Origin of the sequence: Brucella sp. TWI432 (genome assembly GCF_039674445.1) — a bacterium.
In the GTDB taxonomy this organism is placed as follows: domain Bacteria; phylum Pseudomonadota; class Alphaproteobacteria; order Rhizobiales; family Rhizobiaceae; genus Brucella; species Brucella chromiisoli.
The window spans coordinates 1-458,377 of the sequence record NZ_JBDJNL010000001.1; the positions used below are offsets into that span (position 1 = coordinate 1).

Sequence of the window (458,377 nt, forward strand, 5' to 3'; positions counted from 1 at the left end):
CACGGTCAGTGTACCGTCGATGGTCAGATTGCCGTTGACATGGAAAAGCTCGCTCATTGACGGTCCGCCATTCAACGTCACGTCGACATTGCTGCCTGCATTGAGCGTCAAATCTTTTGAGAAAGTCAGGACCTGTCCGCTCTGAGCAAAAAGAGTCCCCTCAACCGTTGTATTGCCGCCAATGCTGCCATGGCCACCCAGTGCCGCACCGGATGCGACATCGACCGTGCCGGTTCCGTCACCGAGCTTGCCGCCATCAAGACGCAGAGTGCCATCCTTCACAAGCGTATTGCCCTGGAAGGCGCTGCTGTCACCCGTTAAGGCCAGCGTACCAGCCCCCTTTTTGGCCAGTTGACCTGGCCCCGTAAAGGCAGACGTAATGGTAAAGGTGTTGGTGGGATCGACAATGTCAAAGCCACCGCCATTATGGCCCCAATCAATGGTGTCATCGGTACTGCTGGATTGCGTCCCGGTCACCCGCAGCGTGCCGCTGTTAAAATGAAGTGCACCTGAACCGAGGTTCTCGGCCTGCTCAATCGAGATGACCCCAGCATTGAAAAATGTATCGCCGTAACTGTTATTGCCCGAAAGTGTGAGCGTACCAGCTCCGTTCTGTGTGACACTGCCCGTGCCGGTGATGGCGCCGGAAAGCGGGGTCGCCCCCGTATTGTCGACCACGAGATTGCCACCATCAAGCGCAATATCGCCCATGATTGAACCATCCGTGGTACCGTCACCCAGCTGCAGAATGCCGCCGGAAACCGTCGTGCCGCCCGTATAGCTATTGGAAGCCGTTGTGATCAGCGTACCATTACCCGCTTTGGTGAAAGCGCCTTTGGCAAGACCGGCATTCCCAATAAAATGTGTAAGCGTAACGGTCTTGGTATCACCAACCGAAACCGTGCCACCGGCAGAGGTCAGTGTCACTGCACGTGCAGAAGTCATATCGGCGGTAACCAGCAGCGTGCCACCATCGAAACGCAATGCACCAGACGCATCGCCAAGATTGCTGTCTGACGAAACCGACAATATACCCGCATTGAGGTTGGTGCCGCCTGTATAGGTATTGTGCGCAGTCAGAACGGTCGTCCCGATACCTGCTTGCAAAACGCCGCCTGTGCCGGAAATAACACCGTCAAAGGAGATGGTGTCCCTCCGGTTGAAGCCCAGCATACCGTTGTGCGTTGCATCTGTACCCGTATTCACATCACCGACGATACTGCCCGATGTGCCGCCGTCGCCAAGTTCCAAGATGCCCGCCGTAATGGTGGTGCCGCCTGTATAAGTATTATTTCCAGTCAGCATCGTCGTGCCGACGCCGCTCTGTTCAACAGAGCCGAAACCGTAAATCAAACCGGGCATTGTCATGCTATTGTTACGGTTAAAGACCAACACACCGTAATGGGTTGCATCTTCCCCGGTATTCACATCTGATACCAGACTACCCGTTGCGCCGCCGTTGCCCAGCTGCAACCTGGTGCCCTGAGCCAGGGTTGTAACCCCTGAATAAGTGTTGTCACCCGAGAAGATTTGTGTGCCTTTTGCAAGTGTCACACCGGCTGTTCCAACGATCGCACCGCGGAAATCATCCCCAACCGTTGCATTGGTAATGGTAAGCGGCTTATCGGCAATGGAAACTTCACCACCGTCCTTGGTGCTGGTAAGGCGCTTGAGACTCAGCTGACTGGCGGTCAGACCAGTCAAGTCGAGTGTTCCATCAACAGAAACACTCTCCAAATTCGAAATATCTATTGCGCCTGTTAATTTCAGCGTGCCCTCATCAATAAACCATGGGGCAGTGTCGTTGGTTATCTGACGGTTAATCGTCCACACCGAGGCGCCCTGCTTGCGATAGCCGGAAAAGCCACTGAAATTAAAAAGGTGATCATCAAGCTGGAAATCAAGTGTGTAATCCGCATCGCCGGCAAAAACCATGACATTGCCAGTGCCCGTGGACCAGACATTGCCCACGATGGTCGATGTGCCGGTCGCGTTTGACTCCCATTGCAGCGTATTGTCATTCCCTGTTATGACGGCTGCATAGCCACGTAGTTTCGAGCCATCTTCCTGCAAACCACCGCCAATATAATTTTTAGTAATAACAGTATTATGATTGCCTGTAATACGCAGCCCAACACCAGCTAACCCTGTCAGATCAGCTGGTACACCTGAATGGTTCAGATCGTATAATTTAGCAGGCCCGCCTGAGACAACGGCACCATTATTCAGAAAATTATTGCTTCCAGATAAGGTGATGCCATCACCAGCTTGACCTGTATCATTGATAGGACCGCCAGTTATAGTAAATTTATTTATGTTGGAACCAGGTATAAAGTTAATTTGGCCACCCTCACCGGCAATCTCCATGCCTGCGCCAGCATTCCCCCGATTTCCTGCCAAATAAACTCGTAAATCATTCGGACCGCCTAAGACCTCAATATCGCCTTCAAGTGTCAATGTTTTCCCGTAAAAGATAAGGCCCGTGCCACCGCCGCCGCCCACACCATTCCCATACCCCCCCGCGTTGCCACCTCTAATTAACAATAACTGATTATCGAGCATGGAAAAAGACAATGTATCACCGTAAAAGAAAAAACCGGCCCCGCCGCCGCCGCCCGCACTATGACTCTGATCTCCATTGCTGTCAGGCCCACCCACAGCACCTAACCCACCGCCAAAAGTCAAAGAACCAGCACCATTTTGAGAGATCGCAACGCTTCCACCGGGCTTGTTATAATAAACCCCGTTGCCGCCCCCCCCCGCCACCGGGGCCGTTATGCTGTCCGCGCGCTAAATGTCCACCACCCGTTCCCGGCCAACCATCGGCGTCGTAACCCGCCTTAAAAGGCCTCGTCAACTCCGGACTATCCGTTGTGAGGCTATGAATTCCCCCTTCTCCGCCAGCCGCATCACCATCAGCAGCACCATTCCCTCCGACACGATTATCGCCAGCAGATCCCGGTTTATTGTCGCCCGCGCCGCCTCCCCATGAAACTCCGCCACTATTAAATGTCGCACCGTTTCCACCCACCAAACCCGTCTTGGGGTCTGAAAAGCCCTGGCCACTCACACCAGGAAGGGTGTCACTGTGACTGTCAATTGTTCCAAGTTGCAAAATTAATACGACGAGAGGAAAATACTTCAGCATAATAACTATATACCTTAATTATTTATCGGAGACCTAAATGTCTGCTACTTTTAGTTTCATTCCATCAGCAACTTATACTGTGCAATTAGGAAGAATTATTCAACATATTATTACAATTACTTTAGACAGCGAAACCTTTCCAGAACATCCAACTTTAACAATTAGTGATATAAAGTACTTCGAAATATACAGTAACGGCTCAGACGACAATCAATTAATCTATATGCTGGACATTATGATCGATCCAGAAAATAACAAGAAAGGCACGGCCACTTTTTATTCCACGGTAGACTTGTATGCCCCTGTTCGCGCAAATGCTGAATACATAGTACACTATGGAATCGATTCAAAAAAGATTTCCTATGAAATAACGGAATCCGTAACTACAACAACTACAAATCCAACACAATATCTTTTTACAGTTACACGAAACGGCCCCTTCACAGATCCAGATAATAATCCAAATAATACAGCAACGTATAAATTAACAGTGACGAACCCAGACAACTCACCTGTTCCATTTTATGACATCTTTTGGAGCGACAAAATAAAAACTGGCGTTTTAGGAGGTTCTAATGTATATACTGACGGAACACCAGATCCCACAGACCCTACTAAGAAAACATATAAACTATTAAGCCCATTAAATCTACCCCTATCTATGAACCCTTTAGGGAAGCCAACATTTCACACAACAACAGATAGAAACGGCGAAACCAATTTATACGTTACCGCTAAAGATCTAGCTATTTATGGAGTGCCGAAATATACAGCATCCTCTCTGGAGGCTAATATACTTGGAACTATTATCATATATGATCCAAACTATCCCCGTGCATTTATCTCAGAGCCTGACTTATTAAATCCTTCATATATTGGACAATACATTAATCTTGATGCAATGCCCGATCCGCTGAACGTGATGTTATATACTTATAATTACGCTTCAAACACTGATGTTATTAGTCTCATATCAAACGGCATGCTTACGGACAGTTGCGCTTATCAAGAACTGGACGGAACCAGTAAACTTCTAAAGTTACCCAAAACAACTCTCTATACAACGCAATCATCCACGCCAGGCCCCTTCAATAAACTCTTTTTTGTAATCGCGGCAAATGATGGAACGGTACGCACATCTATGTACGATACATTCAGGGCAATCGGAAGCAATATGGGCCCCAATCAACCAGATACCAGTATTCCGAGATACTCCCCTGCTGCCGACCTTCCCACTATTTTAGGGATGTATATTATCAAAGATGAAATCAGTGGAGGCGTGCCGGTATATTACCGCTTCACCAACCAGAACTGGGTTCCAAAAGCAGGCGATATCCTTACCGCCACATATTATCTCAACGGATACCGAGCTGGAACCGAAACCAAAAGAATGAACAAAATTGTAAGACCAGGATACACTATTACACAAGATGACATCAAACAAGGCTACTATATAGATGAACTGACGGCCGCAGAACTAAGCGGATATTCAAAATCGGCTAGTGGAAAATATCAGAAATTATACGTTGAATATACAATTAATTTCATGTCTTCAACACCGACACTTGTATATTTTGCAATAAATGATTTCTTTTACTTAAGCACAGTTGCTCCTGGCGACTTTGGTTAAACCAATATCTAAATTCTGATAATTAAATTTCTATAGGTTTAACGTAGGGCATTTCCCATTTTAACGAACCAGTGGAAATGCTCTATCTGCCTTTTTTACGCATTATTCCATACAAAACCTTTGTGCATTTTTACCGAAAATACTTCACATCAAAATGTAATTTCACACAAGCCTTCACCAAAATCGGGCAAGAGCAATAACTCAAAACCCCGCTGTAAGTGAATAGGTATCAAGCAAATTATTTAAAGTTTTCAGTAGAATCAGCTTGTATGAATTTGGTTAAAAATTCATGTATAAACGCCGTTTTTCACAAAGACCATAAATGAGATCGCCTTTCTTATATTCAATATAATAATCTTGTAGTATATCCATGATTAACAATATCCAAATCATGCGTTGTGTTTTAAGAGAGAGGTCAATCGCATTCAAAATTCAATATTACACAGTTCGAATGCGTGCCTATAGCAGCTGGAATTAACTTCTTCCCACTGTTGCTTTAAACCAGAGATCAAGCGTCATTCACTCCACGGTTAGCCGGATTATTGGCACGTATTTCAAGCCGCCAGAGAGGGTTGATATTGATCGGACCAGACCGGTACTCTGATCGTTTGTTTTAACCCGCATCTTCGTCCGAAAACCGTTTCACATTTTTCGGGATGCACTCTGAAGGTTGATCCTTGCAGCTAAGCTCGGCAGCAGGCTCTGCGATCCTGGTTACGTCACGGCCTGAAGATTTTGCATCGTAAAGAGCCTTATCGGCGCTATTCCATATGACATCAAATTCTGCACGTGTATTTACATGCCCGCTGCAAATACCAATACTTATTGTAAACGGTACTGCCCGCCCACGATGTCTAAATGGGTCTTCGGCAAGTTTTTTGCGCAACTCCTTGCATTGCTGCTCACTGGAAATCGATGACTGCCCGGGAGCTAAAATCATGAATTCTTCACCGCCGACCCTCGCCAGCAAATTATCGTTCGAAAATGTATCTTTTATAAGCTCTGCACAATGCTTTAAAGCAGCGTCACCGACGGCATGGCCATAAGTGTCGTTTATCCGCTTGAAGTAATCGATATCGATCATGATAACGGAAACCAGACCGGAATAAGTTTTTCCTGCGCCCGGATTGGCGACCGTCTCAATGCTCCATCTATTAAGAAGCCCAGTCAGGGGGTCACGCAGCGCTATCTCACGCAGATTGTTCATGCTGCGCTCATAAGCGATCAACAGGGAAAAAGCGCCACTCGCGCCAATATGGATTGCGGCAGCAATGAGATTGAGTTGCAAAAAAATATCGGCAGGCAACAATGATTCCATGGATGGTTCAAAGAACCAGCCCTGGAGTGCGCGCAAGAAGGAAGAAATTATGAGAACAGCATAGCTGGCGATCAACCCCCATTTCGATTTCAAAACTTCCCGTTCGGTGGCGATTGACCATATAATTGCGAGGATCTGTATCGATATGAGCAGATTTATGATGCCAAAAACTGTGCTGTTGCCCAGCAGCGGCCAGGATATGAAGGTGAAAATTGCAGCCAAAGGCAGCAGTGTCATCTTCACCAATGAAGTCGAATGATGAAAAAACTCGCGGATGGCAATCCACCGAAAACAAAGACCAACAAACAGCAGTAAATTAGGAAAAAAAACATCAGCGGTACTTCCGCCAATTTCCTTTGAGAAGATGAAAAATGCAACAGCGAAAATAATATTCGACGTCACCATGTATAGCCAGTAATAACGGTCCCTCCTTTCAAGTCCCGCAAATGCGAAGGCAATCGCAAAAACCACAAGCCAAAGTGCATTGATTGTGAAGAGTGTCTGCTGATTTAATTCCATTATTGCAGACATTGTCATGTTCCTGAAGTTCATACATTTAAAGCGGTTGTGACGGCGCAATTCCAGATTATTCAGGCTCGAGCTTTCCGAGTCTACGATACAGCTCTGCCCAATTGCCAATGTTTGCCAAAGCTCTTCCAGAACATCGCCAAGGGTCCAGTTTCTCGTGAGCGGTTGCGATCAGCCGTTCCAGCCCGCTCGACAGCGCGTCGCGCAAGCACACGGCACGGGCCTATAACTGCAACAATATTCCCGACAAACTGTATCATTGGCCTCTGTGGATAGGATGCAAAGGTTTGACCGCGCCGAAAACCGACAATCCACGTTTTAAGAGTGGTTAAAAACATGCGCGTTACCGTGGTAATCTGAGCTCGGGGAACAGGAAGAAACGTATTTTCGAGATTCACTGCTCCTCGAACATTCCAGGTTGCAAAAGATTTCCCTTCAGGCAAATCCGTAACGCTGGAGAGCAAAGATCTAGGTGGAACATTCATGTGCATTAAGTTGAAATCCAATTTTCTAAGCGCATCAAATATTAGCAGATTTTTAAATATAGTGCAGTCTTTTTGATCAATTGCTTCTTGGCTTATCTAATTGTTTCGAAAAGATAAAATTATATTTTGATAACAGATTTTCCTAATATTCTATATAAAAGCGGAATTTCATGTGGCGCAACGAAAGAGTTAAACCGTTATGGCACGGCAACAAATGGAACAGGTACAGGCAAATAACGGCGCTCTTTTGTCACTTGCGCGCTATTGAGTTCTGAATGCACAGCAAAAAATTGCGACAGAACCTTCACAACCCGCGCTATATCCACCGATGGCTGTTTTGTTTGAAGGCAAATTGCGCTAGTTAATCCTTATGGCGCAAAAGAAAGCACATGAAGTCGATCAGTTTATTGGCAAACCGAGCAGCTCGTTTCCGGTTGTGCTGCTCTATGGCCCCGATAAGGGGCTGGTAAGCGAACGTGCGCATCGTTACGCAAAAGCCACCAAATTACCGCTGGACGATCCATTTGCAGTCATTCGCATGGATGCCGATGAGATCGATGCTGATCCGGCAAAGCTTGCCGATGAAGCACGAACCATTTCCATGTTCGGTGGTGAGCGGCTGATCTGGATCAAAAATGCCGCCGGACAAAAGAAGCTGGCGGAAGCCGTGAAACTTCTGGTGAGCGAGCCGCCGCGTGAAACCTATATCCTCGTCGAAGCGGGCGATCTCAAAAAAGGTGCCGGCCTTCGAAGCGCTGTAGAAAACGGTTCTGCCGGCATGGCATTGCCGTGTTATTCAGACGATGCGCGCGGCATAGACGGCGTGATTGATGACGTGCTGGCCGAATGGAAAATGCAGATCACCATGGACGGACGGCAGCTGTTGCGCGCAAGCCTCGGCGGCGATCGTCTGGCCACACGTGGTGAGTTGGAAAAGCTCTGCCTCTATGCGCGCGGCAAGGAACGCATCGATATAGATGATGTGCGGGAAGCTGTCGGCGATGTGGCGGGACTTTCAACCGATGAAGTGGTGGACGCCGTTCTGACAGGCGATCTGCCGCGTTTTGAAGCCACATTTGACCGTGTCGTGAAATCGGGCACAGCACCCTTTCTGGTGCTCAACACGGCAGCGCGTCAGTTTCAACAGATACAGACGCTGCGCCATATCGCGGACACCGAACGCAAAAACGCGTCCGTTGTTGTCGCCTCGGCGCGACCACCGATCTTCTTCAACCGCAAGAAACTGATTGAAAATGCCGTTAGCCGATGGAATGCCGAAAGTCTTTCGCGTGTGATGGAACGTGTGCAGCGAGCCGTTCTCGAAAGCCGTCAGAATGCGGCGCTGTCGGTACCAATCATCCGTCAATGCCTGCTTGCAATTTCCGTTGAAGCCGTGAAACTTTCACGGCGGTAAAGCATTTCCAGCAAAAGTGCAGAGCGGTTTTGCGCAAGGACAATGCTTAAAAAACAAAGCATTTCCAGCAAAAGTGCGAAGCGGTTTTGCGTAAGGATAATGCTTAAAAAACAAAGCATTTCCAGCAAAGGTGCATGAACTTTTGCGTAAAACAAAAAGATAAAACGGCAGATGCGCTCTATCCGAGCTTAAGCTGTGGGCTTTGCTGGTATTTTCTCCACAACGCGATAAGCCAACCACCAAAATACCCGGCCGAAGCACCTGATACAACACCTGTAATCAGCGTGAGATTGGCATGATCTTCTGGATAAAGAACATTCAACACCGCAAGCACATATTGAGCGCAAAAGAAGATCAGGTTGCGGATGAGCGGCAGCGTGGCGCCAGCCCGCTCGATGGTTTTGTTTTGGCGATCAACGGCAATAATTTTCGGACCTGTGAGCAATCCAAATGGAGCCAACAGCACCAGAGCGATAAACCACGCGGTCAAAAATGAACCAAACAGCTCAGAGCTGTCGTCGAAATGCAAAAAGCCCACACCAATAAATATGATCGGCACAAAAAGCATTCTCCAGACGGAAACAATCTGTGTTTCACGCCCCTTGATGCCTTGTATGATCAGATAAACCAGCAATCCCCATACATAGATCGGCGTATGGATGACAATCTGAACAAGCATATCCATAAGCATTGCCCTCCCCTTGGGCGACCGGTAACTTCGAAGCCTAGCAGTCCAAACAGAAAAGCGATCAGCGGTTTAAATGACCACCAATCGCTTTAGATAATGGATGCTGTGAAAAATCGAAACCCCAATTTCTCAGCAAGTGATTCACACCGAGCGCATTTCCTTCTCCGACTTTTGGGGACGCGCTCTAGCTTTGCAGGCGGCGGCAAATCTCATCGAGCTGTTCCAGCGAGCTGTAGCGAATTTTCACATCGCCACCGCGTTCGCGATGATTGATTTCGACCTTCATCCCAGTGACATCAGAAAGCAGCTTTTCGAGCGCTTTGGTATCGGCATCTTTCTCCACAGGGGCACTCTTGCCCGGCTTTGGCTCGCCACCATTGCGCGCCTGCGATAAGGCTTCCACCTGACGCACAGACAGACCTTCCTTGACCACACGTTCCGCAAGAGCAGTCGGATCGTCCATGGTGATCAGGCTGCGCGCATGCCCCGCCGACAAAGCACCGTCTGAGATAAAATCCTGTACCCGCTGCGGCAGTTTCAACAGGCGCAGCGTATTGGCGACATGACTGCGGCTCTTGCCGATAACCTGCGCAAGATCGGCCTGCGTATAGTCATGATTATCGATAAGCTGTTGATATCCCATTGCTTCTTCAACTGCATTGAGGTCTGCACGCTGTACGTTTTCAACGATTGCGATCTCAAGCGCCACGCGATCATCAACATCGCGGATAATAACAGGGATCGTATCGACCCCTGCACGCTGTGATGCACGCCAGCGGCGTTCACCGGCAATCAGCTCAAACCGGTCTGGTTCACCGGGTGCCGGACGAACCACAATCGGCTGAACGACACCATGTTCCTTGATGGACTGCGCCAGATCTTCCAGTTCGACTTCCGAGAACATGCGCCGCGGATTGCGTGGATTGCGTGTTACGAATTCAATCGGAACATTGCGCTCGCTGGAGATTGGCACCTTGCGCTCTTCCGCCGGGCGGTCGATTTCACCAATCAGAGCGGCCAGGCCGCGGCCAAGCCGCTTTTTTGAAGGATCATCGTTCATCGTCAGCAGTCCCCGGAATCGTTACGTAGTCGAATCTATAAAGCATCGCCAGCGCGACACTCACTTAACTTATGCAGCTTTAAGCTGCCGCTCGCGCTGTATAACCTCAGATGCAAGCTGCAAATAAGCCTGGCTGCCCGCGCATTTCAGATCATAAAGAATCGCTGGCTTGCCATGCGATGGTGCTTCCGACACGCGGACATTGCGTGGGATAACAGTGCGATAGACCTTCTCTCCCATAAATGCGCGCACATCGTCAACAACCTGCGATGCAAGATTGTTACGGCTATCAAACATTGTCAGGACAATTCCCTGAATTGTCAGTTCGGAATTGATTGTCGAACGCACCTGATCAACCGTCTGCAACAACTGGCTCAACCCTTCCAGCGCAAAGAACTCACACTGCAACGGCACCATAACAGAATCCGCAGCAGCCATTGCGTTCAACGTCAACAGATTCAGGGACGGAGGACAGTCGACGAGAATATAGGAAAACTTGTCAGCAACTGCGGAATCGAAACGCAATGCATCACGCAAGCGGCGGGTTCGATCCGGTGCCTGCGCAATCTCCATTTCGATACCCAGAAGATCCAGCGTCGATGGCACAATGTAAAGATTGGGCACATCGCTCTGCATCGCTGCATCATTGGCAGATGCAGCCTGGGTCAATACATCATAAGACGACAAGGGGCGGTTAAGGCGATCAATACCGAGCCCCGTACTGGCATTGCCCTGTGGATCGAGATCAACGATCAGCACAGTTTCGCCAATAGCTGCCAGTGCTGTGGCGAGATTGATGGCAGTCGTTGTCTTGCCAACGCCACCCTTCTGATTTGCAATGGTTATGATCCGGGATCTTTTGCTCATTACCGTCGCCCTGCTGCTTTCTGTCTTATCGATGATGAATTAACCGGAGATACGACGCAGATTGCTGATCTCGAGTATCACTGAGGCTTTATCGATAGCACTTTCGTGTTGTATCAGATCAAAGCTCCAGTCGACACGGCTTTCATCAATTTCCCGCTGGTAATCCCGACCTTTTTGAAAAAGAGCTTTAGCCCCTCTGGTAAGCCAAGGTTCCGCGAGCACGAAAAGATCGTTCAGCGAAGCGAGTGCGCGGGCCGTTACAACATCCGGCACCTCGATTTTGTCCCACATCGCTTCGATACGGGCGGAGGAAACGCGTGCGGGAACAGTTAGTTGGCCAGCAGCCGTGCGAAGAAATGCAGCCTTTTTGCCGGCACTTTCGACCAGATCAATCGAAGCACCCGGAACTTCCTTGAGAAAGCAGGCGGTTACAATGCCGGGGAAACCCCCGCCCGATCCCAGATCAAGCCATCGCTTTGCATCGGGAGCGAGCGGAAATATCTGCGCACTGTCAAGAATATGACGGCTCCAGAGATCCGCCAATGTGGATGGAGAGGCCAGATTGATAGCTGAAGACCATTTGCGAAACAGCGCTTCAAAGGCAATCAATCGCTCCGTTGTTTCACGTGAAACACCAGGAACCATCGTTTTCAAGCTAGAATAACGGCTATCCACAGTCATGCTGCGCCCTTCTCGGCGTCCAACTCATCTGCCGCCCGCGCCCGCGCGCCATGCTTCTTGATATGCGTAATCAGCAAAGCAAGAGCCGCCGGTGTAATGCCTTCCACACGCTGCGCCTCGGCAATCGTTTCCGGCATACGCTGTTTAAGCTTGGCTTTCAGCTCATTCGACAGGCCGGAAATCGAATCAAAATCCAGCGATGCCGGAATGAAAAGCCGTTCCTCACGCTCCATCACCGCTATATCACTTTGCTGCCGATCCATATAAACTGCATATTGCGCTTCAATCTCCAAAGCTTCGCGGGTCACAGGTGCAATGCCATCGAGTTCTGGCCAGATAGCCTTCAGCTTCTCCAGATCAATATCAGGATAGGACAAAAGATCATAGGCTGAGCGACGCACACCGTCCTGATTGAGATGCAACGCATAGCGGCTCGCCTGATTGGGCGTGATCATCAGTTGCTTTGTCATGTCGCGCGCAGCGGACAATGCCTCTTCACGCGCCACAAACCTCTCGCGCCGTTCCTGACTGAGAATGCCAAGCCGATCAGCCAGCGGCGTCAGACGCTGATCGGCATTGTCCGCACGCAATGACAGGCGAAACTCGGCGCGCGATGTGAACATGCGATAAGGCTCACTCACTCCGCGCGATGTCAGATCATCCACCATCACGCCGATATAGGCTTCGGTCCGCTGGATGATAACAGGGTCACTGCCCCCTGCCCGTCTTGCGGCATTCAGGCCTGCCAGCAATCCCTGCGCACCGGCTTCTTCATAGCCGGTCGTGCCATTGATCTGACCGGCCAGAAACAGACCAGTCACCCGGCGGGTTTCAAGACTGCGCTTCAACTCGCGCGGATCGATGAAATCATATTCAATAGCATAGCCGGGCTGGAGCATAATCGTCTTCTCAAGACCGGGAATAGTCTTCAGATAAGCAAGCTGCACTTCTTCCGGCAATGATGTGGAAATGCCATTCGGGTAGACCGTGTGATCATCCAGTCCTTCCGGCTCAAGAAAAATCTGGTGCCCATCACGATCACCAAACTTGACGATCTTGTCTTCAACCGATGGACAGTAACGCGGACCAATCCCCTCAATCGAACCGGAATACATCGCGGAACGATGCAGGTTAGCGCGAATGATAGCATGGGTCTCAGGTGTTGTGCGCGTGATGCCGCAATCGATCTGTGGCGTGGTGATCCTGTCCGTCATCAGTGAGAATGGAACCGGATCCTCATCTGCAGACTGCATATCAAGGCTTTGCCAGTCAATGGTGCGACCATCAAGGCGCGGCGGCGTGCCGGTCTTAAGACGCCCAACGGCAAAACCCAGGCCGCGTAATGTATCTGACAGGCCAAGCGCTGGCTTCTCACCCATGCGGCCAGCCGGTATCTTCTTCTCGCCGATATGGATCAAACCGTTGAGGAAAGTTCCTGTGGTCAGGACGACCGCAGCACAGGCAAGCCTGCGCCCATCCCCCAGAACAACGCCGGTAATCACGCCGTCAGTCACGCAAATATCCGATGCACCACCTTCAACGACAGTCAGATTATCCTGCGCCGAAATCAGCTCTTGCATGGCAAGGCGATAAAGCTTGCGGTCCGCCTGGGTACGAGGACCGCGAACAGCCGGACCTTTGCGACGATTAAGCAGACGAAACTGGATGCCTGCCTTGTCGGCAACACGTCCCATCAATCCATCCAGCGCATCGATCTCACGCACAAGATGACCTTTGCCCAGTCCGCCGATAGCGGGATTGCATGACATAACGCCAATCGTATCAAAGCGATGCGTGACAAGTGCTGTACGAGCGCCCGCGCGTGCAGAAGCTGCGGCCGCTTCGCAGCCCGCATGTCCACCACCAATGACAATGACGTCAAAAGCTGTCGCTTCGGCAGAACCTGAAATGTTCATCCTGATGCACCCAAATCAATTCGAGAAAGCAGTCTCTTTGACATGTTTCAACGTTGAACGGAAGGGGGAAGTCGGGCAAAGCGTCATCAACTCTTTGCTAAAATTGATACGAAATGCGACTCACGCTTCCGTTCTGGAGTCAAGAAGGATAGGCAGATTCCACAGATGTTTCACGTGAAACAATCACATCAACGCAGTCACCCCGCGATGGTGTTTCACGTGAATCACTCATTTTCCGATGCAGAATTGCGAGAAAATCACATCCAATATTTCTTCAACATCAACATCCCCGGTGATGCGTCCGAGATGTTGCGATGCGCGGCGCATATTCTCTGCACGCAATTCCAAAGGAAGGTGATCGCGCTCAATCGCGATGTCTATTTCCGAAATTGTCGATTGCAGCAGATTGATGTGCCGCTGCCGGGTTGGCACGGCATCATTGATCAACCCGATGCGCTTTTCAGCAAAGCCCTGTAAGGCTGCCAGCAAAGCATCAAGCCCCTCAGAGGTCCGCGTGGAAATGCGATAGTCCCAATTGCGCTCGGTCAAACCTTCAAGATCGGTTTTGGTACCAACTGTCCAGATGTCAGCAGCGCCCTCGTCAAGCGTAACGGAAATCGGCTCCTGCATATCTTCCAGCAACAGAACCAGATCCGCCTCAGCCGCACGTTCGCGCGCACGTTCAATCCCGATGCGTTCAACCTGACTTGTCGTCTCCCGCAAGCCAGCCGTGTCGGTCACATAAACCGGTATTCCACCGAGATTGAGTTTAACCTCAAGAAGATCACGTGTCGTACCCGCCTCTTCAGAAATAATCGCGATCTCGCGCCCGGCAAGAAAATTAAGCAGACTGGACTTTCCGGCATTGGGTGCACCCGCGATAACGATGTGCAAACCATCGCGCAGCATCGCGGCCCGTTTGCCGCTCTCTATATGGCGCGCAATTTCACCGCGCAAAGATCTGAGCGCGTCCCAAACCTGTCCGGAAACCGAACCGGGAACATCTCCCTCATCGGCAAAATCCAACTCCGCCTCAATCAATGCCCGTGCGCGGATCAGTCTTTGACGCCATTCTGTATAGAGCTGACGCTGCGCGCCCGATGCGACCTGAAGAGCCAGACGACGCTGGCCTTCAGTTTCAGCAGCAATCAAATCAGCCAGACCTTCTGCAATCGTCAGGTCCATCTTGCCATTGGTGAAAGCGCGTCGCGTAAATTCGCCCGCTTCCGCAATCCGACAATGAGGAAAATGGGCAAATTCTTCCAACAGTTTTTCAACAACAGCAATGCCACCGTGAAGGTGGAACTCCGCGCAATCTTCACCGGTAAAGCTGTTTGGTCCGGCAAAGAACAGCGCCAATCCTCTATCGATCGCTTCACCATTGCGCGTGCGAAAGGTTTTGTAGGCGGCATATCGCGGTTCGATAGTCTGACCCAAAACCGTTTCGATAACGAATCGAACTTGCGGGCCAGATATGCGAACCACTGCCACGCCCGACGGCAGGCGTCCGCTCGACAAGGCAAAAATAGTGTCGTGAAGATGTTGCGGCTCGCTCATTTGATTTCCCGTTCTATATAGATTGTTACGTGATATTCATTCGCGTGAGGAAAGAAAAGGCTTATGACTGATATCAGCAGCAACCGGCTCGGCAAGGAGCCAAGCGCTTATCTTCGTCAGCACGCCGATAATCCGGTGCACTGGCAGCCCTGGAGCAGGCAAGCGCTGGATGCTGCCCGCGCCCTCAACCGCCCTATCCTGCTTTCCATTGGATATGCCGCTTGTCACTGGTGCCATGTGATGGCGCACGAGTCTTTTGAAGACCCGGAAGTGGCAAAAGTCATGAACGCGCTTTTCGTCAATGTGAAGGTCGATCGCGAAGAACGTCCGGATATTGATCAGATTTATATGGCTGCGCTTGGCGCCATGGGCCAACAGGGCGGATGGCCGCTCACAATGTTTCTGCGCCCGGATGGGAAACCGTTCTGGGGTGGCACCTATTTTCCACCAAAAGCAAGGCACAATCTGCCCGGCTTCGTTGATGTCCTCAAAGCAGTTGATAATCTCTGGCGGGAAGATCAAGAAAGAATTAACCATAATGCCGATGCGGTCTTCAGCCATCTCGAAAGCCGCCTTGCCGCGCAAACAGTGGCCAGCGCCAATGAAATTGCGCATTTTGATCGGGTCACTGATCGCATATATGCGATGTTCGATCCCGTTCGCGGCGGCCTTGAGAATGCACCCAAATTCCCCAGCGCACCCTTTATGGATGCTTTGTGGTTGTCCTGGCTCTACAACCGCCAGAACCATCATCGCGATACATTCCTGTTGTCGCTGAAAACAATGCTGCAAGGTGGCATCTATGATCATTTGGGTGGCGGCCTTTGTCGCTACAGCGTCGATGCAAACTGGCTCGTACCGCATTTCGAAAAGATGCTCTATGACAATGCACAACTCATTCGGCATGCAACCTATGGCTATGCTGAAACGCAAAATGATTTGTTCCGTATCCGAATCGAAGAGATCGTTGACTGGCTGATCCGGGAAATGCGGTTGCCAGACGGAAGTTTTGCATCAAGCCTCGATGCCGACAGCGAAGGCGAGGAAGGAAAGTTCTATATTTTTACTGACACTGAGATTGATCATGTTCTCGGAGAACAGGCGTCAGCCTTCAAAGCCTTCTATGGCGTCAAACCGGAAGGCAATTTTGAGGGAAAAAATATTCTCAACCGCCTTCATGCTGTTGATGAAACAGCGGTGCATCCTGCTGATATAGAGGCATCAAGGAAAAAGCTGCTCGATTATCGCTCCAAACGTGTGCGTCCCGGACGTGACGAAAAAGCGCTGACAGACTGGAATGCACTGGCAATTCGCGCGCTGGCAGAAGCAGGACGCTGCTTCCAGAGACAGGACTGGATTGATCATGCGCTGACCGCTTACCGTTCAACAGGGTCATCCTTTCACGATGGCCGCATGGCGCATTGCCGGATGGATGACACGCTGCTCTACCCTGCCCTTGCAACCGATTATGCAGCAATGATCAACGCTGCAATTTCGCTGTTTGAAGCAACATCAGACCCAACATTCATTCAGGACGCGCTGGCGCTCAAAGAGGCGCTTGATAAAAACAATCGCGATGCGTCAGGCAATTACAGGCTCTCCGCAATCAACGCCGAAGATGTCATCCTTCATAGTTATGGCGATTATGACGAGGCAATCCCCAGCGCCACCGGTCAGATTATCGAAGCATGCACCCGCTTGTTTCTCATAACCGGCGATCTGCATCTCTATCATCAGAATGAGCGACTGGTCGAACAGGCCATGGGCCGCGCGCTTGTGCAACAATATGGACAGATCGGCATATTGAATGCGAGCCGATTTGCAGCCGAACCACTATCGCTTGTTATTGCCGATGACAGTGCTGAGGGAGACTTAACCGCAGTGGCTCGGGAAATTCCTGATCCACGGCGTGTCGACAAGATTATCCGTTTTGAAGCGGGTAAAGCTGTCGCGCTTCCAACAGGTGGCGTTGCACAGGCCGATAAACCTTCAGCCTGGCTCTGTAAGGGGCAGGTCTGCCTCGCACCCGTAGAGACAGCGGCAGCGCTTAGAATCCTTCTCAGCGAGCATCCATGACGACTTTTCACAGCCAAACAAAACGCCGCGCTGATTGCTCAACGCGGCGTTTTTCATAACAACGAAGTCGAGAAATTACGTGTTCATCGAATCGAAGAACTCGCTGTTGCTCTTCGTCTGCTTGAGCTTGTCGATAAGGAATTCAATCGCATCGGTCGTTCCCATTGGAGCAAGGATACGACGCAGCACGAAAATCTTCTGAAGATCGGCGCGTGGAACAAGCAGATCTTCCTTACGGGTGCCGGACTTGAGAATGTCCATGGCCGGGAAGATACGCTTGTCGGCAACCTTGCGGTCGAGAACGATTTCAGAGTTGCCCGTGCCCTTAAATTCTTCAAAGATCACTTCGTCCATGCGCGAACCCGTGTCGATCAGCGCCGTTGCAATGATGGTGAGCGAGCCACCTTCTTCAATGTTACGGGCTGCACCAAAGAAGCGCTTTGGACGTTGCAGAGCATTCGCATCCACGCCACCGGTCAGAACCTTGCCCGATGACGGCACAACCGTGTTGTAGGCGCGGCCAAGGCGAGTGATGGAATCAAGAAGGATCACAACATCGCGGCCGTGTTCAACAAGCCGCTTGGCCTTCTCGATGACCATTTCAGCAACCTGCACGTGACGCGTTGCCGGCTCATCGAAGGTCGAAGAAACAACTTCACCCTTCACCGAACGCTGCATGTCCGTCACTTCTTCCGGGCGTTCATCAATCAGAAGCACGATCAGATAGCATTCAGGATGATTTGCGGTGATCGAATGCGCGATATTCTGCAACAGAACCGTTTTACCGGTGCGTGGCGGCGCAACAATCAGACCGCGCTGGCCCTTGCCGAGCGGTGCAACAAGATCAATCACACGCGACGAAAGATCTTTCGATGTTGGAACTTCCAGTTCCATCTTGAAGCGCTCATTTGGATAGAGCGGCGTCAGATTGTCGAAGTGCACCTTATGGCGGATCTTTTCAGGATCTTCAAAATTGATGGTGTTGACCTTGAGAAGCGCAAAATACCGTTCGCCTTCCTTGGGACCGCGGATCGGACCTTCAACCGTATCACCGGTCTTCAACGAGAAGCGGCGAAGCTGGGAAGGCGAAATATAAATATCATCCGGACCCGGCAGATAATTGGCGTCAGCCGAGCGCAGGAAGCCAAATCCGTCCTGCAACACTTCGACCACGCCTTCGCCGATAATTTCGACGTCCTGAGCAGCGAGGCTTTTGAGGATCGCGAACATCAGTTCCTGCTTGCGCATGGCGCTTGCATTTTCGACCTCAAGCGTATCGGCAAATGCCAGCAGCTCAACCGGAGTTTTGTTTTTAAGTTCTTGTAGTTTCATTTCCTGCATGGGTGAGGAACTCTTTTGAAATATAAGGAGAAAAATGCAGTTGTTCGGAAAGGTGGGTCACTTGGAACGCGACCGGCATCGAAGGCCTGCTGTCATGGTGGGAAGAGGACTCACTCATACCGCTTTGCGGCATGAAGAGCAAGTCTCAGTTAAGGACTGCTGGAAATTTGTGCAATAGGAAAAAGGTAGAAGCCCGGAAAAAAATCCGGGCTATCTTGCAAAAATATAAAAATCAGAATGGTTTCACGATCACCAGAATGACGATCAAGATCATCAAAATGGTTGGAACTTCGTTGATGACACGCCAATGTTTTGCAGATTTGGTGTTCTTATCCTGAGCAAAAAGCCGTGTCGCCTTCGACAGATAGCCGTGTACGCCCGACAATAGCACCACGAGAAGAATTTTTGCGTGCAGCCAGCCGCCCTGAAAATCAAATATCTCCCAGGCCATCCACAGACCGGCAATCCACGTTACAATCATAGCGGGATTTATAATAAACCGCAGCAACCTCCGCTCCATAACCTTGAAGGTTTCAGAGGTTTCAGAGCCAGGCGTTGCCGCACAATGATAAACGAAAAGTCGCGGCAGATAGAGCATGCCCGCCATCCAGGCGATCACCGCAATAACGTGGATAGACTTGACCCAAAGATAAGCATCAGCTGGATTCACGTGAAACAATCCCCATAAACCGAGTAGCACAATCACCAAAGCGGCAATGATGCGGATCAGAGCGGCTTTGCCGCTGTTTGTGTTGTCAGAGGCCACAATCAGTACCCTCCACGAACCCGATCAATCATACGCTGAACATTTTCAATCGGTGCCTGTGGCGTAATTCCATGGCCGAGATTGAAAATCAGCGGACCGTTGCCAAGATTTTTGAGGATCGCATCAACGCCTTCATCAAGCGCCGCTCCACCAGCAACAACCCGCAGCGGATCAAGATTACCCTGAATAGCGCCTTCCTTTTGCAATTCCTGCGCAAAAGAAACCGGCACCGACCAGTCAAGCCCCAGTACATCGACACCGGTTTTTTCGCGATAGCCTGCATAAAGCATTCCCGCACCTTTCGGGAAACCGATAATGCGCGCGTCAGGATATACGGCCCTCACCTTTTGCACGATACGCGCAACAGGACGAATGCAGAAACGCTCAAAGCAATCTTCATCCAGAACGCCGGACCAGGAATCAAAAATCTGAACCGCATCCGCGCCGGCATCAAGCTGTTCGATCAGATATTCGGCCGAAACATCCGCCAGATCATTCAAAAGCTTTTCGAAAGCTTCCGGGAAGCGATAGGCAAACAAACGCGCGGGAGCCTGATCCGGGGTACCATGACCGGCGATCATGTAGGTCGCAACGGTCCAGGGAGCGCCACAGAAGCCCAACAGCGTTGTTTCGTCGGGTAACTGCTCGCGAAGCAGCCGAACCGTCTCATAGACCGGCTCCAGGCGTTTTGCGACACCTTCGGTTTCAAGCCAGAAGATTTCATCCGCATCAATCGGTGTCATCAAAGGCCCTCTTCCTTCTTCAAAGCGAAGGTCACGCCCAAGGGCATGAGGGACAACCAGAATATCGGAAAACAGAATGGCTGCATCAAAGCCAAAACGGCGGATAGGCTGAAGTGTAACTTCGACAGCCAGATCGGGCGAATAGCAAAGGTCGAGAAAGCTTCCGGCCTGTTTGCGGACTTCGCGATATTCAGGAAGGTATCGCCCTGCCTGGCGCATCATCCAGATCGGAGGTGGAAAGACTGTCTCACCGTCTATGACTTTCAAGACTTTGCGCTTCATTGCATTCCACCTTGTCTGATTTTCGTTATCTTGTGTGAAAGTTTTCCCGTCCGGCTTTCATAAAGAAAGGATGATTCAGGAATCTTTTGATTCTTAGAGTCTGTTGGAATCGGGGATTAAGCTTTGTCCGCTTTTTCCCCACAGTTCCGCTCTGGCCATCAAAGCCTGTGCGAACATTCACCGATCATTCTGCCAAATGCAATGAAAACTAAATTCTTTCATTGAATATAAGGAGTTACCAATTGCCGCAGTTTTGCACTATTTGTGGACAAGCTGGGTATATCGATGAGTTTTCCAAATGTTACGAGTCTTGTCCACAGTGACTTTCAAAAGCGGCCCACATGTTGGCTGGCTGTGGATGACTTGCCAAGTTTCCCACCGCCTGCCATGGCTTGTGGATGAAACCTGCGTTTTACGCACACTCGTCAACAGGGGCGGGAGAAAACTGTGACCAGACCGCTTTCTTACTTTCATCTTCATCTGATTTCTGATGCGACAGGAGAGACTCTCCTTGCTGCAGGGCGTGCAGCTTCAGCGCAATATGCCAATGCGCGCGCCATTGAGCACATCTATCCGCTTATTCGCACCGAGAAACAGTTGCGCAAAGTTCTGGAAGATATCGATGCTGAGCCGGGCATCGTCCTCTATACAATTGTTGATCAGAAGCTTGCGGCCATGATTGATGAAACCTGTGTGGAAATGGGTGTACCAAGTGTTTCGGTGCTCGAACCCGTGCTCAACACGTTTCAATCTTATCTTGGCGCACCGGCGCATCGCCGAGCCAGCGCGCAACATGTGCTCAATGCCGATTATTTTCGCCGGATCGACGCGCTCAATTTCACCATGGAGCATGATGACGGGCAATTGCCGCTCGATATAGAAGAAGCAGATGTCATTCTGGTGGGGATTTCACGAACCTCGAAAACGCCCACAAGCATCTATCTTGCCAATCGCGGTATCAAGGCAACCAATGTGCCGATTGTGCCGGGCATCCCGCTTCCCGATGTGCTTTTTACTGCAAAACGTCCGCTGATTGTCGGGCTTGTCGCAACGGCGGAACGGATTTCGCAAATCAGGCAGAACCGCCCGCTTGGCAATGCGCCTTCGCTCAATACCGGACTTTATACAGACCGCGTTTCAATTTCCGAAGAACTGGCTTATGCCCGCAATCTCTGCAACCGCAACGGCTGGCCGCTCATTGATGTGTCGCGCCGGTCAATTGAAGAAACAGCCGCAGCGATCCAGTCTTTGCTGCGTGATGGCAAGAAGGAAGATCAGGTATGACCGCAAAACTTATTCTCGCCTCCAAAAGCCCCTTTCGTTCAGCACTTCTGAAAAATGCTGGCATCGAATTTTCAAGCGAAAGCGCTGATATCGACGAGCGCGCCGTTGAAGCGCCGCTTTATAAGACCGGCGCAACACCGGAAGAAGTGGCGCAGGTTCTGGCGGAAGCCAAAGCCTTATCGGTCAGTGAAAACAATCCCGATGCTGTGGTGATTGGCTGTGATCAGACGCTTTCGCTGGAAGATCAGATTTTCCACAAGCCTGTGGATATGGACGCGGCGCGCCGCCAGCTTTTGCAGTTTTCGGGAAAAACCCATCAGTTGAACAGCGGCGTGGTTCTGGTGAAAAACGGCAAGCCCTTCTGGCGGCACGTCTCGGTGGCGCGCATGACCATGCGCGATCTTGATCCCGGGTTTATTGGCCGTTATCTGGGTCGCGTTGGCGATATTGCCCTTTCCAGCGTCGGCGCCTATCAGGTCGAAGGTCCGGGCATTCAGCTTTTTGAAAAAATCGACGGCGATTATTTCACCATTGTCGGATTGCCGCTGCTGCCGCTTCTGGCTGAATTAAGGAAAGAAAATCTGATCGATGGCTAAAAAGGCATTTGTCACCGGATTTCCGATTAAACATTCGCGCTCGCCGCTCATTCATCGCTTCTGGCTCAAAGAGCACGGTCTTGACGGCTCTTATGAAGCCATTGAAGTGGCGCCGGAAAATTTTGCCGAATTTGCTGCTTCATTGGCGCAAAATGGCTATGCCGGTGGAAATGTCACGATTCCGCATAAAGAAGCAGCTTATGAGAGCGTGGAAAGCCATGATGAAGCAGCGCAGGCTATAGGTGCGGTGAACACGCTCTGGTTTGAAAAGGGCAGGCTTTGCGGTGGCAATACCGATGCCTATGGCTTTGCCGCCAATCTTGATGCGCTTGCACCGGGTTGGGACAATGCCGATACGGCTCTGGTTCTGGGTGCAGGTGGTGCGGGTCGCGCGATTGTGCACGCCTTGCAGACACGTGGTTTCTCCCACATTGCCATCGCCAACCGGACCTTAAGCCGCGCGCAGGACCTGGCCAGCCATTTTGGCGATGGGGTTTTTGCCCATGGATGGGATGCCGCGCAGCATTTTGTCAAAGAAGCGGGATTGATCGTCAACACGACCGCGCTCGGCATGAGCGGGCATGGAGAAGAAACACACGTTTTTCCCCTTGATCTGAGCGAAGCGCAAAAATCAGCGGTTGCCACGGATATTGTCTATGTTCCTTTGAAAACGCCCTTTCTGGCAAAGGCTGAAAGCGCGGGGCTCAAAACGGTCGATGGACTTGGCATGTTGCTGCATCAGGCGGTTCCCGGTTTTGAACGCTGGTTTGGCAAAAAACCGCAAGTGACAGATGCGCTGCGCGCGCATATTCTGGATGATATGAAAAAGGCTGGCGCTTTATGATCATCCTCGGACTGACCGGCTCGATCGGCATGGGAAAATCCACCGCCGCAAGCATGTTTGCAGATGCGGGCGTGCCGGTCTATAGCGCCGACGATGCGGTGCATCAGCTTTATGCAGGCCGCGCCGCCCCCCTGATCGAAGCCGCCTTCCCCGGAACAGTTGTCAATGGCACGGTTGACCGGACCAGGCTTTCGAGCGCTGTCCTCGGCAAACCGGAATCACTCAAAAAGCTTGAATCCATCATTCATCCGCTTGTGCATGAAGAGGAAGCCGCCTTTCTTGCGCGCGCGCGTGCGGATGGGGCTGATATTGCATTGCTTGATATTCCGCTGCTGTTTGAAACGGAGGGCCAGAACCGCGTGCACAAGGTGGCGGTTGTCTCAGCCCCTGCCCACATTCAGCGAAAGCGGGTTCTTTCGCGCGAAGGCATGATGGAAGAGAAGCTGGAGGCCATTCTTGCCCGGCAGACACCGGACGCTGAAAAGCGGTCGCGCGCCGATTTCATTCTCGATTCTTCAGGCGGCTTTGAGGACATGAGACAGCAGATTAACGCCATCCTTGCGCAATTGCGGGGAAAGCCGGCACTTTCATCGTGAGCGCAGTTTCGCCTGTGCTATAACGAACAATCATTTAAGAGGTTTTTCAATGCGTGAGATCGTTTTCGATACGGAAACCACTGGCCTTGAACGGCTTGAGGATCGGGTGATCGAAATCGGTGGCGTGGAAATGATCAACCGCTTTCCCACGGGCCGAACCTTTCATAAATTCATCAACCCACAGGGGCGCAAGGTTCATCCGGATGCGCTCGCGGTTCATGGGATCACCGATGAGCAATTGCTCGACAAGCCGACTTTTGCCGATATTCTCCATGAATTCATGGAATTTTTCGATGGCGCAAAGCTTGTCGCGCATAATGCCATGTTCGATCTTGGTTTCATCAATGCCGAATTGAGCCGCCTGGGTAAGCCGGAAATAGACGTTGATCGCATTGTCGATACGCTTGCGCTTGCGCGCCGTCGAAATCCGATGGGGCCAAATTCGCTGGATGCACTTTGCAAGCGTTATGGCATCGACAATTCACACCGCACATTGCACGGCGCATTGCTCGATTCTGAAATTCTGGCTGAAGTTTACATCGAACTGATTGGCGGAAAGCAGACAGCTCTCGGTCTGAGCTCCTCTGACAATTCCGGCAATGATGATCGCGCTGATCATGCCAGCCGAATTGCGCTGCGTCAGCGCCCTGTGCCGCTTGCACCCCGCATCAGTGAAAAAGAGCGTGCCGCGCATGATGCCCTTGTTGCCAAAATGGGTGATAAGGCGATCTGGAAGAAGTATTCTTCATAAAAAAACCCCGCAAAAAGCGGGGTTTTCTTTTGATATCAACGTAAGATCAGCTCTTTACAGCGTTCTTGGCTTCTTCTTCAGCCATACGGCTCTGGAACATCTGTGCAAAATCGATTGGATCGATCATCAGTGGTGGGTAGCCACCATTGCGCGTTGCATCAGCAACGATCTGACGGGCAAATGGGAACAGCAGACGTGGGCATTCGATAAACAGCAGCGGAAGCATATGTTCCTGCGCAATGCCCTGAATGCGGAATACGCCGCCATAAGTCAGCTCGGTGTTGAACAGAACGTCCTTGCCGTCCACAGCCTTGGCTTCGAGTGTCAGAACAACGTCGAAATCCGTTTCGGAAAGCGGGTTGGCGTTTACATTGACATTGATGTTGATCGAAGGCGCTTTGTCGCGTGGGCGCAGCGACAGAGGCGCGCCGGGGCTTTCAAAGGAAAGATCCTTGATATACTGGGCCAGAATGTTGAGGGACGGCTGGGTGGCTGCGCCATTGCCGTTCTTTGCTTCGTCCGCTACGGGCTTATCGCTCGGCGTTTTTGCCATTATCGGAATGCCTTCTTTTATTGTGATTAATCTGATTGCCTGTAAAGCAGCGATGCTTGGCTAGCATGTGTGGGTAGATGAGGCAAGAAACCGTTTTTAGGTTAGTAATTGCGCAATCAACGATCCTTGTGGTCAGGATTCCACGGTGAATTTTCGTCCGGCTTTGCTGTATAATCTTCCGGGTCGAGGTCGATCACGTTATTCTCTTTGCGCTCATAAGGACGATAGGCTTCCGAATAGCGGGTGGACGCTGTGGCAACGACGAGACGATTGCGCACAAATCGGTTCCAGACAAGATCGCGAATGAAGGGCACGAAAAGCAGCAGGCCAATGGCGCTTGTGACAAAGCCGGGCACGATCAGCATGATGGCAGCAACCACGATCATGGCGCCATGCATCATTTCGCGATCCGGCACACGCCCCGCAGCACTTTCCGCGCGGATGCGCTGCAACAGCCCGAAACCCTGCACGCGCAGCAGGAAAAAACCGAGCATCGTGCTTAGAACGACAAGACCCAGCGTTGCCAGAACACCGATTTTACTGCCGACAATCACAAAGCCGGCAATTTCGATGAACGGCATTGCCAGCATGAGCAGAGGGGCAAAGGAAAAGGACACGGCAGTTATGATCCTATGTTTATTGATGTTTTCATCAAAGATCTTCAGTCTATCATGAATTTGCAGATAGAGCGCATTCCGAAAAGTGAAAAGCGGTTTTCGCAATAAGATACGCCTAAAAACAAATAGGTATGCGTGATCGGGATTTGAATGATCAATCAAGGCGATCTATATGTATATTGAAAGAAATTGATGGCGGGAGCGGGATTCGTGATCGTTATCCGTTAAATGGTGGCAGGCGGTATGGAATTTTTTGATTTTGGTACGATATTTTTCTTCATCGCAGCGGTGGTGATATTTCTCCAGCTGCGCAATGTTCTCGGTCGTCGTACTGGAAATGAAAAGCCGCCGGTTGATCCCTATACATCTGCCCGTAATTCCGACACACAGACCAGTGGCGGCGAAACGGATAATGTTGTTTCCCTGCCGCAGCGTTCCGGCGAAAAAGATTATAGCGCAATCGATAAAATTGCGCCGGTCGGCACACCGGTCAATGATGGGCTGCGTTCCATCAAGGCCGCCGATCCATCTTTTGATCCGGTGAGTTTTGTGGATGGCGTGAAGATCGCTTACGAAATGATCGTCATGTCTTTTGCCGATGGCGATCGCAATGTTCTGCAAAATCTTTTGTCCAGGGAAGTCTATGAAGGATTTGTTTCGGCGATTGATGAGCGCGAAGCACGCGGTGAAACCATACGTTCCACCTTTGTTGGCATCGATAAGGCGGAAATCGCCAATGCCGAAATGAAGGGATCGGAGGCGCATGTGACGCTGAACATTGTCAGCCAGATGATTTCGTCCACACTCGACAAGAACGGCAATGTGGTTGAAGGCGATCAGGAAAATGTGGTTGAAATCCGCGATCTGTGGACCTTTGCCCGCGACACCCGTTTGCGCGATCCAAACTGGAAGCTTGTGGCGACCGAAGCAGAAGATTAAGAGAGTGACGACCAAGGGCCGCTAATTGAGTGGCCCTTTTAAATAGCGCGTTTTACGGATCCGGCTGTGAACCAATTGTCGAAACTATTCCACCCGCTGGGCTTTTCCGATTGCCCGGGCTGGGATCAGGACGATCAGGCACACGCCTTTTCGGCCTTTCGCCGTTCGGCCGATTATGCGCAACACAACCGCTATAACAGCGGCAGTCTCGGTATTTCTTTTAAGGCGCTTGAACCGGCTTTTGCTGCTGCACGATTGCTTGATAACCCAAACACAGCGCAGGCGCGTGGTTTTTTCGAAGCGCATTTTGTCCCGTGCCGCATTGATGCCCAAGGCTTTGTCACCGCTTTTTACGAGCCGGAGATCGAAGCATCACGCACACCAGACGCGCATTTTACGGTGCCATTTTTAAAAAAGCCCGATGATCTTGTGAAAGTCACGGACGAAAACCGTCCTTTGGGACTTGATGCCTCATATGCATTTGCGCGCCAAACGCCCGATGGTCTTTTAGAATATGATGACCGCCGCACAATCGAGCAAGGCAGCCTCAGAGGTCGTGGGCTGGAGCTTGCTTATGTTGCCGATCGGGTCGATGCGTTCTTTGCGCATGTTCAGGGTGCGGCACGGCTCAAGCTGACCGATGGCAGTTATATGCGGATTACCTTCGCTGCCAAAACCGGCCATCCATTTACGGGGATCGGGCGTATTCTGGTAGCGGAAGGCGAAATTCCGGCTGATCAGATTTCTATGCAGACAATCCGCCAATGGCTCAAAGATCATCCCGAAAAGGCGGATGACCTCATTTGGCAGAACCGTTCCTATATCTTTTTCCGCGAAGCAGCCGTTGATGATCCGCAGCTTGGGCAGATTGCGGCCGCCAAGGTTCCGTTGACCGCCGGACGCTCCATCGCCGTGGACAGGTTTTTGCATACTTTCGGAACGCCATTTTATGTTGATGCGCCGACTGTGACCAAATTTGACAACGCGCCCTTCTCCCGGCTGATGATTGCGCAGGATACCGGCACGGCAATTGTTGGCCCGGCCCGCGGCGATCTCTTTGCAGGGTCCGGGGATGAAGCCGGTGAAATTGCAGGCGGCATAAAAGACAAAGCTGATTTTTATGCGCTCGTCCCGCGCGCAGTTTGCGGAATTAATCGATGACCTCCAACAACGAAAAACCCGCAAAAGATTATCTCAAGCCCGAGGATCGCATTCTCTGGGAAACGGTTGCAAAGACAGCCAAGCCACTGGCTGGCAAAAAGCTTCAGGCTGAAGAGCTTTCGGTTTTTAGCGAACTGATGGCGCAGGAGGCTGAGAAGAAGCCTGTGAAAAAAGCGCCCTCGCCTGTTGCTGAGACGCAGCCACCAAAAAAGAAGGTCAATTCACTCAAGGAAATGCCGATCCATGCCTTTGATCGGCCCACCCATCGCAAAATTTCCAAAGGGCGTGTGGATATTGAAGCGCGTATCGATCTGCACGGGCTGACACAGAACGATGCTTATGAGCTGCTTTACGGCTTTCTGCTCAGCGCCCACGCGCGTGGGCTCAAGCATGTGATGGTGATTACCGGAAAAGGCCGATCATTTGGCAGCGAGGGCGTGCTCAAACAGGCCGTGCCGCACTGGTTCTCAACGCCCTTGTTCCGGCTTCTGGTCAGCGCCTATGAAGATGCAGCGCATCATCATGGTGGGCATGGTGCGCTTTATGTGCGGCTGCGCAAGCAAACGCAGAATGGGGGGCTGCTGCGATGACGCCGTTCGGCAAGCGATTGCGGGAATTGCGGGAAGAGCGCAATGTTACCCAGAAGGAAATGGCAGCAGCGCTGCGTGTGTCCCCGGCCTATTTGTCAGCATTGGAACATGGGCGGCGTGGCCAGCCAACCTGGGATATGCTGCAACGCATCATCACCTATTTCAATATTATCTGGGATGAAGCGGAAGAGCTTCAGGATCTTGCAACGATTTCGCATCCGCGGGTGGTGATTGACACATCCGGCCTGTCGCCACAGGCAACCGAGCTTGCCAATCTTCTGGCGCGCAATATCCGTGTCATTGATCGGGAAACGATCAAACATCTTAGCGAAGAAATTGAGGCGGCGCGTAAGCGCCGCCGTGGCTTAAAATAGCGCTTTCAGCTCATCCTGCTTGGTATTGACCAGCCAGCCATAATAATTTTCCTGCGGCATCAGGGGCGGCTGACCCGAGGCCTTGCGCTTTGCATTTTCATTGGCGAGCGCGCGGGCGCGCGCATCGGCCCCACCCGTATTGTAAAGCGTGGCGGTAATGCCGGGGTTTTTTGAAATGTCGAAATCGGCAATCTGACGATAGGCGGTGATCGACTGTTTGAGCGTCGCTGCGATATAGGGCAGCGTCAGATCCGGGTCCATGATGGTTTTATAGACCGCGTTGCCATTATCGGCATCAAGCTTTGGCAGGCCGGAAACGCGGTTCACCATGTCCGACATCTGCAAGGCCGTCAGCGGGTTCATCTGGCCTAAGCCGAAAGTCTGGCCAGCATAGAAGGGCTGAAAGAACACGGCACTGAAGCGGTTGTTCGGATAGCTTTTGCCGCCCACGGATTTGCCGCGGAACTGCTTGTTCCAGACTGTTTCGCGGCAGCCCCACAGCGAATAGCTGTCCTTGAATCTGAGGCACTCGGAAAATTCCGGGCGCTTGACGAACTGGCCGATGTTTTCGCCATTATAGCCAAAGCTCACGCCCTGGTTCACATAGGACATCGCCTTGACGTAATAGGTCTGCAAGCGGTCATAGACATCGACATTATAGGTGTGTTCGCCAACAATCGCGCCGACAATATGGATCGGATCAATGCCGTAAGCCGAAGCCGTCGACTTGATCTTTGAGCGCAGCGAAGCATCCTTTTTCAGAAGATTATAAATCTTGCGATATTTGGCTTCATAGGTGGTGCTTAATTCCTTGGTGCGCTTGGCGGAAGCGCCGGGAATGGGCGGCTGTTCGGCGTTGCGGTTGCCGGGTGGCACGCTTACGGCTGCAAGGGCGCTCTGGCAGGAGAAAGCGATGGCGAGGCAGATGCCTGCAATACGGTTCAGTCGACGGGTCATTGCGGGAAAACGGCCTCAACAGGGTAAATGATATGTAAATTTGGCGGCAAATTAAAAAAACCCCTCGATGAAGTCGAGGGGTTTCTTGTCTTTGAGGCGAAAGCCACCGCAGCGTGGCTTTCCGGTCACTTTTTAGTTTTACAGAATGAAGCGCGAAAGATCGGTATTCTTGGCAAGATCGCCAACGGTTTCGCGGACATAATCCCCATCCACCTTGAATTCCGAACCGGCCTTGTCGGGGGCGTTATAGGAAATATCGTCCAGAACGCGTTCCATCACCGTCTGCAAGCGGCGCGCACCGATATTTTCGACCGTTGAGTTGAGATCAACCGCAATATCGGCCAGAGCATCAATCGCATCGTCGGTAATATCGAGCTTCACTTCTTCCGTTGCCATCAGCGCAATATATTGCTTGATCAGGCTGACTTCGGTTTCCGTCAGAATCCGGCGGAAATCTTCGCGCGTCAGTGCACTCAGTTCCACGCGGATCGGCAGACGTCCCTGCAATTCCGGCAAAAGGTCAGACGGTTTTGAGACATGGAACGCGCCCGATGCGATGAACAGGATATGGTCGGTTTTCACCGGACCATATTTTGTTGCAACAGTGGTGCCTTCAACAAGCGGCAGCAGATCGCGCTGCACGCCTTCGCGTGACACACCCGCTCCCATGCCGCCTTCGCGCGCTGCGATTTTATCGATTTCGTCCAGGAAAACGATACCGTCATTTTCGGTTGAACGCAGGGCTTCCTGAATAAGCTGATCCTGATCAAGCAGCTTGTCGGACTCGTCATTGATCAGGATGGCATAGGAATCCTTGACTGTGGTCTTGCGCGTCTTGGTGCGCCCACCCATCGCCTTGCCGAAAATATCGCCAATATTGATCATGCCGATATTGGCACCGGGCATACCCGGAATTTCGAAATTCTGGCCTGACCCCGTATCGGCCACTTCGATTTCGATTTCCTTGTCGTCCAGCTCGCCATCACGCAGCTTCTTGCGGAAGCTTTCGCGGGTGGCGGGGCTTGCCGTTTTGCCGACAAGACCGTCAAGCACGCGCTCTTCAGCATTGATATGGGCCTTGGCCTTCACATCTTCGCGTTTCTTTTCACGCACGAGACCAATCGCTGCTTCAACCAGATCACGGATGATCTGTTCGACATCGCGGCCCACATAGCCGACTTCGGTAAATTTGGTGGCCTCGACCTTGATGAAAGGCGCACCGGCAAGCTTGGCGAGACGACGCGAAATTTCCGTCTTGCCAACACCGGTCGGTCCAATCATCAGAATGTTTTTTGGCATGACCTCTTCGCGCATCTGGCCTTCCAGCTGCTGCCGGCGCCAGCGATTGCGCAAAGCAATGGCCACGGCGCGCTTGGCATCGTTCTGGCCGATGATGAAGCGGTCAAGCTCGGAGACGATCTCGCGGGGGGAGAAATTGGTCATGATTAAATTCCACTTTGCCACTGCTTAATGAACTCGAACGGATGCAGCGGCATGATCACGTTGAGCGGAAGGTTGCAGCCGATGACGATCAAAGCACCCAAGCCCAACGCTGTTTGTCAGAGGTTGAGGCTTGCACGGGTGCGGTCATTCGGCGTCGAGGCTTTCAACCAGAATGCTGTGATTGGTGTAGATGCAGATATCGGCGGCAATTTCCATTGCCTTACGGGCGATTTCTTCGGCATTCCTGTCGGTGTCGATCAGCGCGCGCGCTGCCGCCAGCGCATAATTGCCGCCCGATCCAATGGCCATGACGCCATGTTCGGGTTCAAGCACATCGCCGGTCCCGGTCAATGCCAGCGTCACCTTGCTGTCGGCAACCAGCATCATGGCTTCGAGCTTGCGCAGATAGCGGTCGGTACGCCAGTCTTTGGCAAGCTCGACAGAAGCGCGCATCAGCTGGTCAGGATATTGTTCGAGCTTGGCTTCAAGGCGCTCAAGCAGTGTGAAGGCATCTGCGGTTGCGCCTGCAAAACCGGCAATGACATTGCCTTTACCGATGCGGCGCACTTTGCGCGCATTGCCCTTCATCACGGTGTTGCCGAGCGAGACCTGCCCGTCACCGGCGATGACCACCTTGTTACCCTTGCGAACGGTAACAATGGTCGTGCCGTAAATTGTCGTAGGATTGTGTTCGATCATGGATCACTCCTTTGGCGGCTTACAGGTTTCCATCTGGCAAACGCATAAGCCCCTGATATGGGGAAGCCTCTTTCCTTTGGCTCAAGCGCGAACGGAATCGGGTTTCGTTGTGAATATTTAAGAACCATCTGGCAAAATGCAAATGGCTAACAGCGCATTCCAAAAAGTGGGAACCGGTTTTTGGGTAAAATGCGCTGCTGGGGGAAACCGCATTCCAAAAAGTGGGAACCGGTTTTTGGGTAAAATGCGCTGCTGGGAAAACCGCATTCCAAAAAGTGGGAACCGGTTTTTGGATAAAATGCGCTGCTGGGAAAACCGCATTCCAAAAAGCGGGAGCCGGTTTTTGGATAAAATGTGCGTGAATAAAATTCAGAATGTTGCGAGCAGTTCTAAAAGCATTGGCAAAAGCGGCCAGCTGTTCTAGAACGCCAAAAGATTTCAACAGAGGAAATGCTATGACGGCTGAAAGCGCCCGCAAAGCAAGTATCGAACGTTCAACAAAAGAAACGAGCATTGCCGTTTCTGTCGATCTGGACGGCAACGGCAAGTTCGACATTACAACCGGTGTCGGCTTCTTCGATCATATGCTGGAGCAGCTTTCGCGACATTCGCTCATCGACATGCGCGTCATGGCCAAAGGCGATCTGCATATCGATGATCACCACACGGTGGAAGATACGGGCATTGCGCTTGGTCAGGCTGTGGCAAAGGCGCTGGGTGAGCGTCGCGGCATTGTGCGTTATGCATCGATGGATCTTGCTATGGACGATACGTTGACGGGTGCTGCGGTCGATGTTTCGGGCCGTGCCTTTCTGGTCTGGAACGTGACTTTCACAACAGCCAAGATCGGCACTTTCGACACCGAGCTGGTGCGCGAGTTCTTTCAGGCTTTTGCGATGAATGCAGGCATTACGCTGCATATCAACAATCACTATGGTGCCAACAATCACCATATTGCAGAATCGATCTTCAAGGCTGTGGCAAGGGTTCTGCGCACGGCACTGGAAACCGATCCGCGTCAGAAGGATGCAATTCCTTCGACCAAGGGGTCGCTGAAGGGATAAGCCAATGGCGCAATTCGTCGTTCTGGAGAAAGAAGGCGCTGACGGCGCTGAAAACTCTGTCTTTGTGCGCGACGGATTCTATACTTTGGCGCTGATCCTGCCTGTTGTCTGGCTGTTGTTGCAGCGACTGTGGTTTGAGGCTTTTGCGGTTTTGGGTCTAACGATCCTGCTTGGATTTGCCGGTGCCATGCTTGGCATCTCCAATGCGGTTCCCCTGATCACCTTGGTGTTTTCGCTCTTTGTGGCGCTGGAAGGCGCCACCTGGAAGATTGCAAAACTCAAGCGGCAGGGGTTTGGCGAGAAAGCAGTCATCGATGCGGCTGATCTGGAAGAAGCGGAAATGCGCTATTTCTACGGTCTCGAAGATGCGGCGCAGCCAACCACGGCTCTCAACGAAACGCCCCAACCTAAATGGGCGCAAGAGGCCCCTCGACCCACCTATTCCTCATTTGGCTCGACGATCGGATTTGTCGGTCATCGCGGAGAAAACTGAAAATGCGTGTTGCAATTATCGATTATGGTTCCGGCAATCTTCGCTCGGCCACCAAGGCCTTTGAGCGTGCTGCCCATGAAAGCGGTGTGAAAGCGGACATCGAACTCACAGCGGATGCGGATCGTGTGGCGAGTGCCGATCGCATCGTGCTGCCGGGTGTCGGTGCCTATGCCGACTGCCGCCGTGGCCTTCATGCGGTTCCTGGCATGGTGGAAGCACTGGACGATGTGGTTCTGAAAAAGGCGCATCCGTTTCTTGGCATCTGTGTGGGCATGCAATTGATGTCCGACCGCGGCCTTGAAAAGGAAGTGAGCGAAGGTCTCGGCTGGATTGCCGGCGATGTGCGTGAAATGACGCCATCCGACCCAACGCTCAAAATTCCGCAGATCGGCTGGAACAGGATTCACGTGAAACATTCGCACCCGGTCTTTGATGGTATCCACACCGGCGAAGACGGTTTGCATGCCTATTTCGTGCATTCCTATATGTTCGACGCGAAGAACAAAGCCGACGTGCTGGCCGTCACCGATTACGGTGGTGATGTGACCGCAACGGTGGGCCGCGACAACATGATCGGCACGCAGTTCCATCCTGAGAAGAGCCAGTTGCTCGGTCTCTCGCTCATTGCCAATTTCCTGAAATGGAAGCCTTGAAGATATGATCCTTTTCCCCGCTATCGATTTGAAAGACGGTCAATGCGTGCGCCTCAAGCTTGGCGACATGGATCAGGCGACCGTTTACAATGAAGACCCTGGCGCACAGGCCAAAGCTTTTGAGGATCAGGGCTTTGAATGGCTGCATGTGGTCGATCTCAACGGTGCCTTTGCTGGCGAAAGCGTCAACGGCAAGGCTGTTGAAGCCATTCTCAAAGCCACCAAAAATCCGGTTCAGCTTGGTGGCGGCATCCGCACACTCAAGCATATCGAAAGCTGGCTTTCCAAGGGGCTGCGCCGCGTCATTCTCGGCACAGTCGCCGTGCGCGATCCGGCGCTGGTGATCGAAGCCTGCAAGGAATTTCCGGGTCAGGTTGCCGTCGGCATTGACGCCAAGGGCGGCTATGTCGCGGTTGAAGGCTGGGCGGAAGCCTCTGAGCTTGGGGTGGTGGAACTGGCGAAAAAATTTGAAGGTGCAGGTGTTGCAGCCATCATCTATACCGACATCGACCGTGACGGCGTTCTGGCTGGCATCAACTGGGATTCAACGCTTGGTCTTGCAGACAGCGTTTCCATTCCGGTGATTGCTTCGGGCGGTCTTGCCTCCATGGAGGACATCAAACGCCTCGCCGCACCCGATGCCCGTAAGCTTGAAGGCGCAATTTCTGGTCGCGCGCTTTATGATGGCCGTATCAATCCGGCAGAAGCACTATCCCTGTTGAGGGCCGCAGCATGACACTCAAAGCACGCGTGATACCCTGCCTCGATGTAAAAGACGGCCGTGTCGTTAAGGGCGTAAACTTTGTCGATCTGATTGATGCCGGTGATCCGGTGGAAGCAGCGCGCGCCTATGATGCGGCGGGCGCGGACGAATTGTGCTTCCTCGACATCACGGCGTCTTCGGACAATCGCGAGACAATTTTCGATGTCATCGCCCGTACAGCCGAACAGTGCTTTATGCCGCTCACCGTTGGCGGCGGCGTGCGTCAGGTGGCTGATATTCGCAAGCTGCTGCTTGCCGGAGCCGACAAGGTTTCGATCAACACGGCTGCGGTCAAGAACCCGGAATTTGTTGCGGAAGCCGCTGATAAGTTTGGCAATCAATGCATCGTTGTGGCCATTGATGCCAAAAAGGTTTCGGGTGAAGGCGAGAGCGACCGCTGGGAAATCTTTACCCATGGCGGCCGCCAGACGACCGGCATTGATGCGGTGGAATTTGCGCAGAAGGTGGTGAGCCTGGGTGCCGGTGAAATCCTGCTGACTTCGATGGACCGTGATGGCACCAAGGCCGGCTATGACGTGGCACTGACGCGGGCTGTTGCAGACAGCGTGCGCGTTCCGGTGATCGCTTCGGGCGGCGTTGGCAATCTGGATCACTTGGTGGCAGGCATCCGTGATGGTCATGCAACCGCGGTTCTTGCAGCATCCATCTTCCATTTCGGCACCTATACGATTGGCGAAGCCAAGCGCTATATGGCCGAGGCTGGCATTCCGATGCGGCTCGATCCGGTCCGTTGATTATACAGCATGTCGCGGAAACGTGGGAACCGGTTTTCCGATAACGCCATGCGCAAAAGCCTAAAGGAAATCCGATGAGCGAGTTCACCCTTTCCGACCTTGAACGCATCGTCGCAGAGCGTGCAAATTCAACGGATGGATCATCCTATACGGCAAGCCTTGTGGCCAAGGGCCAGACGCGCGCTGCCAAAAAGCTTGGCGAAGAGGCCGTTGAAACGGTGATTGCAGCCGTTGAGGGAAACCGCGCGGAAGTGGTCACGGAAAGCGCCGACCTGCTTTATCATCTGCTGGTGGTTCTGAAGATTGCAGACGTCCCGCTCAATGAGGTTCTTGCAGAGTTGCAGCGCCGCACGGCACAGACGGGCCTTGAGGAAAAGGCCGGTCGTTCGAAGGCGTAAATGCAGATCAAACACGAAGTGCTTGAATTGGCGTTGAGGGAGAGCAGCGACAATATGTGGGAAAAAATAGACCAGCTAACGCCGTCGCGTTACTCGCCTTACCGTTTTTTTTCGGCGCAAGAGTGGGCAGGCTTTCGCGCTGATACCCCCCTCACCCTTACCTATGAAGAAGTCAAACGGCTGCGCTCGCTGGGCGATCCGATTGATCTGGATGAAGTGCGGCGCATTTATCTGTCGCTGTCGCGCCTGCTCTATGCGCATGTGGAAGCAAGCCAGCTTCTGTTCCGCCAGCGCCAGCAGTTTCTCAATATGGAGGACAGTTTCAAGACGCCCTTCATCATTGGCATTGCAGGCTCTGTGGCTGTGGGGAAATCCACGACTGCGCGTATTCTCAAAGAACTGCTTGCGCGCTGGCCTTCAAGCCCGAAGGTCGATCTGGTGACGACGGATGGCTTCCTCTATCCCAACGCGATTCTGCGCGATCAGAACATGATGGAGCGCAAGGGTTTTCCCGAAAGCTATGATGTGGGTGCGCTTTTGCGTTTCCTGTCGGCGATCAAGGCAGGCATGAGCCGTGTGCGTGCACCGCTTTATTCGCATTTAAGTTATGACGTGCTGCCGGGCGAATATCAGATTGTCGACAAGCCCGACATTCTGATCTTTGAAGGCATCAATGTTTTGCAGGTCCGCGATCTGCCGGAAGACGGCAAAATGGTGCCCTTTGTCTCCGATTTTTTCGATTTCTCGATTTATATCGATGCGGAGTCGGAGCTGATCCACAAATGGTATATCGACCGTTTCATGCGTCTGCGTGAGACGGCTTTCGTCAATCCGCAGTCGTTCTTCCATCGCTATTCGCAGCTTTCCCAAGATGCGGCCCGTTCTATCGGCGAAGGCCTCTGGAACAATATCAACATGAAGAACCTGCGCGAAAACATTCTTCCCACCCGCCCTCGCGCCGATCTTATCCTGCGCAAAGGCAGCGATCATCTGATCGAAGAAGTGGCGCTTCGAAAGATTTAAATCTCAGGAAACCAGAATGGCGCAAGTGCTGGAAATGTATCAGGTGGACGCGTTCACTAAACATGTCTTCGCCGGAAACCCTGCGGCGGTTCTGATCCTGAAAGACTGGCTGAGCGATGCGACCATGCAGGCAATCGCTGCCGAAAACAATCTTGCGGAAACAGCTTTTGCATGCCCTGAAGAGGATGGCTGGAAGCTCAGATGGTTTACACCGACGCTTGAGGTCGATTTCTGCGGCCATGCGACTCTGGCAACGGCGCATGTTCTGGCTTGGCACCACAAGATTGATGGTGAACTGCATTTTCACACCCGCATAGGCGAGATCAGTGTTTCGCGCGCGGGCGACGATTATGTGCTTGATGTTCCATCCATTGCTCCCGACCAGCTTTCCGAGCTTCCTCCGTTCATAGCATCACTGTTTGAGAATGAGAGCGGAGCCACGTTCTTCAGAAATTTCGAGAATATCTATGTGCAGCTTGAGGATGAGGCTGCGGTCAGGGCTTTCGTCCCCGATCATATTCAGATTGAGAAACTGGGATCAGTCGGCCTGGTGATCACCGCGCGAGGATTGTCGCACGACTTTGTTTCGCGTTATTTTGCGGCGGGATCGGGTATCCCGGAAGATCCGGTTACAGGATCTATCCATGCGACGCTCGTTCCCTATTGGGCTCAAAAGATCGGGAAAAACAAACTGTCCGCTTATCAGGCTTCGGCCCGTGGCGGACATTTGGGATGTGAGCTGAAAGGTGACCGTGTCTTGCTCACCGGCAACGCCGTGACATTCATGAAATCCGAGATTTATATCCCGTAAAGAATAAGGGCGCCGAATAGTTCGGCGCCCTGATCGCTTTTGGGTCATTTTTGCAATCAAGCAAGCGGTGGAATGCGCAGCACCTGGCCTGGATAGATTTTATCCGGATGCGTCAGCATTGGCTTGTTGGCTTCAAAGATGATGTCGTTCTTTGCGCCCTTGCCTTTGCCATATTGGGCTTCGGCGATTTTCCAGAGATTGTCGCCCTTCTTAACCGTGTAGAAGACAGGTTCGGCACCGGTCGTCCCGGCATCGTCGACTTTCAGCTCTGAAGCTTCGACCTTGGAAACGCCCAGTGAGTTGCCGACGGCGATGATCGCTTTTTCAAAAGCTGACTGATCCTTCACATTGCCGCTCAGGACGGCTTTGTCGCCCTGCACGCTTACCTGCACACCATCGGTGCCGAGATTATGCGAATCGAGTTCCTTCTTCAGATCCTCGGCTTTGGGCTCATTTTCACCGAAACCAAGCTTGGTTCCGACCGATTTCACGAAATCGAAAATTCCCATGGGCAAATCTCCTTGTTGTTAAGACCGTATCTTTCAATCAAACCCGTCATCGCAACCCGTGCGGCTTCCGGTTCGTCAATAGCCAGTAAGGTACAGCGCCCAACAAATTGGTCAAGTCCGGATTGTTCCCGGATTGTTCAATGAGTTCGGGCACTTAATTAGCATTTTAACAAGCTCTACCGGCCCAGATTGGTCTTCGCCAGCTCGACGATTTCATCGCCACGACCGCTGATGATGGCCTTGAGCATATAAAGGCTGAAGCCTTTCGCCTGCTCGGCCTTGATTTTGGGGGGCATGACAAGCTCCTGCTTGGCTGTCACCACATCAACCAGAACCGGACCATCATGGGCAAAAGCTTGCTTTAAGGCCTCCGGCAGATCAGCGGAATCCTCCACCCGGAACCCCTTGATACCAATGGCTTCGGCCATGGCTGCAAAATTCGGATTGTCGAGATCCGTTCCCGACGTCAGATAGCCGCCAGCTTTCATTTCCATGGCCACGAAGCCAAGCGAGCCATTGTTATAGACAATGATCTTGGCGGGCAGATTGAGCTGTTTCAGCGACAGGAAATCGCCCATCATCATGGTGAAACCGCCATCGCCGGACAGCGAAACGACTTGTCGTTCCGGTGCTGCACCCTTGGCGCCCAGCGCCTGAAGCATGGCATTGGCCATTGAGCCATGATTGAAAGAACCAAGCAGACGACGCTTGCCATTCATGGTGAGATAGCGCGCCGCCCAGACGGTTGGCGTGCCGACATCGGCTGTGAAGATCGCATCCGCATCCGCAATCTCATTGACGAGGCGGGTCAGATATTGCGGATGGATCGGCTGTCCCGGTTTTGACGGCACGGCCAGATCATCCAGTGCCTCGCGCGCCTTGGTATAATGCGTCCTGGTGGCATCGAGGAATTTCGTGCTGCGAGCGGATTTAAGCTTCGGCAGAAGGGTTGCGATTGTTTCCGCCACATCGCCTGTCACACCCAATGTCAGCGGCGCCCGCCGACCAAGCTGTGATGGATCATTGTCGATCTGAACGATCTTGGCCTTGTCGGGATAGAAATTGCGATACGGAAAACTGGTACCAAGCATCAGCAGCGTGTCGCAGTTGAGCATGGCGTGATAGCCGGATGAAAAGCCGATCAATCCGGTCATGCCGACATCAAACGGATTGTCCCATTCGACATGTTCCTTGCCGCGCAGCGCATGGACAACGGGGGCTTCGAGCTGTTCGGCCAATGAGACCACCGCATCATGGGCGCCAGCACAGCCGCTGCCTGCCAGAATGGTGATTTTCTCAGACCCGTTGAGAATGTCTGCGAGTTTTGCGACATCCTGATCAGACGGAACCATCCGGGGAAGCGAGATCGGCGTCCAGTTTTGCTTGATCCCTTCGGGGGCTTGCTTGAGCGCAACATCGCCCGGAATGACGATTACGGCGACGCCGCGCTTGCCAATGGCGGCACGCATCGCGCGGTTCAACACTTCCGGCATTTGTGCGGGATTGGAAACCAGCTCGACAAAATGGCTGCATTCACGAAACAGTTCCTGCGGATGGGTTTCCTGGAAATAATCCAGGCCAATTTCCGACGAAGGAATATGCGCTGCAATCGCCAGCACGGGTTCGCGGTTGCGGTGGCAATCAAACAACCCGTTGATGAGGTGCAGATTGCCGGGACCGCAGCTACCGGCACAAACGGCCAGTTCGCCGGTGACAGCCGCTTCCGCGCCGGCGGCAAAGGCTGCGGTTTCCTCGTGCCGGACATGCATCCAGTCGATTTTACCGAGCCGTCGCAGGCTGTCATTTAATCCGTTGAGGCTGTCACCGGTGACACCCCAGATACGTTTAACGCCCGCTTCGGCCAAGGTTTGAGCCAGAAGATCCGCAACAGTCATGCCCATGATCATTTCACCTTTTTCGCAATCTCACGCACTATCTAGTGCGCTTTGGCGAACAGGAAAGAATCAACTTCTTTTGATGTGCAGCAGCAGAATTGTTATGTCGTGCAGTCGCGAATAAAACGCGCAAGATAGGCGTCAAATTCCGCTGGCTGCTCGCGGAATGGCGCATGCCCTGCATTGTCAATCACGTGGGCTTTTCCGTCCCAGAGATTGCCGAATTTCACTTTTGAGACAAAAGCGAGTTCGACAAAAGGTTCGTCGCGACCATTGACGACTGCAATGGGAAGCTTTGCGCTGGCGACGATGTCGCGCTGGTTGCCGCCAGATCCAGCGGCAAATTTTTCAAGCATGATGCGGCGTGCGCGGCCATCGGTGCGGGCAACAATATCAAGAAGTGATGCATCGAATGGCTCGCCGCAGGTGCTGCGTGCATAAGATTCCACGTCACGCTCGGAAAACACCTCCTGCCCGGCAAGCGCCATATCAGGCCCGCTCTTGAACCCCTGCCCCACTTCCTCACGCGCCACAGGCGGTGTTCCGGTAATCATCAGGCCGCGCATGTCGGGATAACGGGCAATCATCTCGATACCGATATGGCCGCCAAGCGACCAGCCGAAAACAACGGCATCGGCAATGCTGAGCTGTTGCATGACCTCCGTCATTGCATCTGCATAGCCATCCATCGAATAGCTGCGATCAGGATCAATCGCATCTGCGGATTTGCCATGGCCCGGAAGATCAGGCGCAATGACACGCCATTTTTTGCCAATTTCACCTTCAAGCTGTGGTGCAAAAATCGCGCCCGAACTTGAATTGCCATGGATCATCAGGAGGGGCGCGCCCTCGCCTTCACTTTCACGCACAGCAATGCGGCCATGGCTGGTTTCAAGCTCGTGATAATTGATTGTCATGTTGTCTGTTCCCACAGTCTGGAAATTTTAGTCAAAGGAAACCTTGCCGCGGCCTTTTTTGATATCCGAGCGCCCGGATTTGGCTTTGAGGCGGCGTTCAACCGAGCCTTTGGTTGGTTTTGTTTTTCTGCGCGGCGGCGGTGGCGGAACGGCTGCTTCTTTGATGAGCGCAATCATCCGCTCGCGCGCATCTTCCCGGTTGCGTTCCTGCGTGCGAAAACGATTGGCCTCAATCAGAACGTCCCCCTCCTTGGTGCCTTTCTGACCGGCAAGCTTGAAAAGTCGCGAAAGCACATCTTCGGGCAGGCCGGAGCGTGCCGCATGAAAGCGCAGCTGTACGGCGGTGGAAACCTTGTTGACGTTTTGACCGCCCGGACCGGATGAGCGAATAAAGCTCTCCTCCAGATCGTCCTCGTGGATCGTCAGGCGGTTGGTGATGCGAATGATGTTGCGGCTTTCTTCCATGCTAAAAGTGATACACCGCTTTTTATCCGTTAGACAAAAGAAAAACCCGGCCTTTCGGCCGGGCTTTCCCTCCTCCTCAGGATGAATATGCTTATTCAGCCGCAATCTGGGTTGCAGGCGCTGCATCCCGCACGTCGTGATCGACATGGCTTTCGAATTTCTCGAAATTGGCTACGAACATATCGACAAGCTTTTGGGCCTGTGCATCGTAAGCGGTTTTGTCGGCCCAGGTCGAACGTGGATTGAGAATGGATGTATCCACGCCCGGCACTTCAACCGGAACGGCAAAGCCGAAATTTGGATCGGTACGGAACTCCGCATTGTTAAGCGAACCGTCAAGCGCTGCCGCAAGAAGTGCGCGGGTTGCCTTGATTGGCATACGCTTGCCGGTGCCATAAGCGCCACCGGTCCAGCCGGTATTGACCAGCCAGCAATCGACCTTGTGTTCGGCGATCAGCTTGCGCAGCAGATTGCCGTATTCCGATGGATGGCGCGGCATGAACGGCGCACCAAAGCAGGTCGAGAATGTTGCTTCCGGCTCGGTCACCCCCTTCTCAGTACCGGCAACCTTGGCGGTATAGCCTGACAGGAAGTGATACATGGCCTGTGCTGGCGTCAGCTTGGCAATCGGAGGCATCACGCCGAAAGCATCAGCGGTGAGCATGATGATGTTCTTCGGCTGACCGCCCTTGCCGCTCGCAGAGGCATTCGGGATGAAGGGAAGCGGATAGGCGCAACGGGTGTTTTCGGTGAGTGAGCCGTCATTGAAATCCGGCTGGCGATTTTCATCCAGCACAACATTTTCCAGAACCGTGCCGAATCGCTGCGTGGTCGCATAAATTTCCGGCTCGGCTTCTGCCGAAAGACGAATCGTTTTTGCATAGCAGCCGCCTTCGAAATTGAAGACGCCATGCTCGCCCCAGCCATGTTCGTCATCGCCGATCAGCGTGCGGCTTGGATCGGCCGAAAGCGTGGTCTTGCCGGTGCCCGACAGGCCGAAGAACACAGCCGTGTCGCCGTTCGGGCCTTCATTGGCCGAGCAATGCATCGGCATGACGCCCTTGGCGGGCAGAAGATAGTTGAGAACGGTGAAGACGGATTTCTTCATTTCACCGGCATAAGACGTGCCGCCGATCAGAACGATCTTGCGGGTAAGATCGACCGCAATCACCGTTTCGGTACGTACACCATAGCGGGCAGGATCAGCCTTGAAGGAAGGCAGATCAATGATGGTCAGTTCAGGCACGTAAGATGCAAGCTCTGCTTCTTCCGGGCGGATCAGCAGATTGCGGATGAACAGCGAGTGCCATGCATATTCGGTGACAACACGGGCATTGATCTTGTTGTCTTTGTCAGCGCCGCCAATCAAATCCTGTACGAAAAGCTCCTTGCCCTTCGCATGTTCGATGAAATCGGCATGAAGAAGCTCAAAAGCTTCCGGCGACATCGGCTTGTTGTTGTCCCACCAGACCTGATCATCGGTGTTGGCATCGCGAACCACGAATTTGTCTTTTGGCGAGCGGCCTGTGTGCTGGCCGGTGCGTGCAACAAGCGCACCCTGCGCAGAAAGCTCTGCTTCGCCACGGCGAATGGTTTCTTCATAAAGCCGTGCGGGTCCAAAATTATAAAAGACTGCGGACAGTTCCTTCAATCCTGAAGTCGCAATGGAAGCGGCAGTGTTGTGAATGCCGGTCTCTTTCATGGTCTCTCCGCCATCTGGTTCGAAAGTTGGTTGGCCCCTTTGTCATCGGGATGGCAGTCAGAAGCAGATTAATTAAATTAAATCAAATATTTAATCGATTTAAAAAAATTGAAAATTTTTTAAATCGTTTAATTTTCCGGTTACGATGACGATCTCCAGTCTGAAAATGTTCGCCTCAGCATGAACCAAGCCACACGATTCGAAAGATCGCATTTCTGTGAAGTTAAGCGGCTGCCACATTTTGTACCTAATTTGTACTGCAAAAGCGGCGTGACTATAATAAGATCAACGCTGACAGGCGTTTGTAATTTCTACCGCCACCGTGATCGGGGCGGTTTAAAAAAGGAGAAGGTCCGCATGAAGGAAGCTTCGGCAACGCAGACAATCGCGCTGGTCGACGATGACCGCAACATTCTGACCTCCGTTTCCATTGCTCTGGAGTCGGAAGGCTATCGCGTGGAGACCTATACCGATGGAGCGTCCGCTCTCGATGGTTTGATGACGCGTCCGCCCAACCTTGCAATCTTTGATATCAAGATGCCGCGTATGGATGGCATGGAACTGCTGCGTCGCCTGCGCCAGAAGTCTGACCTCCCCGTCATCTTCCTGACGTCTAAGGACGATGAGATCGATGAATTGTTCGGCCTGAAGATGGGCGCGGATGATTTTATTACCAAGCCGTTCTCGCAGCGTCTTCTGGTCGAGCGTGTAAAGGCTGTTTTGCGCCGTGTTGCGGCGCGTGACGGCACTGCAAAGCCATCCGGTCAGCAGGCCAAGTCGCTGGAACGTGGCCAGCTGGTCATGGATCAGGAACGCCACACCTGCACCTGGAAGGGCGAGCCGGTCACGCTCACTGTCACCGAGTTTCTCATCCTGCATTCGCTTGCCCAGCGTCCAGGTGTTGTGAAAAGCCGTGACGCGCTGATGGATGCGGCCTATGATGAGCAGGTCTATGTTGATGACCGCACCATCGACAGCCACATCAAGCGTCTGCGCAAGAAGTTTAAGGCGACAGACGATGATTTCGAAATGATCGAAACGCTTTATGGCGTTGGTTATCGTTTCCGCGAAGCATAATATAGTTTACGAGGTTGCCGGGCCTGTCTCAAAGACCCGGCAACTTTTGACAAAGCTACTATTGAGAAAGTTAGATTGAAGCGACATGGTCGCCGAAACCCGCAAAGACAGTGCGATTAGCATGAGAGAGCGCAGGGCGCGGCGGCAACGCTCGCTTTTTCTGCGCAGGCTTTTTGCGCCTTTGAGCCGGTTTCTCGGTCAGTTTCTGTTTTCGAGCCTGACGCGCCGCATCCTGTTTCTCAATCTTGCAGCGCTGGCCGTTCTGGTCTCTGGCATTCTTTATATGAACCAGTTCCGTGAGGGGCTGATCGACGCCAAGATTGAAAGCCTGCTCACGCAAGGCAAGATTATTGCCGCCGCCATTTCGTCATCAGCAACTGTTGATACCAATTCACTGATGATTGACCCGGAAAAACTGCTGGAATTGCAGGCGGGGCAAAGCATCACGCCCTCACCCGATTCGCCTGATAACTGGGAATTCCCGATTAATCCGGAAAAAGTGTCGCCGCTGCTGCGTCAGTTGATTTCACCCACCAGCACCCGCGCGCGCATCTATGATCATTACGCCAATCTGCTGCTGGATTCCCGTTCGCTCTATGCGCCGGCTTTTGCATCGGGCGGCCCGGTTTTCCGTTATGATCTTCCGGCGATTGAGGAAGATACGCCCAGTGTATGGGAACGCTTTACCGGCTGGTTTTCACGCCTTTTCTATGGGGGCGGTCTGCCGCTCTATCAGGAGCAGCCGGGTGGCAACGGCCTCGCCTATCAGGAAATCGTGCGCGCATTGAGCGGCTCACCGCAAACCGCACAGCGGCGCAACCAGCAAGGCGAGCTGGTTGTTTCGGTGGCCGTTCCCATCCAGCAATCACGTGCCATCCTTGGTGTTCTGCTGCTTTCCACAGAGGGCGACGATATTGATAAGATCGTGCAGGGCGAACGCATGGCCGTGTTCCGTGTGTTCGGCGTTGTCGCAGCTGTCATGGTGATTCTGTCGCTGTTTCTGGCCTCAACCATTGCAAGCCCGTTGAGAAAGCTCGCCGCGGCGGCTGACCGCGTGCGCCTTGGCGTGAAAAGCCGTGAGGAAATTCCCGATTTCTCCGAACGTCAGGATGAAGTCGGTCATTTGTCCACCTCCATTCGCGCGATGACCGATGCGCTTTATACGCGCATTGAAGCGATTGAGAGTTTTGCAGCCGACGTCAGCCATGAGCTGAAAAACCCCCTCACCTCGCTTCGTAGTGCGGTTGAAACGCTGCCACTGGCCAAGAATGATGATTCGCGCAAACGCCTGCTCGACGTCATTCAGCATGACGTGCGCCGCCTTGACCGCCTGATCACCGATATTTCGGACGCATCGCGTCTGGATGCGGAGCTGGCGCGCGAACATTCCGACCGTGTTGATATGCAATCACTGCTCAACAACATCGTGACCGCTGCGCGTGAAGTCCGCCGCAACAAGGTTGGCACAGAGATCGTGCTCAATACCGGCAAATTACCCGCTGGCAAGAAAGGCTTTTTCGTGGCCGGGCATGATTTGCGTCTGGGGCAGGTGGTCAGCAATCTTATTGAAAATGCACGGTCTTTCGTGCCGGAAGATACCGGACGTATTGTCGTCACCCTGAGGAGGGAAGGCAATCGCTTGCAAGTCTTGGTCGAAGATAACGGTCCCGGCATTCCGATTGAAAACATTGAACGTATTTTTGAGCGTTTCTATACTGATCGCCCGGCTTCAGAAGCGTTCGGCCAGAATTCCGGCCTGGGGCTGTCGATCAGTCGCCAGATTATTGAAGCCCATGGCGGTACGCTGAGCGCAGAAAACATCATGGATTTGGATGATCGATCTGAAATGAAGGGTGCGCGCTTCATCATCGATCTGCCAGCGATTTCGTGATGCCGACATGACGCCCGAACAGGAAAAAAGCGGCCTTCATGCAACAACGGTTCAGTTGCGTGGCCGCGGTGTCATGCTGATGGGAAAGTCTGGTGCAGGCAAGACGGAACTGGCCCTCACGCTTATCGAACGCGCCACGCTGCGTGGTGAGCAGGCCGCGCTTGTTGCCGATGACCGAACCTTGCTGCATGTTGAAGACGGCAGACTGATCGCCAGCGTTCCCGAAGCGCTTGCCGGTGGTGTCGAGATTCGCGGTGCGGGGCTTTTCACGGTTTCTTATGTGAAACACACACCTCTTGATCTGGTGGTGATGCTTGTCGGCCCGGACGAGGCAGAACGCTATCCGGGCGATAAAAAATGGCATTTTGAGGGGATCGGGCTCAAGCGCCTGTTGCTGCCTGCCCTGTCGTCGAATGGTGATTCTAACGCGCTTTCGCGCGCAATAGAGGCCACTTTGTTCTCCAAACCATGGCCGTGAGAATATTCGGCACTGATTTTTAACGCTCTTGCTAAAAAATCTGCCTAACGCTGCGGCATTTTGCTTTTTTCAAGGCATCGCTGAGATTTTTCACTTGCTATCAGGATTTGCCCTGCCAAGATGCACAACTCACCGGCGATGTCCGGTAGGGTTTTTGTGTCATTTGCACCCGGCAGCGGGGTGAAGCGGCGGGCACACGACAGGAGCTTTGAAAGTATGATCGGACTCGTGCTTGTTACGCACGGAAGGCTGGCCGAAGAGTTTCTCCATGCTGTTGAGCATGTGGTCGGCCCGCAAGACAATTTCGAGACCGTATGTATCGGTGCCGAAGATGACATGGAACAGCGTCGCCGTGACATTGTTGATGCGGTGGAACGTGCCGATACGGGCAGTGGTGTTATCGTTCTCACCGATATGTTTGGCGGTACACCGTCCAATCTGGCAATTTCAGTGATGGAAGAAGGCAAGATCGAAGTGATCGCAGGTGTGAATCTGCCGATGCTGATCAAGCTTTCCAGTGTGCGCATTGGTGGCGATATTAAAGCGGCCTTGCGCGAAGCGCAGGATGCGGGGCGCAAATATATCAATGTTGCAAGCCAGGTGCTGACAGGAAAATAATTCATGCATCCCACTGTGGCCGTGACTGGCGAATATGATGCGGAAAGCGCTGTGTTCCGGTCTTTTGAGATCGTCAACAAGCGCGGACTTCATGCGCGCGCATCTGCAAAATTTGTGCAGCTTGTCGATAGTTTTAATGCACATGTACGCGTCAGCAAGGACGGCATGACTGTGGGGGGAACCTCCATCATGGGCCTGATGATGCTTGCAGCCTCGCCCGGTTGCTGCATCGATGTCAGCGCATCGGGCGAACAGGCTGAGGCCGTGCTTGATGCGCTTGGCGGCCTGATTGCCGATAAGTTCGGCGAAGAGGCCTGAAAGACCAATCTCCGCGATAAGTTGATATGCACACATAAAGAACTCTTTATGTGGCATTGTGCTGCGCATGCTGATCTGCTAATCAGGTCGCCAGCCGAGGCCCGTTCCCTTTTCCGGATCCGGGCTTCTCAAGCATGTTTGGGAACAGGGGCAACCGGTTTTCCGAGAACGACATGCGCAAAAGCAAGAAGATAGAGCGAGCGTATCGGCTACGATTATGCGCGACACGCTCTAAGCAAATTTGATTGGAGCAGATGATGACCGCAAGTCAGGATTTTGTCGTCAAGGATCTCAGCCTCGCCGATTGGGGCCGCAAGGAACTTGATATTGCTGAAACCGAAATGCCGGGCCTGATGGCTGCGCGTGAAGAATTCGGTCCGACACAGCCGCTCAAGGGCGCGCGTATTTCCGGCTCGCTGCACATGACGATCCAGACCGCCGTGCTGATCGAAACGCTGAAGGCGTTGGGCGCGGATGTCCGCTGGGCTTCGTGCAACATTTTCTCGACACAGGACCATGCAGCCGCAGCAATTGCGGCCACCGGCACGCCGGTTTTCGCCATCAAGGGCGAAACGCTTGAAGAATACTGGACCTATACCGACAAGATCTTCCAATGGCCGGATGGCGAACCATCCAACATGATCCTCGATGATGGTGGCGATGCCACCATGTATATCCTGATCGGTGCGCGCGCTGAGGCTGGTGAAGACGTTCTTTCCAAGCCGGAAAGCGAAGAAGAAGAAGTTCTCTTCGCGCAGATCAAGAAGCGTATGGCTGAAACACCGGGCTTCTTCACGCGTCAGCGTGATGCGATCAAGGGTGTGACCGAAGAAACCACCACCGGCGTCAACCGTCTTTATCAGTTGCAGAAAAAGGGCCTCCTGCCCTTCCCGGCAATCAACGTCAATGACAGCGTGACCAAGTCGAAATTCGATAACAAATATGGCTGTAAGGAATCGCTGGTTGACGGCATTCGTCGCGGCACAGACGTCATGATGGCTGGCAAGGTTGCTGTTGTCTGCGGTTATGGCGATGTTGGCAAAGGCTCGGCAGCATCGCTCGCCGGTGCCGGTGCACGCGTGAAGGTCACGGAAGTTGATCCGATCTGCGCACTACAGGCTGCAATGGACGGCTTTGAAGTCGTAACGCTTGATGATGCGGCTTCGACTGCCGATATCGTGATTTCGACGACCGGCAACAAGGACGTCATCACGCTTGATCATATGCGCAAGCTCAAAGATATGGCGATTGTTGGCAATATCGGTCACTTTGACAATGAGATTCAGGTTGCAGGCCTGCGCAATCTCAAATGGACCAATGTGAAGCCACAGGTTGATCTGGTTGAATTCCCGGACGGCAAGCGCATCATTCTTCTGTCGGAAGGTCGTCTGCTGAACCTTGGCAATGCAACCGGTCATCCGAGCTTTGTTATGTCAGCCTCTTTCACCAATCAGGTGCTGGGTCAGATCGAACTCTTCACGCGCACCGATGCGTATAAGAACGAAGTCTATGTTCTGCCGAAACATCTTGATGAGAAGGTCGCGCGTCTGCATCTCGACAAGCTTGGTGCCAAGCTGACGGTTCTTTCCGAGGAACAGGCTGCTTATATTGGCGTCACTCCACAGGGCCCATTCAAGTCAGAACACTACAGGTATTAAGTATCTGTTAACCATACTGCTACATCTTGTAGGCCGGGCATCATAAAGTTGCCCGGCCTTTATTTTTACACCGAACACGCTTCACGTGGATTCACGGGGAGGGTATTGTGAAGACGAATCAATGTGTTTTGACGGGTGTTTGCGTTGGGCGTGTTTTGTCTGCAAAGACGAAAGACGGTCGACTTATTTATCCTCAAAACGGCTCTGGCTTTCAGCATTGTGGCGATGTGAGAGAGCCGGAATAAAGAATTTTGAAATACGGGGGCCCTCTTTTTGAGGGTGCTTCCGGGCGGCGGAGACAAGGGAAACATGCCAGAAGTCGGCTCAACGGGGAGCTTGCGGAGCAAATCCGCATTCAGCGCAGGCAGAGATCTGAAAGGCTCGCCTTCGCTTGGATTTCGCCCTCTCAAACGGGTCATCCTCAAGGCAACGGTTTCCTTTGCCGCACTGGTTGCGGCAGCGCCGGCTTTTGCGCAGGATGCGGAGCATTCCGCCCGTATCGCGCTGCCCTTTGGCGGCAGCGTCGGCGCTTTCGAAGTCATCCAGTTTTCCATCTTTCTGGGCGCAATGGGTGCAGCCCTTTTGTCGGCTGGCTGGCTCATTCGCGATCGGGCAAAAATTGCCCAAGAAAACAATGATTTGCGCTCGCGTCTCTCGGATATGGGGTTGATTGCGCAGCGCAATGACGCCCTGCTCAACCTCAAAGATCAGCGTATTGTTGTCTGGGACGCCCAGGGCACGCGGGCCGATGTTGTCGGCCAACTGCCCTTTGATTGCGGCGCACCGCAGGATCGTTCAACCTTTCTGGCTTTTGGACGCTGGTTGCGCCCGCAGGCCGTCACCGAGCTTGAACGTGCGGTTTCAGCCTTGCGCGAGCAGGCCCATGCCTTCGATCTGACGGTCGAAACTGTTAATGGCACGCTGCTTGATGTTTATGGACGCACGTCGGGCAGCTTTGCTGTGGTGCGTTTTCTGAGCCTTGAGGGGGTACAGGCCGAACGTGCCGCCCTTCAGTCGCAAAATCGCGAATTCTCCGAGAAGCTTGCACTTCTGCGTCATCTGCTTGATCGCATTGAACAGCCGGTCTGGGTGCGTGGCTCGGACGGGCATATCGAATGGGTCAATGGAGCCTATGCGCGCGCGGTCGATGCAGCAGATGGCACGCAGGCAAGTTCGGAAGGGCGCGAATTGTTTGGCGTTCAGGCGCGCCAGCGTCTGGAGCGTGATCGTTTTGCCGAGCCGGATCTTTATGAAAAACTGCCTGCCGTGGTGCGGGGCGACCGCCGCATCTACGATGTGACGGATGTGAGCACGGATGCAGGCTCCGCCGGTCTTGGCTTTGATCTGAGTGAAATCGAGCAGGTTCGCGAAGAATTGAGCCGCACGCTGAAAAGCCACGCTGAGACGCTCGATCAGCTTTCAACGGCAGTTGCCATTTTTGATCCTGATATGAAGCTGCAATTCTTCAATCAGGCTTTCGTTTCGCTGTGGTCGCTTGATACGGCCTGGCTCGAAACCCACCCAAGCAACACGCTGTTTCTTGATCGGCTCCGTTCCGAAGGCAAGCTTCCCGAGCAGCCGGAATGGCGCAAATGGAAGGATTCTCTGCTCGCAGCCTATCGCGCTGTCGAGCCGGAGGAACATATGTGGCACCTGCCGGATACGCGCATTCTGCGCGTGGTTGCCAATCCGCACCCGCAGGGCGGCGTGACATGGTTCTTTGAGAACATGACCGAGAAATTCGAGCTTGAAGGCCGTTACAACACGCTGATCAAGGTGCAGGGCGAAACGCTCGATCATCTGGCGGAAGCGGTGGCGGTGTTCGGTTCCGATGGCCGTCTGCGCCTTTCCAATCCGTCTTTTGCCGACCTCTGGGCGCTGCCAGCGGCCATTGCCGTTGAAGGCACACATATCTCGACCATTTCCAAGCTCTGCGGCCAGCGCGGCGGCGATGGCATCTGGGACGATTTTGTTTCTTCTGTCACCGGCTTTCTGGACGAGCGCAATGGGCGCATGGGGCAGGTGGAGCTGGATGATGGCATTATCCTGTCCTATGCTGTGGTGCCGCTGCCGAAAGGCCAGACCATGCTGACCTTTATCGATGTCAGCGATACCGTGCGCGTTGAGCGCGCGCTTAAGGAAAAGAACGAAGCGCTCTCACTTGCCCATCAGATCAAGAATGATTTCGTGCAGCATGTATCCTATGAGCTTCGCTCACCGCTGACCAATATTATCGGCTTTACCGAACTGCTGCAAACGCCTGCCTTCGGCTCGCTCAATGAGCGCCAGCTTGAATATCTGGATCACATCAGCACATCATCCGCAGTGCTTCTGACCATCGTCAACGACATTCTTGATCTTGCAACGGTGGATGCCGGTATCATGCAGCTCGATATTGATGATGTCGCCGTTATGACCGAGATTTCAGCTGCCGCGAAGCGGGTCAGCGAGCGCCTGCAGGAGCATGACATCGGGCTGAGCATTGATATTGCCGATGATGTCGAAACGTTCCGTGCTGATGCCAACCGCGTGCGTCAGGTGCTGTTTAATCTCCTGTCCAACGCCTCCAATTATGCGCCGGAAGGTTCGACCGTTTCACTTGAGGTCAGACGTGATGGCACGGAGATCCTGTTTGCCGTGCATGATGATGGCCCCGGCATGCCAAATGATGTGCTGGATACGGTTTTCAAGCGTTTCCAGGCTTATCAGAATGGTGGTCGCAGACGCGGCGTAGGGCTTGGCCTTTCGATTGTGAAAAGCTTTGTCGAACTGCATGGCGGTCGCGTGGAAATCGAAACCGGCGCAGATATTGGCACGACTGTGATTTGCCGCTTCCCATCAGAAGCACGCAGCTTCCGTGTTGCTGCCGAATAGGGTAAATGGGGCTTTATGAGCACCCCCGTCTTTAACTTTGAATGTTTCCTGCCCGATGAGGCCGCCACCAGGCGCTTTGGCGAAGATTTCGCTTTGGCGCTGGTCAAGGGCGATCTTGTGACTTTATCGGGCGATCTGGGCGCGGGTAAATCTTCGCTCGCACGCGCGATCATTCGCGCGATTGCTGATGATGAGGGGCTTGAAGTTCCAAGCCCGACATTTACCCTTGTTCAAAGCTATGAGGGGCTGCGCTTGCCTGTCGCCCACGCCGATCTTTACCGGATTTCGCATGGCGAAGAGCTGGATGAGCTGGGGCTGGTCGAGTTTCTCGACGATGGTGTGGTGCTGTCCGAATGGCCGGAGCAGGCGGAAGGTTTTTTGCCGGAGCCAAGCTTTGCCGTGACACTCACCCATGAAGGGGTAGGGCGGCGCCTTGCAATCAGCGGACCGGAAGCTGCGATTGCGCGTCTAGAGCGCACGCTGAAAATCCGCGACTTTCTTGAAAAGAATGACCGGGTGGGGGCCATACGCCGCTATTTGCAGGGCGATGCTTCACCACGCAAATATGAGATCATCACAAGCAAGCACGGTGTGGAAATTCTGATGAACGCGCCCGCGATGCCCTATGATCCGCCATTGCGTGATGGAAAATCCTATCGACAGCTTGCGCATATTGCAGAGAATATTCAGGCCTTTGTTGCGATTGACGGTCTTCTTGCCAGTCATGGCCTGCGCGTGCCGCAAATGCGCGCCGTTGATATTGATGCGGGACTGCTGATCCTCGAAAATCTTGGGCTTGAAGGCATTCGCGCTTCATCGGGTGAGCCCGTGGCTGAACGCTATGAAGCGGCGGGACGGTTTCTCGCACATCTTCATGGGGTCAAGTGGCCTGATCATGCGCCGGTTGCAGGCTATCCAGATCACATCATTGCACCTTTTGATCGCGACGCGATGCTCATGGAAGTGAGCCTTGTCGGGCAATGGTATGCACCACGCATGGTGGGCCGCAAGCTGACTGATGCAGAAGCGCAGGCTTATGAAGCGGCATGGCACAAGGTTCTCGACGCGATTGCCGATTGCGAGAAAAGTCTGCTGCTGCGCGATTATCATTCGCCAAACCTGTTCTGGTTTGAGACTGCGCAAGGCGCAAACAAAATTGGCACAATCGATTTTCAGGATGCGATGATCGGCCCTGCTGCCTATGATGTGGCTTCACTGGCGCTTGATGCCCGTGTGACGGTTACACCGGAGCTCGAAAAGGCAGTGGTGGAAGCCTATTTGGATGAACGCCGCAAGCTTGGCCATGTGCTCGACGAAACGGCTTTCCGCAAGGCCTATGCCGTTATGGGCGCACAGCGCAATTCGAAGCTTCTGGGTCTCTTCTTGCGGCTCGATGAGCGCGATGGTAAACCACATTATCTCGCGCATCTGCCCCGCATTCACGACTATCTTAGCCGTGTCTTAAAGCATCCGGTCATGGCGCCGGTCGCCAAATGGTTTGATGATCTCGCATTGCTGGAGAAACAATGACACGTCCTGACACAGCAATTATGCTTGCAGCCGGTCTTGGCAAGCGCATGCGCCCGATCACCGAAACCATGCCCAAGCCCTTGGTTAAGGTTTCGGGCAAGCCGCTGATCGACTGGGGTCTAGATGCGCTGGCAATAGCAGGCGTTGAGAATACAATCGTCAATGTTCATTATTTAGCCGAGCAACTGATTGCCTATCTTGGCAACCGCACAAAGCCGAAAATCGCGATCTCCGACGAGCGCGATTTGCTGCTTGATTCTGCTGGCGGCATCATCAATGTGCTGCCACAGCTTGGGGGTAAGCCGTTCTTCGTGCTCAATGCCGATACGTTCTGGGTGGGTGATGAAGCACAGCCGAATATTTCGGCGCTGGCGCATGTCTGGGACGATGCGCGCATGGACATTCTTCTCATGACCGCGCGGCTTGATCAGGCAACCGGCTTTGAAGGCAAGGGCGATTTCGTTGCCGATGATGAGGGCCGCTTGCGCCGTCTGCGGGATGTCGCGGGTGATCCCGTCATCTATGCCGGTGCTGCAATCCTGCATCCGCGTATTTTTGCAAATGCTGAGCCGGGTGTTTCATCGCTCAATCGCTATTTTGATGACGCCATTGCAGCCGGGCGCTTATATGGTATGCCCATGACTGGGCACTGGCTCACGGTGGGAACACCGGAAGCCATCGACGAGGCGGAGGCAGCACTTTCCGCTTTACGTATTTCTTGACGCGCATCTTTGTCCGAAAACAGTCTCACATTTTTCGGGATGCGCTCTGAATGGAGAACTGATTTGAGAGCACCAAAACTGTTTTCCATTCCATCCGGCACCGCATTTCTGCCAGCCTTTGCCAAAGCGCTTCTGGAAGGCCGTCTGGTGGAAGGTTTTCCGGGTGATGCCGCTGATCCGCTGACGCTTGCCAACGCGACCATCTATGTGCCGACGCGGCGTGCAGCGCGTGCGCTCCGTTCCATTCTGGTCGATATGAATCCGGCTAAATCAGCGATCCTGCCCACCATCCGCCCGTTGGGTGACGTCGACGAGGATGCGGCTTTTTTCAACGCAGCCACAAGCGGCGCCTTCGATCTCAATCCACCAATCGGCAAGGCCGAGCGGCTGTTGCTGCTGGCACGGCTCATTCGTCCATGGCGTGAATCGCTGCCTGAACATGTGCGGGCGCTTTTTGGTGTTGAGGATGTGTCGGTTCCAGCCACCACTTCCGACGCGATCTGGCTGGCGCGTGATCTCGCAGGTCTGATGGATCAGGTTGAAACCGACAACGCCACATGGAGTGAGCTTGCAAGCATTGCACCCGATGATCTGGCCGACTGGTGGCAGGTCACGCTTGGCTTTCTCGATATTGTCACGAAACTCTGGCCGGAAATTCTGGACGAGCGCAAGCTGTCCAATCCGGCAGCGCACCGCAACGCGCTGATCTGGGGCGAGGTGCGGCGTTTGCAGGATCATCCGCCTCAAGGTCCTGTGATCGCGGCCGGTTCCACGGGTTCCATTCCTGCGACCGCCGAGCTTGTTTCAACGATTGCCAGACTGCCACAAGGAGCTGTGGTTCTGCCGGGGCTGGACCGTGATCTTGATGAAGGCGCGTGGAAGTTGCTGGGCGCATCGGATGATAATCCCTCCACCTTTGGCCACCCGCAATATGGTCTGCATAAGCTGTTGCAAGCCATCGGAATTTCACGCGACGATGTCGAGCATATCGAAGATATGCCGAAAGAGAAGCGCGTGCTGGAGCGTGTGGTCAGCGAAGCATTGCGCCCGGCGGAGACCACCGATGCATGGAGCCTGCTTAACCGCGATGCGGATATGCGCCCGCAAGCATTGCTGCACTCAGCACAGAAGATCGATCTGATTGAAACCGCCAATGAGCGTGAGGAAGCGCTGGCCGTGGCTCTGGCGTTGCGTGATGCGATCAGCGATGAAAACAAGACGGCGGCGCTCGTCACCGCGGATCGAAATCTTGCGCGCCGCGTGGTGGGCGAACTCGCGCGCTTTGGCATTGATGCCGATGATTCCGGCGGTCGGCATTTGCGGGATATTGAAACCGCAACGCTGATGCGTCTCATGGTCGAAACCGTGTTCAATCCCGGTGATCCGGTGGCACTCTTGGCACTGGTCAAGCACCCGATGTTACGGCTTGGTGGCAAGCGTATTGAGCGGCGACTGGCTGCGGAAACGCTCGAACTGGTGGCATTTCGCGGCGGCACGGGCAGGGCATCGATCATCGATCTGCCTTCATTTTTCGACCGCCGCATGGAAGAGAGTGCCAGCCAGTCATGGCGACCGGCATGGCACGCAACCGTCACGCCCGACATGATTGAAGCGGCGCGCGCGCTTTGCGTGAGCCTGTCAGAGGCTGTTGCGCCACTGGCACCATTTGCCACCATTAACCGGCGAACAGATATCGGCGAGATCAGCCATGTAACTGTGGAAGCGCTTGAAAATCTGGCGCGTGACGAAAGTGGCAGTGTCACACGCTATTATTCCGGCGAGCATGGCGAGAAGCTGGCTTCGTTTTTGCGTCAGCTGGTATCGAGCGAAGCGGGACTTGATTTTGAGGCCATTGAATGGCCGGCAATTCTTGAAGCCCTGATGTCGGGCGAAACGGTCAAGCCGCATCCGGGCGGCCATCCGCGTGTCTTCATCTGGGGTGCGCTGGAAGCGCGTTTGCAGACCATGGATACGCTGGTGATCGGTGGTTTGAACGAAGGCACATGGCCTGCCAAGACGCGCAATGATCCATTCATGTCGCGCCCGATGAAGGCGATGATTGCGCTTGATCCGCCGGAGCGTCGTACCGGCCTTGCCGCACACGATTTTCAGATGGCGCTCGGCATGGATCATGTGGTGCTGTCACGCTCGCAGCGCTCAGACAGTGCACCGACCATTCCGTCGCGCTGGTTGCAGCGGCTTGAAACGGTGCTGGGTGCTGACGTGACAAAGGATATGCGCTCGCGTGGTCAGCGCTTCATCCATTGGGCGCGTGAAATCGATCAGGCACCCGATGTGCCTTTCGTCAAACGCCCGGAACCAAAGCCGCCTGTGAGCGCGCGGCCCAAGCATTTTTCGGTGACCGAAATTGAAACCCTGCGCCGTGATCCCTATGCGATCTTCGCCAAGAAAATTCTGAAGCTGCGTCCGTTGGAACCATTGATCCGTGATCCGGCAGCCGCAGAACGTGGAACGCTGTTTCACGATATTCTCGGACATTTTACAGAAGAAGGCATCGATCCGCTGGCAGCTGATGCGAGCGAACAGCTTGAAGAATTTGGCCGGCATTTCTTTGCAGATATGGATCTGCCCATTGAGATCGAAGCGGTCTGGTGGCCACGCTTTACCGCACTTATTCCGCAGTTTCTCGAATGGGAACGCGAACGCGCCTATAATGTTCAGACCCGCTTTGCCGAAATTGCATCGGATAAACGCGAGGTCGAAAGCCTTGGCATCACCTTGTCGGGCCGTGCTGATCGTATTGATCTGATGCGCGATGGCACGGCGGAAGTGATCGACTACAAGACCGGTTCCACGCCATCGCCAAGACAGGCGCATGTCCTCTTGTCGCCACAGCTGGCGCTTGAAGCAGCCCTTCTTGCGCGCGGGGCTTTCCGCGAATTGGGGTCGGTTCGTGCGTCCGATCTGACCTATGTGCGCTTGCGCGCTGGCGGAGAGGTGAAGCCGGAATCGATTTTGAAGATCGGTCGGCCGCCATCGGAAAAGACCGCACCCGCTCTTGGCGAAGAGGCTTGGCAACGGCTGGCGCAATTGCTCACAGAATATCAGAATCCGGCTAAGGGTTATCTTTCCCGCGCGTTGCCGTTCAAAGAAACGGAGCTTTCGGGCGATTACGATCATCTGGCGCGGGTGCTGGAGTGGTCGGCCGGTGGCGACGCAGGCGGCGAGGGCGGCGAATGAAAAAGCAACGTGTCATTCCACAGGAAACCATCGACGCGCAGGCCAGTGCCGCCAATCCTTTGGCATCCGTCTGGGTGTCGGCCAATGCGGGGTCCGGCAAGACCCACGTTCTGACCGAGCGCGTTATCCGGCTGTTGCTCGAAGGCACCGACCCGTCGAAAATCCTTTGCCTGACCTATACCAAGGCGGCAGCGGCCGTCATGCAGAACCGCGTCTTTGCGCGATTGTCCGAATGGGCGATGTTGCCGGATGCCGACCTTGCCGACAGGCTTATCAAGCTCGAAGGCAGGCGTCCGGGAGCGGCGCGGCTTGCCGTTGCACGCAGGCTTTTTGCGCGCGCACTTGAAACGCCGGGTGGGTTGAAAATCCAGACCATCCACGCATTTTGCGAAGCCATCCTGCATCAGTTTCCGCTTGAGGCGAATATTGCTGGTCACTTCGAAATGATGGACGATCTCATGCAGGTGGCGCTTGTCGGCGAAGCCCGCCGCACCCTGCTTGAGACTGCACATGGCGGCGGCGATGCCGAGCTTGCGAGCGCCTTTGCCGATGTGATGCAGGCGGCGGGCGAGATGGGCTTGCAGGCGCTGCTTGATGAGGCCGTGGGGCGACGCAATGGCTTGCAGCAGTACATTGCAGCGCTTGGCAATGTGGACGAGCGCAGCGAGGCCTTGCACCGGCATTTCGGTTTCAGGCCCGACACGCGCGAGTCCGATCTGCTGGATGATATGTGGCCGGTACCGGAATTTTCCGACGATACGCTTGATCTCATTTTGTCGATCCAGAAGGGTGCGGCGCGTGCGCATGATTTTGCGTTGCAGCTCAAGCAATATGAGAAGGTCAAAAGCAGTTCGGATAAGCAAGCGGTATTGCGCGCAGCATTTCTGAAAGCGACGGGCGAGGCAAAATCCGGCTCCTATGTCGGCTCAAGTGCCGTCAAAAAGCTACTGCCGGATTTCGAGGAAGATTTTAACTCAGCTGCTTCTCGTGTCGAACTTGGTCTTGATAAGATCAAGGAGCTGCGGCTTATAAGGCTTAATCTGAGCGCACTCACGCTGATTGATAATCTGCTGCAACGCTATCATGATTTAAAGCGCAGGCGCGGTCTGCTCGACTTTGAAGACCTGATTACCCGCACCGTGGCGCTGCTGGCGCGTAATGGTGCAGGGCAGTGGGTGCAGTATAAGCTAGATCGCGGCATTGATCATATTCTCGTCGATGAAGCACAGGATACCAGCCCTGACCAATGGCAGGTCATCCGCATGTTGTCGGAAGAGTTTTTCTCCGGCCTCGGACAACGCGATGTGCAGCGCACGCTGTTTGCGGTGGGCGATGAAAAGCAGTCGATCTATTCGTTTCAGGGTGCAGTGCCAGAGGATTTTGCAGCGCAGGGCAGGGCGGTCAGCCTTCGTGCCGCTGATGCAGAGCTTAAATTCGAACGCGTCAGCCTCAACTTCTCGTTCCGTTCAGCGCCTGATGTGTTGCAGGCCGTGGATGAGGTGTTTGCACGCCCAGAAGCCAATCGCGGCTTGTCAGGTGCCACTGTTCACTCGGCCATTCGCGATCAAGAGCCGGGCGAGGTGGAAATCTGGGATATGCTGACGCCGGAAGAGGTGGAGGAGCCGGACGACTGGCGTGTGCCGGTCGATCATTTGCAGGCACCTGCCATAAAACTTGCCGAGCAGATTGCAGCAACCATTCGCACCTGGCTGGATCGCGGTGAAATCATTCCGGGCCAGAACCGCAAACTGGCGCCCAAAGACATTATGGTGCTGGTGCGCAAGCGCGATCAGTTCATGCCAGCACTGTCGCGTGCGCTCAAAGAGCGCCATGTGCCGGTGGCTGGTGCCGATCGCCTCAAGCTTACAAGCCACATCGCCATTCAGGATTTGATGGCGCTGGGGCGTTTCGTGTTGCAGCCGTCAGATGATTTGTCATTGGCTTCTCTTCTCAAAAGCCCTCTGTTTGGCTGGGATGATGACAGGCTGTTTGCGCTCGCCAATCCGCGCAAGAGTGGCGAAACGCTGTTCGAGCGCCTTTATCATGCGTCCCTTGAAGACCCGGCTTTGATCGGCGTGCATAAGACATTGAGCCGCTGGCGCAATATGGCCGATACCATGCCGATCTTCGAGTTCTATGCGCGAATCTTAAGTGCAGATGGCGCAAGGCGTAAGCTTTTGGCGCGACTTGGACCAGAAGCGGGCGATATTATCGATGAATTCCAGAATTATGCGCTTTCCGCCGAACGCGCTGGTCTGCCGGGCATGCAGGCCTTTCTCGAAACGCTCAATGCAGCCTCGCCGCAAATCAAGCGCGAGCTTGATCAGGGGCGCAATGAAGTGCGCATCATGACGGTTCATGCCGCCAAGGGGCTTGAGGGCGCTGTGGTGTTTCTGGTTGATCCGGGCAATGCCGTCTGGAGCGGAACGCGCGCACCTAAGCTGATCCCGTCTGATCTCAGCAATGACGGTCCACAGGTGAAAGGCTATCTCTGGCAGCCCAATGCGGGTTATCAGACCGGCTTTCTGGCGTCACAGATTGAAGGCTTGAAGGCCCGTGCGGAAGAAGAATACCGCCGTCTTCTTTATGTGGGCATGACGCGCGCGGAAGATAAGCTGATTGTCTGCGGCTATCGTGGCTCACGCGAGAGCGGCGAGACATGGCACAGGCTGGTCGAAGATGCGCTGACAACCAAGGCAGAAACCTTTGTGCATCCGGTATCAGGTGTTGCAGCCCGGCGCTATCGCAACACGCCGCGCGGTCTCACTGAGATTGCAGAGCCGGAAGTGGCGCAAATCGCAGAGCTGCCGCCGCTGCCGCTCGACTATCTCAAGCCCATAAAGCCGGAACCGGGTCTGCCGCGTCCGCTTGCGCCATCGGGCGCATCGGCGCTGATTGAAGCAGATGAGGAGCCACCGCTCGACACGCTGTCGCCGGTTCTGGGGCAGAGCGGCGAGACGCCCGCTTTTGCTCTTCGCCGCGGGACGGCAATCCATATGCTTTTGCAATATCTGCCGGAAGTCGGGGCTGATGAACGCGAGACGCTTGCACAGGGCTATCTGGCACGCATCGCGAGCGATTGGCCGGAAATTGAACGTCAAAAGGCCTGGGCAAGTGTGGCAACCATTCTGGCCGATCCAAAATTCGGGCCGGTCTTCGCGAGCGGATCGCGCGGTGAAGTGGCGGTCATGGGGACCATCAATCTCGGTGGCAAAGACCATGCCGTCTCGGGCCAGATTGATCGTATCAGCGTGGATGAAAACCGCGTGCTGATTGTCGATTATAAAACCAATCGCCCGCCGCCAAGGAGCATTGAGGCGGTGCCTTTCGCCTATCGCGCGCAGCTCGCACTTTATAGGGAACTGCTTGGCCCCCTTTATCCGGGAAGGGTTGTCGAGGCGGCGTTGCTCTTCACCGAAGGGCCATATCTGCTGCCTTTGCCGAAAGAGGCAATGGAAGAGGCGCTTAAGGCGCTGGGCGACTCTCAAGGAAAGGTGAGCAACCAGAACTTGACGAATGCGGACTGACGCGCCACATGATATGATCAAAGGAGCAGTTTCTCGATGAGTCTTATGCTCTCAAACAGATATGAGGATAGCCCTATGGCAACCGTAAAAGTCGATAACAGCAATTTTCAGTCGGACGTTCTTCAGTCAAGCGAGCCTGTCGTCGTTGATTTCTGGGCTGAATGGTGTGGTCCTTGCAAGATGATCGCGCCGGCTCTGGACGAAATCGCCGCTGAAATGGCCGGTCAGGTCAAGATCGCCAAGGTCAATATCGACGAAAACCCGGAACTCGCAGCACAGTTCGGCGTGCGTTCGATCCCGACGCTTTTGATGTTCAAGGATGGCGAACTTGCCGCCAACATGGTTGGCGCTGCTCCAAAGAGCCGCCTTGCCGACTGGATCAAGGCTTCTGCTGCTTAATCAGCAAGTCTTTGAGATATAAAAAACCCGGCCTTGATGCCGGGTTTTTTGTTAAACGGGCGGTGTTCCATTGTCGCGTAGGACTTCGCCCGCAAGATAAAGTGAACCACCGATCAGGATGCGCGGCGGGGCTTCATCATGAGGCCATGTATCACGTAAAATCTTTAGTGCGTTTTCGACTGAATGCACAGGTTCAGCCGAAAGCCCGGCTTTCTGTGCGCTGACAGCAAGTTCGGTGTTTGGAATTGTCTTGTCGTTTGATTTTATTGATACAGTAAAGACATGGCGCGCAAGCCCTGCAAAGGCTTCAAAATATCCTACCGGATCTTTGTCTTTGATCATCCCTGTAATCAGAAACAAAGGGCGTGTTGAGCGCTCCTCAAGCTCGCCAAGGGCCTCGGCGATTACAAGGCCTGCTCCGGGATTATGGCCGCCATCAAGCCAGATTTCAGACGCTGCTGGCGCCAGATCAACGAGTTTTCCGTGTGTGAGACGCTGCATACGTGCAGGCCAGTCCACAACCATCATGGCTTTTTCAATGGCCTTTTCGGTAATGGTGAAGCCTGCCATCTGCACGGCTTCTATGGCAGCGGCAGCATTGGCAAGCTGGTGACGCCCCGGCAGACGCGGCAGCGGCAGATCGATCAGCCCGCGCTCGTTCTGAAACACCATGCGGCCATGTTCCTCATAGGCAAGGAAATCCTGACCATAGATTGAAAGCGGGCAATCGAGCCTTTCTGCGGTCGAGATCAGCACCTCGCGTGCTGCTGCAAAGGGCTGAAAGCCGATAACGACAGGACAGTCTTGTTTGATAATCCCGGCTTTTTCGGCAGCTATGAGTTCAATACTATCGCCTAAGAATGCCTGATGATCAATCGAAACGGGCATGATCAGAGACACGGCTGGATCGACAATGACATTGGTCGCATCAAGCTTGCCGCCAAGACCCACTTCCATAATGACAGCATCCGCTGGATGTTCAGAAAACAGAACAAAAGCAACAGCAGTCATGATCTTGAAAACAGTGATTGGGCTGTCCCCATTCGCACGCTCTACCCGCTCGACTGCTTCGGCCAAAACGTCATCAGAGACAAACTTTGAGCCATTGGGCGAAGCAAGACGATAGCGCTCGTGCCAATTGACGAGATGCGGCGAGGTATGGACGTGAACACCGAAGCCGCCCGCTTCCAGAAGTGCGCGGCTGAAGGCGGTCGCAGATCCCTTACCGTTCGTTCCTGCAACATGGATCACAGGTGGCAATTTAAGGTGCGGATTGCCGAGTTTCTCCAACAGATCGCGAATACGATCCAGTGTGAAATCGAAACCCATTGGATGCAATTGCATCAGCCGTTCGATGACGGCATCAGCTTTTCCTGTCACGATTACGCTGCCTTGTTATCAGCCTGTTGCTTTTGCGGGGCCGGGGTCGTTCCAGGTTTGTCTGCATTGGCTGGCTGCTTGGTCATGATTTTGAGCAGGCTTGCAATGGTCGATTTCAGTTCAAGACGCGAAACCACCATGTCAACCATGCCGTGCTCCATCAGATATTCAGCACTCTGGAAGCCTTCCGGCAGCTTTTCGCGAATGGTCTGTTCGATCACGCGTGGACCGGCAAAGCCGATCAATGCACCCGGTTCTGCAATGTGGATATCACCCAGCATTGCATAGGAGGCAGTCACGCCACCTGTGGTCGGGTTGGTAAGAACGACGATATAAGGCAGGCCCGCTTCTTTGAGCATTTCCACAGCAACAGTGGTGCGCGGAAGCTGCATAAGCGAGAGAATGCCTTCCTGCATACGCGCGCCGCCCGAAGCAGCAAAAAGAACCAGCGGACGTTTGAGTTCAATGGCCTTTTCAAAGCCCTGAATGATCGCTTCACCGGCACCCATGCCGAGCGAGCCGCCCATGAAGCCGAAATCCTGAACGGTTGCGACAATCGGCAGACCTTCAATCGTGCCAAGACCATTGATGATCGCGTCTTCCATGCCGGTGCGCGAACGATAGTCCTTGAGACGGTCGATATATTTCTTTTCGTCGCGGAATTTCAGCGGGTCGGTCGGAACCTTCGGGCTTTCCAGCGTCGTATATTCGCCATTGTCGAAGAAGAAACGCAGCCGGTCCTTGGCCTTGATGCGCATGTGATGGCCCGAGCCGGGAATCACGAACTGATTGCTCTCAAGGTCCTTATGGAACACCATTTCGCCGGTCGATGGATCCTTGATCCAAAGATTTTCCGGCATCTCGCGACGTCCGAGCATCGAATTGATCTTTGGACGAACGTAGTTGGTGATCCAGTTCATGACGTTTGATTCCGTTTCTTCTTCTTCAAAACTAACTAAATGTCTAAATGGACGATTTATTGGGCAGCTTCAAGGCGTGTTGCTCGAACACTTGCAGCCAATGCACTGACAAGTTTGGTAACCGCTGTTACCGGATCACCCTTAACCTTGCCATTTTCATCGAGTTCGTCCGCGACTGCTTTGACGATCGCAGTGCCAACAACAACGCCGTCCGCAGCTTCGGCAATGGCGGCAGCCTGCTCCGGCGTCTTCACGCCAAAGCCAACGCAGATCGGCAGATCGGTGCTCTTCTTGATGTGGCGCACAGCATCGGCAACCCGTGTTGTGTCGGCAATGGCCGAGCCGGTAATACCGTTCATTGAGACGTAATAGACAAAGCCCGACGAATTATGCAGCACTTTTGGCAGGCGCTTGTCGTCGGTGGTGGGCGTGGTCAGCCGGATGAAATTAAGACCTGCATTCGTGGCCGGAATGCACAGTTCCTTGTCCATTTCGGATGGCAGATCGACAACGATAAAACCGTCAACGCCGGACGTCTTGGCATCAGCAAGGAAGCGCTCAACGCCATAAATATAGATCGGGTTGTAATAGCCCATCAAAACGATTGGCGTCGTGTTGTCTTCTTTGCGGAAATCCGCTGCCAGTTGCAGCGTTTTCTTCAGTGTCTGGCCCGCTTCAAGCGAACGAAGACCGGCTGCCTGAATGGCCGGACCATCGGCCATCGGATCAGAAAAAGGCATCCCAAGCTCGATCACATCGGAACCGGCTTTGGGAAGCGCCTTCATGACGGCAAGCGATGTCGCATAATCCGGGTCGCCGCCCATGAAATAAGTGACCAGTGCCGGACGTCCTTCGGACTTGAGCGCTGCAAATTTGGTGTCAATGCGTGTGGTCATACCGTGCCCCGTGGCAAAATGCGCGTAAGATAATCGGCGGTGGATTGGCCGGACATAGCCGTCTCCATCCAGGCACGCCGTTCAAAGTCGATGATTCCCAGTTCCCAGACACAGGCCATCAGCAAAGGCTGCGCTGGTTCAAATTCGATCTCGTCGCCGAGGTCCGATTGCCAGAGAATCTGCGTTGCGATGCCGCCTTCCAGCCACCAGTGCAGCAACAGCCACAGGCTTTCTTCGCCCTGATGCAGAATGGCAAAGCCAGCACCCAGATGCGGCGTATGCTCAAGCCTGTCTGCTGCGGCTGCAATCTGCCTGCGGGCGATGCCAACAGCTGCCTCTGCAAGCGGATTGGACGGATCGGCTTCAATGATGTTGAGCTTGATCGTCGCCGAACCACACGCCGTCAACCCGTCGAACCATGCGGCGCGCGGTCTGTAGATGTTGGTGTCGGCGACAGTATCGCTCATACGATCCTCACATTTCCATGCCGAGCAACTGCCCGACCGTGTGAACATCCTTGTCACCGCGACCGGAAAGATTGATGATCATCACCTGATCTTTGCCCATGGTGGGTGCCATCTTCACAGCTTGCGCAATCGCATGGGCTGATTCAAGTGCCGGAATAATGCCTTCAACGCGGGTGCAAAGCTGGAAAGCTTCCAGCGCTTCATCATCAAGGATCGGCACATAGTCAACGCGGCCACTATCCTTGAGCCATGAATGCTCAGGACCAACGCCCGGATAATCAAGACCGGCGGAAACCGAATGGCCTTCGAGAATCTGGCCGTCTTCATTTTGCAGAAGATAGGTGCGGTTGCCATGCAGAACGCCGGGGCTGCCTGCATTCATTGATGCGCAATGCTCAACGCCGTCGAGACCGCGACCGCCGGCTTCAACACCGACAATCTTGACCGACGTGTCGTCAAGGAACGGATGGAACAGACCGATTGCGTTCGATCCGCCGCCGACAGCTGCGATAATCACATCTGGCAGACGGCCTTCCTGCTCAAGAATCTGCTTGCGCGCTTCGGTACCGATCACCGACTGGAAATCGCGCACGAGTTCCGGATAAGGATGCGGACCGGCAGCAGTGCCGATCAGATAATAGGTGTCTTCGACATTGGTGACCCAATCACGAAGCGCTTCGTTCATGGCATCTTTGAGTGTGCCATTGCCAGCCGTGACCGGCTTGACTTCGGCACCCAACAGCTTCATGCGGAAAACATTCGGCTTCTGACGTTCAACGTCGGTGGCGCCCATATAGACCACGCAAGGCAGGCCGAAACGGGCGGCAACAGTTGCCGATGCAACGCCGTGCTGACCAGCGCCGGTTTCAGCGATGATGCGGGTTTTGCCCATGCGCTTGGCAAGCAGAATCTGGCCAAGGCAATTGTTGATCTTGTGGCTGCCGGTGTGGTTCAGGTCTTCGCGCTTGAAGTAAATTTTTGCGCCGCCCAAATGCTTGGTTAAGCCTTCAGCATAATAAAGTTTTGACGGACGACCGGCATAATAGGTCGAGAGATTGGAAAGCTCGGCCTGAAATTCAGGATCGTTCTTTGCCGTCTCATAGGCTTCCTGCAATTCGAGGATCAGCGGCATCAGCGTTTCGGCGACAAAGCGTCCGCCAAAAATGCCGAACATGCCTTCTTCATCCGGGCCTGTTTTATAGGAATTGGGTTCAACCGGCTTGTTCACTGCTGCCACTCCGTCATGTGCAGGCTAAAGTCTTGTATCAGACGCAGCCTGAAAGAATTCCATAATGAGACGCACGTCCTTTTCACCGGGCGCACGCTCTACACCGGACGATACATCAATACCCGGCGCATGCGTTTTTTGCAGCGCCTCGGCAATGTTGCCCGCATTCAGTCCACCGGAAAGCATGTAATCGACGTCCGCGTCAAGCGCATCGAGCAATGCCCAGTCAAACGATACACCATTGCCGCCCGGAAGCTCTGATCCTTTTGGCGGCTTGGCGTCAAAAAGAAAGCGATCCGCAATGCCTTTATAAGGCGCAATCACGTCAAAATCTGACGCCTCACGCACAGCAAAAGCCTTGATCACCGGCAGGCCATAGCGCTTTTTTACATCCGCCACACGTTCCGGCGTCTCGTGGCCGTGCAGTTGCAGCATGTCAGGCTTTGAGGCACGAACGATTTCATCCAGCGTTTCGTCGTCCGCATCAACGCTCACAGCAACCACTTTGGCGCGGCCTTTTGCTGCTTCACGCAGGAGACCGGCATCGGCGGGTGTGAGATGCCGCGGGCTTTTGGGAAAGAAGATAAAGCCAATATGCGTCGCTCCGCCGTTGAGCGCAGCATCAACTGCTTCAGGCGTTTTGAGGCCGCATATTTTTATATCAAAAACCATGGCGTTTCCGTCGCACATATTGCGGCGCGACTCAAGCTGTTCCGGCTTCACTGCGAGGACCCGCGTCATCATAGCCCTCAGCAATCAGGGTATCATACGCTTCCATGACCGCAAGGGGAACTGCCTGCGCAATCTGAAATCCCAGAGCCGGATATTCCAGAATGCGTCTGAGATCGCCTGTCATTTCGCGCACCAGCTTTTCAAAATCATGGCCCGCTGTCGGCTGATCTTCAAAAGAGGTCGGCGGTGCGGTCACAAAAGACTTGGCTTCCGGCCACTGTCGGTCAACCGTTGCACGCACCCGGCGTTGTGTTTGTGGCTTGGTGACAAAAATCGCGCTGATGGCACCGGCCACCATTCTGTCGCGTGCGAAGCGAATATTCTCGCCAATATTTGTGGCATTCGGTTCGATGATGATCGCGCTTTGCGGCACACCTTCAGCAAGCGCGATTTCTGCAAAAGCCTCGGCTTCCGATGCCTTGTAAAGCCCTTTGGTCCAGTTGCCGCTATGGCCTGTGAACATGAGCCATGTGCCAAGGCCCTGCTTGAAGAGTTCTGCTGCATGTTTTGCAACGCGGCTATCATAGCTGCCCAATCCGATGATAACATCGGCCGGCTGAAGTTCATCGCAGAGGCAATGGTAATCCCATAGCATACGTGCTGCATTTTGAATGTTTGATGTCATGTAAAATCGATAGCCTGTAATGCGCTGCCATTGCGCTTGAGCCATGCTTTGCAGCGCTCGGTATCGGGGCAAAGCTCCTGGCAGAGTTTCCAGAATTTTGGCCCGTGGTTCATCTCGATGAGATGCGCCACTTCATGGGCGACGAGATAATTGATCACAGGCGAAGGCGCCATGCCGATGCGCCATGAAAAGGAAAGCACGCCGTCAGAGGTACACGATCCCCATCGGCTTTTGGTATCCTTGAAACGCACCGCTTTGGCTTTTCGGCCTACGGTTGCCGTGTGGCGGGCCACCAGTTGCTCGATGTCACGTTTGACTTCGCGCTTGAGGTAATCGCTGACACGCCGCGCAAGATGTGCGGGATCGCCATGAACAAGCAGAATATTGCCTTCCAGCAAATCCACAGTGCCACGTCCGGGCTGATGGGTGATGAGGTGCGGCACACCGCGAATGGGTATTTTCACACCTGCACGAACACCAGCCTGATCTGGAATTTTTGCAATGCGGCTTTCGATCCAGCCTTCATGACGGATTAAAAAACTCTGCACCTCGCGATCGGGCAAACCCGGTGGAATGGTGACGCGCAGCCCTTTGCCGCCGGTTTCAATGCGCAGGGTCAAACGTTTGGCGCGCGGGTTTTCCAGCACGCGCAAAGGCAATTCACGTCCCGCGACCGCATGAATGCGTTCGCTTCTGACAGTCGCCGACTTTTTGGCCGGGGAGGAACGAAATAAGGAAAAGCCCATCGCTTAGAGATAAGTGATTCGCGAAAAAAGCCAGAATTTTTTCTACAACTCGACAAAAACGGCACGGAGAAACCGCGCCGTTTGAGATAATGACTGTTTAGATATCCGTGACATCATTGCTGTTGTTCTTCGCTGGCGTGCGTTTGCCATTGGCGCGACGCTCATTCATGAAGCGGTCAAACTCTTCCTTGTCGCGGGCACGGCGAAGTTCCTGCGCATAGGCTTCGAAATCGGCGCGGGCTTCTTCAAGCTTGCGACGTTCTTCCGCCAGGCGCTCAAGTTCTTCACGACGCCAGTCATCGAAAGCAGCGTTGCCGGTTGAACCGCCAAAGCCGAAGCTTTCACTTTTGCCGCAGTTTCTGAAAGAGCCAAACATCGAGTCGGTCTTTTCGTTCACTTGACGTTTGAAATCACCAAGGCGATCGCCCCAGATGATATAGGCGAGCATGGCAAGGCCAAGCGGCCAGAAGAAGATAAAACCCAGCACCATCAGCGCAATCGTCGCTGATGTCCATGCGGGGCGGATCAATGCAGAATTGGTCATGGTCTACTCCGTGAATTCCGGGCCGTTTGCTGATCTCGCGGCTTGAAATGGACGTGGTGAACCAATTGCGGCTTTTCAAGAATATCCCCGGCTCAATCGCGCTTAGTGGGTGCTAACCAATGTGATTATCTCGGAATTTTTTTGCGCAAATGTTCGAGTGTTGCCACACCAAGCCCTGCCAGCAATGCCCAGAAGGCGGATCCGACACCGAAAAAAGCGATGCCGGAAGCCGTCACAGCAAATGTTATGACCGCAGCAAGCCGCTCTTCTTCATGTTTGAGGGCGAGCGCCATGGCATTGATGAAGGGGCCAGTCAGCGCAAGGCCCGCCACAAGGGCAATCAGTGTTGCAGGCAGCACGGCGAAGATTGCAACCAGTGACGCGCCGAACAGGGCAAACAACACATAAAGAGCGGCATAGACAGGACCCGTCATCCAGCGTTTTTTGGGGTCGGGATGCGCATCGGGGCCGGTGCAGAGCGCTGCGGAGATTGCTGCGAGATTGCTTGTTGCAGCACCAAATGGAGCAGAAATCAGCGAGAAAAGCCCGGTCACTTGCAAGGCCGGGCCTGTTGGCGGCTCGTAGCCGGAAGCGCGCAAAACGGCAAAGCCCGGCAGGTTCTGCGAGGCCATTGTCACGATATAAAGCGGCAGCGCCAGCCCGATGATCGCGCCCATGTGAAATTCCGGCCAGATCATCGTGAGCGTCGAAATTTCCGGCGCAGGCAATTGCGGTGCGCGCCCTGATATCAAGGCATAGGCCATACCGAGCACAAGCACGGCAATAACGGCAAGCGACGGGTTAAACAGGCGCACGACAAAGAACAGAACCACCATCGGCAAAACGAACGAAGGGTCGAGCGGTACGGCTTTGGCTGCCGCAATGACAAAGCTGAGAAGCACGCCTGCCAGCATACCCGATGCGATGGAAGACGGAATGCGGGAGACAAGCGTGGAAAGCTGGCGGATCAGCCCGGTTGCAATCAATGCGATGGCTGTAACGATAAACGCGCCCACGGCCTCCGGCATGGTGAAGCCAACACTTGCACCGATCAAAGCCAGTCCCGGCGTGGACCATGCCGCGATAATCGGCATTTTGTAACGCACACTGAGCCATGCGGACGAGCCGGCAATGGCAAGGCAGGCCGCCGTCACCCAGCTTGCGGTTTCGGCCTGGGTTGCACCAAGCACCTTTGCTGCCGCAATAATAAGCGCCAGCGTGCCGCCAAAGCCGACAATCGCCGCCACGGTCGAAGAAGCAAAAACCGAAAAGCGCATCCCTATGCCCCTGTCGATAAGCGTTCGGCAAGGCCGGAAACCGTGCGGATCAGCAGCTCAAGGTCCTGCGGGCGCGACAGACGATGATCACCATCGCGCACGAGCGTCAGCGTCACATCATCCACCGGCAGATGTTCAACGAGTTTCAGCGCATGTTGATAGGGCACGGCCTCATCCTGCATCCCTTGCAGAATATGCACCGGACAACCTGTTTCGATAATGCCCTTGAGTACGAGATTGTTGCGTCCGTCTTCCATCAGCGCACGGGTATAGATGTAGGGATTTGGCGAATATTCCGAAGGCTCTTCAAAATAGCCTTGTTCGATCAGGTCTTTCTTCTGTGCGTCGGTCAGCGATGGTTCGACAAGTTCGGCGGTAAAGTCGGGCGCAGGCGCAATCAGAATGATTCCTGCCGGAGACTTGCCAGCCTTTTTAAGCTCTTGCGCCATGCGCAATGCGATCCAGCCGCCCATGGAGGATCCGACGAGGATCTGCGGCCCCTTCGCATATTTGTCCAACACGCTGAGGCTTTCATTCAGCCAGCGTGAGATTGTACCCTGATTGAAGTCGCCGCCCGAAGAGCCATGGCCTGAATAATCAAACCGCAAAGCGGAGCGCCCGGTCTTTTCTGCCCATTCATCAAGAGCAACGGCCTTGGTTCCAAGCATGTCGGAACGGTAGCCGCCAAGCCAGACGACACCCGGTGCATGATGTCCGACACGGTTGCGAACGGCAATGTCTGCACCATCGATATCAATAAAGTCCGGCTGTGCTTCGCTCATTTTGTGCCTCCTGATTAGAGCAATCGCGATCCCATGATTTTCATTTGCCATTTATGAGAGCCTTAGAAAACCTCATTGCCTTGAAATATTGAGCAATGTGACCGATATGTCGCTCAACGCTCCCGAAATACTTCTTTATTTGTCGGGGGTGATTTTCCCTGTCAAAGATGCTATTGACTTTACCGCTCGCTTGACCACATTTCCGCGTTAAACAGGGGTTTGATGGGAAAAGGCCGTCGCGGGCCATGAAGTTAAGCCGCCTATGACGTTAATAATCAGGAGATAACGACCATTCGCCGACCGTTCAGAGCGACGCCGGTCCAGAAAGACGGACCGCGCTCCAACCGTGATATCCGGGTTCCCCGGGTCCAGCTTATCGATGCCGAAGGCCTTAACCACGGCAGCATCCCGACGCAAGACGCTATTGCGATGGCAGAAGAAGCGGGTCTCGATCTTGTCGAGATCGTGCCCAATGCCGAGCCGCCGGTATGTAAGATCGTGGATCTCGGTAAGCTGAAGTATCAGAATCAGAAAAAAGCCTCCGAAGCACGCAAGAAGCAGAAAACGGTCGAAATCAAAGAAATTAAGATGCGACCGAACATCGACACGCATGATTATGAAGTGAAGATGAAGGCTGCGCTGCGTTTCTTTGAAGAGGGCGATAAGGTCAAGGTAACTCTTCGTTTCCGTGGCCGTGAAATGGCCCACCAGGAGCTTGGTATGAAGCTTCTGTTGCGCGTGAAGGAAGATACTGTTGACATCGCCAAGGTGGAGTCCGAGCCAAAGCTCGAAGGCCGCCAGATGATGATGGTTCTGGCTCCGCGCTAAATTTAAAACTCTGCCTTTGAAAAGCCGCCTTTGGGCGGCTTTTCGTTGCTCCAACATTTCAGCAGTTAGAGATTAACATGAAAACTTTGGGCGAACTGGGCAAGTATCAGCAAAGACGCCGTCTTGCGATTGCCATTGTTATAGGGCTTCTTGTCGTGGCCCTTCTGTTTGTGAGTTCCCAATCCGATGGGTATTTGCATGAATATATCGAAGCTTTCGGCATAAGCCTCATCGTTGCGGCCATTCTCGGTCGTATGTGGTGCACGCTTTATATCGGTGGGCGCAAAAGCGCGGAAATCGTGCAGACCGGTCCTTATTCGCTCACCCGCAACCCGCTTTATGTGTTCAGCAGCATCGGCGCGATCGGCATCGGCGCTCAGACAGGCAGCTTCATTATTGCTCTGGCCTTTGGCGTGCTGTGTTATCTGGCTTTTTCGATTGTCATCCGCACGGAAGAGAAGTTTCTCAAAGCCAATTTCGGAAAGCCTTACGCGGATTATTGCGCACGTGTACCGCGATTCTTTCCGCGCTTTTCCGCATTCCGCGACGAGGATGCGCTGCTGGTAAAACCGGACCGGCTTTATCGGACATTTACCGATGGACTGGTGTTCTTTGTGGCTTATCCGTTCTTTGAGCTTATCGAATATCTGCAAAACATCCACGCATTGCCGATTTTGCTGCGTCTTTATTGAAAATCAGGCGCGATTGCGTGCAATTCGGGCTGATTCAGGCATTGCGTTTTCTGGCCTTTAAGCCTATAAGGCCGCGTTCGAACCGCCCGGCAGGGCATGCCGTGGCGGTTTCGTATGCTTTTCGGACTTGGTCGGTCCGGGAGTCAAACAAGGTTCCGGTCTTTTGCAGGACGGACGCCACTCAATACAAGAGACGTCGAGTGCCGAATGGCACGAGGGGGATCGCAAATATTAAGAGGCGTGAAGTGCTGAAAGCACGACCGGGACTAAACAAAGGAGTAGCAAAATGCCCAAGATGAAGACCAAATCGGCTGCTAAGAAGCGGTTCAAAATCACTGGCACTGGCAAGGTTGTAGCTGCGGCTGCAGGCAAGCGCCATGGCATGATCAAGCGCTCGAACAAGTTCATTCGCGATGCACGCGGCACCATGGTGCTCTCGGAAGCAGATGCGAAGATCGTAAAACAGTTCCTGCCTAACGGCCTCTAAGCCGTCTATCCTCTAAGGAGATCATAACATGGCACGTGTAAAACGCGGCGTAACTTCCCACGCCAAGCACAAAAAAGTTCTCGAGCAGGCTTCCGGTTTCCGCGGCCGTCGTAAAAATACGATCCGCACCGCTAAGGCTGCTGTTGATCGTTCGAAGCAATATGCTTACCGCGATCGCAAGAATCGCAAGCGCACGTTCCGCGCTCTGTGGATTCAGCGTATCAACGCTGCTGTCCGCGAACAGGGCCTGACCTATGGCCGTTTCATCGATGGTCTTGCAAAGGCGGGTATCGAAATCGACCGTAAGGTTCTTTCCGACATCGCAATCCATGAACCTGATGCGTTCGGTGCGCTGGTTGCTTCTGCAAAGAAGGCTCTTGAGTACCTCAAGAACACCGAGACACCAAACGCTTTTGAAGGCGCTGTTCGCTAAGCCAGCCGCCTTCCCGAAGCGATATTGTTAATTTTGGGAACCCGCGCTGGCTCGGCTGGCGCGGGTTTTTCTTTCGTATCTGATGCCAGCGGCGCGACAGTGAAGCTAAAGCAAGAGGCGTGGAGTGCTGCAAGCACGACAGGGACGTAAATAAACAAGAGGCGTGGAGTGCCGCAGGCACGACAGGGACGTAAATAAACAAGAGGCGTGGAGTGCCGCAGGCACGACAGGGACGTAAATAAACAAGAGGCGTGGAGTGCCGCAAGCACGACAGGGACGTAAATAGATGAGCGATCTTGAACAACTCGAACAAACGATCATGGGTGAAATCGCTGCGGCCAGCGACGAGCCTTCGATTGAAGCGGTGCGCGTGGCTAGCCTTGGCAAAAAAGGCACGATTTCTGAAAAGCTGAAGACGCTGGGTTCGATGACGCCGGAAGAGCGTCAGGCGCAGGGACCTGCCATCAACGGTCTGAAGAACCGCGTCACAGAAGCACTTAACGAGCGCAAAACAGAGCTGCGCAAACAAGCGATTGCTGCGCGCCTTGAGCGTGAAAAACTCGATGTGACACTTCCTGTTCGCGAAAGTGCAGTCTCGCGTGGCCGCATCCATCCAATCTCTCAGGTTGTCGATGAAATCACGGCGATTTTCGCGGATATGGGGTTTTCGATTGCCGAAGGTCCGGATATCGAGACCGACTATTATAATTTCACGGCGCTGAACTTTCCCGAAGGTCATCCGGCGCGCGAAATGCACGACACGTTCTTCTTCAATCCAGACGAGAAGGGTGAGCGCAAATTGTTGCGCACGCATACTTCGCCCGTGCAGGTGCACACGATGGAGAAGTTTGCGGCGATTCGCGATAAGGAAGGCCGCGACGAGCCGATCCGCATCGTCATTCCGGGCAAAACCTATCGCATGGATTCGGACGCCACCCATTCGCCGATGTTCCATCAGGTCGAAGGTCTGGTCGTCGATAAATCGGCCAATGTCGCCAATATGAAATGGGTGCTGGAAGAGTTCTGCAAGGCTTTCTTCGAAGTGCCTAATGTCACGATGCGCATGCGTCCGAGCTTCTTCCCCTTCACCGAGCCATCGGTGGAAGTGGATATTCAGTGCGACCGTTCCGGCCCGCATGTGAAGTTTGGCGAAGGCAATGACTGGCTCGAAATTCTGGGCTGCGGCATGGTGCATCCGAATGTGCTGCGCGCTTCGGGCTATGATCCTGACGTCTATCAGGGCTTTGCATGGGGCATGGGGATCGACCGTATCGCTATGCTGAAATACGGCATGCCTGATCTGCGCGCCTTCTTCGATGCTGATGTGCGCTGGCTCAACCATTACGGTTTCCGTCCACTCGATTTGCCGACGCTGTTCGGCGGTCTGAGCGCATAAAGACAGGAAGGAACAGACACATGAAATTCACACTTTCCTGGCTCAAGGATCACCTTGACACGCAAGCAACGCTCGACCAGATCGTCGAAAAACTGACCGATATTGGTCTGGAAGTGGATGGGGTCGATGACCGCGCCGCGTTCAAAGCTTTCAAAATCGCCAAGGTGGTGAGCGCGGTTCAGCACCCGGATGCTGACAAGCTGCGCGTTCTCTCGGTTGATACGGGCGAGGGCCAGCCAGTTCAGGTCGTTTGCGGCGCACCCAATGCGCGTGCTGGTCTGGTCGGTGTTCTGGGTCGTCCGGGCGATTATGTGCCGGGCCTTGATGTTACGCTGTCGGTTGGCAAAATCCGGGGCGTTGAAAGCTTCGGCATGATGTGTTCCGAGCGCGAGCTGGAATTGTCTGACGAGCATAATGGCATTATCGATCTGCCCGAAGATGCGCCGGTTGGCACAAGCTTCGCAAGCTATCTCGGCATTGACGATCCGATTATCGAAATCGGCCTGACGCCGAACCGTGCGGATTGCACCGGCATTCGCGGCATTGCACGCGATTTGGCAGCCGCTGGTCTTGGCACGCTCAAGAACACCCTGCCGGAAGCTGTCAAAGGCGAAGGCGAAACGCCGGTTAAGATCATTCTTGATCAGGATGCGGAAAATCCGTTCTGCACAGGTTTTGCACTGCGCATGGTCAAGGGCGTGAAGAATGGCCCAAGCCCGAAATGGATGCAGCAGCGCCTGAAAGACATTGGCCTGCGCCCGATCAATGCGCTGGTGGACATCACCAATTATGTCACATTCGATCAGGGCCGTCCGTTGCACGTCTTTGATGCGGCCAAGGTCAAGGGCGACCTGACAGTACGTCTCGCAAAGGATGGCGAAACCATTCTCGGTCTCGACCAGCGAGACTATAAGTTCAAGCCGGGCATGTATGTGATCGCCGATGATAACGGTCCTGAATCGATTGCCGGTATCATGGGCGGTGAGCATTCCGGCTGCGATGAAAATACTGTCGATGTGCTCATTGAATCCGCCCTTTGGGATCCGCGCATGATTGCGCGCACGGGTCGTGAGCTGGGCATCGTCACCGATGCACGTTATCGTTTTGAGCGCGGTGTTGATCCGGAAATGATGGTTCCGGGCGCAGAACTGGCAACGAAGCTCGTGCTTGAACTGTGCGGCGGACAGCCAACGGTTCTCGACGTGGTTGGTTATAAGGCTCCAAGCGCACGGGTGATTGATTTCCCGGTTTCGGAAGTCAAGCGCCTGACCGGTATCGACGTTTCCTATGACGCATCTTTTGACATTTTGAAGCGCCTTGGATTTGGCGTTGAAGGCGATGGCAAACTCATCAAGGCAACCGTACCAACATGGCGCGGTGACGTGGAAGGCAAGGCCGATCTCGTTGAAGAAGTCATGCGTATTCATGGCATCAACCAGATTGCACCGCAGCCGCTGCCGGGCCTTGGCACGGTTAATGGCCGTATTCTGACGACGCTGCAAATCCGCACGCGTCTGGCACGCCGCACGCTTGCTTCGCGCGGCATGATGGAAGCTGTGACCTATTCCTTCATTTCCGAAGCACAGGCCAAAGCCTTTGGCGGAGGCAAGCCGGAATTGAAGCTGGCCAACCCGATTGCAGCCGATATGTCGGATATGCGTCCTTCGCTTTTGCCGGGCCTGCTTGCAGCCGCACAGCGCAACGCGGATCGTGGCTTTGGCGATACGGCCTTGTTTGAAGTCTCGGGCATCTATGAAGGCGACAAGCCGGAACAGCAGCGCCGTGTGGCAGGCGGTATCCGTCGCGGTACGGCTGGTGTTGAAGGCTCGGGCCGTTTCTGGTCAGGCAATGCAGCACCTGTTGGTGTGTTTGATGCGAAAGCCGATGCACTCGCAGCCCTTGAAGCAGCCGGTGCACCGGTTGACCGCATCCAGATCGAAGCCGGTGGGCCAGCATGGTTCCATCCGGGTCGTTCGGGCACGTTGAAGCTCGGCCCCAAGGTGGTTTTGGGCTATTTTGGTGAGTTCCATCCCGATACGCTGGAAGCGCTTGACGTTTCGGGCGCACTGTGCGGCTTTGAAATCTATATCGATGCGATCCCTGAGCCGAAAGCCAAGGCAACCCGCACCAAGCCAGCCTTGAACCTCTCGCAGTTCCAGAGCCTCAAGCGTGACTACGCTTTCGTGGTGGATGCAAGCGTTGAAGCAGGCAGCGTGATGAAGGCCGTTTCTTCGGCTGACAAGAAGCTGATCGTTGGCGTTCAGGTCTTTGACATCTTCACCGGCGCTTCGCTGGGTGAAGGTAAGAAGTCGATTGCGGTTGAAGTGGTGTTGCAGCCACAGGACCGCACGCTGACCGACGAAGATCTGGAAACCCTGTCAAAGCAGGTGATCGCAAGTGTCACCAAACAGACCGGCGGCGTTCTTCGCGGATAAGCATAAAATAAAAAGCCCGGCTTCAAGCCGGGCTTTTGCTTTAAACCGGTTCATGCTTTTGGGCGGCGTGCCGTATAGGCATGGCGAGCATTGCCATATCGATGATCTTTTGAACGGCGGCGCGCGAATTGCCATCGCGTGCTTCAAAGGAAATGCTTTGCTGGATCATGTGATAAAATTCGCTCATTTGCGTCAGGTCAGTGCTTGCAGGCAGATCTTTATCGGCAACAGCGCGTTCAAGGCGATGGGACAGCCGCTCATGATTGCTATGGCGCACAGCTTTCAGAAATTCCTTTACCGGCACGTTTTCCGGCTTGCACTGGATGGAACTGACACTGATCATGCAGCCGCCAGCCGGACATTCAAAGGCGCTGTCAGCGCTCAATTCCAGCCATTGCCGCATACCATCCTGAATGGTTGACGCGTTTTCAAGCGCCTCAAAAGGGGCGGCACCAATGGTACGGCGATAATAGTCCACAGCCTCGCGAAACGCCTGCTCCTTGTTGCCAAAGGCCGCGTAAAAGCTCGGCGGCGTGATGCCTATCGCGGCTGTGAAGTCGTTGATCTGGGCGCATTCATAGCCTTTGCTCCAGAAAACCTTCATGACTTTTTCCAATGCAGCATCGCGGTCGAAGCTGCGTGGACGCCCTCGCGGAACCATTTTTCTCCCTTTCTATAGTTGGTTATATATAATTCCCTTGACGCGCCGTAGCAAGGCGTTATGCATTATGTAGTACCGACTATATAAATAGGATTCGTCCCATGAACGAAGTGTGTGATTCTGCCCTTGCGGCGGAAGGGGTTTCTACGTCCTCAAATCAGGCGCGCGCCATCCCTCTGGTGGTCTATTGCTTGACGCTGGGCATTTTTGCGCTGACAACGTCCGAACTGATGATTTCGGGCATGATGCCCGCCCTTCAGCAAGCCTTCGGACGTTCCATCTCCGATATTGGCAACTTGATTTCAGTCTATGCTCTGGGCATGACGATTGGCGGTCCACTGGTGACGGTGCTGTTTTTAGCGCTGAAAATCGAGAACAAGCGTGGTCTGCTGTTCCTTTTGATTTTTTACGCTGTGGCGCAAAGTATTGCTGCTTTAACAAGTAATTTTCATGTGATGCTGGTGGCACGTGTTCTCACCGGCATGGCGGCGGCGACCAGTTTTGGTCTGATGCTGGCAATCACCGCGAAGCTGGTGGTGCCTGAACTGCGCGGTCGTGCATCCTCGCTGGTCTTTGCGGGGCTGATGCTTTGCACGGTTTTGGGCGTGCCGCTCGCAACCGCCATGACCAACAGCTTCGGCTGGCGGGCCAGTTTCTGGGCGATTGTGGTGCTGGTTTTGTTCTGTGCGCTGGTGATTGCGCTCAAAATTGAAGCGAGGCCAGACAATGCCGAGGTCAACTTACGCTCCGAACTCAACGAAATGCGCAAGCCGAAACTCTGGGGCGCTTATGCAACCAGCGCGCTGGTGATTGGCGCATCATTTTCGGTCTATAGCTACCTGTCGCCGATCACGGCACAGCTTGCAGGCTTTGAGGAAGCGCAATTGCCACTCCTGCTCGCAGTCTACGGCGCGGCCAATATTATCGGCAATTATGTCATCGGGCGCTTTGTGGACCGCCATACGATTGCAACTATTTTCATTGGCATTCTGATCATGCTGGCTGCGATGGTGATCTTTGCACTGTTTGCCGAGCTGAAATTTGCCACGGTGCTGGCAATTGTCATGATTGGTCTGACGGGTATTGCGCTTAATCCGGCTTTCATTGCGCGTGTGATGCGAATCGCGCATCCGGGTGCACTGGTCAATGCCATGCATGCATCGGTCATCAATATCGGACTGGCGCTTGGCCCATGGGCGGGTGGCTTTGCACTATCGTCAGGTTATAGCCTGTATGCGCCGCTTTGGGTAGGCGTAATCATGACGCTTCTTGGCCTGTTAACCCTTGCACCCCGTGCGCTGCGGAAGATGTAAGCGTATTTTTTATATGGAAAATAAAGGACTCTGCTATTTGCAGGGTCTTTTTATTATGTCATTTTTTAAGTCAGGAGATTTCATTGAAACATTTGCGTCATTCCTGTCTAGAACCAAACGCGCAAGAGGAACTTTTCATAAAGATCATTTTGAATGATCCGCTTTTGAGAGATGCCTTGCATCGAGCTCGTGACTTGAAATTACCCGATTGTTGGATCGTGTCGGGAGCACTTTATAATACGGTATGGAATGCATTGACGGAGCGGTCGTCGGGATATGGCATCAAAGATATCGATATAGCCTATTTTGATGCCGGTGATTGTTCATGGGGAGCTGAGAGTGAGTTTATCGATAGAGGTGCCATACGATTCGAAGATTTTCCTCTGCCCGTAGAAATACGGAACCAGGCTCGGGTTCATTTGTGGTTTGAGCAACATTTTGGCCAGCCTTATGAACCGCTTTATTCCGCTACGCAATCAATCGAACGATATCCCGCAATTGCACAATGTGTGGGCGCAAGGCTTGAAACAGACGGAACGGTATGTGTTCACGCGCCTTTCGGTCTCAAAGACATTTTTTCATTCCTCTTACGCCCCAATCGTGTCATCGATAACCGCAATACATCCAATGTTAAAGCTCAACGCGCGCTTGAGTACTGGCCGGAACTGGTTGTCGAACCATGGGATACGAGCGATGAACTTCAAAGAGAGGAATAGCATGTTTCGTTGGGGTATTCTTTCCACGGCCAAGATTGGCGTCACACAGGTTATTCCGGCACTTTGTGTGTCTGACAATGGTGTTGTTCATGCAATCGCCAGCCGCGATCTGGCGCGTGCCCGCGCTGTGGCGGACCGTTTTGGGGCACCGCTGGCCTTCGGTTCCTATGAAGAGTTGTTGGCAAGCGATGAAGTGGATGGCGTTTATATCCCGTTGCCTACCTCGCAGCACATCGAATGGACACTCAAAGCTGCGCAGGCTGGGAAACACGTGCTTTGCGAAAAGCCGATTGCGCTGAAAGCTGACGACATTGATCAGCTGATTGCAGCCCGCAACAAGCACAAAGTGACAATCGCCGAAGCCTTCATGGTTTATTACCATCCACAATGGATCAAGCTGCGTCATCTTCTCGCTGACGGCGCGATTGGCACGCTGCGCCATGTCCAGGGAGCTTTTAGCTATTTCAACAATGATCCGACCAATATGCGCAATCAGCCGGAACTGGGCGGCGGTGTGCTGCCGGATATTGGCGTTTATCCAACCGTTGTGACGCGCATGGTGACAGAGAAAGAGCCGCTCTCGGTTCAGGCGACGGTCGAGTTCGATCCGAAGTTTGGTACGGATCGTTATGCCAATGTGTCGGCACGCTTTGATGGTTTTGATCTAAGCTTTTATGTTGCCACCCAGCTTGCCGGTCGTCAGACCATGGTTTTTCACGGTGACAAAGGCTTTATCGAAGTGCATGCGCCCTTCAACACCGGCAAATATGGTCATGGCCGCATCACACTTCATAATGCCGGGCATACGGAGGCGACAGAATGGTCATTTTCCGATATAAATCACTATCAGCTTCAGGCCGAAAACTTTGTGCGTGCCACGAAAGGGGAAAGCGTGATGCTGTTTTCTCTGGAAAACTCGAAGGCTAATCAGAAATTTATCGATGCAATATATCGCGCTGGTAAAAGCGACGGCTTTGTGAACGTCTGATTTGTGTGACTGGAACAATTGTCAGGAAGAAATCTTTCTTTGTCAGGCCGCTTGTGACTTGCAGTGAAAAAGACCCTTTCTTATATACGCCTCACACAGGCTTTGATAAAAGGCGGGCGGCTTGAAAAACACTTCCCGACATCACACCTTGAAGCAGGCATTGTGAAATTGATAGGAACCGCTCATGGAACGCTCGGTAGAGGTTTTGGCGGTTTGCTGAATGGAGAGAAATATGGCTAAAGTTATTGGTATCGATCTGGGAACGACCAACTCCTGCGTCGCCGTCATGGACGGAAAAAGCGCGAAGGTCATTGAAAATGCCGAAGGTGCGCGCACCACGCCTTCGATTATCGCTTTCAGCGATAGTGACGAACGCCTCGCTGGTCAGCCTGCGAAGCGTCAGGCGGTCACGAACCCTGAAGGTACTCTGTTTGCCGTAAAGCGCCTGATTGGCCGCCGCTTTGATGACCCAATGGTCACCAAGGACAAGGATCTTGTGCCTTACAAGATCGTCAAGGGCGACAATGGCGATGCCTGGGTTGAAGTTCACGGCAAGAAATATTCCCCATCGCAGGTTTCCGCGATGATCCTTCAGAAGATGAAGGAAACCGCTGAATCTTACCTCGGTGAAACTGTTAAGCAGGCCGTTATCACGGTTCCGGCTTACTTCAACGATGCGCAGCGTCAGGCAACCAAGGATGCCGGCAAGATCGCTGGTCTTGAAGTTCTGCGTATCATCAACGAACCAACCGCTGCAGCACTCGCCTATGGTCTCGACAAGAGCGAAGGCAAGACGATTGCTGTTTACGATCTTGGTGGTGGTACGTTCGACGTGTCGGTTCTCGAAATCGGCGACGGCGTATTTGAAGTGAAGTCCACCAATGGTGATACCTTCCTCGGTGGTGAAGACTTTGACATGCGTCTGGTCGAATACCTCGTTGCTGAGTTCAAGAAGGAAAGCGGCATCGATCTGAAGAACGACAAGCTTGCTCTGCAGCGCCTGAAGGAAGCTGCTGAAAAGGCAAAGATCGAACTTTCGTCGGCACAGCAGACCGAAATCAACCTGCCGTTCATCACCGCTGACCAGACTGGTCCGAAGCACCTTGCCATCAAGCTTTCGCGTTCGAAGTTCGAAAGCCTGGTTGATGATCTTGTGCAGCGCACGGTCGAGCCATGCAAGGCAGCGCTCAAGGATGCAGGCCTCAAGGCTGGCGACATTGATGAAGTGGTTCTGGTTGGCGGTATGACCCGTATGCCGAAGATCCAGGAAGTCGTGAAGCAGTTCTTCGGTAAGGAACCGCACAAGGGCGTGAACCCGGACGAAGTTGTTGCCATGGGTGCAGCCATTCAGGGCGGCGTTCTGCAGGGCGACGTCAAGGACGTTCTGCTGCTCGACGTAACTCCGCTTTCGCTCGGCATTGAAACGCTCGGTGGCGTGTTCACACGCTTGATCGAACGCAACACCACGATCCCGACCAAGAAGTCGCAGACTTTCTCGACCGCTGAAGACAATCAGTCGGCTGTGACGATCCGCGTCTTCCAGGGCGAACGTGAAATGGCTGCCGACAACAAGATTCTTGGCCAGTTCGACCTCGTTGGCATTCCTCCGGCACCACGCGGCGTTCCGCAGATCGAAGTCACCTTCGACATCGACGCCAACGGTATTGTGAACGTGTCTGCCAAGGACAAGGGCACCGGCAAGGAACACCAGATCCGCATTCAGGCATCGGGTGGTCTTTCGGACGCCGACATCGAAAAGATGGTCAAGGACGCGGAAGCAAACGCGGAAGCTGACAAGCAGCGTCGCGATGCTGTTGAAGCCAAGAACCAGGGTGAAAGCCTCGTTCATTCGTCTGAAAAGTCACTGAAGGAATATGGTGACAAGGTTTCGGCAGAAGACAAGCAGGCAATCGAAAGCGCAATTGCAGCGCTGAAGACCGCGCTTGAAGGCGACAATGCTGAAGACATCAAGGCGAAGACCCAGACTCTTGCCGAAGCTTCGATGAAGCTTGGTCAGGCCATGTACGAAGCAGCACAGGCTGCGGAAGAAGGTGGTGCTGCCGGTGCTGAGCAGGCTTCTTCAAACGACGATGTCGTTGACGCCGATTATGAAGAAATCGACGACGACAAGAAAAAGTCGTAAGCCTTGTCCGTAAACGCTCAAGCCCGGGTCATTCCCGGGCTTTTGCGGCCTTTCGGGACGGTTGCACCGGACGGACAAAATTGACAACAGTCCAGCAGATCCGCTTTGAGCGATCTGCGCCAAATGGGACCGTGGAGCCGCATTTCTTGCGCTCGCTCCTGCCGTCGGGATAACGAACGATGAAGATCGATTATTACGAAGCTCTGGGTGTGGAGCGAACAGCAGACGATAAGGTGCTCAAAAGCGCTTTTCGCAAGCTGGCTATGGAATATCATCCGGATCGCAATCCGAATAATCCGGATGCTGAACGCAAGTTCAAGGAAATCGGCGAAGCCTATGAAACGCTCAAAGATCCGCAGAAGCGTGCAGCCTATGACCGTTACGGTCATGCAGCCTTTGAAAATGGCGGTATGGGCAATGGTTTTGGCGGTGGCGGCTTTGGTGGCGCTGGTGGTTTCTCCGATATTTTCGAAGATATTTTTGGCGAGATGATGGGTGGCGGTCGCCGCCGCTCCAATGGCGGCCGCGAACGTGGTGCCGATCTTCGCTACAATATGGAAGTCAGCCTGGAAGAAGCCTATTCCGGCAAGGCCGCACAGATTCGTGTGCCGACTTCCATTACCTGTGATGAATGTTCCGGCTCTGGCGCCAAGGCTGGCTCACAGCCGACCACCTGTAGCATGTGCTCCGGCTCTGGCCGTGTGCGCGCATCGCAGGGCTTCTTCTCGGTCGAACGCACCTGCCCAACCTGTAATGGTCGTGGCCAGATCAGCAAGGACCCATGCGGCAAGTGTCACGGTCAGGGCCGTGTGACGCAGGAGCGCTCACTTTCGGTCAATATTCCGGCAGGCATTGAAGACGGAACGCGCATTCGTCTGGCTGGCGAAGGTGAAGCGGGAACGCGCGGCGGACCGTCGGGCGATCTTTATATTTTCCTGTCAGTCAAACCGCATGAATTCTTCCAGCGCGATGGTGCCGATCTTTACTGCAAAGTGCCAATCTCAATGACCACGGCTGCTCTTGGCGGTGACTTTGAGGTTTCCACGCTGGATGGCACACAAACACGCGTGAAAGTGCCGGAAGGCACACAGAACGCCAAGCAATTCCGCCTCAAGGGCAAGGGCATGCCGGTTTTGCGCCAGCAGGCCGTGGGTGATCTTTATATCCAGATCGACATTGAGACGCCGCAGAATCTGTCCAAGCGGCAGCGCGAGCTGCTTGAGGAGTTTGAACAGCTCTCATCCAAAGAGAATAGCCCCAAATCGTCAGGCTTCTTCTCGCGGATGAAGGAGTTTTTCGAAGGTATAGGTGAGTAAAAAAAAGGGAGCCGAATGGCTCCCTTTTTTTACGCCTCGCCCTGATCCTGTCCTGCTTAAATAATTTAAGAGGGTAGTCTGGCCGCAAATAGGATGATCTCTGCGGTCTTTTAACCGTATAAATGCACTATAACGGCTAAAAGTATTGCCGTTTGGCATTTTGGCCGCACAAATGACACTCTGCTCGTTGAAAATGCCGCATCGCGCTTTCCAAAAATAAGTTTTGATTTTCGGGCCGATACGGTAACTTGTCTGATAACGACAGTGGGAGCAATTGGAATGGCAGTGCAGCTCGGCAGGAAACTGGCCGCTAAGTTCGATGAGGAAATCCGTTTTTTCAAAGGCTGGATAGACGGACCGAAAGCGGTCGGCGCGATATTGCCGACAAGCTCGATTACGGCGCGACGCATGGCGAGCGTCATTGATACCAAATCAGGCCTGCCTGTTCTTGAACTCGGACCGGGCACCGGTGTTATCACCAAAGCCATTCTTGCGCATGGCGTGAAGCCGGCCGATCTTTACTGCGTTGAATATTCGTCGGATTTTGTCGAGCATCTCAGCAAGACTTACCCTGATGTAAACATCATTCATGGCGATGTGTTTGATCTTGACCTGGCGCTTGGCGAGATGAAAGATCAGAAATTCGACAGCATTGTTTCCGCTGTTCCCATGCTGAATTTTCCTATGGAAAGCCGCATTCGGCTGATGGAAAGCCTGTTGTCGCGTCTGCCGCGCGGCCGTCCGCTCATACAGATTACCTATGGCCCGCGTCCGCCGGTGCCAGCGGGCAAGGGCAATTACATCGTGCAGCATTACGACTTTGTCGTGCGCAATGTGCCGCCTGCGCAGCTCTGGGTCTATCGCAGCCCGCTCGTCTGAATTCCCACGGAGCAAGCAATTCTATGACAGCAAAAATTCTGGTTTTTGCCGGTTCTATTCGCAAGGGAGCCTTTTCGGGCCATATGGCAGATGCGGCTGAAAAAGAACTCGAAAAACAGGGTGCGAAGGTCACACATCTTTCGCTGGCCGATTATCCAATGCCGATGATGAATGAGGATCTGGAAGCCGAAGAAGGCGTTCCCGAAAATGCCATGAAACTTGGCCGCCTCTTGGCCGAGCATGACGGGCTGATGATCTGTTCGCCGGAATATAATGCATCGATCCCGCCGCTTCTTAAAAACACAATCGACTGGATCAGCCGCATTTCAAAGGATGGCGACAAGCCGCTCAAGCCTTATGCGGGGTTGACGGTCGGGCTTTGCTCAACCTCCAACGGTGCTTTTGCGGGAATGCGCGGGCTCTATCATTTGCGCGCCGTGTTGATGGCTGTTGGAACGCAGGTTGTCACCGAACAATGTTCGGTCAGTGGTGCTGCCGATGCCTTCCATGATGATGGGACGCTCAAAAACGAACGTCAGGCACAGATGCTGAGCGCTGTTTGCAAAAGTCTGATCAAGCATTCGGTTCATCCGGGCCGCTGATAATCCGTACTATCCGCATATTTCAGGGCGCGGTATCTTTCGTACCGCGCCCTGTTGTGCGAATAAATCAGAAATCACAGCGGAGAATAGCATGACGACGAAAGATTTGCGGGATCGCCTGATCGTGGGCCTCGATGTACCGACCATTGCTGAAGCGGAGACAGTGGTCGAAGAACTCGGCGATGCAGTCACTTTCTATAAGATCGGCTATCAGCTTGTGTTTGCTGGCGGGCTTGATTTCGCAAAAAGCCTGATTGCGGCAAAGAAAAAAGTCTTTCTCGACATGAAGCTCTTGGACATCGACAACACCATCGCCAAGGGCGTGGAAAATGTTGCGAAGATGGGCGTTTCGATGCTCACGCTGCATGCTTATCCAAAAGCCATGCGCTCGGCTGTGCAAGCGGCGAAAGGCTCTGATCTCTGCCTGCTTGGCGTGACGGTCCTGACCTCGATGGATGAGGCGGATCTCAAAGAAGCGGGCTATTCCGATACACCGGAAGCGCTGGTTTTGAAGCGTGCCGAGCAAGCGCGTGATGCGGGCATGGGCGGGATTGTGGCTTCGGCCGCCGAAGCTTTTGCGATCCGCCAGGCGATCGGCTCTGAGATGGCTGTTGTCACACCGGGCATTCGCCCGGCAGGCAGCGACAAGGGCGACCAGAAGCGCGTCATGACGCCTGCCGATGCGCTGAAAGCCGGTGCAAGCCATCTCGTCGTTGGGCGCCCGATCGTGAGCGCCAGTGATCGCCGGGCTTCAGCCCTTGCCATTTTGGAAGAAATGAAGTCGGCTCTATAAGTTGCTGGAGGAGAAAACAATGACCAAAGCCTATTGGATTGCCCGTGTGGATGCCCGTGATACGGAGCGCTACAAGGATTATGTTTCCACTGCCAAGCCAGCTTTTGAGCGCTATGGCGCGAAGTTTATCGCGCGGGGCGGTAAGGCTGAAGCCGTCGAAGGACCGGGCCGGGCCCGCAATGTCATCATCGAATTTGAAACGATGCAGCACGCACTCGATTGTTATAATTCGCCCGAATATCAGGCGGCAAAAGCCATCCGCCAGACTGTGGCGGATGGCGAAATCGTCATTGTTGAAGGGGTTTGACCTTCAAAGCCTGACCGGTGGGTCGTGACGACCACTGACTGACAGATCAAGCAAAACGACTTTGCCCGCATGCGGATCCGCATTGCGGGCATTTTCATTCATGCCCTCATATGCGCTGGTGACAATCAGCACAGAGGCGTCCGCACCGATAAAGGCCGGGCAGGTCGGCTGCGTAACCGGCAATTTTATTGAGCGGATCAGACGCCCTTGCGGCGAATAGGCATTGAGCGCACTCCCACCCCAGCAGGCATTCCACAGCGTGCCTTCCGCGTCCACCACCGAGCCATCAACCCCACCATCTTCTACGCGATGATGAAACACGCTCTTTTCAGAAGTGGGCAGACCGGTTTCGGGATCGGTATCAACCCGCCAGATAATATTGCGGTCGGTATCTGCAAAATAGGCGATCCTGCCATCGGGTGAAAAGCAGATCGAATTGGTGATTGTGATGCCGGAGAAAAGCTTTTTTACCTGCCCTTCGCGATACCACCAGATTGCACCCGCATCTTTCTCGGCTTTCTTGCCCATGGTTCCGATCCAGAAGGAACCGGATGGGTGCACACGCGCATCATTGGAGCGCGTTATGTCATTCTCAGCTTCCAGCGGGTGATGCAGCGTCAGGCGTCCATTTGCGCGCTCGCGTACGAACAGGCCATGTTCGCTGACAATCAGCTGGCGTTGACGATCAATGACCGCAAGAGCACTGGCTTTCATACCAAGATCATGCGTGCGCACTTCACCGCTGTCGTCTCTCTCAATAAGCCGCTGCCCCAGAATATCGAACCACCAGCATTGCGCGGTCAGTGGATCATAACCCGGACCTTCGCCCAACTCTGCAATATGGTCGGCAAATATGGTTGTCTTGACTGCGCTCACCTGCTCCTCCCGATTTTGGTGACCGTCAGCATAATCAAGCGCAGGGCTGCGATCCAGCTACAAATATTTGTGTAAGCAGAAAGGACTATATTGCTTGTTGAATCCGTTTTAAGTTCCGGCAACTAAGAATCGCGAGGAAATCATGTCGCTAAAAGTTGCGGTCCAGATGGACCATATCAGCACGGTCAATATTGCAGGTGACACCACCTTTGCTCTGTCGCTTGAAGCGCAGAAGCGCGGCCACGAACTCTACCACTATACACCTGACCGGCTTTCCATGCGTGACGGCGTTGTTTCGGCGCGACTTGAGACGCTGGAAGTGCGCGACATCAAGGGCGATCATTTCACGCTTGGCGAGCCTGTGCGCCGTGACATGACTGATATGGACGTGGTGCTGCTGCGTCAGGACCCGCCATTCGACATGAATTACATCACCAATACGCATCTGTTGGAGCGTATCCATCCAAAGACGCTGGTGGTGAATGACCCGGCATGGGTGCGCAACAGCCCGGAAAAGATTTTCGTCACCGAGTTTCCGGATCTGATGCCGGAAACACTGATCACCAAAGACCCGCAAGAGGTTATGGATTTTCGCCGCGAGTTTGGCGACATTATTTTGAAGCCGCTTTATGGCAATGGCGGTGCAGGCGTGTTCCATCTGGCCGATGGCGACCGCAACCTCACTTCGCTTCTCGAAATGTTCGGCCAGCTCTTCAAAGAGCCGTTCATTGCGCAGCGTTATCTCAAGGATGTGCGCTCAGGCGACAAGCGCATCATTTTGATTGACGGCGAGCCGGTTGGTGCAATCAACCGTGTGCCTTCGGAAAGCGACGCACGTTCCAACATGCATGTTGGTGGCCGTGCAGAGCAAAGCAAGCTGACTGCGCGCGAGCAGGAAATCTGCGCGCGCATTGGCCCGTCGCTCAAGGAACGTGGATTTATTCTCGTCGGCATCGACGTGATCGGGGATTACATGACCGAGATCAATGTGACCTCGCCAACAGGCATTCGCGAAATTGAGCGCTTTGACGGCACCAATATTGCAGCGCTCTTCTGGGACGCTGTTGAAGCCAAGCGTAAATAAGATCACATCTTAAAGATGATAATGATAGGGCCGGTCTGACACAATCAGACTGGCCCTTTCTCTTGATTGCATTCACTGAAAATGCTTAAATCTTTTGGTTGTATTTAAGCACTTGCTCACTTTATAGCTGTGCTGCGTGTTATGCGGGGGCATATGGTAGCGCGCGTTGGAACGGTTGCCTTTCAAGGCATAGAGGCGGTGCCTGTCGATGTGCAGGTGATGGTGGCGCCGGGAAAAATGGGCATGTCGATTGTCGGCCTGCCCGATAAGGCCGTGGCGGAAAGCCGGGAGCGGGTGCAGGCAGCACTCCATGCCTCAGGCCTCTCCATGCCGACCAAACGGGTGACGGTTAATCTGGCGCCTGCCGATCTGCCGAAAGAGGGGTCGCATTACGATCTTCCCATAGCAGTGGGGCTGATGGCGGCCATCGGTGCGATTCCTGCCGATGCCATTCAATCTTACATGATGCTGGGCGAGCTGTCGCTTGACGGTACGATTACCGCTGTTGCGGGTGTTCTTCCCGCAGCAATCAGCGCCAATCGTGAGGATAAGGGGCTGATCTGTCCCCATGCCTGCGGATCGGAGGCGGCATGGGCCGGCGCTGATATTGATATCCTTGCACCGCGCAGCCTGATCGCGCTGGCAAATCATTTCAAAGGCTCGCAGGTGCTGACACGGCCTGAGCCGTCCATGCGCGTTTCAACCGATGTGCCGCCCGATCTGGCTGACATCAAAGGGCAGGAGACGGCCAAACGTGCGCTGGAGATTGCCGCCGCAGGCAATCACAATCTGCTGCTGGTCGGCCCACCCGGATCAGGCAAATCCATGCTGGCGCAACGCTTGCCTTCCATTTTGCCACGACTTAGCCCCCGCGAGCTTTTGGATGTTTCGATGATTGCCTCTATTGCGGGCGAGCTTTCCGGCGGAAAACTCTCCGATCGAAGACCGTTCCGCGACCCGCATCATTCGGCGTCTATGGCGGCCATGGTCGGCGGTGGCTTGCGTGCGCGCCCGGGCGAGGTCTCACTTGCGCATAATGGCGTATTGTTTCTCGACGAATTTCCCGAGTTTACACCGCAGGTGCTCGATTCCTTGCGCCAGCCGCTTGAGACCGGTGAATGCATGATTGCGCGCGTCAATCACCGCACCAGCTATCCGGCGCGTTTTCAACTGATTGCCGCAATGAACCCCTGCCGTTGCGGCATGGCAGGGGAACCGGGGCATACTTGCGCACGCGGGCCGCGGTGCCAGAGCGATTATCAGGCGCGCATTTCTGGTCCATTGCTGGATCGCATTGATCTGCGCGTTGATATGCCTGCCGTTTCAGCACTTGATCTCATTCAGCCATCGCAATCAGAGCGAAGCGAGAGTGTTGCCAAGCGTGTGGCGCGTGCGCGCGCCATCCAAAGCGCACGCTATTCGGCCCTTGGGCTCGATTCATCAATGACCAATGCCCATGCTTCGGCAAATCTGATTGAGGACGTGGCGAAGCCTGATGCTGCCGGTATCAAACTGTTGCGCGATGCCAGTGAACAGATGCGTTTTTCCGCCCGCGCGTATCATCGCATTTTGAAAGTGGCGCGTACTCTCGCTGATCTCGACGGTGTCGATCAGATCAGCCGGATACACCTTGCCGGTGCGATTTCCTATCGGATGGGAGCGGAAAGGCTGATCGCTTCTGCCTGAATTTATTTAACCGATCCAACGAGCAGATTGTCCGGGCTTTCGATGCTGACCCAGCGGCCTGTATTGTTGGCGGCCTGACGCTTGAGATAGGTGTAGTCGGTTTCATCCCAGCGCAAAACTTCGTCGGTCAGATTGTCGAGAACAAAGTCGCCACGATCCGTGCGAACGGTCAGAACGGCATGGCCTTCGCCGTCCGGCTTGCGCACGACGGTGATCAGCAGGTCGGTCATCGGAATGCCAGCCTTGGCCAGCTCACGCTGCTTGAGCAGAGCGTAATCTTCACAATCGCCAACCGTGGTCGGGTAAGCCCAATATTCCTCAACGCCGTAGATTTCCATGTCGGTCATCGGCTTGATGCGTTCATTGATCGAAAGATTGACCGCCTGAATGTGCTGCCAATTGTTGTTGTTGAGCGAAAGCGCGCGTGTATCGCGGCTCACGATGCTGCATTCAGCGGCTTCGCGCTTGCAGAATTCGTAATGGCCGATTGGCTGTGATGTGAGCTTGCCCGTCTGCATGAAGGGGCCGGAGGCTGCCTGCGCACCAAAGCTGAGCGTGAGAGCGGCAATACCGATGCTGGCAGCAGCGATAAGTTTCAAGCTGGAGCGAACTACACAAAACATACTCAACGCCCTTTTCACAGCCCGCAACGGGCATTTATTAACGAAAAGTTAAAATATGAAACATGGCCTGAGTCAATTAAGACTGTGGCGCCTTCGCCCAACTTCTTAATTAATGGTTAACACGGGTGGTGTGGATTATATACATCTTTTGCGTGTGTAAATGCATACAAAAAAACCGCTATGGCGGCCATAGCGGTTTCAATATAATTTATTAAATCAAGTAGTTAGAGCGGTGTGAAACACACATTGGTGTGGCCTGCGCTCACGAAACCAAGGCGCTGAGCCGCGCCCTTGGAGAGATCAAGCACGCGTCCTTTGATAAAAGGGCCGCGGTCATTGATGCGCACGACAAGCGATTTGCCATTGCGCTGGTTGGTCACTTTAACCTTGGTGCCCAGTGGCAATGTTTTGTGCGCTGCAGTCAAACCGGCTGGGTTCATGCGTTCGCCCGATGCCGTGCGGGAGGTCAGCGCATACCAGGAAGCACCGCCACAGCGCGCAGCCTGAGCTTCCATTGCGGTGATCGAGAACAGACCGGTTGTCGCAACGGCGAGCATAGCCATACGGATTTTGAAGTTCATTGTGATTCCAATAGTCGTTTCGAAAGGCCTTCACAGTCATGACTGATAAAGACCGGTGCCAACTGGAATCTAAATGTGGCGATGGCGTGATGTTATTGAGAGTATAATGAGGGGATAGAATCGATTATCTCAGCGGAATATCATCCTATACTGGACGTTGTTTATTTAGATTATCAAGAAGAAATCAGGAATATTTGGGATTGAATCGCGTTATCTCTGTAAATCTGCTTACGATTCGTTAGGATTTGGAGGATGACTGCCTTGATTCATGTTTTTAAGCGCGATCCTCAAGAAAATCTGCTTGCGACAGGGCGATGGCTTAGCCGAGCCAATACAATTTTTATTTGTATGGCTAGTTTTCCATCGGAATCCATAAGATGACAAAATCCGGCCTTTTTCGCGAAAACTGCAACCTGTGGATGCTTTTTTGATGATCAAGTTTGGAGTCCTTGCTGTAACTTTTGTTGAAACCCTGCGTGATGACGCAGATTTGTCCACGCCTCCTATGCATGCAAAAGCCAAAATCCTGCTATAAGCGCTCATCTTCAGAATGGAATATCATGCAGGATAATACGCAACAGGACGATGCCGATAAAGAATTGCCGCCGGTCTCGGCGGGCAAGCGTATTGTTTATCTCTGCCTCGGTTTGCTGATGCTGGCTCTTGGTATCGTCGGTGCCATTCTGCCGGTGATGCCAACAACGATCTTCATCATTCTTGCTGCATGGTTTTTTGCGCGCTCCTCGCCGAAGTTCGAGGCGCGTCTGCTGGCCGATCCGCGTTTTGGTCCGATGATCATCAAATGGCGTGAGCGTGGCGCGATCCCCCCCAAAGCAAAACTATATGCATGCCTTGGCATGGCATTCGGCTATGGCATGTTCTGGTGGGGTGCGCAGCCGGGGCCATGGCTCGCGATAGGCGTTGCAATCTTCATGCTGGGCTCCGCCGCTTATGTTCTTTCTCGCCCCAATGCGTGAGTCATATATTATTATGTTTGCATATATAGGCATGAAACCGCACCCATGCTTGAATGATACAAAGCTGTTACACAGCTGTCATATGACTGTTATATAGAGCGCGTAGATGGCTGTTGACGCTTTTTCGTCATGTGTCTTTTACAACAGGGGCTGGTGCTCATGAACAAGATGATTTCCTCGACCGCAGCGCTCGCAATTGCTGCCGTATTGTCGGTTTCCGCAGCAAACGCGCGCGAACAGATTCAGGTTTCCGGTTCCTCGACCGTTTTGCCTTATGCCAAGATCGTTGCCGAAACCTTTGGTGAAACCTATCCGAACTTCAAGACGCCGGTTGTTGAATCGGGCGGCTCTGGCGCAGGCATCAAAGAATTCTGCAAGGGCGTTGGTGAAAACACCATCGATATTGCAAACGCATCGCGTCCGATGAAGGAAACGGAACTCAAGTCCTGCATCGACGCTGGCGTCAAGGACGTTCAGGAAGTCCGTTTCGGTTATGACGGTATCGTCTTTGCAACAGATGTAAACGGCCCGGACTGGAAGCTTACCCCGGTTGACCTTTATAAGGCACTTGCTGCCAAGGTTATTGTTGACGGCAAGCTCGTAGACAATCCAAACACCAAGTGGAATCAGGTCAATGCAGACCTGCCGGATTGGGACATTGCGGCTTATATCCCTGGCGAAAAGCATGGCACCCGCGAAGTTTTTGAAGAAAAGCTTCTTGCTGACGGCTGCAAAGAATCGGGCGCTCTTGAAGAAATCAAGAAGACCGGTCTTGATGACAAGGCCGCCGCTTCCGCCTGTATCGCTGTCCGCAAGGACGGCAGGGCTGTTGATATTGATGGCGATTACAGCGAAACGCTGGCACGTATCGGTTCCAACAAGCAGGGCGTTGGCGTTTTCGGCCTCTATTTCTTCGAAAACAATGCTGACAAGCTCAAGGTTGCCACTGTCAATGGCGTAACGCCATCGGCTGACACCGTTGCCTCGGGTGAATATCCGGTTTCGCGTCCGCTGTTCTTCTATGTGAAGAAGGCGCATCTGGGCGTCATTCCAGGCCTCAAGGAATATGTAGACTTCTTCCTGTCTGAACAGATGGTCGGCCCGGACGGCCCGCTTGCTGAATACGGTCTGGTTCCTGCGCCAGATGCAGAACGTGAAGCACAGCGCACTGCCTTCACCGAAGGCAAGGTTCTGGCAGTTAAGTAAGCTTTGAGCTGTGGAACGTGGGGATCATTGGCCCCCACGTTCTTTCTCTTTGGCGCTGGTTGGGTATGACAAGCGTATTCGCGTGGAAATAAGCTGGCTGTTTTATTGTATCGGTAAGCTGTTTCTGCATTTTTTGGGGCAACCGGGGAAATTGAATGTCCTTCTTTCTGGTTCTCGTCAGTGTCGTTGCAATCGGACTGATCGGATTCTTCATAGGTCGTCAGCGCGCCGTTGCAATTGACAAGGCGCAGCCTGCCAGGTCCGCAGGTGCAAATGCAGAGAAAATGCATTCCCGCCCGCTTTATCATGGCTGGTGGGTTTTCCTCGTTTCCGCGTTACCGGCAGTGCTGTTTCTGGCGGTTTGGGCGATCGGCACATCCGTTTATCTTGATCACACCGCGACAGCACAAATGCCTGCCGCCGTTGAAGATGGTTCATATTCCGAGCGCAGTCTGCAGCTCAGCATGATCCGCAGTCTCTCCGATGGCATGCAGAAGCTGACGCCTGCTGAAATCGACAGTTTCCCGCAGACTTACAAGGAAGCGCGCGACGTGCTCGGCTCGAAGGGCGTGGCGCTTGCAACCGAAGGTCAGGACTATATGGTCCCGGTTGCTCTGTTCCTTGATAAGGCAAACAAGGTTTCCCATACGCTTGGCAGCGCAATTGCTCTGGTTATCGCGGTTGCTGGCCTGATTTTCGGTCTTTCCGGCATCAAGCGCCGCACACGGGCCCGCAACAATGTCGAGCGCATCGTCTTGTGGGGGCTGATTGCTGCGTCCGGCATCGCAATTCTCACAACCATCGGCATCGTTTTCTCTGTGCTGTTTCAGACTGTGAGCTTCTTCCAGTCGGTTGCTCCGATGGACTTCTTCTTTGGCACCGTGTGGGACCCACGCTTTGCAGCCGCAGGTTCGGGTGGTGAAGTCGGGCAGTTCGGTCTGATCCCGCTTCTGGCCGGTACACTCTATATTGCTTTTGTTGCCATGCTGTTTGCTGTGCCGGTTGGCCTGTTCTCGGCGATCTATATGGCTGAATATGCCTCGCCGCGTGTGCGTACTGTGGTCAAGCCGGTGCTAGAACTTCTGGCCGGTATCCCGACCATTGTTTATGGCTTCTTCGCTCTGATTACGGTTGGCCCGTTCCTGCGTGATCTCTCGGCGGCCATTGCGGGCGGTCAGGGCTTCATCATGGCGCAGAGTGTGCTGACCGCTGGTCTGGTCATGGGCGTGATGCTGATCCCGTTCGTGTCGTCGCTTTCCGATGATATTATCACCGCGGTGCCGCGCTCGCTGCGTGATGGCTCGCTTGGCCTTGGCGCCACGCGCTCCGAGACAATCAAGCGTGTCGTTCTGCCAGCAGCGCTTCCCGGTATTGTCGGCGCCCTTTTGATGACAGCCTCGCGTGCGATTGGTGAAACCATGATCGTGGTGCTTGCAGCCGGTGTTGCCGCCCGCCTGAGTGCCAATCCTTTTGAAGCCATGACGACGATCACTGTCAAAATCGTCAGTCAGCTCACGGGCGATCTTGAATTCGATTCGCCGCAAACGCTGGTTGCCTTTGCGCTGGGTATTACCCTCTTTGTCCTGACGCTGATCATGAACATCTTTGCGCTCTACATCGTTCGCAAGTACCGGGAGCAGTACGAATAATGACCGATTCAACTCTCAATGCCGGCACTGCGGTAACAAAGCCCCAGCGCCGCGATATCGGGATCAAGCGTCGCTACGCTGCCGAACGCCGCTTCCGCCTCTATGGCATCCTCGCCATTGCGATTGGCGTGTTCTTCCTCTTCGCGCTTTTGTTCTCGGTTTTCTCGAAGGGCTATACAGCCTTTGGACAGACGACGATTTACCTGCCCGTTAAGCTTGATGCGCAGGTTATCGATCCGGGTAACAAACTGGCAACCGATCCGAATGTGCTGATCACGGCCAATTATCCGCTTCTGGTGCGCAATGCATTGGCGGAAAAACTCGGTGTAGCATCCACAAATCGCGCAGAAATGCGCGAAGTCGGACGCTTCTTCTCCGATGGTGTCCGCGTTCAGCTTCGCCAGATGGTGATGGACAATCCATCGCTGATTGGCACAACGCAGATCGTTCCCGTACTCGCTGCCGCTGATATTGATTCTGCCTATAAGGGCCAGATTGATCTCTCGGTGCCTGAGGCAAACCGCAAGGTTTCCGACCGTCAGTTTGCATGGATCAAGAAGCTGAGCGATGAAGGGATCATGAGCGAGGCTTTCAACTGGGGCCTGTTCACCAATGGTGCGTCCAGCCGTCCGGAAACTTCGGGTCTGGGTGTTGCGCTGGTCGGTTCCTTCTACATGATGATGATCGTGCTGGTGCTCGCACTGCCCATCGGTGTGGCTGCTTCGATTTATCTCGAAGAATATGCCAAGAAGAACCGCCTGACCGACCTTATTGAAGTCAACATCAACAATCTGGCGGCTGTGCCATCGATTGTCTTCGGTCTGCTCGGTCTTGCAGTCTTCATCAACTTCTTCAATCTGCCGCGTTCGGCGTCGATTGTGGGTGGTCTGGTGCTCACATTGATGACGCTTCCAACCATCATCATTGCAACGCGCTCTGCCCTTCGTGCCGTGCCGCCATCGATCCGCTCTGCTGCGCTTGGTCTTGGTGCATCCAAGACACAGATGGTGTTCCATCATGTGTTGCCGCTTGCCGCGCCCGGCATTTTGACCGGTACAATTATCGGCCTTGCGCAGGCACTGGGTGAAACAGCTCCGCTGCTGCTGATCGGTATGGTGGCTTTCGTTGCCAACATGCCAGCAACCCCGATGGATCCTGCAACGGCGCTGCCTGTGCAGATTTTCATGTGGGCCAATGAAGCCGAGCGTGCCTTTGTAGAACGGACATCAGGCGCTATTATCGTCCTGCTCCTGTTCCTCGCCGTCATGAACATTGCAGCAATTATTCTGCGCCGCCGCTTCGAGCGCCGCTGGTAAACGGGAGAGAAATGATGAATCTCATGACTGAACGATCTCTCGAAAAAGCCGTAGGAGAAAAAATGAACACCAACGCCCCTTCGATTAAAATGCGTGGCGACAAGGTCTGTGTGTTCTATGGCGAAAAACAGGCACTGTTCGAAGTCGATTTGGACGTGCCCGAAAAGATGGTCACTGCGCTGATCGGCCCATCGGGCTGTGGCAAGTCGACCTTCCTGCGTTCGCTCAACCGCATGAACGATACGATCGAAGGCTGCCGCATTGCTGGCAAGATCACGCTGGACAACGAAGACATTTACGATCCTAAGATCGACGTTGTTGAATTGCGCGCCCGCGTCGGCATGGTGTTCCAGAAGCCCAATCCGTTTCCGAAATCGATCTTTGAAAACGTTGCCTATGGTCCGCGTATCCATGGCCTTGCCCGCAACAAGACCGATCTCGAAGAAATCGTGGTCACAAGCCTCAAGAAGGCCAGCCTTTTTGAAGAGGTCAAAGATCGTCTGCATGATGCAGGCACAGGTCTTTCCGGTGGTCAGCAGCAGCGTCTGTGCATTGCACGTGCCATTGCTGTGAGCCCTGAAGTGATCCTGATGGACGAGCCGTGCTCGGCCCTTGATCCGATTGCAACCGCCAAGGTTGAAGAGCTGATCGACGAATTGCGCCAGAACTACACCATCGTCATCGTGACCCACTCCATGCAGCAGGCAGCACGCGTTTCGCAGCGCACTGCCATGTTCCATCTGGGCAATCTGGTGGAAGTGGGCGACACGGATGTGATGTTCACCGCACCGACCGAAAAACGCACCCAGGACTATATCACCGGTCGTTTTGGCTAAGGAATATTTCAGCAAAAGCGAGAGCCGGTTCGGTTCCGCTTCCCTGCCACCTTTACTTTGAGGTCTATTATGGCGTCCCAGCACACCGTTAGCGCATATGACGAAGAACTTCAGTTCCTGACCCACAAGATTGCGGAAATGGGCGGTCATGCCGAACGCATGGTCGAGCAGTCCGTTGCAGCGATTGTCAATGCCGACAACGCGCTGGCACAGCGCGTCATTTCCGATGATCTTATTCTCGATGCCAGCGAACGCGAGATCGACGACAAGGCTGTGATGATCATTGCCAAGCGCCAGCCAATGGCGGTGGATCTGCGCGAAATCATCGGCTCAATCCGCATCTCTGCCGATCTGGAGCGCGTGGGCGATCTGGGCAAGAATATTGCCAAGCGTGTTGCCGCCGTTTCGGAATCGCGCCAGCCGGGCAAGCTTTATCGCGGCCTCGAAACCCTGGCTGAACTGGCGCTCACGCAGCTCAAAGACGTGCTTGATGCCTATGCAACGCGTTCGGTCCAGCAGATCAATATCGTGCGTGATCGCGATGACGAAATTGACGCGATGTACACCTCGCTGTTCCGCGAATTGCTGACTTATATGATGGAAGATCCGCGCAACATTTCTGCCTGCACGCATCTTCTGTTCTGCGCCAAAAATATCGAGCGCATTGGCGATCATGCGACCAATATTGCGGAGACGGTCTATTATATCGTGACTGGCCTGCAAATGCCTGCGGAACGCCCGAAAGAAGATCTGAGCCACGGCATTGTCGTGGATGAGGCGCGTAAACCCTGAAAACGTGGCTTGCCGTAGCAGTGCGACGAGCCATTTCAAATATGTATGAAGGCGCGGCGGCACGCGGTCGAACGGGGGAATTGCATTTGTCGCTACGCTTAACCCGATAGGAAACTCTGCATGTCACAGGCACCCAAGATTGCTGTGGTCGAAGACGAAGAAGCGCTGAGCGTGCTGTTGCGCTATAATCTCGAAGCCGAAGGCTACCACGTCGATACAATATTGCGTGGCGATGAAGCCGAGATTGCACTGCGTGAAAACGTACCGGATCTGCTTATTCTTGATTGGATGCTGCCGGGCGTATCCGGCATTGAACTGTGCCGCCGTCTGCGCCAGTGGCCAGAGACGGAGCGCCTGCCGGTCATCATGTTGACGGCGCGCGGCGAAGAAAGCGAACGCGTTCGGGGCTTGAGTGTGGGTGCCGATGATTATGTGGTGAAGCCTTTTTCGACACCGGAACTGCTCGCCCGCGTTAAAGCCATGCTGCGCCGCGCCAATCCAAGCGTGCTTTCGCATGTGCTGAAAGTCGGAGAGCTTGTGCTCGACCGTCAGCAGCATCGCGTCTATCGAAAGGAAAAAGAAATCCGCCTGGGGCCGACAGAGTTTCGTCTGCTCGAATATTTCATGATGTCGCCGGGCCGCGTCTTCTCGCGCAGTCAGCTGCTGGATGGTGTCTGGGGACCGGATATTTATGTCGATGACCGCACGGTGGATGTGCATGTCGGACGTCTGCGCAAGGCCATTAATCTCGGTCGCGCGCTTGATCCGATCCGCACGGTGCGCGGCGCGGGCTATTCCTTTGGATAGCCGTTCAGGCATCCTCAAATGTGTATATTGGCATCTCGCTGCTTGAAAAAAGCGGCGAGATTTTTGTTTGGTGAGAGGCTTTCTGCCTCACCCATAACAACAGCCGATTCGGAAATTATGGCCTTTGGCAGCGCCGGAATGGCCCTTCTCACGCGATATTACAGTTTTGTCGATAAAGTTGAAGGCGCTTATTTGGCGTGGTGAAAACAGCGTTTTCGACGTGCTTTTTTGGCCCAAAATTCCGATTGCTAAAAACTTGAAAGAAAATGGGAATTGGGGCGCTGATGTGACTTGTCTGTAACCAGATTGAATCGCGTTAAATCAATACCTTATAAGAATTGACGGGTCTCATTAAGGATTTATTAATATATTTGAAGGGTTTGCAGCAAAATTCAAGCTTATGATTCAAGTTGATTTCATCATCATCCTGTTGGTGACGTGGATTTTGAAATTTGACCCTTTGCCTTTTTTTGGCCTAAAAATTCAAAAACCTTGTAGTCGATGCGTAACTGCAAAACAGTCGATTTTTGATTTTCGTTCTATTTGGCTTTGCATCATAGCCGGTTTTGCAAGCGCCTATGCGGCGCGTATGACAGGCTGGATCAGGTAAGGGGTCTAATTATGAGATTTGTCCGTTGACGCGCGCTGGTAAATGGAAATGGCCTGTTGTTATCGGGTTGCTCGTAGCACCGTTTTTGGTGACGGGCTGCACGACGACAGGCGGAACAACCAAGGCCAAGACGGAAAAGACAGCGGCAACCAGCCACGTCAAGACCGTCAATGGCGTTAAGACTTTCACCTACACTGCCAGAGACCGCGAGTGCCTTGAGCGCGCGATGTTCTTTGAATCAAACCGCTCAAGCCCGGATGGTTTGATGGCTGTCGGTACAGTTGTGATGAACCGCCTTGCATCGGGCAGCTATCCCGACACAATCTGTGGCGTTGTGGGGCAGAAAAACCAGTTTGCGCCCGGTGTTTTGAGCCGCAAGATGAATTCCAAGGCAATGCCGGATGTTGAGGCCGCAGCCGATGCCGTTCTCAAGGGCAAGCGTCATCCAAAGCTGAAAAACGCGATGTTCTTCCACACGGCGGGCCTCAAGTTCCCCTATCGCAACATGCATTATGTGCTGGTTGCAGGCGGAAACTCTTTCTATGAAAAGCGTGGCCGCGATGGTGCGTTGGAGAATCCTGTTCCGCAGATACCTTACAATTTGGCCTATGTATCAACACCACAGTCGCCTTCCATGCCCGATGGCCCGTTCTATAACGTGACATCGCAGCAGGATGTTCCTGTTCCGCAGGCGCAGCCAACTGTTCAGGTTGCTCTGGCCGAAGCAGCTAACAGCGTTGAAGCGCGGCAGAATGATGGTTCGGGCCCACAGGCTCGTGGCAACCGGCTCGCGACCCTTCCTGTGAAGCCAGCTGAAAAGCCGGCTGTGATGCAGGTGGCAAGCTATCAGCCGACATTTGATGAAACGGCGCCAAACGTTCAAAATGTGTCACTTGGATATGCGGCTGACAAAAAGCACGTCGATGCAATCGGCGCGATGCTTCTGTCGCAGGAACGCCCGGAAGCACCGCTCTAACAAGAGCTTGAGATGTAAAAAGCGCCCTTAGCGGGCGCTTTTTTATTTGACGGGCACTGCAACGGGAACTGGCTGATAAATCACCATCGGTCCATCGTAGAAATCAGCTCTGTTTTGCCATGCACGACTGTCTGCGCGGCGGTCGAGATCAAGCCGCATCATACAATTTGCAAAAGCATCGGTCCTTTGTTTGAAACCATAATTGCGGCAGGTCTGTTCATCTGCCGCACGGCGCTGTTCCGGTGTCATGGTCTGACAGCCTGCGAGCAGTCCCGCCAGACCGAGGATAAGAAGCACAGTTTTCTTCATGAAGTTGCTCTCGTAAAATCAAAAAATTATCGACCGCTATAAGAATATAGCGCAGTTGCAGGAAAAAGAGTGGTGAAATTAAGGGCTCTGATACACTGCCGCTGATTCTTTCAAACACGAGGTTTGCAGCCCTATGGCAATTGACAATAACGCTCCCGTCATCGATCCGGTAAAACTCGAACGTCTGGCCGAAGTTGCCGTGCGTGTGGGCCTGCAATTGCGCGAAGGACAGGACCTTGTCATCACGGCGCCCGTTGTTGCTCTGCCGCTGGTACGCCTGATTGCAAAACATGCCTATAAAGCAGGCGCGGGTCTTGTCACGCCGTTTTTCTCAGATGATGCAATCGCGCTGGCACGGTATGAAAATGCAAGCGATGAAAGCTTTGATCGTGCAGCCGACTGGCTCTATGAAGGCATGGCAAAAGCCTATGCCAATGGGGCGGCCCGTCTTGCCATTGCAGCCGATAATCCGATGCTGCTGTCGGCGCAGGATGCATCAAAGGTTTCGCGCGCCAATCGCGCCAATTCCAAAGCCTATCAGCCAGCACTCGAAAAGATTGCCGGTTTTGACATCAACTGGAACATCATTTCCTATCCGAACCCGGAATGGGCCAAGCTGATGTTTCCGAATGAAACGGAAAATGTTGCGACCCGCAAGCTGGCGGATGCGATCTTTGCAGCCTCCCGCGTTGATGTCGATGACCCGGTCGGGGCATGGGCCGCACACAATGCAGCGCTGCGCACCCGCACGCGTTTTCTGAATGCAAAGGCCTATAGTGCGCTGCGTTTTCAGGGTCCGGGTACCGACCTGACGGTCGGTCTCGCCGACGGCCACGAATGGCATGGTGGCGCATCGACGGCAAAGAATGGCGTTACCTGCAATCCGAATATCCCGACCGAAGAAGTCTTTACCACGCCCCATGCGTTGCGCGTTGAAGGCCATGTATCGAGCACCAAGCCATTGTCGCATCAGGGAACATTGATCGACAATATTTCGGTGCGCTTTGAAGGCGGCCGCATTGTCGAGGCCAAGGCAAGCCGTGGCGAAGAAGTGCTCAACAAGGTGCTGGATACCGATGAAGGCGCACGTCGCCTGGGCGAAGTGGCGCTTGTTCCGCATTCCTCACCGATCTCGCAGAGCGGGCTGTTGTTCTATAACACGCTGTTTGATGAAAATGCTGCGAGCCATATCGCGCTCGGCCAGTGCTATTCGAAATGTTTTGTTGATGGCGCAAAGCTGACGCCAGAACAGATCAAAGCGCAGGGCGGCAATTCGAGCCTCATTCACATCGACTGGATGATCGGATCTGACAAGATTGACGTTGATGGCGTCAATGCAGATGGCAGCCGCGAGCCTGTGATGCGTGGCGGCGAATGGGCTAATTAACTGTTGCAAATGAAAAGCCCGGCTTAGAGCCGGGCTTTTTATAGGTCTTTAGAGCACTAAAATCAGTTTTTTTCCTGAACATGGGCTTCCAGGAACCACAGCGCCTTGTCGAGACTGCGCGATGCAGCAGTGAAAATGTCTGCGGTCGTGTCATCACCTGCTTCATCAGCATCTTTAATCGACTGGCGCACAAGATTGGCGACATCGCCATAACGCTCGATCAGTGCGTTCAGGTGGTCGTGCACAGCGTAAATATCGGTCGGATAGGCTTTAAGCTTGGAGTCTTTTGCGACAACCTGCGTCGTGCCATAGGCGGTGCCGCCAAGCTGCACGGCGCGTTCTGCAATTGTGTCCACATGACCGTCAAGATCGGCACGGAACGTGTCGAGCAATTCATGCACGGCGATAAACTGAGGCCCCTTGAGGTTCCAGTGCGCCTGCTTGGTGATGAGGGCAAGATCGATGGTCGCAGCCAGATTTTCATTCAGCAGCGCAATCATCGTGGTCTTTGTATTGGAGGGAAGATCGTTGCGGGTTGCATGCATCGACTTCTTGGACATTTTATCCTCATATCCTTTGCACGATCCGGCTTTTTCCAACGGTTGAGAAACCGCTGTTGAAAAACAGATTTGTTTTCTGAAACCGGTCCCGCCAGATCTCAATGAAAGGCCGGTTCAGGGATACGAAATTGAAAATTGCCCCGCATCCTCAATTTTAACGCCGTGCATGGCGTTTTGTTCCGAAAATATGTAGTAATTTTCGCAAGATTCATGTGTTTTGCTTGTCGCAAGCCGATTTCTGATTTACCCGATGGCTCATGAAGATACTTGCCCTTGATACCGCCTCTTCCTGGTGTGCTGCCGCAGTCTATGATTCGCGCACGGATAGGGTTCTTGCCAAAATAAGCGAGAATATCGGAAAAGGTCATGCCGAAGTTTTGATGGACTATATCGGGCGCGTGATGGAGCAATCCGGTATTGCCATGACTGAACTTGATCGCGTGGCGGTCAATGTCGGTCCCGGATCATTTACCGGCGTGCGCATTGGTGTGTCTGCGGCACGCGGTTTTGCACTGGCTCTTGGCCGTCCGGCTATGGGCATCAGCGCCTTTGATGCGCTTGCCGCTGAAGTAGCGCTCAGCCAGCCGGGACAGCCGGTTCTGGTGCTGCTTGAAGCGCATCGCGGTGAAATTTACGCGCAGGCCTTTGGTGGTGATGCGGTGGCCACAACCGGGCCAGTGGTGCTCGCGCGTGACGAAGCGCTGACGCTTATTCAGCAACAGCCGTCTGAAACGGTTCTGGCTGGCTCGGCTGCTGCTGCGCTCAATGAAATTCTGGCTGGCACATTCAGTGTCGTGCGCCTTGAGCCAACGGGTCAAATCGGCACGTATGCAAAGCTTGCAGCCATCGGCGCGCCGGGTGAAGCACCAAAGCCGCTCTATATGCGCGGACCGGATGTGAAGCCACAAACCGGATTTGCCTTGCCGCGCAGGGCGGACGGGGATGCGCGGTGATGGGACTTTCGTTTCTGCGCTTCGGTAGCAAACCCGTTTCGGTGGAAAAGCTTGATGTTCATGACAGCGGCGAAATTCAAAGAGTTCATGCGCTTTCCTTCCATCACGCATGGAGTTCGGACGATTTCCGTTCGCTGATCGCGCAGGATAGCGTTTTTGGCTTTGTGGCGCGGCCCGAAGGCAAGCCGGGCAAGGCGTGTGGCTTTGTGCTGGCGCGGCTCGTTGCCGGTGAGGCGGAAATTCTCACCATTGCGGTTTCCAATGCGGTGCGCAAGCAGGGCATCGGCCATGCGTTGATGGATGCCGTGCTGCGCTATCTCTATCAGGAGCGCGCCGAGACGCTGTTTCTGGAAGTCGATGAAAACAATGTCGCAGCACTGGCTCTTTATCGCCGCATGGGGTTCAACAAGGTCGGTGATCGCCCTGCCTATTATGAAACGGCCAATGGCCGTTCTTCGGCTTTCATTCTGCGCCGCGATCTGGTGAGGCCGCAATGATCGGTGCCATCCGCATTATTCTGGTTGTTGCAGCCATGGTGGCGCTCAGCCTGTCGCTCATTCCGGTGCAATATGTGTTTTTGAAACTCAAAAACACATGGAAGCGACGGCTTCCGAATTTCTTCCATCGTATCATTGCGCGCCTGCTCGGTTTCCGCATTACAATCGTCGGCGAGATGCCGGAAGGCCGGCCGTTGCTTCTGGTTGCCAATCACGCATCGTGGAGCGATATTGTCGTGCTTTCGGCTGCGGGGCAGGTGTCTTTCATTGCCAAATCACAAGTCAGAAGCTGGCCGGTATTTGGCTTCTTTGCCGTGTTGCAGCGCACGGTGTTTGTCGAGCGTGAACGGCGCGGCAAGACCGGCGAACAAACCTCTGACATTGCAAAACGTCTGGCTGATGGTGACGCCATGGTGCTGTTTCCCGAAGGAACGACATCGGATGGCAATCGTGTGCTGCCGTTCAAGACCGCACTTTTTGGCGCAGCCCATACCGCAATCCGGGAAGCGGGCGTGCCGGAAGTCATCGTGCAGCCGGTCGCTATTGCCTATACCGGCGTGCATGGCATGGCGATGGGCCGATACCATCGCCCGATTGCTTCATGGCCGGGCGATGTTCAGCTGATGCCGCATCTCAAAGGCATTCTGCGCGAAGGTGCCATTGATGTTGAAATACGTTTTGGCGAGCCGATTGTGGTCACCGCCGAAACGGACCGCAAGGCGCTGGCGCGCACCATGGAGAACCGGGTGAGGGCGTTGTTGCAGACCTCGCTGCTCGGGCGCGAAATCGCGGAAGATTAAAGCATTTCCAGCAAAAGTGCGGAGCGATTTTGCGTGGGATAATGCGATAAAAACAAAGAGATTTAGCATTCCCTATGATTCATTCTAAATAGGAAATGCTCTGAGAGTGTTAGTTTGTCGCCTTCCAAAGCAGCGATAAAGACGCTAGATAGCCGCGCATGAGCGAAAATATGACCGATATCAAGACAAACCCGAATGGCAGCAACACGCGTAAGGTTTTTGTAAAAACCTATGGCTGCCAGATGAATGTCTACGACAGCCAGCGCATGGCCGACAGCCTTGCCGCTGAGGGCTATGTTGCGACTGACACGCCCGATGATGCCGATCTGGTTTTGCTCAACACCTGCCATATTCGTGAAAAGGCATCGGAAAAGCTTTATTCTGCGCTGGGTCGGCTGCGCAAGATGAAGGATGCACGCGGACCAAATGGCAAGGAACTGACAATCGGCGTTGCCGGTTGTGTGGCGCAGGCCGAGGGGCAGGAAATTCTGCGCCGTGCGCCCAATGTCGATCTGGTGATCGGACCGCAGACCTATCACCGCCTGCCGGATGCGCTTGCGCGTGTGCGTGGCGGCGAAAAAGTCGTCGAAACCGAATATGCGATCGAAGACAAATTCGAGCACCTGCCAGCACCCAAGCGCGAAGAAACCCGCAAGCGCGGCGTTTCAGCCTTTCTTACGGTGCAGGAAGGTTGTGACAAGTTTTGCACGTTCTGTGTGGTGCCTTATACGCGCGGTTCGGAAGTCTCGCGCAGTGTGGCGCAGATTGTGGCCGAGGCCGAACGCCTTGCTGACAGCGGCGTGCGCGAACTGACCCTTCTGGGTCAGAATGTGAATGCGTGGCATGGCAAAGGCGATGATGGCCGCGAATGGGGGCTTGGCGAGTTGCTGTTCCGCCTTGCACGCATTCCCGGTGTGGCACGTCTGCGGTATACGACCAGCCACCCGCGCGATATGGATGATACACTGATCGCAGCGCATCGTGATTTGCGCCAGCTGATGCCTTATTTGCATCTGCCTGTTCAGGCGGGTTCGGATCGTATTCTCAAGGCGATGAACCGTCGCCACAAGGCCGATGAATATATCCGTCTGGTTGAGCGTATCCGTGAAGTGCGCCCCGATATGGCGCTTTCGGGTGATTTTATCGTTGGCTTCCCCGGCGAAACCGATCAGGATTTTGAAGATACGATGCGGCTGGTGCGTGAAGTGCATTATGCGCAGGCCTATTCATTCAAATATTCGCCGCGTCCGGGCACGCCGGGTGCCGATCTTCCCGATCATGTTGACGAAGCGGTCAAGGATGAGCGCCTTCAACGGCTTCAGGCATTGCTCAACGAACAGCAATATGCGTTTCAGGATTCGCTGGTCGGTCGCGAAATGGAGGTGCTTCTGGAAAAGCCGGGCCGCTTCGAGCGCCAGATGGTTGGCCGTTCGCCTTGGCTTCTGCCAGCAATCATCGATGACAATGACGATCAGGTTGGTGAAATCATCCGCGTAAAAATTACGGGGACTGGTACCAATAGTCTTATTGCGCAAAAGCGCGTCTAAGCGCATGATGTTGTTCAGGCAGTAGTCGCGGTGCGTAGCCTTTGACCGAACGTCCTGCCAAGACTGCGATTGCAATGCGTGAACCTTTGGGAGATGCGTTTGAGCGCTACGGAAAAACTTAAGCCTGCCAAGCCAACCATCCATACGCAAACAAACACAATTTCAAGCCCGGCTGCCAGTTCTGCGCCAAGTTCTGCAACTGGCGCCGCATCCGGGGCCTCCGATATGGCCCATATCGTCCTTACATTCGACAATAACCGTCTTGCCAGTGCGCTTTACGGCCAGTTCGATGAGAATCTGGCACGGATTGAGCAGAAGCTCGGCGTTGATGTGCGTTCAAAGGGCAACCAGCTCTCCATTCGCGGAGAACCCACCGCAACCGAACAGGCACGGCGTGCGCTGGATAATCTCTACGAAACCTTGCAGAAGGGCCATGAACTTGGGCCATCCGATGTGGATGGCGCGTTGCGCATGGCCATTGCTGCCGATGATCAGCTGATACTGCCCACCCTTGAGAACAAGGGTAAGCTTTCTTCAGCTCAGATTTCGACGCGCAAGAAAACAATCTTTGCACGCACGCCGGTTCAGGACGCTTATATGCGTGCGCTTGAACGCTCGGAACTGGTTTTTGGCGTTGGTCCCGCGGGTACAGGTAAAACCTATCTCGCAGTTGCTCATGCAGCCATGCTGCTGGAGCGCGGCCTTGTCGAGCGCATCATTCTGTCTCGTCCGGCTGTTGAAGCAGGCGAACGTCTCGGCTTTCTGCCGGGCGACATGAAGGAAAAGGTCGATCCTTACCTTCGTCCGCTTTATGATGCACTTTACGACATGATGCCTGCGGAAAAGGTCGAACGCGCCATTACCGCTGGCGTGATCGAAATTGCACCGCTTGCCTTCATGCGTGGTCGCACATTGGCGCATTCCGCTGTCATTCTTGACGAAGCACAGAATACGACCTCCATGCAGATGAAGATGTTCCTGACCCGTCTTGGCGAAGGTTCGCGCATGATGGTCAATGGCGATCCAAGCCAGATCGATCTTCCGCCCGGTCAGAAATCCGGTCTTGTCGAGGCGCTGCGCGTTCTTGAGGGTGTGGATTCGGTGGTCAAGGTGCGCTTTACCGAAAAGGATGTTGTGCGCCATCCACTGGTGGCCGCCATTGTTGGCGCTTACGACGATGATGCGAAAAAGCATGCCCGGTCAGAATAATTCAAAATTATTCTTGTATTCGCGTAGAATAATGACGATTTAAAAATATTACGTCCGCTTTTTAGCGGACGCTTCTTTTAACAACTGGAAGGATAGAGCGGCTGTTTCATCGCAAGCCGCGGCAGAAGTGTCAGACAACGCGATCCAAATCGATATCATGATCGAAGCCGGCAACTGGCCGGAAGAAACAGTCCTTGAAGGACTTGTGCAGCGCTCCGTGGAGGCGGCCTGGGATAATCTTGGGCTTCAACCCGCCAAGAGCGAACTCAGTCTGGTTTTTACCGACGATGCTTCCATCCGCAAGATCAATGCCGAGTGGCGCAACAAGGACAAGGCCACCAATGTGCTGTCCTTCCCGGCTTACCCTGTAAAGGCTGGCGAGCAGCCAGGCCCGATGCTTGGCGATATCATCATCGCGCGCGAAACGGTTGAACGCGAGGCTGTTGAGGAGGGAAAGCCGCTCGATAACCATCTCACGCATCTGGTCGTGCATGGGTTTTTGCATCTTTTGGGATATGATCATGAGACCGATGATGAGGCCGAGGAGATGGAAAGCCGCGAGCGCGAAATCCTTCATGCTCTTGCCATCCCGGACCCTTATGCTGTATCCGATGTGAACATTGAAACAGATTGATCATGGCTGACCAAAACAACTCATCCACCGCTGGCGATAGCCGAGGCGACACACAGGACACTGAGGGGCAAAGTACGCAGCGCTCGCAATCGAGCGAAAAGCGATCCCTTCTGGCAAATATTTTTCCATTTATGCGTTCGCGGCACTCATCTTCCCTGCGTGAAGATCTCGCTGATGCGCTTTCAAGCACTGAAAGCGAACAGGATTCCGCTTTCTCGCCTGAAGAAAAGGCGATGCTCAACAACATCCTGCGCCTGCGGGAAATCCGTGTCGAAGACGTGATGATCCCGCGTGCTGATGTTGTGGCGATAGAAATTTCCACACCGCTCTGGCAAGCGCTGGAACTGTTTGAAACCTCCGGTCATTCGCGTATGCCGGTCTATGCTGAAACGCTGGATGATCCGCGCGGCATGATCCATATCCGCGATGTTCTCAATTATATCACCAGACAGGCGCGTCAGAACACGCAAAGCGATGCCGGTGAAGCAGGCCCCGCCAAGTTCGATATAGGCCGCATTGATCTTAGCAAAACGATTGGCGAGCTTGATCTCATGCGCAAGGTGCTGTTTGTGCCACCTTCAATGATGGCGAGCGGTTTGATGGCGCGCATGCAGGCAGCGCACATCCAGATGGCACTGGTCATCGACGAATATGGCGGCACTGACGGCCTGGCTTCGCTGGAAGACATCGTTGAAATGGTTGTCGGCGACATCGAAGATGAACATGACGACGAAGAAATCATGATCGCCGAAGAAGCCGATGGCGTGTTTGTCGTTGATGCACGCGCGGACCTTGATGAACTCACACAGAAGATCGGCCCGTCCTTTGAAGCGGGTGAACACGGGGAGGATGTCGATACGGTCGGTGGCCTTATTTTCTCCGTCCTTGGCCGTATTCCGTTGCGCGGTGAAGTCGTACAGGCGATCCCCGGCTACGAGTTCCATGTGCTTGAGGTCGATCCGCGGCGCGTCAAACGCGTGCGTATTGTACCGCTTTCTGAAGCGGACAATCACAGACATCCATCCACGGTGGGCGCCGATGATGCATCCGGCAACACCTCGGAAACATCCAAAGAGGCCTGATGATCGAGAGATTTGCGGGAAGGATCTCTTCATTGAGCGGATGGCGCCGTGCGCTGGTTGCTTTTCTCAGTGGCGCTGTCGCAACGCTGACGCAGCCGCCCTTTGATATTGCCATTGCCGGTTTCGTTGCCTTTCCGCTTCTGGTCTGGCTGATTGACGGTGCTATCCCCGATAAGAACAAAGGCCTGATAAGGCGGTTTTTTCCCGCAGGCTTCATCGGCTGGTGTTTTGGCTTTGGCTATTTCGTGTCGGGCCTGTGGTGGATCGGCACGGCCCTTCTTGTCGATGCAGAGCAATTTGCCTGGGCGGTTCCTTTAGCCGTTCTTGGCCTGCCTGCATTTCTTGCGATTTTCTATGGGTTGGCTGCGATGATCGCGCGCCTGTTCTGGTCGCAGGGCATTGGACGCATCTTCGCGATTGCTTTCGCCTTTGGCTTTGTCGAATGGCTGCGAACCTTTGTTTTCACCGGCTTCCCGTGGAATGCGCTGGGCTATGCGCTCATGCCCACACCGATGATGATGCAATCGGTCGAGATTGTGGGTCTGGTTGGAATGAGTGCGCTTGCGGCCCTTGTTTTTTCCGCACCGGCATTGTTGAGCGGCGGGCGTCTGGCCAAAAGCGGCATTGCTCTGGCCGCAATCTTGCTTGCTGCCCATATTGGCTTTGGCGCATGGACGTTATCGCGTGCACCAGCGCCTGATACGGAGCGTACTACGCTTTCAATCCGCGTGGTTCAGCCCTCCATTTCACAGAGCCTGAAATGGGATGATAACGAACGCCGCGCGATTTTTGACAAGTTCATTGCCATGACAAAACAGCTGCCGGCTGAGGGCAAGCCAAGGCCCGATGTCGTTATCTGGCCTGAAACCGCAGTTCCCTATATCCTTTCGCTGACGCCCGATGCGCTTCAACGCATTTCTGAAGTGATTGACGATGATCAGGTGCTGTTGACAGGGGCAGTGAGGGAGGAACGCGTTCCGCGTCGCGAGCCACGCTATTATAATTCCATCCTGACCATCAACAGCCAGGGTACAATCATTGATTATACCGACAAGGTGCATCTGGTGCCTTTTGGCGAATATCTGCCTTTTGAGCGGACGCTGCGCAGTTGGGGCTTGCAGGAAGTGGTGGAATTGCCCGGTGGCTTCACCGCTGCCAAGACGCGCCACGCAATCAATGTCATGGAAGGGCAGACCTTCCTGCCGCTGATCTGCTATGAGGCGATTTTCCCTGATGAACTGTCTTATACGGGCCGCAAGGTGACGGCGATTGTCAATGTTACCAATGACGCATGGTATGGAGACACGCCGGGGCCTTATCAGCATTTCCGGCAGGCACAGGTGCGATCTGTCGAACAGGGGCTGCCGCTTGTTCGTGCGGCCAATAACGGCATTTCGGCTGTGGTGGATTCTTACGGTCGAATCATAGATGAGTTACCGCTTGATGCGGTGGGCGTCATTGATGCCTATCTGCCGGAGGAACGTGTGCCATTTTGGGGCAATGCCCCCGGTGGCAAACAGACTCTTGCAGTTCTGTTAACCCTACTCGCCATATGCGTGTGGTTCAGGCTGCCTTTCAGCAGGCGTTTTCATTGACACGGCAATTTTGTTAAGCTGTTATATTAGCGCGGTGACGGTTAATTGCGCGAACTCGTCTGACTACCTCCCATATTGATTTTTATCCCTGTTCACATGAACAGGCCATGAATGAAAGCTCGCTGTTGCGAGGAGTGACACTGTATGATTGAGAATAAGAAGAAACCCAACCCCATCGATGTGCATGTGGGCAGCCGCATCCGCCTTCGTCGCAATATGCTGGGTCTCAGTCAGGAAAAATTGGGCGAAAGCCTTGGCATTACATTCCAGCAGATCCAGAAATACGAAAAAGGCACCAATCGCGTTGGCGCGAGCCGTCTTCAGGCAATTTCCTCTGTTCTCACGGTCCCTGTTTCCTTCTTTTTTGAAGATGCACCGGGTTCCAATGCCAGCACGCAGCCAGGCTTTGCCGAAGACAATGAAGCGACCTATGTTGTCGATTTCCTCAGCTCAAATGAGGGCGTGCAGCTGACGCGCGCATTTACAAAAATTGCCGATCCGAAAGTGCGCCGCAAGATTATCGATCTGGTGAAGTCACTGGCGGCCGAGAGCGAATAACCCGTCGCCACGCCAAAAAAAGCGTTTGCCGGGCAAATTTTTTCCGGCAACGCGGTGTCGCAACAAGAATATGCATTGACGGTTTAATCCCAACTTCGCTAACACAAACATGTGCCCGGACCCTGTTTATTGTTCCGGGCGCTACTGTGTTTCCATAACGGATCGTCGTCCGTTGGATTTTCAAGAGGGGTTACCCGTGTCGCGCAGTTCTTATCTCTTCACCAGCGAATCGGTGTCCGAAGGTCATCCGGACAAGGTTTGCGATCGTATTTCCGATGAAATCGTAGACATGATCTACAAGGAGGCGCGCCGTTCGGGCGTTGACCCCTGGTCCGTCCGCGTCGCATGTGAAACGCTGGCCACCACCAATCGCGTGGTTATTGCCGGCGAGGTGCGCGTGCCTGAAACGTTCCTGAAGAAGAATAAGGACGGCACAATTGCGCATGACAAGAATGGTCACCCGCTGATCAATCCTTCACGTTTCCGTTCAGCGGCGCGTAAAGCGATCCGCGAAATTGGCTATGAGCAGGACGGCTTTAACTGGCGCACCGTGAAGATTGATGTGCTTTTGCACCCGCAATCTGCCGATATTGCGCAGGGCGTGGACAACGCAGCCGACCGTCAGGGCGAAGAAGGTGCGGGCGATCAGGGCATCATGTTTGGCTATGCCTGCCGCGAGACCCCTGATCTCATGCCGGCGCCGATTTATTATTCGCACAAGATTCTCGAAAAGCTCGCAGAAGCCCGCCACAAGGGCGAAGGCGATCCGGGCAAGCTCGGCCCTGATGCCAAAAGCCAGGTAACCGTGCGTTATGAGAACGGCGAGGCTGCGGAAGTAACCCAGATCGTTCTTTCCACACAGCATCTGGATGCAAGCTGGGATTCCAGCAAGGTTCGCTCCGTTGTCGAACCCTATATTCGCGAGGCGCTTGGCGATCTTCCGATTGCCGCAAACTGCAACTGGTACATCAACCCGACCGGCAAATTCGTCATCGGCGGACCGGATGGCGATGCAGGCCTGACAGGCCGCAAGATCATCGTGGACACCTATGGCGGCGCAGCTCCGCATGGCGGCGGTGCCTTCTCGGGCAAGGACACGACCAAGGTTGATCGTTCCGCAGCTTATGCCGCGCGCTATCTTGCCAAGAATGTCGTTGCTGCCAATCTTGCAGACCGTTGCACGATCCAGCTTTCCTACGCTATCGGCGTCGCACAGCCGCTTTCCGTCTATGTCGATCTGCATGGCACGGGCAAGGTGGAAGAAGCAGCCGTTGAGGACGCCCTGCGCAAGGTTATGGACCTGTCGCCAAGCGGCATCCGCAAACATCTTGATCTTAACAAGCCGATCTATGCCAAGACGTCGTCCTACGGTCACTTTGGCCGCAAGCCGGGTCGTGATGGTTCTTTCTCATGGGAAAAAACCGATCTCACAAAGGCATTGAAGAGCGCTCTTTCAGCGTGACTGTTTTTAAATGAGCGATGAAAATCATCCCGTACGTGCGGCCGGAAATTTTTTCGGCCGCCGTCATGGCAAGCCGCTTCGTCCGCATCAGAACAGTCTGTTTGAGGATCTGCTGCCGCGCCTGAAACTTGACCCCGACACACCTGCACCGCAGGATTTGCGGACGTTGTTTGATGCGCCGGTTGAAAATGTGCGTATGGAAATCGGCTTTGGTGGTGGCGAACATCTCCATCATGAGAGCGGCCGTTATCCGCAGTCTGGCTTTATCGGTGTCGAGCCTTTCGTCAACGGTATGGCAAAAATGCTCACAGCGCTTCATGACGCGCCACGCCCGAATCTTCGCCTCTATGATGAAGATGCGACCGATGTGCTCGATTGGCTGCCGGATGCGTCGCTTTCTGGAATTGACCTGTTTTATCCCGATCCATGGCACAAGCGTCGCCATTGGAAGCGGCGCTTTGTCAGTGATGCCAATCTCGATCGTTTCGCACGTCTGCTGAAGCCTGGTGCAAAATTCCGCTTTGCGTCCGATATCGAACATTATGTCAATTGGACGCTTCAGCATTGCCGCAGACATCCGGCTTTTGAGTGGCAGGCACAAGGCCCGGACGACTGGAACAATGCCTATGATGGCTGGCCGGGAACCCGTTATGAAGCCAAGGCATTTCGGGAAGGTCGCCGTGCGGCCTACCTCACTTTCATCCGCCTGTAATCTATCTCAGATGCGGGTCTTGAAAAAATCAGCATCGGCTGGTATATAAGTCTCAAATTCTTGGTCGTTTGAACAAGAGTGGGCCCTCCCGGACCCGCTCTTTTTTGTTACCTGCGGCCCAGTGAAGAAGGTTTATCGAGTGAGCGAACACGAACAGGCAGCTGAGGCCGTAACCGCAGATGAGCGTATCATTCGCGAAACGGGCATCGATGCAAAAATAGCATCCATTGTGGAGCCGGTGATCAATACGCTGGGTTTCCGCCTTGTGCGTGTGCGCCTTTCCGGCCTCAATGGCCAGACATTGCAGATCATGGCCGAGCGGTCTGACGGCACCATGACGGTTGAGGATTGTGAATTGTTGAGCCGCACCGTGGCTCCGGTTCTCGATGTCGAAGATCCGATCAGCGGCAAGTATCATCTTGAAATCTCGTCGCCGGGTATTGATCGTCCGATGGTGCGCAAGTCCGATTTTACCGATTGGGCCGGGCACATCGCAAAGGTCGAAACGTCGATTGTTCATGAGGGCCGCAAAAAATTTCGCGGTCGTATCGTGATCGGCGATGGCGATTCGGTCGTGATCGAAAGCGATCAGATTTCCTATGGCAATGAGCCCGTCGTTCGCATTCCCTTCGATCTGATTGCGGATGCGCGTCTGGTTCTGACCGATGATCTGATCCGTGATGCGTTGCGCAAGGACAAAGCTTTGCGTGAAGGCCGCATTCCCGGTGATGATCTGGGCGATGGTCTGCGCGGCGATACGGAAGAAGCAGGTTCAGCGGAATCTGAAACGGAAAAGAAATAAGTTTCAAAGTGAGTTTCAGGCGTCCGGTACTCGAAGAAGGCCGGATGCGTCACCAAGGAGAGACCTATGGCAGTCAGTGCAAACAGGCTGGAACTTCTGCAGATCGCCGATGCGGTCGCACGTGAGAAGTCAATTGACCGCGAGATCGTTCTTGCGGCCATGGCCGATGCGATCCAGAAGGCAGCGCGCTCGCGTTATGGTCAGGAAAGCAACATTCGCGCCGACATCAATGCAAAGTCCGGTGAGATTAAGCTCCAGCGCCTGCTCGAAGTGGTCGAGACTGTCGAAGACTATTCCACGCAGATTTCGCTGTTCACGGCCCGCGACCGCAACCCGGATGCGCAGGTCGGTGATTTCATCGCTGATCAATTGCCTCCAATGGACTTCGGTCGTATTGCTGCGCAGTCTGCCAAGCAGGTCATCGTGCAGAAGGTCCGCGAAGCCGAGCGTGACCGCCAGTATGATGAATTCAAGGATCGTGTCGGCGAAATCGTCAACGGCACCGTCAAGCGCGTTGAATATGGCAATGTGATTGTCGATCTTGGCCGTGGGGAAGCAATTGTTCGTCGTGACGAGCTGATCCCGCGTGAAGCATTCCGCTATGGCGACCGTATCCGCGCTTATGTCTATGACGTTCGTCGCGAACAGCGCGGTCCGCAGATTTTCCTCTCGCGCACTCATCCATCTTTCATGGCGAAGCTGTTCAACATGGAAGTGCCGGAAATTTATGACGGCATCATTGAGATCAAGTCGGTTGCCCGTGATCCGGGTTCGCGCGCCAAGATCGCCGTTGTTTCGCGTGATGCGTCGATTGATCCGGTCGGTGCCTGCGTTGGTATGCGTGGTTCCCGCGTTCAGGCCGTTGTTGCCGAATTGCAGGGTGAAAAGATCGACATCATTCCATGGTCGCCAGATGCGGCTTCCTTCATCGTCAATGCGCTTCAGCCTGCTGAAGTTGCCAAGGTTGTTCTCGATGAAGATGCGGAACGTATTGAAGTTGTGGTTCCGAATGACCAATTATCATTGGCAATTGGTCGTCGCGGTCAGAATGTGCGCCTTGCGTCGCAGTTGACGGGCTGGGACATCGACATCCTGACCGAAGACGAAGAATCCGAACGTCGCCAGAAGGAATTTGCTGAGCGTTCGAACCTCTTCATGGAAGCCCTCAACGTTGATGAGATGGTTGGTCAGGTTCTGGCTTCGGAAGGCTTTGCCTCTGTTGAGGAAATTGCTTACGTTGAGCCGGGTGAAATCGCCTCCATCGATGGTTTCGATGACGATACGGCTGGTGAAATTCAGGATCGCGCCCGCGAATATCTTGAGCGTATCGAATCCGAACAGGATGAGCGCCGCAAAGAACTGGGCGTTGAAGACGAACTTCGCGAGCTTCCGGGCCTCACCACAGCCATGTTGGTTGCGGTTGGCGAAGATGGCGTGAAGAGCATCGAAGACTTCGCCGGTTATGCGGTTGACGATCTGGTCGGCTGGCGTGAGCGCAAGGAAAACGAGACCGTTATACACAGCGGTATCCTGTCGTCGTTCGATGTGTCGCGCGTTGATGCGGAACAGATGATCCTGACGGCACGTTTGAAGGCTGGCTGGATCACCGAAGACGAGCTGGTCGCGACGGAAGTCGAGGAAGAGCTTGAAGCAGGCGAAGAAGAAGCCGCTTCGTAAAATATTTAGAGCGTTTCCTTGTTCACTCAAAACAGGAAACGCTCTAAATTGAGTTTGATATTGTGATGTGGCTTTACCTCTGCTAGGCCGCTGCCAGTTACGTAAGTTGAATAAAAGGCAGTTCATGGCAAAGTCGGCAGCGCGTGTGGAGCAGGATATGAATGACAGAACCTGTATCGTCACACGCGAAAGCGGTTCTGCGGATGATCTGATCCGTTTTGTGGCCGGTCCTGATGGTTCGGTTGTGCCGGACTTGAAGCGTAACCTGCCGGGCAGGGGCTGCTGGGTCAAGGCGGAACGGCGTCTGGTGGACGAAGCTGTCAAGCGCAAGCTGTTTGCGCGGGCGCTGAAGGAAGGTGTAACGCCGCAGGCGGATCTTGGCGCACTGGTTGACCAGTTGCTGACGAAATCTGCACTGGGCAGTCTGGCGCTGGCCCGCAAGTCGGGTGCTGTGGTATCGGGATCGACAAAAGTGGATCAGGCGATCCGCTCCGGCGCTGCGGCTCTGGTGCTGCACGCGCAGGAAGCCGCCACAGATGGTGTGCGCAAGCTAGATCAGGCGCGACGTGTCGTCGTGCATATGGATGGCCCCGAAATCCCGGCCTTCTCTCTTTTCAAGGGGGAAGAAATGGATTTGGCATTTGGGGGTGGAAATGTGATACATGCAGCCGTGCTCGATACAAAGGCAGCCGCCGGGGTCGTGCAACGATTGCTTTTATTGCATCGCTATCGAGGTGAAAGCCCAGTGAATTGAAACGGCGAATTGAAACGGCAGTCCGACACTGCTGTGGTATAAATTAGTAGAGCGGTTCTCTTGAATTCCGAGAATATAGGATCCGCTCTGGAGCATGAACCGGATTGTCGGCTTGATTGGCCTAACCGGATTATGCGCTGAGGTGGATGACCGGAGCATTATTCAAAATGATCTGATCGCGTGGGATAATGCTCGGGTAAAGCAGCAGAAGCTGCGAAGGAAACGGAAACGTAATGAGCGATAAAACAAACGACGACAAGACGCTGAGCGTCAACTCCAAGAAGACGCTGACCATTAAGCGCCCAGGCGTTGAGCAGAGCACCGTGCGCCAGAATTTCAGCCACGGCCGCACAAAGGCTGTCGTCGTTGAAACGAAGAAGCGCAAGTTCTCACGGCCTGATGAGAAGCCTGAAGCGGAAGCGCCGGCACTCAAGCCTGCAGCGCCTGCGCCTGCGGCTCCAGCACCCGTTGCAGCACCCGCCCCAACACCTGCGGCTCCTGTTGCGCCGGCTCCGGTAGCGGCAACGCCAGCACCGGCGCCTGCGCCAGTAGCTCCGGTTGCAGCAAAACCGGCCGCTCCCGCGCCGCAGCCGCCAAAGCCTGCGGCACCTGCCGCCGCTGCACCGCGCCCGCAGACAGCACAGCATCAGCGTCCGGGCCAGCAGCAGTCTCGCTCTGGTCAGCCACAGCGCTCCGGCCAGCAGCAGCGCCCGCGTCCGTCTGATCGCTCAGGCATGGTGCTCAACACGCTGTCGCGTTCAGAAATGGATGCACGCCGCCGTGCGCTTGAAGGTGCTTTGGTTCGTGATGCGGAAGATCGCGTGCGCGCTGCCGAAGAAGCCAAGCGCCGCGCCGAAGAGGATGCACGTCGTGCCAAGGAACGTGAAGAATCCGCTCGCCGTCAGGCTGAAGAAGAAGCACGTCTGAAGGCGGAAGCGGAAGCCAAGGCACGCGCCGCAGCGGAAGCAGCCAAGCGCGCCCCACAGACAGAAACGCGTTCTCCGGAACGTCGTGATGATCAGCGCGCCACGCCGCAGGGTGGACGTCCGCAGCATTCCGGTCGCCCACAGCAGGGTGGTCGTCCCGGTCAGGGACAAGGTCAGCGCCCGGCATCGCCGGCGATTGCAGACGTTATTCCAACGGCAAACAAGCCGCTTCCACAGAGCCAGCAGCGCAAGCCGGGTGGCAATGTGGATGACGATGATCGTCGCGGTCCGGCAGGCGCCCGTCGTGGCACCCCTGCCAAGCCGGAAGTGCGTGCACCAAAGGTGGTGAAGGGTGAAGACGACCGCCGCCGCGGCAAGCTGACGATCTCCAGCAATCTGGAAGATGAAGGCCGTTCGCGTTCGCTTTCGGCAATGCGTCGCCGTCAGGAAAAGTTCAAGCGCTCGCAGATGCAGGAAACCCGCGAAAAGATTTCGCGTGAAGTGGTTATTCCTGAAACGATTACGCTTCAGGAACTCGCACAGCGTATGACCGAGCGTTCGGTTGACATTATCAAGTACCTGATGAAGCAGGGCCAGATGATGAAGCCGGGCGATGTGGTCGATGCCGATATGGCGCAGTTGATCGCTGAAGAATTCGGCCACACCGTGAAGCGCGTTGCTGAGTCGGACGTTGAAGAAGGTATCTTCAACGTGGAAGACGATCAGGGTGCAATGGTTTCGCGTCCACCGGTTGTCACCATCATGGGTCACGTCGATCACGGCAAGACCTCTTTGCTGGATGCGATTCGTCAGGCCAATGTGGTCTCCGGCGAAGCAGGCGGCATTACCCAGCATATCGGTGCCTATCAGGTCGAACAGAACGGTCAGAAAATCACCTTCATCGATACACCGGGCCACGCAGCGTTTACGGCAATGCGTGCACGTGGTGCACAGGCAACCGACATCGCCATTCTGGTGGTCGCAGCCGATGACAGCGTGATGCCGCAGACGATTGAATCGATCAACCATGCCAAGGCGGCTGGTGTGCCGATCATCGTTGCCATCAACAAGATCGACAAGCCGGAAGCCGATGCGCAGAAGGTTCGCACAGCCTTGCTTCAGCACGATGTGTTCGTGGAAACCATGGGCGGTGAAGTGCTCGATGTTGAAGTGTCGGCCAAGAAGAAGCTGAACCTCGACAAGCTGCTTGAAGCTGTTCTGTTGCAGGCCGAAATTCTTGACCTGAAGGCTGATCCGGCCCGTACGGCTGAAGGTGTTGTCATCGAAGCGCAGCTTGATCGCGGTCGTGGTTCTGTTGCAACCGTTCTGGTTCAGAAGGGTACGCTTCGTCCGGGTGATATTATCGCTGCCGGTAATGAATGGGGCCGCGTGCGCGCTCTGGTCAACGACCGTGGTGATCATGTCAAGGAAGCTGGTCCTGCAATGCCGGTGGAAGTTCTCGGTCTTCAGGGCACGCCACAGGCTGGTGACCGCTTCGCGGTTGTTGCCAATGAAGCCAAGGCCCGTGAAATTGCCGAATATCGTCAGCGTCTGGCACGCGATAAGGCCGTGGCACGTCAGTCTGGTCAGCGCGGTTCGCTTGAGCAGATGATGAGCCAGTTGCAGGTGACGGGCACCAAGGAATTCCCGCTTGTCATCAAGGGCGACGTGCAGGGCTCGGTCGAAGCGATTATCTCCGCTCTCGAAAAGCTCGGCACCGACGAAGTGCGTGCGCGCATCGTTCATTCGGGTGCAGGTGGTATCACGGAAAGCGACGTGTCGCTGGCCGAGGCCTCCAATGCCGCGATCATCGGCTTCAACGTGCGTGCCAACAAGCAGGCGCGTGATGCAGCCGACCAGCAGGGCACCGAAATTCGCTACTACAACATCATCTACGATCTGATCGAAGATGTGAAAGCAGCGATGTCGGGTCTTCTGTCGCCAGAACGCCGTGAAACCTTCATTGGTAATGCTGAGATTCTCGAAGTCTTCAACATCACCAAGGTCGGTAAGGTTGCCGGTTGCCGTGTGGTGGATGGTAAGGTTGAACGTGGTGCAGGCGTCCGCCTCATTCGTGACAACGTGGTTATCCACGAAGGCAAGCTCAAGACACTCAAGCGCTTCAAGGATGAAGTGTCCGAAGTGCCGATGGGTCAGGAATGCGGTATGGCGTTCGAAAATTACGACGACATCCGTGCAGGCGATACGATCGAAGCGTTCCGCGTCGAACATATTACCCGTACCCTTTAATGCTGTTATGCCGGGCCGCCCCTTTTATGGGCGGTCCGGTTTTTCATAAATCCGTTGCCCGGTTCCGAGGGTCTGACTCCCGTCTGAATTGTGGTAAATTGCGCTTTATAGCGCTTGCCAATTTGTCGTCATGTTATCGGCCGGCCCCGTGGGGCTGGATTGCGATTCATGGTGTTTATCGAGGATATAGCTATGGCCCGTTCTCCAGACCCCAAAGGCTCGGGTGGCCTTTCCCAGCGGCAGCTCCGCGTGGGCGAGCAGGTGCGTCATGCATTGGCGCAGGTTCTTCAGCGCGGAGAAATCCGTGATGATCTGATTGAGCGCACGGTTATTTCGGTGTCGGAAGTCCGTATGTCGCCGGATCTGAAAATTGCGACCTGTTTCATCACGCCGCTCGGCAGCACCGATGTTCAGGCTGTCATCAAGGCATTGGCCGCAAATGCGAAATTCATTCGTGGACGTGTGGCTCCAAGCCTAAATCAGATGAAATATATGCCGGAATTCCGCTTCCGGGCCGATACCAGCTTCGACAATTTTTCCAAGATTGATGCGCTTCTGCGTTCGCCGGAAGTGGCGCGTGATCTGGCACGTGACAATGATGATGACGGTGAAGCAGATGACGCTTCGCGCAATGGAGACGCATAAAGCATGGCAAGACGGGGCAAGAAAAAAGGCCGTCCGGTTTCTGGCTGGGTTATTTTTGACAAGCCAAAGGGCATGGGATCGACAGAGGCGGTCTCGAAGATCAAGTGGCTGTTCAACGCTGAAAAAGCCGGTCATGCAGGCACGCTTGATCCGCTGGCATCCGGCATGCTGCCGATTGCGCTGGGCGAAGCAACCAAGACCGTGCCTTACGTCATGGATGGAACCAAGGTTTATCGTTTCACGGTGAGCTGGGGTGAAGAGCGCTCGACCGACGATCTGGAAGGCGTTGCCACTAAAAATTCAGACAATCGCCCGTCACGTGCAGATGTCGAGGCTTTGTTGCCCAATTATACCGGCGTCATTTCACAGATTCCGCCACAGTTCTCAGCCATCAAGATTGCAGGCGAGCGCGCCTATGATCTGGCGCGTGAAGGCGAAACGGTTGAAATTCCGGCCCGTGAAGTCGAAATTGACCGTCTTGAGATTGTCGAATTCCCGGACGAGAACCGTACCGAATTTGAAGTCGAATGCTCCAAGGGCACCTATGTGCGATCACTTGCACGCGATATGGGGCGCGATCTTGGCTGCTTTGGCCATATTTCGGACCTGCGCCGCATTGAAGTCGCGCCTTTCACCGATGAGGATATGGTAACGCTGGCCGAGCTTGAAGAAGCATGGCCGCCATTGCCGCCCAAGAAGGAAGAGGGCGAGGCAGAGGCAGAGGTTATCGAGCAGCCAGCGCCGCGCCGCGATTTTTCGGCACTTGATGCGCTGATCATTGATACAGGCGCAGCCCTTGATTGCCTGCCGCAGGTGGCTCTGTCTGATGATCAGGCACAGCGCGTGCGCCTTGGGAACCCGGTCATCATCCGGGGCCGTGATGCGCCACTGGAAGCGGATGAGGCTTGCGTAACATCACATGGCAAGTTGCTTGCCATTGGCTATATTGAGCATGGTCAGTTCAAGCCCAAGCGTGTGTTCACCGCAGCATAACCGAACCAGTGGTTTCTATAGAGTTTCAGCGCGCCGTGACCCCGATGGTTTCACGGCGCGCTTTGTTTTCAGGCGGCTTGAAACTGATCAAAGGCGCGAATGGCGTCGGCGGCATACATAAGGGCCGGGCCACCGCCCATATAGACGCACATCGCCATAACCTCGGCCACTTCCTGCCGGGTTGCGCCAAGATTGTGAAGCGCCTTTGCGTGAAAGCCGATGCAACCATCGCAACGCTGCGTCACACCGATTGCAAGCGCAATCAGTTCTTTCGTTTTCTGATCCAGTTCACCGGATGCGCCCGCACTTTTTGCAAGCGCATGGAACGCCTGCATGGTTTCGGGCACCATTTTGCGCAGCTCGCCGCTATATTGCGATATGTCCTTGGTGATGTCCTGATAGTTCTTGGTCACGGTTTTGCCCTTTTGTCTTGCGTTTCAATTCATATTTTTATAATATCACAAAAATATAAATCGTAAAGAGGCAACAGTGTCCATCAATCAAGAAATGCCGGCTCGGGCAGATATCGTGTCCAATTTTCTAAAAGGACTGGCCAATCCGCATCGGCTTCTCATTCTGTGCGAGCTGGTGAATGGCGAAAAAAGCGTGACCGATCTCATCAACGCAACAGGCATTGCACAGACGTCAATGTCCCAGCATCTTAACAAGCTGAAGGAGGAAGGCATTCTCAGCTATCGCCGGGAACACAGATTGCTCTTCTACAAGATTGAACATCCGGCTGTGATGGAAGTCATGGCTGTGCTTTATGCCCATTTTTGCCCAAAAGACCCATTATGATGAATTGGCCAATAGGTTTCGCCGTTGCAGACGTTAGATGACTGACCTCTTTCAATTCGAGCGGATTTGCTTTATAGGCACAGCGAGCAATGGGATATGCCTGCTGCTTTCATGGCCCGCGCTGGACGACATCCCGGCCTGGGCGTCTGTTTTTCCTCTCATCAAGAAAGGGTGTACGATGTCGATTACTGCTGAGCGCAAACAAGCACTTATCAAGGAATACGCCACCAAGGAAGGCGATACCGGTTCTCCTGAAGTACAGGTTGCCGTTCTTTCCGAGCGTATTGCCAACCTCACCGAACACTTCAAGGGCCACAAGAATGACAATCATTCGCGTCGCGGCCTTCTGAAGCTGGTTTCGCAGCGTCGCCGTCTTCTTGACTATGTCAAGGGCATCGACCAGTCGCGTTATCAGGCGCTGATTACCCGTCTGGGCCTGCGCCGCTAACGGTAAATCGGGCGACGTCTCAAAACGTCGCCCGTTTGTTTTACGAGCGCATCTTGCAAGATGCGCGCAGACTTACCGACTGTATTCCAAGGACGAGCGGATAGCCGCTATCCTGAAAGAGAATGCGTTTAAAGGGCAAAAGCCCATCTGGCATGAGACGGTGCACCGGGTGCATTCCGTCATGCCAACCGAGCCATAAGGCTCATGACCTGGACCAGTCATGGGGCAGGATTGCAGGTGGTTCGTGCAAGAGAATATTCCGGGTTGAATATTCTGGTCATAACGAACTTCCCGTTGTCTTGCCCGTGGCGTGTCCGCCAACCCGGATGATGTCCCAGCGCTTTTGCGCGGCGTCTCCATATAAGGACGAGATATGTTCAATACACATAAAGTAGAAATCGAATGGGGCGGTCGTCCGCTTACACTCGAAACCGGTAAGATCGCCCGTCAGGCTGACGGTGCCGTTCTTGCAACCTACGGCGAAACCGTTGTTCTGGCGACTGTCGTTTCTGCCAAGGAACCAAAGCCGGGTCAGGATTTCTTCCCGCTGACCGTAAACTATCAGGAAAAGACCTACGCAGCTGGCAAGATTCCTGGTGGATATTTCAAGCGTGAAGGCCGTCCAAGCGAAAACGAAACGCTTGTTTCGCGTCTGATTGACCGTCCGATCCGCCCACTGTTCGTTGATGGCTACAAGAACGATACACAGGTTGTTCTCACCGTCATTCAGCATGACCTTGAAAACAATCCGGACATTCTGTCGATGGTTGCAGCATCGGCTGCACTGACCCTTTCCGGCGTTCCTTTCATGGGCCCGATCGGTGGCGCGCGCGTCGGTTACATCAACGGCGAATATGTGCTGAACCCGAATATCGACGAAATGCCGGAATCGAAGCTTGATCTGGTTGTTGCCGGTACTGCTGATGCCGTTCTGATGGTGGAATCGGAAGCACAGGAACTCTCCGAAGATGTCATGCTCGGCGCTGTTGTTTTCGGACAGCAGGGCTTCCGTCCCGTCATCGATGCGATCATCAAGCTTGCTGAAGTTGCAGCCAAAGAACCACGTGACTTCCAGCCGGAAGACCTGTCGGACCTTGAAGCCAAGATGCTCGCAGTTGTTGAAAACGATCTGCGCGATGCTTACAAGATCACCGAAAAGCAGGCGCGTTATCTGGCTGTTGACGCTGCCAAGGCCAAGGCGAAAGATCACTTCTTCCCCGAAGGCGTTGAAGAACCGGAATTCTCGACTGAACAATTTGCTACTGTTTTCAAGCATCTTCAGGCGAAGATCGTTCGCTGGAACATTCTGGATACCGGCAGCCGTATTGATGGTCGTGATCTTTCGACCGTTCGTTCGATCGTTTCGGAAGTTGGCCTTCTGCCACGCACCCACGGCTCGGCGCTGTTCACCCGCGGTGAAACACAGGCCATCGTTGTTGCCACGCTTGGCACCGGCGAAGATGAGCAGATGATTGACGCACTGACGGGGACCTACAAGGAATCCTTCATGCTGCATTACAACTTCCCGCCATATTCGGTCGGTGAAACAGGCCGTATGGGTTCGCCAGGCCGTCGTGAAATCGGTCATGGCAAGCTCGCATGGCGCGCAGTCCACCCAATGCTGCCAGCTACTGAACAGTTCCCATACACGATCCGCGCTGTTTCCGAGATTACCGAATCCAACGGTTCGTCATCGATGGCTACCGTTTGCGGCACCTCGCTGGCGCTGATGGATGCAGGCGTTCCAATCATCCGTCCGGTCGCTGGTATTGCGATGGGCTTGATCAAGGAAGGCGAACGCTTCGCTGTTCTCTCCGATATTCTCGGTGATGAAGATCACCTCGGCGACATGGATTTCAAGGTTGCCGGTACGGAAAACGGCATCACTGCTCTTCAGATGGACATCAAGATCGACGGTATCACCGAAGAGATCATGAAGGTTGCTCTGGAACAGGCAAAGGGCGGTCGCGTTCACATTCTGGGTGAAATGAGCAAGGCTCTTTCCACCTCGCGTGAAGAACTCGGTGAGTTTGCTCCGCGCATCGAAGTGATGAACATTCCAACCGACAAGATCCGTGATGTTATCGGCTCGGGCGGCAAGGTCATTCGCGAAATCGTCGAAAAGACAGGCGCGAAGATCAACATCGAAGACGATGGTACGGTCAAGATTGCTTCGTCCAACGGCAAGGAAATCGAAGCCGCCAAGAAGTGGATTCATTCGATTGTTGCAGAACCGGAAGTCGGCGAAATCTACGAAGGTACGGTGGTTAAGGCCGCTGACTTCGGCGCTTTCGTGAACTTCTTCGGTCCACGCGATGGTCTGGTTCACATTTCGCAGCTGGCTGCTGACCGCGTTGCCAAGACCACGGATGTGGTCAAGGAAGGCCAGAAAGTCTGGGTCAAGCTCATGGGCTTTGACGAGCGTGGCAAGGTTCGCCTGTCGATGAAGGTTGTCGATCAGGAAACCGGCAAGGAAATCGTTGCTGAAAAGAAGGCAGAAGCCGACGCTGAATAAGCGCTGCAGTCTGCAATCAATTGAGAAAGAGCGCGTCCCAGGGCATTTGGGGCGCGCTTTTTTGTTGCGCGCAGAACAATTGAACGGCATGGGTGAAGCATGATGACACCAGCACAAAAAACACTGTTTCTGCCGTTCGAGCAGGATATTCTGGATATGCCTGAAGAGGGCCAGTCCTTCCTCGCCTGTGGAATTTCTGCGGACCGGTCGCTTGAGGACGAATGGAAGCAGGCGCTGACCTGCCTGCAACCATGGCGCCCGGATTTTCTGGCGCTGAAAAAGGAAGGCTTTCAGGTTGAGCCGAGGTTGCCCGACAGTGCGCGTTTTTCCGGCGGGCTACTTCTGCTCGGAAAACATCGCGGGCGCAATGAGGCGTGGTTTGCGGAGCTTTTGACGCGTGTTGAGCCGGGTGGCTGGATCGTTGTCTGTGGCGACAAGAAACTGGGCGTTGACAGTTTCCGCAAATGGGTCGGCAATATTGCGCAAATCAGCGACCGCCTGTCCAAGAACCATGCCGTGGCATTCTGGTTGCAGCGTCCGGCTGATCTCGATGATGACTTCATCCATGCGTTGAAACCGCTGGCAGCTGATATTGACGAAGTGTTCCGCACCGAACCCGGCATGTTCTCACATGGCGCCATCGACAAGGGTTCCGCGCTGCTCGTTCCCCATATGGAAAAGATCGTGTTCGGCCATGTTGCGGATTTGGGTGCTGGCTGGGGCTATCTTGCAGCACAAAGCTTGAAACATGTGGATCGCCTCAAGAGCATCGATCTCTTCGAGGCTGATTACGAGGCACTGGAAGCCGCTCGCGGCAATCTGCAGCGTCTCAGTCCGTCTGTGCCGATTGCGTTCAACTGGTTTGACGTGACGAGTGAAAAGCTGACGGGCATTTATGACACCGTCATCATGAACCCGCCCTTTCACGAAGGACGGGCGACCGACATGTCGCTTGGTCAGACGTTTATTGCTGCGGCTGCCTCACGGCTCAAGGTTGGCGGACGCTTGCTGATGGTTGCAAACCGCCAGTTGCCCTATGAGGCGACACTCAAGAGCGCGTTCAAGAATGTGAGTGTGCTTGAAGAGGCAAATGGCTTCAAAATCTTTGATGCAAAAAAGTAATTAAAAAAGCCACCCTCGCAGGTGGCTTTTTTGTTGGTGAAAACAAAGCTTATTCGCCGCGTTCGGCATCTGAGCTTTTGAGTTCTTCCAGGGTGGGCATCGAAACGATGTTATAGCCCGAATCCACATAATGGATTTCGCCGGTCACACCGCTCGAAAGATCCGACAGCAGATAAACAGCCGATTTGCCGACGTCGTCGATATCGACGGTGCGACGCAGTGGCGAATTGCGGCGCTGATAGCTGAAGATTGCGCGTGCATCGCCAATGCCGGCACCAGCCAGCGTGCGCACAGGACCGGCTGAGATCGCGTTCACACGAATGCCCTGCGGGCCGTAATCGGCAGCCAGATAACGAACCATCGCTTCAAGAGCTGCTTTTGCGACGCCCATGACGTTGTAGTTCGGGATCGTGCGGGTCGAACCGCCATAGGTCAGCGTCAGGATCGAGCCGCCGTCCTTCATGAGCTTTTCTGCACGCTGTGCCATTTCGGTGAAGGAGTAGGCGGAAATCACCATGGTGCGACTGAAATTATCACGTGTGGTGACGTCTGCGTAACGTCCCTTCAGCTCCGTTTTATCCGAGAAGCCGATGGCATGAACGATGAAATCGAGCTTACCCCATTTCTTCTCGATTTCAGCAAAAACAGCGTCAACTGAAGCGATATCTTCAACATCACAAGGCAGAACCATATCCGAACCGACTTGTTCGGCCAGCGGCTTTACGCGTTTACCGAGCGCATCACCCTGATAGGTGAATGCCAGTTCGGCGCCCTGTGCTGCAAGCTGCCTAGAAATTCCCCATGCGAGTGAATGATTATTCGCGACCCCCATAATGAGGCCGCGTTTACCTTGCATCAAGCCTTCCATATTTTCCCTCTCTCTCAGCTCTCGTAACGCTGGAAAACCAGCGTCGCATTGGTGCCGCCAAACCCGAAGGAGTTGGAAAGCACGGTGTTGAGCTGAGCATTATCAATACGCTTGCGGACGATAGGCATGTCCGCGAAGGCAGGATCCAGTTCTTCGATGTGAGCGCTTTCGCAGATGAAGTTGTTCTTCATCATCAAAAGCGAGTAAATTGCTTCCTGCACGCCCGTTGCACCCAGCGAATGGCCGGTCAGCGACTTTGTGGCGGCAATGGGCGGGCAGGCATCGCCCGATCCGAAAATCTGGCGAATGGCGTCGATTTCCGGTGCATCGCCTGCAGGTGTCGAAGTGGCGTGCGGATTGATGTAGTCAATCTTGCCCTTGACGGTTGAAAGCGCCATTTTCATGCAGCGGATCGCGCCTTCGCCCGAAGGCGCAACCATGTCGTAGCCGTCAGATGTCGCACCATAGCCGACGATTTCGCCGTAAATTTTGGCGCCACGCGCAAGGGCTGTTTCAAGGTCTTCCAGCACGAGAACGCCAGCACCACCTGCAATCACAAAACCATCGCGGTTCTTGTCATAGGCGCGCGAAGCAGTTGACGGCGTGTCATTATATTTTGACGACATGGCACCCATGGCATCAAACAGCACCGAAAGGGTCCAGTCGAGGTCTTCACAGCCACCCGCGAAAACGCGGTCCTGCTTGCCATACTGAATCATTTCATAGGCATTGCCGATGCAATGATTCGATGTCGCACAAGCTGACGAGATCGAATAATTCACGCCCTTGATCTTAAAGAAGGTCGCGAGCGTTGCCGATGCGGTCGAGCTCATGGCTTTCGGCACGGCAAAAGGGCCAACGCGTTTGGGGCCTTTTTCACGTGTGATGTCGGCACTGTCGACAATCGTGCGTGTCGAAGGACCGCCGGAACCCATGATGATGCCTGTGCGGTCGTTGGAGACTTCCTCTTGCGAAAGTCCGGCATCGGCAATCGCCTGATCCATGGCGATGTGGTTCCAGGCCGTACCACGGCCATGGAAACGCATGGCGCGGCGGTCTACAAGCGCCTCGACATCGATCTTCGGGGTGCCGTGTACCTGACAACGGAATCCGAGTTCGGCATATTCTTCAGCACGGGAAATGCCGGATTTGGCCTCACGCAGAGAGGTTGTAACCTCTTCGGTGTTATTTCCAATTGAGGATACGATCCCCATACCCGTTACGACCACACGCCGCATCGCGTTCTCCTTTGCACCTGTTTCGTGTGATCAGCCGGCGAGGCTGACCTCTTAACGATTAGATAGGTGCGATCTTCGCATGTTTTGAGCGCGGCCGTATGAAAACTCGATGTTTTCTACGGTCGCGCCCGTGAATGATGATAAATTTAAGCGCTTTCGCTGTCTTTCGAAAGGCCAACACGCAGGTCGCTTGCCTTATAGATGGTTTCGCCGTCTGCTTTCAGCCAGCCATCGGCTGTGCCCAGAACAAGACGACCGCGCATCACACGCTTGAAGTCAATGCCATATTGCAGAAGCTTGGTGGTCGGGCGAACCATGCCCTTGAACTTCACTTCGCCGGTGGACAGCGCCATACCACGACCGGGTTCACCCAGCCAGCCAAGGAAGAAGCCCGTCAGCTGCCACATGCCGTCGAGGCCAAGACAGCCCGGCATGATTGGGTTGCCCTGAAAATGGCATGGGAAGTACCAGTCGTCGGGGCTGACGTCGTATTCGGCACGGATATAGCCCTTGTCGAACTCGCCGCCTGTTTCGGAAATTTCGGTGATGCGGTGCACCATCAGCATTGGCGGCAGGGGGAGCTGTGCATTGCCGGGACCGAACAACTCGCCGCGCGCGCAGCTCAAGAGCTCTTCATACCCGTAGCTCGATTTCTGTTCTGCCATTACGCCTCCCTTGAGGATTATTCTGCTGTGACCATTTCTGCGTCAGAAACGGTCGGGTTGTCGTCTTTCGGGAACACCTCTAACACAGAGTGTTTCCATCAGTAAAATAGTGCCGTTGGCTTTCCAAAAAAAGGCGGGATTGCCATGCCTATTGATACTTAATCCGCAACGGCATATATCAATGTCAGTATGCAATGGGCAACAGCCCGTTTAATGTTTGACGAAATTGCTACAAGCTTGTGACGGATCCAAGGGTGAAAATGCAGAATTATCATGCCAGCCACTCGATGGTTTCAATGGAAGAGCGGCTTCGCGGCGCGGGTTTGCGCCCGACGCGCCAGCGTGTTTCGCTTGCCAATCTGATCTATGCGCAGGGCGACCGCCATCTTTCCGCTGAAGACCTTCATGAAGAAGCAGTCCTCGCAAATGTGCCGGTCTCGCTTGCGACTGTCTACAACACGCTGCACCAGTTCACCGAAGCCGGCATGCTGCGCATTATTGCGGTCGAAGGGTCGAAAACTTATTTCGATACCAATATTTCCGACCACCAGCATTTCTTCCTCGAAGGCGAGAATGTGGTTTTCGATATACCGCACGGTGAGCGTGGACAGCCAACCGTTTCCAACATGCCCGAAGCGCCGCAGGGTATGGAAATCGTCAATGTGGACATTATCGTCCGCCTTCGCCGCAAGACGCGTTAGGCATTTGGTATAATTTTCTAAAAAGGCAGCCTTTTCGGGCTGCTTTTTTGTTGCGCGCTGAAGTCTAAAATGATTCATCCGACCCATCCCTTTCTCAGGCGCATTTGAAAGCGGTCCTCCCAACCGGGCATGAATGCGTCGATAACGATTTGACAGGAGACGTCTATGCGTAAGTTGATCATTGCGGCCACCGCATTCGCCCTTTTCTCAACGGCAAGCGCTTTTGCCGAAAAGATCCGCATAGGCGTGACGCCCGGTCCGCATGCGCAGATCATGGAAAAGGTCAAGGAAGTTGCAGCGACCAAGGGCATGGACATCGATATTCAGGAATTTTCTGACTATGTGATTCCCAACATGGCGCTGGCCGATAAGGCCCTTGAGGCCAATTCCTTCCAGCATCAGCCCTATCTCGACAATCAGGTTGCAGATCGCGGCTTTCCCATTGAGACCGTGGCACAAACGGTCAATTTCCCGATGGGCCTCTATTCGAAAAAGCTGAAAAATATCTCGGAACTGGCGGATGGTGCCACCATTGCCATCCCGAATGATCCGACCAATGGCGGTCGCGCGCTGCTGGTGCTTGCCGATAATGGTCTGATCAAGCTTGATTCTTCGAAAGGCCTGAAGGTTACATCAATCGATGTGATGGAAAACCCGAAGAACCTGAAGTTCGTGGAACTGGATGCAGCGCAACTGCCGCGCTCACTCGAAGATGTGGATGCTGCGGTCATCAACACCAATTACGCCTTGGAAGCAGGCCTCAACCCGGCAGGCGATGCCCTGATCCGCGAAGGTGAAAAGGCGCCTTATGTCAATGTGCTGGTCGTGCGCAGCGAAGACAAGGATGCTGAATGGGTCAAGACGCTCATCAGCAGCTATCACAGCCCGGAAGTGAAGCAGTTTATTGCAGAAACCTTCAAGGGCTCGGTTATTCCAGCCTGGTAAGAACCCATAAAGAATAGGAATGAAAAGCGGGACGAGCAATCGCCCCGCTTCTTTATTATGCCTTGATTTCCATCAGGATATTGGCAAATGGAAGTCCGTTGTCATCCTGCGCACGGCGGCTGATTTCCCGAAAACCAAGCTTTTGATAAAACGCACAAGCGCTTCTATTGTCGGCATAAACCTCAAGTGAGAGTTTGCCTTTCTTTGCCAGAGCATGGTTGATTAAACGGCGCCCGATGCCATGGCCCTGATCGTGCGGATCGACAAACAGTCCGCCGATAAAGCTGTCCAGCAGGCCGATAAAGCCCACAGGCCTGCGCTCAAGGACCGCAACAAAAGTTTCGGACTTTTCCAGATACACGTCTTCGATCAGCTTTTGTTGCTTGCGCAGCAAATCCTGACCCAGAAATGCATGGGCTTCCATCGAAGCGCGATACCAGATGGACGACAAACTTGGTTTGTCCGTCGCTTCATAAGCGCGGATGTCGATAATCCTGTTTTTCATGATGTTTCCAGAGTTTTGATATGCACAAAAATCCCACCCCGCTGGGTGAGGTCCAAATCCGTTAAAACGGCAACAATGAACGTCTGCGCATAAAACTCCTTCTTATCTTTGCTTCGTGAGAATTAACCTCACAAACTGTGTAGCGTCAAGATAGGGGCGATACAGGATCAGTCAAACACCTCATCCGGGTAAACTCCCCAGAGGTCGGATTGTTTGATCCAGCCACGCGTACCCTGCACGTCCATCCGGCACCATTGCCCGTTGCATTCGCGCACGGTGCCGATCACATTGGGCTCAATTTCTGCTGCGACGCTGGCCGTTTCCACTGGATCACGGCGCATGATGATCATGGAGCCTGCATCGTTTTTGAGCCAGGGTGCTGTCACAGCCGTGCGCTTGCCGGAAAGAAGTGACTGATAGACCCAGCCTTCCGTGCCATCGGCATCGCGGATGCGGCGCCAGTTGTCATATTCCTGAATGATTTCGACAGGTAGGCCGGATTTCATGAACAGCCACGAAACCGCATAATCACGTCCCGGCCCGATGCGCAGATTGACGCGCGCCGGTTTGAGACTGACAAAGCGCGGCACAGGCAGCCCGCTTGCACCAAGTGTGGTGCCGGCGGGGGATGCGGCATTGGCGGCGTGCGTGGTTGGTGCGCCAAGAGATGCGATGACCAAAAGCAATGCGATGCTGCAAAGCACTGCGATGAAAAAGCGTTGCGAAAGTACTCGGTACAATTCTGACCTCTCGCCGTCCTGTCATGTCGATGCAGTTTCAGGACAGGGGGAGGAGCGTCTGAAACCGCTGAATTAATAAATTTCGCGGTTTTCCCGCGTTTGATGCCGTTTTAACGATTCTGTTTTTCTTTGTCTTTGCTGCGCCGCCTTGCTAGAGATGAGCAGCCGAAGCAAAATCACATATTGCACCTTCTTGGTTAAGGAGGTCTCAACGTGTTAAACGGCAAGGCAGGTTTCCTGTGAAATTTGTGCGCCTGCACAGGTGGTATTGCTCAAATAATGGGCTCACAAAAATGGGGTGGAGATGTCGAACAAGAAAAAGCCGCTGGTTGTTCTGACCCGGAAACTGCCTGACCCGGTGGAAACCCGAATGCGGGAATTGTTCGAGGCCCGTTTGAACATAGACGACCATCGCATGTCGCAGCCCGAAATCATCGCAGCGATGAAAGAGGCTGATGTTCTGGTGCCTTGCATCACTGATGTGATTGATGCGGCAGCGATTGAGCAGGCTGGGCCCAATCTCAAACTCATCGCCAATTTCGGCAATGGTGTTGATAATATCGACGTGGCTGCGGCTGCAAAGCGCGGCATTACCGTCACCAACACGCCCAATGTTCTCACCGAAGACACCGCTGATATGACGCTGGCGCTCCTTCTCATGGTGCCGCGCCGTCTGGTTGAAGGTGCCAACGTGCTCAACGAGCGCGATGGCCAGTGGCCGGGCTGGTCGCCGACATGGATGCTCGGCCGCCGCATCTGGGGCAAGCGCCTGGGTATTGTCGGCATGGGCCGCATCGGCACGGCGGTTGCGCGCCGCGCCAAGGCTTTCGGACTTTCGATCCACTATCACAACCGCAAGCGGGTGAGCGCGCAGATCGAAGAAGAGCTGGAAGCCACCTATTGGGACAGCCTTGATCAGATGTTGGCCCGTATGGACATCATCTCGGTCAATTGTCCCTCGACACCGGCAACGTTTCATCTGCTTTCCGCGCGCAGGATCGCGTTGATGCAGCCGACGGCTTATCTGGTGAATACAGCGCGTGGCCAGATTATCGATGAAAATGCGCTGGTCGATCTGATTGAGCAGGGCAAGCTTGCCGGTGCAGGCCTTGATGTTTTCGAACATGAACCTGCGGTCAATCCGCGCCTGCTCTCACTGGCGCAAAAGGGCAAGGTCGTCTTGCTGCCGCATATGGGGTCGGCCACGATTGAGGGCCGTGTTGATATGGGTGACAAGGTGATCATTAATATCAGGGCTTTTGTCGACGGTCATCGTCCGCCGGACCGTGTGCTTCCGAACAGAACCTGACTTTATTTGCTGGCGGTGAGACGATCAGCAGCCGCATTGCCAGCGATGAAGGTGAGCACCGATCGTGCATAAAGGCGCGGGTTTTCCGCCGGAACGCTATGGCCCGAATCGGGCAGGATGATCAGTTTCGCACCCGGAATATGATGCGCCATGAATTCCGTATGCTCGCGTGTGATGGCCGTATCGTGATCACCGATCACGATGGCGGTCCGCACATTGATTTTTGCGAGATCATCAATCGAATAATTCGGCTCATTGGCCCAAAGGGCATGAATTTCCTTGTCGATGCTTGCATAATGGCGCAGTTCGGGAATTGGCTTGCCTTGCGCGCGCGCCAGCGCAAAGCCGGTTGAGCCTTCCGGCGTGACATTGGCAGCCTGTGCGAACAGGCTTTTCAATCGTTGAGGATAGCGCATGGCAATATCGAGACCAATTATGCCGCCATCGCTCCAGCCAACCAGATCGACTTTGTCAATGTTGAGATAATCGAGCAGCGCCACATAATCATCGGCCATCAAGTCATAGGTGATCGGTTTATTGGTGCGTGTCGAGCGCCCTTGTCCGCGGCTGTCTGCCACAATCACCATATGATCGCGTGCCAGAATCGGCAGTTGCGCATCCCAGACATGCTGGTCGGAAAGACCGCCATGGATCAGCAAGATCGGCGGACCTTTGCCCACGACACGGTAATACATTTCAATGCCGTTGACGCTGGCAAAGCTTGCCGGGGACGCCGTTATGGTCATACGGGAAATTCTTTCAAACGAGACGGCTGAAGGCAAAAAAAGGGCGAGACCGAGAATGAGCCCTGCGATTCTTATTGTCGCTTTTGCCTTCATGGTCGCACACTTACGGCCTGCGGATCAGCGTTGGCAGATCATAAAGATAGGCGATCCGCTTGATGGCATCCTTAAGCGGCTCCAATGTGACGCTCATCGTGTGACCGCTGGCATGGATCAGCATGTCAGGCGCAGCACAAATGGCAACGTGGCCTTTCCAGAAGACGAGATCGCCGCGCTTGAGATTGGAATAATCCGCATCAGGCGCGATAACCTCGCCGAGCGTGTTTTGCTGCATGTCCGAATCGCGCAACACTTTGCGACCCGCCACCCACATTGAAAGCTGGACAAGGCCGGAACAATCAATACCAAAGCCGGATGTCCCGCCCCAGAGATAGGGCGTATGCATGAGCGTTTCGGCAACCGCAACGAAATCCTCGGCATGGTCGCTCAATGGCTTGAGATGCCGGGCAATCAGCGCTTCGCCGCTCGCAAGCAGCGCATATTCGGTGCCGCGTTTTTCAGAGGAGCCGACGATTCGCACGCGCGCGCCAAGCGACAATGTTCTGGTGTGCGGGAAGCGAAGATCATTGCCAGGATAGACGAATGTGCGCGGCGCGATCACCATATGCGTCGCCTCAGCTTCCGGCTTTTCGAGTGAAGCCGCTGATACGTAGCCGGTATAGCCGTCGCGTTCAGCCTGAACCCAGCACCAGCCAGCCTGTTCGTCAAAAACACGAACCCTATCGCCGAAGATAATTTGCGTTTGCGGTCCGCTGTCCGGGCGCGGGTCGGCGCGCAGATCGACCACCGAATCGCAAACCTGCATCACTGTGCCGGACGTAAAACGCCTCGCCTCCACCTGACCGCTCAACCGTTCATCGGCGAGATCGGGACGGTAGGCATTCAAACGATGGTCGAGCATGCTCACAATGGTAACTCCCTGGCATTGGCGATCACCAGATCGCCCAGTCTTTCGACATAAAGCGCGCCAGCGACTGTTCTTTTAACTAGCACATTTCGACGATCTTTTTCATCACGATGCCGGGAGACGAGATTGAGCGTGCCCATCGTGTCGAGCGCACGCGTTATCACCGGCTTGGTGACATTCAGCTTGGCTGCAAGGCCGCGCACCGTATGCGGCGGCGGCTCCAGATAAATGGTCAGAAGAACAGCAACCTGCCGCGTGGTCAGGTCAGGCATTTCATCCTGCACCTGTGCCAGCGAAAGCGTTCTCAGCAATGTCAGTGCCTGCAAAGGCTTCAGTTCAACGGGCATGTCATACCGAATGCTTGGTCATTGTTTCGGACCCGTATCATTCAACGCTGTTTTCTTTTTGCAGGCAAGTCATTTCATCTTTGTTGCGACCGGGCTGCGTATTTCTCTTTGAGAAGCGCATAAAGCGCCCGAATGGCCTGTGCTTCGCCGCCAACAGGCGAAGCAGGCTTTTCGACCGGCACCCAGCCGTAAATATCGAAATGCGCCCAAGCCTTTGCCTTCTCAACAAAGCGGCTCAGGAACAGAGCAGCCGTAACGGAACCGGCAAAACCATCGGTGGTGACATTGTTGAGATCCGCAACGCGCGATGAGAGTTTTTGCGTATAGGGCTGCCACAGCGGCATGCGCCAGAGCGGATCAGCCGTCTCGGTGGCTTTGTCTGCAATAGTCGCAGCCAGCGCATCATCATGTGTGTAGAAAGGCGGCAGATCGGGGCCGAGTGCGACGCGCGCAGCCCCTGTGAGCGTTGCCATGTCGATGATCAGGTCCGGCTCTTCTTCATCGGCCAGTGTCAGCGCATCGGCCAGAACCAGACGGCCTTCCGCATCGGTATTGCCGATTTCCACCGTTAACCCTTTGCGGCTTTGCAGCACATCGCTCGGGCGGAATGCATTGCCTGCAATCGAATTTTCGACCGCCGGGATGAGCACGCGCAGCCGCACGGGGAGCTTGGCATCCATGATCATGGACGCAAGGCCCAGCACATTGGCAGCGCCACCCATATCTTTCTTCATCAGCAACATGCCGCTTGCAGCCTTAATGTCGAGACCGCCGGTATCAAAGCATACGCCTTTCCCGACCAGCGTGATTTTCGGATCGCTGTCCTTGCCCCATGTGAGATCGATAAGGCGCGGCGCGATGCTGCCTGCGCGACCGACCGCATGGATCATCGGGAAGTTTTGTTTGAGCAGCGCATCACCTTCAATGGTGCTGACTTTCGCGCCATTTCTGGAAGCAAGATCGCGCGTTGCCTGTTCCAGCGCGTCCGGCCCCATATCATTGGTGGGCGTGTTGATGAGGTCACGTGCCAGCGTCACGGCATACGCAATCGATTGCGTTTCTGCGGCATCCACACCTTCCGGCACCGCCAGACGGATCATCTTGTCGCTGCCCTTGCGGTAGCGCGTGAAATTATAGCCACCCATCAAGAAGGCGAGGGCAGTCAGCTCGGCGTGATCCGGTTTTCCTTCAATGTGCCAGTCGCCTTCGGGCAGACCACGCGCCAGTTTTCCGGCGAGCAACTGCGACTGTCCGCCCTGTGCAATATCCCCGGTGCCAAACAGCGCCCCAGCAATCGTTCCATCGGTACCGGGAAGCACCAGAACCTGACCGGCCTGGCCGTTAAAATCATTGGCCTTCGCCCAGCTTAGGGCATCCTGCGTCAATCCCGCCTGATCAATGGCATTTTTGCTGATGAACCAGACTGGGCGGCTTTCGGCTGATTTTGCGGCTATGATCTCAACGGTCATGATAATCCTCGGCAATAAAAATTTATAATAACTCCAATAAACAAATAGCCCCCCTGCGTGAACCGGGTGGCTATTCAATTCTGCATGAAGCGATGAAATTCAGCGTTGATCGTAAGTTTGAACCTGCGCTGCACGATAGTCAAAAGCGGAAGCGGGCTTTCCTGCAAAAAGCGCCATACCACTGACGACAGCAATAATCGCCAGCGCACCGATGAGTGTGCATTCGATCATCGCTGCACCCGATCTGTTCTTGAAAAAGCGCGTCATCAAAGCCGGCATGTTACTTACCCTGAGCTGAAGTCTCGTTGGGGCTTCTTTTATTGCCTGCCAATTGTGATGAGTTTAAGAAACAAGGAAAATAAACCGTTAATATCGGTTGGAAACAGCTTCAATCTGGTTTGGGTTAACGGATGGCAAACGCAAGGCGATAGGCTTATATGCGTGTAACCACAGTCATTGCCTGAAAGATGATCAATGCCCGAATTGCCAGAGGTCGAAACGGTTCGCCGGGGTCTTGAACCTTTTATGGAAGGTTCAACAATTGCGCGGGTCGAGCAAAACCGGCCCGATTTGCGTTTTCCCTTTCCGGATCATTTTGTTGAACGTCTAGCGGGGCGCCATATAGATGCGCTGGGGCGGCGTGCGAAATATCTGACCCTGCATCTTGATGACGGGCTGTCGATCATCTGCCATCTCGGCATGTCCGGCTCGTTTCGGATTGAAGCGGATGATGCGCAAGCCATACCCGGTGACTTTCATCATGAGCGATCCAAAATCGCCAAACATGATCATGTCGTTTTCCATCTCCTGCGCCCGAATGGTGCAGCCGCACGCATCATTTATAATGATCCACGGCGGTTCGGCTTCATGCTTTTTGCAGAAAAAGGCACGTTGGATATGCATCCTCTGCTCAAAGGGCTGGGCGCTGAACCCACCGGCAATCGCCTGTCAGGTGAATTGCTTGGAACCCTCTTTGAAGGCCGCAAAACACCGCTGAAAGCGGCGCTTCTTGATCAGCGTCTGATTGCTGGACTGGGCAATATCTATGTCTGTGAGGTTTTGTGGCGCTCCCGGCTCTCACCCATGCGGTCTGCGGGTTCCATTGCCAATGATAAGCCGGTGCTTGAGCGTCTGGCGGGCGATATTCGCAGCGTGATTGCCGAGGCGATTGCCGCGGGCGGGTCGAGTCTTAAGGATTATATTCAGGCCAATGGCGCGCTCGGTTATTTTCAGCACTCATTCTCTGTCTATGGGCGTGAGGCGCAGCCATGCCGTGCACCGGGCTGTGGTGCTTTGGTGGAGCGTGCCGTACAGGCGGGCCGCTCGACCTTTTTCTGCGCCTCCTGCCAAAGTTGATATTTGGCTGGTCTTGCCAAATGCAAAGCCTCGGTCCACCTTGGCCGCAAAATATGAACCGATCAAGGAGGAGAGGTTTCCCCATGGCTTATGAAACGATCATTGTAGAAACGCGCGGTGGCGTTGGTCTTGTCCGTCTTAATCGGCCACAGGCGCTTAATGCATTAAACAGCACTGTGCTGAAGGAACTCACCGAAGCACTGGCTGCTTTTGACACCGATGGCAGAATCGGCGCGATCGTTCTGACCGGCTCCGAAAAGGCCTTTGCGGCCGGTGCCGACATTAAAGAAATGCAGCCGATCAACTTCGTTGATGCCTATTTGCAGGACATGTTTGCGGAGTGGCGCAAGGTGGATCGCGTGCGCAAGCCAATCATTGCCGCCGTTTCAGGCTATGCGCTGGGCGGGGGCTGTGAACTTGCCATGATGTGTGATTTCATCATCGCCGCCACCAATGCCAAATTCGGCCAGCCGGAAATTACTCTGGGGGTGATGCCGGGCATGGGTGGCTCGCAGCGTCTCACGCGCTTTGTTGGCAAATCGAAGGCGATGGATATGTGTCTGACGGGGCGCATGATGGAGGCCGAAGAGGCCGAACGCTGCGGCCTTGTCTCGCGTCTGGTTGCACCGGAGGAACTCATCGAAGTGGCGCTGAAGGCGGCGGAACGCATAGCTTCCTTCTCACAGCTCTCCGTGCAGATGGTGAAGGAATCGGTCAATCGTTCTTACGAGACCACCCTTGATGAAGGTTTGCGTTTTGAGCGGCGCCTGTTCCACTCGCTCTTTGCGACGGAAGATCAGAAAGAGGGCATGGCCGCTTTTATCGACAAGCGCACGCCATCTTTCAAGAATCGCTGATCGTGTGATTATAAAGACAGAGCTTCCCGTGCCGTTTAGCCAGATTGGCGTCTCAGGCGGCGGAAATTTCAGCCAGAAGGCCGCATATCCGGCCTTCTGGCTGGTTTGCAGATCAGAATCCTCGTTGACGCGAAGATAAAGCTGATCTATAAGCCCGGCACGGATCGGTGGCCCTAGGCATTATGGCTGCCCTAGTGGTTTTGTGCCCAACGGTTTGACCAAATGGGCTAGCTGACAGAAAAAGAGAGGCATTTATGGCCAATACTCCTTCGGCCAAGAAGGCAGTGCGCAAGATAGCCGCACGCACCGAAATCAACAAGTCGCGCCGTTCGCGCGTTCGCACTTTCATCCGCAAGGTTGAAGATGCGCTCCTGAGCGGCGACAAGGAAGCAGCATCGGTTGCTTTCAAGGCTGCTGAGCCAGAACTGATGCGCGCCGCTTCCAAGGGCGTCGTTCACAAGAATACAGCTGCTCGTAAGGTTTCGCGCCTTGCCGCACGTGTTAAGGCTCTGAACGCCTAATATTTCCTGAAATTAAAATCAGGTTTTAGAAACCCGGCTCATTGTTAGCCGGGTTTTTCTTTTTGGAATGATTTTAAGGAATGCGCTGATATGTTTGAGCCGGCACCGCTCTGTATTAATTATGCAATTAATTCGTAAAATTTCGCAGTGTTCCAGAAAGTGACTGGTGCAATTTCCTTTTCTTTTTCAAAAGCTTGTGAGGTATTATCCACACTTATCCACAGGCGTGCCGAAGGACTCGGAAGCGGGTTTGAGTCAAGCAAATTATTAAAAATTATTTTCCTAGGAGAACAGACAGTGGCCGTCTAAAAAATCAGCAATCAAAACACATTGAATCCAAAGGTGTTATTTCTTTGATGCCCGATTCTCCGGTCGCGTTTGCAGGCCATGCAAGCCTTAATTGAAGAAAAAACAGCAATTCTTAGACTTGCTCTTTGCCACAAGGCTTCGTTAAAGTCAGGGCTCAAGAGAGGTGGGCCACGGCTCAGAGTTAGCATTAAAATTTGTTCTATATTGGCGCGGAATGTTCCTCCGCGAATGCTTAGTTCTGTGTCTAAGGTCCTGTTCCTGTTATGTTTGTCTCTTATGGGGGTGCTTACCATTCATTAACCGGAATGCTGTTTTAGGCGCATCTTCGTCAATTGAATGGTTGTCGCAAGACCCGTTCCGGGCAATCAGCTTTGAGCAAGGATTTTGTGAGTCGACGCGTAACCGAAAAGGAGCGTCCGGGGGTTGGTCCATGGCATGTGTTCGAAGCGTGGACTGTTTGAGTTTGTGTTTGGCCCTTCCCGTGAGGGCTTGAGTTAAAATGTGTACCTGCGAGGCGACCGGATCAAAAGATCAGGCGGACCTACGCGGGAAATAACGACAAGCGCCGCAAAAATGGCGCGTAAGAATGTGAAGGCAGGCGAGATGATGGCAATGATGACTGGTAAGTCGACGGCAACGATGGGTGATGATGCGCATGCGAACCGTATCCATGGATCTTCTGCTAAAGGAAAAGACACAAGCCTCATGGTGAGTGCTGATACTGGCGTCAGCGATGACGTTTTTGATCGTCTGACGGCAAAGCTCAAGGCGCGCGTTGGCAGCGAGATTTACTCAAGCTGGTTTGGCCGCCTGAAACTGGACGATCTCTCCAAAAGCGTTGTCCGCCTGTCCGTTCCGACAGCTTTCCTTCGCTCATGGATCAACAATCATTATTCCGAATTGCTGACGGAACTCTGGCAGGAAGAAAACCCGCAGATTCTGAAAGTTGAAGTGGTCGTGCGCGGCGTGAGCCGTGTGGTTCGTGCGCAAGCACCTGCTGAAACCAGTGATGCCGCCGAAGCAAAGTCGCCGGCTGCAATACGCGAAAAGGTGGTTTTCCCGGTCGGTCAGCCCAGCGCTGACAAGCGCGGCTCCACAGTCGTCGCCGAATCGGCATCAGGCGCGGTTCTCGGCTCTCCCCTCGACCCGCGTTATACGTTTGATTCTTTTATCGATGGTGCTTCCAACCGCGTGGCTCTTGCCGCCGCCCGCACCATTGCAGAAGCAGGCTCAAGTGCCGTGCGCTTCAACCCGCTTTTCATTCATGCATCCGTTGGTCTTGGCAAGACGCATCTTTTGCAGGCCATTGCCGCCGCAGCTTTGCAGCGTCAGGAAAAGGCACGTGTTGTTTATCTGACGGCCGAATATTTCATGTGGCGCTTTGCCACCGCCATTCGCGACAACAATGCGCTCTCGTTCAAGGAACAGTTGCGCGATATCGATCTGCTGGTCATTGACGACATGCAATTCCTGCAGGGGAAATCGATCCAGCACGAGTTCTGTCATTTGCTCAACACGCTGCTCGACAGCGCCAAGCAGGTGGTTGTGGCAGCAGATCGCCCACCATCGGAATTGGAATCGCTTGATGTCCGCGTTCGTTCGCGCCTTCAGGGTGGTGTGGCTCTCGAAGTTGCAGCGCCGGATTACGAAATGCGCGTTGAAATGCTGCGTCGCCGCCTGACTGCCGCACAGGTGGAAGATCCAAGCCTCAACATTCAGGATGAAATCCTTACCCATGTTGCCCGCACCGTCACCGGATCGGGCCGTGAGCTGGAAGGCGCTTTCAACCAGCTTCTGTTCCGCCAGTCGTTCGAGCCTAATCTCTCCATCGACCGTGTTGATGAACTGCTGGGCCATCTGACCCGCGTTGGTGAGCCAAAGCGCATCCGCATTGAAGAAATTCAGCGCATTGTTGCACGTCACTACAATGTTTCCAAACAGGATCTGCTGTCGAACCGCCGTACGCGCACCATTGTCAAGCCGCGTCAGGTTGCGATGTATCTTGCCAAGATGCTGACCCCGCGCTCGCTGCCGGAAATCGGTCGCCGTTTTGGCGGACGTGACCATACAACCGTGCTTCATGCCGTGCGCAAGATTGAAGACCTGGTCGGTGCCGATGGCAAGCTTGCGCAGGAACTTGAGCTTCTCAAGCGTCTGATCAACGATCAGGCCGCCTGATCGATAGAAATGAGTTAAAAAGCCTGCGCTGTGTCGATTTGAGACGCGGCGTGGGCTTGCTTTTCGCCTCAAAAATCTGCCACTTTAGCAAACCTTCTGGCGCCACAGGTGCCTTATTGATAGGGGCGTCTGCCCGTTGCGCGGTTGCCCAGTCCTAGAGAGCGAGTGCGTTTCAATATGCGTGTAACCCTGGAACGGTCAAACCTTCTTAAATCCCTCAATCATGTGCATCGCGTTGTCGAACGTCGCAACACGATTCCTATCCTGTCGAACGTGCTTTTGCAGGCCGAAGGCGCAAGCCTTGCCCTCAAGGCAACGGACCTTGATCTCGAGGTCAATGAAGCGACCGCTGCCATGGTCGAACAGGCGGGAGCCACCACCGTTCCGGCGCATCTTCTTTATGATATCGTGCGCAAGCTGCCCGATGGTGCGGAAGTCATGCTGTCGACGAACCCAGATGGCGGTTCCATGTCTGTGGTTTCGGGCAAGTCGTCCTTCCGCCTGCAATGCCTGCCACAGTCGGATTTCCCGGAACTGACTTCGGGTTCTTTCACGCATACTTTCCGCATTGATGCGCAGGCCTTAAAGCGCCTGATTGATCGCACGCAGTTTGCGATTTCGACGGAAGAAACCCGTTATTATCTCAACGGCATTTATTTCCATGCCATTGAAAGCGATGGAGCGCTCAAGCTGCGCGCTGTTGCAACCGATGGTCACCGTCTTGCGCGCGCTGAACTGGAAGCCCCTTCGGGTACTGAGGGCATGCCAGGCATCATCATTCCGCGCAAAACGGTTGCGGAACTCCAGAAGCTCGTCGACGCGCCGGATACGGTCGTTTCGGTTGAACTTTCGGATGCAAAGATTCGCTTCACTGTTGGTTCTGTCGTTCTGACCTCCAAGCTGATCGACGGGACATTCCCGGATTACCAGCGGGTGATTCCATCGGGCAATGACAAGAAGCTCACCATCAGCCGTCAGGATTTTGCAGCCTCCGTTGATCGTGTTTCGACCATTTCAAGCGAGCGTGGCCGTGCGGTAAAGCTTTCGATTGCCGATGGTCAGTTGACGCTTACCGTCAACAATCCCGATTCGGGCAGTGCGACTGACGAACTGGCTGCCGATTACGATGCTGACCCGATTGAGATTGGTTTCAACTCGAAATATCTGCTCGACATTACAAGCCAGCTTTCAGGCACCGATGCAGTCTTCATGCTGGCCGATGCAGGCTCTCCGACGCTTGTGCGCGATACCGGCGATGAAGATGTGCTTTATGTTTTGATGCCGATGCGCGTCTAGGATCTGTAAACCGACCGTGAGCATGTCTGAATCCAATATAAGCCGCCCGGATCGAGTTTCGGTCCGGCGGCTTAAACTTGTCAGTTTCCGCAATTATGCGGAGCTTTCGCTGCCGCTTGGCCCCGGCCATGTGGTGCTGACCGGCGAAAACGGTTCGGGCAAAACCAATCTGATTGAGGCTTTGTCGTTTCTGTCTCCGGGGAGGGGGCTGCGCCGCGCATCCTATGATGATGTGGCGCGCGCGGGGAGCCATGACGGCTTTGCCATTCATGCAGCACTTGACTGCATGATCTATGGCGACGCTGAAATCGGCACGGGTACGACAGGCGGGGGCGAAGGTGGCCGCAAGGTCCGCATCAATGGCATAGCCGCATCGGGCGATGAGTTGCTTGATTATGCACGCGTGTTGTGGGTTGTGCCGTCTATGGATGGGCTGTTTACCGGTGGCGCCTCGGACCGGCGGCGGTTTCTCGACCGCATGGTGCTGGCCATTGACACGGGCCACGGCAAGCGGGTGCTCGATTATGAAAAGGCCATGCGCGCGCGCAATCGTCTGCTCAGTGATGGCAATGGTGACACGCAATGGCTTGATGCGATTGAAAGCCAGATGGCGGAACTGGGCATTGCCATTGCGGCAGCACGCGCAGAAGGCATGCGGCTGATCGCGGCGATGATTGAGCGTCTGCCGACAGATGGGCCTTTCCCCAAGGCAGATTGCTTTCTCGAAGGATCGCTGGAACAGCGAATCGCTCTGGAAGCAGCTCTTGATCTGGAAGAGGATTTTCGCCGCACGTTGCGCGATGGCCGTGCGCGCGATCGCGCCGCGGGGCGCACACTCGAAGGCCCGCATCGAACCGATCTCATCGTCCAGCATCGGCCCAAATCGATGCCCGCAGCCCTTTGTTCAACGGGTGAGCAGAAAGCACTGCTGATCGGCCTTATTCTGGCACATGCAAGACTAACGGGAGAATTGTCCGGCATGGCACCGATTCTTCTGCTTGATGAGATTGCTGCTCATCTTGATACCGGACGCCGTGCAGCACTGTTCGGCATCCTTGACGATCTTGGCGGACAGGCATTCATGACTGGCACTGACCGATCGCTTTTTGAGGCGCTGGAAGGCGATGCGCAGTTTTTCAATGTGGCGGCGGGCCAACTGACAAAAATCTGAAAATAGTCGCTGACAGCGCATTTGCGCGGGCTTATGTTGAGCCATTATGAATGCATCATCAAAGCCTTTTTCACCGGAAGAACTGGAGCGCTATGCGCGCCATATCGTGCTGCCAGAGGTTGGCGGGCCGGGCCAGCAGAAGCTGAAAGCCGCCCGTGTTCTGGTTTTGGGGGCCGGTGGCCTTGGTGCGCCTGTGCTGCAATATCTGGCGGCGGCAGGCATTGGCACACTCGGTCTTGTCGATGACGATACGGTTTCGCTGTCAAATCTGCAAAGGCAGGTGATCCACGATACGGACAGTGTCGGGCTGGCGAAGGTGGAGAGTGCAAAGGCATCCATCGCGCGTATCAATCCGCATGTGCATGTTCAAACGCACGCCTTGCGGCTTAATGCCGAAAATGCGCAGGCCCTGATCGGCGATTACGACGTGATTGTCGATGGTTCTGACAATTTTGCCACGCGGTATGCTTTGGCTGATGCCTGTGCCGTGGCCGAGCGCCCGCTGGTCACCGGTGCGATGGGCCGTTTTGATGGCACTGTCACTGTTCTTATGCCTTATAGGCAAGGTGCTGACGGCACACAAAACCCATCCTATCGCGATCTCTTCCCCGATATGCCACCGCCTGGGACTGTGCCCACATGCGCGCAGGCTGGTATTCTTGGTGTGTTGCCGGGCGTTATCGGCAGTTTGCAGGCGATGGAAGTCATCAAACTGGTAACAGGAATTGGCGAGCCGCTGATCGGTCGGCTTCTGCTTTACAACGCCTTGAATGTGCGTTTCGAAACCATCCGATACAAGGCGCGCAAACCGAAATGACACAGCTTCGCATGATTGCGATTGGCCCCGACTTCGACCGCTGGAACGCCCTTTTGACGCTCGTTCGCGACAGTTTCGCCTATATGGATGGCATCATCGATCCGCCATCATCCGTGCATCTGCTGACGGTTGAAAACCTTAAGATCAAGGCCCGCGATGAACAGGGCTTTGCAGCCTTTCTTGGTGACGAACTGGCTGGATGCGTGTTTATCAAAGAAAAGCATGACCATTTTTATCTCGGCAAACTTGCGGTGGCACCAGCGCTGGAAGGGCAGGGCATTGGTCGCAAGCTGATGGAACAGGCTGATAAGACAGCTGTTGCGCGGGGTAAGCCGGTGATCGAGCTTCAGGTGCGCATTGAGCTGATACGCAACCGCGTGGTTTTTGAAAAGCTGGGCTATCGTTTAACCGCTGAGACTGCGCATCCCGGCTATAACCGCACAACATCAATCACGATGCGCAAAGACATTGCGCATCGTAATTAGCCGGTTAATCTTTTAATATTGTGTGGCGCGATCGACCACGTTTTCCAGCGTTCCATCGCGTTCAAAGGCTTCGATCTGCCGGATGATCTGCGGAACGATTGCACTGGCTGATGAACTCGCAGCCGCATGTGGGGTGATTGTGACTTTCGGATGCGTCCACAGCGGGTTATCGGTTGGCAATGGCTCCTGATTGAACACATCAAGCGTGACTGCGGAAAGCAAGCCACGATCAAGCGCTGCCAGAATATCGGCTTCGTTCTGCAAGCCGCCACGACCAGCGTTGATGAGCACAGGCGCGCCCAGCGGCCCGTCGCTTTTCAATTGCGCAAACATGCTCATGGACAGGATGCCCTTGGTGTCGGGCGTCAAAGGCAGAAGGCAGACGAAAATATCGGCAGTCTTGAGAAAGCGCGCAAAGCCTTCCTTGCCGTTGAAGGTCTGAATGCCGTCGATTTCCTGCGGACGGCGGCTCCAGCCCGTTACATTGAAGCCGAGCGTTTTTAGTTTCTCGGCTGCATCGCGGCCCAAAACACCCAGCCCCATGATACCGACGGTGACTTCATGGGCTGCTGGCTGGCGCGGGTCTTCGTGCCAGACATGGTTTTTCTGCTGCTTGCGATAGCTTGCACCAAGCCGGTGATGGTCAAGCACCTGCCAGACGACATATTCTGTCATGCGCATGGTGAGATCATCTGAAATGACACGCACCAGCGGCACATCAGGAATATGGGGATCATGAAAGACATGATCGACGCCAGCACCCAGCGAGAAGATCACTTTGAGATTGGGCAGATTTGTCAGTGAACCGGGCTTCTGCTTCCAGACAAGCGCATATTCGATGCTTGGGTCGTTGTCTGTGCGTTCTGTCACCACACTGCGATCCGGCCCATGCGCCTTGAAACTGTCGATCCAGATCGCCGGATCCCAATTGGTGAGTGCGAGAAGAATGTTTTTATCATTCTTGCCTGTCATTGTTTTACTCCTCCCGAAGTGGTCGTCTCCATGTGGAAGGCTGCCGCCATCAACGCTTTTGTATAGTCGGTTTTGGGATTGGCAAAGACTTCCTGCGAGGTTCCATATTCGACTGCCTTGCCATTGCGCATCACCAGCACATCATTGGCCAGTGCCCGCACCACTTTCAGATCGTGACTGATGAAAAGATAAGCGAGATCATGCTTCTTTTGCAATGCGCGCAAAAGATCGACCACCTGCGCCTGCACGCTCATATCAAGCGCTGAGGTTGGCTCGTCGAGCATCACGAATTTCGGATTGAGCACCATGGCGCGTGCAATCGCGATGCGCTGGCGCTGACCGCCTGAAAATTCATGCGGATAGCGAAAGCGGGTTTCAGGATCAAGGTTCACTTCCTTAAGGGCTGCCACCACACGTTCGTCGCGCGCATCCGCCGAAAGCTTTGGCTCATGCACCAGAAGACCTTCGGCAATGATATCGGCAATGGTCATGCGTGGGCTTAACGAGCCGAACGGGTCCTGAAACACGATCTGCATTTCCCGGCGCAACGGGCGCATATCCTTGAAGCTGAACTGCGCAATGTCGCGCCCCTCGAAGCGGATTTCGCCTTTGGATGAAATCATGCGCGACAGGGCGAGACCCAGTGTTGTTTTGCCTGAACCCGATTCACCCACCACGCCAAGCGTCTGGCCGGCGCGCAGTGTCACGTCGATGCCATCGACGGCTTTCACATGATCGACGGTCTTGCGCAGAAACCCCTTTTTGATCGGGAACCAGACGCGGACATCCTTGCCTTCCATCACCGTTTTGGCAGAAAGATCAGCCAGTGGCGGTTCGCCCTTTGGTTCAGCCGCCAAGAGATGCTTGGTATAGTCGTGCTGCGGATTATCAAAAATTTCGCGCGTTGGACCCGTTTCGACAATCTTGCCCTTGCTCATCACGCAGACACGGTCGGCGATCTTGCGCACGATACCGAGATCATGGGTGATGAAGAGCATCGACATGCCCTGCGATTCTTTAAGGTCCGCAAGAAGCTGCAAAATCTGCGCCTGTACGGTCACATCAAGGGCAGTTGTCGGCTCATCGGCAATCAGCAGCTTCGGCTTGTTGGCGAGCGCCATGGCGATCATAACGCGCTGCCGTTGGCCACCTGAAAGCTGGTGCGGGAAGGAGGCAAGGCGTTTTTCAGGATCGCGAATGCCCACTTCATGCAAAAGCGCCAGCGTGCGCGCGCGCGCCGCCTGATCCCCCATGCCCTGATGCATTTTCAGGATTTCAGCAATCTGCCGCTCGACCGTGTGCAGCGGATTGAGCGAAGTCATCGGCTCCTGAAAGATCATGGTGACATCATTGCCGCGCACGCGCCGCAATTCGGGCTCCTGAGCCTTCATCAGATCCTTGCCGTCAAACAGAATTTCCCCTGATGGGTGACTGGCTGACGGATAAGGCAGAAGTTTCAGGATGGAGAGTGCTGAAACCGACTTACCGGAACCGGATTCACCGACAAGTGCGACTGTTTCCCCCTGTCTTATGTCGAAGGAAACGCGGTCGACGGAAATGCGTTCTTCACCATTCTGGCGGAAGGCGACCGAAAGATCACGCACAGAGAGCAACGGCTTGTTCATGGACCCACTCATTGAAACGCCTTTCGTGGATCGAATGCATCACGGGTGGCTTCACCGATGAAAATCAGCAGCGATAGCATGACCGAGATCACCACAAAGCCGGTAATCCCAAGCCATGGCGCCTGAAGATTGTTCTTGCCCTGTGCGAGCAATTCACCAAGCGAGGCCGAACCCGGCGGCAGACCAAAACCAAGGAAGTCGAGCGACGTCAGTGTTGTGATTGAGCCATTGAGGATGAAGGGCAGGAAGGTGAGTGTTGCGACCATGGCATTTGGCAAAAGATGCCGCCACATGATGGTGGCGTTTTTCACGCCAAGCGCGCGGGCTGCATTCACATATTCAAAGTTTCGCGCGCGCAGGAATTCGGCCCGGACAACGCCGACAAAGGCCACCCATGAAAACAGCAGCATGATGCCCAGCAAGACCCAGAAGCCGGGTGGCAAAATCGCGGCAATGATCAAAAGCAGATAAAGAACCGGGATGGATGACCAGATTTCGATCACCCGCTGGAAAATGAGGTCGACCCAGCCACCGAAATAACCCTGCACGGCACCGGCGCTCACGCCAATGATTGCCGAGAAGAAGGTGAGGATGAGACCAAACAGCACCGATATGCGAAAGCCGTAAAGCGCGCGCGCAAACACGTCACGCGCCTGATCGTCGGTGCCAAGCCAGTTGAAATTGCCGATAATGCAATTGGGATCATTGACGCCGAGCGGATAGCGCTGGCAGCGCTGTTCTTGCGTATAAAGCCAGAATGGTTTTGAGGGGGCAGCCTCTGGAATGTCGTTATTGACGGTGTTGTAGGAATAACGCACCGGTGGCCAGAGCGCCCAGCCATTGGCGTTGATCTCTTCCTGTATCACCGGATCGCGATAATCGGTGACGGCATAAAAGCCGCCGAATTTTTCTTCCGGGTAATCGACAAAAACCGGCGCCAGCAGCTCGCCCTTGTAGGAAACAAGGATCGGCTTGTCATTGGCAATGAACTCGGAACAAAGGGCTGCGACCAGCAGAAACAGGAAAATCCACAGCGACCAGTAACCGCGCTTATTGGCCTTGAAATTCTGCCAGCGGCGGCGGTTGAGCGGCGAAAGAAATGGACGTTTAACACGCTTTGCCTGAGGGGTAAGAGTGGTGTCGGTCATCACACATCCCTCCGGTCAAAGTCGATCCGCGGATCGATCCATGTATACATCAGATCGGACAGAAGACCGACGAGCAGGCCGATCAGCGAGAAAATAAACAAGGTGGCAAACACAACCGGATAATCGCGATTGATGATCGACTGGTAGCCAAGCAGCCCCAGCCCGTCGAGCGAGAAGATGGTTTCGATCAGCAATGAGCCGGTAAAGAAGGCAGAAATGAACGCTCCCGGAAAACCGGCAATCACGATCAGCATCGCATTGCGGAACACATGGCGATAAAGCACCTGATTTTCGGTCAGCCCCTTGGCGCGCGCCGTCGTCACATACTGCTTGCGGATTTCTTCCAGAAACGAGTTCTTGGTCAACAGTGTGGTTGTGGCAAAAGCCGAGAGCACCAGGGCTGTAACCGGCAGAACCATGTGCCAGAGATAATCGCCAATCTTGGCCCAAAATGACATTTGCGCAAAATCAGGCGAGGTGAGGCCACGCAGCGGAAACCAGTCTAAGAACGAGCCGCCGGCAAAAAGCACGATCAAGAGGATCGCAAACAGAAAGCTCGGAATGGCATAACCGACAATGATGATCGCGCTGGTCCAGGTGTCAAAGCGCGTCCCTTCCTTGATCGCCTTGCGAATGCCAAGCGGGATCGAGATCAGATAGGACAGGAAGGTGAGCCAAAGTCCAAGCGAAATTGAGACCGGCATCTTTTCCTTGATGAGGTCGATCACGCTGATATCGCGGAAATAGCTGCGCCCGAAATCAAAACGCATATAGTTCCACAGCATCTGGCCAAAGCGTTCCAGCGGCGGCTTGTCGAAGCCGAACTGCTTTTCCAGATCGGCAATGAATTGTGGATCCAATCCCTGCGCACCGCGATATTTGGAGCTGGACGAACCGCTGTCCATATTGCTTTGACCAAAATCGCCGCCACCACCGGAAAGGCGATCCAGCGCATCGCCACCCTGACCGGAAAGCTGCGCAATGACGCGCTCAACCGGCCCACCGGGTGCAAACTGAACCACGGCAAAAGATATGGCCATAATGCCGAGGATGGTCGGGATCATCAAAAGCAGGCGGCGTAAAATATAAGCGCCCATCAGCTCTCAATGCTCCGCATGTTCAGTTTGTTGTTACGGCTTGCCAACAGCTTCCACTTTCTTCTGATCAATCCACCACAGCGTCTCAACCGGAAAGCCATAATCGGGCTTTGGCTCCTTGAAACCAAAACGATCCCAATAGGCGACCAGGTGATTCGCGACAGTCCAATTTGGAATCCACTCGAGCCGGATACGCAAGTACCGATCCAGCACCCGGATTGTTGCAACCAGCTCTTCGCGCGTGGAAACATTGCCAACATCATCAATCAGGGCGTCGATCATTGCGTCTGATGTGCCCGGAAGATTATAGCTGCCCGGTGTTTTTGCAGCTTCTGACCCGAACATGGACGCAAGCGATTCTTTGGTGGGCGTTGCACCAAATTGCATGGCGATGCCGACAAGATCGAAATCGAAATCCTGCATGCGCGCCTGATATTGGCTGGAATCCACCAGTCTGAGGCTCGCATCAATGCCAATGGCCCGCATTTTCTGTACGAAGGGATTATAGATGCGGGAGAAACTCTCGGAATTGCTGAGAAGCTCAAGCGAGAGCTTTTCGCCATTCTTGCTATGGAACTGGCCATTCTTGCGCACAAAACCCGCCTCTTCGAGCAGGGCGATGGCGCGTGAAAACTGCTTGCGGTCGCGCCCAGAGCCATCGGAAACCGGCATGAGAGCAGCATCCCCAAAGGCCGCTTCGGGAATTTTGCCACGATAGCGCTCAAGCACTTTCATCTCATCTTGCGTGGGCAATCCGACCGCCTGAAAATCTGAGCCGTTGAAACAGGATTGCGAGCGTTCATAGGTCGAATAGAAGAGGTTTGCATTGGTCCATTCAAAGTCAAAGCACAGATTGATTGCCTCGCGCACCTGCGGATCGCGAAAACGCTCCCGCCGCTGATTGAGCGCCCATGCCTGCATGAGTGGACTTTTTTCTTTTGGGAACGTGCGCTTGATGATCTTGTTTTGTTGAATGGCAGGGAAATCATAGGCTGTTGCCCAGGTCTTTGAAACGCTTTCCTGCCGGAAATCGATATTGCCTTTTTTGAAGGCTTCAAATTCCGGTTGACGGTCGCGATAAAACTCAATGCGGATACGATCAAAGTTGGCTGAACCACGCGCAACCGGCAAATCTTTCGCCCAATAATCCTCGACCCGCTCATATTCGATAAGCTGTCCGGCCGTGATTGGACCGACGCGATAAGCGCCTGATCCAAGGATGGCTTCCATGCTGGCCGCCTCGAAATCCCGATCTTTGAACCAGTCTTTTGACAATATCGGCAATGTCACTGCATTGAGAACAGCGCTGGGCCCACGACCGGAAGCAAAGTGCATGCGCACGTCGTGTGGGCCGATTTCTTTGATCGTTTCGAGTGCTGAGAGCACCTGCCGGATCAGTGGATGGCCTTTCTTTTTGAGCATCTCATAAGTGAAAACGACGTCCTTGGCTTCGATGGGCGAACCGTCGTGAAAGCGCGCTTCTTTGCGCAGCCGGAAGAGACATTTCTGACGATCTTTAGAAAGCGTAACGCTTTGCGCAATCAGACCGTAAACCGAATCCGGTTCATCAAGCGCCGGAGCCATCAGACTGTCAAAGGTTAGCTCCATGCGCGGCGGCGCATCGCCTTTGAACGTCAGGGTGTTGAGGGTGTTAAATGTCTGCGTGTTCTGGTTCCAGACCCACGTATTGGGTGCCAGTGTGAAGGTGCCACCCTTTGGCGCATCGGGATTGACATAATCGAAATGCGTGAAATCGGGCGGGTATTTCAGATCGCCAAAGGCTGACAGACCATGCAGGGGGGTGCCTGTGGCAAGCTTTGCGAAAGCCGTTTGCGGCAGGCAGGCCGCAATTGCAGCACTGCCTGTCAGTCCGAGAAAATGACGGCGATTGAGATGTAAGCCCGGCATGGCCGATATGCCCCCTTAATTCGAGCTGTTTTTGAGCTTTGCCTCCTTGGCAGGGCCCACCCACCAGGAGAAAGGGTCAATTCCAAGATAGTCGGGTTGCGTTTCAGGCATGCCGAATTTGTTCCAGTAAGCGACATTGATATGGTCGGAATACCATTGCGGAATGACGTAATAATTCCACAAAAGCGCACGGTCGAGCGCATGGGTCGCAGCCACCAGTTCCGCACGATCCTTGGCATAGACAACGCGATCAATCAGCTTGTCGATTGCCGGGTTTTTGATACCGGCATAATTGCGGCTGCCTTTATAGTCGGCAGCTTTCGAGCCCCACATGTCACGCTGTTCGTTGCCAGGTGATCCGCTCTGCGGCATAACAGAAGTTATAACGTCATAATCAAAATCATTGACGCGGGCCTGATATTGCGCGCTGTCGACAATACGAACGGTGGCACTGATACCGATCTTGCGCAGGCTTGCGGCAAACGGATTGTAAATCCGCTCATCGGTCGGATCCTTGCCCAGAAACTCGATTGTGAACTGCGTGCCTTTTGCATCAACGAGCTTGTTGCCCTGCAATTTCCAGCCAGCCTCGCCAAAAAGCTCAAGCGCCTTGCGCAGATTGTCGCGTGTCGCCTGTGGTGTATCATAGACAGGCAGTTTGAATTCCTTGGTCAGTGCATCGGCTGGCAGCTGATCCTGAACGCTTTGGAGAATGGCTTGTTCTTCAGGGGTCGGGACACCACTCAGATGCAGCTCATTGCCGGCAAAATAGCTATTGATGCGCTGATATTGATTGAAGAACAGCAGGCGGTTCATCGATTCAAAATCAAATGCATAGGTCAGTGCTTCGCGAACTTTCACGTCCTGAAACTTGTCGAGGCGCGTGTTGAGGAAATAGCCCTGCATGCGTCCGACCGCATGATAGGGAAAGGATTTCCTGATCACATCACCCCGTTTGACAGCGGGGAAATCATACTGTTCAGCCCAGCGCCGGGCGCTGTTTTCAAGCCGGTAGTCATATTGTCCGCCTTTCTTGAAGGCTTCCCATGTCGCATCTTCGTTGAGATAATATTCGTAGCGAACTTCATTGAAATTATAGCGCCCGACATTGACCGGCAGGTCTTTGCCCCAATATTCGTCGGCGCGCTCCCAGATAATCGAGCGCCCCGGAACCACGGATTTGATCTTATAGGCACTGGAGCCGAGCGGGATTTCCAGTGTCGGCCGGGTTACATCGCGCTGCTTGCCCTGCGCATCCTTGCCCGTCCACCAGTGTTTGGGGAGAATGGCAAGCTGGCCCATAATCTGCGGCAGTTCGCGATTGCCTGTCTGCGAGAAGGTGAACTTGACCTCGTGGTCGCCGGTCTTTTCCGCCTTTTCAACATCGCCATAATATTTGTTATACATGGGCGACTGCTTTTTGAGCACTTCAAATGACCAGATCACATCATCGACGGTGATCGGCTCGCCATCATGCCATTTGGCATTGGGATTGAGCCGAAATTTGACCCATGAGAAGTCATCAGGGTACTGCAACGCTTCCGCGATCAATGGATATTGGATCGATCCTTCATCGAGCGAATCACTCATCAATGTGTCGTAGAGCATGCCGCCGCCAAAATCTGACAGGCCCGCCGCCGCAACACCCTGAATGACATAGGGGTTGAGCGTGTCGAATGTGCCCACCGCCACCATGTTGAGTGCACCGCCTTTGGGTGCATCCGGGTTCACATAGTCATAATGTTTGAAATCGGCTGGATATTTGGGCTCTCCAAGCAGACTGGAGGAATAGCGCCATTGCGGATCGGCATCATTGGCATAGGAGCTGGAAACCGTACCGCTCAACATCGTTCCTGTGAGCATCGTAATTGCAAACGCGCCCGCCCAAAAAGCTCTCATCCAGCATCTCCGTTCTTGTCTCGGATATATTGGGAGCAAGTTTTATGGCTTTTTGCGGAGGAAGAAAGGCACAAGTTGAAAAAACATGTCGCCAGAGCAGAAGTCTGATCTGAGCAGACCGCACGCTCATAAAAAAACCGGGTCGAAACCCGGTTTTTATCATTGTTTCATCAAAGATTAATTGGCTGGAGCCGGTGCAGGCTCTGCCGGGGCTGCTGGTGCAGGCGCTGCCGGTGTTTCGCCACCTTCGGCAGGTGCTGCTTCCGCAGGCTTTTCACCTTCACTCGCAGGGGCCGCGTCGACGGTTGGAAGCGGGGCCGGATTGTCCGAAAGCGAACGCAGATAAGCAATGAGATCAGCGCGTTCATTGTCCTTTTTGTCGCCAGCAAAGCCCATGGCTGTGCCTTTGATATAGCCCTTTGGTGAGGTCAGGAACTTGTTGAGATGTTCATAATCCCACTTGTTACCCGCAGCTCCAAATTCCTTCATCGCAGCCGAATAGCCGAAACCTTCCACAGATGCAGCCGGGCGGTTCAGTACGTCCCAAAGATGTGGTCCGACCTTGTTGGCACCGCCTTTTTCACCCGTGTGACACGCAGCGCAGCGCTTGAAAACGTTCTGTCCGCGCGCAGCATCTGCGGATTGCAACAGAACTGCAATCGACACTTCTTCCTTGGCAGGTGCTGCTGCACCACCGCCCGCCGAAGCCTCTGTTGCTTCGATTATAAAACCTGGCTTTTCAGGGGCTGGCGCATGAAACAGCGTATCGGACAAAATGCCCGTCGTCATGACAACAAAAACCGTTGCCAGAAAAGCCATTATAAACTTGTTAGTTCGGGTTGAATTCATCGCCGGTCAGCGCTCCCTCTACTCAACGCCCTCCAAAGCCGGCATGCAGAACCTATGTTGAAAGGCTGGCAAGTCTCTCCCCGGCATCGGGCGGAAACTAGGTCTTTTAAGGGGGGGATGCAACACCTATAAGTGGTTCTGCACCCGTGACTTTTTGACACTTTTGCTGCATTTATTGAGCAGATAAAGGTCGTCATAAGGCCGCTGCTTTCAATGAAACACCAAGAGTCGATCATGCTTGAGAAGATGAAAACCCTGACACTTATCCCGGCGCGGCTCGGTTCCACACGGCTGCCGAACAAGCCGCTCGCCGATATTTGTGGCAAGCCGATGATCGTGCATGTGGCCGAAAGGGCTGTGGCAGCCTCGCTGGGGCGCACGGTTGTGGCAACCGACAGTGATGAGATATTCGCCGCAGTGATCGCGCATGGTCATGAGGCGATCATGACGCGCAGCGATCATGAATCGGGTTCGGATCGAATCTATGAAGCGCTTCAGAAACTCGATCCGGCGAATGAGGTGGAAGCCATCATCAATGTGCAGGGCGATTTGCCAACCATCGATCCGGAAACCATTCGTCGCGCATTGCGTCCCTTGCAGGACGGTCCCGCAGACATTGCGACCCTTGGTGTTGAAATCAAGCTGGAAGAAGAAAAGGTCAATCCGAATGTCGTCAAGATCGTCGGTTCGCCTTTGAACAATGGTGAGCGTCTGCGCGCGCTCTATTTTACGCGCGCCACAGCCCCCTATGGCGATGGGCCACTTTATCATCACATTGGCCTTTATGCCTATCGCCGAGCAGCGCTTGAACGCTTTGTGAAGATCGGCCCATCGACCCTTGAAAAGCGCGAGAAGCTTGAGCAGCTTCGCGCGCTTGAAGACGGAATGCGCATTGATGCCGAGATCGTCACAACAGTTCCACTTGGCGTTGATACGCAGGCTGATCTTGACCGGGCGCGCGAAATCATCGCAAAGGGTTTATGATTTAAAATAAAAGGATTTGGAGCGCCGATCTGATTCAATCAGATTGAAACGCGCTCTAAAGCAAGCTTCGATTGTTGCGGAGCATTGGAGAAAGCACAAACACGATGAAGACCAACCGGATTTCCTTTCAGGGTGAAGCAGGCGCCAATTCCGATACGGCGTGCCGCAACATGTTTCCCGATATGGAGCCTTTGCCGTGCCCGACTTTTGAAGATGCCTTCAATGCGGTTGAAAGCGGTGCTGCGGATCTTGCGATGATCCCGATTGAAAATACGCTTGCAGGCCGCGTTGCGGATATTCACTATCTGCTGCCGCTCGCCGATATGCATATCGTGGGTGAATATTTTCTGCCGATTCACTTTCAGCTCATGGTGCTCCCGGGTGTGAAGCGCGAAGAGATCAAAACGGTTCACAGCCATATTCATGCGCTTGGCCAGTGCCGCAAAGTCATCCGGCAAAATGGCTGGAAGCCGGTGATCGCAGGCGATACGGCAGGCGCTGCGCGCCTTGTGGCTGATTTGCAGGATCGCTCCATGGCGGCCCTTGCGCCGCGTCTGGCCTCTGAACTCTACGGTCTTGATATTCTCGAAGAGAATGTGGAAGATTCGGAAGACAATGTGACCCGCTTTGTGGTTCTGTCCAAGAACAAGCAGTGGGAGCCGCGCCCTGAAAAGGACGAGCGCATTGTCACGACTTTTGTTTTCCGCGTGCGCAACGTGCCAGCAGCACTTTACAAAGCGTTGGGTGGTTTCGCCACCAATGGCATCAACATGACCAAGCTGGAAAGCTATCAGATCGGTGGCCGTTTCATCGCGACACAGTTTTATGCCGATGTTGAAGGTCACCCGGAAGATCGCAATCTCCAGCTGGCGCTCGAAGAGTTGCGCTTCTTCACAAAGGAAGTGCGTATTCTCGGTGTCTATAAGGGGGCCGATACGCGGGGCACGCAGTTGCTCGCAGCTGAGTAGCAAGCATTTCCAGCGAAAGTGGGAACCGGTTTCGCGTAGGAAAATGCGCAGAAAAAACAGTTAGATCGGTTTGACTGATCTAACTGTTTGCCCAGGCTCTGATCAGATGGGTTGCGATGGCGCCGCTTGCCGGGACACGCAGCCCATTTTCATGGGTGTCTGAAAGCATGGCACGGACTTCTGCCTTGTCGAACCAGCGACCGTCTTCGAGTTCCGAATGATCAATGGTGAAATCATCGGAAAGCACCTCGGCATGACAGCCGATCATCAGTGAATAAGGGAATGGCCACGGCTGGCTGGCATAATAGCCAACACGACCAATCGACAGGCCCATTTCCTCACAACTTTCACGCCGCACGGCAGCTTCAATTGTCTCGCCATGCTCGATGAAGCCAGCAAGGCAGGAATAGGAACCGGCGGTAAAATGCGCGCTGCGTGCGAGAATGCATTTTTCACCCCGAACAGGCAGCATGATTGCCACAGGATCGGTGCGCGGAAAATGTTCGGCTCCGCAATTCGGGCAAATGCGTTTTGCGCCTCCGGCGCGCATTTGGCTTTTTGTGCCGCAACGCCCACAAAAACGATGATTGCTGTGCCATGCAGTCAGTGCCGCCGCCTGCGCCAATGCGCCAACAAGATCGGTGGAAACCAGCCCTTCCATATAGATGCTGCGATAATCCTGTGCGCGAAACGGGTGCGCCAGTGCATCGGGATCAAGCGGCGCCATCAGTGCCACAATCGGCACGCCATCCTGTAAACCCAGCAGCACAGGCTCATCGAGATCGGGCGAAAATGCCTGCGCTTGCGTAAGCGAGAACAGCGCGCGCGGCGCATTTTCATCCGTGTAATCAAGCAGAAGCTTATGGTTGCCCAAAACCATCACGCGGGTTTCAGGCAATTCCAGTGCGTTAAACGCAGAATCGTCCTGACGTTTTTCTGAAAGTCGGTCTATGCGATTGCCGGCGAAGCCAACAAGACTGCTCGGCTCAATATCCGGCAGGTCTGAAAGACTGAAAACCATGATTGTCTCGAAAAGTTTAAGGGAGAATCAGAGAGCAGTGCGAATCGCTTCGATGAAGCGAAGAGCGTCTTTTTCCGCATAAGGTGCGCGGGTGCCGTGCCCCCACACAGGGCCGGGCCAACCGGCATCGCCTTCATTGCGAGCAATCACATGGATATGCAACTGACGCACCATATTTCCCAGAGCGCCCGTATTGATCTTGTGGCACTGTGTGGCGTTCTTCAACGCCTGTGAGACCATCGCGGCTTCAAATGTCAGCATGGTCTGATCAAGCGGTGTCATATCGTGAATTTCACTCAGCCCGGCGCGTCGTGGAACCAGAATAAGCCATGGCCAGCGCTTGTCATTCATCAGTCGCAGCTCGCAAAGGCCGAGCGGAGCGACTGAAAAAGTGTCGGCATCAAGCCGTTTATCGAGTTCAAACTGTTTCATAGAATAATTCTTATCAGTTTTTTTGTCTCTGCGCTTGCTTTTTGCGCGCCGATTGACGATATGCAGCGTGGGAGGTTGGTGGTGGACGAGCCACTCGCCAACCGGGTCAGGTCCGGAAGGAAGCAGCCCCAACGAGCACGGCACGGGTCATCGTGCCAGCCTCCCACCTTTCTTTCACGACGATCATGACTGTTGATGGTTGATATGCCAATGTCGAAGTCACTTTCGTCTCCGGTCCAAACTGTTTAAGGTTTCAGCCTGGACAAAAGCGAACAGGGAACGGAAGGGTCGCAATGGACACAAAATCCGAAACTGGCGCTTATCGCGTTCTCGCCCGCAAATATCGCCCCCAGAATTTCAATGATCTGATCGGTCAGGAGCCGATGGTTCGCACGCTGAAAAATGCGTTCGAAACGGGTCGCATTGCGCAAGCCTGGATGCTGACGGGTGTACGCGGTGTGGGCAAGACCACAACAGCGCGCATTCTGGCGCGTGCGCTTAATTACAAGACTGATTCTGTCGACCAGCCGACAATTGATCTCTCCATTATGGGCGAGCATTGTCAGGCGATTATGGAAGGCCGCCATGTCGATGTGATCGAAATGGATGCGGCTTCGCATACGGGTATCGACGATATTCGCGAAATCATCGAGCAGGTGCGCTATCGCCCTGTTTCGGCACGCTATAAAGTCTATATCATCGACGAAGTGCACATGCTGTCCAATCAGGCCTTTAACGGCCTGTTGAAGACGCTTGAAGAGCCGCCGCCGCATGTAAAATTCATCTTCGCCACCACCGAAATCCGCAAAGTACCGATCACGGTTCTGTCGCGCTGTCAGCGTTTTGACCTGCGCCGCATCGAATCGGGCACGCTGGCCGCACATCTGAGGCGCATTGCGCAGGCAGAAGCAATCGAAGTCGATGACACATCACTGGCGATGATTGCACGCGCTGGCGAAGGCTCGGCACGCGATTCGCTCTCGATCTTTGATCAGGCGATTGCGCATGGCGCCGGTCATGTTTCAGCGGAAGCCGTGCGCTCCATGCTGGGGCTTGCCGACCGCGCCCGTATCATTGATCTCTTCGAGATGATCATGCGTGGCGATGTTGCTGGCGCTCTCACTGAGTTTCGCGCGCAGTATGATGTCGGAGCCGACCCATCGGTGGTGCTGACTGATCTTGCCGATTTCAATCATCTGGTGACGCGCCTGCGCTTCACGCCGGATGTGGCGAATGATGCAACGCTTTCGGAAGATGAGCGGGTGCGTGGCCGTGATTTTGCGCAAAAGCTTTCAGTGCGCGTGCTGTCGCGCACATGGCAGATGTTGCTCAAGGGCATTGCTGAAGTGGATACGGCAACACGGCCTGTGCAGGCGGCAGAGATGCTGCTGATCCGTCTGGCCCACGCAGCTGATTTGCCAACGCTTGATGAAGCGCTGAAGGGACTTGAAAACGGCACTGTTTCAGCGCCGCGTCCGCAATTACCAGGCGGCGTAAGGCCAAATAGCGGTTCGCAACCAGAAGCGCGTGGCAGTGTTGATGCGGTGGCCGGCTCAACCATGATGCCTTCATCGGGTGGTCCTGCGACGGCCATGCGATTGGTCGAGACACAGCCGCAGTCGGTTCAGTCGGCATTGGCAGCATCGGCTCCGCAGCAGTTTGTCGATAACACGCCGCAGCCTTCGGTGCCGATCAACAGCCTCAATGACATTGTTGCACTGGCGGATAAGTTCCGCGACATGCAGTTCAAGATTCTGGTCAAGAATTGCGTGCGCTTGTCCTCAATTGCCCCCGGACGGCTTGAAATCGGTCTGACGGATGATGCGCCGAAATCGCTGGTCAGCGATATTTCGCAGCGCCTTATGAACTGGACCGGCATTCGCTGGGTGGTCACGGTTGCGCGTGATGTTTCGGGGCAGACCGTTGCAGAAGCGGAAACCGAGCGTCGCGATAATCTTGTGACCGACGCACGCGCTGATCCTGATGTCGCCGCCATTCTGGCCGCTTTTCCGGGTGCAAAGATCACAGACGTCCGCATTGCCGTTGCAGAACAGGGTGATGATGACGATATAGACTCGGATAGCGTTGAAGACGTGCCCGGCGCGCCTTCTGACGACGACTGAATTTCAAAGACAACGGAGTGAACCCATGCGTGACATGATGGGCATGATGAAACAGGCAAAAGAACTGCAGGCCAAGATGAAGACCATGCAGGACGAAATTGCCAATCTTGAAGCAACCGCTTCTTCGGGTGGCGGTCTGGTCACGGTCACGCTTTCGGGCAAAGGCACCTTGTCGTCGCTCAAGATCGATCCTTCGATGATGAAGGAAGAGGACACGGAAATCCTCGAAGACCTGATCATTGCAGCCCATAATGATGCCAAGGCAAAACTCGAAGCCGAAATGGCTGAAAAAACCCAGTCCCTGACTGCGGGTCTGCCAATTCCTCCGGGCTTTAAGCTGCCGTTCTAAGGACGGGGGAGCGGCTTCGCTCCCTTATATTTATTTCCCTTTTTCTTACGCCCAAAGCAGCATGTCCAAACGTATCGCCGGTCCTGAAATTGAACGTCTGATCCAGCTTCTGGCCCGCGTGCCGGGACTGGGGCCGCGCTCTGCGCGCCGTGCAGCGCTGCATCTGATCAAGAAAAAAGAGGCGCTGCTGATCCCGCTTGGCGGCGCCATGCAGGATGCCGCCGAAAAGGTGCGTATCTGCTCGTGTTGCGGCAATGTCGATACATCCGATCCATGCACGATCTGCACCGATAATCGTCGTGATCCATCGATGCTGATTGTTGTGGAGGACGTGTCCGATCTCTGGGCGCTGGAACGCGCAGGCACCATGAATGTGCGCTATCACGTGCTGGGCGGTCGTCTGTCGCCGCTCGATGGCATCGGCCCGGATGATCTTAACATCAAGGGGCTGGTTGAACGCGTCGCATCCGGTGAAATCAAGGAAGTGATTCTGGCCGTTAACGCGACAGTCGAAGGCCAGACCACGGCCCATTACATCACCGATCAGCTGACGAATTTAGAAGTCCGCGTCACACGGCTCGCGCATGGTGTGCCGGTGGGCGGTGAACTTGATTACCTTGATGAAGGAACGCTTGCGGCTGCATTGCGGGCGCGAACTGCACTCTGATTGCGTTTGGGAGAATTTCACAATGGCATGCAAATGGAAACGAAGCCTGAAGCTTGCTCTCGGCCTGTTTGCCAGCCTTGCCATATCGCCCGCATTCGCAGCGCCTTCCAAAGCGCAGGTTGAAAGCCAGTATCGTAACTGGATCGAAAAAGACCTCTGGCCGGAGGCAAAAGCCGCAGGCGTTTCGCGTGCTGTTTTCGAGCAGGCTTTTGCTGGCGTGACAATCAACTGGAAACTGCCTGATCTGGTTATTCCGGGGGAGAAGCCAACCACACCCAAAGAGCAGAAGCAGGCCGAATTCGGCGCTCCGGGCAAATATTTCAATGCCAAAACGATAGGCTCTGTCACGAGTGGCGGCAAGGCACGCTTTGGCCAGAATGCAGCCTTGCTCAAACGCATCGAACAGCAATATGGCGTGCCGGGGCGGATTGTTGTTGCAATCTGGGGACGTGAATCCGGCTTTGGCACGGTCAAAATTCCTTATAATGCGTTTGAAGTGCTGGGCACCAAGGCTTTTATGGCAACGCGCAAGGATATGTTCCGCAAGGAACTGATTGCAGCGCTTCAGATCACATCACGCGGCTACATAGCCAATGGCTCAATGAAAAGCTCATGGGCGGGTGCGCTCGGCCAGCCGCAATTCATGCCGACATCCTATCTCAAACATGCCGTTGATTTTGATGGCGACGGCAAGCGCGATATCTGGAATTCGGTTCCCGATACGCTTGGCTCCATTGCCAATTATCTCAAGATCCATGGCTGGCAGGCTGGACGCGACTGGGGGTATGAGGTCAATGTGCCGCAAAACATTTCCTGTTCGCTGGAAGGGCCTGATCAGGGCAAGACATTCGCCGAATGGGCAAAGCTTGGCATCACCCGCACCAATGGCAAGGCGTTTCCGGCCAATGAAATGCGCGGCGAGGGCTTTTTGCTGATGCCGGCTGGTCGTTATGGCCCGGCCTTTATTGTGACGCCGAATTTCTACGCCATTAAAGATTACAATATGAGCGATCTCTATGCGCTGTTCATCGGCCATGTCGGAGATCGGATTGCTTATGGCGCTGGTGATTTTGAAAACCCGTGGAGCACGATTGGCACCATGTACCGCTCCGACATTCAGGCCATGCAGAAGCGCATGCAGGCGCAGGGTTACGATATTGGCAAGGCTGATGGCCTGCCGGGCTTCAAGACCCGTCGCTCAATTGGTCTTTGGCAGTCCAGAAACGGGCAGGCTCCAACCTGCTTTACGCAGCCTGAAATCGTGAAGTCCATTCGCTGAAGTGAATTGCCGGGAGTTTTGGCTCCCGGCAATGACTGTTTAAGCGGCCCTTGTCAGCATGCCATGCGGGTCGAGTACAAATTTCTTCGCCACGCCCTGATCGAAGCTTTCATAGCCTTGCGGCGCTTCTTCCAATGAAATCACCTGCGCATTGACGATCTCGGCAATGTTCAGACGACCATGCAGAATGGCCTGCATGAGTTGACGGTTATATTTGACCACAGGCGTCTGGCCCGTATGGAAAGACTGTGCCTTTGCCCAGCCAAGACCAAAGCGCAGTGACAGGCTGCCATGCTTGGCAGCACTGTCAACAGCGCCGGGATCTTCGGTCACGTAAAGGCCGGGAATGCCGATAGACCCTGCCGGACGGGTAATTTCCATCATCTGGTTGAGAACAATAGCCGGTTGCTCGCCACCACTGTGGCCGCGCGCTTCAAAGCCCACGGCATCAATGGCGCTGTCCACTTCATTGCTGCCAGTCACCTCGGCAATCATGTCACCGAGACGATCGCTTGCTGAAAGATCAATTGGCTCGAAGCCAACTTTTCGTGCGTGTTCCAGCCGTTCCTTGTTAAAGTCGCCAACCATGACGACCGCGGCGCCAAGGATACGGGCAGAGGCGGCCGCAGCAAGCCCGACCGGACCGGCACCCGCCACATAGACGATTGAGCCAACGCCGACGCCTGCCTTCACCGCGCCGTGAAAGCCGGTGGGTAGAATATCGGAAAGCATGGTCAGGTCGCGAATTTTCTCGATGGCTTGTTCGCGATCCGGGAATTTCAGCAGATTGAAATCGGCATAAGGCACCATGACATAGCGTGCCTGTCCCCCGATCCAGCCGCCCATATCGACATAGCCATAAGCGCCGCCAGCACGTGATGGATTGACGGTAAGGCAAACGCCGGTGTCTTGCGATTTGCAGCAGCGGCAGCGGCCGCAGGCAACGTTAAATGGCACGGACACGATGTCGCCCACGTCGAGCATTTCCACATCGCTGCCTTTTTCAATCACTTCGCCGGTGATTTCGTGGCCAAGAACAAGGCCGGGCATGGCGGTGGTGCGGCCGCGGACCATATGCTGGTCTGAGCCGCAAATATTGGTGGTAATCACTTTGAGAATAACGGCATGATCCAGCTTGCGCCCGTCCGGGGCGCTCAAGACCGGATCATCAATATCACGAACTTCGACTTTACCGGGGCGCATGTATACAACGCCTCTATTCCTGCTCATGTCGACCTCCTCCAGATTGACGTGCGTATCGTTCCCGATCCGCATATTGGGCCGGGATATGCGGGGATATACCCGTGGAGAAAGCCTAGCGTGCTTGATCGTCGGAGAGGTGGTCTGTGCGCGACATGTTTGGTTCGCTCATCAGCATGTCGGCGAAAGATTTGAGCGCTTTGGTCTGATAGCGGTCATTGTGAGAAAGCATCAGAAACTGGCGTTGCGGGAGAGTGAAATTGACTTTGACGAGCGTGCCTGCCGCAAGATGCGGCGCTGCCACCAGTTCCGAAATTGCCGTAACATAATTGCCGGAAAGCACCGCCGAGCAGATGGCTTCATTGGATGGAAGCTCGAGCGCGATGCTAAGACGCGCAGGATTGTAGCCTGCGACCCGCATCGCATCTTCAAACACGCTGCGGGTGCCTGAGCCATGCTCTCGCAAAATCCATTGGCCGTGAAACAGAGTATCCCAGGTCAGTTTCTCGGCATCGCGCCATTGATGGGTTGGTCCTGTGACAACAATAAGCTGATCCGTAGCAACCTTGCGCAGCGAGAGGGTGGGGGCCTGAACAGCACCCTCCACAAGCCCGATATCTGCCAATCCTTCTTGCGTGGCCTGTGTGACGCTTTCGGTGTTTCCGAGCGTGAGGCGCAAATCGATCATCGGATGCGTCGCATGAAACTGTGCCAGATAGGGTGGCAGCCAGTAGCTCGCGATGGTTTGGCTTGCATGGATCGCCAGAATGCCGCGTTTTCCGCCGCCAAGCTCTGACAGCATACGCTCCGCCGATTGCGCGCGCGCCAGCGTTGCGCGTGCTTCATCCAGAAACATGCGGCCATCGCCCGTCAGCTCAATGCGCCGTCCAATGCGGTTGAAAAGCATTGCGCCATAGCGATCTTCGAGTATGCGGATCGCTGAACTCACCGCCGAGGGCGTGAGATGAAGCGCTTCAGACGCCCGTGTCAGATGCTCACGCTCGGCCACTTCGATAAAAATACGTAATTGTTCCAGTGTCATAGCTATGATCATTCGATTTTATCGAATGAATTATGCCATATTATGCGATGGAATGAACAGAAGAATAAGCGCATTCGATTGGAAAATATTTCTCAAGATGTGAATGCTGATTCCAATGAACACCGCAACTGCCACAAAATTTCAGAACATTCTCCCGGGGCTTGCACTCAGCCTTGCTGTTTCGGCTGTGGCAATCGGGCTTGAAAAGATTGAGGAGCATTATTCCGGCAAAGCCTGGCTGGAAGCGCTGGTGCTGGCTATTCTGCTGGGCACCGCCGTCAGAACACTCTTTCGACCCGGCAAGCAGTTTGCCAAAGGCATCAGCTTTTCCGCCAAACTGCTGCTGGAGATTGCGGTCGTTTTGCTTGGTGCTTCGATCAGCGTGAGCGCGGTCGTTGCCGCCGGTCCCGGACTGATTATGGGTATCGCGGCCGTTGTGGCACTTGCGATTACGCTCAACTATGGCATAGGGCGATTGCTGAAACTGCCGCATCGCATGGCGGTTCTTGTGGCCTGTGGCAACTCCATCTGCGGTAACTCGGCCATTGCCGCCACTGCCCCCGTCATTGGTGCAGACAGCGAAGATGTGGCCGCTTCCATCGCATTCACGGCAATTCTGGGCGTTGTTGTGGTGCTGTGCCTGCCGTTGCTCGTGCCGTTGCTGGGGTTGTCATTCACGCAATATGGCGTCCTGGCGGGACTGACGGTCTATGCGGTGCCGCAGGTGCTCGCTGCAACCGCGCCCGTTGCGGCAATCAGCGTACAGCTTGGAACCTTGGTCAAGCTTGTGCGCGTGCTGATGCTGGGGCCGGTTATACTGGTGTTGTCTGTTGTTGCAGGCAATCGGGATGCAGACGTGAAGCCCGGCTTTCTGCAACTAGTGCCGTGGTTTATCATCGGCTTTCTCGGTATGATGGCATTGCGGGCCTTTCATCTCATTCCGCAACCCGCTCTCCCAGCCATACAATATGCATCCACAGCACTGACGATCATTTCAATGGCGGCGCTGGGATTGGGTGTGGATGTGCGTTCGGTCGCCTCTGCCGGTGGCCGCGTGACCCTTGCCGTCATTCTTTCGCTGCTGGCTCTTGGGCTGATCAGCCTTGGCCTGATCCATTTGCTTGGTGTTATCTGAGGACAGCTTGTTAATCGCGCCGATCCGCTCCGAGATCAAAAAGAAAAAGCCCGCCAATGGCGGGCTTTCTCATTTCTCTAAGAGGTCGAAAACTTAGTTGTTTTCCGACTTCTTCATGGCTGCGGCAAGAATGTCGCCGAGCGAAGCGCCAGAGTCGGACGAACCGTACTGAGCAACGGCTTCTTTTTCTTCAGCGATTTCGAGCGCCTTGATCGAGACCTGCAGCTTGCGGGTCTTCTTGTCGAAGGCGATGACGCGGGCGTCAACCTTCTGACCAACCGAGAAGCGTTCCGTACGCTGTTCGTCACGGTCACGCGACAGATCCGAACGCTTGATGAAGCTGTCGAGATCGTGGTCAACGAGACGGACTTCAAGGCCACCATCGGTAACAGCTGTGACTTCACAGGTTACAACAGCGTTCTTGCGCAGTTCACCCGAAGCGGCTGCTTCACCGACCTTGTCGCCGGAAAGCTGCTTGATACCGAGCGAGATGCGTTCCTTTTCAACGTCAACGTCGAGAACAACGGCCTTAACAACTTCGCCCTTGTTGTATTCTTCGATGACCTGCTCGCCCGGACGGTTCCAGTCGAGATCGGAAAGGTGAACCATGCCGTCAACGTCGCCGTCGAGACCAATGAACAGGCCGAATTCGGTCTTGTTCTTGACTTCGCCTTCAACGATTGTGCCCGAAGGGTACTTGTCGGCAAAAGTCGTCCATGGGTTGTCGAGGGTCTGCTTGAGGCCGAGGGAGATGCGGCGCTTGACCGGATCAACTTCGAGCACAACGACTTCGACTTCCTGAGTGGTCGACAGGATTTTGCCTGGATGTACGTTCTTCTTGGTCCACGACATTTCTGAAACGTGGATCAGACCTTCGATGCCTGGCTCGATTTCGACAAATGCGCCGTAATCGGTGATGTTGGTTACAGTACCGGTGATCTTTTTGCCGATCGGGTACTTCGCACCGATGCCATCCCAAGGATCGTTCTCGAGCTGCTTCATGCCGAGCGAGATACGATGTGTATCCTGGTTGATACGGATGATCTGCACCTTGACCGACTGGCCGATGGTGAGGATTTCCGATGGATGGTTGACGCGGCGCCATGCCATGTCGGTCACGTGCAGGAGGCCGTCAATGCCGCCGAGATCAACGAACGCACCGTAATCGGTGATGTTCTTGACAACGCCTTCAACAACCTGGCCTTCTTCAAGGTTCTGAACGATTTCCGAACGCTGTTCCGCACGGCTTTCTTCAAGAACGGTCCGGCGCGAGACAACGATGTTGCCACGGCGCTTGTCCATCTTGAGGATTTCGAAAGGCTGTGGGACGTGCATAAGCGGGGTAACGTCGCGGATCGGACGAATGTCGACCTGCGAACGTGGAAGGAAGGCAACTGCGCCGTCCAGATCGACGGTGAAACCACCCTTGACCTGGTTGAAGATGACGCCGTCGACGCGTTCGCCATTGGCGAACTTCTGTTCGAGCTTGCCCCAGCTTTCTTCGCGGCGTGCTTTTTCGCGCGACAGAACAGCTTCGCCAAGTGCGTTTTCGATGCGCTCAACGTAGACTTCAACTTCGTCGCCCGGCTTCATCGAGCCGTCTTTGCCCTTCGCGCCGAATTCCTTCAGCGGAACGCGACCTTCGACCTTGAGGCCGGCATCGATGATTGCCATGTCTTTTTCGATGGCAACGATGCGACCCTTTACAACATAACCTTCTGCAAGGTCATTGTTGGCAAAGGATTCAGCCAGCAGCGACTCGAAGTCTGCAAGGGTTGGATTGAATTCAGACATAAATACTCCTGATGCATCCGGTATAAAACAACATCGGATGCGGCGCCGGGGGTTAGAGTTGCGTTCGGCCTGTCCTTCGGCTCCGTCCCTTTGGGACAACCGGCGCGTGGAACGCGAAGTCAGGTTATAATGTTGGGAGTGCCCTATATAGGAACAAACCCCGAATAATCGAGCATTTCCGGGCGGATCATAGCAGAAAACCTCACGGCTTTCCTGATTTTATGCCGGATGCTGCGCCAAAGCGTGATCAATCAGCTTTTTCGCTGCCAGAAATGCCGCTTCTATACTCATTTTACTCGTATCTAGCAAGTGTGCGTCTTCAGCAGGCCTGAGCGGGGAATCCGTGCGGTTCATGTCGCGCTCGTCACGCTTTTTGAGATCGGCCAGAATTTCATCAAAATCGGCCGTTCCACCCTTTGCAATAATCTCGTCAAAGCGGCGTTGTGCACGCACTTCCGGTGAGGCGGTCACAAAAAGCTTGATAGCGGCTTGCGGACAAACCACCGTTCCAATGTCGCGCCCATCAAGCACGCTGGATGGCAAGGCTCTGGCAAAGCCGCGCTGTGCTTCAACAAGAGCGCGTCGCACAGCGGGCATGACAGCCACTTTGGATGCGGCTTCGCCAATTGCATGGGCCGAAAGAACAGCCTTGTCCATCGCATGCAGATCAAGATGAAGTGCCACATCGGCAGCAATTGCTTCATCATCCAGCGACAGCCCCTGATCAAGAAGCGCTTTCGCAACGGCACGATAGGTCAGGCCGGTATCGAGATGCGGCATGCCGTAATGAATGGCAATGCGCCGGGCAAGGGTTCCCTTGCCCGAGGCTGCCGGTCCGTCGATGGCAACGACGAAACTTGTCATTGCTGCGCGCTGACTTCGATTTTTGCACCAAGACCCGGCATCATGGTCATGAATTCCGGGAACGAGGTGGCAATCATCGTGCTGTCGTCAACTGTAACTGGCTTTTCAGCGGCCAGTCCCATGACGAGGAAGCTCATCGCGATGCGGTGATCAAGATGTGTGGCAACCGTGCCGCCGCCAAGGCCCTTGCCGTCAGGACGACCGCGAACCGTGAGCGACATTTCACCTTCGGTGCAATCAACGCCATTGGCTTCAAGGCCACGCGCAACCGCTGCAAGGCGATCTGATTCTTTGACGCGCAGTTCATCAAGGCCGTCCATGACGGTTTCGCCTTCGGCAAAAGAAGCGGCAATCGCCAGAACCGGATATTCATCAATCATGGAAGGTGCGCGTTCCGGCGGAACGACAACGCCCTTGAGCTTCGATGACTTCACGCGCAGATCCGCAACGTCTTCACCGCCGGCAAGGCGCGGATTGATGATTTCAATATCAGCGCCCATTTCCTGCAAGGTGAGGATCAGGCCGGTGCGGGTCGGGTTCATCAGCACATTGCGGATGGTGACGTCCGAACCTTCAACCAGCAGGGCTGCAACCAGTGGAAAAGCGGTTGAGGATGGATCACCCGGCACGTCGATGGTCTGGCCAGTGAGTTTGCCCTGTCCGACGATGCGGATATGGCGCACGCCGTCCTTGTCGGTTTCAACCGTCAGGTCAGCACCAAAGCCCTGAAGCATTTTTTCGGTGTGATCACGCGTCATGACAGGCTCAATGACCGTTGTAACACCCGGCGTATTGAGACCTGCGAGCAGAACGGCGGACTTAACCTGAGCGGACGCCATCGGCACGCGATAGCTGATCGGGTTTGCAGTTTTGGGACCGGTGAGTGTCAGCGGCATGCGGTCGCCTTCGGCAGCCTTCACCTGAACGCCCATTTCACGCAGCGGATTGAGCACGCGTCCCATGGGGCGTGAGGTCAATGATGCGTCACCGATGAAGGTTGTGGTCATGTCGTAGGTGCCGACAAGGCCCATGGTGAGGCGTGCACCGGTTCCGGCATTGCCGAAATCAAGCGGGGCTTCAGGCTGCAAAAGACAGCCATTACCAACACCATTGATGATCCAGACGTCGCCGTCTTTGCGAATCTTGGCACCCATCGCCTGCATGGCGCGGCCTGTGTTGATAACGTCTTCACCTTCGAGCAGGCCGGTGATACGGGTTTCACCCGAAGCCAGACCGCCGAACATGAAGGAACGATGCGATATAGATTTGTCACCCGGAATGCGAATTTCGCCCTTGAGTGCCTCTGAGCGGCGGGCGATTGCAGGTTTCGGGGTAGCGGAATGGGACATGGATTTGTTACTGTCTCATTTGGGCGTTATGCACGCGGGATTGATCAAAGCGGCAGCTACCTAGCACAGGAACAGCGCGGGGTCATCCGCGAATGCGTGTTTTGAAACACAGATCGCGTGCAGAATGCGTCTTTCGCTTTGACAAAAGCTGCAAATTGCGTTTATGCACCAAAACAACACCGTAATGCGCGTCTTCCGCCTTCTCCCGACTGATGGACGGTTGAGGAGTTTGATGGCGAGCTTAAAGCATGTAAGCGTCGCAGGCGCGACGGAGAAATCAACTCACGAGGCTAAACGTGGCAAAAGCTGAACTTGGTACCAAGCGCATCGATCCGGAAACGGGCAAAAAGTTTTACGATCTCAATCGTGATCCGATTGTTTCGCCCTATACAGGCATTTCCTACCCACGGTCGTATTTTGAAGCGACCATAGCGGAAAGCCGTGCGGCCGAAGAGGAAGAAGAAGCCGAAGAGCTCGATACAGCGCTCGAAAAGCCGGAATTCGTTTCTCTTGAAGATGCGGATGACGAAGCCAAGGGTGGTGAAGATCTTCCTGACCTCGACGACGATGTCGATCTGGGCGATGACGATGAAGACACCTTCCTTGAAGAGGAAGAAGATGAAGACGACGACGTTTCCGGTATTCTGGGCGGCGGCGTTGGCGGCGACGACGAAGAAGTCTGATAACGCCTTCATGGACGATTTAAAGCAGGGCGGCTCAATGAGTCGCCTTGCTGTTTTCTGGGCTGCAATCTCACGCCTGTTGATGATCGACAAATTATTTTTGGCAGATATGAAAAGAGTTGCGTTTTATCTCTTGATCTTCTGTAACTTGCCCTTTAATAAGCCGCCTCAACGGGCAGCAAATTTCTGTCTGATGGGGCCATAGCTCAGCTGGGAGAGCGCTTGCATGGCATGCAAGAGGTCAGCGGTTCGATCCCGCTTGGCTCCACCAAATTTCCCCACACCACTCTATAAAAAACCGTTGAGCCCTAAAACCGGTCGCGAAATGCTAGGAATCGTTTTCGCGGGGAAAATTCGTCACCGGACTGATTTCTATTCCCGCTACGATCCGCGAACAACATGCGTAAAAATAAGAACATAGAGCGAGCGTATTGGGTATGATTAAGCGCGATACGCTCTAGCCGGACGGTTTTATTTTCGGAAAAATTAAGTTTCCCTCGACTTTTATCTCAATGTTGTTAGTGAAGCTCCACCAAAGTAATTGTTAGCGGTCGGTTGGGTGAAAAGGCTTCCTGATTTCGACGGTCTGCGATTTCTACTGTGTCTTGGAATTGCAGCGTTTCATTATTCTTTTCGCATCCCTGTGAAAAACGCCCCGCTGCAAGACATTATATTACCATTTGCTTATTTTACTGATGTCTTTTTTATTGTGTCAGGTCTGTTTCTAGCGAGAAAGCAGAATTACGTCTGGAACAGACGGCAATATCTTGGTTTTGTTGGCAAGCGCCTGGCGCGGATTTATCCGCTGCACGCCATAACCTTTGCCTGCTTTGCCCTTTTGTCAGTCTTGACGGCAGCCGATGTTCTTCACCCTTCCGCCGAGCCCAATATGAGCCTGTCAGACGGGCTCACACAATTGCTGCTCATTCATGATTGGGGGCTTGGAAAAACGCTCTCTTATAATTACGTCAGCTGGTCTCTGAGCGCACTTTTCCTGATGTATCTCTGCTTTCCCTTGTTTGATATTCTTTGCCGCAGGCTGGGGAGTTTTGTTCTCATTATTGTTATCCTTGTTGTAGCGGTTGGAGAGTATCTGGCGCAGAGGCTGGGCGCCCCCTCCTTGACACGCATTCAAATGGCCGATGTGGGTGTGCTGCGGGCGCTGCCTTCTTTCCTTTTCGGCATGTGGCTTGCGCGCCGTGCGCATCCGATAATGCCAGTGCTCGCGATTAAGCTGGCGCTTGCCGTTTGTGTGGCGATTTTTCTATTTTATCATCCGCCAGCTGTGGCGGGTGAACCCAACACGCTTGAAGGGCCGTTGCGGCTGGCTTTCCTTTATTGTGGAGTTTATGTGCTCTACATCGCCTCTACCCAGGATGTTTACACCCCCCTGCGACTGCCTGTTCTGGTGCGGCTTTCGCCCTACAGCTTTGGTATTTTCATTCTGCATCCATTGGTCGGATTGATTTTCTTCAACGCTCTTCCGCAACATTGGGGAGACACCACAATCGGTGCTGTGATGCTGATTGCGGGTGGTGTTACAGTCAGCGTTGTTGCGGCTTTTATAGCCTGGCATATTTTTGAAAATCCAATCAATCGCTGGCTCGTTAATCGGATAAACCGATGGCTAAACCGCGAAAGCGATACGGAAAACCTTCTGGGTTCAGGACAATCAGCGCATTAGAGCGCATCCCGAAAAGTGTGAAACGGTTTTCGGAAAAAGATGCGCGATAAAACAAAAAGTTTAAGAGCCGATCTCATTCAGTCAGATCGAAACGCGCTCTAGCATCTGGAAAAATATGGACGGATGGGTGGGTCTCTTTTAGACATTTGTTTTGGAGCTGATCGTCGGAGTGATTTCAGCTCGGCGTGATTCTGGGAGGAATGATGACTATTGCGGCCGTTTCCGTTGATAAACAGCCCCTGTGGCAACCTGATGCAAACCGTATTGCGACAAGCCCGCTCGAGCACTTTCGCGTGCAGGCCGAGGGGAGGGCGGGACGGAAACTTGCCACTTACACCGATTTGCACCGCTGGTCGGTTGAAGATCGTGCCGCTTTCTGGAGTCTAATCTGGGATTTTTGCAATGTCATTGGTGAGCGCGGGCAAACGGCGCTGGTCGACAATGGTCATATGCGTGAGGCGAAATTCTTTCCCGATGCCAAACTTAATTTTGCAGAAAATCTCCTGCGTCATAATGGTGCGGGAGAGGCGATCATCTTTCGTGGTGAAGACAAGGTCGAGCGCCGCCTGACATGGCATGACCTTCATGCGCTGGTCTCGAAACTCCAGCAGTTCATGCTTGCAGAAGGAGTAAAGCCCGGTGATCGCGTTGCAGGCATGATGCCGAACATGCCTGAGGCTGTCGCTCTAATGCTGGCAGCGTCGTCTATCGGGGCAATCTGGTCTTCGTGCTCGCCGGATTTTGGCGCGCAGGGTGTGCTGGATCGCTTTGGCCAGATCGAGCCGAAACTGTTTTTTGCCTGCGACGGTTACTGGTATAACGGCAAACGCATTGATGTGAGTGACAAGATCGCCGAAGTGACAGCCAGGCTGCCCAGCAGCAAACGCTCGGTCATCGTTCCCTATTTGGGCGAAGCGGAAGCGGTGGCCAGCAAGGCCCGGAACGGCATTGCCCTTGACACAGCCGTTGCCCCTTTTTCAGCAAAAGCGGTCGAATTCGCGCGCCTGCCGTTTGATCATCCGCTTTATATTCTGTTTTCTTCCGGCACGACCGGCATTCCGAAATGCATTGTGCATCGCGCTGGCGGCGTGCTGTTGCAGCACCTCAAAGAACACCGTCTTCACGCGGATATTCGCGAAGGCGACCGCTTCTTCTATTTCACCACCTGCGGATGGATGATGTGGAACTGGTTGGCGTCCGGCATCGCGTCCGGTGCAACGCTGCTGCTCTATGATGGCTCGCCATTTTATCCCGATGGCAATGTTCTGTTCGATTATGCGGCGTCCGAAGACATGACCTATTTCGGCACGTCGGCAAAATTCATCGACGCCGTTTTGAAAGCCGGGCTGCGACCCGGTGAAACCCATGATCTGTCCGCTCTGCGCACCATTTCCTCGACCGGTTCGCCGCTGTCACCGGAAGGTTTTGCTTTTGTCTATGAGGCAATCAAAAAGGATGTGCATCTGGCATCCATCTCAGGCGGAACGGACATTGTTTCCTGTTTCGTACTGGGCGTGCCGACAGAACCTGTCTGGCAGGGCGAAATTCAGGGCGCTGGCCTTGGCATGGCTGTTGATGTCTGGGACGATGATGGCAAGCCGGTGCGCGGCGAGAAGGGCGAACTGGTTTGCACCAAGGCCTTTCCTTGTATGCCGCTGCAATTCTGGAACGATCCGGAAGGCGCGAAATATCAGGCAGCCTATTTCGAGCGTTTCGACAATATCTGGTGCCATGGCGATTTTGCTGAATGGACCGAGCATGATGGCATTGTCATTCATGGCCGTTCGGATGCCACGCTTAATCCGGGTGGTGTGCGTATCGGGACAGCAGAGATTTACAATCAGGTCGAGCAGATGCCGGAAGTGACGGAAGCACTTTGCATCGGGCAGGATTGGGACAACGATGTGCGCGTGGTGCTCTTTGTGCGGCTTGCTGAAGGCGTTTCGCTTGATGACGCTCTCAAGGCGCGGATCAAAGCCAAAATCCGTACCGGCGCTACACCGCGCCATGTACCTGCAAAGGTCATCGCTGTCAGTGATATTCCGCGTACCAAATCCGGCAAGATTGTCGAACTTGCCGTGCGCGACATCGTGCATGGGCGCGAGGTGAAAAACCGGGAAGCACTGGCAAACCCGCAAGCACTGGAGCTTTATCGCGATATTGCCGAGCTTCAGGAGACTTGACGCGGAATGGCGCGCGAAAGAAAATTTCGTTATAGGGTAATAAATAGCCACAGAACGCCGCGCAAAGCCATTGCCTAATCGGTCTCCACACGACACTCTGAACGGAACATAGCTGTTTTTAAAAACAGCAGCCGGGCAGAACTTGTGGAGGACGAGTATGTTTGCTTCGGGCCAGAATTTGGGGGGCATGAATTTCGGTCTTGGCGAGGAGATCGAAGCCCTTCGTGATACGGTTCGCCGTTTTGCGGAAAGCCGCATTGCGCCGCTTGCCGCCGATATTGATCGCAAGAACGCATTTCCCATGCATCTGTGGCGCGAACTGGGTGATCTCGGCGTGCTGGGCATCACGGCACCAGAAGATTACGGTGGCGCAGGCATGGGCTATCTTGCGCATTGTGTGGCAATGGAAGAAATCAGCCGTGCATCGGCCTCGGTTGGCCTGAGCTATGGCGCGCATTCCAATCTCTGCGTCAATCAGATCAAGCGCAATGGTTCGCCCGAACAACACGCGAAATATCTACCCAAACTTATCTCCGGCGAGCATGTCGGTGCGCTTGCCATGTCCGAACCGGGAGCCGGTTCTGACGTTGTGTCGATGAGGCTGACAGCCGAAAGGCGCGGGGACAGTTATATTCTCAACGGCAACAAGATGTGGATCACCAACGGCCCCGATGCGCATGTGCTTGTTGTCTATGCCAAGACCGATCCGGCAGCGGGTCCGCGTGGTATCAGTGCCTTCATCATTGAGAAAACCTTCAAAGGCTTCTCAACCGCGCAAAAGCTCGACAAGCTCGGTATGCGCGGCTCCAACACCTGCGAACTGGTGTTTGAGGATTGTGAAGTGCCCGCCGAAAACCTGCTGGGGGAAGAAGGCAAGGGCGTCAATGTGCTGATGTCCGGCCTTGATTATGAGCGGGTCGTGCTGGCCGGTGGGCCGCTTGGCATCATGGCGGCCTGTCTCGATGTCGTTGTGCCTTATGTGCATGAGCGCAAGCAGTTCGACCAGCCGATTGGTGAGTTTCAGCTGATGCAGGGTAAGCTTGCCGATATGTATGTGAGCTTCAACGCTTCGCGCGCCTATGTTTATGCGGTGGCAGCGAGCTGTGATCGTGGCGAGACGACGCGCAAGGATGCGGCTGGCTGCATTCTTTATGCAGCGGAAAACGCCACACAAATGGCTTTGCAGGCCATACAGGCGCTGGGCGGTAACGGCTATATCAATGATTATCCGACCGGGCGTCTTTTACGTGACGCAAAGCTTTATGAAATCGGTGCAGGCACGTCGGAAATCCGCCGTATGCTGATCGGACGGGAACTCTTTCAGGAGACCCGCTGATGCCGGTTCTGAAATCTGAAATTTTGACACGCAGCCCCGTCTTTGAAGCCAATCGCAAGGCTATGCTGGCAGCGCTTGATGTGGTGGCAGAGGCATCACGCATGGCCATGGATGGCGGTGGCGAAAAAGCGCGGCAGCGTCATATCGCGCGCGGAAAACTCTTGCCGCGTGATCGTGTTGCGCAGCTCATCGATCCGGGATCACCCTTTTTGGAAGTGGGGCTGACGGCGGCGCATGACATGTATGACAATGCGGCCCCTTCCGCGGGCATGATCACCGGCATTGGCCGGGTATCTGGCCGTGAATGCATGATTGTCTGCAATGATGCAACGGTGAAGGGCGGCACCTATTATCCGATCACGGTGAAGAAGCATCTGCGCGCGCAAGAGATCGCAGGCGAAAACCGCTTGCCTTGCATTTATCTGGTCGATTCCGGTGGCGCGAACCTTCCCAATCAGGATGAGGTTTTTCCCGATCGCGATCATTTCGGGCGTATTTTTTATAATCAGGCGCAGATGTCGGCAGCGGGCATCCTGCAGATTGCAGTCGTCATGGGATCGTGCACGGCAGGCGGCGCTTATGTGCCTGCCATGAGCGATGAGACGGTGATCGTGCGCAATCAGGGCACGATTTTTCTGGCGGGTCCGCCGTTGGTCAAAGCTGCAACCGGCGAAGTGGTAAGCGCTGAAGATCTGGGCGGGGGTGACACGCATACCCGGCTCTCCGGCGTGGCCGATCATCTCGCCCATGACGATGCTCATGCGCTGCAAATCGCTCGTGCCATCGCCGCTAATCTCAACAGTGAAAAGCGTGCGTTCATACCAAGAGGCGAGGGTGCTGCCCCGCTTTATGACGCGGAAGAGATTCTCGGAATTGTCTCGGCTGACACCCGCATTCCCTATGATGTGCGCGAGCTGATTGCGCGGTTGGTCGATGGTTCCGAGTTTGATGAGTTCAAGGCACGATTTGGCCCGACGCTGGTTTGCGGTTTTGCCAGTCTTTATGGAATGCCGGTTGGCATTATCGCCAATAATGGCGTTTTGTTTTCGGAAGCTGCTTTAAAGGGTGCGCATTTCATAGAGTTGTGCTGCCAGCGCAATATTCCGCTGATCTTCCTGCAAAATATCACCGGCTTCATGGTTGGTCGCAAATATGAGGCCGAAGGCATCGCCAAGCATGGGGCCAAGCTGGTGACGGCGGTCGCCACCGCCAATGTGCCGAAGATAACCATGCTGATTGGTGCATCTTATGGGGCGGGAAACTATGGCATGGCCGGGCGGGCCTATTCTCCGCGCTTTTTGTGGACGTGGCCGAATAGCCGTATTGCGGTGATGGGCGGCGAACAGGCGGCAGGCGTTCTGGCCACCGTCAAGCGTGACGGGATCAAGCGCAGCGGCGGCACATGGTCGGCGCAAGAGGAAGCGGAGTTCAAGCGTCCCACCCTGGACATGTTCGAGCGTCAGAGCCACCCGCTTTATGCATCGGCACGGCTTTGGGATGACGGCATTGTCGATCCGCGCAAGAGCCGCGAAGTGCTCGGTCTATCGCTTTCTGCAACGTTGAATGCGCCGGTCGAGCCGACGCGCTTCGGCATCTTTAGAATGTAAAGAGGGCGGTCAGATGTTTCAAAAAATACTGATTGCCAATCGCGGAGAAATCGCCTGCCGCATTATCCGAACGGCGAACAAATTGGGCATTGCCACTGTCGCGATTTATTCGGATGCAGATGCCAATGCGCTTCATGTCGAAATGGCTGACGAGGCGGTGCGCGTCGGTCCGGCACAATCTGCGCAAAGCTATCTCAATATTGATGCGATCATCAAGGCGGCACTGGATACGGGCGCGGAAGCCATTCATCCGGGCTATGGTTTTCTCTCTGAAAATGCCGGCTTTGTGGATGCGGTCGAGGCAGCAGGGCTCACCTTCATTGGCCCTTCGGCCAAAGCCATCCGCGCGATGGGGCTGAAAGATGCCGCCAAGCGCTTGATGGAAAAAGCCCGAGTGCCCGTCGTGCCCGGCTATCATGGCGACAATCAGGACGCCGCCTTTCTCAAAGGCGAGACGGATCGCATAGGCTATCCTGTGCTGATTAAAGCGCGTGCGGGCGGCGGCGGCAAGGGTATGCGTCGTGTCGACAATCCCGCCGATTTTTTAACTGCATTGGACAGTGCGCGACGCGAGGCAGAAGCATCGTTTGGCGATCACGCCGTGCTGATTGAAAAATACATGACCAAGCCGCGCCATATCGAGGTGCAGGTCTTTGGTGATAATTTTGGTCATGTGGTGCACTTGTTTGAGCGCGATTGCTCGCTGCAACGCCGCCATCAAAAAGTGATTGAGGAAGCCCCCGCCCCCGGCATGACGCCTCAAATGCGCGCTGCCATGGGCGAGGCGGCAGTCAAGGCTGCCCAAGCCATCGGCTATTGCGGCGCAGGCACGGTGGAATTTATCGCCGATGTGTCGGAAGGGCTGCACCCTGACCGCTTCTTCTTCATGGAAATGAACACGCGGCTACAGGTTGAGCATCCGGTGACGGAAGCGATAACCGGCCTTGATCTGGTTGAGTGGCAATTGCGTGTGGCGTCCGGCGAAGCCTTGCCGAAGCAGCAGATTGAGCTTTCCATCAATGGCTGGTCTTTTGAGGCGCGGCTTTATGCCGAGGACCCGGCGCGTGATTTTCTGCCCGCGACCGGCAGGCTTGCGCTGTTTGCAGCGCCTCAAAATGCGCGCGTGGATTCCGGCGTGCGCTCTGGCGATACGATCACGCCGTTTTATGATCCGATGATTGCCAAGATCATCACCCATGGCGCAACGCGCGATGAGGCGTTGACCCGGCTCGAAGGCGCTTTGAACAAGACGCGTATTGCAGGACTTGTCACCAATCGGCAGTTTTTGTCCCAACTTTGCAAGCTTGAAGCCTTTCGTTCTGGCGATGTTGATACGGGGCTGATTGCGCGTGAGGCGTCCACACTTTTCAGAATAGAACAGCCTTCGGATATTGCTTTTGCGCTGGCAGCACTCGGTGCGCTTGATTTGCTGGATGCGCCGCTTAACAATGATCCATGGAGCAGTCTGCGCGGTTTCCGCCTATGGGATGATGCAGCGCGCTCCGTCCTGCTTGATCATCATGGTGAGCGCCAGACAATTCATTTTACGATCAAAAGCGGCAGGCTTTTTGGCTTTAGCTTTGGCGATCTGGAAATCCGCTCTCATGAAAATGGTCTGGTGCGCTTTTCAATTCATGGTCACCTTGAACAGGCATCCGTCATGCGCATCGGCGTTGACGTGAGCGTTCAGCTCCATGGACGCGACGCCTTGTTTCATCATGTTGAGTTTGTCGGTGCGGAGGAGGAGGTTTCGGGCGAAAGCCGCATTCTCTCGCCGATGCCAGGACTTGTGCGGCTGGTGTGCGTTGCGGAAGGCGAAAGTGTCGCCAAAGGCGACCGGCTTGTGACGATGGAGGCGATGAAGATGGAGCTTTCACTGACAGCACCGCGTGATGGAAAAATTGCTTCCGTGAGCGTTGCAGCAGGTGATCAGGTCGATGAAGGCGCGCTGTTAGTCCAACTGGAGGAAGAGCATGATCCCGAAAAGTGGGAACCGGTTTTCGGACAAGATCATGCTCAAACAAAAAGAGGAGAAGAACATGGCTGAACACGTGGAAATCGTCGAAATGGCAGCACGTGACGGCCTGCAAAATGAGAAGCGTTTTGTTCCGACAGCCGACAAGATTGCGCTGATTGATCGCCTGTCCGCTTGTGGCTATTCCCGTATCGAAGCAACCAGTTTTGTCAGCCCCAGATGGGTGCCTCAATTGGCCGATGCGCAAGAGGTGATGCGCGGTATCCACCGTGCCGGCAGCGTCCGCTATTCGGTTCTGGTGCCGAATATGAAGGGCTATGCGCTTGCGGTGAGCGCAAATGTTGATGAAATTGCCGTCTTCATCTCTGCCTCCGAGGGCTTTTCCAAAGCCAATATCAATTGCACGATTGCAGAGAGCATCGAGCGGCTGGCACCAGTGATTGGTGCAGCGATCAATGATGGTCTGGCCATTCGCGGTTATGTCAGCTGCGTTGTCGAATGTCCTTATGATGGGCCAACTGCGCCGCAGGCGGTTGCAGAAGTCACCGAGCAACTCTTTTCGCTTGGCTGCCACGAGGTGAGCCTTGGTGACACAATCGGGCGCGGCACGCCTGAAACAGTGAGCGCCATGCTCAATGCCGTGTTGAATATCGCGCCTGCGCACAGTCTTGCCGGTCACTATCACGACACCAATGGCCGTGCGCTTGATAATATCCGGGCCAGTCTGGAAAAGGGGCTTCGGGTGTTTGATGCATCGGTGGGCGGACTGGGGGGATGTCCGTTTGCACCGGGTGCCAAGGGCAATGTCGATACGCTGGCAGTCGCGGACATGCTGCATCGGCTTGGCTTTGAAACCGGCCTTGATATTGAAAAGCTGAGATCGGCAGCGTTGTTTGCGCAAGCGCTCACGCAGGATAAGGCTGCATGAGCGCGTTCGAAACCTTGCAAATTGCGCTTGATGAGCGCGGTGTCGCGACACTGACGCTCAATCGCCCCGAGCAGCACAATGCGCTTTCCGGTCTTATGATCGATGAGCTTTTCAACGCTACGCTGCAACTGGCAGATGATGACGCGGTGCGTCTCGTTATTCTGACCGGCAGCGGCAAAAGCTTTTGCGCAGGTGGCGATCTTGGCTGGATGCAGGAGCAGGTGAACGCGAACCGCTCTCAACGAATAGAAGCGGCGCGCAAACTGGCGCTGATGCTCAAAGCCTTGCGCGATCTCCCCAAGCCTCTGATCGGGCGGATCAATGGACAGGCTTTTGGCGGTGGTGTCGGGCTTATCAGCGTTTGCGATGCAGCGATCGGTGTCTGTGATGCGCGGTTCGGGTTGACGGAAACCAAGCTTGGCTTGATCCCGGCAACCATCAGCCCCTATGTGGTTGCGCGGATCGGACAGGTCCATGCACTGAGAACGTTTACCTCGGCACGATTGTTTGATGCAAAGGAAGCAAAGCACATTGGATTGCTGCATCACGTGGTCGAAGCAGAGCAACTTGATGCTGCAATAGAGCGGGAAATCAAACCCTATTTTTCGACTGCACCCAATGCGGTCGCAGCGTCCAAACGGCTGGTGCACGCGCTCAGTGCACCGATCGACGAAGCGGTGATCGAAATGACACTCACCCGTCTCGCCGACACATGGGAAACGCCAGAGGCTGCGGAAGGAATCGCGGCCTTTTTTGCAAAGCAAACACCACCATGGAAGAGAGGAGGATAAGCATTTTTTGGGAGGCAGTTTTCGTTGTAGTTGCGGGTACTTGGCCCCTTGCAATCGGAAGCTGGAAATGCATTCTTATTACATCATGAAAGCGTGCTGCCGTTCTGGAGCATGTTTCCGAAAGCGCAGATGCAATTTCGGATAATATTATGGCTCTGGCACCCCAAAAGGGTGATGGTGCGGCGCGTTTTTGGATTGACCCTTTAAGATCGTATGATTGAAATAAAAGGGAGGGCCCGGCAAAGCTGCAGCGCATATGCGCTACGATTTGACCGGCATGGGTTGTCTGGGGCCATCGGGAAAAACGGGGCCTCACCAAAGGAGAAAAAGAATGAACCTCAAGCTTCTTTCCAGCGTAGCCTTTGCCGCTACTCTCGGTTTTGCCAGCGCTGCTTATGCAGATATTACGATTGGCGTTGTCGCACCACTCACAGGTCCGGTTGCCGCCTATGGCGACCAGGTCAAGAAGGGTGCGGAAACCGCTGTTGAAGTCATCAACAAGAATGGTGGTATCAAAGGCGAAAAGATCGTTCTGAAATTTGCCGACGATGCCGGTGAGCCAAAACAGGGCGTTTCTGCGGCAAACCAGCTTGTTGGTGATGGCATCAAGTTCGTCGTCGGCCCGGTCACGACCGGCGTCGCGATCCCTGTTTCCGACGTTTTTGCGGAAAACGGCGTTCTTATGGTTACGCCAACTGCAACCGGTCCTGATCTGACGTCGCGCGGCTTGGAAAACGTGTTCCGCACCTGCGGTCGCGATGATCAGCAGGCCGATGTCATGGCCGCCTACTTCCTGAAAAACTTCAAGGACAAGAAGGTCGCCATCGTTCACGACAAGGGCGCATATGGTAAGGGTCTCGCAGATTCCTTCAAGGCTGCAATCAACAAGGATGGTATCACCGAAGTTCAATACGATTCCGTCACCCCCGGCGATAAAGATTTCAGTGCTCTGGTATCCAAGCTGAAAGCCGCTGGTACGGAGATCGTTTATTTCGGCGGTTATCATGGTGAAGGCGGCCTTCTGGCCCGTCAGATGCATGATGCAGGTTTGAATGCCCTGATTCTTGGCGGTGAAGGTCTGTCCAACACCGAGTTCTGGGCGATTGGTCAGAAGAATGCTGAAGGCACACTCTTCACCAATGCTGTTGATGCAACGAAGAATCCAGCTTCCAAGGAAGCCGTTGATGCGCTGACAGCCAAGAACATTCCGGTTGAAGCATTCACCATGAACGCTTTTGCCGCTGTTCAGGTGCTTGCAGACGGTATTGAACGCGCTGGTACGACGGAAGATACCGCAGCTGTTGCCGCAGCACTTCGCGATGGCAAGCCAATCGAAACGGTTATTGGTAAGCTGACCTATGGCGAAACGGGTGATCTTTCATCGCCAAGTTTTGACGTTTTCAAATGGGAAGACGGCAAGATCGTTGGTCTTGATTGATCAGCCATTTGCAATTGACGAAAACGCCGGGGATCAAACCCCGGCGTTTTTGTTTTGCGAATAACAGTTGAGGCTTTTTATGAGCTGGGAAAACCAAGCTCTGCTTCGATGGCTTCAAAAGTGTCATCCATGGCACGGGTCGGGCTGAACGGAAGTGCGAAGTGACCGTAGGCGATCGACATCTGTCCTTCGGCTTTGCGCTCGCCGCCTTTGGCAACCGCAGCAATGTAAAGGGCAGCGGCAAGCCCGGTTCTGTCCGATCCTGCTTTGCAATGAAGAAGCACTGGCTTTTCCGCTTGCTGCATCAAAGCAATGAGCGCGCGTGTTTGCTCTTTGCTGAGTTGTTTGCGCGATGACATCGCATAATCTGCGTGTTGAATTCCAAGCGCTGTAGACGCTGCAACTTCGTCATCATACCATTTCGAACCCGGCTCTGCGCCACGCAGATTGATAATCGTTTTGATGCCATAAAGCGTCTTCAGCTGTGCAATACGCGATGGATCAGGCTGATTGGAGCGATAGGCTTGCCCTGCGATGATGGTGTGGACATTGCCTTTATACTGAATTGTTACCAAATAGCCACCAAGAAAACTCCCGCCAATCAACACACTCAGAACAAGTATCCTGACAAAACCAAGCGAAAAAAGCGCATGTTTTTTGAGGGAGTGCATAATTGCTCCTTAGTAGAGGTTTCTAATGTGATATAAATTTACTTTTTTTACTTGAATTCCCTCTCTTATATAGTACGATTGCGACATAATGTTGAAAAGTGTAATTTTATATTTCGTTGCGTAGTGTTTTCCAAGGTTGACACGACTGAGCTTGCCGGAAGAGTGAGAGCGTCCTCCCGGACTGCAATTTCATCTCGAACGGCTGATAATGGTAAGCTTCGGTTAACCATAGTGGTTTAGTTTATTTGTATCAAAATGGGGCATTTAGCGGAGCAGGTTTGATGCAGCGCTATAGATTTGACGACAAAAAAGTTTTGATCGAAGCCATAGTCGAACTTCTTAACAGAGGTGTCGAGCCGGATGAACTTGATCTGGTACTCAGCCGGATTGGTCCGGTGGATCTCGATCTGATGCGGCAATGTTTGATTGAGGTCTGGAACTATAATCATCCGGAACCTGTACAAACACCGATGGCAGCTTGATCAAAGCGCATCCCGAAAAGGGAGAATGCGTTTTCGGACAGAACACGCGTGAGCGCGCGTTGGGTTTTCGCGTGTTGTGATCGCAAGGAGCTCTGGCAAAGGTTAACACGTGGCCTATGGGCGACCGATGGGCCTATATGCTGGGCATTGCGCTTTCAGGTTATTCTTTTCGGGCTTTTGATGGATTTCTGAAGACTGTCACAATCCTGAAATGCAACAATGCTAAATCTAAATTCGTATCGGGAATTCATTCGGTGATGCGACCACGGATGTAATGGCGCAAACCGAATGAAAGCGGAAGGTCGGGTTCATCCCGGCCTTTTTCGTTTTGCAGCCCGAAGGAAACACTTCACAGCTGCCGGATCTGGAACTAGTCTTGCGCAGCGTTTCGTGAGGAGGCAATCAATGATACGCCATATCGTTCTTATTCGGTTCAGATCGGATGTCGAACCCGCGCAGATAAAAGCCGCTCTTGATCAGGTGGTTGCTTTGCGGGGCAAAATCGACGGCATCGTTGCGATTACAGCGGGTAAAAATAACAGTCCCGAAGCGCTCGAAAAGGGATTTAAGCACGGCTTTGTTGTCGATTTTACCGATGCAGCGGCGCGCGATGCCTATCTTCCTCATCCTGATCACGTGGTCGTTGGCGGAAAGCTTGTCGAACTGGCCGAAAATGGTCTCGATGGTATTCTTGTGTTTGACTATCATTGTTAAAACAGAAGTCCTCCGACCCCCATTTTTCCCAGATCGTCTGAATCAAGCCTCACACCCGCCATCAAGCGATCCAGTATCCAGTCGAGGCTGTTTTCGCGCGCACTGCGTGCGGATCCGGGCGCGACAATAATATATTTCTCCCCAAGCTTTGCCAGAACCAGAAGATTGCCCGGATCAATCGGCATACCAATACGCAAAATCTCGCCACCCGAAGCGAGAATTGCGCGCGCGACAATGTCCGCTTCATCTGCGATGGAAGAGGCGCTGACTATGAGGATGAGATCGCACGCATGCCGGAGTTCACTGATTGCCCGCATGAGCGCATCTTGCGCATGAACCACGCGGTGTTCAGCCCCCACTGATCCGTGATTATGCTCAATGCGCATGGAAATGAGCTTGCGTGTTTTGTCGAGGACTGAATCGCGTATGGACGGCAATTGAGACTGGATAATCCCGACCGTCATGGCCTGGAACGGCCTCACATCCAGAATATTTTGCGAGGTTGCTGGCCAGCGCAGGTTTTCAATCAGCTTTGCTGGTATCGCAAAGGGAATGATTTTAACGCTCGCAACCATCTGGCCACGCTGAACGCGGCAGTCATTGCGCAATGTTGCAACGGAAATACGCGGATCAAGCAGGTTTATGGTGTCGATGGCAGTTGCTTGCGCGTGAAACAGACCGTCATGACGGGCAAACAGATTGATACGCCCTGTAACGGGCTTTCCCGCTTCTATATTCTCTGAAATGAGCAAATTTCCGACGGCAAGCGCTGCTTCATCTTCCCTGATGTCGTCGTCTTCGAGGCGTGCTGCAAAGACATGCGTGATGCCTTGTTTTTGCAAAATATCGAGATGGTCGCGGGTTAAAACGGTGCCTTTACGAAAGCTGTGTGCACCTGACGTGATTGCATAGGCAAGCATTGCCCCTTCAGTTTGTTCAATCGGCCAGTTCCCAAATATCATGTGTTTTCCGTCAAAGCATTTCCAGCAAAAGTGCGCAGCGGTTTTGCGTAGGATAATGCGTAGCGCAAAAGATCATTTCCAGCAAAAGTGCGCAGCGGTTTTGCGTGGGATAATGCGTGAGTAAAAGATCATTTCCAGCAAAAGTGCGCAGCGGTTTTGCGTAGGATAATGCGTGAGTAAAAGATCATTTCCAGCAAAAGTGCGCAGCGGTTTTGCGTAGGATAATGCGTAGCGCAAAAGATCATTTCCAGCAAAACTGCGCAGCGTGCAGGCCGTAAAGTGCGACCAGAGGATCCTTTGTGATCCCGCTATGATGCTTTGGCTCCTGTGTAAAACAAAAAGAATGCGCGCTCTGGCGATGATAATGGTCGGGGATACTTCCAGATCATGGGCCTGCAAGTTGAATTGGTATTATTAAAAGCGATTCGCGAATCGATCTGCGTTGAGTGAATGGCAAAATTTATGGAGTTATTTTAAAACTTGTGTTATTGGCAATATTGTCAGCTGTTAAATGTTGTTATGATTAAGTTGCATTATATAAAATAATCTACATTAGTATTGTTTAATCCTCATGAATTCTTTTGTGTGGTATCTTTGTTTAAGGTTCAGTTACGGTCAGTTTAACGCTGGGTATCGTCTTGAATTTTTTGATTTTAACTTGTAGAGAGCCGCCGACGGGAATTGGGTTTGTCCAGTTTGATTCCGGATGGGTCGATTATGACTCACAAAGCATATGCAGCCGCGACATTTCGATCCAGTACATTTTCAGTCTGGCGCGTGACAAACAGCTTTATTCGTTATAACGGTACCTTTGAAATTTTCAGAACTTACCGAAATCTAGGAAATGACGAATGCACCAGAGCTGAAGTTCTGTGTGCAGGATGGAAAGACAAATGAAACACGGCACCCCCCGGACGATCATTTCGTTCGCCGTCTTGGCCCTCACGGCGTTCCTCGCCGGCTGCGAGAACCAGGTTCTGCTCTCTCCGAAAGGAGAGATCGGTTTGGCGGAACGCGACCTCATCTATTTTGCGACTGGCCTTATGCTGCTGGTCGTGCTTCCGGTCATTGGCATGACGCTCTATTTCGCCTGGAAGTACCGCTCCACCAACGAAAAGGCAGAATATCTGCCGGACTGGCATCATTCCAACAAGATTGAAGCGGCTGTCTGGCTTATTCCTGTCGTTATTATCGTTTTGCTTGGCACTGTGACATGGATATCAACGCATAAGCTTGACCCTTACCGTCCGCTTGTCTCAGACGTGAAGCCGGTCAATGTTGAAGTTGTCGCGCTGGACTGGAAATGGCTGTTCATTTACCCGGATCTGGGTGTTGCATCGGTCAATGAAATGGCGATGCCGGTTGATGTTCCTGTGAACTTCAAGCTGACATCCAGCAGCATTATGAATTCCTTCTTTATTCCGCAGCTTGGCAGCCAGGTTTACACCATGCCGAGCATGCAGACGCAGCTGCACCTGATTGCAAATCATGAGGGCGTGTTTGACGGCATTTCCGCTAATTATAGCGGTCAGGGCTTTGCCCAGATGCGCTTTAAGGCGCACTCGCTTGATCAGGCCGGTTTTGACAAGTGGGTTGCCGATGCCAAGGCGTCCGGTCAGGAACTGACGCGTGAGCGTTATGCTTCGCTGGTTCAGCCAAGCGAGAAGGCTCCGGTTCAGTTCTTTGCCTATAATGACAAAGCGCTGTTTCATAATATTGTGAACCGCTGCTGGGATGGCAAATCGGTTTGTCTTGATGATCTGATGCATCAGGAACAGATGGTGCGTGAAGCCCGTGCAGATCTGCGCAAGTCTTCGCCCGTCGATTTCAGCCAGTGGGCAAATGACATTCTTTGTCTGACTCAGCCGCAGCGTATGACGCAGCTTGAAAACTGATTTGCCTATGTAGCTGGCCCCGGGCATTTCATCCGGGGCTTGAGCTGCTGATCGCACTCCAATCGAAGTAAGAATAGAAATGTTCGGAAAACTTACGCTCGAAGCGATTCCCTATCACGAGCCTATCATCATGGTCACACTGACCGCGATAGCTGGTGGGGCGCTCGCTATTCTCGCAGCCATTACCTACTATAAGAAGTGGGGCGTTCTGTGGAGCGACTGGCTGACCTCTGTCGATCACAAACGTATCGGCATTATGTACATTATTCTGGCTTTCGTGATGCTGTTCCGCGGCTTCTCGGACGCTGTTATGATGCGCGCGCAGCAGGCAATCGCCTCCGGCGCCAATGAAGGCTTCCTGCCGCCGCACCACTATGATCAGATCTTCACCGCGCATGGCGTGATCATGATCTTCTTCGTCGCGATGCCTTTCATTGTTGGCCTGATGAACTTTGCCGTACCGCTTCAGATCGGTGCGCGCGACGTGGCTTTCCCATACCTCAACTCGTTGAGCTTCTGGCTCACGGTTGCCGGTGCCATCCTGGTTAACATTTCGCTTGGTATCGGCGAATTCGCAAAGACCGGCTGGCTGGCTTATCCGCCGCTTTCAGGTCTTGAGTTCAGCCCGGATGTCGGGGTGGATTATTATATCTGGGCCTTGCAGATTTCCGGTATGGGGACGCTGCTTTCGGGCGTGAACCTCATCACCACCATCATCAAGATGCGTGCGCCGGGCATGGGTATGATGCAGGTTCCGGTTTTCACCTGGACCGCACTCTGCTCCAACGTTCTGATCGTGGCTGCGTTCCCGATCCTGACTGTGACGCTGGCACTGCTGTCGCTTGACCGTTATCTGGATTTCCACTTCTTCACCAATGATGCTGGTGGCAATCCGATGATGTATGTGAACCTGATTTGGATCTGGGGTCACCCGGAAGTCTATATTCTGGTTCTGCCGTGCTTCGGCGTTTTCTCCGAAATCATTGCCACTTTCTCCGGCAAGCGCCTGTTTGGCTATGCGTCGATGGTTTATGCGACCGTTGCCATTACCATTCTGTCGTTCCTCGTCTGGGTGCATCACTTCTTCACCATGGGTGGCGGTGCAAGCGTCAATGCCTTCTTCGGCGTTGCGACCATGATCATCTCGATCCCGACAGGTGCAAAAGTCTTCAACTGGCTTTTCACCATGTATAAGGGGCGCCTGCGCATCGAAACGCCGGTCATGTGGACGCTCGGTTTCATGTGTACCTTTGTTGTTGGTGGTATGACGGGCGTTCTGCTTGCTGTTCCGCCTGCAGATTTCGTGCTGCACAACTCCGTGTTCCTGATCGCCCACTTCCATAACGTGATTATCTCGGGCGTTCTGTTTGGCTGCTTTGCCGGTCTCATCTACTGGTGGCCAAAGGCGTTTGGCTTCAAGCTGCATGAAGGTCTCGGCAAGAAGGCGTTCTGGTGCTGGCTGGTTGGCTTCATCATGGCCTTTATGCCGCTCTACGTGCTCGGCCTGATGGGCATGACACGCCGTCTGAACCATACGGAAAACCCAGCCTGGCATATCTATCTGATCATTGCAGCAGTTGGCGTTGCGATTATTCTTTGCGGTATTGTCTTCCAGGTTCTCCAGATCATGATCTCCATTCGTGATCGTGAAAAGCTGCGCGTCGTCAATGGCGATTCATGGGGCAACGGACGCACGCTCGAATGGTCGATTTCGTCACCTCCACCATTCTACAACTTTGCTGAAGTTGCGCATGTGCGCGATCACGACAGCTGGTGGGATATGAAGCAGAACGGTTATGTGCGCCGCACTGAAAACTTCGCCCGCATTCATATGCCGAAAAACACAGGCACGGGCTTCATCATTGGTATGCTCTGTATTCCTCTGGGCTTTGCGCTGGTGTGGCACATCTGGTGGCTCGCAATTGCTGCAGCTGTTGGTGTTCTGGCTGTCGCCATTGCCCACTCTTTCAACAATGACAGGGACTATTATGTCTCGGCCGATGAAGTACAGCGCGTCGAAGACGCCTATACGCGGCAACTGAATGCTCAGGAGGTCTGATCCATGAGCGCTACCGTTCATACGGCTGCACCATTTACGGGCGGCAACGAGCATCCGGCTCACGAAGATCATCATGATGCAGGGTCGACCACACTGGTCGGCTTCTGGATCTACCTGATGAGTGACTGCGTTCTCTTCTCGGGCCTTTTTGCAACCTACGCCGTTCTGGCGCATCAGTTCGCGGGCGGCCCGACTGGCCGTGAACTGTTCGATCTGCAGTTTGTTCTGACAGAAACGATGATCCTGCTGGCGTCTTCGCTGACTTATGGTCTGGCGACGCTCTCCATGTTCAGGAACAATCGTGCAGGCGTGCTCTTCTGGCTGGGCGTGACTTTTCTGCTCGGCTTCGCGTTTCTTGCGATGGAAATCTATGAGTTCCATCACCTGATCGTTGAAGGTGCAGGTCCAAGCCGCAGCGCATTCCTTTCGGCCTTCTTTGCGCTGGTTGGAACCCACGGTCTGCATATTACCTCGGGCCTCATCTGGATTCTGGTGCTTTCCGCCCAGCTTCTGCGCGATGGCCTGACTGAAAAGAACCGGACGCGCGTGATGTGCTTGAGCCTCTTCTGGCACTTCCTGGACATCATCTGGATTGGCGTCTTTACCCTTGTCTATCTGCTGGGTGTATTGTGATGAGCTCTGGACACGAAACACACGATCAAGCCGCGCATGGCAGCCTGAAGTCGTACCTGATTGGTCTGACACTGGCGATCATCCTCACCATCGTTCCGTTTATGCTGGCAATGAATGGCTACTTCACGCCGGCAACGACCGCAGCGATTGTTATCGGAATGGCCGCCGTTCAGATCGTGGTGCATCTGGTTTACTTCCTGCACCTTGATCCGAAGTCGGAAAATGGCTGGAACATTCTGGCGCTCATTTTCACGGCCATCATTCTGGCGATTGTGCTGGCTGGCTCCATCTGGGTTATGCATCACCTCGATACCAATATGATGCCGATGTATATGACGCCGGGCGATGTGCGTAATCTGCCGTAAGTGAATTTCAGGAGGCTGGCTCGTGCTGGCCTTCTGTCTCCTCTTAACCAGGTCTGACGGCCCGGTTTTGCGGCTTTTTTCCTCCCTCTCCCCCTTAAAAAGCCGCATGGCGCCCCGGTCTTTGCCGGGGCGCTTTTGGTTTGTTTGAGGCAGTTCCCGAAAAAGGGAAGCTGGCTTTCGCAACAGCACGGATGCGAAGGTGAAGACAGAGCATTTCCAGCAAAAGTGCGCAGCGGTTTTGCGGGGGATAATGCGTGAGCAAAAGAGCATTTCCAGCAAAAGTGCGTAGCGGTTTTGCGTGGGATAATGGGTGAGGGAAAACAGACAGGACGTTTCTAACGGATGGCCTTAAAAGGAAATGGGCGCGATGTGCCCTTTAAAGCAAATAATGAATGTATAAAATTTTAGTAAACTTATTATTATGCTGTAATATTCATCGTTCTTTGCATTCAAATAGACGTTATAGTTTGCTAAATATTGGTCACTATTGCTTTTGTCCATAATTTGGGCTATATGATACACAATGGTTTTCTTTGTATTGCATTTCTACAGTTGCATATTTGGAGAATTATCGATGTTTCTATTTAAGAAACGACTTAATAAAAAGCTTGTTCGCGCATTCATTTTTTCGTCTGTACTCTTTGTTCCTGCCGTGGCTTTTGCTGTGCCTGCGACCGTGACTGCGACTGTAAATGTCCGCAGTGGGCCGGGCGTCAATTACGGGCGGCTTGCCGCATTACCGGTTGGCCTCCGGGTGGATGCGGGCCCATGTCGTGGGCGCTGGTGTCAGGTAAACAGCGGTGGTTATCGTGGCTGGGTTTCAGCGCGTTTCATAAGCTTTGGCGGCTATGTGAGGGGGCCAGTCTATCCGAACCGTGCCTATCTTAACCCTGTCGATCCTTATAACGCCTATCCATCGGGATATTATCCTTCCGGTTCAAGCACCACTGTTATCATTGGCGGTGGTGGCTGGGGACCGGGTTACGGCTGGGATCGCGGTTGGACCTCGGGATGGCCTCCCTATTGGGGATGGCGCGGAGGTCACGGCGCATATCCGGGCTGGCGCCATGGCTGGGGACCGAGATACGATCCTTATGCCGGCTCTCACCGGGGATGGAATCCTGCCTGGGGTGTTGGTCCTGCCAGAGGTCCGCACTGGTCAGGGCGAACTGCCCCTTACCGGATTGGGACAGGTGTTCGCCCTCAATTCGGCAATATGCGCCCATATCACTCCGGGCGCTGAACCGGCATAAATGATTTCATATCAGGTCATTTTCCTCCTCCCCTGACCATGACCTGAGACGCGGCCTGCCGGATTCCCTCCCTCCGGCGGGCCGCATTCATTTTATAATGTTAAAACGCGCCATTAACTCTCCATTGACTCAATCTATTCACAATAGGGGATAAATGACTTCGGGCTTTGCAAGGAGGTTTGTGATTCTCGTCTGAGCCCGAAATGTCATACCGCATCTGGGTTGAAGCTTGGTCTTCCCACCACTCTATGCTAATCCCTGAATCGTCCTGGGATTGTGGGGGAGGACGAAGCGCTACCGAGGCGGTCGTCAAGGAGCGCGCATCCCGAAAAGTGTAAAACAGTTTTCGGATAATATGCGCATGAAACGAATGTTTAGAGTGTTGATCTGATACAATCAGATTGAAATACGCTCTGGAACCCGGACAGTAACGTGTATGACTAGGCGTAACAGGACGATACAGGGAAGAAGTCTCATTGTACTCGCATTGGCGGTGCAATTTGCTTCAATGACCGTTTCGCCCGCTTTGGCATTCGAAATCTTTGGTATACGCCTCTGGGGTAAGGACAAGAGTGTCGACCCTGATATTATTGATCCCAAAAGCTATTCGGTTGAGGTCAACGCTGTTGGTAATCGCAAGAATGCCGATGGCAGCGATGCTGATCTTAAATCCGTTATAGAAGGGGCCTCCGGCCTTGTTTCCGACGAGCAGACGCCTGCATCGGGTTCTGCGGGCCTTCTGGCGAAAGCACGGGGCGATTATCGCCGTATTCTGGCAGCACTCTATGGTGAAGGTCGTTACGGCGGCACGATTTCCATCAAGGTTGATGGCCGTGAAGCCAATGATATTCCAGTCGATACCGATATTCCAAACAATGCGAAGATCGATATTTCGGTTGATCCGGGTCCGCAGTTTTTGTTCTCGCGCACGGCCATATCCAATATCGCACCGCCGCCTGCAGACAAAAGGGAACAGGTGGAATCGGTCGAAAAGGCCGGTTTTGCTCCTGGTCAGGTCGCCCGTTCAGGCACCATCCTGAAAGCCGAGCGGCTGGCGATCGAGGCATGGCGTCAGCAGGGCTATGCCAAAGCCAGGATCACCAAAGAAGACATTGTTGCCGATCATGATGGCAATAGGGTTGCTGCCGATATCGGGCTTGATCCGGGCAGAAAGGCTTATTACGGCCCCGTCAGCGTGGTTGGTACTGCGCGCATGGACCCGCAATTTGTCGCCTGGATGACCGGATTGAAGCCGGGTGAGCAATACAGCCCCAAAGACATCGAAGATGCAAAAAAGCGCCTTGGTCGCATGGAAGTCTTCCGCTCGATGAATTTTGAAGAAGCCGAAAAGATTGGGCCGGATGGCAGCCTGCCAATGACGCTCAATGTTCAGGAGCGCAAGCCACGCCGCTTTGGTTTTGGTGCCGAGTTTTCCACGCTCGACGGCTTTGGTGTCACCGGTTACTGGATGCACCGCAACCTGTTCGGGCGCGGCGAGCGCTTGCGTTTCGATGCCAAGGTCAGTGGTGTCGGCGGTTCACAGGACAATTCCTTCGATCCGTCCAATTACACCTATACGCTTGGAACGAGCTTCGCAAAGCCCGGCGTTTACACGCCTGACACGGATTTCGTTGCCGCCCTTGATGCCAAGCGCGAAGTGCTTGATGCCTATACGGAAACGTCGATCAATGCGAAGACCGGCTTCACGCAGATTTTCAGTGATGAGCTTTCCGGCGCGCTTTATGCCAAGGCAAGCCATGGGCGCTTCGATGACGATTATTTCGGAAAACGCGAATTTACGACAGGTGGTCTTGAAGGCAATCTTCTTTACGATGGCCGGAACAACAAGCCCGATCCAAGCTCGGGTGTTTATCTGGAAGGCAACATTCAGCCGTTCTATGAGTTCCAGCGTGGCAATTTTGCGACCCGCTTCACGGCGGAAGGACGCGCTTATTACGGCTTTGGTGCCACAGACCGCGTTATTCTCGCTGGCCGCGTGAAACTTGGCTCTGTCGTTGGCGCCGGTATTGCGGATATCCCACCCAATCAGTTGTTCCTTGCAGGTGGTGGCGGCTCAGTTCGTGGCTATTCCTATCGCAGTATCGGTGTTCAAACAGCGACGGGCGACACGATTGGCGGGCGCTCGCTGGTTGAGGCATCGGGTGAAGTGCGTACGCGTGTCACCGATTCAATTGGTGTCGTGGGCTTTGTCGATGCAGGCTATGTCGGCGAACAGTCCTATCCGGATTTTTCAGAACAAATGCGCATAGGCACGGGCCTTGGCCTGCGTTACCTGACAGGGCTTGGGCCGATCCGTCTCGATGTCGCTCTTCCGCTTAACCGCCGCTCGGGCGATCCGAGCTATGCATTTTATGTGGGCATAGGACAGGCGTTTTGACCAGATTTCTAACACTCTTGGCCTTCATTCTCTTCGCCATTCCAGCGCTCGCACAGCAGCCGCAGCAGGAAGAGGAGAAGTCTTATTTCATTTCTTTTGTGGAGAGCAAACTTTCCGCGCCCAACCGCCGTATCCAGTTTTCGGGTCTGAGCGGACTTTTGTCGTCTGAGGCAAGTGTCGGGCAGATCACGATTGCTGACCGCGAAGGCGTTTGGCTGCGCATTGAAAATGCAAAGCTCAACTGGAGCCGCACGGCGCTTTTTACCGGCCGTTTGAGCATTCAGTCGCTGGTGGCTGAACGCATTGATTTCATTCGCAAGCCGTTGCCGGACAACAGTCTTCCATCGCCGGAATCATCGACTTTCAGCCTGCCGGAACTGCCGCTGTCGATCAATATTGATAGTCTTGATGTCGCTCATCTGTATTTTGGTCAGGAGATTTTTGGGCTGCAATCGGAAGTGTCGCTGAATGGAAGTCTGTCGCTGGCGGATGGCTCGCTGAATTCCACGTTCGATATCAAGCGTTTGGATGGTCCGGGTGGCAATTTTGCCTTGCGCGCAGCCTATGCCAATGCCGATCAGAAACTTGATCTTGATCTGAAAGTGAGCGAGCCTGCCAATGGTATCGTTGCCAATCTGCTCAATATTGAGGGATATCCGCCTGTCGATCTGACGCTGACGGGCAATGGTACGCTTGATGATCTCAAGATTGATCTGGCCCTTGATACCAATGGCAGCCGCACGCTGACGGGTGGCTTTACACTGGTGCGCCGCGCTGATGGACGTGTCTTTGCCACACAGATCAATGGCCCGATTTCTGTTCTTGTCCCGCCTGCTTTCCGTGATTTCTTTGGTGCCGATACGGCATTGACCGCAAATGGGCTTCTGAAAGATGGCGGCGGGTTCCGTCTTGATGATCTTGCACTCAATACGGCTGCGATGAAGATCAAGGCTTCTGCTGAATCCGATACGAGCGGCTTTTTGAACAAGTTGCGTGTGGATGCAGATATTCGCGATGACAGCAAAGGTGAAGTTTTGCTGCCGGTCAAAGGTGCGCAAACCACGATCAACAATGCGACGCTGCAAATCGCCTACGGTGATCGTCCGACCAATGATTGGACGGGTAAGCTTGCGGTTTCCGGCTTTAAAAATGCCTCTGTTTCGGCTTCCAGCATCGCCCTTGATATGGGGGGTGTGGCTGAAAATCTGAATGATGCAACGAACCGCCATATCACATTTAACGTTGATGGCGGTGTAAGCGGCATCAACGCGCCCGATCGGAAAATCGCCGAAGCTTTGGGTGATAAAATTGATGTTCTGATCAATGGTGGCTGGCGTTCCGGTTCCCCGGTACAGCTTGAAAAGGCTGGTATTGAGGGCAATGGCCTGAGCCTTGAGCTAAACGGCAGCATCGATGATTTCATCTTCAACGGCGATATTCTTGCAAAAATTGCAAGCCTCGCTCCTTATGCGGAACTGGCCGGGCGCGATCTTGCGGGCAGCATTGATGTGAAGGCCTCCGGTAAGGTTAGCCCCATCAGTGGTGCTTTTGATCTTAATCTCGATGGCACGGCGCAAAATATGCGCACCGGTACGCAAGCTGTCGATAATATTCTTGATGGCGAAGTCCGCATGAGCGGTGGAATTGCCCGCAGTGCGGCAGGCTTTGCTGCACGCGATTTCCGCATTGGAAATGCGCTGAGCGAAATCACCGCCAACGGCTCTTTTGCATCTGATAAGGCAGATTTCGATTTCGGTGTCATGCTGTCCGATATGAAGCTTCTGTCTGACAAAGCCTCAGGCCGCATGACGATCAAAGGCAGCGCGCGCGGCGATGACAAGCTGATCGCACTGGCGCTGCGCGCCGACGCACCACAGGGAACACTTGCTGATCGCAAGCTCGCCGACGGCGTGCTCGATTTCAATGCGTTGCTGGATGGCAATGCCACAACAGGCGCATCGCTTTCAGGCAAGCTTTCAGGCAGCGCACTTCTCAATGGCCAGAAGATCGATCTTGGCACGCTCATCGATATCGTCAATGACGAGAAGCGCCTGACCAATCTCGTGTTCAATGCAGGCGGCACACATGTTTCCGGTGACGTGACGCAGAATGCCAAAGGTTTGCTTGCGGGCCAACTCATGGTTGATGCGCCTGATATTTCAACCGCAGCTGCACTTTTCCTTGCTGATGCGACGGGTTCCGCCAATGCCGACATCACGCTTGATGCCAATGGTGAACGCCAGAATGCAACTGTCAACGCCAAGGCCAATGGTCTGAAAATCAACGGAAATCATATCGCATCTGCAGATATTGCCGCAAGCGCGCAGGATCTGTTCGGCGTGCCGGTTGTCGATGGAACGGCCAGCGCACGCGATATTCTGGTTGGCACTTTTGGAATCGACAGTTTTGATGCCAAGGCCAATGCAACAGGGACAAAGACCGATTTTACCGCGAGCACCAAGCTCAAGATTGGCACTTTGGCCAATGCATCCGGTTCGCTTGAGCCAAAAGATGGCGGTTTTGAACTGGGGCTTGCTTCAGCTGACGTGAAACAGGGTTCGCTTTCAGCCGTGCTTGCTGCACCCGCAACCATTGCCATGAAAGGCAGCGATATTTCTTTCGGCGATATCATCGTCAATACCGGCGATGGACAGGTCAAGGTGAATGGTGCGATTGGAGAAAGCCTTGATCTTTCGGTTGCACTGAAAAATTTGCCGCTGGCGCTGGCCAATACTTTCAAACCCGAACTTGGTCTTGGCGGTATCGTTAACGGTACGGCGCGCGTTACCGGTACGCGCGAGAATCCGAATGCCACTTTTGATATTTCTGCGCGTGGTGTGAGCGCAGCGCAGCTTAAAGATCAGGGTATTGCGCCGCTTGATGCGGATGCAAAGGGCAGTTCTGACAGCAATCGTTTGAATGTCGATGCGCATGTAAGCGGCGGCGGCGGTATTGATGTCACCGCTAAGGGCGGCGTCCCGCTTGGCAAAGGCGAGCTTGCAGTTGATGTCAACCTGACCAATCTTCCTTTGGCAGCACTCAACGGCGCGGTAAAAGGACAGGACCTTGCAGGCAATGTCACCGGCACGGCACGGGTCACAGGACCGCTGACCAATCCGGCAGCCCAGTTTAATCTGCGTGGTACAGGCCTGGCTGCAAAGCCGTTGCGGGACAACGGACTTGCGCCGTTAAGCTTGCAGGCTGCGGGTAATTACGCGGCCATGGCGGTTGATATTTCTTCTTTGAACGTGGATGGTCCGCAGGGTCTCAACATCACAGCCAAAGGCAAGGTGCCGTTTTCGGGGCAGGGGCTTGGCGTAGATGTTTCGGGCAATGTTCCGCTGGCGCTCGCCAACCGTTTCCTTGCTGATCGCGGTTCGCAGGTGAGTGGTACACTTTCGCTGACAGCCAATGTTTCAGGTGGCTTTGACAGACCGCAACTGCGCGGTATGTTCTCGACATCGGGTGCGCAGTTTATCGATCCAGAAACCAATGTCCGATTGAACGCCATCAATGTGATGGGGGCGATGGAGGGTGAGACAATCACGCTCCGTCAGGTCAATGCGACCTTTGGCAGTGGAGGTAAGATTTCCGCAAGCGGTACGATTTCGACAAATGCGAGCGCAAATTTCCCGACCAATATCGACATCAAGCTTGATCGTGCGCGGTATGCTGACGGCAAGCTCGTCGTTGCCACTGTGAGTGGTGGCATTTCGATCACCGGGCCATTGATGCGTGATCCACTGATTGCTGGCCGTATCGATGTTGAACGTGCAGAAATAACTGTGCCAGAAAATCTGGGCGGTGGCGCGGCCTATGTCCCTGTACGCCATATCAACACACCGGCAAATGTTCTTAAAACGCTGGAGCGTGCCAAGGTTGAGACACGTCGTGGCAGCGTGCCGACACCAACGTCCCGTCCGACGGTTCCGCGTCTTGATGTGCTTGTCAACGCACCCAACCAGATATTTGTCCGGGGCCGGGGTTTGGATACGGAACTTGGCGGCCGCGTTCGTTTGACCGGTCCAGTGACAAACATCCAGCCTGTTGGCTCGTTTGATCTTATTCGTGGCCGCATCGGAATTCTCGGCCAGCGCATTACCTTTGATGAAGGTCATGTCACGCTGGTCGGTGATCTTAATCCTCAGCTCAATTTCGTTGCCCGCAGTGAAGGGGATGACATTACGGCAATTGTGACGGTGACGGGTACGGTTGATAATCTGAACATCGCATTCTCCTCCTCGCCGGAATTGCCGCAGGATGAAGTGCTGGCGCATCTGATATTCAAGCGTTCGATTGGTGAGTTGTCAGCCTTCCAGATCGCCCAGCTTGCGGCTGCGGCTGCCGAGCTTGCGGGTGGTTCGAATAATTCGCTCATGAGCAAGCTGCGTCAGGGCACGGGGCTTGATGACATTGATGTTGTGACCGATAGCAAGGGGCAGACTGCGGTCCGTGCAGGTCGTTATATTCGCGATAATATTTATCTGGGTGTCGAAGCGGGTTCTGCTGGCACGACCAAAGGAACGGTTAATCTGGACATCTCCCGCAATCTCAAGGTCAAGGGTGCGTTGGGATCGGAGGGTGACTCCAGCGCCGGTATTTTCTACGAAAAAGATTATTGATCGAAAATGCGATCAAAGGCCGGGCATATCCCCCGGCCTTTTTTCTACCCACTGTTGCGCCCCCGGTTTTTTCTTAACGTTTGCGCGAGGTGTTTAACGCTTCCTCAACCATAAAGACGCAAATTGTTCCCAGCGTAAGAAGGTATTTTGCCGTATTTTGAGTTGGGCGAATTGTATGTCGAAACTGACTGAAAGATTAAGCCGCCGTCATTTTCTGATGGGCACTGGTGCTGCGATGCTGGGCGGTGTTGCAGGCTGTTCGCAAAGCATGGATATGTCTGCATTCCAGATGAATGTCGATCCAATGTCGACGGGTGGCATCACGCCGATGCGTCCGCAGATCAGCATTGATAAGAATATTACCACGCCGGATGTGATGTATGCTTCGGTGCAGGAAGGGCCTTATGCGCTTCCGGCAATTCCCTATCAGAAAGTACCGAAAGAGTTCCGCCGGCAGATCGTACCCGATCCGACAGGCGAAGCGCCGGGAACGATCGTTGTCGTTACCAAAGATCACTTTCTTTACTATGTCTTGCCCGGTGGCGAAGCGCTGCGATATGGCGTTGGCATCGGCAAGGCAGGCTTTGAATGGCAGGGCCGCGCCAATGTTCAGTATAAGAAGCAATGGCCGCGCTGGACGCCGCCGCCTGAAATGATTCAGCGCCGACCGGACCTTGAGAAATACCGTAATGGTCAGGAGCCGGGTCCACAAAACCCGCTTGGGGCGCGTGCGCTTTATATCTTCCAGAATGGTCGTGATACGGGTTACCGCATCCATGGCTCGCCGGAATGGTGGTCTATTGGCCAGTCTATGTCGTCAGGCTGCATCCGCCTGATGAACCAGGACATTATTGATCTTTATAACCGTGTTCAGGGAAAAGCGCCGATCATCGTGAGCTGATCGCAATAGGTTTGAAGCAAAAAACAGAGCGCGTGCATATCAACAATGCACGCGCTCTCATGTTCGACCGGACGGACTGGAGGCGTTTCGCCCGGTTGATCGGTCTTCTGTTTACTCGTAATGAACAGGCTTAGACGCACTGTCGGCAAAGGCGACAAGGCGGGAAAGTTCAAGCTTCATGCTATCCACCGATGCATGGCGTTTTGCAGGCGCAGTGATATCCTGTGCCATCTGTGTCGATACCGCTGGCACCGCAAAGGCTGCTGTGGTGAGCGCAATGGCTGCAACAAAGCCGAGGCGTCGTTCGGTTCTGGCTTGCATGTTGGGTCTCCTCGTGCCGCTTTGCGCGGCCTAAATCAAAAAAATCCTACGCAGCGTTTTTCACATCAGTGAAAGGTCGCGCGCCGGGTTATGCTCAAAGCACTGTCGATGGCATGGATGGGTATTGGCAGCAAAGTCTGTCCGAAATCCGCCAATGTGTCGGCAAAATTGCGCGCGGCGTCTGCCACATCATTGCACCGTCGTTTGCAGGCAATGGCCTCAAGACAGGGATCGAGCAACAAGCCATCCTGATTCTGAATGCCGGAGATAAGACCGAGTGTCAGGCACTCTTCCCGGCAAACATGGTGCGAATCGAATGGAAAGGCGCGCAGTGGGCAGCTGGCGCAATGGCGCAACACGCGGATAAACTGCGAAAGTTCGCCCACAGCCCGTTTCGCTTCTGACGCGCCAAGCACTTCCGCATAAAGACCCCAGGTCATTTCCCATGGAATGATTGAGCCGGTTTCAAACCCCGCAGTCCAGCGGCGGTAGCCCTCAAGCACCAGCTTTTCCGGCAGGCGGTCATAATAGCCCACGCTGTTGGTGCCATTGAGTTCGGAGATACGCATATTCATTTGCGCCTCCGTTCAGAGGTATAAACAGCCAAACCGTCTCGCTGCTTATGATTTGCGAGGCGTTCTGTTTCCCCTCGCACATTGCAGTATCCGGTCGGCAAAAGATGAAGTTGCCACGGCAATCCATCTACATTTGCGAACCGGCATTCACTGACACCGATCATCGGGTCCTCCAATCGAACGGGTTCAAGGCCCAAACATCAAAGGCTGCACAAAATAACTCAACTGCATAAAAGCTGTAAATTGATCTGGAGTCAATTACTCATCTTTTATAAAAGTGAATTATTTCAATAGTGTAGAATTATTCTAGACTATTGAAGTCATGTTTGCAGCAATAGCCGAAGAACGCAATCGCTACAATTGGGTAGCGGTTGCGGCAAACGGGCGCATAAGTCGTCTATGCACCCGTCTTTTCTATTCAGAGCGTGTCGCGCTTAATCTTGCCCGATACGCACGCTCTATCTTCTTGTTTTGACGCATGTCGTTCTCTGATCGTAGCGGGAATGGAAATCAGTCCGGTAGACTGATTTCCCCGCAAAGGCGGTTCCCACTTTTTCGCGACATGCTTTAGTGGTTTGAATGGTCGTCAGACTTACCGCTTTGCGCAGTTACCGGAAACTCCACATCGACCTTCCCGGCTTTTGCGAATTCAAGCGTCGCGGAAACCTTGTCGCCTTCCTTGTAAGGATGCTCGGGCTGAATGAACATCAGGTGATAGCCGCCCGATTTCAGCGCAACGCTCTCGCCTGCGGGAATATCCAACCCGTTCTTGAGTGGGCGCATTTTCATGACCTGATTCTCCATGGTCATTTCATGGATTTCAACGCGCTTGACGCCGGTCGTTGTAACGCCAACCAGCGTGTCAGCCTCTTTGCCGTCATTTTTGATGGTGAGGAAACCGCCGGCAACTTTCGCACCGGGAACCATGGCACGGATAGAAGGTCCACTGATGCTCAGATCACCCACCTTGATTGCAGCCATGGCATGATCGCCATGATCTGCATGTGTGCTGCTGCTCGCATTGCCGTGCATATCATGTCCGGCATGTTCGTCGGCACTTGCTGCGGCCAACACGCGAAGCTGTGGCGCTGGATGCTTGAGATCATGCGGGTTCTGACCATCCTTTGCAATGTCTGTCCAGGCCACGGAATCATCCGTTCCGCAGAATTGCGTCACAGGGAAGGAAAGCGTTGTATCCTTGTCGAATTTGGCAAGCTGGCCGACAACCATGAATTCGTCATAGAAGTCGCTTGGCAGTTCGCCTTCGCTCCATGTCACCTGTTTAAGGCCTGAGGTCACATCCTTGCCATGGATCTTGTAACTTTGGGCATAGTCGCCTTTGGCTATTTCGATCTTCCAGCCAGCCTTCGGCTGTGGCTGTGCGGAAACAAATCCTTCGGGAAGCTCCACTTTGACAGCAGTGGTCGCTTTGCCATCACAACCATGCGGGATGCGGATAATCGCCTTGTAGCGGCTGCCAGCCATCGCTTCGCTCTGATCAAGCGAGGAATGGGCATTGACGATTCCCGCGGAAGCGCAAAGGGCAAAAAGCGAAATGGCGGATGTAAAAAGACGAGTGTTTTTCATTGTTTCAAACCTGAATAATCATATGTCGGGATGCAGCGCATTGAAACGCTTGCAAGCGAAGACGAATCTCAGGCGAAGGGTGGCGCTTGTGGTGGCGCGGACGGTGGATAGATGGTCTGCTTTAAAATGGGTTCTGATGGAAAAATAACTTCTGCCGCTGCAATGTTGGGTGCGGCCCCGGTCGATGCAGCAGGCAAGGGGCAAAGGAGTGCTGATGAAATGCGGCAGGCATCACAAATATTGCTGTTGTGCAGATGCTGGTCCTGATCATGACTTTCTTGATCGACTGCATGGTCGGTGATGCAAAGCACCGGATAGCTGCCATCGGGCAGAACATATTGCGCAAGCAGCAATGGTTCGGGCGCAGCGAATATCACCGGCTTGTGTCCAAAAGCGACGAGCAACAACGCCAATACGCTCAAAATGCGTATTGCCAATGTTGCCCGGAACTGGACTGCGCGCATGTTCAACCCAAAATTCTCCCTCAGGATCGACTTTATCTATTCCGAAGCGGCTGTCTTTGCCAAGCGTCAAATAGAAGCTTGTTGATTAGGATGCACTCAGGTGAGCGGTCAGTTTATGCGCTCTACGCGCCGCATTGTCCTTATTGATACCGTCCACCGCGTTGAATGACTTCAATCTTATAGCCATCCGGATCTTCAACAAAGAAGAAGCGCGCAACCGGCACATCACCGTTCTTGAAATCGACCAGCTTGCCGACCTTGAAGCCGAGTTCTGCGAAACGGACATGTTCCGCATCAAGATCGTCGACCACGAAAGCGACATGGCCATAGCCATCGCCGAGATTATAGGCTTCAGTGCGCCCCTTATTAACGGTCAGCTCAACTTCGAAATCGGCTTCGTCATTGCGCAGATAGACCAGTGTGAAGCTTTCGAAATCGATGCGTTCAGCGATCTTCAGGCCAAAAGCCTGATCGTAGAAGGAAACTGAGCGCGCTTCATCAAGAACGCGTATCATTGTGTGGATGGCTTTGGCCATTATGTCACCTGCCTGGCTTAAAACTCTTTGTTCACATCTATTGGCCTTTTGGCTGAAACTGGATTATCTCAAGATATGCAAAGCGAGCAAGCGGAGAGCTTGCCGCAGACGAGGTTGGAAGAATGTCAGGCGTAACGCGTGAACAGGTTCTGGAGCGGCTGAAGGCTGTGACAGGGCCAGATTTCGAAAGCGATGTGGTGTCGCTTGGTCTGGTGTCGGATATTTTTATTGCCGACGGCAAGGTTTTCTTTTCCATTACGGTTCCGGCGGATCGCGCAAATGCGCTTGAGCCGATGCGGCTGGCTGCGGAAAAGACAGTCAAGGAAATTCCGGGCGTGTCCGGTGCGCTGGTCACGCTGACGGCTGAAAAGAAGGGCGGGCGCACAAGTGACGATGCTCCGCCGCCAAAACCTCAGCCGCGTCCCGCGCAGGCTGCGGCAGCACCAAATCGCCAACCACCACAACCGCGTCCGGCTACAAAGCCCGGCATTCCCGGAGTTGGTGCCATCATTGCCGTCGCATCCGGCAAGGGTGGGGTGGGCAAATCCACCACGGCTGTCAATCTGGCGCTCGGCATGGCCGCAAATGGCTTGAAAGTCGGCATTCTCGATGCCGATATTTACGGCCCATCCATGCCGCGCCTGCTTGGCCTTTCCGGTCGCCCGGAAACAATCGAAGGCCGGACGCTCAAGCCGATGGAAAACTACGGCATCAAAGTGATGTCGATGGGCTTCATGGTGGATGAAGAAACCCCGATGATCTGGCGCGGCCCCATGGTCATGTCGGCGCTGACACAGATGCTGCGCGAAGTGGCATGGGGCAATCTTGACGTTCTGGTCGTCGATATGCCCCCGGGTACGGGTGATGCACAGCTCACCATGGCGCAACAGGTGCCGCTGGCGGGTGCCGTTGTTGTTTCAACGCCGCAGGATCTGGCGCTGATCGATGCGCGCAAGGGGCTTGCCATGTTCCGCAAGGTGGATGTGCCACTTTTGGGTATTGTCGAGAACATGAGCTATTTCATCGCGCCCGATACCGGCAAACGCTACGACATTTTCGGTCACGGCGGCGCACGCAAGGAAGCCGAACGTCTTAATGTGCCGTTCCTTGGTGAAGTGCCGCTGCACATGGATGTGCGCGCGCATTCGGATAACGGCACACCGATTACGGTGGTGGAACCTGACAGCGAGCACGCGAAAATTTATCGCGATATAGCAGCCAAGGTTTGGGCGAATATGAAATCCGGTGAGGGTGCTGGCAAGTCCGCTCCGGCAATTGTTTTTGAATAAAACGAAAGGGCCGCGCAACGCGGCCCTTTTATTATTTACGTAATCACCGAAGGCTCAGTTCGTCCGCTGCGCTTTTTCACCTCAGCGATCTGTTCTGCTGCATCGATCAGTGTCGCGAGCGTCTCCTGCGTGTCGAGATTATGCTTGGCTGCATCTGCTTCATAGCGCTCGATATAGATGCGGATTGTGGCGCCCGATGTGCCGGTGCCTGAAAGACGCAGCACCACGCGTGCGCCGCCTTCAAAATAAATGCGGATGCCCTGATGCTCGCTTACCGAATGATCGATCGGATCGTGATAGGCAAAATCATCGGCCTTTTCGATCTTAAGGCCATTGACGCTTGTGCCCGGCAGGCTTGCAAGCTTGCCACGCAAATCAGCAACCAGCTTCTTTGCAATGTCGGAATCCACCGCTTCATAATCGTGACGGGTGTAATAGTTGCGGCCAAAACGCGCCCAATGTTCCTCCACAATGGCTTTCACACTTTCCTTGCGCACGGCAAGAATGTTGAGCCAGAGCAGAACCGCCCAAAGCCCGTCTTTTTCGCGCACATGGTCTGAGCCGGTGCCGGAGCTTTCCTCACCACAGATCGTGACCTTGCCATGATCGAGCAGATTGCCGAAGAATTTCCAGCCCGTCGGGGTTTCATACATGCCAATGCCAAGCTTCTCCGCAACGCGATCAGCGGCAGCACTCGTTGGCATGGAGCGGGCAATGCCCTTGATGCCGTTTTTATAGCCGGGTGCCAGATGCGCATTGGCTGCAAGCATGGCAAGCGAATCGGATGGGGTCACAAAAATACCGCGCCCGATGATGAGATTGCGGTCGCCGTCGCCGTCTGATGCGGCACCGAAATCGGGTGCATTGTCTGACATCAGAAGATCGTAGAGCTCTTTGGCATAAACGAGATTAGGGTCCGGGTGATGGCCGCCAAAATCTGGCAGCGGCACGAAATTCATCACGCTGCCTTCCGGCGCACCGAGACGATGTTCAAAGATCTCCTTGGCGTAAGGGCCGGTAACGGCATGCATCGCGTCGAACTTCAGCGCAAAGCCGCCTTTGATCATCGTGCGGATCGCGTCAAAGTCGAACAGGCTTTCCATCAGTTCGGCGTAATCAGCGACGGGGTCAAAGACCACGATCTCTGTTTCGCCAACCTTAAAGGCTCCAATCGTGTTGAGATCGATATCGGCTGCATCGGTGATCTTGTATTGATCGATCACTTTTGAGCGCGCAAAGATCGCTTCAGTGATCTTTTCCGGTGCCGGGCCGCCATTGCCGATATTGTATTTGATGCCAAAATCTTCGGTCGGACCACCGGGATTGTGGCTTGCAGAAAGAATGAGGCCACCAAAAGCCTTGTATTTGCGGATCATGTTGGAAGCGGCAGGCGTCGAAAGAATGCCACCCTGCCCAACCATGATACGGCCAAAGCCATTGGCGGCTGCGATCTTGATAACTTTCTGGATCACTTCGCGATTATAAAAGCGTCCATCGCCGCCGACCACGAGGGTCTTGCCCGTAAACCCTTCCAGCACATCGAAAACCGACTGGATGAAGTTTTCGGCATAATTGGGCTGCTGGAAAACCGGCACTTTCTTGCGCAGGCCCGATGTGCCGGGCTGCTGATCCTGAAAGGGCGTGGTGGCAATTGTCTTGACGGTCATATTTTTCCCGTTCGATTAAAATAGTCTTGGTGGGTGCAAGTGATCAGTCTTTGCGGTCATAGCAAGACAAGATAGATCAAACTTATTGTTTGAAAATAACAAACTGTGTGTTTCTTCTCTAAACACACGCTCATTTTTCAATTCAGGTGCCTCATATGAAGCCTTGCCCAGCCGAAAGCCTGCCTGCGCAAATTCTCTCGAAGCTTTCCGAAACAGATGGCCGCCTGATTGTTGCAATTGCTGGACCTCCGGGAGCTGGCAAGTCGACGCTCTCCGGCTATCTGCGCGATGCGATCAATAAAGGTGAGGCGGGGCCGGCTGTCGTTGTGCCAATGGATGGCTTTCATCTGGACAATGCTATCCTGGATGAACGCGGGCTTCGCAAGCGGAAAGGCGCACCGCAGACTTTCGATTGTGCAGGCTTTGCAGCACTTTTGGCGCGACTGAAAAACGCGCAGGAAGACGTTGTTATCCCGGTTTTCGACCGCACGCTTGATCTTGCCCGCGCTGGCGGAGCAATCGTGCATGCCGATCACCGGATTCTGCTGGTTGAGGGCAATTATCTGCTGCTTGATCAACAACCATGGACGCGTCTTGCATCGTTCTTCGATATGTCGATCTTTCTGGATGTGCCTTTTGCCGCGCTGGAACGCCGCCTTATTCAGCGCTGGCTTGATTATGGGCATAGCCACGATGCAGCACGCGAACGCGCACTTTCCAACGATATTCCCAATGCAGAACTTGTGATCTCATCCTCACGCAATGCAAATTATGTTGTTACAACGGCATAAGACATGACGGAAAATTGCATGCGAAAGCCTTGCGGCAAATGCCTGCTGGCTGCATGATATTCAACATCAGTCATATTCTCACGGGATAAGCCTTTCATGATAAATTATGTGTTCGCCCCCGCACCACAGCCATTTGTGCCTGTGAAGGGAACAGAAGCACGCTTTCCCGTGCACCGCATCTATTGTGTTGGTCAGAACTATGCCGATCACGCCATTGAAATGGGCGGCGATCCTACACGCAATCCGCCTTTTTTCTTCCAGAAGAACCCGGATAATCTGGTTATCAATGGCGGTGATTTCCCCTATCCGCCAAAGACTGAAGACGTGCATCACGAGATTGAACTCGTTGTCGCGCTCAAGACGGGCGGCAAGGATATTGCTGTCGAAACGGCGCTCGACCATGTCTATGGCTATGCAGTCGGTATCGACATGACGCGGCGTGATTTACAGGCTGTCGCCAAGAAGGCGGGCCGTCCGTGGGAAGTGGCAAAGGCGTTTGAACATTCGGCCCCTTGCTCGGCTATCGTGCCCGTGTCGGAAGTCGGTCACCCGGATTCGGCCGCAATTACGCTGAAAATCAATGGCGAAACGCGCCAGTCCGGTGATCTTAACCAGATGATCTGGAAGGTGCCGGAAACCATTGCCTATCTGTCATCGCTTTTCGTGCTGCAACCGGGTGATCTGATTTATACCGGCACGCCCGCAGGTGTTGGCGCTGTAAAGCGCGGAGACGTACTGCAAGGAACCGTGAGCGGTATCGGTTCGCTTGCCGTAACAGTTGTCTGATCAAGGAGGAACGATGAGCACCTATCTCCCCATGGACGTGCATGACGCGCTTGAACGTTTCATCAATGAGACGCATCCGGGTATCAATCAGAGTGAGGCTATCATTCTCATTTTGAGGAACGCACTTGTGCAGCAGGGCTATCTTGCCGCGGCGTCAGAACATGGTACACCACCGGAAGAATTGAACGCCACGAACGACGATTGAATATGAACAAGAACCCACCCGAGGGAGCTGGCTCCAATGTCGCTCTCGGTCGCCGCCTTCTGCTTCTGACGATTCTCGCGATTTTGCTGACATGCGGACTCATATGGATGAGTATTTATCTGTTTGATCCACATGGTGGCCTCGGATTGGATGATCTTGGGATTTTGGCGCGTGATTTCAATGCGATAGATACAATGCTGCCGCGTATCCTTTGAGGTTTGAAATCGCTGTGTTACGCGTTGAAATATTCATTTTGGCGTTGTTGCAACTTTGAGGGCTTCCGTTCTGTGTCTTTTGCGTGATACATGACGGTTATCGATTGAAAGAATATTGTCTGAACCGGGCCGCAAAACGGACCCGCTCAAGCCAAGAGGGTCTTATGGCATTCGAGGACATCAAAGCGGAAATCGCCCTGCTGTTTGAGCAGATGGTCAACCAGCCGCAGGACGTTCATGAGATTCGGGAAACTGTTCGCGAGAAGCTCAACGCGTTGAAAGCGACTGGTATGCCTTTGCCGGAAGATCTTGTTGAACTCGAAAAACGCATTGAACAAGATTTCGATTCATAGGATCGGTCAATCATGCATTTTCAGGCTTTCTCCAAACCATTTTCGTCTACGGTCCTTAAAGGGGTTGTTCTCCTTGGTTGCGCTGCCGCTTTGAGCGCATGCAACACAACGAGCGATGGCAAGTCTGGAAAAACGGCGCTGGTCTCACCGGCAGAAAATTCGGCCAAAGTTGCTGCCGCGCCTGCTCAGGGTGCTGTCACTGTCGCCGATGCCAATGCGACACCCGGCACGCAGACTGTCGCATCGCTTGAAAATCCGGTGCTCCCATCTGTTGTGCCAATTCCCGGTATTCGCGGGCAGTCAGAGCCGATGATGGCCTTTGCTGGCGCGCAGGCAGCAGCCTCGCCTGCATCTCTTGCCACCAATATGGCATTTGAAACGCCGGACCATGCACCCGAAGGCCTCGACGATCTGATCACCAAATATTCGGTTGCCTATGATGTGCCGGAGCGTCTGGTGCGTCGTGTGGTGCATCGCGAAAGCCGTTTTAACCCCGGAGCGCGCAATGGCCCTTACTGGGGCTTGATGCAGATCAGCCATCCAACGGCGCGGGGCATGGGCTACAAGGGCAACCCCAAGGGGCTTCTTGATGCCGAAACGAACCTGAAATATGCCGTCCGTTATCTCTCCGGCGCTTATAAGGTTGCAGGCGGTGATGAAAGTCAGGCTGTGCGCTATTATGCACGTGGCTATTATTATGATGCCAAGCGCAAGGGATTGTTGCAGGAAACAGGTCTCGACGGCAGTTGGAAGCGTGGTGGTCCAACGCGCGAAGCAGCAATCGTCTCTGCTGAAACAGAAACGCTGCCAGACGGCGCTTCAGCGCCGCTTCCCGGCGTCGCACCAGTTCAGGCGTCTTATACCCCTTCTGTGCAATAACCGCATTCTGCAACTGTCATCTTGATGCTGCAATGCGATGGCAGTTTGCTGTCTTGAGCGCGCGCTCCGAAAACTGTTTCACACTTTTCGGGCAAATGTGCGTCTCACATGAAAAGACATGAGTGCGTGTGATGAATGTAAAGCTGCCTTATCCAATAAACTGGAAATATGACCGGGCCGAGTTGTGGGTCGATGGTATCATTCATGTGCTGGGCGTCGCGCTGGCGCTTGCCGGCGCCATTGCCATGTTGCTCTATTTTCTGCCCAACATGTCAGCAGCCACTTCCATTTCTTCGGGTGTCTATCTGGCAAGCCTTCTGGCAGCGCTTGGTATTTCGGCAGTCTATAATATCTGGCCGGCCTCGCCGACAAAATGGTTTTTGCGCCGCTTCGATCATTCGGCGATTTATCTGCTGATTGCCGGAACTTACACGCCTTTCGCGATCCATATGGGCGATCGTGCTTGGCCTTTGCTTCTCTTTGTCTGGGGCGTGGCTTTCATTGGCATCATGCTCAAACTCTTTATGCCCGGACGCTTTGATCGCCTGTCGATCCTGCTTTATCTCGCGCTCGGCTGGAGTGGTGTCATGGTCTATGACACCATGGTGCAGTCATTGCCACCAGCCGTCTTCTGGCTGATCGCAGCGGGTGGCATGGTTTATTCACTGGGTGTGATCTTTCACGTCTGGGAGCGTTTGCGCTTTCAAAATGCCATCTGGCACGCTTTTGTCGTGGTCGGCGCTGCACTGCATTATTGTGCGGTTTTTGTTGTTGGAACCTGAAACTGACGAAATGCACGGCATCAGATTGAGTTTATGGCGTGCCGAAAATGGTGTTTTGCGAGAACCGGAGCGGAGTGTACTTTAAGGTACATGCGCACCGGAAGCGCAGCAAGGCGCCATTTGCAGGCCGCCAGAAGCTCAATCTTAGTGAAAGTCGCGTGAGTTCGGCATCACCTTCACATTGCGCGGATGACGCGCTGTGGTTTCCGAAGGTGTCATGAGCCTTTGTGGTTCCCGTCCACTCATTTCAATCAGTGTGGCAGAGCGATCTTCCAGCTTTGATGCAACCAGATGCACCACACCTTCCGGGCTGCGCTGAACCTGCCCGTCAATCAGAATAAGCCGAGCGCCCATCACTTCGCGACGAAACGCCTTCATGATCTTCGGCCAGATGACGATATTGGCAATGCCCGTTTCATCCTCAATCGTCAGGAACACCACGCCCTTGGCACTGCCGGGGCGCTGGCGCACAGTGACAACACCGGCCACTTTCATGCGTCCCCCCTGTTTGCCTTCCTGTATGGCGCGGCAGGTGGACACGCCTTGAGCTGCAAGCCCTTCACGCAGATATTGCACGGGATGCCCTTTAAGCGAGAGCCGGGTCGTTTCATAATCGGCAATCACATGCTCGGAAGCGGCCATCTCGGGGAGTTTTGTGCGCGGTTCTTCTGCGAGTTCGCTTGTTTCAGCGGCACGAAATAGCGGCAGCGTTTCATCATTGGGCAGGCGGCGCACGGCCCAAAGCGCGGCACGACGATCAATGTTAAGTGAGCCAAAAGCATCGGCATCGGCCAGAAGCGTGAAACTGCGCCGGTCAAGCCGCAGGCGGCGATGCATATCCTCAATACTGCGATAAGGCTCGTGCTGACCTGCATGAAGAAGGTCGGCATTGCGTTCGGAAAACCCGTCGATCTGGCGAAAGCCGAGCCGCAGCGCTGGTTGTTTGCCGGGCCGGTTTTCCAGAATATTATCCCACTGGCTGAAATTCACATCGATTGGCAACACAATCACGCCATGCTCGCGCGCATCGCGCACGATCTGCGCGGGGGCGTAAAAGCCCATGGGTTGCGAATTGAGAAGTGCTGCTGCGAATACGTCTGGATGGTGGCATTTGATCCATGCGGAAATATAGACCAGATGCGCGAAGCTTGCCGCATGGCTTTCCGGAAAACCATATTCGCCAAAGCCCTTGATCTGGTTGAAACAATTTTCGGCAAATGTGCGATCGTAGCCACGGTTGACCATGCCATCGATCATTTTTTCCTGCATGGTGTGGATGGTCCCAACCTTGCGGAAAGTCGCCATGGCGCGGCGCAGAAGATTGGCTTCATCGGGCGTGAATTTAGCGGCCTCAATGGCAATCCGCATGGCCTGCTCCTGAAACAGCGGCACGCCTTTGGTCTTCTCCAGAATTTTTCTGAGTTCGTCTGGCTCACCATGTTCGGGGGAGGGCGAGGGGTAAGTGACGTTCTCCTGCCCGCTTCGCCGTCTCAAATAAGGATGCACCATGTCGCCTTGAATGGGGCCGGGGCGCACAATGGCGACCTGAATGACAAGGTCATAGAATATACGTGGTTTCAGGCGCGGCAGCATGTTCATCTGCGCGCGGCTTTCCACCTGAAACACGCCAAGCGAATCGCCCTTGCAGAGCATGTCATAGACGATTTTATCCTCGCGTTCCAAATTGGCGAGTGTCAGCTTTTCGCCGCCATAAAGATGCGGCTTATGGGTGTGAATGAGGTCGAAAGCTTTGCGGATGCAGGTGAGCATACCGAGCGACAGCACGTCCACCTTCATCAATCCCACTTCATCAATATCGTCTTTGTCCCATTCGATAAAATAGCGCTTGTCCATCGCTGCCGGGCCAATGGGCACCGTTTCGTCAAGCCGGTCGCGCGTCAGGACAAAACCGCCGACATGTTGCGAAAGGTGGCGTGGAAAGCCGATCAGTTCCAGTGCCAGTTCGACCGCACGCCGGATGATGGGATTGTCAGGATCAAGCCCCGCCTGGCGGATATGCTGCTTGTCGATGCCGCCACCTGATATGCCCCAGACTGTGTTGGCAAGTGCTGCCGTCACGTCTTCCGTCAGGCCCAGTGCCTTGCCGACATCGCGGATCGCACTGCGCGAGCGATAGCTGATGACGGTCGCGACAATCGCCGCACGATCGGTGGTGTAGCGATTGTAGATATACTGCATCACTTCTTCGCGCCGCTCGTGCTCGAAATCGACGTCGATATCCGGTGGCTCCTTGCGTTCGACCGAAAGGAAGCGTTCGAACAGGAGATCCACTTGCGTTGGATCAACGCCGGTCACACCAAGGCAAAAACAGACAGCCGAATTGGCTGCCGAACCGCGTCCCTGACATAGGATATTCTTTGATTTGGCAAACTGCACAATGTCATAGACGGTGAGAAAGTAAGCCGCATATTGCAGCTGTTCAATCAGCGCCAGCTCCTTGTTGATTAGCGTCTGAACTTTGGCTGGAATCGTATCTGCACCATAATGCCTGGCAGCACCCGCCCATGTGAGATCATGCAGATGCTGCTGCGGTGTCTTGCCGGGCGGTACTGGCTCATCAGGATAATCATATTTCAATTCATCAAGCCTGAATGTGATGGGAGCCACAAAATCGACTGTCGCTTTGATTGCTGTTGCGTAATTGCGGAACAGACGCAGCATTTCATGCGATGGTTTGAGGTGGCGCTCGGCATTTTTTTCAAGCAGCCGCCCGGCTGCAAAAACCGTTGTGTGATGCCGCGTTGCAGTCAGCACATCCTGCAACGCGCGGCGATCAGGGTGGTGATAAAGCACGTCATTGGTGGCAAGGAGCGGCACATTTGCTGCCGCTGCAAAAGCTGCGATGCGTTCGGCACGGCGCCCGTCATGGCCTTGATGGGGCATGGTCAGCGCCAGCCAGACAGAGCCGGGAGCCGCCTGTGCGATCTCCGTCAGACGCGCGGCAAAATCCGGCTCGTCTTCGTCGGGCGCAAAGACGGCAATCTGAAACTGCCGCGCCCGAAACAGCAGATCGCCCCATTCGAGATGACATTCGCCCTTGGTGGAAGCGCGATGTTTTCCTGTTGTCAGCAGGCGGCACAATTGCCCATAGGCCGCGCGATCACGCGGATAGACAACCATATCGGGTGTGCCATCAGTAAAGGAAAGGCGGCAGCCGATGAACAGGCGGAAGTCGCATGTGTCGCGAATCTCTTTCCACGCCGCGTGGGCGCGAACCACACCGGCCAGCGTGTTGCGGTCGGCAATGCCGATGCCGGACAGCCCAAGCGCGTGAGCCTCCATCACCAGTTCCTGCGGATGCGATGCACCACTCAAGAAAGAAAAGTTGCTGGCGACTGCCATTTCAAAATAGCGGGTCATCACGCAAACAACCCATGCAAAAACCAGCGGGGATGGTTGGAGCCATCATAAAGCCCCTCGCGAAAAATCCAGAAACGCTGGCCGTTATCATCCTCCACGCGGTAGTAGTCGCGCAGCTGCGGCACATCATGGCCGATTGCGAGCCACCATTCCGGCTCGATTCGTTCTGGTCCTTCGGCAAGCCGCACATGATGGCGCACGCGCCGCCACAGGAAAAACGAGGGTGGGCTGTCGGGCACTTCCGCAATACTCTCGATTGGCTGCGGCGGATGAAACAGTTTTATTGGTCGCGCTGGCGGATCATCGGGAAGTGCCGGACCAATGTCATAATCGGCCTCGCTTTTGCGGTTTTGCAGGGCAGAACGCAGGCCAAAAGCACGCTCGGGAATATGCGTATTGCGCGAAAAGGAAACCAGCACGCGCTCCTGCCCCAGCCGTGCCGAAAGCCGGTCGATCAACTGGCTGAAGCCAGCTTCGTCTTCTTCATGCTGATCAAGCCCTGTCTGGCGCTGGGCAATGGCTCCGCTGCGAAGTGCTGCGAGACGGATCATGTCGAAGCCAAAACCGGCATCAAGCGGATCGGTCAACGCATTGAGCCGCTCCCGTGCGAGCCTGAGAAATACCCGATCTTCACGCAAAGGCTGGCCGGTTTCGATACGGATATGGCGCACCTCGCCATCGACCCGAAAGAAGGAAGCTTCGATCAGAAGCGCCCCTTTGCCTTCGGTTTCAAGCAGCGCAAACAGCTCCTGCGCCAATTCCTGCAAGAGGCGTTCGACCAGTTCCATGGCGCTCACCGGTTCAGGCAGGCGGCGTTCGGCCATGTTGAGCGGTACGATGCGCAAGGGCGAAATTGGTGCGCGCTCCTGTCGAGCCAGCCGGTCAAGCTTGGTGGCAAGGTCGGCTCCAAAACGCGCGGTGAGTGCTGCGCGCGGCAGTGCCATGACATCGCCGATACGCTTTAGCCCGGCCCGTTTGAGACCTGTTTCCGCAGCCTCCGTGAGTTCAAGAGACGAGAGCGGCAGGCGCGGCAACAGCCGGTCGGCATCAGATCTGCTGAAAACACCGCCTTTTGTTCCGCGTGCAAGCAACCGTGCGGCAAAGCTGTTATCGGCAACGGCTGCCTGTATGTTCAGGCCCGTCCGTTCAATCCGCATGACAGCGTCCTCACGCATGGCGGCAAGCCCGCCAAAGAGATGCGCACAGCCGGTGATGTCGAGCATCAGACCATGCGGCGTATCAAAAGCTATAAGCGGTGTGTAACGCTCGCACCAATGGGCAAGACGCTTAAGCAGTGCGCAATCGTGCTCCGGTGCGGCTGTTGCCACTTCCAGCCCTTCCACCCGCGCCCGTGCATCGGTCAGCGCCATGCCAGGGAAAAGGCCGAGCTTGGCTGCTTTGGCGTCCACCGCCATCAGGCGCAAGGCATTGGCCATGCGCTCGCTCACAACAAGCGGCCGTTGCTGTTTGCCATCATGCAGAGCGGCGCGGCGCAGCCGGTCGGTCGGCAGGAACGGAAACCACAGGGCGAGGAAAACGCGTTCTGTCATCCCTTTCGCTTGCTCCAAATTCGAGGTTTTCATTGTTCCATTCCATGATCCACTGTCCGCAGGAGCCGTGCCGGTTGCGCTCAAGCACGGCGGAAAAGACAGGCATACCGGGTGCATTCGCGCCGCTGGAGCGAGATGGCGCAGGTGCCACCCGCCAGCGGCTGACAGCAGCACTTTGCACGCCTGTGCGGTGGCTTCTGAGCAGGATGACCGGCAGATGCGCGGTTTCTGTTGCCAGAAGCAGGCGACGTGAAGCAGTCAGATCGAGACATTTCGGTTGCCCCGTCACCGCGGCGACGACGCCGGAGATGAGGTTTGAAGCCTTGCCGCTTGCCTCTTCAAGCGCATCATTGGATGCTTTCAAAACATCCTGTGCGCTGGGGCAGCGCACGATCAGAAGCCGGGACGGATCGATGCCGAATGCATGAAGGCCCGGTGGATAAAGTCCACCATATTCGCTTGATGCCCTTTCTTCCTCAATCCAGATAATTGCCCGTTTTGAACGGGAGGCACGCAAAGCCAGCGCCAGCGCAAAGCCGGTTGCGGCCATATGTGCACCGGGATTTTCAGCAAAAACCTCATGCAGTGCATCGCCTCTCAGACCATGCGGAAAGGCGGCATCGGCCCCGGCAAGGCCGAGCGTAAAAGTGCCTGCACGCCCACTGCCTGCTCCTGTTTCTTGTGCAAAATTTCCTTGCGGATTGTTGCCTTCGATGGCCGTAACCATGCGCCGCAACGCCGCGATGTCGATGCCGCTCACGTCAAAAACCCCATCAATTGTTCATGTTATGTTCTAGTATTGAATCGTCAAAGCCAAGAGTCAAGCGCAAGAAACAGTTGCCCTCTGCGATTTAAAAATTGTATATGAATCATATATGTTTCGTATATCGCTTTGCATCCCGGAATACATGAAATGGTTTCGGGTCAGACGCACGCTAAAACAACAGCTTGGAGCGCTGATCTGATAAAATCAGATCAAAATGGCTCTAACAGAGGACGCCATGGGTATCGTAAAAATCGGGGATGAACTGCATGAAGAGTTGCGTAAGGCAAGCGATGTCATGTGCCGTTCGATCAATGCGCAGGCCGAATACTGGATGAAAATCGGTATGCTCGCGCAGGCAAATCCGGAAATGTCGTTTAATGAAATTGTACAGATGCAGTTGCGCGCCGCCCGGGTTGAGCTTCCTGTTCTGTCGGTGCAGCTGTCATGATCAAGACAGCTGCTGAACTGGAAAAAATGGCGGCTTCGGGTGCGCTGCTGGCTTCCGTTTTTACCCTTCTGGATCGCACGGCGCTTGCCGGTATGACCACGATGCAGGTCAATGATCTGGTTGAGGATTATATTACGCGCGCGCTCAAGGCGCGACCGGCCAGCAAGGGCCAATATGATTTTCCTTATGTGCTCAATGCCTCGAAAAATGAGGTTGTTTGCCACGGCATGCCTTCGGAGAGCGAAATCATCGAAAATGGCGCAATTATCAATTTCGACATTACGCTGGAGAAGGACGGCTATATCGCTGATTCCAGCAAAACCTATATGGTTGGTGACGTCGCTCCGTTCGCTTCGCGTCTGGTGCGCGTGAGCTATGAGGCACTGTGGAAGGGCATCGCCGCCGTGCGTCCCGGCGCCACGCTGGGCGATATCGGTTATGCGATTGAGCGGCATGCCAAGCGCCATAATTACAGCGTGGTGCGTGACTATTGTGGCCATGGCATTGGTCGCGAAATGCATGAGGAGCCGCAGGTTCTGCATTTCGGCAAGCCCGGAACAGGCCTGCGTCTGCGCGAAGGCATGGTGTTCACCATTGAACCAATGCTCAATCAGGGCACAGCCAAGGTAAAGACCGAAAAAGACGGCTGGACGGTCGTGACGCGGGATGGAAAATTATCGGCACAGTTCGAGCATACGGTGGCGGTCACGCCGAATGGCGTGCGGGTACTGACCTTACGTCCGGACGAAGACAAGATGCTGTTAAAGCATGTCTCGCAAAAGCCGGTGACGATTTTGGGATAAGACGTATGTAAAATGCATATTCTGAATAAAAAACGCCCTCCGGTTGAGAGGGCGTTTTTTGTCTTTAGGATTGGGCTTAGCGGCGGTCGCGTGCAGCGAGCGTACGCAGGCGAAGCGCATTGAGCTTGATGAAGCCTGCTGCGTCCTTCTGGTCATACGCGCCCTGATCGTCTTCAAATGTCACCAGCTTGTCGGAATAAAGCGACTTTTCGCTTTCACGACCGATCACGATGACATTGCCCTTATAGAGCTTGAGCGTGACTTCACCTTCGACATGTTTCTGGCTGAGATCGATAGCGGCCTGCAACATTTCGCGTTCCGGCGAGAACCAGAAGCCGTAATAAATGAGTTCTGCATAGCGTGGCATCAGCTCATCCTTGAGGTGCGCTGCACCACGGTCGAGCGTGATCGATTCGATGGCGCGGTGTGCAGCCAAAAGGATCGTGCCGCCAGGGGTTTCATAGACACCGCGGGACTTCATGCCGACGAAGCGGTTTTCAACGAGGTCAAGGCGACCAATGCCGTTGTCGCGGCCATAATCATTAAGCTTGGCAAGCAATGTTGCAGGCGACAGACGTTCGCCATTGATCGAAACGGCATCACCCTTTTCAAAGCCAATCTTGATGATGGTTGGCGTATCCGGGGCGGTTTCGGGCGAAATCGTCCGCATATGCACATATTCAGGTGCTTCAATCGCCGGGTCTTCCAGAACCTTACCTTCGGATGAGGAATGCAGCAGGTTTGCGTCAACGGAGAATGGCGCTTCGCCCATCTTGTCCTTGGCAACAGGAATCTGGTGCTGTTCGGCAAATTCGAGCAGATGCGTGCGGCTCTTGAACGACCAGTCGCGCCATGGGGCGATGATCTTGATGTCCGGGTTCAGCGCATAAGCGGAAAGCTCAAAACGAACCTGATCGTTGCCCTTGCCGGTTGCGCCGTGTGCAATGGCGTCTGCGCCGGTTTTCTTGGCAATGTCGATGAGGTGTTTGGAGATCAGCGGGCGGGCAATCGAGGTGCCGAGCAGATAGACGCCTTCATAGACGGCATTGGCGCGGAACATCGGGAAGACAAAATCGCGCACGAACTCTTCACGCACGTCCTCAACGAAGATTTCCTTGATGCCCAGCATTTCCGCCTTTTTGCGTGCTGGTTCAAGTTCTTCGCCCTGGCCGAGATCGGCGGTAAAGGTGACGACTTCTGCATTAAGCTCAGTCTGCAACCATTTCAGGATGATCGAGGTGTCGAGGCCGCCCGAATAGGCGAGAACGACTTTTTTAACGTCTTTCAGCTTGCTCATAGTTCACTTCCGTCTGATGCGATGAAGGCTTGTTGCAAGTCTTTTATCAGTTGCTAAGCCGCGTGCAACCCGGATGACATTTTCTTATAAAAAAGCATCAAAAATTCCGATGGCGTGATGGCCATATTCGCGTTAGCTTGCCGCGAATTCCCGGAGTCTCTGCTCATGTCTTTCCTGACAAATCTGACCTTCATTCCCGAATGGACCATCTTCGTCCAATTTGTGATCGCCACCGCAATTTTATCCATCACGCCCGGCCCGGACATGACGCTTTTTGTTGGTCGAGCTCTGTCAGAGGGAAAAGCTGCAGGCTTTGCCTGTCTGGCGGGTGCCAGCACAGGCATTATCATTCATACAAGCATGGTGGCTCTGGGCCTGTCGGCGCTGATTATAGCATCGCCCGCCGCCTTCACTGTGTTGAAAGCCGTTGGTGCGCTCTATCTGGTGTGGCTGGCTGTTCAGGCAATCCGCAAGGGGTCGGCATTTTCACCGGAAAAGAATGGCGGCAAGAAGCACACATTGTTTCAGAACTGGGCAACGGGACTGGGCATCAATCTGCTCAATCCGAAGATCATTCTCTTCAACATGACTTTTCTGCCGCAGTTTGTTTCCGCGCATGACCCACACGCCATGGGAAAACTGTTTTTTCTTGGCCTGTCGTTTATTCCGCTGGCGCTGCCTTTCACCATTCCGATGATTGTGGCAGCCGATAAATTCTCCGGTCTTCTCAAGAAGAATCCAACGGTCACGCGGATTGTAGACTGGCTTTTTGCGGGTGTTTTTTCGGCCTTTGCGCTCAAAATTCTGACAGCGCAGGCCAAGTAGGATTACTTCGCCGGGCGGGCTAAAAATCGTCCGGCATTACGACCGGCAATCAGCCAGTAGACAAAACCACCGACGACGCCTGAACAAGCGAAAGCGCCTGTCAGAAGCGCGATACTTGCGGCAATCTGCTGATCCGTGATTGCGAAAAGCGAACCTGTTCCCATTGCCAGCAACCCGATCACAAGGCCGCCGATACAATAAGGCAGCGATGATTTCCACCCGCGCGCTTCGGCTATCACAATCAGCACCAGTGCCGGGAAAAAGCTGAAGCCGCCTGCCATGAATGCCAGAACAGGTCCGCCGACGAGAACGGCTGCATAAAAGCCCATCATATCCCAGCTGTCACGAATTTCCGTAAAAATATCCTGAAAAAACGGGTCTGACATGGCATAGCCGAGTACATCGACCTGGCTATAAAGAATGGCCGCCAGAAAAAATCCTGCGGCCAGAACAGCGACACAATAGCCGAAAACAATGACAACAAACCGTGTGATGTAATCGAAAGTGTCGGTCAAACGGGTTTATCTCCGTAAATCATTCGCCGTGTCCGGCGATCATCATGGCTTCAAGCGCCAGCCGTTCGGTTTTGCGCATACGCTCTGATTCCGACTTCAGCTGACCACAGGCCGCCAGAATATCGCGACCGCGTGGTGTTCGGATCGGCGATGCGTAGCCCGCCGCATTCACATAATCGGCGAAGCGTTCGATATGTTCCCAATCCGAGCACTGGTAGTTGGTGCCGGGCCATGGGTTAAACGGGATCAGATTGATCTTGGCCGGAATGCCCTTGAGAAGCTTAACCAGCAGCTTGGCATCTTCCATGCTGTCATTGATGTCTTTGAGCATCACATATTCAAATGTAATGCGTTTTGCATTCGACAGGCCCGGATATTCGCGGCAAGCCTTGAGCAACTGCTCCAGCGGATATTTCTTGTTGATCGGCACCAGCAGGTCGCGCAACTCGTCGCGCACGGCATGGAGCGAAATTGCCAGCATCACGCCAATTTCTTCGCCAGTGCGATAGATTTCCGGCACAACGCCAGAGGTCGAAAGCGTGATACGACGCTTGGAAAGGGCAAGGCCATCGCCATCTGACGCGATCAGCAGAGCCTTTTTCACTTCTTCAAAATTATAAAGCGGCTCGCCCATGCCCATCATGACGATATTGGTAACCTTGCGGCCTTCCGCAGGCACGATGGCACCATCGGGTGTGTCGGTCTCCGGGAAATCCCCCAAACGATCACGCGCGGTCAGAAGCTGCGCCAGAATTTCTTCTGATGTCAGATTGCGCACCAGCTTCTGCGTGCCGGTATGGCAGAAGGAACAGGTTAGCGTGCACCCAACCTGTGAAGAAATGCAAAGCGTGCCGCGGCCTTCTTCCGGGATATAAACACATTCGATTTCGACAGGACGCCCGGCACCGCGTGGCGGAAAACGGAACAGCCACTTGCGCGTTCCGTCCTGCGAGATTTGCTCTTCAACCACTTCCGGGCGCGCAATGGTGAAATGCTGCGCCAGCAGCGCGCGCAGATCCTTGGAAATATTGCGCATATCGGCAAAGTCGGAAACGCCGCGCACGTAAAGCCAGTGCCAAAGCTGCGCAATGCGCATCTTCACCTGCTTTGGCAACACGCCAATCTTGATCAGTGCATCAGCCATTTCCTCACGCGACATGCCAATGAGCGAAGGCTTCTGTTCCATATTTGCGCGCACATGGCGGGCAAGCTGGTCGCGCGTATCATCAATGGTCAGGTCGAACGAAATGGACATATGTTTTCAACTGTTGAGGACGCCGCATAAAGCGCGCCGGTAAACACGATCTGTTGCATGGATATATGGGCTCGTTCATCTGAAATGCGAGCCTGTTGCGCGCGCTCATAGCACACAATATTCGATCCGTCATCCCGCAGTGTTTCGTGGGAGATATGCAGCGACGCGATATCGGATGATAAAAAGAAAAGCCGGAGCTTCGGCCCCGGCTTTTAAATCTGCTTGGACTGATTGGCTTATTTGCACTTCTGAATGGCTGCGAGTGCTGCCGAAATGCCTTTGAGCGAATAAGTATAACTGGTTTTGGTGCCGCGCTTGGACTGCGCCTGAACCTTCATGTCAGAACCGCCGCGCATGGCTGCGACCAGCTGTGGCTCTTCCGCGGCGTTTTCCATCCAGCCGGATTTGCCGTTGACGAACATGTTGAAGCTGCGATTGCCGACAGTAACCACAACCTTGGCGTTGGTATTGAGATCATAACCGGCCATGAACTGAGGTTCAAAGCTGATGTTCTGGCCCGGTTTCTGGCTCACGAGAAAGAAATTATCACCGTGATCGACATTGGCTGGGGCCTTTTGTGTCGGCACGGACAGGACATAGCAAACCTTGCCATTACCCGACTGGTAGCTATATGCGCCCCAGGCGTCGAACTGTTTAATCTGGGTCGGTGTCTGGGCCAGCGCTGCGCCAGCCATTGCAATCGTGAACACCGAAGCCGCGACGATCGATTTTCCAAGCATGGTTTTTTACCGGTTCTCTTTCGTTTGCTTCCAAGTCGAATATCGGGATGTCGTCGTTCAACACGCCGCCCCGCTTAGTGACCCTTAATGTGCCTTATTCTGGGTTACCAAACGGTGAAGTTTTGAAAGAAAACTTGAACGAGTGCACCAGGCTTTGAACCTTAGTCCCCACGATCCCGCTGCTCACTTCATCCAAAAGAAAGCGGCAAGAGTTTGTCGGCAGCAATCTATCCCATTGTATGGATGTGTAAATCCGTAACAAAGCTGTGAATGAGATCGGTCAGCTTCCGGTGATATCAGCTTCGTCGCGCATGGCTTCGCGCGCTGCGATACGGTGCGCAGGCGTTATATGCGTGCGCACGGCTGTGAGTGCTGCCATCAGCACCGCAACGTCATCGGTAAAGCCAATGCCAACAAGCATATCGGGAATAATATCGAAAGGCAGTACGAAATAGGCAAGAGCGGCCATCAACGTCATGCGCACACGCGTTGGCGTTTTTTCATCAAGCGCGCAATAATAAGCCGCCACGACTTCATCCATAAAAGGAACCATGCGACCGGCACGGCGTGCGGTTTTCCAGAAACCTTTTTTCACCCGTTCGCTGCGCCTTTGGTTCTGGCGATCATCACCGGGTTCAAGGATTTCATCGATCCTGGTGCTATCCATAGTCAATCAAACTCCTGTCATCCGCATCAGCCTGTGACTCCAACAAAATGGGGGTGCTGGGACGTCTTTTCAAGTTTTCGTGGTCTTCAGCCTGCAAGAACCGTCAGCTACACCAAACCTCCCAAATCACCAGAATATAGAGTCCTTCCCGTTGAGGGGCGTCCTACGATCTGGCTGAATGGAGATTTTTATGCACTTTACCGGCTATGGCGAAAATTTTGTACGTAGTGACCGGTCAACCCAGTTTTACCGTGGACATCAACTGGCTTTGGCGCAGGACATTGGCGATCAGATCACTGTCGATGTGAAAGACGGCGTTTGCTATGACATGACTGCCTATATGCGTTTTCTTCTGGGCGCCGGGATATCGCAGCATACATTGCGCGGCACATCCGGTCAGAACTGGATTCCGTTACTGAATTTCAAAGCGGGCGAATTGTGGAACGGTTATTCAGCGCTTCCCTATGGCCGGGCAATTGGATTTTACGACGTGAAAGCCGGCCACATTTTTCATTCCGCCATTTCTGTGGGGGATACCTTCATTCGAAGTATCAATGGCGGAGCGCTCGGTCAGGACTGGAGTGATCGTGTCGATCTGACGAAGGCTCTGCCTTATAATTTTAGAAACCGAGACGGAAGCTTCAATTATCAGAAAAAGATCATTATCGTTTATATTTCAAAGGTTTGATAGGATTAAGCGATTGCATTCATCATGCGTGCTAACTGGATGTCCAACTCTGTGATGCCGTTTTCGCTATGCGTTGAAAGCGTGACATCGACACGATTATAGACATTGAACCATTCGGGGTGGTGGTCAAGCTTTTCAGCATAAAGTGCTGCCCGGCTCATAAAGCCGAACGCTGCGTTAAAATCCTTGAATTGAAAACTTTTGCTGATCGCTTCACGGTCATCGACCTTCTGCCAGCCCTCAAGCTTGGCAAGTTCCTGTTTCAGTTCATCTTCATTGAGCCGGTTGCGTGTCATTGCCTTTTGCCTATGTTGTTGGCTATTCAGCTCTAACTTATCATAGCCGTGAGAGTTCCGTGATCCAATCAGCCCCAACCAGTATTTTGTTTGTCTGCGCAGGCAATATTTGTCGTTCGCCGCTTGCGGAAGGCGTGATGCGAGAGGTTCTGGCTGAGCGCCGCATTGATCATGTGTTGATCGATTCCGCAGGCACCAATGGCTACCATACCGGCGAAGAGCCGGATGATCGCTCGATCCGGGTTGCAGCCGGTCATGGACTCGATATTTCTGAGCAGCGCTGCCGTCAGCTCATTGCAAGCGACTTTACGCGGTTCGATCTCATTGTGGGTATGGATCGCTACAATATGCGCATGATCGCACAGCGAAAGCCTGTAAGCGCGAGCGCTCGTATCGGGTTGTTCACCGAAATTGCGCAAGGAAAAGCAGTTGAAATCCCCGACCCTTATTATGGCAATATCGGGGATTTCGAACAGGTTTACCGGATGGTTCTGGCCTCATCAAAGGCGCTGGCTGACCAGTTCTGGCGCGATGCGGGTACCAAAGGCCAGGCTTCCTCGACAACATAAGGTCCACCGCCGACAGAATCACGTGACGACATCAGCACGAAGCGCCCCACCTTGAACGGCATTGTCGAGAAGTTGCCGCGCGATGAGAGGTAATGCACGACATCCTCAATGCGCGGGTTTCTCAACCGTGCCAAAGTCACATGCGGTGTGAATTTGCGCGGATCAGCAGGAATGCGAAGCCGTTGGCAGATGCGTTCGATTTCGCCCTGAAGTGCGTTGAGTTCAGGCGAGGGAGATACGCCGGCATAGATGCTGTGCGGCTTCTTGGAGCCGAAAGCATCGACACCTGACAGGCTGAGCATGAATTCAGGGCGCCGCACGCGATCGAGTGCATTGGCAACCTCATCGGCCACATGGCCTTCCACATCTCCAATAAAACGCAGGGTTATGTGGTAGTTTTCGACATCAATCCAGCGTGCGCCGGGGAGGCCGCCTCGTAATAACGAGAGCGAAAGCGCGGCGTCGCGCGGGATTTCGAGGGCAGTAAAGAGACGCGGCATAAAGCATCCTCCTCGAACCATTCTGCACCAGAGCGTCGTGTGGCAAAAACCACGGAAGGACGCTCTGCGTTTAGAGTGCCTATGCATCAATCATCAGGAAAACGAATCTTCTTTACGAACCGATGCAACTTGCAGCGAATCATTCTTCGCCGTTTTGAGCAAGCTGTTTATGCTTCCGGTCTTTGTCAGCCGCCCGATGTCCCCGTCTTTTGTTTGGCTTTGAGGGTTTTCTCGATCACTGGCATGAAATGGCTGACCATTGTTTCAACGCCCTTTTCATTTGGGTGCATGCCATCTTCGAGCAGCAGATCCTTCTGGGTGGTGACACCATCAAGGAAGAACGGATAAAGTGGTACGCCATATTTCTGCGCGAGCTTTGGATAGATCGGGTTGAATTTGTCGGCATAATCCTTGCCCATATTGGGCGGAGCCATCATGCCCGCGAGAATGACCGAAATGCCGCGTGCCTTCAGACGCGAAAGCATTTCATCAAGATTTTTCTCTGTAATGTCCGGCGAAATACCGCGCAGCGCATCATTGGCACCCAGTTCCAGAATAACCAGATCGGTGCCATCGGGAATCGACCAGTCGATGCGCGCAAGCCCACCGGTTGTGGTGTCGCCCGAAACGCCTGCATTCTCGATACTGACTTCATAGCCCTTGTCGTCGAGTGCTTTTTCAAGCTGCTGCGGGAAGGCCGCATTGGACGGCAAAAGGTAGCCAGCCATCAAACTGTCGCCAAAACCGACAATCTTGACCTGTTCAAGCTGTTCGGTTGGCAATGCGTCTTCGAGGCCAGTTGGCTCTTCCTGAGCGCGTGCTCCTGTCGCAAGAAAAGATGCGGTCAGAGCAAAAATCGATAACCAAACCGTGATCGAGTGTTTGAAACGCATTGTTAGCGACCCATATCTAGCAAAGTGGGCAATCCGCCCGGATGATTCCTTCTCGCGCAAAACAAGTTCAATTTTGTGACGCGCTTTGACCCTGAATATGCATATAGGAAGAAAAAGGCGTGACGGAACAGGTAGCATCTTCAATTTCTGGCCCGATTATTGAACTTGAGAACGTTCATTTGACCCTCGGGCACGCTGCCTCGTCTGTGCATGTCCTCAAAGGCGTCTCGCTTTCCATTATGCAGGGCCGCTCTGTCGGCATTGTTGGGCCATCGGGTTCGGGCAAATCAACCCTGCTGATGGTGCTGGCGGGGCTCGAGCATGTCGATCAGGGCAGCGTGAAAATCGCAGGCGAGACGATTAGTCAGATGTCCGAAGATCAGGCCGCGGCTTTTCGCGGTGCCAATATCGGTATTGTCTTCCAGTCGTTCCATCTGATTCCCAATATGACGGCGCTTGAAAATGTCGCTGTTCCTCTTGAACTTGCCGGACGTAAAGATGCGTTTGAGGTTGCCGAACGCGAGCTTCGCGCTGTGGGGCTTGGCGAGCGCCTGACACATTATCCGTCGGAACTGTCGGGTGGTGAGCAGCAGCGCGTCGCCATTGCGCGTGCGCTTGCGCCAAGCCCGAAAATCCTCATTGCCGATGAACCGACCGGCAATCTCGACACGGCAACGGGTCGACAAATCACCGATCTTCTGTTTTCAAAGCAGCGTGAAAACGGCCTGACCATGGTGCTGGTAACACATGATCCATCGCTTGCTGCGCGCTGTGATCAGGAGATCCCGGTGCGTTCAGGCCGTATCGAAGAGCCTGCCCGAAAAGAGCCTGCGCTTGAAGAGGCGGTGGCAGGCGCATGAGTTTTTTAAAATCGTTTTCTCTCGCTCTGCTCTTCGCTTTGCGTGAAATGCGTGGTGGGTTATCCGGCTTCTATATCTTTCTCGCCTGTATCGCTTTGGGTGTTGCAGCCATTGGTGGCGTAAACTCAGTTGCGCGCTCGGTCAGTACCGGTATTGCAGCCGAAGGCCAGACTATACTTGGCGGCGATGTCAGTTTTGCGCTCAATCAGCGTGAGGCTAGCCCCGATGAACGTGCCTTTATCGAGCAGCAGGGACGCTTTGCCGAAAGCGCCACCATGCGCTCTATGGCGCGTTTGCCCGATGGGTCGGATCAGTCGCTCGTGGAAGTGAAGGCCGTGGACGCTGCTTATCCGCTCTATGGTGAGTTGAAAACACAGCCGCAGCTTTCGCTTAACGATATGACCAAAGAGCAGGACGGCGTTTACGGCGCGGCTGTCAGTCAGGATTTTCTCAATCGCATGGGCGTGTCGCTCGGCACGAAGGTGCTGCTCGGGTCTGAAACTTTTGAGCTGCGTGCGCTGATTGAAACCGAACCTGATCTTCTGTCATCGGGTTTTAATTTCGCGCCGCGTTTTCTCGTCTCGATAGACGGCTTACGTGCATCTGGCTTGATACAACCCGGAAGTCTTGTCGATCATATCTATAAGGTCGCATTGCCGGGTAGTGCATCTGATTCAGCAATCACGCAGTTGCGTGAACGCGCAACGAAGGACTTCCCCGATGCTGGCTGGAATATCCGCTCACGCAACAACGCAGCCCCCGCACTGACTGCCAATATTGAGCGCTTTTCGCAATTCCTCACGCTGGTCGGCCTGACGGCGCTGATTGTTGGCGGTGTTGGTGTTGCCAATGCCGTTCGCGCTTATCTCGACGGCAAGCGCGGGGTGATTGCGACGTTCAAATCATTGGGCGCGCCTGCACGCTTTGCGGTGCTGGTCTATCTTGTACAGATCATGGTGATCGGCCTGATTGGCATTGCCTTTGGACTGCTGCTGGCGGCCATTATGCCGTTTGCGGCTGCCGCAGCCCTTGCCAATTATCTGCCCGTTGCGGGTGGTGGCGGCTTTTTCCCTGATGCTCTGGCACTGGCGGCAGTGTTTGGCCTTATCACAACGCTGGCCTTTGCGATCATTCCGCTGGGGCGTGCACGCAACATCCCCGCCACTGCATTGTTTCGCGAGCAGGGTTTTGAGCAGCGCGGACTTCCGCCATTGCTTTATCTGGCTCTGGCTGTCCTGCTGATTGCGGCACTGGCCGGACTTGCGCTTTATGTGGCCTATGATCGGCGGATCGCAGGCGTTTTCATTGTTGCGGCGATTGCGGCTTTTGGTGTGCTGCGGCTTGTGGCAGACGGCATCCGCTGGCTGGCGCGCCGTGCGCCGCGTGTGCGTTCAACAGCTGTGCGTCTGGCAATTGGCAATATCTACCGCCCCGGCGCGCTGACGCCTTCGGTGGTTTTGTCGCTCGGTCTTGGCCTGACGCTGATGGTGGCTATTGCGCTTATTGATGGCAATCTGCGGCGTCAGATAACGGAGAATATTCCCGCACAAGCGCCGGACTTCTTCTTCGTCGATATTCAGAACAATGACATCGGTGATTTCACCAAACTTGTCAGCGGCATCGTGCCGGATGGCAAGCTCACTGCCGGGCCGATGCTGCGTGGTCGTATCGTTGCTTTCAACGGCACCAATGTGCGCGACATGACCATTCCGCCTGAGGCCGCATGGGTGTTGCGCGGAGACCGTGGCATTACTTTTGCGGACAAAGTTCCCGAAAATTCGACGCTGAGCGAAGGCGAGTGGTGGCCTGCTGACTATAAGGGCGAGCCTCTGGTCTCGTTTGCAGAGCGCGAGGGCAAAGAGCTGGGGCTCAAGATCGGCGATGTGGTCACCGTTAATGTGCTTGGCCGCAATATCAATGCCAAGATTGCAAGCTTCCGGCAGTTGCAATGGGAAACGCTGGCGATGAATTTCGTCATGGTTTTCTCGCCCAACACGTTTGCCGGTGCGCCTGCAACGTGGCTTGCAACGCTGACGATCCCAGAGAATCAGAAGAACTTGGCGCCGGATGTTTTGCGACAGGTCACAAAGACATGGCCGGCGGTAACAACCGTCAGCGTCACCGATGCGCTTGATGTGGCAAATGACCTGATTAGTCAGCTTGCAACGGCGATCCGAGCGGCAGCCTCTATTGCGCTTGCGGCATCGGTTTTGGTGCTGGGCGGCGCTTTGGCTGCTGGCAACCGTGCCCGTGTTCACGATGCGGTGGTGCTGAAAACGCTGGGTGCCACACGCGGCACGCTGATTACGGCTTATATCGTTGAATATATGCTGCTTGGTCTTGCAACCGCCGTGTTTGCGCTGGTCGCGGGCAGCGTTGCGGGTTGGTACGTCGTGGTTGAAGTTATGAAGCTTAAAGCGCAGTTCCTGCCGGATGTGGCTTTGATGACGATTGCCATCGCTCTTGTGCTGACAGTCGGATTCGGACTTGCCGGAACATGGCGTGTTCTGGGTCAGAAGCCTGCGAACGTGCTCCGAAACTTATGAAGCATTTGTAATGTTGTTGCATAAAATCGCGTAAGGTCTTGGATCTTATTGAAAATGCGGTCCATTTTAAAATGCTCTTATTATGATTTTTTACAGGGAGTACTTGTAGGATAGCTGCAAAATCCCCATAATAAGCGGAGGCATGCTGGGGTCCCGCCAGCGGCGCCTTGTGGCATCTTAAGCTTGAAGTATGCCCTGACACCGGACGGGACAAGGCAAGAGGAATTAAGTCATGGCTGACTATCGCAATATTCAGGCGCAGAGGCCCGTCGGCGGTGCACGCGTCGGTGCTGACATCGATCAGGGGCTGCGCAGCTATATGCTGGGCGTTTACAACATGATGGCTATCGGCTTGGTCGTTACCGGCCTTGCTGCTCTGGCTGTCTCATCGCTGGCAACAACAACAGACCCATCGGCTGCTGTTGCGCAGATGGCGAACGGCAAGATGCTCACTGCACTCGGTGCAGCCCTTTACACATCCCCGCTGCGCTGGGTTGTTATGCTTGCGCCGCTCGCAGCAGTCTTTTTCCTGAGCTTCCGCATTGAGCGTCTGTCGGTATCGACCGCCAATGCTGTGTTCTGGGGCTATGCGGCACTGGTTGGTCTGTCGCTGTCGTCGATCTTCCTGGTCTTTACCGGCCAGAGCATCGTTCGCACCTTCTTCGTGACGGCTGCCTCTTTCGGCGCGCTGTCGCTTTACGGCTACACCACCAAGCGTGATTTGTCCGCTATGGGGTCGTTCCTGATGATGGGTCTGTTTGGCCTGATCATCGCTTCGGTTGTTAACATCTTCCTCGGCTCCACCGCGCTGCAGTTTGCAATCTCGGTGATCGGCGTGCTGATCTTCGCAGGTCTGACCGCCTATGACACGCAGTCGATCAAGGAAATGTATTTTGAAGGTGATTCGGCCGATTCGCAGGGCCGTAAAGTTGTTATGGGCGCGCTGCGTCTGTACCTCGACTTCATCAACATGTTCATGTTCCTGCTTCAGTTCATGGGCAACCGCGACTGATCAGTCTGGAATAGAATGAATGCGAAAGGGCAGCGGAAACGTTGCCCTTTTTGCTTTTCAAAAAGACTTCTTCGGGGCATGTTGAGCGGGTAATTTCAAACAGAGTCCTGGCTTTCGCTATGCCCTTCATTCGAGACTTTCAGCCCACCGATATGGCAACCATTACCGCGATCTACACGGAAGCGGTGTTAAACGGCTCCGGCTCCTATGAGATTGAGCCGCCTACGCTTGATGAGATGAAGCGGCGCTTCGACACTTTCGTCGATCAGGGTTTTCCGATTCTTGTTGCGGAAGAGCATGGCCGGGTGCTGGGCTATGCCTATATCAGCTATTTCCGCACAAGGCCTGCCTATCGCTGGCTTGCAGAAGACTCGATCTATATCGCACCCGATGCGAAGGGAAAGGGCCTTGGTAAGCTGCTGCTTGGAGAATTGATAAAGCGCGCGACCGCGCTTGGCTTCCGGCAACTGCTGGCGGTGGTGGGCGATGGTGAGCACAATATCGGCTCGGTGAAGCTGCATGAAAGCCTCGGCTTCATCCATTGCGGGCGTATTCAGGGTTCCGGTTTCAAGCATGGCCGCTGGCTTGACACCGTGCTGATGCAGTTGCCGCTTAATGGCGGTTGCACGGTTGATCCCGGCGCCATGCCACTGACTTAAGTCATCGCTTATTTATCGACCAGCTTGAGGCTCTTGTCGAAAACGCGCAGCACACGCTCAAGCTCGTGCCCGCGCTTCATGATAAGGCCGGTTGCGGCAATGACAGAATAGGCGCCCTGCCTATTTGCGAGCTTTGGATTTTTCTCAATGCGAAAAAGCGGCACTTCGCTTGCCCGACGGAAAATCGAAAAAACAGCCCTGTCTGTGAGATGGTCAATCGCATAATCCCGCCAAACGCCTGTTGCGACCATGCGGCCATAAATATTCAGGATTTTGCCAAGCTCATGCCTGTCAAAGCTGACGGTGGTTGGAGCAGTTTTTATATGCCCCACAGGGGCAATGTTTCGGATGGACGAAGAGTTGGGAAGTGAATGGGACGCTGCCGCATTCTCATTTGCAGCGCTTTGTTTATCCATGGTTTTCCTTTCGACGCTGGATGGTTAGCCAAGGAAATGTGCAAGTCGCAATTATCTTGCCGCATAAGCCCATGGTGATGGTTTTGTTAAATCTTTGCAAGGTTGTGATTGGCGCTGGTGATCGCGCGCAAATTGATCTATAAAAAATCAATCCCAATTAGTTGTATATTAGCTGGTCACGAAAAAAGAACGTCTGTTCTGAATGGTGATGATTGGCCACATTTTGGCCTTGTTAACTTCGCATTCCGGCCTGATTGTGCGGCCTATATTAGCGTGTTGCCTGAGACGGTTCGGTTCGGGTTTGTCCGACCCCAAGCCCCCCGCCCAAAGGACTGCTCGAACCGAACCAGCTCACACGCGATCAGCCTCCCAGGCAAATGTGAAACTTCCAAAAAATTATCGAAAACAGGCCGTCAAAGACGTGATCCTGATAGCGTTTGGCGCATTAAAGGCTAAGTGGGCTTCTTTGCTTGAATATGGCCGCGCCATGGATTGGGCCAAGCGCATTGGCGCTGTTGCTTTCCTGCAAAATGATTGCGCAGCCGTTTACGTCCTTGCGCTTGAGCTCTGAGGCAGGCAGCTCGATTTTCATAGCTTCACCGTCCCACATGCCGATCGTGTCAGTGTCCATCACCGTATTGCGGTACGTGACTGACTGGCCGGCATTCTCGCCCCGGTCGATCGGGATCGTGACTGCATCGCGCAAATAGAACATCACCACATGCACCGGACTTTTCGGCTTTTCACCTTTGGCGATCTCGATGGACAGACGTCCGTCATCCAGCTTACGGATCGAAACGGGCACGTTAAGTTTGTTTGCAGCAATATGTTGTTTTACGGCCTCAGCATCGCGACCATTCACTTCAGACGTGCCATTGACGATGGCCTGCGGCGTATACAGCATCTTGGCATTAAACGAATTGCGATAGGCGTTCTGGCGGTCCGTGTTGTCCTGCGATGCAAGCGTATCGTGCCAGCCCATATAGTCCCAGTAATTGACGTGGAATGACAGCGCCAACACGTTCGGGTCATCGGCATATTTCGCCAGATTCTTATCGGCTTGCGGGCAGGATTTGCAGCCTTGGCTGGTATAAAGCTCAATCACCGATGTGCGCGTGCTGCTGGATTCAGCGTTCGCCACGCCATGCATGGACAAACTACCCGTAAACGCCAAACCCAGAGCAGCACAAACACAGCGCAGACCGGGAGCATATTCGCCGGAAAATCGTGTACATGTCCCATTGAAAGGGGAGTGGAAGGTCACTTTGGTTTCATCCTGCAATCAACGCATTTCCAGAAAAACGAAAACGGTTTTGAATGGTTCAATGCGTATATAATTAGCTCTGACATATATTATGTAGGAATTGGCATGATCAATAGGAAGTCACGTTGCAGTGAGTTTCATGTGGGTACTGTTTCTTTTATCCCACGCTTGGCGTGACCTGCGATAAAAGGATGGTGCGCCAGAAAATCCATAGGGACGGGACTGATCGAATATGCGGTTGAGCCTAAGAGAAAGAGCCATCGCTATTTGCGATGAAAAGATAGCCAAAAAGGGCGAGACGGTTGGCATCTCTTTTTACGCGTTCTTTGCCAATAAGAATTCTGACCCCGAATTGCTTATGGAAGCTGCTCAGTGGTGGATTAAAACCCACACGCTTGATCATTTTGAGAAAGCAGTAAAAATCAGGGATATGATCCGTTCGGGCTTATAAACCAAAAAGCCGCCGGATTTCTCCGGCGGCCTTTTAATTTTGATGCTGTACTGATTAAGCAGCCAGATCGCGCAGAACGGTCTGCAGAATGCCGCCGTTCTTCATGTAGTCGAGCTCATCCAGTGTATCGATACGGCAGATGAGTGGAACCTTCTTCACGCTGCCATCGGCATAAGTGATGGAAGCTTCGACCTTCTGGCGTGGGCGCACATCGGCAAGGCCTTCGATGGAGACGATTTCATCGCCCTTAAGACCGAGTGTCTGCCAGCTTGTGCCTTCCTCGAAGACGAAAGGCACAATGCCCATGCCAACGAGGTTGGAGCGGTGAATACGCTCAAACGACTGCGCAATCACAGCCTTGACGCCGAGCAGATTGGTGCCCTTTGCAGCCCAGTCACGCGACGAGCCATTGCCATATTCGACGCCGGCAAAGATGACGAGCGGAACGCCCTCTGCCTTATATTCCATAGCGGCGTCGTAGATCGACATTTCTTCCTTCGACGGATAGTGAATGGTGTAACCACCTTCACGACCGTTTTCGCCCAGCATGTGATTGCGAATACGGATATTTGCAAACGTGCCGCGCATCATCACTTCATGGTTGCCGCGACGTGTGCCGTACTGGTTGAAGTCGGCAATGCCGACGCCATGGTCAAGCAGATACTTGCCAGCAGGTGACTGCGCCTTGATGGAACCGGCAGGTGAAATATGGTCGGTTGTGATCTTGTCGCCGAAGAGACCAAGCACACGCGCGCCTTTGACATCAGAAATCGTGCCAGCCGACTTGCCCATGCCCACAAAGTAAGGCGGGTTCTGCACATAGGTCGAATTGTCGTCCCATGCATAGGTCTGACCAGCAGGAACCTGAACGGCCTGCCAGTTTTCGTCGCCCTTAAACACATCCGCATATTTCTCGGAGAAGATTTTGCGGGTGACATTCTTGGCGATGAAGTCCTGAATTTCCGCCGATGAAGGCCAGATATCGCGCAGGAATACCGGATTGCCATCTTGATCTTCGCCAAGCGGCTCTGTTGTCAGATCCTTGGTAACCGTACCGGCAAGCGCGTGAGCAACAACCAATGGCGGCGAAGCCAGGTAGTTTGCCTGAACGTCCGGCGAAACACGGCCTTCAAAGTTACGGTTACCGGAAAGAACGGCAGCCGCAATCAGACCCTTTTCATTGATGGTCTTGGAGATCGGCGCAGGCAATGGACCGGAATTGCCGATACAGGTCGTGCAGCCGAAGCCAACGAGGTTGAAGCCGAGTGCATCAAGATCCTTCTGGAGGCCAGCGGATTCAAGATAAGCGGCCACAACCTGAGAACCGGGTGCGAGCGAGGTCTTGACCCATGGCTTGGTCTTGAGACCCTTGGCAACCGCATTGCGCGCCAGAAGACCGGCAGCAATCAGCACGCTTGGGTTGGAGGTGTTGGTGCAGGACGTGATTGCGGCAATCGCCACATCGCCATGACCAAGATCATAGTCTTCACCTTCAACGGCATAACGTGTGGTCTGGCCGGTGGTCTTCTTGTACTCGGTTTCAAGCGAGGTTGCGAAGCCCGATGCAATGTTTTCCAGCGCAATGCGGCCTTCAGGACGCTTTGGACCAGCCATCGATGGAACAACGTCACTCATGTCGAGTTCGAGAATGTCGGTAAAGACTGGGTCTTCCGATCCAGCTTCACGCCACATGCCCTGAGCACGCGAATAAGCTTCCACGAGCGCGAGACGGTCTTCTGCACGACCGGTCGTGTTCATGTAGTTGAGCGTTTCCTTGTCGATCGGGAAGAAGCCGCAGGTTGCGCCATATTCCGGGCCCATATTGGCAATGGTCGCACGGTCGGCAAGCGTCATGTTTTCGAGGCCTTCGCCGAAGAATTCGACGAATTTGCCGACAACGCCCTTCTTGCGCAGCATCTGTGTGACGGTGAGCACGAGATCGGTTGCGGTCACGCCTTCCTTGACTTTGCCTGTCAGGCGGAAGCCGATGACTTCTGGCAAAAGCATGGAAACGGGCTGGCCGAGCATGGCAGCTTCCGCTTCAATACCGCCAACACCCCAGCCAAGAACGCCAAGGCCATTGACCATGGTGGTGTGGGAATCGGTGCCAACGCAGGTATCAGGATAGGCAACGGTTTCGCCGTCTTCTTCCTTGGTCCAGACGGCCTGTGCCAGATATTCAAGATTGACCTGATGGCAGATGCCGGTGCCCGGAGGAACAACCCGGAAGTTCTTGAATGCCTGCTGGCCCCATTTGAGGAAGCGGTAGCGTTCGCCATTGCGCGCATATTCGAGGTCCACATTGGCCTTGAAAGCATTTGGATTGCCGAACTCATCGACGATCACCGAGTGGTCGATGACGAGATCGACAGGAACCAGCGGATTGATCTTTTCAGGATCGCCGCCCAGCGCCTTCAGACCATCGCGCATGGCTGCAAGGTCAACAACGGCTGGAACGCCGGTGAAGTCCTGCATCAGCACACGGGCCGGGCGATAAGCGATTTCAGCGCCTGCCGAGCCGCGATCATTGAGCCACTTTGCAACAGCTTCGATGTCCGACTTCTTGACAGAGCGGTCGTCTTCGAAGCGGAGCAGGTTCTCAAGGAGAACCTTCATGGAGAAAGGAAGCTTGGATATGCCCGTCAAGCCGTTCTTTTCGGCTTCGGTCAGGCTGTAATAGACATAATCCTTACCGCCAACGGTAAGGGTTTTGCGGCATTTAAAGCTGTCGATGTGCGACACTTCATTCGTCCTTTATGCTACTGGCCGGAAAACCAGGACGAACGCCTAGGCTAGCGTTTCAAGGACGCGCCAAGGTGCGGGTGCAGTCATTTCCGCTGTCCGTCCCGAAACTTGTATAATAGGTTACAAGTGTTTGAGATCGGCCAAAATTCGTTTCCACACCGACCGCTGGCATGGTAGCCCTCATATAGAGAGTTTCCTAAAACGATTCCAGACTGAATTTCGTGAATTTGCCCCCTTGCGGCGAAATGTTGCGATAGCCCCTTTTAGACGTTGCCAGAAGGGGCTGAGGAGAGAGAATGCGGCTCAAAGCCGAAAATCTGGCAGGTGAGCGCGCGGGCGAGACGATCTTCGCAGGCCTTTCATTTGACTTGTCGTCGGGTGAAGCACTTATTGTCACCGGCCCGAACGGCTCTGGAAAGTCGACATTGCTGCGAATCATCTGTGGTCTTCTGGCGCCGGAAAACGGCACCATTGCGCTCTACGAAGACACTGTTTCGATGCCAGTGCGCGCTGCTTGCCATTATCTTGGCCATCTCAATGCAATGAAGCCCGCTTTGAGCGTGCGCGAGAATCTTTTATTCTGGCAAAAGTTCAATGGTGCTGCACGCTTCGATATTGAAGAGGCACTGGAGGCGGTTGATCTGCCGGGCGTTGACCATCTGCCTTTTGGCTATCTGTCAACCGGGCAGAAGCGCCGTGTTTCCATTGCCAAACTGCTGATCAGTCATCGCCCGGTCTGGATTGTCGATGAGCCGACCGCCGGTCTCGACAAGGCATCCGAGGCGCGCTTTGCAGAACTGATGCGCGATCACAGGCGTGAGGGCGGCATGGTCATTGCCGCAACGCATATTCCGCTTGGTCTGACGGGGATCAAATCGCTCGATATGGCCGCCTATGCGCCCGAGGTGGCGTGATGGGAGCACTGTTTATCAGAGATTTGCGTTTGGGTTTTCGTGCCGGTGGCGGCGCACTGATCGGGATTTTGTTCTTTCTGGCTGTCATTTCAGTGATGCCGTTTGGCGTCGGCCCTGATCTTAATCTGCTCTCGCGCATTGGTCCGGCCATGTTATGGATCGGCGCTTTGCTGGCAACACTTCTCGGCCTCGACCGGCTGTTTCAGGCGGACCGAGAAGATGGCTCGCTTGATCTGCTGCTGATTGGTGCAGACCGCCATATGCTGGCTTTTACAGTCTTTGTGAAATGTCTTGCCCATTGGGTGGCGAGCGTTTTGCCGCTGGTCATTGCGTCACCCATGTTGGGGCTGTTCATGAATATGGATATGACCGCAACCGCTGCAACTGCGCTGACACTTCTGGTCGGAACGCCAGCCATTGCTTTCATCGGCGCAGTCGGTGCGGCATTGGCGGTGGCGCTTCCGCGCGGTGGCTTGCTGGTTTCGGTGATCGTGCTGCCGCTGACCATTCCGGTGCTGATTTTCGGTGTCTCGGCTTCATATGGCGCGACCGATGCTGTGGCCCCATTCTTTGCGCCGTTTCTGATTCTGTGTGCGCTGACTTTGTTTTTTGCTGTTTTAGGGCCGTTGGCAGCTGCTGCATCTTTAAAAAGTTCGGCGGATTGAGCATGATCCCGAAAAGTGGGAACCGGTTTTCGGATAAGATCATGCTCGAAAATAATGTGATCCCGAAAAGTGGGAATCGGTTTTCGGATAAGATCAGGCTCGGCGGATTGACGCAGTTGATTACGGTCAATTGAACGGCATATCGCGTCAGGTATAAGTATAGGCCATGACGAATGACACGATGAAAACCCAAAGCTGGCTCGATCTGGCAAACCCGACCCGCTTTCTCGCTTTTGCGGGTAAGGTTCTGCCGTGGCTTGGAGGCTTTGCCGGGCTGTTTCTGGCAGCCGGGCTTTATATGGTTTTTCTGTCGCCGGATGATTATCAGCAGGGTTTGACTGTCCGCATCATGTATATCCATGTGCCTTTCGCCTGGCTTTCGATGATGTGCTATTCGATCATGGCAATCTCGGCCCTGGGGACGCTGGTCTGGCGCCATCCGCTGGCGGATGTCTCAATCCGCGCAGCGGCTCCCTTGGGCGCGGTGTTCACAGCGCTTGCACTTGCAACCGGCTCGCTCTGGGGCAAGCCGATGTGGGGCACATGGTGGGTGTGGGATGCGCGATTAACTTCCGTGTTCGTGCTGTTTCTGATGTATCTCGGCATTATTGCGCTGTCGCGCGCCATGGATGATCCGGCCAAAAGTGCAAAGTCCGTCGCCGTCCTCACACTGGTTGGTTTTATCAATATTCCGATTATCAAATTCTCGGTCGACTGGTGGAACACATTGCATCAACCCGCTTCGGTTTTCCGCATGGATGGTCCGACGATTGACGGCTCTATGCTGCGGCCGCTTTTTGTGATGGCGATCGGCTTCACGCTGCTGTTTCTCACATTGCACATGATGGCGATGCGCAATGAAATCTGGCGTCGTCGCGTGGCTATGATGAAAAAGCTTGCAGCCCGCAATGCAGATCGCAGCCGTATGAAAAAAGTGCGTGTGGAAGCACAGGAGGCAACGCAATGAGCCATTTCGCTTATGTGGCGATCTCCTATGGCATCGCCGCCGCAACCCTCGCCATCACGATTGGCTGGATACTGATCGATCATCGCATTCAGAAAAATGAGATCAAACGGCTTGAAGCGCAAGGCGTGCGCCGCCGCTCGGCAAAGAGTTCTGCGCAATGAGTGAAGCCGATACCGCTAAAAAGCCCCGCATATTGGTGGCGCTGCTGCCTTTGCTGATCTTCGTTGGCCTTGCCGCGATCTTTGCCGTGCAGCTTTTATCCGGCAAAGACAATACGACCATTCCTTCGGCCTTGATTGGCAGACAGGCACCGCCAACCAATCTTCCGCCCGTCGAAGGCCTCCTGCGCGATGGTGCGCCCGTGCCGGGGCTCAACAGCGAAGATTTCAAGGGTAAGCTGACGCTGGTGAATGTCTGGGGATCATGGTGCGTACCATGCCGTCAAGAGCATCCGCTTTTGATGGAAATCGCCAAGGACAAGCGCATTCGTGTGGTTGGCCTCAATTACAAGGACCAACCCGAAAACGCCCGCCGTTTTCTTGGCGATCTCGGCAATCCCTTTGCTGCCGTGGGCGCAGACCGCGCGGGACGCTCCGCCATTGAATGGGGGGTCTACGGCGTGCCGGAAACCTTCCTCGTCGATGCAGACGGTAAGATCGTTTACAAGCATGTCGGGCCGTTTACGCCGGAGTCGGTCAAGAACGATTTGATGCCTGTGATAACCGGCGCGATTGGCGACCTGTGAGCGGGCTTCCTCATCTGCTTTGGGTGTTAAGACCTCAGAATTGATTCACGATCAGGACGACGATCAAACAGACAATTGCGCCTGCAAAGAGCGACAGAAACATTGTTATCCAGAACAGAATGAGTAGCCAGATCGCTCGCAATGGCCTGCGTGTTTTTAGCAAATAAAGCAGTTGCGCGACCGGAAGGAGCAAAACGCCGACAAACAATAACCCTCGAGAGGGAAGTGCGTGGCCATTGATCTGTGCATCGGAATTAAGTGCATGAAGCGATGCTATGAGAAGTGCAATTGACGAGGCGAAAAAGGCCAGATCTCTAAACCTTTCGCTAGGACCAAGTATGCCGCCTAGATAAAACGATACAGCGCCCACTATAAAAGGGATAATAAATACTGCGCACAAAAGCGCCTTGTTGGCTTTAAAATTTTCCCGCACCACTAAATATGCCCCGTAGAATTAAGTGATTCTTCAGTGGATGATATAGCGTGAGAATTGTTTACAGGTTCAAGGAAAAAAGGCGGCTCGTTTTGAATTAGAGCGGGTTTCAATTTGATTGGGTCAGATCGGCGCGTCTCAAAGTATTTGTTTTAAAGCGCATCCCGAGAGCCATTTCATGCTTTTCGGGATGCGCTCTGATTGCAGACGGAACATCTATATTTTTAATTTCCGTTCTTCACTCGTCTCAATCCGGCAATTTCCGCACCGCGCCCTTGGCAGCACTCGTTGCCATGGAAGCGTAAGCTTTGAGCGCGGTTGAAACCTTGCGCTTGCGCTCTTCAAGCGGCTTCCAGCCGGATGCATCCTGCTCGGCGCGGCGTTCCGCCAGCGTTGCATCATCAACAGCCAGATGGATTTTGCGGTTTGGAATGTCGATTTCGATAATATCGCCTTCGCGCACCAGACCGATCGTGCCGCCTTCGGCTGCTTCCGGCGAAACGTGACCAATCGAAAGACCCGAAGAGCCGCCCGAAAAACGTCCGTCAGTGACCAGCGCGCAAGCCTTACCGAGACCCTTCGATTTCAGGTAGCTGGTTGGGTAGAGCATTTCCTGCATACCCGGACCGCCGCGCGGACCTTCATAGCGGATCAGCACAATGTCGCCAGCCTTGATCTTGCCGTTCAGGATACCGAGCACGGCAGAATCCTGGCTTTCGAAGATGCGGGCAGGGCCGGAGAATTTCAGAATGGAATCATCCACGCCTGCCGTCTTCACGATGCAGCCGTCTTCAGCCAGATTGCCGTAAAGCACGGCCAGACCGCCATCCTGACTAAACGCATGTTCTTTCGAACGGATAACGCCCGTTTCACGGTTCGTATCAACGCTGTCAAAGCGGCGTTCCTGGCTGAATGCAACCTGTGTCGGCACGCCGCCGGGGGCCGCCGAATAGAACTTGTGCACCATTTCACTGTTGGTGCGCGTCACGTCCCAATGATCGAGCGCCTTGCCCATGGTTTCACTATGGATGGTCGGCAGATCGGTATTGATCAGCCCTGCCTTGTCGAGCTGGCCGAGAATGCCCATAATGCCGCCTGCACGGTGCACATCTTCCATGTGAACTGTATTGTTGGCAGGCGCGACCTTACAAAGAACCGGCACGCGGCGCGACAGACGGTCAATATCGGCCATGGTGAAGTCGATTTCGGCTTCCTGTGCAGCCGCCAGAAGATGAAGGACCGTATTGGTCGATCCGCCCATGGCAATATCAAGCGTCATGGCGTTTTCAAAAGCCGGGACGCTTGCAATCGAACGCGGCAGGACGCTGTCGTCGTTCTGCTCATAATAACGGCGCGCGAGATCGACAACCAGATGACCGGCTTCCACAAACAGGCGCTTGCGGTCGGCATGGGTTGCGAGCGTCGAACCATTGCCCGGCAGCGACAGGCCAAGCGCTTCTGTGAGGCAGTTCATCGAATTGGCGGTGAACATGCCCGAGCATGAGCCACACGTTGGGCAGGCAGAGCGCTCAATCGCCTTGACCTGATCGTCGGTATAGTGGTCATCGGCGGCAGCAACCATGGCGTCCACGAGGTCGAGCTTCTTGACCTGATCGTCCCACACGACCTTGCCAGCTTCCATCGGACCGCCGGAAACGAAAACGACCGGAATATTGAGGCGCAGCGAGGCCATCAGCATGCCGGGCGTGATCTTGTCGCAGTTGGAAATGCACACCATCGCATCGGCACAATGGGCATTGACCATATATTCCACCGAGTCGGCGATCAGCTCGCGCGATGGCAGCGAATAGAGCATGCCGTCATGACCCATGGCGATGCCGTCATCGACCGCAATGGTATTGAATTCTTTCGCAACGCCACCAGCGCTTTCGATTTCACGGGCAACCAGCTGGCCCAAATCTTTCAGATGCACATGGCCCGGCACGAACTGGGTGAACGAGTTCACCACGGCAATGATTGGCTTGCCAAAATCCTCATCCTTCATGCCGGTGGCGCGCCATAGGCCGCGCGCGCCAGCCATATTGCGGCCGTGGGTGGTAGTACGCGAACGATAAGGAGGCATTTTCAAACCTTTTAGGAACTGTTCTAATTTGGTCGTCGGTATGCCAGAATCACCCGCTCTACGCAAAGCGCAAATTGCCCCAGCGCCTGCACTGGTGCGCTATTTTCAAGCACATCGCATTCAGCGGAAATGTTCAGGCGTGCAATCATAATTGCCGACACCGACCGCCCCAACTTAGCATATTGTTGATATAATGCAAAAGATTTTACGCTTTAAACGTAAGGAAATTTCTTAAACGCCGCTCGTTGCTTCCGCCAAGGCGCTGTCAATCAACGCATTGACGGTTTTCATGCACTGCTTTGAAAAACGTGCAGGTCAAAAAGAGCCGATGTTTTCGCTCTAAATGAGCCGGGCGTCGAGACAGGAGAGGCGAAACTAAAACCGCTGAAAAAAACGGCCAAAGCGACATGCGCAGAGTCGGTGCGCGTGATTGTGGTTGTCGCTTGGGCTTTCGTTTCTCTCAGCACGGTTGCAAAGTCGGGAAAACCGTGTCGCATCGTCAGCGCTGCATCACTTCGGAAGAAAATGCGTAGGCCAGCGTCCTCGTCAGCACGTAGGGCGGCACGGGTTTTCGAAACACCGGCACATCAGGATAGCGCGCAGCAAGATGCGTGGGCAATCCTCCACCTGTATGAACCACGACAAAAACGTTGCGGCTCTTTAGTCTGTCCAGAATAGGCTCCAAATCACCATCCGCAAGGTTGACGTCGAGAATGGCGGCGTCCACTTCCTGCTTATTGATGAGGTCTATGGCTTGTTTTACGGTGCCCACAGGGCCGATAACAGTGCCCTGGGCATCTTCCACAGTGGCGGCAACGTCGAGAGCGACGAAAATTTCGTCCTCCACGACCAGTACCCGCCTATGTTCAAGATTATCCATGATCTTTCCACTGTCGCTATCGATTTCTGTTTGCTCTAAACCCAGTGTGGGTTGTCGCAGAGTCAATGCTCAGGCACACAAAGAGGTTCCCTGAAGGATCAGGATAATGGATTAATGGTGAATCAAATCTTTATTTCAGGCAGGGCAGCCCGATTTAGCCCACTTTAGAAAGCAGTGAAGGTCAGGGTCGTGAGCGAACGCACAATATTGGGAATATCGAGCACATTTTCATTGATGAATTTGCCGATGTCGTCGCCTTCTTTTACGTAGATCTTGGCGAGCAGATCATATTCGCCGCTCGTCGAATAGAGTTCCGAAACAATCTCACGCTGATAGAGCGTGTCCGCAACCTCATAGGTCTTGCCGGGGGCGCATTGCAGTTGCAGGAAAACGGGCTTCATATCTGTTCCTTTCGCCATATGGCGGTCAGCGGCCATAGAGCTAAATTGGCCATTATCTTTGGCTGTTTCAAGCACGGGCGGATACGCGAAATCAAGAGCGTTTCCCGTATGCAAACGGTGTTTCTATCGCAGGTTTAATTTACAGAATTGTGTTTTTAATCAATGAAGGCGATAAGACACCGCTAAAGTGGAAATAAGATAATCATTACATGCTTTATGTACTCCCAGCCGTTTTAATGCTGTTTTCACTGGCCTTTGTGGTTGTCGGTGCAATGGATAAGCTGCGCCGCCATCTCTTATGGTGTGCATTATGCTTTTTCTGCATCGGCCTGGCCATGCTTTCCCAGCTTGTCGATATACCGGCAGATGATGGTGTCAACACGCTGTTGACCACCACAATATATGTGGTCGGCACTTTATCGGGCGGGCAGGGCATTCTTCTCAGGTCCGCGCGCCGTTTGCCGCTGTGGTTCGGGATTGTCAGTTTTGGTCTGATTGTCGGTGGCGTTGTTTATTTTCTCTACGTGCAGCCCAATGCGATCAATCGCATTTACGTTGTGAATTTTGGCCTCGCATGCATGATTTTGACCTTTGTCTGGTACTTGCGCGGATTGGCGCGGGGCTCTGTCGCTGACCAGCTCATTCTGGGAATGCTGTTTTTGGTTGCGGTGCAGTTTTTTCCCCGAACACTGCTGACCGCACATTCCATTGTCGGTGATGACACGGCAGCTGACTTTGCTTTTACGCCATTCTGGCAATGGACTGTTTTTTCAACCGCTGTTGCGGGTGTCATTGCCGGTCTGGTGCTGTTTGCGGCAGCGGGGGCTGATCGGTTCAGGGAACTGGTTTATGAACGGGATACTGATCCGCTGACCGGGCTTTTAAACCGCCGTGGGCTTGAAACAGGGATGAACGCGCTGGAGCGCGGTCGCTTTTCTGGCTGGGTTGTCGCCTGCGACATCGATTATTTCAAAACGATCAACGATATTTATGGACACGCGACGGGGGACACAGTGCTCACAGAGTTCGCAGCTATTTTAAGGTCCTATTGTACTGATCGTCATCTGACGGCGCGTATCGGCGGCGAGGAATTTGTCATCTGCCTTGAGGATATGCCGAGTGATGCGGCGTTTGAGCTGGTCGAGAGCATTCGGAGAAGCGTCAAGACACGCGTTTTCTCGCGCCTGTCAAAGGATACGAGCCTGACGTGCAGTTTTGGAGTGGTCAGACTGGGGCATAAAGACGATTTCTGGCGGGCGGTGGAGCGCGCTGATAAGGTTCTTTATGAAGCCAAAGAGGCCGGTCGAGATCGGACTTTGTTTGAAGATAGAATTTCCTGAGCGTTGTGGCGTTTGAAATTCTTGCTGTGAAAACCGGATAAACTTGCTGTGATGATCAAAAATCTGACGCAGATTATGTGTTAGAAGCGTTTTTTACACTCCCGCAAAGCGAGTTATGCGTAAGCCAATGCAATTTTTATCCGCTCTGATTTCGAATTCTCCTTTTCGCTTTTCGTCATTTTTCATCATGAGTGTTGCCGCCTCTTTGAGTACGCCGTCCATGGCAATGACGGCGCTGGAAAAAGCACAACTTGAAAGGCTTGACCCTGCAACGCGTCTTGAGCAGCGTTGCGATGTCGAGGCGATGGAACGCATCAGCAAGGATAAAAGAAAGCTTTCGGTCGATAAGGTGCTGGCCTATGCCTTTTCTGACCCTGTTGCCTCAAAAAATATGATCAAAGCGGATGGCGCTGCTTTTCGCAGCCGCGAGCATTGGTACAAGCTCTCATTCGTTTGCAAAACGGATGATGAGCACATCAATGTCGTTTCCTTTGATTATCACATTGGTGAGGAGGTTCCGCAGTCTCAGTGGGACAAGCATTACCTCGTGCCATGATGATGAGAGCACCTTTATAGGTTTGCCTGAACGTCTCTATTGCGCACCATCATCCGCGCGGCAGGCTGAAAGCAGCGTGATTTCTTTGGCCGAATCGTCCGCCTCCAGATGGGTGAGAATGGCCCGTCCATCTTTTTCAGCCCAGCGATAGCTGTCCTGCTCGTCCATTGCGACATATTTCCTGAGCGCATTATGCCATTGCAGAGCAACCATTTTGCCTTCAACGTCAATGACGGCAAAAGCAGGCTCTTCGCCCGCATGAATATAGGTGACAGGCACCACGACCCCGCGTTCACAGACATAATCCGTCCGAATGACCGAATCCCGGCTGATTGTCTGGGCCAGAGCGGGGCTTGATGCGAGTGCGCTCAGAGCAAGAACGATGCCTGTATTGCGAGATTTTCTCAGCATAATGACCTCTGTTTCGTAAAGCGTTATGAAAGGTCTGGCAGAAAAAACAAAGAATTTCAATTTTTTACGGGAACCTAATTTACACTTGGCCGTTCTTCATGTGCTGGTCGTTAGATCGGCCGGGGCCCGGAGTTAATTTGCCCCCGCAATCCTAATCCGGGTCCCACTTTTAAATCTGCCGCTTCATCCTGAAATTGATAATTCTTTCCCCGGAATTCGGTTATTTGAGAAATCGGGTGAAAATTTAATTCCGCATATTTCATTATCATAGCTTATAATTTTCGAAGTGCTTTCAAATAAGAGAAAGCTTATGGCATCCTGTGTGCAAAGACCTCTGATACTCTCAGGTCAATGAAACGCGGAGAGGTGGTCATGAAAATATCGAGAGTCTCATTCACGCTTGCAGCTTTTTTAGCAACGGCGGGTATTGCCGGAACTATTCAGGTCGGTCACGCCGATCAGACATTGCTCAATGTGTCCTATGATCCGACGCGGGAGCTTTATAAGGATTACAACGCGGCTTTTGCGAAGCATTGGAAAGAGCAGACAGGTGAAAACCTGACCATCCGTGTTTCGCATGGTGGTTCGGGCAAGCAGGCACGTTCCGTTATTGATGGCGTGAAAGCGGACGTTGTCACCCTTGCCCTGGAAAGCGATATTGACGCGATTGTCGAACATTCCGGCAAAATCGACAAGGATTGGCGCAAGCGCCTTCCGCATAATTCTTCGCCTTATACATCGACGATTGTTTTTCTCGTGCGCAAGGGAAATCCGAAGGTCCTCAAGGATTGGGGCGATCTGGTCAAAGACGGGGTTGAAGTCATCACGCCCAATCCGAAGACCTCGGGCGGTGCCCGTTGGAATTATCTCGCTGCATGGGCATGGGCCAATAAGGAATATGGCGGCGATGAAGCCAGGATAAGGGAATATATCGGCGAACTTTTCCGCCATGTCCCGGTGCTTGATACGGGTGCGCGTGGTTCGACCACAACCTTTGTGCAGCGTCAGTTGGGTGATGTTTTGCTGGCCTGGGAAAATGAGGCCTATCTTTCCATCGCTGAATTCGGCGACAATGCCTTTGATATTGTGGTGCCGCCGCAGTCTATTCTGGCAGAACCACCGGTTGCGCTGGTTGACAAAAATGCTGATGACAATGGAACCCGTAAGGTTGCGCAGGCCTATCTCGAATATCTCTATTCACCGGAAGGTCAGGCCCTTGCCTCCAAGCATTTCTATCGTCCATCCGAGCCGGATATTGTGCCTGCTGACCAGAAACGTGATTTTCCGAAGCTCGACCTTGTAACGATTGACGACCCGGTTTTCGGCGGTTGGGCCAAGGCGCAGCCTTATCACTTTGGCGATGGCGGCACTTTTGACCAGATTTACAAACCGGGTAAATGAGCCTCTGTCAGGGCAGTGATTGCTGAGAAAGACCAATAAAAGGGAGCAAATATTGATGTCTTCGCACCCTGCACGGGTCAGAGCAGGGTGGCATTTCAGAAAACCGAGCGTTGTTCCGGGCTTCGGACTGACGTTCGGTTTTAGTGTCGCCTATTTGACTCTCCTCATTCTCATTCCGCTTGCAGCCCTCGTGCTGCGCTCAACAGATGTTGGCTTTGCCGGCTTCTGGCGGATCATCACCGATGAACGCACGTTAAAGGCACTTGAAACCAGCTTTGGCACCGCTTTCATTGCTGCAGTCATTAATGTGATTTTCGGTGTTATTCTCGCATGGGTTCTCGTGCGCTATCGTTTTTTCGGTCGCAGGTTTATCGATGCAATCGTTGATATTCCCTTCGCGCTTCCCACAGCCGTTGCTGGTATCGCGCTCGCTTCAATCTATGCGCCCAATGGCTGGATTGGCAGTCTGCTGGCGCCTTTCGACATTCGCATTGCTTTCACCCGTGCCGGCATCGTTGTGGCGCTGATTTTCATCGGGCTGCCATTTGTGGTGCGCACGGTGCAGCCCATCATGGAAGAGATCAGCCGGGAGGTCGAGGAGGCGGCGGCAACGCTTGGCGCATCGCGTTTTCAGACGATCTGGCAGGTTTTGCTGCCCGCATTGCAGCCCGCAATTCTTACCGGCTTTGCACTGGCTTTCGCGCGCGGGGTGGGCGAATATGGCTCGGTCATTTTCATAGCAGGCAACACGCCTTATGTTTCGGAAATTGCTCCGCTGCTCATCGTGATCCGGTTGGAGGAATATGATTATGCCGGTGCAACGGCGCTTGCGACTGTGATGCTCGCACTTTCATTTGCCATGCTGCTGTTGATCAATCTGATCCAGTCGTGGTCAAGAAAGAGGTATGGCTATGGCGCGTGACCATGTTTCTCCTGCGCGCAGCGCTGTGAGCGAAAGCCTGCCAACGCGTATTGTGCTGATCAGCATAGCGCTGATCTTTTTGTTGCTGTTTCTTATCCTGCCGGTGGTGGCCGTTTTTGTCGAAGCCTTCCGTAAAGGCACGGGCGAATATCTGGCAGCCTTGGCGGAGCCCGATGCATGGGCCGCAATTCGGCTGACATTGCTCGTTGCGGTTATCTCTGTTCCGGTCAATCTGGTTTTTGGTGTCGCGGCTGCATGGGCGATTGCCAAATATGAGTTCAAAGGCAAGGCGCTTCTGACAACGCTGATCGATCTGCCTTTTTCGATATCACCGGTGATTTCGGGTCTGGTTTTTGTGCTGCTTTTTGCAAGCCACGGCTTGCTGGGGCCGTGGCTTGAAAGCCATAATATTCAAATCCTGTTTGCTGTTCCGGGCATTGTCCTGGCAACGCTTTTTGTGACGTTTCCGTTTGTGGCGCGCGAGCTTATTCCGCTGATGCAGGAGCAGGGAAGCGGTGATGAAGAAGCAGCCATTTCGCTGGGCGCCAATGGTTGGCAGACCTTTCGTTATGTCACTTTGCCCAATATCAAGTGGGGCCTTCTCTACGGTGTCTTGCTGTGTAATGCCCGCGCAATGGGCGAATTCGGCGCTGTTTCGGTGGTGTCAGGACACATCCGCGGCCTCACCAACACCATGCCGCTGCATGTCGAGATTCTCTACAATGAATATAATTTCGTTGCGGCTTTCGCGGTTGCATCTTTGCTGGCCTTGCTTGCCCTTGTGACCTTGGCGGCCAAAGCTTTTCTGGAGATGCGTTATGGTGATGAACTGGCTGGCAGTAACGGGCATTAAAAACTAAATTGTCCAAAAGAAAATAAGCCGCCCATGCTTTGGCTGAGCAGTCGGTGGTAGGGGAAAGGATCGGGAATGGAAGTTCGTGTCGCCGGTGTGCGTAAAGAGTTTGGTCGCTTTCCGGCATTGCATAACGTGTCGCTGGATATTCGTTCGAGTGAACTGATTGCTTTGCTTGGTCCGTCCGGATCGGGCAAAACAACCTTGTTGCGTCTGATTGCCGGTCTTGAACGGCCCACAGAAGGGGCGATTTTTTTTGGTGATGAGGATGCGTCGCATAAGAGCGTGCAGGAGCGCAATGTTGGCTTCGTGTTTCAGCATTATGCGCTGTTTCGCCATATGACGGTCGCCGAGAATATCGGTTTTGGCCTCAAGGTTCGCCCTGGCAGCACCCGTCCGCCTTCCGCCGAGATCCGGCGTCGTGCACTCGAATTGCTTGATCTGGTGCAGTTGAAGGGACTGGAAAATCGCTATCCAACGCAGCTTTCCGGTGGGCAGCGTCAGCGCGTTGCGCTGGCCCGCGCCATGGCGATTGAGCCAAAGGTTCTGCTGCTTGATGAACCCTTTGGCGCACTTGACGCGCAGGTGCGTAAGGAATTGCGCCGCTGGCTACGCGAAATTCATGACCGCACCGGCCATACGACCGTGTTTGTCACGCATGATCAGGATGAAGCGCTGGAGCTTGCGGATCGCGTGGTGGTGATGAGCCAGGGGCGGATTGAACAGATCGGTACCCCGGATGAGGTTTATGATCAGCCGAACTCGCCTTTTGTTTATGGCTTTATTGGTGAATCCAGCACGCTGCCGGTAAGGATTGAAAAAGGGGAAGTCTGGCTGGCGGATCGCAATATCGGACTGGTGGCTGATGGCGCGGACGATGGCGAAGCACAGCTCTTCTTCCGCCCGCATGATGTCGAGTTGCTTGATGGCTGTGGGGGCTGCATCGCAGGCACAGTTATTGCCAGCCGAAGATCGGGGGGCAAGAGGCGGGTCGAGCTTGAAATCGGCGGGGCGCGTCAACGTGTCGAGATCGAGATTCCGGCCGAACATCCAGCGGCTGAAAAAAGCCGCATCGCTTTCCGTCCGCGCTATTGGCGGATTTTCGGACATGACCGAGCATCTCAAGCGGATGAAAAAGCAGAGGTTTTGGCTCAAGGCCATTCATAATTCAGGCGTATCGCCCCGATTTTATCCATCAGACATCCGCATTGGCGGGTGTCTTTTTCATTTTAGAAACAAAGAGTATCGGCAGAGCATTTTCGAAATCTATTCTTCAGAGTGGTATTATTCTTATTTTCAGTATGTTAGGGTTGTAGAAACCGCTCATTTTATAACGCAACATTAATGTTCGGAAAGAATTGTGCGTTGCGATCTAAACGATTTGAATATCTCCACAGACTGTCGTCGCATTTTTGTCAAATGAGGACGACATTCAGGGAACCGAATACGGATATTGTCGTTTTTCTGCATTGAAATTCAATCTAATATCCATCCGCCGCATTTCACTCATTCCCTTCGGAAAGGCTGTTAAGGCACATGCCGGAATTGTCTTCTTCGCCGTCTCATTCGTCCATTGCCGATCATAAGACTTCGGATCAAATTCCGCCCGAACAACCTTCTCCGATACGTGCGCTTTACAAAAGCGAGGATGAACTGCGTGAACTCGCAGCCTCCGTTGCACGTGGTGAAGAACTGGCATTACCCGGTTATCAGTCTTTTGAGTTCGATCAGCGCCTGTCTGAAAATGGCAAGCTGATCCTGCATGCCTATCGCTCGTCGGATGCGGCGTCTCGCGCTGGCGAAACCATCACGCCGGCGGCGCAATGGTTGCTCGATAATCATTATCAGATCGACAAGACGGTCCAGCAAACCCGCCGCGATCTCCCGCGCAAATTCATCCGGCAATTGCCACCCTATGCCGCCCGCGATGAAAAATTTAAGGACATGCCACGTATTTTTGCGCTGGCATGGCTCTATGTCGCGCATACCGACAGCAATTTCTCGCTCAAATCACTCACCGCGCTGGTTCAGGGTTTTCAGACGGTTGAGCCGCTCAAAATCGGTGAATTGTGGGCGCTGCCATCCGCTGTTCGCTATTTTCTGATCGAGAATGCACGCCGGTTGGCGCTGCGCGTGGATCGCGCGCGCAATATGCGCAATCTTGCCAATACCGCAGCAGACCGTATCGTCGTTGCCGCCAATGGCGACGAGCTTGATACGGTTCTTGCACAATATGCGCAGGCGGCACGCGACAGTACCTTTGCCACCCATCTTCTCTATCGTCTGCGCGGCGCTTCCACCGATACATCGGCTGCGGCCAGCTGGCTTGAGCATATTCTTGAGCAGGAGGGCAGCAATCCAGAGGACGCCATCGTTGAAGAACATGCGCGCCAGTCGACCGGCGGCGTGACGATGGGCAATGCGATCAGCAGCCTGAAACGCATTGACGATATTGATTGGGAAACCTGGTTTGAAACCGTCAACGAGGTCGATGCGATCCTGCGCGACCACAGCGATTTCGAACTGCTCGATTTCCGCTCGCGCAATGCCTATCGCGTGACAATTGAAAAGCTCGCGCGCTTTTCAAATATGAGCGAAATCGACATCACCTGGGCGGCGCTCAAACTTGCAGAAGAAAGCAAGGCAAACGGACCAGAGGCAAACGGGCAGGAAGGCAGAGGTTCTATTGCCTATTACCTTTCGGGTGAAGGGCGTACAGAACTTGAAAAGGTCTGCGGCTACAAAGCACCCTTTGGCGTCAAAGCCCTGCGCTTTTATCGCAATCTTGGCCTTTTGGGCTTCTTTATCCCGACAGCCATTTTCACGATTTTGATTCTGCTGGGCGTCAATTACTGCATGAGCAGGGCCGGGCTTTCGGCTGATTGGCGCTTGCTGTTCACGCTTCTGGCACTTTTCCCGGCGATGGATGCGTCCTATTCGCTGTTCAATGCGCTGGTGCCGTGGTTTGTTCAGCCGACGCGTCTGATCGGTTTTGAATATAAGGAAGGGCTTCCCGTCGAGGCGCGCACGCTTGTTGCAGTCCCGACGCTGATCAATTCTCGCGATTCCATTGACGAGCAGATCCGTAACCTTGAAGTTCACTATCTTACCAATCCGCGTGGTGAAATCTATTTCGCACTGGTGAGTGACTGGGTTGATGCCAAGCAGGAAATTACACCTGCTGATATGGAAATTTACGAATATGCGCGCGATGAAATTGCCAAGCTCAATGAGCATTATACCGGCAATGAACAGCCGCGTTTCTTCTTGCTGCATCGCCGCCGTCTGTTTAACGAAAAGCAGAGCTGCTGGATGGGCTGGGAGCGCAAACGTGGCAAGTTGCATGAGCTGAACCTGCTTTTGCGCGGCGATCAGGATACGAGCTTCTTCCCACCTGATGAGCGCCTGCCGAAAGATGTCAAATTTGTCATGACGCTGGACGCGGATACACGGCTTACGCCTGAATCCGTGACCAATCTGGTTGGCAAGCTCAGCCATCCGCTCAACCGTCCCGTCTTTGATGAAAAGACCGGTAAGGTGGTTCGTGGTTATGGCATCCTGCAGCCACGCGTGACGCCATCTTTGACAACGGGTGATGAAGCCTCGTTCCTGCAACGTGTCTTCTCGGTCAATCGCGGCATCGATCCTTATGTCTTTGCAGTTTCTGATTCCTATCAGGATCTGCTGGGTGAAGGCAGCTTCACCGGTAAAGGCCTGTATGACATCGACGCTTTTGAAACCGCGTTGAAAGGCCGTGTGCCGGAAAACACGCTTCTCAGCCACGATCTGCTGGAAGGCGGCTATGCGCGTGCAGCACTCGTCAGCGATGTTGAAGTGGTTGAAGATTATCCGACCGGCTATAATGTCGACGTGTCGCGTCATCACCGATGGGCGCGTGGTGACTGGCAGCTTCTGCCATGGCTTTTCTCGACAAGCCGCGGCGTCAGCAACGTTACCCGCTGGAAGATGATCGACAATCTGCGCCGGTCGCTTAATCCTATCCTCTGGCTGATCGCTTCGGTTGTTGGGTGGAGCATTCTGCCGATTGGACCGGCTGCCGTCTGGCAGGCCTTCCTGATCGTCAGCATGTTTGTGGCGCCGACCTTTGGCATCATCACCAATCTCATTCCGTCCAATATGGACTATTCGCTCAAAGGCCACGCGCAGTCGGTTCTCACCGATATTGCTCTTGGTACTGCGGATGTGGCGCTTCGCACCACCTTCATTGCCCATTCCGCTTTCCTGATGGCCGATGCGATTGCACGCACGATCTATCGTTTGTTTGTCTCGCGCCGTGATCTTCTGGAGTGGCGCACGGCTGCACAGGCCAAGTCATCGCCTGATACGCTTTTGTTCTATTTCCAGCTGATGTGGCCAGCCATTGTCATCGCAGGGCTTGCAATTTTCTTTCCGCTCGCCGCGCAAAGCCATGCGGCAATGATCGCCGCGCCCTTTGCGGTGATCTGGTTTGCATCGCCGCTGATAGCATGGCTTGTGAGCCGTTCGGCCAAGCCGCAGGATACGCTGGAAGTTCTCTCTTCCGATAAGGCTGATCTGCGCCGCTATGCACGCCGCACATGGCGCTATTTTGCTGAGTTTGCCAACGAGGAAAACAACCATCTTCCGCCGGATAACTTTCAGGAAGACCCGGCTCCGATTGTCGCGCAGCGAACCTCGCCTACCAATATCGGCGTTTATCTTCTCTCGGTCATTGCTGCGCGTGACTTTGGTTGGATCGGCTTTGCCGAGACGATGAACCGCGTTGAAGCCACCGTCACGACGCTTGAGAAGATGGAGAAATATCAGGGCCATCTCTATAACTGGTATGAGACAAACACGCTGACGCCGATGCGTCCGCTTTATGTCTCCGCCGTGGATAGCGGCAATCTTGCCGGTCATCTTGTGACGCTTTCTTCGGCTTTGGAAGAATGGGCGGAAGCGCCTTCGGTTTATCTTCAGGCTGATCTCGACGGCATTATCGACGTCAATGATGTGCTTGAGGAAGCGATTGCAAAAATCCCGGATGATCGCCGGATTTTGCGCCCGCTGCGTCGTCGTCTGGAAGAGCGGATTGCCAATTTCCGCCGTGCGGTGCGCACCATCAAGGACGAGCCGGAAACAGCCTCCTTCCGCACCATCAATCTGTCGCTCTTTGCGACGGACATTGTGCGCCTGATGGAAGAGCTCGATAGTGAAATTGAAACGCCAGCAAGCGCTGAGGCAAAGGAATGGGCCAATATTCTGGTCGATACCTGCAAGGCGCATACGGATGATTCCGTTGGCGATCGCAACACAGATGAGCTGCGTGAGCGCCTGCGCGATCTCGCAGGGCGCTCGCGCCAGCTGGCATTCGATATGCAGTTTGGCTTCCTCGAACGCAAAGAACGTCGTTTGTTGTCGATCGGTTTCCGCGTTCAGGAAAACGAACTCGATGAAAGCTGTTACGATCTCCTGGCATCCGAAGCCCGTCTTGCAAGCCTGTTTGCGATTGCAAAGGGCGATGTGCCTGTTGAACATTGGTTCAAGCTCGGTCGCCTTCTGGTGCCTGTTGGCTGGAAGGGCGCGTTGCTCTCCTGGTCAGGCTCGATGTTCGAATATCTGATGCCACCGCTGGTCATGTCCGAACCGCTTGGCTCCCTGTTGGATCAGACCAATAAGCTCGTTGTGCAGCGCCAGATTGATTATGCAACCTCGCGTGGTCTGCCATGGGGCATTTCGGAAGCGGCGTTCAATGCGCGGGATGCGCATATGAACTACCAGTATTCCAATTTTGGCGTGCCAAATCTGGGTCTCCAGCGTGGACTTTCGCGTAACGCCGTTATCGCGCCTTACGCAAGCTTGCTTGCATCGCAATATCAGCCAGCGGCTGCGGTTGCCAATCTGAAGCGTCTGGAAAAGCTTGGTGCACTGGGCCGTTATGGTTTCCACGATTCGGTGGATTTCACCCCGTCGCGTGTTCGCGAAGGTGAAACCTATGCGGTCGTAAAAAACTACTATGCCCACCACCACGGCATGGCCATTATCGCGGTCAACAATGTGATTTTCGAAGGCCGTATGCGGGAACGCTTCCATTCCGACCCGGTGATCGAAGCAGCAGAACTTCTGTTGCAGGAAAAAGCACCACGCGAAATTCCGATGATCTACGCAAAGACCGAAAATCCGATGCGTGTGGATTCGGGTGGCTTCGACGATGCGCCAATGCGCATCATCGACGTTCCTTTCAAGGCACCGCGCACAACGCATATGATGTCGAACGGCCAATATGCGCTGATGGTTACGGCCAACGGTTCCGGTTACAGCCGCTGGCACAATTGGGACATCACCCGTTTCCACGCCGATGCCTCGGAAGACTTGCAGGGCACATTCCTGTTCCTGCGTGACATGGAAAGCGGCTATTCATGGTCGGCAACCGGCGAGCCTGTGCGCAACCCGGATGAAGAAACCAAGACTGTCTTCACGGAAGACAAGGCTGAGTTCTACAAAACCGCAGGCGACATCAAGACGGTCATGGAAGTGATTGTCTCGTCTGAATCCGATGGTGAAGGCCGCAGGCTCGACATCATCAACACCTCTGCGCGCGATCGCATCATTGAGGTCACGTCTTATGCGGAACTGGTGCTGACCGACAGCGACAGCGATGCGGCGCATCCGGCCTTTGCCAAGATGTTTGTTGAAACCGAAATCGCTGATAACGGTTCGACCATCTACGCCAAGCGCCGTAAACGTGCGCCGTCCGACCCGGATATTCATGTAGCGCATTTTGTGACCGATCTTTCGGGCTCTATCCGCGAAACGGAAGTCGAAACCGATCGCCGTGCCTTTATCGGTCGGGGCCGTTCGCTGCGTGATGCGGCAGCCTTCGATGAAGGTGCAAAGTTTACGGGAAGTCAGGGCTGCGTGCTTGATCCGATTGCATCGGTGCGCACACGTGTCCGCGTTCCGGCACATAAAAAGGTCAGCCTTGTTTTCTGGACCTTTGCGGGTGGAAGCCGCGATGCGGTTGAACATGCGGTGGCAACGCATCGCCATCCAGAAACCTTTGCGCGGGAATATTCACTCTCATGGACAAGCTCGCAGGTTCAGCTTTATCATATCGGTATCAAGCCTGCGGAAGCTGCTGACTATCAGAAGGTTGCCGCCTATCTGCTTTATCCGGAGCGCAATCTGCGTCAGCCGCCGGAAACCATTGCAGCCGGACTTGGCAAGCAATCCAACCTCTGGCCGATGTCGATTTCGGGTGACTATCCGATCTTTGCCCTGCGCATCGACAACGAGGTTGATCTTGATGTGTTGCGCGGCGTGCTGCGTGCACAGGAATACTGGCGCAGCAAGGGCCTTATCGTTGATGTGGTTGCGGTCAATGAACGCGCCTTCTCCTATGCGCAGGATACGCAACGTGCGATTGACTGGATCGTGGAAGGCTTCCGCGCACGCGGTGGCGGTCTGCCGCATATCTTTGCGGTGCGGCGCGATCAGATGAGCGAGGAAAGCTATAATACACTTCTGGCTTCTGCGCGTATCGTCATGCATGCGCAGAACGGTCCGCTTGCCGAGCAGTTGCGTCGCAGTGAGGAAATCACTGTCGATTTGGCTGCACGCAGTGATGCCAAAACACCGGCCACTGCACAGCAGGGGCTTGGTTCTGCGGGGCTTGGGCCGATTGCGCTTGAACGCGGCTCAGAAGAGCGTCGTCTGGTTGCAAAGCCGAAACCAGTCACTCTGCCGGCTCCATCAGGCGATGATCTCGAGTTCTGGAATGGCTATGGCGGCTTTGCGCAGGACGGCAGCTATGTTGTGCGCATCAACAACCGCACGACCACGCCGCATCCGTGGATCAACGTGATCGCCAATCCGAATTTCGGCTTCCATGTCTCGGCAGAGGGGTCGGCTTTCACATGGGCAGGCAACAGTCGCGATTATCAGCTCACCCCATGGGCGAATGATCCGGTCACCAACCGTCCGGGCGAGGCAATCTATATTCTCGACCGTGAAACGGGCCGCAGCTTTGCTCCAACGGCCAATGTGCTGCGCGACGAGGCGGTCACCTATGAAGCGCGCCACAGCCATGGTTACAGCACTTTTGCCGCTCAGCATGGCGAACTGGCACTCGAACTGACCCATATTGTCGATGCTGAAAAGCCTGTCCGGCTTTCGCGTCTGACGATCACCAATAAGGGCCGTTCCAAGCGTAAGCTGCGCGCTTATGGCTATGCTGAATGGGTGCTGGGCAATGCCCGCTCCAAGAATGTGCCGTTCATCGTTCCATCGCAGGATGAAGAACTGGGCGCACTCTTCGCAGGCAATCCTTATCACCCGGACAAGTCCGGTCAGGTGGCCTTCTTTGCGGCGAGCGAAAAGCCGCAATCGGTAACGGCTGACCGTGGCGAATTCATCGGCACGACCGGATCGGTGGATCGCCCTGAAATCGTGCTTGCAGGCAAGCCGCTTTCCAACACGGTTGAGGCCGGGCGCGATCCTTGTGCAGCGCTTGCCATCGATATTGAAGTCAATCCGGGTGAAAGCCGTGAAATTGTCTTCCTGCTCGGCAATGCTGCCGATCAGATGCAGGCAAAAGCGCTTGTCGAACAAAGCCGCAAGGCTTCGTTTGACGACAAGCTTGAGGGCGCGCGCAGATATTGGGAAGGTCTGTTCGACCGCGTACAGGTCAAGACACCGGATCCGGCATTCGACCTGCTGATCAATGGCTGGTTGCCCTATCAGGCGATTGCCTGCCGTATCTGGGCCCGCGCTGCCTTTTATCAGGCCAGCGGCGCGTTTGGCTTCCGTGATCAGTTGCAGGATACGCTCTCACTTCTGCTGATCGATCCGTCGCTGGCACGTGCGCAGATCCTCAATGCCGCTTCGCGTCAGTTCCCGGAAGGCGATGTTCAGCATTGGTGGCTGCCTGCAACCGGTGCAGGTGTTCGCACGCTGATCTCGGATGATGTGGTCTGGCTCGGCTATGGCACGTCGCTTTACGTCCAAACCACTGGCGATGATGCGATTCTCGATGAAAAGCTGGCCTTCCTTGAGGGACGCAAGCTGGAAGAGGGCGAACATGATGCTTTCTTTGAGCCGGAAATCTCGGATCAGACAGCAAGTCTTTACGAGCATTGTGCGCTGGCGCTTGATCTGGCGATCAAACGCACCGGCAAGCATGGCTTGCCGCTGATGCTGGGCGGCGACTGGAACGATGGCATGAACCTTGTCGGCGTGAAGGGCGAGGGCGAGAGTGTGTGGCTCGGCTGGTTCCTTGCCTATACGCTGAAGCAGTTCATCCCGATTGCCCAGTCGCGCAATGATATGCGCGCAACAGCGTGGGCGAACCATCTTGAAAGCCTGACCAAAGCGCTTGATCGCGATGGCTGGGATGGTGAATGGTATCGTCGTGGCTTTTTCGACAATGGCGCGCCGCTTGGCTCAAAAGACAGCGATGAATGCCAGATTGATGCCATTGCACAGTCGTGGAGCGTGTTGTCGGGCGTTGCCGATCCAAAGCGGTCCGAGCAGGCCATGGCTTCGCTTGAGAAATATCTGCTCGATGATCAGGGCGAATTGCTGCGTCTCTTCACGCCGCCTTTTGACAAGACGGTGCAGGAGCCGGGTTACATCAAGGGCTATCCTCCGGGCGTTCGTGAGAATGGCGGTCAGTATACCCATGGTGCAACATGGGCCATTCTGGCGCTCGCCCGCATGGGCAAGGCCGCTGAGGCATGGCGTTTGTTCTCGCTCATCAGCCCGGTCAATCATGGTCGCAACCCGGATGTTTATCGCGTTGAGCCATATGTGATTGCAGCCGATATCTATTCGGTTGAGCCGCGGCGCGGACAGGGTGGCTGGACCTGGTATACGGGGTCTGCCGGCTGGTTCTACCGCGTTGCGACTGAGGGTATTCTTGGCGTTACCAAACGCGGCAATCGCTTGCATCTTGATCCGGCCTTGCCGCCGGAATGGGAGGGCTATGAAGCAGAACTTCGTTTCGGCGAAGCGCTCTATCGCGTGAAGGTGATCGCCGGTGCCAAGGACAAGGTGATCAGGCTCAATGGCCGCAAGGTCGGCAAACCAGATGAAGGCGTGCCGATCAAGACGGATGGTGAACATGAAATCATCGTAGAGCTTCCCAAATCTGAATGAAGCATTTAAAAAGGCAGGTGAAAACCTGCCTTTCTTTTTGCTGCCAAGCATTTGGTTTGGCTGAAGCACATGCTCATGCAATGGAGGCCGTCATGGCCAAAACCGATATCGCGCGGCGCGTCTATAATCACGCATGGAAGCTTGATCCGATTGTCCGCAGCCTGCTGGATACGGACTTTTACAAACTTCTGATGTTGCAGATGATCTGGGGGCTTTACCCCAAAGTGGATGCGACCTTTGCACTTATCAACCGCACGACGACTGTGCGCCTTGCTGATGAGATTGACGAAGGTGAGTTGCGCGCACAGCTTGATCACGCCCGCACGCTGCGCTTCACCAAGAAGGAAATGATCTGGCTGGCGGGTAACAGCTTTTATGGTCGAAAGCAGATTTTCCAGCCGGAGTTTCTCAACTGGCTGCATGATTTCCAGCTGCCGGAATATGATCTGCGCCGCAAAGACGGCCAGTATGAGCTGCATTTCCATGGTCCATGGTCGCACACCACCATGTGGGAAATTCCCGCACTTGCCATCATCAATGAATTACGCTCGCGCGCTGCGATGAAAAACCTCGGGCCTTTCTCGCTTGATGTGCTCTATGCTCGCGCCAAAGCCAAGATGTGGAGCAAGGTCGAGCGGTTGCGCGAACTGCCAGACTTGAAGATTTCCGATTTTGGTACGCGTCGCCGTCATTCGTTTCTGTGGCAGCGCTGGTGCGTTGAAGCACTCAAAGAAGGTATCGGCAGCGCCTTTACCGGCACCAGCAATGTGTTGCTGGCAATGGATACTGATCTTGAAGCGCTTGGCACCAATGCGCATGAATTGCCAATGGTGCTGGCAGCGCTGGCCAATACGGATGAAGAACTGCGCAGTGCGCCTTATCGCGTGTTGCAGGACTGGAACCGCTATTATGGTGGCAATCTTCTTATCGTTCTGCCGGATGCTTTTGGCACGGCTGCTTTCCTGCGCAATGCGCCGGACTGGGTTGCGGATTGGACAGGCTTCCGCCCAGACAGCGCACCGCCCATTGAAGGCGGCGAACGTATCATTGAATGGTGGAAGTCACGCGGCAAAGACCCACGCGAAAAGCTGCTGATTTTCTCGGATGCGCTCGATGTCGATACAATTGAGGAAACCTATCGCCATTTTGAAGGCCGCGTTCGCATGAGCTTCGGCTGGGGCACCAACCTCACCAATGATTTTGCCGGCTGCGCACCGACAACGATCCATGGTCTCAAGGCGATATCGCTCGTTTGTAAGGTGATTGATGCCAATGGACGCCCGGCGGTCAAACTTTCCGACAACCCACAGAAAGCAACCGGCGACCCGAAGGAAGTCGAGCGCTATTTGAAATTCTTCGGCAATGAGGAACGTGTAGAGCAGCTCGTCAGAGTGTGACGAGCTGCGGTTTGTCTATTCCATCAATCGGGCCGTGCCGGAAAGGCGGATAGATTCGCCCCTCACGTGGCCGATTTCTGCGCGCAGATGTGAGGGCACGCCCATATCCTCGCCTTGGATGACTTCAATAGCGCCGCCATGCGGCCAACCCAGATCACGCAGATAAGCGGCAAAGGCCGCAGTCGATGCACCTGTCGCCGGGTCTTCATACACGCCGCCAGACGCAAAAGGATTGCGGCTGTGGAAGCGCTGTGGTGTCTCCGAATGCACCAGAAGGATCGTGGTCCAGCCCTGCCGGTTCATCAGCACCCGCCCACGCGGAAGGTCATAATGCATGGCGGCAAGCTTTTCGCGTGAGCGCAATGCCAATACGATATGATCAGCGCCTGCATGGATGAGTGCTGGCGGGATGCCCGGTGCGAGATCGTCCTTTTCATAGTTGAACAGCGCGAGCGCCTGCTCAATTTCGATCTCAGAGGCCGCACGGTTTCGCGTGGATGGCGATTGAAGGCTTGCAGAGAACAGATCGCCCTCTTTGCGGCCTTCTACCTTTATTGTCGTATTGTTGAGCATAAGCGTAAAAGCACCATCGCCTTCACGCATGGCCAGCGCTGCACCGAGTGCAATTGTGGCATGGCCACAAAAAGGGACTTCCATTTCCGGCGCAAAATAGCGCACACGAAAGCCTCCGGCTTCCGGCATGGCGAAAGCCGTTTCCGAAAAGCCTACATTGTGAGCGATTGTCTGCATGTCTTGAGCAGAGGGAAGTTTTTCAGAAATCAGCACACCGGCAGGATTGCCGCCCTGATTACCTTGCGAGAAGGCGGCTATACGCAAGACGTTCAATGACATGTCCTTTGCCTATCTTCGATTCTCTCCCGCCCCCCTCTTATAGAAGGCGCGCGATGCGTCGGGTCAAGGGAGCAATTATGCTCAATCGCGCATTTCTGTTGCCCATGGAGGATTGGCGCCTGCACGCGAAACGGTTACCGCGGCTGCACGAACGCCCAGCGCTATGGCGGAGTGAATCTGGTCTTCGTCCAGCTGGGCGAGGGCATGTTTGTTAAGCAGTCCCTGACTATGCAGGCTTGCGAGGATACCGGCATTGACCGTGTCGCCCGCACCAACCGTATCCACCACATCGACTTTAACGCCGGGAACACGGATGGTCGCGTTTACGCTATAGGCATCGGCACCATGCGCACCTTTGGTAATCACGATGAGCTTAGGCCCAAGCGTGAGCCATCGGGCGGCAATCTCGTCATGACTGCCCTTTTCACCGAACCATTCGAGGTCTTCGTCGGATAGTTTCACAATATCGGCAAGGGCGATCATGCGCTTCATGCGCGCCAGATGCTTTTCGCGGTCAGTGATGAAGCCCGTGCGAATATTCGGATCGAGAAAAATGACGCGCTTGGATGCTTCGCGCGTCATCAGTGCTTCATAGACACGCCCGCATGGCTCTGAAATCAGGCTGATACAGCCAAACAGCAGTGCATCAATTCTATCATCGATCTCCGGGATGTCGTTTTCCGAAAGCATCCGCAGCGCTGTGTTTTCATCGTAAAATGCATAGCGTGCCTGCCCGTCAACGAGCCGCACAAAGGCCAGTGTTGTCGGACGGTCAGAGATTGCCGAGAAGGAGTAATCGACATTGGAGCGCGCAAGCGCGTCGCGCAAAACCTCGCCGAAAAAATCTGACGAAAGACCGCAGAAAAATCCGGTCGGAACGTTAAGCCGCCCAAGTGCGATCGATGTGTTGAACACCGAACCACCGGCCAAAGGCATGAAGGCCGTTTCTCCCTCTGCCGTCTGGCGAGGGAGCATGTCGATCAGGGCTTCACCGCAGCATAGAATCATAGAATTCGTCTTTCAATTATACGTGCTGGCCACCATTGATGTGAATTTCCGCACCCGTGACATAGGATGAGGCTTCCGAGCACAGATAATAGATTGTTTCGGCCACTTCTGATGTTTTTCCAAGCCGCCGCATCGGCAATTGCTCGACGAGCTTTTCCGTACCCGGCGAAAGAATCGCCGTATCGATTTCGCCCGGCGCAATGGCGTTCACGCGGATACCATGGGGACCGAAATCGGAGGCCATTTCGCGGGTCAGTGCTGCAAGCGCTGCTTTGGATGTTGCATAGGCAGTGCCTGCAAACGGATGCACGCGGCTACCTGCAATGGACGTCACATTGACCACAGAACCCTGCGCTGCTTCCAGTTCTTTGAACAGCCCGCGTGCGAGCATGATCGGGGCCATGAAATTCACCTGAAACACATCACGCCACGCGGCCATTGGCGTTTCAATCGAGTTCAGGCGGCGACCGCCTTCGGCTTTGGGCGAAATGCCGGCATTGTTGACGAGCGCGTGCAACTTGCTGCCATTGGCTTCCAGTCTGCGCCGGATTTCAGAAATGGCTTTGCCAATATCTTCCTGATCGGCAAGATCGACTTTGATATGATCTTCCGGACCCGCCGGCCAAGGACAGTTTTCTGAAAAATCCTGTCGCGAACAGGTGATGACGCGCCAGCCGGCGCGGGAAAAACGTTTGACCGTCGCATGCCCTATGCCGCGGCTGGCGCCTGTCAGAACAAGCGTTTTGCGTTCCGCGGCAACATCGGGACGGGACGTATCGGTTGGGGAAATTGTAGACATGGCAACCTCACTCTCAATCTTTGAATAGACTAAGCCGCTCAGGATTTCGAGTGGATTCAACCGATCAGGCCGTTGGATGCTTCACTTGACCGCGATAAGGGCCGGTTGACGACCGGCCCTGAACGAATTTTATCGTGAATTGCCCATGATAATATCGAGAAGCGTGGTTGAATCACGCGGTTTCTGTTGTCCGCCGACGCTGGCAGGCGGCATTGGCTGAGCGTTATGATCCATACCCGTTGCGGTACCGGCCGGATAATCGGCTGTCGTGCCCTGCTGGATCGTGTTGCGCGCAGGCGAATCGGGTGCCGGTGGCCAATAGCCATCATCGTCATTGCCTGCCATAGGCGGATTGCCATAGCCGCCCTGCGGTGTCATGCCGGGTTCATAAGGCAGGTTCGGATCAATGCCATCGCTGCCGCCGGGAACCACGTTCTGAATATCGTAATGCCCGGGCAATTCTGCGATGGGCACGCCCTTATGGGCTTCCTTCATAAAGGCTTTCCAGGCGGCCACCGGAAGCGTGGAGCCGAACACCCGCTTCATGCCCTTGCCGTCATCATTGCCAAACCACACACCTGTGGTGAGATTGGCGGTATAACCGATAAACCACGCGTCACGGAAATTCTGGCTGGTGCCGGTTTTACCTGCTGCTGGCCAGCCGAAGGCCGCGCGCTTGGCAGTTCCGTCCTCCACTGTCTTGCGCAGCATAGCATTCATCATGCCGACATTGCGCTCATCAATCACGCGCGGACCAATACCGTCTTGCCTCTGATAGAGAACCTTGCCCTGTGCATCTGTGACTTTGGTGATGAAATAAACAGGCGCACGATAACCGCCATTGGCAAAAGGCACATAGGCATCGGTCAGTTCCAGAAGCGATACTTCCGAGGTGCCCAGTGCGAGCGAGGCATTGGGCTCAAGCTTTGACTGAACGCCAAGGCGGTGTGCGGTGTCGATCACGGTCTGCGGGCCGACCTCCATCACCAGCTGCGCTGAGACGGAATTGAGCGAATGGGAGAGGGCGGTGGCAAGCGTGACTTCGCCCATATATTTCCCGTTATCGTTGCTGGGCGTCCAGTTGCCAATCCGCACCGGCGCATCATTGCGCACTGAATCCGGTGTGCGGCCCTGTTCGAGTGCGGAGAGATAAACGAATGGCTTGAAGGATGAGGCAGGCTGGCGCTTGGCATCGGTCACGCGGTCAAACTGGCTGGCGGCATAATCATACCCCCCCACCAAGGCACGCACAGCACCCGTACCATCAATGGAAACGAGCGCCCCCTGGCTCACATTCATCTTCTTTCCGTTTTCGGAAATCTGATCCTTGATTGCTTCTTCACCGATATGCTGGAGGTTAAGATCGATGGTTGTCTCAACCGTGATGTCGCTTTTGGTGTCGCCGATCAGCTCTGGCAATTCTGCCACGACCCTGTCTGCAACGTAATTTTCCGAGCCTTGCCAATAGGATGCAGCGCGTGTGGGCGGTTCGCTTTCGGCAATTGCCACCTGACGATCATCGATCATGCCTTCTTCACGCATGGCACCAAGCACCAGCCTGGCACGTGCTGCGGCAGCTTCCGGGTCCCGCGCAGGCGAAAGCCGCGATGGCGCTTTGAGAAGCCCGGCCAGCGTTGCAGCTTCCATAAGGTTCACGTCTTTGGCGGATTTGTTGAAATAGCGGCGCGATGCCGCATCCACACCATAAGCACCCGAGCCGAGATAGACGCGGTTGAGATACATCTCCAGAATCTGGTCTTTGGTATATTTGTGCTCAAGCCAGAGGGCGAGCATCACTTCCTGAACTTTGCGCTCCAGCGTGCGATCCGGTGACAGGAACAGGTTTTTAGCAAGCTGCTGTGTGAGCGTTGAGCCACCCTGTACGGCGCGACCTGATATGATGTTGGTTATGACGGCACGTGCAAGACCAATCGGATCAATACCGAAATGCGACATGAAGCGGCGATCTTCGATTGCCATGACGGCTTGCGGTATAAATGGTGACATTTCGTGCAAGCCCACAGCCTGTCCGCCGGTGGTGCCGCGATTGGCAATCAGATTGCCTTGAACATCGACAATGCGCACGTTTGGTGGCCTGTCGGGAATTGCCCAGTCGGTTGTTGGTGGCATTTTGGCTGCGAAATAGACAAGCATGCCGGCAAAGGCGATGCCGCCCCAGAGGCCGAGCACCAGACACCAGTAAACAGCGCGGCGGACAAAACCAAAAAAACCACCGCGTTTTTTTTTGGCGCGGCGCGCACCGCGTGTTTCACGATCTTTCGACGGTTTGGCTTTACGTTGGGGCCGGGCCATGCGTTCCTCTTCGTCGACGCGAAATACGTCCTCTTCCTGTTCCGGCTTTTTACCGAAAGAAGGTTCGATCCGCCCGTTTCTGCCGTCTCGCGATGCCATGTCTGTTTAGATCCGCCCCGTATTCTTATCGTCTGCCGTCATCATAACCGGCTTAAATGATCAAACCCTGCACATAGGAAGGGCGTTTATCGCCTGAAGGGTAAATGCGGCAGTTTAAAGGGGTGTAAATTGGCAATTAACAAAAAAGCCTAAGATTAAGCACAAAATGAGAAGGCCCCGCAATGCGGGGCCTTCAAAGCAGTCTATCTGATCAGATCAGATTAGAACTTGTATGCAACGCCGAGACGAACTTCGTTGGTCTTGAACTTGTCGCGGATCGAGGCAACACCATCGGTGCCAAAGTCGAAGTTCTTGCGACCGTAATCGGTGTAACGGTATTCAAGGCGAACGATGACGTTGTCGGTTGCAGCATAGTCAACGCCTGCACCAGCAGTCCAGCCGGTAAGGGTCTTGCTCTGCTCAACGCTGACAGAATCAATGCCATTTGTTGCCGACAGCGTGTTCTTGACCTGACCGAATGCTACACCACCAGCGATGTAAGGCAGGAAGCGATCAACTGCGTAACCGGCACGTGCACGAACGGCACCCGACCAGCGCAGCTTGCTTTCAAGAGATGCAGAATCCGTACCATCGGTAATCGAATAGCTGTCCTTGAGGTTGTTGTAGGTTACGTCACCGTCGATACCCAGAACAACGCTGTTGCCGAGGTCGAAGTTGTAACCTGCATAAAGACCACCGAGGAAGCCATCGGGCTTGATGTTAAGCGCACCGGCTTCGCCAAACTGGCTGAAGCGCGACTTGCCCCAACCGTAGCCAATCTGACCACCGAGGTAAGCACCGTTCCATGTGAACGTTGGAGCAACAACAACCGGAGCTGGCTCTTCGTAAACGATAGCGTCTGCAGCTTTTGCGCCAGTTGCAGCAACGAGAGCAACGGTCGACGCGAGAAGAAGGGTCTTGAGCTTCATAATAGGCCTCCACTTGGGAAATAGGGATAATAAACTGTTGTCCCTAATATAGGCCATGGATCGGGAATGTCTGTAGCAAGAAGGACACAGTCACTTCTTAGTCGCAAAAAATGGGTATTTCCGGGCTTTTGTCTTAAAAACCCGCGAAAAATGGTTATCAAATGCTTAAAATTGGCCTCTAAATGATACCAAAGTGGTATTTGGGCATCCGTTGCGTTGCGCGCATCAGGTCTTGATTGCGGGGAAATGCATGCATGCGTTAGGGCAACATCGCATCGCGAAAAATGCGAAGCGGTTTTCGGACGACATGCGCGATAAGAAAAATAAAGGGAGCGTTCTGTTCGGAACGCTCCCTGAAGCCGCCATTTGATTGCGCTTTACGCGTGCGCGAAAATATCCGTCTCAGGCCAGCCCATCAGATCAAGTTCTGAGCGGGTTGGCAGAAACTTGAAGCAGGCCTCAGCCTGTCTGGTGCGGCCATCGCGTTCCAGACGCTGTTCAAACACAGCTTTGAGCCGATGCAGATAAAGAACGTCAGATGCTGCATATTCAAGCTGTGCCTGTGACAGAACCTCTGCCGCCCAGTCCGATGACTGCTGCTGCTTTGAGATAGAAACGTCAAGCAGCTCGCCGCAGATTTCTTTCAGGCCATGGCGGTCTGTATAGGTGCGGGTGAGCTTGGATGCGATCTTCGTGCAGAAAACCGGCTGCGGCATGGTGCCAAAAGCGTGCGCCAGCACAGCAAGGTCGAAGCGGCCAAAATGAAAGATCTTGGTGATCGAACGATCTTTCAGAAGCTTGACCAGATTGGGCGCCTTCTTCTGGCCTGCTTCAATCTGGATCACGTCTGCCGTGCCGTCACCGGGCGAAATCTGCACCACGCAAAGGCGGTCGCGATGCGGATTAAGGCCGAGCGTTTCGGTGTCGATTGCCACCGAATCCACCTGATAATGCTCAAGGTTCGGCAGATCGTGTTTATGAAAACGGATAGTCATTGAATTGTCCTTACTTGGCGGCAATCGCCGCCAAAATACGTACCCAAGAGCGCTGGCCTTTGTGGAAAGAGTTGAGCTCATATTTTTCATTGGGCGAATGGATGCGATCATCTTCGAGGCCGAAGCCGACGAGCAGGGATTCCATGCCGAGGAATTTGTCGAAATCGCCAACAATCGGGATCGACCCGCCCATGGCGATCAGCACGGCTGGCTTCGGCCACTCGTCGGAAAGCGCATCCTTGGCCTTGGAAACCAGTGGTGAGTCATATGGCAGCTGAATGGCAGGCGAACCGCCATGCGGATGGAACTCGACCGAGCAATCGGCTGGCAGGCGCTCTTGCACAAAAGCGCGGAACGCTTCGCGGATTTTAACCGGGTCTTGCTTGTGAACGAGACGGAACGAAACCTTGGCGGAAGCTTGCGCTGCAATCACCGTCTTGAAGCCGTCACCGGTATAACCGCCGATGATGCCGTTGACTTCCGCAGTCGGGCGCGCCCAGGTCAGTTCGAGAATGCTGCGGCCTTTTTCGCCCGAGGGAATCGAAAGACCAATGGGGCCAAGGAAGTTTTCAGCCGTGCGGCCAAGGCTTTCCCATGATTGCAAAATCTGTGACGGGGTTTCTTCAACACCTTCATAGAAACCCGGAACGGTGACGCGGCCAGTCTCATCATGCAGGTCGGCAAGAATTTTTGCGAGAATATGAATAGGATTGGCCGCCGCGCCACCAAAAAAGCCTGAATGCAGATCGCGGTCCGCAGCCTTGATGACAATCTCTTCACCAACCAGCCCGCGCAGACCAACGCTGATCGCTGGCGTTTCAGTGTCCCACATCGAGGTGTCGCAAACGAGCGCCACATCGGCTTTCAGCTCTTGCTTGTGCGCATCAAGGAATGGCTTGAGCGATGGTGAGCCGGATTCTTCTTCGCCTTCAAACAGCAATGTCACTTTCACCGGCAGGTTGCCATTGACGGCCTTATAAGCACGGCAGGCTTCCACAAAGGTCATCAGCTGGCCCTTGTCGTCGGATGTGCCGCGACCGGTGAGGATTTTGCGGCCATTGCCAACATCCTTGATTGCTGGCTCGAACGGATCATTTTCCCAAAGGTTCAGCGGATCAACCGGCTGCACATCATAATGGCCGTAGAAGAGCACATGCGGCGCATCAGCGGTTGCACCTTCATGATGCGCAACCACCATCGGATGGCCGGGCGTATCGCGCACACTCGCATCAAAACCAATAGATTTGAGGTCCTCGACCAGCCATTCAGCCGCCTTACGGCAATCGGCCTTGTAAGCCGGATCGGTAGAAATCGACTTGATCCGCAAAAGATCGAACAGATGGTCGATGCTTTTATCGAGATTGGAATCGATATGATTGAGGACTTTATCGAGTGATTGGGTGGACATGGATACTTCCTGACGAGTCGTAATGCTGCTGCACAGTACAACTGGCAGGCCCAAGAAGAAACCCAATATGAACGCAAAACTGAGAGCTGAAAATGAATTGGCCGTTGCGGTGAGGGGGTACCACAACGGCCATATCACTACACTCAAAAACGACAGCCCGGAGAGGGGAATGAGGCTGTCGCTTACAACCGGCATCCAACGGGGGACGGGTCAGAAAACCGGCGATCAACATACTGTCGATGAACTGCAAATGGCCCTGCAACTGTGGCTATTCAAGGGCATTTAAGATTACAAATTCGTAACATAAACGTTATCAAAATAAGAGATTTGCATGAACGAGGCGAGAAAAAGCCACCTTTCAAGTGGACACTCGTTTCTCCTGACACATGGCTGGTTTTCTTTGGGCTTTGTTTCCTTTAATCCTAAGCCATGAAAAAAGGCGATCATCTCTTCCTCATCGACGGCTCGGGCTATATTTTCCGTGCCTATCATGCTCTGCCACCCCTGACCCGCAAGACGGATGGCTTGCCGGTGGGCGCTGTGTCCGGTTTTTGCAACATGTTGTGGAAGCTGTTGAAAGATGCACGCAATACGGATGTGGGTGTGGTCCCGACCCATTTCGCGGTCATTTTTGACTATTCGTCACAAACTTTCCGTAAGGAAATTTATCCCGAATATAAGGCCAACCGCACCGCACCGCCGGAAGATTTGATTCCGCAATTCGGCCTGATCCGACAGGCAACACGTGCTTTCAATCTGCCAAGCATCGAAAAAGAAGGCTTTGAGGCCGACGATCTGATCGCGACCTATGCGCGTCTGGCAGAGGCTGCGGGCGGCGATGTCACCATCATTTCGTCCGACAAGGACCTCATGCAGCTCGTCACACCGAGCGTGTCCATGTATGACAGCATGAAGGACAAGCAGATTTCGATCCCGGAAGTGGTTGAGAAATGGGGTGTGCCACCTGAAAAAATGATCGACCTGCAATCGTTGACCGGCGACAGCACCGATAATATACCCGGAATTCCGGGTATCGGGCCTAAAACCGCTGCACAATTGCTCCAAGAGTTTGGCGATCTTGATACGCTTTTGGCCCGCGCATCTGAAATCAAGCAGAACAAGCGCCGTGAAAATATCATCGCCTATGCCGATCAGACCAAGATCGCGCGCGAACTCGTCACACTCAAGACCGATGTGCCGCTGGATGTTGATCTGGATGGCCTTGTGCTTGAGCCACAAAATGGCCCGAAGCTGATCGGCTTCCTCAAGGCGATGGAATTTACATCGCTGACGCGCCGTGTGGCGGAAGCAACGGACACCGATGCATCGGCCGTTGAACCATGCCATATCGAAACGGAGTGGGGTGCGGATGCGCACGGCCCCGATGTTGATGTCCCGGCAAGCTCGGATTCTGCATCATCTGAAACCGCAGTTCGCGAAGCGCTTAATGTCAGCGGTTACACGCCCAAAGCGCTGGCTGAAAGCCGTGCTTCAACGGCGCTTGCGCAGAAAATCGACACCACGGCCTATATTTGCATTCGCGATCTTTCCACGCTGAACGCGTGGCTCGATGAAGCGATTGAGACTGGTCTTGTTGCTTTCGATACCGAAACCAATTCGCTTGATCCGATGCAGGCCGATCTGATTGGCTTTTCGCTGGCTCTTGCTCCGGGCAAGGCTGCCTATATCCCGCTCCAGCATAAATCCGGTGCAGGCGATCTTTTGGGCGGCGGCATGGTTGAAGGGCAGATTCCGCTTGATCAGGCTCTGACTGCTTTGAAGCGCATTCTTGAGGATAAGTCCGTCCTCAAGATCGCACAGAACATGAAATATGACTGGCTGGTCATGCGTCGTCACGGCATTAACACCGTATCTTTTGATGACACGATGCTGATTTCCTATGTGCTGGATGCGGGCGCTGGTGGCCATGGTATGGACCCATTGTCCGAGCGCTGGCTCGGCCATACGCCAATCGCTTATAAGGACGTGGCGGGCAGCGGCAAAAGTGCAGTCACATTTGATATGGTGGAGATTGATCGTGCAACGGCCTACGCAGCCGAAGATGCCGATGTGACGCTGCGCCTCTGGCAGGTGTTGAAGCCACGTCTCGCCGCAGAAGGCCTTGCATCGGTTTATGAACGTCTGGAACGGCCGCTGGTCGATGTGCTGGCCCGTATGGAAGAGCGCGGCATTTCGGTTGACCGGCAGGTTCTCTCGCGCCTGTCCGGCGATCTCGCGCAGTCTGCTGCGCGTTATGAAGATGAAATCTACGAACTGGCTGGCGAAAAATTCAACATTGGATCGCCAAAGCAGCTTGGCGATATTCTGTTTGGCAAGATGGGGCTTCCGGGTGCCTCCAAGACCAAAACCGGTCAGTGGTCCACGTCGGCGCAGGTGCTCGAAGATCTGGCAGCCGAAGGTCTGCCTCTGCCGCGTAAGATCGTTGACTGGCGTCAGCTGACCAAGCTCAAATCCACCTATACCGATGCGCTGCCGGGCTTTATTCACCCACAGACCAAACGCGTGCATACCTCTTATGCAATGGCGTCCACATCAACGGGGCGGCTGTCTTCGTCTGAGCCGAACCTGCAGAACATTCCGGTGCGCACGGCTGAAGGCCGCAAAATCAGAACGGCGTTCATCGCTGAACCGGGTAACAAGCTGATTTCTGCCGATTACAGCCAGATCGAATTGCGTGTTTTGGCGCATGTTGCTGATATTGCGCAGCTGAAACAGGCTTTTGCAGATGGCATCGATATTCATGCCATGACCGCTTCGGAAATGTTCGGCGTTCCGGTCGAAGGCATGGCTCCCGAAGTGCGCCGCCGCGCCAAGGCGATCAATTTCGGTATCATTTACGGCATTTCGGCTTTTGGCCTCGCCAATCAGCTTTCCATTCCGCGTGAAGAAGCAGGACAATATATCCGCACCTATTTCGAGCGCTTCCCGGGCATCAAAGATTATATGGAAGCGACCAAGGCTTTTGCGCGCGAACATGGTTATGTCGAAACCATCTTTGGCCGCCGCGCGCATTATCCTGATATTCGGGCTTCCAATCCGCAGGTTCGCGCCTTCAATGAACGCGCAGCAATCAATGCCCCTATTCAGGGCTCAGCTGCCGATATTATCCGCCGTGCTATGATCCGTATGGAAAATGCACTCAGCGATGAGAAGCTCAGCGCGCGTATGCTCTTGCAAGTCCACGATGAATTGATCTTCGAAGTGCCTGAAAATGAGGTCGAGAAGACAATCCCTCTCGTGCGGCATGTCATGGAAAATGCCGCCATGCCTGCCGTGTCGCTTTCTGTGCCGCTACAGGTCGATGCGCGTGCAGCGCATAACTGGGATGAAGCGCATTGAGGGCTTAGCCGGTTGACCTGAGAGGTCTGACACGATAGGTAAGCGGCAATTCTGTTGCTTCGGTAGTCGTCAGTGGGTTTGTGGCCAAAGGGTTTGCGGCCAAGGGTGTCGACTTGTGAAGCTTTTTTGAAAGTTAATCATGTCTCTGCCTGAATCCATTGCTCCGGCTCTCTCCGGAGCATTAACCGCTCGCGGTTACAACACACTCACCGCTGTTCAGAACGCTGTTCTGGCACCGGAAACACTTCACGGCGATCTGCTCGTTTCCGCACAGACCGGCTCCGGCAAGACCGTTGCTTTCGGTCTTTCTATGGCTTCCACAATCCTTGGTGATGAGCTGCGCTTCGCGAATGCGGGCGCACCACTTGCCATGATTATTGCGCCAACGCGTGAGCTGGCTTTGCAGGTTCAGCGCGAACTGGAATGGCTTTATGCCGATACCGGTGCGCGTATCGCTTCCTGTGTTGGCGGTATGGATATCCGTTCTGAGCGCCGCGTGCTCGAACGCGGTTCGCATATTGTTGTCGGCACGCCGGGCCGTCTGCGCGATCATATTACGCGCAATGCGCTGGATATGTCGCAACTGCGCGTTGTTGTGCTTGATGAAGCCGACGAAATGCTCGATATGGGCTTCCGTGAAGATCTCGAATTCATTCTGGGCGAAGCACCGGCAGACCGTCGCACATTGATGTTCTCGGCAACCGTACCAAAGCCGATTGCACAGCTTGCCAAGCGTTTCCAGAAAGATGCGCTGCGCATTTCTGCTGCCGGTGAAGCCGGACAGCATGCGGATATTGATTATTTCGCGATGCCGGTTCCACCGCAGGAACGCGACCACGCGATCATCAATACGCTTCTTTATTATGATGCACAGAACTCGATCATTTTCTGCTCAACCCGTGAAGCTGTGAAGCATATGGCGAGCCGCCTTTCCAATCGTGGCTTTGCAGTTGTGGCACTTTCGGGTGAATTGAGTCAGGCCGAGCGCAACAACGCGCTCCAGTCGATGCGTGATGGCCGTGCCCGCGTTTGCGTTGCGACCGATGTTGCAGCCCGCGGTATCGATCTGCCTAATCTTGATCTCGTGATCCACGCTGATTTGCCAAACAATGCGGAAACCATGTTGCACCGTTCGGGCCGTACCGGCCGTGCGGGCCGCAAGGGCACATGCGTTCTGGTGGTTCCTTTCTCGCGTCGCCGCATTGCAGAACGTCTTTTGCATATGGCAAAGCTTGATGCCCAGACTGTTCCGGCTCCCGGCATTGCAGCAGTTCAGGCCAAGAATTACGAACGCATTCTCAACGGCAGCGCGCTCAGCCAGCCCGTGGAAGAAGAGCATCAGGATCTGTTGAAAGCATTGACCGAGCGTTATACGCCCGAACAGATCGCGAGCGCTTTCCTTAATCGTGAACTCGCAGCACTCCCTGCCGCCGAAGAAGTTTCTGATGCACCGATTCATCCGGTTGGCAGCAAGAAGCCGCGCGAGCGCAGTGATCGTCCAGAACGGGGCGAGCGCTTTGATCGTGGCGAGCCGGGTGAACGTTTCGACCGCAATGCGCGTTTTGATGGCGTTTGGTTCTCGGTTTCTGCCGGTCGCAAGCATCGTGCCGATCCAAAGTGGCTGTTGCCGCTGATCTGCAAGGCTGGCGATGTTTCCAAGCGTGAAGTCGGTTCGATCAAGATTTTCGACAATGAAACCCGCTTTGAAATCGTCGCTTCAAAGGCCGATGAATTCCGTCGTTCGGTTGAAGAACGCGGCACGGGTGAAAAGGGTCTTGTCATCCGCCCAGCCGTTGCAGGCGCTGGTGGTGATGCAACGCCTCGCGAAGGCAAGCGCGATTTCAAGCCGCGCAGCGACAAACCAAGAAGCGATTCCCGTGATGGCGCAAAAGGTGGCTGGTCAAAGCCAAAGGGCGACTTCAAGAAAGACGGTTTCAAGAAGGACGGCAAGAAATCCGGCGAAGGCTTTTCCAAGAAGCCACGTAGTGCCTGATTGTTCTCAATGAAAAGGCCCCGCTTGCGGGGCCTTTTCATTGATCCAATATGCAAAAAGCCCCGGAAGATTTTGTCTTCCGGGGCTTTATTTTTAACTACACGTCCAGATTGGCAACGCTGAGTGCATTTTCTTGAATGAACTCGCGGCGCGGCTCGACTTCATCACCCATCAGGCGTGAGAACAGCGAATCTGCATCGGTCGCGTCGTTGACCTTAACCTGCAACAGCGAACGAACATTTGGATCGAGTGTGGTTTCCCAAAGCTGTTCGGCGTTCATTTCGCCCAAGCCTTTGTAACGCTGCAACGTCAGGCCCTTGCGGCCTGTTGCGAAGATCGCATCCAGCAGTGCCATCGGGCCGGAAAGCGTTTCCGACTTGTCCTTGCGGCGCAGAACTGGCGGTTCGGCAAAAATTTCCGACAGGCGCGAAGCCACGCGGTCGATCTGACGGGCATCGGCAGACCCGAGCAGGGCCATATCGAGAATGGCAACATCCTTCACACCACGCACCATGCGCTCAAAGCGATAGCCGCCGTCTTCGGTGACATGCGCCGTCCAGCCACGCTCGGTTTCTTCCGAAATCATGTCGAGGCGCTTGGCAACGATATCTGCGGACGTGTGCGACGTTGTGTCGTTTGCGCTGGCACTCGGGTTGAGCAGGCCGGCAATCGCGGCCTGTTCAACGACACTGCGGTCATAGCGCGTATGCAGACCCGAAAGAAGCTGACGCAGCGTGCGCGCATCATCAACCACCGACCGAAGGTCCGGTCCGGCGCGGACTTCGCCGCTGCTGATTGCAAGCGCCGCTTCTTCGAGGCCGGTTTCGATGAGGAAATCCTCAAAGGCCGCTTCGTTCTTGATATATTGCGAGGACTTGCCGCGCGACACCTTATAGAGCGGTGGCTGTGCGATATAAATATGGCCGCGTTCAATCAGCTCGGGCATCTGACGGAAGAAGAAGGTCAACAGCAGCGTCCGAATATGCGCACCGTCGACGTCAGCATCCGTCATGATGATGATTTTGTGGTAGCGCAGCTTGTCAGGATTGAAGCCGTGCGCCTCATCCTTGCCGATCGACGTGCCAAGCGCTGTGATCAGTGTGCCGACCTGATCGGACGAGATCATGCGGTCAAAGCGCACGCGTTCCACATTGAGGATCTTACCGCGCAGCGGCAGAATCGCCTGATTCTGGCGCGAACGACCGCTCTTTGCGGAACCGCCAGCGGAATCACCCTCGACGATGAAGATTTCTGACTTTGCAGGATCACGTTCCTGACAGTCGGCCAGCTTGCCGGGAAGCGACGTCACGCTCAGATTGCTTTTGCGGGTGATGTCGCGTGCCTTGCGGGCTGCTTCGCGAGCGGCGGCTGCCTGAATAACCTTTTCAACAATGATCTTGCCGCCGGATGGGTGCTCTTCCAGCCAGGTTGAAAGCGCTTCATTGACGAGGCTTTCCACCACTGGACGCACTTCCGAGGAAACCAGCTTGTCCTTGGTCTGCGACGAGAATTTTGGATCGGGAACCTTGACCGAAAGAACGGCGGTCAGACCTTCACGGCAATCATCGCCGGTCAGACTGACCTTTTCCTTCTTGGTCATGCCGGACGAATCCGCATAGCCCGTCACCTGACGTGTCAGTGCGCCGCGGAAACCGGCCAGATGGGTGCCACCATCGCGCTGTGGAATGTTGTTGGTGAAGCACAGCACCTTTTCGTGGTAGGAATCATTCCACCACATCGCGACTTCAACGGTCATACCGTCTTTTTCGCTTTTGATATAAATCGGTGTTTCCAGAAGCGATTTCTTGCTCTGGTCGATATATTTCACGAACTCAACAACACCACCGTCATAGTGCAGTTCCTGCTCCTTGACGTCGGCATGGCGGCGATCAGAAAGCAGGATGCGCACACCGGAATTCAGGAATGCCAATTCACGCAGACGACGCTCCAGCGTGTCATAGTCAAAATCAACCATGGTGAATGTTTCAGGCGAGGGCAGGAAGCTTACTTCGGTGCCTGTATCGCTGCCAGCATCACCGGTAACGATGAGCGGCGCATCGGCAACGCCATGCGTGAAGGCCATTTCGTGAATTTTGCCAGCGCGGCGGATTTTCAATCTCAGCCAGATTGAAAGCGCGTTCACAACCGAGACGCCAACGCCGTGCAGACCACCGGAAACCTTATAGGAATTCTGGTCGAACTTACCGCCAGCATGGAGCTGGGTCATAATGACTTCGGCAGCCGAAACGCCTTCTTCCTTGTGAATGTCAGTCGGAATACCGCGACCGTTATCGGTTACGGTGCAAGAGCCATCGGCATTGAGTGTGACGGTGACAAGCGTTGCATGTCCCGCCAGCGCTTCGTCAATGGCGTTGTCCACGACTTCATAGACCATGTGATGCAGGCCTGAGCCGTCATCCGTATCACCAATATACATGCCCGGACGCTTGCGAACTGCGTCGAGGCCTTTCAGAACACGAATGGAATCCGCGCCATATTCGGCGGGGGCTTCGGAATTCATCTCTGGAGTCTCGCTCATGAAAATCTTTCGAAAATGCGCCGCGAATGCAGCCTTAAAGCCTGCTGCAATGGCAGCATCAAATACCCTGTCGAATCACACGACAAACATGGCTTTAATATAGGCGTTAACGGCGATTTTTCCAAATTTTGGGGTCAAATTTGCCGGGGATTCCACTCATTTGGTGCAGGATGAAGCGTCAGGGTGGTGCGCAATCTCTGGAAGTGCCACAATTGCCCCTTATATGCTTATCTGACGGGGACATTCTCGACACGAGGAGCACGTCATGGAAAGCAAAATTGCGATGAAAAAAGCCGCCAGCCCTTTCGTGCCGCCCGCACCGCGCCCGCGCGAAAAGCCGGTTGGGCGCTTCGAGATGATGCGTGTGGTTTACAAGAACCCGCTCGAATTGTGGGGTGAGCCTTCCTATAACGACCCTTGGGTTTCGGTAAGCTGGCTGGGTATCAAAACCATCATAGCCAATGATCCCGGCCTCATCCGTCATGTGCTGGTCGATAATGCTGCAAACTATCCAATGTCTGCCATCCGCCAGCGCGTGCTCCGCCCGCTTCTGCGCGATGGATTGCTGACTGCCGAGGGCCAAGTCTGGAAGCGCTCGCGCAAGGCGATGGCGCCGGTCTTTACCCCGCGTCATATCGGCGGTTTTGCGCTCGCCATGCGCGATCGCTCCCGCCAGTTTGTCGAGCGTTACAAGACCAACGGCATCATCACCGATGTCGCGCACGACATGACGCTGCTCACCTATGACATTCTCGCGGAAACGTTGTTCTCCGGCGAAATTGCCGGTGATCCGAATGATTTCGCCCGCCAGATCGACAAGCTTTTTGAAACCATGGGCCGCGTCGATCCATTTGATCTTCTTGGCTTGCCCGAATGGCTGCCCCGCTTCACGCGATTACGCGGCAACAAATCGCTGAGTTTCTTCCGCGAACTGGTTTCTGATACAATCGCCTTGCGCAAAACACGCATGGATAAAGGCGAAGACGTTCCGAATGATTTCCTGACCTTGCTTTTGCGCGCCGAGGGACCGGACGGTTTGAGCCGCTCGGAAATTGAAGATAACATCATCACTTTCATTGGGGCGGGGCATGAGACGACGGCCCGTGCGCTTGGCTGGACGCTCTATTTGCTCGCCAAGGCACCGCAGGAACGCGCGCGTGTTGAGGCTGAGATCGATGCATTTTTTGCAGGTGGTGGACATGATCTGCCGCCGCAGGAGTGGCTGGCAAAATTGCCGCTGACGCGTGCAGCTTTTGAAGAAGCAATGCGGCTTTATCCGCCAGCGCCGTCAATCAACCGCGAGGCCGCAACGGATGACACCTATGGAGATTTGAAAATTGCCAAGGGAACGGCTGTTCTGGTGATGCCGTGGGTGATCCACCGTCACAGGCTTTACTGGGATCAGCCGGATGCCTTCATGCCTGAACGCTTCTGGCCCGAAAACCGCGACAAACTTGATCGCTTTCAATATCTGCCATTTGGTGCAGGTCCGCGGGTCTGCATCGGTGCAAGCTTCGCGCTTCAGGAGGCGGTGATTGCGCTTGCAACCTTGCTTGATGGCCGTCGTTTCGACGTGCTGGAGACGACAAGGCCATGGCCGGTGCAGAAACTCACAACCCAGCCACAGGGCGGTCTGCCGATGAAGGTGGTGATGAGAATATAAATTTTAGGTATCTATTTTCAGCAACTATATTGCCAAATCAAGCGGCTCCAATGACATAAATTCAGTGACTGGAAAGTCTTGATTTAGTTTACTATAGTGAAAATTGTATGAGTTTTTTATTCCTTTATTAATGGTTTTCCTATTTACATCAAGAGCATCTATTTCACTTTTCGAGTACATATATCCATTGAGTTTTTTTATTATATGTGGAAATTGATCCATGAATTGATGATTCCTTTCAATTGTCATTGATCCATCTAATAAAATATTATTTTCTCTTTTTAATTCGGATTTTCCACCAAATCCTATATAGGTAGTGAATTTATCGCCATATTTATCTATTCCATATTTAATCGATAGGGAGTTATGTGTACTTGTTTTTATTTTATACAAATAAGTATTGTCGTTTTTTATATTATTGTAAGGTGATTCTAAGGAGGTATCGTTGCGATGCAGGTTCCTTAACTCTGAAAAACTCCTATAATCAATAACTTTGATTTGTGAATTGCTGATGTATTTATTTAGACCGTCTCTACTGCCAACAAATTGAATGTTATTATTTGTAAGGTGTGGTGATGCGTACGGATTTTTTGGGTAAAATTCGCTTGAATCGAAGCCATTTTTAATTACTTGTAGAGGGGTACCGCGATCTAAACGATAACCAGTTATAAACATTTCTTCAGCCTCGAAGCTGTTCCAGCGCATTGAGCCAAATGACCCGGGTGATAGGTATCGAATATCTAGCATCTGTAAATCCAATATAATTATTTAAAAGTAACATTGCTTGACTTGTAATAATTTTAGGTGACACCCAGTAAATTATTACAAGTCAATTAATGTTAGAACCTGTTATTTTTAACAGAATATATCATAAGTATTATTTATTGTTTTATCGATATATTATTATTTTTATATATGGAATAATTAAGCTAATTCGTTGATTTCTGGAATGTATTTATAATGTTGTTATTGATTTTCATATTCTTTCCGCTCGCCAAGGCACCGCAGGAACGCGCGCGTGTTGAGGCTGAGATCGATGCATTTTTTGCAGGTGGTGGACATGAGCTGCCGCCGCAGGAGTGGCTGGCAAAATTGCCGCTGACGCGTGCAGCTTTTGAAGAAGCAATGCGGCTTTATCCGCCAGCGCCGTCAATCAACCGCGAGGCCGCAACGGATGACACCTATGGAGATTTGAAAATTGCCAAGGGAACGGCTGTTCTGGTGATGCCGTGGGTGATCCACCGTCACAGGCTTTACTGGGATCAGCCGGATGCCTTCATGCCTGAACGCTTCTGGCCCGAAAACCGCGACAAACTTGATCGCTTTCAATATCTGCCATTTGGTGCAGGTCCGCGGGTCTGCATCGGTGCAAGCTTCGCGCTTCAGGAGGCGGTGATTGCGCTTGCAACCTTGCTTGATGGCCGTCGTTTTGACGTGCTGGAGACGACAAAGCCATGGCCGGTGCAGAAACTCACAACCCAGCCACAGGGCGGTCTGCCGATGAAGGTGGTGAGGCGTTAGGCGACCCCAATGGCGATCCGGGCAAGACGCGGATATTCGGGATCAGCCAAATTACTGAGGCTTTCAAGGTCATCGGGACTGAACCATCCAAGCTCAGAATGTTCATCGCAAACGTTTCGCGGTTCGCCACCGTCCCATTCCGTAATCTGATAAATATGGCTGATGGAATCGCCGTATAGGTCCGGCCTTTTCTCATCCACTGCGCCGATCTTCTGAAACTGCGTTGGACGAATGCCGAGTTCTTCGCCCATCTCCCGAACCAGCGCCTGTTCCAGTGTTTCACCGGGCTCAACATGACCTCCCGGCGCATCCCAATGATTGGGCCACGCCTTCTTCCACGGTGAGCGCAGGCCCATCAGAATTTTTCGCTCGTCATTGACCAGCATGGCACCTACCGTGACAACTTTATCCTTCATCCTGGCGCTCCTGTCATAGCGATGCGTTTGTCAGTCAACTTAACAGCGGGCTTACCAACGCACATCGCCAATTTTTAACGGCCAAGATGTTTGGAATGCCATTGGAGATGCTCATCCATGAAGGACGAGATGAAGAAATAGGAATGGTCATAGCCTTCGCGCATATTGAGTGTGAGTGGGATGCCAGCTTTCTTGCAGACTTCTTCCAATAGCCAAGGACGCAGACCTTCATCGAGAAAACCATCTGCCGTGCCCTGATCGATCAGAAACTCAGGAAAGCGCGCGCCATCCTCAATCAGCAACGTCGCGTCATAGGCGCGCCATGCGCGCTCTTCCATACCGAGATATTTTTGAAATGCAGGCTTCGACCAGTCGGCTGTTGAAGGCTGAACAATCGGTGCGAAAGCCGATGCAGATTTGAAGCGCTCAGGATTTTTCAACGCAATCGTTAATGCACCATGTCCGCCCATCGAATGGCCGGTGATGGCCTGACGCGCCATGTCGAGCGGGAATTCTTGTGCCACCAGCTCGGTCAGTTCCTTGGTGATGTAGCTATACATCTGATAGTTCTTGGCAAAAGGCTCCTGCGTGGCATCGACATAAAAGCCAGCACCTTTGCCAAACTGCCAGTTCTGCGGCTCGTCAGGCACATGTTCACCGCGTGGGCTGGTATCCGGGCAAATAACGGCAATTCCCAATTCGGAAGCCTTTTGCCGATATTCACCCTTGTCCATCACATTCTGATGCGTGCAGGTAAGGCCGGAGAGATACCACAGCACAGGCACCGGACCGTCCTTGGCCTGTGGCGGCAGGAAAACGGCAAAGGTCATTTCGCACTGATTGGTTTCGCTTTTATGACGATAGACGCCCTGTGTTCCACCAAAGCATTTTGCAGTTGAGATCGTTTCCATGAATAACCCTAACTCCCAAGCGCCACGACCACATTCACTGTCGCTGCGACAAGGACCGTATTGAAAAAGAATGACACGACGCTGTGCAGAAGCGTTACTTTTCGCATCGCGGTCGTCGTGACATTGGTGTCGGAAGTCTGTGCCGTCATGCCGATGGTGAAGGCGTAATAGGCGAAATCCCAGCCGGATGGCGCGGGCGTCTCAGGAAATGCAAATCCACCTTTCACGCGGCTGGCATGGGCTGAATCTTTTCCGGCAGGTTCTGTTGGTTGCCAAAACATATGAGCGTAGTGAATCGCCGTCATCATGTGGATTGTGCACCATCCCAGCGGTACCGCGGCAAGCGTCATAATCAGCGAAAACAGATCGGCTTGGGGTTTCTGATTGATCAGAACGAACAGCGACACGATCGCCACAACAACGGTGGCAAAAGTCACCAGAAAAATGATCCAGGTAGGCTCATCCGCTGTTGCTGCATGTTTTTTAAGATAGGACGCTGTGAGCTTGGGTAAAGCCACAAGCGCCAGAACGAGATAGAGCACAAAGAAACAGTTGGCCCCGATGACCGGGGCGAGCGGACTTTTTAAAAGCCAGGCAATAATGAAGATTGCCGCACCGCCAATGGCTGCCAGATAAAAGGACATATGGCGGTGTAGCAAAAGCATCAGGTGGCACTTTCCTGTGGTGTAAGCCGCATGTCGACATGCGGAATACCGTCTTCGAGATATTCTTCCGAAACAGCGACAAAGCCGAATGAGCCATAGAATTTCTGCAAATGGCTCTGTCCGCCAAGCTCGATGGCAATGCCCGGAAAACGCGCCTGTGCAAAGACAATCGCCTCTTTCATCAGCCGCTGACCAAGCTTGTAACCACGATAATCCCGCGCCACGACGACACGTCCGATTTTCACCGGCTTGCCATCCTTCTCCGGCGGCAGAACCCGCAAACTCGCTGCAAGTTCTTCACCATCGAGAATGCGCAAGTGAAACGCGTCGTAATCCTTGCCGTCGATTTCGGGGTATGGGCAATTCTGCTCCACCACAAAAACGTCCACGCGCAGCTTCAGCATCGCATAAAGCGCGCGCGGGGTCAGCTTGTCGATTTCATCCCAATGGGAAATGAAACGCTTTTCACCCATCAGTACACAATCACCGAGCGGATGGACTTGCCTTCATGCATCAGATCAAAGGCCGTGTTGATTTCATCAAGCGGCATGGTGTGGGTGATGAGGCTGTCGATGTCGATCTTGCCTTCCATGTACCAGTCAACGATTTTCGGCACATCGGTACGACCGCGTGCGCCACCAAAGGCAGTGCCCTTCCAGACGCGTCCGGTGACGAGCTGGAACGGACGTGTCGCGATTTCCTTGCCGGCTTCGGCCACGCCGATGATGATCGATTCACCCCAGCCGCGATGGCAGCATTCGAGCGCTTGACGCATGACATCGGTGTTGCCGGTGGCATCGAACGAATAATCCGCGCCGCCGTCCGTCAGGTCCTGAATGGCTTGCACGACCTTGTCATTGCCGATTTCGCGCGGGTTGATAAAGTCGGTCATGCCGAATTTCTTGGCCATTTCCACCTTGGATGGATTGATGTCCACACCAATGATCTTGTCTGCACCAACCATGCGCGCGCCCTGAATGACATTGAGGCCAATGCCGCCAAGACCGAACACCACAACATTGGAACCCGGACGAACTTTTGCCGTGTAAATAACCGCGCCAATGCCGGTGGTGACGCCGCAACCAATATAGCAGATCTTGTCAAAAGGCGCATCTTCGCGAACCTTGGCAACTGCGATTTCCGGCAGAACGGTGAAGTTCGAGAAGGTCGAGCAGCCCATATAATGGAACACTTCGCCGCCGTCGCATGAAAAGCGGGTGGTGCGGTCTGGCATCAGGCCCTGACCCTGCGTTGCGCGGATCGAGGTGCAGAGGTTCGAACGCTGCGACAGGCAGGTTTTGCACTGGCGGCATTCCGGCGTGTAAAGCGGGATCACGTGATCGCCCGGCTTGACCGAAGTCACACCCGCACCCACTTCGCGCACAATGCCAGCACCTTCATGGCCTAGGATTGCCGGAAACTTGCCTTCTGAATCAAGACCGGAAAGCGTGTAGGCGTCGGTGTGGCAAACGCCGGTCGCCATGATTTCGACCAGCACTTCGCCAGCGCGTGGGCCACCGATTTCAACGGTTTCGATGGTGAGCGGCTTTTTTGCCTCCCAGGCAACGGCTGCGCGTGACTTCATGTTTGCAATCCTTTTTTCCGTGCGACCTATTTGAGATAGGTGCGCAAAATCCGCATGATTTCGTCGATCTCTGCATCGGGATCAGCCACAGCATCGCGAGCTATTGTCTCGCGTGCTTTTCCGAATGTCTCGCGAAAATGGCTTTCCAGCACTTCCGCCATCAATCCGTTGGCAGCCCCGCGCATTGCTGCAATCTGCTGCAAAAGGGCCGCACATTCCGTACCTTCTTCCACCGCACGCTCCAGCGCCTCGGCCTGCCCTTTAATACGGCGCAGGCGCGTCAAAGCGCGCTTCTTGTCTTCCGGTGAATGCGGCATGGAATCTCCCGATTTTCACGAAGCCTATATACTATAGGGGAGTATGTCAATTGCTCCCGAATTGCCTTTTGTGAGCATGGTTTTCTCAGCAATTGGCGTGGCCCGGATTTTATAGCATTTCCAGCAAAAGTGCGAAGCGGTTTTGCATCGGATAATGCGTAAAAACAAACAGTTACAGCGGTTCAATCTTAACTGGAGCTGCTGTAATCCTCAAGTTTGAGATGCAACAGCGGATAAGGGCGTCCCTGATCATCGGTTTCCGAACGACCTGTTTCGACAAAACCCACATGGCGATAAAAGCCTAAGCCTTGCGTGTTCTGCTCGTTCACATCAACGGTCAGCGTGCCGCGTTTTTTCGCGTGCGTAATCATATGTTTGCCAATACCCTTGCCGCGCTGATCGGGCGAAATGAACAGGCTGTCGATATTGTTATCGGTCATGCCCATGAAGCCGACCGGTTTGCCCTCATCCTCGATAACATCGACTTCCACATTTGGCAGATATTGTTCGCCGACCAGCTTTTCGATCTCATCGAAATCTTCACGGCTGAGAAAATCGTGCGTCGCCAGAACGCTTGCGCGCCAGATAGCCGTAAGGGCAGGGGCGTCGGCAGGTGTGGATTTTCGGATATGGATCATCGTCGCTCCTTGTGGGATAAGCACCAAAGCAACGCCTTTATAATACGGAATTTCATTTGACGAGTCTGCCCGATCTTCCCGTTATCCGCATTCTGCCGCAACTGGATGCCGCTTTTGCCAATCATGCAAGTGCAGTTCTGGTTGCCCCTCCCGGCGCGGGTAAGACAACGCTGGTGCCACTGCATTTTTTAAATGCAAGCTGGCGCGGCGATGGCATGATTGTGCTGCTTGAGCCGCGCCGACTGGCAGCACGCGCGAGCGCCCGCCGTATGGCGCAGATCTTGGGTGAAGAGCCGGGCGAAACGGTCGGCTATCGTATGCGCCTTGAAAGCAAGGTCTCGGCGAAGACCAAAATTCTCGTCGTCACTGAGGGCGTTTTTGCACGCATGATCGTCGATGATCCGGACCTCAAGGGCATCGCCGCTGTTCTGTTTGATGAGTTTCACGAGCGTAGCCTTGATGCTGATTTTGGTCTGGCGCTGGCGCTTGATGTGCAGGCCGCTTTGCGCGAGGATCTCAAAATATTGGTTATGTCGGCAACGCTGGATGGTGCGCGGGTAGCCTCACTTTTGGGCGACGCGCCGATTATTGAGAGCGAAGGTCGCGCTTTTCCCGTCGATATTCGCCACCGCGAGCGCAAGCCGGATCAGCGCATTGAAGATGCGATGGTAAGCGCCATCCGTGAAGCGCTGGCGGACGAAACGGGCAGCATTCTCGCTTTCCTTCCCGGTCAGGGCGAGATCGAACGCACCGCAGCAAGCCTGGAAAAATTCCTGCCTGCCAATATCATTCTCGCGCCGCTTTATGGCGCAATGGAGGGCCGAGATCAGGATGCGGCAATCAAGCCAGCGCCCACAGGTTTCCGCAAGGTCGTGCTGGCAACATCCATTGCCGAAACCTCCATCACCATCGATGGGGTTCGGGTGGTGATCGATTCTGGCCTTGCCCGCCTGCCAAAATACGAACCTGCTACGGGCCTCACGCGTCTTGAGACGGTGCGCACGTCACGCGCAAGTGCTGATCAGCGGGCTGGTCGCGCCGGTCGTACCGAGCCGGGCATCGCTATTCGCCTCTGGCATCAGGGTCAAACGGCGTCACTCCCTGCTTTCTCGCCGCCCGAAATTCTGGAGGCCGATCTTTCCGGCCTTGTGCTTGATGCGGCTGCTTGGGGCGTGACCGATCCAGCAACTTTGTCGCTGCTCGATAAGCCACCCGCACCCGCGCTCAAAGAAGCCAAAGCGCTGCTCGTGCGGCTTGGTGCGCTGGATGATGACGGACGCCTAACCGCCGATGGCGAGGCCATGCGCTCACTGGCACTCCCTGCGCGTCTGGCGCATATGGTGGCGGAAGCGGGAAAACGCGGCGAGGCTTTGCGGGCAGCAGAACTCGCCATGCTTTTGACCGAGCGTGGTCTTGGTGGCAATGAAACCGATCTCGATACGCGCATGTCGCGGTTCCGCAATGATCGCTCTGATCGCGCGCAACGCGCAAAAAATCTCGCTAAACGGCTGGCAGCCAATGTGCCAAACAGGGGCGAAGCAGCAGGTTCAAGTGTTGGCCGTATGTTGATTGACGCCTATCCAGACCGTATCGCTAAGGCGCGTGGCGCAAAGGGGCAATTTCTGCTGGCCAATGGGCGTGGTGGCGAAGTCGATCCAGCGATCAGCCTCAGCCGTGCGCAATGGCTGGTGGTGGCCGATATGTCGGGTAAAGCAGGCCGTGCGCGTATCTTGTCTGCGGCAGAAGTGTCAGAGACGGAAATCCGTGCAGCCCTCGGCAATAAGATCGAGAGCGGACGACAGATCGTCTATGATGCGGACAAGAACGCGCTGCGTGCGCGTGAAGCCGTGCGCATCGGCGCGATTGCTTTGTCGGAGAAGCCATTGGCTGCGCCTTCGGGTGCGGTTGCTGATGAGGGCGTCATCGCTGCCGTGCGCGAGCATGGTTTGCAGATTCTGCCATGGGGCAAAGAAGCCGAAATTCTGCGCCGTCGTCTCGGCTGGCTTTATCGCGGGCTTGGCGATCCATGGCCATCGATGGATGACGACAATCTTGTTGAACGTCTTGATGACTGGTTGCTGCCATTTCTCACAGGCGAGGCGCAACTCGACCGCATCCCGGCGCATGTGCTGAAAAACGGTTTGATGAGCCTTGTGCCGTTTGACCTGCAACGCAGCGTCGATCAGCTGGCACCGACGCATTTTGAGGTGCCGACCGGCTCGAATATTCCGATCCGTTATGATGCGGATGAGCCGATCCTGGCCGTTCGTGTACAGGAGTTATTCGGTTTGAGCATTCACCCGGCCATTGCCAATGGCAAAGTACCGCTCCTGCTGGAGCTGCTTTCGCCTGCCCATCGACCAATCCAGATCACGCGCGATCTTCCGGGCTTCTGGGCTGGCTCATGGGCCGATGTGCGCACCGACATGCGTGGTCGCTATCCGCGTCATGTCTGGCCGGAAGATCCGGCCAATGCGCAAGCGACGCGCAGAGCAAAACCGCGCGGCACTTGATGACGATCAAGAATGCAGAACCACGTGAACCTCATCCTGATCGCGGATGTTGAGGCTTTCACGGATACGCTTTTCTGAGATCAGCTCAAGGCAATCGTGCATATGCGATCCGATACGCCGGAAAACCCACACATTCATGGAATGGGAATGCGCGTGAAGCGTGGCCCGCCAAGCCTGCCCTGTGCCGCGGCGCGGCTTGAAAAGTTTGCGCCGCAGGCTGTTGTTCACAATTTCGTGCTGTGGGATAACGATGCTCGGTGGAACGAGGCCGCGATCCAGCGCCTTTAGCTGTTTGCGATGGCTTCGCAGAATGGGTGGATATTCCACGATCTGCACATTCAATGAGCCGGAAGCAAACCGATCCGGCCAGTCGCTAGGTGCATTCAAAAGTTTTTTCTTACCCGGAATAACAAGCTCTGAATGCCTGCCCAAGCCTGATGATATCTTCCCCCTGAAGATAACCATGCGTGCCCTCCTACGCTTGTTATTGGGTGTTATAAATTATTCACAAAATTGACACAATTTATCTGGGCGCGCCCTGAAGGCAACGTGATTGCGCATAAAGCCCGGTAAACTAAGGGGTATCCGTCGTTGCTTGTTAAGCTGCGACTGGATGACACAGTTCTGCTTGCATGAATATTTGCGCTGTCGCATAAGAAGCCAAAAGCGGTTTTGTTCTCGTCAGCTTTTTTGATTGGTATTTTTGAGCACAAAACTGTTTCACATTTTCTGGAATGTCTGGGAGTGGCTATGCACGCAGAATTCGATAATCGCGCTTCCAATCTCTCACGCAGGCCACGTCTGACTACATTGGTGCGTTTGCGCTGGTTGGCTATTGCGGGGCAGACAGCGGCAGTTTTGTTCGTGGCGCTTTATCTGCAATTCAGCTTCGCAATCAGCATTTGCCTCGCCTTGATTTCATCTTCAGCCTGGCTCAATCTCTATCTGGCTTTTCGCTTTCCAAACAATCATCGGCTCAATCCCGATGCTGCAAGTCTGGTGCTGGCTTTCGATATTCTGCAATTGGCGGGGCTGCTTTATCTCACCGGTGGTTTGCAGAACCCGTTTATCATTTTGATGATTGCGCCTGTCATTATCTCGGCGACATCGCTTTCGGTCAGGCATACCTTGGCGCTGGCATTGCTGGTGGTTTTTTGCACCACATTTTTGTTGATGCATCACCGCCCTTTGCCCTGGTATCCGGGTGAAACACTGGTTTTGCCGTTTCTTTTTGTGGGCGGCATCTGGTGCGCCATCATTTCGGCGCTGGGCTTTACCGGCGTCTACGCCTATCGCATCGCCGAAGAAACCCGACAGTTAGGCGACGCTTTGACGGCAACGGAACTCATACTCCAGCGTGAGCAGCATCTGACCGCGCTTGACGGGCTTGCCGCTGCTGCCGCCCATGAACTGGGAACACCCCTTGCCACCATCACGCTTGTGGTCAAGGAAATGCAGCGCACCTATGCAAAAAAGCCCGATAGCGACCCCGCATTGGCGGAAGATATTGCGCTGCTGCAATCGCAGGCGGCGCGCTGTCGCGAAATTTTGCAGCGCCTGACCAGCCTGTCTTCGGAAAATGAAGAACATATGTCACGTTTGCCGTTCTCGTCGCTGATTGAGGAAGTGATTGAGCCGCATCGCAACTTTGGCGTTGCGCTTGAGGTTACAAAGATTGATGGACCCAAGCCTGAACCGGTTGTGCGTCGCAATCCGGGTCTGCTTTATGGACTTGGCAATCTGGTGGAAAATGCCGTCGATTTTGCAAGCGACAAGGTGAGCGTGACCTGGGGTTGGACCGACGCTCATGTGACAGTGACCATCGAAGATGATGGCGAAGGGTTCAAGCCGGAAATTCTTGACCGAATCGGTGAGCCCTACATGACCAGTCGCGACAGCACGCATAATGGCGGTGGCGGACTTGGTCTGGGGCTATTTATTGCGAAAACCTTGCTGGAGCGTTCGGGCGCGCAGATCAGCTTCAGAAACCGAAAGAATCCGGGGCAGGGTGCGGAAGTGAAGGTGGTTTGGCCACGCGCCGCCTTCATTGTAAGCCAATGAAACCATTCAATATTCTATAAATCTGCGCCGTGAATTTCTTTTATATAAAAAGAAAAGGCTGTTTTGATCTTTGAGTCTTTGCTTCAAAAGCGCGTGTAAATACAAGGATTTGCCTACCTCTAATATGGCATTTTTTTGTTCGGATTGCCTCAACAATTCAATGGCTATTTGACTTTTTGACGCAGGGGTATCAATAAGGGAATAAAAATACAGGCAGGAAGCACCCATGGAAGACTTGAAGCAGGAAGACACCGAAGCCATTGGCAACGATCCCACCCTCCTTCTGGTTGATGATGACAAGCCTTTCTTGCAGCGTCTGGCGCGTGCCATGGAAGGCCGTGGCTTTCAGGTGACGACTGCAGAATCGGTTGAAGAAGGTATTGCTGCAGCGAAAGCCGCAGCACCCGCTTATGCTGTGGTCGACATGCGCCTTGGCGATGGAAATGGCCTTGATGTCATCGAAGCCATTCGTTCGCGCCGCACCGATACGCGTGCAATCGTGTTGACCGGCTATGGCAATATCGCGACGGCTGTGAACGCAGTGAAGCTTGGTGCAATCGACTATCTTTCCAAGCCTGCCGATGCCGATGAGGTTTTCGCGGCTCTGACCCGGCGTCCGGGCGAAAAAGTCGCGCCACCGGAAAATCCGATGTCTGCCGACCGCGTTCGCTGGGAACATATTCAACGCGTTTATGAAATGTGTGAGCGCAATGTTTCCGAAACGGCGCGCCGTCTCAATATGCATCGCCGTACTTTGCAGCGGATTCTGGCCAAGCGCGCGCCGCGCTAGTCAATCGAGTTAATCAATGTCTGTCTCGGGGACATTGAGACCTGCAAGCTCTGCTATCGTCAGGCGTGCAGCACCCGCTCGTGCGAAGCGCAGCATCAGCGCCTTGCGGGTCGCGCCGGGAAGCTTGTGTTCCGGCGCATCGCGCAGAATTTCAGCCCCATAACCATCCGATAAGATAAAGCCGCAATCGTCCGGGAAGATGTCGCGTGGCACAGATGGATGTGTCGCAAAAAACAGCCGGTCGCAATAGGCGCGATAGTCCGGCCATTTCCGATCTGCCTTCCAGTCTTCGATGGATGATTTAATCTCAACAATCCAGATTTCGCTTTTGCGACTGACAGCGATCAGATCAGCACGCCGTCCCGAAGCAAGTGGCAATTCGGGCAGCGTTGCCAATCCCATGTCCAGAAACAGGCGTTGTACACCGCGACGCACGAGCATCGCGTTTTCAGATTGCCTTCCATCGGAAAGCGGGTGGGTTTTGTGGGGAATCACGATTGGCATGGCTGTATTGTGCGCTCCTGCCCGCGTGTCGGGCAAACACAAAACACAACCGCGAGGAAAATGGCAAAAAAGAGGCTGCTCATAAATTTTTAAATCACGGTTAACGGCTGGTTAAGAATCCTCCCGCATATTTGCGACCAAGAGAGCAATGCGCTCGTGTTTTTGCTATTTTGGTCTGGGGGAAATTCATGAAGTCTCGCGTCTTGCAACTGGCCGCAACGCTGCTTCTGGGCGGAATGCTCGCCGGCTGTTCCACTGTTGGTGGCACATTCTATACGGCATCCTATTCGTCGGTCAGCGATGCTGGTTATACAATTCCCGCCATTCCGAATGAAAAAATCCCGCAGCAATATCGTCGCCAGATCGTCAAATATCAGACCAACGAAGCGCCGGGCACGATTATCGTCGATACGGGCGAGAAGTTCCTTTATCTGGTGCAGCCGGATGGCAAAGCGATGCGTTACGGCATCGGCGTGGGTCGCGAAGGCTTCGGCTGGTCGGGAACAGCGCGTGTTGCCATGAAGCGTGAATGGCCGACATGGACGCCACCAGCGGCTATGATCAAGCGTCAGCCGGAGCTGGCGAAATATCGCAACGGTATGCAACCCGGTCTCAAGAACCCGCTGGGTGCACGTGCGCTTTATCTCTACAATAAGAGCGGCGACACCGGCTATCGTATTCATGGAACGCCGGAATGGTGGTCGATCGGCAAGGCGATGTCATCAGGCTGCGTTCGCATGATGAATCAGGATATTCTAGATCTTTATGAGCGTGCCGAACAAGGAGCCAAGGTTATCGTCCGATAAGATAAGATATAAAAAAGGCCGCTGAAAAGCGGCCTTTTTGTTAGCATTTATAAAGACTTAAATCTGCTCGACCTGCTGCACTTCCGGTACGAAATGGCGCAGAAGGTTCTGAATGCCGTGCTTGAGCGTCGCCGTCGATGACGGGCAACCGGAGCATGCACCCTTCATGTGCAAAAACACGGTCCCGTTTTCAAAACCGCGGAAGGTGATATCGCCGCCATCCTGTGCCACAGCCGGGCGGACGCGGGTTTCGATCAGCTCCTTGATCGTTTCAACGATCTCAACATCGGCTTCATCGAAGAATTCTTCTTCATCATGAGCATCCCCGGCGGCTGCACCTGCATTGCCAGCCATGGCAGCTGCGCCCGACATGAAATGTTCCATGATCGTGCCCAGAATAGCCGGTTTCAGATGCTGCCATTCGCCGTCTTCCTTGGTGACTGTGATAAAATCATAACCAAAGAAAACGCCGGTGACGCCCGGAACTGCGAACAGCTTGGCTGCAAGCGGCGATGTATTGCCTGCGCTTGCGGCATCGCGGAAATCCGCAGTACCCTCTGGCATGACCACTTTACCCGGCAGAAACTTGAGGGTTGCCGGGTTTGGTGTGGTCTCGGTCTGGATGAACATCGTCGTTCTCCGCTTTCACTGTCTGAAACTTTTCGTAAACATGGATAGGCGTAAAGGCAGATTTTGCCAAGAACGGTCCTACATAATCTATCATCAATATAGGGTGATTAGGTCACCGCATCAATGTCTTCATCGGAAAGACTGGATGGAATGACGGTCACAGGGATCTGGAACTGGGCGCGATTGGCAATAGACTGGACGAGAGGGCCGGGGCCGTCTTTGCCGGAACCTGCAGCCAGCACAAGAATGGCTATGTCCTGATCTTCTTCAATGAGGCTGGGCAATTCATCACTGATCAACCCTTCGCGGATGATCAGCTCCGGCTCAATGCCCTGTTCTTCACGCACTTTGGCTGCGAATTTTTCAAGCGTCGAGCGTGCACGTTCTTCAGCTTCAGCACGCATAATTTCGCCAACGCCCAGGATTTGTTGAAAATCGGAATTGTCGATGACAAAAAGCATGACCAACGCGCCATTTGAGTTTTTGGCGCGGCGCGCGGCATAAGCAACGGCACGCCCGCATTCAGGCGTCTCGTCAATCACGGCAAGAAACTTGCGGCGGTGACCGGCTTCCCGGCTAAGTCGTTTTGATACCATGGCGATAATGTGGCATTCTAAGACGTCGCCCGCAAGCAGGCGACGTCAGAATATTACACGTCATATTTATCAGTCTTGCAGCCAGCCGATGATGTCGCGCACATGACGCATATTGGTTTCTGCAACCGTTCTTGCGCGTTCGCCACCATCTTTCAGAACACTGTCGATATAGGCAGGATCAGCCACCAGACGACGCATTTCATGGGTGATTGGCGACAGTTTTGAAACTGCCAGATCAGCAAGAGCAGCTTTGAATTCGGAGAACTGACGTCCACCGAATTCACCCAGAATGTCTTCCTTCGACTTTGAAGAAAGGGCTGCATAGATACCGACAAGGTTGTCCGCTTCCGGCCGTCCAGCCAGGCCATCAATTTCCGAAGGCAAGCCTTCCGAGTCGGTCTTGGCCTTGCGGACCTTCTTGTTGATGGTGTCTTCGTCATCAATCAGATTGATGCGCGACAGATCCGACGGATCAGATTTCGACATTTTCTTGGTGCCATCGCGCAGCGACATGATGCGCATGGCTGGACCCGAAATCATCGGCTCGGTCAGCGGGAAGAAGCCGGAAACCTGCTCGTCTCCCACCTGCATATCCACGCCGATACCGAGTGACGCGATGCGGTCGGAATAATCATTGTTGAATTTTTGGGCGATGTCGCGCGTCAGCTCCAGATGCTGTTTCTGATCTTCGCCCACAGGCACATGCGTTGCGCGATAAAGCAGAATGTCAGCCGCCATCAGGCTTGGATAAGCGAAGAGGCCGAGCGAAGCATTTTCGCGATCCTTGCCAGCCTTGTCCTTGAACTGCGTCATGCGGCTCATCCAGCCGATGCGCGCCACGCAGTTGAACACCCATGCAAGCTCGGCGTGCTGCATCACGCGGCTCTGGTTGAAAACGATGCTGCGCTTGGGGTCGATACCGGCGGCAAGGAAGGCAGCCGTGACTTCGCGTGTTGACTGAATGAGTTCGAGCGGATCGGGTGAGACGGTCAGCGCGTGCATATCGACCACGCAATAAATGCATTCCTGTGTTTCCTGCACCTCGACCCACCGCTTGATGGCACCCAGATAATTACCAAGGTGAAGGTTTCCGGTCGGTTGAACGCCGGAGAAGACAAGCGGCTTAAACGTGCTCATGATATGATCCTGATGTTGGCCTTCGCCGGTGGAGAGCGAAGGGTATTTATTATGATGCGGTGTTTTCGCAGAGCTGTGATTGCCTTTCAAGGCAATTATTCTTGATTGTCAGACTGTTTCTTTGTGCCACCACGCTTGATGCCGCGACGGATCATAGCCGTGTTCGCGCCGCCCAGTCCGAAGGCCAGACTAAAGTAGACGACCATGGCGCCTGCAACCATTGCCGCGACAGTTCCGGCGCGCACGCCAAAAGACGATGCCGATGACAACTCATGGGCAAAATAGCCAAGAGAAAAATGAATGCCCAAAGCCATGACAGCGGCTGCAATCAACAGGCGTGGAATACGCGTGAGAAGCGCAACATCATTGCCCCAATGACCGCGCTTCACCAGCGTTGCAAACAAAAGCGCTGCATTCACCCAGCCGGCGGTGATTTCTGCAATGGCGATGCCGCTCGGCCCCATGCGCGAAAACAGCGTGATCGCAAGTGTGATGTTCACAGCAACCGAAATGGCTGCGAAGATCATCGGCGTTCGGGTATCTTCGCGGGCAAAGAAGCCCGGAATAAACGCTTTGATCAGTACATAGGCAGGCAGGCCGATGCCATAAATTGCCAGAATATTGGAGACGACAAGTGTCGATTCTGCACTGAACTGCCCGCGTTCAAACAGCAGACGAACGATTGGTTCTGACATCACCAAAAGGGCTGCTGCTGCGGGAAGTGTGAGAAACAGCGTGAACTCGACCGAGCGATTTTGTAGGTTTGCGGCTTCCTGCATATGCCCGCCGCGCAACGCGCGCGACAATTCCGGCAGAAGCACGGTTGCAACCGCAATGCCCACCACGCCAAGCGGCAACTGATAAATGCGATCAGCATAGACGAGTGAGGAGACAGCCCCTTCCATGCCTGACGCAATATTGGTGTTGATCAGCAGATTGATCTGCGTGATGCCGCCGGTAATAGCGGCAGGAAGTGCGAGCACCAGCAGTCGTTTGACACCGGGTGTGAGGCGCGGACGACGAAAGCCGATTTTGATGCCAGCAACGCGCACATCGATCCAGACGATGGCAAGCTGCACAAGCCCCGCCGCCATCACCCCCCACGAAAGCGCATAGCCGACAGCCAGCGCGTCATAGCCCTGCCACCATGCGAAAGCCAGAACAGCAATCAGGATGATGTTGAGAAAGACTGGAGCTACGGCTGCTGCAAAATAGCGATGCAGCGAATTGAGCATACCTGCCATCATCGAAGCAAGCGACATACAGGCGAGATAGGGAAACATGATGATCGCCAGCCGCACCGTATTGTCGAATTTTACCGGATCATCGGTAAAGCCCGGCGCAATGACTGTGCGCACGATAAATGGCATGGAGATTTCCATGACGATGGTGATGAAAAGCAGCACCGTGAACAGAACGCCGAAGACTTCTTCGGAAAAGCGGCGCGCGCCATCCATGCCGTTTTTTTCGATTTCCTTGGCAAAAAGCGGCACGAAGGCGGCGTTGAATGCGCCTTCGGCAAACAACCGGCGAAATGTGTTCGGGAAACGGAAAGCCGCATTGAACGCATCCGCAACCGGTCCGGTGCCAAGCGCTGCCGCCATGAACATTTCACGCGTGAAGCCGAAAATGCGGCTCATCAGCGTGCCAGACGCAACGGTTGCGAATTTCTTGACCAAACTCATTGACTAAAAAACCTATGCTGCTGCGCGACCGTTGGTCTTGGCGGTGTTTTCGCCGCTAAGCACGGCAATAAGCTTGCGCCTGATATTGCCCTGACGCGTTGCGTTTGAAATTTTGTGTCCCACGAGATCCGTGACATAGAAACTATCGATGACCTTCTCGCCAAAGGTGGTGATGTGGGCTGAAGCAATATCCAGTGACAAGTCGGAAATAAGGCCAGTCAGTTCCGATAAAAGACCGGGCCGGTCAAGACCTTCCACTTCGATAACCGTGAATTTGTCGGAGAGTGTGTTGTTAATCTCCACATGCGGCTCGACTTTGAAGGCTTTGGTGCCCCTCTTGGGCTTTGTGCGTTTGGCCAGCACATCCGGCAGATGAGCTTTGCCGGACAGCACATCTTCGATCACCTTGCCAACCCGCTCCGCACGGCGGCGTTCGTCTTCGTCGGTATCGAATTCGCGGCTGATCAGGATCGTATCAAGCGCGCGTCCATCGCCGGTGGTGAAAATCTGCGCGTCGACAATATTGCCGCCAGCCGCCGCGCAGGCACCGGTGATAATCGACAGAAGGCGTGGATGGTCGGGTGCAAGGACGGTAATTTCCGTCACTGCCTCAAATGTGTGTGGTTTGGCCATCGTGGCAAGGACGCGACCATTGCGATCTGTTTCGCGGATGAAATGCGCATGGCGCACCTGATCGTCGAGGCTGACGGTCAGGAAATAATTGGTGTAATGCAGGCCAAGATAGGCATCGCGCTCGGCTTCTGGCCAGTCGGCAAGCTTCTCAGCCAAAGCCGCGCGCGCCTGCCGGTCACGGTCTGCGCGCGGGAGTTCCGAGAAGCCCCCTGTCAGCACCAGTTCTGTTTCGTAAAAAAGTGTGCGCAGAAGCTGGCCTTTCCAGCCATTCCACACACCGGGGCCAACACCCTTGATGTCGCAAACAGTGAGGATCAGAAGCAGCCTGAGCCGTTCCATTGTCTGCACGGTATCGGCAAAATCGACAATCGTCTTGCGGTCATTGAGATCGCGCGATTGTGCAACCATGCTCATGGTTAGATGTTCGCGCACCAGCCATTCTACGGTTTTTGTTTCGGACGCGGACAGGCCAAAACGCGGGCAGAGCCTGCGTGCAATGCGGGCACCGGCGATAGAATGATCTTCAGGTCTGCCCTTGGCAATATCATGCAGGAGTAAAGCGACATACAGCACGACGCGATCCCGCCGCATGGCGCTGACGAGATGATTGGCCAGCGGATGCTCGTTTTCCAACTCGCCATGTTCAATCTCGGAAAGCACGGCTATACAGCGCAGAAGATGTTCATCGACCGTATAGTGATGATACATGTTGAATTGCATCATCGCGACGATCTTGCCAAAATCCGGGATGAATTTACCAAGCACGCCGGATTCATTCATGCGCCGCAGGATGAGTTCTGGATTGCGCGGCGAGGTCAGCACTTCCAGAAACAGCTTGTTGGCTTCCGGGTTTTCGCGCAACTCGGCATTGATCAGTTTCAGCGAGCGGGTGAGCTGCTGCATGGCATCAGGATGGAACTCCAGTCCCAGCTTGTCTGCCAGATGAAAAATCCGAATGATATTGACCCGATCGCGTTTGAACACATCGGCATCGGCAATGTTAATGCGATGGTTTTCTGAGACAAAATCATTGCTTCCGGCAAGTTTACGCTTGCGGCGTGAGAAGGTAAGGAAGATGCGGTTAAAGCCCGGCACGTGCTTGGCCTGTTCCTCTTCCAGCGCCGCACAAAGAATGCGCGTCAGATCGCCGACATCCTTGGCGACCAGGAAGTAATGCTTCATGAAGCGCTCGACATAGTTCTGGCCAGGATGGGCGGTATAGCCCAGACGCTGCGCGATTTCCGGCTGAATGTCGAAGGACAGGCGTTCTTCTGCCTTGAGCGTCGCAAAATGCATATGGCAGCGCACCGCCCAGAGGAAATCTTCTGCCTTGTTGAACAGCTTGAGTTCTGCGCGTGAAAGCACGCCAAGCTTGACCAGTTCTTCCTTGCTTTTGACACGGTAGAAATATTTGGCGATCCAGAACAATGTATGCAGATCGCGCAGGCCGCCTTTGCCTTCCTTGACGTTTGGTTCGACCAGATAGCGGGTTTCGCCTGCCTTTTTGTGTCGATTGTCGCGTTCTGCAAGCTTGGCCTGAATGAATTCAGGGCCGGTATCTTTGACCACTTCTTCATCAAAACGCGTGTTGAGCGCATTGAACAGATCGCGATTGCCGATGATGAAACGCGCATCCAGAATGGCGGTACGGATTGTCATGTCTTCGCGCGAAAGGCGGATGCATTCATCGATATTGCGCGTGGAATGGCCGACTTTCAGGCCCATATCCCACAGCATATAGAGCATATATTCCGCAACCTGCTCGCCCCATGGCGTCTGCTTATAGGGTAGCAGAAACAAAAGATCGATGTCGGAGCCGGGGGCAAGTCCGCCGCGCCCATAGCCACCAACGGCGACAATCGCCATGTTTTCGGCTTTGGATGGGTTCGTCATCGGATAGGCTTTGGTGCTGGCAAACTCAAACAGCACGCTGATCAGCGTATCCATGAGATAAGACAGGCGCCGCGCGCAGAGCGTGCCGCCGCCATCTTTCATCAGCAGGCTTTCAGCATTGGCGCGACCGCGGATCAGAGCGTCTTTGAGCGCATGAAGCACAACCTTGCGAACAGGCAGGCTTTGATAGCTTTCATCGGCTGAATCCGCCAGCTCATTGAGCTTGCGGCGAAGGGCTTCGGGATTGACGATTTCTTCAAGCTTCAGGTCGTGTGCGCTCATGCGGCTTGTATGTCCGGCTTTGGGGAAGGGACTTGCGATGACGGAACTATCCTATAGCCGGTTTTAAATTGTATGAATATTCAAAAGAAAGGGCCGGGCATTGCCCGGCCTTTCGCTGTTTCAATTACCGGCATTATAGGCGGTAATCGCTGCCATATTGACGATGTCGGTATCTTTTGCGCCAATGCTCACGATCTGCGCTGGTTTGTCGAGGCCGACCAGCAGAGGGCCGATGATGGTCGCGCCACCCAGTTCCTGAAGCATATTGGCTGCAATCGATGCCGAGTGATTGTCTGGCGTGACGATGACATTGGCAGGGCCCGACAGGCGGATGAATGGATACTGGTCCATCAGTTTCGGGTTGAGAGCAACATCCGCGCTCATTTCGCCATCAAATTCGAAATCGACATGGCGGGTATTGAGAATGCGAACCGCTTCCTGAATGCGCGCCGAGCTTTCGCCACCCATATGGCCAAAGGTCGAAAAGGCGGTGAGTGCAACACGTGGCACATAGCCCATCCGGCGTGCCATGCCCGCGGCTTCCACCGCAATGTCAGCCAGTTCTTCAGCCGTTGGCTTTTCGTGAACAGCAGTGTCGGCGATAAACACCGTGCGGCCACGACAGAGCGCAATGGAGACACCGACCAGACGATGACCCGGCTTTGAATCAATCACGCGACGCACATCTTCAAGACCGGTTGCGTAGTTGCGGGTGATCCCCGTTACCATGCCATCCGCATCGCCCAGTGCCACCATACAGGCCGCAAAATGATTGCGGTCATTGTTGATCAGGCGGTGGCAATCGCGCGTCAAATAGCCTTTGCGCTGAAGTTTCGCGTAGAGATAGTCGGCATAGACCGCGTTGCGGCTCGACAGACGCGCATTGATGATTTCAATGCCCGGACGATTAAGATCAAGACCAGCTTCCTTGGCGGTTTCGGCAACACGCTCTTCGCGCCCCACCAGAATGGCAGTGCCAAGCCCCTGATTGACGTAGGAAACAGCGGCACGCATCGTTGGTTCTTCTTCACCTTCGGCAAAGACGATGCGCTTTGGCTGCCGGCGCACGCGCTCGTAAATGCCGCGCAGCGTGGAGGCAATCGGATCGCGGCGGGCGAGCAGTTCCTGCTTATAGGCTTCGATGTCTTCAATTGCGCGCCCGGCGACACCTGTTTCCATCGCGGCCTTGGCCACCGCCGCCGAAACGGTTGCGAGCAGACGCGGATCGAACGGAACCGGAATGATATATTGCGGACCAAAGCGCGGACGGCTGCCCTGATAGGCGGCCACCACATCATCCGGCACGTCTTCACGGGCCAGTTCTGCGATTGCGTAAACCGCTGCAATCTTCATTTCGTCATTGATCGTGGTGGCACGCACATCGAGTGCGCCACGGAAAATATACGGGAAGCCCAGCACGTTGTTGACCTGGTTCGGATAGTCCGAACGGCCGGTGGCAACGATGGCATCGTCACGCACTTCCGCGACATCTTCCGGCGTAACTTCCGGGTCTGGATTGGCCATGGCAAAGATGATTGGATTTGGCGCCATTGAACGCACCATTTCCTTGGTCAGTGCGCCCTTTGCCGAAACGCCGAAGAAGATATCGGCATCTTTCATCGCGTCTTCGAGCGTGCGCTTGGAAGTCTTGATGGCATGGGCCGACTTCCACTGGTTCATACCTTCTTCACGGCCCTGATAGACGACGCCTTTGGTATCGCAGAGGGTTACGTTTTCGGACGGGAAGCCGATGGCCTTGATCAGTTCGATACAGGCAATACCTGCCGAGCCAGCGCCATTGCAGACGAGCTTGGTATTCTTGATGTCGCGGCCCGTCAGTTGCAGCGCATTGATCATGCCGGCTGCGGCGATGATGGCGGTGCCATGCTGGTCATCATGGAAAACCGGAATATCCATCACTTCGCGCAGACGCTGTTCGATGATGAAGCAATCCGGAGCCTTGATGTCTTCGAGATTGATGCCGCCAAACGATGGGCCGAGATAGCGCACCGCATTGATGAATTCATCAATGTTTGTCGTATCGACTTCCAGATCGATGGAATCGACATCCGCAAAGCGCTTGAACAGCACGGCCTTGCCTTCCATCACAGGCTTGGAAGCCAGCGCGCCAAGATTGCCAAGGCCCAGAATGGCGGTGCCGTTGGAAATGACCGCAACCAGATTGCCCTTGGCCGTATAATCATAGGCGGTGGCGGGATTTTCCGCGATTGCCTTGACGGGTACTGCGACGCCCGGGGAATAGGCCAGCGAAAGGTCGCGCTGCGTGGTCATTGGCTTGGTGGGATTGATTTCCAGCTTGCCGGGGCGACCATGAGCGTGAAAGTCGAGTGCTTCCTTCTCACTGGCTGTGGGTGTGCGTTCTGGCGTGTTGCCCTTCGGCGTCGAGACTGGCATGTTCCCTCCGGTTTCTTCTGCGGGACGAATTCGATAACGCCAGTCCGCGGGAGTGTAAACAACGCATTTTGGAATAGATATTGATCCTAAAAAGCATGATATGGATATTATTATGTCTTTAAATGGATTTAAATCGCAATAAATGAAGGTTTGGCATGGAAGCGAAGGTCGAAGAAAAACAGTTGGAAGCGGGAGAAAATACCGCGCAGGAAACCGCTGTTCGCCTCACGCCCATGATGGAGCAGTATATTGAGATCAAAGCCGCGAATGTTGATTCGCTGCTTTTCTACCGCATGGGCGACTTTTACGAGCTGTTTTTTGACGATGCGGTTGAAGCTTCCAAGGCGCTCGGCATCACTCTGACCAAGCGCGGCAAGCATTTGGGCGACGATATTCCGATGTGCGGCGTGCCGGTCCATGCCTCTGATGATTATCTCCAACGTCTGATCGCCAAAGGCTATCGGGTTGCAGTTTGCGAGCAGATTGAAGATCCGGCGGAAGCCAAAAAGCGCGGCTCAAAATCGGTGGTCCGTCGCGATGTGATCCGGCTGGTCACACCCGGTACGATCACCGAAGAAAAGCTGCTTGATCCGTCAGAGGCCAATTATCTGATGGCGCTTGGCCGCACCAAGGGTGATGGCGCGCTGGCCCTTGCATGGATCGATATTTCAACCGGCACGTTCCGCGTTGCGGAGACAACGGAAGATCGGCTTTTTGCCGATGTTGCCCGTGTTGACCCGCGTGAACTGGTCGTCGCTGATACGGCCTTTCATGATGCAGACTTGCGCCCGATTTTTGATCTGATTGGAAAGTCGGTTGTGCCGCAGCCTGCGACACTGTTTGACAGTGCTGCCGCAGAAACCCGCATTCAGCGTTATTTCAATGTCGCAACCCTTGACGGTTTCGGGCAGTTCAGCCGTTCCGAATTGTCTGCCATTTCCGGTGCCATTGCCTATATTGAAAAGACACAGATTGCCGAGCGTCCGCCTTTGATGCGACCAGAGCGCGAACATGAGGGCGGTACAATTTTCATCGATCCGGCCACCCGCGCAAGCCTCGAACTTGCCCGTACCATGTCGGGCAATCGCGAGGGCAGTCTGCTCAAGGCCATCGACCGTACGGTGACGGGTGGCGGCGCGCGCTTACTTGCAGAGCGACTGACCGCACCTTTGACCGATCCAAAGGCGATTGCGCTGCGCCTTGATGCTGTTTCATGGTTTCTGAGTGAGCAATCGCTCTGCGAAGGGCTTCGGCTAGAGTTGAAAGGCGTGCCGGATATGCCGCGCGCGCTTTCACGACTTGCGGTGGGTCGCGGCGGGCCGCGTGATCTTGGCGCTTTGCAGCGCGGTTTTGAAGCGGCGAACGGCATTGCCTCGCTTCTTGAAGGCACCATTCTGCCCGATGAACTGGCACATGCGCGCGAAGCCATTGAGACTTTGCCGGTAAGCTTTGCGGCCCATATCGACCGCGCGCTTGCCGACGAGATGCCGCTTTTGAAGCGCGACGGCGGTTTTGTACGCGAAGGCTATAATGCAGAACTCGATGAAATGCGCGCTCTGCGTGATCAGTCACGCCGCGTCATTGCCGGGCTTCAGGCGGATTATATTGAGGAAACCGGCATTAAAACGCTGAAAATCAAGCACAACAACGTGCTTGGTTATTTTATCGAAGTGACCGCCAATAATTCCGGCACCATGACGGACAGTGATGAAGCCAAGGGCCGTTTCATTCATCGTCAGACCATGGCCAATGCCATGCGTTTTACAACAACGGAACTGGCAGAACTTGAAAGCAAGATCGCCAATGCAGCTGATCGGGCTTTGTCGATTGAGCTGGCAATCTTTGAGGAACTGACGGCGGAAGCCGTCAGCCATGCGGACAGCATTCGTGCGGCGGCAGTCGCCCTTTCAGTGTTTGACGTTTCTGCTTCGCTTGCCGTTCTTGCCGAAGAGCAGGGCTATTGCCGCCCGCTGGTCGATGACAGCCTGTCGTTTAACATTGTCGCGGGTCGCCATCCGGTGGTTGAGCAGGCATTGCGCCGTCAGGCGGCTAATCCCTTTGTGGCCAATGATTGTGATCTCTCACCGCAATCAGATGGTGGCAATGGCGCGATCTGGCTGCTGACCGGCCCGAATATGGGCGGTAAATCGACCTTCCTGCGCCAGAATGCCTTAATTGCGATTCTTGCGCAGATGGGTTCGTTTGTGCCTGCAGGTTCCGCCCAGATCGGTGTCGTGGACAGGCTTTTCAGCCGCGTTGGTGCGTCTGATGATCTGGCGCGGGGCCGTTCGACTTTCATGGTGGAAATGGTTGAAACCGCTGCCATTCTCAATCAGGCGGGCGAGCGTTCGCTGGTCATTCTTGATGAAATTGGTCGTGGCACGGCAACCTTTGACGGGCTTTCCATCGCCTGGGCTGCTGTTGAGTATCTGCATGAGAAGAACCGCTGCCGCGCACTGTTTGCCACGCATTTCCATGAAATGACGGCTTTGTCTGAAAAGCTCGATCGGCTGTTCAACGTCACCATGCGGGTCAAGGAATGGGACAATGATGTCGTCTTCCTGCATGAAGTGGCAAAGGGCGCGGCGGACCGTTCCTATGGCGTGCAGGTTGCGCGCCTTGCCGGTCTGCCGGAAGCGGTGGTCAATCGTGCGCGCGATGTGCTGCATCAGCTGGAAGCAGGCGAAACATCCGGCAAGGCTGACAAGCTGATTGATGATCTGCCGCTGTTTTCTGTTGTTCTGCAACAGGAAAAACCCAAGCCGCAGGCAGCCACAAAAGACAGTGAACTCGCCAAAGCCGTCGCTGAAATCAGCCCCGACGAGCTGACGCCGCGTGAAGCGCTTGAGCTGATCTATAAGCTTAAAGAGCTTTCAGGCAGGGCGTAAAATCAAAAAGGCGAAGCTGGTGCTTCGCCTTTTCTTTTATACAAAGCGGTTAGCGTCCGCGCCGTAATAAGTAATGTAGCGGCTGGAAATGCGCTCGATCGGCAGGATGATGAAAACATCCGTGGTGCCGAAAGCCTCATCAATCACTGCGCCATCACCAATCATCGCACCAAGGCGTAAGTAGCCTTTCACCAGCGGTGGCATCGAGAAGAGTGCTACCTTGGTGTTGATCGCTTCCTTTGGCATTAGATCCATCGGCTGATAGCGATGGGGGAGCGCGCGCACATCCCAATCCGGCGTCGCACGGCAATTCTGGTAAAGGAACGAAAGCCCCAGCGCATGTGCGGCAGGCACGGCACCATGGAACGATGCACAACCAAACATCACATCAATCGAATGGCGACGGCAATAGGCCCACGCACCCTGCCAGAGCAACTCAACCGTGCGCTTGGAACGATATTCCGCTTTAACGCAGGAGCGTCCAAGTTCGAGAAGCTTGAGGTCGGGACGCGACAGTGCAAGACGCTGCACGTCATATTCGTCGGCTGAATAGAAGCCGAGTGACTTTTCAGCCTGATCGCTGCGCATCAGGCGATAGGTGCCGACGATCTGCTTGTGCTCAGGCACAGGCAGGGCAGTGTCATAAACCAGAAGATGATCGCAAATGGCATCGAACCGGTCGGCGTCTCTCAATTCAACTTCTTCAATGGTTTCCTTGCGGGCGCCCATCTCTTCGAAGAAGACACGAAACCGCAATTCCTGCGCAGCTTCAATCGCTTCGCGGGAGTTTGCAAGTCGTACTTCAAGTGAACCAATGCGTCCCAATACAATGGGGTCACCATTGGTTTCAAAAAGTGCCTGCTGTGCTTCTATACCCGACATGATCGTATCATCGATGATTTGCTGGCTCATTCCAAGCAGTGTTGACATGATGATTCGCTCCTGATCCTGTTATTCACGCATTCCTGAATGGTTTGCAGTGGCAACGGATGATTTGTTTCATTCTCGCCATAGCAATAGAGTGTCAGTGCTACGTGAGGATGACAGAAGCGTGTCACCAATGTGTCAATCGCTGTGAGTGGCGCTTATCCCCTTCAAAAAATTGTTAAATTTGAAATTCAAACTATGACAAAGGGTCATTTGGATCAAGTGCTGCGCTTTGCGTGCAAGAAAGAGCCTATCTCGCTGCCTTTCTTTCACGCCGCCATCCAAGAAACTCTTCGAGAATGATCAGGCCCGCGCCGATGGTAATGAAAGCATCCGCAAGATTGAAGACGGCAAACGACCATGTCGGCAGGTGGAAGAGAATGTAATCCACGACATAGCCATGCATGACGCGGTCGATCAGGTTCCCGATCGCGCCACCCACCACAAGCGCAAAGCCATAACGCGCAAAGACCCGGTTGGCCGGATTGGTCCACCAGAGGTAAAGCACGAAAACAATGACGGCTGCGGTGATTGCGACCAGTCCCCAGTCATGCAGCCATGCCAGCATCGAAAACGCGATGCCTTCATTGTGCGTGCGAAACAGCGCAAGAAACGGCAGCAGGTCAATCTGTTGCCCATAGCCCATGCGGGTTTCGACAAGATATTTGACGCCCTGATCGATCAGGACTGCGATGATGACAACGAGAAACGACGACAAAACCGCATGACGCTTCATCCGCTGACCCTTTCATCAAGCGTGAGCGCCTCGCGGCGAATTTCATAAAGCATGACACCCGTGGCAATCGCCAGATTGAGCGAATCTGCGCGGCCTGCCTGTGGGATGCGTGCAAGCTTGTCGCAGCTCTCAGCAAGTGTGTCCGGTAGACCCTGCTGTTCATTGCCCATCATCAGAATGACCGGCTTTTTGGCATAAGGGATGGTGCGATAATCGACAGCACCTTTGAGATGGGTGCCAACGAGGAGGCCCGAAAAGCCTTTGCGCCAGCTGAGAAACTCAGTTTCCGTTGTCTTATAGAGCGGCATTGAGAAGACCGAGCCCATCGTGGCGCGCACGGTTTCAAGCGAATAGGGATCAGTGGTATCACCAATCAGGATGATGCCCTTGGCACCGACCGCGTCAGCTGTGCGGATAACAGTGCCGAGATTGCCGGGATCACGCACACGGTCGAGCGCGATGTAAACATCGTCGCCTTTTGGCCTGAGGTTTGCAAGCTGCTGATATTGCTGCTCGAAAACACCAACCACCATCTGCGGATTATCGCGCCGCGTGATAGCAGCCATGATCTTTTCGGTCACTTCGAGCACCAGTCCGCCCTTCGCAAAGGTACGCGCTGCAACCTGCTCAACCATCTTGTTGCCTTTGCCGGACTTGGCAAACACCAGTGTCTTGATGCGCCAGTCCTGTTCAAAGGCATCAATCACCAGCTTCAGACCTTCAGCCAGAAACACGCCCTGCTGGTCGCGAAATTTTTTCAGCGCCAGCGAGCGCAGGTCTTTGACAACCGGATTGGTGAGGCTGGTGACTTCCTTCACCTGTCCCACGCGAGGACTTGAATGCATATTGCCGCTTTTGGAGAAATCGTCGTTTCGGCTCATTTTGCTACCCAGCGGCTGAACATGGAGGTGGAAAGTGCGCGTTGGCTCGCACGTTCACGAAGAATAAGTTCGCCCGATTCGACCGTCCCGCCAAGGCCGGTAAAACGGTCGCGCACCAGTTCATGAATGGCGAAGAAGGAAGCGCGGATCGAATAGGCAGTCAGAATGACGGCCAGCGCGTTTGGCGTGAGAATGGAACGGCAGGTATCGACCATGGCAGGTAGATGTTCGAACAACTGCCAGACTTCGCCGTTCGGCCCACGGCCATAGGCGGGCGGATCAAGCAGGATTATGTCGTAGAAACTGCCGCGGCGCTCTTCGCGCGCGACAAATTTCATAGCGTCTTCGCAAATCCAGCGGATCGGCTTGTCGGAGAGGCCTGCCATTTCCTGATTTTCGCGTGCCCAGATGATCGCCTTCTTGGAGGCGTCAACATGGGTGACTTCAGCACCGGCGCGCGCTGCAACGAGCGAGGCTACACCCGTATAGCCGAACAGATTGAGCACTTTTACCGTGCGGCCCGCCTTGGCTGCTTCACGGATCAGACCGTCCATATAAGACCAGTGGGCAGCCTGTTCCGGAAAAACACCGACATGGCGGAACGACGTGAAGCGGCCATGAAACGAAATGCCGTCATGCTGCATCGGCCATGTTTCGCCTAGGGGCACTTTTGGAAACGCCCAGCGTCCCATGCCTTCTTCATCGGTGTTGCCGGTAAAGACCGCATCAGCCGTATCCCATTCGCTCTTAGGCAAGCTTGGGAGCCAGATTGCCTGACCTTCCGGGCGAATGATGCGATAAGGGCCATATTGTTCGAGCTTGAGACCGTTGCCGCTGTCGAGCAGCGCATAGTCATCCGATGGCGCGGTTTCGAGAATAACCGGTGCGCGCTCGCCCGGACGCGCACCTGCATAAGCTTTGATTTCGCGCTGAGGGGCAGCAATCTGCTTTTCTTCAGCGGGCTTTGGCGTGGCTTTTGCAAATTGCGGACGCGGCTTTTTGAAGAACGCAGCCTTGCTGTCCGGCTTGTTCTCCTGCCTTGCTGCTGAACGCGGTTCATCATGCTTTGCACGGCCTGAACCGCGCTGCTCTTTACCGCCTGTTGGCTTTTTGCCTTTTCCTTTTGGCGCCTTCACCCGAAACTCCGTGATCTATTTGGCCCGTAGGTAGGCCAAATAGTACCGGAACGAAAGTGAAAAAGAAAAGCGAGTGCTATCGGAGAGTAGAAACTGCGTTTGAGGCATGGCGCTTTTCAGCCGTTTCGGCGCGTTCCAGAAGCAGCGACGCTTCCTTTTTATAATGGCGTCCGCGGCGGCGATGCTTGCCTTGCGTCAGCCATGTCACAGCCGCGCCGATCAGCGCACCAAGGATAAGCGCCCCAAATAGCCAGATAAACAACGGTGCCTGATAGGTCAGCGCCGGATTGCCGGGATTAAACGGGTCAATTGTCAGACCGACCGTTTCACGGTTGGCAACCGAAAGCGCGATCAGAATGACCGCCAACGGTACTAAAATGACAATCGTGATAACGCGCTTTGCCACCATGATGGATCAGATGGCGCCGTTAAGACGGTCGCGCAGCTCTTTACCGGTTTTGAAGAACGGCACCCACTTTTCTTCGACTTCAACCGTATCGCCGGTGCGCGGATTGCGACCGCTGCGGGCAGGGCGGTTTTTTACCGAGAAAGCGCCGAAGCCGCGCAATTCCACTCGATTTCCCTCGGCAAGTGCGCTGGTGATCTCATCAAAAACCGCGCCAACGATATTTTCAACATCGCGCTGGAAAAGATGCGGATTACGGCTGGCGATAATCTGAACGAGTTCGGATTTGATCACGGCTTTAAACCCCTGTGTTTTCGTTGTCCGCCAAAGGACTCACTTATTTGCCGGGGTGATACCCGACGTTCCATCAACGTGCCAAACCGAAAGAAGTCCGTCAAGGAAGATACGATCATTTGCGATCTCCTTTAGCAATCCATCGGCCTGCTGCGGTACGCCAAGAAGACGCGCACCGGCGTGAATAATCAGATCACGCAGCGAAAAACCTGTGTCGCTGCTTTCCGGCTTCCATTCGAGCTTGGGCAAATCTTTCGACACGCCCTTGCTGTCTAGCCATGCCACAGCTTCTTCTTCACCGCCCAGTCCGTCAATCAGCTTGTTTTGAACGGCCTGACGTCCGGTGAAAACAGCACCATTGGCAAGTGCAAGCGCTTGTTCATGCGTGAAAGAGCGGCGTTCCTGCACGATTCCCACGAACCAATCGTAGGAATCCATGATCATATTGCGGATCATCGCCTTGGCTTCTTCGCTTGCGGGGCTGAAATAATTTGGCTCGGCTTTCAGCGGCGACGACTTGATCGCCTCGACTTTGACGCCAATCGTATCAAGAAGCTTTGAAAGGTCGGGATATTGGAACAGCACACCGATTGATCCGACGATGGACGTCTGGCGCGCAATAATATGATCAGAAGCGCTGGCAATCATATAACCAGCCGATGCTGCAAGTGTCCCAACCTGGGTTACGACGGGCTTTTTTTCGGCAATTTTCCGAACTGCCTCATAAATTGATTCGCCACCAACAGTGGTGCCGCCGGGTGAATCAAGGATCAGAATAACCCCTTTGACCGCATCGTCATTGGCAATTTTATTGAGGCGCTTGAGCAGTTCTTCATTCTCAAAAATGGTGCCTTCAATGCGAACTTTTGCAACATGTGGCGTGGCAAAATTCGGGCCGCGCATGGAATAGGAGGCAATGCCAGCAATCAGTGCCGCCAGCAAAAGCAAAAAAGCAACGCGCCAGATGGTGAGCTTTCTGCGCAGTTTGCGTCTTTCGATCAGTGCTTCGGCATCATGAGCCATGCTTATCCATCCACTTCATACAGTATCACAAACCTCTTTTAATCTATGGCTGGCAATAGGGAAAGGCGGCAATCATTTTATCCCAATTGATCCAAGACTATAATCAAAATCAGTTTTATGTTAACAATGAAGTGATCAGCTTTTTACCTGCATTTTGGGGGCTAAAACATATGTTTTTCGGCCATTTTTTAGTGTCCCGTCACATTTGCATGGCAGGTGCGTTGTTTTGCGGTCTGTAATAGACTTGAGTGTCGGGCTATTGCATCCCAAATAAGCCATATTGAACGAAGACAGCATCAGATGAAAATGTTCATTCCTGATGTTCGTGTAAACAGTTGAGCAATAAACGGACATTAAAAACGCCGACGATTAACATTAAATGATCGAAAGATATGATGAGCGCTGACACACCACATATACATGCTTCGCAAGGCGCTGCCACCGCAGCCCCAAAAGGCGCAGGCATGCATTTTGGAGCGTCTGAAAAGGCTGCTTCTGTTTTTCGTTCGGCCCAGCGGCACTCGATCCGCGTGCGCGTGCTTAAAGCGGCCCTGCCTGTTGCAGCCATTGCGCTTGCAGCCGTGTTTTCCTGGTACACATTTCTGGCAACGCCCTCAGCGCCTGTGAAGGTTGAGGTCAACAATGGCGGCGAGGCTGGAAAGCTTGTGATGAGCAATCCGCAGCTTAACGGCTATACCAAAGACAACCGCCCCTATTCGATGATTGCTCAAAAGGCTGTGCAGGACGCCAAAAACAGCGGTTCGATTGCGCTTGAGGGCATTTCTGCAGAGCTCCCCGTTGGCGAGAATGGCAGCGCCAAGGTTGAGGCTGCTTCCGGTGTTTACGATAATGCGAACGGTCGTTTGCAACTTGATAAGGATTTTACTGTTACGACAAACGAAGGCTTGCGCGCCGTCATGCGTTCTGCGGATGTTAATCTCAAGAGCGGTCAGGTGACGACGGATAAGCCTGTCGATATTCGTAATGGTAGTACACAGATTAGCGCTGACAGCATGCAGATCAAAGAGAGCGGCAAGATCGTGATCTTTGAAAACAAGGTGCGTGTTGTCATTGACGGTGGCGCGGTTTCAGGTGACAACACGCCTGGTTAAAATCGTATTGCCGCTGACTTTGGGCTTCGTTTCTTTCTGCGCAGTCAGATATTTGTATCTGGCTGCGTTCAGTTTAAGATCGGCGTCTAGTGATTATTGCTTGAGGTGGCGGTCTGAAAGGTTGATAGACTTTTCGGACGGGTTTATGCGTCGGGCATTGAATTTTATGCGCTCGGCCTGATTCCTTGGATGGGATATGTAGGGGAGCTAAAAAACATGGAACGCGAGACGGTCAAGATGAACAAGAGCATGAAGACCCGCAGTTTGCGGATAGGATTTGCGGCTTTGGCGCTTGGCCTGCTTGTTGCGCCGGTTTCCGTTCAGGCTCAGGATAGCCAGCAGGTGCCTTTTGGCAGTCTCAAGCTTTCCGGCGGCAAGGACCCGATCAAGATTGATGCCGACAAGCTTGAAATGCTCGATAAGGAAGGCAAGGCCATTTTCACGGGCAATGTTTCCGTGATGCAGGGCGATGCGCTTCTGAAGTCGGGCAAGATGATTGTCTTTTATAATAAGGACGCGCAGGGCGGAGGCACACAGCCCGCAGGCGGTACTGCCGGTTTGAGCGGATCGGGCATTGATCGCCTTGAAATCAGTGGCAAGGTTTATCTGAAATCCGGCACGCAGGTCGCAACCGGTGACACCGGAACCTATGATGGCAAAAGCCAGGTCATGGTGTTGCAAGGCCAGAAGGTCGTTCTGACCGATGGCGATAATGTTGCAACCGGCTGCAAGCTCACAGCCCATATGGACACCGGCAAGGCTTTCCTCGAAAGCTGCAAGGGCCAGAGCAAGGGCCGCGTCTCCATCATCATGGCGCCCGGCGATAAACAGCAGGGCGGTGCCGCGCCCAAATCGAATTAAGCGGAGCGTGCGTGGGATTGTTCTCGAACAAGAAGGCCGAAGAGTCGCAGACCGTTTCCGAGGATGTTGAAGGCGTCATGCCATCGCAGCCTGGCAAAGCGGCCCGTCTCAAAGGGACTTTGGTTGCCCGTGGCCTATGCAAAAGCTATCGCGGACGACAGGTTGTCAACGGCGTGTCATTTGGTGTGCGCGCTGGTGAAGCTGTGGGCATTCTTGGCCCCAACGGTGCCGGTAAGACCACCTGTTTCTATATGGTGACAGGCCTTGTTCCGGCGGATGCCGGTGCCATTGAGATCGATGGTTATGACGTAACTTCAATGCCGATGTATCGCCGCTCGCGTCTTGGTATCGGTTATCTGCCACAGGAAGCATCGATTTTCCGTGGCCTTTCTGTTGAAAACAACATCAAGGCAGTGCTGGAAGTTGTCGAAAAAGACCGCAAGAAACGCGCGATAGAACTCGATGCCTTGCTCGAAGAGTTTCACATTGCGCATCTGCGTAAAGCACCCGCCATTTCGTTGTCTGGCGGTGAGCGTCGACGTCTGGAAATTGCCCGTGCGCTCGCATCGCGCCCGAATTTCATGTTGCTTGACGAACCCTTTGCCGGTGTTGATCCGATTGCGGTTTCCGATATTCAGCAGCTTGTGCGTCATCTGACCAGTCGTGGCATCGGCGTCCTGATCACCGACCACAATGTGCGTGAAACGCTCGGCCTGATTGATCGTGCCTATATCATCCATGCGGGGCAGGTTCTGACTCATGGCCGTCCTGCGGAAATCGTCGCCAATCCTGACGTGCGCAGGCTCTATCTCGGCGATCAGTTCACCCTCTGATTCAATCTGATTGCAACGTGTGCTCTGAAATCGCAGTCCATGCGGTTTCTTTCCTGCGACTATTTTCCACTTTTGCCCGTAAAACGCACATTCTGAATTGACAAGCAAGGTTCGTACCAGTTTTGATGACTGACACGCCTTGATTGAAAAGAAATTTGTAAATGGCGGTTTTGCCAGCCTTTGATGTGTTGGCAGGGGGAAACCGGGGGAATTACACAACGCATGGCCCTATCGCCGAAGCTTGATTTTCGCCAGTCGCAGTCGCTGGTGATGACGCCTCAGCTGATGCAGTCTATCAAGCTGCTTCAGATGACGCATGTCGAGCTGGATCAGTTTCTTAATCTTGAAATTGAAAAAAATCCGCTGCTGGACAGAATAGAGGCAGCGAATGATGATTTTTCAGACGCAGAGCCTCAACGCGACAATGAGGATGCTGGCGCATCTGATCCCACAGCAGATGACGACTGGTTCAAGACAGAAGCTGTCGAGGATGCGCAGGGTCTCTCATCCGCTTTCGACAGTTCGCTGGAGAATATCTTTCCCGATGATCCGGGTCGCAGCGATGATGCACATATGGACGTTGCCGCACAGTGGAAGACGTCGGCAGGCGAAACTTATAGTGCAGGCGGCAGCTATGACATTGATCAGGTTACGGCAAGTCGCATCTCGCTGAGCGCGCATGTTGCCGAGCAAATAGCAATGACATTTGCCAGCGTCCCTGACCGCTTCATTGCAACCGCTCTGGCCGATGCTTTGGATGAGAGCGGTTATCTGCGTGCTGATGTGACATTGCTTGCCCAGAATCTTGGCGTTGAGACAGGCCATGTCGATCGCATTCTTCATGAAATGCAGAGCTTTGATCCTGCTGGACTTTTTGCGCGTGATCTGCGCGAATGTCTCGCCATACAGCTTCGTCTCAAGGATCGGTTTGATCCGGCGATGGAAGCCCTGGTTGACAATCTTGATCTGCTCGCGCGGCGGGATTTTGCAGCGCTTAAAAAGCTTTGCGGAGTCGATCAGGCCGATATTCTCGATATGCTCAATGAGATTCGGATGCTTGATCCCAAGCCTGGAACCCAGTTTGAGGCTTCGGTGGCGGATGTCATCATCCCGGATGTGCTGGTGGCGATGGTGCGTGATGGAACCTGGGGGATTGAGCTTAATCCAGCCTCACAGCCCCGATTGATCGTGAATAATGAATATTATGCTGAAGTCAGCCCTTCCATCAAAGGTGAGGAAAAGGCATTTCTGGCTGATTGCATGCAGTCGGCCAACTGGCTGATGCGCAGCCTCGATCAGCGGGCGCGCACGACCCTGAAAGTGGCGCAGGAAATTGTGCGTCAGCAGGATGGATTTCTGCGTCACGGCGTAACGCACCTCAAGCCGCTTAATCTGCGCACCGTGGCCGATGCCGTTGGCATGCATGAATCAACGATCAGTCGCGTCACGGCCAACAAATTCATGGCAACACCGCGCGGCGTGTTTGAACTGCGCTATTTCTTCAATGCATCCATCGCTTCTTCCGAAGGAGGCGATGCGCATTCGTCCGAGAGTGTGCGGCATCGTATCCGTCAGATGATCGACGCGGAAAAGCCTGAGGATGTCTTATCCGATGATGCGATCGTTGATGCCTTGAAAAAGGACGGCGTGGATATTGCACGCAGAACGGTAGCGAAATACCGCGAAGCGATGAATATTCCATCATCGGTTCAACGCAGGCGGGAAAAGAAAGCGCGATTGTCTGCGCGCTAAAGTTTATCTGGGGGAGCTTTCGCAAAAAATGGCTGCCAGAAGCTGTGATTGACAATTAACCTTTAAGCCAATAGAAGCCCCGCTCGCGTTAGGATACGCATTTGTAAAGGTCGGCATTTTGGTGTCTGGCCGACAAAATGAAAGGCTCGGTAATATTTCGGGAAACGCTTCCGCGTTTCCGGCGTTACATAAAAGAACGATGTGCAGCGATCTTCTCATTCATGTGTTTCGAAGGCACATGGGGGAAATAAATTCAAAAGCCGCTTTGGAGCAGATGTTCGGTCGGGTGTTTTGGCACGGTGTCCGAATTTGTGAAACGGGGCTTGAAAATAGCACAGGACGAAAAGCAAATTTGATGCTGGTTCGCTTTGCGCTTCGCTCACCTTGTGGTTAGACTGCGTCCTGTTGTGTAACGCAAATGAGGTGTACCAAATGACTCTGCGTGTATCTGGAAAGCATATGGACGTCGGCGAGGCTTTTACGACCCGGATCATTGATCGGGTTAATGAAGCGGTCGGCAAATATTTTGATCATGGCTTTTCCGGGCAGGTAACGGTCACCAAGTCCGGATCGCGCTACAGCGCAGATTGCACTTTGCATCTTGATAGCGGTGCCACTCTTCAGAGCACCGGGGATGCACAGGACCCGCAATTGGCGTTCGATGCGGCTGCAGAAAAGATTGAAACACGCTTGCGTCGGTACAAGCGTCGTTTGAAATCCCGCCCTGCGACTGCACCAAATGCGATCTATGATGATGTGGCATATCGTGTTATGGCACCGCTGCCGGAGGAAGAGGAGGATCTTCCGGTGGATTACGCGCCAACTATTGTTGCGGAATCGTCTGTCGCTCTTCGCACCCTTTCGGTCGCGTCGGCGGTTGTGGAACTTGACCTGATTGAAAATCCGGTTCTGGTCTTCCGCAATGCAGGCAATGATGAAGTGAATATCGTCTACCGTCGTGCGGACGGGAATATTGGCTGGGTTGATCCGTCAACGGTGACCCGCCAGTCCGCACCACGCGCCTGACGGCAAACCGAAGCGCACGCAGTCTTTCTCGCTGTCGTGCGCTTCTCTAAACCGGGCCCAAATGGCCTGATTGAAGAAGGAACGGAGAGAATGGATCTTAGTGATCTGATTCAGCCTGGGGCGATTATCCCGGCGCTGAAAGCCAGCTCCAAAAAGCAGCTTTTGCAGATTCTGTCTGAAAAGGCTGCGGAACTGACCGGTCTCCCGGAGCGTGAAGTTTTCGAAACGATTCTCCAGCGCGAACGCCTTGGTTCTACAGGCGTTGGCAATGGCGTTGCCATTCCTCATGGCAAGCTCGCAAACATCGACAAGATTGCAGGGATTTTTGCGCGCCTTGAAACGCCAGTGGATTTTGAAGCATTGGACGATCAGCCCGTTGATCTTGTGTTCTTGCTTCTGGCACCTGAAAATGCAGGTGCCGACCATCTGAAGGCCCTGTCGCGTATCGCTCGCATGTTACGCGATGCCGACACCGTGGCAAAGCTGCGCGGAACCCATGATGCGCAGGCACTTTATTCATTCCTGACATCGCATCCGGCGTCAAACGCCGCTTAAACCTGTCATTAAAAAAGTAAGGCCGCCGTTTCGGGGAGAACGGCGGCCTTTCTTTATACCTGTTTATCAGGATATTTTTAATGCAGCATAACCGTGCGCAATTCATGTTCATGCGCGCCCTGCAAGGCGGTGGCACGGACATCGGACAGGACGATAGGCTCGCCGCTGGCGCCAAACAGCGCCCAGATTTCTATACCTGGAGCAATCGGGGGGAGGGCCGGGAAGGTGCGGGTGAGATCGTCGGAACGAATCTTGCGCACATAAGCCACTTCACCTTCACCCAGATGAGCGAATTCATGTTCCGTGAGGATGTGTCTGTTCATCATCGTAGCCTCCGTTTTCGCGGCATATCATTTGCGATCATGGCGCTTAAGAGCTTAATAAATCCCTATAGCAGTTTTTAGTTGAACCTAAGCTGAACCAGCTTCACTCTTTCACTGCTATATTGATACGTTTGATCAGCCGTTCTGGTTCAGGTCGATCAAGATCAATGGCGAGAAGTCCATTTTTCAGTTCACACCCGACAACCCGCATACCATCGGCCAGAACAAAGACGCGTTGAAACTGACGCGCAGCAATGCCGCGATGCAGAAATTCGCGCTCCGTATCGTCGTTTTGGCGTCCGCGGATGACAAGCTGATTGTCTTCCGTCATGACTTCAAGATCGTCGCTGGCAAATCCTGCAACTGCAAGCGTTATACGCAGGCGTTCAGAGCCAGTCTCGCCACGCAGACGTTCTATATTATAAGGCGGGTAACCATCACCGGATTTGGCAATCCGTTCCAGCGTCTTTTCCATTGTGTCGAATCCGAGCAAAAGCGGGCTCGAAAACGGGGTAATTCTTGTCATTGCATCAGTCCTTATCGAAGCGACCGTCTTGGAAAGAACCCTTGCGGCGTATCTTTCACTCAACTGATATGGCTTGTGAAAGGTCCGACTTCAAGAGCCGAAGTCCAATTCCTCCCATCACACTGTAAATCCGATGGGTTCGATGCAAAACTTGTCAATATGTGTGGAAAAACATGAGAGTGCGACCGCCCTCTTGGGCGCACAAAGCTCGTTTTAACGCCGTGCTTCGCTCAGCGCGTGGCCAAAAGCCGTTGCAAAGCTTTCGCGATCATCCGGATTGAGAAAGCCGCCGATGAGAACGCGATACGGGCGGCTTTCCACATGCATGGATGTAATGCCGAATTCCGGCTTTCGTGCTATTGTGAACCGTGCCCGGAACGGATGAAACTCATGTTCGATCAATTTTCCTGAAGGCTCAAATTTGCGGATATGCAGGGCCGCGCGTGAAACGGATATTTCCTCGCGCGCTTTTGCCGTATGGTAATTCCAGCGAAAAGCCAGATAGATCAGCAAGACATCAAGACCAAAAAAGCCGATGATCGGCCATGCACCGATTGACCAGAACAGAACGCAGACAAACAGCCAGCAACTGATCAGCCCGCCCATCAGCACCCGAAAACCCGTTTTCCCCAATGAGCGATAGGGCGTCAGCAGGGCTTTAAAAATTGGGGTGTCAAACGCGTCTGGGTTTGCGCCGTCTGGATGGTGCATGGATTTCACGACCATTCCGGTCGCCTCAATGTGCGGAGTGTTTGGGGGCTGCGTCAAGCTGTGAACTGTTTTCCGCGGATGCAGCCAAGTATAGAGGCAAAATGGAAAACACCAAAATCAAATCCTCCGTGACTGTAAGCGCGCCCGCGCGTCGCGCGCGCCGTGTGGCTGGTACGCTTTATACGGCTGACGAGATTCACGAAATTTTCCGTCGCTTTTCCATTATTCGCCCTGAACCCAAGGGCGAGCTTGAGCATGTGAATGCTTTCACGCTGCTGGTGGCTGTGGCCTTGTCAGCGCAGGCAACCGATGCGGGGGTGAACAAGGCAACCCGAGCGCTTTTTGCCATCGCTGACACACCGCAAAAGATGCTGGCGCTGGGCGAAGACACGGTTGGCAACTATATCCGCACCATCGGCCTTTGGCGCAACAAGGCGAAGAATGTCATTTTGCTGTCTGAAGCGCTGATCCGTGATCATGGCGGCGAAGTGCCCGATGATCTTGATGCGCTGGTGAAACTGCCCGGCGTTGGCCGCAAGACGGCCAATGTCGTGCTGAGCATGGCCTTTGGTCATGCAACGATGGCGGTGGACACACATATCCTGCGCATTGGCAACCGGATCGGGCTTGCACCGGCGAAGACGCCGGATGCGATGGAAGCCATTCTGATGCGGATTATCCCGAAAGAATATCTCTTCCATGCGCATCACTGGCTGATCCTGCATGGACGCTATACCTGTAAGGCACGCAAGCCCGCATGCGAGAATTGCGTGATTGCCGATATCTGCAAATTTCCGGGAAAGACGTGCGATATTCCTGCGGCGCTCATTGCGCTACCGCCGCAGCCTTAAAGTCTCTTTTGCAGAAATTGCCTTGTGCAGATGGATCATCATGGCAGCTGCAAAAAGCGGTGTCAGCAGATTGAGGAGCGGGATCGCAAGAAAGGCCGCGATGACCAGCCCCGCAAGGAAGACTGTCACACCATATTGCGAACGTAACGCTTTCGCTTCCGCTTCTGACCGGTAGCGCATGGCGGCAAATTCAAAGAACTCGCGCCCCAGCAGATAGGCATTGATCACGAAAAAGGCGATCAGGTTGACACCCGGCAAAAACAGCAGAAGCAGCGCTATAATATTGCCGAGAATGACCACGCCTAAAAATTTGAGCGACGCCACAACGGCGCGTCCGAGCGGTAAAGCTGTGCCTTGAGGCTCGCCCGGATAATCCTCGCGCTCGACCACATCAGCAACATCATCAAGGAAAATGCCAGCAACAAGAGCTGTGACGGGCGCGATCATCAAAGCAAGAACGAGCGCCAACCCAAGACCTGCAACGATAGCCGCAACAATGCCAAGCCAACCGGCCCAATCGGGCATTCCGGGCAGGATTTGCTCCATCCAGGGCCAAGCCAAAGTAAAAAATATTTGACGAATGGTGACCCATAGCCCGACGAGCAGGAGAAGCGTCAGCCCCAATGTTTTCCATAAAACAGAACGAAATTCCGGCGTTGGAAGGCGCTTTAACGCTTTTAGTGCCGCTTCAATGATCATTCAGGTCCACTTTCCGTGATCTCACAGGATCAAAATAGGAATATCAGCGCTGCTGTGCAATATGCGCTACCCACAGAAGGCAGGCTTAACAGGGTAGTCAAAAGACTTGCAAAAGGCTAAACCCGCCCCACATGACTGCCGCCGTACCGCTTGTCTGAATGTCTCGGACAGAGGCGGGCAGCAGACAAAAGGGGAGCCCCAGATCAAGCTCATGGCTACATTCGACGTTCTTTGCATTGGCAATGCCATTGTCGATATTATCTCGCGCACAGAGGATGCATTCCTTGTAACAAACGGCATCATCAAAGGTGCCATGAACCTGATTGATGGTGACCGGGCAGAATTGCTTTATAGTCGCATCAAAGGTCAGGTCACCGAAATGTCTGGCGGCAGCGCAGGCAACACGGCGGCTGGCGTTGCAAGCTTTGGCGGTCGCTCCGCCTATTTTGGTAAAGTCGCAACCGATCATCTGGGCCGCGTCTTTGCGCATGATATTCGCGCGCAGGGTGTCGCTTTTGATACGCGTCCTCTGGAAAAGGGATCGCCGACAGCGCGTTGCACGATTTTCGTTACTCCGGATGGCGAGCGTTCGATGAACACCTATCTTGGTGCCTGCGTCGAGCTGGGGCCGGAAGATATTGAAACCTCGAAGGTAGCGGACGCTAAGGTCACTTATTTCGAGGGTTATCTGTGGGACCCACCCCGTGCCAAGGAAGCCATTGTTCTGGCCTCCAAGATTGCCCATGAACATTGCCGCAAGGTCGCCATGACGCTTTCTGATCCATTCTGTGTTGATCGCTATCGCGAGGAATTCCTTGATCTGATGCGTAAAGGAACGGTCGATATCGTTTTCGCAAATGAAGACGAGGCCAAGTCGCTTTATCAGACCCACGCGCTGGATGACGCCATCGAATCGTTGCGCAAAGACTGTCCGCTGGTCATTGTGACGCGTTCGGAAAAAGGTGCGGTGGTCATCACTGAAGACCAGACTCTTGTCGTTCCGGCAATCGAAATCGAAGAGCTGGTCGATACGACCGGCGCGGGTGATCTCTACGCTGCCGGTTTCCTGTATGGCTACACCAATGACCGTTCGCTGGAAGATTGCGCCCGTCTTGGTTCGCTTGCTGCTGGTATGATTATCCAGCAGATGGGCCCGCGCCCACTGGCCAATCTTCAGGCCGTGGCGGCTCAGGCCAAGCTTATCTGATTATTCATCCGGTCTTACAATCCGGTCGCGCTTGAGCTCTTCTTCAGTGCGACCGGGGCGGCTTTTATAAACTGGCAGATTCCAGCCGAAATAGAGCGCCCCGCCGCGCACGATGAATGCGGTGAGCGCCGCTGAGAGGCCTGCAAAAACCGGGTCAACACCAAAACGTTCCAGCAAGACATAGAGACATGCACCGGCCAGTGCTGCGCTGACATAAATTTCCCGTCGCATCAGAACGGATGGCTCACCGGCCACCATATCGCGCAAAATTCCGCCAAGAGTTGCTGTGAAAATACCCGTAACGATGGCGACGGACGGCCCAAAGCCAAGCGCAAGCCCTTTGGCCGCGCCCACAACCGTATAGGCTGCCATACCGATAGCGTCACACCAAAGCAGAAGCCGGTAGCGCGATTCGAAGAGATGCGCCGTGAAATAGACGATGATGGCGGCCGATGTGCCAGCCAGCAAATAGAACGGTTCAATCACCCAGAACACCGGTGCGCCCAGAAGCAGATCGCGAATCGTTCCCCCACCAATACCTGTTATATTGGCGAGAAAGATGAAGCCGATAATGTCGAGCTGGCGGCGTGAGGCGGCAAGCGCACCGGTGGCGGCGAAGACAAACACACCTGCAAAATTTGCAAAATCAAAGATCGTCACGCATGTCTCCCGACTGACATTCTGTCAATATTCCGATGGTTAGGGACAAAAAGAAAGAGCGGCGATAAACCCGCCGCTCTTTGTTTGAATAGGTGTCAGCAATAGATAGGCTTAGGCATCGCCCTCAGGTGCCGCAGTGTTTTCCGCCGCAACCTTTGGACCGCCCTTCGAAACGCCAACCATTGCCGGACGCAGCACGCGATCACCAATGGCGTAGCCTGCCTGAACAACCTGAACAACGGTGTTGTTCGGAAGCTCGGGATTTGGAACTTCAAACATCGCCTGATGGAAGTTCGGGTCGAACTTCTGACCTTCTGGATCAAGCTTCGTTACGCCGTGGCGTTCCAATGCCTGCAGCATGGCGCGCTCGGTCATTTCCACGCCTTCGGCCAGCGACTTGAGATTGGCATCGCTTTCCAGTGCGTCTGCGGGGATCGCATCCTGTGCACGGTGCAGATTGTCGGACACTGAGAGCATATCGCGGGCAAAATTCGTCACGGCATAGGTGCGCGCGTCCTGAACATCGCGCTGGGTGCGCTTGCGCAGATTTTCCATCTCCGCAACCAGACGCAGCATCTGGTCTTTCAGCTCTGCATTGTCAGCTTCAAGCGCTGCAATGGTGTTGGCGGCCAGATTTTCGGCGTCAACAGTTGCGTCTTCTTCGACCTCAGCGCGTGCCTCAGCCTTGCGGCTTTTCAGAAAATCATCGGCAGCACGCTTCAGCGCATCACGATCACGAGGATTGTTGATATCGCGCTGCTCAAGATCGGGGTTTTCAGGTGTGTTTTTTTCATCAGCCATAATGCTTCTTCCGTCTTGAAGTGTGTTTGCCCGGATATTGAGTTTCGCGGGATTAAAATCAAGGTCTAATTTCCCGGCCTTGTTAAGTCTGACACTTATATCAGGAATTAACGCAACAATCGGGAGACAATTTGCGCAGTATAATCGACCATTGGCACGATGCGCGCATAGTTTAGCCGGGTCGGGCCAATGACACCCAAAGCACCAACGATGCGCTGTTCGCTGTCACGATAAGGGGCAACCACCAGCGAAGACCCGGAAAGGGAAAACAGTTTGTTTTCCGAACCGATGAAAATCCGCACCCCGGAACCCGATTCAGCCAGATCAAGCAACTGGATCATACCATCCTTGGTCTCTAAATCATCAAACAGATGCCTGAGACGCTCAATATCTTCCTGCGCATGAATGTTTTCAAGTAGATTGGCTCGGCCACGCACGATCAGCCGTGCTGGCTGATCCGAGCCTGCGCCACTCCAGACTGCTATGCCTTGCTCAACCAGTTCCTGCGAGAGCTGATCAAGCTCCAGCCTGGTTTCTTCCGACAGCTTTTCGAGCTCCGACTTTGCTTCCGACAGTGTGTGGCCATGAATATGCGCGTTAAGAAAGTTGGAAGCTTCCACCAGTTGCGATGCGGAAATGCCAGCTGGCAGATTGATGACGCGGTTTTCGACATCGCCATTTTGCATCACCAGCACCGCAAGCGCACGCGTCGGCTCTAAACGCACGAACTCGATATGTTTGAGCGCGCCTTCCGTCTTGGTTGCAAGCACAAGGCCTGCGCCGCGCGACAGGCCGGAGAGAACCTGACTGGCTTCGGTGAGCACGCTTTCAACTGAATTGTTCGTGCCGGCCGAGCGAACCTGTGCCTCAATGGATGAGCGTTCATCGGGCGGCAGAGCACCCACTTCCATGAATGCATCGACAAAGAAACGCAGCCCGATCTGCGTCGGTAGACGCCCGGCGGAAATATGCGGGGCATAAATCAGGCCGAGATGTTCCAGATCGCTCATCACGTTGCGAATGGTGGCGGGTGAAAGACTCCGTGGCAACAGACGCGATAAATTGCGCGAACCGACCGGATCGCCATCATTGAGATAGCTGTCGACGATCAGCCGGAATATATCGCGCGACCGTTGATCGAGCGAACTGAGCAACTGATGTTCTGGTGACTTGATCATGGTCTGAATGCGAACCCTTTGAATTGAAGGCTCTCAATATAAGGCGGCGCGCCGAAGCGTCAAAGGCCTAAGCGCATTCTAACAGGTGCTCTCAACACTTGTATCGTTATTAATGGCGAAATTTCTTTCTATTTGCTACCGAGCAGCCTAAAAAGCCGCAACGAAAATCGAAGTGAGGAATTACCATGCGTCCATCCAAGCGCGCTGCTGACGAAATGCGTGCCGTGTCTTTTGAGCGCGGCGTCTCCAAACATGCGGAAGGCTCGTGCCTTGTGAAGTTCGGCGACACCCACGTCCTGTGCACGGCAAGCTTAGAGGAAAAGGTTCCGGGCTGGATGCGCAATTCCGGCAAGGGCTGGGTCACGGCAGAATATGGCATGCTGCCACGCTCGACCGGTGATCGTATGCGCCGTGAAGCAGCAGCCGGCAAGCAGGGCGGACGCACGCAGGAAATTCAGCGTCTGATCGGCCGTTCGCTGCGCGCTGTCGTTGACTTGCAGGCACTTGGCGAATTTCAGATCACAGTCGACTGCGATGTCATTCAGGCTGATGGCGGCACTCGCACCGCTGCTATCACGGGTGGTTTCATCGCTCTGCATGATTGCCTGCGCTGGATGGAAGCGCGCCAGATGATCCGCATCGAAAAAGTGCTCAAAGATCATATTGCAGCTATTTCCTGCGGCATTCACGAAGGTCAGCCTGTGCTTGATCTCGATTATGCGGAAGATTCGGCTGCTGAAACCGACAGCAATTTCGTCATGACCGGTAAGGGCGGCATTGTCGAAATTCAGGGTACGGCTGAAGGCGCACCATTCTCGGAAGAAGAGTTTGCAGCGCTCATGAAGCTTGCGCGCGGCGGCATTAATCAGCTCGTTGAGTTGCAGAAGGCAGCACTTGCCTGATAGGGAAGGCCATCTCCATTGAAGAGGTGGCCGAAAATGCAGGCATCCCGTATTCTTGAAACCGCGCTCTATGTCCGTGATGTTGCTGAGGCGATTAAATTCTATCGCGACATTATCGGGCTCGAGCCGGTGGGCAAGGTCAGTGAACGCAATGCATTCTTCCGCTGTGGCGATGGCATTCTGCTGTTGTTTAAAGCGGAAGAAACGCTGAAACCAGCGGCACCCGGATCGTTGCCGGTGCCACCGCATGGAACGAGTGGGCCGGGGCATATGTGCTTTGCGGCCACGCGTGATGAGATTGACGACTGGCGCAAGCATCTTGCGATGCACGGCATCGCAATTGAGTCTGAATTAGAATGGCCTAACGGCGCGCGTTCGATTTATTTTCGCGACCCTTCCGGCAATTCGCTGGAATTCGCCGAGCCGAAACTTTGGAGTTAAAGCATGATCCCGAAAAGTGGCATCCGGTTTTCGGATAAGATCATGCGTAAAAAGGTAGAACTGAAATGAGAAACCTCGAAAAAGGCAAACTGATCGTTGCATCGCACAATGCAGGTAAGCTGCGCGAGTTTGATGGACTGATTGCCCCGTTTGGCTTCGAGGTCAGCTCTGTTGCGGCTCTCGGCCTTCCTGAGCCGGAAGAAACCGGCACAACCTTCGAGCAGAATGCCTATATCAAGGCGCTTGCTGCGGCAAAAGCCACTGGTCTGCCGTCATTGTCTGATGATTCCGGCCTGATGGTTGATGCGCTGGATGGTGAACCCGGCGTTTACACCGCTGATTGGGCTGAAACCGAAGACGGCACGCGTGATTTTAACATGGCGATGCGCAAGGTCGAAGATCTTTTGCAGGAGAAGGGTGCTCTCACGCCTGCCGATCGCAAGGCGCGCTTTGTTTCAGTGATCTGCCTTGCATGGCCGGATGGTGAAGCACAATATTATCGTGGTGAAGTCGAAGGCACACTGATCTGGCCGCCACGCGGCGATATTGGCTTTGGCTATGATCCGGTCTTCAAGCCGGAAGGTTATGAGAAGACCTTTGGTGAAATGACGGCTGACGAAAAGCATGGCTGGAAGCCGGGTGATGCGTCAGCCCTTTCGCATCGTGCGCGTGCTTTCAAGCTGTTTGCTGAAAAGGCGCTCGGCGTTGTTTCGGATACGGTTGAATGAACCATCATTTTTCTCCACCTGACGCTTCAGCGAATATTCTGCCGATAGCACGTGCAGATGGAGAAACGGCGTTTGGCGTTTATCTGCACTGGCCATTTTGTCTGGCCAAATGTCCCTATTGCGACTTTAACAGTCATGTGCGCCATCAGCCGGTTGATCAGCCACGCTTTGCGGAAGCTTTCAATCGTGAGATGGACACATTGCGTGCCCGCACAGGCCCGCGCACCGTCACCAGCATCTTTTTGGGCGGCGGTACGCCGTCGCTGATGCAGCCCTCGACGGTTGGCAGCCTGCTTGATGGCATTGCGTCGCGCTGGACTGTCGCGCCTGATATTGAAGTGACACTGGAGGCCAATCCGACAAGCGTGGAGGCTGATCGTTTCCGTGGCTATCGTGCTGCGGGCGTCAATCGTGTCTCGCTTGGCATTCAGGCGCTCAATGATCCTGATCTGCGCCGTCTTGGGCGTATGCATTCGGTTGAAGAGGCCAAGGCCGCAATCCGGCTTGCGCGTGAAATTTTCCCGCGTCTGTCTTTCGATCTCATCTATGCGCGGCCCAATCAGACGATTGAAGCCTGGCGTGAGGAGCTGAAAGAAGCCATTGGTCTGGCTGCCGATCATCTCTCGCTCTACCAGCTGACGATTGAAGAAGGCACGCAGTTTTATAATCTCTGGAAGGCGGGCAAGCTCACCACGCCGGACCCGGATCATGCGGCTGCTCTTTACGAAGAAACGCAAAAGATCACAGCGGAACATGGTCTTCCGGCCTATGAGATTTCAAACCATGCGGTGCCGGGGCGCGAGTCGCAGCACAATCTGGTCTACTGGCGCTATGGACAATATGTCGGCATTGGTCCCGGTGCACATGGCCGCTTTATCGAAAACGGCTTGCGCACGGTCACAATGACAGAAAAGCATCCTGAAACATGGCTGGAAAAAGTGGCAACCCATGGCCACGGTATTGTCGAGGAAGAACATCTCGATGGCGGACCGCAGGGCGATGAGTTTCTGATGATGGGCTTGCGGTTGCGCGAAGGCATTGATCTTGCGCGTTATCAGGGTCTGACAGGCCATGATATTGATCGCAAACGCCTTGAACGACTGATCGCATCGGGCATGATCGAAAAAATGGATGGTAGCTTCATCCGTGCAACGCCGGATGGTGCGCTGGTGCTTGATGCGCTTGTGGCGGATTTGGCGGCTTAGGAAATTAGATGAGTGAATTTTTGGACGAACAGAAACGCGAATTTGTCGTCGGTGGCACTGCCCAGCGTGCGCGTCCGATCGAACCCGCGCTCTATATCGTCTCGACCCCGATTGGTAATCTTGGCGACATGACGCTGCGCGGGCTGGAAGTGCTGGCAAGTGCCGACATTGTGGCCTGTGAAGACACACGTGTGACCCGTGTGCTGCTTGATCGCTACGGCATTTCGCGCCGTCCGATCAGCTACCATGAGCATAATGCTGCTGAGGCAGGCGCAAAGCTGATCGCAGCCCTTGAAAGCGGAAAAAGTGTTGCGCTGGTGTCCGATGCAGGCACACCGCTGGTTTCCGATCCGGGCTTCCGACTTGTCGGCGAGGCTCGCGAGGCGGGTATCCGCGTGGTGCCTGTTCCGGGTGCATCTGCGCTTCTTGCAGCACTCGCCGCGTCCGGCCTGCCGACAGATTCTTTCATGTTTTGCGGCTTTCTGCCGGTCAAACACGGTCAGAAGACCGCCAAGCTCGAAAGCCTCAAAAATATCGAGACCACGCTTGTTTTCTACGAATCGCCCAACCGCACGGCGACAACGCTTGCCGATATGGCAGAGGTTTTTGGCGATGCGCGTGAAGCAGCTCTTTGTCGCGAACTGACCAAAGCCTATGAAACCATTGTCACGGCGACGCTTGGTGAGTTGAAACAGCAATTTGATGGCGAAGACCGTATTCGCGGTGAAGTCGTGCTGCTGGTTGGCCCACCTTCTGGCGAGGCTGGTCCGCAGAGTGAAGAAGACATCGACAAGCTGCTTCTGTCGCTCGTGCAGGAATTGCCACCATCGAAAGCGGCAGGTGAAGCGGCAAAAATGACCGGCGGGCAGAAGTCGGTTCTTTATCAGCGTCTGATGCAGTTGAAGGCGCAGGGCTGATGAGTGAGTTCCGCGAGAAAAAGCGCATGGCTTTCTTTCGCGGACACAGCGCCGAGCGGCTGGCCGCTCTTGCGCTCATGCTCAAAGGCTTTCGCATCGTGGCGCGCCGCTATCGCACGCGGCTTGGCGAGATCGATCTGATAGCCCGACGCGGCAACCTTATTCTCATTGTTGAAGTTAAAGCGCGGAACAGCGTTGAAGCAGCGCAACTTGCCGTTACGCCGCAGGCCATGCGCCGGATTGAGGCCGCTGCCGATATGTGGCTGCAACGCCAAAAAGACTACGCACAATTATCGTTACGCTTTGATCTCGTCGCCGTGCTTCCACGACGCTGGCCAAAGCATATTCCTGCCTTCTTCACATCCGGCACGTATCGCTAAGTCAATGTAAATCCTACAAAAATTATGGGATATAATTTGCAGCTTTTAGGAATTAAAATCCTCAAAATCTGTTTTTTGAGAAAAAGTGATGCTCCGCGTGATTTGCGCGCGCAAGCCCGTTTCTTATAAATTCTAAGCAGTCCGGGGATAATGCCAGCAGTCTTAAAAAGGATACTGCTGTGGCTCTTTCGTCCCAACGACTTCTGGCTGATTTTCCTGCTTTCTTCCGTGTTTCGGAAGAGGTGGTTGTTGTCGTCGGTGGTGGCGAAGAAGCGCTCAACAAAGCACGGCTCGTGGCCCAGACGTCCGCTCGTTTGCGCATCATTGCGCAAGAGCTTGAACCAGCCTTAGCGAGCTTTATCGAAAGCCACAGTTCGGAACATGTTTCTCAATCTTTCAGCGCTGATCTGCTTGAGGGCGCGAAGCTGGTTTTTGTTGCCACGGGTAGCGAGTCTCAGGATCGCGCAATTGCAGCACAAGCGAAGGCGCAAAAAATCCCGGTCAATGTTGTTGATCGTCCGGCACTCTGCGATTTTCTGACCCCTGCCATCGTCAACCGTGCGCCGATTGCAATTGCCATTGGCACCGAAGGCTCGGCTCCGGTTCTGGCGCAGATGGTGCGTGCGCGCATTGATGCGGCCTTTTCACCACGCCTTGGTGAACTGGCGCATTTTGCCGAAAGCTGGCGTCCGCTGGTCGAAAAGATTTTACCAAAAGGCCTGGCACGCCGCAGTTTCTGGCGCGGGTTCTTTTCCGGTTCCGTTGCGCGTGCTGTTGAAAATGGCGACCGCGAGGAAGCCTATAAAGCTGCAAATGAATTAATTGAGCAAAGAGAACATGCTGCCGGTTATGTCTGGCTGGTTGGTGCTGGTCCGGGTGCAGAAGATCTGCTGACCCTGCGCGCACACCGCGTTCTGATGGAAGCCGATGTCATTGTGCATGACGCACTGGTGCCGGAAGGCGTAATCGCCATGGGCCGCCGCGATGCGGAACGCCTTTCAGTTGGCAAGCGCAAGGGGTGCCATTCCAAGAGCCAGAGCGAGATCAATGAACTGCTGGTGAAACTTGGCCGTGAAGGCAAGCGTGTAGTGCGTCTCAAAGCAGGCGATCCGCTGGTTTTTGGTCGTGCGGGCGAAGAAATGGCAGCATTGCGTTCAGCTGGTATCGGCTTTGAAATCGTGCCGGGCATAACGTCTGCTTTCGCAGCCGCTGCCGATATGGAACTGCCGCTCACCCTGCGTGGTGTGGCCTCCTCACTGGTGTTCACGACTGGGCACGATATGGCAGGTGATGTGCTGCCGGGCTGGGCCAAGCTTGCAGTCTCAGGCGCAACAATCGCCGTCTATATGGGAGCAACGGTTGCAGCCTCGGTTGCAAGCCGTCTGATCTCTGCGGGTCTGCATGAAGACACGGCGGTGGCTGTTGTTGAGAATGCCAGCCGGAAGGATAAGCGGCTGTTCCATGGAACATTGAAAGATCTGCCATCGCTGGAAGAGCGCAAAGAGCTTGCAGGTCCAGTCATGGTTATCATCGGCGATGCTGTTGCAGGTGCCGCTATCGACAAAGCAGAAGCATTGGCGCGGAAGCCTGTGCCAGTGGCAGCTTAAATCAGGAGTTGGGAAAATGGTTGTAAAAGTTCTCACCGCAAACCGGCTCATTGATGGACAGGCCGTGTGGCTTGGCGCTGACGGATCATGGCAGGAAACCATTGAAGGTGCGCTGGTTGCGCGCCACGCGGAAGCCGTCTCAGCGCTTGAAGAAGCGGGTAAGGTTGCCGCGAAAGCCAATCTGGTTGTCGATGTGAATGTGATTGATGTCGAAGAGCGCGACGAAGGGCTTTATCCCATTCGCCTGCGCGAGCGCATCCGGCTCTCCGGCCCCACCATTATTACGCTTGGTCAGCCATCACTGAAAATTGCTTCCTGATCTGAATATCGGAAATCACTATGTATCGTTATGATGAATTTGACCGCGATTTTGTTGCGGCCCGTGTTGCACAGTTCAAGGATCAGGTCGGGCGTCGCCTTTCTGGCGAATTGACGGAAGATCAGTTCAAGCCGCTGCGTTTGATGAACGGTCTTTATCTGCAATTGCATGCCTATATGCTGCGTGTTGCGATCCCTTACGGCACATTGTCGAGCCGCCAGCTGCGCCGGCTTGGCTCCATTGCGCGGGATTATGATCGGGGTTTTGCCCATTTCACGACCCGTCAGAATGTTCAGTACAACTGGCCAGCCCTGAAAGATGTGCCGCAAATTCTCGAAGAGCTTGCCGAAGTCGAAATGCACGCAATCCAGACTTCCGGCAATTGCATTCGTAATGTGACCGCTGATCATTTTGCGGGTGCTGCTGCCGACGAAGTTGCCGATCCGCGCCCCTTTGCAGAAATTCTGCGTCAGTGGTCGTCGCTGCATCCGGAATTTTCCTATCTGCCGCGTAAGTTTAAAATTGCGATTGTTGGCTCCGAACATGATCGTGCGGCCATTCAGGTGCATGACATCGGCTTGCAGCTTAAAAAGAATGAAGCGGGTGAACTTGGCCTCGCCGTCTATATTGGCGGCGGGCAGGGGCGCACGCCAATGGTCGCGAAGAAAATCCGCGATTTTCTGCCGGTCGAAGACATGCTGACCTATGTGACGGCGATTGTCCGCGTCTATAATCTCTATGGTCGCCGCGATAATAAATATAAGGCCCGCATCAAAATCCTCGTGCATGAAACAGGCGTCGAGCCGCTGGTTCAGGAGATTAACGCTGAATGGGAACAGATCCGTTACAGTGATTTGCGGCTGCCGCAGCGCGATATCGATGCGATTGAAAGCTATTTCCGGATGCCGGATCTGCCGCAGCGTCCCGAAGGCTGGGAAATACTGGCGGTCACGCAAAAGGCGGATGCAGATTTTGCCGCCTGGACACAGCGCAATGTTACCCCGCACAAGAACCCGGATTATGCCGTCGTCACGATTTCGCTGAAACCGATTGGTGGGATTCCGGGCGATGCCAGCGCTGAGCAGATGGAGTTGGTGGCGGATATTGCGCAGACCTATTCGGCTGATGAAATCCGCGTCAGCCATGAGCAGAATCTGGTTCTGCCGCATGTGGCCAAGGCTGATTTGCCGGCCGTCTATGATCTGTTGCAATCGGATGGTCTGGTGACGGCCAATGCCGGTCTGATCACCGATATTATTGCCTGCCCCGGCCTCGATTATTGTGCGCTGGCCAATGCGCGGTCGATTCCCGTCGCGCAGCGTATTTCAGAGCGCTTTGGGGATCAGCAGCGACAGCTTGAAATCGGTGATCTCAAGATCAAGATTTCCGGCTGCATCAATGCCTGTGGTCATCACCATGTCGGCCATATCGGTATTCTGGGCGTTGAGAAGAAGGGCGAAGAACTTTATCAGATCACGCTTGGCGGTTCCGGCGATGAGCATACGTCGATTGGCGACATTACTGGACGCGGCTTCTCATCCGAAGAAGTGGTCGATGCGATTGAAACCGTTGTCGATACCTATCTTGGGCTTCGTGAAAATGCGGATGAAACCTTTATCGCTGCCTATCGCCGTGTTGGTATGGAGCCGTTCAAACGCGCGCTCTATGGCGAGGTGAGCCGTGCAGCTTGATGCGGATGAACGTGCTCAGGCGCAGGCCCGTTTGCTGGAGGCAAGCCATGGCGCTTCGACCCCGCAGGAGGTGATTGCGCTCAGCATGCGAGAATTGTTCGAAGGCGGAATTGCTGTCGTTTCATCGTTTGGTGCGGAATCGGCTGTGCTGCTGCACATGATTTCTAAGGTTGATCCGGCCATCCCGGTTCTGTTTCTCGATACGGGCAAGCATTTTCGCGCAACGCTTGATTATCGGCATGATCTTGCAGAGCGTCTGGGTCTTCTCGATGTGCAGGATATTCTGCCGCTTGAGGAAAGCGTGAAAGCGGATGATCCGTTCGGCGCATTGTCGATGACGGATAAGGATCGCTGCTGCTTCATTCGCAAGGTGGAGCCGATGGCGCGCGCGGTCGCCCCTTATCGTGCATGGATGACGGGCCGGAAGCAGTTTCAGGCTTCGACCCGCAATGCTTTGCCGGTTTTTGAATCGGTCGGCTCGCGCATTCGCATCAATCCGCTTGCGCGCATGAGTTCGGACGATTTGCGTGCCTATGCGCAATCCCATGACCTTCCTGTGCATCCGCTGACAGAACAGGGCTATCGGTCCATCGGCTGCATGCCCTGCACACGTCCAGTCAATGATGGTGAAGATCAGCGCGCCGGACGCTGGGCTGGATCGGAAAAGACCGAATGCGGCATCCATCTGACCGGCCTCACGGACAGCTTGAAAAACCTTGGAGCTTTGGACCAGAAATGAGCGAAACCAAACTTTGGTCCGAGCAGGGCTTTCGTGAAGACCATTATATTTTTGCGGATGATCTTGAAGCCGCAGGCGATGCACCCGCAATCATCATCCCTCTGGCCATCTGGCTGGGGCTTGATGAAGAACTGCTTCGCGCCTCCAATCGCCGCATTGGTGTTTTGGTTACGCCGGGCGAGAAGATCGAGCCACTGCTTGATCGTCTCGATAGTCTGCCGGTGATTGCCCTGCAATTTCCAGCTTTCAACGATGGTCGCTCTTACTCAAAAGCAGAGGTTTTGCGCCGCGCAGGTTTTGCGGGTGAATTGCGTGCAACGGGCGACGTGTTGATCGATCAGGCAGCTCTTATGCTGCGCACGGGTTTTGACAGTCTGCAAGTGACCAACAAAGTCGCACAAACCCGCCTTGGCGAACAGCGACTTGTGGATACGCCCGGCTATTATCAACCCGGTCGCGGTTCGGTGCAGCAGGAGGGTGGATTCGCCTGGCGGCGTGTTAAATCGCAGGCATAAGCGTTTTGTGGTTTTGCTTGTCGGCTTGATGAGGTAGATACGCGTCAATAATTTTTGGAGACATGACGTGATCCGCCACATTGTTTTCTTCAGCGTTAAGCCTGATCAGGATGTCGAAACCGTCCGTAAGGGTCTGGAGCAGTTGGGCACCATTCCTTATTCGGACGTATTTGAAGTTCTGCCGAATTCGAAGGTAGACCCGATGGGCAACGCGATTGACCTCGTTGTTTATGCCGAGTTCAAGGATGAAGAAGCGCTTTTCGCTTATAAAAACCATCCGACCTACGACGCAGCCACGCAATATGTGCGCCCGATGCGTGAACTGCGTTTTTCTGCCGATATTGTGAGCGACAAGAGTTAATCAATCTGCGGTGGTGCCTGCAACGGCAGGCCACCAAACAAGTCTGGTTCGAGCGATGTTCTGGCGCGTTCGATATTGAGCAGACGCAGCTTGGTCACTGTGCCTCCAGCAGCCGAAAAGCCGCCGATCTTGCCATTGGACCCCAAAACCCGATGGCAGGGCACAATGATCGGAAATGGATTTTTGCCAAGCGCATAGCCAACGGCCTGCGAAAGACTGACATCGCCAAGCCTGCGTGCGATTGCGCCATAGGTGATGGTCTCACCCGCTTTCAGTTTCAGCAGGATTTCATAGACTTTTCGGTTGAGGTCCGGCACAGAATCAAGCGCCAGCGGCGTTTGCGAAAAGTCTGGATCGCCACCTTCAAGCAGCACACGAACCTTATCGATAGTTTCCGCGACATAAGGGGGCGGGTTGGATACCTCTGTATCCGAAAAGCGCGACTGAAGCCGATAACGCGTTTCGTTTTCATCGGCATCGCCGATTTCCACGCCGATTATTTTGCCCTCATGCCAGGCCATGCCACACGGGCCGATAGGCGTGTCGAATATGTTGATACCGGTCGAATCCATGAACAACGATATAGCATAATTCGCAACAATTGCTGCGGATGGTGTTGCGAAATGGTTGAAGAACGCAGCAAATAATGATTGTGTGGAAACAGCCGCCATGGGCGCGACCATGGGTCATGTCTTTAAATGGCCAGATGATTGAGCAATACCTTCCGGCGCGCGTTTGATGTGATCGGAACGAGGAATTTGAGATGGACGATTACGAACGCTATGCCACAGGGCTGATGATCGTTTTTGGTGCGCTGATTGTCGGCGCGCTGATGGCAGCCAATCTTTATCATGGCGACAAGCCCGGCTTTCTTTTCGCACTGGGTGCGGCGGTGGTGGGCTGGTTCTCTGCCTTTGCCGTGCTTTTTGATAAGCCGCGCGTTTATGGCGTCATGATCGCTATCGCCATCGGTCTCGTCGCTGCTTCGATTGGTGCTTTCGTAACCTGATTTTTGCGATATATGCTCATAAAAAGCCCCGGATTTCCGGGGCTTCTTTGTTTAGATATATGGTGAGTAGCACTGGCGGCGTGGGCCGTAATTGGGCTGGAACGTATTGTCGTAAGCCCGATAAGACCGATAACGGTTATAGCACCAGCGTACATGCGCATTGCCGCCGCCGCGATAGACTGGTGCCGGGCGATAGCGCGGTGGGTGATGACGGTAGCGTGGCGGTGGTGGCCCCCAATTCCGGTAATGCGGCCTGTATCCATCCCGATAACGCGGGTGATGGTGTCGCCAATGACGGCGGTCTCCACGATAATCGTAATATTGAACATTCTCGATTGGAGCCTGTGCACCATGGCTGACGGCTGGGGCTGTAAGTGTTGTTGGTTGCGCAGCATTGGCGCTTGCAGTTACACCAGGCACGCCTATGCCGAGTGACAGACATGCTGCGAAAAAGGAAGATGCAAATTTCTTCATCGGTTTCTCCCTGATAAAGTGGCTTTTATCAACGTCCCTGACGTGATTTTGCTCCCGCAATGTGGCGGGTAGGTGGCTCACAAAACTCACTTTTTCTTCAAGCTGGCAACAGTTCGGTGAAGGTGGACACGTTCGCTCAAAGCGCGCCGTCATAATTGACATAAAGATATGTTTATGTCATTAAGCGGTTCTTATATGCGGCCCGTTCGCTCAGAGCGATCAGGCATGCGCCCAAGAAAGCAATCTGCGCATCGCGTTTTCAGAAAATCCTTTGCGGATTTCGGGTGGTGTTGTAGCGATGAATCGTATCAGAATACAGGCGGTAATCCCCTATGACGTCTTCCCTTGATAATCTTTTTGGTTCAACGGCAGCAAAGCCGGACGGTTCGGAAGTGCTTGCTGCGCTGACCCAGGCCGCAAGTGAGCGCATTCTGATTCTCGACGGGGCCATGGGTACGCAGATTCAAGGGTTAGGCTTTCACGAAGAGCATTTTCGCGGCGAGCGCTTCGGCGCCTGCGATTGCCAGCTTCAGGGTAACAACGACCTTCTGACACTCACCCAGCCAAAGGCGATTGAAGAAATTCACTATGCTTATGCCATGGCTGGCGCTGATATTCTTGAAACCAATACATTTTCTTCGACGACGATCGCGCAGGCTGATTATGGCATGGAAGATGCCGTCTATGAGCTGAACCGTGATGGCGCGCGCTTGGCACGTCGCGCAGCAATTCGTGCGCAGCAAAAAGACGGTCGCCGCCGCTTTGTTGCTGGTGCCTTGGGGCCCACAAACCGGACTGCATCGCTGTCACCGGATGTCAACAATCCCGGCTATCGTGCGGTCACTTTCGATGATCTGCGCCTTGCCTATGCCGATCAGATCCGCGGACTGATTGATGGCGGCGCCGACATTATTCTGATTGAAACGATCTTCGATACGCTCAACGCCAAGGCTGCGGTTTTTGCAGCCGAAGAAGTGTTCCTTGAGAAGGGCGTGCATCTGCCGGTGATGATTTCCGGCACGATCACCGATCTTTCAGGACGCACACTTTCGGGCCAGACGCCAACGGCGTTCTGGTATTCATTGCGCCATGCCAAGCCTTTCACCATTGGGTTGAATTGCGCGCTTGGCGCCAATGCGATGCGCGAACATCTCGCAGAAATTGCTGGCATTGCCGATACATTTGTCTGTGCCTATCCGAATGCTGGTCTACCGAATGAATTCGGCCAGTATGACGAAAGCCCGGAAGCCATGGCAGCCCAAATCGAAGATTTTGCGCGCGTAGGTCTCGTCAATGTGGTGGGCGGGTGCTGCGGTTCAACGCCGGATCATATCCGCGCAATTGCCGCAGCTGTTGCCAAGCATCCACCACGCAAGCCGGTCAAGGTGCCGCCACTGATGCGCCTGTCGGGCCTTGAGCCTTTCACGCTGACCAAGGATATTCCTTTCGTTAATGTTGGCGAGCGCACCAACGTCACGGGCTCGGCCCGTTTCCGTAAGCTGATCAAGGCGGGCGATTATTCGACAGCGCTTGATGTGGCGCGTGATCAGGTGGAAAACGGCGCGCAGATCATCGACATCAACATGGATGAAGGTCTGATCGACTCGCAGCGAATCATGGTTGAATATCTCAACCTGATTGCGGCAGAGCCGGATATTGCGCGCGTGCCGGTGATGATCGACAGCTCTAAGTGGGACGTGATTGAAGCTGGCCTGAAATGCGTTCAGGGCAAGCCCATCGTCAATTCGATTTCGCTCAAAGAAGGCGAAGAAGCCTTCCTGCATCATGCGCGTTTGGTGCGTGCTTACGGTGCGGCAGTTGTCATCATGGCATTTGACGAAACCGGACAGGCGGACACGGAAGAGCGCAAGGTCGAAATCTGTACCCGCGCTTATAAGATTTTGACCGAGCAGGTGGGCTTCCCGCCCGAAGACATCATCTTCGATCCGAACGTCTTTGCGGTTGCGACCGGCATAGACGAGCACAATAATTATGGCGTCGATTTCATCGAAGCCACGCGCAAGATTACCGAGACCTTGCCGCACGTCCATATTTCGGGCGGCGTCTCAAACCTGTCTTTCTCGTTCCGCGGCAATGAGCCGGTGCGCGAAGCAATGCACGCCGTCTTCCTTTATCATGCCATTCAGGTTGGCATGGATATGGGCATCGTCAATGCGGGTCAGCTGGCGGTCTATGACACGATTGATCCCGAATTGCGTGAAGCCTGCGAAGATGTGGTGCTGAACCGCCGCGATGACGCAACGGAGCGACTGCTCGAAATCGCTGAGCGTTTTCGCGATAGCGGAACCAAGGAGGCCAAGGCTCAGGATTTAAGCTGGCGCGAATGGCCGGTTGAGAAACGTCTTGAACATGCGCTGGTCAACGGCATTACCGAATATATCGAAGCCGATACCGAAGAAGCGCGGCAGGCGGCTGCACGTCCGCTGCATGTTATCGAAGGCCCGCTGATGGCTGGGATGAATGTGGTTGGCGATCTGTTCGGTTCGGGCAAGATGTTCCTGCCGCAGGTGGTTAAATCCGCTCGCGTGATGAAGCAGGCAGTGGCTGTGCTTTTGCCTTACATGGAAGAAGAAAAGCGCCTGAGCGGTGGTGAAGGTCGCCAGAGCGCCGGTAAGGTGCTGATGGCTACCGTGAAGGGCGACGTGCATGACATCGGCAAGAACATTGTCGGCGTGGTCCTCGCCTGCAACAATTACGAGATCATTGATCTCGGCGTGATGGTGCCAGCGCAGAAAATCCTCGAAACTGCAAAGGCGGAAAATGTCGATGTGATCGGCCTTTCCGGGCTGATTACACCATCGCTGGATGAGATGGTGCATGTGGCGGCTGAAATGGAACGCGAAGGCTTCAATGTGCCGCTTTTGATCGGTGGCGCTACGACCAGCCGTGTGCATACGGCGGTAAAAATCCATCCGCGTTATGAGCAGGGACAGGCGGTCTATGTGATTGATGCCAGCCGCGCAGTGGGCGTTGTCTCCAATCTGCTGTCGCCTGAAAACAAGGATGCCTATGTTGAAGGTATTCGTGCTGAATATGCCAAGGTCGCAGCCGCGCACGCCCGCAACGAGGCGGAAAAGAAGCGTCTGCCGCTGGCTCGCGCACGCGAAAACGCCCACAAGCTCGACTGGGACAACTACACGCCGCCAAAGCCGACCTTCCTTGGCACCAAGACCTTCGAGAACTATGATCTCGCAGAGATTGCGCGTTATATCGACTGGACGCCATTCTTCCAGACATGGGAGATGAAGGGCCGTTATCCCGCCATTCTTGAAGATGAAAAACAGGGCGAAGCAGCGCGTCAGCTATGGGCGGATGCGCAGGCCATGCTTGCAAAGATCATCGATGAGAAGTGGTTTGCACCGCGTGGCATAATCGGTTTCTGGCCTGCCAATACGGTGGGTGATGATATCCGTCTCTTTACCGATGAAAGTCGCAAGGAAGAGTTAGCCACCTTCTTCACATTGCGCCAGCAATTATCAAAACGCGATGGCCGTCCGAATGTCGCCATGTCCGATTTTGTGGCCCCTGCCGATAGCGGCAAGCAGGATTATGTCGGCGGCTTCGTCGTCACGGCAGGCATTGAGGAAGTGGCAATTGCCGAACGCTTTGAACGCGCGAATGACGATTATTCGTCCATTCTTGTCAAAGCACTGGCTGACCGTTTCGCCGAAGCCTTTGCCGAACTGATGCACCAGCGCGTTCGTAACGAGTTCTGGGGCTATGCGCCGGGTGAAGATCTGTCGAATGACGATCTGATCCACGAGCGTTATGCGGGTATTCGTCCGGCACCGGGCTATCCGGCACAGCCTGACCATACCGAAAAGAAGACGCTGTTCGAACTGCTCGATGCAACGGCTCAAACTGGTGTCGAGTTGACGGAAAGCTATTCCATGTGGCCGGGGTCATCTGTGTCAGGCCTCTATATCGGCCACCCGGAAAGCTACTATTTCGGTGTTGCAAAGGTGGAACGTGATCAGGTCGAAGATTATGCGAACCGCAAGGGCATGAGCGTTGAGGAGGTCGAGCGCTGGCTTGGCCCGATCCTCAATTACATTCCCGGTCAGGCACCGGAGCCGGTTGAAGCGGCAGCCTAGCGCATTTCCAATGTTTCAATCAAAACAGGAATGACTTCGAACCCGAAATGAGCGCAGAGAGTTGCTTCAAAGTGATGCGCATTTCGGGAAAGATGCGCGTTAAAATAAATGATTAAAGTGCTTAATTACTCCAATCAGATTGAAGCCATTCTAATCTAGGTCGAGCGGCCTGATGCAGAAGAGCATCAGTTCCTTTTTATGTTCGGAGATTCTGGTCTATCTGCTCGGCTCGTTTGTCAAGAAATCTCGAAAACGAAAAGCATTTCCTTCACCCTGTCTCCCCATATTTAAGCAAATGACCCTACATCCATCTCGTTAAACGAGAGCATAATTCTTTTTGGAGTGAAACGAGGTGCGATAAAATTATGCTTAAAATTAAAGGATTTATCGAGAATCTCTGTTTCAATTAGAATGGAATTCTCCTTGAGAAGGTTTTTTCCGCATATATTAAAGATATACTAATTTAGATCTTGCGATGCGTAATATTTGTATTTGTATTTACTAAAGTCCGATAATATCTGTAATAAATAATTGTTTTATGTTATTATCTTAGGATATTATAATATTTATAGGTAGATGGTCCGAGAATCATATGTTATGTTGAACAGGTGGCTTACGGTATTGTGGTCTATAAACACACATACGGGTTCCGGCGCCATAGAATCCTAAAAAAATTGATATTTGTTTTTCCTGGCCGATCCATTCGGCCCAGAATGTGCCTGCTTGAATAAAATTCACGTGAATAATCCGGTTCATCGAAACAATATTAGGATTCCAGCTATGAATTGCGAAGTTTTTTACGACACGCTTCAGTCATCTGATAGTGCGGATGATTTGTTCGAGCATATCAAGTCCTATGCAGCACAGTTGGGCTTTTCCTACGTGTCTTATGCAATGTGCGTACCGTCTCTTGATAGCATTTCGCGCTGGATACGCTATGAGACGACGCCAATGGCTTGGCAGAAACATTATGCTTTAAAGAAATACGTCGAAATTGATCCCGTTGTGCGCCGTGGAATGAACAGCATTGAACCGCTGGTATGGTCGCAAAGGCTGTTTGCGGAAGCACCCCAGATATGGGCGGACGCGCAGGAGTTTGGTCTGCGGTCGGCTATTTCGCAGCCAAGCTGGGCAGCGCAGGGCGTTTTTGGGATTCTCACATTTCTGCGGGAAAAGCCTTCACTTTCAGAAGGTGAGGTCTCCATGCTGCGCAGACAGATGCAGGTCGTTGCCAATCTTCTCCATCTCGCTATGTATGAGCATCTTGATGTGCCAAGCATCAATTGTGTAGGCGAGGTTAATCTCACCGCGCGCGAACGTGAAATTCTGCGTTGGACAAGCGAAGGCAAGACCGCCGAGATTATCGGAACAATTCTCAGCATCTCGACCCGAACAGTCAATTTTCATATCAGCAATGTTCTCTCCAAACTTGTTGCGGTCAACAAGGTGCAGGCCGTAGCCAAGGCACGCACTTTTGGTCTTCTATAACGGCTCTTAATCCTTCGGCGGTTTGGTCCGAAGGATGTTCATGCCCTTCAGAATTTAGCTTAATACTATAAAATTTGTAGTATTTTCCGTAACTTGAGCCAGGATTTGACTTTTCGCTTCAGCGCAAGTTTCTTCCTCCAACGGGCTTAAAACAGGCACGTTTTCGCTTAACGCCCTCGCAATACGCGATAGCATACTTTTCCTTTTGTTCTGTCTTTCACGACAATGCGCTCACAGTGGCTTAGCCACATCTGCGCCGGACCAAGGCTCGCGCCATCCTCCCGCCAGTTTATTTAAGATTAAGCCGGTTTCCCGGGAGAAACAGACGTGCATCATGCATCCCTGACCAAAAACCTGACGCATCTTCAGCGCCTGGAAGCAGAAGCAATTCATATTTTTCGCGAAGTTGCCGCGACCTTTGAAAATCCGGTCATGCTTTATTCGGTGGGCAAGGATTCCTCCGTTATGCTGCATCTGGCGATGAAGGCATTCTATCCCGCGCCTCCGCCATTTCCCTTTTTGCATGTCGACACGACCTGGAAATTTCGCGAAATGATCGAATTTCGCGATGCGCAGGCGCGCGAAAAGGGTTTTGAGCTGCTTGTGCACATCAATGAAGATGGCGTTCGCGATGGTGTTGGCCCCTTCACGCACGGATCAAACGTTCATACCCACATCATGAAGACGGTTGGTCTCCGTCAGGCTCTCGATAAATACAAGTTTGATGCCGCCTTTGGCGGTGCGCGCCGCGATGAGGAAAAGTCGCGCGCCAAGGAGCGCATTTTTTCATTCCGCAATATGCAGCACGGCTGGGACCCGAAGAACCAGCGGCCGGAAATGTGGAAGATCTACAATACCCGCATTGCAAAGGGTGAATCGATCCGCGTTTTCCCGCTTTCCAACTGGACCGAGCTCGATATCTGGCAGTATATTTTGCAGGAAAATATCCCGATTGTGCCGCTCTATTTTGCAGCAAAGCGCCCTGTGGTCGAGCGCGACGGCATGTTGATCAAACTTGATGATGACCGCATGACTTTGCGCCCCGGCGAAACGGTCGAGGAACGGCTGGTACGCTTCCGCACACTTGGCTGTTATCCGCTGACGGGCGCGATTGAATCACGTGCCACCAATCTTTCTGACATCGTTGAAGAAATGCTGATCGCCCGTACATCCGAGCGTCAGGGCCGCGCCATTGATCGCGATGAAGCGGGTTCCATGGAAAAGAAGAAGCGCGAGGGCTATTTCTGATGAACGCCTTATTAGAGTCTTCTGTAACAAGTGCAGCTGTGAGCGATTTTCTCGCCGATCAGGAACGCAAGACGCTGCTCCGTTTTCTGACCTGCGGTTCGGTCGATGATGGCAAATCCACGCTGATCGGGCGGTTGCTTTATGACACCAAGCTGATCTTTGAGGATCAGCTGGCGACGCTGAAAAATGACAGCCGCAAATTCGGCACCACCGACGACGACTTTGACTTCGCGCTGCTGGTCGATGGTCTGGAAGCCGAACGCGAGCAGGGCATCACCATCGATGTGGCCTATCGCTTTTTCTCAACGCCGCGCCGCAAATTCATCGTGGCTGATACGCCAGGCCATGCGCAATATACGCGCAACATGGCGACGGGCGCGTCAACCGCTGATCTGGCGGTGGTGCTGATCGATGCACGGCAGGGCGTGTTGACACAGACACGCCGTCACAGCTTCATTGCTTCGCTGTTGGGCATCCGGCATATCGTGGTGGCGGTCAACAAGATCGATCTGGTTGATTTCTCGCAAAGCGCTTTTGCCAGCATTGTCGCTGATTATATGAGTTTCGCCAAAGATTTGGGCTTTGCCAGCATTCAGGCAATACCGCTCTCGGCACGCTTTGGCGATAATGTCAGCAGCCATTCCCCACGAATCCATTGGTATGAAGGGCCGTATCTGCTCGAACATCTGGAAACGGTGCGTCTTGATGGGGATGCAGTCGGCAAGCCTTTTCGCTTTCCGGTGCAATATGTGAACCGGCCAAACCTTGATTTCCGGGGCTTTTCCGGCACCGTTGCCTCGGGTTCGATTGCTGAAGGCGATACGGTCGTGGTCGCAAAGTCGGGTAAGCAATCGAAGGTGAAACGCATTGCCACCTATGACGGCGACTTGGCCCGTGCAACCGAAGGGCAGGCGGTTACGATTGTGCTGGAAGACGAGATCGAAGTCTCTCGCGGCAACATGCTTGTGGGTGCAGAATCGCGCCCGGAAGTGGCCGACCGTTTCAGTGCCAATATCGTCTGGTTTGGCGAAGAAGTCTTGCAGCCAGGGCGCTCCTATCTGCTGCGCACCGAAACCGACCAGACGCCGGTGACGATCAGCGAGATTAAATATCGCACCGATGTGAATAGTTTCGCGCGAGAAGAGGCGACACGGCTTGATTTGAATGAAGTTGGTCTTTGCCATCTTCAAACAGCGGATCAGATTGCTTTCGACCCCTATTCGGACAACCGCGTGACGGGTGCTTTCGTGCTGATTGATCGTCTCACCAATGCGACGGTGGGCGCTGGTATGATCAAAGAGGCGCTGCGTCAGGCAACCAATGTGCATTTGCAGGCTTTCGATCTTGATAAACAGGCGCGTGCAGCACAGAAATTTCAGAAACCTGCGGTACTTTGGTTCACGGGCCTGTCAGCATCGGGCAAATCCACCATTGCCAACCGGCTTGAACAGCGGCTTCATGCGTTGGGCAAGCACACCTATTTGCTGGATGGCGATAATGTCCGTCATGGCCTTAACAGCGATCTTGGCTTCTCTGATGAAGACCGGGCCGAGAATATCCGCCGCGTTGGCGAGGTCGCGGGGCTTATGGCCGATGCCGGGCTGATCACGTTGGTTTCATTCATTTCGCCGTTCCGCTTCGAACGTGACCGCGTGCGTTCGCGCTTGAATGATGGTGAATTCATCGAAATCTTTGTCGATACGCCGATTGAAGAATGCATGGCGCGTGATCCAAAGGGGCTTTATGCGCAGGCTCTGCGTGGCGAGATCAAGGCTTTCACCGGCATCGATTCGCCCTATGAAGCGCCGTTTTCGCCGGAGCTGCATCTTCACACCGCAGGTCGCGACATTGACGAACTCGTTGCGGAGGTGGAAAAGTATCTGGCCGAGCGCGGTGTGATCGGCAGCTATGGCAGTGATTCCTGGTCGATTTGAGAAATGACAACAGCAACCTTCCCCAAAGCCGATCCAAACAGCAAAGCTTTGCTCAAAGTACTTGAGGATACAGCCCTTGAGGCTGGTCGTGTCATTATCAAACATTACACGGATGGCTGTGCGGTTCATTCCAAGAAGGATCAATCGCCGGTAACGGAAGCAGATCACGCGGCAGAAGCGATTATCCTTTCTGCCCTTGCGTCTTTCGCATCGGGCATTCCGGTGGTGGCCGAGGAAGAAGCCGCCGCAGGGCGTCTGCCAGAACAGCTGGGTGAGACATTCTTTTTGATTGATCCGCTTGACGGTACGCGTGAGTATCTGCTGCGTAATGGCGATTTTACGGTGAATATCGCACTCATTGAGAATGGCGTGCCGGTGCTGGGCCTCGTCTATGCCCCGGTGCGCAACCTGCTTTATGTGGGTGGCCGTGACGGTGCGCAGGAAGTGGTGACGTCCGCCGATCATCAGATTATCAGCAGGCGTCCGATTGCTGTCCGCATTGCACCGCCTGAAAAGGTAGTGGTTTGTAGCCGCTCTCACCTGACGCCTGAAACAGAAGAGTTTCTGAAACGCAATCACGGTGGCAAATGTGTTTCTGTCGGCTCATCACTCAAATTCTGCATGATCGCACGTGGCGAGGCTGATCTTTATCCACGCTTCGGTCCGACGATGGAGTGGGACACGGCAGCCGGTGACGCCGTTCTGCGCGCGGCAGGTGGCATGACGACGACATTTGATGGCAAACCGATGATCTATGGCGCGCGTTCTGATGGAACGGTCAAAGGTTTTGCGAACCCGGATTTTGTGGCTTTTGGCGCAGGAGAAGCACCTGTTTTTGCATCGATAAGCCAGCTAATCAGGTGACAGGCAAAAATAGCTGAAAAAAAGCGGGATGTTCCCCTTGCGGGTTCAAAAGAGCGGCGCTATAAGCCGCTCACAGCCGGACGATAGAGTCTTGGTTTTATGGTCGCGGAGCGTAGCGCAGCCTGGTAGCGCACCTGATTTGGGATCAGGGGGTCGGAGGTTCGAATCCTCTCGCTCCGACCATTTTCTCCCCTTCGACATGCCCTCAAGCATTTCCTGTTTTCACTGGATCATTGGAAATGCCCTATCTATTTATTTTCACGCATTATCCCACGCAAAGCCGCTTCGCACTTTTGCTGGAAATGCTCTAGTTTGATTTGCCGAAGACTGACATCCGCATAAACTCCCCGTTATATTCAGCGATTTCGACCAACCTGGGCCTGTCGAGAATTTCGACTTTTGACGCCTTGAATATTAAAAGTCCCTCTTCGCGCAGTTCGCGCAGCATGCGGTTGAGATGAATTGGCGTTAATCCAAGCGCATCAGCCAGCTGATATTGCGTCAAGGGGCAGTAAAACGCGTCCGGTTCCTCGCTCATACCGCAGGCACGTACGCGGTCTGCCAGCTCCAGCAAAAGATGTGCTGTGCGGACAAAAGCGCTCCGGCATCCGACATTGGTCAGATGCTCCACCAGCATAGCGCGTTGTCTTGAGAGCATTTCAATGAAGATCATGCCGAGCCGCGGCATTTTCCAGATGGTTTCTCCAAGCGACGTCAGCGGTATCTCGTAAGCTGACATCGGGGTGATTGTCTTAATCGTGTTGTAACTATAGCCGTCAGCGGTTCTCAGCCCAATAAAATCACATCGCATCGGAAAGTCGATGATCTGACGTTCGCCACCCGAAAGGTCACGATAAACACATCCCCAGCCTGAACGCACCAGATGGATGCTGCGGACCGACGCACCCTGATTGATGATGACGGCATCGGCCGGGTAACTGGCTTCGGTGATTGTCAGTGACAGAAGAGTTTCTTTTTCCTGCAGGTTGAGTTTGGCCAGAATTGGAGGCGATTCCAATAAGCTGACCAAGCCGTCAATCATGAGGGCTGTGGTGTTTTGGTTCCCACTTTGCATCCGCCGCCTATGCCCCACGAAAGTTATAGAATTTATAACTTTCAGTTCCCGAAGTCGTTCTTATGGTCAGCTTATTTTTTTATAAAACGCTAACATAAGTTAATGACACGTTTATTTAACAATAGCAATATTTAGACCAGTCTTCATCATGATTAGCAATAAAAACCAGAATAAACTGTCGTAGTTTTTGTCATGCCTAGTGTTTTGCGTTGAATGCAAACCTGAGTAACAGGGGAAACTAAAGCAATGTTTGAAGTTAGGGAACTGTCTTTATGGGCCGCCCCCGATGGGGCAGGGAATGGAACTTCGGTTATCGGCGGCGCAAGAATAAGGGACCGAGAATATGCGGCCGGTTTGCCTGTGCAGAGCGAGCCTCATCTGATGCTGGTCTGCAAAAGCAATCTGGAGCGTGAGTGCCTCTTCAATGGGCTGGTGATGAACGGGTTTAAACTGCCTGTTGTCAGCTATGCCGCAGTCGATAAGAATATGCCGTTAAACGGCGCAATCGTCGTTCTCATGCATATTGGTTCTAAGCGGCTTGCTGATCCTTTTTTTTCTGACGAAATTGAGGCGACAGTCAAAGCCTGGCATCCGATACCCGTTGTCCTTCTTGCTGAGCGCGAAGAGTGGCAGCAGGTACTCCGTGCTATGGAACTGGGCGCGCGCGGTTATATCCCAACATCGGTCGATATAAAGATTTGCGTGGAAGCGATCCATCTTGCAATGGCCGGTGGCATGTATGTGCCTGCATCCATGCTCATGAAACCTGCGGCGCAGAATATGGATGATGATGTGCTGGGGGAACTGCTGACTGCGCGTGAGGTTGAGGTCGTTCATGCAATCAGGGTAGGAAAGTCCAATAAAATTATCGCTTTTGAACTTGGAATGAGCGAAGGCACGGTAAAAGCGCATGTTCATAATATCATGCGAAAGATCGGGGCTGCAAATCGAACGGAAGTTGTCTGCAAGCTCCATCAGATGTATGGAACTCAATTGAACGCAGAATGAAGGCCTGTCCAATATTCGAACATGAATACACAAACAAAAAATGCGGTATTATCCAACAGCTGCATTTTGACGGAGTCGCGTTGTTTGAGGAAACGAGTATATTTTTCAAAATTCGAATAAGTTAGGTTTATGCGCACCCAGAAGAAAGAGTAGGGTGTGTGTCTGATGGATTGTAAAAATCAACAAGCGGTGTGGAGAGACAATGAGTTTCTCCCTGATTTTTCATCAAGCGGTTGCTTTCTTTAGCAAAACAGCGAAATTACGAACCTGTTATAAGAACAATTCTGTTGCCGGGAACAAAATGCAGCTTACCCCTCGTCACAATGCAATTCTGGATATCGCCCGCAGGCAGGGGCAGGTTCTCGTCGATGATCTGGCGAGTGTTTTCGATGTAACGCCGCAGACGGTGCGCAAGGATCTCAATGATCTGTGCAAGGCGCGTTTGCTACGGCGCATTCATGGTGGTGCGCTTTATCCATCCGGCGTGGAAAACATGGAATATGAAGCGCGGCGCCGCATTGCAGCGCATGAAAAGGAGCTCATCGGTCGTGCGGCCGCTGAAATGATTCCCGATGGTGCGTCGCTGTTCATCAATATCGGCACGACCACCGAGGCTGTCAGCCACGCGCTCATTGATCATAACAATCTGATGGTCATCACCAACAACATCAATGTCGCCAATACCCTGCGCGTTTATCCCGAGATTGAGGTCATTATTGCTGGCGGCGTTGTGCGTGCGTCCGATGGCGGTATCGTCGGGGAGGCGGCGGTTGATTTCATTCGGCAGTTCAAGGTCGATTACGCAATCATCGGCGCGTCGGCAATCGATGAGGATGGTGCGCTGCTGGATTTTGATTTCCGCGAAGTGAAGGTGGCACAGGCGATCATCGCCAATGCGCGCCACGTCATTCTGGTGAGCGACTCAACCAAGCTGGAGCGAGCAGCGCCCGTTCGTCTCGGACATATTTCGCAGGTTCACAGCTTCATCACTGATCGATGCCCCTCACAGCAATTGCGCGATTTGTGCCGTGAAAATGAGGTCGAACTCATCGAAACGGTGAAAGAAGCCTTCGCAGAACAGAAAGAATCGTAGTTTCGTTTCATTTTCGTTTTGCTTTCGTATTAAATCAATTATATTCGCTTTGGTGATCGGAGAGGATCTTCAGGTTTCGCCATGGCACAAGATAAAATATTCGACATTTTCGTAATTGGCGGCGGCATCAATGGATGCGGCATCGCAAGAGACGCGGTTGGTCGTGGCTTTAGCGTTGGGCTTGCCGAGATGAACGATCTGGCAAGTGGCACCTCGTCGCGTGCCACAAAGCTCATTCACGGCGGTTTGCGCTATCTGGAGCATTACGAATTCCGCTTGGTGCGCGAAGCGCTGATGGAGCGCGAGGTGCTTTGGGCCAACGCGCCGCATCTGATCCACCCGATGCGTTTTGTGTTGCCTTATCATAAGGGCGGAGTCCGCCCGGCATGGCTTTTGCGTCTTGGCCTGTTTCTCTATGATCACTTAGGTGGCCGCAAGAAGCTGCCAGCCACGCGCACACTTGATATGCGCACCGATCCCTCGAGCGCACCGTTGAAGCCGCTTTTCACCAAAGCTTTCGAATATTCCGATTGCTGGGTGGATGATGCGCGCTTTACAGCGCTGACTGCGCGCGATGCGGCTGATCGTGGTGCGATGATCCGCACGCGTGCAAAGGTGGTCTCGGCGCGCCGCGACCATGAAGCATGGACGGTAACGCTTGAAAACACAGATACAGGACTGCGCGAAGAGTTTCGTTCGCGTCTCTTGGTCAATGCTGCCGGTCCATGGGCGGATAAGGTATTGGAAGGTGTCGAAGGTGATCGCCAACTGCACAATGTGCGACTGGTGCAGGGCAGCCACATCGTGGTGCGTCAAAAGTTCTCCGACCCGCGCTCCTATTTTTTCCAGAACAATGATGGCCGCATCATCTTCGCTATTCCTTATGAGGATGATTTCACGCTGATTGGCACCACAGATCAGGATTATAAGGGCGACCCGGCCAAAGTCGCAATCAGCGACCAGGAAACCGATTATCTCTGTGCTGCGGCAAGCGAATATTTCCGCGAGCCGGTGCGCAGAGAGGATATTGTCTGGACCTATTCCGGCGTGCGCCCGCTCTATGATGACGGGGCCAGCAAGGCACAGGAAGCAACCCGCGATTATGTGCTCAAAGAAGATGCGCCGCAGGGTGCCGCACCACTGATCAATGTGTTTGGCGGTAAGCTGACCACAGCCCGCAAACTGGCCGAACATATGCTTGAGAAGATCGAGCATCATCTGGGCAAAAAGGGCGCGCCATGGACCCATGCAGCCTCTCTGCCGGGCGGTGATTTTGAAGCAACGACTTTCGATCAGGAGCTTGAAAAGCTAAAAGCGGATTATCCGTTCTTGTCAGCACCCCATGCCCACCGCCTGTTTAAGCTTTATGGAACCCGCGCGCGCGTTCTGCTGGGAAAAGCGACGTTATTGGCCGAGCTTGGACAGCATTTTGGCAGCGATCTTTACGAGACTGAAGTGCGCTATCTCATGGAGCATGAATGGGCGCATACGGCAGAAGATATTCTCTGGCGCCGTAGCAAGCTTGGCTTGCGTTTGAGCGTAAACGAGGTTGCTGCTCTCGAAACTTTTATCGAAGCTACCAAAGTCGCGTAACCGTTCGCTTGCAACCTGTCCTATAAAAAGTCATTATCCTTCCATTCGGCGGTTTCCAGCCTTTCTGGGAGGAAAACATGGGTGCACCGCAAGACAGAATTCATGCTGACCGCATTCAGTCCGCGATAGATACGGGCGGTGCAGCGCGTTCGGCGCTGGTCGCCTCATGGCGACGGTCTTCGCGCCTCTATGGGCTTGATCCTGCGGAAGTGGGGGCTGTTCAAACGCTTTCCGATCATGAATTGCGTAATGCGCGTCAGCGTATGGAACGCGTGATCAGCATTGCGCAGGCCAGCATGGACCGGCTTTATATGGCGGTTGGTGGCGTGGGCTGCTGTGTGCTTCTGGCTGACAGTCAAGGCGTGCCGGTTGAGCGCCGTGGTGCGGCGGGTGACGACGATACGTTTTATGACTGGGGCCTATGGACGGGTGCGGTCTGGAGCGAAGCGGTCGAGGGCACCAATGGAATTGGCACCTGTCTTGCCGAACAGCGCGCTTTGACCATTCATCGTGACCAGCATTTTCATACGCGCAATATTGGACTTTCCTGCACGGTAGCACCCATTCATGACCATCAGGGCCGTCTGATGGCGGCACTTGATGTTTCGTCCTGTCGCAGTGATCTGACAGAGGCTTTCGTACAACTGATTTCAGTCGCGGTCATTGACGCTGCACGGCGGATTGAAGCCGAGAATTTCCGGCAGGCTTTCCCGGATGCGCGCATTATGCTGGCCCCAAGTGCTGACCGCACCGGCGGCGCACTGATTGCGGTTGATAAAGACGATCTGGTGATCGGTGCCACGCGCGCAGCCCGCCTTTCGCTCGATTTGACCGATGATGCTCTTGCGACCGCCTTGCCTGCGGCTGATCTTCTTGGCTGGAATGCCGATCCGCGTGAGGATATGGCAGAGTCTGAACGAAGCGTCATTCTCCGTGCCATCGCGCGTGCCGAAGGCAATGTTTCATCGGCAGCCAAGCTTCTGGGCATCAGCCGTGCCACGCTTCATCGTAAGCTTAATCGCCTTAAAATCACACGGCCAAATTAGTTTTTCCAATGTGTCTCATTATTGAGACACATTGATGCAGCATATTACGAGGCGCTGGATGACTCCTCCCAAGAGCCGCGCCACATTGTGTCTGAAACGCCGTAGGAGCGGCGTTGAATTTCGGGAGGAATACCATGAACAAGGTTGAATTTCATCGCTCCGTAAAGCCGGAGTTTGCCAAACGTTATGGCAATTTCATCGGCGGCAAATGGGTAGAACCCAAGTCGGGCCGCTATTTCGAAAATACATCGCCGGTCAATGGTCAGGTGCTTTGCGAAGTCGCGCGTTCTGAAGCGGCGGATGTTGAAGCAGCCCTTGATGCAGCGCACGCAGCAAAAGAGGCCTGGGGCAAAACAAGCCCTGCTGAACGCGCAGTGATCCTCAACAAGATTGCTGATCGTATTGAAGCCAATCTGCCAAAGCTCGCGGCTGCCGAAACATGGGACAATGGCAAGCCGATACGAGAAACCACCAATGCCGATCTGCCGTTGGCCATCGACCATTTCCGCTATTTTGCCGGTGCAATCCGTGCGCAGGAAGGTGGCATTTCCGAAATCGATCACGATACGGTTGCTTATCATTTCCATGAGCCACTCGGTGTTGTCGGCCAGATCATCCCATGGAATTTCCCGCTTTTGATGGCTGTGTGGAAGCTCGCACCAGCCCTTGCGGCTGGTAATTGCGTGGTGCTGAAGCCTGCCGAACAGACACCCGCTTCGATTCTCGTTCTGATGGAAGTGATCGGCGATCTGTTGCCTGATGGTGTGCTGAATGTGGTCAATGGCTTTGGTCTTGAAGCAGGCAAGCCGCTGGCCTCAAGCCCGCGCATTGCCAAGATTGCCTTTACGGGTGAAACGACAACGGGTCGTCTCATTATGCAATATGCCAGCCAGAACCTCATTCCAGTGACGTTGGAACTGGGCGGCAAGTCGCCAAACATCTTCTTTTCAGATGTGGCCGATGCAGATGACGATTATTTCGACAAGGCAATTGAAGGCTTTGTGATGTTCGCGCTTAATCAGGGCGAAGTCTGTACCTGTCCAAGCCGTGCGCTGATCCATGAAAAGATCTACGACAAGTTCATGGAACGGGCATTGAAGCGCGTTGAAGCCATCGTGCAGGGTGATCCACTTGATCCGGCAACCATGATCGGTGCGCAGGCCTCCAGCGAGCAGCTTGAGAAGATCCTCAGCTATATCGATATTGGCAAGCAGGAAGGCGCGGAAGTGCTGACCGGTGGTGGACGCAATGAGCTGGCCGGTGATCTCGCAGGTGGCTATTACGTCAAGCCGACCGTGTTCAAGGGCAACAACAAGATGCGGATTTTCCAGGAGGAAATTTTCGGTCCTGTTGTGTCGGTCACGACCTTTAAAGACGACGCCGAAGCGCTCGCGATTGCCAATGATACGCTTTATGGCCTCGGTGCCGGTGTCTGGACCCGTGACGGCACGCGCGCCTATCGCTTTGGTCGCGCCATTCAGGCTGGCCGCGTCTGGACCAACTGCTATCACGCCTATCCGGCGCATGCGGCATTCGGCGGTTACAAGCAGTCGGGTATCGGTCGCGAAAACCACCTCAAGATGCTCGACCACTATCAGCAGACCAAGAACATGCTGGTGAGCTACAGCCCGAAGAAGCTTGGCTTCTTCTAAAAGAACAAAATGGTCCGGGATATTCAATCCCGGGCCGTTTTCCTTGTTTCCTCCCAGGAAAGGGTCGGGTTGGCCGGCCACGGTGCCTGCCAATCCGACCCGTTACAGCGCATCCCGAAAAGTGTGAAGCGGTTTTCTGGAAAAGATGCGCGATATAAAACAGAAGGATGTTTTCGAAATGGCTAAGACAATGAAAGCTGCTGTGGTTCGCGAGTTTGGCAAACCGCTGACCATTGATGAAGTGCCAATTCCGGTGCCGGGCGATGGTCAGATTCAGGTAGCAATTCAGGCATCCGGCGTGTGCCATACCGATCTTCATGCTGCTGAAGGTGACTGGCCGGTAAAGCCAAACCCGCCATTCATTCCGGGTCATGAAGGCGTCGGTTTTGTCTCTGCCGTGGGCAAGGGTGTCAAGCATGTGAAGGAAGGCGATCGCGTCGGTATTCCATGGCTTTACACGGCTTGCGGTCATTGTGTGCATTGTCTTGGTGGTTGGGAAACGCTCTGCGAAGAGCAGCTCAATACTGGCTATTCAGTCAATGGCGGCTTTGCTGATTATGTGGTTGCCGACCCGAATTTCGTTGGCCACTTGCCAAAAAACATCGAGTTTAACGAAATTGCGCCGATCCTCTGCGCAGGTGTGACGGTTTATAAGGGCCTCAAGGTCACCGACACCAAGCCGGGCGACTGGGTGGTGATTTCCGGTATTGGCGGGCTTGGCCATATGGCGGTGCAATATGCCAAGGCCATGGGGCTTAATGTGGCTGCCGTTGATATTGATGACAAGAAGCTTGATCTTGCGCGCAGGCTTGGTGCGACGGTCACGGTCAATGCCAAGACGCATAATGATCCGGCAGCTTATATCAAGAAAGAAACCCATGGCGGCGCGCAGGGCGTGTTGGTGACAGCTGTTTCGCCAAAGGCTTTTGAGCAGGCAATCGGCATGGCTGCGCGTGGCGGAACAATCGCATTGAATGGTCTTCCGGCTGGCGAATTTCCGCTGTCGATTTTCAACATGGTGCTCAATGGTGTGACCGTGCGCGGCTCCATCGTTGGTACGCGTCTTGATTTGCAGGAATCGATCGACTTTGCAGCAGATGGCAAGGTCAAGGCGACCATCCGCACTGACAAGATCGACAATATCAATGCGATCTTTGATGAAATGCGCGCAGGCCAGATCGAAGGCCGCGTGGTTATGGACCTGACGCAGTAATCGGTCCATACTATCATCAGAGCCGCCGTAGCAATGCGGCGGCTTTTGTATAGCATAATCCGACCGGAGCGGAGTGAGGATCGATAAGATTATGCTTCAAGCAAAAGACTGTGGAGCGCCGATCTGATTTTATCAGATCGAAACGCGCTCTGTGGGAGGAGGAACCATGCCGCAAGTCTTGGAACAACAGCAGGTCACAGCGACCGATGCAGCGCTGGAGCTGATCGCTGAATTGCAGGCTGAATATGGACCGATTATGTTCCACCAGTCTGGCGGTTGCTGCGATGGGTCATCGCCGATGTGCTATCCGCAGGGCGATTTGCTGCTGTCTGACGCTGACGTGAAGCTCGGCGAAATCGGCGGCGCACCATTTTATATCAGCGGCTCGCAATATGAGGCATGGAAACACACTGAACTGATCATTGATGTCGTTCCCGGACGCGGCGGCATGTTCTCGCTCGATAATGGTCGTGAAAAGCGCTTTCTCACCCGCTCAAAGATATGTTTGATTTAACTCTTTGCGTTAAACAGCAAAGCAGCTAGTAGATGATGCATATCACTTGGGAGAGAGTGCATTCCGGCCATGGCCGCATCCAATAAAAGAGCAACCATCCATGATGTGGCGCGTCTTGCCGGCGTGTCGATCAAAACCGTTTCGCGTGTTTATAATGACGAGCCGAATGTCCGCGACACGATCCGTGAGCGGGTAAAAGAGGCGGGTGCTGAATTGCGCTATCGCCCCAATGCCGCAGCGCGCAATCTGGTAGAGCGCCGCTCGCATCTCATCGGGCTTTTCTTTGAAAATCCGAGCCAGAGCTATGTCACGGAATTGCAGATCGGCGCGCTGGATCGTCTGCGCGGCACCCGCTACCGGCTTCTGATATTCCCCGTCGAGAACCGTGCAGATATTCGCGGGTCGCTGATCGAAACAGCGCACGCGTCTGGTCTTGATGGGATTATCGTAACGCCCCCCATGTCGGACGATCCGGAAATTTTGCAGGAGTTGATTGCATCCGCGATGCCGTTTACACGTGTGGCGGGTGATTTTGGCGTGCATCCCACAGACAGCATTGCGATTGACGATGAGAAAGCAACCTGCGATCTCATGCAATATCTGCTTGATTTGGGACATAGGAAGATTGCAATCGTCCTTGGCGATCTTACGCATCGTTCAGCGCAGTTGCGCGTTGAGGGCTATCGCAAGATGCTGGATCAGGCGGGTATTACGCATAATTCTGATTATGAAGCGCAAGGCGGCTTCAGTTTCGCAAGTGGGTTGGAAGCAGGGCGAAAACTTTTATCGCTGCAAGACAGGCCGACGGCTGTTTTTGCCTCCAATGATGATATGGCGGCGGCGGTTCTTCAGATTGCCTATGATTATAAGATCGCCGTGCCTGACAATTTGACGATCGTAGGTTTCGATGACAGTGCCATTTCGAGCATGGTTTCGCCGCAGATTACCACCGTGCATCAGCCAATCCGCGAAATGACCTATGACGCAGTGGATATGTTGCTCAGCCAGATTGAAACCGGCGAAGCATCGCCTTCACGCCATATCGATTACAAGCTGATTATTCGGCAATCATCAGGCAAGGTTTCCAATTAAAAAATGGGCCGGTTTCCCGGCCCATTTTCTTTATGGCAGTTCAAGCCCTTTGGTCAGTTCCAGCGCCTGCCGTTCGAACAGACGGCGATAGATACCGCCGGGCTTGCGGATAAGCGCATCGTGATCGCCTTCTTCCAAAATTTGGCCCTTGTCGAAGACCAGCAAGCGGTCAAGCGCACGAACCGTTGAAAGCCGGTGTGCAATCACGAGCGTTGTGCGACCGATCATCAGCCGTTCCATAGCCTGCTGGATCAGCACTTCCGATTCTGAATCAAGGCTTGATGTCGCCTCATCCAGAATAAGGATCGGTGCATTGGCCAGAAACGCACGGGCAATCGCCACACGCTGACGTTCACCACCCGAAAGCTTCACACCGCGCTCACCGACAAGTGTCGCATAGCCCTTTGGCAGACGCATGATGAAATCATGCGCGCTTGCAAGCTTTGCAGCTTCTTCAATCTCCGCCTGTGTTGCACCGGGGCGGGCATAGGCAATGTTTTCGGCCAGTGTGCGGTGAAACAGGATCGGTTCCTGCTGCACGATAGCAATCTGCGATCTAAGTGAAGCCTGTGTAACTTCGGCAATGTTCTGTCCGTCAATGCGGATCTCACCCCCACTGACATCATAAAGACGCTGGATCAGCTTGACGAAGGTCGTCTTGCCCGAACCTGAATGACCAACCAGACCAACCCGTTCACCGGCTTCGATCCAGACCGAAAAGTCGCGATACAGTGCTGCATCATGATTGCCATAATGGAAGGTGACGTTATCAAACGTGATCTCGCCATTTCCGATCCTGATTGCGCCAGCACCGGACCTGTCGGCAATGCCGTAAGGCTCGGCTTCGATCTGAACCAGTTCTTCCATGTCGTTGACCGAACGCTGTAGGTTGCGGATATGCATACCCACATCACGCAGATAGCCCTGCAACATGAAGAAGGCCGTCAGAACGAAGGTGATATCACCCGCCGTTGCCTGCCCTTGGCTCCAGAGATAGAGCGCAAAGCCAATCACCACACCGCGCATGATGAGCAGGTTTGCACCTTGAATAAAGCCGTTGAGCGTGCCGATCAGCCATGTGCGGCGTGTGCGCGAGCGCCATTTGGTAACGACTCGTGCAAGACGTCCGTCTTCGCGCGCTTCGGCACCGAATGCCTTCACAACCGCATTGCATGAAATGGCATCGGCCAGAGCACCGCCAAGTCGTGTATCCCAGCTGTTGGCAAGTGTTGCCGCAGGCGCAACAAAGCCCAGTGAAATCACAATCGTGCAGACGATGAAAAGCACAGAGCCGATTGCCACCAGCACGCCCATCATTGGCCAGTACCATGCAAGCAGTGCAACCGAGCCGAACAGCATCAGGATTGATGGCAGAAGCGCAAGCAGCAGCGTGTCATTGAGCAGATCAAGCGCCCACATACCGCGCGAAACCTTACGCACGGTCGATCCGGCAAAGGCATTGGCATGCCAGTCGGTCGAAAAGCGTTGCAGCTTGTGAAACGCGCTCGCGGCCATGTCACTCATGATCTTCAGCGTGAAGTCCGTGATGACATAAAAGGTCAGCTGACGTGTGATGAGCGCCAAAGCACCCAGCGCAAGCAGCATGATCAGCGCATGAATGGCTGCATCCCACGCCCCATCCTTGCCGAGTGAAAGGGCATCAACCAGCCGCCCTGAATAGAGCGGTGTGAGAACATCTGCGGCTGTTGCAAGCAGCATGCTGATGATGATCAGCGTCAGCCGCAGAGGCTGACTTCGCCAGTGGCTGAAGGTGTAGCCGAGGACGCTGCGGAAAACAGGCCCCCGGAAATTGATACGAAACCGGGCCATATGAATATTACCAGACCGCACAAGCGCGGATTCTGGTTCCTTTAAAAGCATTTTCAGCAAGAAGTGCGATGCGGTTTTGCGCCGGCACATGCGTGAAAACGAAGACAAAACAAACAGCTGCTAAGAGCTGCGGCAAATTTGGAAGTGTTTAGGAATGCGCCCTTTGGGAAAGGACAGTGAGGCCTTAGCCTCTATTGCGGGCCAAGGACTTAAAGCTCGGAAGCGCCCGCGTTGACACCGGGCACCGACGGAAATGGATAGACACGCATCTCATACCTCTTGCCAGTGTTTCAGATGTGTGCACAATAAATGAGCAAATCTATTTGCCAAGTGGCAAAATGCAGAAATTTGTTTTCGGCCTATTGAGTGTGGCAAAAATGCTGCCTTACAGCTTTCGGGGCCATGCGGCGAGCTTGCGCGCAAAATGCGCGATTGTTGCATGCAGGATCATGGTGAAGGCGGCCAGCACAAACAGGCTTGCAAACATCAGATCGACCTTGGCGCGGCCGTTAGCCAGCAGCATCAGATAGCCAAGGCCTTTCGATGCTCCCACCCATTCGCCGACCACAGCACCGATGGGCGCATAGACGGCTGCAAGGCTTAATCCTGACGCAAGCGAAGGGAACGCTGCGGGAATGCGCACGCGAAACAGAATCTGCAAGCGTTTGGCACCGAGATTTTCAGCGGCATTGATCAGTGTCTGATCGGTTCGCTGCATTCCATCGAGAAAGGTGGAGGCGACTGGAAAGAAGATCATCAAAATGGTGACGGCAATTTTTGATGCCGGTCCATAGCCGAGCCAGAGGGTGAGGATCGGGGCCAGCGCAAAGATTGGAATCGCTTGAGAGAACACCAGCATGGGCATGACGAGCCGTTGTGCGATCGGCGACATCATCAGCGCGATAGCTGTGAGCACGCCAATGGCGGAACCCAGAAACAGCCCGCCCAGCACTTCGCCAAATGTCACGACGGCATTATCGGCAATCAGCTGCGCATTGGTAATCAGCGACTGCACAACGTCGAGCGGACCGGGCAGGATGAAGCGCGGCATCTGCCAGATGCTCACCACGGCCTGCCACAATATCAGCACAGCAACCGCCGACGAAAATCCGTCGGCGATGCGTTTTTTGCGCGAGCGAGGTATCACGCTCGTCATGCTCCTTTAAGGCCCATCGACCAGAAATCTGCTTCGAGCCTGCTGGCGGTTGCAAAAATCTGGCAGAGCTTTGGCCAGCGCGGACTGTTCTCGAAATCCGGGCCGAGGCGGTTCATTGCGGCCTGATCAAAAAGCCTGCCAACCGTGTGGCACATTTCCTGATAATCAGCGCCTGCATAGGTGTCGATCCACTCTTGATAGGGTGTGCCAGCCTTGGCCGAGGTTGCGAGATTGACGCCGATTTCGCCATAGCCATGTGCGCAGGGAACAAGTGCGGTCAAGAGGTCGAGGAAATCGCCTGCCTGTCCGCAATCGAGCACGTAACGCGTATAGGCGAGGTTTTCCGGCTCTTCACGCGTGTTGTAAAGATCGTCTTCACTGATGCCTTCGCGTGCACAGATGCCGACATGCAGCGGCAGTTCCGTGACAGTTAGTCCATGCATGATTTCGGCACAGAGCCGCGTTTCCTGAAGATTTCCTGCTTTTACGACGCCAAGCGCAAAGGCACGGGCATAGTGATGCAGATAGACATAATCCTGCCTGAGATAATGCAGGAATGCCGATTTCGGCAGCGTACCATCGCCAAGTCTGCGCACAAACTCATGGTCGATATAGGGTTTCCAATCATCAAGCATCGCGGCACGCAGACGGGTGAACAGCTCGGATGAATAAAGCGGTTGAGTGGTCGTCATGGCTTGTCGCCTTTCGCATTCACATCAATCGCCAGTTTCTCAACCGGCAGGATCGAAGGCACGAGACCGTTTTCGTTGAGATGGGCTTCGTAGCGGTTCCAGCGTCCGTAATCGAGACTTGCGGGCGAGCGTGAGAAACGGGCCACTGTGTCTTTCCATGCGCGCTGGTTCAGTTCGTCTTTGAGTTCAGAACTATAGGACGCAAACAGATCGTAGCTTTGCTCTGGATGATTGACGATATATTGCGCGGCTTTTTCGGTGGCTGCAAGGAAGCGCGAAATCCTCTCCTTTTCCGCAGCATCGAGTTTGTTTGCATTGGCAACATAGACCAGCTCGTCATAGACCGGCACGCCTTCTTCCTCGACGAAGAAGCATTTGCCAGCAACCCCTTCAACCGCCATCTGGTTGAGTTCGATGTTGCGATAGGCGCCCATCACGGCATCGACCTGCTTTGACATCAACGCCGGTGCCAGAGAGAAATTCACATTGATCAGCTCGATATCAGAAAGTTTTATGTCGTGATTGCCGAGGATTGTGCCGAGCAGTGTTTCTTCAACGCCGGCTACCGAGAAGCCGATCTTCTTGCCTTTGAGATCGGCAATTGAATTGACCGAACCATCATCGCGGACCATCAGGCAGTTGAGCGGGGAATCGATAAGAGTACCAACGCGGATCAGCGGAATATCGGCGTGGACATCAAGATGCACCTGCTGCTGATACGAAATTGCCAGATCGGCCTGTCCCGCGGCTACCATTTTTGGTGGCACGGATGCGTCCGCAGGTGCAATGATTTCCACATCGAGACCAGCATCCTTGAAGTAACCGAGCTTGTCGGCCACGATAATCGGGCCATGATCAGGGTTTACATACCAGTCGAGTATGAGTTTGAATTTATCGCTCGCCTGAGCTGCTTGAGCTGACATCAGGGCGAACGAAGCCGTGGCGCTGAAAAGCGCAGCAAAAATCAGTTTTTTCAATGTTTCCTCCAGAAACTACTTTACATAGGGGCGTGTAACTTCGATCCATTGCCGCAAGCGGGCTTCCGGATCAGGATTGAGGGTGATGTCGGTGACGACTGAAACAATGTCGGCTCCGGCTTTAAAGACGCCGGGCGCACGATCCACATTCATGCCACCAATGCCAACGAGCGGAATATCGCCCAAAGTCGCTTTCCATTGACTGACGCGGTCCAGTCCTTGTTCATGCCATTTCATCTTTTTTAGAATGGTCGGATAGACCGGACCGAGTGCGATATAGGCAGGCCGTAGCGCTAATGCGCGATCAAGTTCTGCCTCATCATGGCTGGATACACCGAGCTTCACGCCGCTCGCGTGGATTGCATCAAGATCGGCGTCATCAAGGTCTTCCTGACCGAGATGGATGAAGTCGCAGCCTTCCTCAATAGCCAGTTTCCAGTAGTCATTAATGATGAGCTGGCAATCATAGCGGGCGCAGATGTCACGGGCTGCGCGGATTTCGGTGCGCAATTCGCTATCGCTCTTATCCTTGATGCGCAGCTGCACGAGTTTGATGCCAAGCGGCACCATGCGCTCACACCAGCTGGCGCTGTCAAAGATCGGGTAGAACGGATCAAGGGCCATTACACAAACGCCTTTCCGATAAGGGGGGTGGAGGGGGCAGCCATGTCGCGGGCTTCAATCGGATCGGCTTCATAGGCGATGCGACCAGCTTCAACGGCGAGCGCAAAGGCGCGGGCGATGGCGGCGGGATCACCCGCTTTTGCAACGGCGGTGTTGATCAGCACGGCATCAAAGCCAAGCTCCATGGCGGTTGCAGCGTGCGATGGCACACCAATCCCTGCATCCACAACCAGTGGAATATCGGGGAAATGCGCGCGCATGGTTTTCAGCGCATAAGGATTGTTGAGACCGCGACCTGAACCAATCGGCGCACCCCAAGGCATCAGCACCTTGCAGCCTGCCTCGATCAGTTTTTCCGCCACCACCAGATCGTCATTCATATAGGGAAAGACGTCAAAACCGTCGTCGCAGAGAATACGCGCTGCTTCGACCAGCCCGAATGGATCGGGTTGCAGCGTGTCGTGATCGCCGATGACTTCAAGCTTGATCCAGTTGGTGCCGAAAATTTCCCGCGCCATTTTTGCCGTGGTCACGGCCTCGCGTGCCGTATGGCACCCGGCAGTATTGGGCAGAACCGACACACCCAAATCTTTGATGAGGGTCCAGAAGTCCTGACCTGCACGCTGGTTCCCGCTCTCGCGCCGCAGCGAGACCGTCACGATTTCCGTCTTGGACGCGCGAACGCTGTCGGCAAGAATAGCGGGTGATGGATATTGCGCCGTTCCCAAGAGCAGGCGGCTATCAAATGTTTTTCCGTAAAATTCCAGCATCTTTAGCCTCCCTGCATGGGGGCGAGCACTTCAATGCGGTCGCCTTCGCGGATCAGGGTTTCTTCGCGCTCGTCGCTTGCAATGAATTCACCATTGAGCGCGGTTGCAACCACCGCTTCATCCAGTTCGATTTCTGCAAGCAAAGCGAAAAGATTGGTGCTCGTGGTCTCAAAGACCTCGCCATTCAGAACAATGGTCATGCCATTTCCTCTAAAAATTCTTGTCCTTGTTCGGCTCCGGTTGCTGCTGCAACCGCCATGCGTGCAACCGCAGGCGAGAGCAGAAAGCCGTGCCGGTAAAGCCCGTTGACATAGATTGTTTGGCCACGCTTGCGCACACGCGGCAGATTGTCGGGGAAGGCGGGGCGGGCATCGACGCCGGTTTCCAGAATTTCTGCCTCGCCAAAGGCAGGATGCAGTGCATAGGCGGCACTTAGCATTTCCAGCGTCGAGCGGACGCTGATGCCGCCGCGCTCATCGCTTTCGATCATGGTTGCGCCGATCATGTGGATGCCGTCGCCACGCGGTACGATGTAAAGCGGAATGCGCGGATGCAGCAGGCGCACAGGACGCGAAAGATTGATGTCGCGCGAGCGCACAATCAGCATTTCGCCCTTCACACCGCGCAGATCGGTAAGCTGATCGCGTGCTGCCAGACCACGTGCATCAACCGTTATATCTGTGTCGATTTTGACGTCTTTCGCATCTTGTCCGAGATGAAAGACCACGCCTTTCTTTTGCAGGTTTTCGGCAAGCTCAATCAGTGTTTCCCGTGGGCTGAGATGGCCTTCTTGCGCAAAGAAAAGCCCCTGCCGGAAACGGCCTGCAAGGTCCGGTTCCAGTGCATCAATGTGTTCTTGATCAATCGTATCAAAGGCTTGGGTGCGACGGGCAAAGCGGCGAAGCTCGGTTGCATCGCGATTATGCGATATGACCAGCGTGCCCTTGCGATGGACCGTTGAGACATGCCGTTCCCACCAGCCAATCGCCTCTTGTCCCAGTCTGACGACGGGTTCTTCCGCACTCTCGCCTTCGCACCATGGTGCCAGCATTCCGCCTGCAAACCATGAGCAGCAGTCAACACCGATTGCGGTGCTCTTGGCAATCACAGTGACAGCATGTCCCTGATCATTGAACTCGGCAGCGCAGGCAAGGCCGGCAACACCTGCGCCGATGATGGTAACGCGCATTATACCGTCTCCCATAAAGCGTGGAAGTGGTGCACGGGGCCGTGTCCGCTTCCGACCTGCAAGCTGTTTGCCGAGCGAATCGCCGCTTGCAGATAGGCGTGAGCCTCGCGCAGTGCTTGTTCCATCGAAAGACTTTTGCCAAGGCCGGCTGCAATGGCCGACGAAAGCGTGCAGCCGGTGCCGTGGGTGTTCTGTGTGTCGATACGTGGCGCTTCCAGCGTAATGGTTGGCAGGTCCTTGCGGATGAGGAGGTCAGTGCAGACATCGCCTTCGGCATGTCCGCCCTTCATGAGCACGGCCTTTGCGCCGAGCTTGAGCAGGGCGCGTCCCTGTTCTTCCGCCTCATCGTCATTGCGCGCAGTCGCACAATCGAGCAGGCAAGCAGCTTCCGGCCTGTTGGGCGTTAGAACGCTTGCAAGTGGGATCAGTTCATCGCGCAATGTCGAGATTGCGGCCTCGCTTAAAAGCCGGTCGCCGGATTTCGCGACCATCACCGGATCAAGAACCACCGGTCTGGAGAATGATGCAAGGCCCTTGGCGATGGCCAGAATGGTTTGCGGCACGGACACCATACCGATTTTGACGGAAGCCACATTGAGATCGCTGAAGACGGCATCGATTTGCGCAGCAACGATTTCAGACGGAATGTCATGGACAGCTGTGACGGCCAGTGTGTTCTGCGCTGTGATTGCGGTGATCACGCTCGCGCCATAGACGCCGAGCGCTGAAAAGCTCTTGAGATCAGCCTGAATGCCCGCGCCGCCGCTGCTGTCGGAGCCGGCAATCGTCACGCAGATAGGCACGGATGCACCACTGCTTGCTTTGGTTCGGGAGAGGCTTTGTCTTAAATCCATCATGTCGTCTCTCATTCCGAACGGAAAATTGAGACGTCATGAACTTGCTTTTGGGGCCTTGCCCCATGGAGGATATTTCCTCCTTGTTCGCGACGCGCCAAACTCCGTTCCCTACGCAGGTATTACCCGGATCAGGTTCAATGGGTTAACGCGATCAGCGTCTCTCAGCCTCTGATGAGGCACCCCAACGAATTTTGTGCTTTAGGCATAGGACGGAACGGCAGGTGGGTCAAGCAGCCTTAAGAATTGCAATCTGCAAATAAATTTATAAGCACCCCAATTTTCTATATGACTTTTTAAATAACCATGCGTTAAATCAATGCAGGGGAGAATGTCGTCCATTGCAGGCGACTTACTTTATTCCTGGAGACATCCTCTCGCGGGGAGATTGGATCAGGGCCAGTCTGATGAGGGGACAATGATGAGGAATCGGGAAGCCGGTGGGGCTCACTCGGACGCTGCTTTGGTGCGCACATCCGAAGAGGATTTTCGCATTCTCTTTACAACGCACCCGACACCTATGTGGGTGTATGATCCAAAGACATTGCGTTTTATCGTGATGAATGAAGCGGCTTACGCGCTTTATGGATACCCGGCTCACAAAATACCTGAGATGACAGTTCTGGATATTCGTCCGCAAGCCGAGCGGGACCGGATGCTGGATGCCGTGCGCAGTGGAAGTGATCTGGAGCGGCCCGAAAGCTGGCAGCACCTCAAAGCCAATGGCCAGATCATTGATGTTGTGACCTATGGGCGTGAGGTCATCTTTGAAGGCAGGCGGGCAATTCTTGCGATCGTGCAGGATATGACCGCGCTTGAGGAGGCCAACCGTCAGGCGAGCCATACCCAGTCGTTGCTTGATGGCCTTATCGACAATATGCCGCTTGGCGTCTTCATCAAGGACATGCAGGACAAAGGCCGTTACCTTCTCTACAACAAGGCTGCATCCACGATAAGCGGTTATAAAATTGAGGATGTAATTGGCTCAATTGATACGGAAATTTTCCCACGTGAGGAAGCAAAGCTTCTGACGCAGCAGGATCGTCTGGCGATGCGCCGCGAGGGTGTTTTGACCCTTGAGCGTGATATTCGTAGCGCGGACGGGACGCCACGCAGGCTGCGGATCATCAAGCGTCCAATCCCACCCGTTGATGGTGGCAGTTCACGTTATCTGATTGGGCTCATGGAAGATATTACCGAGCGCACACAGACCGCACAGCGCATGACACATATTGCCATGCACGATAGTCTGACCGACTTGCCGAACCGCGCCTATTTTTCACAATATATCGAAACTATTCTGAAAAAGGGTGAGCGCGCACCGGCATTTGCGCTGTTCTATCTTGATATCGATCACTTTAAGACCATCAATGACAGCAGGGGCCACCAGATCGGCGATTTGCTGCTCACGCAGGTGGCCGCACGCCTCAAGAGCATCACAACCTGCGAGCAGTTTTTGGCGCGTTTGGGTGATGATGAGTTTGCCATTATCTTCCGCAGCGATACGATTTCCCAGATTGCAATGTTTGCTGATTGCCTTCTTTCGTCCTTTCAGGATCCATTTGATCTTGGTGATACAATGGAATTCGTCTCTTGCAGTGTTGGCATCGCCCATGCCCCTTTGCATGGCGAGGATCCTGACGCGCTGATGCTGAGTGCTGATCTTGCGCTTTATGCCGCCAAGGCTGATGGCCGCAGGACGTTCCGTTTCTACCAGCATTCGCTGCGACTGGCCGTCGAAAAGCGCCACGCCATGACTTCCGATCTGCGGATGGCGTTGGCCGCGCAGCAGTTTGAGCTCCATTATCAGCCGATTTTTAATCTCGAATCAGGGCGTATATCCGGTTTTGAAGCTTTGCTGCGCTGGCGTCATCCATCGCTGGGCATGGTGTCGCCGGTCGAATTTATTCCGGTTGCGGAGGAAGCCGGTCTGATAGGGCCGATCGGAGACTGGGTGCTCAGGCAAGCTTGTCGCGAGGCTGCATCTTGGCCAGCCGATATCAAGGTTTCCGTCAATCTTTCTCCGGTGCAGTTCAATCAAAGCTTTCTGCTTGATTCGGTGACAGATGCTCTTGACGCTGCGGCTCTGTCTCCAGCGCGTTTGGAACTTGAAATCACGGAATCGGTGTTTCTTAAAAACAGCAAACATAACATTGAACTCTTATTCGAGTTGCGTCGTTTGGGCGTGCGGATTGCCATGGATGATTTCGGAACCGGCTATTCATCGCTGAGTTATCTGCGCTCGTTCCCGTTCGACAAGATCAAGGTGGATCGCAGTTTCGTGTCGGGTATCGAGCTTGATACCCGCGATCTTGCGATCATTCAGGCCGTGGCCACACTGGGTGCTGGCTTTCAGATTGTCACGACGGCCGAAGGCGTGGAAACCACGCAGCAACTTGAATGTTTGCGAAAACAGAATTTCGGTGAAGTACAGGGCTTTCTGATGGGGCGTCCGATGCCTGCAACTGAGGTGCCTGAATTCATTCAGACCCGCTGCGGATCGATTCTCGCTGCAATGCATCCTCAAAACGAAATGGTCGTCTGAAAATCATTTCGGTATAAGACTTGACCTTCCAACGGTTGGAAGGGTTATGTATTCATGCAACTCACGAATTCGCTCTTGATAAAAGAGCTGGAAGGGATTGCCATGAACAAGCCAGTCAAACCCGAAAACACAAGTTTCGCTATTCCCGTCGAGGGGATGAGCTGCGCCTCCTGCGTGTCTTCCGTTGAGAAGGCAGTCGCGAAAGTGCCGGGCGTCGACAAGGTGTCCGTCAACCTCGCAACCGAGCGTGCCGATGTGACCTTCAAGGCCGCGCCTGACATGCCCGCTGTCATCGATGCGATCCGCAAGGCGGGTTATGATGTGCCATCGGGAAGTGCCGATCTTGCCATTGAAGGCATGAGCTGCGCTTCCTGTGTGAGCAAGGTTGAAAAGGCATTGAATGCGGTGCCGGGCGTAACCCGTGCCAGCGTTAATCTTGCGACCGAACGCGCGCATGTTGAACTTGCGGGGCAGGTGCCACTGGGCGACCTTATCAAGGCGGTTGAAAATGCGGGCTATGAAGCCCGTTCTCTCGAAGAAGCGCTGAGCGATGCGAAGCAGGAAACGCAATCCGACAAACGCGATGCCGAAGCGTTTGATCTGAAAAAGAACGCTATCTTTGCTGCGGTTCTGACACTGCCGGTTTTCATTCTGGAAATGGGATCGCACCTTATTCCAGCGGTGCACATGCTGGTCATGGATATGATTGGAACGCAGAACAGCTGGTATTTCCAGTTTGTGCTGACCACGCTTGTGCTTTTTGGCCCGGGCATGCGCTTTTTCAAAAAAGGTATCCCAGCCCTTCTGCGCGCAGCCCCCGATATGAACTCACTGGTTGTGGTCGGCACAACTGCCGCCTGGGGCTTTTCGGTTGTTGCGACCTTCTGGCCAGATATTCTGCCTGTCGGTACGGTCAATGTTTACTTTGAAGCTGCCGCCGTCATTGTCACGCTGATCCTGATTGGTCGCTATCTGGAAGCGCGCGCCAAAGGCCGAACTTCGGCGGCAATCAGCCGTCTCGTTGGCTTGCAGGCGAAGTCAGCACGCGTCGTGCGCAATGGTGAAACAGTTGATGTGTCGCTGGAAGATGTGCGCGCTGGTGATATTGTGCAGGTGCGCCCGGGTGAGAAAGTTCCGGTTGATGGTGCGGTGATCGAAGGCTCGTCCTATGTGGATGAATCGATGATTACCGGCGAACCTGTTCCTGTTGCCAAGGACGCGGGTGCAGAAGTTGTTGGCGGCACGATCAACAAGACGGGCGCCTTCACCTTCCGCGCAACCAAGGTTGGCCGGGATATGGTCATTTCGCAGATCGTGCGGATGGTTGAGGACGCACAGGCCGACAAACTGCCCATTCAGGCCAAGGTTGATAAGGTCACGGGCTGGTTCGTGCCCGCGGTTCTGGGCGCTGCGGTTCTCACCTTCATTGCATGGCTTGTTATCGGTGGCACGGCCATGATGGGCTATGCGCTGGTCAACGCCATTGCGGTTGTTATCATCGCTTGCCCATGCGCTATGGGCCTAGCCACCCCGACTTCAATCATGGTCGGCACAGGTCGGGCCGCTGAATTTGGCGTGTTGTTCCGCCGTGGTGATGCGCTGCAAACCTTGCGCGATGCCTCGGTGATTGCGGTTGATAAGACCGGAACGCTGACACAGGGAAAGCCAGCACTCGCGCATTTTGCTGTCGTTGATGGCATTGATCAGGACGAAGCGCTGGCGCTGGTTGCAGCGGTAGAGGCACGCTCCGAACATCCGATTGCCGATGCCATTGTGGTGGCTGCAAAGGAAAAGGGCCTGAAGCTCGCCGATGTTTCTGCCTTTGAATCCGTTCCGGGTTTCGGGCTGAAAGCCACTGTATCGGGCCATGAAGTTGCCGTTGGCGCTGATCGCTATATGCACAAGCTTGGGGCTGATGTTGCAGTCTTTGCCGATGATGCAAGCCGTTTGGGGGATGAAGGCCAGACTCCGCTTTATGCGGCAATCGACGGCAAGCTGGCGGCAATCATCACTGTTGCCGATCCGATGAAGGAAACCACGCCTGCCGCGATTGCCGCCATGCATGAGCAGGGGCTGAAAGTGGCAATGATTACCGGCGATAATCGCCGCACTGCCCAGGCGATTGCCAAGCGCCTTGGCATTGACGAAGTGGTTGCGGAAGTGCTGCCCGATGGCAAGGTTGAGGCTTTGAAGCGGCTGTCGGCTGGCGGCAAGCGCATTGCTTTTGTGGGTGATGGCATCAATGATGCACCCGCACTGGCTGCTGCCGATGTGGGTATCGCAATTGGCACCGGCACAGATATTGCGATTGAAAGTGCTGATGTGGTGCTGATGTCGGGTGACTTGCGTGGCGTGGTCAACGCGATTGCCATCTCCAAAGCCACCATTCGCAACATCAGTGAAAATCTGTTTTGGGCCTTTGCCTATAACGTGGCGCTGATCCCTGTTGCAGCGGGTATTCTTTATCCGTTTACCGGCACACTTCTTTCGCCGATGTTGGCGGCAGGTGCGATGGCGCTTTCCAGCATTTTTGTTCTCAGCAATGCGCTGCGCCTCCGGGGCTTCAAGAGCCCTATGGCTTGATCCTTTACCCCTGATCGGCAACCCTCTGGGTTGCCGATAGGTCTTTGGTTCTTTTACATGGCGGCCTCTGGATTTTTCCTTTTTCCGCCTATTTGGTTGGGCAGGCAGTGTTGTGTTGCCTGCAAAGCCATTTGCTGCAACACTTCCACCAAAATCAGGAATACCTCGAATTTCTCTATCCGTGCAGCTTTAGTCAGTCGAACTGCGATGCACGGCAGGGCCATGGTCACTACTCGAAGGGGGTAATGTCTTGCTTGTTTATCTGACGGCTATTTTACTTTTATTGATAGGTCTTGGACTGGGTGCCGCAGGCATCTACCTTGTCACGCTGGGCGGCAGCTGGTTTTTCGTCATTGCTGCCATTGGCTTTCTTCTGACGGGCTTTTTCCTCCTCAAGAGAAGCGCAATTGCGCTTTGGATTTACGCGCTCGTCATTCTCGGCGCACTTGGCTGGGCCGTGTCTGAAGTCGGCTTCGACTGGTGGGGACTTGGTTCAACAGGCGGCGTTATCGTTCTGCTTGGTCTATGGTTGCTCACCCCATGGATCAGAAAACCACTCAATGGTGGCGGTTTGCCACTGACCATTGCCACACTGGCGGCTTTGGTGGTTGCCGGTTATTCAATGACGCAGGATCCGTGGAATATTTCGGGCGACCTGCCCACCGAAAAGGTGGTTTCATCACCTGATCTGGGTGGCAATGTGCCGGATGGCGAGTGGCATCAATATGGCCGTACGCCTTATGGCCAGCGTTATTCGCCCCTCACACAAATAACGCCGGAAAATGTTTCCAAGCTGCAAGTTGCCTGGCAATATCAAACCGGCGACGTGAAGCAGCCGCAGGATGTGGGCGAAACCACCTATCAGGTGACACCGCTGAAAATTGGCGATTCCCTTTACCTCTGCACGCCGCACAACTGGGCGATTGCGCTGGATGCGGCAACCGGCAAGGAAAAGTGGAAATTCGATCCCAAGGTCGGCTTCAATACGGACCGTCAGCACCAGACTTGCCGCGGTGTGAGCTACTGGAAAGATTCGACCGTAACCGCCGGTGCCAAATGTTCCGAACGCGTTTATCTGCCGACTTCGGATGCGCGCCTGATTGCGCTTGATACGCAGACGGGTGAAATTTGCACCGATTTTGCCAATGGCGGCACGCTCGATCTTGGTCAGGGCATGAAATATAATCCGGCTGGCTATTATTATTCGACCTCGCCGCCGGCAGTCGTTGGTGACAAGATTATCGTCGGCGGTGCGGTTAATGATAATTATTCGACCGAAGAACAGTCGGGCGTTATCCGCGCCTTCGATATTCGCACCGGTGATCTCTTATGGAATTGGGATTCGGGCAATCCTGATGTTACGACGCCTTTGCCGGAAGGCCAGTACTACACGACGAACTCGCCCAACAGCTGGTCAGTTTTCAGCGTCGATGAAGGGCTTGGCCTGATCTTCATTCCGCTGGGCAATCAGGTTCCTGATCAGCTTGGCATGGATCGCAGCGATCATGTTGAGAAATACTCGTCGTCTATTGTCGCCCTTGATGTGAATACGGGACAAGTCAAGTGGGTGCGCCAGACGGTTCACCACGATCTTTGGGATATGGATGTTCCCGCTCAGCCGGTTCTGCTGGAGATCAACGGTGTACCGGCACTGGTTGGTCCAACCAAGCAGGGCGATATTTATGTGCTGGACCGCCGAACGGGTGAGCCAATCATCCCGATCAGCGAGATTGCAGCACCAACAGGCGCGATCGCGGAAGATCATACATCCCCAACGCAGCCGATCTCTGATCTGACATTCAGCCCGGCACCGCTTACAGAAAGCAGCATGTGGGGCGTGACACTGTTTGATCAGCTGGCATGCCGCATTGCTTTCCGCCAGCATTTCTATGAAGGCCGTTACACTCCGCCTTCACTGAAGGGCACCATTGTCTATCCGGGCAATTTCGGTGTCTTCAACTGGGGCAGCGTGGCGGTCGATCCTGTGCGTCAGGTTATGTTCGGTATGCCGACTTATCTGGCCTTCACCTCAAAGCTCGTCCCACGTGCGGATGTTCCGCCACGCGGTCAGGATGAGAAGGGCAGCGAGCAGGGACTGAACCGCAATGACGGCGCACCGTATGGCGTCTTTATGGGGCCATTCGTCAGCCCGCTCGGCATTCCGTGCCAGACACCGCCATGGGGCTTTGTTGCGGGGGTTGATCTGCGCACCGGCAAAATTGCCTATAAGCACCGCAATGGGACAATCGAGGATATGGCGCCTGTTCCTCTGCCGCTTAAAGTTGGTGTTCCCGGTATTGGTGGCCCGATGATTACGGCTGGTGGCGTGGCGTTCCTTGGTGCAGCCGTGGATGACTATCTGCGTGCTTATGATCTCACCAATGGCAAGGTGCTTTGGGAAGCACGCCTGCCTGCGGGTGGTCAGTCAACACCAATGACCTATACCGTTGATGATGAGCAATATGTGCTGATGGTTGCCGGTGGTCATGGTTCGGTGGGCACGAAGCCCGGCGATTATGTGATCGCTTACAAGCTGCCGAAATAACACCGCTTATCAAACGAAAACGCCGGGATTTCCCGGCGTTTTTTCGTTCAAAGCTTTCCGTGCAGCAGTTCACCTTTTCGTGGCATTTTTCGGTGGGACTGTTCGGCGTTGCTGTTGGCCAGCTCCTGAATGATCGGGCAGTCGGGGCGATTATCCCCATGGCAGTTATGCGCGAGGTGACGCAACGTGTTGGCCATGTCCTGAAGCTGGCGCATCTTGGCCTCCAGTTCTTCAACATGAATAAGCGCAACCTTCTTCACATCCGATGATGCACGATTGCGATCCCGCCAGAGCGCGAGCAGTGCTTTGATCTGATCGACCTGAAATCCGAGATCACGGCTTGAGCGAATGAAGCGCAGCGTTTCGACATCTTTTTGCGTGTAGACGCGATAGCCGGAACTGGTCCGATCGGCGGCGTCGATCAGTCCGATGGCTTCATAATGGCGGATCATTTTCGCCGATATGCCCGATGCGGTGGCTGCCTGTCCGATATTCATCCTGTTCCTCGCCGCTTATAGAGCATTTCCTGTTTTGATTGAATTATTGGAAATGCTTTCTCTTTGCCAGCATATAGGAACGCTTACTCGCTATTTATAGATCTAACCCGGAATTTGTCCCATACGTTTTGCAAGCAGACGTTCAAGCGCCTGAAAGCTATCGAAAATCAAAATAGCAAGCGCGGCCACCACCAGACCGCCTTGCATAATGAAAGCCAGATTGTTGGAAATTAGCCCGGCGATGATGACTTCGCCGAGCGTCTTTGCTGCGACTGTGGAGCCGATTGTGGCGGTTGCAAGTCCGATCACCGCAGACAGCCTGATGCCGCCCAGAATGACTGGTGTTGCAAGGGGCAATTCCACTTTTACAAGGCGCTGCATGCTGGTCATTCCCATGCCGCGGGCAGCTTCGACCACGGGCGCGGGTAGGGTGGTCAAACCTGTGAGCGTATTCTCAAAAATTGGCAACATCCCATAAAGAAACAGGGCGATAAGTGTTGGCTTATCGCCAAAACCAAACACGGGAACGGCAAGGGCGAGGACGGCAACAGGCGGAAAGGTCTGCCCGATATTCACAAGGCTTCGTGAAAGCGGAAGAAACTCCGCACCCGATGCACGCGTAACCCCGATTGCCATTGCAGTGGCGATGATCGCTGAAGCACATGTTGCAGCGGCGACAAGCCCAAGATGCTGTAATGTCAGGGTCAGCAGACTTGCGCGCGCATAAATGACCGGTGCGCCTTCATTGACAAGCGGACGCAACAGCGGTTCGAACATATGCGGATGCAAAAGAAACAGCAACAACACGACAAAAAGCAGCAGGCGCGGCGCGAGAGATACAAGAAATTTCATCTGGGACGCTCGGCCTGATGCAGAAGTGTTTCCAGCGTCACGCGGCCCAGAGACCTGCCGTCATGATCGTGAACCGGCAGCGCTTTACGCCCCGACCAAAGCAGCTCCGCCAGTGCATCGCGCAGCGACGCTGTGACGGGAAGGGCTGCGCCTGTGGCGTCTCCCGGTTGCAGCACCGTTTTAAGGTCGGTTAATGACAAAAGCCGGAACGGGCGTTCACCGGTGCCGACCAGACGCTCCACGAATTCGCTTGTCGGATGTGCGAGGATTTCCGCCGGTGCGCCATATTGCAGCAACTTTCCATCGTCCATCACCGCAATACTGTCGCCAAGCGAAATCGCTTCCTCCATATCATGCGTAACCAGCAGGATGGTCGTGCCAAGACGTTTTTGGATGGCTTTGAGATCTTCCTGTGCCTTCAACCTGACAATGGGATCAAGTGCTCCGAAAGGTTCGTCCATCAGCAGAATATTCGGGCTTGCTGCAAGGGCGCGGGCCACCCCGACACGCTGCTCCTGCCCGCCTGAAAGCTCATGCGGATAACGGTCGCGATAATCTTGCGGTTCAAGCTGGAATAATTCGAGCAATTCATCGACGCGGGCTTCTATACGGCTTTTTGACCAGCCTAAAAGAACAGGAACCGTGGCGATGTTTTCGGCGACGCTGCGATGGGGGAAGAGCCCATGTTGCTGGATGACATAACCGATACGCCGCCGCAGTTCATAGCCTGGCACATCGTGAATAGTTTGGCCGTCAATGCGGATTTCGCCATGTGTTGGCTCCTCCAGCCGGTTGACCATGCGCAGCAAGGTTGTTTTGCCCGAGCCGGACGTTCCGACAATCGCTGCAATGCTGTGCGGCTTGATCATGAAGCTGACGCTGTCAACGGCTGCCCGTCCGTTATAAAGCTTGGTAATGCGGTCAAACTCGATCATGCGGTTTTCTCTTTTTGGGCAATGTCTATGATGGTATCGAGAATGACACCCGCAGCAAAGGCCAGCAGAACGGTGGGGAGCGCGCCCAAAAGCACGAGATCCATGGCGTTCTGTCCAATGCCTTGAAACACGAAAACGCCAAAACCGCCGCCGCCGATCAATGCAGCAATGGTGGTCAGTCCGATATTTTGAATCATCACGATGCGAATGCCAGTCAGAATGACCGGAAAAGCCAGAGGCATTTCGGTTTTAAAAAGGCTTTGCAACCGCGTCATGCCCATGCCGCGCGCCGCATCGGTGATGGGTGCAGGAACATTGGTCAGGCCTGTCACGGTATTGGCGACAATTGGCAGCAGCGAATAAAGAAACAGCGCAACAAAGGCGGGCGCGGCACCAATGCCGCGAATGCCAAGGCTGGCCGCCCACGGAAACTGCATTGCAAACCAGCCAAGCGGAGCGATCAACAGCCCGAAAAGCGCCATGGACGGAATTGTCTGCACGATGTTGAGACTGTTGAGAACATATGCGCGCAATCTGGGCAGGCGATAGCAGACGAGACCGAGGGGGACGCCGATCACGGTTGCGGCAATAAGCGATCCCAGGGCCAGTTCCACATGCCGGTGCGCTTCGTTCCAGAAACTCTGTGCCCGGCTTTGATATTCCTTCATAAAGGAAATGTTGTCCCAGAGCGTAGACGATAACAGCAACCCCAAGAGCACGGTTGCAAAAAGCAGCAGCCCGATGCGGGCGAGCGGTTGCATCTGCAAGCGCACCAGACTGTCAGCCACATAAAGCCCAGCCATGAAAAGCAAAAGCCAGAAGCCTGAGGCGGGCGAAACACGGGCATAGGCGTTGCCCTCCGGCATGAGGTGGGACGCCGCACTTCCCAGCGCCACAAGCAAACATGCAAGGGCAATGCTGCTTGCGGCAAGCCTGAGAAGCCGGGTGTTGACAAACAGCGCAATCATCAGGCTTGCTACAAGGACCGCGAGAAGCACCGCGCTCACTGAACTTGGCAAGGCATCCAACAGGAAGCGTGCCTCTCCCTGCACAATACGGTTTGGACGCAAGGTCACAAAAGGCAGCAGCACTCCGCCCATGCCCAAGACCGCGAAAACCAGTCCGAGTTTGTCAATCAAACGTTTTTCAGTCCCGTGCGATGGGCGGTGATGTGTGATTGTATCTGACAAGAATTCGCTGCCCTGTCAGCTTAGTTGATAAAGCCGTTTTTCTTGAGAAAGTCTTCAGCAACGGCCTTTGCCGGCTCCCCGCCAAGCTGGACACGACCATTGAGGTCCTGAAGTGTGGTGAGGTCGAGTTTCTCAAAGACCGGCTTCAACAAAGCTTCAATTTCGGGATTCTTCTTAAGCACGTCTTCGCGAATAATCGGCGCTGGCTGATAGACCGGCTGAACGTGCTTATCATCCTCTAGCACCACCAGACCCGAAGGGGCGATGCCGCCATCGGTGCCATAAACCATAGCCGCATTTGCCCCGCTTGTCTGACTGGCTGCCGCTGAAATTGTTGCTGCCGTATCGCCGCCAGAGAGCGTAATGAGCTGATCGGGTTTAAGCGTGAATGCATAGGCCGTCTGGAATGCGGGCAAGGCCGCAGCCGAATTGACAAATTCAGACGATGCAGCAAGCACCACCTTGCCGCCATCGGCGGTGTATTTCCCAAAATCGCTCAAGCTTATCAGTTTGTTTTCGTCGGCGATATCCTTGCGAATGGCAATGCCCCAGGTGTTATTGGCAGGCGAAGGCGCAAGCCAGACAATTTTATTGGCATCATAATCAAGCTTTTTGGCTGTCTCATAAGCCTTGAGTGGATCTTTCCAGAGCGGATCATCCGCCTTGTTGAAAAAGAACGCGGCATTGCCGGTATATTCCGGATAAATATCGATTTCCCCAGCCCTTATGGCCTGACGAACAACGGGCGTGGCTCCAAGCTGGATGCGGTCCTTGGTTTCAATATTGTTGGCGTTGAGAACCGCGATGATAATATTGCCAAGCACGCCACCTTCGGTATCGATCTTGGAGGATACGACAACCTGTGCCTGCGCCACGCTCGCGAGCGCGCTTGCACCGGCTAAAAGGGCGAGTGCGAAAGCAGACCCCTTCAAAAGGCTTTGATAAAACATGTTTCTTTTCCCACTGCGCTGGTTTCATTCCATGTCGGATAAACTATGGCACGCGGGCAAAAAGAAAAGTTTATATAAAATTCCCTCCTGACAACAGTCTGGCAGGAGGGACCAATTCAAGTCAAAAGATCAGGCTGCAAAATCGTTTTGCGTGCCGTGTGCTTCGATAGCCTGCGCAAGACGTTCCAGCGCATGAACATAAGCGGCGGTCCGAAGACTGACATTATGTTGTTTCGCGTGGTTCCAGATGGCGCGTCCCTCGCGTTCCATGATGGTTTTGAGGCGTTCATGGATTTCTTCGAGCGTCCAGTAATAACCCTGACGATTCTGAACCCACTCGAAATACGAAACCGTCACGCCACCGGCGTTTGCCAGAATATCCGGCAGCACAATCGTGCCGTTCGCAGCCAGAATCTTGTCAGCCTCAGCGCTCACAGGACCATTGGCAAGCTCGACAATCAACTTGGCTTTGATGGAACCGGCATTCTCGGCATGGATCATGTTTTCCATCGCGCTTGGCACCAGAACATCGCAATCCACGGCAACCAGTTCACTGGCGGTAATGGCTTCATGCCCCCTGGTGCCAGCGGTGGAAACAACCGATTTGTTCTGTGCCTTGGCTTCCAGAAGGGCATCAAGATCAAGCCCATCAGCGCAGTAGACGGCTCCTGATGAATCCGAAACGGCAACGATCTTGTGGCCATCGCTGGCCATCAGCTTTGCAATAAACTGACCGGCGTTGCCAAAACCCTGAACCGTGACGCGAAGCTGCTTTGAGAGGCCGAGGTCATCTGCAAGATGGCGCACCAGATAAAAGCCGCCGCGTGCTGTCGCATCGTTACGACCCAGAGAACCGCCCAGTGCCAGCGGCTTGCCGGTGATAACAGCGGGCGAAGACTGGCCGACGATCTGCGAATACTCGTCTGCCATCCAGCCCATAATCATCGAGTTGGTGTAAACGTCCGGTGCCGGAATATCGCGATCTGGGCCGATAATGCCGGAGAAAGCCTGAATATAGGCGCGCGACAGACGCTCCAGTTCAGCTTTCGAGAGCTGACGCGGATCAACCTGAATGGCACCCTTGCCGCCGCCATAAGGCAGGTTCATGACCGCGCATTTGAAGGTCATCCAGAAAGCGAGCGTTTCGACTTCTTCAGCGGTTGCTTCGGGATGGTAGCGAATGCCGCCTTTGGTCGGTCCGCGCGTGTCGTCATAACGGCAGCGCCATGCAAGAAAGGATTTGCGCGATCCATCATCCATGCGGATCATCAACCGCACTTTCATGGTTTCGCGGGCGTATTTCAGCTTTTCGATAACATCCGGATCGATATTGATATGACTTGCAGCCTCATCAAGACGAACGAGAGCGCTTTCGAGTATATTCTCCTTAGTCATAAAATCACCTTTCTTGCTTTTATCCCTCTTTAAAGGGGTGTTTATGAGCGCTTGAGTAGCGCTTCACGCAATAAAAGAAAAGAGAAAAGGACAATATTGTTGTCCTATTAGTATGAAATCTTTTTGAAGATTTCTAATGTGGTGTCTTTTACGAAATACGAAGAACGAGCGGCCCAAAGGCCTTGTGGCGACAATGTCGCGAAATGGTGGTCATGTCGTATTTGTGTCGTCTTTTGACGCAAGTCTGCTGTCGATTTTATGCGCTACCCAATACAAATCTCGTCAGAGGTTTTTCATGCGCCACAGGAGAGCATGAACCGTAAGACTGGTGGTTTGTATATGTCCCGCTTTTCGTTAGCTTCCATCGTTGGCAATGCGCTGTCCGGCAACAAGAACTGGAAACCGCAATGGCCGAATGCCGAACCCAAGGCCGAATATGATGTGATCATTGTCGGTGCTGGCGGGCATGGTCTGGGTGCAGCCTATTATCTGGCGAAAGAGCACGGCATCACCAATGTTGCGGTGATTGAAAAAGGCTGGCTTGGCGGCGGCAATACCGGTCGAAACACCACCATTATCCGCTCCAACTATCTCTATGACGAGAGCGCACATCTTTACGAACATGCGATGAAACTGTGGGAAGGGCTTAGTCAGGACCTCAATTATAACGTTATGTTCTCGCAGCGCGGCGTGATGATGCTGGCGCACACCGTGCATGATGTGCAGAGCTTCAAGCGGCACATCCATTCCAACCGTCTCAATGGCATCGACAATGAATGGCTGACCAAAGAGCAGGCGAAGGAATTCTGCCCGCCGCTCGATATTTCAGCCAATGCGCGCTATCCGGTTGTTGGTGCCACCTTGCAGCGGCGCGGTGGTGTTGCCCGTCACGATGCGGTTGCGTGGGGCTATGCACGTGGTGCGACGGAGCGTGGCGTCGATATTATTCAGAATTGCCCGGTAACGGCTATTCGTCGCGATGCCTCTGGTCGTGTGACCGGCGTTGAAACGCCGCGCGGTTTCATCAAGGCGAAGAAGGTGGCGGTGTCGGCTGCTGGCAGCACATCGGTTGTTATGGATACGGCCGGTGTGCGTATGCCGCTTGAAAGCTATCCGCTACAGGCGCTTGTATCCGAGCCGGTCAAGCCGATCTTCCCTTGCGTGGTCATGTCCAACACGGTCCATGCCTATATCAGCCAGTCCGACAAGGGCGAGCTGGTGATTGGTTCGGGTACTGATCAGTATGTCTCTTATAGTCAGCGCGGCGGTCTGCCGTTGATCGAGCATACGCTGGCTGCCATCTGCGAAGTTTTCCCGATTTTCACCCGTATGCGCATGTTGCGCAAATGGGGTGGTATCGTTGATGTTACGCCGGATCGTTCGCCGATCATTGGCAAGACGCCGGTGCCGGGCCTTTATGTCAATTGCGGCTGGGGTACGGGCGGTTTCAAGGCGACGCCGGGTTCTGCCAATGTCTTTGCGCATACGATTGCCCGTGACGAACCGCACTGGATCAATGCACCGTTTACGCTTGAACGCTTCACCACCGGTCGCCTGATCGACGAAGCGGCTGCTGCCGCTGTGGCGCACTAAGGAATAGGGGAAACACAAAATGCTTCTTATCCGTTGCCCTTATTGCGAGATGGAACGTCCTGAACTGGAATTCGCTTATGCAGGTGAAGCGCATATCGCGCGTCCAGCCGACCCCTCGACGCTTTCCGATGATGAATGGCGTGATTTCCTGTTCACACGCTCCAATCCACGCGGCACCCATTATGAACGCTGGCGGCATATCAATGGCTGCGGTCGCTTCTTCAATGCGGTGCGTGACACGGTGAGCGACAAGTTTGTCACCACCTACAAGGCCGGTGAACCCCGTCCTGCTTTGGCAGAAACTCCGGCTGCGGAGACAAAATAATGACCGATATGCGCATTCATAACAAAGGCCGTGTCAATAAGGCCAAATCCGTACGGTTCAGCTTCAATGGCAAATCCTATGCGGGTTTTGAAGGCGACACGCTGGCCTCCGCTTTGCTTGCCAATGGCGAGCATCTGGCCGGTCGTTCATTTAAATACCACCGTCCGCGCGGTATTCTTTCCGCAGGTTCCGAAGAGCCGAATGCGCTGATGGGCGTCTCAAGAGGACCGGGTCGCTACGAGCCGAATACCCGCGCAACGGTGCTCGAACTCTATGACGGTCTGAAGGCCGAAACGCAGAACCACTGGCCGTCGCTGAAACACGATGTCGGCGCGATCAATGATGCGCTCTACATGTTCTTCTCGGCAGGCTTTTACTACAAGACCTTCATGTGGCCGAAGAGCTTCTGGAACAAGGTCTATGAGCCTTTCATCCGTGGCGCTGCCGGTCTTGGCAAATCGCCATCCGAACCGGACCCAGACACTTATGCCAGCCGCTATGCTTTCTGCGACGTGCTGATCGCCGGTGGCGGACCTGCCGGTCTGGCGGCTGCTTTAGAGGCCGCAAAGAGCGGCGCAAAAGTTATTCTCGTTGATGAGCAGGCTGAGTTTGGTGGCTCGCTTTTGTCCGAACCAGAGCCGGTTATCAATGGCCGCGCAAGCTGGGACTGGCTCAATGAGACGATCGCTGCACTCAAAGCCAATCCGAATGTCACGCTTTTGCCGCGCACAACGGCCATTGGCTATTATCATCAGAACATGGTCGGGCTTTGCGAGCGCCTGACCGATCATCAGGCAAAGCCCGCCACCAATGCGCCGCGTGAACGTATGTGGCGCGTGCGTGCAAAGCAGGTAGTTTTGGCGCAGGGCGCTATCGAAAAGCCGCTGGTCTTTGCCGGCAATGACCGCCCCGGCGTGATGCTGGCTTCCGCGGCACGCACCTATCTCAACCGCTATGGCGTCAAGGTCGGCAATCAGGCGGTTGTCGTCACCTCGCATGACAGCGCATGGCTTGCAGCTTTTGATCTCGCGGTTGCAGGCGTGAAAATTCCGGCCATCATCGATGTGCGTTCAAGCGTTGCCGACAGCCTTATCAATCGCGCAAAAATGCTCGGCATTGAAACGCTGACCGGCTGGACCGTGACGGATACAGGCGGACGCCATCGCGTATCGTCCGTGCGTGCTAATCCGGTTTCCAATGGTTCGGTCGGTGCTGCGCGCAAGATCGTCTGCGATGTGCTGCTGATGTCTGGCGGCTGGAATCCGAGCGTGCATCTTTTCTCGCACACCAAAGGCTCGCTGATCTGGGACGAGGCGCGCCAGATCTATCTGCCGGGCGAACGCACCGAGGAAAGCCGCTGTGCCGGTGCAGGCAATGGCAACTTTGATCTACAGGCCGCTCTTCGTGAGGGTGCGGAAGCGGGTGCTGCCGCTGCGAAGGATGCAGGGCATAAAGCCAAGGCATCGGAATATGCGGTTGCCGGTGATTTCATCTGCGATGGCATCAGCGTGCGCGAACTGCCAACGGATCGCGATCCGGGCAAAGCCAAGGCTTTCATCGATTTCCAGAACGATGTGACCGCGAAGGATATTCGTTTGGCTGTGCGTGAAGGCTTCCACTCCATTGAGCATGTCAAGCGCTATACTACCAATGGCATGGCGACAGATCAGGGCAAGACCTCGAACATCAACGGTCTGGCTGTTGCAGCCGATGCGTTGAAGCGCCCAACGCCGCAGGTTGGCCTCACGACCTTCCGTCCGCCTTATACGCCAACAACCTTTGGCGCTTTCTGCGGTTATAATCGTGGGCCACTGTTTGATGTCACGCGCAAGACGCCAATTGACGCTTGGGCCGAGCAGCATGGCGCAGCTTTCGAGCCGGTTTCGCTGTGGCGCCGCGCATGGTACTTCCCGAAAACTGGCGAAGACATGCATCAGGCTGTGGCGCGTGAATGTCGTGCTACACGTGAATCATTGGGCATGTTCGACGCTTCAACGCTCGGCAAGATCGAAGTGGTTGGCCCGGATGCGGCTGAATTCATGAACCGTATGTATACCAATCCATGGACGAAACTTGGTGTCGGGCGCTGCCGTTATGGTCTGCTGCTCGGCGAAGATGGCTTCATCCGCGATGACGGTGTTGTTGGTCGTCTGACACAGGACCGCTTCCATGTGACCACCACGACCGGCGGTGCAGCTCGCGTTCTTAATATGATGGAAGATTATCTCCAGACTGAATGGCCGGACTTGAAGGTCTCGCTCACATCGACCACGGAACAGTGGGCTGTGGTGGCAATCAATGGCCCGAATGCACGTAAGCTCATTGAGCCAATGGTTGAAGGTCTGGATATTTCCGATGAAGCCTTCCCGCATATGTCGGTGGCGGAATGCAAATTCCTTGGTGTGCCTGCACGTCTGTTCCGCATGAGCTTCACCGGCGAACTCGGCTATGAAATCAACGTGCCCGCTCGTTACGGTCTTTCGCTGTGGAAGGCGCTTTATGAGGCGGGTCAGCAATATGACATTACGCCCTACGGCACCGAAACCATGCACGTTCTGCGCGCGGAAAAAGGCTATATCATTGTCGGTCAGGATACGGACGGCACGGTAACACCGGATGATGCAAGTCTTGGCTGGGCTGTTGGCAAGCAGAAACCGGATTTCGTCGGCAAGCGTTCGCTGACACGCCCCGACATGCTGAAAAAGGATCGCAAGCATCTGGTCGGCCTTCTAACCAAAGATCCAAAGCTGGTGCTCGAAGAAGGTGCGCAGATTGTCGCCGATCCAAAGCAGGCTGTTCCGATGACGATGCTTGGCCATGTCACGTCGGCTTACTGGAGCGAGGCGCTTGGCCGGTCTATCGCCATGGCTGTGGTATCGGGCGGCAAGGATCGTATGGGCGAAACGCTTTATATGCCGATGCCGGATGGTAGCGTACATGAAGCAGTTGTTTCGGGTATGGTTTTCTATGATCCCGAAGGCAAGAAGTTAAACGGATAAGGATTGAACCATGCTTGTTGAGACAAAACCTTATTCGAACCGCAAGGTTGTCATTCCCGGTCGTCTGGAAATCTTTGCTGCAGAAGATGCAGCCCGTTTCATTCTGCGCATTGCGCCTGAAAAACTGGGCTTGGCTGAAAAGGCACTGGGCGCAAAAATTCCGGCTAAAGTCGGTGGTCTTATCCGCACAGATGATATTGCGGTTGCCTGCATCGGACCGGATGAATGGTATATCTGGGCAGACGAAAGCAGAGGCGCAGCCATTACACAGGCTTTTGCCAAGCTTTATGAAAATGAGCCGCATAGCCTGACGGAAGTCAGTCACCGCGAAACCGGCATCGATATTTCCGGTTCCAAGGCCGAATGGCTGCTCAATGCCGCTTCGCCGCTTAATCTTGCCGAGATGCGGCATCCGGGTGCTGCCCGAACAATCTTCGATCACGCCCAGATCATTTTGTTGAAATGGGATGCCGATCATTACCGCATCGAAGTGTGGAATTCGTTTGCAGATCATGTGTGGACTTTGCTGGAACTGGCCAGCAATGAAGTCTGATTGATCCCCTGTGTTACTGAAAACGCCGCCCAACCGGGCGGCGTTTTTGTATTCTGCGCTTCATTTCGGTCTTGCCTTCCATTAATCCATATGTGAAGACTATATTCACATAAGAAATTCATGAGGAGGGGATTTCCCAATGTCGGAAAGCGAACTGCCGCTGAGCGGGCTTGTCGTTGTCGATATGAGCCAGTTTCTGTCGGGGCCTTATTGTTCGTTGCGTCTGATGGATCTGGGCGCACGTGTCATCAAGATTGAACGGCCCGATGGCGGCGACCTTTCGCGCCGACTTTATCTGAGCGACACGGAAATTGGCGGCGATTCCACGATTTTTCATGCGATCAATCGCGGGAAAGACAGCCTTGCGATTGACCTCAAAAATCCCGACGATCTCAACGCGCTGAAGAAACTTCTCACACAGGCCGATGTGCTGATCCAGAACTTCCGTCCCGGTGTTATTAAGCGTCTTGGCCTTGATTACGAGGCCGTTCAGCAAATCAACCCGCGTCTCGTCTATGCATCAATCAGTGGCTATGGCGAAGAGGGGCCATGGGTCGGGCGTCCGGGACAGGACTTGCTGGCGCAGGCACGTTCGGGCCTGATGTGGCTCAATGGTGATGAGGGCCAAGGCCCGGTCCCTTTTGGTCTTGCGGTCGCCGATATGCTGGCAGGGGCTGCGGCTGCACAAGGTATTCTCGCAGCATTGGTGCGCCGTGGCATCACAAATAAAGGCTCGCATGTCGAAACCAGCCTTCTCGAAGCACTGGTCGATTTCCAGTTTGAAGTGCTGACCACCCACCTGAACGACGGTCGTCGTCTGCCAAAGCGTTCTGAGTTCCGTAGCGCCCACGCTTATCTTTCAGCACCCTATGGGGTTTATCCGGCGTCGGACGGCTATCTGGCGATTGCCATGATGCCGATTGCGAAACTCGCACCCCTGCTTGAAACAGATACACTTGCGCCTTTCATGGACGATCCGAAGATTGCATTTGCACAGCGCGATGAAATTAAACGTCTGATTGCTGCGCGTATTGCGGAGAAAACCGTCGATGAGTGGCTCGCCATTCTGGAACCGGCCGACGTCTGGTGTGCCCGCGTTCTCAATTGGGAAGAACTGCTCAAAAGCGAAGGGTTTGCGACCCTCGACATGCTGCAAACAGTCACCCGTGCGGATGATGTTTCCATCACCACGACGCGTTCGCCGCTGCGCATCAATGGGCAGCGCCCGAAGGTCGCACGCGCCGCGCCGCGCATTGGCGAAAACAGCAAAGAAATTCGCGAGGAATTCGGACTATGAGCACGATTAAGCTGAAAGGCATGACCTGGAGCCACCCGCGCGGCTATGATCCGATGGTTGCGGGTGCTCAACAATGGCTTGCTGACAAGGGCGTTGAAATCGAGTGGGAAAAGCGCTCGCTACAGGATTTCGAGACCTTTCCGGTTGAGGAACTGGCGCGCAATTTCGATATGATCGTGATCGACCATCCGCATGTCGGCCAGATCACTAAAGAAGGCTGTCTGCTGCCGCTTGATGTTCCGGGGCGCGAAGCGGAACTTGCGGCGCTTGCCGATGGCTCCGTGGGCCAATCTTTTCCAAGCTATAACTGGCAAGGCCGGCAATGGGCATTTCCAGTGGATTCAGCGACACAGGTTCAGGCATGGCGTCCTGACCTGATGGATGATCCGGCCATTTCATGGGGCGAAGTGCTGCGTCTTGCCCGCGCTGGCAAGGTGCTTTTGCCCCTGCGCTCACCGCATTCGTTGATGAGCTTTTATACACTCGCCGCCAATGCCGGAACACCTTGCTCAGTGGAAGGCGAACTGATCTCTGTTGAGGATGGCTCACACGCTTTCGAACAACTGCGCGAACTGGCTTCGCTGGTTGCGCCTGAATGTTTCGGCATGGATCCGATTGCCGTGTTTGAAGAAATGGCAGCGCCGGACTCTGAAATCGCCTGCTCCCCGCTGATTTACGGCTATGCGAATTACGCCATGCCGGGCTTCCGTGACCGGCTGATCCGCTTTGCCGATATTCCATCGGGCCCGGCGGGTGTTGCGGGTTCTGCTCTGGGGGGCACGGGCATTGCCGTTTCAGCCTTCAGCAAACATCCGCAAGCCGCGATTGATTTTGCTTATTGGATCGCGAGCGGTGACGTGCAAAAGGGGCTTTATGCTGCTTCCAACGGCCAGCCGGGGCATGCGGGAGCCTGGGAAGACGATGCAGTCAATGCTGCGACGTTAGGCTTTTATCGCGACACCCGCTCGACGCTGGAAGGCGCATGGGTGCGTCCGCGTCACGATGGCTATATGCCGTTTCAGGAAGCGGCCTCCGAGCGCATCAACAAGGGCTTGCAGCAAAACGAAAAGGCGGAACATGTCGTCGCCGATCTTAACCGGCTTTTCCGCGCAAGTTTTTAATCAAAAAATATTGGGCTGGCGATCAACTCGCCAGCCCAATCAGTTTATAGCTTCCAAAGGCGCCTTGCATTATCCGCAAGCAGCAGCGCCTTTTCGTCTTCGCTGCATCCTTTAATCAGCGCATGGGTTGTCGCCACCCATGTGGAAAGACCGGCATCGACATTGCTCGCTAAGGTGCAGACCGGCCAATCGCTGCCCCACACGATCCGCTCCCAGCCGAAGGACTGAATCACATGCTCGACATAGGGGCGCAGGGTCTCGACCGTCCAGCTTTCAGGCTTTGCATAGGCGACCACACCTGAAATCTTGGCGACCACATTATCGCGCTGCGCAATCTCGGTGATGCCCTTCTGCCAGACTTCCAGCGCGCCCGATTTGATGTCCGGCACGCCGCAGTGATCAAGCACGAATTGCAGGTCCGGTGCGAGGTCGGCCAGTGCCAGAACCTTGTCAATCTGATGCGGGAGTGCGCAGAGATCAAAGGTCAGGCCCGTGCTTTGCAGCCGCTTGATATTTTCGCGAAACAAAGCACCTTCTGAAAGTGCGTCCGGCACCACATGCAGCACACGGCGAAAACCTTTGATAAAGGGATTGCGCAGGCTCTGCTCCAGATACGCGGCAAATCCCGGTTCCTCCGGGCGACATGAGGCTATTGCACCTTTGATGAAGCCACCATTGGCGATGGAAATATCCTGAATATGCTTGGTTTCAGCTTCAATCGCATCCGCTGCAACGTCCACTTCCATATGCAATGCGGCATGAATGCCGCAGCGTTCTGCCTGTTGTCTGTATGTCTCAAACAGGAAGTCGCGGTTGAGCGCAGGCACGTCCGCAAGCCATGGATAATTGAGCGTGCTTTTGTCAATCAGATGCAGATGCGTATCGATAATCATAAAAACTCTCCTCCGATTGCATAATTTCAAAAAAGAAGAGAGTTTTCAAATACGAATTTACTCTTTAGCCTTAATCAGTTGTGCCAATATCTGATCCGACGAGCCTGGACAGATCTTTGACGGTTTTTTGCAGCAGGCTGATGGTCTGGGTAATGTCAGGCGCGGAAGCTGAATTCACCAAAGTCACATAGGGGCAGGTGAGGGCTGCAATACAGGAACCATCCGGCCCGAGAATGGGTGCGGAGAGGTTATAGACGCCCGCAACCTGTGCACTGGGCATCATTTCATAGCCGCGCTCACGGATTTGGTCGAGCCGCTCATAGAAGCTTTCATCGAGATTGCCGCTTTCGCCGTGTTTGACATATTCGGCGATCATCATCTTGCGCTCTTCCGGTGTGCGGAAGGCGAGCAGCACATGACCGGATCCTGTGTCAAACAGGCTGATATGTGAGCCGACGCGGATCGAAATACCCCAGTATTCCGGGGCTTCCTGCTGCGCAATCACCACAACGGAACCGCGATCAAACACGGCCAACTGGTTGGCCTGCCGTGAGCGATCCGCAAGTTCGCGCATGAAGGGGGTGGCAAAGGAAGCAAGTCTGCGTACCGGCGCATGAAGATGCGCAAGGCCAAATAGCTTGAGCGTCAGCGAATAGCGGTCACCTTCGAGCTTGGTCACGTAACCACGCTTCACCAGACGGTCCAGCATCCGGTAAAACTCGTTGGGGCTGCGGTCGAGATATTTGGCAATCTCGGCCTGACTCAAACCTCCATCGACACTGGCCAACAATTCGAGAATGTCCAGTCCTTTATCGAGTGCAGGAGCGCGATAACGATCGTCTGTTTCCAAGTTCAGTCCCCTTATGAATATCTCATTTTATATGCGAATACCGCCGGCGATGAAAGACGGGATCATATCGAAAGCGCCTTGACCCATTGTGAATATTATGTTTGCATATAAATATAGAATTCACAATTGGGGGCGGATATGGGAGTGTCCGTCATGAGGAGGAAAGCATGAGGAATTTTACGACTTCTGTGCTGGCAGGTTCTGTTCTGCTGGCGACAGGGATGATTTCTGCGGGGGCGGCCGATCTTCCGGGTAAATTCGAAGGCGTTACAATCAACGCCAAGCTGATTGGTGGCCAGCAATATGAGGCGCTTTATTCGCGGATCGCTGAATGGGAAAAAGCGACCGGCGCAAAGGTCAATATTCTCTCCAAGAAGAACCACTTCGAGCTCGACAAGGAAATCAAGTCGGACATTGCATCCCGCTCCATCAACTGGTGCGTCGGCTCCAACCATTCCTCATTTGCCCCGCAATATCCTGACCTTTATGCAGACCTGAACGGCTTGCTTCCCAAAGAGGAACTGGAAGGCTTTGTTCCGTCCACGATCAAAGCTTCCACACTCAACGACAAGCTGGTTATGCTGCCGCGCGCGCAGTTTGACGTTTCGGCGCTCTATTATCAAAAGAGCCTTTACGAAGATGACGCCAAGAAGGCGGCTTTCAAGGAAAAATACGGCTACGATCTCGCACCGCCTAAGACCTGGAAAGAAGTGTCCGATCAGGCGGTATTCTTTGCTGATCCACCGAATTTCTACGGCACACAGTTTGCAGGCAAGGAAGAAGCCATCAATGGCCGCTTCTATGAAATGCTGGTCGCTGAAGGCGGCGAATATCTGGATGCTGACGGCAAACCAGCTTTTAACTCAGAAGCCGGTGTACGTGCGCTCGACTGGTTTGTTAATCTCTATAAAGACAAGGCTGTTCCGGCTGGCACCACCAATTATCTCTGGGATGAGCTGGGTGCTGGCTTTGCGTCGGGCACCATTGCGCTCAATCTGGACTGGCCGGGCTGGGCAACCTATTTCAACGATCCAAAGTCGTCGAAAGTTGCTGGCAATGTCGGCGTTGTGGTTGCACCTGAAGGTTCCGCTGGCAAGCGCACGGGCTGGTCAGGTCATCATGGCTTCTCAGTCACAGAATCCTGTGACAACAAGGATGCTGCTGCATCGCTTGTCTGGTTCCTGACCAATGAAGACTCGCAGAAGCAGGAATCAGCCGCAGGCACGTTGCCAACTCGTACTGCTGTCTGGGATTATGTGATCGAGCAGGCCGCTTCTGATCCATATAAGAAGGAAGTGCTCTCCGTGTTCCAGGAAACGGCAAAGACCGCGTTCCCGGTTCCGCAGACCCCATCATGGATCGAGATTTCCAATGCTGTCTATCCTGAACTTCAGGCAGCTATCCTTGGCGACAAGACCTCACAGCAGGCACTTGATGATGCAGCCAAGAAGGCAACGCTGATCCTTGAGGATGTAGGCGAGCTGTAACCTCGTTTAATACCCCCGTGGCTCGCCTTTGGAAAACCAATGGCGGGCCGTTTTGACAGGGTTTCCCGCTGATACACCGCCTCGGAAGAACAATGTTTAAACGAATTTCCCCGCCGGTTTTGCTTTTGCTTCCGGCCTTCATCATTCTCGCAGCGGTGGTTTTGTTTCCCCTCGCGCTTTCACTTTATTCAAGCTTCACGCCTTTCCGGCTGACGCGTCCTGACAGCCTGTTTACCTTTATCGGCCTGCGCAATTATCAGCGCATCATGACCGACTGGGTGTTCTGGGCTGCATTCATTCGCACGGTGATCTTCCTCACCATTGCGCTCAATCTGGAAATGCTGCTCGGCCTTGGTCTGGCGCTGCTCATCAACAAGGCCACCCATGGCCAGCGCCTTTTGCGCACACTGATGATGTTCCCGATGATGTTCTCGCCGGTTCTGGTCGGCTTCCAGTTCAAGTTCATGTTCAACGACAATATTGGTCTGGTGAACAATGCGCTGCAATCGTTAGGCATCACCAGTCAGGCTATTCCGTGGCTGATCGACGGCAATCTGGCGCTGTTTGCCATTCTGCTGGCAGAAGTCTGGATGTCCACTTCGGTATTCGCGATCCTCATTCTTGGCGGTCTTCTGTCGATGCCGCAGGATCCGGTGGAAGCGGCGCGTGTTGACGGCTGCACGCCATGGCAGACATTCCGCTATGTCATCTGGCCTTATCTGATGCCGTTTGCGTTCATCGCAATGACCATTCGTTCGCTCGATGTGGCACGCGCTTATGACATCGTGAAAATCATGACCGATGGTGGCCCCGCACGCCGCACCGAGTTGATCTGGACGCTGGTCGGACGCACCGCCTATTCGGATGCGCAGATGGGGCTTGCCAATGCCATGGCCTATGTCGCGATCCTGCTTTCGATCCTCTTCACCGTAATGTTTTTCCGCAAGCTTGCAGCTGCACGCGCGCAAATCGGAGCGGAGTGGTAATCATGGCTCACGCAACACTCTCTAATGATCAGCATCGCCTGCTGCGCCGCGTCAAAAAAGTCGCCTATCTCATTGGCCTGTTTCTGGCGATGGCGATCATCTGCCTGCCCGGTCTGTGGATCGTGCTTTCGTCGCTGCGTCCCCCCGTTGAAATCATGGCAAAGCCTCCGGTCTGGATTCCGCAGGAAATCACGCTCGATGCTTATTATGCGATGTTCTCAGGCGCAGGCGGTGGCGGTATTCCGGTCTGGGATTATTTCCGCAACTCGCTGATTATCTCGGTCACATCGACCCTTATTGCGCTGGTTGTCGGTGTTTCGGGTGGCTATGCCTTTGCGCGCTTCCGCTTCTTTGGCAAGTCGACGACATTCCTTGGTCTCATGCTGACGCGTTCGGTGCCGGGTATAGCGCTATCGTTGCCGCTCTTCATGCTCTATTCGCGTATTGGCATCATCGACACGCATTTCGGCCTGATTATCACCTATGTGGCGCTCAATGTGCCTTTCACCATCTGGCTGATCGACGGCTTCTTCCGTCAGGTGCCAAAAGACTTGGCGGAAGCAGCGCAGATTGATGGCTGCACACGCTGGCAGGCTTTCTGGCAGGTGGAGTTTCCACTGGCTGGTCCGGGCATTGCGACCGCAGGCATCTTCGCTTTTCTCACCTCATGGAACGAATATGCGCTGGCTTCCCAGCTCACCCGTTCTATTAATTCCAAGACCCTTCCTGTTGGTCTTCTCGATTACACCGCTGAATTCACCATCGACTGGCGTGGCATGTGCGCGCTGGCGGTCGTGATGATTATTCCGGCGCTGACCCTCACATTCATCGTTCAGAAGCATCTTGTTGCTGGCCTGACGTTCGGCGCGGTTAAAGGTTGATATAAAATGGCTCAGCTTTCCATTAAAAATCTTGTCAAGCGTTATGGCACTGTCGAAGTGGTGCATGGCATCAATCTCGAAATCGCCGACAAGGAATTTGTTGCGCTTGTTGGTCCTTCGGGCTGTGGCAAGTCCACGACGCTGCGCATGATTGCAGGTCTTGAAAGCATCTCGGATGGCGCACTCGAAATCGGCGGCAGGCAAGTCAACGATTTGCCGCCGCGTGATCGCAACATCTCTATGGTGTTCCAGTCCTATGCGCTTTATCCGCATATGTCGGTGCGTGAGAACATGGGCTTCTCGCTCAAAATCGCTAAGCAGCCGCAGGCGGAAATCGACCGCCGCGTCAATGAAGCATCCAGCATTCTTGGCCTTGAAGCGCTGATGGAACGTCGTCCGGCGCAGCTTTCAGGCGGTCAGCGCCAGCGCGTTGCCATGGGACGCGCGATCGTGCGCAATCCGGAAGTGTTTCTGTTTGACGAACCGCTTTCAAACCTCGATGCGAAGCTGCGCACGCAGATGCGCACTGAGATCAAGAAGCTCCATGCCAAGGTTCAGTCGACAGTTGTTTACGTGACGCATGATCAGGTCGAGGCCATGACGCTGGCTGATCGTATCGTCATCATGCGCGATGGCCATATTGAGCAGGTCGGAACACCTGATGAAGTGTTCAAGCGTCCGGCAACGCAGTTTGTCGCTGGCTTCATCGGCTCGCCGCCGATGAATATGGCCGAGGCAACGGTGCAAGGTGCAGAATTGGTTTTTGCCACGGGTGAACGTCTGCCAGTGCCCGCACAATTCAAAGCCAAGGTCACGGAAGGCGCGAAGGTCACATTCGGCCTTCGCCCGGATGATCTGTTCCCGACCGGCCACGGCATTTCTACCGGCGATGCCGGAACATCGCATGAGCAGGATATGACTGTCTCGATCACCGAACCGCTTGGCAATGAAACGCTGGTCTTTGTCGAGTTTGCCGGAAAGGAATGGGTGGCGCGCATGCTCAACCCGCGTCACCTTAACTCCGGCGAAGCGATCTCAATGCATTTTGATCTATCGCAGGCGCATCTGTTTGATGCGGCAAGTGGTAAGAGTTTGGCAGTTTAATCATGGCACGGATTGAAAAAATCGAACTGCGCATGGTTGACCTTCCGCCGAAGGTCAAACGCACCGATGCGATCCAGAGCTTTGTCAGTCAGGAAACGCCAATTGTCACCATCACCGACAGCGATGGTGCTGTTGGTACAGGCTATAGCTATACTATCGGCACCGGCGGCTCGTCCGTTATGCGGCTGTTGAGCGATCATATGGTGCCGCTGATCATCAATGAGGATGCGGATTGCATTGAAGCAATCTGGCGCAAGCTCGAATTCGCGACCCATGCCACAACCATTGGCGCGATTACCGCGCTTGCGCTTGCCGCAATTGATACAGCCCTCTGGGACTTGCGTGCGAAAAAGCAGAACCTGCCACTGTGGAAGCTTGCAGGCGGCGCCAAGGATCGTTGTCCGCTTTACACGACCGAAGGCGGTTGGCTGCATATTGATAAAGAAGCACTGGTCGAGGACGCGCTAGCCGCCAAGGCCAAGGGCTTTTCTGGCTCCAAGGTCAAGATCGGCAAGCCGCATGGTTCGGAAGACTATGCACGTCTTGCGGCTGTTCGCGCAGCCGTTGGTAATGGCTTTGAGATCATGACCGACTGCAATCAGGGCTTTAGCGTGGATGAAGCGATCCGCCGCGCCGAGCGTCTGAAAGAACTTGATCTTGCATGGATTGAGGAGCCGCTTCCGGCGGATGATCTTGATGGCCATATCCGCCTGACCCGTTCCACACCGACACCGATTGCGGTGGGTGAATCGATCTATTCGATCCGCCATTTCCGCGAATATATGCAGAAGGGCGCATGCTCTATCGTTCAGGTGGATGTGGCGCGCATCGGCGGCATCACACCATGGCTGAAAGTGGCCCACGCCGCAGAAGCGTTCGACATTCCGGTCTGCCCGCACTTTCTTATGGAACTGCATGTCAGCCTCACCTGTGCCGTGCAGAACGGGCGCTATGTCGAATATATCCCGCAGCTTGATGACCTGACCACAAAGGGCATGGAAATTCGTGATGGCCACGCCATTGCCCCATCGGAAGCTGGCATTGGTATTTCTTGGGATTGGGATGCTGTACGCGCGCGTTCGGTTTCCGAATTCACCCGCGAGATCGTGAGATCGTAATGGTTCAAAGAATGGGTATGGTGATCGGGCTGAAGCCTGAAAAGATCGCAGACTATAAAAAGTTGCACGCGAGCGTGTGGCCGGAAATTCTCGCACTCATTTCCGAATGCAACATCACCAATTATACGATCTTTCTCAAAGAGCCGGAAAACCTGCTGTTCGGTACCTGGGACTATGTCGGCACCGACTTTAGAGCCGACATGAAAAAGATGGCCGACAATCCCAAAAATCAGGAATGGTGGTCGGTCTGCATGCCATGCCAGAAGCCACTTGAAACCCGTAAAGACGGCGAGTGGTGGGCAATGATGGAGGAAGTTTTCCATCATGACTGAGGTCTTTGATTCAAAAGCCCTGCGCCAGTGGTGGCCGAAGCCCAAGCAGCCAAAGCCGATCGTGATTTTCGGTGCGGGCAGTATTGTCGGCGACGCGCATCTGCCAGCTTATCAAAAGGGCGGCTTTCCGGTTGCAGGGATTTTCGATCCTAATCTGGACAAGGCTTCAGCGCTTGCCGATCAATGGGGCGTGAAGGCTTTTGAAAGCCTTGAGGTAGCGCTTGCGGTTGAAGACGCAATCTTTGATCTGGCAACGCCGCCCTCAGCCCATGCTTCGATCCTGTCGCAATTGCCGGAAGGTGCGGCGTGTCTCATTCAGAAGCCGATGGGCAGCGACTTGGAAAGTGCTACGAAAATCCTGAAAGTCTGCCGTGCGCGCAATCTCAAGGCTGCGGTGAATTTCCAGCTGCGTTTTGCGCCGATGATGTCGGCACTTTACGATGCCGTGAATAAAGGCTTGCTTGGTAAGGTCGTGGATTTCGACGCATGGCTGGCGCTTGCGACCCCTTGGGGTCTGTGGCCGTTCCTCAAAGGCCTGCCGCGCATCGAGATCGCCATGCACTCGATCCATTATCTTGATTTCGTGCGCGGTCTGCTTGGCAATCCGCAAGGTGTTCATGCCAAAACCATTGGCCATCCGAACCACGAAGTCGCCCAGACCCGCACGGCTGCTATTCTCGATTACGGCAACCGCGCGCGCTGTGCGCTGTCGATCAATCACGACCATGATTTTGGTCGAAAATTTCAGGCCTGCGAGTTCCGCATTTGTGGCACCGAAGGCGCGGCTTACGTGAAACTCGGCGTCAATCTCGACTATCCGCACGGCGAACCGGACGAGCTCTGGATTAAGCCAAAAGGCGGCGACGACTGGGTGCAGGTGGAGCTTGAAGGCGCATGGTTTCCGGACGCATTCTTAAACCGTATGGCGCAGTTGCAGCGCTTCGCAACCGGCGAAGATGCAGAATTGATCGGCTCGGTCGAAGATGCCTGGCACACCATGGCGCTGGTCGAAGCCGCTTATCAGTCGAGCGCAGCGCCCGCCACGCCGCTCGCTGCAAAACCGGAGTTCTGATTATGTCTGAACAAACGATCTATTTTGAAGACTATGAGCTGGGCCACCAGCGCATAACCTATGGCCGCACGATCACCGAAACGGATTTCGTGGTGCATGCCGGTCATACGGGTGATTTCTTTCCGCACCACATGGATGCGGAATTTGCAAAAACTCTGCCGGGCGGACAGCGTATTGCGCATGGCACGATGGTGTTTGCTATCGGCGTCGGCCTGACTGCGACGCTCATTAACCCTGTTGCGTTTTCCTATGGTTATGACCGCCTTAGGTTCGTGCGTCCGGTGCATATCGGCGATACGATCCGCACGCGCGTGACGATCAGCGCAAAGGAAGACGATCCGAAACGGACAAATATGGGCCGCGTTACTGAGCGGTGCGAAGTGCTTAATCAGCGGGACGAAGTGGTGCTTGCTTGCGACCACATCCTGCTTGTTGAACGGAAGGCATGACTATGACGATACGATTTGATGGAAAAACAGCGCTGATCACAGCGGCTGCGCAGGGCATTGGCCGCGCCAGTGCTTTGGCATTTGCGCAAGCCGGTGCAAAGGTCTATGCGACCGACATCAACGAGGCAGCACTCAAAGAACTCGAAGGCGTTTCCGGCATCATCACCCGCAAGCTCAATGTGCTTGACGAGGCCGAAGTGAAGACGCTCGTTTCCGAGATCGGGCAGGTCGACATTCTGTTCAACTGCGCAGGCGTCGTGCATGGCGGTTCGATTCTGGAGATGAAGGACGAAGACCTCGACTTCGCCGTCAATCTCAACGTCAAAGCAATGATCCGCACCATTCAGGCCGTGCTGCCGGGTATGCTCGAGCGCAAGGATGGTGCCATCGTCAACATGGCGTCCGTTGCTTCGAGCGTCAAAGGCGTGCCGAACCGCTTCGCCTATGGCGTCACCAAGGCTGCTGTGATCGGTCTCACCAAGGCTGTTGCTGCTGATTATGTTGCCAAAGGCATTCGCTGCAACGCCATCTGCCCCGGTACGGTTGAAAGCCCGTCGCTTCAGGATCGTCTGCGCGCGCAGGGCGATTACGAAGAACAGCGCGCCGCTTTCATCGCGCGTCAGCCAATTGGTCGTATTGGTCAGCCGGAAGAAATCGCCGATCTCGCAGTCTATCTCGCAGGTGCCACTTACACGACTGGTCAGGCGTATAACATCGACGGCGGCTGGACAATTTAAGTTCGCTGCTGCAAATCCCCACAAGGAGTAAACTTATGAAATTTCTTCGTTATGGCGAAACGGGTCAGGAAAAGCCGGGCCTTCTCGATGCAGACGGCAATATCCGTGATCTTTCTGCGCATATCAGTGATCTGTCCGGTGCCGTTCTCAGCCCTGAAGCGCTCGCAAAGCTTGGCTCGCTTGACGTCAACGCACTGCTAAAGGTTGAAGGCAATCCACGTCTCGGCCCATGTGTTGCAGGCACTGGCAAGTTTATCTGCGTCGGCCTCAATTATGCCGATCACGCAGCAGAATCCGGTATGGCTGTGCCGCCAGAGCCAGTTATCTTCATGAAGGCAACTTCGGCAATCGTCGGCCCGAATGATGATCTCATCATCCCGCGCGGCTCGGAAAAAACCGACTGGGAAGTCGAATTCGGTATCGTTATCGGCAAGACCGCGAAATATGTCTCGGAAGACGATGCGCTTGATTACGTTGCTGGCTATTGCACGCTGCATGATGTTTCGGAACGCGCTTTCCAGATCGAACGCGCGGGCCAGTGGACCAAGGGCAAGTCTTGCGACACATTCGGCCCAACCGGTCCATGGCTGGTGACAAAGGACGAAGTTGCTGATCCGCAGAACCTCAAAATGTGGCTCACGGTCAATGGCGAAACCATGCAGGACGGCTCGACCAAGACCATGGTCTATGGCGTGCGTTATCTGGTTTCCTATCTGTCGCAGTTCATGTCATTGCAGCCGGGTGACATCATCTCCACTGGGACGCCTCCCGGCGTTGGCATGGGCATGAAGCCCCCGCGCTATCTCAAGGCTGGCGACGTTGTTGAACTCGGCATTGAAGGCCTCGGCACACAGAAGCAAAACGTGCGCGCCGACGTTTAATTATTTTGGGCATGCCCCCAAACGGTTGAGGTTTGGGGGATCATGCTCGGATAACGGATAAAACATGACCAAAATTACTGATCTGCGCGTCTTCGATCTGCGCTTCCCGACTTCGCAAAGTCTGGATGGCTCTGACGCAATGAACCCGGACCCGGACTATTCGGCCGCTTATGTCATTCTCGATACGGATGACGAGGCGTTGAAGGGCCATGGTCTCACTTTCACCATCGGTCGCGGTAATGACATTTGCTGTCAGGCCATTCTTGCCATGCGTCATCTGGTGGTCGACGTTGACCTTGACGTGGTCCGCGAGGCGCCGGGCAAGTTCTGGCGCCATCTGACAAGCGACAGCCAGTTGCGCTGGATCGGCCCTGAAAAGGGTGCGATGCATCTGGCAACTGGTGCTGTCGTCAACGCGTTTTGGGATCTGCTGGCAAAGCAGTCGGGCAAGCCGGTTTGGCGTCTGGTTTCAGAACTTTCCGCTGAAGAAATCGCCGACATCGTTGATTACCGCTATCTGACCGATGTGCTGACCCGTGACGAAGCTGTCGAAATTCTGCGCAAAGCAGAAAGTGGCAAGGCTGAACGTATCGCTAAGCTCGAAGCCACGGGCTATCCTTGCTACACGACTTCTGCTGGTTGGCTTGGCTATGATGATCAAAAGCTGCGTCGTCTGTGTCAGGAGGCCATTGATGAAGGCTTCAATCACGTCAAGATGAAGGTTGGCCGTGATCTCGAAGACGATATTCGTCGTCTCACCATTGCGCGTGAAGTGATTGGCCCGGATCGTTATCTGATGATTGACGCCAATCAGGTCTGGGAAGTTGATCAGGCAATCGCGTGGGTTAACAAGCTTGCCTTCTCGAAGCCCTTCTTCATCGAAGAGCCGACCAGCCCGGATGATGTTGCAGGACATCGCAAAATCCGCGAAGCCATTGGCGATGTGAAGGTTGCAACTGGTGAAATGTGCCAGAACCGCATCATGTTCAAGCAGTTCATCGCAGAAGGCGCTATCGACATCGTTCAGATCGATTCATGCCGCATGGGTGGCCTGAATGAAGTTCTGGCCGTGCTGCTGATTGCTGCGAAATACAACAAGCCTGTTTGGCCACATGCCGGCGGCGTTGGCCTTTGCGAATATGTGCAGCACCTGTCGATGATTGATTATGTTGCCGTTTCCGGCACTATGGATGGTCGCGTGATCGAATATGTCGATCATCTGCATGAGCATTTCATCGAGCCATGCATCATCAAGGATGCAGCCTATATGCCGCCATCACTGCCGGGCTTCTCGATTGAAATGAAGCCCGAGTCGATCGCGGAATATACGTTCAAGGGCTGATATAAAAGCATTTGAGCTCGAAGCCGCGCTGCCGAAAATATCTTTCGCAGTGCGGCTTTTTATTATTGATCGCTTAAGAATACTCTGTTCCTTTGGGACCTGTTGATTTGGCAAAGGTGTTAAGATGAAAAAGGCAATTTGCATACTCGGTGCTTCCGTTCTTTTGGCGGCAACATCATCCGGCTCTGCGCAGGTTAGCGCTGAAGTCGGCGTGCTTTCTTGCGATGTGTCTGCCGGTATCGGCCTGATCATCGAGCAGAAGCAGAAGGTTAGCTGTACGCTGTCGAACGGCAATGGTTTGTCACAGCAGTATAAGGGGTCGATTGATCAATATGGTCTGGAACTGGGTGAAACGACCGGCGGCCAGATGACCTGGACTGTTCTTGCTGCAACCACAACTGTTGAGCCGGGCGCACTTGCTGGCACCTATGCGGGCGCGCAGGCGGATGCAAGCCTTGGCCTCGGCGCAGGCGTTCAGGTTCTGGTCGGCGGAACCGGCCAGTCTTTTACATTGCAGCCGCTGGCTGTCGATACCGAAAAGGGAACAGCTCTCTCTGCCGGTGTTGAAACGCTGACGCTGGAATATGTTCAGCCGTAAATTGGGTTGCTGATGGCTTCAAAAAAAAAGCGCACCAAAGGTCGGTGCGCTTTTTTATTTGAGCATTTTCATCGGTTCAATCAAACAGGAAAGGCACGGGCGATGATGGCGGCTTAGACAGCTTTATCATGAGCCGCAAAGCACTGCGGCACGAAGGCTGCGCTTACGAATCGCCGCTTTAAAACCCCAAATGAAAGCATCGCAGAATGAAAAATCAGCTGTTGCATGGGAAGTATTGTGCTAAAGCACGTCGCAGCTAAAGGGGCTCATTTAGCATTCGCAAATATGCGACAATGACACGCTTTAAGCGCGACATATTCCAGTGCTCCTCGCGATAAATAGAAGTATGGAAATCTTCAAAAGATGGAATGGATTCCTATAGTTTTGATGGGGTTCAAGGTTGTCGTATTAGGCGTGGCCATGTTCTTTGCCATCAAGTGGCATTACGATAAAGATAAGGCGAAAAAGGATAGCGAAACAAACCTACCGTAAGTATTCGCAAATCGAGAGCAACCATGTTTGAGGGCAGAATCCTGAAACTGCACCTCATAGACCACGGCTCGCCGATCCGCGCGACAAGCCCGGATTTACCAGAAGCCGAGTTTGCGGTTTTGGCGCGGTGAGGCATTGAGGCATTATACCATTGCTCCCGAATAGCCCGCTCTAAGCGGGTTTTTTCGTGCGCGTAATAAAATGGGCCTGCAATAACGCTCGTTCTTATTGCAAAATTGTCAGCTTGTTATGAATCTAAAAACGCAGGACTTTTTTGAGGGAGTGAATGGTGCCCGGAGACGGATTTGAACCGCCGACACGCGGATTTTCAATCCGCTGCTCTACCAACTGAGCTATCCGGGCATCCTTGCAGTGATTTCTCACCATGTGGCGGTGTTGGTGTCCGCCGGAAGTGGGTGCGTTATAGCATTAAATTTCACGCTGTCCAGCACCCTATCGCAATTTTTATAAGATTTCTTATAAGCTTGCTAAACTACCGATTTGACTGTGGAAATCAGAGCCACACATACTCAGTTGTCGTTCTCTTCCTCTTCATCAATCGGCTTACCGGGAATCACATAGCTTCCCGAAAGCCAACGATTGAGGTCAATGCTTTTGCAACGCGGTGAGCAGAACGGATAAGCATCACGAACCGATGGCTTGCCACATTCAGGGCAGGGACGAACAGGGCGCAAGGGCGTGACGCGAGCGTCCGGCGCTGTGGAGATATCTTTCTTGTCGCTCATGGAATTTTCAGACCTTGCCGTTTTGCCAATTGGCGTAGACAGGATAGCCACCATCGGCCAGCAGGCTCACCGTTTCCTGCAAGGGAAGCCCCACCACGCTGGTGTAGGAGCCAACAAGCTTGACCACAAAGCTGCCTGCAAGTCCCTGAATGGCATAACCACCAGCCTTGCCGCGCCATTCGCCGGACGCGAGATAGGCGTCGATCTGCAAGCGCGTCAAACGCTCAAAACGCAGACGTGTTTCAACAAGTGTCTGGCGCAGATTTCCATTGGGCAGAACAAGGCAGACACCGGTAAAAACCTTATGCGTACGCCCTGACAAAAGACGCAGGCATTCCCGCGCTTCATCGTTGATCTCGGCCTTGGGCAAAATGCGGCGCCCGACGGCAACAACCGTATCAGCCGCCAGAACAAAAGCTTTGCCGAAATTTTCATCGCCCTGCAATTGTTCCTGCGCAGCCTTTGCCTTTTCACGCGAAAGCCGCCGCGCCAGAGAACGCGGATGCTCCGCACGCTGGGGCGTTTCATCAATATCAGCTGGCTGAATATGATCCGGCTCAATGCCGACTTGACCCAGAAGCTCAATTCTTCGGGGAGAGCCGGACGCAAGAACCAGCTTATGTTGCGCGCTTATAGACAAGGCTTTTTCCGAAAAAGCGAGTGATTGGCTTATTTGAAGCGGTAGGTGATACGGCCCTTGGTCAGGTCGTAAGGGGTCATTTCGACCAGAACCTTGTCGCCAGCGAGAACGCGGATGCGGTTCTTGCGCATGCGGCCGGCAGTGTGGGCAATGATTTCATGTTCGTTTTCGAGCTTCACGCGGAACATTGCATTTGGCAGCAGTTCCGTAACAACACCCGGAAATTCGAGGACTTCTTCTTTCGCCATGCGATACCTGTTTCTTTCTTTGATAGAATTGGCCCGAAACCGGGCCATAGCTTTAAATTTGGCCGGAACCTATATGATTAGACGGCATTTGTGAACAACCGAATTGGATGATGTTATTTTGGAGCTAAACGCTCTGTAATCTGGTGCTTCAAACGGTCTCGCACATCACGATAAGCATCCAAAATCTGCCCGCGGCTGCCTGTAACAAGTGTAGGGTCCGGTGTCGGCCAATATTCGACATCGACCGAAAATCCGCGCATACGTTCAAGCACCGTATGATGTGCAAGCGGAGTGAGCGTGATGATAAGGTCAAAATAGCCATCCGCCAGCTCTTCCAACCCGCGAGGTTGCCGGTCATCAAGCGACAAACCTTCTTCATTCAAAACGGCATCAACAAACGGATCACGCTCACCGCGCTGCACGCCTGCCGAAGCAATATACATATTGGGCGACAACAGCTTCCTTGCAAGAAGCTCGGCCATTGGAGAACGGATTGCGTTTTTGCCACAGACGAAAAGTATAGACGTGGGCCGTTTGGCAGCTTCGACGTCTTCCGCTTTTTCAACCGCATCTTCACCGTGCATTTGATCTCAGCCCCGCCAATGCAGCACGCATACCAGTGTGAAGAGACGCCGCGCCGTCGCAAAATCAACTTCAATCTTGCCGTTCAGACGCGTTTGCAGCGTTTGGGATCCTTCATTATGCAGGCCGCGCCGTCCCATATCGATGGCTTCAATCTTGCTTGGAGACGCGGAACGGATTGCCTCGTAATAGCTTTCGCACACCATGAAATAATCGCGAACGATGCGTTTCAATGGTGTCAGCGATAGAATGTGGGTCGCAACGTTTTCACCGTTTTCACGTGTGATCGAAAAAATGAGTCGCGTTTCCATAAGCGACAGGCGAAGCTTGTATGGCCCACCTGTGGCATCGCCGACCGGATGGAAGGTATTTTCCTCAATCAGATCAAAAATAGCGACTGCGCGTTCATGCTCGACATCAGGCGTCGAGCGCCCGATGGTTTCATCCAGCTCGACGTCGATCAATCGGGCATTAGGAACGCCGACAGTCATGATCCCTCATAGGTTGAGCCGGATGGCAACGGATTGCGCGTGGGCATCAAGGCCTTCTGCGCGAGCGATTTCAATAGCGGCAGGTCCAAGCGCACGCAGCTGATCGGGACCGAGCTTTAGAAGAGATGTGCGCTTCATATAATCAAGTACCGACAGGCCGGACGAGAATCGCGCCGAACGTGCGGTCGGCAGAACGTGATTGCAGCCGCCGACATAATCGCCGATCACTTCCGGCGTATAGGCACCAATGAAGATTGAGCCGGCATTGCGAATTCGGGGCAGCAAGGCTTCGGGATCGGCAGTGGCGATTTCCAGATGCTCGGCTGCAATGCGATTTGCCAGCGGGATGGCAGCATCAAAGTCCTCAACCAAAATGACTGCGCCAAAATCGCGCCAGCTTGCCGCTGCCGTTTCTGTACGCGGCAAAGTTTTCAGCTGGCGCTCAACGGCGTCTTCAACAGCCTTCGCGAAAGGCTCGTCATCGGTCATCAGGATAGATTGCGCGGCCGTATCGTGTTCTGCCTGCGCGAGAATGTCGGCCGCCAGCCAGTCCGGATTGTTGTCCTTGTCGGCAATCACCAGCACTTCGGAAGGTCCGGCAATCATGTCAATGCCAACCGTACCAAAGACAATGCGCTTGGCAGCCGCAACATATGCGTTGCCGGGGCCAACAATTTTTGCAACCGGCGCAATGGTTTGCGTACCAAAGGCGAGAGCCGCCACAGCCTGCGCGCCGCCAACACGGTAGATTTCTGAAACACCGGCAAGGCGGGCTGCCACCAGAACCAGCGGGTTGAGCTTGCCATCAGGCGAGGGCACAACCATCACAATCCGCTCAACCCCTGCAACCTTTGCAGGCACAGCATTCATCAACACCGAACTTGGATAGCTCGCAGTGCCGCCCGGCACATAAAGACCGACGGCTTCTATGGCTGTCCAGCGCGAACCGAGTTCCACGCCAAGCGCATCGGTGTAGCGATCATCCTTAGGGAGTTGGCGCGAGTGGTGTTTTTCAATACGTTCATGCGCCAGTTTCAGCGCTTCAATGGTTGAGGCAGGTGCTTGATCGAAAGCCGCATCGATTTCTGCTTCCGTAACCCGAATGCCGGTTTTATTCAGATCGATACGATCAAAACGCAGCGAATATTCAATCAGGGCGGCATCGCCTTCGCGGCGTACACGATCAACGATTTCGCGGGCAGCGCGATCCACATCTTCAGAGACCTCGCGCTTGCCGGTCAGGAAAGCTGCAAAGTTCTTTTCAAAATCGGGGTCGGTTTGTCTGAGCGTCGTGACCACGCTGGTATTCCTTTAATTGTCGGTCCGGGCAAAGCCCTGTTGTCTTGGGTAATGAGAAATCTTGTCGTGAACCGCAATCAGGCGTCGTGTCGCGGTACGGAACTGGTTTCCCACGCAGCACCCAGATCCGTCAGCTGCGCTTCGATACATTCCACATCCAGACGGATAGCGGCATTTGCTGAAAAAGTCAGTTCCAAAGTTCCAGCAGGTGCTTCACCAGGAATAAAACGAATGGCCAGCAGTGACAAAACCTCTTCGGGCTTCTGCCGGTCGATGCCGCTGCCTTTGACAGCCGTGACGCGGTTAAAATGCAAAGCAGTGCGGCGACGCTGATATTGCGGCTTTCGGAAAAGCTTTGGTTTGACCTTTTCCCACGCAAAGCGATTGAGTGTCAGCACGAAGCGCTTCTCCGCCGCCAGATATTGCAGATCTGACACTTTGAGAACCGCGTCCTGAAGATGGGCGGACAGGACCTGCAAATCTTCTTCATCCAGCGCCACAAGCTTCAACATTTCCATATCTGGCCCATATCTTGCGTTGTTCCCTGCTACTCTCAAATATCGTGTGTGCAACTTTGCATGTCAGCACAAAAAAATCGACAGGCTTTTCAGCCTGTTGACGAATAAGCCGGAAATGAAAGAAAAGCCGGACTGCATTAGGCAAATCCGGCTTTTAAATGATTAACCGCTGATGCGCTCAACATGAGCGCCACAGCGCGAGAGCTTTTCTTCCAATCGCTCAAAGCCGCGATCAAGGTGATAGACGCGGTTGACGGTTGTTTCACCCTCAGCAGCAAGGCCCGCGATAACCAGTGAAACCGATGCGCGCAGATCCGTTGCCATAACCTGTGCACCCTTGAGACGTTCTACACCTTCAACGGTTGCAGTCTGGCCCGACAAAGAAATCTTTGCACCAAGACGCGCCAGCTCCTGCACATGCATGAAGCGATTTTCGAAGATCGTCTCGGTAATGCGTGATGTCCCCTGTGCCATCGTCATCAGGCCCATGAACTGCGCCTGAAGATCGGTCGGAAAGCCGGGGAACGGATCGGTGGTTACATCGACTGGATGAATACCATGGCCATTGCGCACGACACGCAGGCCGCTGTTGGTTTCGGTGATTTCCGCACCCGCCTGACGCAAGGTTTCAAGCGCTGCGGTAAGCTGGCTTTCCTGTGCGCCTTCAAGCAGCACATCACCGCCTGTCATGGCAACAGCCATGGCGTAAGTGCCGGTTTCAATACGGTCTGGGATAACGCGAACGCGTGCGCCCGACAGGCTGGTAACACCCTGCACATGGATTGTGTCGGTGCCTGCGCCGGTGATTTTTGCTCCCATGGCATTCAGGCAGTCGGCGAGATTGACAACCTCCGGCTCGCGCGCAGGGTTTTCGATAATTGTTTCGCCTTTGGCAAGTGCTGCTGCCATCAGCATGACGTGGGTCGCGCCAACTGAAACCTTTGGGAAGCGATAGCGTGCACCAACAAGGCCGCCCTTTGGTGCGCGCGCCTTTGCATATCCATTCTCAATGTCGATCTGCGCACCGAGCGCTTCAAGGCATTCGAGCAGCAGATCAACCGGGCGTGTACCAATGGCGCAACCGCCAGGCAGCGAAACGGTTGCTTCACCCATACGCGCCAGAAGCGGGCCGATGACCCAGAAGCTCGCACGCATCTTGGAAACCAGCTCATAAGGAGCAACCGTATCGACGATGTTGCGCGCCGTGAAATGGATGGTGCGCGAATAGGCACCATTCTGATGTTCGCGGCGCCCATTGACGGAATAGTCAACGCCATGATTGGAAAGAATGCGGATCAACTGCTCGACATCGGCGAGGTGCGGCACGTTTTCAAGCGTCAGCGTATCGTCGGTGAGAAGCGAAGCGATCATCAATGGCAGCGCTGCATTTTTAGCGCCAGAGATAGGAATGACGCCGTTGAGCTTGTTGCCGCCGATGATTTTGATGCGATCCATGCTGTTTCACCTTCTGGGCCGAAGCTTTTGCCCGGCAATCGATATTTGCAAATTCCGCAGCACTTGAGACTGGCAGCGTTGCATTAAGAAATGACTGTTCATGCGGCGGAATTACGTCGAACACGAATCACAGTCGTATCGCGGTACCACCGAGAATTGATCTGTGCTTTTAACGCAGCCGCTTTCTATCTTCAAGGAAGGCTTTATTACATGATATTCTGCTTGAAAAGCAGCGCCGAACGCGCAGGTGCTTTTTAGCGGGGAAAGGTTCAGTCTATGTCTTCTTTGCCTGCGGTTATGCCATCATTGCGTTCATCGGCATCGCCTGCACGTCGTGAGCGTGATTGCACTTTGCGCCGCATGAGATTCGCACGCAATTGCTCAGCGCGGCGCTTTTCGCGCGGATCGATATGATTTTTTTTGTCGTCTTTGGTCTTTTTTTCGCTCATGGCTTCTATGTACTCCGGTAAAAACCCTTCGAAAAGCGGGTTTTAAAGTGAGTATCCAATGATTTCCACATTAAGTGAAAAGAAATGCAATTGCTTGCTTGCGATTCACGCAATGATGTGGCAGAAGTCCGCCGCGTTCAAGAGAATGCTGCGGTAGCTCAGTGGTAGAGCACTCCATTGGTAATGGAGAGGTCGAGAGTTCAATCCTCTCTCGCAGCACCAGTCTTTTCCATAACAGAGTCGAAAGTTTAGCGTTTTCCGTGGCTTCCATCAGTGTGGATTGCGATTGAAACGTGCTTTGGTTATGGTTTTTAGGCGATGCGGATGAGGGCTCTTGAAACAAAAAGCTTCTGATACTTGGCCGGGCCGGTTTAGAATTCCAGAAGAGGCTTTGGCGTGAAAAGGCGCGGCTCACTGAGCTAGGCATCTCCGATATCGGTAAGAGTCAAGAATTTGCGCAGTCTACAGGGTGGGCTTTGAAAACAATCAAAGTTTATCACACGGGATGGGGCAGTTCTAGGTGTTAGAGGCGAGCTAAAGCGTATTGGGGGGCACAATAACCTCAACTTATAAAATTCATCCATTTCAATTTCTTAGATGAAACATCTGGCGGAGAGAGCGGGCGCCAACGGCCATTCCGCATCCCATATTATACAATAAAATCAGTTATTTAAGCTGAGCCTAATATACTGGTTTTGTAACACGGCTTGTAACAGCGGCCAGCTTCATTTTTTGAGCATTTGCGCTTCAATTTAAAAAGGGTGATATAATACCACGTTTAATAGAATCGAGTTTCTTTCATTTTTAATTCGGAGGGGCGAATGAAACGGATTGGATGGGCTGCATTAGCGGCGGTTGCTTTGGTTACGATTTCTGCACCCGCACTGTCGGCACAAGCTGACAAAGCCATTCTTGGAACTTGGCGTGGCCCTTATGCAGAAAACTGTCAGGCTGTTCGCAATGTCACGACTGAAGACTTCATGATCATTACCCCAAGAAAGGTCGAGGGTTATGAGGGATCATGCGTAATCACGAAGCTTTCTAAAACCAAGATTGGATATTCCCTTCAAAAGCTCTGTGAAGGCGAAGGAGAGACCTTTCGGGAAGCTATGACAATTAAGGTCATCAATCCCAACCGTCTTCTGGTCAATGGAAACAAGGTTTATGAACGCTGTAATTAAACGAGCCTCCTTCATCGGATTGGCAACACTGCTTGTTTCTTCGGCATATCCGGCTTTTGCCCAATCTTTTGCCTTAGAAGGTCGCTCTGGCAATTACAGTGAGTTCTTTCTTCAGGCTGTTGAACCTTCCGGTATTGAAGATAATCGGATGGCTACGGTTGTTGGCTCTGATAATCGCGGTCGGCATGAAACCACCGAATTCGTGGTCAATTGCAACGATACGATGCCGCAAGTTTTAAGCCCTGATGATGTCACCCGCAAAATCGACATCCGGTCTGAGCCATCTAATGCCGATAGAATGATTTGGCAGTTATGGTTTGCAGCGTGTCGGAAAGAGTTTGGAAAACTTTCAGCGCGTCCTGATATTCCAACTCGCCTTTCCGATTTGAATATGGAAACAAAGCTTGAGGCAAATAGCAAATCCTATGCGGTCAAACTATCGTCTCTAGATTATTCAAAAACATTGGCCAATTTGGTCAAGGTCGAATTGCGCATAGGTAACAATAAGGCTCTCGAAACCGCATATGCATACTGCGATGAAGATAGCGCGACGGTTTATTGGAAACAAAAGAAGAGCCTGATTGGGATTGAGGAAACGCTTTCCAAAGAGCTCAATGAGCGCAGCGATAAAAGCCTCGTTACCCTCTCTAATGCTGTCTGGAAGGCCGCTTGTGAAGAGCCTGATCAAAACACGTCCAAAGTTTCAGCGATTGCACCGAACGATAGTAGCGAACAGCCTTATAATCCTGAAAATAAGAACGGTGCAAAGCCCAAACCAACGAACGCCGAAGCTCAACGGAAAACCATTTCCGAAATCTATCAGCACTACCTGCTGGTCAAGGGTTTCTGCGAATACCATGAGTTTCCTGAGCAGCAGATGGAGCCACTCAAGGCTAAGCTAAAGCTGATGGATATAGTGGCTGCATCACAAACATTAGACACGAATGCCATCTGGCTTGAAGCTACGAAAACGGCTGAGCAGGATGGAAATTTCAAGCTTTTGCAGGTCTATAAAATGATGCCCGTTGGATATGAGGATCGTATTCGCTTTTCAAATGCTTGCGAACAGACCAGCGCCGCTCTCAAGTTTATGATTGACGGATATGTCTCTGAACACGGCGGGATAAAAAGTCAGATTGAGAAAGACTTCTAGAGACCGTTTCAGATTGAACGGCCTTTTCTACCGGGAGGGAGAGTTGGATTATCTAACTCTTCCTCAGCTTCCATAAAGAAATCCGCTACGCTGCAATCCAGAGCCCTAGCCAATTTATCAAGGGTAATAACCGTCGGGTTTTTCTTCCCCCTTTCAATATGACCGACATACGCGCGTTCGACATTCGAAATGAGCGCGAGCTCATCTTGTGAAATGCCGTTCGCCACCCTGATACGGCGGACATTGAATGCCATTTTCTCGAGAATATCCATGCTGTGACAAAACACGCTTGGATTCTTCAACGCCACGTTATAAGAAACGTGGTATTATAGAACACTGTAAGTTTATAGTGTTCTCTCGGGGAAAGTGTCGGGAAATTCCATGATCAAAAAACTTGCAGGGTTTTGCGTTGCTTCCGTTGCCTTGGTTGGATGCGACCAGAACGTATCAGCAACTCTTTATGTCCGTGATATTCAAGAAATGTTGGCTTCAACAGAAGCTTCTCAGGTTCCAGTCGATATAACGATTGAAGTCTTGGAATCTGGGCTTGCTCAAAAATGCTCTCGACCTGAGGGCAAAGAGTTGGTCGAAGCGGTCGCGACAGTTTTTGAAAAGGCTTCGTTGGTCTCATGCGAGAAGGTTTCTGGAAGTCTCAATGATCGAATGACGATCAAGGCGACTACGCTTCTCTTTCGCGCAAACCCAGATGAACCTATGAAAAGTAACTATCTGCTCGCTTTCGAAGCTTATCACACCGAGAACGGACAGCCGGTCGTCTCCGTCACCTTTAACACGGAAAAATATGAAGAAGTTCAAAAGCGACTTCGCCGGGTTAATTCGATGGCGAGTATTAAGCTTTCTGATGCCTCAATTTCCGTCGTTTTGAATAACGATTTGCGCGAACCAGTGACAGCGAGTTTTTCAAGGGGCTTATTTGTCGATGGAAAACCGGCGGATCAAACCGTCCAGCAAGAGCTTAATCCGCGTCAGGAAGCCACTGCGAAGCTCGGAGACGTCAAGCTTGCTTATCTTGCACAAAATGGCGCAGTGCCTGTTTTAGGCGTCGAAAACACCCATAAAAAATCAACATCAAATTAAGGAAATAAGAGATGCAGAAATCAGGCGGCATTATTGCGCTTGTTGCGGGGATTTTTGGGGTCTTCGCGGCAATTTTTACATTGTTGGTCGGAGGCCTTGGCGTTGGTTTGGAAGCTGAGAATGCTTCCACCGTAATCGGTCTTGGATGGGGCGGAGTTGGATTCTCATTCCTAACGATAGTTCTCGGAGCAGTAACACTCGGCGCAAAAAGCCGAATTCCGGGAATTCTCATAATGATTTGTGCTGTAGCGGGTGCAATCCTTGGAGGAACAATTGTTGCCGTTTTTATGGTGCTTGCTTTGATTGGCGGAGCAATATCAACTCTCTCAAAAGGTCAAGGCAGCGACTAGAGGCTTTCCAGAAGTTAAGGAACAAATTAATAGTCATTGATTATTATTAACATTAAATAAGAAAGCGTGGGCCGCAAGATTGTTAGAAAATGCGGCCCAGAATAACTATTTTTTTAAACGTGCCCGATATGCAGTAATTATATTTGCCGTGAGAGCAATGCTCCGTTCAACGAAATCATTATTTCTTTTATCCGCCTGATTGAGAATGCTCTCGCCGATAATTCTTGGATCAAAGTTGGAATTTATGACGTCATTCAGAATCTCATTCAAAGTTTTAGAACTTATTTTTGTATTAGGATTGAGTGAATCTTTCACTTTGCTAGCGGCGAACAAGTCGTAATTCTTCGTCGCAACAGAATCTCTATTGGATTCCCGAGGAAGCTGTCGATCCGTAACCACTCGCTCTTCTATGTCGGTAACGATAGCTGGATTGTTTCTAATTCTAGCCAAAATTGTCTGGCCAAAACTCAATCTGAGCCATGCCATCTGGATATCTTGGGATTCCTTCAACGGTGGAGAATCTATTCTCGCTGCTCTTGCCACCCCGTTTAAAATTAAACCATCATTAGTCAGCGAAATTGCGTCAACTGCTATACGCTGAGGTTTCCACTTGCGAAGGTCTGGATACGAAAAACTTCTTTTACCGTCGCCATTGGAGACAGCGACCATTCTTTCCGCCTCTTCCAAGAGATAAGCTTTGTCCTGAATGGGGTAGGACATTTGCGCTTCATTGCACGCGCCGAGAATTGCGCCTGCCATGGTCGCTATGGAATCGGTATCTGATCCCAGCATATTTGCTGCAATCTCCATCGCCTTGTCGGTTTTAGCGTCGCGATATAGGTAGGATAGGTAAGAAGCTAAAATGGCTGTCTTCGTTGCTGAGCCCCGATTTTGGTCGCTAGCCGCATCCAATATTGCTACTGCTCTCTCATAATTATTCTCAACGTTTTTCGTTTCAATCGACTGCAAAAGCTCTAAATCTTCGACAATCTCATCAACTGTCAAATCAACGGCACTTTGGAATGAGGATTTCGTTTTTTCTTGCCATGCTCCAAGCCAGAAAAATGTCAGGTCGTGGTCTGCTTCTACTAATCTAGGAAGATTTCTAAGTTCGTCAGTCTGTAAAATGAGTTCATTTAGGGGCATTGGACGCCCCGCGTCCAATGCTAACCCCAACGAAAGAGCATGGAAGCAAGCTCCTACGAAGGCTCTTGGATGTCCGTGTGTACAAATAGTATTTTTAAATACGTCGAGAAATATGCTGTCGAAATCAATATAGCTCTTCGCAGCCCAAACATGGGGCTGAATTCGCATGGCCCCACCGTTGCCACCGGCGTGCACATAACTTGACCGTTTAGTTTCATAGAAATTCGAATACCAAGTCGCAGAAGTTCTGGCTAAATTGTTTGCAGCCTCTTTAGAAGAAAGGCCTGCTCCTAACGCGTAGTTTGCCCATGCTGGCAGTTCGACTTTTGCAAAAGCGGCAACATCGAAGGTTCCATCGGCTCTTATTGCGCGAGACGTAGCAAGCCTTAGTTGTGTGTCATCTGAATATGTGCCTGCGGGAAACTCCACAAAAACACCGATTTTACTTCCGATTTTTCTACGCCAAGATTTGGTTGATGTGACCGAGGATTGCCCGGTTCTATGAATGACCCGTGATTGATCTGCAAGTTCCGTCATGAATCCCAAAGCATCGCCGTAGGCTGACCACAAAGCGGAGGAAACAATACGTCTATGTTTTTCGTTATCCATTCTGACGCTCACCGAATTTTTCGGGATTAATTAATACGTCCACATCACGATGTAAGGTAGCCTTTAGAAATCCGATTATTTCAGACTGGTCTTCAACAGTTCGAACATAGATGCGCTGTAGGTGTTCGGTAGAAATCTTCATCGGATAAAGGGCCTCGGCTTGGAAGCAAGTCGGAAATCTTGGAGGTAAATCATCTAGACGATGAACGATATTACCATTCCATCTGGTCACTCGAGGTGAGAATAGCCTATCGAAGCCTTCTTCGCCTTTCCCTCGGATAACGCCACTGTAGATATTATTAGTTGTGGCAAATTCTACATCGTCGTGGAGCAAGACGTCAGGTGTAAAAGACATTATACACCAAAATATATCATCATTTCGATGCCAAGAGTTTGAACTAATCTGAAAAAACTCATGGTTGATATGGCTAATAGAAAGGCTCACATAGTTAATATAGCCCGGGTCTTTCCGAAGACTAGAGTTCGGTTTGAAGAGGTATTTAACCAGTTCGTCGCCTTCAAGTAATTGCCTTGACTGTAGGTAATCCGTATATAAGCTACCAAGGCAACCATGATTTGTAGTAAAATGAAGAACTTCATCAATATTTCTATTTTGTATAATCGATTCTAATGTCATAAATCAACAACCTCGAATAATTCTGGATCGATACTATTGATAACAACAAGCTCTTCTTCGGGTTTAATGCCTATTATCAAACTCTTTCGTGCTCGCCCAACTCCCATCGCCAATAACCGCTTCAGAGAGTTGAACCGATCATCGTCATCTTCCTCACCATATATTGCGTGCTCTTCTGCTAAGCCCAATAGTATGAGGTGATCAAACTCCAATCCTTTCGCGCTGTGAAATGTCGACAATCCGATATTAGGCGCATCAATCGGCCAGTCGCGCGCACCTTGCAATTCACAGTAGCCAAATCCTTCCGAATTCAGAGCTCTCCGTAGAAAGCTGAAACAGCCTCCCCCCTTTAAGTGCAGAAATCCAACAGTCTCATTCTCCAAGTCCAACGATCTGAGATAGTGAAGTGTCCACGCAATTTGGTCCCGATAAATACCCTTCAGTAATGTCGGCTTATCTCCTTCGATTTCACATGCTTCCGGATCGGGGATGCTGGAATCGTCGTCGATTGGAAGTCCATTGGATATTGACCTTGCGACACGCGCAATTGCTTTCGTGTTGCGATAATTAACTGTTAGCTTGTGACTTCTCTGGGGATTTAGGTTGATACCAACTTCTGCCCAAGTCGTTCCTCTTGGGTAAATCCTTTGGGCGCTGTCTGTGACAATAGTGATTATCGCATCCTCAGCAGCGTGTTTAATCACTGCCCGTAGTTGATTTGCAGAAAAATCCTGCGCTTCATCTATCACCACAATGTCAAAGAGAGAGTGCGGATCAAGCGAACACATAAGATTGGCAAGGTCGTGAAAGTCACGAAGGTTGTTGGCGGCCTTCCATTCCAAATAAGGAAAAATCACTTCGTCCAAGAGCTGCTGTTTTGAGGCAGCATCCATTTGTGGTGAAGTACCCCTGCCTGTTCTTGCACGTTGGAGGTAAAGACCGATACTTTCCACAGGGAACCGCCCTAGAACATAATTAACTTCATCCAGAACAAAATTCAATTCACGTGGAAAATTACGGGCGAGACCTCTTAGCCGGGCTTCGCATTGTTCGACCTCTACAAATCTAATGTTGAGAGTCTCGCAGGCCCATTTATCAAAAGTGAAGACATATACAGAGGCATCATTAGCATAATGACGCAATTGATCCTCGATGAGGGCCGAGACGTAGCCTTTCAGCGAGTTATAATATGTTAGAACTAGTATCCGAGCCGGAAGTCGTCCTTCGTTTCTTAGCTGATTTACCACAGTACCGGTAGCAGCCCGCAACGCAGTTAAAGCGGTAGAAGTTTTACCGCTTCCGGCAGCACCACGTATTAATGATACTCCCGCGCGTATACGGCTTACAACCGTCATCTGTTCAGGTGTAGGTCTAATTCCACTTAACAATTTCATTCTAGACGCCCCGCCCACCAATAGATTCACTGATACTCAATGTCTATGAAATGTATTTTCAATCAAGTGCTACTTTCGACCAAAATTAGAAATACTTCCCGCTGCCAAAGGTATACCTCAAGCGAACCTGCATCATGTCGGTTCGATAAATTCGATTTACAACTCAAAACGAACTCGTTATAAAAGAACCACTTAAAAAGAACTTTGGGTGGTTCTGTGTTTTTACGTGCCTATTTGAGAGCATCCACAAAGGAACAGGATGCAAATCGGGCTAAAGCCGATTTGATTGCGTTTTCTAAAGAGCGCGGTTTGAAGATCGCGGCCTTCTATGTTGAAAATGAAAGCGGCGCATCGCTTGATCGTCCCGAACTCTTCCGCTTGCTCTCCGATAGCCAGCCGGGAGATATCCTACTCATTGAACAGGTTGATCGGTTGAGCCGCTTGAACTCTGCTGATTGGGAAAAGCTGAAAGCAGAAATTAGAATAAAACAAATGCGTGTCGTTGCTCTGGACCTTCCGACATCTTGGTCAATGGCGTCTCAAAACACCGATGAGTTTACGTTTCGAATGTTCGAGGCAATAAACAGTATGCTTCTGGATATGATCGCTGCCATCGCTCGAAAAGATTACGATGATCGCAGACGGCGACAAAAGCAGGGAATTGATAAGGCTAAGGCATACGGAAAATATAAAGGCAGGCCAGAAAACAAGTCGCGCAATGCAGCACTTCTGATGATGCTTGAGAGCGGACAAAGTTGGAATAGCATCATTGCTGCTACTGGTTGCAGTCGCTCGACGCTTTCAAAACTGCGGAAGGGAGCGCGATCAACTTGATAACCTATTAGGAGGGTTTAATGTTAAGGATCATAGTTCTACTGACGCGCCGTTAGACTTTATACAGAAATTAAAGAGCCATCTAGGCTTTATTGTTTGTGCTGGTGGAAGCGTGTAGCTTGGACGATGATTGTTGAAAGGCGGGGCGAAGTTTCAGAGACATTCGGTTTGGGGAATCTTCCGAACGTAGGTGTTGAGGGGGTAGCTGTGAATATATTCAGAAATGAAATCATAGAAAAAGAGTATGACAGGTGGAAAAAGCATTTACCGCCTTGCGAGTACGTGGGCGGACTTTCATACGATGACGTCTTAACGGTGCATTTTGTTTTAGTAGACATGTTTTACAGCTTGGACTCTGGCATTGGTGGAATAGGGCCAAAATCTATCGACTTGTTGATTTCTGCGGTGAGCCGACAGTATGTTTCTTTTGGAGGCACAGACAAATGGTCAAAGCCAGAGGAAATTGCAGCAACTCTTCTTTATGGAATAGTTCTCAACCATCCTTTTCATGATGCCAATAAAAGAACTGGATTTCTATCAACTCTTATTCTTCTCAATAGATTTAATATTACTATTAATATAACAGAAAAGCAGTTTGAAGACTTCGTTGTTACTGTTGCCGATAAGTCTTTTAGAAAATTTGAAAAATACAAGCGTACTTTTGCAGATCAGGATGATGCTGATATAAGATATATAGCTCATTATATAAGGTTATGCACTAGGAAGTCAGATAAAAAAGATTATATTGTTACATACCGTGAGTTGAATACACTACTTCGTAGATTTGGTTATATGTTAAGCAACCCGCACGCAAATACCATTGACGTTATTGAGATGAAAACTGGTGTAAGGGTATGTAATATTGGCTATCATAGCCATTCCAGACAAGTTGCTAAGCCGGTCATTAAATATGTCAGGCAAGAGACGGGATTAGACTTTCTAAGGGGCTGCGATTCAGGTGCTTTCTTTAACGGAGAGGAACCTATCAATAATCTACTCGCAAAGTACTACGAGCCTCTTGAGCGCTTAGCTTACAGATAAATTTACTCAATAAGAAGAGATAATACCCCGGACCTATTCCGGGGTATTATGATTTTGCGGCGTACTAGTCTCGATTTCCCAACGATGAAATTGAGTAACCCAATTGCTTAGCGATCAGCGAATTCAATCGGGAAGCCCCTGTACTATTTGATGTAGAAGCCCAATATTTCTGCTGTTTCAACTTCCAGAGCATCCTTCTGTATTCTTTCGCTGAAAGAAACTTCTGGTCTGTCAGGACTTGTGGAATCACCTTTTTGGCTGACCAGTTTGCTGGTTTAGAATACTGAGAAGCCAGATCAGGAAATAGTAATTCCCAGTCATTTCTCTGTTCCGCTGCACTAAAACCCGAGCGCTTTAAAGAAGTTCTGCCTAGGTTCCGCGAAATCTTAACTCGTTGCCCTTGGATTACACCCTGATAGGCCGCTCGATGTTCAATATGGTAAAAGCGCGCCCATTCCGGCTTAATCCCTTTGATCATATAGTCCGCAATAGTCTTTAATGTATGCGGATTAATATGCTGTATATCAATCGAGTCTTCATGAACGACACCTTGATATCTTTTTAGCCATTTCCAGATTTTCACTTTGAATGCATCAATTAACTGAGTAGGAATATAGACTTCCCAGTGTGCATGGACATTAAAACGAGGATTTTCAAATACGCATGCGCTTCTCGGTGCTTCGCGTGGCAAGCCATTTCTTTTATTATAGTTTCTAATCCAAACGTTTTTAGCTCTATTGATTAAACTAAATACTTTTTGATAATGTTTAATTGAATTTACAGTATCAAAACTTATAGTAACGAATAAATTAAATGGTTTTCCTTGATGTCTTGTTAAATCGTTTGCTCTAAGGAAATAATAAGCAGACTTTTCGTTTATAAAATTAGTTATAATCATTATGTTTTTATTGTTTCTCTCCTTTTTCACAAAATGTCCCTAACGGTAAACATATACCATTAAAGAAATTGATATCGCGGCATAATATATAGGAGGTATCGATTTGAAATTATGCGATATCAAAAATTATTAATTCCAAGGAGCTTTCTTTAAATCCTTTTCGGCTTGTCTATATGCATCAAATATATAATCTATTTCTTCATCTAGTCCGAACTTAATTGCTAATTCTCCAAGAAATTTTAGGTCATCCATGTATTCCTCTGTTGTTATCATGATTTATATTTCTCCATAATCACTTTAATTTTTCATAGAATTGTCTTTCGACTTGAGTTAAATAATTCAGAAGGCCCACAGAAAAATTCGCGGGTCTTCAGCGCCATTAATTTGTTACTTACCGAGTATAAACAGCTTCGGCTATTTTCGGATCACTTCAAATCAGCGGCGAGAGGCTCCAAAGCTTCTTGAAGTTTTTTCAATGTATAGCCGTTGCCATAGTTCGGGCCCATGCCGGGCGATTTGTGCCCCATAAAAAAATCCTGCATTTCTGCCGGAATGCTATGCTCTCTCATGCGGTCCTTGAAACAATGGCGGATGCTATAAGCAGACTGGTCGTCATTCTCAAACAGCTTATTGTCCTTAAGGAACTTATTGATTGCAGCAGATGCATTGGTAGGACCGTTCGCATCCCGATAACGGGTAAAGCCGTTAGGGCAGTTACGAAACGCTTCCAGTGCAAGACCAACCAGCGGAATACGTCGTTCGCGGAATGGCGTTTTCAGCTTTCGGTATTTGTTATCTCGCAGAATTATGTGCGGAATTTCAGCTTGCAGATGTATGTCTTGTTCTGGGTCTATTCCGCAAAGCTCCTTGAAGTTGCAGCCACTGTCGATCATTGCGAGTACAATGAATCTCAAGTCGTCATTGAGGGAAGACAGGGTGTTATTTTCAATCCACTCTTTCCTAATGTGGGAAATATTTAAAGCTGACCGACGGCTCTTCTTTTCCTTAAAGTTCATTCTTGAAAAGACACAGTTGGCATCCAAATCCATTTCCTTGTAATATTCATTAATCAACACACGTAAGTGCGTTAGATATTTGTTTGCCGTATTGGCAGTTATTTCATCATTATAAACTCTATCACGAAGACTATTATAAAATGATTTCGCATCATCTTTCGATAAATCGCTGATATTTTTGTTAACACCCAAATGTGAAACAAGCTGTTTACATGCGTTTCTAAGAGGGTTTATCTTATGTTTATATTCTTGAGTATTTAAATCCTTTAATTCGTAGTTAAGAGATTTCTCGTAGATTGAAGGCAAGTCATTTATCTTCGGTTCATTGTTATTCTTGCAGAGGTAGCTTTTCACAGCGGCTGTAGTTACCCGCTTTATACTCTTGATGGCTTGTACAGTCGTCCTGACAGAAACCGGGTCTGAGAGCAAACTACGAACGTCTTGAAGTATTCTTCCTTGGGCGCTTGCTCGCTGTTGCGATTTGGAAAAATCGATGCTTCTTGCGGGATTGTAGTCTTCATCACGCATCGCCGTAAGTTCTTCTTCAGCGGACGATTTCGCATCAGCATAACGAGTCAAAGCAAGGCTCTCATCACGTGTTTTTAGAGAAAGCACTATTTCCGACGGCCCTCCGGGCTTACGAAGGATGGCAGGAATAGCTTTTCGGAAATAATAAACACCATTTCGACAATATAAGCCCTTAAAAGGGAATTTAATTTTATGCATTTTGATCTAGTTTTCTACTTTCATCATGATTAATATCTGATCTATCGACAATCGGTAGACCGGTAAAAATATAATCTAAATACCAAGACGTATGCCTTGAGTTAAAAGGGTTCGTTTGCACAAGTCACAAGACAGGCACATTGAAACTCCAGCTTGATCTTGCACAACGCAAGTTCAACGAGTTGATGTTTAGATTTTTTTCTTGGAAGGGAGCATACTTACCAAACCGAATGTCGCTTCGATTGAAACGATAAAAAAGTCATTCGTACCACGCCCAAGTGGCCATATTTAATAAATAATCACCAATACATTCACACTCGACTTCACCAAGCATATACCTCACACAAATTTTGTGGTATAATCAAAGCTAGGCTCAATTCGATTGATGGCGGCCTTATAAACCAAATGTTACTTGAATGCAAGATAAAAACGTTACCTAAAGCATTTTTTATTGTTTTGATAGTCTGAGTTACTTCAAAGAAGCTTCCGGGCGCTGTCTACTGAATCCCTTGGCGAGGGAAAATGTACCCCAACCGGAAATCGCGTGATTGGTTGCTGTGTCAGTTCAGTCTGCGATGGGAGCGTGCCCTAAGCAATCAGTTTAGCAAAAACTTTCGGAGATTTGTGACTTGCCGCGAATCCATTGGTTGATAGGCAGAACGTTTTGCTCGGTTTGTGACTAGCTTTTCCAGATCGCCGGGCGTGAGTTTTTAAGGTTGATAATTTCTGAAACTTGTAACAGATTTTGTAACAGTTGAGAGTCTGCTCCAAAAATAATATAGCAAAATCAGTGCCTTATATGAATATCACGAGGAATTCTGGCGGAGAGAGCGGGATTCGAACCCGCGATACGGTTCCCCGTATACACACTTTCCAGGCGTGCGCCTTCAACCACTCGGCCACCTCTCCGTCTTTTGCTGTCTTGAAATCCGCAACTGCGGTAAGAACTCTTGCAAAAAGCACACCGCTCTTCAAATCAGGCATTGGTTCGTTGCCAAAACAGCTGGTGCGGCGCGCAATATAGCCAGAATACGCATATGTTCAACTGCTATTTGCCAGTTTTTGCTTTAATTTGTCCGGAACCGCTGGATCTAAACGTAAATTTACGCAAGTCTCTGTTTTATAAGGATATAATTCAATCAAAAACTTGTGCTTTGTTTAAGTCTGCGCCCTCTGTCCGCTTTATGTTATGATGAAGCAATGCTTTACGCAGAGGATTGATGGTATCAAGCACGCATTTTTGCATGATGAAACTGGGTAAAATCAAAGGCAGAGAATCGTGTTTCGTTTTGTTTTGCGCAGTTTTGCGGTCGTGTTTCTGGCGTTGGCAGTGATCTTCGCTGTTCTGGATGGTGCACGTTCGGTTGGTGCGTCGGAATGGGTCGTCAAACCGCTTCTGGATATATGGGCGCGCGGTGCGCCTGAAAGCTTGGGGGATGCAGAAGCCTTCATGACGCATTATATAGGGGCTGCGGGCTGGGACACTGTCTTCGTTCCCGTGCTTGAGCAGCCTGGTTGGTTGGTTTTTGGTGTTCTTGCGCTGCTTTTTTACCTGGCCGGTTATCGTCGCAAAAAGCCCTTTGGCAGTTTCAGCGCGCGCTGAAATGCATTTCAGGAGATGTTAAATGAGTTTGCTGGATAGCTATCGTAAGAAGGTCGAGATGCCTTCAAAACAAGACGCTTTGCCCGGTCGCGATGCAGCGCTCGCTACAGCCTCTGTGCATTTTGTATCTCAAAAGCCGCTGAAAGGCCCATGGCCCGCAGGTTTGAAACAGGTCATGTTTGGCATGGGTTGTTTCTGGGGTGCAGAGCGGCTTTTCTGGCAGGTGCCGGGTGTCTATGTGACGGCGGTTGGTTATGCCGGTGGAATAACGCCCAACCCAACTTATGAGGAAACCTGTACGGGTTTGACCGGCCATGCTGAAGTTGTTCTTGTGGTTTATGATCCGAAGGTGGTGAGCCTCGGTGCTTTGCTGACACTGTTTTGGGAAGAGCACGATCCAACGCAGGGTATGCGACAGGGCAATGATATCGGCACAACATATCGCTCGGTGATCTACACCTTCGATGAGACGGATCGTGAAGCGGTTGAGAAGAGTAGGGATGCCTATCAGGCAGCTTTGTCTGCGCGCGGTCTTGGCCTGATTACAACTGAAATTGCAGATGCTCCAACATTCTATTATGCGGAGGATTATCATCAGCAGTATCTGGCCAAGAACCCGAATGGCTATTGCGGCTTGCGCGGAACAGGTGTGAGCTGTCCGATACCGGCGGCATCATAAGAATGAAAATCGATCGCGCAGTTAAACCTGCGCGATTTTCTTATGGAGGATCAGCATGCCTTCATTTTCGCCGGAGAGTGTCTCAAAATCATCCCAGGCCATTTTGCGATAAAGATCAGGCTTGCTGGTATAGAGATAGGCTTCACCATAGCCCAGCTCCTGCGCTGCCGCTTCAATCGAGGCCATCAGTGCCTTGGCAACGCCGCGCCCACGAAACGCGGGTGCAACCAGGACACTTGCAACCCATGGTTTGAGGTGAGGGTGACTGTCAAGATCACTATGGATCAGCAGGACAAAGCCCGCGAGTTCTCCATTCCATAAAGCTGCACGCGCCGTCTGACCGTCGGCCGAATGGATAATTTGCTGCAAGGCTGAAGCAACTTGCTCTTCGGTTGCACCCGCCGCTTGTCCCCACTCTTTGTGGTTCCATTTGGCACAGGTGGCAACAAGATCATTGCGATCTTCGAGTGTGATGATTTCAATCATGGCTTTACCAGTGTGGAGGCTTGGTGATCGGGATTTCGGGTGCTGTCTGTTCTTCGAGTGTCAGGAAACGGTCCGTCAGGGCCAAGTGTTTTTTATTCAGCCGGTCGATCGCTTTCCATTGTTCGGCAAGGACCGCAGACAGCTCTTCAATCGTCTTTTCCTGTTCGGCGACCCGAATTTCGAGTTCTGTCAGGCGGGCTTCGGTAGACATGATTGATGTTCCATCTTTGTGATGCTGAGATGATAAAAAATCCGCGCTGGCCACTCAATACCAATTGTCGAGCGGCCACAACGCGGATTCGTTTCTTGCTTATCGTAAGGTTTGAAACTTACTTCGTGCCATACATGCGATCACCGGCATCGCCGAGGCCAGGGATGATATAGCCCTTTTCATCAAGGCTGTCGTCGATGGAGGCGGTGAAGACATCCACGTCTGGGTGCGCTGTGGTAAAACGCTCAATGCCTTCGGGCGCTGCCAGCAGGCAGAGGAAGCGGATATTGGTTGCGCCGCGCTCTTTCAGCTTGTCGATGGCTGCGATGGCTGAATGGCCGGTCGCAAGCATTGGATCGACCACGATGATGAGGCGGTTAACGATGTCTTCGGGTGCCTTGAAGTAATATTCGATTGGCTGAAGTGTATCGTGATCGCGATAAAGGCCGATATGCGCCACGCGTGCGGCTGGCACCAGATCCAGCATGCCTTCGAGAAGGCCGTTGCCTGCGCGCAGGATGGAGGCGAAAACCAGCTTTTTGCCTTCGAGGATCGGCGCTTCCATTGGCATCATCGGGGTGTCGATGTGCATGGTGGTCAGTTCGAGATCGCGCGTCACCTCATAGCAAAGCAGCAGCGATATTTCTTTCAGCAGGCGCCGGAAGCTCGCGGTCGAAGTTTCGCGCTTGCGCATAATGGTAAGCTTGTGCTGGACAAGCGGATGGCTGACGACATTAACGCCCATGTTGTTTCCACTTTTCTTGTTATCGTTTTTCACTTTAACGGCGAATAGTGCCGGAGAAAACGCGTGGCAGGCGCGCACGCACAGTTTTCTATGTCTTTTAACATTTTGCACAGATGCGCAAGTGGAGATCACAAAAGGGGTATCGGCTTACGGTCTGTGCTTGTATCGTCCGGTACAAGCTTTATATGCATCAGGCAAACGGAAAGCGAAGATCGTCTTCGTTTCGCATACGAACCGGCAGGATAGTTATGAGCCAGCAGAACGGCAATGCAGACCGCGTGGGTGCACAAGGTGGCATGGAACATTCATTCGGCTTCAAAGCAGTCGATGAAGATGTCAAGCAGGGACTGGTCAACGAGGTTTTCCATAAGGTTGCCAAGCGTTACGATGTAATGAACGATCTGATGTCCGCTGGCATGCATCGTGTCTGGAAAGATGCGATGATCAGCTGGCTTTCGCCTTCCAGGCGTCCGGGCTGGACTTCGCTCGATGTTGCCGGTGGTACGGGCGATATCGCGTTCCGCATTGTTGAAGCTTCAGGCCGTCAGGCCCATGTCACCATTCTCGATATCAACGGTTCGATGCTTGGTGTCGGGCGCGAGCGCGCCATCAAGAAGGGACTTGCCGACAATCTCGAATTTGTTGAAGCCAGTGCGGAAGAACTGCCGTTTGAAGATGCAAGCTTCGATGCTTACACCATTTCATTCGGCATCCGGAATGTGCCGCATATCGACAAAGCGCTGTCTGAAGCCTATCGCGTATTGAAGCCGGGCGGGCGTTTTATGTGCCTCGAATTTTCCGAAGTCGAACTTCCTTTGCTTGATAAAATTTACGACCAGTGGTCGTTTCAGGCGATTCCGCGCATTGGCAAGATGATTACGGGTGATGCCGATTCCTACCACTATCTCGTAGAATCAATCCGCAAGTTTCCAAAACAGGAAGATTTTGCGCGGATGATTCGCGAGGCTGGTTTCGAGCGTGTCAGCTATCGTAATTTCACCGGCGGCATTGCTGCACTTCATTCCGGCTGGAAGCTCTGAGACCGACATGAGCAATATTTCTGCGGCCCTAAGGTTGATGCGCGCTGGCTGGATCATGGCGCGCGAAGGCGTGTTGAGCTCTCTGCCTGTTGATGATGCGGCGGGTTTGCCTGCATTGGGGCATAAGTTTGCCAAAGTGCTGGCGCGCAAGCGTGCGAAAGATGCCCCGCGTTCAGAGCGCATTTCGCGGGCAATGAACAAGCTTGGTCCTTCTTATGTGAAATTGGGTCAGTTTCTGGCCACGCGTCCGGATATTGTCGGCAAGGATGTAGCCGCCGATTTGGAGCTATTGCAGGATCGGCTTGATTATTTTCCACAAGCTGAGGCAGTTTCTGCCATTGAAGCCTCTCTTGGCCGCAAGATTGATGATCTTTATGTAAGTTTTGATGCGCCGATTGCGGCGGCGTCCATGGCACAGGTCCATCCGGCCTATGTGATGAAAGATGGCGCACCGCACAAGGTTGCCGTCAAGGTGATCCGTCCGGGTGTGCGTCAGCGTTTTGCGCGCGATCTTGAAAGCTTTTTCATGGTCGCCCGTATGCAGGAGCGGCATGTGCCGTTCACGCGCCGTCTGCGCCCGGTTCAGGTGGTGGAAACACTGCACCAGACAACGCGCATCGAGATGGATCTGCGGCTTGAGGCGGCAGCACTTTCCGAGATTGCCGAAAATATCAAGGATGATGCAGGCTTTCGTGTTCCGAATGTCGATTGGGAGCGGACGGGCCGCGATGTTCTGACACTTGAATGGATCGATGGCATCAAGATGTCCGACATCGACGCATTGCGGGGTGCCGGTTTTGATCTCAAGAAGCTTGGCGAAACGCTGATCCAGTCTTTCCTGCGTCATACGTTGCGTGATGGTTTTTTCCATGCCGATATGCATCCGGGCAATCTGTTCGTTGATCCGCAGGGCGTCATTGTCGCCGTGGATTTCGGCATTACCGGGCGGCTCAACAAGCAGCAGCGGCGTTTTTTGGCCGAGATCCTCTATGGCTTCATCACCCGCGATTATATGCGCGTTGCGGAAGTGCATTTTGAAGCGGGGTATGTGCCGCATACGCATGATGTGGCAAGCTTTGCGCAGGCAATCCGCGCGATTGGCGAGCCAATCCATGGACAGCCTGCCGAAACCATTTCCATGGCAAAGCTGCTGACGCTTCTGTTTGAAGTGACCGAGTTGTTTGACATGGAAACACGGCCTGAGCTTCTGATGCTACAGAAGACAATGGTGGTGGTGGAAGGTGTTTCGCGCACGCTTGATCCGCATTTCAATATGTGGAAAGCGGCAGAACCTGTCGTTGGCGACTGGATACGCAAAAATCTTGGGCCACAGGGCATGTTGTTGGATGCAAAGGACAGCGCCTATGCGCTGCTCCATTTCACCCGCAAAACGCCGGAACTGGTCGCAAGAATGGATCGTGCGTCTGCGGCGCTTGATGCGATGGCCGCAAATGGTCTGCGCTTCGACAATGCGACCGCAGAAGCCATTGGTAAGGCCGAAGCACGGCATGCACGCTGGGGACGTATTGCGCAGATTGTGATGGCAATTTCATTGGCTGCGATAGCGCTTAAGCTCTATATTGAGCTTTAATTCAACTGAATGTTGATTATTCGTAAGAATAGTGATTTCATTGATTGCACTGAAATTGATCCGGTGCAATCAAATGGCCAGCATTACAATCCGCAATCTTGATGATGCCGCGAAAGAACGGCTGCGTGTGAGAGCCGCCCAGAATGGCCGCTCCATGGAAGAAGAAGCAAGGCTTCTTCTTGGCGGTTTGGAAGAGGCAAAGCCGGTTGCTGTTGCTTCTTCACCGATTGCCGGTTCATTGCGCGATAAGCGTATTCTTCTCATCATCAGCGGTGGGATTGCAGCTTACAAAACACCGGATCTCATTCGTCGCCTGCGCGAGCGCGGTGCCCATGTGCGCCCGTTGATGACAGATGCCGCGCAACAATTCGTGACGCCACTAACCATTGGCGCAGTTGCTGCCGATCATGTGTTTACCGATCTTTTCTCGCGCGAAGATGAGCAGGATGTCGGCCATATCCGCCTTGCGCGTGATGCCGATCTGATCGTGGTTGCACCGGCAACGGCTGGGCTTATGGCGAAGATGGCCAATGGTTTTGCGGACGATCTCGCGAGTGCCGCGCTCCTCGCACGTAAAATTCCGGTGCTGGTGGCGCCTGCCATGAACCCTGCCATGTGGGACAATGCCGCGACCCGGCGCAACCGCCTGACACTGGAAAAAGACGGCGTACATTTCATCGGCCCTGAAAAGGGTGAGATGGCGGAAAGCGGAGAGGCGGGCACAGGCCGCATGAGCGAGCCGCTGACAATTGTCGCGGCAATAGAAAATCTGCTTGCACCACAGCCAAAGCCGCTTGCGGGCAAAGTGATCGTTATGACCTCCGGCCCGACCCATGAGCCGATCGATCCGGTGCGCTACATCGCCAACCGTTCATCAGGCAAGCAGGGCCATGCGATTGCGAGCGCGTTAGCGCGGTTGGGCGCAACCGTGCATCTGGTGTCTGGTCCAGTCACGATCCCTGATCCTGAAGGCGTCAATATCATCCATGTCGAGACCGCGCGCGAAATGCAGGCAGCGGTCGAAAAGCATCTTCCTGCTGATGCGGCAGTGATGGTCGCAGCCGTTGCCGATTGGCGGACAGTCAATGCTGCGGATCAGAAGATCAAAAAACAGCCGGGCGAGGGTGCACCAACGCTCAGCATGGTTGAGAACCCGGATATTCTGGCGGGTGTGGGCCATAGCGACAAGCGCCCCGGTCTTGTGGTGGGCTTTGCTGCGGAAACGCAGGACGTTCTCGCCAATGCTACTCGCAAGCTCGACAAGAAAGGCGCCGACTGGATCGTTGCCAATGATGTGTCTGGCGATGTGATGGGTGGTGATCACAACCGTGTGCGTATCTTAAGCCACGCTGGCATTGAAGAATGGCCGGACATGAGCAAGGAGCAGGTGGCCCGAAACCTTGCAGAAAAAATTGCAGCCGCACTTCTTGAAACAAAAAACTGATTTTTTGATGCGGGGCATGTCACATTCCCATGCAGCTATCTCGTCCTGATGATGAACGACAAGATATTGGTCGGCATCTAGGAGAAAAATCATGGAACAGAGACTTGCCCCTTACACTTTCGCACCGCAGATCATGCAGGCAATGGTGGAGCTGGAAAAGCGTGTTGCTGCATCAGGGCTTGAATATAGCCTTTATGAGCTGGTGAAAATCCGCGCTTCGCAGATCAATGGCTGCGCCTATTGTATCTATATGCATACGGCTGATGCGCGGAAGGCTGGCGAAACCGAAGAGCGCCTCTATCTGGTTGCTGCATGGCGTGAATCCCCGCTTTATACTGCGCGGGAGCGGGCGGCACTTGGCTGGACAGAGGCGCTGACCCTGCTGGCGCAGACGGGCGCACCGGATAAGGATTTTGATGCTTTGAAAGCGCATTTCTCAGACGAAGAGATCGTCAATCTGACCCTGCTGATTACCACCATTAATGCATGGAACCGCATTGCCGTTGGCTTTCGTCTCGTTCATCCGGTCAAAACCGATGCAACCCTCGCCTGAGCTTGCGATAAATGATACGGATGTGTTCGAGGCCTTGCGGCCTCGGCTCATTCGCATTGCCTATCGTATGGTTGGCACCCATGCCGAAGCCGAAGACATTGTGCAGGATGCATGGTTACGCTGGAGTGCTGCGGATCGGGCAACCATCCGTGAGCCGCAGGGCTGGCTCACGCGCGTGGTCAGCCGTCTAGCGCTCGACCATCTGAAATCTGCCCGTGTGCGGCGCGAGACTTATCCCGGCACATGGTTGCCTGAACCCCTTGTCGAGCATGAGGAAGATCACAGCGATGACATCACGCTGACACTGATGTTGGCGCTCGACCGTCTGTCGCCGCTGGAGCGGGCAGCATTTCTCTTGCATGACGTGTTCGATATGGGTTTTGACGAGGTTGCGCGCGTGCTTGATCGCGATGCTGTGGCCTGTCGCCAGTTGGCTAGCCGCGCACGCAGCCATGTCCGGCAGGAGAAGACACGGTTCTCCATGCCCGAGGATCGTGGGCGCACACTTGCCGAGGCTTTCTTTCAGGCGTCCCGCAGCGGTGACATGACGGCGCTGAAAGGTCTTCTCGCGGAAGATGTCGTGATGTATTCCGATGGCGGCGGTATCCGCAATGCGGCGCTGAACCCGATATATGGGCGTGAAAAGATTATGCGGCTTTATGAAGGGATCGCTCGAAAGGCTTGTGGGCAGGTGCCTGCCATCCATCATTTCGCGCTGTTTGATGGTTTGCCCGGCCATATGAGCCTTGAAGCAGATGGTTTGCCGCAAGTGGCAGCTCTGGAGATCGAAGCCGGGCTAGTCCAAACGATCTATCTGATCCGAAATCCGCAGAAGCTGACGCATCTGCGGATGGAGTAAGGGGTTGATCAGGCTTTATCGCGCACCTGATAATCCTTGATCGTGTCAAAGCGGATTGCCTTCCAACGCTCGGCTTCATAGTTGAGCGAGAAGCCGTTCTGCGCGAGAAATACCGGATCATTGTCGAGATCATGCGCAATGTCGGCGCGGTGTGCGGCAATGAAGCGGTCGAGTTCTGCCGGATCATCTGCCGAAATCCAACGGCAAATCGAGAAACGCGACATTTCAAAGCCAACGGGCAGAGAATATTCGATCTTGAGACGTTCGGTCAGAACATCAATTTGCAGCGCGCCAACCACGCCGACAATTGCCGGTGAACCATCATCCGGCACGAAGAGCTGCACGACGCCTTCTTCCGCCATCTGCTGAAGCGCTTCACGCAGTTTCTTTGCCTTCATTGCATCATCAAGCCGGACGCGGCGCAGGATTTCCGGCGCGAAGTTTGGCACGCCGCGGAACAGGATATCTTCCCCCTCGGTCAGCGTGTCGCCAATACGCAATGTGCCATGGTTCGGGATGCCCACAACATCGCCCGCAAAGGCTTCGTCAGCAATCTGGCGGGAGCGTGCAAAGAAGAATTGCGGCGCAGACAGGCTCATCGGCTTGCCTGTACGCACCAGCTTGGCCTTCATGCCGCGTGACAGCTTGCCCGAACAGACGCGCAGGAAGGCAATACGGTCACGGTGGTTCGGGTCCATATTGGCCTGAATTTTGAACACAAAGCCGGTCATCTTGTCTTCGGTCGCACCGACCATGCGGGTGTCGGCCTGCTGATCGCGTGGGGAAGGGCCGAAGTCGCAGAAGGCTTCGATCAGATCGCGCACGCCGTAATTTTTGAGTGCCGAACCGAAATAAACCGGCGTCATGTGGCCTTCGCGGAAGGATGCGAGATCAAACGGGCGGCAGACGCCGCGCGCAAGTTCGACACTTTCAACCCATGCTTCGCGTTCATTTTCAGGCAGAAGCTTCGCGGCTTCTTGCGGTCCGCTGACCTTGGTGGGGTGCTCTTCGGCATCTTTCTGGCGCACGGTATCGTTGTGCAGGTCATAAGTGCCGGCAAAGCTTTTGCCCGAACCGATAGGCCAGGTGATCGGCGCTGTATCAAGCGCCAGCTTTTCTTCAATTTCATCAAGGATTTCGAGTGGATCGCGTGCTTCGCGGTCCATCTTGTTGATGAAGGTGACAATTGGAATGTCGCGCATACGGCACACTTCAAAGAGCTTCAGCGTGCGTGGTTCAATGCCCTTTGCGGCATCGATGACCATGACGGCAGAATCCACAGCGGTCAGCGTGCGATAGGTGTCGTCGGCAAAATCTTCGTGTCCCGGCGTATCAAGCAGGTTGAAGATGCAATCCTTATACTCAAACGTCATCACCGAAGTGACAACGGAGATACCGCGGTCGCGTTCGATGTTCATCCAGTCCGAACGGGTCTGGATGCGATCCTTTTTGGCTTTCACTTCACCGGCGAGCTGGATGGCGCCACCAAACAGCAGCAGCTTTTCGGTCAGCGTGGTTTTACCAGCATCCGGGTGCGCGATGATCGCGAAGGTACGGCGCTTTGAAACAGGATGATCAGCGGGCATGAAGAAACTCGTAATGGCAAAGGGTGGGCGGCGCGACACGCAGCTGCGAAGATTGTGCGCAGCATCTAGCAGTCCTTGATGAAAAGGTCGAGTTGAAATGAAAAAGCGGCGTGGGATACGCCGCCTTTGAGGCTTTCGCGTTCAGATTTTAGCGCTTGATGCCAAGACCGAAAGCAATGAACGACCAGCCCTGGAAGATCAGATCGATTGCGAGAAAAAGGCCGAGAATGAACAGGCTATTGACCGGCCACTGAAATGCGATGACCAATCCGGCAAGTGCGGTGACAACGCCTGCCGCAACAATCCAGCCCCAACCGGCGGCAGGTTTTGACTGAAAGCCCATCCAGATACGGAAAATACCTGCACCGAGAAGGGCTGCTGCAAGCAGGAATGTCAGAACGCCAGCGGCCAGAATTGGATTGATAAAGGCAACGATACCAGCTGCGGCATAGAGCAGACCACTCAAGAGCCAGAAGAAAAAGCTTCCCCAGCTTTTCACGCCGAATGCGTGGATGATTTCAATCACACCCGCAGTCAGCATCATAATGCCAACGTAATAAACGGAGACGACCGTTGCCAGAACGAGATTGCCGAACGCAATGCCACCAAGAATGAGCAATGCAACGCCAAGTGCGACAAACCAGCCCCATTTGGACGAAAGTTCGCTCGGAAGATTTGCCGGATTAAAATTACTCTGAGTTGTTGCCATGTGATGTCCCTCTAATTTCCAGTCCCGCCGCTAATATAAAGGAAAACATTCGGTTGAACAGTGGGACTAAAAGAGTTTGGGCAGATCGAGAAAACATTGTTGGCTGATCGGCGGTTCCACTATATCTCTTGGCTGTTGCGTTGATTTATGGGGTAAGGTCAGGTCATGTTTGATATTCTTTCGCACTATTGGCCACATATCCTCGCCGCCGTGTCCATAATCCTGGGCACGATAGCTGCCATCCATGCAACGCTTACCAAAGACGAGGTGCGCACTGCGCTTGGCTGGGTTGGTGTGATTGTGCTTTCGCCGATCGTTGGAGCGGTCGTGTATGCCTTGGCGGGCGTCAACCGCATCAGGCGTAGCACGCTTGGCCATCAGCGCGACATGGGCAATATCGCGCTTTATCACCTGTCGCATTTCGATACGACCAATGATCGTGTTCGTGCAGCCTTTGGCCAACAATTTGGCGCGATGAAAATTCTCGGCGACACCGTCAGCCTTTATGATTTCACCAGTGGCAACACCATTCAAATGCTGGAAACGGGCGACGAAGCCTATGCGCAAATGCTTGAAGCCATTGGCAAAGCTGAGCGCAGCATTATGCTCGAAACCTATATTTTTGATCGCGATGCCATTGGCCAGCAATTTGCCGATGCACTGGAGAATGCGGTCAAACGGGGTGTGGAAGTTCGCGTTCTGGTCGATGCAGTCGGTGCGCGCTATTCCATTCCAAGCATTGTCGGCCTTTTGAAGCAAAAAAATATTGCCGTTGATGTGTTCAATGGCAACATCATCATGGGGCTGCGTCTGCCTTATGCGAATTTGCGCACACACCGTAAGATACTGATCATTGACGGCAAGCTTGCCTTTACCGGCGGCATGAATATTCGCGGTGCTTTCGTGCAGGCCATTGCTGGCGACGCGGTGGCCTTTGACACGCATTTTCGCGTCGAAGGCCCGGCGATTGCTGATTTGTTTCATGTGGCTTCCGAGGATTGGCGCTTTGCAACGAGCGAGTTGCTGACGGGTGACGCATGGAGCATTGCCGCGCCCAAGGATCCGCCTGGAACGGGCAAGCTTATCCGCATTGTCGGGTCGGGGCCGGACAAGAATATTGAAACCAACCATCGCATGATGATGGGTGCGTTTTCGGTTGCGCAGGAGCATATCCTGATTATGTCACCCTATCTTCTGCCGGATCGTGAATTGATCAGTGCGCTGGTCACAGCGGCACGACGTGGCGTATCGGTCGATGTGGTTGTGCCGGGTGTCAATAATCTCAAGCTGGTGGATCGTGCCATGCGTGCACAGTTCGATCAGCTGCTTCAGGGCGGCTGCCGCATCTGGCGCGCGGGCGGCGCTTTCAATCACTCCAAGCTCATGACCATTGATAGCGCCTGGTCTTATGTCGGTTCATCCAATCTGGATGCGCGTTCGCTTCGGCTGAATTTTGAGATCGATATGGAAATTCTGGATCGGGACATAGCCCTTCAGGTAGAAGAAAGAATCGGAAAGGCGATCGAAACCAGCCGTGAAGTGAACCTTGCGCGCCTCAAAAATCGTCCGTTTTATGAGCGGTTGATTGATCGTATTATTTGGCTCGGGTCGCCTTATCTTTAGAGCATTTCCAGCAAAAGTGCGCAGCGGTTTTGCGCAGGATAATGCGTGAGCAAAAGAGCATTTCCAGCAAAAGTGCGCAGCGGTTTTGCGCGGAATAATGCGTGAAAACAACAGGCAAAGCATTTTCAATGCTTCAATCGAAACAGGAAACGCTTTAGGTCTCAAGAGTAGAATTGCTGGTCAGCAGTGACGGGTTGAATTCTTCCAGAAGTTGTGTGGCTGTCTTGAGGTCAAGATGGGCTTTGATTGGCAGATGATCTGATGCGATGCGTGCAAGCGGCGTGTTGTGCACTTCTACAGATGTCACCAGATTATGTGGCGTTCCCAGAACGCGATCCAGTGCAAAGACCGGAAAACGCGAGGGGAAGCTTGGCACGGCGGTCGCGACATGGTTGAAGGTCGGCATCAATGAGGCCAGCGATGAACGTTTGCCGATACGCCATTCATTGAGATCGCCAATCAACAGCGTCGGCAGCGTATCGGCTTCCTGCAAGGCGGAGAGGATGCTTTCGGCCTGCTGTTCGCGCGACCGTTTCAAAAGTCCCAAATGGGCCGCGATGACCCGCAACGGACCTGTGGCAAATTGCAGATCGGCAACCAGTGCACCGCGCGGTTCTACGCCGGGCAGCGATAATTGCCGGACATTGCGCACCACACCTTCGCGAAACAGCAACACATTGCCATGCCAGCCATGGCCTTTGGGCATGGTTGAGGTGATGGGGACCGGCACAAGGCCGTGCCGCTTTTCAAGCAGGCCGAGATCAAGCAGGCCCGAGCGCTCACCAAAGCGCTTGTCGGCCTCCTGCAATGCAATCACATCGGCATCAATTTCACTGATAACATCGGCCGTACGCTGTGGATCAAAGATCTTATCGACACCAATGCATTTGTGCACATTATAGGACGCAATCACAATGTCGCCCTCAGCGACATTGGCATGAGGCGGTCGGAATCCGGGCCTGTTGCGGATTGCGGTCAATATCTTCTTTGAAATGCGACCTGGGTCTTTTTTCTTCTGCACCCGTGACTGCCTCATTGTTTGCCGGAATTTGAACAATTCTCATATAAATAGGGCATTTTACAGTTTGAACAGTATCTGTTTTCTATCTTGTGATGAAGCGAATGATACGGTCCGTGAGGCCTGAGTAGGGCGGCTTGATCAAATCAGTGGGCGCTGGCGCATATTTTGTCAGCACCGGCATGGCCTTTGAGAATGTCAAAAAGCCATCCCTGCCATGATAATGGCCCATGCCACTGTGGCCAACCCCGCCAAAAGGCAGATCACCGCAAGCAAAATGGTAGAGCGTGTCGTTAATGCAGACACCGCCTGCAACCACGTGTGAAAGCACGGCTTCGATTTCAGCTGTGTTGTCGCTGAAACAATAAAGCGCCAGTGGACGCTCCTGTGCGAGCACAATGGCAATGGCCTCATCAATGGAGCGATAGCTCAGGACGGGCAGCAGCGGGCCGAAAATTTCCTCATTCATGATCGCGCTGTCGGCGTGGGGTTCAAGAATGAGCGCAGGCGTCATCGCTCGCGCATGGCTTTGTGTGGGAGATGTTTCAAGAAGCGGAATAATGGCTTCGCTTTTGTCCTTCGCATCTTCGAGCAGACCGGAAAGGCGTGCATATTGCATGTCATTGATGATTGTCGTGCGATCGGCGGATGCTGAATATCCCGTATAGCGCTTTTGCGTTTCTTCACGCATTAAGGCCACAAACGCATCGCGCTTGCTGTGATGGATCAGCACATAATCTGGCGCTATGCAGGTTTGGCCTGCATTGAAATATTTGCCGGTGGCAATGGATGCCGCAGCCCGTTTGAGATTGGCGCTGTCACTGACAATTGCTGGCGATTTTCCACCAAGCTCAAGCGTGACCGGCGTGAGGTTTTCAGCGGCGGCTTTCATGATTTTTCGGCCTACAGCCGTCGAGCCGGTAAAAAGTAAATGATCAAAGGGCAGGGCGGAGAAAGCCGCTGACAATTTGGCATCCCCCAGCGCAACCGCTGCTCTTTCTGGAGCAAAGACGTCGCCAATCAGCCGGCGTAAAAATGCGGCGGTCTGAGGCGTGTGCTCGGAGGGTTTGAGAAAGACGTGATTTCCGGCAGCAATCGCTGCCACAAGCGGCGCCAGTGCCAGATTGACCGGATAGTTCCACGGCGAAATAATACCGACCACGCCAAGCGGCACAAAACGCACCTCCGCTTTCGCAGGCCATAATTTCCAGCCGGCCTTGCGGCGCTGCGGCTTCATCCAGCGTTTGAGATGATGGATGGTCTCGTCAATTTCGGCGAAAACAACACTTGCTTCGCCCAGCAAGGTTTCGTGCACAGATCTGTGTCCGAAATCCGCACTGACAGCCTTTGCCATATCATCAAGGCGTTCATGGAGAGTTTTGCGCAGAAGGCGCAAATCATCCACGCGCTGCTCATAGGCGGGGCGATGGCTGATCCAGTTTTGTCGCAAGCGCTCAAAGGTGGTCTGCAATTGCTGCGGCTGCGATAGGGCTTGATCAGCGTTCATAGGCAAAATTCTCAGTTGAGCGGGCAAAAAGGAATTGCGCCACATAATAGGTGCCAAGAACCCAGAGTCCAGAAAGCGGAATGGGTGTGTGGAAGCGGTTAAAGGCAAGCAATGTATCACTTAACATGAAGAATAACCCGCCAGCCGCTGCAAGCCACGCACTGTAATGCGCGATGGTTTCAGACGCGGTTGAGAGTGCGCGGCTGAAAGCCTGCGCGCCCATAAGGCCAATTGCGCCTGCATAAATCACAACAGGTATTTTTAACGCGCCTGGTATGCCCGTCCACAAACCGGCAATGATAGCGATTGAAAGCGCGGCGAAGACAATGAGAACGCGTTTATGCTGTGTAAAATGCGCTTTGCGGCACAGAGCATAAATATAGATGCAATGGGTTATGAAAAAGCAGATCAGACCGGCCAGAAAATAATCGCCGGGAAGCATAAGGAAAAAATCACCGGCTGCGGCAAAGGCGAGGCCCGTCGCAATGGCAAAGCCATAAGCCTTTGAAATCAGGCGCGGGGCATTGAGGATCGCACACAGCAGAAGCAGTGTTGCCGTCGGCTTGGTGAGATAATGCACAGAGCGCCAGAAGCTGCTGTCACCATGCTGGCTCACCACGCTGCTGAGAACGGCACATGCGGCGCATACGAAAAACAGCCGGTAAAATACGCCCTGTCGTCCAAAAGATATGAGCCCTTTGCGGCGCATCTTTTCCCTCCTCCTTTTGCCGTGTCAGGTTAATTTGATCTGTGTTCTTTATGTCTTGGTTCGGTTGAATTCCCGGCCTCCCGCCGACGTTTTCGACCGATGCGTTCGGCGTGCGTCGATAGCTCTGCATTGCCTTCCAAATCGGATTGCAGAATGAGCTTATGTTGTTTCAGCCAACGGATCATTTCGCCGAATTCGAGATCATAGGCTGGCTGGTCCATTGGGTCTCTCCACAAATCATGTCGTGCAGGCAAAGGATGCGCGGAGTTGATGCATGTGGCAAGCTCCAAAGCTTTGCGGTGCGCTTGAGGAGAAAGCGTGTAAACAAATGCGAGAATATTTCCAACGACGCAATCAAAGCGGGAAATGGCCCTCAAGGGAGCGCCTTCAAAATGATGTGGGGGTGATGCTTCAATGTCACAGCGCATGGGCGGGTCATAGCCCCCTTTCTGCGCTTGAGCTGCGGGTGGTGATGCTTCAATGTTTCGGGCTTTTTGCAAACCGCTGATCGGATTCTCAAATAAATTCAATTCATAATAGCAATTCTTATTTTAGCATGTAAAAACATAGTAACTATTATTTATTGGTGTATATATAAAGAATATTAGATATAGCTAGCAATTTTCTACACGAATTGACAAATAAATATTTATGATCTTATTGTCATTTCGGTTTTTGAATTGTGATTCAGCTTGCTTTTTATTCTCTTCGTCTGCTTAAAGAGCGGCTGAATGTACAAGACTCGTTATTGATATATTGGACCCGTTGCCTTTTGTTTTTCGAAAACAAGCGGTTGCGGGAGCATAAGATTGCAGAAAAGCATGCGGGGCCGGTCGTTTTGGCCAGACAAAGCCCGAGCAACGGAGATGGATAATCGACATGACGGATAAGCAAAACATGAGACTGCGCAATGCTGCCGGTGCAAAGTCGCGTATGGCGGGGCGCAAGTTGCTTTTATGTGGGGTTTCCACGCTGACACTCGCAGTCAGTGGCCTCTGTGCCACGGCAGCTTTTGCTGATCCGGCGATTACCTATAGTGGCGATCTCTCGCCTGCGCCCGTCACAGGCACCACCAACTGGACCCCTGATGGCCCCATCACCATGGGCGTCAATGAGAATTCAACCCTGACTGTCTCGGGCGGTGCAACCATAACGGCCCCCAAGCAAAATTTCAATTTTGGCGAGAAGGGTGCCACGGGGCACAATTCCACCTTCACCATCGACGGTGCTGGCACAAAGGTTGAGCTTGGTTACATTTTTATGGGGATAGGCAATGGCAGCAATGACCAGCTTATTATACGCAACGGGGCTTCGTTGGACATGGGGGAGGGCGGCGTTACCCTTGCCAAAAACAGAGGCACTTTTACCAATCCGGGAACGGCAAGCATGCTTGTCACCGGACAGGGCACAACTGTTAAGACTGGTAGTATCGAAGTCGGTGGAAGTAGCAATGTGTCCGCTTCTCTGCGCATTGAGGATGGTGCAAAGGTTGATGCTGTAAAGTCAGGTAGGAATGGAAACTTTCTCATCGGTTCTGGCTCTGATCGTAACCCCGAAGGTGCTCGCCATGGCGAGGTTATTGTAACGGGCGCTGGCACAGAGCTAACGTCTAACGCGTTGATAATAGGAACCCAGGCGCCGATGGCTACTACTGCCTGGGGGCAGGAACAAGGCGTGCTGACCATCGCCGATGGCGCGGTCGTGAAAGTGAATACAGGCGCATTCCAAATGCTCAATGCGAGTGTCATCAATATTGGTGCGGCCGCTGGTCAGGCGCCAACCGCTGCCGGAACACTCGACGCTTCTAATCTGTGCTCTGGTTGCGGTGTCCCCATAGCAGGGCTTCCTGGACCAATCATCAACTTTAACCATACGGGCGACACGGTTTTTAACGCGGCCATTTCCACTAAGGCTTCTTACTTCTCGACAATCAATCAGCTTGCCGGCGTCACGAAGCTGACGGGCGATAGCACTGAGGGTAAGTTTAACGGTGCTGTAAACATCAGCGGCGGCACGCTGCAATTGGGTGATGGTGGCACGACGGGGTCTCTCTACGCCGACATAACCAACAACAGCACACTCGCCTTCAACCGCTCCAATGCCTATAAGTTCGACACCGTCATTTCCGGCACGGGCGATGTTGTCCAGCTTGGCTCTGGCACGCTGACATTGAGCGGTGTCAACACCTATAGCGGCGGCACCAAACTCAATGCCGGTACCATTGCCGTTGCCTCCGATGCAGCCTTGGGTGCAGCAAGTGGCGCGCTATCTTTCAATGGCGGCGCATTGAACAACACCGCAGCCTTCACCTCTGGCCGCACATTTGACTTTGGTACCAATGGCGGCTTCGTGAAGACGGATAAAACCTTAACGCTCAATGGTGCCATCACGGGTGCAGGCAACCTCATTAAGAACGGCGATGGCGAGCTGGTCTATAATGGTGATGGTTCTGCGCATACAGGCGCAACCAATGTCCTTGGGGGAACATTCACCTTGCATGGCAAGCTGGGCGGTGCTGTGCAGGTCTCTGAAAATGGGACACTTGATGGCGATGGCACCATCACGGGCAATACCCATATTGTGGGCGGCACACTTTCTGGCGTCTCAGGCCAGACGCTTCAATTCAACGGCGACCTCAAATTGGATACGAACAGCAAGACAAATGTTGCCATGGGTGCAGACACCGATGCAATGTTCAATGTCACTGGCGATCTGACCGTCGGAGGCACCCTCAACATCAGCGATGATGGTGGCTTTGGCATCGGCGTTAACAACGTCTTCCACGCTGACGGTGTTGTGACCAATACTAATCTGACAATCGGCACTGTGGATCCTGCGATTGAAGCTGCCAATATATCGCTTACTGTCGGGCAACATGACGTTACCCTCACCAACACAGGTGGTCTGACTCTGGGCTATTGGGATGGTGCCAACACGACAGGTGACGGCACTGTTCATGGCGGCACTGGCACGTGGGGAACCGGCAACAACTGGACAAATGAAAACGGCACAGCGAACGGCCCTTGGGTCGACGCCCAGTTCGCAATCTTTGGCGGAACTGCCGGTACAGTGACCATTGCTCCAGCAGGGGTCGGCGCTGCGGGTATGCAGTTTGCCGTTGACGGTTATACGATGGGCGGCGGCACGCTGACCCTCGCAAATGGCAACACGGCCCCGATTATTCGCGTGGGCGACGGCTCAGCAGGCAGCGATGCAACCAAAGCGACGATCAGTGCTGTGATCGCGGGTACAAATGGTCTCAACAAGACCGGCAAAGGCACGCTCATTCTGACCGGTGCCAATACCTATACCGGTGACACCAAAATCAGCCTCGGCACATTGCAGCTTGGTGCAGGCGGCGCAATGGGCACGCTGGCATCCACCAAGGTCGACGTGAACACCAAAAGCACCTTGGCGTTCAATCACAATGATACGCAGAACTTTACAGCCCAAATCACCGGCGAAGGCTCGGTCGTACACACGGGTTCCGGCACACTCACACTGAGCGGCGATAACAGCTTCACCGGTGGTCTCACAGTGGCTGAAGGTATAGTTAACGCAGGTTCCGATGACCTTGCTTTCGGCACGGGGGTTCTTACCGTCAACGCACCTGGTGTTGTCGATCTGACAACGCACAATATAACTGTCGGTGGACTTGCGGGTGATGGCACCATTCACACCAAAGCAAAAACCCTGACAGTCGCTTCGGATGATGACGGCGTCTTTGCCGGTAAGTTTGATCATACCGCTGGCGATCCAACGGCAGCGCTCTACAAGATGGGCAATGGCACACTGGCACTGACCGGTGACAATACTGGCAATGTGCGGATCGCAGCGGGTACTGTGCAAATCGGCAACGGAGGCACAACCGGTAGTGTTGCTGGTGATGTGACCGTTGATGCGAATGCAAAGCTTGCCTTTAACCGCACCGACACTCTTACCTTCGATCATACGGTCAGCGGTGCCGGTAGTCTCAACCAGTTCGGTTCTGGCACGATAATTCTGACAAAGGCCAATACCTATACCGGCGGCACCAACATTGGGGGCGGCACATTGCAGCTTGATGATGGCGGCAGCATTACCGGCGATGTGAGCAATAACGGCACATTTGCATTCAACCATAGCGGCAATGTCGGCTTTGGTGGCGTGATCAGCGGTGATGGCCGGGTTGTGCAGATGGGTGGCGGTGAGGTCAATTTCTCCGGTGCCAACAGCTTTACGGGCGGCCTTGATGTTCAGAAGGGCATTGCAAAGGCAGGCATCGCCGATGTCGCCTTCGGTACGGGCACATTGAATGTCGCAAAAGACGGAACTGCCGATCTGAACGGCTTCAACACCAAGGTTGCAGGTCTGAGCGGCGAGGGCACTGTCAAGTTGACCGGCGGTGATCTGACCCTGACGATGGGCGATCATTTCTCTGGCACATTGACCGGCTCTGGCGGTCTGACACTGGATGGTGCTTCGCAGCTTCTGGATGGCACTTCCGACTATAGCGGCGCGACCAATATCGCTAGCGGCGAGTTGCATATTGGCTCAAATCAGGCTTTGAGTGACGCATCCGCCTATAGCATTGCAGACAAGGGCAGCCTCGACATTGGTGGCTTCAGCGGCACCGTCGCATCTTTGACCAATGCTGGCATGATCACCAGTTCGGGAAGCGCTGGTGCACGGTTGAATGTCAAGGGCGACTACACCGGGCAGAACGGAACGCTCGTTCTCAATACAGTTCTCGGCGACGATAATTCCGCAACGGATATGCTCAAGGTTGGCGGTAACACATCGGGTGAGACAACGTTGCGGATCCACAATCAGAATGGTGTTGGTGCCAAGACGGTTAACGGCATTCAGATTATCAATGTTGGTGGCAAATCGGATGGTGACTTCCAGCTGGCAGGCGATTACGTCACCAAAGACGGCAAGCAGGCTGTTGTAGGTGGTGCCTATGCCTATACGCTGCGCAAAAACAGCCCCGCTTCATCGCAAGACGGCAACTGGTATCTCACCAGCAATATGGAAACCAATCCGGTCGATCCAAACAACCCTGTCGATCCAAACCATCCTGTTGATCCAAACCACCCGGTCAACCCGCCAGCTACCCGCTATAGTGCCGGTGTTCCGGTCTATGAAGGCTATGTATCGAGCATGCAGACGCTCAACAAGCTTTCAACGTTGCAGCAGCGTGTTGGTGAGCGTTACCTGAACGGTAGCAGTGGCGATGGTCAGAGCTCTGGTGCGGTTGTCGACGAGCATGGCGTTTGGGCTCGCGTTGAAGGTGCGCATAACCGTCTGGAGCCGAACTCTTCGGCAGCTCGCATGAAGCAGGACGTTAATACCTTTGTCATGCAGTCCGGTGTTGATGGGCAGTTCTATGAAAGCGAAAGCGGACGACTGATTGCTGGAATCAACGGCCAGTACGGCCATGGCAAGGCTGATGTTTCGTCCGACTCCGGCGATGGAACCATCACCACCGATGCCTGGAGCCTTGGAGCAACCGCAACCTGGTATGGTAATAATGGTTTCTATGTCGATACACAGGGTCAGGTGACCCGGTTCAACAGTGACCTCGATTCTTGGACAGCCAATACCGGTCTTGCCAATGGTCGCAAGGCGACAGGTTACGCGATGAGCGTTGAAGTCGGACAGCGTATTGATATGGCCCCAAGCTGGTCGCTGACTCCACAGGCTCAGTTGATGTGGTCTTCGATTAATGCCGATTCATTCAACGATGTCTGGGGTGCGCGTGTTAGCACCAATGATACTGACAGTCTGACCGGTCGTCTGGGGCTTGCCGCAAACTATCGAAATGACTGGAAGGGTGAAGATGGTCTGATGGTCAATACCACTGTCTATGGTATTGCCAATCTCTATCAGGAGATGCTCAGCGGTTCATCGGTCAAGGTGGCAGGCGTGAAGTTTGATACTGACAATGACCGGACATGGGCTGGCGTCGGCTTTGGTGGGACATATGCCTGGGCGGATAGTAAATATGCCATCTATGGCGAAGGCACTATCAACACCTCACTTAATCATTTTGCGGATAGCTACGCATATAAGGCTACAGCTGGCTTCAAAGTGAAGTGGTAACGCGTTATAATCAAGAATAGATAACTTAAAAGGGTCCCGGAAACGGGGCCCTTTTTCGTGTGGAGACCTTGCAAAATAATGCCAAAACTATGGGGTATCCAGACTGTTTCAGTTTTAACAAAAGCTTATCCAGAACGAACGCTTTCGCCATTCTGGGGGGCGGCAACATGACGCTCACGAATGGGAGCGGTCATATAATGTTGGCTTGCTCTCTAGCCAGCATCATTGAATGGGAACAGAATTACTTTGGGAATCCTGCCACTTCAGATCGGTCGGGAAACTTCTGTCTGGGGCCCAGCTTTTTATAGTTTATTGGGTTTGTCACTGAGGCAGTGCCTGGAATAGAACGATATAAACTTTGATTTATTAAGGGGGCTTTTATGGCACTCAACTTAAATATAGCATTAATTATTGCCGGGTTTCTTTTTTGGAATTTTAAATTTCGAAAAATAAGCTTTTTGTTTATTGCGGCTGGCACCATTCTTTATATTTCGATTGCGTCAAATTTTTTGCCCGGTTACCTGCTGCATCGTTTGCAATCTCCTTATTCATCAAAAATGCAATCCTCGATCAAAGACAATACAGCATTTCTTATTTTCGGTACGGGAACGCAATCCGTTGATGAGATCGGTCAAAAGACCGTGGAACCCCTTCTGTTTTCCTATGGGCCAATATTGGCGGCAGTTCGCGCGAACCATGAGTGTGTTCAAGCTGGCTTGAAGTGCACATTCATTGCCAGTGGCGCTGATGTTGCACGAACGGGCGTATCGGAAGCCGCAATCATAGCGAGAGAACTCGAAAAGGCCGGTATTAACCCTAGAGATATCCTTCTTGATGAGAATAGCCGCAACACATGGCAGAATGCGAAAAATACGGCTGCTATTCTGAAAAATATCAAGCCATCTCAGACTGTTCTGCTTCAAGCAGCGCCGATCATAAAACGCGACTTGCTCTATTTGGCGCATTTTGGCGTTCATCCTGAGCCTGTCGCTGCGGTATATCTGAAAACGACGCATACAAATATGTCTTCTTCAGCGATGTCATTTCTTGCATTCGATATGGTCTTACATGAAGAAATTGGTATCTGGCGTTATGCTTTTTACAATTTAATGGGCTGGAATGAGCCGAGCACTCCTGTGGCAGGAGTTTAGTTTTGGGATTTAAGAAGAGTCCACTTTGACGGAGGCTGTCGATGGACGAGGATTGGCAGGCGGATCTTGAGCAATGGCTCGCGCCTTGCCTGAAAAATCTGGGCAACAAGACTTGGCATCGGATGTGCCCCCATATATTGTGGGCCAGATCGCTCCAGATGATCGGAATCGCTTCCAGCCCCGGGCAGTGCGCTCGGATACGATAGTTTATGATCGGGGGATTATCCCCTCAAGCGCTGTGGTTTTCGATCCTCTTCTCAAAGCTAGGGCGCAAGCTACTTTATGATTTAATCAAAATCTTTGCCGTCACATAGACGCTTTGGAAAGTGTGACAGAAGCTGTTGACTCAATAGCTTGCTTATTTTCTAGGCTTTAATTTTCAAAGCGCTGTTTGGTGGCGCTATCAAAAAAGTGCGGGTTCGAAGTTTCGAAAGAGACATTCACTTTTTGACTAACTTCAAGCGTTGTTCTCTCGCGCACCACCCAGGTTAATTCTTGACCCTGAACATCCAGGACAATGTGCGTTTCAGAGCCGGTGGGTTCTACCACCTTCACAACAGCCTCAATGTCGTCAGAACCTCCGCTAGAAATGTCTTCCGGTCTGATGCCGAAAACCACGTTTTTGCCAACCGCAGCGGAGGGTGCGCCGGCGATTTTTACACTCGAGCCATTTTCCAAATTCAATTGCTTGGTATTTTTAAGGGTTCCGCTTAGAAAATTCATTGCGGGAGATCCAAGGAAGCCAGCAACGAAAATGTTTTTCGGATGATCATAAAGCTCAAGCGGCGATCCGATTTGCTCAACTTTGCCGCCGTTCAGGACAACGATTTTATCGGCCATGGTCATGGCTTCGATCTGATCATGTGTCACATAGACGATTGTTGTCTTCAATCGTTGATGAAGAGCCTTAATTTCTGCGCGCATTTTAACGCGAAGTTTTGCATCAAGGTTCGATAGCGGTTCGTCAAACAAGAAGACCTTGGGATTGCGTACGATTGCGCGTCCCATTGCTACACGCTGCCGCTGGCCACCCGATAGCTGTGCCGGCTTTCGATCAAGAAGCGGCTGAAGTCCAAGAATATCGGCCGCTTCATTTACCTTTCTGGCAATCTCCTGTTTGCTGGAGCCAGCAAGCTCCAGTGCAAAGCCCATATTCTGAGCAACAGTCATTTGCGGATAAAGCGCATAGTTCTGGAAAACCATTGCAATATCACGGTCTTTGGGTTGCAGGTTGTTAACGACGCGTCCACCGATGCTGATCTGACCTGAAGTGATGTCTTCAAGACCCGCAATCATGCGCAGCAGTGTTGATTTTCCGCAGCCTGAGGGGCCAACGAGAATGACAAACTCACCATCGTTAATTTCGACATCGACACCATGAATAATGTCGACCGTTCCATAAGATTTTTTAACATCCGCAATGCTTAATCCAGACATATGCAAACCTTCCTGATTTATTTCTTACGGCGCACACGCAGTGCTTGATACGGTTTGCGCGGGATTGACACGCCGAATGCAGCGTCGGGCTTTCCCCCGCGCACGATTGCGCCGTGTCTTACTGGGTGGGTGACAGGGGCGGCTATCTTTTTGGCCGGTTTAATGGTCATTGCCCATGTGTCGATCAGGTCGACTTCATAGTCATCGCTATCCATCGGGAGCCCGGATGACCAGACGACGGGCTGGTGTTCACCAAAATAGATCAGTCTGAAATCGCCATCGCCGTCGCGTGCACCTGATACGCGTGACCAGGGCCATTGTTTGACAGGCCCAAGAGGTTCAAGACCGTACTGAACATCCGCTTCCAGCAGGTCACGGAGAAAGCCGATGCGCTTCCACGCTTCGCCGTGCAGTTTGCCGCCTTTTGCCCACCAGATGAGATCATTGTCATCGGAATATGTTTCACCATGTCCGACATATCCACCGCGTGCCATCGATATCCAATAACGGTGCACCAGTTCCTGCGGACTCAGATTGCCCCAGGATTCAAGAATGTCCCCTTCATATTCCGGCTCGTCATTCACCACCGGCTTGCCGTACGTGTCGCGCCATTCCTGCGTTTTCTTCACATCCGGGTTTTGAATGCAGATATGTGTGACCCATGGTTTGCGGTGATCGTAGTTGGAATTCACGTCGCCATTATGGATTGAGCGCAGATGCTGATAGGGATCGTTCTCTTCTAAAATTTGGAAGTATCGGTCCCATTGTTCGATTGGCTTTGTGTTGAGCAGGAAATCATACTCGTTGGCAAGCGACCACCATACATTGCGATAGGCAGACAGGCGGGCAGCCAGATATTCGACATATCGGTAATCCTGATCTGCGCTCATATCCGCATAGCCCCATCGATCATAAGGATGGAACATGATAATGTCAGCTTCAATACCCAGTTCACATAGCGCCGCAATCTGCTTTTCAAAATGCCTGAAATGGGCAGGATTCGGTCTGTCGAAATCTTCTTTACCATCTGCGTCTTTTTCAAAGCAGGCATGCAGTGGCTCGTTGGTGTTGTAAGGATAGTCTTTCGGGAAAACGCCCATACGGATCTTGTTGAAGCGCGTTTTTGAAAGCGTCTCCAGAGTTTCGTCCTGCATATCGAGCGGCTGATGCGTCCAGGCATAGCAAGTCGTTCCGAACGGAAAGAACGGGGTTCCATCCGCATAGGAGAAGTGGAACTTGTTACGAACACGAACGGGTCCGTGATTGTTCGCTGAAGGCCGTTCTACCAGAACGCAGCCTTTATGGCCGCTTAGTTCTTTCGTTGCTGAGCGTGTCGTGAATGTCCATTCACCTTCAATATCGGGCATAAAACGGAGACGATAGGTTCCATCGCCGTCATAGAAACCCGGAACACGAACTTCGCGGCTTTTATGTTTGAAAATCGCATCAAAAGCCACGTCGAGAAAGGGGTTGCCAGTGGAAGGTCCGGCAAAGGATGCTTCAAAAACACCCCATTTTTCGACGGTTGCACCAGACATGCATTTCTCCTCGGAATTTACTGAATGCTCGTCAGCCTTTGACCGCGCCAGAGGTCAGGCCAGAAACGAAATAGCGTTGAAAGATCAGATAAACGATCGTAGCGGGAAGGACCGTCATCACAATTGCTGCGTTTAACTGCCCGTAATCACTGGAGAATTGGCCTTGAAAAGACATCAGCCCCAGTGGAAGCGTCCACATGCCCTGATCTTGTAAAAGCACAAGGGCCATCGCGAACTCGTTCCACGTCGACACGAAGTCAAGAATGAACAGCGCTGCGAGGACAGGCAGGCAGACAGGAAGAAAAATCCGCCGGAAAATGGTGAAGTGACTTGCCCCATCAATCAGAGCAGCCTCAGACAATTCTTTCGGAATCCCCCTGAAGAACCCATGTAGAATGAAGACCTGATAAGGTACACCGAATGCAATGTAGGGAAGAATAACGCCGATATAGGTGTCAATCAGTCCAAATGAATTCACGAGTGTGAACAGTGGAGCAAGCATGACCTGAAATGGGATCATAGTTCCAAAGACCACGATAAGAAGTAACAGCTTACCGAGCTTGAGCTTTATCTTGGCCAAAGCATAAGCGGCCATGGCAGATATAAGCAGCCCAATTGGGACCTTGATCGCGGTGATGATAACGCTGTTGAAAAATGAACTGGCAAAGCTGCCCCGGTTCCATGCTCCCGAATAGTTACCCCACGCCCATTCTACAGGCGGCATGAAGGCGCCGGTGCTTGTGACAGCGGCAGGTGTTTTCAACGATGTGAAGACGATGAATACAAAGGGAGCAATCCAGATGACCGCGATCAGTAACAGGCTGATCCACAAACCGATCAGGACTGGATCTCGTCGCATCTTAGATGGAACTTGAGAGAGTGAAGTGGTGGTCACGATTCCAACTCCTCGTTCTTCTGCATCCAGCGCAGATATGGAACAACAATCGCCATCGTGATTAACAACAAGACGACGGAAATTGCAGCGCCACGCCCGAAGTCGAAAATCTGCATAGCTTGTGTAAACGCCCAAAGTGCCAGCATTTGTGTGCCTTGCGCTGGGCCACCACCTGTCAGGCCATAAACAATGTCAAATGCTTTGAGCGAGGAGATGATGGATAGCACCAGAACAACAGTCATCGTCGGCCGAAGCGCAGGCAATGTTACATGCTTGAAAATTGCCCAGCGTCCGGCGCCATCTATCCGTGCGGCTTCCACCAGTGTCTGCGATACGTTCTGAAGCCCTGCCAGAAACAAAACCATCGAGAAGCCAACGGTTTGCCAAATGTAGGCAACAAATACGGAATAAAGTGCAATGCTTTTGTTGCCGAGCCAGTCCTGAATCCAAGACTGCAATCCCCAATTGGTCAGCAACTGATTAAAGAGTCCGAAGAACGGATCGTACATCCACTTCCACATCGTTGCGACAGCGATGGGGGCGATGATAACTGGGAGGTAGAATATTGCACGCAGGCTGTTGCGGCCAAATATTTTCTGATTGAGGCTCAAAGCCAGAAGCAAGCCTATGAAGGGAGGTATTACGAGGCTCAACAATGTCCAGATGATGGTATTTTTGAAGGCAACCCAGAAGACGGGGTCATTGGTGAATATGGCAGAATAGTTGGAGAGGCCCACGAACCGGCGCTCCGGATCAAGCCCGTTCCATTTCTGGAAACTCATAACAATGACATCCAGCATCGGATATAGTGCGAATATGCCATATATCGCCAAAGCCGGGATGAGCAGAATGGACGCTTGGATACGCGGTGTCTGAGTGATTGCTTTCAGCGACATGCTTTCCTCCAGGCAATGATGAGACTGCCTTGATGATTGTGGCCCTGCGAGCTGTCTGAGCGATCAAGCTCAGGCAGCTCGCATCCGGGGAGGATTAGTTTCGAGCCTTGATGAAAGCCTGCATCTGTGTCGACGCTTCATCGGAGGTCATATCACCAGCAGCCACACTGTTGATGACCCGGAAATATTCAGTGGTAACATCCAGCGGAAATGCTTGGTCGCCGTTCATGTAAACGGAGCCGTAATCATTAAAAATGTCCAGCCACTCAGCTTCAAGGGGCTGCTGGTTTTCGTATTTTACATTCTTGTTCACTGAAACGGTGCTGAATTGTCCGACAAGGTCCTGTTGAACCGGGGTAGACGAAAGATAATCAAGGAATTTAGCCGCCGTATCAGGGTTTGGGCTTTTTGAACTGATGTAATTATACTCACCAAATCCATACAGGCGGTTTGTGTCTGTAGGGAATGGAAAGATGCCATAATCATCAAGGTTCGCACCTGTGCCTTTTAACTGGCTTACCAGCCAGTCTCCTTCCAGCATCATGGCCGCGCGCCCGGCAGTAAAGAGACTATAAGACTGTTTGTTATCGATTCCCATGAATGGCTGGAGTGTGTAATCCTTTGTCCATTTTGCGAATTCGTCAAAAGCCTCTTTCGTGCACGGCTCGACTGCCCAGTCTGCCTGCATCGCTTTTAGCGCATCATGCTTTTCTGCACCGCATTTTGTTTCGAGGATGACGTCCATCAGACGCATGACATGCCAGTTAACGGATCCACCAAAGGTAAAGGCGGGGATACCGGCATCTTTGAGTTTTTGTGCAGCAGCAAGAAGCTCTGCGTAGCTTTTTGGCTCTTCAGTGATGCCTGCCTGTTCAAAAAGCTTCTTATTGTAGTAAACTGCCTCACCTTTGAAAGTGAAAGGAACGCCGTGTTTGCCGCCTTCATACAGGTCTGCAAACGCAGCTGAAGCTGGCAGCAATTCATCTTGCCACTTGTACTCGGTATAATATTTATCAAGCGGCAACGATAAGCCTGCTTTGACATATTCACCGCCAAGGCCCAAGCCAGCCCAGCTGAAATAAATATCTGGTCCGCGATTAGAACCTGCAGCAACACGTAGCGCGGTCTTGTGCTCATCAATTGCACGCTGAACAATATCAACCCGTATGCCGGGATTTGCTGCTTCAAAATCAGTCGCTACTTTTTTGAGGGCAACGTTGGACGCATTATTATCGAAATTAAGTGTCCAGATTGTCAGTTTTTCGGCATTTGCAGGGGCCGTTGCGACGCCGATAGCAAGTATGCTGGTTACGCTTAAAGACTTTAGAACTGCTGTTAGTTTTTGCATTCGCTTTCTCCTCGCAACAGGTGGTTCTCACCCATCCCATAACTGAACATCACCAAAATATATGATGTTGAAATCAGGGATCCTGGTGCTCCTCCATCAGCCTGACCTCCTGATTAATCTCGCGAAATCATTCAAATATGTCAATACTTTTTTCATAAACGAAATAAGTAGACTTGGAATCGAGCCTTAAATCGCTATAAAGCGAGCATAGTCATCTTGTTTTTTCTGTAATGAAATAAGTTGCGCGCATGGAGAATTCACGCCATTGATACGGCTGGAGGAGCGATGATTGGTTTTAAAGAAATATTTGACGACTACGAATCCCCAGTTGGAAAAATTCTTCGGACAATTGCCAGCGTCGGTTCAGTGAGTGCAACGGACCTTGTAAAAAAGACAGGCCTTGCCCGCTCGACAGTGTCGACCATTTTGACTGAACTGAAAATCAACGCGATTATTTTTGAAACTGAAACACGAAATGGCGGTTTCGGTCGCCCCACCAAAATCATTTCTCTTAATCCGACGCAGGCTTATTGTGCGGGAGTTTTGCTGGGCCTTTCAGAAATACGCATTGCGGTTTGCGATCTTGGTCATAATGTCATCGCCGATGTCTGGTTCGAGATGCATGAAGATTATACGCCGCAAGAGGCTGCAATCCGCGTTCAAGAGCAGCTTGTCGTAGAATGTGCAAAGCTCGGCATTACAATTCGTGATTTGCTGGGCGTCGGTTTAGCTATTTCTGCTCCGGTTTCTTACGAAGGAACCGTGCTGAATGGATCAATTTTGCCGACCTGGTGTGGAATTGATATTGCGCAGATTTTTGCCCCGCATATTGAATGTCCACTTTTTGCGGAAAATGAAAGTCATTGCGGTGCACTTGCTGAAATGACCTGGGGCGCTGCAATCGGCCTAAGTAATTTTGTGCTATATAAATTTGACCTTGGCATTGGCGGCGCGATTGTCATTGGTGGTGCTGTTCAGCGAGGCGCTTATGGCAATGCGGCAGAGTTTGGCCATATTTCTCTCAATCCTCACGGTCCCCTATGCAAATGCGGAAATAGGGGGTGCTTGGAAACCTATGCTGGTGGCTTTAATCTGATGCTGATGGCTGAGCAGGCTACAGGTGAGAGGCTTTCATTCGACGAATTTATAAAAAATGCACAAACAGGTGTGCCGCCTTATGATCGGCTCATTCAGGATGCCGCTGAAATGGCGGGCTGGGCGATTGGCATCACGTCCACTATACTGAGCCCTCCAGATATCATAATTGCTGGCAAGATTGCTGCAATTGGTCCTGGCTTTCTGCGTGCAGTGGAGCAGAATTTTGAAAAGCATGCTGTGCGCCCACCGGCGCATGCGCCGCACGTTCGCAAACCAAACTTCATCATTGGCAAGTTTCTGCGCAATGATGATACCGTGTTGGGCGCGGTGGCGCTGGTTTTGCATCAACATGGGCTTGTAGCTAAGCCTTAGTCACTGTCGTAGCACAGGCAGTTGAACTGCATTTATTAAGCGAACAGAATATCCGTTGCCGATATTTCCGTTAGTTGTTTGTCTCCCAAGTCGCTTATCGCTAGGCTTACTAGCCAGCGTTTTTGTCCAGCAGTTCATCGGCCAATGCTGTGAAGCTAGACTGTACCAACAAAAACAGGCCATTGGCGTCGCTGTATTTTCTGGCGCTAACACCTTGTTTTAAAGCCTTAATTGCCGTGTCGGTCAGCGCCATTGTTGGTATCACTTTTCCAGAATTTGTTGGTATTTGGCTCGATACCAACAAATTTCTCGGATGCAATCGGACGACATCAGACTGTAAGATACAAAAAAGCCCGCTTGCGCGGGCTTTTTGGGGTGCTTCTGGACCTTGGTAGCGGTCTGAAGACTTAGGTATGGTGCCCAGAAGAGGACTCGAACCTCCACGCCCTTGCGAGCGCCAGCACCTGAAGCTGGTGCGTCTACCAATTCCGCCATCTGGGCGACGAGGACCGATCTAAGGGGTCCGCCTGTCTGTGTCAATCGCGATTTCGCACTTCAATCAGCTTTTTTTCACATTCCTGTCGCGAAGGCTGAAAAAGACCAGAGAACCGAGATGAAAACAGAGATCAGGCGCGGTGCATAAAGTCGGCCACGCCCGAAAAATCATTATGCTGAAAGCACTTCCTTGGAAGCGACTGTCGAATCGGCGTTCAGCTTGTAGATGATTGGAACGCCCGTATTGAGTTCCTGCTTGAGGATCTCTTCCGGTGTCAGGCCATCAAGCGCCATGATGAGCGCGCGTAACGAATTGCCGTGGGCGGCAACCAGAATGGTTTCGCCACGCAGCACATGCGGCTGGATGGTGTGCAGGTAATAAGGCCAGACGCGTGCGCCGGTGTCCTTCAGGCTTTCGCCACCTGGAGGAGGGACGTCGTAAGAGCGGCGCCAGATGTGAACCTGCTCTTCGCCCCACTTTGCGCGGGCATCGTCCTTGTTGAGGCCCGAGAGATCGCCATAATCGCGTTCGTTCAAAGCCTGATTGCGGATTGTTTCGAGGCCGGAATGGCCGAGTTCGTCGAGAATGTGCTGGCAGGTGACCTGCGCACGCGACAGAGCCGAAGTGTATGCGAGGTCAAACTTGAGGCCGGCGGCCTTCAAACGCTGACCTGCAGCTTTCGCTTCGGCATGGCCCTGTTCGGTGAGGCCCGGATCGCGCCAGCCGGTAAAAAGGTTTTTGAGATTCCATTCGCTTTGGCCGTGGCGGACCAGGACGAGGGTACGAGACATCGCAGCACTCCGTTGGGATGAAAGATCAGTTAGTCGTTTAGCCCGAGAACATCGAGCATGGAATAAAGGCCGGGTTTCTTGCCGTGTGCCCAAAGTGCTGCTTTCACAGCGCCGCGCGCAAAGATCGTGCGGTCCTGAGCATGGTGAGCCAAGGTGATGCGCTCACCCTCTCCAGCAAATATCACCTCATGATCGCCGATAACCGAGCCGCCGCGCAGCGTCGCAAAGCCGATTGTGCCCTGTTCACGTGCCCCGGTATGACCGTCGCGCACGCGCACGCTTTTATCGAGAAGATTGATCGAGCGACCTTGCGCTGCGGCTTCACCAAGCAGAAGGGCGGTGCCGGACGGCGCGTCAACCTTGTGCTTGTGGTGCATTTCAAGGATTTCGATGTCGAAATCTTCAGGGCCGAGTGCCTGAGCCGCCTTTTTCACGAGGCCCGACAGCAAGTTGACGCCGAGGCTCATATTGCCGGATTTGACGATTGTCGCATGGCGCGCTGCGGCACTGATCTTTTCTTCGTCTTCGTTGGAAAGGCCCGTGGTGCCGATAATATGTACGATACGTGCTTGCGCAGCGAGGCCTGCATAATTGAGCGTTGTTGCTGGTGAGGTGAAATCGAGTACGCCCTGCGCCTTTGCAAAAACCGGCAGCGGATCATCGGTGATCGCGACACCGAGCGTGCCGACGCCTGCAACGTCGCCAGCGTCTTTGCCAAGATATGGTGAGCCGGGACGCGCAATAGCGCCAGTGAGACGCGCACCGTCAATTGCCTGGATGGCGCGAATGAGAGCCTGTCCCATACGCCCATTGGCGCCCACAACAACGAGCCCGGTTTCTGCACTATCAGCCATTGGACTTTTCCTCTGTGCCATTGTTCCCGATGAGCATGTCATCCTTGCCGCTCTGAAGCTGATAGAAGCGGGCATAGACGCCGTTTTGTATCTTGATCAGGTCATCATGACGACCGTCTTCAACCACATGACCTGCTTCCATGACAATGATGCGATCCGCGTTAACAACAGTGGAAAGACGATGCGCGATCACGATCGTGGTGCGCTCATGCATGATGTGATCAAGTGCCTGCTGCACACGCTTTTCCGACTCATTATCGAGTGCGGATGTCGCTTCGTCGAGCAGAAGCACAGGCGCATCCCGCACAATAGCACGCGCAATCGACACGCGCTGGCGCTGGCCACCGGAGAGCGTCACACCGTTTTCACCGACCGGCGTATCGTAGCCCTGCGGCTGCTGTAGAATGAACTCATGCGCATTGGCAAGTTTTGCCGCTTCGATAATTTCTTCCTGTGTCGCATCGGGGCGTCCGTAGCGGATATTATCGGCAATCGAACCTTCAAACAGATAAGGCTGCTGCGAAACATAGGCGACGGAATGACGAAGCGACTCTTTCGTGACTTTGGCAATGTCCTGTCCATCGAACAGAATCTGTCCGCCGGAGACATCGTAGAACCGCTGCACAAGGTTGATCAGTGTGGATTTGCCAGCACCAGACGCGCCAACGATGGCAGTTGTTTCTCCGGCCTTTGCTTTGAAGCTGATGCCATGCAGCACCGGGGTCAATTCGTTATAGGAAAAATGCACATCCCTGAAGTCGATCTCACCTGCTCCCGCTTTAAGCGGTACGGCGTCTTTTGCATCACCCTGATTGGGTTCGATGTCCAGTACTTCGTAGATCATGCGGGCGTTGACGAGCGCGCGCTCAAGACCAACCTGCAAACGTGCCAGACGGCGCGCTGGATCGTAAGCCAGAAGCAGTGCGGTGATGAACGCAAACATAGAACCGGGAGGCTGCTGGTTGAGGATCGCATTATACCCACTGTAAGCCAGTACACCGGCAATCGCAAAACCCGCCAGAATTTCCGAAATAGGGGTTGTGCGTTCAGAAACGCGGGCGATCTTGTTGCTGCGGTTTTCCGTCTGGTCGATCAGCGTATCGATCTTACCGCGTAGCTGATCTTCCATTGTGAATGCTTTGACAATGGCAATGCCCTGAACGGATTCCTGCATGGCACCGAGAAGGTGCGAGTTGAGATGCACAAGATCACGCGTTACGGTACGGATGCGGCGCGAGATATAGGCAACTGCCAGAACCAAAGGTGGTCCGATGAGGAAGACCGCTGCCGACATATAAGGGTCGGTATAAAACATCATGCCGATAAGACCGATCAGCGCAACGAAGTCGCGCGCAATCGACGTGATTGTCATGTTGAGCAAATCGCGGATGCCGTTCACGTTCTGATTGATCTGGGCTGCAAGATGGCCCGAACGCGTATCATTATAAAAGTCGAGGCCGAGTTTAAGCAGATGGTCGAAGATGCGCTTCTGATAGCGCGCAACGAGGTTGTTGCCGATCTTGGCCAACTCGACAGCCTGAATATAACTCGAAAGTCCACGAAGCACGAAAATCCCGAGAATCGCGCCGCAGATAACCCAGATGAGACTGATCTTCTGCTCATAGAAAATCTTGTCGATCATCGGTTTCATCATATAGGCCAGCGCGCCATTGGAAGCGCCAACCAGCAGAGAAGCAGCAATCGCGATCGCGTAGCTTGCCTTATACTGGCTCGCGTTTTCCGACATCATGCGACGAATGACGCGTGTGGCTTCGCTCGGATCGATTTTCTTTTTTTTCTTCTTGAGTAGACTCACGGGCAAAGTGCTTTTTATCTGTCAGCCGCTGGCTGTCGTTGATCATGCATTTTCGCGTGTCTCTTTGGACAGGAAACGACAAAGGCTGCAATGGAACAATTCATTGCAGCGCTTCTATATCCTTATCTTCGCCGCTTGACTATGCCTCAGAAAAATCTGGGCCTGAGAAAGAGCATTGGCTCAGGCTCTGCTCCAGCGGCGGCCATGGGTTGAAACCTCAAATCGCGTTGGGGTACGGGCAAAGGCCGATAGTCCACTGAGCGCTGCAAGCGGATGCACGACCACACGAACCGGAATATCGCGCATGAAATGCGTATGCGGAGCCTTGTCTTCAAAGGCTGCGCGGAACGATCCTGCCTGTAGCGCGGAAAGAATGCGCTGCGGAATGCCGCCCGAAAGATAGACACCGCCATGTGCCTTGAAGATGAGGGCTAAATCGCCTGCGATACGGCCCAGATAGGTCACAAAAAGTTCAAGCGTTTCCACTGCTTGTGGGTTGCTGCCGTCCAGACCGGCCGCGGTTATGTCCGGCGGTGTGTCCAAAACGGGTGTTATTTTATCTGCCGCGCAGACTGCAAGATAGAGATTGCGCAGACCACGCCCACACAGAATCTGCTCTGCCGCAACACGCCCTTCGATGGTTTCGATATGCGGGAAGACCTGATAATCGCGTTCGCTGCGCGGACCAATATCAATGTGCCCCCCTTCGCCGGGAACCGGAACCCAGGCTTTCGTCGTGCGCACCAGACCCGCAACGCCAAGCCCTGTGCCCGGTCCAAGCACAACGCGGGTTGCAATGATTTCTTCATCATGCCCGCCAATCTGATGCAGATATTCTTTTTCAATTGAAACAACGGCAAGTGCCTGTGCTTCAAAATCATTGAGCACGGTCACGTCTTCAAAACCAAGATTGGCGATCATTTGTTTTGGACGCACAACCCAATCGCAATTGGTTAGATCAATTTCGTCACCATCGACGGGCCCGGCAACTGCCAAAATGGCAGAGCGGGGGCGAACGGAAGTATGGTTGAGCACGGTCTGCTCAATCGCATCGTCAATTGTTGCATAATCTGCAGTCTGCACCACAGGAAATTCTTTTGGCTCTGCATGAGAATCAATAAGCAGCGCAAAGCGGGCATTGGTTCCACCAATATCGCCGACGAGGACGGGAAACTTGAAACTCTGGTCAGCGTTGATCATGGTGTGCCTTGTTATTTCATTTTTTCTTATTATGCGCGGCTCGTGGCTGCGAAATGGGTTTAATCCAGGACGCGCACGAGCTTCTCAGCGGTGGCAGGATTAAGGGCCATTGGGATGTCATAGACGCTGCCCAATCGTGTGAGGGCTTTTACATCGACATCATGCGGGAGTGGCGAGAGCGGATCGATGAAGAAGATCAGGGCCTGCACCGTGCCTTCCGCAATCATTGCACCAATCTGCTGGTCGCCGCCAAGCGGGCCGCTTTTGACGCGATGAATATTAAGCGTTGGACATGCTTCCTGAATGAGTCCACCTGTGGTTCCGGTGGCCACGATATCATAATGCGACAAAGCCTTTTCATGGTTACGCGCGAAAGCAACCATCTCGTCTTTTTTCAGATCGTGAGCAATCAGTGCAATGCGCAGGCGTTTCGTCATGAGGTTGATAACCTTGTCATTTGCATTTTAAATCGGTTAAAGCCTATAGCGAAGCTAAGGGGCAGTGAAAAGCATGTTTTCTAATACACGCTCCAGACCCTAATTCTCAACAGATACTAGTTTGCCCCATAGATCACATCAGCGATTGAATCGGGCGAAGGGCCAGCGAGCACCGCCGCACAGGTCTTTGGCAAGTCGGATACCATGACCGGCTTTGGCTTCTTGGGTAGTTCTTTCGAAGGTTTGGCTGGCTTCCACGGTTCATCCGTAAACCACCATGCCAGCGATTTGTCGCAACCGTCACCCGCAGCCACCTTTGGCTGTGGTTTGCAATCGGGCGATCCCGGCTGGCAATACAGTCTGACGTGGAAATGATAAAAATGGCCCCAGTAGGGGCGCACCTTGCCAAGCCAGCTGCGGTCTCCTGTTACGGTGTCGCAAAGCTGCTTCTTGATGCCGGGATGCACAAAAATGCGTTCGACTTCAGGATAGCTTGCCGCATGCCGGATCAATGCCGTCCGGGCGGGTGTCCATTTTTGGGGATCAACATAAAGGGAATCGTTTTTAAGCATCGATACAGCCGATACGCTTTCGCGTTCTGCATCCGTAAAGCGCTTCTTCGGCATGGGTGTGAGCCAGATATCGGCATCAAGTCCAACCTGATGCGAGGCATGGCCTGTCAGCATTGGACCACCACGTGGCTGCGAAATATCGCCGACCAGAAGACCCGGCCAGCCATCTTTCGCTGCATCACGCGAGAGCTTCTCCAGAAGGGCAATCGTGCGTGGGTGTCCCCAGTTGCGATTGCGCGAAAGCCGCATCACCTGCCAGTTCGGACCATCGACGGGAAGCGCGACGGCACCTGCCAAGCAGCCCTTGGCATAAAAGCCAATCGATTGCGGCTCTTGTGCGAGAACGGGAAGTTTCTTGCCGCCGAAGGCTTGTTTGGCGGGCATGTCCTGCGCCTGTACCTTCTGCGCGAGGTTCGGGGCAATCATCGCCGAAAGACAGGTTGCAAGGATGAAGCGTGACCAGAATTTTGACGTGGATTTCTTATCCATCGGGCCGTTCCCAAAAACTTTTGTTCGAATCATTCGAACCAATGTGCAGAATTATGCTTTGCCTTTATTCAAACGGCAATCAGCGCCATGTTTTCTCGTTCCACATGGCGGAAAACGCTATTTTATAATCAGGATAGAGGAATGTGTAGCCAAGATCTTTTATCCGACGGTTTGAAACGCGCTTGTTCTCGCCATAAAAGGACCGCGCCATCGGCGTTATATCGGCGTCTGCAAAGGAAACTTCTGGCGGTGGAACAACGCCCATCAGTTCCGCAGCATAGACCACGACATCCTGCGGCGGCGCAGGTTCATTATCAGTGATGTTGAAAGTGCCGCCGCTATTGGTGCCTGCCAGAAAGCGCAGACTTCCGGCAATATCTTCGACATGAATACGATTGAAGACCTGACCGTCCTTAATGATCCGGCGGGCGGTGCCGTTTTCAAGATTGATGAAGGCGTTGCGGCCCGGACCATAAATGCCCGACAGGCGTAAAAGTGCGACAGGCGTTCCATGGCGCTCGCTCAACGCTTCCCATGCGTTCTCTGCTTCGATCCGTTCCAGTGAGCGGCGGGATGCAGGCGCGCATTCAGCGGTTTCGTCAATCCAGTTGCCATCGTGATTGCCGTAAACACCCACAGTCGACAAATAGCCGATCCAGCGGATGGTGTTGCCAGGCCGCCGAAGTGCTTCTTCGACAATGGCAAGGGATGGATCACCGTTTTCGCGTGGCGAGATCGAGATCACGACATGGGTTGATTTGGCGAGCCGGTCGATCAGATCGGGCGAGGCGGTTTCGCCATCAAAAACGATGGGCGCAATACCCGCTTTTTCAAGCATCGCGAAATTCTGTTCATGGCGGGTGGTGCCATCAATGCGCTCTGCCTCTCCGGTCATCAGGCGTGAAAAAGCTCTCGCAGAATAACCGGCCCCAAACAGAAAAATACGCATGTCAGCTCTCCTCCCATATCCATTCTGTGCGTACCGTATCATCCTCTTCGTGCGATGCCAGACGTTTCCGTAAATTTGTAAAGCGATCTTTTGCGGCGAGCTGTTTGAGCGCCCAGACGGCTGCGCCCCGCACGATGGGGGCCGGGTCATTGAGCAGCAATTCGACCTGGTTGAGCAAGGCCGGGTCTTGCGAATTGCCGGTTGCGATCAGTACATTGCGCAGAAAACGGTCGCGACCGATCCGTTTGACGGGAGAACCGGAAAACAGTGTGCGGAAGGCTGGATCATCGAGTGCAAGAAAATCAGCAAGCCTTGGAGCCTTGAGATCGTCACGCGCTTTCAGCTTCATTTCGCTGGTTGCCTGCGCAAACTTGTTCCACGGACAGACCGAAAGGCAATCGTCGCAACCATAGATGCGGTTGCCCATGGCTTTGCGAAACTCGTGCGGGATCGGGCCCTTGTTCTCGATGGTGAGATAGGAAATGCAGCGTCCCGCATCAATCCGGTAAGGCGAGGGGAAAGCCTTGGTCGGGCAGGCATCGAGACAGGCACGGCAGGAACCGCAATGATCGCGATCCGGCTCATCGGGCGGAATGTCAGCCGTTGTGAAGATCGACCCAAGAAACAGCCAGGAACCGAGCTCACGGCTGACCAGATTGGTGTGTTTGCCCTGCCAGCCAAGGCCAGCGGCCTGCGCCAGCGGCTTTTCCATCACAGGTGCCGTATCGACAAATACTTTTACGTCCTGCCCGGCACGTGCGGCAAAGCGGCTTGCGATATGCTTGAGTTTGCCCTTGATGATGTCGTGATAGTCGCGGTTTTGCGCATAGACCGAGATTGCTGCGCGGTCTTTATGATCAAGAATACTGAGCGGATTGCTGTCGGGACCGTAATTCATGGCCAGCATCATGATCGAGCGAACCTCTGGCCAGAGAACGCTGGGGTTTGCCCGACGATCTTCGGTTTCTTCCATCCACAGCATATCGGCGTGATGGCCATCGGCAATATATTGCCGAAGACGTTGGGGTGCTTGCGGAATTGCATCCGGTGACGTGAAAGCCACCGCATCAAAGCCCACCGCCTTCGCTTCTTCAATCAGAAAGCGCTTAAGCTTTAGCTCTTTAGAGTCAGAAGTCGAGGTCGCCATAATGAGCCACTGGAGCTAGTCCGCGTACACGATCGGCCAGCAACGGGCGGAAAGCTGGGCGCGATTTCATGCGAGCGTACCAGTCGCGCGCGGCTTTTGTCTCCCCCCATTCGATTTCGCCAAGATAGTCGAGCACGGAGATGGATGCTGCTGCTGCCATATCAGCATAACTGGGATGACCGCCTGCCAGCCAGTCGCGTGTTGCGGCGAGCCAATCGATATACTTCATATGCTGGCGGATATTGGTGCGCGCGGCACGGATCGCTGTCGAATCGGGTGCACTGCCGCCCATTTCATCGGCCATCTGAAGCTTGAATACGCGTTCACGCGCGATGTGGCGGGTGACTTCGTTTTCGAGTTTGAGCAGAAACCAGTCGACAAGACGGCGCACTTCTGCGCGTTCCATAGGGCTTTCGGGCAAAAGACGACGACTGCGTTTCAAGGCGCCGCGTGTTTCATCAAGATATTCTGCAATGACGGTTGCACCAACAACCGGCAGATCGCGTTCAGCCAATAAGACAGGAAGCGTGGCTGCAGGGTTGAGCGCCAGAAATTCCTTGCGGCGCGACCAGGGACGCTCCTCAATCAGTTCGGCTTCAACATCATATTCACCGAGAATAAGCCGCACATAGCGTGAGCCTGAAGACATAGGATGATGAAAAAGCGTAAGCATAATCGACGCGGTACTCTCGACTGACAAGCTTTAAGTGATCTCCGATGAAGGCCTGTGGCTAGCATTTGCACTGGCAGCAGTTTATTTCTGCTGTCAGGCGATTCGAGCCACCTCAACGGAATGTTTAGTTTATAGGTGCTATGCTTGACTGAGACAAGCAATCGCTGGGAGCGCTTAGTGTAGCACTTTCATGCTTAACAGCTCGTCAAGATGCGCCATTTTTATCCTGCCACCTTCTAAGGTACTGACTTCATGGAAATTTATAATCTTCTGGAAGCCGCTTTTCTCGGTCTTATCGAAGGTTTGACGGAATTCATCCCCGTTTCCTCAACAGGCCATCTGCTGCTGATCGGCCATTTTCTGGGCTTTGAATCAACTGGCAAGACCTTTGAAGTGCTCATTCAGCTCGGTGCGATCCTTGCAATCCTGAGTGTCTATTCGGCAAAGCTTCTCAAAATCCTGACCGATTTCCCACGTGATGCGCGCACACGCCGCTTTGTACTGGGTATTCTGGTGGCGTTTCTGCCAGCCGCTGTCATTGGCGCAATGGCACACGGCTTTATCAAGAGCGTGCTGTTTGAAACACCGATGCTGATCTGCATCATGCTGATCATTGGCGGTTTCATTCTTTTGTGGGTTGATCAGTTGAATCTCAATCCGCGTTATCGCGATGTGATGGATTATCCGCTGCCGATTTGTCTGGCGATTGGCTTTGTGCAGTGCCTTGCCATGATCCCCGGCGTATCGCGCTCAGGTTCGACCATTGTTGGTGCGCTTCTGCTCGGTGCTGACAAACGATCAGCGGCGGAGTTTTCATTCTTCCTCGCCATGCCAACCATGGCCGGCGCTTTTGCCTATGACCTTTATAAAAGCCACAGCATGCTCTCGTTCAACGACACAGCACAGATTGTCGTTGGCTTCATTATGGCCTTTATTTCAGGCGTATTCGTCGTGAAGCACCTACTTGATTATGTCTCGCGCCACGGTTTCAAACTGTTTGCATGGTGGCGTCTGATCGTCGGCGCACTTGGAATGGCTGCCCTATTGATTTGGGGGTAAGCCGAAAAGAGCGCATAAAAGAAAAGGGGCCTTTCGGCCCCTTTGTCTTATCTGCATCGATACTCACGCAAACCCGGTCTTGGTATACTGACCGGCAACGCGATAGCGCCAGAGATAGGCGGGAAGGATTGCATCCACCGCTTCTGGCTGAATGCCCATGCCCTGAAGCGTGCGCCCTTCCTTGGTGGCTTTTTCCGAAACCACATTGTCTGATTTCAGCAATGTCACCTGATCATTGGTGAGCAAAGGATTTGGCAGCAAGCTAAGAACCGATGCCTGAAGGCGAGCCACCCACCAGGGCATAGAGACGATGATGCGCTTGCGGGCGATGACGCCGAGCATATCTTTCATCCAGTTCTTGAATGGCTGTACGTCTGGACCGCCCAGTTCATAAACCGCACCCGGTGTCAGCTTGCCATCAACGGCGTGTGCAACAGCTTCCGCAACATCGCCGACATAGACTGGCTGAAGTTTTGTTTCGCCGCCGCCGATAACCGGCAGGAACGGCGAGAAGCGCGCCATATTGGCGAAGCGGTTGAAAAAGCGGTCTTCATGGCCGAAAATGATCGACGGACGCAGGATAACTGTATCCGGCAGGACCGAAAGAACCGCCTTTTCGCCCTCTGCCTTGGTGCGGGCGTAGTCAGACTTCGAATTGGCATCGGCCGCCAGTGACGAAAGATGCGTCAGCTTGAGGCCCGCTGCCTTTGTGGCTTCGGCGATGTTCTTTGCACCCAGCACCTGAACGCTGTTGAAGCGCTGCTTGCCGCCTTCAGCAAGAATGCCAACGAGATTGATGACGTGATCTGCACCCATGATGGCGCGCTCAACCGAGCCGCGATGGCGTACATTGGCCTGAACCATCTGAATCTGGCCGACATTGCCGAGTGGCGCCATATAATAAGCAATCTCCGGCTTGCGCACGGCAACGCGCACACGATAGCCACGCTTGGTGAGGCTGGCTACGACCGCGCGCCCAACAAAGCCAGAGCCGCCGAAAACGGTGACCAGTTTTGGTCTGTTGTGAACTTCGTTCGGTTCGGTCTTCATCCTGAACTCCTGCATGAAAGCCTTATTATAGTGCCGGACATGATGATTACGGCATGTTTTCTGACGGTGATTTATCGCCTTTTGGCAACAACGCAAAGGGGACTTGTTGTCACGATTGCGACAAAGGCTGCTTTTCCCGTATTAAACGCGCAATACCGCTTTGAGATTTCGCGGCTTACTGGTAAATCGCGCGCATGAGCACACCACTTGACCATATTCGCAATTTTTCGATCGTCGCCCATATCGACCACGGCAAATCGACGCTGGCCGACCGCCTCATTCAATTGACCGGTGGGCTGGACACGCGTGAGATGAAGGACCAGGTCCTCGACTCGATGGATATCGAGCGCGAGCGCGGCATCACCATCAAAGCCCAGACCGTTCGTCTTACCTATAAGGCGAAGAACGGCGAGGACTATGTGCTGAACCTTATCGACACCCCCGGACACGTCGACTTCGCCTATGAAGTTTCGCGTTCGCTGGCTGCGTGCGAAGGTTCGCTTCTGGTGGTGGATGCCTCACAGGGCGTGGAAGCGCAGACGCTGGCCAATGTCTATCAGGCCATCGACAACAACCACGAGATCGTGGTGGTTCTGAACAAGGTCGATCTTCCCGCAGCCGAGCCTGAGCGGGTTCAGAGCCAGATCGAAGAAGTGATCGGCATTGATGCAAGCAAGGCCGTGATGATCTCGGCCAAAACTGGCCTCGGTATTCCTGATGTGCTGGAAGCGATCGTCGAGCAGCTGCCGCCGCCGAAAGAGGGCGATCGTAACGCACCGCTGAAAGCCATGCTGGTGGATAGCTGGTATGACAGTTACTTGGGCGTTATCGTGCTGGTTCGCGTTATCGACGGTGTGCTGAAAAAGGGCCAGACCATCCGCATGATGGGTACAGGCGCGAAATATCCGGTTGAACGCACGGGCGTCTTCACGCCGAA

Annotated in this window: 422 protein-coding genes, 6 tRNA genes, 1 other RNA gene, 2 pseudogenes and 1 riboswitch (1 of these 432 cut by a window edge); of the genes and pseudogenes, 236 read left to right on the plus strand and 195 right to left on the minus strand. The window is 53.6% G+C overall.

Annotated elements, in window-relative coordinates; translation table 11 throughout:
• A partial coding sequence (locus ABE527_RS00005) for an autotransporter-associated beta strand repeat-containing protein (RefSeq protein WP_499695749.1) occupies positions 1–2,400 on the minus strand: 2,400 nt, incomplete at its 3' end.
• 785 nt (positions 2,401–3,185) lie between these two features.
• On the opposite strand from ABE527_RS00005, the gene ABE527_RS00010 reads away from it, so the two are divergent.
• On the plus strand, positions 3,186–4,778 hold the full coding sequence (locus ABE527_RS00010; RefSeq protein WP_499695750.1) for a hypothetical protein: 1,593 nt from the start codon (positions 3,186–3,188) through the stop codon (positions 4,776–4,778).
• 613 nt (positions 4,779–5,391) lie between these two features.
• Here ABE527_RS00010 and ABE527_RS00015 read toward each other — a convergent pair.
• Entirely contained in the window at positions 5,392–6,627 is a 1,236-nt protein-coding gene (locus ABE527_RS00015; RefSeq protein WP_499695751.1) for a GGDEF domain-containing protein, read from the minus strand.
• Positions 6,628–7,479: 852 nt separating this feature from the next.
• Here ABE527_RS00015 and holA point away from each other — a divergent pair.
• On the plus strand, positions 7,480–8,523 hold the full coding sequence (gene holA, locus ABE527_RS00020) for a DNA polymerase III subunit delta (protein ID WP_499695078.1): 1,044 nt from the start codon (positions 7,480–7,482) through the stop codon (positions 8,521–8,523).
• 178 nt (positions 8,524–8,701) lie between these two features.
• On the opposite strand, the gene ABE527_RS00025 is transcribed toward holA, so the two are convergent.
• The 6 genes from ABE527_RS00025 to mnmE all read right to left on the minus strand — a co-directional run bounded on the left by ABE527_RS00025 (position 8,702) and on the right by mnmE (position 15,292).
• Positions 8,702–9,214 (minus strand): DUF6622 family protein, encoded by a 513-nt coding sequence (locus ABE527_RS00025; protein WP_499695752.1) that lies wholly within the window; start codon positions 9,212–9,214, stop codon positions 8,702–8,704.
• A gap of 181 nt (positions 9,215–9,395) precedes the next feature.
• Positions 9,396–10,271 (minus strand): ParB/RepB/Spo0J family partition protein, encoded by an 876-nt coding sequence (locus ABE527_RS00030; protein WP_265982428.1) that lies wholly within the window; start codon positions 10,269–10,271, stop codon positions 9,396–9,398.
• Positions 10,272–10,340: 69 nt separating this feature from the next.
• Entirely contained in the window at positions 10,341–11,138 is a 798-nt protein-coding gene (locus ABE527_RS00035) for a ParA family protein (protein ID WP_265982429.1), read from the minus strand.
• A gap of 39 nt (positions 11,139–11,177) precedes the next feature.
• Complete coding sequence (gene rsmG / locus ABE527_RS00040; protein ID WP_499695753.1) at positions 11,178–11,819, minus strand: 16S rRNA (guanine(527)-N(7))-methyltransferase RsmG; 642 nt, start codon at positions 11,817–11,819, stop codon at positions 11,178–11,180.
• The gene (gene mnmG, locus ABE527_RS00045; protein ID WP_499695754.1) at positions 11,816–13,735 is read right to left on the minus strand and encodes a tRNA uridine-5-carboxymethylaminomethyl(34) synthesis enzyme MnmG; all 1,920 of its coding nucleotides are present in this window, start codon (positions 13,733–13,735) and stop codon (positions 11,816–11,818) included. Before mnmG ends, rsmG begins: the two co-directional genes overlap by 4 nt.
• Positions 13,736–13,963: 228 nt before the next feature.
• Complete coding sequence (gene mnmE / locus ABE527_RS00050) at positions 13,964–15,292, minus strand: tRNA uridine-5-carboxymethylaminomethyl(34) synthesis GTPase MnmE (RefSeq protein ID WP_499695755.1); 1,329 nt, start codon at positions 15,290–15,292, stop codon at positions 13,964–13,966.
• A gap of 63 nt (positions 15,293–15,355) precedes the next feature.
• Here mnmE and ABE527_RS00055 point away from each other — a divergent pair, with 63 nt between their 5' ends.
• Positions 15,356–17,368, plus strand: a complete 2,013-nt coding sequence (locus ABE527_RS00055) for a thioredoxin domain-containing protein (protein ID WP_499695756.1) — start codon at positions 15,356–15,358, stop codon at positions 17,366–17,368.
• 75 nt (positions 17,369–17,443) lie between these two features.
• Here the strand turns inward: ABE527_RS00055 and rho are convergent, their stop codons facing one another.
• The 3 genes from rho to hemE all read right to left on the minus strand — a co-directional run bounded on the left by rho (position 17,444) and on the right by hemE (position 20,500).
• On the minus strand, positions 17,444–18,709 hold the full coding sequence (gene rho / locus ABE527_RS00060) for a transcription termination factor Rho (RefSeq protein WP_265982434.1): 1,266 nt from the start codon (positions 18,707–18,709) through the stop codon (positions 17,444–17,446).
• 232 nt (positions 18,710–18,941) lie between these two features.
• Entirely contained in the window at positions 18,942–19,478 is a 537-nt protein-coding gene (gene hemJ, locus ABE527_RS00065; protein WP_265983804.1) for a protoporphyrinogen oxidase HemJ, read from the minus strand.
• Entirely contained in the window at positions 19,478–20,500 is a 1,023-nt protein-coding gene (gene hemE, locus ABE527_RS00070; RefSeq protein ID WP_265982435.1) for a uroporphyrinogen decarboxylase, read from the minus strand. The genes hemJ and hemE overlap by 1 nt, the downstream gene beginning before the upstream one ends.
• Before the next feature lie 447 nt (positions 20,501–20,947).
• Here hemE and ABE527_RS00075 point away from each other — a divergent pair, with 447 nt between their 5' ends.
• Genes ABE527_RS00075 through dnaQ form a run of 5 tightly spaced genes read left to right on the plus strand, consistent with a single transcriptional unit; the run spans position 20,948 to position 24,571 of the window.
• Positions 20,948–21,784 carry a pyruvate, water dikinase regulatory protein gene (locus ABE527_RS00075; protein WP_499695757.1) on the plus strand — a complete coding sequence of 279 codons (837 nt, stop codon included), beginning with the start codon at positions 20,948–20,950 and terminating at the stop codon, positions 21,782–21,784.
• Positions 21,781–22,380, plus strand: a complete 600-nt coding sequence (locus ABE527_RS00080) for a Maf-like protein (protein WP_265982437.1) — start codon at positions 21,781–21,783, stop codon at positions 22,378–22,380. Before ABE527_RS00075 ends, ABE527_RS00080 begins: the two co-directional genes overlap by 4 nt.
• Positions 22,373–23,224: a shikimate dehydrogenase gene (locus tag ABE527_RS00085; protein ID WP_499695758.1), complete on the plus strand. Its 852-nt coding sequence runs from the start codon at positions 22,373–22,375 to the stop codon at positions 23,222–23,224. The genes ABE527_RS00080 and ABE527_RS00085 overlap by 8 nt, the downstream gene beginning before the upstream one ends.
• On the plus strand, positions 23,221–23,820 hold the full coding sequence (gene coaE / locus ABE527_RS00090) for a dephospho-CoA kinase (RefSeq protein WP_499695759.1): 600 nt from the start codon (positions 23,221–23,223) through the stop codon (positions 23,818–23,820). Before ABE527_RS00085 ends, coaE begins: the two co-directional genes overlap by 4 nt.
• 49 nt (positions 23,821–23,869) lie before the next feature.
• A complete protein-coding gene (dnaQ, locus tag ABE527_RS00095) occupies positions 23,870–24,571 on the plus strand; it encodes a DNA polymerase III subunit epsilon (RefSeq protein ID WP_499695760.1) in 702 nt (233 codons plus the stop codon).
• Positions 24,572–24,617: 46 nt separating this feature from the next.
• Here the strand turns inward: dnaQ and secB are convergent, their stop codons facing one another.
• Together secB and ABE527_RS00105 are read right to left on the minus strand one after the other, a co-directional pair.
• Positions 24,618–25,124 carry a protein-export chaperone SecB gene (secB, locus tag ABE527_RS00100; RefSeq protein ID WP_265982441.1) on the minus strand — a complete coding sequence of 169 codons (507 nt, stop codon included), beginning with the start codon at positions 25,122–25,124 and terminating at the stop codon, positions 24,618–24,620.
• Positions 25,125–25,240: 116 nt separating this feature from the next.
• A complete protein-coding gene (locus ABE527_RS00105) occupies positions 25,241–25,741 on the minus strand; it encodes an FxsA family protein (protein ID WP_265982442.1) in 501 nt (166 codons plus the stop codon).
• A gap of 243 nt (positions 25,742–25,984) precedes the next feature.
• Here ABE527_RS00105 and ABE527_RS00110 point away from each other — a divergent pair, with 243 nt between their 5' ends.
• From ABE527_RS00110 to ABE527_RS00125, 4 genes are read left to right on the plus strand one after another with little or no spacing between them, the layout of a single operon-like run.
• Entirely contained in the window at positions 25,985–26,680 is a 696-nt protein-coding gene (locus ABE527_RS00110) for a Tim44/TimA family putative adaptor protein (protein WP_265982443.1), read from the plus strand.
• Positions 26,681–26,722: 42 nt separating this feature from the next.
• A complete protein-coding gene (gene mltA / locus ABE527_RS00115) occupies positions 26,723–27,841 on the plus strand; it encodes a murein transglycosylase A (protein WP_499696305.1) in 1,119 nt (372 codons plus the stop codon).
• Entirely contained in the window at positions 27,838–28,431 is a 594-nt protein-coding gene (locus tag ABE527_RS00120) for a Smr/MutS family protein (protein ID WP_499695761.1), read from the plus strand. Before mltA ends, ABE527_RS00120 begins: the two co-directional genes overlap by 4 nt.
• Positions 28,428–28,805 (plus strand): helix-turn-helix domain-containing protein, encoded by a 378-nt coding sequence (locus ABE527_RS00125; RefSeq protein WP_499695093.1) that lies wholly within the window; start codon positions 28,428–28,430, stop codon positions 28,803–28,805. Before ABE527_RS00120 ends, ABE527_RS00125 begins: the two co-directional genes overlap by 4 nt.
• On the opposite strand, the gene ABE527_RS00130 is transcribed toward ABE527_RS00125, so the two are convergent.
• From ABE527_RS00130 to ABE527_RS00150, 5 genes and pseudogenes are all read right to left on the minus strand, one after another.
• Entirely contained in the window at positions 28,797–29,762 is a 966-nt protein-coding gene (locus tag ABE527_RS00130; RefSeq protein ID WP_499695762.1) for a DUF1402 family protein, read from the minus strand. The two genes, ABE527_RS00125 and ABE527_RS00130, sit on opposite strands and share 9 nt — an antisense overlap.
• A gap of 138 nt (positions 29,763–29,900) precedes the next feature.
• Positions 29,901–31,205 carry an ATP-dependent protease ATPase subunit HslU gene (gene hslU / locus ABE527_RS00135; protein WP_265982449.1) on the minus strand — a complete coding sequence of 435 codons (1,305 nt, stop codon included), beginning with the start codon at positions 31,203–31,205 and terminating at the stop codon, positions 29,901–29,903.
• Positions 31,206–31,207: 2 nt separating this feature from the next.
• A pseudogene (locus ABE527_RS00140) lies at positions 31,208–31,288 on the minus strand (DUF2585 family protein); the annotation flags it as partial.
• Between the two features lie 61 nt (positions 31,289–31,349).
• Positions 31,350–31,904, minus strand: a complete 555-nt coding sequence (hslV, locus tag ABE527_RS00145) for an ATP-dependent protease subunit HslV (RefSeq protein WP_265982450.1) — start codon at positions 31,902–31,904, stop codon at positions 31,350–31,352.
• Between the two features lie 19 nt (positions 31,905–31,923).
• Entirely contained in the window at positions 31,924–32,346 is a 423-nt protein-coding gene (locus ABE527_RS00150; protein ID WP_499695763.1) for a hypothetical protein, read from the minus strand.
• A gap of 13 nt (positions 32,347–32,359) precedes the next feature.
• Between ABE527_RS00150 and hisB the strand changes: the two genes are divergently transcribed.
• The 8 genes from hisB to ABE527_RS00190 all read left to right on the plus strand — a co-directional run bounded on the left by hisB (position 32,360) and on the right by ABE527_RS00190 (position 37,864).
• The gene (gene hisB / locus ABE527_RS00155; protein WP_265982452.1) at positions 32,360–32,968 is read left to right on the plus strand and encodes an imidazoleglycerol-phosphate dehydratase HisB; all 609 of its coding nucleotides are present in this window, start codon (positions 32,360–32,362) and stop codon (positions 32,966–32,968) included.
• Positions 32,969–32,972: 4 nt separating this feature from the next.
• The gene (locus ABE527_RS00160; protein ID WP_499695764.1) at positions 32,973–33,461 is read left to right on the plus strand and encodes a DUF2628 domain-containing protein; all 489 of its coding nucleotides are present in this window, start codon (positions 32,973–32,975) and stop codon (positions 33,459–33,461) included.
• Positions 33,462–33,463: 2 nt separating this feature from the next.
• The gene (gene hisH, locus ABE527_RS00165; protein ID WP_499695765.1) at positions 33,464–34,114 is read left to right on the plus strand and encodes an imidazole glycerol phosphate synthase subunit HisH; all 651 of its coding nucleotides are present in this window, start codon (positions 33,464–33,466) and stop codon (positions 34,112–34,114) included.
• Positions 34,115–34,118: 4 nt separating this feature from the next.
• A complete protein-coding gene (gene hisA / locus ABE527_RS00170; RefSeq protein ID WP_265982455.1) occupies positions 34,119–34,850 on the plus strand; it encodes a 1-(5-phosphoribosyl)-5-[(5-phosphoribosylamino)methylideneamino]imidazole-4-carboxamide isomerase in 732 nt (243 codons plus the stop codon).
• Positions 34,847–35,632 carry an imidazole glycerol phosphate synthase subunit HisF gene (gene hisF, locus ABE527_RS00175; protein WP_499695766.1) on the plus strand — a complete coding sequence of 262 codons (786 nt, stop codon included), beginning with the start codon at positions 34,847–34,849 and terminating at the stop codon, positions 35,630–35,632. Before hisA ends, hisF begins: the two co-directional genes overlap by 4 nt.
• Before the next feature lie 74 nt (positions 35,633–35,706).
• Positions 35,707–36,030 (plus strand): phosphoribosyl-ATP diphosphatase, encoded by a 324-nt coding sequence (locus tag ABE527_RS00180; protein WP_265982457.1) that lies wholly within the window; start codon positions 35,707–35,709, stop codon positions 36,028–36,030.
• Between the two features lie 54 nt (positions 36,031–36,084).
• Positions 36,085–37,053: a type I pantothenate kinase gene (gene coaA / locus ABE527_RS00185; RefSeq protein ID WP_265983805.1), complete on the plus strand. Its 969-nt coding sequence runs from the start codon at positions 36,085–36,087 to the stop codon at positions 37,051–37,053.
• 16 nt (positions 37,054–37,069) lie between these two features.
• Positions 37,070–37,864 (plus strand): PhzF family phenazine biosynthesis protein, encoded by a 795-nt coding sequence (locus ABE527_RS00190; RefSeq protein ID WP_499695767.1) that lies wholly within the window; start codon positions 37,070–37,072, stop codon positions 37,862–37,864.
• Between the two features lie 56 nt (positions 37,865–37,920).
• Here the strand turns inward: ABE527_RS00190 and lysM are convergent, their stop codons facing one another.
• The 5 genes from lysM to ABE527_RS00215 all read right to left on the minus strand — a co-directional run bounded on the left by lysM (position 37,921) and on the right by ABE527_RS00215 (position 43,352).
• Positions 37,921–38,373 carry a peptidoglycan-binding protein LysM gene (gene lysM, locus ABE527_RS00195; RefSeq protein WP_265982459.1) on the minus strand — a complete coding sequence of 151 codons (453 nt, stop codon included), beginning with the start codon at positions 38,371–38,373 and terminating at the stop codon, positions 37,921–37,923.
• 176 nt (positions 38,374–38,549) lie between these two features.
• Positions 38,550–40,274: a ubiquinone-dependent pyruvate dehydrogenase gene (gene poxB, locus ABE527_RS00200; protein ID WP_499695768.1), complete on the minus strand. Its 1,725-nt coding sequence runs from the start codon at positions 40,272–40,274 to the stop codon at positions 38,550–38,552.
• Between the two features lie 95 nt (positions 40,275–40,369).
• Complete coding sequence (locus ABE527_RS00205) at positions 40,370–41,185, minus strand: alpha/beta fold hydrolase (RefSeq protein ID WP_499695769.1); 816 nt, start codon at positions 41,183–41,185, stop codon at positions 40,370–40,372.
• Between the two features lie 27 nt (positions 41,186–41,212).
• Positions 41,213–41,650, minus strand: a complete 438-nt coding sequence (gene arfB / locus ABE527_RS00210; protein ID WP_499695770.1) for an alternative ribosome rescue aminoacyl-tRNA hydrolase ArfB — start codon at positions 41,648–41,650, stop codon at positions 41,213–41,215.
• A 91-nt stretch (positions 41,651–41,741) separates the two neighbouring features.
• A complete protein-coding gene (locus ABE527_RS00215) occupies positions 41,742–43,352 on the minus strand; it encodes a phosphoenolpyruvate carboxykinase (protein WP_265982463.1) in 1,611 nt (536 codons plus the stop codon).
• 357 nt (positions 43,353–43,709) lie between these two features.
• Between ABE527_RS00215 and ABE527_RS00220 the strand changes: the two genes are divergently transcribed.
• The 12 genes from ABE527_RS00220 (at position 43,710) to trxA (ending at position 61,645) form a co-directional block, all read left to right on the plus strand.
• Positions 43,710–44,429 carry a response regulator transcription factor gene (locus ABE527_RS00220; protein ID WP_265982464.1) on the plus strand — a complete coding sequence of 240 codons (720 nt, stop codon included), beginning with the start codon at positions 43,710–43,712 and terminating at the stop codon, positions 44,427–44,429.
• Positions 44,430–44,514: 85 nt separating this feature from the next.
• Positions 44,515–46,320 carry a sensor histidine kinase gene (locus tag ABE527_RS00225; protein WP_499695104.1) on the plus strand — a complete coding sequence of 602 codons (1,806 nt, stop codon included), beginning with the start codon at positions 44,515–44,517 and terminating at the stop codon, positions 46,318–46,320.
• Positions 46,321–46,327: 7 nt separating this feature from the next.
• Positions 46,328–46,798 (plus strand): HPr kinase/phosphorylase, encoded by a 471-nt coding sequence (locus tag ABE527_RS00230; RefSeq protein ID WP_499695771.1) that lies wholly within the window; start codon positions 46,328–46,330, stop codon positions 46,796–46,798.
• A 216-nt stretch (positions 46,799–47,014) separates the two neighbouring features.
• A complete protein-coding gene (locus tag ABE527_RS00235; protein WP_265982467.1) occupies positions 47,015–47,416 on the plus strand; it encodes a PTS sugar transporter subunit IIA in 402 nt (133 codons plus the stop codon).
• A 3-nt stretch (positions 47,417–47,419) separates the two neighbouring features.
• Entirely contained in the window at positions 47,420–47,734 is a 315-nt protein-coding gene (locus tag ABE527_RS00240; protein WP_265982468.1) for an HPr family phosphocarrier protein, read from the plus strand.
• Between the two features lie 257 nt (positions 47,735–47,991).
• On the plus strand, positions 47,992–49,392 hold the full coding sequence (gene ahcY, locus ABE527_RS00245; RefSeq protein ID WP_265982469.1) for an adenosylhomocysteinase: 1,401 nt from the start codon (positions 47,992–47,994) through the stop codon (positions 49,390–49,392).
• Positions 49,393–49,701: 309 nt separating this feature from the next.
• On the plus strand, positions 49,702–52,266 hold the full coding sequence (locus tag ABE527_RS00250) for a sensor histidine kinase (protein WP_265982470.1): 2,565 nt from the start codon (positions 49,702–49,704) through the stop codon (positions 52,264–52,266).
• 15 nt (positions 52,267–52,281) lie between these two features.
• Positions 52,282–53,796: a tRNA (adenosine(37)-N6)-threonylcarbamoyltransferase complex ATPase subunit type 1 TsaE gene (gene tsaE, locus ABE527_RS00255; RefSeq protein ID WP_499695772.1), complete on the plus strand. Its 1,515-nt coding sequence runs from the start codon at positions 52,282–52,284 to the stop codon at positions 53,794–53,796.
• A complete protein-coding gene (locus ABE527_RS00260; RefSeq protein ID WP_499695773.1) occupies positions 53,793–54,518 on the plus strand; it encodes a nucleotidyltransferase family protein in 726 nt (241 codons plus the stop codon). The genes tsaE and ABE527_RS00260 overlap by 4 nt, the downstream gene beginning before the upstream one ends.
• Positions 54,519–54,557: 39 nt before the next feature.
• Positions 54,558–57,719, plus strand: coding sequence for a double-strand break repair protein AddB (addB, locus tag ABE527_RS00265; protein ID WP_499696306.1), 3,162 nt, complete (start codon positions 54,558–54,560; stop codon positions 57,717–57,719).
• Positions 57,716–61,246, plus strand: a complete 3,531-nt coding sequence (gene addA / locus ABE527_RS00270; RefSeq protein WP_499695774.1) for a double-strand break repair helicase AddA — start codon at positions 57,716–57,718, stop codon at positions 61,244–61,246. Before addB ends, addA begins: the two co-directional genes overlap by 4 nt.
• A gap of 75 nt (positions 61,247–61,321) precedes the next feature.
• On the plus strand, positions 61,322–61,645 hold the full coding sequence (gene trxA / locus ABE527_RS00275) for a thioredoxin (RefSeq protein ID WP_007872546.1): 324 nt from the start codon (positions 61,322–61,324) through the stop codon (positions 61,643–61,645).
• A gap of 51 nt (positions 61,646–61,696) precedes the next feature.
• On the opposite strand, the gene ABE527_RS00280 is transcribed toward trxA, so the two are convergent.
• The 11 genes from ABE527_RS00280 to ABE527_RS00330 form a co-directional block, all read right to left on the minus strand.
• The gene (locus ABE527_RS00280) at positions 61,697–62,989 is read right to left on the minus strand and encodes a bifunctional folylpolyglutamate synthase/dihydrofolate synthase (RefSeq protein WP_265983808.1); all 1,293 of its coding nucleotides are present in this window, start codon (positions 62,987–62,989) and stop codon (positions 61,697–61,699) included.
• A 38-nt stretch (positions 62,990–63,027) separates the two neighbouring features.
• Positions 63,028–63,945 carry an acetyl-CoA carboxylase, carboxyltransferase subunit beta gene (accD, locus tag ABE527_RS00285; protein ID WP_265982480.1) on the minus strand — a complete coding sequence of 306 codons (918 nt, stop codon included), beginning with the start codon at positions 63,943–63,945 and terminating at the stop codon, positions 63,028–63,030.
• A 56-nt stretch (positions 63,946–64,001) separates the two neighbouring features.
• Positions 64,002–64,841: a tryptophan synthase subunit alpha gene (gene trpA / locus ABE527_RS00290; protein WP_265982481.1), complete on the minus strand. Its 840-nt coding sequence runs from the start codon at positions 64,839–64,841 to the stop codon at positions 64,002–64,004.
• On the minus strand, positions 64,838–65,308 hold the full coding sequence (locus ABE527_RS00295; protein ID WP_265982482.1) for a hypothetical protein: 471 nt from the start codon (positions 65,306–65,308) through the stop codon (positions 64,838–64,840). The genes trpA and ABE527_RS00295 overlap by 4 nt, the downstream gene beginning before the upstream one ends.
• Before the next feature lie 7 nt (positions 65,309–65,315).
• On the minus strand, positions 65,316–66,536 hold the full coding sequence (trpB, locus tag ABE527_RS00300) for a tryptophan synthase subunit beta (protein WP_265982483.1): 1,221 nt from the start codon (positions 66,534–66,536) through the stop codon (positions 65,316–65,318).
• Positions 66,537–66,560: 24 nt separating this feature from the next.
• A complete protein-coding gene (locus ABE527_RS00305; RefSeq protein WP_265982484.1) occupies positions 66,561–67,208 on the minus strand; it encodes a phosphoribosylanthranilate isomerase in 648 nt (215 codons plus the stop codon).
• Positions 67,209–67,239: 31 nt separating this feature from the next.
• On the minus strand, positions 67,240–67,893 hold the full coding sequence (locus tag ABE527_RS00310; RefSeq protein WP_499695775.1) for a YdcF family protein: 654 nt from the start codon (positions 67,891–67,893) through the stop codon (positions 67,240–67,242).
• Positions 67,890–68,639, minus strand: a complete 750-nt coding sequence (locus ABE527_RS00315; protein ID WP_265982486.1) for a M48 family metallopeptidase — start codon at positions 68,637–68,639, stop codon at positions 67,890–67,892. Before ABE527_RS00315 ends, ABE527_RS00310 begins: the two co-directional genes overlap by 4 nt.
• A 97-nt stretch (positions 68,640–68,736) precedes the next feature.
• A complete protein-coding gene (locus tag ABE527_RS00320; RefSeq protein ID WP_499695776.1) occupies positions 68,737–69,183 on the minus strand; it encodes a DUF2852 domain-containing protein in 447 nt (148 codons plus the stop codon).
• 125 nt (positions 69,184–69,308) lie between these two features.
• Positions 69,309–70,460, minus strand: a complete 1,152-nt coding sequence (locus tag ABE527_RS00325) for a benzoate/H(+) symporter BenE family transporter (protein WP_499695777.1) — start codon at positions 70,458–70,460, stop codon at positions 69,309–69,311.
• 2 nt (positions 70,461–70,462) lie between these two features.
• Positions 70,463–71,242, minus strand: coding sequence for an alpha/beta hydrolase (locus tag ABE527_RS00330; protein WP_499695778.1), 780 nt, complete (start codon positions 71,240–71,242; stop codon positions 70,463–70,465).
• Between the two features lie 291 nt (positions 71,243–71,533).
• Here ABE527_RS00330 and infC point away from each other — a divergent pair, with 291 nt between their 5' ends.
• The 6 genes from infC (at position 71,534) to pheT (ending at position 77,513) form a co-directional block, all read left to right on the plus strand.
• Positions 71,534–72,070: a translation initiation factor IF-3 gene (gene infC, locus ABE527_RS00335; RefSeq protein WP_265983809.1), complete on the plus strand. Its 537-nt coding sequence runs from the start codon at positions 71,534–71,536 to the stop codon at positions 72,068–72,070.
• 77 nt (positions 72,071–72,147) lie between these two features.
• On the plus strand, positions 72,148–72,762 hold the full coding sequence (locus tag ABE527_RS00340; protein ID WP_265982492.1) for a methyltransferase family protein: 615 nt from the start codon (positions 72,148–72,150) through the stop codon (positions 72,760–72,762).
• A 286-nt stretch (positions 72,763–73,048) separates the two neighbouring features.
• Positions 73,049–73,249 (plus strand): 50S ribosomal protein L35, encoded by a 201-nt coding sequence (rpmI, locus tag ABE527_RS00345; RefSeq protein ID WP_024898386.1) that lies wholly within the window; start codon positions 73,049–73,051, stop codon positions 73,247–73,249.
• A 28-nt stretch (positions 73,250–73,277) separates the two neighbouring features.
• Positions 73,278–73,682, plus strand: coding sequence for a 50S ribosomal protein L20 (rplT, locus tag ABE527_RS00350; protein ID WP_265982496.1), 405 nt, complete (start codon positions 73,278–73,280; stop codon positions 73,680–73,682).
• A 286-nt stretch (positions 73,683–73,968) separates the two neighbouring features.
• On the plus strand, positions 73,969–75,078 hold the full coding sequence (gene pheS, locus ABE527_RS00355) for a phenylalanine--tRNA ligase subunit alpha (RefSeq protein WP_265982498.1): 1,110 nt from the start codon (positions 73,969–73,971) through the stop codon (positions 75,076–75,078).
• Between the two features lie 20 nt (positions 75,079–75,098).
• Entirely contained in the window at positions 75,099–77,513 is a 2,415-nt protein-coding gene (gene pheT, locus ABE527_RS00360; RefSeq protein ID WP_499695779.1) for a phenylalanine--tRNA ligase subunit beta, read from the plus strand.
• A gap of 40 nt (positions 77,514–77,553) precedes the next feature.
• Here the strand turns inward: pheT and ABE527_RS00365 are convergent, their stop codons facing one another.
• Positions 77,554–78,174, minus strand: coding sequence for a TetR/AcrR family transcriptional regulator (locus ABE527_RS00365; protein WP_265982500.1), 621 nt, complete (start codon positions 78,172–78,174; stop codon positions 77,554–77,556).
• A 101-nt stretch (positions 78,175–78,275) separates the two neighbouring features.
• Between ABE527_RS00365 and ABE527_RS00370 the strand changes: the two genes are divergently transcribed.
• The 9 genes from ABE527_RS00370 to ABE527_RS00410 all read left to right on the plus strand — a co-directional run bounded on the left by ABE527_RS00370 (position 78,276) and on the right by ABE527_RS00410 (position 87,231).
• Positions 78,276–79,487, plus strand: coding sequence for an MFS transporter (locus ABE527_RS00370; protein ID WP_499695780.1), 1,212 nt, complete (start codon positions 78,276–78,278; stop codon positions 79,485–79,487).
• An 83-nt stretch (positions 79,488–79,570) separates the two neighbouring features.
• A complete protein-coding gene (locus ABE527_RS00375; RefSeq protein ID WP_499695781.1) occupies positions 79,571–80,203 on the plus strand; it encodes a nucleotidyltransferase family protein in 633 nt (210 codons plus the stop codon).
• Position 80,204: 1 nt separating this feature from the next.
• Entirely contained in the window at positions 80,205–81,191 is a 987-nt protein-coding gene (locus tag ABE527_RS00380; protein ID WP_499695782.1) for a Gfo/Idh/MocA family protein, read from the plus strand.
• A gap of 232 nt (positions 81,192–81,423) precedes the next feature.
• A complete protein-coding gene (gene dnaK / locus ABE527_RS00385) occupies positions 81,424–83,334 on the plus strand; it encodes a molecular chaperone DnaK (RefSeq protein ID WP_499695783.1) in 1,911 nt (636 codons plus the stop codon).
• 179 nt (positions 83,335–83,513) lie between these two features.
• Positions 83,514–84,650: a molecular chaperone DnaJ gene (gene dnaJ, locus ABE527_RS00390; RefSeq protein ID WP_499695784.1), complete on the plus strand. Its 1,137-nt coding sequence runs from the start codon at positions 83,514–83,516 to the stop codon at positions 84,648–84,650.
• Between the two features lie 279 nt (positions 84,651–84,929).
• Entirely contained in the window at positions 84,930–85,529 is a 600-nt protein-coding gene (gene pmtA, locus ABE527_RS00395; RefSeq protein WP_265982506.1) for a phospholipid N-methyltransferase PmtA, read from the plus strand.
• 23 nt (positions 85,530–85,552) lie between these two features.
• Positions 85,553–86,131, plus strand: coding sequence for an NADPH-dependent FMN reductase (locus tag ABE527_RS00400; RefSeq protein WP_499695785.1), 579 nt, complete (start codon positions 85,553–85,555; stop codon positions 86,129–86,131).
• A 91-nt stretch (positions 86,132–86,222) separates the two neighbouring features.
• Entirely contained in the window at positions 86,223–86,924 is a 702-nt protein-coding gene (gene pyrF, locus ABE527_RS00405; protein WP_499695786.1) for an orotidine-5'-phosphate decarboxylase, read from the plus strand.
• Between the two features lie 19 nt (positions 86,925–86,943).
• On the plus strand, positions 86,944–87,231 hold the full coding sequence (locus tag ABE527_RS00410) for a DUF1330 domain-containing protein (protein WP_007872716.1): 288 nt from the start codon (positions 86,944–86,946) through the stop codon (positions 87,229–87,231).
• A 3-nt stretch (positions 87,232–87,234) separates the two neighbouring features.
• On the opposite strand, the gene ABE527_RS00415 is transcribed toward ABE527_RS00410, so the two are convergent.
• On the minus strand, positions 87,235–88,107 hold the full coding sequence (locus ABE527_RS00415; RefSeq protein WP_499695119.1) for an SMP-30/gluconolactonase/LRE family protein: 873 nt from the start codon (positions 88,105–88,107) through the stop codon (positions 87,235–87,237).
• Positions 88,108–88,249: 142 nt separating this feature from the next.
• Between ABE527_RS00415 and gshB the strand changes: the two genes are divergently transcribed.
• Both gshB and ABE527_RS00425 read left to right on the plus strand, forming a co-directional pair.
• Positions 88,250–89,191, plus strand: coding sequence for a glutathione synthase (gene gshB, locus ABE527_RS00420; protein ID WP_265982515.1), 942 nt, complete (start codon positions 88,250–88,252; stop codon positions 89,189–89,191).
• A gap of 153 nt (positions 89,192–89,344) precedes the next feature.
• Positions 89,345–90,877, plus strand: a complete 1,533-nt coding sequence (locus tag ABE527_RS00425; protein ID WP_499695787.1) for a YifB family Mg chelatase-like AAA ATPase — start codon at positions 89,345–89,347, stop codon at positions 90,875–90,877.
• 2 nt (positions 90,878–90,879) lie between these two features.
• On the opposite strand, the gene ABE527_RS00430 is transcribed toward ABE527_RS00425, so the two are convergent.
• Together ABE527_RS00430 and ABE527_RS00435 are read right to left on the minus strand one after the other, a co-directional pair.
• Positions 90,880–91,500: a transglutaminase-like cysteine peptidase gene (locus ABE527_RS00430; RefSeq protein WP_499693229.1), complete on the minus strand. Its 621-nt coding sequence runs from the start codon at positions 91,498–91,500 to the stop codon at positions 90,880–90,882.
• Between the two features lie 224 nt (positions 91,501–91,724).
• Positions 91,725–92,081, minus strand: coding sequence for a septal ring lytic transglycosylase RlpA family protein (locus ABE527_RS00435; RefSeq protein ID WP_187543663.1), 357 nt, complete (start codon positions 92,079–92,081; stop codon positions 91,725–91,727).
• Positions 92,082–92,641: 560 nt separating this feature from the next.
• Between ABE527_RS00435 and ABE527_RS00440 the strand changes: the two genes are divergently transcribed.
• From ABE527_RS00440 to ABE527_RS00475, 8 genes are all read left to right on the plus strand, one after another.
• A complete protein-coding gene (locus tag ABE527_RS00440; RefSeq protein ID WP_396995983.1) occupies positions 92,642–93,058 on the plus strand; it encodes a YbaN family protein in 417 nt (138 codons plus the stop codon).
• A 159-nt stretch (positions 93,059–93,217) separates the two neighbouring features.
• Positions 93,218–94,264 carry a PstS family phosphate ABC transporter substrate-binding protein gene (locus tag ABE527_RS00445; RefSeq protein ID WP_265982522.1) on the plus strand — a complete coding sequence of 349 codons (1,047 nt, stop codon included), beginning with the start codon at positions 93,218–93,220 and terminating at the stop codon, positions 94,262–94,264.
• A gap of 155 nt (positions 94,265–94,419) precedes the next feature.
• Positions 94,420–95,913, plus strand: coding sequence for a phosphate ABC transporter permease subunit PstC (gene pstC, locus ABE527_RS00450; RefSeq protein ID WP_265982524.1), 1,494 nt, complete (start codon positions 94,420–94,422; stop codon positions 95,911–95,913).
• Positions 95,913–97,229, plus strand: coding sequence for a phosphate ABC transporter permease PstA (gene pstA, locus ABE527_RS00455; RefSeq protein WP_499695788.1), 1,317 nt, complete (start codon positions 95,913–95,915; stop codon positions 97,227–97,229). Before pstC ends, pstA begins: the two co-directional genes overlap by 1 nt.
• Before the next feature lie 62 nt (positions 97,230–97,291).
• Entirely contained in the window at positions 97,292–98,065 is a 774-nt protein-coding gene (gene pstB / locus ABE527_RS00460; RefSeq protein ID WP_250039376.1) for a phosphate ABC transporter ATP-binding protein PstB, read from the plus strand.
• 69 nt (positions 98,066–98,134) lie between these two features.
• Positions 98,135–98,857: a phosphate signaling complex protein PhoU gene (gene phoU, locus ABE527_RS00465; protein ID WP_499695789.1), complete on the plus strand. Its 723-nt coding sequence runs from the start codon at positions 98,135–98,137 to the stop codon at positions 98,855–98,857.
• 120 nt (positions 98,858–98,977) lie between these two features.
• On the plus strand, positions 98,978–99,664 hold the full coding sequence (phoB, locus tag ABE527_RS00470) for a phosphate regulon transcriptional regulator PhoB (protein WP_094505949.1): 687 nt from the start codon (positions 98,978–98,980) through the stop codon (positions 99,662–99,664).
• A 635-nt stretch (positions 99,665–100,299) separates the two neighbouring features.
• A complete protein-coding gene (locus tag ABE527_RS00475) occupies positions 100,300–101,250 on the plus strand; it encodes a cell wall hydrolase (RefSeq protein WP_265982532.1) in 951 nt (316 codons plus the stop codon).
• 42 nt (positions 101,251–101,292) lie between these two features.
• Here the strand turns inward: ABE527_RS00475 and ABE527_RS00480 are convergent, their stop codons facing one another.
• Entirely contained in the window at positions 101,293–101,559 is a 267-nt protein-coding gene (locus tag ABE527_RS00480; RefSeq protein ID WP_265982533.1) for a hypothetical protein, read from the minus strand.
• Positions 101,560–101,692: 133 nt separating this feature from the next.
• On the opposite strand from ABE527_RS00480, the gene ABE527_RS00485 reads away from it, so the two are divergent.
• The gene (locus ABE527_RS00485) at positions 101,693–102,946 is read left to right on the plus strand and encodes an aminopeptidase (RefSeq protein ID WP_499695790.1); all 1,254 of its coding nucleotides are present in this window, start codon (positions 101,693–101,695) and stop codon (positions 102,944–102,946) included.
• 62 nt (positions 102,947–103,008) lie between these two features.
• Here ABE527_RS00485 and dps read toward each other — a convergent pair whose 3' ends face one another.
• The gene (gene dps / locus ABE527_RS00490; RefSeq protein ID WP_499693232.1) at positions 103,009–103,506 is read right to left on the minus strand and encodes a DNA starvation/stationary phase protection protein Dps; all 498 of its coding nucleotides are present in this window, start codon (positions 103,504–103,506) and stop codon (positions 103,009–103,011) included.
• A gap of 257 nt (positions 103,507–103,763) precedes the next feature.
• Between dps and tsaB the strand changes: the two genes are divergently transcribed.
• The 17 genes from tsaB (at position 103,764) to truB (ending at position 122,602) form a co-directional block, all read left to right on the plus strand.
• Complete coding sequence (gene tsaB, locus ABE527_RS00495; RefSeq protein ID WP_499695791.1) at positions 103,764–104,459, plus strand: tRNA (adenosine(37)-N6)-threonylcarbamoyltransferase complex dimerization subunit type 1 TsaB; 696 nt, start codon at positions 103,764–103,766, stop codon at positions 104,457–104,459.
• A complete protein-coding gene (gene rimI / locus ABE527_RS00500) occupies positions 104,456–104,956 on the plus strand; it encodes a ribosomal protein S18-alanine N-acetyltransferase (RefSeq protein ID WP_265982537.1) in 501 nt (166 codons plus the stop codon). Before tsaB ends, rimI begins: the two co-directional genes overlap by 4 nt.
• Positions 104,953–105,756, plus strand: a complete 804-nt coding sequence (olsA, locus tag ABE527_RS00505) for a lyso-ornithine lipid O-acyltransferase (protein WP_499693233.1) — start codon at positions 104,953–104,955, stop codon at positions 105,754–105,756. Before rimI ends, olsA begins: the two co-directional genes overlap by 4 nt.
• 158 nt (positions 105,757–105,914) lie before the next feature.
• Positions 105,915–107,303, plus strand: coding sequence for a tRNA (N6-isopentenyl adenosine(37)-C2)-methylthiotransferase MiaB (miaB, locus tag ABE527_RS00510; protein ID WP_499695792.1), 1,389 nt, complete (start codon positions 105,915–105,917; stop codon positions 107,301–107,303).
• A 99-nt stretch (positions 107,304–107,402) separates the two neighbouring features.
• The gene (locus ABE527_RS00515) at positions 107,403–108,512 is read left to right on the plus strand and encodes a PhoH family protein (RefSeq protein WP_265982541.1); all 1,110 of its coding nucleotides are present in this window, start codon (positions 107,403–107,405) and stop codon (positions 108,510–108,512) included.
• A gap of 127 nt (positions 108,513–108,639) precedes the next feature.
• Positions 108,640–109,146 (plus strand): rRNA maturation RNase YbeY, encoded by a 507-nt coding sequence (gene ybeY, locus ABE527_RS00520; protein ID WP_499695793.1) that lies wholly within the window; start codon positions 108,640–108,642, stop codon positions 109,144–109,146.
• 2 nt (positions 109,147–109,148) lie between these two features.
• A complete protein-coding gene (locus ABE527_RS00525; protein WP_499693236.1) occupies positions 109,149–110,228 on the plus strand; it encodes a hemolysin family protein in 1,080 nt (359 codons plus the stop codon).
• A complete protein-coding gene (lnt, locus tag ABE527_RS00530) occupies positions 110,228–111,823 on the plus strand; it encodes an apolipoprotein N-acyltransferase (RefSeq protein WP_499695794.1) in 1,596 nt (531 codons plus the stop codon). The genes ABE527_RS00525 and lnt overlap by 1 nt, the downstream gene beginning before the upstream one ends.
• Before the next feature lie 144 nt (positions 111,824–111,967).
• Complete coding sequence (locus ABE527_RS00535) at positions 111,968–112,381, plus strand: helix-turn-helix domain-containing protein (RefSeq protein WP_265982546.1); 414 nt, start codon at positions 111,968–111,970, stop codon at positions 112,379–112,381.
• Between the two features lie 196 nt (positions 112,382–112,577).
• Entirely contained in the window at positions 112,578–113,843 is a 1,266-nt protein-coding gene (gene metK / locus ABE527_RS00540) for a methionine adenosyltransferase (RefSeq protein ID WP_265982547.1), read from the plus strand.
• Positions 113,844–113,853: 10 nt separating this feature from the next.
• Complete coding sequence (gene trmB / locus ABE527_RS00545; protein ID WP_265982548.1) at positions 113,854–114,555, plus strand: tRNA (guanine(46)-N(7))-methyltransferase TrmB; 702 nt, start codon at positions 113,854–113,856, stop codon at positions 114,553–114,555.
• A 139-nt stretch (positions 114,556–114,694) separates the two neighbouring features.
• Positions 114,695–115,357 carry a ribosome maturation factor RimP gene (gene rimP, locus ABE527_RS00550; RefSeq protein ID WP_265982549.1) on the plus strand — a complete coding sequence of 221 codons (663 nt, stop codon included), beginning with the start codon at positions 114,695–114,697 and terminating at the stop codon, positions 115,355–115,357.
• A 66-nt stretch (positions 115,358–115,423) separates the two neighbouring features.
• Positions 115,424–117,034: a transcription termination factor NusA gene (gene nusA, locus ABE527_RS00555; RefSeq protein ID WP_265982550.1), complete on the plus strand. Its 1,611-nt coding sequence runs from the start codon at positions 115,424–115,426 to the stop codon at positions 117,032–117,034.
• A 124-nt stretch (positions 117,035–117,158) separates the two neighbouring features.
• On the plus strand, positions 117,159–117,788 hold the full coding sequence (locus ABE527_RS00560) for an RNA-binding protein (protein ID WP_265982551.1): 630 nt from the start codon (positions 117,159–117,161) through the stop codon (positions 117,786–117,788).
• 233 nt (positions 117,789–118,021) lie between these two features.
• A complete protein-coding gene (gene infB / locus ABE527_RS00565) occupies positions 118,022–120,964 on the plus strand; it encodes a translation initiation factor IF-2 (protein WP_499695795.1) in 2,943 nt (980 codons plus the stop codon).
• Positions 120,965–121,156: 192 nt separating this feature from the next.
• Entirely contained in the window at positions 121,157–121,609 is a 453-nt protein-coding gene (rbfA, locus tag ABE527_RS00570) for a 30S ribosome-binding factor RbfA (RefSeq protein ID WP_265982553.1), read from the plus strand.
• A gap of 3 nt (positions 121,610–121,612) precedes the next feature.
• Positions 121,613–122,602 carry a tRNA pseudouridine(55) synthase TruB gene (truB, locus tag ABE527_RS00575; protein ID WP_265982554.1) on the plus strand — a complete coding sequence of 330 codons (990 nt, stop codon included), beginning with the start codon at positions 121,613–121,615 and terminating at the stop codon, positions 122,600–122,602.
• A gap of 68 nt (positions 122,603–122,670) precedes the next feature.
• Here truB and ABE527_RS00580 read toward each other — a convergent pair whose 3' ends face one another.
• Positions 122,671–123,015 (minus strand): carboxymuconolactone decarboxylase family protein, encoded by a 345-nt coding sequence (locus tag ABE527_RS00580; RefSeq protein WP_265982555.1) that lies wholly within the window; start codon positions 123,013–123,015, stop codon positions 122,671–122,673.
• 115 nt (positions 123,016–123,130) lie between these two features.
• Here ABE527_RS00580 and ABE527_RS00585 point away from each other — a divergent pair, with 115 nt between their 5' ends.
• The 4 genes from ABE527_RS00585 (at position 123,131) to ABE527_RS00600 (ending at position 127,485) form a co-directional block, all read left to right on the plus strand.
• Positions 123,131–123,400 carry an ArsR/SmtB family transcription factor gene (locus ABE527_RS00585; RefSeq protein ID WP_265982556.1) on the plus strand — a complete coding sequence of 90 codons (270 nt, stop codon included), beginning with the start codon at positions 123,131–123,133 and terminating at the stop codon, positions 123,398–123,400.
• 178 nt (positions 123,401–123,578) lie between these two features.
• Positions 123,579–123,848 carry a 30S ribosomal protein S15 gene (gene rpsO, locus ABE527_RS00590; protein WP_265982558.1) on the plus strand — a complete coding sequence of 90 codons (270 nt, stop codon included), beginning with the start codon at positions 123,579–123,581 and terminating at the stop codon, positions 123,846–123,848.
• Positions 123,849–124,221: 373 nt separating this feature from the next.
• Positions 124,222–126,363 (plus strand): polyribonucleotide nucleotidyltransferase, encoded by a 2,142-nt coding sequence (gene pnp / locus ABE527_RS00595; protein WP_499695796.1) that lies wholly within the window; start codon positions 124,222–124,224, stop codon positions 126,361–126,363.
• A 99-nt stretch (positions 126,364–126,462) separates the two neighbouring features.
• Positions 126,463–127,485 (plus strand): class I SAM-dependent methyltransferase, encoded by a 1,023-nt coding sequence (locus ABE527_RS00600; protein WP_499695797.1) that lies wholly within the window; start codon positions 126,463–126,465, stop codon positions 127,483–127,485.
• A gap of 49 nt (positions 127,486–127,534) precedes the next feature.
• On the opposite strand, the gene fabI is transcribed toward ABE527_RS00600, so the two are convergent.
• From fabI to fabA, 3 genes are all read right to left on the minus strand, one after another.
• Positions 127,535–128,353, minus strand: coding sequence for an enoyl-ACP reductase FabI (gene fabI / locus ABE527_RS00605; protein ID WP_265982564.1), 819 nt, complete (start codon positions 128,351–128,353; stop codon positions 127,535–127,537).
• Positions 128,354–128,367: 14 nt separating this feature from the next.
• Positions 128,368–129,591, minus strand: a complete 1,224-nt coding sequence (gene fabB, locus ABE527_RS00610) for a beta-ketoacyl-ACP synthase I (protein WP_265982566.1) — start codon at positions 129,589–129,591, stop codon at positions 128,368–128,370.
• A 146-nt stretch (positions 129,592–129,737) separates the two neighbouring features.
• Positions 129,738–130,256 carry a 3-hydroxyacyl-[acyl-carrier-protein] dehydratase FabA gene (fabA, locus tag ABE527_RS00615; RefSeq protein ID WP_265982569.1) on the minus strand — a complete coding sequence of 173 codons (519 nt, stop codon included), beginning with the start codon at positions 130,254–130,256 and terminating at the stop codon, positions 129,738–129,740.
• Positions 130,257–130,516: 260 nt separating this feature from the next.
• On the opposite strand from fabA, the gene irrA reads away from it, so the two are divergent.
• Together irrA and ABE527_RS00625 are read left to right on the plus strand one after the other, a co-directional pair.
• Positions 130,517–130,957, plus strand: a complete 441-nt coding sequence (irrA, locus tag ABE527_RS00620; RefSeq protein WP_265982571.1) for an iron response transcriptional regulator IrrA — start codon at positions 130,517–130,519, stop codon at positions 130,955–130,957.
• A gap of 165 nt (positions 130,958–131,122) precedes the next feature.
• Positions 131,123–131,902 (plus strand): MetQ/NlpA family ABC transporter substrate-binding protein, encoded by a 780-nt coding sequence (locus ABE527_RS00625; protein WP_499695798.1) that lies wholly within the window; start codon positions 131,123–131,125, stop codon positions 131,900–131,902.
• Positions 131,903–131,957: 55 nt separating this feature from the next.
• Here ABE527_RS00625 and ABE527_RS00630 read toward each other — a convergent pair whose 3' ends face one another.
• Both ABE527_RS00630 and ABE527_RS00635 read right to left on the minus strand, forming a co-directional pair.
• Positions 131,958–132,407: a GNAT family N-acetyltransferase gene (locus ABE527_RS00630; protein ID WP_499695799.1), complete on the minus strand. Its 450-nt coding sequence runs from the start codon at positions 132,405–132,407 to the stop codon at positions 131,958–131,960.
• A gap of 167 nt (positions 132,408–132,574) precedes the next feature.
• A complete protein-coding gene (locus tag ABE527_RS00635) occupies positions 132,575–133,147 on the minus strand; it encodes an SH3 domain-containing protein (RefSeq protein WP_499693244.1) in 573 nt (190 codons plus the stop codon).
• Positions 133,148–133,451: 304 nt separating this feature from the next.
• Between ABE527_RS00635 and ABE527_RS00640 the strand changes: the two genes are divergently transcribed.
• The gene (locus ABE527_RS00640; RefSeq protein ID WP_265982578.1) at positions 133,452–134,456 is read left to right on the plus strand and encodes a 2-hydroxyacid dehydrogenase; all 1,005 of its coding nucleotides are present in this window, start codon (positions 133,452–133,454) and stop codon (positions 134,454–134,456) included.
• 2 nt (positions 134,457–134,458) lie between these two features.
• On the opposite strand, the gene ABE527_RS00645 is transcribed toward ABE527_RS00640, so the two are convergent.
• The 5 genes from ABE527_RS00645 to ABE527_RS00665 all read right to left on the minus strand — a co-directional run bounded on the left by ABE527_RS00645 (position 134,459) and on the right by ABE527_RS00665 (position 138,261).
• Positions 134,459–135,295: an alpha/beta fold hydrolase gene (locus tag ABE527_RS00645; RefSeq protein ID WP_499695800.1), complete on the minus strand. Its 837-nt coding sequence runs from the start codon at positions 135,293–135,295 to the stop codon at positions 134,459–134,461.
• A gap of 10 nt (positions 135,296–135,305) precedes the next feature.
• The gene (locus ABE527_RS00650) at positions 135,306–136,160 is read right to left on the minus strand and encodes a C40 family peptidase (RefSeq protein ID WP_499696307.1); all 855 of its coding nucleotides are present in this window, start codon (positions 136,158–136,160) and stop codon (positions 135,306–135,308) included.
• Between the two features lie 2 nt (positions 136,161–136,162).
• Complete coding sequence (locus ABE527_RS00655; protein WP_265982580.1) at positions 136,163–136,513, minus strand: MarR family transcriptional regulator; 351 nt, start codon at positions 136,511–136,513, stop codon at positions 136,163–136,165.
• 74 nt (positions 136,514–136,587) lie between these two features.
• Entirely contained in the window at positions 136,588–137,982 is a 1,395-nt protein-coding gene (locus ABE527_RS00660; RefSeq protein ID WP_499695801.1) for a leucyl aminopeptidase family protein, read from the minus strand.
• A gap of 99 nt (positions 137,983–138,081) precedes the next feature.
• Entirely contained in the window at positions 138,082–138,261 is a 180-nt protein-coding gene (locus tag ABE527_RS00665) for a Flp family type IVb pilin (RefSeq protein ID WP_265982582.1), read from the minus strand.
• 195 nt (positions 138,262–138,456) lie between these two features.
• On the opposite strand from ABE527_RS00665, the gene mutM reads away from it, so the two are divergent.
• From mutM to ABE527_RS00705, 8 genes are all read left to right on the plus strand, one after another.
• The gene (gene mutM / locus ABE527_RS00670) at positions 138,457–139,338 is read left to right on the plus strand and encodes a bifunctional DNA-formamidopyrimidine glycosylase/DNA-(apurinic or apyrimidinic site) lyase (protein ID WP_499695802.1); all 882 of its coding nucleotides are present in this window, start codon (positions 138,457–138,459) and stop codon (positions 139,336–139,338) included.
• Positions 139,339–139,421: 83 nt separating this feature from the next.
• Entirely contained in the window at positions 139,422–140,195 is a 774-nt protein-coding gene (locus tag ABE527_RS00675; RefSeq protein WP_265982584.1) for an enoyl-CoA hydratase, read from the plus strand.
• A gap of 254 nt (positions 140,196–140,449) precedes the next feature.
• Entirely contained in the window at positions 140,450–140,716 is a 267-nt protein-coding gene (rpsT, locus tag ABE527_RS00680) for a 30S ribosomal protein S20 (RefSeq protein ID WP_265982585.1), read from the plus strand.
• Positions 140,717–141,637: 921 nt separating this feature from the next.
• Complete coding sequence (gene dnaA / locus ABE527_RS00685; protein ID WP_499696308.1) at positions 141,638–143,203, plus strand: chromosomal replication initiator protein DnaA; 1,566 nt, start codon at positions 141,638–141,640, stop codon at positions 143,201–143,203.
• 177 nt (positions 143,204–143,380) lie between these two features.
• Positions 143,381–144,499 (plus strand): DNA polymerase III subunit beta, encoded by a 1,119-nt coding sequence (gene dnaN / locus ABE527_RS00690; protein WP_265982586.1) that lies wholly within the window; start codon positions 143,381–143,383, stop codon positions 144,497–144,499.
• Positions 144,500–144,521: 22 nt separating this feature from the next.
• Positions 144,522–145,670, plus strand: coding sequence for a DNA replication/repair protein RecF (recF, locus tag ABE527_RS00695; RefSeq protein WP_499695803.1), 1,149 nt, complete (start codon positions 144,522–144,524; stop codon positions 145,668–145,670).
• A 46-nt stretch (positions 145,671–145,716) separates the two neighbouring features.
• The gene (locus tag ABE527_RS00700) at positions 145,717–146,487 is read left to right on the plus strand and encodes a molybdopterin-synthase adenylyltransferase MoeB (protein WP_499695804.1); all 771 of its coding nucleotides are present in this window, start codon (positions 145,717–145,719) and stop codon (positions 146,485–146,487) included.
• Entirely contained in the window at positions 146,484–146,972 is a 489-nt protein-coding gene (locus ABE527_RS00705; protein WP_499695805.1) for a GNAT family N-acetyltransferase, read from the plus strand. The genes ABE527_RS00700 and ABE527_RS00705 overlap by 4 nt, the downstream gene beginning before the upstream one ends.
• A gap of 12 nt (positions 146,973–146,984) precedes the next feature.
• On the opposite strand, the gene ABE527_RS00710 is transcribed toward ABE527_RS00705, so the two are convergent.
• From ABE527_RS00710 to ABE527_RS00740, 7 genes are all read right to left on the minus strand, one after another.
• Positions 146,985–147,944 (minus strand): 2-hydroxyacid dehydrogenase, encoded by a 960-nt coding sequence (locus ABE527_RS00710; protein WP_499695806.1) that lies wholly within the window; start codon positions 147,942–147,944, stop codon positions 146,985–146,987.
• The gene (locus ABE527_RS00715; protein ID WP_499695807.1) at positions 147,941–149,569 is read right to left on the minus strand and encodes an ABC transporter ATP-binding protein; all 1,629 of its coding nucleotides are present in this window, start codon (positions 149,567–149,569) and stop codon (positions 147,941–147,943) included. Before ABE527_RS00715 ends, ABE527_RS00710 begins: the two co-directional genes overlap by 4 nt.
• 8 nt (positions 149,570–149,577) lie before the next feature.
• A complete protein-coding gene (locus ABE527_RS00720; RefSeq protein ID WP_265982592.1) occupies positions 149,578–150,717 on the minus strand; it encodes an ABC transporter permease in 1,140 nt (379 codons plus the stop codon).
• Positions 150,717–151,814, minus strand: a complete 1,098-nt coding sequence (locus ABE527_RS00725; protein ID WP_265982594.1) for a microcin C ABC transporter permease YejB — start codon at positions 151,812–151,814, stop codon at positions 150,717–150,719. Before ABE527_RS00725 ends, ABE527_RS00720 begins: the two co-directional genes overlap by 1 nt.
• Before the next feature lie 33 nt (positions 151,815–151,847).
• Positions 151,848–153,722, minus strand: a complete 1,875-nt coding sequence (locus tag ABE527_RS00730) for an extracellular solute-binding protein (protein WP_499695808.1) — start codon at positions 153,720–153,722, stop codon at positions 151,848–151,850.
• A 15-nt stretch (positions 153,723–153,737) separates the two neighbouring features.
• Positions 153,738–155,621, minus strand: a complete 1,884-nt coding sequence (locus ABE527_RS00735; RefSeq protein WP_499695809.1) for an extracellular solute-binding protein — start codon at positions 155,619–155,621, stop codon at positions 153,738–153,740.
• Positions 155,622–155,798: 177 nt separating this feature from the next.
• Positions 155,799–156,470 carry a c-type cytochrome gene (locus ABE527_RS00740; protein WP_499693255.1) on the minus strand — a complete coding sequence of 224 codons (672 nt, stop codon included), beginning with the start codon at positions 156,468–156,470 and terminating at the stop codon, positions 155,799–155,801.
• Between the two features lie 234 nt (positions 156,471–156,704).
• On the opposite strand from ABE527_RS00740, the gene ABE527_RS00745 reads away from it, so the two are divergent.
• Positions 156,705–157,454 (plus strand): 3-deoxy-manno-octulosonate cytidylyltransferase, encoded by a 750-nt coding sequence (locus tag ABE527_RS00745; RefSeq protein WP_499693256.1) that lies wholly within the window; start codon positions 156,705–156,707, stop codon positions 157,452–157,454.
• A gap of 104 nt (positions 157,455–157,558) precedes the next feature.
• The gene (locus ABE527_RS00750) at positions 157,559–158,422 is read left to right on the plus strand and encodes a prephenate dehydratase (RefSeq protein WP_265982600.1); all 864 of its coding nucleotides are present in this window, start codon (positions 157,559–157,561) and stop codon (positions 158,420–158,422) included.
• Positions 158,423–158,501: 79 nt separating this feature from the next.
• Here ABE527_RS00750 and nudC read toward each other — a convergent pair whose 3' ends face one another.
• Both nudC and ABE527_RS00760 read right to left on the minus strand, forming a co-directional pair.
• Complete coding sequence (nudC, locus tag ABE527_RS00755; RefSeq protein ID WP_265982601.1) at positions 158,502–159,443, minus strand: NAD(+) diphosphatase; 942 nt, start codon at positions 159,441–159,443, stop codon at positions 158,502–158,504.
• Positions 159,444–159,470: 27 nt separating this feature from the next.
• Positions 159,471–159,875: an HIT domain-containing protein gene (locus tag ABE527_RS00760; RefSeq protein WP_265982603.1), complete on the minus strand. Its 405-nt coding sequence runs from the start codon at positions 159,873–159,875 to the stop codon at positions 159,471–159,473.
• 70 nt (positions 159,876–159,945) lie between these two features.
• Between ABE527_RS00760 and ffs the strand changes: the two genes are divergently transcribed.
• From ffs to ABE527_RS00785, 5 genes are all read left to right on the plus strand, one after another.
• An RNA gene (gene ffs, locus ABE527_RS00765) (signal recognition particle sRNA small type) lies at positions 159,946–160,042 on the plus strand.
• A gap of 126 nt (positions 160,043–160,168) precedes the next feature.
• A complete protein-coding gene (locus ABE527_RS00770; RefSeq protein WP_499695810.1) occupies positions 160,169–161,998 on the plus strand; it encodes a DNA polymerase III subunit gamma/tau in 1,830 nt (609 codons plus the stop codon).
• 25 nt (positions 161,999–162,023) lie between these two features.
• The gene (locus ABE527_RS00775; RefSeq protein ID WP_265982605.1) at positions 162,024–162,347 is read left to right on the plus strand and encodes a YbaB/EbfC family nucleoid-associated protein; all 324 of its coding nucleotides are present in this window, start codon (positions 162,024–162,026) and stop codon (positions 162,345–162,347) included.
• A 61-nt stretch (positions 162,348–162,408) separates the two neighbouring features.
• Positions 162,409–163,014 carry a recombination mediator RecR gene (gene recR, locus ABE527_RS00780; protein WP_265982606.1) on the plus strand — a complete coding sequence of 202 codons (606 nt, stop codon included), beginning with the start codon at positions 162,409–162,411 and terminating at the stop codon, positions 163,012–163,014.
• Positions 163,015–163,036: 22 nt separating this feature from the next.
• Positions 163,037–164,293, plus strand: coding sequence for a lytic murein transglycosylase (locus tag ABE527_RS00785; protein WP_499695811.1), 1,257 nt, complete (start codon positions 163,037–163,039; stop codon positions 164,291–164,293).
• Between the two features lie 39 nt (positions 164,294–164,332).
• Here the strand turns inward: ABE527_RS00785 and fdhA are convergent, their stop codons facing one another.
• Positions 164,333–165,523 (minus strand): formaldehyde dehydrogenase, glutathione-independent, encoded by a 1,191-nt coding sequence (gene fdhA, locus ABE527_RS00790; RefSeq protein ID WP_499695812.1) that lies wholly within the window; start codon positions 165,521–165,523, stop codon positions 164,333–164,335.
• 85 nt (positions 165,524–165,608) lie between these two features.
• Complete coding sequence (locus ABE527_RS00795) at positions 165,609–166,535, minus strand: LysR family transcriptional regulator (RefSeq protein ID WP_265982611.1); 927 nt, start codon at positions 166,533–166,535, stop codon at positions 165,609–165,611.
• A 115-nt stretch (positions 166,536–166,650) separates the two neighbouring features.
• Between ABE527_RS00795 and ABE527_RS00800 the strand changes: the two genes are divergently transcribed.
• On the plus strand, positions 166,651–167,670 hold the full coding sequence (locus ABE527_RS00800; protein ID WP_499695813.1) for a YeiH family protein: 1,020 nt from the start codon (positions 166,651–166,653) through the stop codon (positions 167,668–167,670).
• A 93-nt stretch (positions 167,671–167,763) separates the two neighbouring features.
• Here the strand turns inward: ABE527_RS00800 and rpsA are convergent, their stop codons facing one another.
• The 3 genes from rpsA to aroA all read right to left on the minus strand — a co-directional run bounded on the left by rpsA (position 167,764) and on the right by aroA (position 171,677).
• On the minus strand, positions 167,764–169,464 hold the full coding sequence (gene rpsA / locus ABE527_RS00805; RefSeq protein WP_265982614.1) for a 30S ribosomal protein S1: 1,701 nt from the start codon (positions 169,462–169,464) through the stop codon (positions 167,764–167,766).
• A 219-nt stretch (positions 169,465–169,683) separates the two neighbouring features.
• Complete coding sequence (cmk, locus tag ABE527_RS00810; protein WP_499695814.1) at positions 169,684–170,328, minus strand: (d)CMP kinase; 645 nt, start codon at positions 170,326–170,328, stop codon at positions 169,684–169,686.
• Positions 170,325–171,677 (minus strand): 3-phosphoshikimate 1-carboxyvinyltransferase, encoded by a 1,353-nt coding sequence (gene aroA / locus ABE527_RS00815; protein ID WP_499695815.1) that lies wholly within the window; start codon positions 171,675–171,677, stop codon positions 170,325–170,327. Before aroA ends, cmk begins: the two co-directional genes overlap by 4 nt.
• Positions 171,678–171,973: 296 nt before the next feature.
• Here aroA and ABE527_RS00820 point away from each other — a divergent pair, with 296 nt between their 5' ends.
• From ABE527_RS00820 to ABE527_RS00870, 11 genes and pseudogenes are all read left to right on the plus strand, one after another.
• Positions 171,974–172,360 (plus strand): TIGR02300 family protein, encoded by a 387-nt coding sequence (locus ABE527_RS00820; RefSeq protein WP_265982618.1) that lies wholly within the window; start codon positions 171,974–171,976, stop codon positions 172,358–172,360.
• Positions 172,335–172,565 carry a hypothetical protein gene (locus ABE527_RS00825; protein ID WP_265982619.1) on the plus strand — a complete coding sequence of 77 codons (231 nt, stop codon included), beginning with the start codon at positions 172,335–172,337 and terminating at the stop codon, positions 172,563–172,565. Before ABE527_RS00820 ends, ABE527_RS00825 begins: the two co-directional genes overlap by 26 nt.
• Positions 172,556–172,631: transfer RNA gene (locus ABE527_RS00830), tRNA-Ala, on the plus strand. The genes ABE527_RS00825 and ABE527_RS00830 overlap by 10 nt, the downstream gene beginning before the upstream one ends.
• A gap of 288 nt (positions 172,632–172,919) precedes the next feature.
• Positions 172,920–174,044, plus strand: coding sequence for an acyltransferase family protein (locus ABE527_RS00835; protein ID WP_499695816.1), 1,125 nt, complete (start codon positions 172,920–172,922; stop codon positions 174,042–174,044).
• Positions 174,045–174,247: 203 nt separating this feature from the next.
• The gene (locus ABE527_RS00840) at positions 174,248–176,227 is read left to right on the plus strand and encodes an acetoacetate--CoA ligase (RefSeq protein ID WP_499695817.1); all 1,980 of its coding nucleotides are present in this window, start codon (positions 174,248–174,250) and stop codon (positions 176,225–176,227) included.
• Positions 176,228–176,414: 187 nt separating this feature from the next.
• Positions 176,415–177,563, plus strand: a complete 1,149-nt coding sequence (locus ABE527_RS00845; RefSeq protein ID WP_499696309.1) for an isovaleryl-CoA dehydrogenase — start codon at positions 176,415–176,417, stop codon at positions 177,561–177,563.
• A complete protein-coding gene (locus ABE527_RS00850; protein WP_499695818.1) occupies positions 177,563–179,170 on the plus strand; it encodes a carboxyl transferase domain-containing protein in 1,608 nt (535 codons plus the stop codon). Before ABE527_RS00845 ends, ABE527_RS00850 begins: the two co-directional genes overlap by 1 nt.
• Positions 179,127–181,145, plus strand: a pseudogene (locus ABE527_RS00855) (acetyl/propionyl/methylcrotonyl-CoA carboxylase subunit alpha); the annotation flags it as partial. The gene ABE527_RS00850 and the pseudogene ABE527_RS00855, both read left to right, overlap by 44 nt.
• A gap of 64 nt (positions 181,146–181,209) precedes the next feature.
• Positions 181,210–182,073: a hydroxymethylglutaryl-CoA lyase gene (locus ABE527_RS00860; protein WP_499695819.1), complete on the plus strand. Its 864-nt coding sequence runs from the start codon at positions 181,210–181,212 to the stop codon at positions 182,071–182,073.
• Entirely contained in the window at positions 182,070–182,864 is a 795-nt protein-coding gene (locus ABE527_RS00865; protein ID WP_499695820.1) for a crotonase/enoyl-CoA hydratase family protein, read from the plus strand. Before ABE527_RS00860 ends, ABE527_RS00865 begins: the two co-directional genes overlap by 4 nt.
• A 331-nt stretch (positions 182,865–183,195) precedes the next feature.
• The gene (locus tag ABE527_RS00870; protein WP_265982626.1) at positions 183,196–184,302 is read left to right on the plus strand and encodes a branched-chain amino acid ABC transporter substrate-binding protein; all 1,107 of its coding nucleotides are present in this window, start codon (positions 183,196–183,198) and stop codon (positions 184,300–184,302) included.
• A gap of 77 nt (positions 184,303–184,379) precedes the next feature.
• On the opposite strand, the gene ABE527_RS00875 is transcribed toward ABE527_RS00870, so the two are convergent.
• Positions 184,380–184,973, minus strand: coding sequence for a tyrosine-protein phosphatase (locus ABE527_RS00875; protein WP_499693271.1), 594 nt, complete (start codon positions 184,971–184,973; stop codon positions 184,380–184,382).
• A 281-nt stretch (positions 184,974–185,254) separates the two neighbouring features.
• Here ABE527_RS00875 and ABE527_RS00880 point away from each other — a divergent pair, with 281 nt between their 5' ends.
• On the plus strand, positions 185,255–185,455 hold the full coding sequence (locus ABE527_RS00880; protein WP_265982628.1) for a hypothetical protein: 201 nt from the start codon (positions 185,255–185,257) through the stop codon (positions 185,453–185,455).
• A gap of 405 nt (positions 185,456–185,860) precedes the next feature.
• A complete protein-coding gene (locus ABE527_RS00885) occupies positions 185,861–186,169 on the plus strand; it encodes a Dabb family protein (RefSeq protein ID WP_265982629.1) in 309 nt (102 codons plus the stop codon).
• Here the strand turns inward: ABE527_RS00885 and ABE527_RS00890 are convergent.
• A complete protein-coding gene (locus tag ABE527_RS00890; protein ID WP_499695821.1) occupies positions 186,166–187,131 on the minus strand; it encodes a molybdopterin-binding protein in 966 nt (321 codons plus the stop codon). The genes ABE527_RS00885 and ABE527_RS00890 overlap by 4 nt on opposite strands.
• An 893-nt stretch (positions 187,132–188,024) precedes the next feature.
• Between ABE527_RS00890 and cyoA the strand changes: the two genes are divergently transcribed.
• The 8 genes from cyoA (at position 188,025) to ABE527_RS00930 (ending at position 201,257) form a co-directional block, all read left to right on the plus strand.
• Positions 188,025–189,026 (plus strand): ubiquinol oxidase subunit II, encoded by a 1,002-nt coding sequence (gene cyoA / locus ABE527_RS00895; protein WP_265982631.1) that lies wholly within the window; start codon positions 188,025–188,027, stop codon positions 189,024–189,026.
• 79 nt (positions 189,027–189,105) lie between these two features.
• Positions 189,106–191,085: a cytochrome o ubiquinol oxidase subunit I gene (cyoB, locus tag ABE527_RS00900; protein WP_265982632.1), complete on the plus strand. Its 1,980-nt coding sequence runs from the start codon at positions 189,106–189,108 to the stop codon at positions 191,083–191,085.
• A 3-nt stretch (positions 191,086–191,088) separates the two neighbouring features.
• Complete coding sequence (gene cyoC / locus ABE527_RS00905; RefSeq protein ID WP_265982633.1) at positions 191,089–191,718, plus strand: cytochrome o ubiquinol oxidase subunit III; 630 nt, start codon at positions 191,089–191,091, stop codon at positions 191,716–191,718.
• The gene (cyoD, locus tag ABE527_RS00910; protein ID WP_265982634.1) at positions 191,718–192,083 is read left to right on the plus strand and encodes a cytochrome o ubiquinol oxidase subunit IV; all 366 of its coding nucleotides are present in this window, start codon (positions 191,718–191,720) and stop codon (positions 192,081–192,083) included. The genes cyoC and cyoD overlap by 1 nt, the downstream gene beginning before the upstream one ends.
• A 574-nt stretch (positions 192,084–192,657) precedes the next feature.
• Complete coding sequence (locus ABE527_RS00915) at positions 192,658–193,326, plus strand: SH3 domain-containing protein (RefSeq protein WP_499695822.1); 669 nt, start codon at positions 192,658–192,660, stop codon at positions 193,324–193,326.
• Between the two features lie 446 nt (positions 193,327–193,772).
• A complete protein-coding gene (locus ABE527_RS00920; protein WP_499695823.1) occupies positions 193,773–195,734 on the plus strand; it encodes an autotransporter assembly complex protein TamA in 1,962 nt (653 codons plus the stop codon).
• Positions 195,731–200,356 (plus strand): translocation/assembly module TamB domain-containing protein, encoded by a 4,626-nt coding sequence (locus ABE527_RS00925; protein WP_499695824.1) that lies wholly within the window; start codon positions 195,731–195,733, stop codon positions 200,354–200,356. The genes ABE527_RS00920 and ABE527_RS00925 overlap by 4 nt, the downstream gene beginning before the upstream one ends.
• Before the next feature lie 175 nt (positions 200,357–200,531).
• Positions 200,532–201,257 (plus strand): L,D-transpeptidase, encoded by a 726-nt coding sequence (locus tag ABE527_RS00930; RefSeq protein WP_265982638.1) that lies wholly within the window; start codon positions 200,532–200,534, stop codon positions 201,255–201,257.
• 111 nt (positions 201,258–201,368) lie between these two features.
• Here the strand turns inward: ABE527_RS00930 and ABE527_RS00935 are convergent, their stop codons facing one another.
• The 5 genes from ABE527_RS00935 to ABE527_RS00955 all read right to left on the minus strand — a co-directional run bounded on the left by ABE527_RS00935 (position 201,369) and on the right by ABE527_RS00955 (position 204,740).
• Positions 201,369–201,578, minus strand: a complete 210-nt coding sequence (locus tag ABE527_RS00935) for a hypothetical protein (protein WP_499693274.1) — start codon at positions 201,576–201,578, stop codon at positions 201,369–201,371.
• A 65-nt stretch (positions 201,579–201,643) separates the two neighbouring features.
• Positions 201,644–202,153 carry a hypothetical protein gene (locus ABE527_RS00940; RefSeq protein WP_499695825.1) on the minus strand — a complete coding sequence of 170 codons (510 nt, stop codon included), beginning with the start codon at positions 202,151–202,153 and terminating at the stop codon, positions 201,644–201,646.
• Between the two features lie 567 nt (positions 202,154–202,720).
• Positions 202,721–203,740, minus strand: a complete 1,020-nt coding sequence (locus ABE527_RS00945) for a DUF1775 domain-containing protein (RefSeq protein WP_499695826.1) — start codon at positions 203,738–203,740, stop codon at positions 202,721–202,723.
• Positions 203,741–203,808: 68 nt separating this feature from the next.
• A complete protein-coding gene (locus ABE527_RS00950; RefSeq protein ID WP_499695827.1) occupies positions 203,809–204,210 on the minus strand; it encodes a hypothetical protein in 402 nt (133 codons plus the stop codon).
• A 134-nt stretch (positions 204,211–204,344) separates the two neighbouring features.
• The gene (locus ABE527_RS00955; RefSeq protein ID WP_499693275.1) at positions 204,345–204,740 is read right to left on the minus strand and encodes a VOC family protein; all 396 of its coding nucleotides are present in this window, start codon (positions 204,738–204,740) and stop codon (positions 204,345–204,347) included.
• Between the two features lie 122 nt (positions 204,741–204,862).
• Between ABE527_RS00955 and apbC the strand changes: the two genes are divergently transcribed.
• On the plus strand, positions 204,863–206,029 hold the full coding sequence (apbC, locus tag ABE527_RS00960; RefSeq protein ID WP_499695828.1) for an iron-sulfur cluster carrier protein ApbC: 1,167 nt from the start codon (positions 204,863–204,865) through the stop codon (positions 206,027–206,029).
• Positions 206,030–206,064: 35 nt separating this feature from the next.
• On the opposite strand, the gene ABE527_RS00965 is transcribed toward apbC, so the two are convergent.
• Positions 206,065–207,696 (minus strand): alpha-D-glucose phosphate-specific phosphoglucomutase, encoded by a 1,632-nt coding sequence (locus tag ABE527_RS00965; RefSeq protein ID WP_499695829.1) that lies wholly within the window; start codon positions 207,694–207,696, stop codon positions 206,065–206,067.
• A 155-nt stretch (positions 207,697–207,851) separates the two neighbouring features.
• On the opposite strand from ABE527_RS00965, the gene ABE527_RS00970 reads away from it, so the two are divergent.
• The 7 genes from ABE527_RS00970 (at position 207,852) to trhA (ending at position 211,707) form a co-directional block, all read left to right on the plus strand.
• Positions 207,852–208,487 carry a nucleoside/nucleotide kinase family protein gene (locus ABE527_RS00970; RefSeq protein ID WP_265982644.1) on the plus strand — a complete coding sequence of 212 codons (636 nt, stop codon included), beginning with the start codon at positions 207,852–207,854 and terminating at the stop codon, positions 208,485–208,487.
• Positions 208,488–208,583: 96 nt separating this feature from the next.
• Positions 208,584–209,273 carry a fumarylacetoacetate hydrolase family protein gene (locus ABE527_RS00975; protein WP_499693279.1) on the plus strand — a complete coding sequence of 230 codons (690 nt, stop codon included), beginning with the start codon at positions 208,584–208,586 and terminating at the stop codon, positions 209,271–209,273.
• A gap of 13 nt (positions 209,274–209,286) precedes the next feature.
• Positions 209,287–209,478: a hypothetical protein gene (locus ABE527_RS00980; RefSeq protein WP_396995928.1), complete on the plus strand. Its 192-nt coding sequence runs from the start codon at positions 209,287–209,289 to the stop codon at positions 209,476–209,478.
• Positions 209,479–209,480: 2 nt separating this feature from the next.
• Entirely contained in the window at positions 209,481–209,693 is a 213-nt protein-coding gene (locus ABE527_RS00985) for a hypothetical protein (RefSeq protein ID WP_265982647.1), read from the plus strand.
• Positions 209,694–209,857: 164 nt separating this feature from the next.
• Positions 209,858–210,046 carry a hypothetical protein gene (locus ABE527_RS00990; RefSeq protein WP_094578679.1) on the plus strand — a complete coding sequence of 63 codons (189 nt, stop codon included), beginning with the start codon at positions 209,858–209,860 and terminating at the stop codon, positions 210,044–210,046.
• A gap of 12 nt (positions 210,047–210,058) precedes the next feature.
• Positions 210,059–210,925, plus strand: coding sequence for a transglycosylase SLT domain-containing protein (locus ABE527_RS00995; protein WP_499695830.1), 867 nt, complete (start codon positions 210,059–210,061; stop codon positions 210,923–210,925).
• 131 nt (positions 210,926–211,056) lie between these two features.
• A complete protein-coding gene (trhA, locus tag ABE527_RS01000; protein WP_265982649.1) occupies positions 211,057–211,707 on the plus strand; it encodes a PAQR family membrane homeostasis protein TrhA in 651 nt (216 codons plus the stop codon).
• Positions 211,708–211,851: 144 nt separating this feature from the next.
• Here the strand turns inward: trhA and ABE527_RS01005 are convergent, their stop codons facing one another.
• Genes ABE527_RS01005 through ABE527_RS01015 form a run of 3 tightly spaced genes read right to left on the minus strand, consistent with a single transcriptional unit; the run spans position 211,852 to position 217,398 of the window.
• Positions 211,852–215,088 carry an error-prone DNA polymerase gene (locus ABE527_RS01005; RefSeq protein ID WP_499695831.1) on the minus strand — a complete coding sequence of 1,079 codons (3,237 nt, stop codon included), beginning with the start codon at positions 215,086–215,088 and terminating at the stop codon, positions 211,852–211,854.
• Positions 215,088–216,671, minus strand: a complete 1,584-nt coding sequence (locus ABE527_RS01010; protein WP_499695832.1) for a Y-family DNA polymerase — start codon at positions 216,669–216,671, stop codon at positions 215,088–215,090. Before ABE527_RS01010 ends, ABE527_RS01005 begins: the two co-directional genes overlap by 1 nt.
• The gene (locus ABE527_RS01015; RefSeq protein ID WP_499693282.1) at positions 216,562–217,398 is read right to left on the minus strand and encodes an ImuA family protein; all 837 of its coding nucleotides are present in this window, start codon (positions 217,396–217,398) and stop codon (positions 216,562–216,564) included. Before ABE527_RS01015 ends, ABE527_RS01010 begins: the two co-directional genes overlap by 110 nt.
• 241 nt (positions 217,399–217,639) lie before the next feature.
• On the opposite strand from ABE527_RS01015, the gene ABE527_RS01020 reads away from it, so the two are divergent.
• Complete coding sequence (locus tag ABE527_RS01020) at positions 217,640–217,852, plus strand: ParD-like family protein (protein ID WP_265983815.1); 213 nt, start codon at positions 217,640–217,642, stop codon at positions 217,850–217,852.
• The gene (gene map, locus ABE527_RS01025; protein WP_499695833.1) at positions 217,849–218,655 is read left to right on the plus strand and encodes a type I methionyl aminopeptidase; all 807 of its coding nucleotides are present in this window, start codon (positions 217,849–217,851) and stop codon (positions 218,653–218,655) included. The genes ABE527_RS01020 and map overlap by 4 nt, the downstream gene beginning before the upstream one ends.
• A 76-nt stretch (positions 218,656–218,731) precedes the next feature.
• Here the strand turns inward: map and ABE527_RS01030 are convergent, their stop codons facing one another.
• Positions 218,732–219,952: an argininosuccinate synthase gene (locus tag ABE527_RS01030; RefSeq protein WP_499695834.1), complete on the minus strand. Its 1,221-nt coding sequence runs from the start codon at positions 219,950–219,952 to the stop codon at positions 218,732–218,734.
• 165 nt (positions 219,953–220,117) lie between these two features.
• Between ABE527_RS01030 and ABE527_RS01035 the strand changes: the two genes are divergently transcribed.
• The gene (locus ABE527_RS01035; RefSeq protein WP_265982654.1) at positions 220,118–220,777 is read left to right on the plus strand and encodes a LysE family translocator; all 660 of its coding nucleotides are present in this window, start codon (positions 220,118–220,120) and stop codon (positions 220,775–220,777) included.
• 2 nt (positions 220,778–220,779) lie between these two features.
• Here ABE527_RS01035 and ABE527_RS01040 read toward each other — a convergent pair whose 3' ends face one another.
• The 4 genes from ABE527_RS01040 to ABE527_RS01055 form a co-directional block, all read right to left on the minus strand.
• Positions 220,780–221,292 (minus strand): hypothetical protein, encoded by a 513-nt coding sequence (locus ABE527_RS01040; RefSeq protein WP_499695835.1) that lies wholly within the window; start codon positions 221,290–221,292, stop codon positions 220,780–220,782.
• Positions 221,293–221,311: 19 nt separating this feature from the next.
• Positions 221,312–222,547, minus strand: a complete 1,236-nt coding sequence (gene rlmN, locus ABE527_RS01045) for a dual-specificity RNA methyltransferase RlmN (protein WP_265982656.1) — start codon at positions 222,545–222,547, stop codon at positions 221,312–221,314.
• A 236-nt stretch (positions 222,548–222,783) separates the two neighbouring features.
• On the minus strand, positions 222,784–223,287 hold the full coding sequence (locus ABE527_RS01050; protein WP_265982657.1) for an invasion associated locus B family protein: 504 nt from the start codon (positions 223,285–223,287) through the stop codon (positions 222,784–222,786).
• 280 nt (positions 223,288–223,567) lie between these two features.
• On the minus strand, positions 223,568–223,954 hold the full coding sequence (locus ABE527_RS01055; RefSeq protein WP_265982658.1) for a YkvA family protein: 387 nt from the start codon (positions 223,952–223,954) through the stop codon (positions 223,568–223,570).
• 190 nt (positions 223,955–224,144) lie between these two features.
• Here ABE527_RS01055 and ABE527_RS01060 point away from each other — a divergent pair, with 190 nt between their 5' ends.
• Positions 224,145–224,642 (plus strand): hypothetical protein, encoded by a 498-nt coding sequence (locus tag ABE527_RS01060; protein WP_499695836.1) that lies wholly within the window; start codon positions 224,145–224,147, stop codon positions 224,640–224,642.
• Positions 224,643–224,647: 5 nt separating this feature from the next.
• On the opposite strand, the gene ABE527_RS01065 is transcribed toward ABE527_RS01060, so the two are convergent.
• A complete protein-coding gene (locus ABE527_RS01065) occupies positions 224,648–224,938 on the minus strand; it encodes a 4a-hydroxytetrahydrobiopterin dehydratase (RefSeq protein WP_499695837.1) in 291 nt (96 codons plus the stop codon).
• Positions 224,939–224,997: 59 nt separating this feature from the next.
• Between ABE527_RS01065 and ABE527_RS01070 the strand changes: the two genes are divergently transcribed.
• Complete coding sequence (locus tag ABE527_RS01070) at positions 224,998–225,507, plus strand: low molecular weight protein-tyrosine-phosphatase (protein WP_499695838.1); 510 nt, start codon at positions 224,998–225,000, stop codon at positions 225,505–225,507.
• Here ABE527_RS01070 and thpR read toward each other — a convergent pair.
• Positions 225,417–226,007, minus strand: a complete 591-nt coding sequence (gene thpR, locus ABE527_RS01075; RefSeq protein WP_265982662.1) for an RNA 2',3'-cyclic phosphodiesterase — start codon at positions 226,005–226,007, stop codon at positions 225,417–225,419. The two genes, ABE527_RS01070 and thpR, sit on opposite strands and share 91 nt — an antisense overlap.
• Before the next feature lie 185 nt (positions 226,008–226,192).
• Positions 226,193–226,900, minus strand: a complete 708-nt coding sequence (locus tag ABE527_RS01080) for an arylesterase (RefSeq protein WP_265982663.1) — start codon at positions 226,898–226,900, stop codon at positions 226,193–226,195.
• A gap of 119 nt (positions 226,901–227,019) precedes the next feature.
• On the opposite strand from ABE527_RS01080, the gene ABE527_RS01085 reads away from it, so the two are divergent.
• From ABE527_RS01085 to ABE527_RS01100, 4 genes are all read left to right on the plus strand, one after another.
• Positions 227,020–227,760 carry an ABC transporter ATP-binding protein gene (locus tag ABE527_RS01085; RefSeq protein WP_265982664.1) on the plus strand — a complete coding sequence of 247 codons (741 nt, stop codon included), beginning with the start codon at positions 227,020–227,022 and terminating at the stop codon, positions 227,758–227,760.
• Entirely contained in the window at positions 227,757–230,306 is a 2,550-nt protein-coding gene (locus ABE527_RS01090; protein ID WP_499695839.1) for an ABC transporter permease, read from the plus strand. The genes ABE527_RS01085 and ABE527_RS01090 overlap by 4 nt, the downstream gene beginning before the upstream one ends.
• A gap of 232 nt (positions 230,307–230,538) precedes the next feature.
• Complete coding sequence (locus tag ABE527_RS01095) at positions 230,539–231,318, plus strand: Bax inhibitor-1/YccA family protein (RefSeq protein WP_265982666.1); 780 nt, start codon at positions 230,539–230,541, stop codon at positions 231,316–231,318.
• 119 nt (positions 231,319–231,437) lie between these two features.
• Positions 231,438–231,977: a GNAT family N-acetyltransferase gene (locus ABE527_RS01100; protein ID WP_499693289.1), complete on the plus strand. Its 540-nt coding sequence runs from the start codon at positions 231,438–231,440 to the stop codon at positions 231,975–231,977.
• A gap of 8 nt (positions 231,978–231,985) precedes the next feature.
• Here ABE527_RS01100 and ABE527_RS01105 read toward each other — a convergent pair whose 3' ends face one another.
• Complete coding sequence (locus ABE527_RS01105) at positions 231,986–232,393, minus strand: DUF2794 domain-containing protein (protein WP_499695840.1); 408 nt, start codon at positions 232,391–232,393, stop codon at positions 231,986–231,988.
• A gap of 445 nt (positions 232,394–232,838) precedes the next feature.
• A complete protein-coding gene (locus tag ABE527_RS01110) occupies positions 232,839–233,573 on the minus strand; it encodes a DUF1223 domain-containing protein (protein WP_265983816.1) in 735 nt (244 codons plus the stop codon).
• Between the two features lie 316 nt (positions 233,574–233,889).
• Here ABE527_RS01110 and ABE527_RS01115 point away from each other — a divergent pair, with 316 nt between their 5' ends.
• On the plus strand, positions 233,890–234,108 hold the full coding sequence (locus ABE527_RS01115; RefSeq protein ID WP_499693291.1) for a DUF6500 family protein: 219 nt from the start codon (positions 233,890–233,892) through the stop codon (positions 234,106–234,108).
• Positions 234,109–234,162: 54 nt separating this feature from the next.
• Here the strand turns inward: ABE527_RS01115 and acnA are convergent, their stop codons facing one another.
• On the minus strand, positions 234,163–236,850 hold the full coding sequence (gene acnA / locus ABE527_RS01120; protein WP_265982670.1) for an aconitate hydratase AcnA: 2,688 nt from the start codon (positions 236,848–236,850) through the stop codon (positions 234,163–234,165).
• A 299-nt stretch (positions 236,851–237,149) separates the two neighbouring features.
• On the opposite strand from acnA, the gene ccmA reads away from it, so the two are divergent.
• The 5 genes from ccmA (at position 237,150) to ABE527_RS01145 (ending at position 240,144) form a co-directional block, all read left to right on the plus strand.
• Positions 237,150–237,767, plus strand: a complete 618-nt coding sequence (gene ccmA, locus ABE527_RS01125) for a heme ABC exporter ATP-binding protein CcmA (protein WP_265982671.1) — start codon at positions 237,150–237,152, stop codon at positions 237,765–237,767.
• A complete protein-coding gene (ccmB, locus tag ABE527_RS01130) occupies positions 237,767–238,432 on the plus strand; it encodes a heme exporter protein CcmB (RefSeq protein WP_265982672.1) in 666 nt (221 codons plus the stop codon). The genes ccmA and ccmB overlap by 1 nt, the downstream gene beginning before the upstream one ends.
• Positions 238,433–238,598: 166 nt before the next feature.
• On the plus strand, positions 238,599–239,399 hold the full coding sequence (locus tag ABE527_RS01135; protein WP_499695841.1) for a heme ABC transporter permease: 801 nt from the start codon (positions 238,599–238,601) through the stop codon (positions 239,397–239,399).
• Positions 239,396–239,560, plus strand: a complete 165-nt coding sequence (gene ccmD, locus ABE527_RS01140; RefSeq protein ID WP_499695842.1) for a heme exporter protein CcmD — start codon at positions 239,396–239,398, stop codon at positions 239,558–239,560. The genes ABE527_RS01135 and ccmD overlap by 4 nt, the downstream gene beginning before the upstream one ends.
• Entirely contained in the window at positions 239,557–240,144 is a 588-nt protein-coding gene (locus ABE527_RS01145) for a DsbE family thiol:disulfide interchange protein (protein WP_499695843.1), read from the plus strand. The genes ccmD and ABE527_RS01145 overlap by 4 nt, the downstream gene beginning before the upstream one ends.
• 34 nt (positions 240,145–240,178) lie before the next feature.
• On the opposite strand, the gene ABE527_RS01150 is transcribed toward ABE527_RS01145, so the two are convergent.
• The 4 genes from ABE527_RS01150 to ABE527_RS01165 all read right to left on the minus strand — a co-directional run bounded on the left by ABE527_RS01150 (position 240,179) and on the right by ABE527_RS01165 (position 243,941).
• On the minus strand, positions 240,179–240,580 hold the full coding sequence (locus ABE527_RS01150) for a hypothetical protein (RefSeq protein WP_499695844.1): 402 nt from the start codon (positions 240,578–240,580) through the stop codon (positions 240,179–240,181).
• 244 nt (positions 240,581–240,824) lie between these two features.
• A complete protein-coding gene (gene ilvD / locus ABE527_RS01155) occupies positions 240,825–242,660 on the minus strand; it encodes a dihydroxy-acid dehydratase (RefSeq protein WP_499695845.1) in 1,836 nt (611 codons plus the stop codon).
• A gap of 499 nt (positions 242,661–243,159) precedes the next feature.
• On the minus strand, positions 243,160–243,540 hold the full coding sequence (locus ABE527_RS01160) for a response regulator (RefSeq protein WP_265982678.1): 381 nt from the start codon (positions 243,538–243,540) through the stop codon (positions 243,160–243,162).
• 164 nt (positions 243,541–243,704) lie between these two features.
• Complete coding sequence (locus ABE527_RS01165) at positions 243,705–243,941, minus strand: Lrp/AsnC ligand binding domain-containing protein (protein ID WP_265982679.1); 237 nt, start codon at positions 243,939–243,941, stop codon at positions 243,705–243,707.
• A gap of 209 nt (positions 243,942–244,150) precedes the next feature.
• Between ABE527_RS01165 and ABE527_RS01170 the strand changes: the two genes are divergently transcribed.
• Positions 244,151–245,281, plus strand: coding sequence for a GGDEF domain-containing protein (locus tag ABE527_RS01170; RefSeq protein WP_499693295.1), 1,131 nt, complete (start codon positions 244,151–244,153; stop codon positions 245,279–245,281).
• Positions 245,282–245,468: 187 nt separating this feature from the next.
• Positions 245,469–245,837: a DUF930 domain-containing protein gene (locus ABE527_RS01175; RefSeq protein WP_265983817.1), complete on the plus strand. Its 369-nt coding sequence runs from the start codon at positions 245,469–245,471 to the stop codon at positions 245,835–245,837.
• Positions 245,838–245,873: 36 nt separating this feature from the next.
• Here ABE527_RS01175 and ABE527_RS01180 read toward each other — a convergent pair whose 3' ends face one another.
• A complete protein-coding gene (locus ABE527_RS01180; RefSeq protein ID WP_323054526.1) occupies positions 245,874–246,248 on the minus strand; it encodes a lysozyme inhibitor in 375 nt (124 codons plus the stop codon).
• A 372-nt stretch (positions 246,249–246,620) separates the two neighbouring features.
• On the opposite strand from ABE527_RS01180, the gene ABE527_RS01185 reads away from it, so the two are divergent.
• The 6 genes from ABE527_RS01185 to pncB all read left to right on the plus strand — a co-directional run bounded on the left by ABE527_RS01185 (position 246,621) and on the right by pncB (position 260,955).
• A complete protein-coding gene (locus ABE527_RS01185; RefSeq protein ID WP_499695846.1) occupies positions 246,621–247,649 on the plus strand; it encodes a sulfate ABC transporter substrate-binding protein in 1,029 nt (342 codons plus the stop codon).
• Positions 247,650–247,704: 55 nt separating this feature from the next.
• Positions 247,705–248,571, plus strand: a complete 867-nt coding sequence (cysT, locus tag ABE527_RS01190) for a sulfate ABC transporter permease subunit CysT (RefSeq protein WP_265982682.1) — start codon at positions 247,705–247,707, stop codon at positions 248,569–248,571.
• On the plus strand, positions 248,561–249,424 hold the full coding sequence (gene cysW / locus ABE527_RS01195; RefSeq protein ID WP_499693648.1) for a sulfate ABC transporter permease subunit CysW: 864 nt from the start codon (positions 248,561–248,563) through the stop codon (positions 249,422–249,424). Before cysT ends, cysW begins: the two co-directional genes overlap by 11 nt.
• Before the next feature lie 75 nt (positions 249,425–249,499).
• Positions 249,500–250,591, plus strand: coding sequence for a sulfate/molybdate ABC transporter ATP-binding protein (locus ABE527_RS01200; protein ID WP_265982683.1), 1,092 nt, complete (start codon positions 249,500–249,502; stop codon positions 250,589–250,591).
• A gap of 369 nt (positions 250,592–250,960) precedes the next feature.
• A complete protein-coding gene (locus ABE527_RS01205; RefSeq protein ID WP_499695847.1) occupies positions 250,961–259,558 on the plus strand; it encodes a glycoside hydrolase family 94 protein in 8,598 nt (2,865 codons plus the stop codon).
• Positions 259,559–259,650: 92 nt separating this feature from the next.
• Positions 259,651–260,955: a nicotinate phosphoribosyltransferase gene (gene pncB, locus ABE527_RS01210; protein WP_265982685.1), complete on the plus strand. Its 1,305-nt coding sequence runs from the start codon at positions 259,651–259,653 to the stop codon at positions 260,953–260,955.
• Positions 260,956–260,970: 15 nt separating this feature from the next.
• Here the strand turns inward: pncB and ABE527_RS01215 are convergent, their stop codons facing one another.
• The 7 genes from ABE527_RS01215 to ABE527_RS01245 form a co-directional block, all read right to left on the minus strand.
• Positions 260,971–261,801 carry a PhzF family phenazine biosynthesis protein gene (locus ABE527_RS01215; protein WP_265983819.1) on the minus strand — a complete coding sequence of 277 codons (831 nt, stop codon included), beginning with the start codon at positions 261,799–261,801 and terminating at the stop codon, positions 260,971–260,973.
• Between the two features lie 87 nt (positions 261,802–261,888).
• Positions 261,889–262,815, minus strand: a complete 927-nt coding sequence (locus ABE527_RS01220) for a carbohydrate kinase family protein (protein ID WP_499693297.1) — start codon at positions 262,813–262,815, stop codon at positions 261,889–261,891.
• A gap of 16 nt (positions 262,816–262,831) precedes the next feature.
• Positions 262,832–263,614 carry an SDR family NAD(P)-dependent oxidoreductase gene (locus ABE527_RS01225; RefSeq protein WP_265982687.1) on the minus strand — a complete coding sequence of 261 codons (783 nt, stop codon included), beginning with the start codon at positions 263,612–263,614 and terminating at the stop codon, positions 262,832–262,834.
• 129 nt (positions 263,615–263,743) lie between these two features.
• On the minus strand, positions 263,744–266,026 hold the full coding sequence (locus ABE527_RS01230) for a transglycosylase domain-containing protein (protein WP_265982688.1): 2,283 nt from the start codon (positions 266,024–266,026) through the stop codon (positions 263,744–263,746).
• Positions 266,027–266,247: 221 nt separating this feature from the next.
• Positions 266,248–266,955, minus strand: coding sequence for an outer membrane protein (locus tag ABE527_RS01235; RefSeq protein WP_499695848.1), 708 nt, complete (start codon positions 266,953–266,955; stop codon positions 266,248–266,250).
• Between the two features lie 377 nt (positions 266,956–267,332).
• Entirely contained in the window at positions 267,333–267,950 is a 618-nt protein-coding gene (locus ABE527_RS01240; RefSeq protein WP_265982690.1) for a ribonuclease D, read from the minus strand.
• A gap of 10 nt (positions 267,951–267,960) precedes the next feature.
• A complete protein-coding gene (locus ABE527_RS01245; RefSeq protein ID WP_265982691.1) occupies positions 267,961–269,358 on the minus strand; it encodes a dipeptidase in 1,398 nt (465 codons plus the stop codon).
• Between the two features lie 67 nt (positions 269,359–269,425).
• On the opposite strand from ABE527_RS01245, the gene ABE527_RS01250 reads away from it, so the two are divergent.
• The 3 genes from ABE527_RS01250 (at position 269,426) to ABE527_RS01260 (ending at position 274,711) form a co-directional block, all read left to right on the plus strand.
• A complete protein-coding gene (locus ABE527_RS01250) occupies positions 269,426–269,644 on the plus strand; it encodes a hypothetical protein (RefSeq protein ID WP_265982692.1) in 219 nt (72 codons plus the stop codon).
• Positions 269,645–269,787: 143 nt separating this feature from the next.
• Positions 269,788–272,718 carry a DNA polymerase I gene (gene polA / locus ABE527_RS01255; RefSeq protein WP_265982693.1) on the plus strand — a complete coding sequence of 977 codons (2,931 nt, stop codon included), beginning with the start codon at positions 269,788–269,790 and terminating at the stop codon, positions 272,716–272,718.
• 139 nt (positions 272,719–272,857) lie between these two features.
• Positions 272,858–274,711 (plus strand): DEAD/DEAH box helicase, encoded by a 1,854-nt coding sequence (locus ABE527_RS01260; protein WP_499695849.1) that lies wholly within the window; start codon positions 272,858–272,860, stop codon positions 274,709–274,711.
• A 97-nt stretch (positions 274,712–274,808) separates the two neighbouring features.
• Here the strand turns inward: ABE527_RS01260 and gyrB are convergent, their stop codons facing one another.
• Complete coding sequence (gene gyrB / locus ABE527_RS01265) at positions 274,809–277,250, minus strand: DNA topoisomerase (ATP-hydrolyzing) subunit B (protein WP_265982695.1); 2,442 nt, start codon at positions 277,248–277,250, stop codon at positions 274,809–274,811.
• Between the two features lie 283 nt (positions 277,251–277,533).
• Between gyrB and ABE527_RS01270 the strand changes: the two genes are divergently transcribed.
• A complete protein-coding gene (locus ABE527_RS01270; RefSeq protein ID WP_499696310.1) occupies positions 277,534–278,913 on the plus strand; it encodes a cytochrome P450 in 1,380 nt (459 codons plus the stop codon).
• A 24-nt stretch (positions 278,914–278,937) separates the two neighbouring features.
• Here the strand turns inward: ABE527_RS01270 and ABE527_RS01275 are convergent, their stop codons facing one another.
• Positions 278,938–279,660 (minus strand): hypothetical protein, encoded by a 723-nt coding sequence (locus ABE527_RS01275; RefSeq protein WP_499695850.1) that lies wholly within the window; start codon positions 279,658–279,660, stop codon positions 278,938–278,940.
• A gap of 222 nt (positions 279,661–279,882) precedes the next feature.
• Between ABE527_RS01275 and ABE527_RS01280 the strand changes: the two genes are divergently transcribed.
• Entirely contained in the window at positions 279,883–280,434 is a 552-nt protein-coding gene (locus ABE527_RS01280) for a cytochrome P450 (RefSeq protein ID WP_499696311.1), read from the plus strand.
• On the opposite strand, the gene ABE527_RS01285 is transcribed toward ABE527_RS01280, so the two are convergent.
• The 7 genes from ABE527_RS01285 to ABE527_RS01315 all read right to left on the minus strand — a co-directional run bounded on the left by ABE527_RS01285 (position 280,431) and on the right by ABE527_RS01315 (position 284,966).
• Positions 280,431–280,850 carry an NUDIX hydrolase gene (locus ABE527_RS01285; protein ID WP_265982696.1) on the minus strand — a complete coding sequence of 140 codons (420 nt, stop codon included), beginning with the start codon at positions 280,848–280,850 and terminating at the stop codon, positions 280,431–280,433. The genes ABE527_RS01280 and ABE527_RS01285 overlap by 4 nt on opposite strands.
• A 74-nt stretch (positions 280,851–280,924) precedes the next feature.
• Complete coding sequence (gene fghA / locus ABE527_RS01290; protein WP_499695851.1) at positions 280,925–281,761, minus strand: S-formylglutathione hydrolase; 837 nt, start codon at positions 281,759–281,761, stop codon at positions 280,925–280,927.
• An 8-nt stretch (positions 281,762–281,769) separates the two neighbouring features.
• Complete coding sequence (locus ABE527_RS01295; protein ID WP_499695852.1) at positions 281,770–282,426, minus strand: DUF1345 domain-containing protein; 657 nt, start codon at positions 282,424–282,426, stop codon at positions 281,770–281,772.
• Entirely contained in the window at positions 282,426–282,899 is a 474-nt protein-coding gene (locus ABE527_RS01300; RefSeq protein ID WP_499695853.1) for a GNAT family N-acetyltransferase, read from the minus strand. Before ABE527_RS01300 ends, ABE527_RS01295 begins: the two co-directional genes overlap by 1 nt.
• Positions 282,899–284,011 (minus strand): S-(hydroxymethyl)glutathione dehydrogenase/class III alcohol dehydrogenase, encoded by a 1,113-nt coding sequence (locus ABE527_RS01305; RefSeq protein WP_187543493.1) that lies wholly within the window; start codon positions 284,009–284,011, stop codon positions 282,899–282,901. The genes ABE527_RS01300 and ABE527_RS01305 overlap by 1 nt, the downstream gene beginning before the upstream one ends.
• 26 nt (positions 284,012–284,037) lie before the next feature.
• Positions 284,038–284,328, minus strand: a complete 291-nt coding sequence (locus ABE527_RS01310; RefSeq protein ID WP_499693307.1) for a metal/formaldehyde-sensitive transcriptional repressor — start codon at positions 284,326–284,328, stop codon at positions 284,038–284,040.
• A 188-nt stretch (positions 284,329–284,516) separates the two neighbouring features.
• Positions 284,517–284,966: an acetyltransferase gene (locus ABE527_RS01315; RefSeq protein ID WP_499695854.1), complete on the minus strand. Its 450-nt coding sequence runs from the start codon at positions 284,964–284,966 to the stop codon at positions 284,517–284,519.
• Positions 284,967–285,022: 56 nt separating this feature from the next.
• Between ABE527_RS01315 and hrpB the strand changes: the two genes are divergently transcribed.
• Positions 285,023–287,479, plus strand: a complete 2,457-nt coding sequence (hrpB, locus tag ABE527_RS01320) for an ATP-dependent helicase HrpB (protein ID WP_499695855.1) — start codon at positions 285,023–285,025, stop codon at positions 287,477–287,479.
• A 6-nt stretch (positions 287,480–287,485) separates the two neighbouring features.
• Here the strand turns inward: hrpB and ABE527_RS01325 are convergent, their stop codons facing one another.
• Positions 287,486–287,944 carry a DUF120 domain-containing protein gene (locus ABE527_RS01325; RefSeq protein ID WP_499695856.1) on the minus strand — a complete coding sequence of 153 codons (459 nt, stop codon included), beginning with the start codon at positions 287,942–287,944 and terminating at the stop codon, positions 287,486–287,488.
• A gap of 285 nt (positions 287,945–288,229) precedes the next feature.
• Between ABE527_RS01325 and ABE527_RS01330 the strand changes: the two genes are divergently transcribed.
• Together ABE527_RS01330 and regA are read left to right on the plus strand one after the other, a co-directional pair.
• Positions 288,230–289,540, plus strand: coding sequence for an ActS/PrrB/RegB family redox-sensitive histidine kinase (locus ABE527_RS01330; RefSeq protein WP_265982704.1), 1,311 nt, complete (start codon positions 288,230–288,232; stop codon positions 289,538–289,540).
• A 226-nt stretch (positions 289,541–289,766) separates the two neighbouring features.
• Entirely contained in the window at positions 289,767–290,330 is a 564-nt protein-coding gene (gene regA / locus ABE527_RS01335) for a global response regulator transcription factor RegA (protein ID WP_024898183.1), read from the plus strand.
• 9 nt (positions 290,331–290,339) lie between these two features.
• Here the strand turns inward: regA and ABE527_RS01340 are convergent, their stop codons facing one another.
• The gene (locus ABE527_RS01340) at positions 290,340–290,834 is read right to left on the minus strand and encodes an MmcB family DNA repair protein (protein WP_265982705.1); all 495 of its coding nucleotides are present in this window, start codon (positions 290,832–290,834) and stop codon (positions 290,340–290,342) included.
• Between the two features lie 188 nt (positions 290,835–291,022).
• Between ABE527_RS01340 and ABE527_RS01345 the strand changes: the two genes are divergently transcribed.
• Complete coding sequence (locus tag ABE527_RS01345; protein WP_499693312.1) at positions 291,023–291,640, plus strand: L,D-transpeptidase; 618 nt, start codon at positions 291,023–291,025, stop codon at positions 291,638–291,640.
• A 57-nt stretch (positions 291,641–291,697) separates the two neighbouring features.
• Here the strand turns inward: ABE527_RS01345 and ABE527_RS01350 are convergent, their stop codons facing one another.
• The 6 genes from ABE527_RS01350 to ABE527_RS01375 all read right to left on the minus strand — a co-directional run bounded on the left by ABE527_RS01350 (position 291,698) and on the right by ABE527_RS01375 (position 300,911).
• Positions 291,698–292,270: a NifU family protein gene (locus ABE527_RS01350; RefSeq protein WP_265982707.1), complete on the minus strand. Its 573-nt coding sequence runs from the start codon at positions 292,268–292,270 to the stop codon at positions 291,698–291,700.
• Between the two features lie 107 nt (positions 292,271–292,377).
• Positions 292,378–292,866, minus strand: coding sequence for a universal stress protein (locus ABE527_RS01355; protein WP_265982708.1), 489 nt, complete (start codon positions 292,864–292,866; stop codon positions 292,378–292,380).
• Between the two features lie 69 nt (positions 292,867–292,935).
• Positions 292,936–294,003 carry a tryptophan--tRNA ligase gene (gene trpS, locus ABE527_RS01360; RefSeq protein WP_499695857.1) on the minus strand — a complete coding sequence of 356 codons (1,068 nt, stop codon included), beginning with the start codon at positions 294,001–294,003 and terminating at the stop codon, positions 292,936–292,938.
• A gap of 95 nt (positions 294,004–294,098) precedes the next feature.
• Positions 294,099–295,688 carry a murein biosynthesis integral membrane protein MurJ gene (murJ, locus tag ABE527_RS01365; protein ID WP_265982710.1) on the minus strand — a complete coding sequence of 530 codons (1,590 nt, stop codon included), beginning with the start codon at positions 295,686–295,688 and terminating at the stop codon, positions 294,099–294,101.
• Between the two features lie 12 nt (positions 295,689–295,700).
• Positions 295,701–298,496, minus strand: a complete 2,796-nt coding sequence (locus ABE527_RS01370) for a [protein-PII] uridylyltransferase (protein ID WP_499695858.1) — start codon at positions 298,494–298,496, stop codon at positions 295,701–295,703.
• Between the two features lie 120 nt (positions 298,497–298,616).
• Positions 298,617–300,911, minus strand: a complete 2,295-nt coding sequence (locus tag ABE527_RS01375) for an NADP-dependent malic enzyme (RefSeq protein WP_499695859.1) — start codon at positions 300,909–300,911, stop codon at positions 298,617–298,619.
• 155 nt (positions 300,912–301,066) lie between these two features.
• Between ABE527_RS01375 and mutS the strand changes: the two genes are divergently transcribed.
• Positions 301,067–303,799 carry a DNA mismatch repair protein MutS gene (gene mutS / locus ABE527_RS01380; RefSeq protein WP_499695860.1) on the plus strand — a complete coding sequence of 911 codons (2,733 nt, stop codon included), beginning with the start codon at positions 301,067–301,069 and terminating at the stop codon, positions 303,797–303,799.
• A gap of 36 nt (positions 303,800–303,835) precedes the next feature.
• Here the strand turns inward: mutS and olsB are convergent, their stop codons facing one another.
• From olsB to sppA, 7 genes are all read right to left on the minus strand, one after another.
• Positions 303,836–304,729 carry a l-ornithine N(alpha)-acyltransferase gene (olsB, locus tag ABE527_RS01385; RefSeq protein ID WP_265982714.1) on the minus strand — a complete coding sequence of 298 codons (894 nt, stop codon included), beginning with the start codon at positions 304,727–304,729 and terminating at the stop codon, positions 303,836–303,838.
• Positions 304,730–304,976: 247 nt separating this feature from the next.
• Complete coding sequence (gene lspA, locus ABE527_RS01390) at positions 304,977–305,462, minus strand: signal peptidase II (RefSeq protein ID WP_265982715.1); 486 nt, start codon at positions 305,460–305,462, stop codon at positions 304,977–304,979.
• A complete protein-coding gene (locus tag ABE527_RS01395) occupies positions 305,459–306,343 on the minus strand; it encodes a TrmH family RNA methyltransferase (protein WP_499695861.1) in 885 nt (294 codons plus the stop codon). The genes lspA and ABE527_RS01395 overlap by 4 nt, the downstream gene beginning before the upstream one ends.
• Positions 306,340–307,479 carry an RsmD family RNA methyltransferase gene (locus ABE527_RS01400; protein WP_499695862.1) on the minus strand — a complete coding sequence of 380 codons (1,140 nt, stop codon included), beginning with the start codon at positions 307,477–307,479 and terminating at the stop codon, positions 306,340–306,342. Before ABE527_RS01400 ends, ABE527_RS01395 begins: the two co-directional genes overlap by 4 nt.
• A 76-nt stretch (positions 307,480–307,555) precedes the next feature.
• Positions 307,556–307,888, minus strand: coding sequence for a lipopolysaccharide assembly protein LapA domain-containing protein (locus ABE527_RS01405; protein ID WP_265982718.1), 333 nt, complete (start codon positions 307,886–307,888; stop codon positions 307,556–307,558).
• Between the two features lie 6 nt (positions 307,889–307,894).
• A complete protein-coding gene (locus tag ABE527_RS01410; protein WP_265982719.1) occupies positions 307,895–308,179 on the minus strand; it encodes an integration host factor subunit beta in 285 nt (94 codons plus the stop codon).
• 39 nt (positions 308,180–308,218) lie between these two features.
• A complete protein-coding gene (sppA, locus tag ABE527_RS01415; RefSeq protein WP_265982720.1) occupies positions 308,219–309,202 on the minus strand; it encodes a signal peptide peptidase SppA in 984 nt (327 codons plus the stop codon).
• 395 nt (positions 309,203–309,597) lie between these two features.
• On the opposite strand from sppA, the gene lptC reads away from it, so the two are divergent.
• The 6 genes from lptC to ptsN all read left to right on the plus strand — a co-directional run bounded on the left by lptC (position 309,598) and on the right by ptsN (position 315,341).
• Positions 309,598–310,314 carry an LPS export ABC transporter periplasmic protein LptC gene (gene lptC / locus ABE527_RS01420; RefSeq protein ID WP_265983821.1) on the plus strand — a complete coding sequence of 239 codons (717 nt, stop codon included), beginning with the start codon at positions 309,598–309,600 and terminating at the stop codon, positions 310,312–310,314.
• A gap of 216 nt (positions 310,315–310,530) precedes the next feature.
• The gene (locus ABE527_RS01425; protein ID WP_265982721.1) at positions 310,531–311,175 is read left to right on the plus strand and encodes an LptA/OstA family protein; all 645 of its coding nucleotides are present in this window, start codon (positions 310,531–310,533) and stop codon (positions 311,173–311,175) included.
• Positions 311,176–311,252: 77 nt separating this feature from the next.
• Positions 311,253–312,008, plus strand: coding sequence for an LPS export ABC transporter ATP-binding protein (lptB, locus tag ABE527_RS01430; RefSeq protein ID WP_499696312.1), 756 nt, complete (start codon positions 311,253–311,255; stop codon positions 312,006–312,008).
• Positions 312,009–312,230: 222 nt separating this feature from the next.
• Positions 312,231–313,760, plus strand: coding sequence for an RNA polymerase factor sigma-54 (gene rpoN / locus ABE527_RS01435; RefSeq protein WP_499695863.1), 1,530 nt, complete (start codon positions 312,231–312,233; stop codon positions 313,758–313,760).
• A gap of 432 nt (positions 313,761–314,192) precedes the next feature.
• Entirely contained in the window at positions 314,193–314,786 is a 594-nt protein-coding gene (gene hpf, locus ABE527_RS01440; protein ID WP_265982723.1) for a ribosome hibernation-promoting factor, HPF/YfiA family, read from the plus strand.
• 90 nt (positions 314,787–314,876) lie between these two features.
• Positions 314,877–315,341: a PTS IIA-like nitrogen regulatory protein PtsN gene (gene ptsN / locus ABE527_RS01445; protein WP_499695864.1), complete on the plus strand. Its 465-nt coding sequence runs from the start codon at positions 314,877–314,879 to the stop codon at positions 315,339–315,341.
• A 77-nt stretch (positions 315,342–315,418) separates the two neighbouring features.
• Here ptsN and ABE527_RS01450 read toward each other — a convergent pair whose 3' ends face one another.
• From ABE527_RS01450 to ABE527_RS01460, 3 genes are all read right to left on the minus strand, one after another.
• The gene (locus ABE527_RS01450) at positions 315,419–315,664 is read right to left on the minus strand and encodes a BQ00720 family protein (RefSeq protein ID WP_265983824.1); all 246 of its coding nucleotides are present in this window, start codon (positions 315,662–315,664) and stop codon (positions 315,419–315,421) included.
• A gap of 103 nt (positions 315,665–315,767) precedes the next feature.
• Positions 315,768–316,190, minus strand: coding sequence for an Hsp20 family protein (locus ABE527_RS01455; RefSeq protein WP_265982726.1), 423 nt, complete (start codon positions 316,188–316,190; stop codon positions 315,768–315,770).
• Between the two features lie 213 nt (positions 316,191–316,403).
• Positions 316,404–316,901 (minus strand): DUF2244 domain-containing protein, encoded by a 498-nt coding sequence (locus tag ABE527_RS01460; protein WP_265983825.1) that lies wholly within the window; start codon positions 316,899–316,901, stop codon positions 316,404–316,406.
• 101 nt (positions 316,902–317,002) lie between these two features.
• On the opposite strand from ABE527_RS01460, the gene nth reads away from it, so the two are divergent.
• Positions 317,003–317,752, plus strand: a complete 750-nt coding sequence (gene nth / locus ABE527_RS01465) for an endonuclease III (protein WP_499693323.1) — start codon at positions 317,003–317,005, stop codon at positions 317,750–317,752.
• Here the strand turns inward: nth and ABE527_RS01470 are convergent.
• The gene (locus ABE527_RS01470; RefSeq protein WP_499695865.1) at positions 317,735–318,451 is read right to left on the minus strand and encodes a sulfate transporter family protein; all 717 of its coding nucleotides are present in this window, start codon (positions 318,449–318,451) and stop codon (positions 317,735–317,737) included. The two genes, nth and ABE527_RS01470, sit on opposite strands and share 18 nt — an antisense overlap.
• 211 nt (positions 318,452–318,662) lie before the next feature.
• Between ABE527_RS01470 and ABE527_RS01475 the strand changes: the two genes are divergently transcribed.
• Positions 318,663–319,658 carry an adenosine kinase gene (locus ABE527_RS01475; RefSeq protein ID WP_499695866.1) on the plus strand — a complete coding sequence of 332 codons (996 nt, stop codon included), beginning with the start codon at positions 318,663–318,665 and terminating at the stop codon, positions 319,656–319,658.
• Here ABE527_RS01475 and ABE527_RS01480 read toward each other — a convergent pair whose 3' ends face one another.
• From ABE527_RS01480 to hrcA, 3 genes are all read right to left on the minus strand, one after another.
• Positions 319,659–320,318 carry a trimeric intracellular cation channel family protein gene (locus tag ABE527_RS01480; RefSeq protein ID WP_265982730.1) on the minus strand — a complete coding sequence of 220 codons (660 nt, stop codon included), beginning with the start codon at positions 320,316–320,318 and terminating at the stop codon, positions 319,659–319,661.
• A 111-nt stretch (positions 320,319–320,429) separates the two neighbouring features.
• Entirely contained in the window at positions 320,430–321,119 is a 690-nt protein-coding gene (gene grpE, locus ABE527_RS01485; RefSeq protein WP_499695867.1) for a nucleotide exchange factor GrpE, read from the minus strand.
• A gap of 107 nt (positions 321,120–321,226) precedes the next feature.
• Positions 321,227–322,297 carry a heat-inducible transcriptional repressor HrcA gene (gene hrcA / locus ABE527_RS01490; protein WP_499695868.1) on the minus strand — a complete coding sequence of 357 codons (1,071 nt, stop codon included), beginning with the start codon at positions 322,295–322,297 and terminating at the stop codon, positions 321,227–321,229.
• Positions 322,298–322,482: 185 nt separating this feature from the next.
• Here hrcA and rph point away from each other — a divergent pair, with 185 nt between their 5' ends.
• From rph to ABE527_RS01550, 12 genes are all read left to right on the plus strand, one after another.
• Positions 322,483–323,199: a ribonuclease PH gene (gene rph, locus ABE527_RS01495; RefSeq protein WP_265982733.1), complete on the plus strand. Its 717-nt coding sequence runs from the start codon at positions 322,483–322,485 to the stop codon at positions 323,197–323,199.
• Between the two features lie 36 nt (positions 323,200–323,235).
• A complete protein-coding gene (locus tag ABE527_RS01500) occupies positions 323,236–323,640 on the plus strand; it encodes a VOC family protein (RefSeq protein ID WP_265982734.1) in 405 nt (134 codons plus the stop codon).
• 65 nt (positions 323,641–323,705) lie between these two features.
• Positions 323,706–324,368 (plus strand): RdgB/HAM1 family non-canonical purine NTP pyrophosphatase, encoded by a 663-nt coding sequence (gene rdgB / locus ABE527_RS01505; protein ID WP_499695869.1) that lies wholly within the window; start codon positions 323,706–323,708, stop codon positions 324,366–324,368.
• Positions 324,365–325,573, plus strand: coding sequence for a radical SAM family heme chaperone HemW (gene hemW, locus ABE527_RS01510; RefSeq protein WP_499695870.1), 1,209 nt, complete (start codon positions 324,365–324,367; stop codon positions 325,571–325,573). The genes rdgB and hemW overlap by 4 nt, the downstream gene beginning before the upstream one ends.
• Positions 325,574–325,581: 8 nt before the next feature.
• Positions 325,582–326,490, plus strand: a complete 909-nt coding sequence (gene rsmI, locus ABE527_RS01515; RefSeq protein WP_499695871.1) for a 16S rRNA (cytidine(1402)-2'-O)-methyltransferase — start codon at positions 325,582–325,584, stop codon at positions 326,488–326,490.
• The gene (locus ABE527_RS01520; protein WP_499695872.1) at positions 326,490–326,870 is read left to right on the plus strand and encodes a YraN family protein; all 381 of its coding nucleotides are present in this window, start codon (positions 326,490–326,492) and stop codon (positions 326,868–326,870) included. The genes rsmI and ABE527_RS01520 overlap by 1 nt, the downstream gene beginning before the upstream one ends.
• A gap of 179 nt (positions 326,871–327,049) precedes the next feature.
• Entirely contained in the window at positions 327,050–328,477 is a 1,428-nt protein-coding gene (gene cysG, locus ABE527_RS01525) for a siroheme synthase CysG (RefSeq protein ID WP_499695873.1), read from the plus strand.
• A 16-nt stretch (positions 328,478–328,493) separates the two neighbouring features.
• A complete protein-coding gene (locus tag ABE527_RS01530; protein ID WP_265982744.1) occupies positions 328,494–328,796 on the plus strand; it encodes a DUF2849 domain-containing protein in 303 nt (100 codons plus the stop codon).
• A 20-nt stretch (positions 328,797–328,816) separates the two neighbouring features.
• Positions 328,817–330,487, plus strand: a complete 1,671-nt coding sequence (locus ABE527_RS01535) for a nitrite/sulfite reductase (protein ID WP_499695874.1) — start codon at positions 328,817–328,819, stop codon at positions 330,485–330,487.
• Positions 330,477–331,226: a phosphoadenylyl-sulfate reductase gene (locus ABE527_RS01540; protein WP_499695875.1), complete on the plus strand. Its 750-nt coding sequence runs from the start codon at positions 330,477–330,479 to the stop codon at positions 331,224–331,226. The genes ABE527_RS01535 and ABE527_RS01540 overlap by 11 nt, the downstream gene beginning before the upstream one ends.
• The gene (locus tag ABE527_RS01545) at positions 331,223–331,741 is read left to right on the plus strand and encodes a DUF934 domain-containing protein (RefSeq protein ID WP_265982749.1); all 519 of its coding nucleotides are present in this window, start codon (positions 331,223–331,225) and stop codon (positions 331,739–331,741) included. Before ABE527_RS01540 ends, ABE527_RS01545 begins: the two co-directional genes overlap by 4 nt.
• Before the next feature lie 67 nt (positions 331,742–331,808).
• The gene (locus tag ABE527_RS01550) at positions 331,809–332,102 is read left to right on the plus strand and encodes a Dabb family protein (RefSeq protein WP_499695876.1); all 294 of its coding nucleotides are present in this window, start codon (positions 331,809–331,811) and stop codon (positions 332,100–332,102) included.
• Here the strand turns inward: ABE527_RS01550 and ABE527_RS01555 are convergent.
• Positions 332,099–332,674, minus strand: a complete 576-nt coding sequence (locus ABE527_RS01555) for a methylated-DNA--[protein]-cysteine S-methyltransferase (protein ID WP_265983826.1) — start codon at positions 332,672–332,674, stop codon at positions 332,099–332,101. The genes ABE527_RS01550 and ABE527_RS01555 overlap by 4 nt on opposite strands.
• Positions 332,675–332,865: 191 nt before the next feature.
• Here ABE527_RS01555 and ABE527_RS01560 point away from each other — a divergent pair, with 191 nt between their 5' ends.
• Positions 332,866–333,111 (plus strand): hypothetical protein, encoded by a 246-nt coding sequence (locus tag ABE527_RS01560; protein ID WP_134153770.1) that lies wholly within the window; start codon positions 332,866–332,868, stop codon positions 333,109–333,111.
• A 51-nt stretch (positions 333,112–333,162) separates the two neighbouring features.
• Here ABE527_RS01560 and ABE527_RS01565 read toward each other — a convergent pair whose 3' ends face one another.
• On the minus strand, positions 333,163–333,585 hold the full coding sequence (locus ABE527_RS01565; RefSeq protein ID WP_265982754.1) for a BA14K family protein: 423 nt from the start codon (positions 333,583–333,585) through the stop codon (positions 333,163–333,165).
• Between the two features lie 332 nt (positions 333,586–333,917).
• Between ABE527_RS01565 and metH the strand changes: the two genes are divergently transcribed.
• From metH to ABE527_RS01595, 6 genes are all read left to right on the plus strand, one after another.
• On the plus strand, positions 333,918–337,700 hold the full coding sequence (gene metH / locus ABE527_RS01570; protein WP_499695877.1) for a methionine synthase: 3,783 nt from the start codon (positions 333,918–333,920) through the stop codon (positions 337,698–337,700).
• A gap of 780 nt (positions 337,701–338,480) precedes the next feature.
• A complete protein-coding gene (locus tag ABE527_RS01575; protein ID WP_499695878.1) occupies positions 338,481–339,188 on the plus strand; it encodes a LuxR family transcriptional regulator in 708 nt (235 codons plus the stop codon).
• Between the two features lie 327 nt (positions 339,189–339,515).
• On the plus strand, positions 339,516–340,436 hold the full coding sequence (gene cysD / locus ABE527_RS01580) for a sulfate adenylyltransferase subunit CysD (protein WP_499695879.1): 921 nt from the start codon (positions 339,516–339,518) through the stop codon (positions 340,434–340,436).
• Entirely contained in the window at positions 340,436–342,370 is a 1,935-nt protein-coding gene (gene cysN, locus ABE527_RS01585; protein WP_499695880.1) for a sulfate adenylyltransferase subunit CysN, read from the plus strand. Before cysD ends, cysN begins: the two co-directional genes overlap by 1 nt.
• 3 nt (positions 342,371–342,373) lie before the next feature.
• Complete coding sequence (cysQ, locus tag ABE527_RS01590; RefSeq protein WP_499695881.1) at positions 342,374–343,234, plus strand: 3'(2'),5'-bisphosphate nucleotidase CysQ; 861 nt, start codon at positions 342,374–342,376, stop codon at positions 343,232–343,234.
• Positions 343,235–343,340: 106 nt separating this feature from the next.
• A tRNA-Pro gene (locus ABE527_RS01595) sits at positions 343,341–343,417 on the plus strand.
• Between the two features lie 124 nt (positions 343,418–343,541).
• On the opposite strand, the gene ABE527_RS01600 is transcribed toward ABE527_RS01595, so the two are convergent.
• Positions 343,542–344,309, minus strand: coding sequence for a Crp/Fnr family transcriptional regulator (locus ABE527_RS01600; RefSeq protein ID WP_499693340.1), 768 nt, complete (start codon positions 344,307–344,309; stop codon positions 343,542–343,544).
• A 246-nt stretch (positions 344,310–344,555) separates the two neighbouring features.
• On the opposite strand from ABE527_RS01600, the gene ABE527_RS01605 reads away from it, so the two are divergent.
• The 8 genes from ABE527_RS01605 (at position 344,556) to ABE527_RS01640 (ending at position 353,520) form a co-directional block, all read left to right on the plus strand.
• Complete coding sequence (locus ABE527_RS01605) at positions 344,556–345,317, plus strand: response regulator transcription factor (RefSeq protein ID WP_265982764.1); 762 nt, start codon at positions 344,556–344,558, stop codon at positions 345,315–345,317.
• A 301-nt stretch (positions 345,318–345,618) separates the two neighbouring features.
• Positions 345,619–346,410, plus strand: coding sequence for a DeoR/GlpR family DNA-binding transcription regulator (locus ABE527_RS01610; RefSeq protein WP_265982765.1), 792 nt, complete (start codon positions 345,619–345,621; stop codon positions 346,408–346,410).
• An 81-nt stretch (positions 346,411–346,491) separates the two neighbouring features.
• The gene (glpD, locus tag ABE527_RS01615; protein ID WP_499695882.1) at positions 346,492–348,003 is read left to right on the plus strand and encodes a glycerol-3-phosphate dehydrogenase; all 1,512 of its coding nucleotides are present in this window, start codon (positions 346,492–346,494) and stop codon (positions 348,001–348,003) included.
• A gap of 77 nt (positions 348,004–348,080) precedes the next feature.
• The gene (locus tag ABE527_RS01620) at positions 348,081–349,049 is read left to right on the plus strand and encodes a GAF domain-containing protein (protein WP_499693342.1); all 969 of its coding nucleotides are present in this window, start codon (positions 348,081–348,083) and stop codon (positions 349,047–349,049) included.
• Between the two features lie 134 nt (positions 349,050–349,183).
• The gene (gene adh / locus ABE527_RS01625; protein WP_499695883.1) at positions 349,184–350,701 is read left to right on the plus strand and encodes an aldehyde dehydrogenase; all 1,518 of its coding nucleotides are present in this window, start codon (positions 349,184–349,186) and stop codon (positions 350,699–350,701) included.
• A gap of 178 nt (positions 350,702–350,879) precedes the next feature.
• A complete protein-coding gene (gene adhP, locus ABE527_RS01630; protein ID WP_265982770.1) occupies positions 350,880–351,914 on the plus strand; it encodes an alcohol dehydrogenase AdhP in 1,035 nt (344 codons plus the stop codon).
• Between the two features lie 166 nt (positions 351,915–352,080).
• A complete protein-coding gene (locus tag ABE527_RS01635) occupies positions 352,081–352,428 on the plus strand; it encodes a DUF779 domain-containing protein (protein WP_265982771.1) in 348 nt (115 codons plus the stop codon).
• Between the two features lie 69 nt (positions 352,429–352,497).
• Complete coding sequence (locus ABE527_RS01640) at positions 352,498–353,520, plus strand: LacI family DNA-binding transcriptional regulator (protein ID WP_265982772.1); 1,023 nt, start codon at positions 352,498–352,500, stop codon at positions 353,518–353,520.
• Positions 353,521–353,550: 30 nt separating this feature from the next.
• On the opposite strand, the gene ABE527_RS01645 is transcribed toward ABE527_RS01640, so the two are convergent.
• From ABE527_RS01645 to thiD, 9 genes are all read right to left on the minus strand, one after another.
• On the minus strand, positions 353,551–355,350 hold the full coding sequence (locus ABE527_RS01645) for an ABC transporter ATP-binding protein (RefSeq protein WP_499695884.1): 1,800 nt from the start codon (positions 355,348–355,350) through the stop codon (positions 353,551–353,553).
• Positions 355,351–355,735: 385 nt separating this feature from the next.
• A complete protein-coding gene (locus tag ABE527_RS01650; protein WP_499695885.1) occupies positions 355,736–356,506 on the minus strand; it encodes an ABC transporter permease in 771 nt (256 codons plus the stop codon).
• Positions 356,503–357,198: a thiaminase II gene (tenA, locus tag ABE527_RS01655; RefSeq protein ID WP_499695886.1), complete on the minus strand. Its 696-nt coding sequence runs from the start codon at positions 357,196–357,198 to the stop codon at positions 356,503–356,505. The genes ABE527_RS01650 and tenA overlap by 4 nt, the downstream gene beginning before the upstream one ends.
• On the minus strand, positions 357,195–358,175 hold the full coding sequence (locus ABE527_RS01660; protein ID WP_499695887.1) for an ABC transporter substrate-binding protein: 981 nt from the start codon (positions 358,173–358,175) through the stop codon (positions 357,195–357,197). The genes tenA and ABE527_RS01660 overlap by 4 nt, the downstream gene beginning before the upstream one ends.
• Positions 358,176–358,190: 15 nt before the next feature.
• Positions 358,191–358,799 carry a thiamine phosphate synthase gene (locus tag ABE527_RS01665; protein ID WP_499695888.1) on the minus strand — a complete coding sequence of 203 codons (609 nt, stop codon included), beginning with the start codon at positions 358,797–358,799 and terminating at the stop codon, positions 358,191–358,193.
• Positions 358,799–359,569, minus strand: a complete 771-nt coding sequence (locus ABE527_RS01670) for a thiazole synthase (RefSeq protein ID WP_499695889.1) — start codon at positions 359,567–359,569, stop codon at positions 358,799–358,801. Before ABE527_RS01670 ends, ABE527_RS01665 begins: the two co-directional genes overlap by 1 nt.
• Positions 359,570–359,571: 2 nt before the next feature.
• The gene (thiS, locus tag ABE527_RS01675; RefSeq protein WP_499695890.1) at positions 359,572–359,769 is read right to left on the minus strand and encodes a sulfur carrier protein ThiS; all 198 of its coding nucleotides are present in this window, start codon (positions 359,767–359,769) and stop codon (positions 359,572–359,574) included.
• Entirely contained in the window at positions 359,766–360,758 is a 993-nt protein-coding gene (thiO, locus tag ABE527_RS01680) for a glycine oxidase ThiO (RefSeq protein ID WP_499695891.1), read from the minus strand. Before thiO ends, thiS begins: the two co-directional genes overlap by 4 nt.
• A complete protein-coding gene (gene thiD / locus ABE527_RS01685; RefSeq protein ID WP_499696313.1) occupies positions 360,758–361,612 on the minus strand; it encodes a bifunctional hydroxymethylpyrimidine kinase/phosphomethylpyrimidine kinase in 855 nt (284 codons plus the stop codon). The genes thiO and thiD overlap by 1 nt, the downstream gene beginning before the upstream one ends.
• Before the next feature lie 91 nt (positions 361,613–361,703).
• Positions 361,704–361,809: riboswitch (TPP riboswitch) on the minus strand.
• Positions 361,810–362,033: 224 nt separating this feature from the next.
• Here thiD and ABE527_RS01690 point away from each other — a divergent pair.
• Positions 362,034–364,157: a putative bifunctional diguanylate cyclase/phosphodiesterase gene (locus tag ABE527_RS01690; protein ID WP_499696314.1), complete on the plus strand. Its 2,124-nt coding sequence runs from the start codon at positions 362,034–362,036 to the stop codon at positions 364,155–364,157.
• 102 nt (positions 364,158–364,259) lie between these two features.
• Positions 364,260–366,740 (plus strand): heavy metal translocating P-type ATPase, encoded by a 2,481-nt coding sequence (locus tag ABE527_RS01695; RefSeq protein ID WP_499695892.1) that lies wholly within the window; start codon positions 364,260–364,262, stop codon positions 366,738–366,740.
• Positions 366,741–366,793: 53 nt separating this feature from the next.
• Here the strand turns inward: ABE527_RS01695 and ABE527_RS01700 are convergent, their stop codons facing one another.
• On the minus strand, positions 366,794–366,964 hold the full coding sequence (locus ABE527_RS01700; RefSeq protein ID WP_499695893.1) for a hypothetical protein: 171 nt from the start codon (positions 366,962–366,964) through the stop codon (positions 366,794–366,796).
• A gap of 26 nt (positions 366,965–366,990) precedes the next feature.
• Here ABE527_RS01700 and ABE527_RS01705 point away from each other — a divergent pair, with 26 nt between their 5' ends.
• Entirely contained in the window at positions 366,991–369,285 is a 2,295-nt protein-coding gene (locus ABE527_RS01705) for a glucose/quinate/shikimate family membrane-bound PQQ-dependent dehydrogenase (RefSeq protein WP_499695894.1), read from the plus strand.
• Positions 369,286–369,332: 47 nt separating this feature from the next.
• On the opposite strand, the gene cueR is transcribed toward ABE527_RS01705, so the two are convergent.
• The 6 genes from cueR to ABE527_RS01735 all read right to left on the minus strand — a co-directional run bounded on the left by cueR (position 369,333) and on the right by ABE527_RS01735 (position 375,104).
• Positions 369,333–369,782 carry a Cu(I)-responsive transcriptional regulator gene (gene cueR / locus ABE527_RS01710; RefSeq protein ID WP_265982793.1) on the minus strand — a complete coding sequence of 150 codons (450 nt, stop codon included), beginning with the start codon at positions 369,780–369,782 and terminating at the stop codon, positions 369,333–369,335.
• Between the two features lie 102 nt (positions 369,783–369,884).
• Positions 369,885–370,634: an ABC transporter permease gene (locus ABE527_RS01715; protein WP_499695896.1), complete on the minus strand. Its 750-nt coding sequence runs from the start codon at positions 370,632–370,634 to the stop codon at positions 369,885–369,887.
• The gene (locus ABE527_RS01720; protein WP_499695897.1) at positions 370,631–371,569 is read right to left on the minus strand and encodes an ABC transporter ATP-binding protein; all 939 of its coding nucleotides are present in this window, start codon (positions 371,567–371,569) and stop codon (positions 370,631–370,633) included. Before ABE527_RS01720 ends, ABE527_RS01715 begins: the two co-directional genes overlap by 4 nt.
• Entirely contained in the window at positions 371,566–372,759 is a 1,194-nt protein-coding gene (locus ABE527_RS01725) for an ABC transporter permease (protein ID WP_499695898.1), read from the minus strand. The genes ABE527_RS01720 and ABE527_RS01725 overlap by 4 nt, the downstream gene beginning before the upstream one ends.
• A 20-nt stretch (positions 372,760–372,779) precedes the next feature.
• Positions 372,780–373,709, minus strand: a complete 930-nt coding sequence (gene osmF / locus ABE527_RS01730; RefSeq protein ID WP_499695899.1) for a glycine betaine ABC transporter substrate-binding protein OsmF — start codon at positions 373,707–373,709, stop codon at positions 372,780–372,782.
• A gap of 129 nt (positions 373,710–373,838) precedes the next feature.
• Entirely contained in the window at positions 373,839–375,104 is a 1,266-nt protein-coding gene (locus tag ABE527_RS01735) for a Glu/Leu/Phe/Val family dehydrogenase (RefSeq protein ID WP_499695900.1), read from the minus strand.
• A gap of 339 nt (positions 375,105–375,443) precedes the next feature.
• On the opposite strand from ABE527_RS01735, the gene ABE527_RS01740 reads away from it, so the two are divergent.
• From ABE527_RS01740 to ABE527_RS01765, 6 genes are all read left to right on the plus strand, one after another.
• Positions 375,444–376,697 (plus strand): sarcosine oxidase subunit beta family protein, encoded by a 1,254-nt coding sequence (locus tag ABE527_RS01740; protein ID WP_499696315.1) that lies wholly within the window; start codon positions 375,444–375,446, stop codon positions 376,695–376,697.
• 19 nt (positions 376,698–376,716) lie between these two features.
• The gene (locus tag ABE527_RS01745; RefSeq protein ID WP_007873390.1) at positions 376,717–377,022 is read left to right on the plus strand and encodes a sarcosine oxidase subunit delta; all 306 of its coding nucleotides are present in this window, start codon (positions 376,717–376,719) and stop codon (positions 377,020–377,022) included.
• Complete coding sequence (locus tag ABE527_RS01750) at positions 377,022–380,021, plus strand: sarcosine oxidase subunit alpha (RefSeq protein WP_499695901.1); 3,000 nt, start codon at positions 377,022–377,024, stop codon at positions 380,019–380,021. Before ABE527_RS01745 ends, ABE527_RS01750 begins: the two co-directional genes overlap by 1 nt.
• A gap of 10 nt (positions 380,022–380,031) precedes the next feature.
• A complete protein-coding gene (locus ABE527_RS01755) occupies positions 380,032–380,574 on the plus strand; it encodes a sarcosine oxidase subunit gamma (RefSeq protein ID WP_499695902.1) in 543 nt (180 codons plus the stop codon).
• Positions 380,575–380,713: 139 nt separating this feature from the next.
• Positions 380,714–381,871, plus strand: a complete 1,158-nt coding sequence (locus tag ABE527_RS01760; protein WP_499695903.1) for a CaiB/BaiF CoA transferase family protein — start codon at positions 380,714–380,716, stop codon at positions 381,869–381,871.
• On the plus strand, positions 381,868–382,992 hold the full coding sequence (locus ABE527_RS01765) for an ABC transporter substrate-binding protein (protein WP_499695904.1): 1,125 nt from the start codon (positions 381,868–381,870) through the stop codon (positions 382,990–382,992). The genes ABE527_RS01760 and ABE527_RS01765 overlap by 4 nt, the downstream gene beginning before the upstream one ends.
• A 44-nt stretch (positions 382,993–383,036) precedes the next feature.
• Here the strand turns inward: ABE527_RS01765 and ABE527_RS01770 are convergent, their stop codons facing one another.
• Positions 383,037–383,885: an amidohydrolase family protein gene (locus ABE527_RS01770; RefSeq protein WP_499695905.1), complete on the minus strand. Its 849-nt coding sequence runs from the start codon at positions 383,883–383,885 to the stop codon at positions 383,037–383,039.
• Positions 383,886–383,955: 70 nt separating this feature from the next.
• Complete coding sequence (locus tag ABE527_RS01775; RefSeq protein WP_265983833.1) at positions 383,956–384,750, minus strand: IclR family transcriptional regulator; 795 nt, start codon at positions 384,748–384,750, stop codon at positions 383,956–383,958.
• 152 nt (positions 384,751–384,902) lie between these two features.
• Between ABE527_RS01775 and ABE527_RS01780 the strand changes: the two genes are divergently transcribed.
• The 12 genes from ABE527_RS01780 to ABE527_RS01835 all read left to right on the plus strand — a co-directional run bounded on the left by ABE527_RS01780 (position 384,903) and on the right by ABE527_RS01835 (position 395,722).
• A complete protein-coding gene (locus ABE527_RS01780) occupies positions 384,903–386,222 on the plus strand; it encodes a type 2 periplasmic-binding domain-containing protein (protein ID WP_265982809.1) in 1,320 nt (439 codons plus the stop codon).
• A 92-nt stretch (positions 386,223–386,314) separates the two neighbouring features.
• The gene (locus ABE527_RS01785; RefSeq protein WP_499693362.1) at positions 386,315–387,208 is read left to right on the plus strand and encodes a carbohydrate ABC transporter permease; all 894 of its coding nucleotides are present in this window, start codon (positions 386,315–386,317) and stop codon (positions 387,206–387,208) included.
• A 2-nt stretch (positions 387,209–387,210) separates the two neighbouring features.
• A complete protein-coding gene (locus ABE527_RS01790; RefSeq protein WP_265982813.1) occupies positions 387,211–388,089 on the plus strand; it encodes a carbohydrate ABC transporter permease in 879 nt (292 codons plus the stop codon).
• 6 nt (positions 388,090–388,095) lie between these two features.
• Positions 388,096–389,193 (plus strand): ABC transporter ATP-binding protein, encoded by a 1,098-nt coding sequence (locus ABE527_RS01795; protein ID WP_265982814.1) that lies wholly within the window; start codon positions 388,096–388,098, stop codon positions 389,191–389,193.
• Between the two features lie 2 nt (positions 389,194–389,195).
• Complete coding sequence (locus ABE527_RS01800; RefSeq protein ID WP_499695906.1) at positions 389,196–390,311, plus strand: mandelate racemase/muconate lactonizing enzyme family protein; 1,116 nt, start codon at positions 389,196–389,198, stop codon at positions 390,309–390,311.
• Positions 390,311–390,643: an L-rhamnose mutarotase gene (locus tag ABE527_RS01805; RefSeq protein WP_265982816.1), complete on the plus strand. Its 333-nt coding sequence runs from the start codon at positions 390,311–390,313 to the stop codon at positions 390,641–390,643. Before ABE527_RS01800 ends, ABE527_RS01805 begins: the two co-directional genes overlap by 1 nt.
• A complete protein-coding gene (locus ABE527_RS01810; RefSeq protein WP_499695907.1) occupies positions 390,636–391,715 on the plus strand; it encodes a Gfo/Idh/MocA family protein in 1,080 nt (359 codons plus the stop codon). Before ABE527_RS01805 ends, ABE527_RS01810 begins: the two co-directional genes overlap by 8 nt.
• A 2-nt stretch (positions 391,716–391,717) precedes the next feature.
• On the plus strand, positions 391,718–392,164 hold the full coding sequence (locus tag ABE527_RS01815; RefSeq protein WP_499695908.1) for a MaoC/PaaZ C-terminal domain-containing protein: 447 nt from the start codon (positions 391,718–391,720) through the stop codon (positions 392,162–392,164).
• Positions 392,165–392,166: 2 nt separating this feature from the next.
• Positions 392,167–392,901, plus strand: coding sequence for an SDR family oxidoreductase (locus ABE527_RS01820; protein WP_499695909.1), 735 nt, complete (start codon positions 392,167–392,169; stop codon positions 392,899–392,901).
• Between the two features lie 35 nt (positions 392,902–392,936).
• Positions 392,937–393,782 (plus strand): fumarylacetoacetate hydrolase family protein, encoded by an 846-nt coding sequence (locus ABE527_RS01825; protein ID WP_499695910.1) that lies wholly within the window; start codon positions 392,937–392,939, stop codon positions 393,780–393,782.
• A 64-nt stretch (positions 393,783–393,846) separates the two neighbouring features.
• Positions 393,847–395,124: an L-fuconate dehydratase gene (locus tag ABE527_RS01830; RefSeq protein WP_499695911.1), complete on the plus strand. Its 1,278-nt coding sequence runs from the start codon at positions 393,847–393,849 to the stop codon at positions 395,122–395,124.
• Positions 395,125–395,248: 124 nt separating this feature from the next.
• On the plus strand, positions 395,249–395,722 hold the full coding sequence (locus ABE527_RS01835) for a DUF992 domain-containing protein (RefSeq protein WP_499695912.1): 474 nt from the start codon (positions 395,249–395,251) through the stop codon (positions 395,720–395,722).
• A 779-nt stretch (positions 395,723–396,501) separates the two neighbouring features.
• Here ABE527_RS01835 and ABE527_RS01840 read toward each other — a convergent pair.
• From ABE527_RS01840 to ABE527_RS01885, 10 genes are all read right to left on the minus strand, one after another.
• Positions 396,502–396,577 (minus strand) — tRNA-Phe (locus tag ABE527_RS01840).
• A 167-nt stretch (positions 396,578–396,744) separates the two neighbouring features.
• Complete coding sequence (yacG, locus tag ABE527_RS01845) at positions 396,745–396,960, minus strand: DNA gyrase inhibitor YacG (protein ID WP_265982824.1); 216 nt, start codon at positions 396,958–396,960, stop codon at positions 396,745–396,747.
• Between the two features lie 7 nt (positions 396,961–396,967).
• Positions 396,968–397,594, minus strand: a complete 627-nt coding sequence (locus ABE527_RS01850) for a Maf-like protein (protein WP_499696316.1) — start codon at positions 397,592–397,594, stop codon at positions 396,968–396,970.
• Positions 397,595–397,629: 35 nt separating this feature from the next.
• On the minus strand, positions 397,630–397,848 hold the full coding sequence (gene infA, locus ABE527_RS01855; protein WP_002965531.1) for a translation initiation factor IF-1: 219 nt from the start codon (positions 397,846–397,848) through the stop codon (positions 397,630–397,632).
• Between the two features lie 113 nt (positions 397,849–397,961).
• Positions 397,962–398,432: an arsenate-mycothiol transferase ArsC gene (locus ABE527_RS01860; RefSeq protein WP_499695913.1), complete on the minus strand. Its 471-nt coding sequence runs from the start codon at positions 398,430–398,432 to the stop codon at positions 397,962–397,964.
• Positions 398,433–398,438: 6 nt separating this feature from the next.
• The gene (locus ABE527_RS01865; protein WP_499693372.1) at positions 398,439–398,921 is read right to left on the minus strand and encodes a UPF0262 family protein; all 483 of its coding nucleotides are present in this window, start codon (positions 398,919–398,921) and stop codon (positions 398,439–398,441) included.
• A gap of 6 nt (positions 398,922–398,927) precedes the next feature.
• Positions 398,928–400,220 (minus strand): histidinol dehydrogenase, encoded by a 1,293-nt coding sequence (gene hisD / locus ABE527_RS01870; RefSeq protein WP_499695914.1) that lies wholly within the window; start codon positions 400,218–400,220, stop codon positions 398,928–398,930.
• Positions 400,221–400,297: 77 nt separating this feature from the next.
• Positions 400,298–400,738, minus strand: coding sequence for a DUF2948 family protein (locus ABE527_RS01875; RefSeq protein WP_265982830.1), 441 nt, complete (start codon positions 400,736–400,738; stop codon positions 400,298–400,300).
• Between the two features lie 162 nt (positions 400,739–400,900).
• The gene (gene murA / locus ABE527_RS01880; RefSeq protein ID WP_396997861.1) at positions 400,901–402,193 is read right to left on the minus strand and encodes a UDP-N-acetylglucosamine 1-carboxyvinyltransferase; all 1,293 of its coding nucleotides are present in this window, start codon (positions 402,191–402,193) and stop codon (positions 400,901–400,903) included.
• Between the two features lie 269 nt (positions 402,194–402,462).
• The gene (locus ABE527_RS01885) at positions 402,463–402,642 is read right to left on the minus strand and encodes a hypothetical protein (protein WP_265982832.1); all 180 of its coding nucleotides are present in this window, start codon (positions 402,640–402,642) and stop codon (positions 402,463–402,465) included.
• Positions 402,643–402,789: 147 nt separating this feature from the next.
• On the opposite strand from ABE527_RS01885, the gene ABE527_RS01890 reads away from it, so the two are divergent.
• The 3 genes from ABE527_RS01890 to ABE527_RS01900 all read left to right on the plus strand — a co-directional run bounded on the left by ABE527_RS01890 (position 402,790) and on the right by ABE527_RS01900 (position 404,976).
• Positions 402,790–402,864: transfer RNA gene (locus ABE527_RS01890), tRNA-Thr, on the plus strand.
• 599 nt (positions 402,865–403,463) lie between these two features.
• Entirely contained in the window at positions 403,464–403,823 is a 360-nt protein-coding gene (locus tag ABE527_RS01895) for a hypothetical protein (protein ID WP_499695915.1), read from the plus strand.
• Positions 403,807–404,976, plus strand: coding sequence for a hypothetical protein (locus ABE527_RS01900; RefSeq protein ID WP_499695916.1), 1,170 nt, complete (start codon positions 403,807–403,809; stop codon positions 404,974–404,976). Before ABE527_RS01895 ends, ABE527_RS01900 begins: the two co-directional genes overlap by 17 nt.
• Before the next feature lie 8 nt (positions 404,977–404,984).
• Here ABE527_RS01900 and ABE527_RS01905 read toward each other — a convergent pair whose 3' ends face one another.
• Positions 404,985–405,248 (minus strand): helix-turn-helix domain-containing protein, encoded by a 264-nt coding sequence (locus ABE527_RS01905; RefSeq protein WP_499695917.1) that lies wholly within the window; start codon positions 405,246–405,248, stop codon positions 404,985–404,987.
• Positions 405,249–405,357: 109 nt separating this feature from the next.
• Between ABE527_RS01905 and ABE527_RS01910 the strand changes: the two genes are divergently transcribed.
• Together ABE527_RS01910 and ABE527_RS01915 are read left to right on the plus strand one after the other, a co-directional pair.
• Complete coding sequence (locus ABE527_RS01910) at positions 405,358–406,074, plus strand: DUF7424 family protein (RefSeq protein WP_499695918.1); 717 nt, start codon at positions 405,358–405,360, stop codon at positions 406,072–406,074.
• Between the two features lie 11 nt (positions 406,075–406,085).
• Entirely contained in the window at positions 406,086–406,424 is a 339-nt protein-coding gene (locus ABE527_RS01915) for a hypothetical protein (protein ID WP_499695919.1), read from the plus strand.
• A gap of 105 nt (positions 406,425–406,529) precedes the next feature.
• On the opposite strand, the gene ABE527_RS01920 is transcribed toward ABE527_RS01915, so the two are convergent.
• From ABE527_RS01920 to ABE527_RS01930, 3 genes are read right to left on the minus strand one after another with little or no spacing between them, the layout of a single operon-like run.
• Positions 406,530–408,179 (minus strand): ADP-ribosylglycohydrolase family protein, encoded by a 1,650-nt coding sequence (locus ABE527_RS01920; protein ID WP_499695920.1) that lies wholly within the window; start codon positions 408,177–408,179, stop codon positions 406,530–406,532.
• A complete protein-coding gene (locus ABE527_RS01925; RefSeq protein ID WP_499695921.1) occupies positions 408,172–408,816 on the minus strand; it encodes a DarT ssDNA thymidine ADP-ribosyltransferase family protein in 645 nt (214 codons plus the stop codon). The genes ABE527_RS01920 and ABE527_RS01925 overlap by 8 nt, the downstream gene beginning before the upstream one ends.
• Positions 408,813–410,210 (minus strand): UvrD-helicase domain-containing protein, encoded by a 1,398-nt coding sequence (locus ABE527_RS01930; protein WP_499695922.1) that lies wholly within the window; start codon positions 410,208–410,210, stop codon positions 408,813–408,815. The genes ABE527_RS01925 and ABE527_RS01930 overlap by 4 nt, the downstream gene beginning before the upstream one ends.
• A gap of 216 nt (positions 410,211–410,426) precedes the next feature.
• Here ABE527_RS01930 and ABE527_RS01935 point away from each other — a divergent pair, with 216 nt between their 5' ends.
• Positions 410,427–411,044, plus strand: coding sequence for a recombinase family protein (locus ABE527_RS01935; RefSeq protein ID WP_499695923.1), 618 nt, complete (start codon positions 410,427–410,429; stop codon positions 411,042–411,044).
• Positions 411,045–411,170: 126 nt separating this feature from the next.
• A complete protein-coding gene (locus ABE527_RS01940) occupies positions 411,171–412,085 on the plus strand; it encodes a type II toxin-antitoxin system death-on-curing family toxin (RefSeq protein WP_499695924.1) in 915 nt (304 codons plus the stop codon).
• Between the two features lie 64 nt (positions 412,086–412,149).
• Here ABE527_RS01940 and ABE527_RS01945 read toward each other — a convergent pair whose 3' ends face one another.
• The 4 genes from ABE527_RS01945 to ABE527_RS01960 all read right to left on the minus strand — a co-directional run bounded on the left by ABE527_RS01945 (position 412,150) and on the right by ABE527_RS01960 (position 415,634).
• The gene (locus ABE527_RS01945; RefSeq protein ID WP_499695925.1) at positions 412,150–413,013 is read right to left on the minus strand and encodes a hypothetical protein; all 864 of its coding nucleotides are present in this window, start codon (positions 413,011–413,013) and stop codon (positions 412,150–412,152) included.
• A gap of 99 nt (positions 413,014–413,112) precedes the next feature.
• Complete coding sequence (locus ABE527_RS01950) at positions 413,113–413,256, minus strand: hypothetical protein (RefSeq protein WP_499695926.1); 144 nt, start codon at positions 413,254–413,256, stop codon at positions 413,113–413,115.
• A 152-nt stretch (positions 413,257–413,408) separates the two neighbouring features.
• On the minus strand, positions 413,409–414,725 hold the full coding sequence (locus tag ABE527_RS01955) for a DUF6538 domain-containing protein (protein WP_499695927.1): 1,317 nt from the start codon (positions 414,723–414,725) through the stop codon (positions 413,409–413,411).
• Positions 414,726–415,544: 819 nt separating this feature from the next.
• Positions 415,545–415,634: transfer RNA gene (locus tag ABE527_RS01960), tRNA-Ser, on the minus strand.
• Between the two features lie 370 nt (positions 415,635–416,004).
• On the opposite strand from ABE527_RS01960, the gene ABE527_RS01965 reads away from it, so the two are divergent.
• Both ABE527_RS01965 and msrA read left to right on the plus strand, forming a co-directional pair.
• On the plus strand, positions 416,005–416,328 hold the full coding sequence (locus ABE527_RS01965; protein ID WP_265982842.1) for a hypothetical protein: 324 nt from the start codon (positions 416,005–416,007) through the stop codon (positions 416,326–416,328).
• 22 nt (positions 416,329–416,350) lie between these two features.
• Positions 416,351–417,007 (plus strand): peptide-methionine (S)-S-oxide reductase MsrA, encoded by a 657-nt coding sequence (gene msrA, locus ABE527_RS01970; RefSeq protein WP_499695928.1) that lies wholly within the window; start codon positions 416,351–416,353, stop codon positions 417,005–417,007.
• A gap of 21 nt (positions 417,008–417,028) precedes the next feature.
• Here msrA and ABE527_RS01975 read toward each other — a convergent pair whose 3' ends face one another.
• From ABE527_RS01975 to upp, 3 genes are all read right to left on the minus strand, one after another.
• Entirely contained in the window at positions 417,029–417,493 is a 465-nt protein-coding gene (locus tag ABE527_RS01975; RefSeq protein ID WP_265982845.1) for a GNAT family N-acetyltransferase, read from the minus strand.
• A 4-nt stretch (positions 417,494–417,497) separates the two neighbouring features.
• Positions 417,498–417,704, minus strand: a complete 207-nt coding sequence (locus tag ABE527_RS01980; RefSeq protein ID WP_265982846.1) for a SlyX family protein — start codon at positions 417,702–417,704, stop codon at positions 417,498–417,500.
• 118 nt (positions 417,705–417,822) lie between these two features.
• Positions 417,823–418,449 (minus strand): uracil phosphoribosyltransferase, encoded by a 627-nt coding sequence (upp, locus tag ABE527_RS01985; protein ID WP_265982847.1) that lies wholly within the window; start codon positions 418,447–418,449, stop codon positions 417,823–417,825.
• Positions 418,450–418,697: 248 nt separating this feature from the next.
• Here upp and ubiE point away from each other — a divergent pair, with 248 nt between their 5' ends.
• The 5 genes from ubiE to ABE527_RS02010 all read left to right on the plus strand — a co-directional run bounded on the left by ubiE (position 418,698) and on the right by ABE527_RS02010 (position 423,936).
• Entirely contained in the window at positions 418,698–419,489 is a 792-nt protein-coding gene (gene ubiE / locus ABE527_RS01990; RefSeq protein WP_265982849.1) for a bifunctional demethylmenaquinone methyltransferase/2-methoxy-6-polyprenyl-1,4-benzoquinol methylase UbiE, read from the plus strand.
• A gap of 7 nt (positions 419,490–419,496) precedes the next feature.
• The gene (gene ubiB, locus ABE527_RS01995) at positions 419,497–421,080 is read left to right on the plus strand and encodes a 2-polyprenylphenol 6-hydroxylase (RefSeq protein ID WP_499695929.1); all 1,584 of its coding nucleotides are present in this window, start codon (positions 419,497–419,499) and stop codon (positions 421,078–421,080) included.
• 73 nt (positions 421,081–421,153) lie between these two features.
• Complete coding sequence (gene coaBC, locus ABE527_RS02000; RefSeq protein ID WP_499695930.1) at positions 421,154–422,524, plus strand: bifunctional phosphopantothenoylcysteine decarboxylase/phosphopantothenate--cysteine ligase CoaBC; 1,371 nt, start codon at positions 421,154–421,156, stop codon at positions 422,522–422,524.
• Positions 422,525–422,615: 91 nt separating this feature from the next.
• Positions 422,616–423,077, plus strand: a complete 462-nt coding sequence (locus tag ABE527_RS02005; protein ID WP_265982853.1) for a carboxymuconolactone decarboxylase family protein — start codon at positions 422,616–422,618, stop codon at positions 423,075–423,077.
• Positions 423,061–423,936: a sigma-70 family RNA polymerase sigma factor gene (locus ABE527_RS02010; RefSeq protein ID WP_499695931.1), complete on the plus strand. Its 876-nt coding sequence runs from the start codon at positions 423,061–423,063 to the stop codon at positions 423,934–423,936. The genes ABE527_RS02005 and ABE527_RS02010 overlap by 17 nt, the downstream gene beginning before the upstream one ends.
• An 8-nt stretch (positions 423,937–423,944) precedes the next feature.
• Here the strand turns inward: ABE527_RS02010 and ABE527_RS02015 are convergent, their stop codons facing one another.
• Complete coding sequence (locus ABE527_RS02015) at positions 423,945–425,522, minus strand: peptide chain release factor 3 (RefSeq protein WP_499695932.1); 1,578 nt, start codon at positions 425,520–425,522, stop codon at positions 423,945–423,947.
• A gap of 148 nt (positions 425,523–425,670) precedes the next feature.
• On the minus strand, positions 425,671–426,231 hold the full coding sequence (locus tag ABE527_RS02020) for an HdeD family acid-resistance protein (RefSeq protein WP_265982856.1): 561 nt from the start codon (positions 426,229–426,231) through the stop codon (positions 425,671–425,673).
• A gap of 165 nt (positions 426,232–426,396) precedes the next feature.
• Here ABE527_RS02020 and cls point away from each other — a divergent pair, with 165 nt between their 5' ends.
• On the plus strand, positions 426,397–427,854 hold the full coding sequence (cls, locus tag ABE527_RS02025; protein WP_499695933.1) for a cardiolipin synthase: 1,458 nt from the start codon (positions 426,397–426,399) through the stop codon (positions 427,852–427,854).
• 154 nt (positions 427,855–428,008) lie between these two features.
• Here the strand turns inward: cls and ABE527_RS02030 are convergent, their stop codons facing one another.
• The 4 genes from ABE527_RS02030 to ABE527_RS02045 all read right to left on the minus strand — a co-directional run bounded on the left by ABE527_RS02030 (position 428,009) and on the right by ABE527_RS02045 (position 431,309).
• Positions 428,009–428,875: an endonuclease/exonuclease/phosphatase family protein gene (locus ABE527_RS02030; RefSeq protein WP_499693380.1), complete on the minus strand. Its 867-nt coding sequence runs from the start codon at positions 428,873–428,875 to the stop codon at positions 428,009–428,011.
• Positions 428,876–428,957: 82 nt separating this feature from the next.
• Positions 428,958–430,379, minus strand: a complete 1,422-nt coding sequence (locus ABE527_RS02035) for a coniferyl aldehyde dehydrogenase (protein ID WP_499695934.1) — start codon at positions 430,377–430,379, stop codon at positions 428,958–428,960.
• On the minus strand, positions 430,369–431,088 hold the full coding sequence (locus ABE527_RS02040) for a lysoplasmalogenase (protein WP_265982862.1): 720 nt from the start codon (positions 431,086–431,088) through the stop codon (positions 430,369–430,371). The genes ABE527_RS02035 and ABE527_RS02040 overlap by 11 nt, the downstream gene beginning before the upstream one ends.
• 29 nt (positions 431,089–431,117) lie before the next feature.
• Positions 431,118–431,309, minus strand: a complete 192-nt coding sequence (locus ABE527_RS02045) for a hypothetical protein (RefSeq protein WP_499695935.1) — start codon at positions 431,307–431,309, stop codon at positions 431,118–431,120.
• A 658-nt stretch (positions 431,310–431,967) separates the two neighbouring features.
• Between ABE527_RS02045 and ABE527_RS02050 the strand changes: the two genes are divergently transcribed.
• Together ABE527_RS02050 and ABE527_RS02055 are read left to right on the plus strand one after the other, a co-directional pair.
• On the plus strand, positions 431,968–437,172 hold the full coding sequence (locus ABE527_RS02050) for an autotransporter outer membrane beta-barrel domain-containing protein (RefSeq protein WP_499695936.1): 5,205 nt from the start codon (positions 431,968–431,970) through the stop codon (positions 437,170–437,172).
• A gap of 380 nt (positions 437,173–437,552) precedes the next feature.
• On the plus strand, positions 437,553–438,323 hold the full coding sequence (locus tag ABE527_RS02055; protein ID WP_499695937.1) for a YdcF family protein: 771 nt from the start codon (positions 437,553–437,555) through the stop codon (positions 438,321–438,323).
• 372 nt (positions 438,324–438,695) lie between these two features.
• Here ABE527_RS02055 and ABE527_RS02060 read toward each other — a convergent pair whose 3' ends face one another.
• The 5 genes from ABE527_RS02060 to ABE527_RS02080 form a co-directional block, all read right to left on the minus strand.
• On the minus strand, positions 438,696–439,760 hold the full coding sequence (locus ABE527_RS02060) for an ABC transporter ATP-binding protein (RefSeq protein ID WP_499695938.1): 1,065 nt from the start codon (positions 439,758–439,760) through the stop codon (positions 438,696–438,698).
• Between the two features lie 17 nt (positions 439,761–439,777).
• Positions 439,778–441,298 carry a DUF5060 domain-containing protein gene (locus ABE527_RS02065; RefSeq protein WP_499695939.1) on the minus strand — a complete coding sequence of 507 codons (1,521 nt, stop codon included), beginning with the start codon at positions 441,296–441,298 and terminating at the stop codon, positions 439,778–439,780.
• A gap of 31 nt (positions 441,299–441,329) precedes the next feature.
• A complete protein-coding gene (locus tag ABE527_RS02070) occupies positions 441,330–442,157 on the minus strand; it encodes a carbohydrate ABC transporter permease (protein WP_265983835.1) in 828 nt (275 codons plus the stop codon).
• Between the two features lie 32 nt (positions 442,158–442,189).
• Positions 442,190–443,089 (minus strand): carbohydrate ABC transporter permease, encoded by a 900-nt coding sequence (locus ABE527_RS02075; protein WP_499693386.1) that lies wholly within the window; start codon positions 443,087–443,089, stop codon positions 442,190–442,192.
• A 94-nt stretch (positions 443,090–443,183) separates the two neighbouring features.
• Entirely contained in the window at positions 443,184–444,437 is a 1,254-nt protein-coding gene (locus ABE527_RS02080) for an ABC transporter substrate-binding protein (RefSeq protein WP_499695940.1), read from the minus strand.
• Between the two features lie 285 nt (positions 444,438–444,722).
• Here ABE527_RS02080 and ABE527_RS02085 point away from each other — a divergent pair, with 285 nt between their 5' ends.
• Positions 444,723–445,907 carry an ROK family transcriptional regulator gene (locus tag ABE527_RS02085; protein WP_499695941.1) on the plus strand — a complete coding sequence of 395 codons (1,185 nt, stop codon included), beginning with the start codon at positions 444,723–444,725 and terminating at the stop codon, positions 445,905–445,907.
• Positions 445,908–446,016: 109 nt separating this feature from the next.
• Here ABE527_RS02085 and ABE527_RS02090 read toward each other — a convergent pair whose 3' ends face one another.
• The 11 genes from ABE527_RS02090 to ABE527_RS02140 form a co-directional block, all read right to left on the minus strand.
• Positions 446,017–446,160, minus strand: coding sequence for an Arm DNA-binding domain-containing protein (locus ABE527_RS02090; RefSeq protein WP_499693387.1), 144 nt, complete (start codon positions 446,158–446,160; stop codon positions 446,017–446,019).
• Positions 446,161–446,321: 161 nt separating this feature from the next.
• Positions 446,322–446,408, minus strand: a tRNA-Leu gene (locus ABE527_RS02095).
• Positions 446,409–446,573: 165 nt separating this feature from the next.
• Positions 446,574–447,194, minus strand: coding sequence for a 2,3-bisphosphoglycerate-dependent phosphoglycerate mutase (locus ABE527_RS02100; protein WP_499695942.1), 621 nt, complete (start codon positions 447,192–447,194; stop codon positions 446,574–446,576).
• Between the two features lie 29 nt (positions 447,195–447,223).
• Entirely contained in the window at positions 447,224–448,048 is an 825-nt protein-coding gene (gene dapB / locus ABE527_RS02105) for a 4-hydroxy-tetrahydrodipicolinate reductase (RefSeq protein ID WP_499695943.1), read from the minus strand.
• Positions 448,041–449,864 carry an ABC transporter ATP-binding protein gene (locus tag ABE527_RS02110; protein WP_499695944.1) on the minus strand — a complete coding sequence of 608 codons (1,824 nt, stop codon included), beginning with the start codon at positions 449,862–449,864 and terminating at the stop codon, positions 448,041–448,043. The genes dapB and ABE527_RS02110 overlap by 8 nt, the downstream gene beginning before the upstream one ends.
• A gap of 180 nt (positions 449,865–450,044) precedes the next feature.
• Positions 450,045–451,064, minus strand: coding sequence for a glucokinase (locus ABE527_RS02115; protein ID WP_499695945.1), 1,020 nt, complete (start codon positions 451,062–451,064; stop codon positions 450,045–450,047).
• A 59-nt stretch (positions 451,065–451,123) separates the two neighbouring features.
• The gene (locus ABE527_RS02120; protein WP_265982881.1) at positions 451,124–451,501 is read right to left on the minus strand and encodes a methylglyoxal synthase; all 378 of its coding nucleotides are present in this window, start codon (positions 451,499–451,501) and stop codon (positions 451,124–451,126) included.
• Between the two features lie 116 nt (positions 451,502–451,617).
• Positions 451,618–452,562 carry a penicillin-insensitive murein endopeptidase gene (mepA, locus tag ABE527_RS02125; protein WP_499695946.1) on the minus strand — a complete coding sequence of 315 codons (945 nt, stop codon included), beginning with the start codon at positions 452,560–452,562 and terminating at the stop codon, positions 451,618–451,620.
• Between the two features lie 79 nt (positions 452,563–452,641).
• Entirely contained in the window at positions 452,642–453,511 is an 870-nt protein-coding gene (locus ABE527_RS02130; RefSeq protein WP_499695947.1) for an SDR family oxidoreductase, read from the minus strand.
• Position 453,512: 1 nt separating this feature from the next.
• Complete coding sequence (gene queG, locus ABE527_RS02135) at positions 453,513–454,658, minus strand: tRNA epoxyqueuosine(34) reductase QueG (protein ID WP_499695948.1); 1,146 nt, start codon at positions 454,656–454,658, stop codon at positions 453,513–453,515.
• Positions 454,639–455,331 (minus strand): glutathione S-transferase family protein, encoded by a 693-nt coding sequence (locus ABE527_RS02140; protein WP_265983836.1) that lies wholly within the window; start codon positions 455,329–455,331, stop codon positions 454,639–454,641. The genes queG and ABE527_RS02140 overlap by 20 nt, the downstream gene beginning before the upstream one ends.
• 252 nt (positions 455,332–455,583) lie before the next feature.
• Here ABE527_RS02140 and ABE527_RS02145 point away from each other — a divergent pair, with 252 nt between their 5' ends.
• Entirely contained in the window at positions 455,584–456,390 is an 807-nt protein-coding gene (locus ABE527_RS02145) for an undecaprenyl-diphosphate phosphatase (RefSeq protein WP_265982887.1), read from the plus strand.
• 63 nt (positions 456,391–456,453) lie between these two features.
• On the opposite strand, the gene ABE527_RS02150 is transcribed toward ABE527_RS02145, so the two are convergent.
• Positions 456,454–457,440 (minus strand): complex I NDUFA9 subunit family protein, encoded by a 987-nt coding sequence (locus tag ABE527_RS02150; RefSeq protein ID WP_499695949.1) that lies wholly within the window; start codon positions 457,438–457,440, stop codon positions 456,454–456,456.
• A gap of 194 nt (positions 457,441–457,634) precedes the next feature.
• On the opposite strand from ABE527_RS02150, the gene lepA reads away from it, so the two are divergent.
• Positions 457,635–458,377, plus strand: the 5' end (the start) of a protein-coding gene (gene lepA, locus ABE527_RS02155) for a translation elongation factor 4 (RefSeq protein ID WP_265982889.1). 1,066 nt of this gene lie beyond the right edge of the window; only the first 743 of its 1,809 coding nucleotides appear in the window; it begins with the start codon at positions 457,635–457,637; its stop codon lies beyond the right edge, outside the window.

What these genes read in the sequence shown, in the direction of transcription:
- ABE527_RS00010 (WP_499695750.1), top strand. Translation starts at nt 3,186, where the DNA reads ATGTCTGCTACTTTTAGTTTCATTCCATCAGCAACTTATACTGTGCAA.
- ABE527_RS00015 (WP_499695751.1), bottom strand. Translation starts at nt 6,627, where the DNA reads ATGTCTGCAATAATGGAATTAAATCAGCAGACACTCTTCACAATCAAT.
- holA (WP_499695078.1), top strand. Translation starts at nt 7,480, where the DNA reads ATGGCGCAAAAGAAAGCACATGAAGTCGATCAGTTTATTGGCAAACCG.
- ABE527_RS00025 (WP_499695752.1), bottom strand. Translation starts at nt 9,214, where the DNA reads ATGCTTATGGATATGCTTGTTCAGATTGTCATCCATACGCCGATCTAT.
- ABE527_RS00030 (WP_265982428.1), bottom strand. Translation starts at nt 10,271, where the DNA reads ATGAACGATGATCCTTCAAAAAAGCGGCTTGGCCGCGGCCTGGCCGCT.
- ABE527_RS00035 (WP_265982429.1), bottom strand. Translation starts at nt 11,138, where the DNA reads ATGAGCAAAAGATCCCGGATCATAACCATTGCAAATCAGAAGGGTGGC.
- rsmG (WP_499695753.1), bottom strand. Translation starts at nt 11,819, where the DNA reads ATGACTGTGGATAGCCGTTATTCTAGCTTGAAAACGATGGTTCCTGGT.
- mnmG (WP_499695754.1), bottom strand. Translation starts at nt 13,735, where the DNA reads ATGAACATTTCAGGTTCTGCCGAAGCGACAGCTTTTGACGTCATTGTC.
- mnmE (WP_499695755.1), bottom strand. Translation starts at nt 15,292, where the DNA reads ATGAGCGAGCCGCAACATCTTCACGACACTATTTTTGCCTTGTCGAGC.
- ABE527_RS00055 (WP_499695756.1), top strand. Translation starts at nt 15,356, where the DNA reads ATGACTGATATCAGCAGCAACCGGCTCGGCAAGGAGCCAAGCGCTTAT.
- rho (WP_265982434.1), bottom strand. Translation starts at nt 18,709, where the DNA reads ATGCAGGAAATGAAACTACAAGAACTTAAAAACAAAACTCCGGTTGAG.
- hemE (WP_265982435.1), bottom strand. Translation starts at nt 20,500, where the DNA reads ATGAAGCGCAAAGTCTTGAAAGTCATAGACGGTGAGACAGTCTTTCCA.
- ABE527_RS00080 (WP_265982437.1), top strand. Translation starts at nt 21,781, where the DNA reads ATGACCGCAAAACTTATTCTCGCCTCCAAAAGCCCCTTTCGTTCAGCA.
- ABE527_RS00085 (WP_499695758.1), top strand. Translation starts at nt 22,373, where the DNA reads ATGGCTAAAAAGGCATTTGTCACCGGATTTCCGATTAAACATTCGCGC.
- coaE (WP_499695759.1), top strand. Translation starts at nt 23,221, where the DNA reads ATGATCATCCTCGGACTGACCGGCTCGATCGGCATGGGAAAATCCACC.
- dnaQ (WP_499695760.1), top strand. Translation starts at nt 23,870, where the DNA reads ATGCGTGAGATCGTTTTCGATACGGAAACCACTGGCCTTGAACGGCTT.
- secB (WP_265982441.1), bottom strand. Translation starts at nt 25,124, where the DNA reads ATGGCAAAAACGCCGAGCGATAAGCCCGTAGCGGACGAAGCAAAGAAC.
- ABE527_RS00110 (WP_265982443.1), top strand. Translation starts at nt 25,985, where the DNA reads ATGGAATTTTTTGATTTTGGTACGATATTTTTCTTCATCGCAGCGGTG.
- ABE527_RS00120 (WP_499695761.1), top strand. Translation starts at nt 27,838, where the DNA reads ATGACCTCCAACAACGAAAAACCCGCAAAAGATTATCTCAAGCCCGAG.
- ABE527_RS00125 (WP_499695093.1), top strand. Translation starts at nt 28,428, where the DNA reads ATGACGCCGTTCGGCAAGCGATTGCGGGAATTGCGGGAAGAGCGCAAT.
- ABE527_RS00130 (WP_499695762.1), bottom strand. Translation starts at nt 29,762, where the DNA reads ATGACCCGTCGACTGAACCGTATTGCAGGCATCTGCCTCGCCATCGCT.
- hslU (WP_265982449.1), bottom strand. Translation starts at nt 31,205, where the DNA reads ATGACCAATTTCTCCCCCCGCGAGATCGTCTCCGAGCTTGACCGCTTC.
- hslV (WP_265982450.1), bottom strand. Translation starts at nt 31,904, where the DNA reads ATGATCGAACACAATCCTACGACAATTTACGGCACGACCATTGTTACC.
- hisB (WP_265982452.1), top strand. Translation starts at nt 32,360, where the DNA reads ATGACGGCTGAAAGCGCCCGCAAAGCAAGTATCGAACGTTCAACAAAA.
- ABE527_RS00160 (WP_499695764.1), top strand. Translation starts at nt 32,973, where the DNA reads ATGGCGCAATTCGTCGTTCTGGAGAAAGAAGGCGCTGACGGCGCTGAA.
- hisH (WP_499695765.1), top strand. Translation starts at nt 33,464, where the DNA reads ATGCGTGTTGCAATTATCGATTATGGTTCCGGCAATCTTCGCTCGGCC.
- hisA (WP_265982455.1), top strand. Translation starts at nt 34,119, where the DNA reads ATGATCCTTTTCCCCGCTATCGATTTGAAAGACGGTCAATGCGTGCGC.
- hisF (WP_499695766.1), top strand. Translation starts at nt 34,847, where the DNA reads ATGACACTCAAAGCACGCGTGATACCCTGCCTCGATGTAAAAGACGGC.
- ABE527_RS00180 (WP_265982457.1), top strand. Translation starts at nt 35,707, where the DNA reads ATGAGCGAGTTCACCCTTTCCGACCTTGAACGCATCGTCGCAGAGCGT.
- coaA (WP_265983805.1), top strand. Translation starts at nt 36,085, where the DNA reads ATGTGGGAAAAAATAGACCAGCTAACGCCGTCGCGTTACTCGCCTTAC.
- ABE527_RS00190 (WP_499695767.1), top strand. Translation starts at nt 37,070, where the DNA reads ATGGCGCAAGTGCTGGAAATGTATCAGGTGGACGCGTTCACTAAACAT.
- lysM (WP_265982459.1), bottom strand. Translation starts at nt 38,373, where the DNA reads ATGGGAATTTTCGATTTCGTGAAATCGGTCGGAACCAAGCTTGGTTTC.
- poxB (WP_499695768.1), bottom strand. Translation starts at nt 40,274, where the DNA reads ATGGGCATGACTGTTGCGGATCTTCTGGCTCAAACCTTGGCCGAAGCG.
- ABE527_RS00205 (WP_499695769.1), bottom strand. Translation starts at nt 41,185, where the DNA reads ATGACAATCAATTATCACGAGCTTGAAACCAGCCATGGCCGCATTGCT.
- arfB (WP_499695770.1), bottom strand. Translation starts at nt 41,650, where the DNA reads ATGGAAGAAAGCCGCAACATCATTCGCATCACCAACCGCCTGACGATC.
- ABE527_RS00215 (WP_265982463.1), bottom strand. Translation starts at nt 43,352, where the DNA reads ATGAAAGAGACCGGCATTCACAACACTGCCGCTTCCATTGCGACTTCA.
- ABE527_RS00220 (WP_265982464.1), top strand. Translation starts at nt 43,710, where the DNA reads ATGAAGGAAGCTTCGGCAACGCAGACAATCGCGCTGGTCGACGATGAC.
- ABE527_RS00225 (WP_499695104.1), top strand. Translation starts at nt 44,515, where the DNA reads ATGGTCGCCGAAACCCGCAAAGACAGTGCGATTAGCATGAGAGAGCGC.
- ABE527_RS00230 (WP_499695771.1), top strand. Translation starts at nt 46,328, where the DNA reads ATGACGCCCGAACAGGAAAAAAGCGGCCTTCATGCAACAACGGTTCAG.
- ABE527_RS00235 (WP_265982467.1), top strand. Translation starts at nt 47,015, where the DNA reads ATGATCGGACTCGTGCTTGTTACGCACGGAAGGCTGGCCGAAGAGTTT.
- ABE527_RS00240 (WP_265982468.1), top strand. Translation starts at nt 47,420, where the DNA reads ATGCATCCCACTGTGGCCGTGACTGGCGAATATGATGCGGAAAGCGCT.
- ahcY (WP_265982469.1), top strand. Translation starts at nt 47,992, where the DNA reads ATGACCGCAAGTCAGGATTTTGTCGTCAAGGATCTCAGCCTCGCCGAT.
- ABE527_RS00250 (WP_265982470.1), top strand. Translation starts at nt 49,702, where the DNA reads ATGCCAGAAGTCGGCTCAACGGGGAGCTTGCGGAGCAAATCCGCATTC.
- tsaE (WP_499695772.1), top strand. Translation starts at nt 52,282, where the DNA reads ATGAGCACCCCCGTCTTTAACTTTGAATGTTTCCTGCCCGATGAGGCC.
- ABE527_RS00260 (WP_499695773.1), top strand. Translation starts at nt 53,793, where the DNA reads ATGACACGTCCTGACACAGCAATTATGCTTGCAGCCGGTCTTGGCAAG.
- addB (WP_499696306.1), top strand. Translation starts at nt 54,558, where the DNA reads ATGCGCTCTGAATGGAGAACTGATTTGAGAGCACCAAAACTGTTTTCC.
- addA (WP_499695774.1), top strand. Translation starts at nt 57,716, where the DNA reads ATGAAAAAGCAACGTGTCATTCCACAGGAAACCATCGACGCGCAGGCC.
- trxA (WP_007872546.1), top strand. Translation starts at nt 61,322, where the DNA reads ATGGCAACCGTAAAAGTCGATAACAGCAATTTTCAGTCGGACGTTCTT.
- ABE527_RS00280 (WP_265983808.1), bottom strand. Translation starts at nt 62,989, where the DNA reads ATGCAATTGCATCCAATGGGTTTCGATTTCACACTGGATCGTATTCGC.
- accD (WP_265982480.1), bottom strand. Translation starts at nt 63,945, where the DNA reads ATGAACTGGATCACCAACTACGTTCGTCCAAAGATCAATTCGATGCTC.
- trpA (WP_265982481.1), bottom strand. Translation starts at nt 64,841, where the DNA reads ATGACCACACGCATTGACACCAAATTTGCAGCGCTCAAGTCCGAAGGA.
- ABE527_RS00295 (WP_265982482.1), bottom strand. Translation starts at nt 65,308, where the DNA reads ATGAGCGATACTGTCGCCGACACCAACATCTACAGACCGCGCGCCGCA.
- ABE527_RS00305 (WP_265982484.1), bottom strand. Translation starts at nt 67,208, where the DNA reads ATGGTTTTTGATATAAAAATATGCGGCCTCAAAACGCCTGAAGCAGTT.
- ABE527_RS00310 (WP_499695775.1), bottom strand. Translation starts at nt 67,893, where the DNA reads ATGACATCAAACATTCAAAATGCAGCACGTATGCTATGGGATTACCAT.
- ABE527_RS00315 (WP_265982486.1), bottom strand. Translation starts at nt 68,639, where the DNA reads ATGGGCTTTTCCTTATTTCGTTCCTCCCCGGCCAAAAAGTCGGCGACT.
- ABE527_RS00320 (WP_499695776.1), bottom strand. Translation starts at nt 69,183, where the DNA reads ATGACCAATTCTGCATTGATCCGCCCCGCATGGACATCAGCGACGATT.
- ABE527_RS00325 (WP_499695777.1), bottom strand. Translation starts at nt 70,460, where the DNA reads ATGCGCTTTTCGGTTTTTGCTTCTTCGACCGTGGCGGCGATTGTCGGC.
- ABE527_RS00330 (WP_499695778.1), bottom strand. Translation starts at nt 71,242, where the DNA reads ATGAGCGAAGCACAGCCGGACTTTATTGATATCGATGGTGCAGACATT.
- ABE527_RS00340 (WP_265982492.1), top strand. Translation starts at nt 72,148, where the DNA reads ATGAAAACTTTGGGCGAACTGGGCAAGTATCAGCAAAGACGCCGTCTT.
- rpmI (WP_024898386.1), top strand. Translation starts at nt 73,049, where the DNA reads ATGCCCAAGATGAAGACCAAATCGGCTGCTAAGAAGCGGTTCAAAATC.
- rplT (WP_265982496.1), top strand. Translation starts at nt 73,278, where the DNA reads ATGGCACGTGTAAAACGCGGCGTAACTTCCCACGCCAAGCACAAAAAA.
- pheS (WP_265982498.1), top strand. Translation starts at nt 73,969, where the DNA reads ATGAGCGATCTTGAACAACTCGAACAAACGATCATGGGTGAAATCGCT.
- pheT (WP_499695779.1), top strand. Translation starts at nt 75,099, where the DNA reads ATGAAATTCACACTTTCCTGGCTCAAGGATCACCTTGACACGCAAGCA.
- ABE527_RS00365 (WP_265982500.1), bottom strand. Translation starts at nt 78,174, where the DNA reads ATGGTTCCGCGAGGGCGTCCACGCAGCTTCGACCGCGATGCTGCATTG.
- ABE527_RS00370 (WP_499695780.1), top strand. Translation starts at nt 78,276, where the DNA reads ATGAACGAAGTGTGTGATTCTGCCCTTGCGGCGGAAGGGGTTTCTACG.
- ABE527_RS00380 (WP_499695782.1), top strand. Translation starts at nt 80,205, where the DNA reads ATGTTTCGTTGGGGTATTCTTTCCACGGCCAAGATTGGCGTCACACAG.
- dnaK (WP_499695783.1), top strand. Translation starts at nt 81,424, where the DNA reads ATGGCTAAAGTTATTGGTATCGATCTGGGAACGACCAACTCCTGCGTC.
- dnaJ (WP_499695784.1), top strand. Translation starts at nt 83,514, where the DNA reads ATGAAGATCGATTATTACGAAGCTCTGGGTGTGGAGCGAACAGCAGAC.
- pmtA (WP_265982506.1), top strand. Translation starts at nt 84,930, where the DNA reads ATGGCAGTGCAGCTCGGCAGGAAACTGGCCGCTAAGTTCGATGAGGAA.
- ABE527_RS00400 (WP_499695785.1), top strand. Translation starts at nt 85,553, where the DNA reads ATGACAGCAAAAATTCTGGTTTTTGCCGGTTCTATTCGCAAGGGAGCC.
- pyrF (WP_499695786.1), top strand. Translation starts at nt 86,223, where the DNA reads ATGACGACGAAAGATTTGCGGGATCGCCTGATCGTGGGCCTCGATGTA.
- ABE527_RS00410 (WP_007872716.1), top strand. Translation starts at nt 86,944, where the DNA reads ATGACCAAAGCCTATTGGATTGCCCGTGTGGATGCCCGTGATACGGAG.
- gshB (WP_265982515.1), top strand. Translation starts at nt 88,250, where the DNA reads ATGTCGCTAAAAGTTGCGGTCCAGATGGACCATATCAGCACGGTCAAT.
- ABE527_RS00425 (WP_499695787.1), top strand. Translation starts at nt 89,345, where the DNA reads ATGGTAGCGCGCGTTGGAACGGTTGCCTTTCAAGGCATAGAGGCGGTG.
- ABE527_RS00430 (WP_499693229.1), bottom strand. Translation starts at nt 91,500, where the DNA reads ATGTTTTGTGTAGTTCGCTCCAGCTTGAAACTTATCGCTGCTGCCAGC.
- ABE527_RS00435 (WP_187543663.1), bottom strand. Translation starts at nt 92,081, where the DNA reads ATGAACTTCAAAATCCGTATGGCTATGCTCGCCGTTGCGACAACCGGT.
- ABE527_RS00440 (WP_396995983.1), top strand. Translation starts at nt 92,642, where the DNA reads ATGCAGGATAATACGCAACAGGACGATGCCGATAAAGAATTGCCGCCG.
- ABE527_RS00445 (WP_265982522.1), top strand. Translation starts at nt 93,218, where the DNA reads ATGAACAAGATGATTTCCTCGACCGCAGCGCTCGCAATTGCTGCCGTA.
- pstC (WP_265982524.1), top strand. Translation starts at nt 94,420, where the DNA reads ATGTCCTTCTTTCTGGTTCTCGTCAGTGTCGTTGCAATCGGACTGATC.
- pstA (WP_499695788.1), top strand. Translation starts at nt 95,913, where the DNA reads ATGACCGATTCAACTCTCAATGCCGGCACTGCGGTAACAAAGCCCCAG.
- pstB (WP_250039376.1), top strand. Translation starts at nt 97,292, where the DNA reads ATGAACACCAACGCCCCTTCGATTAAAATGCGTGGCGACAAGGTCTGT.
- phoU (WP_499695789.1), top strand. Translation starts at nt 98,135, where the DNA reads ATGGCGTCCCAGCACACCGTTAGCGCATATGACGAAGAACTTCAGTTC.
- phoB (WP_094505949.1), top strand. Translation starts at nt 98,978, where the DNA reads ATGTCACAGGCACCCAAGATTGCTGTGGTCGAAGACGAAGAAGCGCTG.
- ABE527_RS00480 (WP_265982533.1), bottom strand. Translation starts at nt 101,559, where the DNA reads ATGAAGAAAACTGTGCTTCTTATCCTCGGTCTGGCGGGACTGCTCGCA.
- ABE527_RS00485 (WP_499695790.1), top strand. Translation starts at nt 101,693, where the DNA reads ATGGCAATTGACAATAACGCTCCCGTCATCGATCCGGTAAAACTCGAA.
- dps (WP_499693232.1), bottom strand. Translation starts at nt 103,506, where the DNA reads ATGTCCAAGAAGTCGATGCATGCAACCCGCAACGATCTTCCCTCCAAT.
- tsaB (WP_499695791.1), top strand. Translation starts at nt 103,764, where the DNA reads ATGAAGATACTTGCCCTTGATACCGCCTCTTCCTGGTGTGCTGCCGCA.
- olsA (WP_499693233.1), top strand. Translation starts at nt 104,953, where the DNA reads ATGATCGGTGCCATCCGCATTATTCTGGTTGTTGCAGCCATGGTGGCG.
- miaB (WP_499695792.1), top strand. Translation starts at nt 105,915, where the DNA reads ATGAGCGAAAATATGACCGATATCAAGACAAACCCGAATGGCAGCAAC.
- ABE527_RS00525 (WP_499693236.1), top strand. Translation starts at nt 109,149, where the DNA reads ATGGCTGACCAAAACAACTCATCCACCGCTGGCGATAGCCGAGGCGAC.
- lnt (WP_499695794.1), top strand. Translation starts at nt 110,228, where the DNA reads ATGATCGAGAGATTTGCGGGAAGGATCTCTTCATTGAGCGGATGGCGC.
- ABE527_RS00535 (WP_265982546.1), top strand. Translation starts at nt 111,968, where the DNA reads ATGATTGAGAATAAGAAGAAACCCAACCCCATCGATGTGCATGTGGGC.
- trmB (WP_265982548.1), top strand. Translation starts at nt 113,854, where the DNA reads ATGAGCGATGAAAATCATCCCGTACGTGCGGCCGGAAATTTTTTCGGC.
- nusA (WP_265982550.1), top strand. Translation starts at nt 115,424, where the DNA reads ATGGCAGTCAGTGCAAACAGGCTGGAACTTCTGCAGATCGCCGATGCG.
- ABE527_RS00560 (WP_265982551.1), top strand. Translation starts at nt 117,159, where the DNA reads ATGGCAAAGTCGGCAGCGCGTGTGGAGCAGGATATGAATGACAGAACC.
- infB (WP_499695795.1), top strand. Translation starts at nt 118,022, where the DNA reads ATGAGCGATAAAACAAACGACGACAAGACGCTGAGCGTCAACTCCAAG.
- rbfA (WP_265982553.1), top strand. Translation starts at nt 121,157, where the DNA reads ATGGCCCGTTCTCCAGACCCCAAAGGCTCGGGTGGCCTTTCCCAGCGG.
- truB (WP_265982554.1), top strand. Translation starts at nt 121,613, where the DNA reads ATGGCAAGACGGGGCAAGAAAAAAGGCCGTCCGGTTTCTGGCTGGGTT.
- rpsO (WP_265982558.1), top strand. Translation starts at nt 123,579, where the DNA reads ATGTCGATTACTGCTGAGCGCAAACAAGCACTTATCAAGGAATACGCC.
- pnp (WP_499695796.1), top strand. Translation starts at nt 124,222, where the DNA reads ATGTTCAATACACATAAAGTAGAAATCGAATGGGGCGGTCGTCCGCTT.
- ABE527_RS00600 (WP_499695797.1), top strand. Translation starts at nt 126,463, where the DNA reads ATGATGACACCAGCACAAAAAACACTGTTTCTGCCGTTCGAGCAGGAT.
- fabI (WP_265982564.1), bottom strand. Translation starts at nt 128,353, where the DNA reads ATGGAAGGCTTGATGCAAGGTAAACGCGGCCTCATTATGGGGGTCGCG.
- fabB (WP_265982566.1), bottom strand. Translation starts at nt 129,591, where the DNA reads ATGCGGCGTGTGGTCGTAACGGGTATGGGGATCGTATCCTCAATTGGA.
- fabA (WP_265982569.1), bottom strand. Translation starts at nt 130,256, where the DNA reads ATGGCAGAACAGAAATCGAGCTACGGGTATGAAGAGCTCTTGAGCTGC.
- irrA (WP_265982571.1), top strand. Translation starts at nt 130,517, where the DNA reads ATGCAGAATTATCATGCCAGCCACTCGATGGTTTCAATGGAAGAGCGG.
- ABE527_RS00625 (WP_499695798.1), top strand. Translation starts at nt 131,123, where the DNA reads ATGCGTAAGTTGATCATTGCGGCCACCGCATTCGCCCTTTTCTCAACG.
- ABE527_RS00630 (WP_499695799.1), bottom strand. Translation starts at nt 132,407, where the DNA reads ATGAAAAACAGGATTATCGACATCCGCGCTTATGAAGCGACGGACAAA.
- ABE527_RS00640 (WP_265982578.1), top strand. Translation starts at nt 133,452, where the DNA reads ATGTCGAACAAGAAAAAGCCGCTGGTTGTTCTGACCCGGAAACTGCCT.
- ABE527_RS00645 (WP_499695800.1), bottom strand. Translation starts at nt 135,295, where the DNA reads ATGAAGGCAAAAGCGACAATAAGAATCGCAGGGCTCATTCTCGGTCTC.
- ABE527_RS00650 (WP_499696307.1), bottom strand. Translation starts at nt 136,160, where the DNA reads ATGCTCGACCATCGTTTGAATGCCTACCGTCCCGATCTCGCCGATGAA.
- ABE527_RS00655 (WP_265982580.1), bottom strand. Translation starts at nt 136,513, where the DNA reads ATGCCCGTTGAACTGAAGCCTTTGCAGGCACTGACATTGCTGAGAACG.
- ABE527_RS00660 (WP_499695801.1), bottom strand. Translation starts at nt 137,982, where the DNA reads ATGACCGTTGAGATCATAGCCGCAAAATCAGCCGAAAGCCGCCCAGTC.
- ABE527_RS00665 (WP_265982582.1), bottom strand. Translation starts at nt 138,261, where the DNA reads ATGCCGGCTTTGATGACGCGCTTTTTCAAGAACAGATCGGGTGCAGCG.
- mutM (WP_499695802.1), top strand. Translation starts at nt 138,457, where the DNA reads ATGCCCGAATTGCCAGAGGTCGAAACGGTTCGCCGGGGTCTTGAACCT.
- ABE527_RS00675 (WP_265982584.1), top strand. Translation starts at nt 139,422, where the DNA reads ATGGCTTATGAAACGATCATTGTAGAAACGCGCGGTGGCGTTGGTCTT.
- rpsT (WP_265982585.1), top strand. Translation starts at nt 140,450, where the DNA reads ATGGCCAATACTCCTTCGGCCAAGAAGGCAGTGCGCAAGATAGCCGCA.
- dnaA (WP_499696308.1), top strand. Translation starts at nt 141,638, where the DNA reads ATGATGACTGGTAAGTCGACGGCAACGATGGGTGATGATGCGCATGCG.
- dnaN (WP_265982586.1), top strand. Translation starts at nt 143,381, where the DNA reads ATGCGTGTAACCCTGGAACGGTCAAACCTTCTTAAATCCCTCAATCAT.
- recF (WP_499695803.1), top strand. Translation starts at nt 144,522, where the DNA reads ATGTCTGAATCCAATATAAGCCGCCCGGATCGAGTTTCGGTCCGGCGG.
- ABE527_RS00700 (WP_499695804.1), top strand. Translation starts at nt 145,717, where the DNA reads ATGAATGCATCATCAAAGCCTTTTTCACCGGAAGAACTGGAGCGCTAT.
- ABE527_RS00705 (WP_499695805.1), top strand. Translation starts at nt 146,484, where the DNA reads ATGACACAGCTTCGCATGATTGCGATTGGCCCCGACTTCGACCGCTGG.
- ABE527_RS00710 (WP_499695806.1), bottom strand. Translation starts at nt 147,944, where the DNA reads ATGACAGGCAAGAATGATAAAAACATTCTTCTCGCACTCACCAATTGG.
- ABE527_RS00715 (WP_499695807.1), bottom strand. Translation starts at nt 149,569, where the DNA reads ATGAACAAGCCGTTGCTCTCTGTGCGTGATCTTTCGGTCGCCTTCCGC.
- ABE527_RS00720 (WP_265982592.1), bottom strand. Translation starts at nt 150,717, where the DNA reads ATGACCGACACCACTCTTACCCCTCAGGCAAAGCGTGTTAAACGTCCA.
- ABE527_RS00725 (WP_265982594.1), bottom strand. Translation starts at nt 151,814, where the DNA reads ATGGGCGCTTATATTTTACGCCGCCTGCTTTTGATGATCCCGACCATC.
- ABE527_RS00730 (WP_499695808.1), bottom strand. Translation starts at nt 153,722, where the DNA reads ATGCCGGGCTTACATCTCAATCGCCGTCATTTTCTCGGACTGACAGGC.
- ABE527_RS00735 (WP_499695809.1), bottom strand. Translation starts at nt 155,621, where the DNA reads ATGAGAGCTTTTTGGGCGGGCGCGTTTGCAATTACGATGCTCACAGGA.
- ABE527_RS00740 (WP_499693255.1), bottom strand. Translation starts at nt 156,470, where the DNA reads ATGAATTCAACCCGAACTAACAAGTTTATAATGGCTTTTCTGGCAACG.
- ABE527_RS00745 (WP_499693256.1), top strand. Translation starts at nt 156,705, where the DNA reads ATGCTTGAGAAGATGAAAACCCTGACACTTATCCCGGCGCGGCTCGGT.
- ABE527_RS00750 (WP_265982600.1), top strand. Translation starts at nt 157,559, where the DNA reads ATGAAGACCAACCGGATTTCCTTTCAGGGTGAAGCAGGCGCCAATTCC.
- nudC (WP_265982601.1), bottom strand. Translation starts at nt 159,443, where the DNA reads ATGGTTTTCAGTCTTTCAGACCTGCCGGATATTGAGCCGAGCAGTCTT.
- ABE527_RS00760 (WP_265982603.1), bottom strand. Translation starts at nt 159,875, where the DNA reads ATGAAACAGTTTGAACTCGATAAACGGCTTGATGCCGACACTTTTTCA.
- ABE527_RS00770 (WP_499695810.1), top strand. Translation starts at nt 160,169, where the DNA reads ATGGACACAAAATCCGAAACTGGCGCTTATCGCGTTCTCGCCCGCAAA.
- ABE527_RS00775 (WP_265982605.1), top strand. Translation starts at nt 162,024, where the DNA reads ATGCGTGACATGATGGGCATGATGAAACAGGCAAAAGAACTGCAGGCC.
- recR (WP_265982606.1), top strand. Translation starts at nt 162,409, where the DNA reads ATGTCCAAACGTATCGCCGGTCCTGAAATTGAACGTCTGATCCAGCTT.
- ABE527_RS00785 (WP_499695811.1), top strand. Translation starts at nt 163,037, where the DNA reads ATGGCATGCAAATGGAAACGAAGCCTGAAGCTTGCTCTCGGCCTGTTT.
- fdhA (WP_499695812.1), bottom strand. Translation starts at nt 165,523, where the DNA reads ATGAGCAGGAATAGAGGCGTTGTATACATGCGCCCCGGTAAAGTCGAA.
- ABE527_RS00795 (WP_265982611.1), bottom strand. Translation starts at nt 166,535, where the DNA reads ATGACACTGGAACAATTACGTATTTTTATCGAAGTGGCCGAGCGTGAG.
- ABE527_RS00800 (WP_499695813.1), top strand. Translation starts at nt 166,651, where the DNA reads ATGAACACCGCAACTGCCACAAAATTTCAGAACATTCTCCCGGGGCTT.
- rpsA (WP_265982614.1), bottom strand. Translation starts at nt 169,464, where the DNA reads ATGTCTGAATTCAATCCAACCCTTGCAGACTTCGAGTCGCTGCTGGCT.
- cmk (WP_499695814.1), bottom strand. Translation starts at nt 170,328, where the DNA reads ATGACAAGTTTCGTCGTTGCCATCGACGGACCGGCAGCCTCGGGCAAG.
- aroA (WP_499695815.1), bottom strand. Translation starts at nt 171,677, where the DNA reads ATGTCCCATTCCGCTACCCCGAAACCTGCAATCGCCCGCCGCTCAGAG.
- ABE527_RS00840 (WP_499695817.1), top strand. Translation starts at nt 174,248, where the DNA reads ATGACTATTGCGGCCGTTTCCGTTGATAAACAGCCCCTGTGGCAACCT.
- ABE527_RS00845 (WP_499696309.1), top strand. Translation starts at nt 176,415, where the DNA reads ATGAATTTCGGTCTTGGCGAGGAGATCGAAGCCCTTCGTGATACGGTT.
- ABE527_RS00850 (WP_499695818.1), top strand. Translation starts at nt 177,563, where the DNA reads ATGCCGGTTCTGAAATCTGAAATTTTGACACGCAGCCCCGTCTTTGAA.
- ABE527_RS00860 (WP_499695819.1), top strand. Translation starts at nt 181,210, where the DNA reads ATGGCTGAACACGTGGAAATCGTCGAAATGGCAGCACGTGACGGCCTG.
- ABE527_RS00865 (WP_499695820.1), top strand. Translation starts at nt 182,070, where the DNA reads ATGAGCGCGTTCGAAACCTTGCAAATTGCGCTTGATGAGCGCGGTGTC.
- ABE527_RS00870 (WP_265982626.1), top strand. Translation starts at nt 183,196, where the DNA reads ATGAACCTCAAGCTTCTTTCCAGCGTAGCCTTTGCCGCTACTCTCGGT.
- ABE527_RS00875 (WP_499693271.1), bottom strand. Translation starts at nt 184,973, where the DNA reads ATGCACTCCCTCAAAAAACATGCGCTTTTTTCGCTTGGTTTTGTCAGG.
- ABE527_RS00880 (WP_265982628.1), top strand. Translation starts at nt 185,255, where the DNA reads ATGCAGCGCTATAGATTTGACGACAAAAAAGTTTTGATCGAAGCCATA.
- ABE527_RS00885 (WP_265982629.1), top strand. Translation starts at nt 185,861, where the DNA reads ATGATACGCCATATCGTTCTTATTCGGTTCAGATCGGATGTCGAACCC.
- ABE527_RS00890 (WP_499695821.1), bottom strand. Translation starts at nt 187,131, where the DNA reads ATGATATTTGGGAACTGGCCGATTGAACAAACTGAAGGGGCAATGCTT.
- cyoA (WP_265982631.1), top strand. Translation starts at nt 188,025, where the DNA reads ATGAAACACGGCACCCCCCGGACGATCATTTCGTTCGCCGTCTTGGCC.
- cyoB (WP_265982632.1), top strand. Translation starts at nt 189,106, where the DNA reads ATGTTCGGAAAACTTACGCTCGAAGCGATTCCCTATCACGAGCCTATC.
- cyoC (WP_265982633.1), top strand. Translation starts at nt 191,089, where the DNA reads ATGAGCGCTACCGTTCATACGGCTGCACCATTTACGGGCGGCAACGAG.
- cyoD (WP_265982634.1), top strand. Translation starts at nt 191,718, where the DNA reads ATGAGCTCTGGACACGAAACACACGATCAAGCCGCGCATGGCAGCCTG.
- ABE527_RS00915 (WP_499695822.1), top strand. Translation starts at nt 192,658, where the DNA reads ATGTTTCTATTTAAGAAACGACTTAATAAAAAGCTTGTTCGCGCATTC.
- ABE527_RS00920 (WP_499695823.1), top strand. Translation starts at nt 193,773, where the DNA reads ATGACTAGGCGTAACAGGACGATACAGGGAAGAAGTCTCATTGTACTC.
- ABE527_RS00930 (WP_265982638.1), top strand. Translation starts at nt 200,532, where the DNA reads ATGTCGAAACTGACTGAAAGATTAAGCCGCCGTCATTTTCTGATGGGC.
- ABE527_RS00935 (WP_499693274.1), bottom strand. Translation starts at nt 201,578, where the DNA reads ATGCAAGCCAGAACCGAACGACGCCTCGGCTTTGTTGCAGCCATTGCG.
- ABE527_RS00940 (WP_499695825.1), bottom strand. Translation starts at nt 202,153, where the DNA reads ATGAATATGCGTATCTCCGAACTCAATGGCACCAACAGCGTGGGCTAT.
- ABE527_RS00945 (WP_499695826.1), bottom strand. Translation starts at nt 203,740, where the DNA reads ATGAAAAACACTCGTCTTTTTACATCCGCCATTTCGCTTTTTGCCCTT.
- ABE527_RS00955 (WP_499693275.1), bottom strand. Translation starts at nt 204,740, where the DNA reads ATGGCCAAAGCCATCCACACAATGATACGCGTTCTTGATGAAGCGCGC.
- apbC (WP_499695828.1), top strand. Translation starts at nt 204,863, where the DNA reads ATGTCAGGCGTAACGCGTGAACAGGTTCTGGAGCGGCTGAAGGCTGTG.
- ABE527_RS00965 (WP_499695829.1), bottom strand. Translation starts at nt 207,696, where the DNA reads ATGACCGTCAAGACAATTGCCACCACGCCCTTTCAGGATCAGCAGCCC.
- ABE527_RS00970 (WP_265982644.1), top strand. Translation starts at nt 207,852, where the DNA reads ATGAAGCCTTGCCCAGCCGAAAGCCTGCCTGCGCAAATTCTCTCGAAG.
- ABE527_RS00975 (WP_499693279.1), top strand. Translation starts at nt 208,584, where the DNA reads ATGATAAATTATGTGTTCGCCCCCGCACCACAGCCATTTGTGCCTGTG.
- ABE527_RS00980 (WP_396995928.1), top strand. Translation starts at nt 209,287, where the DNA reads ATGAGCACCTATCTCCCCATGGACGTGCATGACGCGCTTGAACGTTTC.
- ABE527_RS00985 (WP_265982647.1), top strand. Translation starts at nt 209,481, where the DNA reads ATGAACAAGAACCCACCCGAGGGAGCTGGCTCCAATGTCGCTCTCGGT.
- ABE527_RS00990 (WP_094578679.1), top strand. Translation starts at nt 209,858, where the DNA reads ATGGCATTCGAGGACATCAAAGCGGAAATCGCCCTGCTGTTTGAGCAG.
- ABE527_RS00995 (WP_499695830.1), top strand. Translation starts at nt 210,059, where the DNA reads ATGCATTTTCAGGCTTTCTCCAAACCATTTTCGTCTACGGTCCTTAAA.
- trhA (WP_265982649.1), top strand. Translation starts at nt 211,057, where the DNA reads ATGAATGTAAAGCTGCCTTATCCAATAAACTGGAAATATGACCGGGCC.
- ABE527_RS01005 (WP_499695831.1), bottom strand. Translation starts at nt 215,088, where the DNA reads ATGACCCGCTATTTTGAAATGGCAGTCGCCAGCAACTTTTCTTTCTTG.
- ABE527_RS01010 (WP_499695832.1), bottom strand. Translation starts at nt 216,671, where the DNA reads ATGAAAACCTCGAATTTGGAGCAAGCGAAAGGGATGACAGAACGCGTT.
- ABE527_RS01020 (WP_265983815.1), top strand. Translation starts at nt 217,640, where the DNA reads ATGGGTATCGTAAAAATCGGGGATGAACTGCATGAAGAGTTGCGTAAG.
- map (WP_499695833.1), top strand. Translation starts at nt 217,849, where the DNA reads ATGATCAAGACAGCTGCTGAACTGGAAAAAATGGCGGCTTCGGGTGCG.
- ABE527_RS01030 (WP_499695834.1), bottom strand. Translation starts at nt 219,952, where the DNA reads ATGAGCAAGCTGAAAGACGTTAAAAAAGTCGTTCTCGCCTATTCGGGC.
- ABE527_RS01035 (WP_265982654.1), top strand. Translation starts at nt 220,118, where the DNA reads ATGTCTTTCCTGACAAATCTGACCTTCATTCCCGAATGGACCATCTTC.
- rlmN (WP_265982656.1), bottom strand. Translation starts at nt 222,547, where the DNA reads ATGTCCATTTCGTTCGACCTGACCATTGATGATACGCGCGACCAGCTT.
- ABE527_RS01050 (WP_265982657.1), bottom strand. Translation starts at nt 223,287, where the DNA reads ATGCTTGGAAAATCGATCGTCGCGGCTTCGGTGTTCACGATTGCAATG.
- ABE527_RS01055 (WP_265982658.1), bottom strand. Translation starts at nt 223,954, where the DNA reads ATGGATAGCACCAGGATCGATGAAATCCTTGAACCCGGTGATGATCGC.
- ABE527_RS01060 (WP_499695836.1), top strand. Translation starts at nt 224,145, where the DNA reads ATGCACTTTACCGGCTATGGCGAAAATTTTGTACGTAGTGACCGGTCA.
- ABE527_RS01065 (WP_499695837.1), bottom strand. Translation starts at nt 224,938, where the DNA reads ATGACACGCAACCGGCTCAATGAAGATGAACTGAAACAGGAACTTGCC.
- thpR (WP_265982662.1), bottom strand. Translation starts at nt 226,007, where the DNA reads ATGCCGCGTCTCTTTACTGCCCTCGAAATCCCGCGCGACGCCGCGCTT.
- ABE527_RS01080 (WP_265982663.1), bottom strand. Translation starts at nt 226,900, where the DNA reads ATGCGTTTCAAACACTCGATCACGGTTTGGTTATCGATTTTTGCTCTG.
- ABE527_RS01090 (WP_499695839.1), top strand. Translation starts at nt 227,757, where the DNA reads ATGAGTTTTTTAAAATCGTTTTCTCTCGCTCTGCTCTTCGCTTTGCGT.
- ABE527_RS01095 (WP_265982666.1), top strand. Translation starts at nt 230,539, where the DNA reads ATGGCTGACTATCGCAATATTCAGGCGCAGAGGCCCGTCGGCGGTGCA.
- ABE527_RS01100 (WP_499693289.1), top strand. Translation starts at nt 231,438, where the DNA reads ATGCCCTTCATTCGAGACTTTCAGCCCACCGATATGGCAACCATTACC.
- ABE527_RS01105 (WP_499695840.1), bottom strand. Translation starts at nt 232,393, where the DNA reads ATGGATAAACAAAGCGCTGCAAATGAGAATGCGGCAGCGTCCCATTCA.
- ABE527_RS01115 (WP_499693291.1), top strand. Translation starts at nt 233,890, where the DNA reads ATGCGGTTGAGCCTAAGAGAAAGAGCCATCGCTATTTGCGATGAAAAG.
- ccmA (WP_265982671.1), top strand. Translation starts at nt 237,150, where the DNA reads ATGCGGCTCAAAGCCGAAAATCTGGCAGGTGAGCGCGCGGGCGAGACG.
- ccmB (WP_265982672.1), top strand. Translation starts at nt 237,767, where the DNA reads ATGGGAGCACTGTTTATCAGAGATTTGCGTTTGGGTTTTCGTGCCGGT.
- ABE527_RS01135 (WP_499695841.1), top strand. Translation starts at nt 238,599, where the DNA reads ATGACGAATGACACGATGAAAACCCAAAGCTGGCTCGATCTGGCAAAC.
- ccmD (WP_499695842.1), top strand. Translation starts at nt 239,396, where the DNA reads ATGAGCCATTTCGCTTATGTGGCGATCTCCTATGGCATCGCCGCCGCA.
- ABE527_RS01145 (WP_499695843.1), top strand. Translation starts at nt 239,557, where the DNA reads ATGAGTGAAGCCGATACCGCTAAAAAGCCCCGCATATTGGTGGCGCTG.
- ilvD (WP_499695845.1), bottom strand. Translation starts at nt 242,660, where the DNA reads ATGCCTCCTTATCGTTCGCGTACTACCACCCACGGCCGCAATATGGCT.
- ABE527_RS01160 (WP_265982678.1), bottom strand. Translation starts at nt 243,540, where the DNA reads ATGGATAATCTTGAACATAGGCGGGTACTGGTCGTGGAGGACGAAATT.
- ABE527_RS01165 (WP_265982679.1), bottom strand. Translation starts at nt 243,941, where the DNA reads ATGAAGCCCGTTTTCCTGCAACTGCAATGCGCCCCCGGCAAGACCTAT.
- ABE527_RS01170 (WP_499693295.1), top strand. Translation starts at nt 244,151, where the DNA reads ATGCTTTATGTACTCCCAGCCGTTTTAATGCTGTTTTCACTGGCCTTT.
- ABE527_RS01175 (WP_265983817.1), top strand. Translation starts at nt 245,469, where the DNA reads ATGAGTGTTGCCGCCTCTTTGAGTACGCCGTCCATGGCAATGACGGCG.
- ABE527_RS01180 (WP_323054526.1), bottom strand. Translation starts at nt 246,248, where the DNA reads ATGCTGAGAAAATCTCGCAATACAGGCATCGTTCTTGCTCTGAGCGCA.
- ABE527_RS01185 (WP_499695846.1), top strand. Translation starts at nt 246,621, where the DNA reads ATGAAAATATCGAGAGTCTCATTCACGCTTGCAGCTTTTTTAGCAACG.
- cysT (WP_265982682.1), top strand. Translation starts at nt 247,705, where the DNA reads ATGTCTTCGCACCCTGCACGGGTCAGAGCAGGGTGGCATTTCAGAAAA.
- cysW (WP_499693648.1), top strand. Translation starts at nt 248,561, where the DNA reads ATGGCGCGTGACCATGTTTCTCCTGCGCGCAGCGCTGTGAGCGAAAGC.
- ABE527_RS01200 (WP_265982683.1), top strand. Translation starts at nt 249,500, where the DNA reads ATGGAAGTTCGTGTCGCCGGTGTGCGTAAAGAGTTTGGTCGCTTTCCG.
- ABE527_RS01205 (WP_499695847.1), top strand. Translation starts at nt 250,961, where the DNA reads ATGCCGGAATTGTCTTCTTCGCCGTCTCATTCGTCCATTGCCGATCAT.
- pncB (WP_265982685.1), top strand. Translation starts at nt 259,651, where the DNA reads ATGGCCAAAACCGATATCGCGCGGCGCGTCTATAATCACGCATGGAAG.
- ABE527_RS01220 (WP_499693297.1), bottom strand. Translation starts at nt 262,815, where the DNA reads ATGATTCTATGCTGCGGTGAAGCCCTGATCGACATGCTCCCTCGCCAG.
- ABE527_RS01225 (WP_265982687.1), bottom strand. Translation starts at nt 263,614, where the DNA reads ATGTCTACAATTTCCCCAACCGATACGTCCCGTCCCGATGTTGCCGCG.
- ABE527_RS01230 (WP_265982688.1), bottom strand. Translation starts at nt 266,026, where the DNA reads ATGGCATCGCGAGACGGCAGAAACGGGCGGATCGAACCTTCTTTCGGT.
- ABE527_RS01235 (WP_499695848.1), bottom strand. Translation starts at nt 266,955, where the DNA reads ATGAAGCTCAAGACCCTTCTTCTCGCGTCGACCGTTGCTCTCGTTGCT.
- ABE527_RS01240 (WP_265982690.1), bottom strand. Translation starts at nt 267,950, where the DNA reads ATGACTATCCGTTTTCATAAACACGATCTGCCGAACCTTGAGCATTAT.
- ABE527_RS01245 (WP_265982691.1), bottom strand. Translation starts at nt 269,358, where the DNA reads ATGTCCACCCAATCACTCGATAAAGTCCTCAATCATATCGATTCCAAT.
- ABE527_RS01250 (WP_265982692.1), top strand. Translation starts at nt 269,426, where the DNA reads ATGAACGCAAAACTGAGAGCTGAAAATGAATTGGCCGTTGCGGTGAGG.
- polA (WP_265982693.1), top strand. Translation starts at nt 269,788, where the DNA reads ATGAAAAAAGGCGATCATCTCTTCCTCATCGACGGCTCGGGCTATATT.
- ABE527_RS01260 (WP_499695849.1), top strand. Translation starts at nt 272,858, where the DNA reads ATGTCTCTGCCTGAATCCATTGCTCCGGCTCTCTCCGGAGCATTAACC.
- gyrB (WP_265982695.1), bottom strand. Translation starts at nt 277,250, where the DNA reads ATGAGCGAGACTCCAGAGATGAATTCCGAAGCCCCCGCCGAATATGGC.
- ABE527_RS01270 (WP_499696310.1), top strand. Translation starts at nt 277,534, where the DNA reads ATGAAAAAAGCCGCCAGCCCTTTCGTGCCGCCCGCACCGCGCCCGCGC.
- ABE527_RS01275 (WP_499695850.1), bottom strand. Translation starts at nt 279,660, where the DNA reads ATGCTAGATATTCGATACCTATCACCCGGGTCATTTGGCTCAATGCGC.
- ABE527_RS01285 (WP_265982696.1), bottom strand. Translation starts at nt 280,850, where the DNA reads ATGAAGGATAAAGTTGTCACGGTAGGTGCCATGCTGGTCAATGACGAG.
- fghA (WP_499695851.1), bottom strand. Translation starts at nt 281,761, where the DNA reads ATGGAAACGATCTCAACTGCAAAATGCTTTGGTGGAACACAGGGCGTC.
- ABE527_RS01295 (WP_499695852.1), bottom strand. Translation starts at nt 282,426, where the DNA reads ATGCTTTTGCTACACCGCCATATGTCCTTTTATCTGGCAGCCATTGGC.
- ABE527_RS01300 (WP_499695853.1), bottom strand. Translation starts at nt 282,899, where the DNA reads ATGGGTGAAAAGCGTTTCATTTCCCATTGGGATGAAATCGACAAGCTG.
- ABE527_RS01305 (WP_187543493.1), bottom strand. Translation starts at nt 284,011, where the DNA reads ATGAAGTCACGCGCAGCCGTTGCCTGGGAGGCAAAAAAGCCGCTCACC.
- ABE527_RS01310 (WP_499693307.1), bottom strand. Translation starts at nt 284,328, where the DNA reads ATGCCGCATTCACCGGAAGACAAGAAGCGCGCTTTGACGCGCCTGCGC.
- ABE527_RS01315 (WP_499695854.1), bottom strand. Translation starts at nt 284,966, where the DNA reads ATGATCCATATCCGAAAATCCACACCTGCCGACGCCCCTGCCCTTACG.
- ABE527_RS01325 (WP_499695856.1), bottom strand. Translation starts at nt 287,944, where the DNA reads ATGGTTATCTTCAGGGGGAAGATATCATCAGGCTTGGGCAGGCATTCA.
- ABE527_RS01330 (WP_265982704.1), top strand. Translation starts at nt 288,230, where the DNA reads ATGCACGCAGAATTCGATAATCGCGCTTCCAATCTCTCACGCAGGCCA.
- regA (WP_024898183.1), top strand. Translation starts at nt 289,767, where the DNA reads ATGGAAGACTTGAAGCAGGAAGACACCGAAGCCATTGGCAACGATCCC.
- ABE527_RS01340 (WP_265982705.1), bottom strand. Translation starts at nt 290,834, where the DNA reads ATGCCAATCGTGATTCCCCACAAAACCCACCCGCTTTCCGATGGAAGG.
- ABE527_RS01345 (WP_499693312.1), top strand. Translation starts at nt 291,023, where the DNA reads ATGAAGTCTCGCGTCTTGCAACTGGCCGCAACGCTGCTTCTGGGCGGA.
- ABE527_RS01350 (WP_265982707.1), bottom strand. Translation starts at nt 292,270, where the DNA reads ATGTTCATCCAGACCGAGACCACACCAAACCCGGCAACCCTCAAGTTT.
- ABE527_RS01355 (WP_265982708.1), bottom strand. Translation starts at nt 292,866, where the DNA reads ATGGTATCAAAACGACTTAGCCGGGAAGCCGGTCACCGCCGCAAGTTT.
- trpS (WP_499695857.1), bottom strand. Translation starts at nt 294,003, where the DNA reads ATGAGCACGTTTAAGCCGCTTGTCTTCTCCGGCGTTCAACCGACCGGA.
- murJ (WP_265982710.1), bottom strand. Translation starts at nt 295,688, where the DNA reads ATGAGTTTGGTCAAGAAATTCGCAACCGTTGCGTCTGGCACGCTGATG.
- ABE527_RS01370 (WP_499695858.1), bottom strand. Translation starts at nt 298,496, where the DNA reads ATGAGCGCACACGACCTGAAGCTTGAAGAAATCGTCAATCCCGAAGCC.
- ABE527_RS01375 (WP_499695859.1), bottom strand. Translation starts at nt 300,911, where the DNA reads ATGCCAGTCTCGACGCCGAAGGGCAACACGCCAGAACGCACACCCACA.
- mutS (WP_499695860.1), top strand. Translation starts at nt 301,067, where the DNA reads ATGGAAGCGAAGGTCGAAGAAAAACAGTTGGAAGCGGGAGAAAATACC.
- olsB (WP_265982714.1), bottom strand. Translation starts at nt 304,729, where the DNA reads ATGTCAACACTGCTTGGAATGAGCCAGCAAATCATCGATGATACGATC.
- lspA (WP_265982715.1), bottom strand. Translation starts at nt 305,462, where the DNA reads ATGAAGCGTCATGCGGTTTTGTCGTCGTTTCTCGTTGTCATCATCGCA.
- ABE527_RS01395 (WP_499695861.1), bottom strand. Translation starts at nt 306,343, where the DNA reads ATGAGCCGAAACGACGATTTCTCCAAAAGCGGCAATATGCATTCAAGT.
- ABE527_RS01405 (WP_265982718.1), bottom strand. Translation starts at nt 307,888, where the DNA reads ATGGTGGCAAAGCGCGTTATCACGATTGTCATTTTAGTACCGTTGGCG.
- sppA (WP_265982720.1), bottom strand. Translation starts at nt 309,202, where the DNA reads ATGGCTCATGATGCCGAAGCACTGATCGAAAGACGCAAACTGCGCAGA.
- lptC (WP_265983821.1), top strand. Translation starts at nt 309,598, where the DNA reads ATGAGCGCTGACACACCACATATACATGCTTCGCAAGGCGCTGCCACC.
- ABE527_RS01425 (WP_265982721.1), top strand. Translation starts at nt 310,531, where the DNA reads ATGGAACGCGAGACGGTCAAGATGAACAAGAGCATGAAGACCCGCAGT.
- lptB (WP_499696312.1), top strand. Translation starts at nt 311,253, where the DNA reads ATGCCATCGCAGCCTGGCAAAGCGGCCCGTCTCAAAGGGACTTTGGTT.
- rpoN (WP_499695863.1), top strand. Translation starts at nt 312,231, where the DNA reads ATGGCCCTATCGCCGAAGCTTGATTTTCGCCAGTCGCAGTCGCTGGTG.
- hpf (WP_265982723.1), top strand. Translation starts at nt 314,193, where the DNA reads ATGACTCTGCGTGTATCTGGAAAGCATATGGACGTCGGCGAGGCTTTT.
- ptsN (WP_499695864.1), top strand. Translation starts at nt 314,877, where the DNA reads ATGGATCTTAGTGATCTGATTCAGCCTGGGGCGATTATCCCGGCGCTG.
- ABE527_RS01450 (WP_265983824.1), bottom strand. Translation starts at nt 315,664, where the DNA reads ATGAACAGACACATCCTCACGGAACATGAATTCGCTCATCTGGGTGAA.
- ABE527_RS01455 (WP_265982726.1), bottom strand. Translation starts at nt 316,190, where the DNA reads ATGACAAGAATTACCCCGTTTTCGAGCCCGCTTTTGCTCGGATTCGAC.
- ABE527_RS01460 (WP_265983825.1), bottom strand. Translation starts at nt 316,901, where the DNA reads ATGCACCATCCAGACGGCGCAAACCCAGACGCGTTTGACACCCCAATT.
- nth (WP_499693323.1), top strand. Translation starts at nt 317,003, where the DNA reads ATGGAAAACACCAAAATCAAATCCTCCGTGACTGTAAGCGCGCCCGCG.
- ABE527_RS01470 (WP_499695865.1), bottom strand. Translation starts at nt 318,451, where the DNA reads ATGATCATTGAAGCGGCACTAAAAGCGTTAAAGCGCCTTCCAACGCCG.
- ABE527_RS01475 (WP_499695866.1), top strand. Translation starts at nt 318,663, where the DNA reads ATGGCTACATTCGACGTTCTTTGCATTGGCAATGCCATTGTCGATATT.
- grpE (WP_499695867.1), bottom strand. Translation starts at nt 321,119, where the DNA reads ATGGCTGATGAAAAAAACACACCTGAAAACCCCGATCTTGAGCAGCGC.
- hrcA (WP_499695868.1), bottom strand. Translation starts at nt 322,297, where the DNA reads ATGATCAAGTCACCAGAACATCAGTTGCTCAGTTCGCTCGATCAACGG.
- rph (WP_265982733.1), top strand. Translation starts at nt 322,483, where the DNA reads ATGCGTCCATCCAAGCGCGCTGCTGACGAAATGCGTGCCGTGTCTTTT.
- ABE527_RS01500 (WP_265982734.1), top strand. Translation starts at nt 323,236, where the DNA reads ATGCAGGCATCCCGTATTCTTGAAACCGCGCTCTATGTCCGTGATGTT.
- rdgB (WP_499695869.1), top strand. Translation starts at nt 323,706, where the DNA reads ATGAGAAACCTCGAAAAAGGCAAACTGATCGTTGCATCGCACAATGCA.
- hemW (WP_499695870.1), top strand. Translation starts at nt 324,365, where the DNA reads ATGAACCATCATTTTTCTCCACCTGACGCTTCAGCGAATATTCTGCCG.
- rsmI (WP_499695871.1), top strand. Translation starts at nt 325,582, where the DNA reads ATGAGTGAATTTTTGGACGAACAGAAACGCGAATTTGTCGTCGGTGGC.
- ABE527_RS01520 (WP_499695872.1), top strand. Translation starts at nt 326,490, where the DNA reads ATGAGTGAGTTCCGCGAGAAAAAGCGCATGGCTTTCTTTCGCGGACAC.
- ABE527_RS01530 (WP_265982744.1), top strand. Translation starts at nt 328,494, where the DNA reads ATGGTTGTAAAAGTTCTCACCGCAAACCGGCTCATTGATGGACAGGCC.
- ABE527_RS01535 (WP_499695874.1), top strand. Translation starts at nt 328,817, where the DNA reads ATGTATCGTTATGATGAATTTGACCGCGATTTTGTTGCGGCCCGTGTT.
- ABE527_RS01545 (WP_265982749.1), top strand. Translation starts at nt 331,223, where the DNA reads ATGAGCGAAACCAAACTTTGGTCCGAGCAGGGCTTTCGTGAAGACCAT.
- ABE527_RS01555 (WP_265983826.1), bottom strand. Translation starts at nt 332,674, where the DNA reads ATGGATTCGACCGGTATCAACATATTCGACACGCCTATCGGCCCGTGT.
- ABE527_RS01560 (WP_134153770.1), top strand. Translation starts at nt 332,866, where the DNA reads ATGGACGATTACGAACGCTATGCCACAGGGCTGATGATCGTTTTTGGT.
- ABE527_RS01565 (WP_265982754.1), bottom strand. Translation starts at nt 333,585, where the DNA reads ATGAAGAAATTTGCATCTTCCTTTTTCGCAGCATGTCTGTCACTCGGC.
- metH (WP_499695877.1), top strand. Translation starts at nt 333,918, where the DNA reads ATGACGTCTTCCCTTGATAATCTTTTTGGTTCAACGGCAGCAAAGCCG.
- ABE527_RS01575 (WP_499695878.1), top strand. Translation starts at nt 338,481, where the DNA reads ATGAATTGCGAAGTTTTTTACGACACGCTTCAGTCATCTGATAGTGCG.
- cysN (WP_499695880.1), top strand. Translation starts at nt 340,436, where the DNA reads ATGAACGCCTTATTAGAGTCTTCTGTAACAAGTGCAGCTGTGAGCGAT.
- cysQ (WP_499695881.1), top strand. Translation starts at nt 342,374, where the DNA reads ATGACAACAGCAACCTTCCCCAAAGCCGATCCAAACAGCAAAGCTTTG.
- ABE527_RS01600 (WP_499693340.1), bottom strand. Translation starts at nt 344,309, where the DNA reads ATGCAAAGTGGGAACCAAAACACCACAGCCCTCATGATTGACGGCTTG.
- ABE527_RS01605 (WP_265982764.1), top strand. Translation starts at nt 344,556, where the DNA reads ATGTTTGAAGTTAGGGAACTGTCTTTATGGGCCGCCCCCGATGGGGCA.
- ABE527_RS01610 (WP_265982765.1), top strand. Translation starts at nt 345,619, where the DNA reads ATGCAGCTTACCCCTCGTCACAATGCAATTCTGGATATCGCCCGCAGG.
- glpD (WP_499695882.1), top strand. Translation starts at nt 346,492, where the DNA reads ATGGCACAAGATAAAATATTCGACATTTTCGTAATTGGCGGCGGCATC.
- ABE527_RS01620 (WP_499693342.1), top strand. Translation starts at nt 348,081, where the DNA reads ATGGGTGCACCGCAAGACAGAATTCATGCTGACCGCATTCAGTCCGCG.
- adh (WP_499695883.1), top strand. Translation starts at nt 349,184, where the DNA reads ATGAACAAGGTTGAATTTCATCGCTCCGTAAAGCCGGAGTTTGCCAAA.
- adhP (WP_265982770.1), top strand. Translation starts at nt 350,880, where the DNA reads ATGGCTAAGACAATGAAAGCTGCTGTGGTTCGCGAGTTTGGCAAACCG.
- ABE527_RS01635 (WP_265982771.1), top strand. Translation starts at nt 352,081, where the DNA reads ATGCCGCAAGTCTTGGAACAACAGCAGGTCACAGCGACCGATGCAGCG.
- ABE527_RS01640 (WP_265982772.1), top strand. Translation starts at nt 352,498, where the DNA reads ATGGCCGCATCCAATAAAAGAGCAACCATCCATGATGTGGCGCGTCTT.
- ABE527_RS01645 (WP_499695884.1), bottom strand. Translation starts at nt 355,350, where the DNA reads ATGGCCCGGTTTCGTATCAATTTCCGGGGGCCTGTTTTCCGCAGCGTC.
- ABE527_RS01650 (WP_499695885.1), bottom strand. Translation starts at nt 356,506, where the DNA reads ATGACGAGCGTGATACCTCGCTCGCGCAAAAAACGCATCGCCGACGGA.
- tenA (WP_499695886.1), bottom strand. Translation starts at nt 357,198, where the DNA reads ATGACGACCACTCAACCGCTTTATTCATCCGAGCTGTTCACCCGTCTG.
- ABE527_RS01665 (WP_499695888.1), bottom strand. Translation starts at nt 358,799, where the DNA reads ATGGCCCTTGATCCGTTCTACCCGATCTTTGACAGCGCCAGCTGGTGT.
- ABE527_RS01670 (WP_499695889.1), bottom strand. Translation starts at nt 359,569, where the DNA reads ATGCTGGAATTTTACGGAAAAACATTTGATAGCCGCCTGCTCTTGGGA.
- thiS (WP_499695890.1), bottom strand. Translation starts at nt 359,769, where the DNA reads ATGACCATTGTTCTGAATGGCGAGGTCTTTGAGACCACGAGCACCAAT.
- thiO (WP_499695891.1), bottom strand. Translation starts at nt 360,758, where the DNA reads ATGCGCGTTACCATCATCGGCGCAGGTGTTGCCGGCCTTGCCTGCGCT.
- thiD (WP_499696313.1), bottom strand. Translation starts at nt 361,612, where the DNA reads ATGGATTTAAGACAAAGCCTCTCCCGAACCAAAGCAAGCAGTGGTGCA.
- ABE527_RS01690 (WP_499696314.1), top strand. Translation starts at nt 362,034, where the DNA reads ATGAGGAATCGGGAAGCCGGTGGGGCTCACTCGGACGCTGCTTTGGTG.
- ABE527_RS01695 (WP_499695892.1), top strand. Translation starts at nt 364,260, where the DNA reads ATGAACAAGCCAGTCAAACCCGAAAACACAAGTTTCGCTATTCCCGTC.
- ABE527_RS01700 (WP_499695893.1), bottom strand. Translation starts at nt 366,964, where the DNA reads ATGGCCCTGCCGTGCATCGCAGTTCGACTGACTAAAGCTGCACGGATA.
- cueR (WP_265982793.1), bottom strand. Translation starts at nt 369,782, where the DNA reads ATGAATATCGGACAGGCAGCCACCGCATCGGGCATATCGGCGAAAATG.
- ABE527_RS01715 (WP_499695896.1), bottom strand. Translation starts at nt 370,634, where the DNA reads ATGAAATTTCTTGTATCTCTCGCGCCGCGCCTGCTGCTTTTTGTCGTG.
- ABE527_RS01720 (WP_499695897.1), bottom strand. Translation starts at nt 371,569, where the DNA reads ATGATCGAGTTTGACCGCATTACCAAGCTTTATAACGGACGGGCAGCC.
- osmF (WP_499695899.1), bottom strand. Translation starts at nt 373,709, where the DNA reads ATGTTTTATCAAAGCCTTTTGAAGGGGTCTGCTTTCGCACTCGCCCTT.
- ABE527_RS01735 (WP_499695900.1), bottom strand. Translation starts at nt 375,104, where the DNA reads ATGACTAAGGAGAATATACTCGAAAGCGCTCTCGTTCGTCTTGATGAG.
- ABE527_RS01740 (WP_499696315.1), top strand. Translation starts at nt 375,444, where the DNA reads ATGTCCCGCTTTTCGTTAGCTTCCATCGTTGGCAATGCGCTGTCCGGC.
- ABE527_RS01745 (WP_007873390.1), top strand. Translation starts at nt 376,717, where the DNA reads ATGCTTCTTATCCGTTGCCCTTATTGCGAGATGGAACGTCCTGAACTG.
- ABE527_RS01750 (WP_499695901.1), top strand. Translation starts at nt 377,022, where the DNA reads ATGACCGATATGCGCATTCATAACAAAGGCCGTGTCAATAAGGCCAAA.
- ABE527_RS01755 (WP_499695902.1), top strand. Translation starts at nt 380,032, where the DNA reads ATGCTTGTTGAGACAAAACCTTATTCGAACCGCAAGGTTGTCATTCCC.
- ABE527_RS01760 (WP_499695903.1), top strand. Translation starts at nt 380,714, where the DNA reads ATGTCGGAAAGCGAACTGCCGCTGAGCGGGCTTGTCGTTGTCGATATG.
- ABE527_RS01765 (WP_499695904.1), top strand. Translation starts at nt 381,868, where the DNA reads ATGAGCACGATTAAGCTGAAAGGCATGACCTGGAGCCACCCGCGCGGC.
- ABE527_RS01770 (WP_499695905.1), bottom strand. Translation starts at nt 383,885, where the DNA reads ATGATTATCGATACGCATCTGCATCTGATTGACAAAAGCACGCTCAAT.
- ABE527_RS01780 (WP_265982809.1), top strand. Translation starts at nt 384,903, where the DNA reads ATGAGGAATTTTACGACTTCTGTGCTGGCAGGTTCTGTTCTGCTGGCG.
- ABE527_RS01785 (WP_499693362.1), top strand. Translation starts at nt 386,315, where the DNA reads ATGTTTAAACGAATTTCCCCGCCGGTTTTGCTTTTGCTTCCGGCCTTC.
- ABE527_RS01790 (WP_265982813.1), top strand. Translation starts at nt 387,211, where the DNA reads ATGGCTCACGCAACACTCTCTAATGATCAGCATCGCCTGCTGCGCCGC.
- ABE527_RS01795 (WP_265982814.1), top strand. Translation starts at nt 388,096, where the DNA reads ATGGCTCAGCTTTCCATTAAAAATCTTGTCAAGCGTTATGGCACTGTC.
- ABE527_RS01800 (WP_499695906.1), top strand. Translation starts at nt 389,196, where the DNA reads ATGGCACGGATTGAAAAAATCGAACTGCGCATGGTTGACCTTCCGCCG.
- ABE527_RS01805 (WP_265982816.1), top strand. Translation starts at nt 390,311, where the DNA reads ATGGTTCAAAGAATGGGTATGGTGATCGGGCTGAAGCCTGAAAAGATC.
- ABE527_RS01810 (WP_499695907.1), top strand. Translation starts at nt 390,636, where the DNA reads ATGACTGAGGTCTTTGATTCAAAAGCCCTGCGCCAGTGGTGGCCGAAG.
- ABE527_RS01815 (WP_499695908.1), top strand. Translation starts at nt 391,718, where the DNA reads ATGTCTGAACAAACGATCTATTTTGAAGACTATGAGCTGGGCCACCAG.
- ABE527_RS01820 (WP_499695909.1), top strand. Translation starts at nt 392,167, where the DNA reads ATGACGATACGATTTGATGGAAAAACAGCGCTGATCACAGCGGCTGCG.
- ABE527_RS01825 (WP_499695910.1), top strand. Translation starts at nt 392,937, where the DNA reads ATGAAATTTCTTCGTTATGGCGAAACGGGTCAGGAAAAGCCGGGCCTT.
- ABE527_RS01830 (WP_499695911.1), top strand. Translation starts at nt 393,847, where the DNA reads ATGACCAAAATTACTGATCTGCGCGTCTTCGATCTGCGCTTCCCGACT.
- ABE527_RS01835 (WP_499695912.1), top strand. Translation starts at nt 395,249, where the DNA reads ATGAAAAAGGCAATTTGCATACTCGGTGCTTCCGTTCTTTTGGCGGCA.
- yacG (WP_265982824.1), bottom strand. Translation starts at nt 396,960, where the DNA reads ATGAGCGACAAGAAAGATATCTCCACAGCGCCGGACGCTCGCGTCACG.
- infA (WP_002965531.1), bottom strand. Translation starts at nt 397,848, where the DNA reads ATGGCGAAAGAAGAAGTCCTCGAATTTCCGGGTGTTGTTACGGAACTG.
- ABE527_RS01860 (WP_499695913.1), bottom strand. Translation starts at nt 398,432, where the DNA reads ATGCACGGTGAAGATGCGGTTGAAAAAGCGGAAGACGTCGAAGCTGCC.
- ABE527_RS01865 (WP_499693372.1), bottom strand. Translation starts at nt 398,921, where the DNA reads ATGACTGTCGGCGTTCCTAATGCCCGATTGATCGACGTCGAGCTGGAT.
- ABE527_RS01875 (WP_265982830.1), bottom strand. Translation starts at nt 400,738, where the DNA reads ATGGAAATGTTGAAGCTTGTGGCGCTGGATGAAGAAGATTTGCAGGTC.
- murA (WP_396997861.1), bottom strand. Translation starts at nt 402,193, where the DNA reads ATGGATCGCATCAAAATCATCGGCGGCAACAAGCTCAACGGCGTCATT.
- ABE527_RS01885 (WP_265982832.1), bottom strand. Translation starts at nt 402,642, where the DNA reads ATGAGCGAAAAAAAGACCAAAGACGACAAAAAAAATCATATCGATCCG.
- ABE527_RS01895 (WP_499695915.1), top strand. Translation starts at nt 403,464, where the DNA reads ATGAAACGGATTGGATGGGCTGCATTAGCGGCGGTTGCTTTGGTTACG.
- ABE527_RS01900 (WP_499695916.1), top strand. Translation starts at nt 403,807, where the DNA reads ATGAACGCTGTAATTAAACGAGCCTCCTTCATCGGATTGGCAACACTG.
- ABE527_RS01905 (WP_499695917.1), bottom strand. Translation starts at nt 405,248, where the DNA reads ATGGATATTCTCGAGAAAATGGCATTCAATGTCCGCCGTATCAGGGTG.
- ABE527_RS01910 (WP_499695918.1), top strand. Translation starts at nt 405,358, where the DNA reads ATGATCAAAAAACTTGCAGGGTTTTGCGTTGCTTCCGTTGCCTTGGTT.
- ABE527_RS01915 (WP_499695919.1), top strand. Translation starts at nt 406,086, where the DNA reads ATGCAGAAATCAGGCGGCATTATTGCGCTTGTTGCGGGGATTTTTGGG.
- ABE527_RS01920 (WP_499695920.1), bottom strand. Translation starts at nt 408,179, where the DNA reads ATGGATAACGAAAAACATAGACGTATTGTTTCCTCCGCTTTGTGGTCA.
- ABE527_RS01925 (WP_499695921.1), bottom strand. Translation starts at nt 408,816, where the DNA reads ATGACATTAGAATCGATTATACAAAATAGAAATATTGATGAAGTTCTT.
- ABE527_RS01930 (WP_499695922.1), bottom strand. Translation starts at nt 410,210, where the DNA reads ATGAAATTGTTAAGTGGAATTAGACCTACACCTGAACAGATGACGGTT.
- ABE527_RS01940 (WP_499695924.1), top strand. Translation starts at nt 411,171, where the DNA reads ATGATTGTTGAAAGGCGGGGCGAAGTTTCAGAGACATTCGGTTTGGGG.
- ABE527_RS01950 (WP_499695926.1), bottom strand. Translation starts at nt 413,256, where the DNA reads ATGATAACAACAGAGGAATACATGGATGACCTAAAATTTCTTGGAGAA.
- ABE527_RS01955 (WP_499695927.1), bottom strand. Translation starts at nt 414,725, where the DNA reads ATGCATAAAATTAAATTCCCTTTTAAGGGCTTATATTGTCGAAATGGT.
- msrA (WP_499695928.1), top strand. Translation starts at nt 416,351, where the DNA reads ATGAGTTTGCTGGATAGCTATCGTAAGAAGGTCGAGATGCCTTCAAAA.
- ABE527_RS01975 (WP_265982845.1), bottom strand. Translation starts at nt 417,493, where the DNA reads ATGATTGAAATCATCACACTCGAAGATCGCAATGATCTTGTTGCCACC.
- ABE527_RS01980 (WP_265982846.1), bottom strand. Translation starts at nt 417,704, where the DNA reads ATGTCTACCGAAGCCCGCCTGACAGAACTCGAAATTCGGGTCGCCGAA.
- upp (WP_265982847.1), bottom strand. Translation starts at nt 418,449, where the DNA reads ATGGGCGTTAATGTCGTCAGCCATCCGCTTGTCCAGCACAAGCTTACC.
- ubiE (WP_265982849.1), top strand. Translation starts at nt 418,698, where the DNA reads ATGAGCCAGCAGAACGGCAATGCAGACCGCGTGGGTGCACAAGGTGGC.
- ubiB (WP_499695929.1), top strand. Translation starts at nt 419,497, where the DNA reads ATGAGCAATATTTCTGCGGCCCTAAGGTTGATGCGCGCTGGCTGGATC.
- coaBC (WP_499695930.1), top strand. Translation starts at nt 421,154, where the DNA reads ATGGCCAGCATTACAATCCGCAATCTTGATGATGCCGCGAAAGAACGG.
- ABE527_RS02005 (WP_265982853.1), top strand. Translation starts at nt 422,616, where the DNA reads ATGGAACAGAGACTTGCCCCTTACACTTTCGCACCGCAGATCATGCAG.
- ABE527_RS02010 (WP_499695931.1), top strand. Translation starts at nt 423,061, where the DNA reads ATGCAACCCTCGCCTGAGCTTGCGATAAATGATACGGATGTGTTCGAG.
- ABE527_RS02015 (WP_499695932.1), bottom strand. Translation starts at nt 425,522, where the DNA reads ATGCCCGCTGATCATCCTGTTTCAAAGCGCCGTACCTTCGCGATCATC.
- ABE527_RS02020 (WP_265982856.1), bottom strand. Translation starts at nt 426,231, where the DNA reads ATGGCAACAACTCAGAGTAATTTTAATCCGGCAAATCTTCCGAGCGAA.
- cls (WP_499695933.1), top strand. Translation starts at nt 426,397, where the DNA reads ATGTTTGATATTCTTTCGCACTATTGGCCACATATCCTCGCCGCCGTG.
- ABE527_RS02035 (WP_499695934.1), bottom strand. Translation starts at nt 430,379, where the DNA reads ATGAACGCTGATCAAGCCCTATCGCAGCCGCAGCAATTGCAGACCACC.
- ABE527_RS02040 (WP_265982862.1), bottom strand. Translation starts at nt 431,088, where the DNA reads ATGCGCCGCAAAGGGCTCATATCTTTTGGACGACAGGGCGTATTTTAC.
- ABE527_RS02045 (WP_499695935.1), bottom strand. Translation starts at nt 431,309, where the DNA reads ATGGACCAGCCAGCCTATGATCTCGAATTCGGCGAAATGATCCGTTGG.
- ABE527_RS02050 (WP_499695936.1), top strand. Translation starts at nt 431,968, where the DNA reads ATGACGGATAAGCAAAACATGAGACTGCGCAATGCTGCCGGTGCAAAG.
- ABE527_RS02055 (WP_499695937.1), top strand. Translation starts at nt 437,553, where the DNA reads ATGGCACTCAACTTAAATATAGCATTAATTATTGCCGGGTTTCTTTTT.
- ABE527_RS02060 (WP_499695938.1), bottom strand. Translation starts at nt 439,760, where the DNA reads ATGTCTGGATTAAGCATTGCGGATGTTAAAAAATCTTATGGAACGGTC.
- ABE527_RS02065 (WP_499695939.1), bottom strand. Translation starts at nt 441,298, where the DNA reads ATGTCTGGTGCAACCGTCGAAAAATGGGGTGTTTTTGAAGCATCCTTT.
- ABE527_RS02070 (WP_265983835.1), bottom strand. Translation starts at nt 442,157, where the DNA reads ATGCGACGAGATCCAGTCCTGATCGGTTTGTGGATCAGCCTGTTACTG.
- ABE527_RS02075 (WP_499693386.1), bottom strand. Translation starts at nt 443,089, where the DNA reads ATGTCGCTGAAAGCAATCACTCAGACACCGCGTATCCAAGCGTCCATT.
- ABE527_RS02080 (WP_499695940.1), bottom strand. Translation starts at nt 444,437, where the DNA reads ATGCAAAAACTAACAGCAGTTCTAAAGTCTTTAAGCGTAACCAGCATA.
- ABE527_RS02085 (WP_499695941.1), top strand. Translation starts at nt 444,723, where the DNA reads ATGATTGGTTTTAAAGAAATATTTGACGACTACGAATCCCCAGTTGGA.
- ABE527_RS02090 (WP_499693387.1), bottom strand. Translation starts at nt 446,160, where the DNA reads ATGGCGCTGACCGACACGGCAATTAAGGCTTTAAAACAAGGTGTTAGC.
- ABE527_RS02100 (WP_499695942.1), bottom strand. Translation starts at nt 447,194, where the DNA reads ATGTCTCGTACCCTCGTCCTGGTCCGCCACGGCCAAAGCGAATGGAAT.
- dapB (WP_499695943.1), bottom strand. Translation starts at nt 448,048, where the DNA reads ATGGCTGATAGTGCAGAAACCGGGCTCGTTGTTGTGGGCGCCAATGGG.
- ABE527_RS02115 (WP_499695945.1), bottom strand. Translation starts at nt 451,064, where the DNA reads ATGATCAACGCTGACCAGAGTTTCAAGTTTCCCGTCCTCGTCGGCGAT.
- ABE527_RS02120 (WP_265982881.1), bottom strand. Translation starts at nt 451,501, where the DNA reads ATGACGAAACGCCTGCGCATTGCACTGATTGCTCACGATCTGAAAAAA.
- mepA (WP_499695946.1), bottom strand. Translation starts at nt 452,562, where the DNA reads ATGGATAAGAAATCCACGTCAAAATTCTGGTCACGCTTCATCCTTGCA.
- ABE527_RS02130 (WP_499695947.1), bottom strand. Translation starts at nt 453,511, where the DNA reads ATGCGTATTTTTCTGTTTGGGGCCGGTTATTCTGCGAGAGCTTTTTCA.
- queG (WP_499695948.1), bottom strand. Translation starts at nt 454,658, where the DNA reads ATGGCGACCTCGACTTCTGACTCTAAAGAGCTAAAGCTTAAGCGCTTT.
- ABE527_RS02140 (WP_265983836.1), bottom strand. Translation starts at nt 455,331, where the DNA reads ATGCTTACGCTTTTTCATCATCCTATGTCTTCAGGCTCACGCTATGTG.
- ABE527_RS02145 (WP_265982887.1), top strand. Translation starts at nt 455,584, where the DNA reads ATGGAAATTTATAATCTTCTGGAAGCCGCTTTTCTCGGTCTTATCGAA.
- ABE527_RS02150 (WP_499695949.1), bottom strand. Translation starts at nt 457,440, where the DNA reads ATGAAGACCGAACCGAACGAAGTTCACAACAGACCAAAACTGGTCACC.